The sequence below is a fragment of the Hyphomicrobium album genome (assembly GCF_009708035.1).
Taxonomy (GTDB): Bacteria; Pseudomonadota; Alphaproteobacteria; order Rhizobiales; family Hyphomicrobiaceae; genus Hyphomicrobium_A; species Hyphomicrobium_A album.
This window is the reverse complement of sequence record NZ_WMBQ01000001.1, coordinates 1,927,501-2,387,233: the sequence shown is the minus strand read 5'-3', so window position 1 is coordinate 2,387,233 and position 459,733 is coordinate 1,927,501. Positions and strand designations below refer to the sequence as shown.

At 64.2% G+C, this 459,733-nt stretch carries 418 protein-coding genes, 4 tRNA genes, 2 pseudogenes and 2 riboswitches (1 of these 426 cut by a window edge); of the genes and pseudogenes, 236 read left to right on the top strand and 188 right to left on the bottom strand.

Going from position 1 to position 459,733, the window contains the following annotated elements; translation table 11 throughout:
* Positions 1-128 precede the first annotated feature (128 nt).
* Positions 129-2,225: a M3 family metallopeptidase gene (locus GIW81_RS11335; protein ID WP_407658180.1), complete on the top strand. Its 2,097-nt coding sequence runs from the start codon at positions 129-131 to the stop codon at positions 2,223-2,225.
* On the opposite strand, the gene fic is transcribed toward GIW81_RS11335, so the two are convergent.
* From fic to acnA, 3 genes are all read right to left on the bottom strand, one after another.
* Entirely contained in the window at positions 2,222-3,394 is a 1,173-nt protein-coding gene (gene fic / locus GIW81_RS11330) for a protein adenylyltransferase Fic (RefSeq protein WP_324614984.1), read from the bottom strand. The two genes, GIW81_RS11335 and fic, sit on opposite strands and share 4 nt — an antisense overlap.
* 71 nt (positions 3,395-3,465) lie before the next feature.
* On the bottom strand, positions 3,466-4,170 hold the full coding sequence (locus tag GIW81_RS11325; RefSeq protein WP_324614983.1) for a DUF1223 domain-containing protein: 705 nt from the start codon (positions 4,168-4,170) through the stop codon (positions 3,466-3,468).
* Positions 4,171-4,346: 176 nt separating this feature from the next.
* Positions 4,347-7,052, bottom strand: coding sequence for an aconitate hydratase AcnA (gene acnA, locus GIW81_RS11320; RefSeq protein WP_154739655.1), 2,706 nt, complete (start codon positions 7,050-7,052; stop codon positions 4,347-4,349).
* A gap of 257 nt (positions 7,053-7,309) precedes the next feature.
* Here acnA and ccmA point away from each other — a divergent pair, with 257 nt between their 5' ends.
* The 5 genes from ccmA to GIW81_RS11295 all read left to right on the top strand — a co-directional run bounded on the left by ccmA (position 7,310) and on the right by GIW81_RS11295 (position 10,263).
* Positions 7,310-7,933, top strand: coding sequence for a heme ABC exporter ATP-binding protein CcmA (ccmA, locus tag GIW81_RS11315; RefSeq protein WP_324614982.1), 624 nt, complete (start codon positions 7,310-7,312; stop codon positions 7,931-7,933).
* Complete coding sequence (ccmB, locus tag GIW81_RS11310; protein WP_324614981.1) at positions 7,930-8,595, top strand: heme exporter protein CcmB; 666 nt, start codon at positions 7,930-7,932, stop codon at positions 8,593-8,595. The genes ccmA and ccmB overlap by 4 nt, the downstream gene beginning before the upstream one ends.
* Before the next feature lie 117 nt (positions 8,596-8,712).
* Positions 8,713-9,471: a heme ABC transporter permease gene (locus GIW81_RS11305; RefSeq protein WP_154739281.1), complete on the top strand. Its 759-nt coding sequence runs from the start codon at positions 8,713-8,715 to the stop codon at positions 9,469-9,471.
* Positions 9,472-9,478: 7 nt separating this feature from the next.
* The gene (ccmD, locus tag GIW81_RS11300) at positions 9,479-9,637 is read left to right on the top strand and encodes a heme exporter protein CcmD (RefSeq protein ID WP_154739280.1); all 159 of its coding nucleotides are present in this window, start codon (positions 9,479-9,481) and stop codon (positions 9,635-9,637) included.
* Between the two features lie 14 nt (positions 9,638-9,651).
* Positions 9,652-10,263: a DsbE family thiol:disulfide interchange protein gene (locus tag GIW81_RS11295; RefSeq protein WP_154739279.1), complete on the top strand. Its 612-nt coding sequence runs from the start codon at positions 9,652-9,654 to the stop codon at positions 10,261-10,263.
* Positions 10,264-10,430: 167 nt separating this feature from the next.
* On the opposite strand, the gene GIW81_RS11290 is transcribed toward GIW81_RS11295, so the two are convergent.
* Positions 10,431-11,069 (bottom strand): carbonic anhydrase, encoded by a 639-nt coding sequence (locus GIW81_RS11290; protein ID WP_154739278.1) that lies wholly within the window; start codon positions 11,067-11,069, stop codon positions 10,431-10,433.
* 235 nt (positions 11,070-11,304) lie between these two features.
* On the opposite strand from GIW81_RS11290, the gene GIW81_RS11285 reads away from it, so the two are divergent.
* Entirely contained in the window at positions 11,305-12,879 is a 1,575-nt protein-coding gene (locus tag GIW81_RS11285; protein WP_154739277.1) for a SulP family inorganic anion transporter, read from the top strand.
* On the opposite strand, the gene nhaA is transcribed toward GIW81_RS11285, so the two are convergent.
* Together nhaA and pdxY are read right to left on the bottom strand one after the other, a co-directional pair.
* A complete protein-coding gene (gene nhaA / locus GIW81_RS11280; protein ID WP_324614980.1) occupies positions 12,833-14,044 on the bottom strand; it encodes a Na+/H+ antiporter NhaA in 1,212 nt (403 codons plus the stop codon). The two genes, GIW81_RS11285 and nhaA, sit on opposite strands and share 47 nt — an antisense overlap.
* A gap of 21 nt (positions 14,045-14,065) precedes the next feature.
* On the bottom strand, positions 14,066-14,890 hold the full coding sequence (gene pdxY / locus GIW81_RS11275) for a pyridoxal kinase (RefSeq protein WP_154739276.1): 825 nt from the start codon (positions 14,888-14,890) through the stop codon (positions 14,066-14,068).
* A gap of 288 nt (positions 14,891-15,178) precedes the next feature.
* On the opposite strand from pdxY, the gene GIW81_RS11270 reads away from it, so the two are divergent.
* The 9 genes from GIW81_RS11270 to GIW81_RS11230 all read left to right on the top strand — a co-directional run bounded on the left by GIW81_RS11270 (position 15,179) and on the right by GIW81_RS11230 (position 22,508).
* Positions 15,179-16,078 (top strand): HpcH/HpaI aldolase/citrate lyase family protein, encoded by a 900-nt coding sequence (locus GIW81_RS11270; RefSeq protein ID WP_154739275.1) that lies wholly within the window; start codon positions 15,179-15,181, stop codon positions 16,076-16,078.
* Between the two features lie 98 nt (positions 16,079-16,176).
* Positions 16,177-17,235, top strand: coding sequence for a MaoC family dehydratase (locus GIW81_RS11265; RefSeq protein ID WP_154739274.1), 1,059 nt, complete (start codon positions 16,177-16,179; stop codon positions 17,233-17,235).
* Positions 17,236-17,283: 48 nt separating this feature from the next.
* Positions 17,284-17,541: a BrnT family toxin gene (locus GIW81_RS11260; protein ID WP_324614979.1), complete on the top strand. Its 258-nt coding sequence runs from the start codon at positions 17,284-17,286 to the stop codon at positions 17,539-17,541.
* Positions 17,528-17,983: a helix-turn-helix domain-containing protein gene (locus GIW81_RS19370; RefSeq protein ID WP_324614978.1), complete on the top strand. Its 456-nt coding sequence runs from the start codon at positions 17,528-17,530 to the stop codon at positions 17,981-17,983. The genes GIW81_RS11260 and GIW81_RS19370 overlap by 14 nt, the downstream gene beginning before the upstream one ends.
* Before the next feature lie 92 nt (positions 17,984-18,075).
* Complete coding sequence (gene sdhC, locus GIW81_RS11250) at positions 18,076-18,498, top strand: succinate dehydrogenase, cytochrome b556 subunit (RefSeq protein ID WP_154739273.1); 423 nt, start codon at positions 18,076-18,078, stop codon at positions 18,496-18,498.
* The gene (gene sdhD, locus GIW81_RS11245) at positions 18,489-18,869 is read left to right on the top strand and encodes a succinate dehydrogenase, hydrophobic membrane anchor protein (protein WP_154739272.1); all 381 of its coding nucleotides are present in this window, start codon (positions 18,489-18,491) and stop codon (positions 18,867-18,869) included. Before sdhC ends, sdhD begins: the two co-directional genes overlap by 10 nt.
* Positions 18,870-18,874: 5 nt before the next feature.
* Positions 18,875-20,743, top strand: coding sequence for a succinate dehydrogenase flavoprotein subunit (gene sdhA, locus GIW81_RS11240; protein ID WP_154739271.1), 1,869 nt, complete (start codon positions 18,875-18,877; stop codon positions 20,741-20,743).
* 204 nt (positions 20,744-20,947) lie between these two features.
* On the top strand, positions 20,948-21,796 hold the full coding sequence (locus tag GIW81_RS11235; protein WP_154739270.1) for an SDR family NAD(P)-dependent oxidoreductase: 849 nt from the start codon (positions 20,948-20,950) through the stop codon (positions 21,794-21,796).
* Between the two features lie 139 nt (positions 21,797-21,935).
* The gene (locus GIW81_RS11230; RefSeq protein WP_154739269.1) at positions 21,936-22,508 is read left to right on the top strand and encodes a hypothetical protein; all 573 of its coding nucleotides are present in this window, start codon (positions 21,936-21,938) and stop codon (positions 22,506-22,508) included.
* 85 nt (positions 22,509-22,593) lie between these two features.
* Here GIW81_RS11230 and pqqA read toward each other — a convergent pair whose 3' ends face one another.
* Positions 22,594-22,683, bottom strand: coding sequence for a pyrroloquinoline quinone precursor peptide PqqA (pqqA, locus tag GIW81_RS11225; protein WP_068459738.1), 90 nt, complete (start codon positions 22,681-22,683; stop codon positions 22,594-22,596).
* A gap of 298 nt (positions 22,684-22,981) precedes the next feature.
* Here pqqA and GIW81_RS11220 point away from each other — a divergent pair, with 298 nt between their 5' ends.
* The 3 genes from GIW81_RS11220 (at position 22,982) to GIW81_RS11210 (ending at position 25,087) form a co-directional block, all read left to right on the top strand.
* Entirely contained in the window at positions 22,982-23,467 is a 486-nt protein-coding gene (locus GIW81_RS11220; RefSeq protein WP_154739268.1) for a hypothetical protein, read from the top strand.
* Positions 23,468-23,534: 67 nt separating this feature from the next.
* Positions 23,535-24,635 carry a linear amide C-N hydrolase gene (locus GIW81_RS11215; RefSeq protein ID WP_154739267.1) on the top strand — a complete coding sequence of 367 codons (1,101 nt, stop codon included), beginning with the start codon at positions 23,535-23,537 and terminating at the stop codon, positions 24,633-24,635.
* Between the two features lie 137 nt (positions 24,636-24,772).
* Positions 24,773-25,087 carry a hypothetical protein gene (locus GIW81_RS11210; RefSeq protein WP_154739266.1) on the top strand — a complete coding sequence of 105 codons (315 nt, stop codon included), beginning with the start codon at positions 24,773-24,775 and terminating at the stop codon, positions 25,085-25,087.
* 4 nt (positions 25,088-25,091) lie between these two features.
* Here GIW81_RS11210 and GIW81_RS11205 read toward each other — a convergent pair whose 3' ends face one another.
* A complete protein-coding gene (locus tag GIW81_RS11205) occupies positions 25,092-25,505 on the bottom strand; it encodes an NUDIX domain-containing protein (protein WP_154739265.1) in 414 nt (137 codons plus the stop codon).
* A 104-nt stretch (positions 25,506-25,609) separates the two neighbouring features.
* On the opposite strand from GIW81_RS11205, the gene GIW81_RS11200 reads away from it, so the two are divergent.
* The 3 genes from GIW81_RS11200 to GIW81_RS11190 all read left to right on the top strand — a co-directional run bounded on the left by GIW81_RS11200 (position 25,610) and on the right by GIW81_RS11190 (position 27,582).
* Positions 25,610-26,260: a hypothetical protein gene (locus GIW81_RS11200; protein ID WP_229309147.1), complete on the top strand. Its 651-nt coding sequence runs from the start codon at positions 25,610-25,612 to the stop codon at positions 26,258-26,260.
* A 115-nt stretch (positions 26,261-26,375) separates the two neighbouring features.
* Positions 26,376-27,155 (top strand): succinate dehydrogenase iron-sulfur subunit, encoded by a 780-nt coding sequence (locus GIW81_RS11195; RefSeq protein ID WP_154739264.1) that lies wholly within the window; start codon positions 26,376-26,378, stop codon positions 27,153-27,155.
* Between the two features lie 43 nt (positions 27,156-27,198).
* A complete protein-coding gene (locus tag GIW81_RS11190) occupies positions 27,199-27,582 on the top strand; it encodes a VOC family protein (RefSeq protein ID WP_154739263.1) in 384 nt (127 codons plus the stop codon).
* Positions 27,583-27,753: 171 nt separating this feature from the next.
* On the opposite strand, the gene GIW81_RS11185 is transcribed toward GIW81_RS11190, so the two are convergent.
* Positions 27,754-27,915, bottom strand: coding sequence for a hypothetical protein (locus GIW81_RS11185; protein ID WP_195930516.1), 162 nt, complete (start codon positions 27,913-27,915; stop codon positions 27,754-27,756).
* A gap of 282 nt (positions 27,916-28,197) precedes the next feature.
* Positions 28,198-28,776: a GNAT family N-acetyltransferase gene (locus GIW81_RS11180; protein WP_154739262.1), complete on the bottom strand. Its 579-nt coding sequence runs from the start codon at positions 28,774-28,776 to the stop codon at positions 28,198-28,200.
* Between the two features lie 268 nt (positions 28,777-29,044).
* Between GIW81_RS11180 and zapE the strand changes: the two genes are divergently transcribed.
* Entirely contained in the window at positions 29,045-30,178 is a 1,134-nt protein-coding gene (zapE, locus tag GIW81_RS11175; protein WP_154739261.1) for a cell division protein ZapE, read from the top strand.
* Positions 30,179-30,397: 219 nt separating this feature from the next.
* Here the strand turns inward: zapE and GIW81_RS11170 are convergent, their stop codons facing one another.
* The gene (locus GIW81_RS11170) at positions 30,398-31,210 is read right to left on the bottom strand and encodes a matrixin family metalloprotease (protein ID WP_195930515.1); all 813 of its coding nucleotides are present in this window, start codon (positions 31,208-31,210) and stop codon (positions 30,398-30,400) included.
* 236 nt (positions 31,211-31,446) lie between these two features.
* Here GIW81_RS11170 and mdh point away from each other — a divergent pair, with 236 nt between their 5' ends.
* From mdh to lpdA, 7 genes are all read left to right on the top strand, one after another.
* Positions 31,447-32,412, top strand: a complete 966-nt coding sequence (gene mdh / locus GIW81_RS11165; RefSeq protein WP_154739259.1) for a malate dehydrogenase — start codon at positions 31,447-31,449, stop codon at positions 32,410-32,412.
* 40 nt (positions 32,413-32,452) lie between these two features.
* Positions 32,453-33,652, top strand: a complete 1,200-nt coding sequence (gene sucC, locus GIW81_RS11160) for an ADP-forming succinate--CoA ligase subunit beta (protein ID WP_154739258.1) — start codon at positions 32,453-32,455, stop codon at positions 33,650-33,652.
* A 186-nt stretch (positions 33,653-33,838) separates the two neighbouring features.
* The gene (gene sucD / locus GIW81_RS11155; protein WP_154739257.1) at positions 33,839-34,804 is read left to right on the top strand and encodes a succinate--CoA ligase subunit alpha; all 966 of its coding nucleotides are present in this window, start codon (positions 33,839-33,841) and stop codon (positions 34,802-34,804) included.
* A gap of 102 nt (positions 34,805-34,906) precedes the next feature.
* Positions 34,907-37,873, top strand: a complete 2,967-nt coding sequence (locus GIW81_RS11150; RefSeq protein ID WP_154739256.1) for a 2-oxoglutarate dehydrogenase E1 component — start codon at positions 34,907-34,909, stop codon at positions 37,871-37,873.
* Between the two features lie 48 nt (positions 37,874-37,921).
* Entirely contained in the window at positions 37,922-39,193 is a 1,272-nt protein-coding gene (odhB, locus tag GIW81_RS11145) for a 2-oxoglutarate dehydrogenase complex dihydrolipoyllysine-residue succinyltransferase (RefSeq protein WP_154739255.1), read from the top strand.
* A 30-nt stretch (positions 39,194-39,223) separates the two neighbouring features.
* The gene (locus GIW81_RS11140) at positions 39,224-39,649 is read left to right on the top strand and encodes a VOC family protein (protein ID WP_154739254.1); all 426 of its coding nucleotides are present in this window, start codon (positions 39,224-39,226) and stop codon (positions 39,647-39,649) included.
* Between the two features lie 13 nt (positions 39,650-39,662).
* Entirely contained in the window at positions 39,663-41,063 is a 1,401-nt protein-coding gene (gene lpdA / locus GIW81_RS11135; RefSeq protein ID WP_324614977.1) for a dihydrolipoyl dehydrogenase, read from the top strand.
* A 46-nt stretch (positions 41,064-41,109) separates the two neighbouring features.
* Here lpdA and GIW81_RS11130 read toward each other — a convergent pair whose 3' ends face one another.
* From GIW81_RS11130 to GIW81_RS11115, 4 genes are all read right to left on the bottom strand, one after another.
* Positions 41,110-42,144, bottom strand: coding sequence for a TraB/GumN family protein (locus GIW81_RS11130; RefSeq protein WP_154739252.1), 1,035 nt, complete (start codon positions 42,142-42,144; stop codon positions 41,110-41,112).
* Between the two features lie 122 nt (positions 42,145-42,266).
* Positions 42,267-43,214 (bottom strand): tyrosine recombinase XerC, encoded by a 948-nt coding sequence (locus tag GIW81_RS11125; RefSeq protein ID WP_154739251.1) that lies wholly within the window; start codon positions 43,212-43,214, stop codon positions 42,267-42,269.
* Positions 43,215-43,249: 35 nt separating this feature from the next.
* Positions 43,250-43,576 (bottom strand): chaperone modulator CbpM, encoded by a 327-nt coding sequence (locus GIW81_RS11120; protein ID WP_154739250.1) that lies wholly within the window; start codon positions 43,574-43,576, stop codon positions 43,250-43,252.
* A 3-nt stretch (positions 43,577-43,579) separates the two neighbouring features.
* A complete protein-coding gene (locus GIW81_RS11115; RefSeq protein ID WP_154739249.1) occupies positions 43,580-44,545 on the bottom strand; it encodes a DnaJ C-terminal domain-containing protein in 966 nt (321 codons plus the stop codon).
* Between the two features lie 209 nt (positions 44,546-44,754).
* Here GIW81_RS11115 and GIW81_RS11110 point away from each other — a divergent pair, with 209 nt between their 5' ends.
* The gene (locus GIW81_RS11110; RefSeq protein WP_154739248.1) at positions 44,755-46,980 is read left to right on the top strand and encodes a primosomal protein N'; all 2,226 of its coding nucleotides are present in this window, start codon (positions 44,755-44,757) and stop codon (positions 46,978-46,980) included.
* A gap of 108 nt (positions 46,981-47,088) precedes the next feature.
* A complete protein-coding gene (locus GIW81_RS11105) occupies positions 47,089-47,823 on the top strand; it encodes a hypothetical protein (protein ID WP_154739247.1) in 735 nt (244 codons plus the stop codon).
* Positions 47,824-48,025: 202 nt separating this feature from the next.
* Here the strand turns inward: GIW81_RS11105 and GIW81_RS11100 are convergent, their stop codons facing one another.
* Entirely contained in the window at positions 48,026-48,322 is a 297-nt protein-coding gene (locus GIW81_RS11100) for a hypothetical protein (protein WP_154739246.1), read from the bottom strand.
* 354 nt (positions 48,323-48,676) lie between these two features.
* Here GIW81_RS11100 and GIW81_RS11095 point away from each other — a divergent pair, with 354 nt between their 5' ends.
* From GIW81_RS11095 to GIW81_RS11065, 7 genes are all read left to right on the top strand, one after another.
* Positions 48,677-49,237 (top strand): F0F1 ATP synthase subunit delta, encoded by a 561-nt coding sequence (locus tag GIW81_RS11095; protein ID WP_324614976.1) that lies wholly within the window; start codon positions 48,677-48,679, stop codon positions 49,235-49,237.
* Between the two features lie 105 nt (positions 49,238-49,342).
* Complete coding sequence (gene atpA / locus GIW81_RS11090) at positions 49,343-50,875, top strand: F0F1 ATP synthase subunit alpha (RefSeq protein ID WP_154739244.1); 1,533 nt, start codon at positions 49,343-49,345, stop codon at positions 50,873-50,875.
* Between the two features lie 37 nt (positions 50,876-50,912).
* Positions 50,913-51,794, top strand: a complete 882-nt coding sequence (locus tag GIW81_RS11085) for a F0F1 ATP synthase subunit gamma (RefSeq protein ID WP_154739243.1) — start codon at positions 50,913-50,915, stop codon at positions 51,792-51,794.
* 16 nt (positions 51,795-51,810) lie between these two features.
* Positions 51,811-52,215, top strand: coding sequence for an organic hydroperoxide resistance protein (locus GIW81_RS11080; RefSeq protein ID WP_154739242.1), 405 nt, complete (start codon positions 51,811-51,813; stop codon positions 52,213-52,215).
* A gap of 23 nt (positions 52,216-52,238) precedes the next feature.
* Positions 52,239-53,672 (top strand): F0F1 ATP synthase subunit beta, encoded by a 1,434-nt coding sequence (gene atpD, locus GIW81_RS11075; RefSeq protein WP_154739241.1) that lies wholly within the window; start codon positions 52,239-52,241, stop codon positions 53,670-53,672.
* Positions 53,673-53,715: 43 nt separating this feature from the next.
* Positions 53,716-53,982 carry a hypothetical protein gene (locus GIW81_RS11070; protein WP_229309146.1) on the top strand — a complete coding sequence of 89 codons (267 nt, stop codon included), beginning with the start codon at positions 53,716-53,718 and terminating at the stop codon, positions 53,980-53,982.
* Between the two features lie 16 nt (positions 53,983-53,998).
* A complete protein-coding gene (locus tag GIW81_RS11065) occupies positions 53,999-54,397 on the top strand; it encodes a F0F1 ATP synthase subunit epsilon (RefSeq protein ID WP_154739240.1) in 399 nt (132 codons plus the stop codon).
* A 160-nt stretch (positions 54,398-54,557) separates the two neighbouring features.
* Here the strand turns inward: GIW81_RS11065 and GIW81_RS11060 are convergent, their stop codons facing one another.
* From GIW81_RS11060 to GIW81_RS11045, 4 genes are all read right to left on the bottom strand, one after another.
* Complete coding sequence (locus GIW81_RS11060; protein WP_154739239.1) at positions 54,558-55,115, bottom strand: RNA pyrophosphohydrolase; 558 nt, start codon at positions 55,113-55,115, stop codon at positions 54,558-54,560.
* A gap of 117 nt (positions 55,116-55,232) precedes the next feature.
* Positions 55,233-55,745 (bottom strand): RNA pyrophosphohydrolase, encoded by a 513-nt coding sequence (locus GIW81_RS11055; protein WP_154739238.1) that lies wholly within the window; start codon positions 55,743-55,745, stop codon positions 55,233-55,235.
* Positions 55,746-55,857: 112 nt separating this feature from the next.
* Positions 55,858-57,270 (bottom strand): S41 family peptidase, encoded by a 1,413-nt coding sequence (locus GIW81_RS11050; protein WP_154739237.1) that lies wholly within the window; start codon positions 57,268-57,270, stop codon positions 55,858-55,860.
* Complete coding sequence (locus GIW81_RS11045) at positions 57,270-58,742, bottom strand: murein hydrolase activator EnvC family protein (protein ID WP_229309145.1); 1,473 nt, start codon at positions 58,740-58,742, stop codon at positions 57,270-57,272. The genes GIW81_RS11050 and GIW81_RS11045 overlap by 1 nt, the downstream gene beginning before the upstream one ends.
* 196 nt (positions 58,743-58,938) lie before the next feature.
* On the opposite strand from GIW81_RS11045, the gene GIW81_RS11040 reads away from it, so the two are divergent.
* The 6 genes from GIW81_RS11040 to GIW81_RS11015 all read left to right on the top strand — a co-directional run bounded on the left by GIW81_RS11040 (position 58,939) and on the right by GIW81_RS11015 (position 63,429).
* Positions 58,939-59,133 carry a twin transmembrane helix small protein gene (locus GIW81_RS11040; RefSeq protein WP_154739236.1) on the top strand — a complete coding sequence of 65 codons (195 nt, stop codon included), beginning with the start codon at positions 58,939-58,941 and terminating at the stop codon, positions 59,131-59,133.
* 73 nt (positions 59,134-59,206) lie between these two features.
* Positions 59,207-59,788, top strand: coding sequence for a cob(I)yrinic acid a,c-diamide adenosyltransferase (locus tag GIW81_RS11035; RefSeq protein ID WP_154739235.1), 582 nt, complete (start codon positions 59,207-59,209; stop codon positions 59,786-59,788).
* 36 nt (positions 59,789-59,824) lie between these two features.
* Positions 59,825-60,529, top strand: a complete 705-nt coding sequence (locus GIW81_RS11030) for a rhomboid family intramembrane serine protease (RefSeq protein WP_154739234.1) — start codon at positions 59,825-59,827, stop codon at positions 60,527-60,529.
* 233 nt (positions 60,530-60,762) lie between these two features.
* Positions 60,763-61,515 (top strand): electron transfer flavoprotein subunit beta/FixA family protein, encoded by a 753-nt coding sequence (locus GIW81_RS11025; RefSeq protein ID WP_154739233.1) that lies wholly within the window; start codon positions 60,763-60,765, stop codon positions 61,513-61,515.
* On the top strand, positions 61,515-62,459 hold the full coding sequence (locus tag GIW81_RS11020) for an electron transfer flavoprotein subunit alpha/FixB family protein (RefSeq protein WP_154739232.1): 945 nt from the start codon (positions 61,515-61,517) through the stop codon (positions 62,457-62,459). Before GIW81_RS11025 ends, GIW81_RS11020 begins: the two co-directional genes overlap by 1 nt.
* A 40-nt stretch (positions 62,460-62,499) precedes the next feature.
* Positions 62,500-63,429, top strand: a complete 930-nt coding sequence (locus tag GIW81_RS11015) for a 3-hydroxybutyryl-CoA dehydrogenase (protein ID WP_154739231.1) — start codon at positions 62,500-62,502, stop codon at positions 63,427-63,429.
* 319 nt (positions 63,430-63,748) lie between these two features.
* Here the strand turns inward: GIW81_RS11015 and GIW81_RS11010 are convergent, their stop codons facing one another.
* From GIW81_RS11010 to argB, 5 genes are all read right to left on the bottom strand, one after another.
* The gene (locus GIW81_RS11010) at positions 63,749-64,333 is read right to left on the bottom strand and encodes a fasciclin domain-containing protein (protein WP_154739230.1); all 585 of its coding nucleotides are present in this window, start codon (positions 64,331-64,333) and stop codon (positions 63,749-63,751) included.
* 91 nt (positions 64,334-64,424) lie between these two features.
* Entirely contained in the window at positions 64,425-65,126 is a 702-nt protein-coding gene (locus GIW81_RS11005) for an anti-sigma factor (RefSeq protein ID WP_154739229.1), read from the bottom strand.
* Positions 65,123-65,677 carry a sigma-70 family RNA polymerase sigma factor gene (locus tag GIW81_RS11000; RefSeq protein WP_154739228.1) on the bottom strand — a complete coding sequence of 185 codons (555 nt, stop codon included), beginning with the start codon at positions 65,675-65,677 and terminating at the stop codon, positions 65,123-65,125. Before GIW81_RS11000 ends, GIW81_RS11005 begins: the two co-directional genes overlap by 4 nt.
* Before the next feature lie 10 nt (positions 65,678-65,687).
* Positions 65,688-66,449 carry a pyrimidine 5'-nucleotidase gene (locus GIW81_RS10995; RefSeq protein WP_154739227.1) on the bottom strand — a complete coding sequence of 254 codons (762 nt, stop codon included), beginning with the start codon at positions 66,447-66,449 and terminating at the stop codon, positions 65,688-65,690.
* Positions 66,446-67,402 (bottom strand): acetylglutamate kinase, encoded by a 957-nt coding sequence (argB, locus tag GIW81_RS10990; protein WP_154739226.1) that lies wholly within the window; start codon positions 67,400-67,402, stop codon positions 66,446-66,448. The genes GIW81_RS10995 and argB overlap by 4 nt, the downstream gene beginning before the upstream one ends.
* A 281-nt stretch (positions 67,403-67,683) precedes the next feature.
* Between argB and GIW81_RS10985 the strand changes: the two genes are divergently transcribed.
* Positions 67,684-69,495, top strand: coding sequence for a Clp protease N-terminal domain-containing protein (locus tag GIW81_RS10985; protein ID WP_154739225.1), 1,812 nt, complete (start codon positions 67,684-67,686; stop codon positions 69,493-69,495).
* Between the two features lie 9 nt (positions 69,496-69,504).
* Here GIW81_RS10985 and yihA read toward each other — a convergent pair whose 3' ends face one another.
* The 4 genes from yihA to rpmH form a co-directional block, all read right to left on the bottom strand.
* The gene (gene yihA, locus GIW81_RS10980) at positions 69,505-70,149 is read right to left on the bottom strand and encodes a ribosome biogenesis GTP-binding protein YihA/YsxC (protein ID WP_154739224.1); all 645 of its coding nucleotides are present in this window, start codon (positions 70,147-70,149) and stop codon (positions 69,505-69,507) included.
* A 25-nt stretch (positions 70,150-70,174) separates the two neighbouring features.
* Positions 70,175-72,049 carry a membrane protein insertase YidC gene (yidC, locus tag GIW81_RS10975; RefSeq protein WP_154739223.1) on the bottom strand — a complete coding sequence of 625 codons (1,875 nt, stop codon included), beginning with the start codon at positions 72,047-72,049 and terminating at the stop codon, positions 70,175-70,177.
* Positions 72,050-72,172: 123 nt separating this feature from the next.
* A complete protein-coding gene (rnpA, locus tag GIW81_RS10970; RefSeq protein ID WP_154739222.1) occupies positions 72,173-72,544 on the bottom strand; it encodes a ribonuclease P protein component in 372 nt (123 codons plus the stop codon).
* Between the two features lie 70 nt (positions 72,545-72,614).
* Positions 72,615-72,749, bottom strand: a complete 135-nt coding sequence (gene rpmH / locus GIW81_RS10965) for a 50S ribosomal protein L34 (RefSeq protein WP_324614975.1) — start codon at positions 72,747-72,749, stop codon at positions 72,615-72,617.
* Between the two features lie 272 nt (positions 72,750-73,021).
* Between rpmH and GIW81_RS10960 the strand changes: the two genes are divergently transcribed.
* The 4 genes from GIW81_RS10960 to GIW81_RS10945 all read left to right on the top strand — a co-directional run bounded on the left by GIW81_RS10960 (position 73,022) and on the right by GIW81_RS10945 (position 78,155).
* Positions 73,022-74,497, top strand: coding sequence for a dihydrolipoyl dehydrogenase family protein (locus GIW81_RS10960; protein ID WP_154739220.1), 1,476 nt, complete (start codon positions 73,022-73,024; stop codon positions 74,495-74,497).
* A 23-nt stretch (positions 74,498-74,520) separates the two neighbouring features.
* Positions 74,521-76,098: a sensor histidine kinase gene (locus GIW81_RS10955; protein ID WP_324614974.1), complete on the top strand. Its 1,578-nt coding sequence runs from the start codon at positions 74,521-74,523 to the stop codon at positions 76,096-76,098.
* A gap of 113 nt (positions 76,099-76,211) precedes the next feature.
* Positions 76,212-76,288: transfer RNA gene (locus GIW81_RS10950), tRNA-Arg, on the top strand.
* 178 nt (positions 76,289-76,466) lie between these two features.
* Complete coding sequence (locus GIW81_RS10945) at positions 76,467-78,155, top strand: hypothetical protein (protein ID WP_154739218.1); 1,689 nt, start codon at positions 76,467-76,469, stop codon at positions 78,153-78,155.
* Positions 78,156-78,207: 52 nt separating this feature from the next.
* On the opposite strand, the gene GIW81_RS10940 is transcribed toward GIW81_RS10945, so the two are convergent.
* From GIW81_RS10940 to GIW81_RS10930, 3 genes are all read right to left on the bottom strand, one after another.
* A complete protein-coding gene (locus GIW81_RS10940) occupies positions 78,208-79,086 on the bottom strand; it encodes a transglutaminase family protein (RefSeq protein WP_154739217.1) in 879 nt (292 codons plus the stop codon).
* A gap of 168 nt (positions 79,087-79,254) precedes the next feature.
* Complete coding sequence (locus GIW81_RS10935; RefSeq protein ID WP_154739216.1) at positions 79,255-81,813, bottom strand: circularly permuted type 2 ATP-grasp protein; 2,559 nt, start codon at positions 81,811-81,813, stop codon at positions 79,255-79,257.
* 168 nt (positions 81,814-81,981) lie between these two features.
* The gene (locus GIW81_RS10930) at positions 81,982-85,275 is read right to left on the bottom strand and encodes a transglutaminase family protein (RefSeq protein ID WP_154739215.1); all 3,294 of its coding nucleotides are present in this window, start codon (positions 85,273-85,275) and stop codon (positions 81,982-81,984) included.
* 196 nt (positions 85,276-85,471) lie between these two features.
* On the opposite strand from GIW81_RS10930, the gene GIW81_RS10925 reads away from it, so the two are divergent.
* Positions 85,472-86,515: a zinc-binding metallopeptidase family protein gene (locus GIW81_RS10925; protein WP_324614973.1), complete on the top strand. Its 1,044-nt coding sequence runs from the start codon at positions 85,472-85,474 to the stop codon at positions 86,513-86,515.
* Between the two features lie 15 nt (positions 86,516-86,530).
* Here the strand turns inward: GIW81_RS10925 and GIW81_RS10920 are convergent, their stop codons facing one another.
* On the bottom strand, positions 86,531-87,430 hold the full coding sequence (locus GIW81_RS10920) for a FecR family protein (protein WP_195930514.1): 900 nt from the start codon (positions 87,428-87,430) through the stop codon (positions 86,531-86,533).
* A 151-nt stretch (positions 87,431-87,581) separates the two neighbouring features.
* On the opposite strand from GIW81_RS10920, the gene GIW81_RS10915 reads away from it, so the two are divergent.
* Positions 87,582-88,616 (top strand): tetratricopeptide repeat protein, encoded by a 1,035-nt coding sequence (locus tag GIW81_RS10915; RefSeq protein ID WP_195930513.1) that lies wholly within the window; start codon positions 87,582-87,584, stop codon positions 88,614-88,616.
* A 7-nt stretch (positions 88,617-88,623) separates the two neighbouring features.
* On the opposite strand, the gene GIW81_RS10910 is transcribed toward GIW81_RS10915, so the two are convergent.
* Positions 88,624-90,006 (bottom strand): hypothetical protein, encoded by a 1,383-nt coding sequence (locus GIW81_RS10910; RefSeq protein ID WP_229309144.1) that lies wholly within the window; start codon positions 90,004-90,006, stop codon positions 88,624-88,626.
* Between the two features lie 311 nt (positions 90,007-90,317).
* On the opposite strand from GIW81_RS10910, the gene GIW81_RS10905 reads away from it, so the two are divergent.
* The 5 genes from GIW81_RS10905 to GIW81_RS10885 all read left to right on the top strand — a co-directional run bounded on the left by GIW81_RS10905 (position 90,318) and on the right by GIW81_RS10885 (position 94,761).
* Positions 90,318-91,067 (top strand): GGDEF domain-containing protein, encoded by a 750-nt coding sequence (locus tag GIW81_RS10905; RefSeq protein WP_154739212.1) that lies wholly within the window; start codon positions 90,318-90,320, stop codon positions 91,065-91,067.
* Between the two features lie 151 nt (positions 91,068-91,218).
* On the top strand, positions 91,219-92,127 hold the full coding sequence (locus GIW81_RS10900; RefSeq protein WP_154739211.1) for a metal ABC transporter substrate-binding protein: 909 nt from the start codon (positions 91,219-91,221) through the stop codon (positions 92,125-92,127).
* On the top strand, positions 92,124-93,044 hold the full coding sequence (locus tag GIW81_RS10895) for a manganese/iron ABC transporter ATP-binding protein (protein WP_154739210.1): 921 nt from the start codon (positions 92,124-92,126) through the stop codon (positions 93,042-93,044). Before GIW81_RS10900 ends, GIW81_RS10895 begins: the two co-directional genes overlap by 4 nt.
* A gap of 32 nt (positions 93,045-93,076) precedes the next feature.
* Complete coding sequence (locus GIW81_RS10890; protein ID WP_154739647.1) at positions 93,077-93,904, top strand: metal ABC transporter permease; 828 nt, start codon at positions 93,077-93,079, stop codon at positions 93,902-93,904.
* Positions 93,901-94,761 carry a metal ABC transporter permease gene (locus tag GIW81_RS10885; protein WP_324614972.1) on the top strand — a complete coding sequence of 287 codons (861 nt, stop codon included), beginning with the start codon at positions 93,901-93,903 and terminating at the stop codon, positions 94,759-94,761. Before GIW81_RS10890 ends, GIW81_RS10885 begins: the two co-directional genes overlap by 4 nt.
* Here GIW81_RS10885 and GIW81_RS10880 read toward each other — a convergent pair.
* From GIW81_RS10880 to GIW81_RS10870, 3 genes are all read right to left on the bottom strand, one after another.
* Positions 94,746-97,826, bottom strand: coding sequence for a multidrug efflux RND transporter permease subunit (locus tag GIW81_RS10880; protein ID WP_154739209.1), 3,081 nt, complete (start codon positions 97,824-97,826; stop codon positions 94,746-94,748). The genes GIW81_RS10885 and GIW81_RS10880 overlap by 16 nt on opposite strands.
* A 10-nt stretch (positions 97,827-97,836) precedes the next feature.
* Entirely contained in the window at positions 97,837-98,976 is a 1,140-nt protein-coding gene (locus tag GIW81_RS10875; RefSeq protein ID WP_154739208.1) for an efflux RND transporter periplasmic adaptor subunit, read from the bottom strand.
* Between the two features lie 184 nt (positions 98,977-99,160).
* Positions 99,161-100,228 (bottom strand): ROK family protein, encoded by a 1,068-nt coding sequence (locus tag GIW81_RS10870; RefSeq protein ID WP_154739207.1) that lies wholly within the window; start codon positions 100,226-100,228, stop codon positions 99,161-99,163.
* A gap of 147 nt (positions 100,229-100,375) precedes the next feature.
* Here GIW81_RS10870 and GIW81_RS10865 point away from each other — a divergent pair, with 147 nt between their 5' ends.
* Positions 100,376-100,798 carry a low affinity iron permease family protein gene (locus GIW81_RS10865; protein WP_154739206.1) on the top strand — a complete coding sequence of 141 codons (423 nt, stop codon included), beginning with the start codon at positions 100,376-100,378 and terminating at the stop codon, positions 100,796-100,798.
* On the opposite strand, the gene otsB is transcribed toward GIW81_RS10865, so the two are convergent.
* The 5 genes from otsB to GIW81_RS10840 form a co-directional block, all read right to left on the bottom strand.
* Positions 100,799-101,656: a trehalose-phosphatase gene (gene otsB / locus GIW81_RS10860; protein WP_195930512.1), complete on the bottom strand. Its 858-nt coding sequence runs from the start codon at positions 101,654-101,656 to the stop codon at positions 100,799-100,801.
* Between the two features lie 4 nt (positions 101,657-101,660).
* Positions 101,661-102,752: a carbohydrate kinase family protein gene (locus GIW81_RS10855; protein ID WP_154739204.1), complete on the bottom strand. Its 1,092-nt coding sequence runs from the start codon at positions 102,750-102,752 to the stop codon at positions 101,661-101,663.
* A gap of 32 nt (positions 102,753-102,784) precedes the next feature.
* Complete coding sequence (locus tag GIW81_RS10850; RefSeq protein ID WP_154739203.1) at positions 102,785-104,242, bottom strand: alpha,alpha-trehalose-phosphate synthase (UDP-forming); 1,458 nt, start codon at positions 104,240-104,242, stop codon at positions 102,785-102,787.
* Between the two features lie 102 nt (positions 104,243-104,344).
* Positions 104,345-106,159: a glycoside hydrolase family 15 protein gene (locus GIW81_RS10845; protein ID WP_154739202.1), complete on the bottom strand. Its 1,815-nt coding sequence runs from the start codon at positions 106,157-106,159 to the stop codon at positions 104,345-104,347.
* A 309-nt stretch (positions 106,160-106,468) separates the two neighbouring features.
* Positions 106,469-107,380: an SDR family NAD(P)-dependent oxidoreductase gene (locus GIW81_RS10840; protein WP_154739201.1), complete on the bottom strand. Its 912-nt coding sequence runs from the start codon at positions 107,378-107,380 to the stop codon at positions 106,469-106,471.
* A gap of 170 nt (positions 107,381-107,550) precedes the next feature.
* Here GIW81_RS10840 and GIW81_RS10835 point away from each other — a divergent pair, with 170 nt between their 5' ends.
* A complete protein-coding gene (locus tag GIW81_RS10835) occupies positions 107,551-108,903 on the top strand; it encodes an aspartate aminotransferase family protein (RefSeq protein WP_154739200.1) in 1,353 nt (450 codons plus the stop codon).
* A gap of 9 nt (positions 108,904-108,912) precedes the next feature.
* Here the strand turns inward: GIW81_RS10835 and GIW81_RS10830 are convergent, their stop codons facing one another.
* Positions 108,913-109,116 (bottom strand): hypothetical protein, encoded by a 204-nt coding sequence (locus tag GIW81_RS10830; RefSeq protein ID WP_154739199.1) that lies wholly within the window; start codon positions 109,114-109,116, stop codon positions 108,913-108,915.
* Positions 109,117-109,221: 105 nt separating this feature from the next.
* Complete coding sequence (locus GIW81_RS10825) at positions 109,222-109,866, bottom strand: hypothetical protein (protein ID WP_154739198.1); 645 nt, start codon at positions 109,864-109,866, stop codon at positions 109,222-109,224.
* Between the two features lie 315 nt (positions 109,867-110,181).
* Here GIW81_RS10825 and GIW81_RS10820 point away from each other — a divergent pair, with 315 nt between their 5' ends.
* The 14 genes from GIW81_RS10820 to GIW81_RS10755 all read left to right on the top strand — a co-directional run bounded on the left by GIW81_RS10820 (position 110,182) and on the right by GIW81_RS10755 (position 121,021).
* Positions 110,182-110,853, top strand: a complete 672-nt coding sequence (locus tag GIW81_RS10820; protein WP_154739197.1) for a response regulator transcription factor — start codon at positions 110,182-110,184, stop codon at positions 110,851-110,853.
* A 93-nt stretch (positions 110,854-110,946) separates the two neighbouring features.
* On the top strand, positions 110,947-112,209 hold the full coding sequence (locus GIW81_RS10815) for a flagellar hook protein FlgE (RefSeq protein ID WP_154739196.1): 1,263 nt from the start codon (positions 110,947-110,949) through the stop codon (positions 112,207-112,209).
* A gap of 33 nt (positions 112,210-112,242) precedes the next feature.
* On the top strand, positions 112,243-113,712 hold the full coding sequence (gene flgK / locus GIW81_RS10810) for a flagellar hook-associated protein FlgK (RefSeq protein WP_154739195.1): 1,470 nt from the start codon (positions 112,243-112,245) through the stop codon (positions 113,710-113,712).
* A gap of 4 nt (positions 113,713-113,716) precedes the next feature.
* Positions 113,717-114,766, top strand: coding sequence for a flagellar hook-associated family protein (locus tag GIW81_RS10805; RefSeq protein ID WP_154739194.1), 1,050 nt, complete (start codon positions 113,717-113,719; stop codon positions 114,764-114,766).
* Between the two features lie 44 nt (positions 114,767-114,810).
* Positions 114,811-115,158: a flagellar biosynthesis regulator FlaF gene (gene flaF / locus GIW81_RS10800; RefSeq protein ID WP_154739193.1), complete on the top strand. Its 348-nt coding sequence runs from the start codon at positions 114,811-114,813 to the stop codon at positions 115,156-115,158.
* Positions 115,155-115,595: a flagellar biosynthesis repressor FlbT gene (flbT, locus tag GIW81_RS10795; protein ID WP_154739192.1), complete on the top strand. Its 441-nt coding sequence runs from the start codon at positions 115,155-115,157 to the stop codon at positions 115,593-115,595. Before flaF ends, flbT begins: the two co-directional genes overlap by 4 nt.
* Positions 115,595-116,002: a flagellar hook assembly protein FlgD gene (flgD, locus tag GIW81_RS10790; RefSeq protein ID WP_154739191.1), complete on the top strand. Its 408-nt coding sequence runs from the start codon at positions 115,595-115,597 to the stop codon at positions 116,000-116,002. Before flbT ends, flgD begins: the two co-directional genes overlap by 1 nt.
* The gene (gene fliQ / locus GIW81_RS10785) at positions 116,002-116,268 is read left to right on the top strand and encodes a flagellar biosynthesis protein FliQ (RefSeq protein WP_154739190.1); all 267 of its coding nucleotides are present in this window, start codon (positions 116,002-116,004) and stop codon (positions 116,266-116,268) included. Before flgD ends, fliQ begins: the two co-directional genes overlap by 1 nt.
* An 89-nt stretch (positions 116,269-116,357) precedes the next feature.
* Entirely contained in the window at positions 116,358-118,436 is a 2,079-nt protein-coding gene (flhA, locus tag GIW81_RS10780) for a flagellar biosynthesis protein FlhA (protein ID WP_229309266.1), read from the top strand.
* A complete protein-coding gene (gene fliR / locus GIW81_RS10775; protein ID WP_324614971.1) occupies positions 118,433-119,188 on the top strand; it encodes a flagellar biosynthesis protein FliR in 756 nt (251 codons plus the stop codon). Before flhA ends, fliR begins: the two co-directional genes overlap by 4 nt.
* 4 nt (positions 119,189-119,192) lie before the next feature.
* Positions 119,193-119,594: a hypothetical protein gene (locus GIW81_RS10770; protein WP_154739188.1), complete on the top strand. Its 402-nt coding sequence runs from the start codon at positions 119,193-119,195 to the stop codon at positions 119,592-119,594.
* Complete coding sequence (locus GIW81_RS10765) at positions 119,554-120,150, top strand: rod-binding protein (protein WP_154739187.1); 597 nt, start codon at positions 119,554-119,556, stop codon at positions 120,148-120,150. Before GIW81_RS10770 ends, GIW81_RS10765 begins: the two co-directional genes overlap by 41 nt.
* A 50-nt stretch (positions 120,151-120,200) precedes the next feature.
* Complete coding sequence (locus GIW81_RS10760) at positions 120,201-120,533, top strand: hypothetical protein (protein WP_154739186.1); 333 nt, start codon at positions 120,201-120,203, stop codon at positions 120,531-120,533.
* Entirely contained in the window at positions 120,530-121,021 is a 492-nt protein-coding gene (locus GIW81_RS10755) for a hypothetical protein (protein ID WP_154739185.1), read from the top strand. The genes GIW81_RS10760 and GIW81_RS10755 overlap by 4 nt, the downstream gene beginning before the upstream one ends.
* 10 nt (positions 121,022-121,031) lie before the next feature.
* Here GIW81_RS10755 and fliI read toward each other — a convergent pair whose 3' ends face one another.
* The 3 genes from fliI to GIW81_RS10740 are packed head-to-tail and all read right to left on the bottom strand — an operon-like array spanning position 121,032 to position 125,291.
* Positions 121,032-122,378 (bottom strand): flagellar protein export ATPase FliI, encoded by a 1,347-nt coding sequence (gene fliI / locus GIW81_RS10750; RefSeq protein ID WP_154739184.1) that lies wholly within the window; start codon positions 122,376-122,378, stop codon positions 121,032-121,034.
* Positions 122,379-122,383: 5 nt separating this feature from the next.
* Positions 122,384-123,109, bottom strand: a complete 726-nt coding sequence (flgF, locus tag GIW81_RS10745) for a flagellar basal-body rod protein FlgF (protein ID WP_154739183.1) — start codon at positions 123,107-123,109, stop codon at positions 122,384-122,386.
* A 1-nt stretch (position 123,110) separates the two neighbouring features.
* On the bottom strand, positions 123,111-125,291 hold the full coding sequence (locus GIW81_RS10740; RefSeq protein WP_154739182.1) for a DUF1217 domain-containing protein: 2,181 nt from the start codon (positions 125,289-125,291) through the stop codon (positions 123,111-123,113).
* Between the two features lie 136 nt (positions 125,292-125,427).
* Between GIW81_RS10740 and motA the strand changes: the two genes are divergently transcribed.
* From motA to GIW81_RS10605, 26 genes are all read left to right on the top strand, one after another.
* Positions 125,428-126,318 carry a flagellar motor stator protein MotA gene (motA, locus tag GIW81_RS10735; protein ID WP_154739181.1) on the top strand — a complete coding sequence of 297 codons (891 nt, stop codon included), beginning with the start codon at positions 125,428-125,430 and terminating at the stop codon, positions 126,316-126,318.
* 3 nt (positions 126,319-126,321) lie between these two features.
* Entirely contained in the window at positions 126,322-127,251 is a 930-nt protein-coding gene (locus GIW81_RS10730) for a flagellar motor switch protein FliM (RefSeq protein WP_154739180.1), read from the top strand.
* A 45-nt stretch (positions 127,252-127,296) separates the two neighbouring features.
* Positions 127,297-127,680 carry a flagellar motor switch protein FliN gene (gene fliN, locus GIW81_RS10725; protein WP_154739179.1) on the top strand — a complete coding sequence of 128 codons (384 nt, stop codon included), beginning with the start codon at positions 127,297-127,299 and terminating at the stop codon, positions 127,678-127,680.
* Between the two features lie 12 nt (positions 127,681-127,692).
* Complete coding sequence (locus tag GIW81_RS10720) at positions 127,693-128,724, top strand: flagellar motor switch protein FliG (RefSeq protein WP_154739178.1); 1,032 nt, start codon at positions 127,693-127,695, stop codon at positions 128,722-128,724.
* Positions 128,725-128,733: 9 nt separating this feature from the next.
* A complete protein-coding gene (gene flhB, locus GIW81_RS10715; protein ID WP_154739177.1) occupies positions 128,734-129,825 on the top strand; it encodes a flagellar biosynthesis protein FlhB in 1,092 nt (363 codons plus the stop codon).
* A complete protein-coding gene (locus tag GIW81_RS10710; protein WP_154739176.1) occupies positions 129,822-130,298 on the top strand; it encodes a hypothetical protein in 477 nt (158 codons plus the stop codon). The genes flhB and GIW81_RS10710 overlap by 4 nt, the downstream gene beginning before the upstream one ends.
* 53 nt (positions 130,299-130,351) lie before the next feature.
* Entirely contained in the window at positions 130,352-130,732 is a 381-nt protein-coding gene (gene flgB, locus GIW81_RS10705) for a flagellar basal body rod protein FlgB (protein ID WP_154739175.1), read from the top strand.
* A gap of 2 nt (positions 130,733-130,734) precedes the next feature.
* Positions 130,735-131,154 (top strand): flagellar basal body rod protein FlgC, encoded by a 420-nt coding sequence (gene flgC, locus GIW81_RS10700; RefSeq protein ID WP_324614970.1) that lies wholly within the window; start codon positions 130,735-130,737, stop codon positions 131,152-131,154.
* On the top strand, positions 131,154-131,471 hold the full coding sequence (locus GIW81_RS10695; protein ID WP_154739174.1) for a flagellar hook-basal body complex protein FliE: 318 nt from the start codon (positions 131,154-131,156) through the stop codon (positions 131,469-131,471). Before flgC ends, GIW81_RS10695 begins: the two co-directional genes overlap by 1 nt.
* Positions 131,472-131,481: 10 nt before the next feature.
* Positions 131,482-132,264, top strand: coding sequence for a flagellar basal-body rod protein FlgG (flgG, locus tag GIW81_RS10690; RefSeq protein WP_154739173.1), 783 nt, complete (start codon positions 131,482-131,484; stop codon positions 132,262-132,264).
* A 2-nt stretch (positions 132,265-132,266) separates the two neighbouring features.
* A complete protein-coding gene (gene flgA / locus GIW81_RS10685) occupies positions 132,267-132,743 on the top strand; it encodes a flagellar basal body P-ring formation chaperone FlgA (RefSeq protein ID WP_154739172.1) in 477 nt (158 codons plus the stop codon).
* A gap of 95 nt (positions 132,744-132,838) precedes the next feature.
* Positions 132,839-133,912, top strand: a complete 1,074-nt coding sequence (locus tag GIW81_RS10680) for a flagellar basal body P-ring protein FlgI (RefSeq protein ID WP_229309141.1) — start codon at positions 132,839-132,841, stop codon at positions 133,910-133,912.
* Between the two features lie 323 nt (positions 133,913-134,235).
* Complete coding sequence (locus tag GIW81_RS10675; RefSeq protein WP_154739170.1) at positions 134,236-134,802, top strand: MotE family protein; 567 nt, start codon at positions 134,236-134,238, stop codon at positions 134,800-134,802.
* A complete protein-coding gene (flgH, locus tag GIW81_RS10670; protein WP_154739169.1) occupies positions 134,799-135,518 on the top strand; it encodes a flagellar basal body L-ring protein FlgH in 720 nt (239 codons plus the stop codon). Before GIW81_RS10675 ends, flgH begins: the two co-directional genes overlap by 4 nt.
* A gap of 13 nt (positions 135,519-135,531) precedes the next feature.
* The gene (locus GIW81_RS10665) at positions 135,532-136,041 is read left to right on the top strand and encodes a flagellar basal body-associated FliL family protein (protein ID WP_154739168.1); all 510 of its coding nucleotides are present in this window, start codon (positions 135,532-135,534) and stop codon (positions 136,039-136,041) included.
* The gene (locus tag GIW81_RS10660) at positions 136,038-136,832 is read left to right on the top strand and encodes a flagellar type III secretion system pore protein FliP (RefSeq protein WP_154739167.1); all 795 of its coding nucleotides are present in this window, start codon (positions 136,038-136,040) and stop codon (positions 136,830-136,832) included. The genes GIW81_RS10665 and GIW81_RS10660 overlap by 4 nt, the downstream gene beginning before the upstream one ends.
* 146 nt (positions 136,833-136,978) lie before the next feature.
* Positions 136,979-137,920 (top strand): flagellin N-terminal helical domain-containing protein, encoded by a 942-nt coding sequence (locus GIW81_RS10655; protein WP_154739166.1) that lies wholly within the window; start codon positions 136,979-136,981, stop codon positions 137,918-137,920.
* A 229-nt stretch (positions 137,921-138,149) separates the two neighbouring features.
* Positions 138,150-139,115 (top strand): flagellin N-terminal helical domain-containing protein, encoded by a 966-nt coding sequence (locus GIW81_RS10650; RefSeq protein ID WP_154739165.1) that lies wholly within the window; start codon positions 138,150-138,152, stop codon positions 139,113-139,115.
* 279 nt (positions 139,116-139,394) lie between these two features.
* Positions 139,395-140,333 carry a flagellin N-terminal helical domain-containing protein gene (locus GIW81_RS10645; RefSeq protein WP_154739164.1) on the top strand — a complete coding sequence of 313 codons (939 nt, stop codon included), beginning with the start codon at positions 139,395-139,397 and terminating at the stop codon, positions 140,331-140,333.
* 311 nt (positions 140,334-140,644) lie between these two features.
* The gene (locus GIW81_RS10640) at positions 140,645-141,583 is read left to right on the top strand and encodes a flagellin N-terminal helical domain-containing protein (protein ID WP_154739163.1); all 939 of its coding nucleotides are present in this window, start codon (positions 140,645-140,647) and stop codon (positions 141,581-141,583) included.
* Between the two features lie 57 nt (positions 141,584-141,640).
* Positions 141,641-143,353: a flagellar basal-body MS-ring/collar protein FliF gene (fliF, locus tag GIW81_RS10635; protein WP_324614969.1), complete on the top strand. Its 1,713-nt coding sequence runs from the start codon at positions 141,641-141,643 to the stop codon at positions 143,351-143,353.
* 2 nt (positions 143,354-143,355) lie between these two features.
* Positions 143,356-143,973 carry a hypothetical protein gene (locus tag GIW81_RS10630; protein WP_154739162.1) on the top strand — a complete coding sequence of 206 codons (618 nt, stop codon included), beginning with the start codon at positions 143,356-143,358 and terminating at the stop codon, positions 143,971-143,973.
* A complete protein-coding gene (locus GIW81_RS10625) occupies positions 143,940-145,100 on the top strand; it encodes a flagellar motor protein MotB (protein WP_154739161.1) in 1,161 nt (386 codons plus the stop codon). Before GIW81_RS10630 ends, GIW81_RS10625 begins: the two co-directional genes overlap by 34 nt.
* A gap of 1,231 nt (positions 145,101-146,331) precedes the next feature.
* On the top strand, positions 146,332-147,783 hold the full coding sequence (fliK, locus tag GIW81_RS19365) for a flagellar hook-length control protein FliK (protein ID WP_195930508.1): 1,452 nt from the start codon (positions 146,332-146,334) through the stop codon (positions 147,781-147,783).
* Positions 147,740-148,303 carry a transglycosylase SLT domain-containing protein gene (locus GIW81_RS10610; protein ID WP_154739158.1) on the top strand — a complete coding sequence of 188 codons (564 nt, stop codon included), beginning with the start codon at positions 147,740-147,742 and terminating at the stop codon, positions 148,301-148,303. The genes fliK and GIW81_RS10610 overlap by 44 nt, the downstream gene beginning before the upstream one ends.
* Positions 148,304-148,352: 49 nt before the next feature.
* On the top strand, positions 148,353-148,718 hold the full coding sequence (locus GIW81_RS10605; protein WP_154739157.1) for a hypothetical protein: 366 nt from the start codon (positions 148,353-148,355) through the stop codon (positions 148,716-148,718).
* On the opposite strand, the gene GIW81_RS10600 is transcribed toward GIW81_RS10605, so the two are convergent.
* The 13 genes from GIW81_RS10600 to GIW81_RS18850 all read right to left on the bottom strand — a co-directional run bounded on the left by GIW81_RS10600 (position 148,699) and on the right by GIW81_RS18850 (position 158,917).
* Positions 148,699-148,887: a hypothetical protein gene (locus GIW81_RS10600; protein ID WP_154739156.1), complete on the bottom strand. Its 189-nt coding sequence runs from the start codon at positions 148,885-148,887 to the stop codon at positions 148,699-148,701. The two genes, GIW81_RS10605 and GIW81_RS10600, sit on opposite strands and share 20 nt — an antisense overlap.
* 129 nt (positions 148,888-149,016) lie before the next feature.
* Positions 149,017-149,484, bottom strand: a complete 468-nt coding sequence (locus tag GIW81_RS10595) for a hypothetical protein (RefSeq protein WP_154739155.1) — start codon at positions 149,482-149,484, stop codon at positions 149,017-149,019.
* Positions 149,469-149,849: a hypothetical protein gene (locus tag GIW81_RS10590; RefSeq protein ID WP_154739154.1), complete on the bottom strand. Its 381-nt coding sequence runs from the start codon at positions 149,847-149,849 to the stop codon at positions 149,469-149,471. Before GIW81_RS10590 ends, GIW81_RS10595 begins: the two co-directional genes overlap by 16 nt.
* 26 nt (positions 149,850-149,875) lie before the next feature.
* Positions 149,876-150,409 (bottom strand): chemotaxis protein CheD, encoded by a 534-nt coding sequence (locus GIW81_RS10585; protein ID WP_407658178.1) that lies wholly within the window; start codon positions 150,407-150,409, stop codon positions 149,876-149,878.
* Positions 150,406-150,795: a response regulator gene (locus GIW81_RS10580; RefSeq protein ID WP_154739152.1), complete on the bottom strand. Its 390-nt coding sequence runs from the start codon at positions 150,793-150,795 to the stop codon at positions 150,406-150,408. Before GIW81_RS10580 ends, GIW81_RS10585 begins: the two co-directional genes overlap by 4 nt.
* Complete coding sequence (locus GIW81_RS10575; protein WP_154739151.1) at positions 150,774-151,847, bottom strand: protein-glutamate methylesterase/protein-glutamine glutaminase; 1,074 nt, start codon at positions 151,845-151,847, stop codon at positions 150,774-150,776. Before GIW81_RS10575 ends, GIW81_RS10580 begins: the two co-directional genes overlap by 22 nt.
* Positions 151,844-152,740, bottom strand: coding sequence for a CheR family methyltransferase (locus GIW81_RS10570; protein ID WP_154739150.1), 897 nt, complete (start codon positions 152,738-152,740; stop codon positions 151,844-151,846). Before GIW81_RS10570 ends, GIW81_RS10575 begins: the two co-directional genes overlap by 4 nt.
* A complete protein-coding gene (locus GIW81_RS10565) occupies positions 152,737-153,216 on the bottom strand; it encodes a chemotaxis protein CheW (protein WP_154739149.1) in 480 nt (159 codons plus the stop codon). Before GIW81_RS10565 ends, GIW81_RS10570 begins: the two co-directional genes overlap by 4 nt.
* A gap of 4 nt (positions 153,217-153,220) precedes the next feature.
* Positions 153,221-155,422 (bottom strand): chemotaxis protein CheA, encoded by a 2,202-nt coding sequence (locus GIW81_RS10560; RefSeq protein WP_229309140.1) that lies wholly within the window; start codon positions 155,420-155,422, stop codon positions 153,221-153,223.
* A gap of 17 nt (positions 155,423-155,439) precedes the next feature.
* Entirely contained in the window at positions 155,440-155,805 is a 366-nt protein-coding gene (locus tag GIW81_RS10555) for a response regulator (protein WP_154739148.1), read from the bottom strand.
* The gene (locus GIW81_RS10550; protein WP_154739147.1) at positions 155,805-156,131 is read right to left on the bottom strand and encodes an STAS domain-containing protein; all 327 of its coding nucleotides are present in this window, start codon (positions 156,129-156,131) and stop codon (positions 155,805-155,807) included. Before GIW81_RS10550 ends, GIW81_RS10555 begins: the two co-directional genes overlap by 1 nt.
* Positions 156,106-158,001, bottom strand: coding sequence for a methyl-accepting chemotaxis protein (locus tag GIW81_RS10545; protein WP_154739146.1), 1,896 nt, complete (start codon positions 157,999-158,001; stop codon positions 156,106-156,108). Before GIW81_RS10545 ends, GIW81_RS10550 begins: the two co-directional genes overlap by 26 nt.
* Positions 158,002-158,437: 436 nt before the next feature.
* A complete protein-coding gene (locus GIW81_RS18850; RefSeq protein WP_195930507.1) occupies positions 158,438-158,917 on the bottom strand; it encodes a hypothetical protein in 480 nt (159 codons plus the stop codon).
* A gap of 601 nt (positions 158,918-159,518) precedes the next feature.
* On the opposite strand from GIW81_RS18850, the gene GIW81_RS10535 reads away from it, so the two are divergent.
* The 3 genes from GIW81_RS10535 (at position 159,519) to GIW81_RS10525 (ending at position 164,991) form a co-directional block, all read left to right on the top strand.
* On the top strand, positions 159,519-160,538 hold the full coding sequence (locus GIW81_RS10535; protein WP_407658177.1) for a methylene-tetrahydromethanopterin dehydrogenase N-terminal domain-containing protein: 1,020 nt from the start codon (positions 159,519-159,521) through the stop codon (positions 160,536-160,538).
* Positions 160,539-160,694: 156 nt separating this feature from the next.
* A riboswitch (cobalamin riboswitch) is annotated at positions 160,695-160,882 on the top strand.
* A 394-nt stretch (positions 160,883-161,276) separates the two neighbouring features.
* A complete protein-coding gene (locus tag GIW81_RS10530; RefSeq protein WP_195930506.1) occupies positions 161,277-163,469 on the top strand; it encodes a TonB-dependent receptor in 2,193 nt (730 codons plus the stop codon).
* Between the two features lies 1 nt (position 163,470).
* Positions 163,471-164,991: a PepSY domain-containing protein gene (locus GIW81_RS10525; protein WP_195930505.1), complete on the top strand. Its 1,521-nt coding sequence runs from the start codon at positions 163,471-163,473 to the stop codon at positions 164,989-164,991.
* Between the two features lie 35 nt (positions 164,992-165,026).
* Here GIW81_RS10525 and GIW81_RS10520 read toward each other — a convergent pair whose 3' ends face one another.
* From GIW81_RS10520 to cbiE, 5 genes are read right to left on the bottom strand one after another with little or no spacing between them, the layout of a single operon-like run.
* Positions 165,027-166,358 carry a cobyrinate a,c-diamide synthase gene (locus GIW81_RS10520; RefSeq protein WP_154739143.1) on the bottom strand — a complete coding sequence of 444 codons (1,332 nt, stop codon included), beginning with the start codon at positions 166,356-166,358 and terminating at the stop codon, positions 165,027-165,029.
* Positions 166,355-167,137 carry a uroporphyrinogen-III C-methyltransferase gene (gene cobA, locus GIW81_RS10515; RefSeq protein WP_154739142.1) on the bottom strand — a complete coding sequence of 261 codons (783 nt, stop codon included), beginning with the start codon at positions 167,135-167,137 and terminating at the stop codon, positions 166,355-166,357. Before cobA ends, GIW81_RS10520 begins: the two co-directional genes overlap by 4 nt.
* Positions 167,130-167,897, bottom strand: a complete 768-nt coding sequence (gene cobM, locus GIW81_RS10510) for a precorrin-4 C(11)-methyltransferase (protein WP_154739141.1) — start codon at positions 167,895-167,897, stop codon at positions 167,130-167,132. The genes cobA and cobM overlap by 8 nt, the downstream gene beginning before the upstream one ends.
* Complete coding sequence (locus tag GIW81_RS10505) at positions 167,894-168,277, bottom strand: cobalamin biosynthesis protein (protein WP_154739140.1); 384 nt, start codon at positions 168,275-168,277, stop codon at positions 167,894-167,896. Before GIW81_RS10505 ends, cobM begins: the two co-directional genes overlap by 4 nt.
* Entirely contained in the window at positions 168,274-169,524 is a 1,251-nt protein-coding gene (cbiE, locus tag GIW81_RS10500) for a precorrin-6y C5,15-methyltransferase (decarboxylating) subunit CbiE (RefSeq protein ID WP_154739139.1), read from the bottom strand. The genes GIW81_RS10505 and cbiE overlap by 4 nt, the downstream gene beginning before the upstream one ends.
* Here cbiE and GIW81_RS10495 point away from each other — a divergent pair.
* Entirely contained in the window at positions 169,523-170,299 is a 777-nt protein-coding gene (locus GIW81_RS10495) for a cobalt-precorrin-6A reductase (RefSeq protein ID WP_154739138.1), read from the top strand. The genes cbiE and GIW81_RS10495 overlap by 2 nt on opposite strands.
* Here GIW81_RS10495 and cobJ read toward each other — a convergent pair.
* Genes cobJ through GIW81_RS10450 form a run of 9 tightly spaced genes read right to left on the bottom strand, consistent with a single transcriptional unit; the run spans position 170,266 to position 179,481 of the window.
* Positions 170,266-171,027, bottom strand: coding sequence for a precorrin-3B C(17)-methyltransferase (cobJ, locus tag GIW81_RS10490; protein ID WP_154739137.1), 762 nt, complete (start codon positions 171,025-171,027; stop codon positions 170,266-170,268). The genes GIW81_RS10495 and cobJ overlap by 34 nt on opposite strands.
* Positions 171,024-171,782, bottom strand: coding sequence for a precorrin-2 C(20)-methyltransferase (locus GIW81_RS10485; RefSeq protein WP_154739136.1), 759 nt, complete (start codon positions 171,780-171,782; stop codon positions 171,024-171,026). Before GIW81_RS10485 ends, cobJ begins: the two co-directional genes overlap by 4 nt.
* Positions 171,779-172,411, bottom strand: a complete 633-nt coding sequence (locus GIW81_RS10480; RefSeq protein WP_154739135.1) for a precorrin-8X methylmutase — start codon at positions 172,409-172,411, stop codon at positions 171,779-171,781. Before GIW81_RS10480 ends, GIW81_RS10485 begins: the two co-directional genes overlap by 4 nt.
* 11 nt (positions 172,412-172,422) lie before the next feature.
* Positions 172,423-173,685, bottom strand: coding sequence for a precorrin-3B synthase (gene cobG, locus GIW81_RS10475; protein WP_154739134.1), 1,263 nt, complete (start codon positions 173,683-173,685; stop codon positions 172,423-172,425).
* Positions 173,682-177,116, bottom strand: coding sequence for a cobaltochelatase subunit CobN (cobN, locus tag GIW81_RS10470; RefSeq protein WP_324614968.1), 3,435 nt, complete (start codon positions 177,114-177,116; stop codon positions 173,682-173,684). Before cobN ends, cobG begins: the two co-directional genes overlap by 4 nt.
* A 9-nt stretch (positions 177,117-177,125) precedes the next feature.
* Complete coding sequence (gene cobW / locus GIW81_RS10465) at positions 177,126-178,163, bottom strand: cobalamin biosynthesis protein CobW (RefSeq protein WP_154739133.1); 1,038 nt, start codon at positions 178,161-178,163, stop codon at positions 177,126-177,128.
* Positions 178,160-178,555 (bottom strand): DUF1636 family protein, encoded by a 396-nt coding sequence (locus tag GIW81_RS10460; RefSeq protein WP_154739132.1) that lies wholly within the window; start codon positions 178,553-178,555, stop codon positions 178,160-178,162. The genes cobW and GIW81_RS10460 overlap by 4 nt, the downstream gene beginning before the upstream one ends.
* Positions 178,545-179,300, bottom strand: a complete 756-nt coding sequence (locus GIW81_RS10455) for a CbtA family protein (protein WP_154739131.1) — start codon at positions 179,298-179,300, stop codon at positions 178,545-178,547. Before GIW81_RS10455 ends, GIW81_RS10460 begins: the two co-directional genes overlap by 11 nt.
* 10 nt (positions 179,301-179,310) lie before the next feature.
* On the bottom strand, positions 179,311-179,481 hold the full coding sequence (locus GIW81_RS10450; protein WP_154739130.1) for a CbtB domain-containing protein: 171 nt from the start codon (positions 179,479-179,481) through the stop codon (positions 179,311-179,313).
* 30 nt (positions 179,482-179,511) lie between these two features.
* A riboswitch (cobalamin riboswitch) is annotated at positions 179,512-179,707 on the bottom strand.
* A gap of 104 nt (positions 179,708-179,811) precedes the next feature.
* Here GIW81_RS10450 and cobO point away from each other — a divergent pair.
* From cobO to cobF, 3 genes are read left to right on the top strand one after another with little or no spacing between them, the layout of a single operon-like run.
* Complete coding sequence (cobO, locus tag GIW81_RS10445) at positions 179,812-180,423, top strand: cob(I)yrinic acid a,c-diamide adenosyltransferase (protein ID WP_154739129.1); 612 nt, start codon at positions 179,812-179,814, stop codon at positions 180,421-180,423.
* On the top strand, positions 180,423-181,910 hold the full coding sequence (locus tag GIW81_RS10440; RefSeq protein ID WP_195930504.1) for a cobyric acid synthase: 1,488 nt from the start codon (positions 180,423-180,425) through the stop codon (positions 181,908-181,910). Before cobO ends, GIW81_RS10440 begins: the two co-directional genes overlap by 1 nt.
* A gap of 6 nt (positions 181,911-181,916) precedes the next feature.
* The gene (gene cobF / locus GIW81_RS10435; protein WP_154739128.1) at positions 181,917-182,678 is read left to right on the top strand and encodes a precorrin-6A synthase (deacetylating); all 762 of its coding nucleotides are present in this window, start codon (positions 181,917-181,919) and stop codon (positions 182,676-182,678) included.
* A 49-nt stretch (positions 182,679-182,727) separates the two neighbouring features.
* Here the strand turns inward: cobF and GIW81_RS10430 are convergent, their stop codons facing one another.
* The 4 genes from GIW81_RS10430 to GIW81_RS10415 all read right to left on the bottom strand — a co-directional run bounded on the left by GIW81_RS10430 (position 182,728) and on the right by GIW81_RS10415 (position 188,367).
* A complete protein-coding gene (locus tag GIW81_RS10430; RefSeq protein ID WP_154739127.1) occupies positions 182,728-185,190 on the bottom strand; it encodes a cytochrome c3 family protein in 2,463 nt (820 codons plus the stop codon).
* A gap of 29 nt (positions 185,191-185,219) precedes the next feature.
* On the bottom strand, positions 185,220-186,155 hold the full coding sequence (locus tag GIW81_RS10425; protein WP_210251927.1) for a hypothetical protein: 936 nt from the start codon (positions 186,153-186,155) through the stop codon (positions 185,220-185,222).
* 59 nt (positions 186,156-186,214) lie between these two features.
* Entirely contained in the window at positions 186,215-187,183 is a 969-nt protein-coding gene (locus GIW81_RS10420) for a cytochrome c family protein (RefSeq protein WP_229309138.1), read from the bottom strand.
* Between the two features lie 89 nt (positions 187,184-187,272).
* On the bottom strand, positions 187,273-188,367 hold the full coding sequence (locus tag GIW81_RS10415; protein ID WP_229309137.1) for a 2Fe-2S iron-sulfur cluster-binding protein: 1,095 nt from the start codon (positions 188,365-188,367) through the stop codon (positions 187,273-187,275).
* Positions 188,368-189,275: 908 nt separating this feature from the next.
* On the opposite strand from GIW81_RS10415, the gene GIW81_RS10410 reads away from it, so the two are divergent.
* The 4 genes from GIW81_RS10410 to hemA all read left to right on the top strand — a co-directional run bounded on the left by GIW81_RS10410 (position 189,276) and on the right by hemA (position 195,379).
* Positions 189,276-191,066, top strand: a complete 1,791-nt coding sequence (locus tag GIW81_RS10410; RefSeq protein ID WP_229309136.1) for a cytochrome c family protein — start codon at positions 189,276-189,278, stop codon at positions 191,064-191,066.
* A 42-nt stretch (positions 191,067-191,108) separates the two neighbouring features.
* Positions 191,109-192,773 (top strand): hypothetical protein, encoded by a 1,665-nt coding sequence (locus GIW81_RS10405; protein WP_154739125.1) that lies wholly within the window; start codon positions 191,109-191,111, stop codon positions 192,771-192,773.
* Between the two features lie 384 nt (positions 192,774-193,157).
* Complete coding sequence (locus GIW81_RS10400; protein WP_154739124.1) at positions 193,158-194,105, top strand: tetratricopeptide repeat protein; 948 nt, start codon at positions 193,158-193,160, stop codon at positions 194,103-194,105.
* Between the two features lie 41 nt (positions 194,106-194,146).
* Positions 194,147-195,379 carry a 5-aminolevulinate synthase gene (gene hemA, locus GIW81_RS10395; protein ID WP_154739123.1) on the top strand — a complete coding sequence of 411 codons (1,233 nt, stop codon included), beginning with the start codon at positions 194,147-194,149 and terminating at the stop codon, positions 195,377-195,379.
* 664 nt (positions 195,380-196,043) lie between these two features.
* On the opposite strand, the gene GIW81_RS10390 is transcribed toward hemA, so the two are convergent.
* The 3 genes from GIW81_RS10390 to GIW81_RS10380 form a co-directional block, all read right to left on the bottom strand.
* Positions 196,044-197,270 (bottom strand): efflux RND transporter periplasmic adaptor subunit, encoded by a 1,227-nt coding sequence (locus GIW81_RS10390; RefSeq protein ID WP_154739122.1) that lies wholly within the window; start codon positions 197,268-197,270, stop codon positions 196,044-196,046.
* A complete protein-coding gene (locus GIW81_RS10385; protein ID WP_154739121.1) occupies positions 197,270-200,443 on the bottom strand; it encodes an efflux RND transporter permease subunit in 3,174 nt (1,057 codons plus the stop codon). The genes GIW81_RS10390 and GIW81_RS10385 overlap by 1 nt, the downstream gene beginning before the upstream one ends.
* A 225-nt stretch (positions 200,444-200,668) precedes the next feature.
* Complete coding sequence (locus tag GIW81_RS10380; RefSeq protein WP_154739120.1) at positions 200,669-201,103, bottom strand: hypothetical protein; 435 nt, start codon at positions 201,101-201,103, stop codon at positions 200,669-200,671.
* A 322-nt stretch (positions 201,104-201,425) separates the two neighbouring features.
* On the opposite strand from GIW81_RS10380, the gene GIW81_RS10375 reads away from it, so the two are divergent.
* The 5 genes from GIW81_RS10375 (at position 201,426) to GIW81_RS10355 (ending at position 206,251) form a co-directional block, all read left to right on the top strand.
* Positions 201,426-202,793: a sensor histidine kinase gene (locus tag GIW81_RS10375; protein WP_154739119.1), complete on the top strand. Its 1,368-nt coding sequence runs from the start codon at positions 201,426-201,428 to the stop codon at positions 202,791-202,793.
* A complete protein-coding gene (locus GIW81_RS10370; RefSeq protein WP_154739118.1) occupies positions 202,790-203,419 on the top strand; it encodes a response regulator transcription factor in 630 nt (209 codons plus the stop codon). The genes GIW81_RS10375 and GIW81_RS10370 overlap by 4 nt, the downstream gene beginning before the upstream one ends.
* A gap of 137 nt (positions 203,420-203,556) precedes the next feature.
* Complete coding sequence (locus GIW81_RS10365) at positions 203,557-203,949, top strand: response regulator transcription factor (RefSeq protein ID WP_154739117.1); 393 nt, start codon at positions 203,557-203,559, stop codon at positions 203,947-203,949.
* The gene (locus tag GIW81_RS10360) at positions 203,946-204,968 is read left to right on the top strand and encodes a LysR family transcriptional regulator (RefSeq protein ID WP_154739116.1); all 1,023 of its coding nucleotides are present in this window, start codon (positions 203,946-203,948) and stop codon (positions 204,966-204,968) included. The genes GIW81_RS10365 and GIW81_RS10360 overlap by 4 nt, the downstream gene beginning before the upstream one ends.
* Positions 204,969-205,120: 152 nt before the next feature.
* Positions 205,121-206,251 (top strand): ABC transporter ATP-binding protein, encoded by a 1,131-nt coding sequence (locus GIW81_RS10355; RefSeq protein WP_154739115.1) that lies wholly within the window; start codon positions 205,121-205,123, stop codon positions 206,249-206,251.
* Here the strand turns inward: GIW81_RS10355 and GIW81_RS10350 are convergent.
* Positions 206,248-207,606, bottom strand: coding sequence for a GH1 family beta-glucosidase (locus GIW81_RS10350; protein WP_154739114.1), 1,359 nt, complete (start codon positions 207,604-207,606; stop codon positions 206,248-206,250). The two genes, GIW81_RS10355 and GIW81_RS10350, sit on opposite strands and share 4 nt — an antisense overlap.
* Before the next feature lie 607 nt (positions 207,607-208,213).
* On the opposite strand from GIW81_RS10350, the gene GIW81_RS10345 reads away from it, so the two are divergent.
* The 5 genes from GIW81_RS10345 to GIW81_RS10325 all read left to right on the top strand — a co-directional run bounded on the left by GIW81_RS10345 (position 208,214) and on the right by GIW81_RS10325 (position 215,911).
* The gene (locus GIW81_RS10345) at positions 208,214-209,644 is read left to right on the top strand and encodes a glucoamylase family protein (protein ID WP_324614967.1); all 1,431 of its coding nucleotides are present in this window, start codon (positions 208,214-208,216) and stop codon (positions 209,642-209,644) included.
* Positions 209,645-209,740: 96 nt separating this feature from the next.
* Positions 209,741-210,991, top strand: a complete 1,251-nt coding sequence (locus GIW81_RS10340) for a sugar ABC transporter substrate-binding protein (RefSeq protein ID WP_154739113.1) — start codon at positions 209,741-209,743, stop codon at positions 210,989-210,991.
* A 41-nt stretch (positions 210,992-211,032) separates the two neighbouring features.
* Positions 211,033-211,866, top strand: coding sequence for a carbohydrate ABC transporter permease (locus GIW81_RS10335; RefSeq protein WP_154739112.1), 834 nt, complete (start codon positions 211,033-211,035; stop codon positions 211,864-211,866).
* Positions 211,863-212,684 carry a carbohydrate ABC transporter permease gene (locus tag GIW81_RS10330; protein WP_154739111.1) on the top strand — a complete coding sequence of 274 codons (822 nt, stop codon included), beginning with the start codon at positions 211,863-211,865 and terminating at the stop codon, positions 212,682-212,684. Before GIW81_RS10335 ends, GIW81_RS10330 begins: the two co-directional genes overlap by 4 nt.
* A gap of 260 nt (positions 212,685-212,944) precedes the next feature.
* Complete coding sequence (locus GIW81_RS10325) at positions 212,945-215,911, top strand: discoidin domain-containing protein (RefSeq protein WP_210251926.1); 2,967 nt, start codon at positions 212,945-212,947, stop codon at positions 215,909-215,911.
* A 24-nt stretch (positions 215,912-215,935) separates the two neighbouring features.
* Here GIW81_RS10325 and GIW81_RS10320 read toward each other — a convergent pair whose 3' ends face one another.
* A complete protein-coding gene (locus GIW81_RS10320; RefSeq protein WP_154739109.1) occupies positions 215,936-217,510 on the bottom strand; it encodes a glucan biosynthesis protein in 1,575 nt (524 codons plus the stop codon).
* A gap of 191 nt (positions 217,511-217,701) precedes the next feature.
* Between GIW81_RS10320 and GIW81_RS10315 the strand changes: the two genes are divergently transcribed.
* Positions 217,702-218,274, top strand: a complete 573-nt coding sequence (locus tag GIW81_RS10315; protein ID WP_154739108.1) for an alpha/beta hydrolase — start codon at positions 217,702-217,704, stop codon at positions 218,272-218,274.
* A 155-nt stretch (positions 218,275-218,429) separates the two neighbouring features.
* Positions 218,430-218,585: a hypothetical protein gene (locus GIW81_RS18845; protein ID WP_195930501.1), complete on the top strand. Its 156-nt coding sequence runs from the start codon at positions 218,430-218,432 to the stop codon at positions 218,583-218,585.
* 435 nt (positions 218,586-219,020) lie between these two features.
* Here GIW81_RS18845 and GIW81_RS10310 read toward each other — a convergent pair whose 3' ends face one another.
* Positions 219,021-219,407 (bottom strand): hypothetical protein, encoded by a 387-nt coding sequence (locus tag GIW81_RS10310; protein WP_154739107.1) that lies wholly within the window; start codon positions 219,405-219,407, stop codon positions 219,021-219,023.
* 400 nt (positions 219,408-219,807) lie between these two features.
* On the opposite strand from GIW81_RS10310, the gene GIW81_RS10305 reads away from it, so the two are divergent.
* The gene (locus tag GIW81_RS10305) at positions 219,808-220,716 is read left to right on the top strand and encodes a hypothetical protein (RefSeq protein ID WP_154739106.1); all 909 of its coding nucleotides are present in this window, start codon (positions 219,808-219,810) and stop codon (positions 220,714-220,716) included.
* Between the two features lie 53 nt (positions 220,717-220,769).
* On the opposite strand, the gene GIW81_RS10300 is transcribed toward GIW81_RS10305, so the two are convergent.
* Positions 220,770-220,845, bottom strand: a tRNA-Thr gene (locus tag GIW81_RS10300).
* Between the two features lie 333 nt (positions 220,846-221,178).
* Between GIW81_RS10300 and GIW81_RS10295 the strand changes: the two genes are divergently transcribed.
* Positions 221,179-222,630 (top strand): ATP-binding protein, encoded by a 1,452-nt coding sequence (locus tag GIW81_RS10295; protein WP_154739105.1) that lies wholly within the window; start codon positions 221,179-221,181, stop codon positions 222,628-222,630.
* Positions 222,627-223,274 carry a response regulator transcription factor gene (locus GIW81_RS10290; RefSeq protein WP_154739104.1) on the top strand — a complete coding sequence of 216 codons (648 nt, stop codon included), beginning with the start codon at positions 222,627-222,629 and terminating at the stop codon, positions 223,272-223,274. Before GIW81_RS10295 ends, GIW81_RS10290 begins: the two co-directional genes overlap by 4 nt.
* 69 nt (positions 223,275-223,343) lie before the next feature.
* On the opposite strand, the gene GIW81_RS10285 is transcribed toward GIW81_RS10290, so the two are convergent.
* From GIW81_RS10285 to hemC, 5 genes are all read right to left on the bottom strand, one after another.
* Complete coding sequence (locus GIW81_RS10285; protein WP_324615016.1) at positions 223,344-223,679, bottom strand: hypothetical protein; 336 nt, start codon at positions 223,677-223,679, stop codon at positions 223,344-223,346.
* 103 nt (positions 223,680-223,782) lie between these two features.
* Positions 223,783-225,489, bottom strand: coding sequence for a heme biosynthesis protein HemY (locus tag GIW81_RS10280; protein ID WP_154739103.1), 1,707 nt, complete (start codon positions 225,487-225,489; stop codon positions 223,783-223,785).
* A gap of 13 nt (positions 225,490-225,502) precedes the next feature.
* A complete protein-coding gene (locus tag GIW81_RS10275; protein WP_154739102.1) occupies positions 225,503-227,230 on the bottom strand; it encodes a hypothetical protein in 1,728 nt (575 codons plus the stop codon).
* An 82-nt stretch (positions 227,231-227,312) separates the two neighbouring features.
* Positions 227,313-228,050 carry a uroporphyrinogen-III synthase gene (locus GIW81_RS10270; protein ID WP_154739101.1) on the bottom strand — a complete coding sequence of 246 codons (738 nt, stop codon included), beginning with the start codon at positions 228,048-228,050 and terminating at the stop codon, positions 227,313-227,315.
* Entirely contained in the window at positions 228,050-228,976 is a 927-nt protein-coding gene (gene hemC, locus GIW81_RS10265) for a hydroxymethylbilane synthase (RefSeq protein WP_154739100.1), read from the bottom strand. The genes GIW81_RS10270 and hemC overlap by 1 nt, the downstream gene beginning before the upstream one ends.
* Before the next feature lie 110 nt (positions 228,977-229,086).
* On the opposite strand from hemC, the gene tsaD reads away from it, so the two are divergent.
* On the top strand, positions 229,087-230,190 hold the full coding sequence (gene tsaD / locus GIW81_RS10260) for a tRNA (adenosine(37)-N6)-threonylcarbamoyltransferase complex transferase subunit TsaD (RefSeq protein WP_154739099.1): 1,104 nt from the start codon (positions 229,087-229,089) through the stop codon (positions 230,188-230,190).
* Positions 230,191-230,236: 46 nt separating this feature from the next.
* A complete protein-coding gene (locus GIW81_RS10255; RefSeq protein ID WP_324614966.1) occupies positions 230,237-231,232 on the top strand; it encodes an NAD(P)H-dependent glycerol-3-phosphate dehydrogenase in 996 nt (331 codons plus the stop codon).
* Positions 231,233-231,235: 3 nt separating this feature from the next.
* Here the strand turns inward: GIW81_RS10255 and GIW81_RS10250 are convergent, their stop codons facing one another.
* Positions 231,236-231,406, bottom strand: coding sequence for a hypothetical protein (locus tag GIW81_RS10250; protein ID WP_154739098.1), 171 nt, complete (start codon positions 231,404-231,406; stop codon positions 231,236-231,238).
* Positions 231,407-231,457: 51 nt separating this feature from the next.
* Between GIW81_RS10250 and GIW81_RS19070 the strand changes: the two genes are divergently transcribed.
* The 8 genes from GIW81_RS19070 (at position 231,458) to GIW81_RS10210 (ending at position 238,787) form a co-directional block, all read left to right on the top strand.
* A complete protein-coding gene (locus GIW81_RS19070; RefSeq protein WP_154739097.1) occupies positions 231,458-231,907 on the top strand; it encodes an EVE domain-containing protein in 450 nt (149 codons plus the stop codon).
* A complete protein-coding gene (locus GIW81_RS10240; protein WP_407658174.1) occupies positions 231,841-232,581 on the top strand; it encodes a class I SAM-dependent methyltransferase in 741 nt (246 codons plus the stop codon). Before GIW81_RS19070 ends, GIW81_RS10240 begins: the two co-directional genes overlap by 67 nt.
* A gap of 66 nt (positions 232,582-232,647) precedes the next feature.
* The gene (locus GIW81_RS10235; RefSeq protein WP_154739095.1) at positions 232,648-233,067 is read left to right on the top strand and encodes a DUF1761 domain-containing protein; all 420 of its coding nucleotides are present in this window, start codon (positions 232,648-232,650) and stop codon (positions 233,065-233,067) included.
* Between the two features lie 99 nt (positions 233,068-233,166).
* A complete protein-coding gene (acs, locus tag GIW81_RS10230) occupies positions 233,167-235,119 on the top strand; it encodes an acetate--CoA ligase (RefSeq protein WP_154739094.1) in 1,953 nt (650 codons plus the stop codon).
* A gap of 90 nt (positions 235,120-235,209) precedes the next feature.
* Positions 235,210-235,368: a hypothetical protein gene (locus GIW81_RS10225; protein ID WP_154739093.1), complete on the top strand. Its 159-nt coding sequence runs from the start codon at positions 235,210-235,212 to the stop codon at positions 235,366-235,368.
* Positions 235,369-235,569: 201 nt separating this feature from the next.
* Positions 235,570-236,418: an alpha/beta hydrolase gene (locus tag GIW81_RS10220; protein WP_154739092.1), complete on the top strand. Its 849-nt coding sequence runs from the start codon at positions 235,570-235,572 to the stop codon at positions 236,416-236,418.
* Positions 236,419-236,574: 156 nt separating this feature from the next.
* Positions 236,575-237,915, top strand: coding sequence for an NAD(P)/FAD-dependent oxidoreductase (locus GIW81_RS10215; RefSeq protein ID WP_154739091.1), 1,341 nt, complete (start codon positions 236,575-236,577; stop codon positions 237,913-237,915).
* Positions 237,912-238,787, top strand: a complete 876-nt coding sequence (locus tag GIW81_RS10210) for an SDR family oxidoreductase (RefSeq protein ID WP_154739090.1) — start codon at positions 237,912-237,914, stop codon at positions 238,785-238,787. Before GIW81_RS10215 ends, GIW81_RS10210 begins: the two co-directional genes overlap by 4 nt.
* A 4-nt stretch (positions 238,788-238,791) precedes the next feature.
* On the opposite strand, the gene GIW81_RS10205 is transcribed toward GIW81_RS10210, so the two are convergent.
* Positions 238,792-239,502, bottom strand: a complete 711-nt coding sequence (locus GIW81_RS10205) for an extensin-like domain-containing protein (protein WP_154739089.1) — start codon at positions 239,500-239,502, stop codon at positions 238,792-238,794.
* Positions 239,503-239,964: 462 nt separating this feature from the next.
* Positions 239,965-240,189 carry a DUF1674 domain-containing protein gene (locus GIW81_RS10200; protein ID WP_154739088.1) on the bottom strand — a complete coding sequence of 75 codons (225 nt, stop codon included), beginning with the start codon at positions 240,187-240,189 and terminating at the stop codon, positions 239,965-239,967.
* Between the two features lie 41 nt (positions 240,190-240,230).
* Between GIW81_RS10200 and htpX the strand changes: the two genes are divergently transcribed.
* The 6 genes from htpX to GIW81_RS10170 all read left to right on the top strand — a co-directional run bounded on the left by htpX (position 240,231) and on the right by GIW81_RS10170 (position 246,882).
* Complete coding sequence (htpX, locus tag GIW81_RS10195) at positions 240,231-241,205, top strand: zinc metalloprotease HtpX (protein WP_154739087.1); 975 nt, start codon at positions 240,231-240,233, stop codon at positions 241,203-241,205.
* A gap of 108 nt (positions 241,206-241,313) precedes the next feature.
* Positions 241,314-242,609 carry an RsmB/NOP family class I SAM-dependent RNA methyltransferase gene (locus GIW81_RS10190; RefSeq protein WP_154739086.1) on the top strand — a complete coding sequence of 432 codons (1,296 nt, stop codon included), beginning with the start codon at positions 241,314-241,316 and terminating at the stop codon, positions 242,607-242,609.
* A 122-nt stretch (positions 242,610-242,731) separates the two neighbouring features.
* Positions 242,732-244,447 carry a heparinase II/III family protein gene (locus GIW81_RS10185; RefSeq protein ID WP_154739085.1) on the top strand — a complete coding sequence of 572 codons (1,716 nt, stop codon included), beginning with the start codon at positions 242,732-242,734 and terminating at the stop codon, positions 244,445-244,447.
* Entirely contained in the window at positions 244,444-246,024 is a 1,581-nt protein-coding gene (gene purH / locus GIW81_RS10180; RefSeq protein ID WP_154739084.1) for a bifunctional phosphoribosylaminoimidazolecarboxamide formyltransferase/IMP cyclohydrolase, read from the top strand. The genes GIW81_RS10185 and purH overlap by 4 nt, the downstream gene beginning before the upstream one ends.
* Before the next feature lie 2 nt (positions 246,025-246,026).
* Complete coding sequence (locus tag GIW81_RS10175) at positions 246,027-246,539, top strand: GNAT family N-acetyltransferase (protein ID WP_154739083.1); 513 nt, start codon at positions 246,027-246,029, stop codon at positions 246,537-246,539.
* A gap of 85 nt (positions 246,540-246,624) precedes the next feature.
* On the top strand, positions 246,625-246,882 hold the full coding sequence (locus tag GIW81_RS10170) for a hypothetical protein (RefSeq protein WP_154739082.1): 258 nt from the start codon (positions 246,625-246,627) through the stop codon (positions 246,880-246,882).
* A 12-nt stretch (positions 246,883-246,894) separates the two neighbouring features.
* On the opposite strand, the gene GIW81_RS10165 is transcribed toward GIW81_RS10170, so the two are convergent.
* The 5 genes from GIW81_RS10165 to GIW81_RS10145 form a co-directional block, all read right to left on the bottom strand.
* On the bottom strand, positions 246,895-247,410 hold the full coding sequence (locus tag GIW81_RS10165; protein ID WP_154739081.1) for a hypothetical protein: 516 nt from the start codon (positions 247,408-247,410) through the stop codon (positions 246,895-246,897).
* Positions 247,411-247,482: 72 nt separating this feature from the next.
* Positions 247,483-248,868 (bottom strand): MFS transporter, encoded by a 1,386-nt coding sequence (locus tag GIW81_RS10160; RefSeq protein WP_154739080.1) that lies wholly within the window; start codon positions 248,866-248,868, stop codon positions 247,483-247,485.
* 101 nt (positions 248,869-248,969) lie between these two features.
* The gene (locus tag GIW81_RS10155) at positions 248,970-249,587 is read right to left on the bottom strand and encodes a TPM domain-containing protein (RefSeq protein WP_154739079.1); all 618 of its coding nucleotides are present in this window, start codon (positions 249,585-249,587) and stop codon (positions 248,970-248,972) included.
* A gap of 37 nt (positions 249,588-249,624) precedes the next feature.
* Positions 249,625-250,443: a TPM domain-containing protein gene (locus GIW81_RS10150; protein WP_154739078.1), complete on the bottom strand. Its 819-nt coding sequence runs from the start codon at positions 250,441-250,443 to the stop codon at positions 249,625-249,627.
* A gap of 25 nt (positions 250,444-250,468) precedes the next feature.
* Complete coding sequence (locus GIW81_RS10145) at positions 250,469-251,098, bottom strand: LemA family protein (protein WP_154739077.1); 630 nt, start codon at positions 251,096-251,098, stop codon at positions 250,469-250,471.
* Between the two features lie 233 nt (positions 251,099-251,331).
* On the opposite strand from GIW81_RS10145, the gene GIW81_RS10140 reads away from it, so the two are divergent.
* From GIW81_RS10140 to GIW81_RS10125, 4 genes are all read left to right on the top strand, one after another.
* Positions 251,332-252,207, top strand: coding sequence for a ParA family protein (locus tag GIW81_RS10140; RefSeq protein ID WP_154739076.1), 876 nt, complete (start codon positions 251,332-251,334; stop codon positions 252,205-252,207).
* Positions 252,204-252,662: a hypothetical protein gene (locus tag GIW81_RS10135; protein ID WP_154739075.1), complete on the top strand. Its 459-nt coding sequence runs from the start codon at positions 252,204-252,206 to the stop codon at positions 252,660-252,662. The genes GIW81_RS10140 and GIW81_RS10135 overlap by 4 nt, the downstream gene beginning before the upstream one ends.
* An 83-nt stretch (positions 252,663-252,745) precedes the next feature.
* Positions 252,746-254,185, top strand: a complete 1,440-nt coding sequence (locus tag GIW81_RS10130) for a mannose-1-phosphate guanylyltransferase/mannose-6-phosphate isomerase (protein ID WP_154739074.1) — start codon at positions 252,746-252,748, stop codon at positions 254,183-254,185.
* 238 nt (positions 254,186-254,423) lie between these two features.
* Positions 254,424-255,338, top strand: coding sequence for an FkbM family methyltransferase (locus GIW81_RS10125; RefSeq protein WP_154739073.1), 915 nt, complete (start codon positions 254,424-254,426; stop codon positions 255,336-255,338).
* Positions 255,339-255,350: 12 nt separating this feature from the next.
* Here GIW81_RS10125 and GIW81_RS10120 read toward each other — a convergent pair whose 3' ends face one another.
* Both GIW81_RS10120 and GIW81_RS10115 read right to left on the bottom strand, forming a co-directional pair.
* Positions 255,351-256,130 (bottom strand): DUF3108 domain-containing protein, encoded by a 780-nt coding sequence (locus GIW81_RS10120; protein ID WP_210251925.1) that lies wholly within the window; start codon positions 256,128-256,130, stop codon positions 255,351-255,353.
* 208 nt (positions 256,131-256,338) lie between these two features.
* On the bottom strand, positions 256,339-257,160 hold the full coding sequence (locus GIW81_RS10115) for a class I SAM-dependent methyltransferase (RefSeq protein WP_154739071.1): 822 nt from the start codon (positions 257,158-257,160) through the stop codon (positions 256,339-256,341).
* 334 nt (positions 257,161-257,494) lie between these two features.
* Here GIW81_RS10115 and gmd point away from each other — a divergent pair, with 334 nt between their 5' ends.
* From gmd to pseC, 5 genes are all read left to right on the top strand, one after another.
* On the top strand, positions 257,495-258,568 hold the full coding sequence (gmd, locus tag GIW81_RS10110) for a GDP-mannose 4,6-dehydratase (protein ID WP_407658173.1): 1,074 nt from the start codon (positions 257,495-257,497) through the stop codon (positions 258,566-258,568).
* Positions 258,568-259,527, top strand: coding sequence for a GDP-L-fucose synthase (gene fcl, locus GIW81_RS10105; RefSeq protein ID WP_154739069.1), 960 nt, complete (start codon positions 258,568-258,570; stop codon positions 259,525-259,527). Before gmd ends, fcl begins: the two co-directional genes overlap by 1 nt.
* Before the next feature lie 327 nt (positions 259,528-259,854).
* Complete coding sequence (pseI, locus tag GIW81_RS10100) at positions 259,855-260,910, top strand: pseudaminic acid synthase (protein ID WP_154739634.1); 1,056 nt, start codon at positions 259,855-259,857, stop codon at positions 260,908-260,910.
* A 223-nt stretch (positions 260,911-261,133) separates the two neighbouring features.
* Complete coding sequence (gene pseB / locus GIW81_RS10095; protein WP_154739633.1) at positions 261,134-262,129, top strand: UDP-N-acetylglucosamine 4,6-dehydratase (inverting); 996 nt, start codon at positions 261,134-261,136, stop codon at positions 262,127-262,129.
* Positions 262,126-263,280: a UDP-4-amino-4,6-dideoxy-N-acetyl-beta-L-altrosamine transaminase gene (gene pseC / locus GIW81_RS10090; RefSeq protein ID WP_324614964.1), complete on the top strand. Its 1,155-nt coding sequence runs from the start codon at positions 262,126-262,128 to the stop codon at positions 263,278-263,280. The genes pseB and pseC overlap by 4 nt, the downstream gene beginning before the upstream one ends.
* Before the next feature lie 34 nt (positions 263,281-263,314).
* Here the strand turns inward: pseC and GIW81_RS10085 are convergent, their stop codons facing one another.
* The 16 genes from GIW81_RS10085 to GIW81_RS10010 all read right to left on the bottom strand — a co-directional run bounded on the left by GIW81_RS10085 (position 263,315) and on the right by GIW81_RS10010 (position 280,141).
* On the bottom strand, positions 263,315-264,805 hold the full coding sequence (locus GIW81_RS10085) for a capsular polysaccharide export protein, LipB/KpsS family (RefSeq protein WP_154739068.1): 1,491 nt from the start codon (positions 264,803-264,805) through the stop codon (positions 263,315-263,317).
* Positions 264,806-264,829: 24 nt separating this feature from the next.
* Entirely contained in the window at positions 264,830-265,837 is a 1,008-nt protein-coding gene (locus tag GIW81_RS10080; protein WP_154739067.1) for a class I SAM-dependent methyltransferase, read from the bottom strand.
* An 18-nt stretch (positions 265,838-265,855) separates the two neighbouring features.
* Positions 265,856-267,082 carry an N-acetyl sugar amidotransferase gene (locus GIW81_RS10075; protein ID WP_210251924.1) on the bottom strand — a complete coding sequence of 409 codons (1,227 nt, stop codon included), beginning with the start codon at positions 267,080-267,082 and terminating at the stop codon, positions 265,856-265,858.
* An 11-nt stretch (positions 267,083-267,093) separates the two neighbouring features.
* Positions 267,094-267,882 (bottom strand): imidazole glycerol phosphate synthase subunit HisF, encoded by a 789-nt coding sequence (hisF, locus tag GIW81_RS10070; RefSeq protein ID WP_154739066.1) that lies wholly within the window; start codon positions 267,880-267,882, stop codon positions 267,094-267,096.
* The gene (gene hisH / locus GIW81_RS10065; protein WP_154739065.1) at positions 267,876-268,505 is read right to left on the bottom strand and encodes an imidazole glycerol phosphate synthase subunit HisH; all 630 of its coding nucleotides are present in this window, start codon (positions 268,503-268,505) and stop codon (positions 267,876-267,878) included. Before hisH (GIW81_RS10065) ends, hisF (GIW81_RS10070) begins: the two co-directional genes overlap by 7 nt.
* A gap of 47 nt (positions 268,506-268,552) precedes the next feature.
* Complete coding sequence (locus GIW81_RS10060; protein WP_154739064.1) at positions 268,553-269,170, bottom strand: pseudaminic acid biosynthesis-associated methylase; 618 nt, start codon at positions 269,168-269,170, stop codon at positions 268,553-268,555.
* On the bottom strand, positions 269,167-269,877 hold the full coding sequence (pseF, locus tag GIW81_RS10055) for a pseudaminic acid cytidylyltransferase (protein WP_154739063.1): 711 nt from the start codon (positions 269,875-269,877) through the stop codon (positions 269,167-269,169). Before pseF ends, GIW81_RS10060 begins: the two co-directional genes overlap by 4 nt.
* 44 nt (positions 269,878-269,921) lie before the next feature.
* Complete coding sequence (locus GIW81_RS10050; RefSeq protein ID WP_229309255.1) at positions 269,922-271,631, bottom strand: ABC transporter ATP-binding protein; 1,710 nt, start codon at positions 271,629-271,631, stop codon at positions 269,922-269,924.
* Between the two features lie 80 nt (positions 271,632-271,711).
* Complete coding sequence (locus tag GIW81_RS10045) at positions 271,712-272,428, bottom strand: acylneuraminate cytidylyltransferase family protein (protein WP_154739062.1); 717 nt, start codon at positions 272,426-272,428, stop codon at positions 271,712-271,714.
* Positions 272,425-273,039 (bottom strand): imidazole glycerol phosphate synthase subunit HisH, encoded by a 615-nt coding sequence (hisH, locus tag GIW81_RS10040; RefSeq protein WP_154739061.1) that lies wholly within the window; start codon positions 273,037-273,039, stop codon positions 272,425-272,427. The genes GIW81_RS10045 and hisH (GIW81_RS10040) overlap by 4 nt, the downstream gene beginning before the upstream one ends.
* The gene (gene hisF, locus GIW81_RS10035) at positions 273,027-273,791 is read right to left on the bottom strand and encodes an imidazole glycerol phosphate synthase subunit HisF (RefSeq protein WP_324614963.1); all 765 of its coding nucleotides are present in this window, start codon (positions 273,789-273,791) and stop codon (positions 273,027-273,029) included. The genes hisH (GIW81_RS10040) and hisF (GIW81_RS10035) overlap by 13 nt, the downstream gene beginning before the upstream one ends.
* A 15-nt stretch (positions 273,792-273,806) precedes the next feature.
* Complete coding sequence (gene neuC, locus GIW81_RS10030) at positions 273,807-274,955, bottom strand: UDP-N-acetylglucosamine 2-epimerase (RefSeq protein WP_154739060.1); 1,149 nt, start codon at positions 274,953-274,955, stop codon at positions 273,807-273,809.
* Positions 274,952-276,721, bottom strand: a complete 1,770-nt coding sequence (locus GIW81_RS10025; RefSeq protein ID WP_154739059.1) for a glycosyltransferase family protein — start codon at positions 276,719-276,721, stop codon at positions 274,952-274,954. The genes neuC and GIW81_RS10025 overlap by 4 nt, the downstream gene beginning before the upstream one ends.
* 4 nt (positions 276,722-276,725) lie before the next feature.
* A complete protein-coding gene (locus tag GIW81_RS10020) occupies positions 276,726-277,853 on the bottom strand; it encodes a polysaccharide pyruvyl transferase family protein (protein WP_195930499.1) in 1,128 nt (375 codons plus the stop codon).
* Between the two features lie 26 nt (positions 277,854-277,879).
* Positions 277,880-278,929 carry an N-acetylneuraminate synthase family protein gene (locus GIW81_RS10015; protein ID WP_154739057.1) on the bottom strand — a complete coding sequence of 350 codons (1,050 nt, stop codon included), beginning with the start codon at positions 278,927-278,929 and terminating at the stop codon, positions 277,880-277,882.
* Between the two features lie 9 nt (positions 278,930-278,938).
* The gene (locus GIW81_RS10010; protein ID WP_324614962.1) at positions 278,939-280,141 is read right to left on the bottom strand and encodes an N-acetyl sugar amidotransferase; all 1,203 of its coding nucleotides are present in this window, start codon (positions 280,139-280,141) and stop codon (positions 278,939-278,941) included.
* Between the two features lie 605 nt (positions 280,142-280,746).
* Here GIW81_RS10010 and GIW81_RS10005 point away from each other — a divergent pair.
* Both GIW81_RS10005 and GIW81_RS10000 read left to right on the top strand, forming a co-directional pair.
* Positions 280,747-281,430, top strand: coding sequence for an FkbM family methyltransferase (locus GIW81_RS10005; RefSeq protein ID WP_154739056.1), 684 nt, complete (start codon positions 280,747-280,749; stop codon positions 281,428-281,430).
* A 2-nt stretch (positions 281,431-281,432) separates the two neighbouring features.
* Entirely contained in the window at positions 281,433-282,188 is a 756-nt protein-coding gene (locus GIW81_RS10000; RefSeq protein ID WP_154739055.1) for a glycosyltransferase family 2 protein, read from the top strand.
* A 4-nt stretch (positions 282,189-282,192) separates the two neighbouring features.
* On the opposite strand, the gene GIW81_RS09995 is transcribed toward GIW81_RS10000, so the two are convergent.
* The 19 genes from GIW81_RS09995 to GIW81_RS09905 all read right to left on the bottom strand — a co-directional run bounded on the left by GIW81_RS09995 (position 282,193) and on the right by GIW81_RS09905 (position 300,232).
* A complete protein-coding gene (locus GIW81_RS09995; RefSeq protein ID WP_154739054.1) occupies positions 282,193-283,167 on the bottom strand; it encodes a glycosyltransferase family protein in 975 nt (324 codons plus the stop codon).
* Complete coding sequence (locus GIW81_RS09990; RefSeq protein WP_154739053.1) at positions 283,164-283,952, bottom strand: class I SAM-dependent methyltransferase; 789 nt, start codon at positions 283,950-283,952, stop codon at positions 283,164-283,166. The genes GIW81_RS09995 and GIW81_RS09990 overlap by 4 nt, the downstream gene beginning before the upstream one ends.
* 4 nt (positions 283,953-283,956) lie before the next feature.
* Positions 283,957-285,012 carry a CgeB family protein gene (locus GIW81_RS09985; RefSeq protein ID WP_229309133.1) on the bottom strand — a complete coding sequence of 352 codons (1,056 nt, stop codon included), beginning with the start codon at positions 285,010-285,012 and terminating at the stop codon, positions 283,957-283,959.
* A gap of 65 nt (positions 285,013-285,077) precedes the next feature.
* Entirely contained in the window at positions 285,078-285,890 is an 813-nt protein-coding gene (locus GIW81_RS09980; protein ID WP_154739051.1) for a glycosyltransferase family 2 protein, read from the bottom strand.
* A complete protein-coding gene (locus GIW81_RS09975) occupies positions 285,887-286,930 on the bottom strand; it encodes a class I SAM-dependent methyltransferase (protein ID WP_154739050.1) in 1,044 nt (347 codons plus the stop codon). The genes GIW81_RS09980 and GIW81_RS09975 overlap by 4 nt, the downstream gene beginning before the upstream one ends.
* Positions 286,931-287,008: 78 nt before the next feature.
* Complete coding sequence (locus tag GIW81_RS09970) at positions 287,009-288,118, bottom strand: DegT/DnrJ/EryC1/StrS family aminotransferase (RefSeq protein ID WP_154739049.1); 1,110 nt, start codon at positions 288,116-288,118, stop codon at positions 287,009-287,011.
* Positions 288,111-288,491 carry a sugar 3,4-ketoisomerase gene (locus GIW81_RS09965; RefSeq protein WP_154739048.1) on the bottom strand — a complete coding sequence of 127 codons (381 nt, stop codon included), beginning with the start codon at positions 288,489-288,491 and terminating at the stop codon, positions 288,111-288,113. Before GIW81_RS09965 ends, GIW81_RS09970 begins: the two co-directional genes overlap by 8 nt.
* A gap of 71 nt (positions 288,492-288,562) precedes the next feature.
* The gene (gene rfbA, locus GIW81_RS09960; RefSeq protein ID WP_324614961.1) at positions 288,563-289,513 is read right to left on the bottom strand and encodes a glucose-1-phosphate thymidylyltransferase RfbA; all 951 of its coding nucleotides are present in this window, start codon (positions 289,511-289,513) and stop codon (positions 288,563-288,565) included.
* Positions 289,510-290,574, bottom strand: a complete 1,065-nt coding sequence (gene rfbB / locus GIW81_RS09955) for a dTDP-glucose 4,6-dehydratase (protein WP_154739047.1) — start codon at positions 290,572-290,574, stop codon at positions 289,510-289,512. Before rfbB ends, rfbA begins: the two co-directional genes overlap by 4 nt.
* Before the next feature lie 166 nt (positions 290,575-290,740).
* Positions 290,741-291,235 (bottom strand): transcription termination/antitermination protein NusG, encoded by a 495-nt coding sequence (gene nusG / locus GIW81_RS09950; protein ID WP_154739046.1) that lies wholly within the window; start codon positions 291,233-291,235, stop codon positions 290,741-290,743.
* Positions 291,232-291,858 carry a winged helix-turn-helix transcriptional regulator gene (locus GIW81_RS09945; RefSeq protein WP_324614960.1) on the bottom strand — a complete coding sequence of 209 codons (627 nt, stop codon included), beginning with the start codon at positions 291,856-291,858 and terminating at the stop codon, positions 291,232-291,234. Before GIW81_RS09945 ends, nusG begins: the two co-directional genes overlap by 4 nt.
* 132 nt (positions 291,859-291,990) lie before the next feature.
* The gene (locus GIW81_RS09940) at positions 291,991-293,181 is read right to left on the bottom strand and encodes a hypothetical protein (RefSeq protein WP_154739045.1); all 1,191 of its coding nucleotides are present in this window, start codon (positions 293,179-293,181) and stop codon (positions 291,991-291,993) included.
* A gap of 53 nt (positions 293,182-293,234) precedes the next feature.
* Positions 293,235-294,464 carry an MATE family efflux transporter gene (locus GIW81_RS09935; RefSeq protein ID WP_195930498.1) on the bottom strand — a complete coding sequence of 410 codons (1,230 nt, stop codon included), beginning with the start codon at positions 294,462-294,464 and terminating at the stop codon, positions 293,235-293,237.
* Positions 294,465-294,927: 463 nt separating this feature from the next.
* On the bottom strand, positions 294,928-296,358 hold the full coding sequence (locus GIW81_RS19445) for a glycosyltransferase family 25 protein (protein ID WP_407658196.1): 1,431 nt from the start codon (positions 296,356-296,358) through the stop codon (positions 294,928-294,930).
* An 899-nt stretch (positions 296,359-297,257) separates the two neighbouring features.
* Positions 297,258-297,596 carry a VanZ family protein gene (locus GIW81_RS09925; protein WP_154739042.1) on the bottom strand — a complete coding sequence of 113 codons (339 nt, stop codon included), beginning with the start codon at positions 297,594-297,596 and terminating at the stop codon, positions 297,258-297,260.
* A gap of 423 nt (positions 297,597-298,019) precedes the next feature.
* Complete coding sequence (locus GIW81_RS09920) at positions 298,020-298,235, bottom strand: hypothetical protein (RefSeq protein WP_154739041.1); 216 nt, start codon at positions 298,233-298,235, stop codon at positions 298,020-298,022.
* 123 nt (positions 298,236-298,358) lie between these two features.
* Positions 298,359-299,486: an NAD(P)/FAD-dependent oxidoreductase gene (locus tag GIW81_RS09915; RefSeq protein WP_154739040.1), complete on the bottom strand. Its 1,128-nt coding sequence runs from the start codon at positions 299,484-299,486 to the stop codon at positions 298,359-298,361.
* Positions 299,487-299,631: 145 nt separating this feature from the next.
* Positions 299,632-299,706 (bottom strand) — tRNA-Gly (locus GIW81_RS09910).
* A gap of 115 nt (positions 299,707-299,821) precedes the next feature.
* Positions 299,822-300,232 (bottom strand): hypothetical protein, encoded by a 411-nt coding sequence (locus GIW81_RS09905; protein WP_154739039.1) that lies wholly within the window; start codon positions 300,230-300,232, stop codon positions 299,822-299,824.
* Between the two features lie 157 nt (positions 300,233-300,389).
* Between GIW81_RS09905 and GIW81_RS09900 the strand changes: the two genes are divergently transcribed.
* The 6 genes from GIW81_RS09900 (at position 300,390) to GIW81_RS09875 (ending at position 306,622) form a co-directional block, all read left to right on the top strand.
* Positions 300,390-300,911 carry a prolyl-tRNA synthetase associated domain-containing protein gene (locus tag GIW81_RS09900; protein WP_154739038.1) on the top strand — a complete coding sequence of 174 codons (522 nt, stop codon included), beginning with the start codon at positions 300,390-300,392 and terminating at the stop codon, positions 300,909-300,911.
* 164 nt (positions 300,912-301,075) lie between these two features.
* The gene (gene trxA, locus GIW81_RS09895) at positions 301,076-301,987 is read left to right on the top strand and encodes a thioredoxin (RefSeq protein WP_154739037.1); all 912 of its coding nucleotides are present in this window, start codon (positions 301,076-301,078) and stop codon (positions 301,985-301,987) included.
* Positions 301,988-302,028: 41 nt separating this feature from the next.
* Positions 302,029-302,712 (top strand): LON peptidase substrate-binding domain-containing protein, encoded by a 684-nt coding sequence (locus tag GIW81_RS09890; RefSeq protein ID WP_324614959.1) that lies wholly within the window; start codon positions 302,029-302,031, stop codon positions 302,710-302,712.
* 12 nt (positions 302,713-302,724) lie between these two features.
* A complete protein-coding gene (locus GIW81_RS09885; RefSeq protein WP_154739035.1) occupies positions 302,725-302,943 on the top strand; it encodes a Trm112 family protein in 219 nt (72 codons plus the stop codon).
* 83 nt (positions 302,944-303,026) lie between these two features.
* Positions 303,027-305,426, top strand: a complete 2,400-nt coding sequence (locus GIW81_RS09880; protein ID WP_154739034.1) for an ATP-binding protein — start codon at positions 303,027-303,029, stop codon at positions 305,424-305,426.
* 227 nt (positions 305,427-305,653) lie between these two features.
* Complete coding sequence (locus GIW81_RS09875; RefSeq protein ID WP_154739033.1) at positions 305,654-306,622, top strand: GNAT family N-acetyltransferase; 969 nt, start codon at positions 305,654-305,656, stop codon at positions 306,620-306,622.
* A 9-nt stretch (positions 306,623-306,631) separates the two neighbouring features.
* Here GIW81_RS09875 and GIW81_RS09870 read toward each other — a convergent pair whose 3' ends face one another.
* The 3 genes from GIW81_RS09870 to GIW81_RS09860 all read right to left on the bottom strand — a co-directional run bounded on the left by GIW81_RS09870 (position 306,632) and on the right by GIW81_RS09860 (position 311,043).
* Positions 306,632-308,530, bottom strand: a complete 1,899-nt coding sequence (locus GIW81_RS09870; RefSeq protein WP_154739032.1) for a putative bifunctional diguanylate cyclase/phosphodiesterase — start codon at positions 308,528-308,530, stop codon at positions 306,632-306,634.
* A 146-nt stretch (positions 308,531-308,676) separates the two neighbouring features.
* Positions 308,677-309,897, bottom strand: coding sequence for an OmpP1/FadL family transporter (locus tag GIW81_RS09865; protein ID WP_195930497.1), 1,221 nt, complete (start codon positions 309,895-309,897; stop codon positions 308,677-308,679).
* Positions 309,898-310,071: 174 nt separating this feature from the next.
* Positions 310,072-311,043 carry a response regulator gene (locus tag GIW81_RS09860; RefSeq protein ID WP_154739030.1) on the bottom strand — a complete coding sequence of 324 codons (972 nt, stop codon included), beginning with the start codon at positions 311,041-311,043 and terminating at the stop codon, positions 310,072-310,074.
* 98 nt (positions 311,044-311,141) lie between these two features.
* Here GIW81_RS09860 and GIW81_RS19360 point away from each other — a divergent pair.
* Positions 311,142-312,401, top strand: a pseudogene (locus GIW81_RS19360) (sensor histidine kinase); the annotation flags it as partial.
* On the opposite strand, the gene cqsA reads toward GIW81_RS19360, so the two are convergent.
* Positions 312,366-313,808, bottom strand: coding sequence for an alpha-hydroxyketone-type quorum-sensing autoinducer synthase (gene cqsA, locus GIW81_RS09850; RefSeq protein WP_324614958.1), 1,443 nt, complete (start codon positions 313,806-313,808; stop codon positions 312,366-312,368). The pseudogene GIW81_RS19360 and the gene cqsA overlap by 36 nt on opposite strands.
* Positions 313,809-314,134: 326 nt before the next feature.
* On the bottom strand, positions 314,135-314,791 hold the full coding sequence (locus tag GIW81_RS09845) for a glutathione S-transferase family protein (RefSeq protein ID WP_154739028.1): 657 nt from the start codon (positions 314,789-314,791) through the stop codon (positions 314,135-314,137).
* Positions 314,792-314,949: 158 nt separating this feature from the next.
* On the opposite strand from GIW81_RS09845, the gene GIW81_RS09840 reads away from it, so the two are divergent.
* On the top strand, positions 314,950-316,164 hold the full coding sequence (locus GIW81_RS09840) for a polyhydroxyalkanoate depolymerase (protein ID WP_154739027.1): 1,215 nt from the start codon (positions 314,950-314,952) through the stop codon (positions 316,162-316,164).
* A gap of 3 nt (positions 316,165-316,167) precedes the next feature.
* Here the strand turns inward: GIW81_RS09840 and GIW81_RS09835 are convergent, their stop codons facing one another.
* Positions 316,168-318,456, bottom strand: coding sequence for an NADP-dependent malic enzyme (locus GIW81_RS09835; protein WP_154739026.1), 2,289 nt, complete (start codon positions 318,454-318,456; stop codon positions 316,168-316,170).
* A 171-nt stretch (positions 318,457-318,627) separates the two neighbouring features.
* Between GIW81_RS09835 and mutS the strand changes: the two genes are divergently transcribed.
* A complete protein-coding gene (mutS, locus tag GIW81_RS09830) occupies positions 318,628-321,453 on the top strand; it encodes a DNA mismatch repair protein MutS (RefSeq protein ID WP_154739025.1) in 2,826 nt (941 codons plus the stop codon).
* Between the two features lie 61 nt (positions 321,454-321,514).
* Complete coding sequence (locus tag GIW81_RS09825; protein ID WP_154739024.1) at positions 321,515-324,292, top strand: [protein-PII] uridylyltransferase; 2,778 nt, start codon at positions 321,515-321,517, stop codon at positions 324,290-324,292.
* Positions 324,293-324,297: 5 nt separating this feature from the next.
* Here GIW81_RS09825 and GIW81_RS09820 read toward each other — a convergent pair whose 3' ends face one another.
* Positions 324,298-325,386: an OmpA family protein gene (locus tag GIW81_RS09820; RefSeq protein ID WP_154739023.1), complete on the bottom strand. Its 1,089-nt coding sequence runs from the start codon at positions 325,384-325,386 to the stop codon at positions 324,298-324,300.
* A gap of 112 nt (positions 325,387-325,498) precedes the next feature.
* Positions 325,499-326,206 (bottom strand): rhomboid family intramembrane serine protease, encoded by a 708-nt coding sequence (locus GIW81_RS09815; protein WP_324614957.1) that lies wholly within the window; start codon positions 326,204-326,206, stop codon positions 325,499-325,501.
* Positions 326,207-326,301: 95 nt separating this feature from the next.
* Here GIW81_RS09815 and murJ point away from each other — a divergent pair, with 95 nt between their 5' ends.
* The 28 genes and pseudogenes from murJ (at position 326,302) to GIW81_RS09675 (ending at position 354,040) form a co-directional block, all read left to right on the top strand.
* A complete protein-coding gene (gene murJ, locus GIW81_RS09810; RefSeq protein WP_154739022.1) occupies positions 326,302-327,900 on the top strand; it encodes a murein biosynthesis integral membrane protein MurJ in 1,599 nt (532 codons plus the stop codon).
* Between the two features lie 199 nt (positions 327,901-328,099).
* The gene (gene trpS, locus GIW81_RS09805; RefSeq protein ID WP_154739021.1) at positions 328,100-329,158 is read left to right on the top strand and encodes a tryptophan--tRNA ligase; all 1,059 of its coding nucleotides are present in this window, start codon (positions 328,100-328,102) and stop codon (positions 329,156-329,158) included.
* Positions 329,159-329,204: 46 nt separating this feature from the next.
* Positions 329,205-329,711, top strand: coding sequence for a universal stress protein (locus tag GIW81_RS09800; protein WP_195930496.1), 507 nt, complete (start codon positions 329,205-329,207; stop codon positions 329,709-329,711).
* A 111-nt stretch (positions 329,712-329,822) separates the two neighbouring features.
* Positions 329,823-330,374: a NifU family protein gene (locus GIW81_RS09795; RefSeq protein WP_154739624.1), complete on the top strand. Its 552-nt coding sequence runs from the start codon at positions 329,823-329,825 to the stop codon at positions 330,372-330,374.
* An 85-nt stretch (positions 330,375-330,459) separates the two neighbouring features.
* Positions 330,460-331,046: pseudogene (locus GIW81_RS09790) on the top strand (malonic semialdehyde reductase).
* Between the two features lie 61 nt (positions 331,047-331,107).
* Complete coding sequence (gene tsaB, locus GIW81_RS09785) at positions 331,108-331,800, top strand: tRNA (adenosine(37)-N6)-threonylcarbamoyltransferase complex dimerization subunit type 1 TsaB (RefSeq protein WP_154739019.1); 693 nt, start codon at positions 331,108-331,110, stop codon at positions 331,798-331,800.
* 3 nt (positions 331,801-331,803) lie between these two features.
* Positions 331,804-332,289: a ribosomal protein S18-alanine N-acetyltransferase gene (rimI, locus tag GIW81_RS09780; protein ID WP_154739018.1), complete on the top strand. Its 486-nt coding sequence runs from the start codon at positions 331,804-331,806 to the stop codon at positions 332,287-332,289.
* 99 nt (positions 332,290-332,388) lie between these two features.
* Positions 332,389-332,832, top strand: a complete 444-nt coding sequence (locus GIW81_RS09775) for a Fur family transcriptional regulator (protein ID WP_154739017.1) — start codon at positions 332,389-332,391, stop codon at positions 332,830-332,832.
* Positions 332,833-332,852: 20 nt separating this feature from the next.
* Entirely contained in the window at positions 332,853-333,737 is an 885-nt protein-coding gene (locus tag GIW81_RS09770) for a lysophospholipid acyltransferase family protein (RefSeq protein WP_154739016.1), read from the top strand.
* An 80-nt stretch (positions 333,738-333,817) separates the two neighbouring features.
* A complete protein-coding gene (gene miaB, locus GIW81_RS09765) occupies positions 333,818-335,233 on the top strand; it encodes a tRNA (N6-isopentenyl adenosine(37)-C2)-methylthiotransferase MiaB (RefSeq protein WP_154739015.1) in 1,416 nt (471 codons plus the stop codon).
* A gap of 114 nt (positions 335,234-335,347) precedes the next feature.
* Entirely contained in the window at positions 335,348-336,343 is a 996-nt protein-coding gene (locus tag GIW81_RS09760; RefSeq protein ID WP_154739014.1) for a PhoH family protein, read from the top strand.
* A gap of 10 nt (positions 336,344-336,353) precedes the next feature.
* Positions 336,354-336,923 carry an rRNA maturation RNase YbeY gene (gene ybeY / locus GIW81_RS09755; RefSeq protein WP_154739013.1) on the top strand — a complete coding sequence of 190 codons (570 nt, stop codon included), beginning with the start codon at positions 336,354-336,356 and terminating at the stop codon, positions 336,921-336,923.
* Positions 336,924-336,948: 25 nt separating this feature from the next.
* Entirely contained in the window at positions 336,949-338,019 is a 1,071-nt protein-coding gene (locus GIW81_RS09750) for a hemolysin family protein (protein WP_154739012.1), read from the top strand.
* Positions 338,016-339,707, top strand: coding sequence for an apolipoprotein N-acyltransferase (lnt, locus tag GIW81_RS09745; RefSeq protein WP_324614956.1), 1,692 nt, complete (start codon positions 338,016-338,018; stop codon positions 339,705-339,707). The genes GIW81_RS09750 and lnt overlap by 4 nt, the downstream gene beginning before the upstream one ends.
* 144 nt (positions 339,708-339,851) lie before the next feature.
* Positions 339,852-340,310 (top strand): helix-turn-helix domain-containing protein, encoded by a 459-nt coding sequence (locus GIW81_RS09740; protein ID WP_154739622.1) that lies wholly within the window; start codon positions 339,852-339,854, stop codon positions 340,308-340,310.
* A gap of 154 nt (positions 340,311-340,464) precedes the next feature.
* Positions 340,465-341,673, top strand: coding sequence for a methionine adenosyltransferase (metK, locus tag GIW81_RS09735; protein ID WP_324614955.1), 1,209 nt, complete (start codon positions 340,465-340,467; stop codon positions 341,671-341,673).
* A gap of 91 nt (positions 341,674-341,764) precedes the next feature.
* Entirely contained in the window at positions 341,765-342,388 is a 624-nt protein-coding gene (trmB, locus tag GIW81_RS09730) for a tRNA (guanosine(46)-N7)-methyltransferase TrmB (RefSeq protein ID WP_324614954.1), read from the top strand.
* Between the two features lie 151 nt (positions 342,389-342,539).
* Positions 342,540-343,145, top strand: a complete 606-nt coding sequence (rimP, locus tag GIW81_RS09725; RefSeq protein WP_154739011.1) for a ribosome maturation factor RimP — start codon at positions 342,540-342,542, stop codon at positions 343,143-343,145.
* A 5-nt stretch (positions 343,146-343,150) separates the two neighbouring features.
* Complete coding sequence (gene nusA, locus GIW81_RS09720) at positions 343,151-344,824, top strand: transcription termination factor NusA (RefSeq protein WP_154739010.1); 1,674 nt, start codon at positions 343,151-343,153, stop codon at positions 344,822-344,824.
* Positions 344,825-344,865: 41 nt separating this feature from the next.
* Positions 344,866-345,498 (top strand): RNA-binding protein, encoded by a 633-nt coding sequence (locus GIW81_RS09715; RefSeq protein ID WP_324614953.1) that lies wholly within the window; start codon positions 344,866-344,868, stop codon positions 345,496-345,498.
* Positions 345,499-345,537: 39 nt separating this feature from the next.
* A complete protein-coding gene (gene infB, locus GIW81_RS09710) occupies positions 345,538-348,222 on the top strand; it encodes a translation initiation factor IF-2 (protein WP_154739008.1) in 2,685 nt (894 codons plus the stop codon).
* Positions 348,223-348,327: 105 nt separating this feature from the next.
* The gene (gene rbfA / locus GIW81_RS09705; RefSeq protein ID WP_324614952.1) at positions 348,328-348,726 is read left to right on the top strand and encodes a 30S ribosome-binding factor RbfA; all 399 of its coding nucleotides are present in this window, start codon (positions 348,328-348,330) and stop codon (positions 348,724-348,726) included.
* A gap of 3 nt (positions 348,727-348,729) precedes the next feature.
* The gene (locus GIW81_RS09700) at positions 348,730-349,311 is read left to right on the top strand and encodes a hypothetical protein (protein ID WP_154739007.1); all 582 of its coding nucleotides are present in this window, start codon (positions 348,730-348,732) and stop codon (positions 349,309-349,311) included.
* A complete protein-coding gene (gene truB, locus GIW81_RS09695) occupies positions 349,308-350,219 on the top strand; it encodes a tRNA pseudouridine(55) synthase TruB (RefSeq protein ID WP_324614951.1) in 912 nt (303 codons plus the stop codon). Before GIW81_RS09700 ends, truB begins: the two co-directional genes overlap by 4 nt.
* Before the next feature lie 193 nt (positions 350,220-350,412).
* The gene (rpsO, locus tag GIW81_RS09690; protein WP_154739006.1) at positions 350,413-350,682 is read left to right on the top strand and encodes a 30S ribosomal protein S15; all 270 of its coding nucleotides are present in this window, start codon (positions 350,413-350,415) and stop codon (positions 350,680-350,682) included.
* A 159-nt stretch (positions 350,683-350,841) separates the two neighbouring features.
* Positions 350,842-353,067 carry a polyribonucleotide nucleotidyltransferase gene (pnp, locus tag GIW81_RS09685; protein WP_154739005.1) on the top strand — a complete coding sequence of 742 codons (2,226 nt, stop codon included), beginning with the start codon at positions 350,842-350,844 and terminating at the stop codon, positions 353,065-353,067.
* A 393-nt stretch (positions 353,068-353,460) separates the two neighbouring features.
* Positions 353,461-353,724: a hypothetical protein gene (locus tag GIW81_RS09680; protein WP_229309132.1), complete on the top strand. Its 264-nt coding sequence runs from the start codon at positions 353,461-353,463 to the stop codon at positions 353,722-353,724.
* Positions 353,725-353,836: 112 nt separating this feature from the next.
* On the top strand, positions 353,837-354,040 hold the full coding sequence (locus tag GIW81_RS09675; RefSeq protein WP_154739004.1) for a hypothetical protein: 204 nt from the start codon (positions 353,837-353,839) through the stop codon (positions 354,038-354,040).
* Positions 354,041-354,085: 45 nt separating this feature from the next.
* Here the strand turns inward: GIW81_RS09675 and GIW81_RS09670 are convergent, their stop codons facing one another.
* Together GIW81_RS09670 and GIW81_RS09665 are read right to left on the bottom strand one after the other, a co-directional pair.
* Positions 354,086-354,532, bottom strand: a complete 447-nt coding sequence (locus GIW81_RS09670) for a nuclear transport factor 2 family protein (RefSeq protein WP_154739003.1) — start codon at positions 354,530-354,532, stop codon at positions 354,086-354,088.
* A gap of 368 nt (positions 354,533-354,900) precedes the next feature.
* Positions 354,901-355,140 (bottom strand): hypothetical protein, encoded by a 240-nt coding sequence (locus tag GIW81_RS09665; protein ID WP_154739002.1) that lies wholly within the window; start codon positions 355,138-355,140, stop codon positions 354,901-354,903.
* 109 nt (positions 355,141-355,249) lie between these two features.
* Between GIW81_RS09665 and GIW81_RS09660 the strand changes: the two genes are divergently transcribed.
* From GIW81_RS09660 to GIW81_RS09650, 3 genes are all read left to right on the top strand, one after another.
* A complete protein-coding gene (locus tag GIW81_RS09660) occupies positions 355,250-355,918 on the top strand; it encodes an NAD-dependent epimerase/dehydratase family protein (protein WP_154739001.1) in 669 nt (222 codons plus the stop codon).
* 190 nt (positions 355,919-356,108) lie between these two features.
* On the top strand, positions 356,109-357,266 hold the full coding sequence (locus GIW81_RS09655) for a glycerate kinase (protein ID WP_154739000.1): 1,158 nt from the start codon (positions 356,109-356,111) through the stop codon (positions 357,264-357,266).
* A 134-nt stretch (positions 357,267-357,400) separates the two neighbouring features.
* Positions 357,401-358,882 (top strand): FAD-binding protein, encoded by a 1,482-nt coding sequence (locus GIW81_RS09650; protein WP_154738999.1) that lies wholly within the window; start codon positions 357,401-357,403, stop codon positions 358,880-358,882.
* Here the strand turns inward: GIW81_RS09650 and aguB are convergent, their stop codons facing one another.
* The 3 genes from aguB to GIW81_RS09635 form a co-directional block, all read right to left on the bottom strand.
* Complete coding sequence (gene aguB / locus GIW81_RS09645) at positions 358,883-359,743, bottom strand: N-carbamoylputrescine amidase (protein WP_154738998.1); 861 nt, start codon at positions 359,741-359,743, stop codon at positions 358,883-358,885.
* Positions 359,744-359,906: 163 nt separating this feature from the next.
* Entirely contained in the window at positions 359,907-360,932 is a 1,026-nt protein-coding gene (locus tag GIW81_RS09640) for an agmatine deiminase family protein (RefSeq protein WP_154738997.1), read from the bottom strand.
* Positions 360,933-361,300: 368 nt separating this feature from the next.
* Positions 361,301-361,663 (bottom strand): hypothetical protein, encoded by a 363-nt coding sequence (locus GIW81_RS09635; RefSeq protein ID WP_154738996.1) that lies wholly within the window; start codon positions 361,661-361,663, stop codon positions 361,301-361,303.
* Here GIW81_RS09635 and GIW81_RS09630 point away from each other — a divergent pair.
* Positions 361,604-362,743 (top strand): Spy/CpxP family protein refolding chaperone, encoded by a 1,140-nt coding sequence (locus tag GIW81_RS09630; protein WP_154738995.1) that lies wholly within the window; start codon positions 361,604-361,606, stop codon positions 362,741-362,743. The genes GIW81_RS09635 and GIW81_RS09630 overlap by 60 nt on opposite strands.
* A 264-nt stretch (positions 362,744-363,007) precedes the next feature.
* Here GIW81_RS09630 and GIW81_RS09625 read toward each other — a convergent pair whose 3' ends face one another.
* Entirely contained in the window at positions 363,008-365,395 is a 2,388-nt protein-coding gene (locus GIW81_RS09625) for a heavy metal translocating P-type ATPase (RefSeq protein ID WP_229309131.1), read from the bottom strand.
* A gap of 67 nt (positions 365,396-365,462) precedes the next feature.
* Here GIW81_RS09625 and GIW81_RS09620 point away from each other — a divergent pair, with 67 nt between their 5' ends.
* A complete protein-coding gene (locus GIW81_RS09620; RefSeq protein ID WP_154739618.1) occupies positions 365,463-365,738 on the top strand; it encodes a metal-sensitive transcriptional regulator in 276 nt (91 codons plus the stop codon).
* A gap of 3 nt (positions 365,739-365,741) precedes the next feature.
* Here the strand turns inward: GIW81_RS09620 and GIW81_RS09615 are convergent, their stop codons facing one another.
* From GIW81_RS09615 to fabA, 4 genes are all read right to left on the bottom strand, one after another.
* The gene (locus tag GIW81_RS09615) at positions 365,742-366,590 is read right to left on the bottom strand and encodes a glutamate racemase (RefSeq protein WP_154738993.1); all 849 of its coding nucleotides are present in this window, start codon (positions 366,588-366,590) and stop codon (positions 365,742-365,744) included.
* A gap of 42 nt (positions 366,591-366,632) precedes the next feature.
* Positions 366,633-367,508 (bottom strand): SDR family oxidoreductase, encoded by an 876-nt coding sequence (locus GIW81_RS09610; RefSeq protein ID WP_154738992.1) that lies wholly within the window; start codon positions 367,506-367,508, stop codon positions 366,633-366,635.
* Between the two features lie 118 nt (positions 367,509-367,626).
* Entirely contained in the window at positions 367,627-368,859 is a 1,233-nt protein-coding gene (gene fabB, locus GIW81_RS09605) for a beta-ketoacyl-ACP synthase I (RefSeq protein ID WP_154738991.1), read from the bottom strand.
* Between the two features lie 87 nt (positions 368,860-368,946).
* Positions 368,947-369,489: a 3-hydroxyacyl-[acyl-carrier-protein] dehydratase FabA gene (fabA, locus tag GIW81_RS09600; RefSeq protein WP_154738990.1), complete on the bottom strand. Its 543-nt coding sequence runs from the start codon at positions 369,487-369,489 to the stop codon at positions 368,947-368,949.
* Positions 369,490-369,864: 375 nt separating this feature from the next.
* On the opposite strand from fabA, the gene irrA reads away from it, so the two are divergent.
* A complete protein-coding gene (gene irrA / locus GIW81_RS09595; protein WP_229309244.1) occupies positions 369,865-370,206 on the top strand; it encodes an iron response transcriptional regulator IrrA in 342 nt (113 codons plus the stop codon).
* Between the two features lie 28 nt (positions 370,207-370,234).
* Here irrA and GIW81_RS09590 read toward each other — a convergent pair whose 3' ends face one another.
* Entirely contained in the window at positions 370,235-370,801 is a 567-nt protein-coding gene (locus tag GIW81_RS09590; RefSeq protein ID WP_229309130.1) for an SH3 domain-containing protein, read from the bottom strand.
* A 205-nt stretch (positions 370,802-371,006) separates the two neighbouring features.
* Between GIW81_RS09590 and GIW81_RS09585 the strand changes: the two genes are divergently transcribed.
* Positions 371,007-372,005 (top strand): 2-hydroxyacid dehydrogenase, encoded by a 999-nt coding sequence (locus GIW81_RS09585; protein ID WP_154738988.1) that lies wholly within the window; start codon positions 371,007-371,009, stop codon positions 372,003-372,005.
* Here the strand turns inward: GIW81_RS09585 and GIW81_RS09580 are convergent.
* From GIW81_RS09580 to coaBC, 9 genes are all read right to left on the bottom strand, one after another.
* A complete protein-coding gene (locus GIW81_RS09580) occupies positions 372,002-372,502 on the bottom strand; it encodes a DUF4189 domain-containing protein (protein ID WP_154738987.1) in 501 nt (166 codons plus the stop codon). The genes GIW81_RS09585 and GIW81_RS09580 overlap by 4 nt on opposite strands.
* Positions 372,503-372,517: 15 nt before the next feature.
* On the bottom strand, positions 372,518-373,363 hold the full coding sequence (locus GIW81_RS09575; protein ID WP_154738986.1) for a HesA/MoeB/ThiF family protein: 846 nt from the start codon (positions 373,361-373,363) through the stop codon (positions 372,518-372,520).
* A gap of 72 nt (positions 373,364-373,435) precedes the next feature.
* Positions 373,436-374,488, bottom strand: coding sequence for an ARPP-1 family domain-containing protein (locus tag GIW81_RS09570; protein WP_154738985.1), 1,053 nt, complete (start codon positions 374,486-374,488; stop codon positions 373,436-373,438).
* 176 nt (positions 374,489-374,664) lie between these two features.
* Positions 374,665-375,696, bottom strand: coding sequence for a sulfate ABC transporter substrate-binding protein (locus GIW81_RS09565; protein WP_324614950.1), 1,032 nt, complete (start codon positions 375,694-375,696; stop codon positions 374,665-374,667).
* A 131-nt stretch (positions 375,697-375,827) separates the two neighbouring features.
* The gene (locus tag GIW81_RS09560; RefSeq protein ID WP_154738984.1) at positions 375,828-377,927 is read right to left on the bottom strand and encodes a family 2A encapsulin nanocompartment cargo protein cysteine desulfurase; all 2,100 of its coding nucleotides are present in this window, start codon (positions 377,925-377,927) and stop codon (positions 375,828-375,830) included.
* Entirely contained in the window at positions 377,905-378,858 is a 954-nt protein-coding gene (locus GIW81_RS09555; RefSeq protein WP_154738983.1) for a family 2A encapsulin nanocompartment shell protein, read from the bottom strand. Before GIW81_RS09555 ends, GIW81_RS09560 begins: the two co-directional genes overlap by 23 nt.
* A 359-nt stretch (positions 378,859-379,217) precedes the next feature.
* The gene (cysK, locus tag GIW81_RS09550; protein WP_154738982.1) at positions 379,218-380,219 is read right to left on the bottom strand and encodes a cysteine synthase A; all 1,002 of its coding nucleotides are present in this window, start codon (positions 380,217-380,219) and stop codon (positions 379,218-379,220) included.
* A gap of 117 nt (positions 380,220-380,336) precedes the next feature.
* On the bottom strand, positions 380,337-380,939 hold the full coding sequence (gene dut, locus GIW81_RS09545) for a dUTP diphosphatase (protein WP_154738981.1): 603 nt from the start codon (positions 380,937-380,939) through the stop codon (positions 380,337-380,339).
* Complete coding sequence (gene coaBC, locus GIW81_RS09540) at positions 380,936-382,180, bottom strand: bifunctional phosphopantothenoylcysteine decarboxylase/phosphopantothenate--cysteine ligase CoaBC (protein ID WP_324614949.1); 1,245 nt, start codon at positions 382,178-382,180, stop codon at positions 380,936-380,938. Before coaBC ends, dut begins: the two co-directional genes overlap by 4 nt.
* Before the next feature lie 177 nt (positions 382,181-382,357).
* Between coaBC and GIW81_RS09535 the strand changes: the two genes are divergently transcribed.
* From GIW81_RS09535 to glpD, 4 genes are all read left to right on the top strand, one after another.
* Positions 382,358-383,002 (top strand): tetratricopeptide repeat protein, encoded by a 645-nt coding sequence (locus tag GIW81_RS09535; protein ID WP_154738980.1) that lies wholly within the window; start codon positions 382,358-382,360, stop codon positions 383,000-383,002.
* A gap of 291 nt (positions 383,003-383,293) precedes the next feature.
* Positions 383,294-383,584: a DUF4212 domain-containing protein gene (locus tag GIW81_RS19220; RefSeq protein ID WP_324614948.1), complete on the top strand. Its 291-nt coding sequence runs from the start codon at positions 383,294-383,296 to the stop codon at positions 383,582-383,584.
* A gap of 1 nt (position 383,585) precedes the next feature.
* Complete coding sequence (locus tag GIW81_RS09525; RefSeq protein ID WP_154738979.1) at positions 383,586-385,490, top strand: sodium:solute symporter family transporter; 1,905 nt, start codon at positions 383,586-383,588, stop codon at positions 385,488-385,490.
* 25 nt (positions 385,491-385,515) lie between these two features.
* On the top strand, positions 385,516-387,000 hold the full coding sequence (glpD, locus tag GIW81_RS09520; protein WP_154738978.1) for a glycerol-3-phosphate dehydrogenase: 1,485 nt from the start codon (positions 385,516-385,518) through the stop codon (positions 386,998-387,000).
* A 4-nt stretch (positions 387,001-387,004) separates the two neighbouring features.
* Here glpD and GIW81_RS09515 read toward each other — a convergent pair whose 3' ends face one another.
* On the bottom strand, positions 387,005-388,813 hold the full coding sequence (locus GIW81_RS09515) for an AsmA family protein (RefSeq protein ID WP_195930495.1): 1,809 nt from the start codon (positions 388,811-388,813) through the stop codon (positions 387,005-387,007).
* Positions 388,814-389,221: 408 nt separating this feature from the next.
* Here GIW81_RS09515 and GIW81_RS09510 point away from each other — a divergent pair, with 408 nt between their 5' ends.
* The gene (locus GIW81_RS09510) at positions 389,222-390,262 is read left to right on the top strand and encodes a succinylglutamate desuccinylase/aspartoacylase family protein (protein ID WP_154738976.1); all 1,041 of its coding nucleotides are present in this window, start codon (positions 389,222-389,224) and stop codon (positions 390,260-390,262) included.
* Here GIW81_RS09510 and GIW81_RS09505 read toward each other — a convergent pair.
* The 4 genes from GIW81_RS09505 to GIW81_RS09490 all read right to left on the bottom strand — a co-directional run bounded on the left by GIW81_RS09505 (position 390,259) and on the right by GIW81_RS09490 (position 395,055).
* A complete protein-coding gene (locus GIW81_RS09505; RefSeq protein ID WP_154738975.1) occupies positions 390,259-392,019 on the bottom strand; it encodes an ABC transporter permease in 1,761 nt (586 codons plus the stop codon). The genes GIW81_RS09510 and GIW81_RS09505 overlap by 4 nt on opposite strands.
* A gap of 39 nt (positions 392,020-392,058) precedes the next feature.
* A complete protein-coding gene (locus GIW81_RS09500; protein ID WP_154738974.1) occupies positions 392,059-392,514 on the bottom strand; it encodes a hypothetical protein in 456 nt (151 codons plus the stop codon).
* Between the two features lie 65 nt (positions 392,515-392,579).
* Positions 392,580-393,626, bottom strand: coding sequence for a Fe(3+) ABC transporter substrate-binding protein (locus GIW81_RS09495; protein ID WP_154738973.1), 1,047 nt, complete (start codon positions 393,624-393,626; stop codon positions 392,580-392,582).
* 151 nt (positions 393,627-393,777) lie between these two features.
* Positions 393,778-395,055: a sensor histidine kinase gene (locus tag GIW81_RS09490; RefSeq protein WP_154738972.1), complete on the bottom strand. Its 1,278-nt coding sequence runs from the start codon at positions 395,053-395,055 to the stop codon at positions 393,778-393,780.
* Positions 395,056-395,244: 189 nt separating this feature from the next.
* Here GIW81_RS09490 and GIW81_RS09485 point away from each other — a divergent pair, with 189 nt between their 5' ends.
* Together GIW81_RS09485 and GIW81_RS09480 are read left to right on the top strand one after the other, a co-directional pair.
* The gene (locus GIW81_RS09485; RefSeq protein ID WP_154738971.1) at positions 395,245-395,616 is read left to right on the top strand and encodes a phasin family protein; all 372 of its coding nucleotides are present in this window, start codon (positions 395,245-395,247) and stop codon (positions 395,614-395,616) included.
* Between the two features lie 185 nt (positions 395,617-395,801).
* A tRNA-His gene (locus GIW81_RS09480) sits at positions 395,802-395,878 on the top strand.
* A 134-nt stretch (positions 395,879-396,012) separates the two neighbouring features.
* Here the strand turns inward: GIW81_RS09480 and GIW81_RS09475 are convergent.
* The 4 genes from GIW81_RS09475 to GIW81_RS09460 all read right to left on the bottom strand — a co-directional run bounded on the left by GIW81_RS09475 (position 396,013) and on the right by GIW81_RS09460 (position 400,836).
* The gene (locus tag GIW81_RS09475; RefSeq protein WP_210251922.1) at positions 396,013-397,125 is read right to left on the bottom strand and encodes a peptidoglycan-binding domain-containing protein; all 1,113 of its coding nucleotides are present in this window, start codon (positions 397,123-397,125) and stop codon (positions 396,013-396,015) included.
* A 107-nt stretch (positions 397,126-397,232) separates the two neighbouring features.
* Positions 397,233-398,741, bottom strand: a complete 1,509-nt coding sequence (locus GIW81_RS09470; RefSeq protein WP_210251921.1) for an ankyrin repeat domain-containing protein — start codon at positions 398,739-398,741, stop codon at positions 397,233-397,235.
* 95 nt (positions 398,742-398,836) lie between these two features.
* Entirely contained in the window at positions 398,837-400,177 is a 1,341-nt protein-coding gene (locus tag GIW81_RS09465; protein WP_210251920.1) for a hypothetical protein, read from the bottom strand.
* Between the two features lie 68 nt (positions 400,178-400,245).
* Entirely contained in the window at positions 400,246-400,836 is a 591-nt protein-coding gene (locus tag GIW81_RS09460) for a hypothetical protein (protein WP_154738968.1), read from the bottom strand.
* Between the two features lie 587 nt (positions 400,837-401,423).
* Between GIW81_RS09460 and GIW81_RS09455 the strand changes: the two genes are divergently transcribed.
* Positions 401,424-403,046 (top strand): ABC-F family ATP-binding cassette domain-containing protein, encoded by a 1,623-nt coding sequence (locus GIW81_RS09455; protein ID WP_154738967.1) that lies wholly within the window; start codon positions 401,424-401,426, stop codon positions 403,044-403,046.
* Here GIW81_RS09455 and GIW81_RS09450 read toward each other — a convergent pair.
* On the bottom strand, positions 403,043-407,362 hold the full coding sequence (locus GIW81_RS09450) for a hypothetical protein (RefSeq protein WP_154738966.1): 4,320 nt from the start codon (positions 407,360-407,362) through the stop codon (positions 403,043-403,045). The genes GIW81_RS09455 and GIW81_RS09450 overlap by 4 nt on opposite strands.
* A 316-nt stretch (positions 407,363-407,678) precedes the next feature.
* Between GIW81_RS09450 and GIW81_RS09445 the strand changes: the two genes are divergently transcribed.
* The gene (locus tag GIW81_RS09445) at positions 407,679-408,836 is read left to right on the top strand and encodes a caspase family protein (protein WP_154738965.1); all 1,158 of its coding nucleotides are present in this window, start codon (positions 407,679-407,681) and stop codon (positions 408,834-408,836) included.
* Positions 408,837-408,858: 22 nt separating this feature from the next.
* Here GIW81_RS09445 and GIW81_RS09440 read toward each other — a convergent pair whose 3' ends face one another.
* Positions 408,859-409,323, bottom strand: a complete 465-nt coding sequence (locus tag GIW81_RS09440; protein WP_154738964.1) for a MarR family winged helix-turn-helix transcriptional regulator — start codon at positions 409,321-409,323, stop codon at positions 408,859-408,861.
* 82 nt (positions 409,324-409,405) lie between these two features.
* Between GIW81_RS09440 and GIW81_RS09435 the strand changes: the two genes are divergently transcribed.
* Positions 409,406-409,570, top strand: coding sequence for a hypothetical protein (locus tag GIW81_RS09435; protein ID WP_154738963.1), 165 nt, complete (start codon positions 409,406-409,408; stop codon positions 409,568-409,570).
* A gap of 71 nt (positions 409,571-409,641) precedes the next feature.
* Entirely contained in the window at positions 409,642-409,896 is a 255-nt protein-coding gene (locus GIW81_RS09430; RefSeq protein WP_154738962.1) for a hypothetical protein, read from the top strand.
* A gap of 260 nt (positions 409,897-410,156) precedes the next feature.
* Here GIW81_RS09430 and GIW81_RS09425 read toward each other — a convergent pair whose 3' ends face one another.
* Together GIW81_RS09425 and GIW81_RS09420 are read right to left on the bottom strand one after the other, a co-directional pair.
* On the bottom strand, positions 410,157-410,843 hold the full coding sequence (locus GIW81_RS09425) for a WecB/TagA/CpsF family glycosyltransferase (protein ID WP_154739612.1): 687 nt from the start codon (positions 410,841-410,843) through the stop codon (positions 410,157-410,159).
* A 120-nt stretch (positions 410,844-410,963) separates the two neighbouring features.
* Positions 410,964-412,403 carry an exopolysaccharide biosynthesis polyprenyl glycosylphosphotransferase gene (locus GIW81_RS09420; protein ID WP_154738961.1) on the bottom strand — a complete coding sequence of 480 codons (1,440 nt, stop codon included), beginning with the start codon at positions 412,401-412,403 and terminating at the stop codon, positions 410,964-410,966.
* A 277-nt stretch (positions 412,404-412,680) separates the two neighbouring features.
* Between GIW81_RS09420 and GIW81_RS09415 the strand changes: the two genes are divergently transcribed.
* The 4 genes from GIW81_RS09415 to GIW81_RS09400 are packed head-to-tail and all read left to right on the top strand — an operon-like array spanning position 412,681 to position 417,183.
* Positions 412,681-414,093, top strand: coding sequence for a GumC family protein (locus GIW81_RS09415; protein ID WP_154738960.1), 1,413 nt, complete (start codon positions 412,681-412,683; stop codon positions 414,091-414,093).
* Positions 414,090-415,118 (top strand): glycoside hydrolase family 5 protein, encoded by a 1,029-nt coding sequence (locus tag GIW81_RS09410; RefSeq protein ID WP_154738959.1) that lies wholly within the window; start codon positions 414,090-414,092, stop codon positions 415,116-415,118. Before GIW81_RS09415 ends, GIW81_RS09410 begins: the two co-directional genes overlap by 4 nt.
* Positions 415,115-416,464, top strand: coding sequence for an O-antigen ligase family protein (locus GIW81_RS09405; RefSeq protein WP_154738958.1), 1,350 nt, complete (start codon positions 415,115-415,117; stop codon positions 416,462-416,464). Before GIW81_RS09410 ends, GIW81_RS09405 begins: the two co-directional genes overlap by 4 nt.
* Positions 416,465-416,475: 11 nt before the next feature.
* Positions 416,476-417,183, top strand: coding sequence for a class I SAM-dependent methyltransferase (locus GIW81_RS09400; RefSeq protein ID WP_324614947.1), 708 nt, complete (start codon positions 416,476-416,478; stop codon positions 417,181-417,183).
* Positions 417,184-417,197: 14 nt separating this feature from the next.
* On the opposite strand, the gene GIW81_RS09395 is transcribed toward GIW81_RS09400, so the two are convergent.
* Complete coding sequence (locus GIW81_RS09395; RefSeq protein ID WP_154738957.1) at positions 417,198-418,307, bottom strand: glycosyltransferase; 1,110 nt, start codon at positions 418,305-418,307, stop codon at positions 417,198-417,200.
* 149 nt (positions 418,308-418,456) lie between these two features.
* Here GIW81_RS09395 and GIW81_RS09390 point away from each other — a divergent pair, with 149 nt between their 5' ends.
* Complete coding sequence (locus tag GIW81_RS09390; RefSeq protein ID WP_154738956.1) at positions 418,457-419,899, top strand: lipopolysaccharide biosynthesis protein; 1,443 nt, start codon at positions 418,457-418,459, stop codon at positions 419,897-419,899.
* Positions 419,896-420,981, top strand: a complete 1,086-nt coding sequence (locus GIW81_RS09385; RefSeq protein WP_154738955.1) for a GNAT family N-acetyltransferase — start codon at positions 419,896-419,898, stop codon at positions 420,979-420,981. The genes GIW81_RS09390 and GIW81_RS09385 overlap by 4 nt, the downstream gene beginning before the upstream one ends.
* On the opposite strand, the gene GIW81_RS18840 is transcribed toward GIW81_RS09385, so the two are convergent.
* A complete protein-coding gene (locus GIW81_RS18840; protein ID WP_195930493.1) occupies positions 420,957-422,006 on the bottom strand; it encodes a glycosyltransferase family 4 protein in 1,050 nt (349 codons plus the stop codon). The genes GIW81_RS09385 and GIW81_RS18840 overlap by 25 nt on opposite strands.
* Positions 422,007-422,120: 114 nt before the next feature.
* Between GIW81_RS18840 and GIW81_RS18835 the strand changes: the two genes are divergently transcribed.
* On the top strand, positions 422,121-423,620 hold the full coding sequence (locus GIW81_RS18835; RefSeq protein WP_195930492.1) for a glucosamine inositolphosphorylceramide transferase family protein: 1,500 nt from the start codon (positions 422,121-422,123) through the stop codon (positions 423,618-423,620).
* A 190-nt stretch (positions 423,621-423,810) separates the two neighbouring features.
* Here GIW81_RS18835 and GIW81_RS09370 read toward each other — a convergent pair whose 3' ends face one another.
* Positions 423,811-424,026, bottom strand: a complete 216-nt coding sequence (locus GIW81_RS09370; RefSeq protein ID WP_154738952.1) for a hypothetical protein — start codon at positions 424,024-424,026, stop codon at positions 423,811-423,813.
* A gap of 397 nt (positions 424,027-424,423) precedes the next feature.
* On the opposite strand from GIW81_RS09370, the gene GIW81_RS09365 reads away from it, so the two are divergent.
* From GIW81_RS09365 to GIW81_RS09335, 7 genes are read left to right on the top strand one after another with little or no spacing between them, the layout of a single operon-like run.
* Positions 424,424-424,513, top strand: a complete 90-nt coding sequence (locus GIW81_RS09365; protein WP_154738951.1) for a K(+)-transporting ATPase subunit F — start codon at positions 424,424-424,426, stop codon at positions 424,511-424,513.
* A gap of 13 nt (positions 424,514-424,526) precedes the next feature.
* Positions 424,527-426,230 (top strand): potassium-transporting ATPase subunit KdpA, encoded by a 1,704-nt coding sequence (gene kdpA / locus GIW81_RS09360; protein WP_154738950.1) that lies wholly within the window; start codon positions 424,527-424,529, stop codon positions 426,228-426,230.
* A 26-nt stretch (positions 426,231-426,256) separates the two neighbouring features.
* Positions 426,257-428,377 (top strand): potassium-transporting ATPase subunit KdpB, encoded by a 2,121-nt coding sequence (kdpB, locus tag GIW81_RS09355; RefSeq protein ID WP_154738949.1) that lies wholly within the window; start codon positions 426,257-426,259, stop codon positions 428,375-428,377.
* A gap of 10 nt (positions 428,378-428,387) precedes the next feature.
* Positions 428,388-428,993, top strand: coding sequence for a K(+)-transporting ATPase subunit C (locus GIW81_RS09350; protein WP_154738948.1), 606 nt, complete (start codon positions 428,388-428,390; stop codon positions 428,991-428,993).
* A gap of 36 nt (positions 428,994-429,029) precedes the next feature.
* On the top strand, positions 429,030-431,750 hold the full coding sequence (locus GIW81_RS09345; RefSeq protein WP_154738947.1) for a sensor histidine kinase: 2,721 nt from the start codon (positions 429,030-429,032) through the stop codon (positions 431,748-431,750).
* Positions 431,747-432,436: a response regulator transcription factor gene (locus tag GIW81_RS09340; protein WP_154738946.1), complete on the top strand. Its 690-nt coding sequence runs from the start codon at positions 431,747-431,749 to the stop codon at positions 432,434-432,436. Before GIW81_RS09345 ends, GIW81_RS09340 begins: the two co-directional genes overlap by 4 nt.
* 41 nt (positions 432,437-432,477) lie before the next feature.
* On the top strand, positions 432,478-432,927 hold the full coding sequence (locus tag GIW81_RS09335; RefSeq protein ID WP_154738945.1) for a PTS sugar transporter subunit IIA: 450 nt from the start codon (positions 432,478-432,480) through the stop codon (positions 432,925-432,927).
* A 193-nt stretch (positions 432,928-433,120) separates the two neighbouring features.
* On the opposite strand, the gene GIW81_RS09330 is transcribed toward GIW81_RS09335, so the two are convergent.
* Positions 433,121-434,806: a hypothetical protein gene (locus GIW81_RS09330; protein ID WP_154738944.1), complete on the bottom strand. Its 1,686-nt coding sequence runs from the start codon at positions 434,804-434,806 to the stop codon at positions 433,121-433,123.
* A 173-nt stretch (positions 434,807-434,979) separates the two neighbouring features.
* Between GIW81_RS09330 and GIW81_RS09325 the strand changes: the two genes are divergently transcribed.
* The 5 genes from GIW81_RS09325 to GIW81_RS09305 all read left to right on the top strand — a co-directional run bounded on the left by GIW81_RS09325 (position 434,980) and on the right by GIW81_RS09305 (position 440,539).
* A complete protein-coding gene (locus tag GIW81_RS09325; RefSeq protein WP_210251919.1) occupies positions 434,980-436,038 on the top strand; it encodes a glycosyltransferase family 2 protein in 1,059 nt (352 codons plus the stop codon).
* A 15-nt stretch (positions 436,039-436,053) separates the two neighbouring features.
* The gene (locus tag GIW81_RS09320) at positions 436,054-437,028 is read left to right on the top strand and encodes a lysylphosphatidylglycerol synthase transmembrane domain-containing protein (protein ID WP_210251918.1); all 975 of its coding nucleotides are present in this window, start codon (positions 436,054-436,056) and stop codon (positions 437,026-437,028) included.
* Positions 437,028-438,434 (top strand): NAD(P)/FAD-dependent oxidoreductase, encoded by a 1,407-nt coding sequence (locus tag GIW81_RS09315; RefSeq protein ID WP_154738943.1) that lies wholly within the window; start codon positions 437,028-437,030, stop codon positions 438,432-438,434. The genes GIW81_RS09320 and GIW81_RS09315 overlap by 1 nt, the downstream gene beginning before the upstream one ends.
* A 218-nt stretch (positions 438,435-438,652) precedes the next feature.
* Complete coding sequence (locus GIW81_RS09310; RefSeq protein WP_154738942.1) at positions 438,653-439,921, top strand: MFS transporter; 1,269 nt, start codon at positions 438,653-438,655, stop codon at positions 439,919-439,921.
* A gap of 39 nt (positions 439,922-439,960) precedes the next feature.
* Positions 439,961-440,539 (top strand): GNAT family N-acetyltransferase, encoded by a 579-nt coding sequence (locus GIW81_RS09305; RefSeq protein WP_154738941.1) that lies wholly within the window; start codon positions 439,961-439,963, stop codon positions 440,537-440,539.
* 118 nt (positions 440,540-440,657) lie between these two features.
* Here the strand turns inward: GIW81_RS09305 and GIW81_RS09300 are convergent, their stop codons facing one another.
* The 3 genes from GIW81_RS09300 to GIW81_RS09290 all read right to left on the bottom strand — a co-directional run bounded on the left by GIW81_RS09300 (position 440,658) and on the right by GIW81_RS09290 (position 441,636).
* Positions 440,658-440,813, bottom strand: coding sequence for a DUF3309 domain-containing protein (locus GIW81_RS09300; RefSeq protein ID WP_154738940.1), 156 nt, complete (start codon positions 440,811-440,813; stop codon positions 440,658-440,660).
* Between the two features lie 160 nt (positions 440,814-440,973).
* Positions 440,974-441,372, bottom strand: a complete 399-nt coding sequence (locus GIW81_RS09295) for a response regulator (protein WP_154738939.1) — start codon at positions 441,370-441,372, stop codon at positions 440,974-440,976.
* Positions 441,373-441,390: 18 nt separating this feature from the next.
* Positions 441,391-441,636 carry a hypothetical protein gene (locus GIW81_RS09290; protein WP_154738938.1) on the bottom strand — a complete coding sequence of 82 codons (246 nt, stop codon included), beginning with the start codon at positions 441,634-441,636 and terminating at the stop codon, positions 441,391-441,393.
* A gap of 491 nt (positions 441,637-442,127) precedes the next feature.
* Between GIW81_RS09290 and GIW81_RS09285 the strand changes: the two genes are divergently transcribed.
* Entirely contained in the window at positions 442,128-442,739 is a 612-nt protein-coding gene (locus GIW81_RS09285; protein WP_154738937.1) for a hypothetical protein, read from the top strand.
* A gap of 6 nt (positions 442,740-442,745) precedes the next feature.
* Here GIW81_RS09285 and GIW81_RS09280 read toward each other — a convergent pair whose 3' ends face one another.
* Positions 442,746-444,263 (bottom strand): glucan biosynthesis protein, encoded by a 1,518-nt coding sequence (locus GIW81_RS09280; RefSeq protein ID WP_229309129.1) that lies wholly within the window; start codon positions 444,261-444,263, stop codon positions 442,746-442,748.
* An 889-nt stretch (positions 444,264-445,152) separates the two neighbouring features.
* Here GIW81_RS09280 and GIW81_RS09275 point away from each other — a divergent pair.
* A complete protein-coding gene (locus GIW81_RS09275) occupies positions 445,153-446,130 on the top strand; it encodes an alpha/beta hydrolase family protein (RefSeq protein WP_229309128.1) in 978 nt (325 codons plus the stop codon).
* A gap of 18 nt (positions 446,131-446,148) precedes the next feature.
* Here GIW81_RS09275 and GIW81_RS09270 read toward each other — a convergent pair whose 3' ends face one another.
* Entirely contained in the window at positions 446,149-446,448 is a 300-nt protein-coding gene (locus GIW81_RS09270) for a hypothetical protein (protein ID WP_154738935.1), read from the bottom strand.
* A 96-nt stretch (positions 446,449-446,544) separates the two neighbouring features.
* Entirely contained in the window at positions 446,545-447,315 is a 771-nt protein-coding gene (gene ubiG / locus GIW81_RS09265) for a bifunctional 2-polyprenyl-6-hydroxyphenol methylase/3-demethylubiquinol 3-O-methyltransferase UbiG (RefSeq protein WP_154738934.1), read from the bottom strand.
* Positions 447,316-447,523: 208 nt separating this feature from the next.
* On the opposite strand from ubiG, the gene GIW81_RS09260 reads away from it, so the two are divergent.
* From GIW81_RS09260 to GIW81_RS09235, 6 genes are all read left to right on the top strand, one after another.
* Positions 447,524-448,786 (top strand): aspartate kinase, encoded by a 1,263-nt coding sequence (locus tag GIW81_RS09260; protein WP_154738933.1) that lies wholly within the window; start codon positions 447,524-447,526, stop codon positions 448,784-448,786.
* A 263-nt stretch (positions 448,787-449,049) separates the two neighbouring features.
* Positions 449,050-451,308, top strand: a complete 2,259-nt coding sequence (ptsP, locus tag GIW81_RS09255; RefSeq protein ID WP_229309127.1) for a phosphoenolpyruvate--protein phosphotransferase — start codon at positions 449,050-449,052, stop codon at positions 451,306-451,308.
* Between the two features lie 92 nt (positions 451,309-451,400).
* A complete protein-coding gene (locus tag GIW81_RS09250; protein ID WP_154738931.1) occupies positions 451,401-452,138 on the top strand; it encodes a helix-turn-helix domain-containing protein in 738 nt (245 codons plus the stop codon).
* Between the two features lie 111 nt (positions 452,139-452,249).
* Positions 452,250-453,335, top strand: a complete 1,086-nt coding sequence (prfA, locus tag GIW81_RS09245) for a peptide chain release factor 1 (protein WP_154739607.1) — start codon at positions 452,250-452,252, stop codon at positions 453,333-453,335.
* Positions 453,325-454,209 carry a peptide chain release factor N(5)-glutamine methyltransferase gene (gene prmC, locus GIW81_RS09240; protein ID WP_154738930.1) on the top strand — a complete coding sequence of 295 codons (885 nt, stop codon included), beginning with the start codon at positions 453,325-453,327 and terminating at the stop codon, positions 454,207-454,209. The genes prfA and prmC overlap by 11 nt, the downstream gene beginning before the upstream one ends.
* 327 nt (positions 454,210-454,536) lie before the next feature.
* Entirely contained in the window at positions 454,537-455,361 is an 825-nt protein-coding gene (locus GIW81_RS09235; protein ID WP_324615014.1) for a DUF4167 domain-containing protein, read from the top strand.
* Positions 455,362-455,392: 31 nt separating this feature from the next.
* On the opposite strand, the gene GIW81_RS09230 is transcribed toward GIW81_RS09235, so the two are convergent.
* Positions 455,393-456,160 carry an MOSC domain-containing protein gene (locus GIW81_RS09230; RefSeq protein ID WP_154738928.1) on the bottom strand — a complete coding sequence of 256 codons (768 nt, stop codon included), beginning with the start codon at positions 456,158-456,160 and terminating at the stop codon, positions 455,393-455,395.
* A 207-nt stretch (positions 456,161-456,367) separates the two neighbouring features.
* Here GIW81_RS09230 and clpB point away from each other — a divergent pair, with 207 nt between their 5' ends.
* Complete coding sequence (gene clpB, locus GIW81_RS09225) at positions 456,368-458,965, top strand: ATP-dependent chaperone ClpB (protein ID WP_154738927.1); 2,598 nt, start codon at positions 456,368-456,370, stop codon at positions 458,963-458,965.
* Positions 458,966-459,170: 205 nt separating this feature from the next.
* Here clpB and GIW81_RS09220 read toward each other — a convergent pair whose 3' ends face one another.
* Positions 459,171-459,733: the 3' portion of a M23 family metallopeptidase gene (locus GIW81_RS09220; RefSeq protein WP_324614946.1), read on the bottom strand. Its footprint extends 1,465 nt past the window's final position; the window shows 563 of its 2,028 coding nt (coding positions 1,466-2,028); the start codon falls outside the window, past its right edge; the stop codon is at positions 459,171-459,173.

Genomic DNA, 459,733 nt, shown 5'->3' with positions numbered 1-459,733 from the left:
ATGGGCCGGTCCCCCACCGGCCCTCTTTTTTTGCGCATCCGCTATTGCGACGCTTGCGCGCTCTTGGACGCGGGCGCGCCCATGTCTAACGTGCGCAGCGAAACCGAACCGCGAACGGAGCGAGCGACGTGGCGAAGAAGGTCGCGAAGGCGAAGACGAAGACTGCAACGCGCAAGGCGACGGCGGGCGCCAAACCTGCCAATCCGCTGCTGGCTCGATGGGGCAGCGCCTTCGGCCTGCCGCCGTTCAAGAAGATCGAGCCGCAGCACTACAAGGCGGCATTCGCCGCGGCCCTGAAGGAGCACAAGGCGGAGATCGCGCATATCGCCGCCGAAACGGCGAAGCCGACCTTCAACAACACCGTCGTGGCGCTTGAGAAGAGTGGCCGGCTGCTCGAGAAGGTCGCGTCCGTCTTCTACAATCTCACCGGCGCTCACACGAGCGACGCGCTGCAGGCGATCGAGCGCGACATGGCGCCGAAGCTCGCCGCGCACGAGACGGCGATCATGCTCAACGGCCGCATGTTCAAGCGCGTCGAGGATCTCTACGAGCGCCGCGACGACCTCGACCTTACCGACGAGCAGCGCCGCGTTCTGGAGCTACGCTACAAGTGGTTGGTGCGCGCCGGCGCTAAGCTCGGCGCCAAGCAGAAAACGCGCGTCGCCGCGATCAACCAGCGGCTGGCGACGCTCGCCACTCAGTTCTCCCAGAACGTTCTGAAGGACGAGCAGTCCTGGCGCCTGGTGCTGACTGAGCGCGACCTCGACGGCCTGCCCGAGGCGCTGCGCGACTCAGCCGCGCGCGTTGCTACCGATCAGGGCCTCGACGGCAAGTACGTCATCACCCTGTCGCGCTCGTCGATCGAGCCGTTCCTGCAGTTCTCGGCGCGCCGCGACCTGCGCGAGGAAGCGTTCAACGCCTGGACCAAGCGCGGGCAAATGGGCGAGGCGACCGACAATCGCGCCATCACCTCCGAGATCATCGCGCTGCGTGCGGAGTATGCGGGGCTGCTCGGTTTCAAGAGCTACGCCGACTACAGCCTCGAAGAGACGATGGCCAAGACGCCGGGCAGCGTGCGCGACCTGCTCGCCAAGGTGTGGGAGCCGGCGGTGCGCCGCGCCACCGGCGAGCGCGATGCGCTGCAGGCGCGGGCGCGCGCGGAGGGTGGCAACTTCTCCATCGCGCCGTGGGACTGGCGCTACTACGCCGAGAAGGAGCGCAAGGCGCTGTACGATGTCGACGAGGCATCGACGCGCCCGTATCTGACGCTCGACAACGTCATCGCCGCCGCGTTCGAAACGGCGACGCGGTTGTTCGGGCTGAAGTTCAAGGAGCTGCCGGACGCGCCGCGCTACCACGACGATGTGCGCGTGTGGGAGGTGACGACCAAGCGCGGCGAGCACGTCGGCCTGTTCCTTGGCGATTATTTCGCGCGGCCGTCCAAGCGCTCGGGCGCGTGGATGTCGGCGTTCCGCTCGCAGTCGAAGGTGGCAGGCGAAGTGTCGCCGATCATCGTCAACGTGATGAACTTCGCCAGGGGCGAGGAGGGCCAGCCGAGCCTGCTATCGCTCGACGACGCGCGCACGCTCTTCCACGAGTTCGGGCACGGCCTGCATGGTCTGCTGTCGGACGTGACCTACCCGTCGATATCGGGCACGTCGGTGACGCGCGACTTCGTCGAGCTGCCCTCGCAGCTCTACGAGCACTGGCTGATGGTGCCGGAGGTGCTGGAGAAGTTCGCCGTGCACCACGAGACGGGCAAGCCGATGCCGGCGGCGCTCCTGAAGCGCATCAAGAAGGCGCGCAACTTCAATCAGGGATTCTCGACCATCGAATACCTGGCGTCGGCGTTCGTCGACATGGAGCTGCATGCTCTGGAGGATACAGGCCCGCTCGACGTCGACGCGTTCGAGCGCGGGACGCTCGACCGGCTCGGCATGCCGCGCGAGATCGTCATGCGCCATCGCATCCCGCACTTCCTGCACATCATGGGCGGCTATGCGGCAGGCTACTACAGCTACCTGTGGTCGGAGGTGATGGACGCCGACGCCTTCGCCGCCTTCGAGGAGACGGGCAACGCGTTCGATTCCGCGACGGCGAAGAAGCTGCACAAGTTCATCTACTCGGGCGGCAATCAGCGCGATCCACTGGAGGCCTACGTCGCCTTCCGCGGCCGGCCGCCGGAGATCAGCGGGCTTCTCAAGAAGCGCGGGTTGGCGGGTTAGGAGAACTTCTTAAAGCTATTTCTGTCGGACGTGAGAAGGTCCAGGAAGCGCACATTGACGTAGATGTTCTCACGTCCCTCTTTCCGCTCCTCCAGTAATCCCTTTGCGGCTAGCTCCTTCAAGTATTTCGATGCCGTCGCTCGGTTTGCAATTCCTGCGTCAACGACATCGGCAATGCGGCTATAGGGCTGCGTGAAGATCACCTCAACTAGCTCGCGGCTATAGACTTTAGGCGAGGCAGCGCTGACGTACGCGACGGTTCCATCCATCAAGTCGCGTACGGCGCGAATCTTTGCGGTGGTCCATAGGGAAGTTTCCTCGACGGCGGTGAGCATATAAAGCAGCCAACTCTCCCATGCGCCAGAGGTGGTCACGGCTAGCAGGCGATCATAGTATTCGCTGCGATGCTCGTTGATGTAGCGGCTCAAGTAGAGGATCGGGAGGTCGAGGAGCTTCTTATCTATCAGGTAGAGCGTGTTGAGTACGCGTCCGGTTCGGCCGTTTCCATCGGTGAATGGATGGATGGCCTCAAACTGGTAGTGAGCAGCAGCCATGCGGATTATTGGGTCGAGATCATCTTCGGTGTGTAGAAAGCGCTCCCAGTCGGTGAGCTTCTCACGCAGTAACGCTTGCCCCTCGGGCGGCGTGTAGATGACCTTGCCGCTTGGCTGGTGTGCGAGCGCAGTGCCTGGAACTTGTCGAACGTCGAGCTCTACATTTTTTATGGCGCGACAGACTAGGACGGCCGTGCTGGTGCTGAGGGGCCTTTGCTGGACGTCCTTGAATCCCTGCATTAGGGCCGTGCGGTAACGCAATGCTTCCTTAGTGGCGTCGTCGGCCTTTTCCGGGTCGATGTTCGCGTACTTGAACAAGGTATCGTTAGTCGTGACGATATTCTCGATTGCGGAGCTGTCGCGGGCCTCACGCAATGGGATTGAGTTAATAAGCACATCTTGGTTGGGGATGAGGTGTGCGGCTTCCTTGAGGCCTGCCAAGGCTCGGCTGGCAGTGACGCATTTGCGCAAGACCGGCACTGTTTCCAGAGCTTGGCGGCCCGGCAGCGCAGGCAGTGCATTGTAGGGTGCCGTCGGGGCAAATCCAGACGTGTTCAAATTCTTTGAGTTTTTGACCATATCGAGATGATATGTGCAGACAATGAACACGTCCACAATACGTGTTCAAGAAATCGATGTTTTTGAACATATAAATTCGACGTGTGCACCGAGTGCACTAATGCGACTTACCAAAGCCCCGTCCAGGCGGCGCCGATGATGGGGCCGGCTTTGCCCTCCTGCAGCAGGATGATGGCGGCCTCGGTCTCGGGACGCATGACGGCGGTGCGGGCGAGCTGCAGGCTCATCGCCTTGCCGTTCCACGAGCCCACGGGGAGCATCTCGCGCACGATGTTGGTGTAGGTGAGCGTCTTGCCCTTGTTGTCGCCGCGCTCGATCGGCACCTCGGCGCGCTTCTGCACCACCGCGAACCAGATCGTCGCCTCTTTGTATTTCAAGCCGGCAGGCGCATCACCTGCCTCGATCTTGATCGAGTTGCGCTCGTGCCAGAAGCGAATGGGGACGCGCGCGTCCTTGAGCGCCACGTTGGTGACCTGGATCGCCTCCTCGATGGCGCCGGGGTTGGAGCCGTTCACGCCGATCATGCCGTTGACGACGACCTGCGGCGTGTAGATGGCGCCGTCGCCGCGCGCCTTGGCGTAGGCGCGCTGGCGCTCGGAGTTCTTGTCGGAGGCGAGCGTGTCCTTCCACCCGAGATAGTCCCAGATGTCGACGGGCAGGGTGATGGCGATGACGTTGGGGCGCGCGGCAAACTTGGCGAGCACCTGGTCGGCGGGCGGGCAGGTGTCGCAGCCCTGGCTGGTGAACAGCTCAAGCACGTCCTTCGGCGGCCCGAACGACGGATTGATGCCCGGTGCATCCTGCGCAGGCACGCTGGACGCCGGGATCAGCAGAGCGATCGTCAGAGCTAAGAGAGGAGCTAGCCGCATAAGCGCAAAGTACACCGAAAAGAGCCGCCCTTTAAGACTAGGGGGCACGGTGTAACGCTACAACAGAACTCACGAAAGAGTGTTTAGCAGGCAGCGGTGCGCGGCCCCGCCCGCCGCCCTCAGGCTGCCGCCAGGTTGCGCAGGACATAGTGCAGGATTCCGCCGTTCCTGAAGTACTCGAGCTCGTCCAGGGTATCGATGCGGCAGATGATCGGCACCTTCTTAACCGAGCCGTCGGCGCTGGTGATTTCCGCCACCATCTTCTGGCGCGGCTGGATGGTTGTGAGCCCCGGGATGTTCACCACCTCGTCGCCCTTGAGGCCGAGCGACGGCCAGCTGGTGCCGTCCTCGAACACGAAGGGGACGATACCCATGCCGACGAGGTTGGAGCGGTGGATGCGCTCGAACGACTGGGCGATGACGGCGCGCACGCCCAGGAGGTTGGTGCCCTTGGCCGCCCAGTCGCGCGAGGAGCCGTTGCCGTACTCGACGCCTGCGAAGACGACCAGCGGCACGCCCTCGTCCTTGTAGCGCATGGCGGCATCGTAGATCGGCATCTGGTCGGCGGACGGATAGTGCACGGTCCAGCCGCCTTCCTTCACGTTGCCGGCGGCGTCGCGGACCATGTGGTTCTTGATGCGGATGTTGGCGAACGTGCCGCGCATCATGACTTCATGATTGCCGCGCCGCGTGCCGTACTGGTTGAAGTCGGCGACGGCGACGTCGTGCTCCAGGAGATAGGCGCCGGCGGGCGAGGCCGGCTTGATCGAGCCGGCGGGCGAGATGTGGTCGGTGGTGATCTTGTCGCCGAACAGGCCGAGAATGCGCGCGCCCTTGATATCGGTGATATCGATCGGGCGTTTGCTGATGCCCTCGAAGTAGGGCGGGTTGCGCACGTAGGTGCTCTCGTCGTCCCACGTGTAGGTGAGGCCTGAGCCGCTGTCGATCGCGCGCCAGGAGGCATCGCCGTTGAACACGTCGGCGTAGCGATCGAGGAACAGCTCGCGCGTGACGTTCTCCAGGATGAACGTCTGGATCTCCTTGGAGGTCGGCCAGATGTCCTTCAAGTAGACCGGTTGCCCGTCGCTGCCGGCGCCGAGCGGCTCCTTGGAGAGGTCCCTCTGCACCGTGCCGGCGAGCGCGTAGGCAACAACCAGCGGCGGCGAGGCGAGGTAGTTCGCCTGCACGTCGGGGCTGACGCGGCCCTCGAAGTTGCGGTTGCCGGAAAGAACGGCGGCGGCGACGACGCCGTTCTCGTTGATGGCGGCGGAGAGCTCCGGCGCCAGCGGTCCGGAATTGCCGATGCAGGTGGTGCAACCGAAACCGACGAGGTTGAAGCCGAGCTTGTCGAGGTAGGGCTGCAGTCCGGCCTTGTCGAGGTAGGCGGAGACGACCTGCGAGCCTGGCGCCAGCGAGGTCTTCACCCACGGCATCGACTTGAGACCCTTCTCGACTGCCTTCTTCGCCAACAGGCCGGCGGCGATGAGCACGCTGGGGTTCGACGTGTTGGTGCACGAGGTGATCGCGGCGATCACGACATCGCCGTGGCCGATATCGAAGTCGCGGCCCTTCACAGGCACGCGCAGGCCAATCTCGCCCGGCTTCTTGTATTCGGTATCGAGCGCCTTGGCGAAGCCGGCGGCAATGTCGGTCAGCGCAATGCGGCCCTCGGGGCGCTTCGGTCCGGCCATCGAGGGCACGACTGAGGCGAGATCGAGCTCGAGCGTGTCGGTGAACACGGGATCGGGCGAGCCCGACGCGCGGAACATGCCCTGTGCCTTGGCGTACTCCTCGACCAGCGTGATGCGAGAGGCTTCGCGGCCGGAGATCTTGAGATAGGTCAGTGTCTCGTCATCGATCGGGAAGAAGCCGCAGGTGGCGCCGTACTCGGGTGCCATGTTGGCGATGGTGGCGCGATCGGCGAGCGGCATGGAGTCGAGGCCGGGGCCATAGAACTCGACGAACTTGCCGACGACGCCCTTCTTGCGGAGCATCTGCGTGACGGTGAGCACGAGGTCGGTGGCGGTGACGCCTTCGTTGACCTTGCCGATCAGCTTGAAGCCGATGACCTCGGGCAGCAGCATCGACTGCGCCTGGCCGAGCATGGCGGCTTCCGCCTCGATGCCGCCGACGCCCCAGCCGAGCACGGCGAGACCGTTGACCATGGTGGTGTGGCTGTCCGTGCCGACGAGCGTATCCGGGTAGGCGAGGACGGTGCCGTCGGCGTAGGTGCGCGTCCACACCGTCTGCGCCAGGAACTCGAGGTTCACCTGGTGGCAGATGCCGGTGCCGGGCGGCACGACGCGGAAGTTGTCGAAGGCGCCCTGGCCCCATTTGAGGAAGTTGTAGCGCTCGGCGTTGCGCGCGTACTCGAGCTCGACGTTGTTGGCGAGGGACTGCGGCGAGCCGAAGTCGTCGACGATGACGGAATGGTCGATGACGAGGTCGACGGGGACGAGCGGATTGATCTTCTGCGGGTCGCCGCCGAGCAGCTTCATGCCGTCGCGCATGGCGGCGAGGTCGACCACGGCGGGGACGCCGGTGAAATCCTGCATCAGCACGCGGGCGGGGCGGAAGCCGATCTCCTTGCCGGCACTGCCCTTGTCGGCGAGCCAGGCGGCGACGTTCTCGATGTCGGTCTTGGTGACGGTGCGCCCATCCTCGTGGCGCAGCAGGTTCTCGAGGATGACCATCATCGAGAACGGCAGCCTGGAGATGCCCTTAAGGCCGTTCTTCTCCGCCTCGGGCAGCGAATAGTAGGTGTACGTCTTGCCACCGGCGGTGAGGGTCTTGCGGCATTTGAAGCTATCCAGCGACACCGGCAGCGCGTCCTTCAAAATTCGTCTCCTTCAATTCGCCGTCGACGGCCTGCGACGGCCGTAACCCCCCGGTCGTCAACCCTGCGGCCAGAACCCTGGCAGCCGAGGACGTCGCTCGCTTAAGCTGGTATGCTGGAGACTTCGGAAGCCTTGCCGTATACGCAGGTGCGTCCGGCCCCAGCCCAGCGCTCTTGCGGGGACCATCTTGCGGGATTTTCCCATCGTTTCGCTAGCGCATTCTGCCACACGGATGATGAAGAGCCGTGCAGCTCATTGCTGAAAATCTCGTCTTGGAGCGAGGCGGCCGCCCCGTGGTCAGCGGGCTTTCGCTGCGTCTCGACGCCGGAAGCGCGATTGTGCTCACCGGCGCGAATGGCTCGGGGAAATCGACACTTTTGCGGGCTCTCGCGGGATATCTGAAGCCAACCGCCGGCAGCGTTCGCGTGGTGGGCGCAGGCGAGGACGTGGAGCCGGGCGAGGTCTGCCACTTTGTCGGGCACCTCGATGGGATCAAGACGCACCTGACGGCGGCGGAGAACCTCGCCTTTTGGGCGATCTACCTCGGCGGCGGCGACAACGTGGCTCCGCGAGTCGAGCGGGCGCTGGCGCAATTCTCGCTCGATGCCCTGGCTGACATCCCGGCGGGGTATCTTTCGGCCGGGCAAAAGCGGCGTCTCGGGCTCGCCCGGCTCGCCGTCGCGCCGCGGTCGCTCTGGCTCTTGGATGAGCCGACGGTGTCGCTCGATGCGACATCGGTCGAGGTGCTGGTCGCGGCGATCAACGCACACTTGACGTCCGGCGGCCTGGCGGTGATCGCCACGCACGTGCCGATGGCGCTGGCGGCCGCGCAGTCGATCCGCCTGGGGCGGGTGGAGGCGGCGGCGTGAGCGCATTCCTCGCTCTCTTGAAGCGTGACCTCCTGCTCAGCGTCCGCCAGGGCGGAGCGCTTGGCACGGCGCTCGGCTTCTACATGCTGGTCGTGACGCTGCTGCCGCTCGGACTCGGCGCCGATCTCAACCTCTTGTCGCGCATCGCGCCGGGAGTCCTGTGGATCGCCCTGCTGCTCGCGGCGCTCCTGTCGCTCGGGCGCGTGTTCTCGTCCGACTACGAGGACGGCACGCTCGACGTGCTGGCGACCGGCAGCTTGCCGATGGAGCTCGTGGTCACGGCCAAGGCCCTGGCGCACTGGCTGTCGACCGGCATCCCCCTGGCGCTGATGGCGCCGGTGCTTGGGCTCCTGCTCAACCTCGATATCGGCGCCTACCCGCTGCTGGTCGCCACCATGCTGGCGGGGACGCCGGCGGTCAGCTTCATCGGGGCAGTGGGAGCGGCACTCACCCTGCGCGCCTACCGGGGCGGCCTCCTGATCGCCCTATTGGTGCTGCCACTCTACGTGCCGACGCTGGTGTTCGGCATGGCGGCGATCAACGGCCTGCTGGGCGCCTCTGGATCGGGAAGTGCTTTCCTTATCCTTACCGCGCTTTCACTTGCGTCGATCGTGCTTTGCCCGTTGGCTGCGGCGGCGGCACTTCGGGTACAAATGCAGTGAACGGCGGCAGTGGATGGTCGCGGCGGAAGTAGCGGAGCGGTACCACCCCGGCGGGCTATCTCCCTGCTGCACCGTGTTCATTTGCGCTTCAGCGTCCGACAGATTAGATCAATTCCAATGCAGACCCTGACCCAACGCCTCGCCAATCCCACCCGCTTCATGGAGCTTTCGGCTCGCATCCTGCCGTGGATCGCGGCGGCAGCGGCGGTGGTCATTGCGTATGGACTCTACCTCGGTTTCACCGCGCCGCCCGACAGCCTGCAGGGCGAGACCGCGCGCATCATGTACATCCACGTGCCTTCGGCGTGGCTGTCGATGTCGGTCTACGCGTTGGTCGCTGTCTCGTCGTTCGGGCTCTTGGTGTTTCGTCATCCGCTGGCCGACGTCTCCGCCAAGGCGGCCGTGCCGCTCGGCGCCGCCTTCACGTTCCTGGCGCTGGTGACCGGCTCGCTGTGGGGACGGCCGACCTGGGGGACCTACTGGGTGTGGGACGCGCGCCTTACCTCGGTGCTGATCCTCTTCTTCCTCTACCTGGGCCTTATGGCGCTGCGCTCGTCGATCGAAGATGAATCGCTCGCCGCCAAGCTGACGGCCATCCTCGCGCTCGTCGGCATCGTCATGCTGCCGATCATCAAGTTCTCGGTCGAGTTCGGCAACACGCTGCACCAGCCGGCGAGCGTCATCCGCGCCGGCGGTCCGACCATCGACAACGCGCTTTTGGTGCCGCTGCTCGTGATGGCCATCGGCTTCACGCTGATGTTCGTCGCCATGCACCTGAAGGCCATGCGCAACGAGATATTGCGGCGGCGGGTCAAGTCGCTGCAGCTCGCCGAGGTGGCGCGCGCACAGTCGACGCAACTAGCAGCGGCGGAGTAGCAGGCATATGGATCTCGGACCGCACGCGAGCTTCATCTGGTCGGCCTATGCGGCGGTGACCGTGGTCATCGGCGCCATCATCGCGTGGCTGGTCGTCGACGGGCGCCAGCTTGAGCGCCGCCTCGCCGATCTCGCCGCCCGCGGCGTCAAACGCCGCTCCGCCTGAACGAAAGCATCCCCATGCCGCCGGCCCCAGACGAGCGTCTCTCGCCTCCGCGCAAGCGCGGCTTAGGATGGGTGGTGGCGCCGGTGCTGATCTTTGGCGCGCTGGTCGCCCTATTCGCCTTCGCGCTGAAGACCGGCGATCCTTCGAAGCTGCCGTCGGCGCTCATCGGCAAGCGGGCGCCGACGATCGCGTTTGTTCCCATCGAGGGCCTCGTCGATGCCGGCAGGCCGGTACCGGGCTTCTCCGGCGCCGAGCTCGCCACCGGCAAGCCGAGCATCGTCAATTTCTGGGCCTCGTGGTGCGTGCCCTGCGCCGAGGAGCAGCCGCTGCTGGTCGAACTGCAGAAGCGCACCGGCGTCACGCTGTGGGGCGTGAACTACAAGGACGATCCGGTTGCGGCGCGTCGCTTCCTCGGCCGCTACGGCAATCCGTTCGCAGGCGTCGGCGCCGATCCCAGCGGCCGCGGGGCGATCGAATGGGGCGTCTATGGAATGCCCGAGACGTTCGTGGTGAACGGCAACGGCGAGATCATGTTCAAGCACGTGGGGCCGGTGTCGGCGGAGAGCATCGCGACGAAGCTCATGCCGGCCATCGAGCGCGCCAAGTCGGCGGCGACGCCGAATTAGCCGCCGCGACTCCCCCAAGTGTCATCCTCGGCTTCATGCCGAGTATCCTGCCGACAGATTGCTCCCTCGCTTGCGGAATTGCGCACTCGCTCAACCCACAATAATGCACGGATCTTGTTGACCCATGGGTCCTCGGGACAAGCCCGAGGATGACAGTGAGGCCGGAATTAGAGCGGGAAGAACTCGCCGCGCGAGTGGTTCAAGACCGATAGCGTGCCCGTGGAGATGTCGAAGTAGGCGCCGTGCAGGGAGAGCTTGCCGCGGTTCTCGGCATCGGCGACGAACGGGAACGTCCGCAGGTTCTTGATCGAGTTCTTGATGCCTTCCTGCTCGAGTGCCGCCAGCTTTTCGTGGTGCGGGCTCGTCTGGTGGGCCGCGAGCACCTTAAGCCGCGCGTCATCGAGCATCGACATCCAACGGGAGATGAACTGCGCTTCGGTCTGGATCGCGGCGCTCTGGTCGAGGGCGGCTTTGACGCCGCCGCAGCCGGAGTGGCCCATGATGATCAGGTTCTTGATGCGCAGGTTCAAAACCGCGAACTCGATCGCCGAGCTGACGCCGTGAAACTTGCCGCCGGTCTCGTAGGGCGGAACAAGGTTGGCGACGTTGCGGACGACGAACATCTCGCCCGGCATGGCGCTGAAGATCGTCTCTGGGTCAACGCGGCTGTCTGAGCACGAGATGACCATTGAGTCCGGGCTTTGCCCGTGGGTGGCCAGCTCCTCGTACTCCTCCGCCTTGGGGAGGAAGTGCCGGTGGTGGAAGCGGCGGTAACGGTCGGCGAGTTTTTCTGGGAAGCTGCTCATGGCGGCGATCAATGCCTGAGTTCGCGGCAGGTGCGGAGATGTCAAATCGTCCAAGCTGACGGTGTCACGAACCGTGCCGCCTTACCGTTGGCGGAAATGGCGCGCGGCGCAGCTTGCCGGGTTGCAACTCAAGGTCTATCGTCCCGCCCCGCTGGGGGATAGCTAAAATCGGTTTGCAATCAATGGGAACCGTGATCTGCCGGCAGGGGTGGAACAGCGAGCGGACGGAAGCCTTATGGACACACCGTTTTCGAAGGCGACTTTCGGTCGCGATTTTCTGGCGTCGATCGTTGTCTTCCTGGTCGCGCTGCCGCTGTGCATGGGCATTTCGCTCGCGTCCGGCATGCCCCCCACGGCGGGCATCATCACCGGCATCGTCGGCGGCATCATCGTCGGCATGATCGCCGGCGCGCCGCTGCAGGTGAGCGGCCCGGCGGCCGGCCTCTCGGTGCTGGTTTGGCAGCTCGTCGACCAGTTCGGGCTGGAGATGATCGGCGTCATCATCCTCTTCGCCGGCCTCATCCAGCTCGTCGCCGGCCTGTGCAAGCTCGGGCAGTGGTTCCGCGCCGTCTCGCCCGCGGTGATCAACGGCATGCTGGCCGGCATCGGCGTGCTGATCCTCGCCTCGCAGTTTCACGTGATGCTCGACTACAAGCCGATCGGCACGGGCATCCAGAATCTCATGGGCATCCCGACGTCGCTGATGAACGCGATCAACGAGGGCGGCCCGCACATCCAGGCGCTGGGGATCGGCGTCCTGACCATCGCGACGATCTTCGGCTGGAGCGCGCTCGCCCCGAAAAGCTGGCGCCTGTTCCCGGCGCCGCTGGTGGGCGCCATCGTCGGCATCGCAGCCGCGCAGCTCTTGGGCTTCACCGACCTCAAGTACGTCAACGTGCCGGACAACATCTGGGCGGAGACGATCTTCCCGACGCCCGAAAAGCTGATGCGCATCATGGAGTGGCCGGTGCTGGTCGGCGCCATCTCCATCGCCTTCATCGCCAGTGCCGAGACGCTGCTATGCGCGACGGCCGTCGATCAGATGCACAAGGGACCGCGCACCAAGTACGACCGCGAGCTCGCGGCGCAGGGCGTCGGCAACACCATTTGCGGCTTCCTCGGCGTGCTGCCGATGACGGGCGTCATCGTGCGCTCGGGCGCTAACGTCGAAGCCGGCGCGGTGACGCGCTGGTCGGCGGTGATGCACGGCGTGTGGCTGTTGCTGTTCGTTTCCGCGCTGCCGTTCACGCTGAAGTACATCCCGCTGTCGGCGCTGGCGGCGATCCTGGTGTTCACCGGCTACAAACTCGCCTACCCGAAGATCGTCCCGACGCTTCTCAAGTATGGCAAGGGCGAGGTGTTCATCTACTTCGCGACCATCATCATGATCGTGGCGACGAACCTGCTCGAGGGCGTGCTGGTCGGGCTCGGCCTGTCGCTCATCAAGCTGCTCTACGCCTTCTCGCATCTCGACGTGCGCAAAGAGGAGAGCGGCGACAAGGTCGACATCTATCTCAAGGGTGCGGCGACGCTCATCCGCCTGCCGAAGCTCGCCGCCGAGCTGGAGAAGCTGAAGCCCGGCGCCGACGTGACGGTGCACATCGGCGACCTCGAGTACATCGATCATGCTTGCCTCGACCTGCTCGGCAACTGGGACAAGCAGTATGCGGCCACCGGCGGCAGCGTGACGATCGAGTGGGACGAGCTGTCGAGCAAGTACCACGCGCGCCGGCCGGCCAACATCAAGGCGGCGCGCGAGGCCGCTAGGGCCGGGGCTTGGGTGGGGCCGACGCCGGCGTCACGCAGCTGAGGAAAACGTAGCCGGCAAACGCCGACGCCAGCGATCCGAGCAGCACGCCGATGCGGATTTCGGCGGCGCGTTCGACGTCGGTGAATGCCAGCATGCCGATGAACAGGCTCATCGTGAAGCCGATGCCGCCGAGGATGGCGACGCCGAAGATCTGCGGCCAAGTTGCGCCGTCCGGCTTGGTGGCCAGCCCGGCTCTGATCGCCGCGAATGAGAACGCGAAGATGCCGACCGGCTTGCCGATCAACAGGCCAAGGATGATGCCCATCGGTATCGCCCCGACGACATGCGCGGCCGTCGTTCCGGCGAGCGGCACTCCGGCATTGGCGAGTGCGAACACCGGCAGCACGCCAAAGCGCACCCACGGCCCGATCGCCAGCTCCAAGCGCTCGAGCGTGCTTTCCGTATGGCCCGGCGCCGGAGTGAGCGGTACGGCCAGTGCCGTCGCGACGCCGGCCAGTGTGGCATGCACGCCGGATTCCATGACGCACACCCAGATGAACAGGCCGATCAGCAGATAGGGCCAGATGGCCGTGACGCCCCGGTGATTGATCAGCGCCAGCGCGGCAATGCCGAGCGCGGCGAGGGCGAGCGCGATCCACGATAAGCTCGCGGTATAGAACACCGCGATGACGACTATCGCGCCGAGGTCGTCGATGATCGCCAGCGCAAGAAGGAAGATTTTCAGCGGCGTGGGAATGCGGTCGCCCAGCAGCGCCAGCACGCCGATGGCGAAGGCGATGTCGGTGGCGGCGGGGATCGCCCAGCCGCGCAGCGCGACCGGATCGCCCCAGTTGATCGCCGCATAGATCAGCGCCGGCACCAGCATGCCGCCGAGCGCGGCAATCGCCGGCAGCGACGCCTGCTTGACCGTCGACAGCTCACCGACGACCAGCTCGCGCTTGATTTCGAGCCCGACGAGAAAGAAGAAGATCGCCATCAGGCCGTCGTTGATCCAGTGGAGCACCGACTTGTCGAGCGCGAACGGGGCGAGGCCGACGGGCACGTGCGTTTCAAGCAGCGCCTCGTAGAGACTGCTGGCCGGCGAGTTCATCAGTACGAGGCCGAGAACGGCAGCGATGACGAGCACGATACCGCCTGCGGCTTCGTGGTCGAAAAATGCCTTGATGCCGCTGACGCGCGCTTTGATCGGTTTCCTGCTCGCCACCCGTCGGCTCCCCGTGTTGCCTTACACCGGCGCTGTCGGCAGCACCCGCGCGTTGGCCCATAAAGCACCGGCCGCGGCGAGCGGCAATTCATTCCGCCCCATGCTGGCGGCAATCGTGGCATCGACGGCGGAGGCGGCCGCACCGAGCGAGTAGCTCAGCGAGAACGCGTTGAGGTGGTTGCCGAGGAACATGGCCGACAGCAGGTCGCCGGTGCCGTGCGGGGCGGAGGAGCGGCGGCGCACGTAGCAGGCGATAGCGTCCTCGCCTTTCGCGAGCATGGTGGCGAGGCGGTTGTCGCTGGCGTCGATCGACGTGGCGAGCACCGTCGGTACGCCGAGTGCGCCGGCGGCGCGGCGGGCTTCGGCGAGGTCGCCGACGGGAAGGCCCGTGAGCCAGGCGAGCTCGAAGCGGTTGGGCGTGGCGATGCTGGCGAGCGGCAGAAGCTCGTCGCGGATGGCGGCGGCGGTCCCGGCCGGCAGATAGATGCCATCCGGTTCGTCGCCGAACACCGGGTCGCAAAGGTAGAGCGCCGGCGGGTTGGCGCGCCGCACCCGCTCGACGGCGGCGCGGGCGACGGCGACGTGCCCTTGGCTCGGCAGGTAGCCGGTCAAGACAGCGGCGGTGTCGGCGAGCCAGCCGTTGGCATCCATTGACTCGAGCATCGCCTCGATCTGCCGGGCAGGCACGGCCTCGCCGGCGATTTGGGGATAGCCGGGCTGGTTCGACAGCACGACCGTCGGCACGGCGATCACCTCGTGCCCCAGCCACTGCAGGGCCGGCACGATGACGGCGAGGCCGACGGATCCAAACGCGACGTGTGAGGATAAGGCGAGGATGCGAGGCATCGCGCGACTGTGCCCGATGCCACCGCCCGTCGCCAAGGCAATGCAATGCGCGAACCTGTGCGTGGCGCACTTTGAGATCGTCGCAACGCGGGCTATTGTGCGTCGCACAAGTGTCCCCCATTCCGAAGCTCGCTTAGTGCTTGCCGCGATGAGATAAGGCGAGCTTCGGAATGAAAGGGGACACTCAAGTCATTGCTTGGCTAGTGTGATTCAGATCGAGAAATTCGCTCGATGCCCAGCCGCCCGTGATGGCGAATTTCTCGATCATCACACTAGTGGGAGCGCTCGATGACCGTTCGCCCGCGCCGCAGCGTGCTCTACATGCCCGGTCTCAACGAGCGCGCGCTAGAGAAAGCCAAGACCCTACCGGCCGATGCGCTGATCCTCGACCTTGAGGATTCCGTTGCGCCGGAGAGCAAGATTGCCGCCCGCGACAACGTCTGCGAAGCGGTGAAAGGCGGCGGCTATGGCCGGCGCGAGCTGGTTATCCGCGTCAACGCCATCGAGACCGCTTGGGGCATGGACGACCTGCGCGCGGCGGCGAGCGTCGAGCCCGACGCCATTCTCGTGCCCAAGGTTGCGACGCCCGGCGACATCGTCACCGTCGCCAAGGTGCTGGGCGCCATCAATGCTCCGGCCAAGGTGCGGCTGTGGGCGATGATGGAGACGCCGAGCTCGGTGCTGAATTCGCGCGAGATCGCGGCGCTGGGCGCCGATCCGGAGAACCGGCTCGCCTGCTTGGTCATGGGCACCAACGATCTTCTGAAGGAATCGCGCGCCCGCGCCCTGCACAACCGCATCGCCGTCGTGCCGTGGCTCGCCATGATCATCGTCGCTGCCCGCGCTTACGGGCTCGACATCCTCGATGGCGTCTACAACGATTTCCGCGACGAGACGGGTTTCCGCGATGAAAGCGAGCACGGCCGTACGCTCGGCATGGACGGCAAGACGCTGATCCACCCCTCGCAGGTGGCGCCGTGCAACGAGGTCTTCTCACCGACCCAGGAGGAGGTCGCCTGGGCGCGCAAGATCATCGCCGCCTTCGAGGAGCCGGCCAACGCCCGCAAGGGGGTGATCACGCTGGAAGGCAAGATGGTGGAGCGCCTGCATCTCGTCATGGCCCGGCGCACGGTGGCCATCGCCGACGGTATCGAGGCGATGCGCCGGACGCAGGAGGAGTGGTTCTGACGGCTCCTGGGGGCCGCGAGCGGCGAAAAGTCAGTCGACAGAGGCAGCCATTTCGGACTAATCGGCCCTGCGCGCCCGTATGAGGATCTGACCAGCCCATGACTTCGACCAAGACCAACCCCGGCAACTACTTCGAGGATTTCAAGTTCGGGCAGGTGATCGTGCACCCGACGCCGCGCACGGTGACGGTCGGTGACGTGGCGCTCTACACGAGCCTTTACGGCACGCGCTTTGCGGTGCAGTCCTCCGACGCCTTCGCCAAGGCCATCGGCTATCCGCAGTCGCCGCTCGACGATCTGCTGACGTTCCACATGGTGTTCGGCAAGACGACGCCGGAGATCTCGCTCAACGCCATCGCCAACCTCGGCTATGCGAGCTGCCGCTTCCTGAAGCCCGTCTATCCCGGCGACACGCTGGCTTCGACCTCAGAGGTCATCGGTCTCAAGGAGAACTCCAACCGCGAGACGGGCACCGTCTATGTGAAGTCCACGGGCCGCAACCAGAACGGCGACGTGGTGCTCGAGTACGTGCGCTGGGTGATGGTGAGGAAGCGCGACAAGGAGAACCCGGCGCCGGAGGCGATCGTGCCCAAGCTGCCGGAGCGCGTCGATCCGAAGGACATCGGCGTCGCGGTCCCGGCACTCAACATCGGCGGCTACGACTTCGCGCTCGCCGGCTCGCCCTATCGCTGGGGCGACTACGAGGTGGGCGAGAAGATCGACCACGTTGACGGCATGACGCTGGAGGAGGCCGAGCACCAGATTGCCACGCGGCTCTACCAGAACACGGCGAAGGTGCACTTCAACCAGCACACCGAGGCCAAGGGGCGCTTCGGCAAGCGCATCGTCTATGGCGGCGTCGTCATCTCGCTCGCCCGTGCGCTGTCGTTCAACGGGCTGAACAACGCCTTCCACCTCGCCGCCATCAACGGCGGCCGGCACGTGTCGCCCTGCTTTGCCGGCGATACGGTCTATGCCTGGTCGGAGGTGCTGGAGAAGGCCGAGCTGCCGGGCCGCAAGGACGTCGGCGCGCTGCGGACCCGCCTCGTGGCGGTGAAGAACAACGACTGCGCGACCTTCCCGCTCAAGAAGGAGGACGGCCAGTATGCCGACGGCGTCCTGCTCGATCTCGACACCTGGGTGCTGCTGCCGCGCTGATTGACGGCTACGGGATACCCGTATAGGCTTGGGGCCTATGAAGTTCGAGTGGGACCCGCTAAAGCTGCGACCAACGTCGTCCGGCACGGAGTCACCTTCGAACGCGCCAAGGACGTCTTCGTCGACCAGAAGGCTATCGAGGCGCTTGATGAGTCGTCGAGTGACGAGGAGCGCTGGCGCATACTTGGACGCAGCAGCGCCGGAATATTGATGGTGGTCTACACCGAGCGCAGAGGACGGATCCGCATTATCTCGGCGCGCATGGCCGACAAGCGAGAACGGAAGACCTACCTTGAGCAAGAGTAAGTCACTCAAACGAAGTGCCGCGGGGCGTGCATCTCGCACGCGGAAGAGTGATGATCGCGAAAATCCCTCGTTGGGTGCAGCCGATCTGGGTGCCATGAAGCGCGTCGCGCCAATCAAGCGCATGCGCTGGCAACTGGGACTGTCTCAAGAGGAATTCGCCAACCGGTTTGAAATTCCGATTGGGACGCTAAGGGATTGGGAGCAGGGGCGGAGTAGCCCCGACCGACCGGCGCGTGCATATCTCAAGGTGATCAGCAGCGATCCAGGCTTTGTTAGCCGTGCGCTTCATGCCGATGAGGCAACCTCAGTCAGCGCAAGCAGGTTGGCAGCCAAGGCGCTTTCAAATCAGGACTCCCTCGGACGCTCGGCGAAGGGGCTCGCGGCCTCGGCTCTAAGTCAGGGTGCAGGTGCGCAAAGGGGTCGAAAGAAAAAAAACTCCTAGTAGGCTAAGCCGCCCGTGCTGTGGCGAATGGCGAATTGCCGCCCGCCAGGGTCCGCGCTAGAACGACTCTAGACTACGCCAACGAGGTCCTCATGGCCGGCACCGAGCGGCGAGCGCGTCCGCGCCCGCTATCTCCGCATCTGCAGATCTACAAGCCGCAGATCAACATGGTGATGTCGATCCTGCATCGCATCACCGGTGCGGCGCTGTATTTCGGCTCGCTTTTGCTCGCCTGGTGGCTGTTCGCGGCGGCGGTGAGCCCCGGCTACTTCGCCTACGTGAATGGGCTCTTCGCCACCTGGCCCGGCATGGTGATCATCGTCGGCTACTCCTGGGCGCTGATCCATCACCTGCTGGGCGGCTTGCGCCATTTCGTATGGGACACGGGCACCGGCCTCGACATCGGCAGCGTCGACTTGATGTCGTGGGGAACCATCGTGCTGTCGGTGCTGCTCACCGCGGGCCTGTGGTTCTACATCGCTAGCGAGCGCGGATGGCTGCAGGCATGGCAATGATCACTCCGCTGAAGCGCGCGCGCGGTCTCGGCTCGGCGCACGAAGGCCCAACGCACTTTCTTAAGCAGCGGCTCACGGGCGCCTCGAACGCCGTGCTGTTCGCCTTCGCCGTCGGCCTCATTGCCGCGCTGGCGGGTACCGATCTGACAACCGTGAAGGCGACGCTGGCGCACCCGGCGGTGGCCGTGGCGCTCATCGCGCTCATCGTCTCGATGACCGTGCACATGCGGATCGGCATGCAGGTCATCATCGAGGACTACGTGCACGGCGAGGGCGCCAAGATGCTGCTGCTTCTAGGGAACACATTTTTCGCAGCGGCGATCGCCGTCATTTCGATCTTCGCCGTCCTGAAACTGAGCTTCGGGGGCTAGGCTCGATGGCCGAGAAGAAGAAGAGCGACGCGGCGAAGCCGAACGGCACCAAGAAGCCGGGCAAGGCTCCGGCGGTGGCGGGGCCGTCGTACCCCATTCACGATCATACGTATGACGTCGTGGTCGTCGGCGCCGGCGGCGCGGGTTTGCGCGCCACGCTCGGCTGCGCGGAGGCCGGCCTCAAGACGGCTTGTGTGACGAAGGTGTTTCCGACGCGCTCGCACACCGTGGCGGCGCAGGGCGGCGTGGCGGCGGCGCTCGGCAACATGGGCCCCGACGACTGGCGCTGGCACATGTACGACACGGTGAAGGGCGCCGACTGGCTCGGCGACCAGGATGCGATCGAGTATCTGTGCCGCAACGCGCCGGCCGCCGTCTACGAGATGGAGCACTACGGCGTGCCGTTCTCTCGCACCGAGGACGGCAAGATTTATCAGCGCCCGTTCGGCGGCATGACGACACACTACGGCGAGGGGCCGCCGGCGCAGCGCACGTGCGCCGCCGCCGACCGCACCGGTCACGCCATGCTGCACACGCTTTACGGCCAAGCGCTGCGCTACTCGGCCGAGTTCTTCATCGAGTACTTCGCGCTCGATTTGTTGATGGATCAGGACGGCGCCTGCCGCGGCATCCTCGCGCTGTGCCTCGACGACGGCTCGATCCATCGCTTCCGCGCCAAGAAGACGATCCTGGCGACGGGCGGCTACGGCCGCGCGTATTTCTCATGCACCTCGGCGCACACCTGCACCGGCGACGGCAATGCCATGGTGCTGCGCGCCGGACTGCCGCTGCAGGACATGGAGTTCGTGCAGTTCCATCCGACCGGCATCTATGGCGCGGGCGTGCTCATCACCGAGGGCGCGCGCGGCGAGGGCGGATATCTCACCAACGCGCAGGGCGAGCGCTTCATGGAGCGCTACGCCCCGCATGCGAAGGACCTCGCGTCGCGCGACGTCGTCTCGCGCTCGATGACCATCGAAATCCGCGAGGGCCGTGGGCACGGCGCGGATGGCGATCACATCTACCTGCATCTCGATCATCTCGATCCGAAGATCCTGGCTGAGCGCCTGCCGGGTATCACGGAGAGTGCCAAGGTGTTCGCGGGCGTCGACCTGCGCCGCGAGCCGATCCCGGTGCTGCCGACGGTGCATTACAACATGGGTGGCATCCCGACGAACTATCACGGCGAGGTGCTGACGCTGAAGGACGGCAATCCGGACACGATCGTGCCGGGCCTGATGGCCATCGGCGAGGCGGCGTGCGTGTCGGTGCACGGCGCTAATCGCCTTGGCTCCAACTCGCTCATCGACCTCGTCGTATTCGGGCGCGCGTCGGGCCTGCGTTGTGCCGAGACCATCGAGCGCGGCAGCGCGCATCCGGAGCTCGATCCCAACGTGACGGAGCGCGCGCTCGCGCGCCTCGACCGTTTCCGCTACGCGTCGGGCTCGACGCCGACGGCCGACTTGCGCCTCAAGATGCAGAAGTCGATGCAGGCGCACTGCGCGGTGTTCCGCGACGGCCCGGTGATGGCCGAGGGCATGAAGCAGATCAGCGAGATCTGGAAGGCGTCGGACGACATCCGCGTGACCGACCGCTCGCTCATCTGGAACTCCGACCTCGTCGAGACGCTCGAGTACGACAACCTGATCGCTCAGGCGGCGGTGACGGTGACGGGCGCGCACAATCGCAAGGAAAGCCGCGGTGCGCATGCGCGCGAGGATTTCCCCAATCGCGACGACGTCGACTGGATGAAGCACACGCTCGCCTGGGCCGACTACGGCTCGAAGGTGGTGCGGCTCGACTTCCGGCCGGTGCACACCCACACGATGACCAACGAGGTCAAGTACATCGAGCCGAAAGCGCGCGTGTACTGACGGCCGCTTTCCGCGCCTTAGCCGCAACCCTGCGGCATCCCGCTGAAACACAGCAGCAAAATTTCACCGCCGCGCGGCAACCGTTGCGCGCGCGAAGCGTTCGCCAGCGGCGCTCATAGCGGATATACAGGCGTTTATTGCGGAGGAAATGACCGCCTCGCCGGATTGCCGGCGGCGTCAAGAGCGGCAGTCAGCGGGGTAACCATGCGCACGGTTCTGATTACGGGCACGTCAGCGGGTTTCGGACTTCTGGCGGTGGTCGAGCTCGCCAAGCGCGGCTGGCGAGTCGTCGCCTCAATGCGCAACCTCGAGCGCCGCGGTGCCCTCGACGCAGCCCTGGCGGAATCGGGCGCGGCGCAGAACGTCAGCGTCGTGCAGCTCGACGTTACGGACGCGGCGTCGATAGCCAAGGGTGTCGCGGAAACGCTCGAAATCACCGGCGGATTCCTCGACGCGATCGTGAACAACGCCGGCGTGGCGGCGGGCGGCGCCTTCGAGGACATCCCCGACGCCGAGCTGCGCCGCGTCATGGACACCAATTTCTTTGGCGTGATGTCGCTGACACGCGCGCTGCTGCCGACGTTCCGCAAGCAGCGGTCGGGGCGCATCGTTGTCATCTCCAGCGAAGCGGCTTTCAACGGCCATCCCTGCAACTCCATCTACGTCGCATCGAAGTGGGCAGTAGAGGGCTGGGCGGAATCGCTCGCTTTCGAGGTCGATCAGTTCGGCATCGATGTGATCCTCCTCGAGCCCGGTCCCTACGTGACCGACATCTGGCAGGCATCCCCGCGCATCGCCCCGTCGGACAGCGCCTACCGGCGGTGGAGCGAGAATGTCTTTCGCGCCGGCGATGCGCACGTGGCCGCCAAGGGCGGCGATCCTCAGGTGGTCGCGGAGCGGATCGCCGACGTGCTGGAGACAAGACGGCCAAGTTTCCGCAATCCGGTGGGGCGCATGGCCCGCTACACCCATTTCGCGCGGGGAAAAATTCCCAGCCGTTGGCTGCGCCGCGGTATGGAGGCTTACTTGGGCCTGAGGCGCGTGCGCCTGTAGCGGGATCGCCACGCCGCATCAGGCACTTGCGGGGGCCGGCGCCGACAGCCTCAAATCCCACCAGATTCCGTGCAAGTGTTCTCCGCCTCCACACCGTTCCGGGTAGAGGCGCGTAGCTCAGCTATCAGGAAACGACAAGATGGATACGAGATTTGGCGTGCGGCTGGCCTTCGTGGCGGCCGCTTTTTCAGTTCTGGCAGCACTGCCTGCTGCTGCCGCTGATGATTGCAAGGACAAAGTCACCGCCGAAGGCAAACCAGCTGCGATGCGCGACCTCGGCGCTTACCCGAATTCGCTCTTCGCCTGGCGCTCGGCCGTGAAGGACAAGTACGGCGGCGAGTACAATTCCTGGCGCTATTCGCAGGACCAGAAGGTCGACTGCGTCGAGAAGGGCGGCCAGTGGACGTGCACGCGCACCGCAAAGCCGTGCCTCGACCTGCTCAATCGCGCCATCGGCGGCGCCAAGGAAGCCGCGAAAGAGGTGGTCAAGAAGAAGGATTGCAAGGCCGAGCCGCTGAACTCTTACGGCGCCAAGCGCAAGACGCGCAAAGAGGCCGAGGAGCAATCGATCTTCGGTTGGGAAATCGACACGCGCAAGAAGCACGGCAAGGAATACGCGGTGTGGAAGAACGCCTCCGCGACGGACATCGATTGTCATGACGTCAGCGGCGGCATTCAGTGCATCGCCGTCGGCACGGCCTGCCTGCCCTAGTGCGGACGGCCAAGACTTCGCGCAAAAGAAAAGCGGCGACCGAGCATCTCGGCCCCCGCTTCTTTATCAGCTAGCTCGAATCGAGTTAGATGATGTCAATCTCGGCCGGCATGTAGGACGTGACCTCGAGGCCAACTTCCTGCTCGCGAACGGCCGGCTTGCTCCAAACCTTCATGATATTTCCTCCTGTTGAACGTTGGCGAACCGCCTGTCCGCCTGTTCCGAATAACGTGAACATAGCGCTGGCGTTCGATAAACAGAAATCGCATTTGCGTGAACTGATTATCAGGGAAACTTATCGCCACGATAAGCGGTTCGTGACCAGTTAAGGCCCCAGCCGCTACCCATTGAAGTCCTTCCAATTTTAGACAAACCCCAACGGCGCGCTTTCCTGAACCATCAGCTTAATAGCGTAGGCTCACACGAACTGGTGATGAGATCGCCAGCTCAGGATTGTGATTTTGGGGTGTTCCATGCCGTCGAAAATGTTCCTGTCCTTGGCCGTCGCCGGGATGGCGATCGCGCTCTACGCGGTGCCGGCTCTGACCGCCGAGAAGGCGACCGATATCCCGACAGACACCTACTACAAGGATCCACTGACCGCCTCGGAGCGCAGCGGCATCGCTTCGGAAGAGAATGTCTCTCCCAACGATGATCGCCAGTCGCTGCCCACGCCGCAGGACGAGGGTGTGATCCCCGACGCCGGCGACAAAGCCGACCGCGATGCCGCAATCGAAACGCCGGCGCAGAACCTCAAGGAAGATACCGACCGCAGCGCCGAGAAGCGCGGCGAGAGCGAGGCGAACGCGATCCTCGATGAGTCCAAGAAGGACTTCAAGGTGACCAAGAAGGGTCTCGCCGATTGCTTGAAGGACTGGGATCCGCAGACGCAGATGAGCAAGTCGGAGTGGGCCGAAAGCTGCCGCACGACGCTCGAGTATTTCCCCGACGGACAGTGATCCGACATGGCGCGGTGGGTTAGACCCGCCGCGCCGTTCTTTTGAGCTGCATGCCAAGGAGACGCGAATGCTGCGCCGTGCCGTTGCCACGCTGTGTGCAGGCCTGATGGCCGCCACGCCGACGCTTGCCTGCACCGACGTTCGCCTCGTCGCTGGCGACGGCTCGCCGATGACGGTGCGGACCATGGAATTCGCGATGGATCTGGGCAGCGAGCTGCAGGTGCTGCCGCGCGGCATGGATGTCACGTCGCCGGCGCCGAAAGGCGACGGGCTCAAGTGGAAATCGAAATACGGCTACGTGGCGATGAACGCCTACGGCATGCCGGTCGCCACCGACGGGCTCAACGAGAAGGGTCTCGGCTTCGGTGCGCTCTACCTGCCGGCGGAAGCGCAGTACCAGGACGTGCAGGCCGCCGACCAGGCGAAGGCTCTGTCCAACGCCAGCTTCGGCGCGTGGGTGCTCGGCAACTTCGAAACCGTCGATGAGGTGAAGGCCGCGCTCGGCGACGTCGTCGTGTGGGGCGAGACGGTGCCGCAGCTCGGCTCCTACGCGCCGCTCCACTACGCGGTGCACGACGCGAGCGGCAAGAGCATCGTCATCGAATATGTCGGCGGCAAGCTCGCCGTCTACGACAACACGGTCGGCGTGCTCACCAACTCGCCCACCTATCCCTGGCACATCGAGAACCTGCGCAACTACGTCAACCTGACGGCGGTGAACGCCAAGCCGGTGAAATTGGGCAACGTCACCTACGCCGGCACGGGACAGGGCTCGGGACTGCACGGCCTGCCGGGCGATCCGACCCCGCCGTCGCGCTTCGTCATGGCGGCGGCCGTGGCGCATCTCGCCGACCAGCCGAAGGACGCCAAGGAGGCGCTCATCGTCGCCGAGCACCTGATCAACCGCGTGGACATTCCGAAGGGCCTGGTGCGCGACTATTCGCAAGGCGGCAAGCCAATGGGCGACTACACGCAGTGGACCACGTTCCGCGACCATGCCAACAAGGTCTACTTCTGGAAGACCTACAACGATCCGAGCCTGCGCGCGGTCGATCTCAAGGAACTCGATTTCTCCGCCGGCCAGCCGACCCGCACGCTGAGCATCGCCAGCGCCAAGCCAACGGTGCGGATGGCGACGCCAAAGGACTTTTCCACCGCCACGCAGTGACACCTGCGCCAGCATCGGCCGAAAAAACCGAGCCCCGCCTCCGTGCGGGGCTTTGGCGTCTTGGGGTTTCCCTTTAGGTTCCTAAATCGCGTGCCGCCCCGTGCGGCAGGCCAACTCGCGAACAGGAGGGCGTCCAAATGGGATTTGCCAAGGCCACCCCGGTTGCCGTGGCGGTGCTCGCCGCTCTGGCGGCAGCCTCTCCCGCCGCTGCCGAGATCAAGTGCCAGGACGGCGCGCAGCTCATCAAGGGCAACTGGATGGCGACGCCCTACTGCCAGGACAAGCTTCTCTTCGAGGTCGCCAATGCCCGGGGCTTCAAGACCTCGTTCGCGGCGATCCGCGAAAATCCCAACCACAAGAAAGAGCTTTGCCGGTTCCTCTTCACCGACATCCGCGTGCAGATGACCTGCCTAGACGCCGGCGTGCCGGAATTCTTCGGCGCGGGTCGCTAGCGGCTCAGCGGCGGGAGAGCAGCTTTTCGGCGTCGGCGATGATCTGCGCATGGTCGAAGGCAAGCTTCTCGCCCCGCCAGTCGGCGACCCACTCGGCCGCGGCCGCATCGTCACCCGCCGTGACCTCGGCGCGGCCGACCCGGGCGAGATAGGCGACAGAGCACGTATGCCCGCGCGGATCGCGGCCGGGGTCCGAATAGACGCCGATAAGGCGCAGTTCGCCCACATGGAGCCCGGTTTCTTCGCTCAACTCGCGCCGGCAACCATCCTCGACCCGCTCGCCCACATCGACGAAGCCGCCCGGGAGCGCGTATGAGCCCTTGAACGGCTCGTTGCCGCGGCGGATGAGCAGGACGTAGCCCCGCTCGTCGAAGACGACGCAGTCGGTTGTGAGTGCCGGTGTCGCGGGAAAGGGCATGGGCAGCTCTTGCGATGCCGTCGTGATAGAGGAATAGGGTTCGCCGTTCGTCTGGCAACCGCAATTCGCGCAAAAGGGCAACTCTTAGGATGCGGAGCCGCTTCTTGAAGTCGACCGGCGCAGCCCCACCCGCGGGCGAGAAGAAGCCCGAGCCGCAGCCGCAGGCACAGCCGCGTCGCCCTGAGAGCGAGGGCGAAACGCGTCTGGCGCCGGACCCGTTCACGGCGGTGCTCCCGGCGCTTGCGGCACTGGGCGCCATCGCCTCGATCGCCACCATCAACTGGACGGCCCAGGAGCGCACTCCGGAGCGCTCGCGGGCCAGGCGCAAGGCGGGAACCGCGCTGCGCGATCTTGAGACCTGCTGCCTCGGCCTGCAGGAGATCTTTCGCCGCTTCCAGCGCAACCCGCGGCTGTTCGCGGGCGAGGGCGCACCGGCGTCCTCGCCGCTGAAATTCGGCGTGCACGGCCCGCGGGTCGCTACCGATTCCGCCAGGCTGTTTCAGCAACTCATCAACGACGTCGCGTCCATGCTGGTGCTCGCCTCGCAGAATGCCTTCGACGTGATGTCGGCGGTGGAGGACGGCGAGATCAATGCGCCGGAGGAGGTGTTCTTCGGATTCGGCGAGCAGCAGGAGCGCTTGAACAAGCTGATCCAGATGCGCGCCACGTTGAAGGCGTCGGTCGATACCGGCGCCGAGGTCGCCTTGCGCCTCACCGAGCTGGTGCGCGAGCTGAAGAAGCACCGCCCCGACTAGCCGTTGTCCTGATGCCGGCCGCGCGACCCCCTGGGCGTTGACACGGACATTTGCGCCGTTTCATGTGGAGCGAGCGGCACTGCCGACCGGCGACAGCAAGGAAAGTCCACCTTTCATGGTCCACTTCACGCTTCCTCGGAACTCCAAGGTTCAGCGGGGTAAGACCTGGAACCAGCCCGAGGGCACGGGGACATGGAAGGAGTTCCGCGTCTATCGCTGGGACCCCGAGGGCGACGAGAATCCGCGCGTCGACACCTACTGGGTCGACACGGAGCGTTGCGGGCCGATGGTCCTCGACGCCCTCATCAAGATCAAGAACGAGATCGACGCCACGCTGACCTTCCGCCGCTCCTGCCGCGAAGGCATCTGCGGCTCGTGCTCGATGAACATCGACGGGACGAACACGCTCGCCTGCCTTCGGGGCTACGAGGACATCGGCGGGCCGGTGAAGATCTATCCGCTGCCGCACATGCAGGTGGTCAAGGATCTCGTCCCCGACATGACCAATTTCTACGCCCAGCACCGGCTGATCGAGCCGTGGCTGAAGACGGATACCCCGGCCCCGCCCAAGGAGTGGCGGCAGTCGCATGCCGACCGGCAGAAGCTCGACGGGCTCTACGAGTGCATCCTGTGCGCCTGCTGCTCGACGTCGTGTCCCAGCTACTGGTGGAATTCCGACCGCTACTTGGGTCCCGCGGCGCTGCTGCAAGCCTTCCGCTGGGTGCAGGATTCGCGCGATGAGGCGACGGGCGAGCGGCTCGACAACCTCGAGGACCCGTTCCGCCTCTACCGCTGCCATACCATTCTGAATTGCACCAAGGCATGCCCGAAGGGGCTCAACCCCGCCAAGGCAATCGCCGAACTGAAGAAGCTGATGGTCGAGCGCCGCGTCTAGCGTGCTGCGCCGCAACATGAAACGCCAACGCTAGGGAGAAACTATGATCGACCACATGGGCTTCCCCGTCACCCATTTCGCCCGCTCGAAGGAATTCTACGCGCGCGCACTCGAGCCGCTCGGCTTTCGGGTGGTGATGGAGGTGAGCCTGTCGGACGACGGCGAGGATGGCTACGCCGGATTCGGCGACGAGCGTCCGCACTTCTGGATCGGCACCGGCAAGCCGCTCGCCGGGCGGTTGCACGTCGCCTTCGAGGCGAAGAACCGCGCCGCCGTACGCGCGTTCTATGAGGCCGCCATTGCCGCCGGCGGCAAGGACAACGGCTCTCCGGGGCTCCGGCCCCACTATCATGAGAACTACTACGGGGCCTTCGTCCTCGATCCCGACGGCCACAATATCGAGGCCGTGAACCACCTGCCGGAATAGGCCCGGCACTCCAGAAACCCCCGAAAACAGCCCAAAAACCCCAAAAAGAAAAAGACCGGTGGCGCAGTCGCGACCACCGGTCTGGAAGAGTTTGAAGGCTGGTCGCCGAGGCGTCAGCAGCCTTCTATATCGCGCGGAACGAGGGGAACTGGCGCGTATAACTCGGCTGCCTTAGGCAGCGCGACGGGCCTTCTTGGCAGGCTTACGAGCAGCCTTGCGAGTCGTCTTGCGGACCGTCTTACGAGCGGCAGTCTTGCGAGCGGCCGGCTTCTTGGCAGCAGCGCGACGAGCCGGGGCCTTCTTCACTTTGCGCTTCACAGCTTTCTTGACCATTGGAGTCTCTCTCTTCTTTCTAGGTTTCTATCTCTCTCAGTTCGAATCACTCGAACTAAAAAATCATGTGCAAGTTCCAACATTTTGTTGACACGAAATTGCAAATTGAAAGCTAACAACACGCGCATTCAATCACGTGTGTTGCGTGAAATCATCATTTTTGTCGCCTTTCGAAGGGGATGCGCCTTCTTCTGCATACTCTCGTTGCGCATTTCTCGTTTGCTTCGTCGTTCGCATGACGAGCGCAACGCGCACGAATTGAGTGGTCGCTTCGCGGATTCGTCAGGCCGCTTTGACGACGCGATTCTGCAGATCGAGCACCGCCATCATGTAGCCGAAACGGTCTTCGACGGCCTCGGCGAGCAGCGAGAAGTAATTCGGCCCCTGGGGGACGATTTCGCCGACTACCTCGCCGTACTCGAAGCGCAGGTCGGCCTCGTAGTGGCGGGCGATGGCCTGCATCTTGTTGTTGTCGGCAAGACAAGTGAGGCAGAGGTGTTGGACACCGCGGTTGCGGGCGGCGCGGATGACGCGGCCCATAAGCTCGGTGCCGATGCCGTGCTCCTGCAGGGGCTGCTCGACGGAAAACGCCGCTTCCGCCTCGCGTCCCCACGTATCGCCAAGCTTCTTCAGTTCAGCGGCGGCGCGCACTTCCGTGCCGTCGAAGAAGCCGTAGACGATGCCGCCCATGTCGGCCATGCGGGTCGCGTAGTCCTCGATGAAAGCGTCGGAAACGCCGTGCGCAAAGCGCATGCGGCGGCTGGCTTTGTCGAGGCGCAGCAGGTGGTCCCGGAACTTCGGCGCTTCTCCTGGCCACAACTTACGTATGGTGCCCTGAGGCAGGTGATGATGCTCGCTCATGACAAGTGCCCTCCGCATTTCGGTCAGAGCCGGTCGCCGGCCTCGGCGCGCCAACCCCGACGCATCACCCACTTGCCAAGCGGGCGATGCACGCATCTATTGCGCTGCACAAATATGCGGACGAGATGGCGGGATTCCTATCGTCCTCCTGCCAGTAAGGGGCGTGATGCCGCACGTAGGCCCTGCTTACGGTCGGTGACATTCCGACGCGGCATTGCGCTTTGCCCGCAATTGAAGCAACTCGGGTGGTGCGGGGACATCGAGGCAAATGACGCAATCACCCATCGATCGCTTGCGAGCGCAGATCGGCGCCGGCGAGCTTCAGCCCGATGCCGCGCAGCTTGCGGCGGCGGAGCGGCTCGATCTATTGGCGCAGCGGCTCAGCGCGTGGCGGCCTAGGCGAAACAGCCGGTTCACGCTTTTTGTCCGCCCCGGGGCGACGCCCCCACGCGGGCTCTACATCCACGGCGACGTCGGCCGCGGTAAGACGATGCTCATGGACTTGTTCTTCGCATGCGTGGGTTTCGCGCCCAAGCAGCGCAGCCACTTCCACGAGTTCATGGCCGACGTGCATGAGCGCATCGCCGCGGCGCGAAGCGAGGTCGACGGCGATCCCATTCCGCACGTCGCCGCCGGCATCGCCGAGCGCGCCGCCCTCCTATGCTTCGACGAGCTGCAGGTGACCGACATCGCCGACGCGATGATCCTGGGGAGGTTGTTCAAGCATCTCTTCGAGCGCGGCGTGGTCGTGGTGGCGACGTCGAACTCGGCGCCGGAAGCGCTGTACGAGCACGGCCTCAACCGCAGCCTCTTCCTGCCGTTCATCGCGCTCTTGCACGAGCACATGGACGTGGTCGAGCTAAAAGCGGCGAAGGACTACCGGTTGGAGAAGCTCGCCGGACAACCGCTCTACTTCTCGCCGGCCGATGCAGGGGCCCGGGCCGAGCTTGACGCCCACTGGGACCGGCTGACGGGCCGGCATCCGGGCGAGAGTGAGGTTCTGGAGGTGAAGGGCCGCAGCGTGCGCGTGCCGCTGGCGTCGATGGGCATTGCCCGGTTCAGCTTTGCAGAGCTGTGCGAGGCGCCACTCGGCACGCACGACTACCTGCGCATCGCCCATACCTACCATACGCTCCTGATCGACGACATTCCGGTCATGGCCCGCGAGCGGCGCAATCCGGCGAGGCGCTTCATCAACCTCATCGACACCCTCTACGACAACAAGGTCTGCCTCATTGCCTCGGCGGCGGCCGAGCCGGCCGCCTTATGCGAGGACGACGGGGCGAAGAAAGCGTTTCAGCGGACCGCGTCACGGCTGATCGAGATGCGCAGCGAGGAATATCTGATGGGCCGCGCGATCCGCGGCCACACCGAGCCCGCCCCCGAGCCGGTGGAAGAATAGCCGCCGGGTTGGCCCGCTTGCCTGCTCGCGGCGTCTCACAGGTTGAGACTGGCGTGGATCCCGCTCTGCAGCGGGATGACGGGCACAAAGCTCGTCGTTGTGCCCGTCCATATCGTCATCCCGGCGAAGGCCGGGATCTACGCAAGTCTCGGCAGGCACTCCGGCAGAGAGAGCCCGCATGGATAGCCAGCACTGCAATGACGGAATTTGAGCCCCAGGTTAGCGGGGCTGGACGGCCTTGGGCGACGACGGGGTCTTGTTCACGCCGATGCCGAAGGGCCAGCCGCTTTCGCCCCTCGCCGCATCGTCTCCGCCCGGCGCAGCGCGGCTGGTGGCAGTGGTAAAGCGGGCACCCGGCCGCGCTCCATAGAGCAGCACCGCGCCCTGGACGTCGCCCGGCTGCAGGCCCGTCTGCTTCTCGTCATAGCGGTAGGACATGAGCTGCCCGGCGGCGCTCGGGTGATCGAGCCCGACGGCGTGACCGATCTCGTGGGCGATGGTGTAGCGGAGATCATAGACGCCGAGCCGGCCGTCGAAGCCGATCTTCCACGGCTGCTTCGGGTTGAGGCAGATAAGCGAGCGGCCGATGACCTTCTTGTCGCCACTGCCCGGTTTCAGCTCGACGTTGGTGAAGGCGCGGCCGACGGGGACGGCCTGAGCGCCGATGACGATACCGGCCGAGCTGGGGTCGTCCGTCTCGCGGAAAGAGATGCCGGCGACCCTTTCCCACATGCGGAAGGCGGCGGCGACCTCGCGGCGGAACTGCCGTGGCGTGATTTGCGATGGGCCGTATGCCTCGGCGGGCGGAAGCATCGACGCGCAGTTGCGTGCCTTTGGAGTGGTGACGGGGCCGGTCGCGAAGGCATAGGTGACGACGGCGCTCTTGCCGAACGTCGGCGTCCGCCACTTGACGGTCTGGTTCTCGAGGTCGAGCAACCGGAAGCCAAGAAAGTTCTTGGACTCGGCATGAGCCAGGCCGCTGCCCAGCAGCGCCAGCCCGGTGGCCAGTCCGGCAAATCGTGCGGCTCGCAAATCCCCTCCCATCACCCCGCCTGCGCGGCGGGACCCTCGCTCCTGGTAATCACCCTCAAGCCCAGAGCGGCGCCTTTCCGCGTCCCCATGAGCGCGGCAGAAGGCGCCCACTTGTTGGGCTTTCCCTGTTCGGAACCCTAGTCTAAACCTAGTCGTGACCGAGTTGTGGCGTCTCCGCCGGCCTGCGGGGCATCGCCGCACAAATCAATTTTCATAGATAAGAGGGAGCTCTAGGGATGGCGCGGACGAAGATCGCCTTGATTGGCGGTGGCATGATTGGTGGAACGCTCGCGCATCTGATCGGGCTTAAGGAACTCGGCGATGTAGTCATTTTCGACATTGCCGAGGGTCTGCCCCAGGGCAAGGCGCTGGATATCGCCCAGTCAGGCGCTGTCGAGGGGTTCGACTGCCATCTCAAGGGAACCAACGCCTACGCCGATATCGAGGGCGCCGACGTGTGCATCGTCACCGCCGGCGTGCCGCGCAAGCCCGGGATGAGCCGCGATGACCTCATCGGCATCAACATCAAAGTGATGGAGCAGGTCGGCGCCGGCATCAAGAAATACGCCCCGACCGCCTTCGTCGTCGTCATCACCAACCCGCTCGATGCCATGGTGTGGGCGCTGCAGAAGGCCTCCGGCCTGCCGCGCAACATGGTGATCGGCATGGCGGGCGTGCTCGACACCTCGCGTTTCCGCCACTTCCTGGCGACGGAGCTCGGCATCTCGGTTGAAGACGTCTCCGCCTTCGTGCTCGGCGGCCACGGCGACGACATGGTGCCGCTGGTGCGCTACTCGACGGTGGCCGGCATTCCGCTGCCCGACGTGGTGCGTATGGGCTGGATGCGGCAGGAGCGTCTCGACGAGATCGTCGACCGCACCCGCAAGGGCGGCGGCGAGATCGTCGCACTCCTGAAAACCGGCTCTGCATACTATGCGCCTGCATCTTCGGCGCTGGAGATGGTCGACAGCTACCTGAAGGACAAAAAGCGCATCCTCCCGTGCGCCGCCTATCTCAACGGCGAGTACGGCGTGAAGGGCCTCTACGTCGGCGTGCCGGTGATCGTCGGCGCCGGCGGCGCAGAGCGCATCATCGAGATCGACCTCAATGCGGCCGAGCGCAACATGTTCATCAAGTCGGTGGAGTCGGTGAAGGGTCTGGTCGACGCCTGCACCAAGATCGCCCCGCAGCTCGGAGCGTAACCACCGCCTTCCCACACCACGGCAACGGCAGGAGTTCTGCATGAACATCCACGAGCATCAGGCCAAGGAATTGCTGCGTCAGTACGGGATTCCGACACCCGCGGGCATCGCCGCCTTTTCGGTGCGCGAGGCCGGCGAGGCGACGCAGCAGCTCCCCGGCCCGCTGTTCGTGGTGAAGGCGCAGATCCATGCTGGCGGCCGCGGCAAGGGCAAGTTCAAGGAAGCCTCGGCGGGCGAGAAGGGGGGCGTGCGCCTCGCCAAGTCGCGCGCCGAGGTGCACACGTTCGCCGAGCAGATGCTGGGCGCCACGCTGGTGACGGCCCAGACGGGCGCCGACGGCCGCGTCGTCAACCGCATTTATGTGAGTGACGGCGTCGACATCGAGCGCGAGCTGTATCTCTCGGCTCTGGTGGATCGCGCCTCGTCGCGCGTCGCCTTCGTCGCCAGCGCGGAGGGCGGCGTGGACATCGAGAAGGTGGCGCACGACACGCCCGAGAAGATCGTGTCGGTGACCATCGATCCCGCGAGTGGCTATCAGCCGTTCCACGGCCGGCGCATCGCCTTCGCCTTCGGTCTGGAAGGCAAGCAGGTCGCACAGTGCGTGAAACTGGTCGGCGATCTCTACAACCTCATGCTCGCCAAGGACATGAGCATGCTGGAGATCAATCCGCTGATCGTGACCAAGGACGGGTCGCTGTCCTGTCTCGACGCCAAGATGAGCTTCGATTCGAACGCGCTCTACCGGCACCCCGACATCGTCGACATGCGCGACCTGACGGAAGAAGACCCCGCCGAGGTCGAGGCGTCGAAGCACGATCTTTCGTACGTGAAGCTCGATGGCACGATCGGCTGCATGGTCAACGGCGCCGGCCTCGCCATGGCGACCATGGACATCATCAAGCTCTACGGCGCAGAGCCGGCCAACTTTCTCGACGTTGGCGGCGGCGCTTCGAAGGAGAAGGTGCAGGCCGCCTTCAAGATCATCCTCTCCGACCCGGCGGTGAAGGGCATCCTGGTCAACATCTTCGGCGGCATCATGCGTTGTGACATCATCGCCGAGGGCGTGGTGGCGGCGGCGCGCGAGATGGGCATCACCGTGCCGCTGGTCGTGCGCCTGGAAGGCACCAACGTCGAGCTGGGCAAGAAGATCCTCGCCGAGAGCGGGCTGAAGATCACGCCCGCCGACGATCTCGGCGACGCCGCCGAGAAGATCACCGCCGCGGTGAAAGAGGCGGCGTAGGCCGGTCCCAATGGTGCGATGGTCATCTATGCCGCCGAGATGGTCACGCTGCGGCAACAAAAGCGGCGTAGTGCCGATCGCTCGGGCAAATCGCCCTTTAGACCAATCTCCTGCTTGATGCACTGCAGCAAAACACTAGACTAGCCGGCGAGCGGGCAATGAAGCTCGGTCGCAGCGGGCGGCGACATGGCTATTCTCGTAGACAAATCGACGAAGGTTCTTTGCCAGGGCGTCACCGGCGCCCAGGGCACGTTCCACACCAAACAGGCGATGGCCTACGGCACCACGATCGTCGGCGGCGTGACGCCCGGTAAGGGCGGCTCCAAGCACCCCGACGAGGAGCTGGCCGGCGTGCCGCTGTTCGACACCGTAGCCGAGGCGCGTGCCGCGACCGGCGCCGACGCCACCTCCATCTACGTGCCGCCGCCGTTCGCTGCCGACGCCATCCTCGAAGCCATCGACGCCGGCATTCCGTTCATCGTCGCCATCACCGAGGGCATCCCGGTGCTCGACATGGTCAAGGTGAAGCGGGCGCTGGAAGGCTCGGGCTCGCGCCTGCTCGGGCCGAACTGCCCGGGCGTGCTGACGCCGAACGAATGCAAGATCGGCATCATGCCGGGCAATATCTTCCAGGCCGGGCGCGTCGGCATCGTCTCGCGCTCGGGCACGCTCACCTACGAGGCGGTGAAGCAGACGTCGGACGCGGGTCTCGGCCAGTCGACCGCCGTCGGCATCGGCGGCGACCCGGTGAAGGGGCTCGAGTTCATCGAGGTGCTCGACCTGTTCCTGGCGGACCCGAAGACGGATTCCATCATCATGATCGGCGAGATCGGCGGCTCCGCCGAGGAAGAGGCCGCCGAGTTCATCAAGCGCGAAGCGAAGAAAGGCCGCTCTAAGCCGATGGCCGGCTTCATCGCCGGTGGCACGGCCCCGCCCGGGCGGCGCATGGGCCATGCGGGCGCCATCATCTCGGGCGGTAAAGGCAAGGCGGAAGACAAGTTGGAGGCCATGCGCTCGGCCGGAATCGCCATCGCTGCAAGCCCGGCGGCTTTGGGAACGACGCTGATGGGCGTGCTCAAGGGCGAGCGCTCCACAGGCGCCAAGACGGATCGCAAGAAACCGCAAACTAAGCATGCCAAAGTAGCCGAGTAAGCGTATGCTGCACTGCACACACCACCTTTCACAGGCCGCGCGCTCCCGAATTGATCCGCGCGCCCTATCTGCGCTGCATTCAACGAGTGTTGAGACCCAGCGATGGCTCGCAATCCCCTCAATGAAGCTTTCCTCCGCACCTCGTTCCTGAGCGGGGCCAATGCGGCCTACGTCGAGGACATGCAGGCCGAGTACGAAAGAAACCCTGGCTCGGTCAGCGACGAGTGGCGGCATTTCTTCGAGAGCCTGAACGAGGAGCGCTCCGGCCGCATTAACGGCGACCGCGGCCCTTCGTGGGGCGTCCCGGCCCCGGAGCTCCTGGAGAACGGCGATCTCGTCTCCGCCCTCACCGGCGAGTACGAGGCGACCGAGCGCCAGCTCCGCACCAACCTGCAGGCGAAGTCGCAAGCGCTCGGCTTCGAAATGACCCCGGCGGCGTCGCTGCGCGCCACGCAGGATTCGATCCGCGCCCTGATGCTCATCCGCGCCTATCGCGTAATGGGCCATCTGGCTGCCGACCTCGACCCGCTCGGCCTCGCCGACCGCAAGGTGCATCGCGAGCTGAAGCCGGAGACGTACGGGTTCACCGAGGCCGACCTCGATCGGCCGATCTTCATCGATCGCGTGTTCGGTCTGGAGACGGCGACGATGCGGCAGATCCTGCGCATCATGCGCCGCACCTACTGCCGGCACATCGGCGTGCAGTACATGCACATTACCAGTCCCTCGCAGAAGGCGTGGATTCAGGACCGCATCGAGGGCGAGGAGAAGGACATCCGCTTCACGCCCGAAGGCAAGCGCGCCATCCTCAACAAGCTGATCGAGACGGAGACGTTCGAGAAGTTCTGCGAGGTGAAGTACACCGGCACCAAGCGTTTCGGCATCGACGGCGCCGAAGCCATGGTGCCGGCGCTCGAGCAGATCATCAAGCGCGGCGGCCAGCTCGGCGTGAAGGAGATCATCGTCGGCATGGCGCATCGCGGGCGCCTCAACGTGCTCGCCAACGTCATGGCCAAGCCGCACCGCGCCATATTCCACGAGTTCAAGGGCGGCTCGTTCAAGCCGGACGACGTCGAAGGCTCGGGCGACGTGAAGTACCACCTCGGCGCCTCGTCGGATCGCTCCTTCGACGGCAACAACGTCCACCTGTCGTTGACGGCGAACCCGTCGCATCTGGAGATCGTCGATCCCGTCGTGCTCGGCAAGGTGCGGGCGAAGCAGGATCAGCGCGGCTGCGCCGCCGGCGAGCGCACGCCGGTGCTGCCGCTGCTCATCCACGGCGACGCGGCGTTCGCCGGCCAGGGCGTCGTTGCCGAGTGCTTCGGCCTGTCGGGCCTGAAGGGACACCGGACCGGCGGCTCGATCCACTTCATCATCAACAACCAGATCGGCTTCACCACCAACCCGCGCCTGTCGCGTTCCTCGCCCTACTGCTCGGACGTGGCGCGCATGATCGAGGCGCCGATCTTCCACGTGAACGGCGACGATCCCGAAGCGGTGGTGCACGTCGCCAAGATCGCCACCGAGTTCCGGCAGAAGTTCCAGAAGCCGGTCGTCATCGACATGTTCTGCTACCGGCGCTACGGCCACAACGAGGCCGACGAGCCGATGTTCACGCAGCCGCTGATGTACAAGGCGATCAAGTCGCATCCGACGGTGATCGACGTCTACTCCAAGCGCCTCGCTGAGGAAGGCGTCGTGCCGCTGGAAGAGAGCCAGCGCATGCACACGAGCTTCCGCGCGCACCTGGAGGAGGAGTTCGGCTCGGCCGACAACTTCCGTCCTAATAAGGCGGACTGGCTCGACGGCCGCTGGGCGGGCATGGGCTTCGCCGATGACGACGCGCGCCGCGGTGTGACCGGCGTCGCCATCGACCGGCTGCAGATCATCGGGCGGCGCATCACCTCGATCCCGCCCGACTTCAACGCCCACAAGGTCGTGCGCCGCTTGCTCGAGCGCCGCCGTGAGATGGTCGACAAGGGCGAGGGCATCGACTGGTCGATGGCCGAGCATCTGGCGGTCGGCTCACTGTTGTCCGAAGGCTTCCCGGTGCGCCTGTCGGGGCAGGATTCCGAGCGCGGCACCTTCTCGCAGCGCCATGCCGTGTTGATCGACCAGGAAACGGAGCGGCGCTGGACGCCTCTGAAGCACGTCGCCAACGACCAGGCGAGGTTCGAGGTCATCAACTCGATGCTGTCGGAGGAGGCGGTGCTCGGCTTCGAGTACGGCTACTCGCTCGCCGAGCCCAACGCGCTCGTCATGTGGGAGGCGCAGTTCGGCGACTTCGCCAACGGTGCACAGGTCGTGTTCGACCAGTTCATCTCGTCCGGCGAGCGCAAGTGGCTGCGCATGTCGGGCCTCGTCTGCCTGCTGCCGCACGGTTACGAGGGGCAGGGGCCGGAGCACTCATCGGCGCGGCTCGAGCGCTACTTGCAATTGTGCGCCGAGGACAACTGGCAGGTGGCGAACGTCACGACGCCCGCCAACTACTTCCACATCCTGCGCCGTCAGCTGCAGCGCAAGTTCCGCAAGCCGCTCATCCTGATGACGCCGAAGTCGCTGCTGCGTCACAAGCGAGTCGTCTCCAAGCTCGACGAGATGGGCCCCGGCACGACGTTCCATCGCCTGCTGTGGGACGATGCCGAGCACAAGCCGGAGGAGAAGATCAAGCTCGTCTCCGACGAGAAGATCAAACGCGTGGTGCTCTGCTCGGGCAAAGTCTACTACGACCTCTACGACGCGCGCGAAGCCGCCGGCATCGACAACGTCTATATCCTGCGCGTCGAGCAGCTCTATCCGTTCCCGGCGCGCGCGCTGATGCATGAGCTCGCCCGCTTCGGGCAGGCCGAGATGGTATGGTGCCAGGAAGAGCCCAAGAACATGGGCGCCTGGAGCTTCATCGAGCCGAACTTGACGTGGGTCCTGGAGCGCATCGAGGCCAAGCACCGGCGACCGATCTATGCCGGGCGCCCGGCGTCGGCATCGACGGCGACGGGACAATTGTCGCGGCACCTCATGGAGCAGAAGACGCTGGTCGAGACGGCGCTGACCGGCGGCACGGAAGGATAAGGCCGCGATCACGCGGTCGAACAACTTCGCGGGGAAGTGAGACGGAAGATGGCGACCGAAATTCGCGTGCCGACCCTGGGCGAGAGCATCACCGAGGCGACCGTCGGCAAGTGGTTCAAGAAGTCGGGTGACGCGGTGAAGGCGGACGAGCCGCTGGTCGAGCTGGAGACCGACAAGGTCACGGTCGAGGTGCCGGCGCCAGCCTCCGGCGTGCTCGACGATATCAAGGTGAGCGAGGGCCAGACCGTGTCGGTCGGCGCTTTGCTCGGAGCGATCCGTAACGGTGCCGCGGCAAGCGAGGCGAAGAGCGATAGGCCGGCGCCAGCACCGGCCGCGGCCAAGCCCACCGCTCAGGCTGAGAAGCCAGCTAAGAGCTCCGAGATGCCGCCGAGCCCAGCCGCGCGCAAGAAACTGGCCGAGGCAGGCATCGACGCCGCCGATGTGGTCGGCTCCGGCAAGCGCGGCCAGGTTCTGAAAGAGGACGTGGGGGCTGCGAAGGCGCCGGAGCCCGACGCCTCGCCAGCGCCGCCGGCAGCATCATCCTCGCCGCCGACGCGCGGGCTAGCCCCCATGCCGGTCCCAGTGCAGCACCTGCGCGTGCCCGCGCCGCCCAACGACGCGGCGCGCGAGGAACGCGTTCGCATGACCAAGCTGCGCCAGACCATCGCGCAGCGCTTGAAGGACGCGCAGAACACCGCCGCCATCCTGACGACGTTCAACGACGTCGACATGAGCGCCGTTATAAAATTACGCAACGATTACAAGGAGCTGTTCGAGAAGCGCCACGGCGTGAAGCTCGGCTTCATGGGCTTCTTCGTGAAAGCCTGCCTGCAGGCGCTGAAAGATGTCCCGGCCGTCAACGCCGAGATCGACGGCGACGAGATCGTCTACAAGAACTACTACCATATCGGCGTCGCCGTCGGCACCGAGCGCGGGCTCGTCGTGCCGGTGGTGCGCGAGGCGGACCGCATGAGCCTCGCCGAGATCGAGGCGCAGGTCACCGACTACGGCAAGCGGGCCCGGGACGGGAAGCTCGGCATCGAGGACATGTTGGGCGGCACCTTCACCATCACCAACGGCGGGGTCTACGGCTCGCTGCTGTCGACGCCGATTCTCAATGCGCCTCAATCGGGTATCCTCGGGATGCACCGCATCGAGGAGCGCCCGGTCGTCCGCAACGGGCAGGTCGTCGCCCGCCCCATGATGTACCTGGCCCTGAGCTACGACCACCGCATCGTCGACGGCAAGGACGCCGTGGCCTTCCTTGTTCGCGTCAAAGAATGTCTTGAAGATCCGCAGCGGTTTCTTCTTGAGCTCTGAGCCTGCTTTAATGGCGAGGGAGCATGTAGCATGGCGGAGGAAGACATTACTGCGTCGATCGAAGTCTACCTGACGGTAGCGAATGCGCTCGAGGCCATCGCCTTCTACGAAAAGGCGTTCGGCGCCAAGGTCGCCTACAAGGAGCTGACACCGGAGGGGCGCGTGCAGCACGCGACGCTCGTGGCGTTCGGCGGACATTTCATGCTGTCGGACTACTTCCCCGACTACATCACCGACGTGGCGCCGCGCGCGGCGGACTCGATGGGCAGCATGACGGTGCAGATCAACTTGGCGACGCCGCTGGAGGTCGATGGGGCGATCGCACGCGCCGTCGGAGCCGGGGCGACCGCCACGGCACCGGCGAGCGACACCTTCTGGGTGATGCGCTACGGACGCGTGCGCGACCCGTTCGGCTATGTGTGGGCGTTCAGCGCCCCGCTGCCGCTGGGACTTTGAACGGAGAAGAGCCGTGGCCACCTACGATCTGATCGTCATCGGCGCGGGGCCTGGCGGCTACGTGTGCGCAATCCGCGCCAGCCAGCTGGGCATGAAGGTGGCGATCGTCGAGAAGCGATCGACGTTCGGCGGCACCTGCCTCAACGTCGGTTGCATTCCCTCGAAGGCGCTGCTGCACGCGTCCGAGCTCTACGACGAGGCGGACAATCAGTTTGCCGCCATGGGCATCGACGTGAAGCCGAAGCTCAACCTCAAGCAGATGCTGACGTTCAAGGACGAGGCGGTGAAGGGCAACGTTGACGGCGTCGCCTTCCTTTTGCGCAAGAACAAAGTCGACCATTTTCACGGCACGGGCCGCATCAAGGCGCCGGGCCTCGTCGAGGTGACGTTCATCAACGGTGAGAAGCAGGACGTCGACGCAAAGTCGATCGTCATCGCCACCGGCTCGGCCGTGGCCAAGCTCCCCGGCATCGAGATCGACGAGGAAGCAATCGTCTCGTCTACCGGCGCGCTCTCGCTGCCGACAGCGCCGAAGCGCCTCTTGGTGATCGGCGCCGGCGTCATCGGGCTGGAGCTCGGCTCGGTGTGGCGTCGCCTCGGCTCGGAGGTGACGGTCGTCGAATATCTCGACCGCGTGCTGCCCGGCACCGACGCCGAGGTGGCCAAGCAGCTCCAGCGCATCCTCACCAAGCAGGGCATGGTGTTCAAGCTCGGCAGCAAGGTGACGGGCGTGAAGAAGAATGGCGCGGCGCAGGCCGTGACCATCGAGTCGGCGCAGGGCGGCGACAAGCAGACGCTCGAAGCCGACGTCGTGCTCGTCGCCATCGGCCGCGTGCCGTTCACCGACGGGTTGGGGCTCAGCGAGGCGGGCGTGAAGCTCGACAACCGCGGCCGCGCCGTCGTCGATGCGCACTATGCGACGAGCGTGTCGGGCATCTACGCCATCGGCGACGTGATCGATGGCCCGATGCTGGCGCACAAGGCCGAGGACGAGGGTATCGCGGTGGCCGAGATCCTCGCCGGGCAGGCGGGGCACGTGAACTACGACGTCATTCCGAACGTGATCTACACGGCGCCGGAGGTGGCGAGCGTCGGCAAATCGGAAGAGGAGCTGAAGGCCGCGGGCGTCGCCTACAAGGTCGGCAAGTTCCCGTTCACCGCCAACGGCCGCGCCAAGGCGAACCAGACAACCGACGGCTTCGTGAAGATCCTCGCCGACGCGGCGACGGACCGCGTGCTCGGCGTGCACATCATCGGCGCGGACGCTTCCGAGATGATTGCCGAGCCGTCGGTGCTGATGGAGTTCGGCGGTTCGGCGGAGGACCTGGCGCGCACCTGCCACGCGCATCCGACGCTCACCGAGGCGGTGAAAGAGGCGGCGATGGCCGTCGACAAGCGCGCCATTCATTTTTAGCGCGCCTTGCGACTCCCCCGCGGGGAGCCGGCCGCAAGGCGCATGGCTATTCGATCGGCGAGACGGTGTAGCCGCTCTCCCGCAGCAGGGCGACGAGGCCCTTGTCGCCCGGCAGATGCAGCGCGCCCACGGCGATGAACAAGCCGCCCTTGTCGAGCAAGGGCTCGGCGACGGCGGTCATCTTGACGTTGCGCTCCACGAGCAGCTTCTCCTGGAAGCCGGCGAAGGCCTGGTCGCTGACACCGGCCTCCCGCGCCATGGCGATCTGGAACGGCATCGCCGCGGTGATCTTGCGCGATACGTAGAGCTGCACCAGAGTTTCCATCATGTCGTTGGTGCGATCGGCGTACTTCAGGCTGGTGCGGAGCATGTCGAGCTGCTGCTGCTGGGGCACGGCGGCGAGCGATTCAAGCTGCGCCGGAATCGTCTCGAGGCCGACAACCTCCAGTCCGCGCGACTTGCCGAACTCGGCGATCTTCATGTCCAGCACGCGCGCGCCCTGCTGCACCTTGATGCGCTCGCAGTCCGACACCGACAGGATCATGGTGACGATCCACGGCTTGAACAGCGCCGCGAGGTCCACCGGCATGCCGGCGCGGACGACGACGTTCTTCACCGCGTCGTACTCGGTATTGGACAGGAGTTGGTCGAGACGCTGGCCGTCGGTGAACATGACGAGCGGCGCCGAGGACGCGATCACCGAGGAGGTCGCGCTCTCGGAAAGGTCGGAGACTTCCAGCGCGACGGTCTTGGCCTCGTTGAGAGCGGTTTTCACCGCAGGCGAGAGCGTGGTGACGCGCTCGTCTGTCAGGTGCACCGTGCCGAACAGGTACGATGCCGGGCGCCCTTGCTTCTCGACCTTCCAGAAGATGGCGCCGGCGTTCTTGGTCGCGGCGGCCTCCGCCATGATGCGGTTGTAGGTTTGCGGGTCGCGAGCGGCGGTCTCGGCCAGCATGTCGACGCCGTGACAGTTGGGCGTGGCCTCGTCCTTCTTGGTCTTATCGGCGGCGTGGACACCGGCGGGCGGCATGGCGAGGGCCATGGCGAAGACGGCGAAAATGAAACCCAAACGGCGACGCATGCTGCTTCTCAACTCCGGTGCAAGTGCGGGGAGCCCGCGTTTAGCGCGGACCGGCGGAAGAAAAGCGGCAAAAATGCGTCAAGGTTTATGCGCGCCGCCGGGATTGGCTGGAAACGCGGGCGTCAGGAGCGCGGGTGTGCGGCATCATAGACCGCGAGCAGACGATCGCGGTCGACCTCGGTGTAGACCTGCGTCGTCGACAGCGAGGCGTGGCCGAGCAGTTCCTGGATCTGCCGCAGATCGCCGCCGGCCGACAGAAGATGGGTCGCGAACGAGTGGCGCAACGCGTGCGGCGTCGCCGTGGGTGGGAGATCCAGCGCCTCGCGCAGCCGCTGCATGGCGAGCTGGATGATGCGCGGCGACAGCGGCCCTCCCTTGGCGCCGCGGAACAACGGTTCGTCGGGCACGAGCGGATATGGGCACAGCGCCACATAACGCGCGACGGCCTCGCGCACCACCGGCAGCACCGGGACGAGTCGTTCCTTGCCGCCCTTGCCCTTGATGCGCAGCACGTCACGCTCGGGCGTCGGGGCGTCCTTGGCGTTGAGGCTCATCGCCTCGGCGATGCGTAGGCCCGAGCCGTAGAGCAGCATCAGGACCGCGGCGTCGCGCGCCATCACCCAGTCGAGCTCGGCTCCCGCGCCTGGATCGACGACATCGGCCGCCTTGGCGACGGTGAGCGGCTTCGGCACCGAGTGCGGGATCTTCGGCATGGCAAGCTGCAGGATGGTCCGGTTCTCGATCAGCTTCTGCGCCTCGAGCCAGCGGAATAGCTGACGCAGCGCCGAGAGCGAGCGGGCGAGCGAGCGGCTGACGGCGCCGCTGCGCCGGCGCGAGGCGAGGAAGCCGCGAAAGGTCTTGAGGTCGAGGTGCGCTAAGTCGGCGAGGCAGGGCGCATGGCCGAGCTGCTGGCCGAGGAACGCGAGAAACTGGCGCACGTCGCGCGCGTAGGCTTCGAGCGTTTTCTCGGCGTGGCCGCGCTCATGCTGCAGGTGCGACAGCCAGGCGCCGACGGCGCGCTCGAGGTCGGCGCTCAGCGGCAGCTCCAGTTCAGCGATCTCTTCCGACATGCGCCGGAAGCTAGCCGATTCGCGCGGCGCAACGGTTAATCGGCGTCGTCAGGATCGGGGCGACGCGAGGTGGCGCGAACGCGCGCCTCGAGCGCATCGATGCGGTCGAGCAGCTGCAACGCGAGCGCGACGCCCGGCAGGTTCACGCCCAGATCGTTCTGCAGCCGCCGGGCCTTCTCGACGCGGACTATGGTCGTCGCCGCGAACCGCCACTGCGGAGCGGGCGTGCGGGGCTCGATCACGCCTTCGTCGACCAGCTCCATCACCCACTCCGCATGCACGCGGCAGGTGCGCGTGAGGTCGGCGAGGCTGATTTCCTCCTCGTCGAGGATGACGACGGTCTGTTTCGGGTTTGCTGGCATCGCTTACACTCCCAAGCCGGCGCGCGGATCGAAAGGTAGATCGCGCTCCATCTGCTGGTAGATTTCCTTGGCCTTGTCGGTATTGGCGGGCGGCAGCTCGATCCTCAAGACCGCGTGCAGATCGCCCGGCGGATTGCCCGGGATGCCCTTGCCCTTGAGGCGCATGGTGCGGCTCTTGGTGGTGTTCGGTGGGATCTTGAGCATGACGGCGCCTTCCGGCGTCGGACATTTGACGCTCGCGCCGAGCGCCGCTTCCCACGGTGCAATGGGCAGATCGAGCGACACGTCCTTGCCCTCGACCCGGAAGATGGGGTCGGGTGCGAAGGCAATTTCCAGATACAGATCGCCGGGCTGCCCCTTGCCGATGCCGGGCGAGCCTTGTCCGGCGAGGCGGATGTGCTGGCCCTCGCGCACGCCCTTGGGAATGGTGACGGAGAGCGTGCGCTCCTTCACCGCGACGTGGCCCGAGTCATCGAGCTCCGGGGCACGCAGGGTGATCTCGCGCTTGGCGCCGGTATAGGCGTCGCGCAGGCTGATGACGACCTTGGCGTGATGATCCTCGCCCTGGGCGCTGTATTCGCGGCGCGAGAAGCCGCCGCGGCCGCCACGAGCGCCCCCGCCGGCTCGCGCCTGCCCGAACAAACCCTCGAAGAAATCGCCGAACTGAGCACTGTCGGCGTTGGTGTAGCCGCCGCCGGAGAACTCGAAGCCCTGGTCCCAATTGGGCGGGGGGCGAAAATCCTGGCCCTGCTTCCAGTTGGCGCCGAGCTCGTTGTAGGCGGCGCGCTTTTCCGGGTCCTTCAGGACCTCATAGGCTTCGCCCGCATCCTTGAACTTGGCTTCGGCGTCCGCTTCCTTGCTCACGTCCGGATGATAGGTGCGCGCCAGCTTGCGATAGGCGCGCTTGATGTCGTCCTGGCTGGCGTTGCGGTCGACGCCGAGGATTTTGTAGTAGTCCTTATATTCCATGGGGCAACGCGTTCCTCAGGGAGGCCGGCAGAGCCGCCACCATAGCGGGCGGCTCTCGATCCCCGGTTAATCTGTGGTATCGGCAAGCAATATTGGCGCTCGTGAGCGCCGATCAAAGGTCCGCGCGGCGAGCGCCTTGGGACAGCCGTCCGCAACGCCTACTTTCACTCCTTCGATTCGTTCGCGCTGCAGGGGGTAGTCTGGCGCCGATGCAAGGTCTGTTCGAGCCGCTGGAGACGGAGACGCGCGAGGGTGCTCAGCTGGCGCCGGTCGTGCTCGCTGTCGCGCTCGATCAGACGTACGACTACATCGTGCCGGCGGGGCTGGAGGTTGAGCCGGGTTGCTTCGTGCTCGTGCCGTTCGGCCCGCAGAGCCGCATCGGCGTCGTGTGGGATAAGTCGGTAGGTGAGCCGGGGAAGCCCGTCGATCCCAAGAAGCTGAAAGTCATCACTGCGCGTCTCGACGCGCCGCCGCTGCCCGAGATCTCGCTGCGCTTCGCCGAGTGGATCGCCAAGTACACGCTGGCGCCGCTCGGGATGACGGTGCGCATGCTGATGAGCGCGCGCGCCGTGTTCGAGCCGCAGAAGCCGCGCTTCGGCGTGACGATCGTCGGAGGGGCGGCCGAGCCGCCACGTATGACACCGGCGCGCCAGCGGGCCCTGGAGATTGCCGCCGACGGCGCGATCCGTGCCAAGGCGGCGCTCGCCGCGGCATCGTCATGCTCGACCGGCGTCGTCGACGGGCTCGTCGCCTCGGGCAACCTCGTCGAGGTCGCCATCCCCGAGAAGCGCCCGCCGGTGCCGGACCCGTGCCACCGCGTCACCGAGTTCTCGCCCGAGCAGGACGCGGCCGTGCACGCGCTGCGCTCGGCCGTCGACGGGGCGAATTTCTCCGTGTCGCTGCTCGATGGTGTTACGGGCTCCGGCAAGACGGAGGTCTATTTCGAGGCGGTGGCGCGCACGCTCGAGCGCGGCCACCAGGCACTCATCATGCTGCCTGAGATCGCGCTCACCGATCAGTTCATGCGCCGCTTCGAAGCGCGTTTCGGCGCGCCGCCCGTCGAATGGCACTCGGCGCTGTCGGGCCCGGAGCGCGGCCGGGTGTGGAAGCAGACGGCGACGGGCGAAGCGCGGGTCGTGGTCGGGGCGCGCTCGGCGCTGTTCCTGCCGTTCTCCGACCTCGGCCTCATCATCGTCGATGAAGAGCACGACGCCGGCTACAAGCAGGACGACCGCGTGCACTATCAGGCGCGCGACATGGCGGTGGTGCGCGGCAGCCTCGGAGCGTTTCCGGTCATCCTCGCCTCGGCGACGCCGGCGATCGAGACGCACGTCAACGCGCGCACCGGGCGCTATCGCCACGTCGTGCTGCCGGGACGCTTCTCCGGCGCATCGCTGCCCGACGTCACGCCGATCGATCTGCGGGTGACGCCGCCCGACAAGGGGAAGTGGCTGGCGCCGCCGCTGGTCGACGCCATCACCAAGACGATGGCGGACGGGCAGCAGTCGCTGCTGTTCCTCAATCGCCGCGGCTACGCCCCGCTCACCCTGTGCCGCTCGTGCGGGCACCGCATCGATTGTCCGCAATGCACCGCCTGGCTGGTCGAGCACCGGTTCCGCGGCAAGCTGCACTGCCACCACTGCGGCTTTTCCATTCCGCTGCCGGAGAAGTGCCCGAAGTGCGCCGAGCCCGGGTCGCTCGTCGCCTGCGGTCCCGGTGTGGAGCGCGTCGCCGAAGAGGTGGCCGAGCGCTTCCCGGGCGCCCGCGTGGCGCTGCTGTCGTCGGACCTCATTCCCGGCCTCACCGAGATGCGCGACATGATCCGCAACATCGAGGCAGGCGGCATCGACATCGTCATCGGCACGCAGATGGTGGCCAAGGGCCACCACTTCCCCAACCTCGCCACGGTGGGCATCGTCGACGGCGACTTAGGATTGGCGCAGGGCGCCGACCCGCGCGCCGGCGAGCGCACGTTTCAGCTGTTGCATCAGGTGACGGGCCGCGCCGGCCGCGCTCTGACCGAGGGGCGCGGCTACGTGCAGACGCACATGCCGGAACACCCGGTGATGCAGGCGATCATCTCCGGCGATCGCGAGGCTTTTCTCGAGGCCGAGATCGCCAACCGTCGCAAGGGGCTGCTGCCGCCGTATGGCCGGCTCGTGGCGCTGGTGGTGGCGGCGCGCGACAAGGAGACGGCGCAACTCGTGGCGCGCGACATCGCGCATCGGGCGCCGCGTTCGGAAAAGATCGAGGTGCTGGGTCCGGCCGAGGCGCCGCTCGCCGTCATTCGCGGACGGCACCGCTGGCGGCTTCTGGTGAAGGCGCCGCGCGAGATCGACGTGCAGGCCTACCTGCGCGCGTGGCTCGCCGACCTGCCGCCGCTCAAGGGCGACATCAAGCTCACCGTCGACATCGACCCGTATAGCTTTTTATAGCTCTGCCCCGATGGAGCGGGCAGAGCGTCCGCTACTGATCCCAAATGGAAATGGCCCCGCCAGCGTTCTGGCTCTGCCAGAATCGACAACAAGGCGGTATTAGTTTCCATGACACGCGCCGCCAGACTGCCTCCGCCGCCCGGCTGGGGCGATGACGAACTTTCAGCCTTCCTCGAATCCGCGCACCAGAACCAGTACGCGACCTTTGTTGGGAAACGCGACACCATGGCCAAACTCGTCTCCATGGACGCGTTGTTCGCCAGGGTGACGAAGGACTGGATTAATCCTCCTAGCCAGATCCTCGCGATGCTGTTCATTCGCTGCCACGGTGCCTATCGGACAGCTTGCTCGCTCGCCATGTCGGGTCAGGCGGCGGAGTGCTACGTCCAGTGCCGCTCCGTGCTCGAATACGCGGCCTACGGCGTGCATATCAACCGCAACCCTTCGCTGGGCAATGTCTGGCTGGACCGCCACGTGGACGAGGCAGGCCTAAAGGCATCCAAGAAAGCGTTCCAGCACGTGGCGGTGGTCGACTCCGTCAAGGCGGCGAACCGGCATGCCGCAGAGCGTTTTGAAACGATCTACCAGCGCACAATCGACTTTGGCGGCCATCCGAATGAGCGGTCGGTGACTGCCAACATACAGGTGACCGAAGAACCCGATCGCCGCCAGATGCTTGCCATCCTGTTGCACGGCGACGGGGTGCAGCTCGACATGGCGCTGAAGACGGTAGCGCAGTGCGGGATGATCGCGCTCGAACTACTCGAAACGATCTACGGCCCGAAGTTCCAATTGCTCGGCATCAAGACGGCGATGCTGGATCTCCGCAGAAGAGGAATCTAGTGGAGAGCCTTGGACGGTAGCCACGCCGGCGCATGGACCCATTGCGGTTCGCTGGCCCGGAAAATAAATGGGCCGGACCTGGGGGGAAGGTCCGGCCCGGACTGGCGCGAGGGTGGGAGCGCACAGCCAAAATCACTTGGTGTAGAAACCAGTCGCCGGAGGTCCCCGCGACCTCCGGCCCGGAGGCGACTGCCGCTGATGGCTAGCGGCGCGACGCCTCCGAAGCGATGATACCGAGCATCAGGGCCGCGGCACCGATGGCGATGTACTTGCCGGTGTTGTTCTTCTTCTTGCGGGCGTAGTAGCGGTCGCGACCGCCGCGGTAACCGTAGTCGCCACCGTCATAGCCGCGCGAGTAGTGGCGGCCGCCGCCGTAACCGCCGCCGCCATATCCGCGGTAGCCGTCGTGGGCGCTGGCGGCAGTGGTGAGGGTGCCGAGGCTCGTCACGGCAAGCGCGATGGCCGTGGCGACCGACGTGAACTTGCGCGAAATGGTCATTTGCTTCCCCTAGCCCGATCTCTCGGTTTCGTTTCGTTGCCGGTTGCCTCACCGGCGATGAGGGGCATTCAATACTTTCTGGCGTGAACCCGTTCTGAAGGGAGCGTGCAGCTTCTGTTCATCTTCAAAAAAAAGCCGCGCGGGGACCCGCCGTATGCGGCATTCCGGCGCCTATCCCCCGTTGAAGGCCTGCGCCGTGCATGTTAGAGAACCCGCGCACTTTAGGGGGTGCCGGAGCTGGGTGGGCTCGCGGCTGCCTTTTGTGCGAACGAAATTCCTCAAAGCGGGGGAGGGTGCTGGGCCGGCCAAACTGGCCCGGAGCCCCCGTATTGGCCGCCGGCGAGAGCGTTTGACGTGGCAACGGAAAATCAAATGACGTCAGGTGTGGCGGGGCGTTACGCCTCGGCGCTTTTCGATTTGGCACGCGAGCAGAACGAGCTCGACAAGGTCGATCAGGATCTCTCCAAAGTGCAGGCGATGCTCGACCAGAGCGCCGATCTGAAGCGGCTGGTCAACAGCCCGGCGTTTGCCGCCGAGGATCAGCAGCGCGCCCTCAAGGCGGTCATGGATTGGGCCGCCGTCGGCGCCACGACCAGCAACTTCCTCAGCGTCGTCGCCCGCAACCGGCGCCTCTTCGCCGCCGAGGACATGATCAAGGGTTTCCGCCAGCAGCTTGCCCTCCATCGCGGCGAGATGACGGCTGAGGTGCAGACGGCCGTGGCGCTCAATGACGGGCAGCTCGCCGCCCTCAAGGAAAAGCTGAAGTCGTCGTTCGGCAAGGACGTGCGGCTCAACACGAAAGTCGACCCCTCGCTGCTCGGCGGCTTGGTGGTCAAGGTCGGCAGCCGGATGTTCGATTCCTCGCTGCGGACCAAACTGATGAACCTGAAAGTCGTGCTGAAGGGAACCGGCTGATCGGAGGAACGCGCCGCGGGATGACCGCGGCCGTTTTTGCGATAGGCACCCCGGCGCCGCGGGCGCCAGCACGAAGCAAGAAGCACTGATAGGGAAGAGGCAAGTATGGACATCCGGGCCGCAGAGATCTCCTCGATCCTCAAGGACCAGATCAAGAATTTCGGCAAGGAAGCCGAGGTCTCCGAAATCGGCCAGGTGCTGTCGGTGGGCGACGGCATCGCCCGCGTCTATGGCCTCGACAACGTCCAAGCCGGCGAGCTGGTGGAATTCCCCGGCGGCATCAGCGGCATGGCCTTGAACCTCGAAGCCGACAACGTCGGCGTCGTGATCTTCGGCGACGACCGCGGCATCAAGGAAGGCGACACCGTCAAGCGTACGGGCGCCATCGTCGAGGTTCCGGTCGGCAAGGGTCTTCTGGGCCGCGTCGTCGACGCTCTCGGCAACCCGATCGACGGCAAGGGCCCGATCAAGTTCGACAAGAAGATGCGCGTCGACGTGAAGGCGCCTGGCATCCTGCCGCGCAAGTCGGTGCACGAGCCGATGGCGACCGGCCTCAAGGCCGTCGACGCGCTCATCCCCGTCGGCCGCGGCCAGCGCGAGCTGATCATCGGCGACCGCCAAACCGGCAAGACCGCGATCATCCTCGACACCATCCTCAATCAGAAGTCGATCAACGCCAGCGGCGACGAGAAGGCCAAGCTCTACTGCGTCTACGTCGCGGTCGGCCAGAAGCGCTCCACAGTCGCCCAGTTCGTGAAGGTGCTGGAGGAGCAGGGCGCCCTCGAGTACTCGATCATCGTCGCCGCCACCGCCTCGGAGCCCGCGCCGCTGCAGTATCTCGCGCCGTTCACCGGCTGCACGATGGGCGAGTACTTCCGCGACAACGGCATGCACGCCGTGATCGCCTATGACGACCTCTCCAAGCAGGCCGTCGCCTACCGCCAGATGTCGCTCCTGCTGCGTCGCCCGCCGGGCCGCGAAGCCTATCCGGGCGACGTGTTCTATCTCCACTCGCGCCTGCTCGAGCGCGCCGCCAAGCTCAACGACGACCACGGCGGCGGCTCGCTCACCGCCCTCCCCGTCATCGAGACGCAGGCCAACGACGTGTCGGCCTACATTCCGACGAACGTGATCTCGATCACCGACGGCCAGATCTTCCTCGAGACCGACCTCTTCTATCAGGGCATCCGTCCGGCCGTTAACGTCGGTCTGTCGGTGTCGCGCGTCGGCTCCTCGGCGCAGACCAAGGCCATGAAGCAGGTTGCCGGCAAGATCAAAGGCGAGCTCGCCCAGTATCGCGAGATGGCCGCCTTCGCCCAGTTCGGCTCCGACCTCGACGCGGCGACGCAGAAGATGCTTGCCCGCGGCGCCCGCCTCACCGAGCTCCTGAAGCAGCCGCAGTTCTCGCCGCTGAAGATGGAAGAGCAGGTGGCGGTGATCTTCTCTGGCACGCGCGGCTATCTCGACGCGATCCCGACCGCCTCGGTCAACAAGTTCGAGCAGGACCTGCTGCGTCTGCTGCGCACCGACGGCAACGAGATTCTCGAGGACATCCGCACCAAGAAAGCGCTGTCCGAGGAGACCGAGAAGAAGCTCGTCGCCTTCCTCGACAAGTTCGCGAAGGGCTTTACGGCGTAAGCGGTTGCGGAACTGGCAATAAGGAAGGCGCGGCCCGATGCCGAGCTTAAAAGACCTCAGAAACCGCATCACCTCGGTGAAGGCGACACGTAAGATCACCAAGGCGATGCAGATGGTCGCCGCGGCGAAGCTGCGCCGCGCGCAGGAAATCGCCACCGCGGCGCGTCCCTACGCCGACCGCATGGACCAGATGATCGCCAGCCTCGGCTCGCGCGTCGTCGACAAGGGTTCGGCGCCGCTTCTCGCGGGCACGGGCCGGGACCAGGTACACCTGATGGTGGTGATGACCGGCGAGCGTGGCCTTGCCGGTGGTTTCAACACCAACATCTCCAAGCTCGCCCGGCAGGACGCGCAGCGGCTTATGGCCGACGGCAAGACCGTCAAGATGCTGATGGTCGGCCGCAAGGGCGCCGAGGCGCTGAAGCGCGAGTTCGGCAAGTTCTACATCGACCGTATCGACCTGCGCGCCGTGCGCCAGATCGCTTTCGCCAACGCCGACGAGATCGCCCGCAAGCTGCTGCAACTCTACGAGGCCGGTGAGTTCGACGTGGCGACGCTCTACTTCTCGCAGTTCAAGAGCGTCATCGCGCAGAAGCCGACGGCGCTGCAGCTCATCCCGGCCAAGCTCCCGGCCGCCAAGCCGCAGGGCACCGGCAACGCCGAGGCGATCCACGAGTACGAGCCGTCCGAGGAAGAAGTCCTCGGCGATCTCGTCACCCTCAACATCTCGACGCAGATTTTCCGCGGCCTGCTCGAAAACGTCGCTTCGTTCTACGGCGCGCAGATGAGCGCCATGGATTCGGCGACGCGCAACGCCGGCGAGATGATCGACAAGCTGACGTTGAAGTACAACCGCACCCGCCAGGCGATGATCACGAAAGAACTCATCGAGATCATCTCGGGCGCCGAGGCGCTGTAGAGATCGGAGGCGTACCATGGCCTACACGACCACAGCCACGACCAAGGGCGGCCGCGACGGTCGCGCCGTCCTCGACGAGGGCAAGCTGGCGCTCGCCATGGCGCTGCCGAAGGAAATGGGCGGCTCCGGCGAAGGCCACAACCCCGAGCAGCTGTTCGCGCTCGGCTGGTCGTCTTGTTTCGGACAGGCGATCCTGTTGCTCGCCAAGAAGCACGGCCTCGACGGCCAGGCGGCGAAGGTCACCGTGTCGATCGGCATCGATAAGGACGCCACCAGCTTCGGGCTCAAGGCCGACATCAAGCTCGCGATCCCCGGCGCCGAGAAAGACAAGCTCGAGGCGCTGCTGAAGGACGCCCACGAAATCTGCCCGTACTCGAAGGCGACGCGCGGAAACATTCCCGTGACGCTGTCGGTCGCCTAAAAACCTTTCTGTTGGAGACGCAAATGGCAAGCAAAGTTGGTCGCATCCGCCAGGTCACGGGCGCCGTCGTCGACGTGCAGTTCGACGACCACCTGCCGGCAATCTTGAACGCTCTCGAGACCAACAACCAGGGCAACCGGCTCGTGCTCGAGGTCGCCCAGCACCTCGGCGAGAACACGGTGCGCACCATCGCCATGGACTCGTCGGAAGGTCTCGTGCGCGGCCAGGAAGTGCGCGACACCGGCTCGCCGATCATGGTTCCGGTGGGTGACGAGACGCTCGGCCGCATCATCAACGTCATCGGCGAGCCGGTCGACGAGGCAGGGCCCGTCAAGACGAGCGAAAGGCGCCCGATTCACGCGCCGGCTCCGACGTTCGCCGAGCAGGCGTCGGAAGCGCAGATCCTCGTCACCGGCATCAAGGTCGTCGATCTTCTCGCGCCCTACGCCAAGGGCGGCAAGATCGGCCTGTTCGGCGGCGCCGGTGTCGGCAAGACCGTGCTCATCATGGAGCTGATCAACAACGTCGCCAAGGCGCACGGCGGTTACTCGGTGTTCGCCGGTGTCGGCGAGCGCACGCGCGAGGGTAACGATCTTTATCACGAGATGATCGAATCCCACGTCAACCTCGACCCCAAGAAGAACAACGGCTCGACCGCCGGCTCGAAGTGCGCGCTGGTGTACGGCCAGATGAACGAGCCGCCCGGCGCCCGCATGCGCGTTGCGCTTTCGGGCCTCACGGTCGCCGAGTACTTCCGCGATAAGGGCCAGGACGTGCTGTTCTTCATCGACAACATCTTCCGCTTTACGCAGGCGGGCTCCGAGGTGTCAGCGCTTCTCGGCCGTATTCCCTCGGCCGTCGGCTATCAGCCCACGCTGGCGACTGACATGGGCGCCCTGCAGGAGCGCATCACCACCACGCAGAAGGGCTCGATCACCTCGGTGCAGGCCATCTACGTGCCGGCCGACGACTTGACCGACCCGGCGCCGGCAACGTCGTTCGCCCACTTGGACGCCACGACGGTTCTGTCGCGCGCCATCTCGGAAAAGGGCATCTACCCGGCCGTCGACCCGCTCGACTCCACGTCGCGCATGCTCGACCCGCGCATCGTCGGCGAGGAGCACTATCAGGTCGCCCGCCAGGTGCAGCAGATCCTGCAGCGCTACAAGGCCCTGCAGGACATCATCGCCATTCTTGGCATGGACGAGCTCTCCGAGGACGACAAGCAGATCGTCGCCCGCGCCCGCAAGATCGAGCGCTTCCTCTCGCAGCCCTTCCACGTCGCCGAGGTGTTCACCGGCTCGCCCGGCAAGCTCGTGTCGCTCGCCGATACGATCAAGGGCTTCAAGGGCCTCTGCAACGGCGAGTACGATCACCTGCCCGAGCAGGCGTTCTACATGGTCGGCAACATCGAGGAAGCCAAGGCGAAGGCCGAGAAGCTGGCTGAAGCGGCGTAAGCACTGAACCGGGCCCGAAGGGCCCCTCGACGAGGACAGCGACATGGCCGTGGACGCACCGGGCGCAGCGCAGGGCTTCGGCTCCTGCTGTGCCGAACTGAAGGACGCGATGAGCGGCGAGGAGTTCGAGCCCCTGATCACGGCGGGCGAGGACGGCGTGCTCTACATGTCGGTCGGCCTCATCGACCTCGAGGACGAGGAGCCGGGGATGGTCGACCATCCGCTGTTCTTCTGCCCGTTCTGCGGAACGAAGCTGCAGACCGTCGAGGAAGTGCGCGCCAAGACCGGCGACAACGGTGCCGACGACTGACAGGGTAGGTTGAGAGATGGCAGCGACATTCAATTTCGAGCTGGTGACGCCGGAGCGCCTGATTTTCTCCGGCGAGGCGAGCCAGGTCGTGGTTCCCGGCGCCGAGGGCGATTTCGCCGTGCTGGCCGGCCACTCGCCGTTCATCTCCACGCTGCGGCCCGGCATCCTCGACGTGACGCTACCTAGCGGCAGCCAGCGCCTGCTGGTCAAGAAGGGCGTCGCCGAGGCCGATCCGGCGCGTCTGACCGTGCTGGCGCAGACCGCCGTTCCGGTGGAGGAGCTCCAGGGCGCGCGTCTCGCCAGCGAGCTGCAGCAGGCCGAGGCGCAGGCCGCCGAGGCGAAGGACGATCACACGCGCATGAATGCCGAAGCGCTGATCGACGTGCTGAAGCGCCTGCAGACGAAGGCCGCCTAAGCCCCCCGTATCGCAGGGCTTTCCTCGGGCTCGTCCCGAGGATCTAGGTCTGTGCTTGTTCCGAGAGCGCAACCGTCGCTGCACGCTGGATTCCTCGGCCTAAAGCCGAGGATGACAACTCGCGATGTTGAATGACAGGTTGATCAAAGGAGGCGCGCAGCTATTCGGCGGCGATCGAGGCGACGCGCCGGCGGCCGAAGCGGGCGAACTCCTGCGCCACCTCTTCGTACACGGACCGGCGGAAATCCACCGCGAGGCGCGGCACGTCGGCAAGCGGGACCCACTGCCAAGCGTCGAACTCGGGCCGGTTGCCGCCCCGTCCGGAAATGTCGATTTCGCTGTCGGTGCCATCGAAACGCATGGCGTACCAGCGCAGGCGATGGCCGGCGAACTTGCCCTTCAGCGCGACGCCCAGAAGCTCGCGCGGCAGCTCGTAGGTGAGCCAGCCGGGGATTTCGCCGATCAGGGTTGCGTTGCGAACGCCCGTCTCTTCCCACAGCTCGCGGAATGCGGCCTCGCGCGACGGCTCGCGCGGCTCGATGCCGCCCTGCGGCAGCTGCCAGAACGTATCGCCGAAGTCGTCACGCAGCCGCGCCCAACGGGGCTCGTGGCGGCCAACCCAGACAAGGCCCTCAGCGTTGAACAGCACCACGCCCACGCACGGCCGTAACGGCAGCGGGGCCAGATAGACATCGGTCTGAGCAATGGTGGGAGGCATGGTGATGCGGGTTATCAACAGTTATCAAGATCGAATCGCAACACAGTGTAAGCCCGAAAATCCAGCCATTCTATGTCGTTATTTGTATAAATTTGCGTCACAAAGGCGACTGTTGCATCAACGCCCAGGCCGGGCGTAGGGAGCGAACGCCTCGGCTACTTTGACGTACACGTCGCGCTTGAAGGGGACGATCAGGTCGACGACCTCGGGCAGCGGCACCCATCGCCACTCGGTGAACTCGGCCTTGTGGCCGGTCGCCGGCTCGATATCGATCTCGCTTTCCTCGCCCAGGAAGCGCACGGCGAACCACTTCTGCTCCTGGCCCCGGTAGCGGCCGCCCCAGGCCTTGCCGACCAGGTGCGGCGGCAGCTCGTAGCGCAACCAGCCCGTTGTTTCGCCGAGGATCTTGACGGTCCGCATGCCGGTTTCCTCAATGAGCTCGCGCAAGGCCGCTCCGGCCGGGTCCTCCCCCGCGTCGATGCCGCCCTGAGGCATCTGCCACCAGGCGCCGCGGCCCTCTTCCTCGCCGGGGCTATCGGCCCGCCGCCCGATCCACACGTGCCCGTCAGGGTTGATCACGGTGATACCGACGCAGGGGCGGTAGCCGGGGGCGGGGGAGGCACTGCTCATGGCGGTCACGGTCCTAGTGGTCGGGTCCTAGTCGGCGCGTGGGAGGGCAGAAACGAAGATGGGCGCCGTTGGGCGCCCATCCACGATCACGTAGCTCGAGCAAAGGGCCAGATCAGTTCTTGGCCTTTTCCTTGGTGTCCGCGTCCGGCTTGGCGGCCGGGGCGGGCGTCGGAGTTGGGACGGTGGCGCCGGCGGTCTTGGCGTCGATCGCCGTGCCGCGGAGGAACGACAGTGCGTACTGCAGCTGCTTGTCCTTCTCCGGCTCCTTCGGCACGTAGGCCGATGAGCCCGACACTTCCTTGACCTCTTTGCCGTCCTCGCTGTTGCCATTCTCCGGGTTGCGGAGGTGGCCACGCAGGCTCGCCTCGCCGCGCTGAGATTCGGCGACGCTTTCCGCCTTCTTCTTCAGCTCGTCCGGCAGGTCCTGCTCGACGATGATGTCCGGATCAATGCCCTTGGCCTGGATCGAGCGGTTCGACGGCGTGTAGTAACGCGCCGTCGTCAGCCGGATCGCCCCATTGGCGCCGAGCGGGATGATGGTCTGCACCGAGCCTTTGCCGAACGACCGCGTGCCGACCACGGTGGCGCGCTTGTGGTCCTGCAGAGCGCCGGCGACGATCTCCGATGCCGAGGCCGACCCGCCGTTGATCAGGACGACAATCTTCTTGCCGTCGGTCAGATCACCCGGATGTGCCTGGGCCCGCTGCGTCTCCTCGTTGTTGCGGCCCTTGGTCAGCACCACGGCGCCGCGCTCCAGGAAGTCGTCGGAGACCGCGATGGCCTGGTCGAGCAGGCCGCCCGGGTTGTTGCGCAGGTCGATAACGTAGCCCTTGAGGTCCTTGCCGATCGTCTTCTTGGCGTTCTCGATGGCCTTGACCAGGTTGGTGTGCGTCTGCTCGTTGAAGGTGGTGATCTTGATGTAGGCGACGTCCTTCTCGTTGTTCGCCTTCACCGCGTTGATGCGGATGATGTCGCGCGTGACCTTCACGTCGAACGGATCGTCGACGCCCTTGCGCACGATGGTGAGGCTGATCGGCGTGTTGACCGGGCCGCGCATCTTCTCGACCGCCTGCTCCAGCGTCAGGCCGACGATCTGCTCGCCGTCGAGGTGGGTGATGAGGTCGTTCGCCTGCAGGCCCGCCTTGGAAGCCGGCGTATCGTCGATCGGCGAGACGACCTTCACGACGCCGTTCTCCATCGTGACCTCGATGCCGAGGCCGCCGAACTCGCCGCGCGTCTGCACCTGCATGTCGCGGTAGTTCTTGGGGCTGAGGTAGGACGAGTGCGGGTCGAGGGCGGACAGCATGCCGTTGATTGCCGACTCGATCAGCATCGTGTCGTCCGGCTTCTCGACGTAGTCGGAGCGGACCCGCTCGAGAACGTCGCCGAACAGATCGAGCTGTCGAAAGAGCTCAGAGTTTTCGGTGGTAGCCGAATACGTGCGCGTGACGTTCAACAGCGTGGTGGCGCCGGCGAGGCCGGTCATCAAGAGGAACGTCCAGAATGCGAATTCTGTCTTGCGCATTATCCTTGCACCTTTCGATGCCCCGCCACCCACCATGGGTCGGGGTCTACGGGCCGTCCATCCTTACGAAACTCGACGTAGAGGACGGGGGCGTTGTTAGTGGCAGCGGGTTGGGGCTTTTGCGACCAACCGCTCATGGTACCGACCGGTTCGGCAGCGAGAACGAATTGGCCTGGTTGGACATCGATCTGCGAGAGGCCCGCGAGCAGGATATGATAGCCGCCGCCAGCGTTGATGATCAAGAGTTGGCCATAGCTACGAAATTCACCAGCGTAAACGATCCAACCATCGCATGGTGACGTGACTTGGGCACCTTGGCGCGTTTCGAGCACAATACCCTTTGATTGGCCGCCGAACTGCGTCTTTTCGCCAAAGCTCAAGACCTGGCGTCCTTGCGCCGGGGTCGGAAGCCGCCCGGTAGCGTCGGAAAAGGCGATTTCAGGCTTGATTCTGCCTGGGCTTCCGAGTGTCGCACCCGGGCTCAGCTCGACGACATTGACACCTTTGGATGTTGACGGAGCCATCGAAGGGGCCGCCGGCCCGGCGCCGGGGAGTGGCGGTTTTTGGTTATCGGGTAAGGCGGCAGGTGAATTCGGTGCAATGTTCGGCGGCGGCGATTGCGGGGGGGAAGATGAATTCGGCGTAATGTTCGCCGCTGTTTGCTTCTGCTGCTGCTCGTCGTAGGCGCCGAGACCGGTGTTGGTCTTCACTGCCTTGTCGAGCTGCGTGATCAGCTCGTTCAAGTCCTTCACGTTGCGCGAGATGTCGACGGCCGCCGTGCGCATGCGCTTCAGCTCGGACTGGCGCTCGTCGAGCGTGACCCGCTTTTCCTCCATCAGGCCTGACAGCCGCGTGCGGCCGTCGTTGAGGCGCGTCATCTCGGTCCGCAGCTGATCGCGCTGCGTGCGGATCTCGGTCATCACGCGCACGAGTTCGTTGAGGCGCAAGGTGAGCGCCTTCGCCTGGTTGCCGAGCTCGGGGAAGGCGGCGGACAAGAGCATGGCGCTGCGCACCATCTCGAGCGCGTCCTCGCGTTGGGTGATCAGCACCGGCGGCGGATTGCGGCCCATGCGCTGCAGGGCGGAGAGCAGCTTGGCGATCTGGTCGTTGCGCTGGTTGAGGGAACCCTTGAGGATGCGCTCCTGCTCGTCCAGCTCGCCCAGGCGCGTCTCGATAGAGGTGAGCTGGGCCTCGCTCTTCTTGATGAGGTCGGCGGTTTCGACGAGACGCGAGTTGAGGCGCTCGCGCTCGGCGGCGAGGCCCTGGACGTCGGTCTGCAGCGTCTTGGTCTTCTGCTCGACGTCTTGCAGCTCGTTGCGCTTCGACTCGAGCTTTTTCTTGGCCTCATCCGCGTTGGTCGGGGCCTGCGCAGCGACGCGGCCGGCTGAGACCATGGCAAGCAGAGCGAGGCCGGCAAGCGCACCGGCAAACAGATAGGACTTTGAGTATGTTGTCAGTCGGGACCGATCCAACGGCAATTATCCCCCTTGGTGCCGAATGGCGGCATCACCAGAGGCCGCAATTGCGGCAATTATGGCGCGCCGTTACTTGCCAACTCATTGCCCCGGCCAACGAGCCCGCAAGCCCCCGCCCGGTGCGCTGAGATACGGTTTGCTCCTTGGTGTCCAACGCCTTAAGGAATGGGCCTGGAACGGAGATCGAACGACCATGGAGACCGTGCTTTATCACCTGACCACGCTCGCCGTCGTGGCCGTGGTGTTGGTGCTGTTCCTCGGACTGTGGAACCTGTCGCGCGGCAAAAGCCCGAACACCAGCCAAAAGCTGATGCGCTGGCGCGTCGGCCTGCAGGCGCTCGCCATAGCCATCATCCTGCTCTACGTCGCCGTCCATAACTATTCTTGACGCCCATCTGCCGGCTGCCCGAAGCGCGCCGGATTGCGATATGCTGCATCAGGTTTCACTGGAAGCAACGCGCATGGTCGTACTCAGCAAAATCTACACCCGCACCGGCGATAAGGGCACCACGGCGCTGGGCAGCGGCGAACGCGTACCGAAGCATTCCCTGCGCATCGACGCCTACGGTACGGTCGACGAGACCAACGCCAGCATCGGCATGGTGCGGCTGCACCTGGGCGATGCCGACCCCAAGCTCGACGCGATGCTCCTGCGCATCCAGAACGATCTGTTCGATCTCGGTGCCGACCTATGCGTGCCCGACCGCGGTCAGAAGCTCGAGTACGAGCCGCTGCGCATGGTCGACGCGCAGGTGAAGCGGCTGGAGCAAGAAATCGACGAGATGAACGCCGAGCTGAAGCCTTTGCGCTCGTTCGTCCTGCCGGGCGGAACCCCCGCGGCTGCCGCGCTGCACATGGCGCGCACCATTTCGCGCCGCGCCGAGCGCCTGATGGTCGCGCTCGCCGGCGAGCCCAACGAGCCCGTCGGGCCGGCGGCGCTGAAATATATCAATCGGCTGTCAGATTTCCTTTTTGTTGCCAGCCGCTACGTGAATGATCGCGGCAAGAGCGATGTCCTCTGGGTTCCCGGCCAGAATCGCTAAGGCGTTGGTGCGTTTTTCAAACCTGGCAGGCGCGTCTTGTTCATTCCGCTGCGTGACGACAACTCGTTGAAGTCCATTCCCTTTCAGTACGTCACGGTCGGGTTGATCGCGGTCAACATCGTCGTCTTCCTCCTCGAGGTGAGCGGCCTCAGCCACGCGGCGGTGGCGAGCTTCGCGGTGACGCCGCGGGAGCTCTTGGGTGGCACCGCATTGCTGGCGCCGTCGTCATTCTCCGAGGACGGCTATGCGATCGGCGAGGAGGCGACGCTCCTCACCTACATGTTCTTCCACGCCGATGTGTTCCACCTCGTCGGCAACATGCTGTTCCTGTGGGTGTTCGGCGACAACGTCGAGGATGCGATGGGGCATCTGCGCTTCCTCGTTTTCTATCTGGCTTGCGGCGTGTTCGCCGCGCTGTTCCACGCCTGGATGCTGCCCGACAGCGACCTGCCGCTGATTGGCGCGAGCGGCGCCGTGGCGGGCGTCATTGCCGCCTACCTGATGCTGCACCCGAGGGTCGGCGTCTGGGTGCTCGCGTTCAAGGTCATTCCCTTGCGAATAACGGCCGGCTTGGCGCTCGGCATTTGGATTGCTCTGCAGATCGTTATGGTTGCGATGCCGGACATGGGTCCGGTCGCGTGGTGGGCGCACATCGGCGGACTGATCGCCGGTGCAGTGCTGATCCTTTTCATGCGCCGTCCGGGCGTTCCGCTGTTCGACCGGGGGATGCGGTTGGCGTAGGCGCTGACCGGCGTTTTTGCTGGCGAGACAGTAAGTTCGGCTGACGATCGGTTAATTACCGCCCAATTGACTTGCGTTCCCGGCGCCCGTAGGTTCTCATTTCGCACTTGCGAATAATCAAGAGAGGCCTGCGACCGGGGAGTTTCTCGCGCAGCACAGCGGTTTGTCATCGCGCTGCACAACAGATCCCAGACGTCGATAGACCGCCAAACAACGCTTGGAGAGCCGACGGCATGAAGATCCTGGTGCCGGTCAAACGAGTTGTCGATTTCAACGTCAAAATTCGCGTCAAGCCCGACGGCTCTGGCATCGACCTGGCCAACGTGAAGATGTCTATGAACCCCTTCGACGAGATCGCGGTCGAAGAGGCGGTGCGGCTGAAGGAGAAGGGCGGCGCCACCGAGATCGTCGTCGTTTCCATCGGGCCCGCGAAAGCGCAGGATGTGATCCGCACCGCGCTCGCCATCGGTGCCGATCGCGGCATCCTCGTCGAGACTCCCGACGTACCCGTCGAGCCGCTCGCGGTCGCCAAGATCCTGAAGGGGGTCGTCGAGGCCGAGAAGCCCGATATCGTCATCCTCGGCAAGCAGGCCATCGACGACGATTGTAACCAAACCGGACAAATGCTCGCTGCGCTGCTCGGCTGGCCGCAGGGCACGTTCGCTTCCAAGCTCACGCTCGAGAGTGGCGCCGCCGTGGTGACGCGGGAGGTCGACGGCGGCCTCGAGACGGTTCGCCTCAAGGTTCCGGCCGTGGTCACCACCGATTTGCGCCTCAACGAGCCGCGCTACCCCACGCTGCCCAACATCATGAAGGCGAAGAAGAAGCCGCTCGACACCAAGAAGCCGGACGACTTCGGCGTCGACATCGCACCCCGCTTGAAGGTCCTGAAGATCTCCGAGCCGGCGAGCCGCAAAGCCGGCGTGAAGGTCGGCAGCGTCGCCGAGCTCGTCCAAAAACTCAAAGCCGAAGCCGGGGTGCTCTGATGGCTATTCTTCTACTGGCCGAGCACACCAACGGCGCTTTGCAGGCTGCGACCGGTAAGACGGTCGCCGCGGCGAAGCAGATCGGCGGCGACATCCACGTCCTCGTCGCCGGAAGCAACGCGAAGGCGGCCGCTGATGCTGCCGCCAAGCTCTACGGCGTCAGCAAGGTGCTGCTCGCCGATGCGCCGCACTTGGAGCACGGCCTCGCCGAGGAAGCCGCGGCGCTCGTCGTCTCGCTGATGGGCAGCTACGACGCCTTCGTCGCGCCGGCGACGACCACCGGCAAGAACATCGCGCCGCGCGTCGCCGCTGCACTCGACGTGATGCAGATCTCCGACATCATCAAGGTCGTCTCCGCCGATACGTTCGAGCGGCCGATCTACGCAGGTAATGCCATCCAGACGGTGCAGTCGCCCGAGGCCAAGAAGGTCATCACGGTTCGCATCTCCGCGTTCCCGTCGGTTGCCGAGGACGGTTCGGCGGCGATTGAGAACGTCTCCCCTCCGGCGGCTGTCGGCTTGTCGACGTTCGAGAAGGCCGAGCTCACGAAGTCGGATCGGCCGGAGCTCGCCTCCGCGAAGATAATCGTCTCCGGCGGTCGCGGCCTGCAGTCGGGCGAGAACTTCAAGAAGTACCTGGAGCCGGTTGCCGACGCGATGGGCGCCGCCGTGGGTGCGTCGCGCGCCGCCGTCGACGCGGGCTACGTGCCGAACGACATGCAGGTTGGTCAAACGGGCAAGGTCGTGGCCCCCGACCTCTACATGGCGGTCGGTATCTCCGGCGCGATCCAGCATCTCGCCGGCATGAAGGATTCCAAGATCATCGTTGCGATCAACAAGGACGGCGAGGCACCCATTTTCCAGGTGGCCGATTACGGCCTCGTCGCCGATCTGTTTCAGGCCCTGCCGGAGCTTGAAGCGGAGCTGAAGAAGGCCGGCCAATAGACAAGACATAAGGGCCTCGGGGACAGAAGGACTTGGCGACATGAACGTGGCAGTCAAATCGGCAGAGAAGCCGAAAGGCGAACACAAAACGCCACAAGTCATCAAGAAGGTCGGCGTCATCGGCGCCGGTCAGATGGGTACCGGCATCGCGCATGTCATCGCGCTGGGCGGCTACTCGGTGGCGCTCAACGACCTGAAGAAAGAAAAGGTCGACGAGTCGGTGCACACCATCGAGAAGTTCATGAGGCGCCAGGCGGAGAAGGGGATCATCACCGAAGGTGACGTCAAGCCGGCTCTCAAGCGCATCAGCTACGCGCCGAATTTCGAGGCCTTCGCCGACTGCGACCTCATTATCGAGGCCGCGACCGAGGACGAGGCCATCAAGCGCAAGATTTTCGCCGACCTCTGCAAGAACCTAAAAGCAGGCACGATGCTGGCGACGAACACGTCGTCGATCTCGATCACGCGCCTGGCTTCGACGACCGACCGGCCCGAGCACTTCATCGGCATGCACTTCATGAACCCGGTGCCGCTGATGGAGCTCGTCGAGCTGATCCGCGGCATCGCCACCGACGACGACATGTTCGCGCTGACCCGCACGTTCGTCGAGAGCCTCAACAAGAAAGTCGCGGTCTCCGAGGATTTCCCCGCCTTCATCGTCAACCGCATCCTGCTGCCGATGATCAATGAGGCGGTCTACACGCTGTATGAGGGCGTCGGCACCGTCGAGGCGATCGACAAGGCGATGAAGCTCGGCGCGCACCATCCGATGGGGCCGCTGGAACTTGCCGATTTCATTGGCCTGGATACGTGTCTGTCGGTGATGCAGGTGCTCTACGAGGGCCTGTCGGATTCGAAGTACCGGCCATGCCCGCTACTCGTGAAGTACGTCGAAGCCGGATGGCTCGGTCGCAAGACGCAGCGCGGCTTTTACGACTATCGCGGCGAGAAGCCCGTCCCGACGCGCTGAAGTTCTCTTGGTGACATCAGTTGCGAAAAGCTTTGTCTACGGCGGCGTCGCGCTAGTTGATGGCCGGCGCTCGCGCCGGGCGCCCTTGGCGCCTGAGCATGGCAAGTGAAGTGGCCATGCTAAAGGCCCATTCCACACGCTGATTTGTGAAAAGAGACCGGCCGAAGCGGGTGGTGGCAAATTACCTGCCCCGGCCGATCCCAATTTCTGCGTTGTTCCTCACAGGCCCGGCCCGCGCTTTCAGTGAAGCCGGACCCGCGGGCGTCGCGTAGACCGGCGGGCGCCGAGGGTGACGCGCGCCCGCCAAGCCAAGCAATCCTCAGTTCGGCTGCACGACATTGTCGATGACGTGGATGACGCCGTTCGACTGCAGCACATTCGAGATGGTGATGCGGCCAGCGTGACCAGCCGGGTCATACACGGCGAGGTGTTTCTCGCTGGCCTTCTTGATCCACAGCGACTGACCGTTCACGGTCTTCAGCTCGGCCTTGCCGCCCATCTTGTCGACCATGTCCCAGAGGTCCTGCGCGGTCAGCTTTCCAGCGACGACGTGGTAGGTGAGGATGCCGGTCAGCTTGCCCTTGTTCTCGGGCTTCAGCAGCGTCGGGACGGTCCCGTTGGGGAGCTTCTCGAACGCGCTGTTGGTGGGCGCGAACACCGTGAATGGCCCTGGCCCCGACAGCGTGTCGACGAGACCAGCCGCCTTCACTGCGGCGACGAGCGTGGTGTGATCCTGCGAATTGACAGCGTTCTCGATGATGTTCTTCGACGGATACATCGCCGCGCCGCCGACCATCACGGTCTTTTCGGCGAACGACGGCTGCGTGAGCGACAAACCGCACACGACCGCAAGGCCAGCGGCGCCGGCGATCAGCGTCGCGGACTTCTTCAACAGGCTAATCATGGGACTTCCTCCGTTCTAGTTCGGCCCCCTCTTGCGGGGCGATGGACTAGATACGGAGGGCTGCTCGTGCGGTTTCAGCCGCGTTTTGCTTTTATTGCGGGGCCTGCAGCAGCTTGCCGCTCCACAGCACCGGCCCGGTCGGCGCGCCCGTGGGCGAGCCGCCCGGCGGCTCGAGGCTGACGGCGAGCGTCGCGTCCTCGATGACGTTCGGCGCATAGGCGGCGAGCGTCGGCGATACGGTGACCGGCTGTGCGCCGACGAGTCCCAGCGAGCGCGGCGTCTTCAGGTCATCGTGCACCAGCCATAGCTCGTAGCTCTTGCCGGGCTCGGGCTTGGCGGCGACCGCGCGGATGGTCAATTGCCGCTTGTCGAGATCGACCGACACGAGGAAGGCCGGCGACTGCGGGTCCTTCTGCAGCACGGCGACGAGCGTCCTGTCGGCTTTCGGTTGCGCAAATTCGCGCAGGCCGACGAACAGGATGAGCGACGCTGCGAGCGCCGAAGCGGCAATCGCCGCGGTGCGCCAGCGGCGCAGCCGGCGTTCCATGTTGACGACGTTGCCATCGCCACCGGCCGCGACGCGGGCTTCGATCTTTTCCCACACGCCCGCAGGCGCGTCGCGCGGCGCAACCGTCTCGGCGAGCGGTCCGAGGCGGCGCTCCCAGGCCTCGATGGCCGCGGCAAGCGCCACATCATCGCGCGCGCGCATCGCCGTCGCCGCCCGTTCGCCGGCAGGAAGCGTGCCGAGGGCGTACTCGGCGGCAAGCATGTCGATGTCTTCAGCGTCGCTCATGACCCGAGACACTTCCTGAGTTGCGCCAAGCTGCGATGCAGCCAGACTTTGATCGTTCCCACCGGATGCCCGAACCGCTGGGCGATCTCGTCGCGGCTGAGGCCCGTGTAGTAGGCGAGGAGCACGATCTCGCGGCGATCGCCTTCCAGCGCCTTTAGGCATTCGTTGAGTCGCTGCAGCTCCTCACTCTGCTGCGTAGCGGCAAGGGGATCGAGCCCCTCGGCGGCGACGTCGAGCGCCTGGGGTGCGTCCTCGATCGACACCGGCGCGCGCCGCCGGACCTCGTCGATGGCGCGGTTGCGGGCGATCGTCGCCATCCAGGCAATGGGAGAGGCTTTCGAAGCATCGAAGCTCGATGCCCGGTTCCAAATCCTGACGTAGACGTCCTGCAGCACATCCTCTGCGCGGTCCTTGGCGGGCAAGATACGCCAGACGACGCCATAGAGTTTCGCCGAGGTGGCCTGATAAAGCTCGGAAAATGCGCTCCGATCCTGCTTGGCCACGCGGGCCAGCAGGGCGACTAGATCGGCGGTCTGGCGCGGCCTCTGCATGGGCTCGGCTTTAGGAGTTGGGTTTGGGGGCCAATGTCGCGAGAAAGGCGGTCAGGTCATCCGTAGCATGATGAATGTGCTCGGGCAGCCCCCGCCATTTCTTCATCTGCTGCTGCGCCGGGTGGTCCTGGTAATCCGAGTGGACGAGCACAGTCGTCATGCCGAGCGCATGGGCCGCCTCCAAATTGTGAGGCATGTCCTCGAACATCGCAGCGTCGCTGGGCGCCACACCGTGGCGATCGGTCATGCGCTTGAAGGCGTCGGGGGAAGGCTTGGCGACGAACTCGCAGGCGGCAATATCGCAGATGTCTTCCATGAGATGCAGCACGCCGAGCTTTTCGGCGACGCGCTCGGCATGGCGGCGCGAGCCGTTGGTGAAGATGATGCGGCGGCCGGGAAGCGCCGCGAGGGCGGTCGCTAGCTCCGGCGCTTCGCTCAGGGGCGCCAGATCGATGTCGTGCACGAACTCCAGGAAGGCGTGCGGATCGATCTTGTGCAGCTGGATCAGCCCGGTGAGAGTCGTGCCGTAGTCGTGGTAGTAGCGCTTCTGCAAGTAGCGCGCGTGCTCCAAAGGCACGTCGAGATGCCGGGAGATGAACGCGCCCATGCGGTGGTCGACCTCGGCGAACAGGTTGCAGGTCGACGGGTAGAGCGTGTTGTCGAGATCGAAGATCCATACCCGCGTCGCATCGAACCCGCGCCGGGCCTTGGACGATTGTTCCGCATCAAAGCGCAGCGCCGGCGCCCTGCCGCTCTGGCGGGCAGCGCTCATTCCCTGAGCCCCTTGGCCTTGCGCCGCGCCCGGCCAAGCAAGGTGCCGACACCGTGGGCGGTGAACAGCTCGAGCAACACGCAGTGCGGCACGCGCCCGTCGATGATGACGACGGCCTCGACGCCCGCCTCGACCACCTCGATGCAGCCCTCGATCTTCGGGATCATGCCGCCTGAGATGACGCCGTCCTTAATGAGCTGGCGCGCCTCCTCGATGGTGAGCTGCGTGACGAGGTTCTTGTCCCTGTCGAGCACGCCGGCGACGTCGGTCAGCAGCAACAGGCGCTTGGCCTTCATACGCGCGGCCAGCGCGCTGGCGAAGGTGTCGGCGTTGATGTTGAGCGTCTCGCCGTCGCGACTGATGCCGACCGGGGCGATGACCGGGATCAAGTCCGACTTGGAGATGACATCGACAATGTGCGGGTTGACCTCGACGGGGTCACCTACAAAGCCGATGTCGACCGCCTTCATCAGGTTCGATTCCGGATCGGGCAGCTCGGTGATCTTCTTGGCGATCATCAGGTTGGCGTCTTTGCCGCTGATGCCGACGGCCTTGCCGCCCTGCCGGTTGATGGCCGAGACGATGTCCTTATTGATCAGCCCCGACAGAACCATCTCGACGACCTCGACGGTGGGTTTGTCGGTGACCCGCAGGCCGTGCACGAAGTCGGACGAGATATCGAGCTTCTTGAGCATGGAGGCGATCTGCGGACCGCCGCCGTGCACGACGATTGGGTTAACGCCGGACTGCTTCAGGTAGACCACGTCCTGCGCAAAGGCGTCGGCAAGCGCCGCGTCGCCCATCGCGTTGCCGCCGAACTTGATGACCACCGTCTGCTCGTCGTAGCGGATGAGGTGCGGCAGCGCCTCGGCCAGGATGCGCGCCTGCACATGCGGTGACGGCTCGGGCTCGTTGGCCGCTGGGGCACTTAGCGGCGTCGTGATCGGCTTCATATTCCTGGCCTAGTTTCTCATTCTTCCGGCTGCGGGCCGGGATCCGACAATGTACGCCTGCACAACTGAAGGCCAGCTCTTACACCTCCGGGAGCCGCGTCGCCAAGTCCCCAGGCCTTTAAGCTCAAGCTGTTAAGAGCCGTGACGGCAAGCCGCCAAAAAGCAACGGAATTCGCCCACATTCGGCTGGTAAAAAGCCGTCTTAAGTGCGCTATTCAACTCAACCGGATGCGCCACGTCGCGCACGCCGGCGCCGCTGCTGACTTCGAGGAAGTTCGTTCATGATCGCCGACGGCTTGAGCCGCATTGCCATGTCATCCGGGCTCGCGGCCTCGCTGGCGCGGGCGAGCGACTATGCTCGCAACCAGGGGCATGCCGAGGTGACGCTCGAGCACATGCTGCTGGCTCTCTGCGACGATCCCGACGCGGTGCTGGTGCTGGCGGCGAGCAACGTCAACGTCGCGGAGCTTACGGCCGAGGTCGATGGCAGGCTCGCAGTCCTGCCGGTGCGATCGCCGGGTCAGACCGGCGAACTCGCAGTTGCCGCCGACTTCCGCCGCATCCTGGAGGCCGCCGCCGCCGCCGCACGCGGCGGACGCCGGCGCGAAATCAACGGTGCCATCGTACTGGCGGCAATCGTCGGCGACGGCAAGAGCGGCGCCGCGCAGGTGCTCAGCGCGTTGGGGCTCACGTTCGAGGGCGCCATCCGCGCGCTACAGAGCAAGCCTTCTGAGTCGTCGCCTGCTGCCGCCCAGTCGTCGAGACCAGTTCCGGCGCCCGATGCCGAAGCGATCCTCGCCGGGGCGCGCGAGCGCGTGCAGTCGCGCACCGGCATGCCCGCGCGGCGCGAGACGACACAGCCCCCGGGTGCTGGGCAAGAGCAATATCCTGAGCCCGAGCAGGATCGTGACCTGTCGGACTACAGTTACGAGCCGCCAGCCCAACGGGCACTTCCGCCACCCGATCCAGCGCGCTACGAGCCCGAGCCGCAGCATCCGGCGGCCTACGAACCTGCGCACGCCGAGCAGCACTATGAGCTCGAGGTGGAGCAGGCTCCGGCATATGAGCATCAGGCGCCCTTTCAGCCGTCAGCGCCCGTGCAAGCGGATCACTACGCCGAGCATGCTTCACCCGCATTCGAGCTTCAGCCGGGCCCCGAGGAATATGTCGGGTTCGAACCGCCCCGGCCCGCCTCGGCGCCGTTTCCGCCGCCCATTCCGGCGCCCGCGCCCCACGACAGCTGGGCGCCGCCCCCCTCGCCTGCACCGGCGCCCCCGCGCCGTTTTGCCGACCGCGTGGCGCAGCCGCCTATGCCGCCTCCACCGCCCCCCATGCCATCGCCATTCGGTGGCGAGGCTCGCCCCAGTCCCCCGCCGCTGGCGCCGTGGCCTGAGGACAACGCCGCGCCGCCGATGCCCATGGGCGTGGGATCGGGCGGGCGCGGGGCGCCGCCAGCGCAAGCTGCACCTGGCGCCGGGTTCCATCTGGATCGCCGCGGCGCCCCGGCCGTGGCATCGCAAGTGCGGCCGGGCAACGCCGGCGCACGCCCGGTCACGCCGCGCGCCGAGATCGGGCAGCTCGTCGAGAATATCCCGCGCTCCATGCGCGTCGCTGTCGCCGCGATGATCGAGGTGCGCGTCGCGCGCGCCGACGTCCAGGCGTTGGCCGAAGGGCTGCAGGGCGGCGGCGCTGCCTACCAGCACGAGGTGATGGTGACGAAGGCCATGTCGGTGCGCCTGCGCGCCCCCGACGGCGGTTTCTTCATCGAGACGGCATCGCCCGAGACGCAGTGGATCGAAAAGGCGATGTTGCTGTCGGCCGATGATTTCGCCAGCTGGCGCTGGCACGTGACGCCGCGCGAGCCGGGCCGCAAGCGCTTGCAGCTCATCATCTCGGCACGCACGGTGAGCGCCGATGGGCTCGCGGCCGAGACAGCGCTGCCCGACCAGGTGATCACGGTGCGCGTGCGCACCAACTACGCGAGGGTCGCCGGCCGCTGGGTTGGTTGGGGTGTTGCCGCCGTCGCCGGTGGCCTGCTCGCCAAGTTCGGCGAGGGCGCGTTCGATGCGGTCGGGCGCATGCTAACGGGTTAGCGCGCAGGGCTAGCGATGGTCGGCGAGGATGCCGGCAATGGTCGCGCGCAGCTCGTCGACGCCGAGGCCCTTCTCCGCCGAGGTCACGATGACATGCGGGAACGCCGCCGGATGCTTGGCGATCGCCTTCGCCGTCGCCTCGGTCACGGCTTCGAGCTCATGCGGCTTGATCTTGTCCGCCTTGGTCAGCACCACCTGATAGGTCACTGCGGCTTCGTCGAGGATGTCGGCGACCTGCTGATCGGTTGGCTTCAGCCCGTGCCGCGCATCGATAAGCAGGAATACGCGGGCAAGCGTGGTGCGGCCTCGGAGATAGTCGGTGACGAGCTCGCCCCACGCGGCGACCTTGTCGACCGGCGCCTTGGCGTAGCCGTATCCGGGCATGTCGACGATGAAGAGCGGATCGGCGTCGCTCCGGAAATAGTTGAGCTCCTGGGTGCGCCCCGGGGTGTTGGAAGTGCGCGCCAGGCCTCCTTGGCGCACCAGCGCGTTGATGAGGCTCGACTTGCCGACGTTGGAGCGGCCGGCAAAGGCGATCTCCGGCCGGTCGGCCGGCGGCAGGAATTCGAGCGCCGGCGCGCTCTTCAAAAGCTGCCAGCGCCGCTCGAATAGGCGGTCGCCGGCGGCGAGCATGGTTTTGTCGACCTCAGTCATCTTCGCCGCCTTTGGCGTGCGGGAGCTACTCGCTCTTTTCCTTGCCGTTGCGCCGTCGCTTTATCGCGTCGGCGCCGCGCCCAGCCATCGAGGCCACAGGTTTGAACTGGCGCGAGAGATTGCCCATGAGGTGAATGTCCGCCCCCTGTCTGCGCATGATGTAGTACTGCTGCGCCAGGGACAGCGTGTTGCTCCACGCCCAGTAGATCACGAGACCGGCCGGGAACGCCGCCAGCAGGAACGTGAATACGATCGGCATCCAGTTGAAGATCTGCTGCTGGACGGGATCGGGCTGCTGCGGGTTCAGCTGCATCTGCAGCCACATGGTGGCGCCCATGACCAGCGGCCACACACCGACCATGAGGAGGTGCCCGATTACCGGAACCTGCGATGGGTCCCACGGGATCAGACCGAACAGGTTAAAGACGGTCGTGGGGTCGGGCGCCGAGAGATCCTTGATCCAGCCGAAGAACGGCGCGTGGCGCATGTCGATGGTGATGTAGAGCACCTTGTACAGCGCGAAGAACACGGGGATCTGCAGAAGGATCGGCAAGCAGCCGGCGACGGGGTTCACCTTTTCGCGCTTATAGAGCTCCATCAGCTCGGATTGCTGCCTGACCTTGTCGTCCTTGTAGCGCTCGCGCAGCTGCTCCATCTGCGGCTGCAGCTTCTTCATCTTCGCCATCGAGGCGTATTGCTTGTTGGCGAGCGGGAAGAAGAAGAGCCGCACGATCACGGTGAGGATGAGGATCGTCACGCCGAAGTTATGGACGTGCGAGTTGATCGCCTCCATCAGGCGGAATAGCGGCTTGGTGATGAAGAAGAACCAGCCCCAGTCGATCAGCAGGTCGAACTGCTGGATGCCGGTGTTCTGATAGGCCTGCAGGATCTGCATCTGCTTGGCGCCGGCGAAGAGCTGCGACTCCACTTTGACGGTGGCACCCGGCGCCACGCTGATCGCGTCGCGCATGTAGTCGGCTTGGTAGGAGGGCTGCTCGGACGGCAGCTTCGGAGGCTGCGCCGTGAACGTGGCGCGGTACTGGGCGGTCTGATCGGGAATGACCGTCGCCGCCCAATACTTGTCGGTGAAGCCGAGCCAGCCACCGGTCGCGGGCTCGAAGGCGTGCAGCGGCTTATCGAGCGCATCGGCATATTTGGCGCGCTGCTCGCCCTGGGCACCGATCACCCCGATCAGACCCTCGTGCAGGATCCAGTTGTTCTCGATCTTGGGCGTGCCGTAGCGGTGCACGCGCGCATAGGGTGCGAGTGAGACGGCGCCCTGCGAGCGGTTCTCGACCTCCTCGACGACCTTGAACATGTAATCGTCGTCGACCGAGATCGTGCGCTTGAAGAGGACTCCCTGGCCGTTGTCCCAAGTGAGGGTCACGGGCGTTGCCGGTGTCAGCGTGCCCGAGCCCTGCCACAGCGCGTCGCGGTCGGGGACCTTGAGGTTCGAGCCGGCCGCCGGCACCCAGCCGAATTCGGCGAAGTAGGGATGCGCGCTGTCGTTGGGCGACAGCAGCACGACGTTGGGGCTCTTCGGGTCGACGGTCACGTGATACTTGGCGAGCACGACATCGTCGAAGCGCCCGCTGCGCAGCGCGATGGAGCCTTTCATGGAAGGCGTGTCGATGGTAAGCCGCGGCGAGGTCTTGATCGCATCTTCGCTGGCGGTGCTGGCGGCGGGCGGAGCTCCCGGCGTCGCGGAGCTGGGGGCCGCCGACTTCGGCGCCTCCTTGCTCGAGCCCGGCTGCTGCGTCAGCTCCTGCTGGGCTTTGAGGCGCGCCTGCTCGTCGCGCAGCTTCGGACCGGCGTAGAAAAGCTGCCACCCGAGCAACACCGCCATGGACAGGATGACGGCGAGCAGCAGGTTTCGTTGTTGATCGGGATCTTGCTGCATTATTGCCTCAGCGCCCTTCGCCCTGCCCCAGGAAGTTGCCCGCCGTGATGTCGAACGCACGCGGGGCGCTCAATGCGGAGCCTGTGGCAATACTCCGACGGCAACCATTCGCATAGCTGGAAATCATGCGCTTTTCTGCCCCCGGCGCTTTTGCCCCGGGGCTTGATGAACGCGGATAAGAGCCTGGTCCAGGTCGGCTTTGAGATCGGTGAAGGTCCGCACGGCAGCAGCGGTGCGCGCGATCAGCACGTAGTCGTAGCCGGGATGGACCTGGTCGGCCTTGAGCGCCGCCGTCAACGCCCTGAGGCGCCGGCGCACCCGGTTGCGCAGGACCGCGCCGCCGACCTTCTTGGAAACGGTGTATCCGAAGCGCGCCGGGGCTTCCCCCTCCGCGACATTCTGTCGGCTGCGGGCCTCCAAAACGAAAGCGGTCGCGCTCCAGCGCCGGCCGCCCCGGACCCATAAGAACTCGCTGCGTTTTTTCAGGGTAGCCACGGCGCAACATCCCTGCCCGTAAAGGGCTGCGCCCGGCACTGGCCGACGGGGAGCCTATGCCCACCCGATCTCAGGCCGACAGGCGCTTACGGCCCTTGGCGCGGCGGCGATTGAGTACGCGAACGCCGCCCGTGGTCTGCATCCGCTTACGAAACCCGTGGCGACGCTTGCGGACGAGCCGGCTCGGTTGATAAGTGCGCTTCACGATACTGCTCCAGTGCCCGTCGCAAATAGGGCCGCCTGCCAACCAATCGCCGTCGGCGCGAGCCCATAGCTTCTCAAGGATTGGCGGGCTTATACGGGCTGGACGCGGGCAAGTCAACGCGTGCCAAGCCCAGATAATCCACGGCTGCGAACGCCAAGATTGGTGCGTCAGTGCGCCGGAAGTGGCAAACCAGATTAACCGCTCGGTGCGGGCGCGTTTAGCCCGCACCAATCCCGGTAAATGGGGGCCAGCAGACGACATGGAGCATGGCAATGCCGGCATCTAAGGCGAACGCACAGCCGTCCGCTGCCGGCGGCGACACCGACAGCGAGCACATCGCGGCCGATATCTGCGTCATTGGCGCCGGCCCCGGGGGGCTGGCCGTCGCGACTGGAGCCGCCGCGTTCGGGCGTAGCGTGGTGCTGATCGAGAGAAACAACTTCGGCGGCGACGTGCTGCATTCCGGATGCATCCCGTCGCGGGCCCTGGCGGCGGTGGCCAATCGCGCGCACGCCATGCGCTCGGCAGGCGCACTGGGCATTGCCGCGCGCGAGCCGGAGATCGATCTGCGCGCGGTCAGCGCCCACGTCGCCGGCGTCATCGCCGGGGTCGCACCGAACTTCGCGGCCGAGCGCTTCACCGGGCTGGGGGTCCGCGTCATCCATGCCGCGGCGCGCTTCATCAACAAGAAGACCGTGGTGGCTGGCGACTATCGCATCAAGGCGCGCCGCTTCGTCATCGCCACCGGCTCGGCGCCGCTAATCCCGGCGATCCCGGGGCTCGACGGCGTGCCCTACTTCACCAACGAGACGATCTTCACCAACCAGGAGCGGCTGCACAGTCTGATCGTTATCGGCGGCGGATCTGCAGGCCTCGAGCTGGCGCAGACGTACAGCCGCCTCGGCTCGCGCGTGATGGTGCTGGTGGCTGGAAAGGCCCTGGCCGACGAGGACCCGGAGCTGGCCGCGTTCGTGCTCGAGCAGCTCGGCGAGGAAGGCATCAGCATCCACCAGGATACGACGGTCGACAGCGTCGAGGGCGGTCTCGGCCGGGTGCGCGTCAACGTCAGCGTCGGTGGCGAGAAGCACGTCGTCGAAGGCAGCCACCTTTTGATTGCTGCGGGGCGCCGACCCTCGACGTCGGACCTCGGCCTGGAGGTCGCGGGCATCCGCTACGACGAGCGGGGTATCAAGGTCGATGCGGGACTGAAGACATCGAACCGGCGGGTGTTCGCGATCGGCGATGCCGCGGGCGGGCCGTCCTATGCGCAGGTCGCCGACTACCACGCCAGCATCGTTTTACGCCGCGCGCTGTTCCACTATCCGGCAAGGGTCGATGCACGGCTCATCGCGCGGGCCACGTTTACGGACCCCGAGCTCGCCTACGTGGGGCTTTCCGAGGCCGAGGCGGTCAAGCACGCCAAGAAGATCGGCGTGCTGCGCTGGCCCTACCGGGAGAACGACCGCGCCCAGGCGGAGCGCAAGACCACCGGCCATGTGAAGGTGGTGACGAGCCGGGACGGCCAGATATTGGGGGCCGGAATCGTCGGGGCGGAGGCTGGGGAGCTGATCCAGCTGTGGTCGCTCGCCATCGCCAAGGGCCTAAACATCAAGGATATGTCGAGCTGGGTGGCGCCCTACCCGACGCTATCGGAGATGAACAAAAAGCTCGGCTACAGCTACTATGCGACCAAGTCCGCAAGCCCCACATTACGCAAGGTTATAAACTTCCTTGCTAGATTTGGATGAGGGACAGGAGCGAAAGGAAGCGCGTGCTCCGCGATAACAAAAACGATGCGCGGCAGCTGACCTTCGCCGATTGGTGGCGACGCGTTCGCGTTCCCCAATGGGCGGCGAAATATCAGGCCAGTTGGCGCGACCTCGGCCTCCCTTCCAAGCTTCTGATGTTGACGGCCGCATTCGTGATGCTGGCCGAGGTGCTGATCTTCCTGCCCTCGATTTCGACCTTCCGCGTCGACTGGCTGAACGAACGCCTCACCGCGGCGCAACTCGCAACGCTTGCGGCCGAGGGCTTTCCCGGCGGCGACGTACCCTCGGGTCTCAGAGCCGAGATGCTGCGCACCGCGCAGGTGAAGGCTATCGCCTCGCGCCGGCAGGGCGTCCGCCGCCTGGTGCTGCCGGTCGATCCGCAGATGACGATCGACCAGCACTACGATCTGCGCCAACGCCCCGAGAGCTGGCTCGACAGCGTCGCGTTGCGCTTCGAGCAGATTGGCGATGCGATTGCCGTGTTCTTCGCGCCGAACGGGCGCACCATCCGCGTGCTCGGCAGCATCGGCGACGATCCGGACGACCTCGTCGAGATCGTCATGCCGGAAGCCCCGCTGAAGGCCGCGCTCAATTCGTATGCCCTGAACATCCTCGGCGTCTCCATCGTCATCTCGCTGGCGACGGCGGCGCTCGTCTACTTCGCGATCAGCCGGCTGCTAGTTCGGCCCGTTATGCGCATCACCCACGCCATGGTGCGCTTCCGCCAGGACCCGGAAGATCCATCGCGCATCATCGTGCCGTCGAGCCGCCACGACGAGATCGGCGTTGCCGAGCGGGAGCTGGGCGAGATGCAGCGGCAGCTGTCGGGCACGCTCCTGCAGAAAACGCGGCTGGCGCAGCTCGGCTTGGCGGTGAGCAAGATCAACCACGACCTGCGCGGCATGCTGGCCAACGCGCAATTGCTGTCCGACCGCCTGACGGCCATCCCCGATCCCACTGTGCAGCGCTTTGCGCCCAAGCTCATCGCCTCGCTCGACCGCGCCATCAACTTCTGCAACGACACGCTGCGTTTCGGCCGCGCCGAGGAAGCGGCGCCGCGCCGCGAGCTGCTGCCGTTGAAGCCTCTCGCCGAGGAGGTGGGCGAGGCACTGGGGCTGCCGCGCGAGGGCAGCATCGACTGGGTGCTGGAGATGGACGACACGCTGCGCATCGACGCCGACCGCGATCATCTTTTCCGCATCCTCAGCAATCTTTCCCGCAACGCCATCGAGGCGATCGAGGGCGCGCCGGGATCGCCGCACGGCGAGGTCCGCATCAAGGCGTGGCGCGAGGGTCGACGCGTGTTCGTCGACGTGCGCGACACGGGCCCCGGCGTCCCGCAGAAGGCGCGCGATCATCTTTTCGAAGCGTTTACCGGGTCGCAGCGCAAAGGTGGCACTGGCCTCGGCCTCGCCATCGCCGCGGAAATCATCGGCGTCCATGGCGGGCATATCCGGCTGCTCGACACGCCGAAAGGTGCGACATTCCAGTTCGAAATCCCCGATCGTGGCGCGCACCACGGGCACGAGGAGCCCGGCACCGCGCGGCTTTCCCGGCCCCCGGCGGACGATCTTGCGTAGCGGGCGCAAGGCACTTGCGCAGCGGGGCATCAGCCATTAGTAGTGGCGAGCTTCGGTGTGGCATCGCTCATCGAACGCCTTGGTTTCTGCGTCTCCGTGAAAAACGCAGGCAAGCGCCCGTAGCTCAGCTGGATAGAGCATCAGACTACGAATCTGAGGGTCGGACGTTCGAATCGTTCCGGGCGCGCCACTTTCTTAGTATCTCCACCGGCTTTTCCGGTGTGCAGCGCAGCTTCCAAGTTCTTTCGCAACTTGCGCCGATGATCTTCGAGCTTGCGCCGTGGCTCGCGGCTCGGCCTATTCTTTGCGCTCACTGAGTCTCGACCGCAGCGTCTGAGTTCCCCCCAGATGGAATGGAGTCGCCGACCATGAGTGAGCAAGATGACACTCAACGGCGTGAGTACGAAGAGCGACTTCAGCGGCGCCTGAAAATTCTAAAAGACGAGTTTGAAGCCGGAAAGATCGTCATCGCGCCCGGACTACAGGTCATTGAAAGTCTGAAGGCCGTCCGGTACGCAGCAGACGGAACCATAGATTTGAGTACGGTAGACGGCTTGGTCCGGTCTATGGCGCTAATGGCCGAACACATCCATGAGCGAGGCGAAGCCAAGAAGGCTGCCTCGCTACGTGAGATTCAAGAGCTGTACTTCAACTTCCTCTACCTCAACTTCAAACCTTACTTCGAGACAATGCTTAAGGGGAAGCTTACCCCGCACGAGGCTGGCTTGGCCATCTCACGGAGTGAGCAATCTCGCAAAGAGTTCCTCAGGGCGCTCCCAGACTTCATGGAAGCGATCGAAGGGTTCTGGGCCGGTATGGCCGGCGCCTTGCACGCTCACTTGGAAGACATGCACGGAACGATGAAGTGCTCCTACGGCGGAGACATATTTCCTTCGCACGCTGAGAACATTGCTTCCAAATGCGGCCTCTATGCAGACACCATCATTCTCCCCGACCCCTTCCTGCGCTCCCGAGAGATTTTCGCGAACTGGAGTGAGGAAAAATCTGTCTACTACCTTGTAAAGAATGCCATGAACGTTCTCCAGTATCGCGAACTCGCGCTGGCGAATGTCGAGCCTCCGATTGTTGTCATCTCGCCTGATTATAGCGAGCTGGTGCGAAACGAGAAAAAGTTCGTCGGTCTTGTGTCCGAAAGCGACTGCTTGGCTCACGCATCGAGGATTTTTGGCCGCAAGTTTGAATCGATGGACTCGTTGATGGAATATGCGGAACACTTTGATACTTTGGACACCTTGCTTCCCGAAATCAAAGACCCGCGTCGCGTGCTGTTCGATGCAGAACTGAAGGGGGGAGCGCGCGAGCACATCACATCAATGCTAGACGATCCCAGCTCGGCGCTGCTGAAGTCGAAACATCCTGGTGTGGTTGTGGCTGCCTCTGCATTTGGTCGGATGGCTCAGGCGAACGACTTACTTATCAAGTCCCGCCGCCTTGGAGCCACGCCCGTTATCGATGCGCCGACATCATGGCAGTACTTCGTTTGGAAGCTTGAATACGATGCCGACCGTGCAAGCGAGGGTGCGCCGCAAACTGATGACTTGCACGTTCTTCGGGCGTTGGAGTCGTTATCACACACCGATATGGAGTGGCTCGGCAAGGTACCGCCGCGGGCGCTTATTGAACTTCGTGAAAGCGGCGCGTTGGCCGAGATTCGCTCCATCATGGCGGCGGGCGTAAAAGAAGTTGCCGAAGCGAGACCAGACAATTTTTTCAGGTCGAAGGATCGAGTGTTCGAAAACCTTGAGAGGGCTCTCGACGTGCATCAGGGCCAGCTAGATGCTCTTCGCGCCAAAACTTGGAAGTTTGCTGGCAAGGACATCGGGACTTGGGTCGTTACGGGCACCGTTGCAGTTAGCGCCGCACTGACAGGGTACCCTATCTTCGCATTAGCCGCGCTCGCCGTTGACCAAGTCGTTGACGTGCCAAAGCTCAAAGATATTCCAGAATCGATCAAGGAACTCGCCAAAGAAAGTAAGAAGCTGCGTCAGTCCCCAGTGGGATTGCTGTTTAGCTATAGGAAAATGGCCGAGCGATAATGACGGATCGTTGGGTGATCACAAAACCCTACCGTCTTGATTCACCGTGCGCCTAGCCGCGCGCCGGGACGACGTCGACGCCGACGTGGACCGAGTGGTCGCTGCCGCCCAGGAGGATGCCGCTGATCGGGCTGACGTCGTCGTAGTCGCGGCCGTAGGCGATGGTGATGTGCTCGTCGCGCGGCATGAGGCCGTTGGTCGGATCGAAATCCACCCAACCAAAGTCCGGCGACCACACCGAGATCCAGGCGTGCGAGGCGTCGGCGCCGGTAAGCCGCGTCACGCCCGGCGGCGGGCGCGTGAGGATGTAGCCGCTGACGTAGCGCGCCGAGATCCGCATGGCGCGCAGGCAGGCGAGCGCCAGATGGGAGAAATCCTGGCAGACCCCGCGGCGCTGCTGCAGCACCTGCGTGACCGGCGTCGAGACGTCGGTCGCCGTCGGGTCGAACGTGAAGTCGTCGTAGATGCGCTCGACGAGATCCCAGGCGGCCTCGAGAACCGAGCGGCCGGGCTTGAATGACGGCCCCGCGTAGGCGGCGATGTCGGGCGTCGGATAGGTGTTCTTCGAGGCGCACGCGTAGCGGGCGACATCCAGATCGAGGCCGGCGCGCGGATTTGCAATTCGCTTGGCGACCTCTTCCCATGCCGGGGCGGCGGCGCGGTCGACTTTCTTCGGCGCGGTGACGCCGATGGTGCTGCGCGCCTGGACGATGAGCTCGGTATGATCCTGCTCGATGTCGAACAGCACGACGCGGTTGCCGAAATAGTCTTCGCGTTCGGTGCGGATCGTCGGCGCCGGCTCGATCAGCAGCGTGTGCCCCTTGATGCGCTGGCGCTCGACCGCGCGGGGCGACATGTGAACGACGTGCTGGCTCTGCGCGACGGGCGTCGAGTAGCGGAAGGTCGTGCGGTGGCTGACGTCGTAGATCATGGCTTCGGCTCTAGTGCCCCCATTCCGAAGTTCGCCGAAGTTCGCTGCTGGGGGAGAGAGCGAACTTCGGAATGCTAAGGGGCACTATAATCATGGTCTCGCTAGTGTGATTCAGATCGAGAAATTCGCTCGGTACCTTGCCGCTGTCGATGGCGAATTTCTCGATCATCACACTAGCCGCGTATGCACCCGGTGCGGCTGTTCCTCGAGTAGGTTGAAGTAGTGCCGCTCGATGGCAGTGGTGAGCTGCGGCAGCAGCTCCAGCTGGTTGCGCAAAGCGTTCTGCAGCTCGGCGCGCGACGCGTCCGCGGCGAAGCTTTCGACGTTGGCGAGACGGATCGACGTCAGCATGGCGAGGATGATGCGACGCTCGTCCGCGAGGCTCGTGCCCTGGTTGGACTGTGGCAACGACGACAGGTGCTGCGAAATGCTGGCGAGCTGGTAGGCGAGGCTGCGCGGGTTCGTCTCGTCGAGCATCAGCAGGTCGAGCACCAGCGCCAGCACCGGATCGAGCCGGTAGCGGGAGCGGAAGGTGATGAAGCTGTCGGCGACCTCGAGGAGGAAGAACAGGCGGCCCGTCTCCTCCTCGCGTTCGAGCGGCCGGCCGAACAGCCAGAGGATCGCTTCGCTCATGTTGCCGGCGCGCTCGATGCGGCGCCCCATGTCCATGAACGACCAACCTTTGTTGCGCGTCATGTTCTCGTGCATCAGCCCGTTGAAGGCGGCGAGCCAGCCGAGCCCGTCCTCGATCAGATCGAGCAGCGTTTCAGGTGATGCCGAGAGCAGGTCGCGGCGCCAGTCGGTGCCGGGGCGGAAGTGGCTGAGTACGCGGTAGGCTTCCAGCGAGAGGCGGTCGCGCGTCAGGTTGGCGACGCGGTAGAGCTTGTCGAGTGTGCCATCTAGGGTGCGGCGGCCGTCCTTGGCGCCGATGAGGAGGTGCACCAGGCGCTCGACGGCGGCGGCATCGTCACCGTCGCTGGGCGTGAGCGGCTCCTTGCCGTCGCGCATGGCGAGTGCTTCGAGGCACGCCCGCGCGGCGCCTTGCACCTGCGAAGGGGCGCTGTCGCCGCGCAACGGCTGCAGCGCGCTGCGCAGCACGCGCAGTATCCAGTCGGTGCGTTCGGCGTAGCGGCCGAGCCAGAACAGGTCGTCGGCGACGCGGCTCTGGATAACGCGCTGCGAGCGTTGCACGCGCGCCGTCTCGATGGTCGGCTGCCATAGGCTGCGGTGCGGCGGCACCTCGCCGTCGGCGACGATCCACACGTCGCGGGTGCGGGCTTCCGGGGCGCTGAGCCCCACGGCGAGGTTCGGCACGAGCGTCATGGCGAGGCCGCCGGGCATCACCGTGAAGCCGTCGGCGGTGGCGGCGGCGAACAGGCGGACGGCGAACGGTTGCGGCACGAGACCCTGCGGGGTGAAGGCGGGCGTGGTGCCGAAGCCGATGCGCTCCTCGGCGACCAGCATCTCGCCATGCAGCTCGATCTCCTCCTCCAAGGCGCGCCGCTGCGCCTCGGTCAGGCTCGATCCGAGACGCCCGTACTCGGCGCCGCCGGGACGGCCGGTGCCTTCTTGCGCCGGACGAATGACCATGCGGTCGAGATTGGCGATGACGTGCTGGCGGTTCGCCGCATCACCGAGCCAGTGGCGCGGCGCATCGGCGATCATCAGATCCTCGCCGAACAGGCGGCGGCAGACGTCGGGCAGGTAGGCGCCGAGCCCGCGGTTCTGCACCACCGCCGAGCCGAGCGCATTGCGCACCAGCGCCGGCGTCTTGCGGCACGCCTGCACGAGGCCGGGCGGTCCGCCATAGCGCACGGCGTCGAGTTCGAGCGGATCGGATTGGCGGCCGTCGACGCAGCGCACGATGAGGTCGATGCGCTGCAGGCCCTCCAGCGTCTTCAAGAAGATGTAGTCGCCGGCGGTACGCAGGTCGCCGCCCTCGACTAGTAGGTAGCCCAGGTAGCGCGCCAGATAGGCGTGGCTGAAATAGTCGTCGTGGTGCGGGCCGGGCGTGAGCAGCGCGATGCGCGGATCGCGGCGTCCCGTGAGCAGAGTGAGGCCGTCCTGCACTCGCTGGAAGAACGGAGCAAGGCGCAGGCTGTTCGACGCCTCGAACAGGTCGCCGGCGATGTGCGTGTGCACGACGCGGTTGGCGAGCGCATAGCCGACGCCGGCCGGCGTCTCCGTGTGATTGTCGATGACGCGCCAGCTGCCGTCCGCCTCGCGCGCCAGGTCGATGGCATAGAAATGCAGATAGCCGGCCGCGGGATTGATGCCGTGGCAGGGCGTGAGGAATGCCAGGTCGGAATTGATGAGCGCCGGAGGAATGAGCCCCTCGCGCAGCAGCCGCTGCTCGCCGTAGGCGTCCGCCAGAATGCAGTTGAGCAGCCGCGCCCGCTGGACGATGGCTTTCTCCAGCGCCTGCCATTCGCCGCTAGACAAGATCAGCGGGACGAGGTCGACCTCCCACCGCTTTCCTGGCGAGGTCGGGTCGGCAAAGATGTCGTGGGCGATGCCCATCTCGCGCACCCGCCGGTTGAGGCGGCCGGCGCGCAGGGTTTGCTCGATGGGGGACAGCCCGGAAAGCGCGGCTATAAACGGCTGCCAATGGGGGCGCACGTTGCCGGCAGCATCGACGAGCTCGTCATGGGCGCCGGTGTCGGCGCGGGCATAGTTTTGAATAAACTCGAGGTCGAGCTCGGTTGCGAGCCGCGCTTTGAGGGTCATGGCTTCGGGGTCGTGGGGGCGATGCCCCGCGGAGTGCGCATTCTAAGGCCGGTGGCTCGACGATGAGGCGGCAAGAATAGTGCTTCGCCCTTGGCCGCACCAGCGGCGGCAAGGGTCAAGGCGGCACTATCGGCGGGCCCTGTGGCCGGCGCGATTGCCCTTCCTTGGTCAGGTGCGCAGGTCGAGGGTCAGCGGATATTCGGGATTGACGGCCGGAGGGGTCGTCAACGGGCGCCCCGGGGTATGCCCCAGCAACTCGAAACGGGCGAGGCGTCGCCCCTCCGCCTCGTAGGCGTTTACGGGCGCCAGATCGAGGTTACGGCCTCCGGGGTGGGCGGAGTGATAGCGGCAGCCGCCGACCGAGCGCGCGGTCCACGTGTCCATGACGTCGAATACGAGCGGCACATGGGGCGGGATCGTGGGGTGCAGGGCCGAGGCTGGCTGCCAGGTGCGATAGCGCACGCCGGCGACCTTTTCGCCGAATGTACCGGTGCTGGCCAGCGGCAGCCCGCGGCTGTTGCAGGTGACGGCGTAGCGCCCGTTGGCGTTGTCGCGCACCGTGACCTGCAGCCGGTCGAGCGAGTTGTCGACGTAGCGCGCGGTGCCGCCGGCGGCATTCTCCTCGCCGAGCACGTGCCACGGCTCCAGCGCCTGGCGCAACTCGACGGCGACGCCCGCTGCCTCGAGCTCGCCGATGAGCGGAAAGCGAAATTCGAAGTGCGGCGCGAACCAGTCGAGCTCGACCGGCAGTCCTGCCGCCTTGAGGTCGCCGATCACCTCGGTGAAGTCGGACCACAGATAGTGCGGGAGCATGAAGCGGTCGTGCAGCGCCGTGCCCCAGCGGACCAGCTTGGCACGATAGGGGCGGTCCCAGAACATGGCGATGAAGGCGCGCATCAGGAGCTGCTGCACGACGCTCATGCGCGCGTGCGGCGGCATCTCGAAGGAGCGGAACTCGATGAGCCCGAGCCGCCCTGTCGGGCTGTCAGGCGAGTAGAGCTTATCGATGCAGATCTCGGCGCGGTGGGTGTTGCCGGTTACGTCGACAAGCAGGTGGCGGAAGATGCGATCGACGATCCACGGCGGCACGCTGCCCTGCGAGGGGTCGGGGATCTGCTTCAGCGCGATGTCCATCTCGAACAGCGCTTCGTGGCGCGCTTCGTCGAGACGCGGCGCCTGGCTGGTCGGGCCGATGAACAGGCCGGAGAACATGTACGACAGCGACGGATGGTTCTGCCAGTAGGCGATGATCGAGGCGAGCAGGTCGGGGCGCCGCAGGAACGGGCTGTCCGTCGGCGTTATGCCGCCCATGACGATGTGGTTGCCGCCTCCGGTTCCCGTGTGGCGTCCGTCGGGTAGGTATTTGTCCGCGCCCAGTCGTGTCTTGTGCGCTTCCTCGTAGACCGCGGTGGTGATGTTGACGACTTCCTTCCAGCTCGTGGCCGGATGGATGTTCACCTCGATCACGCCGGGGTCGGGCGTCACCTTGATGACGTTGATGCGCGGGTCGTTGGGGGGCGAATAGCCTTCGATGTGCACCCGCAGCTTGCTGACGGATGCGGCCTCCTCCACGGCGGCAACGAGCGCCGCGAAGTCGAGAGCGTCGGCGAGCGGCGGCAAGAACACGCACAGATGCCCGTCGCGCGGCTCGATGGCCAGCGCGGTGCGCACGGAGCCGTAGATCTCGCTGGGACCCGACGGCGGCGGCACGGGCGCGGGCCGCAAGGTGATGGCTTTGCGCTGCTGGATGAGCACATCGCGCTCGGGCAGCGGCGGCATCTCGCTCGAAGGATCGCGCGGCAGCACGTGCGGATAGTCCACCTCGGGAAGCACGGCGAGCGAACTCATCGGCAGCCGCAGACCGGCGGGGGAATCGCCCGGGGAGAGGAAGAGCTTGCCGCGCCGGGTGCCCCATCGCTCGGTCACCCAGCGGCGCCCGAGATCGGGCGATTGCCACACCTGCACGGGCAGGACGTAGCTGACCGGCTTGTCGAGCCCCTGCTCGAACACGCGCACGATGCGCGCGCGCTCCACCGGATCCTGCAACTTGTTCTCTTCCGGCGTGACGTTGAGCGGCAGCTTCTGCTCGACGAGTGCGTAGTAGCCGGGATCCTCATAGGCAGGGATACCGCTGTCGGCCGGGAGGCCGAGCTGGGTGCACAGCGCGCCCATGAGTTTCGTCGCGTCGCCGATACCGGCGTTCGCCGGCTTGTCCTCGCGGTCGATGAGAGCCGGATCACTCCACAGCGGCTCCTGGTCGCGACGCCAATAAAGCGCGAAGGCCCACCGAGGTAGCGGCTCGCCGGGATACCACTTGCCTTGGCCGAAGTGCAGCAGGCCGCCCGGCGCGAAGCGCTGCTGCAGACGGCGGATGAGGTCCTCGGCGTACGCGCGCTTGGTCGGTCCGACGGCGCCGGTCTTCCACTCGTCGCCGTCCATGTCGTCGATCGATACGAATGTCGGCTCGCCGCCCATGCTCAAGCGCACGTCGGCGCTGTCGAGGCGGACGTCGACGGCGTCGCCAGCAGCGACGATCTGCTTCCAGGTCTCCTCGGTGTAGGGGAGGGTGACGCGCGGCGACTCGAGAATGCGCTCGACGCGCATGTCGAACGCGAACGTCACCTCGGCCGGCTCGTGCGCACCTGTGATCGGCGCGGCGCTCGACGGCTGCGGCGTGGCGGCGAGCGGGATATGGCCTTCACCCGCGAGCAGCCCCGACGTTGGATCGAGGCCGATCCAACCGGCGCCGGGAAGGTAGACCTCGGCCCAAGCGTGCAGATCGGTGAAGTCCGCCTCGGCGCCGGCGGCGAGGCCGTCGAGCGGCTTCACGTCGGGGCGGAGCTGGATGAGATAGCCGGAGACGAAGCGCGCGGCAAAGCCGATGTGCCGCAGGATCTGAACCAAGAGCCAACCGGAGTCGCGGCACGAGCCGGAGGCTTTAGTGAGCGTCTCCTCCGGGGTCTGGATGCCGGGCTCGAGACGCACGCAATAGTTCACGTCGCCGCGGACTTTGCGGTTGAGGTCGGTGAGGAAGTCGATCGTGTTGGGGGCCTTGGCGGGGATCGAGTCGATAAACCGCTTGAGCAGCGGCCCGGCCGGCAGCGGTTGGAGGTATGGCGTCAGCTCGGCCTTCAGGTCGGCCTCGTAGGCGAACGGCCACTCCTTGGCGCCCTCCTCGACGAAGAAGTCGAACGGATTGATTACCGCCATGTCGGCGACGAGGTCGACGGTGACGACGAATTTGTCGGTCTTCTCCGGCAGCACCAAGCGCGCGCAGTAATTGGCGAACGGATCCTGCTGCCAATTGAGGAAGTGGACCTTCGGCTCGATGTTAAGCGAGTAGCTGAGGATGGGCGTGCGGCAATGGGGAGCCGGCCTTAGCCGGATCACCTGCGGGGCCATGCCGATCGCGCGGTCGTAGTGATAGGCGGTGCGGTGCGTGAGTGCGACGTGGAGAGGCATCAGGACCCGATCAGAATGAGCGCTCTTGTGCAGTGCAGCGCGATGACCATAGAACATCTTTCGTTGCGCACGAAGATCGGGCATTGCCTGGCAAGTGGGCGCGCTGCAACAAGATTAGGCAGTCATTACAAACGGAACGTGCGAAGGGCTGCCGCGTTAGTGGCGGCGCGAGTGCAACGGCAGGATCGAGGCTTCGGTGAAGACGTTCAAATGCGGTGCGTGCGGCAGCACCGTTTACTTTGAGAACGTGCAGTGCCTCAGGTGCGGCCACGCCCTCGGTTTCCGTCCCGATAAGCTCGAAATCCGCACGCTCGTTTCGAGCGGTGACGGCCTCTACCGCGAATACAAGAAGGGCGCAGGCGTTCGGCTGCGTTATTGCGCCAACGAGGTGCACGGCGTGTGCAACTGGCTGGTGCGCGCCGACTCGCAATCGCAGTTCTGCAGCGCGTGCGAGCTCAACCGGACCATCCCCAATCTCGCCGATCCGGCCAACGTGCTGGCCTGGGGTGTCTTCGAGCGCGCCAAGAAGCGCTTGGCCTACTCGCTGCTGCGGCTGGGCTTGCCGCTCGACGGTGCCGTCGTCGGCAAGGCGCCGCTGACCTTCGATTTCCTCAACGATGCGCTCACCGGACATCTCGATGGCGTCATCACCATCGCCGTCGGGGAGGCCGACGCTGTCGAGCGGGAGCGGCAGCGCCAGGCGATGGCCGAAGCCTATCGCTCGATGCTCGGGCACCTGCGTCACGAGAGCGGCCACTATTATTGGATGCTGCTTATCGACGGCACCAACAACATCGATCGCTTTCGGGCGCTGTTCGGCGACGAGCGCGAAGACTATGTTGCCGCGCTCGAGCGTCACCACGCGCTGGGTCCGCCAGCCGACTGGTCGCTGCGCCACGTGTCGGCCTACGCGAGTTCGCATCCTTGGGAGGATTGGGCGGAGACCTGGGCGCACTACCTGCACATGATCGATGCGCTCGATACGGCGGCGGTGCATCGCCTCGAGCCGCGGCTGGGGCGGTTCAGCTCCGGCAACGCGTGGGGGCTGCGTCCATTCGATGTCTATCGCAGCGAGAGCTTCGACGCGCTCATCAAGCGCTGGGTGCCGTTGACGCTGGCCTTGAACGACATCAACCGCAGTATGGGCCACGCCGACTTCTACCCGTTCGTCATTCCCGATGTTGCGGCGACGAAGCTGGCATTCGTGCACCGGGTGATCCGTGAGGCAATGTCGCAGTGATGAGACCGCGCGCGCTTAGTGGCCGCCGCCGCCACCTTTGCCGCCGCCGCCGAACCCGATGCCGATACCGATGCTGATGCCCGGCGAGTATGTGGCGGGCGGCCGGCGGCGGGCATACGTCTGCCGCGTCCTGCGGACCTTGCGCGCCTGACGCCGCGGAGGCTTCTCCGCCTTCTTCACCTTTGGAGTGGGCTCCTCCGCCTTGCGGACCTTCGGCTCGGGGCAGCGGCCCATCTCGATGTCGGCACGCGTGAAGACGGGTGTAGGATCGATGCCCGGCGGCGAGACGACAAACGGAAATGCGCGCTCGAAATTCACGTCGCGAGCGGCGGGCAATGCGTTCCAGGTTCCAGGGTCCTGCAACTCGCCGCCGGCGCCGATGCGCAGCAGGCGGCAAGGATCATCGAGCGACCGGCACTCGCCTCGCTCGTTGCAGGCGCGGATCGATCCTTCGTGCAGGAGCAGCCATACCGGACCGCCTTCCTCGACGTAGATGTCGAAGATCGTGCCGCGCACGGTGATCGCCGCCACGGGCGTGCGGATCGAGTAGAACGGCTTGGCGGCGACGCCGGTGATGAAGCGGAAGCCACCCTTGATGAGGTTGAGGACGATGGCGCCGTTCGGCCGGTCGGGATTGTAGACGAAGCGGTCGAGTGTCAGCCGAGACCCGGGACCGAGGGCGAGCTTCGTCTGATCGCGCAGCATGATCTCGGCGATGGAGTCCGTGCCGGCGGCGATTACCTCTTCCTGCACGACATCGTCGCCGGTCGCGAGCGTGCGCACGTCCTGCCGGAAGGCGCCGGTCACGCTATTGACGATGGCCACGGTCGAGCCGATCGCGTCGCCGGGATCGGCATGGGCGATACCCGCGGAAGCGCCGAGGCAAACGCAGAAGATCAATTGCTTGAATGACATGGCAATGCACAAATGGAAGGACGCGGACCGACAATAGGCCTCTACGCGATCTGAATCCAATCGCCGGGTTCTGAACAATGGCCAACGGTAAATTACTACGGTGGGGCGAGCCATTAGGCATTGGCGCCGCGGGTCAGCTAAGATGCGACCGATGAGACGGAAGCATGCGCCGTTGACCATCGTTCTGGTCGTCCTTGTCGGATGGACCGCGGTGTCGCCTGCGCACAGCCAAGTGAGCCGCCAGGACAAGGCCTGCGCGGATACGACGGACGCCGAAGCAGCGATCCAAGCCTGCACCCAACTGTATGAGAACCGCGGTCTCGGCAAACGCAACCGCGCCATCGCCCTCGGCAATCGTGGCGCCGCCTACAAGTCGCTGGGCCGCTACCCGGAAGCCCTCGCCGACTTCGAGCAGGCGAGCGAGCTCGATTCCGACAATCCGCAATATTATGGCCAGCGCGGTGACGTGCACATTCGCACTGGCGAGCTCGACGCGGCCATCGAGGACTTCACGACAGCGCTCAGCCACTCGTCGCGTTTCGCGTGGGGCTACCAGGGACGCGGTCGGGCCTACTTCGCCAAGGGTGACGGCGCGAAGGCGGTCGCGGACTTCAACGAGGCGCTGCGTCTTAAGCCCGGCGACTTCATCCTGCTGACGCAGCGCGGACGCGCCAGCAACCTTGCCAAGCTGTACGATCAGGCCGTCAGCGACCTGTCAAAGGCGATGAAGCATGCGAAGTTCGAAACGCTGCTGCCCAAGGAGCGCGCCGATCTCATCGCGCAGCGCAGCTTTGCCTACGTCAAGCAGCGCCGTCTCAGCGAGGCGCGCACCGATGTCGACGATGCTTTGAAGTTGGCACCGAAGTCGGCGTTTGCGATCGGCGTGGGCGGCCTCATCGACGAGGAGGATGGAAATCGCGACAACGCCAGGAGTGCGTTCAACAGGGCTCTGGCCATCGAGCCCGATTTGCAGCTGGCAAAGGCGGGGCTCGACCGGCTCGGCGGTGGAGGTCAGGTCGACGATGCCGACAAGGATCGCGAACCCGTCGCCCAGTCCGATCCCCCCAAGCCGTCGCGCGAATCGTCGGCGCGCCGCAAGGACGACGATGAGCCGCGCGACGATCCAGAAATGTGCGCCAAGTACGTTCCGGAGATTGGCCGCACCGTGAAGATCAAGTGCGACTAGCGGCTGGTCAGAAGCGGATCACTGCACCCGACAACAGCAAATCGAGATCGTCGATCGGTGCGCCGGCGACAGGGCCCGTCGCCTCGACGCCGTTGAGTTGGCGCAAAGTGAGATCGCCGGTCACGTGCTTGTAGGACAGGTAAAGGATCATCGCCGCGCTATCGATCCCCTGCGCTATGCCGGCGCCCCAGATGGCGACGCTCGATTGCCACACCGCCCAGCTGCCAACGCCCGTCGGGTTAAGCGGATCTCCCGGTCCGACCAGCAGCGCCGTCGGCGCGGCACCGCTGTAGTTGTAATACTCGCCGTAGATAGTGGTCTTGCCGAGCGAAAGGTACGGCCGCTCGATGCCAAACTGCCCCGACAGAAGCAGCTCGTGGTCGCCGACGCCGGTGTTCGCGAAGCGATCCGTGTCGTCGGCGATGCCGTCGAGCGTGTATTCGAATCCGAAGTTGGCGAAGAGGCCCGTGTCGAGATGCTTGGCGCTGACCGAGCCGAGCAGCTGACGGCAGGCGGGTGAATCGCCGCCATCGTCGAGGATGGCGATGGAACACACGCTGCGGGTCCGCGACCCCGGCACCAGCTGCAGATAGCCGATGCCGGCGCCCACATCGAAACCGTGCATCTCCTTGCGGTAGCGCAGGGCCACGTCCCAGAAGTCGGTAACGACCCAGTCGGCCGCCGCCGTGAAGCCGTTCCATGTCGGGGACACGTACTTCAGGAGCGAAAAGCCGCGTTGGCTTTCGCCCGGCTGGTCACCGCCCGCGCCGATGATGCGCCGCCAGTTCAGCAGGCTGCGCGTCAGCCGGCCATTGCTAGCCGAGCGCAAGAACATGCCGAGCCCGGTATTCTCCGGCGCCGCGTACTGGTTGAACATGGCCGTCTGCGTGACGTTGGAGTTGGCGATGCGGTCGGTGGCGGCGAAGGTGGTGCCGATAAACCCCGCGCCGAGATGCTTGTTGCGCAGGTACCAGACAGAGCTGCGCACATCGAAGTCGCGCCGCAGCACGCGGTCGTTGTCGGTCAGCTGGTTGACCAGCTTGGAGTTGGCCGCCCTGAGCCCGATGTCGATCGCGTATCCCGCCTCCCAGATCGCATCGATCGCGGCCTTGCCAACGAAACTGAACCGCGAGCGCTGGTTGTCGTTTGTGACGACGTAGGCGTTGCGCTCCGCACCGTCATCCCAGGTCATCACCGCGTTGTTGACGAGGCCGGTGACCTGCAGCGAGACCGTGCGGTTGCCCTTGCGTGCCACCATCGATTCGAGTTCGGCGACCCGCTGATCGAGGTCGCTGCAACACGAGGAGTCCTCGGCCGTCGCGCCCCCGGCCGTCGCGACAACGAGCAATGTCGCCAGGACGTGAAGCGCAAACGGCCTGCCTCGCCCCATGCTGGCCACGCTCCGATGCCCGCCGCCGCCTGATCTCTGAGCCAAGCAAAGGCCATAACTGATTCGACGCGGATGCCGGGCTGTTGCGCGGCACCGGAGATGAACGAGGCACAGCAATGATTGGGGATGTGCAACTGCCGTTTCGCATGCCGCACCCTGCGCTTTACATTTTTTTGAGCACAGCCGCGTAACCTCCAGCCCGCACACAATCCGTACAGTGAAGAGGTTGGCGCTTGGCGGTCAGGAACGTGCTCCGATCCATTGCTGCCCACCCGGGACGCAGCGCGCAGGACGCGATCCTCGCGCTCAGCGTGCTGGCGATCGTCGGCCTGCTGTCGATCGAGTTCGACCTTTTCCATTTTGCGCACCAGCTCACTGAAGCCGAGCGCCGCGTGTCGCTGGTGGAAGCCATCGCGCTGACCCTGCTACTCGGCGGCTGCATCGCCGCGTTTATCCATCGGCGCGTACGTGAGCTTCACCGGGACGCGGAAAAGCGCGCCGCGCTTGATCGCGAGATGTGCGAGCTGCGCGAGCAGGCGATGCGCGACCCATTGACCGATCTGGCCAACCGCCGCGCCGTGCTCAGCCGGCTCAACGAGTTGGACACGCGGACGGACGGCGCCCAGCATGCATTTTTCTTGCTGGATTTGAACGAGTTCAAGCAGGTCAACGATAGGTACGGGCACGCGGCGGGCGACACCGTGCTGCAGGTAGTCGCCGAGCGCTTCAGGCGTGTCGCGCGTCCGGCCGACCTGCTCGCCCGCCTGGGCGGCGACGAGTTCGGCATTCTTGCCTACGACGTCGACCGCATGGGTGCCGAGGCGGTTGGCGCCCGGTTTATCGCCGTGCTGGAGAACAAGATCTGGGTCGAGGGGGTGGGCCACGATGTCGGTGTGTCGGTCGGCGCGGTGCTCATTCCGGACGACGGCACCACCGCGAAAGAGATCATGGCCAACGCCGATATCGCCATGTACCGCGCCAAGAATGTCGACCGCTCGGCGCTGATCTTCTTCTGCGATATCAAGGTCAGCCCTGAAACGCAGCCGCGCGTCGCCGGCTAGATACCGGCCGATCTCCGCACCTCCATTGACTTTTCACCGGGTGATCGCATATTGTCTAGTTGCAAATCATTCGCAACTAGACGGGCGCCGCGGCCCTTCAGGGCTTGCGCGGGCGACTTTTGCCGGCCCTTCATATCCCGGGAGACGTAGATTGGGTGTAACGCGACGGACATTTGTGCGGGGGGTGGCACTTCTGTGTCTCGCCGCGCTGCCACAGCTGGCGAATGCGGCCGACCCCGGCAAGCCGTTCAAGGTCGTGACGACGTTCACGGTCATTCGCGATATCGCCCAGAACATCGCCGGCAACGCCGCGGTGGTGGAGTCGATCACTAAGCCCGGAGCGGAGATCCACGACTACCAGCCGACGCCGCACGACATCGTCAAGGCGCAGGACGCCGACCTCGTCATCTGGAACGGCCTCAACCTCGAGCGCTGGTTCGAAAAGTTCTTCCAGAACGTGAGTGATGTGCCGAGCGTCGTCGCCAGCGACGGCGTCGAGCCGATGGGCATCGCCGAGGGTGCCTACTCCGGCAAACCCAATCCGCACGCCTGGATGTCGCCCTCCAACGCACTCATCTACGTCGAGAACATCCGCAAGGCGCTGGTGCAGCACGATCCGGCGCACGCCGACACCTACAACAAGAATGCCGCCGCGTACGCCGCGCAGATCAAGGCGATGGATGCGCCATTGCGCGAGCGGCTCGCGTCGATCCCCAAAGACCAACGGTGGCTGGTGACGAGCGAGGGGGCGTTCAGCTACTTGGCGCGCGACTATGGGTTACGCGAGCTCTACCTGTGGCCGATCAACGCCGACCAGCAGGGCACGCCGCAGCAGGTGCGCCGGGTGATCGATGAGGTGCGTAAGAGCAAGATCCCCGTCGTGTTCAGCGAGAGCACCGTCTCCGACAAGCCGGCGCGGCAGGTCGCCAAGGAGACGGGCGCGCGCTACGGCGGCGTGCTGTACGTGGACTCACTCAGCGAGGAGACCGGCCCCGTACCGACGTTTCTCAAGCTGCTCGAGACGACGGTCGCGACCATCGCCGAAGGTTTTGGCGCATGAACTATGCGGGTACGGAGCCGACGATCGAGACGCCGCGCGGCGTCGCGGCGTCGCTGTCCGTGCGTGACGTGACGGTGACCTATCCGAGTGGCGTGACGGCGCTGAAGGACGCATCGTTCGAACTCGGACCGGGCACGACCTGCGGCCTGGTCGGCGTCAACGGCAGTGGGAAGTCCACGCTGTTCAAGGCGATCATGGGCTTCGTGCGGCCCACGACCGGCGAGGTGCGCATCTGCGGGCTGCCCGTCGACGAAGCCTTGAAGCGCGGCTACGTCGCCTACGTGCCGCAGAGCGAGGACGTCGACTGGGACTTCCCCATCCTCGTCGAGGATGTCGTGATGATGGGGCGCTACGGCCACATGAACTTCCTGCGCATTCCGTCGACAAACGACAAGCGCAAGGTCGGTGAGGCGCTCGAGCGGGTCGGTATGACCGGCTTTCGCCATCACCAGATCGGCGAGCTCTCCGGCGGCCAGAAGAAGCGCGTGTTCCTGGCGCGCGCTCTGGCGCAGGAGGGGCGCGTCATCCTTCTCGACGAGCCGTTCACCGGCGTCGACGTGAAGACCGAGACGGCGATCGTCGATCTCTTGCGTCAGCTGCGGGCGAGCGGGCACCTGATGCTCGTCTCCACCCACAACCTCGGCAGCGTCCCGGACTTTTGCGATCACGTGGTGCTTCTCAATCGTGAGGTGCTGGCGGCCGGCCCGACGGCCCGCACGTTCACCCAGGAGAACCTGGAGCGCGCCTTCGGCGGCGTGCTGCGCCGTTTCCGCCTGGAGGGCGGGCAGCTTCACGCCGACGACGACCGCCGCACCGTCACCGTGCTGACCGACGACGAGCGCCCCGTGGTGTTCTACGGCGAAGGCAAGCCGGAGGATGAGCCGCTACGGCGCAAGAACAACGGGGACAAAGGGTGACCGAGCTCCTCTCCCCGTTCACCTACGACTACATGCTGAAGGCAATGTTCGTCAGCGCATTGGTCGGCGGCGTGTGCGCGTTCCTGTCCGCCTACTTGATGCTGAAGGGCTGGTCGCTGATGGGCGACGCGCTCGGGCATGCCGTGGTCCCCGGCGTGGCGGTGGCCTATCTCATGCAGCTGCCATACGCCGCCGGCGCCTTCGTCGCCGGGCTGCTGGCGGCGCTCGGGATGGGGCTCGTCAAGCACCGCACGCGCCTACGCGAGGATGCGATCATCGGTTTGGTGTTTACGGCATTCTTTGCGGCGGGGCTGCTCATCGCCTCCATCTATCCGACGTCGATCAATATCCAGACGATCGTGCTCGGCAACATCCTCGGCATCTCCGACGAGGACGTGGTGCAGGTGGTGATCATCGCCGCGGTTTCGCTGGCGCTGCTGCTTGCGAAGTGGCGCGACCTGATGGTCGTCTTCTTCGACGAAAGCCACGCGCGCACGGTCGGCATCGACGCCGGCGCGCTGAAGATCATGTTCTTCGCGCTGCTCGCGGCATGCACCGTCGCGGCGCTGCAGACGGTCGGCGCCTGTCTCGTCATCGCCATGGTGGTTACGCCGGGGGCGACGGCCTATCTGCTCACCGACCGCTTCGGCAGGTTGTTGGCGCTGAGCGTCGCCATCGGCGCGGGGACAAGCTTCGCCGGCGCCTACATCAGCTACTTCCTCGACGGCGCGACCGGGGGGGTGATCGTCACGCTGCAGACGCTCCTGTTCCTCGCCGCCTTCTATCTCGCGCCCAAGCACGGCGTGATCGCAGCGCGCCGCCGTCGGCCGGTGCCGTCGTCACAGGGAGCGATTCCGTGAGCGAGCTGTGGGACTTCTTCGTCGTGCCGCTGAGCTATGGCTTCATGCAGCGGGCGCTCGCGGCGTCAATCCTCATCGGCGCCGTCTGCTCGGTGCTGTCTTGCTATCTGGTGCTCAAGGGCTGGTCGCTCATGGGCGACGCCATCTCGCACGCCGTGCTGCCGGGCATCGTGCTGGCGGCGGTGCTCGGCCTCCCGTTCGCCGTCGGCGCCTTCGCGGCCGGTCTCGCCTGCGCGCTGCTCATCGGCTACCTCAAGGAAAACAGCCGCGTGAAAGAGGACACGGTGATGGGAATCGTGTTCTCGGGCATGTTCGGGCTGGGGCTGGTGCTGTTCACAAAGGTCGAGACCGATCAGCATCTCCTGCACGTTCTCTTCGGCGACATGCTCGGCATCACGCCGCGCGATTTGATCGAGGTCGCGATCATTGCCGGAGGCACGCTGCTCATCGTCCTCGCCAAGCGCCGCGATCTCTTGCTCTATTGCTTCGATCCGCAGCACGCCCGTGCCATCGGCCTACCGCTCGGCGTCATTCACTACGGGCTTTTGGTGCTGTTGGCGCTGACGATCGTCGCCTCGCTCAAGGCAGTGGGCATCATCCTGGTCGTGGCGATGCTGGTGGCGCCCGGCGCCATTGCCTATCTGCTTACCGACCGTTTCGAGCGCATGCTGGTGATCGCCGCCTGCGTCGCCATCGGCGCGAGCTTCTTCGGAACGCTCATTTCCTTCCACATCGACGGCGCGACGGGCCCCTGCATCGTTCTGCTACAGGCGTTCGTGTTCGTGCTCGCCTTCCTGTTCGCGCCGCGCCGCGGCGTATTCGCTCTCAAGCGCAGCAACTCTCACTCTGCCGGGTGACTGACCCCGGTGGCAGGTGACGGCGCTTTCTCGTGGCGGTGCTCGCGGGCGATATAGGTGTAGACCGCCGGCGTCACGAACAGCGTGAACAGCGTGCCGATCGTCATGCCGAAGGCGATGACGATGCCGATGGCGAAGCGTGACGCGGCGCCGGCGCCCGTCGCGAAGATGAGCGGCACCATGGCGATGACCATGGCGGCGGTCGTCATCAGGATCGGCCGCAGGCGGATCGCTGCCGCCTCCTCGATCGCCGCGCGCCGGCCCAACCCCTTCGTCTGCTGCAGGTGGTTGGCGTAGTCCACCATGAGGATGCCGTGCTTCGAGATGAGGCCGATGAGCGTAACGAGACCGATCTGCGTGTAGATGTTGATCGTGCCGAGGCCAAAGGTCAGCGGCAGGAGCGCGCCGAAGATCGAGGTCGGTAGCGCGATGAGAATGATGAGTGGATCGCGGAAGCTCTCGTACTGGGCCGCGAGCACGAGATAGATGACGATGAGTGCGAACACGAAGGTGACGACGAGCCGGTTGCCCTCCTGCACGTACTGGCGGCTCTCGCCCTGGAAATCGTAGGTGAACGATTCCGGGAAGATCTCCTTCGCCTTCCCTTCGAGGAACGTGATGACCTCGCCGATGGTGCGGCCCGGGAATGGGACGCCCTGCAGCGTCGCCGAGTTGAGCTGCTGGAAGCTCGTCAAGGCGTTGGGCTGCACGCTCTCGCGCACGTCGACGACGGTCGACAACGGCACCATCTTGCCCGACGACGTCTTCACCTCGTAGCGCTTGATCCAATCGGGCTGCAGGCGGAAATCGCGCGGCACCTGTGGAATGACCTGGTAGCTGCGGCCGTACAGATTGAAGCGGTTGACGTAGTTGCCGCCGAGCAGCGTAGCCAGCGAGGCACCGATTTCCTGCATGGTGATGCCGAGGCTGTTGGCCTTGGCGTGGTCGATCTTCACCTCGATTTGCGGCGTGTCGAACTTCAGATCGCTATCGGCAAAGATGAAGAGACCGCTCTTCATTGCCTCCTCCTGCACCTTCTGCAGAACCTGGGCGAGCTGCTCGTAGTCGGACGTCGTCGTCAGCACGAATTGGATCGGCGGGCCACCGGTCGAGCCCGGCAGCGACGGGTTGCCGAAGGTGAGGATCTGGCCGCCAGCGATGCTGTTCACCTTGGGCTGCAAGTCCTGCAGGATCTGCGCCTGCGTGCGGTTGCGCTCTTCCCACGGCTTGAAGAGGATGCCCGAGAACGCCTGATGGACGTCGCCGCCCATGCCGTTGATGGCGAACACGTGCTCCTTTTCCGGAACCGTCTTGAAGACGTTGTAGAGGTGGTCGGTGACCTGCTCGAGATAGTCGATGTTGCCGGCGGGCGGCGTTTTCACGAGGTTGAAGAGGATGCCCTGGTCCTCTTCCGGGGCAAGCTCCTGCTGCGCCGTGGCGTACATGAGCACGGTTGCAGCGATGACGCCGACGAGCACGAGCAGCGTGACCGGACGATAGTTGAGCGTGCTGCTGAGGCGGCGCTGGTAGCGGTGCTTCAGGCGGTCGAAGGTGCGGTCGAGGAACTTGACGAAGCCGCCGGACGACAGCTCCGCGGTCAGAAGCTTGGAGCACATCATCGGCGATAGGGTGAGCGCGATGATGCCGGAGACAATCACCGCACCGGCGAGCGTGAAGGCGAACTCGCGGAACAGCGAGCCGGTGAGGCCCGAGACGAAGCCGATCGGCGCGTAGACGGCCGCGAGCGTGATCGTCATCGAGATGACCGGCACGGCGATCTCGCGGGCACCGGCGATCGAGGCGTCGAAGGGCGTCATGCCCTCTTCGATGTGCCGGTGGATGTTCTCGACGACGACGATGGCGTCGTCGACGACGAGGCCGATGGCGAGCACCAGCGCCAGGAGCGTCAGGAGGTTGAGCGAGTAGCCGAGTGCCAGCAGCGCGAACATCACGCCGATCAGTGACAGTGGGATGGTGACGATCGGAATGAGCGTCGAGCGCAGGCTGCCGAGGAACAGGAAGATGACGACGATGACGATGAGCGCCGCCTCGATGAGCGTCTTCTGCACCTCGGAGATCGACGCGTCGATGAACTTGGTCGAGTCGTAGGCGATGTCGGCCGTCATGCCCGGGGGCAGCTCGGCTACCAGGGACGGAAATGTCTTGCGCACATCGGCGATGACGGTGAGCGGGTTGGCGGTCGGCGTCGAGTAGATGCCGATGAACACCGCCTTGAGGCCGTTGAACGCCGACGTCGAGTTCACGTCCTCGGCGCCGAGCGCGATCTCGGCGATGTCATTCAAGCGCACCAAGGCGTCGCCGCGCGCCGCGACGACCAGCTGGCCGAAGGCCTCCGCGCTGGCGAGCGACGTCTCGGCGTTGATCGTCGTTTCGACGAAGTCGCCCTTGATCTGGCCGGCAGCGGTCGTGAAGTTGTTGGCGGCAAGCGAGGTGCGTACCTGCAGCGGCGTGACGCCGAGCGCCGCCATCTTCTGCGGGTTGAGCCAGATGCGCATGGCAAACGTCTGGCCGCCGAGGATTTGCGCGTTGGCGACGCCGTCGACCGTCTGCAGCTTCGGCTGCACCACGCGCGTCAGGTAGTCGGTGATCTGCGAGGAAGTGAGGACGTCCGAGTTGAACGACAGGTACATCAGTGCCGTCGACTCGCCCGTCTGCTTGATGACGACCGGGTCCATCGATTCCGGCGGCAGCACGCTGCGCACCTGATTGACCTTCGACAGAACGTCGGCGACGGCCCGATCCGGGTCGGCGTTGAGGCGCAGGTTGAGCGTCACCGTCGAGACGTTCTGGCGCGAGCTCGACGACAGCGTGTCGATGCCCTCGGCGCTGGCGACCGCCTGCTGAATGGGAACGGTGATGAAGCCCTTGATCACGTCGGCATTGGCGCCGGGGTAGCTGGTCGTGATCGTGATCGTGGTGTTGGACAGCTCGGGGTATTGACGGACCTGCAGATTGAACGCGGCGCTGAGGCCGATCAGCAGGATCAGCAGGCTGACGACCGACGCCAGCACCGGGCGGCGAATGAAGATGTCGGTGAACGACATGGTCTAGCCCCTACTGGTACGGTCGCGTGGCGGGTGGCACGAGTGCCTGCGAGTTATCGACTTTGACGAGGCTGCCGTTGGCCAGCTTTACCTGCCCCGTGGTGACGACCTGCTCGCCCTCTTTCAGGCCGGAGGTCACGGCCACGCGGTCTTCGCGCACCTGTCCGCTTTTGACGAAGCGGCGCTCGACCACGTAGACGGTGTCCTCGGGTTTCGCCGGCGCCGGCTGGCCCTCCTGGGGCTTCAAGACGTACACGCTGTCGCCGTAGAGGCTGTAGGTGATGGCCGTACGCGGCACGGTGATGACCTTGGCCGGTCCGCCGGCGAGAACCTGCACGTTGGCGAACATGCCCGGCAGCAGGGCGTGGTCGGGATTGGGCAGGGTGCCGCGCACCAAGAGCGTACGTGTCTCCTGCGAAACGCGGGCGTCGAGGGATGTGACCGAGCCCTTGAAGACCTGCTTGCCGAACGCATCGACCGTCAGCTCGATAGTTTCGCCCACGTGCAGCTTGCCGACGTTCTGCTCCGGCATGGGGAAGTCGACCCAGATCGGATCGAGCGCCTGCAGCGACACCATCGCGAGACCGGGTGAGATATACTGCCCCACCTCCACATGGCGGATGCCGAGACGCCCCGCGAAGGGCGCGAGGATCGCCTTCTGCGCGATCAGCGCCTTGATCCGGTTCAAGGCGGCCGTTGCGGTGTCGCGCTTGGCGCGGGCCGTATCGACATTCGCTTCGGAGGCGACAGCCTTCACCAGCAAGTCGGTCTGCCGCTTGAAGGCGACTTCCGCCTCACGCAGGATCGCGTCGGCGCTGGCGAGATCGGCCTGTTCGACGGCGATATCGAGCTGCACGAGCTTCGTGCCGGACGCCACGTCCTGGCCGCTCTCGAAACCGAGCCCGGTCACGATGCCGGACACCTGGGCGGCGATCTCGACGCCCTGCGACGCGATGAGCGTGCCGATGGCCGGCAGCCGCTCGGTCCATTCCTCGGTCTTGGTGGACTCGGCGGTGATCACTGCCGGCGGAGGCACCTGCGAGCTGATGATCTCTTTGATCATCTGCGGCATGAAGACGAGCTTGAAATAGGCGAGCCCACCAACGAGGACGCCCATGACGACTAAGGCGATGAGGAAGCGCTTGATCATAGGTCGGTCCCAATAGGGCGCGTGATGTCGAACGGGCGCGGAAGCTACGCGGCCGAATGACCGCAAGCCAAGGCTAATTATTGGATGCTGGATTCCCCGTCAGCCGAAGTCGCGTGCCCGCGCTGATTTGCCCCGCAGGAATGTGGGTTGCCTCGGAGTGGTCGTCAACGGGCAGGCAAAGTATTTATTCCGACGCCTTGCGCCGGTTGGTGAAGCGGGCATTCCCCAGCCCGGTGCCGATGGTCAGCACGCCCCAACGCTCGTAGTCCTGCATCACGGGCAGCTCGCTCAGGCCCTGCACAACGGCGTCATTGTGGATGACCACTTGGGTCTCATGCCCGTCGATCAGGGGAATGCGCTCGCGGATGCAGTTCGCGAGGTTGAAGCGGCTGCTTTCCCAATTGCCGGGCAAGTTCTGGGCGCCGGTCTCGATGGAGCCGTCCTCGCGAATGAGCCCCGGGCAGCCGATGCCAACCACGGGGGCGAGCTTTAGCTCCTTCTTTTCGGCCAATGCGATGTGCTCGAGCAACATATCGTTGAGCCGGCTCACGGCCTCGTCGCGCTTGGTCTTCTCGTCGCCGTGCCGCCACAGGTCGGAGGCGAACACCCCGGCCTTGGAGAGGTCCTTTGCCTTCTTCAGCTTGGTTTCGACAATCCCGACGCGGATGTTGGTGCCGCCGATGTCGACGGCGAGGATGCCATCGAAACCCTGCAGCATCCACGAAGGCATGAGGTGGGCGGTGCCGATGAGCCCCGCTTCGTCCGGATGGTTGCGAATGAGCTCGATCTCGATCTTGTGGTCGCCGGACTTCAGCAGCACCTCGGTGCGGCCGACGGCCAACTCGCCGACGCGGCTGTCGCGGAACCCTCCGCCGATGACAATCGCCTCGGTGTCGCGCCACGCCGAAGTCTTGAGGAAGCGCTTGATGACGGAGGTCAGGGCTTGCGCAAAATCCTCGACCGCGCTGTGAATGATGCCGCCGGCCTCCGGGTCCCCCTCCGCCAACATCTTGTCCAGCTGCTTTTTGGACATCTCCTCGGAGAGCGTGTCGCCGAGGGGATCGACGCCAAGTTCGCGCAACGGCTCGCGCCACTTTTCCAGGATGTCGTGGAAGGCACCGCGGCTCGCTTTGTCGCCAACGAAGCCGTCCTCGTCCTTGATCTCGAGATTGTAGCTGTCGACCTCCACGCTCGGCAGCCGCTTGGCGCCGTGCGCGTTAAGGACGGGACGCTCTTCTGCCATTACGCCCATGGTCTCCGCCGCTGTTCGACTGGTCGATGGCGGCTCTGACACGCCGCGCTGCCCTGCGCGGGCAGTAAACTCGGTGTGCGAGCAAAGGGTTCCGGCCTATGCTCGATACCGGAACTTGGCCGCATCGGGCGGCGTTTTCGGCTCGCCATGGCCCAGCTTAGCGACAAGAACACCTCGTTCTTTACGCGATTTGCGCGGTGGGTCTCGCACGCGACGGGTTCGCCTTATGCGTTCGCAATGGCGGTCGCGGTGGTTCTGGTGTGGGTGGTGAGCGGCCCGCTGTTCGGCTTCTCCGACACCTGGCAGCTCGTCATCAATACCGGCACCACGATCGTGACCTTCCTGATGGTGTTCGCCATCCAGGCGTCGCAGAACCGCGATTCGGAGGCCATCCAGGTCAAGCTCGACGAATTGATCCGCGCCATCGAGGGCGCGCAAAACCGCTTGCTCGACCTCGAAGAGCTCGAAGAAGACGAGATTGAGCGCATTCGCGGCGAGTATCGCCAGTTGGCGAGTGAGGCGCGCGACGATACGAGCGCCGGTACGGATTGCCCGCCGGCGCCGCGCTGACTACGACGAGCGTGGCCGCGGCGCCGTCTCCAGCTGCTCGGCGAAACGCGTGAGCCACGCGAACACGCGCTGCGGGCTCTCCAGCTCCACGTCTGTGCCGAACTGCTCGCCCGCGACCCGCAAGCCCACCCCGCCGTGGTGGCGTGCTGCCGCGAACGCGGGGATGTCGCCCATGTCGTCGCCGATCATGATTGGGCGGCGGCCGGCGAATTCCGGCAGCGCCAGGATCGTCTCCAGCGCCGTGCCCTTCGAATGACCCGCAGGAATGATCTCGAACAGCTTGCGCCCGTGGCAGAGGACGAGCCCTTCGGGGTATTGCGTCAGCAATCCCCGCAGCTCGGCCTCGAGCGCGTCTTTCAAGTGCGGCGCCAGGCGGTAGTGGACGGCGAGACCCGGACCCTTCGGCTCGGCGATGATGCCGGGCAGCTTCTGCGCGCGGCGAATGACCTCCTCGACGAGTGACGCCGGCAGGCTGGTCGCGACGCGCGCGATGGCGCCGCCGGTGGTCGTGCGCAGCTCGCCGCCGTGGACGCCCGAGCCGACGAACATCGCCGGCTTCATGAGCGTGTCGATCTCGGCGAGCTGGCGACCGGTGAGAATGGCGAGCGCGCCGCCGAGACCCTTATAGATGCGCACCAGCGTCTCGACGAGTTTGGCCGGCACGACGACCTCGTTTGGCGTCGGGGCGATGTCGAGAAGCGTCCCGTCGCAATCGAGGAACAAGGCATAGTTGCGCACGTCGCCGGCGAGCAGGTCGCCGGGCGTCGGGTCGCTGCTCTTCGCCAAGCGAACCTCGTCCATCCGCAAGTCTGTCGCGGCCTTCGCCATGCGCTCCTCGAGGTGCTGCCGATCACCCATCGCTCTAGAGGCTCCACTTGCGTAGCTGAAGATGGCACCTTGCGGCCAGGCGACCTTCCAGCGCATCGCGGCGCAAGAGGCCGGTCTGCGTATCGATATAGGAGACGACGCTGGCCGCGTTTAGAGTCGCGGCCTTGAGCGCCACATCGCTCGGCCGTCCCAGGGCGATGAGCGCCGCAAACGTCGATGCCATGGAGTCGCCGGCACCCGCCGTGCTGGCCACGGTCGCCTCGGCAGCCGGACAGAAATGAACGCCGCCATCGGCGCATACGAACGCTCCACCGTGGCCGTCGGTGAGCATGACATAGCGCGTCCCGAGCGCGCGCAGCGAGTGGAGGAAGGCCGGAAGGCTCATTTCGTACCCCCCGCCGACGAGGCCGCGCGCTAGCAGCGGCGGCGGTTGCTCGCCGGCTTCGAGCGTGAGTGCCGTTCCGCCTTCACCGAACTTGGCGACGAGGCCAGGCACGAGCGCATCTGCCTCGGCTCGATTGATGGCGAGGACGTCGATACTGGAAAGGTTATCGAGAAACGCTCCGCCACGCGCCGAGAGCTGGCGTACCCCGGCGTTGACCGCGACCAGCGCGCCGGCGGCCTTGGCCTTCTTGATGATGTGCGGAAAGCACTCGGCTGAGCGGTTAGAGAGGCTCGACACGTAGACGAGGTCGGTCGCGAAAGCTTCGTCGACCATATCCGTCGGCTCGAGCAGCGTATTGGCGCCGCGAAAGGTGAACACTGCAGCGTTGCGGTCGTGCGAGGAGACGATCACCGAGGCGCCGGTCGGAGCCTTCGCATCGCGCAGAACCCAACGTCCAGAGATGCCCTCGGTGCTAAGGCGAGCCAGTATGAAATCCGCGCGCGCGTCACGGCCGAGCTTCACCAGCGTCGATACATCGAACCCGAGACGCGCCATGGCAACGGCGGTGTTGATGGCGCCGCCGCCGCAATGGGTGGAGACGTCCAGCGCTTCGGTCTTGCGGCCCTCCTCGAGCAAGAGGAACGAGGTATCCGCGTTGAGCATCGCCATTCGTTCGATGCGATCGCTCTCTATGATGGCGATCGTATCGACCATAGCGCCGCCGATCGTAATAGCCTTCATCATATCCCTTCTAATATTCGGGCGGTGGTCCCTCAACTGGGCTGTATGCGGGGCGACACGCGGGCTAGCTCGATCTCCTGCAACGCCTTGCGCGCCGCATCCGATGGCGAGGTGGGAATGGCCAGCGTGCTACGGCGTCCGACGCTTTCGAGTGCATTTAGGAACGAGCGGCACCAGTCGTAGGTGCTGTTGCTGCGCACGCTGTCGAGCAGCGCCTGATGACGCTCCTGCCGCTCGGTAAGGCCCATCTCCAGCGCGACCTTTATCGACTTGGCCATTTCTTCCACGTCGTAGGGGTTGACGATGAGCGCCTCCTTCATCTGCTCCGCGGCCCCGGCGAAGCGCGACAAAATGAGAACGCCGGGGTCTCCCGGGTCCTGGGCGGCAACGTATTCCTTAGCGACAAGGTTCATTCCGTCGCGCAACGGGGTGACGAAGCCGACGCGCGAGTTGCGATAGACATCCACGAGCATTTTGCGCGGCGTTGCACGGTGAATGTATTGAATCGGCACCCAATCCAGTTCCCCGTAGCGGCCGTTGATGCTTCCCGACAGAGTCTCTAACTCATGTTTTATGTCGGTGTATGCAACCATCGTTTCGCGCGTCGGCGGCGCGATTTGCGACAGGATCACCTTGCGCCGATAGTCAGGATACTTCTCGAGGAAGCGTCCGAAGGCGCGGAATTTCTGCGGCAGGCCCTTGGTGTAGTCGAGCCGGTCGACGCCGAGCAGCCGGGTAGTAGCGGTTGGCGCCTCGCGGCCGCGCTTCGGGCGCGAGCCGATGAATGAATCGACGTCGATGCCAACGGGGAAACTCGCGATCGACAGCTCGCGGTCGAAGGCGCGGATGCGCCCGTCCTGGAGGATGCGGCCGAACACGCCGTCCTGCAGGTAGTCGATCAGATTGCCGACGTCGACCTTGGTCTGCAGGCCGATGAGGTCATAGGAGGCGAGGCCGCGGGCAAGCTCGCGATGCTCCGGGATGGCGAGAAACGTCTGCGCCGGCGGCACCGGAATGTGCAGGAAGAAGCCGATCGGATTGGTGACGCCGAGGGCCCGCAGCTCCATGCCGAGCGGGATCATGTGGTAGTCGTGGACCCAGATGATGTCGTCGGGTTTGAGCAGCGGACGCAGCGCCTGGGCGAAGCGCTTGTTGACGTCGAGATAGCGCTGGTAGTAGCCGGCTTCGAACTGCGCGATGTCGAGGCGCGAGTGAAACACCGGCCACAGCACGTTGTTGGAGTAGCCAGTGTAATAATCGTCATGCTCGCGCGAGCTGAGCGCCAACGTCGCGACGGTCGTGCCGTCGAACTCCGCGAGGGCGGGCTTGGCGTTCAACTCCTCGCTGCGGTCACCGATCCTACCGTTCCATCCGAGCCACAGGCCCTTGCGCGCGCGCAGGGTGTCGGCGATGGCGACGGCCACACCGCCGGCCTGCGATGCCTTGGACAGATCGGCGACACGATTGGAGACCAGAACGATGCGACTCATGCTTTATCCGGCGGGCCCGCGTGACGTGTTTGCCTAGCCGGACAACCATTTAGCTTCGGTTATGGTTCCGCTTGAGCAATACTGCCGCACGTTGTGCAAGGATCAGCCTGCGGCCCAGGCATCTTCCCAACTGCGCGACAGTTTCATGCCGGTGTTAATGATACCCGCCATGCAATACGTCTGGGGGATGTTTCCCCAGAGTTCGCCGGTGGTTGGGTGAATATCCTCACTCAGCAGGCCGAAGGAATTGGTGCGCGAGAGCACATCGGTGAAGAGGTCCCGCGCCCTGCCGGTCTCACCGATCGAGGCCAGCGCGTCGGCGTACCAGAACTGGCAGACGAGGAACGCGGTCTCCGGCGCGCCAAAATCGTCGTCCGACGTATAGCGCATGATGAAGCCGTTGCGATTGAGCTCTCTGCCGATGACCTCGACGGTGCGGCGGAAGCGTTCGTCGTCGGCGCGCAGCATGCCGAACTCGGCCATGAGCAGAGCGCTCGCGTCGAGGTCGTCGTGGTCGAGTGCGCCGGCGATGGCACCCCACTTGGGGCTCCAGGAGCGTTCGAGAATTTCGTTGCGGATCTTGTCGGCGTGGCCGCGCCAGTATCCCGCGCGATCTTCGAGCGACAACAGACCGCCGAGCCGCGCGAGACGATCGCAAGCGACCCAGCACATGGTCGCCGAGTGCGTATGGATACGCGTGCGACCACGATACTCCCACGGACCGGCGTCGGGCTCCAGGTAGACGCGCCGCGCCTGGCGGCCGAGCGGTTCGAGGCGGCGGAACAGCGACGCATCCCCCATGCCCGGCAGCCGCTCGTCGATGAACATGTGCGCCGCGCCGAGGATGACGCTGCCGTAGGCGTCGTGCTGCGTCTGCTCGGCCGCCTGGTTGCCGACGCGCACCGGCCCCATGCCGCGATACCCGGCGAGATCGGTTGCGATGCGCTCTGTCAAAGGCTGATTGTGAACGATGCCGTAGACCGGCTGCAGCGGCGGCTCGGTGTCGACGGCGATCGTCGTGATGTAGTTGAGGTAGCCCTCCATGGTCTGCGTCGCGCCGAGACGATTGAGGGCGCTGATCACGAAAAAGGCGTCGCGCAACCAGCAGAAGCGATAGTCCCAGTTGCGCTGCGTGCCCGGCGCTTCGGGTAGCGACGTCGTGTGCGCGGCGATGATCGCACCCGTCTCCTCGAAGTGGCACAGCTTCAAGGTGATGGCGGCGCGGATGATCGCGGACTGCCAGTCGAGGGGAATGCCGAGGCCGCGCACCCAGCCGAGCCAGTAGTTGCGCGTCCGGTCGAGGAACTCGCGCGCGACGCTGTCCACGGAGGCCTCAAGGGGCTCGTCGGAGCCGAGGATCATCGTCACCGGATGGGTGAGCGCGAACGGCGTCTCGTGCGCGATGTAGGACAGCGGCGCATCGGTGGTGAGGCGCAGCACGTCGGCACCTCCGCTGTAGCGAATGTGGTTGGAACCGATGGCCGCCATTTGTGCGGGCTGTCCGTAGTTGAACGTCGGCCGCAGGCGAATGGTGACGCGCGGCAGGCCACGCAGCGGCTCGATGCGGCGAATGATCTGCGCGGGATGGAAGGCGCGCTCGAAGCGCAGGAAACGGGGCGCGAAATCGGTGATGCGCACGGCATTGCCGTTGCTGTCCTCGAGCACCGTCTCGACGATCGCCGTATTGCGCACATACTGCGCGCGCGCCGTCGTCTGCTCGTGCATGACGACGTCGCAGAAGCCCTTCTCCTCGTCGCCGGCGAGCAAGTTGGAAAACACCGGGTCGCTATCGAGGCGTGGGAAGCACCACCAGACAATACGCCCCTGCGTGTTGACGAGCGCTGCTATGCGCCCATTACCGATGGGGGCGAGATCGAGATTGACGATTTCGGCGCGGGATGCGGAACGGCCGGCCATTCAAGCCCTCTCCTTGGGTCGCGGACGTCCGCGTTTAGGCCGTCAACGCACCACTGTCCAGGAAGTGCCGGGAGATGCTGATAAATGGTCAATTCGACTGCAAGCAATCGCAGCCAGGCAGCGCAACGGCACGAAATTTTGGAAGGGTACGGGCCGACGCGGTGCGCGCAGAGCGAGTTCAAGTCACTCGCCGACACGCCACCGCGTCGACTGCGCCGCGATACGCAATACATGACTCCGGCGCCCGTCGACACTAAAGCGGAAAACCGTTTCGACAAAGCAAATGCAACGAACGCGCCCACCAAGCCTTCACCGATCCTTATCGGGCGTGTCGGACCAGGGCCGTTCTTCACGCCGTCGTAACAGCCAGCCGACGATCGGCAGCACCAGCGCGTGCGGAATGATCCAAACTGCGATCTGCAGCAATTTGCCGGTAACACCTGGGACGAACAGATGGCAGCCGGAAACGTAGGCGCGATAGGCGGCTCGTGCGGTTTGATCGGCACTCAGCGCCAGTAGCAACTGCCGGTAGAAGGAAAGCTCAGCGCCCATCGCGTCGTGGAAGCCCGTGTTGACCGGACCGGGCGCCAGCGCCATGAACCGCACGCCGCGGCCCGCGTTCTCGGTGGCGATGGCACGTGTGAGCGACACGACGTAGGACTTGCTCGCGTAGTAGGCGGCCTGGTTGGGGCCAGGCACGAGACCGCCGAGCGAGGCGACGTTGAGGATGCCGCCGCTGCCGCGCGCCAGCATCTTCGGGAGCGCATGCCTCGTGAGCCGTGTGAGTGCGGTCACGTTGAGGTCGAGGAGGCCGGCGATCCGCGCCTCGGGGTTTCTGACGAACGGTCCCGCGAGCCCGACACCCGCGCAATTGATGAGCGTGTCGAGGTAGAACCCCTTGCCGGCAAGTCCGGCATCGATGCGCTCGGCCGCGTCGGGTTTGGTCACGTCCATCGGAATCGCAAGTGCCGCGACGTCATGCTCTTGGGCTATGGAGGCCGCCGCCGCCTGCAGCGCATCGGCGTGGCGCGCGACGATCGCGACATCGTGTCCCGCCTTGGCGAAGCGCCGGGCCAGTGCCAGGCCGATACCGCGCGATCCGCCCGTGACGACCACGATCGGCTTGAGGTCAGCGACAGCCGCAAGCGCGGCCGGGTCGGGCTCGGCATAGCGCCCGACCCAGAGATCGACGGTGCGGCGGAGCAAGGAGCGGCCTTTCATCTCGTGCGTCGTCTGGGCGAGCGCCCGAAGTGCCTGATCAACTGCACCATTCAGCTCCTACCCCTCGCGCCGGACGGCCGGACACGCAATAATCGTAAGCCGCGGCGCCGATGATCGGCAAGCACGCAAGTGCCAACAGCGCCAAATGGAAGAATGCAAAGCAGACCCTCATGAATGATACCACTCCAGTTCCGCCGGCGAGCGGCCTGAAGGCGAACGACCTCGACGCCTTCTGGATGCCCTTCACCGGCAATCGCCAGTTCAAGCGTGCCCCGCGCCTGTTCGCCGGCGCTGAAGGCATGCGCTACGTAACGGCGGACGGCGCACGTGTCCTCGATGGAACCTCGGGCCTGTGGTGCGTCAACGCCGGACACTGCCGGCCGAAGATCGTCGAGGCGATTCGCCGCCAGGCGGGCGAACTCGATTTCGCCGGCACGTTCCAGATGGGACATCCGAAGGCGTTCGAGTGCGCCTCGCGCCTCGTCAACATGGCGCCGCCGGGATTTGACAATGTCTTCTTCACCAACTCCGGGTCGGAAGCGGTCGATACGGCGCTGAAGATCGCCATCGCCTATCACCGCGTGCGCGGCAACGCGTCGAAGACGCGCCTCATCGGCCGGGAGCGCGGCTATCACGGCTCCAACTTCGGCGGCATGTCCGTCGGCGGCATCGCCGCCAATCGCAAGCTGTTCGGTGGCGCGTTCATTCCCGGTGTCGATCATCTGCGCCACACGCACGACCTTGACCGCAACGCCTTCAGCCGTGGGCAGCCGCTATACGGAGCGGAGCTGGCCGACGATCTGGAGCGGCTCGTCACGCTGCACGATGCCTCGACGATCGCGGCGGTCATTGTCGAGCCGGTCGCCTGCTCGGCGGGTGTCCTCGTGCCGCCGCAAGGCTATCTGGAGCGGCTCGCGGCGATCTGCGCCAAACACGACATCCTGCTGATCCTAGACGAAGTGATCACCGCCTTCGGCCGGTTGGGCGCGCCGTTTGCTGCCGAGTACTTCGGTATCCGCCCTGACATCATCACGGCGGCGAAGGGCATCACCAACGGCGCAGTGCCGATGGGCGCGGTGTTCGTGCAGGGGAAGATCCACGACGCGTTCATGACCGGTCCGGATGCGGCGATCGAGCTCTATCACGGCTATACCTATTCGGGGCATCCGCTGGCCGCGGCGGCGTGCATCGCCACACTCGACACGCTGCAGGAGGAGGGGCTGCTCACCCGCGCCAACGAGCTCGCGCCCTATTGGGAAGAGGCGGTCCATTCGCTTAAAGGGATGCCGCACGTGATCGACGTGCGCAATATCGGGCTCATCGGCGCCGTCGAGTTCGAGCCGATCGATGGCGAACCGGGCAAACGCGCCTACGACCGCTTCCTCGAGGCGCTGCGGCTCGGCGCGCTGGTGCGGGCAACGGGGGACGTCATCGCGCTCGCGCCGCCGCTCATCATCTCCAAGGCCGAGATCGACGAGCTTATCGGCATCTTCACCCGCGCGCTGACGAGCGTACGGGACTAGGTAGCGACGCTAAGCGAATGCCGAGAAGGTAAGCGCTGCGGCGGCGGCCACGATCGCTCCGGCCGAGAAGCCGAGTAAAAGCGCATAAAAGAAAGCGGCGGAGCTCGGCGCGGCGCGCGACCAGGCGATTTCGTTTATCGCATCATCGAGTGCGCGGCGCAGCTCCGGGACGGAAAGAGTGTCGATCGATCGATTGCGCCAGGTCATCATCATGGGAGCAAAGCTCCTCTTTACGCGAACGGTTCGTCACCCCCTGAGCAATGAGCGTGCCAACTATAGATAGGAAGTCGACGGAGTTTTCTCAACCGCCGGCTCGCCCTAGAAGTCGGCTCGGTAGTAATCTTCGCAGCCGGCGGCGGACAGGGCTGGGTAAGGTTGCACGTCCCGAACTTCCCGTTTGTCGACGATCACGGCCGTGTAGTATCGGGCGTACCGTCCTTCATCACGTCCGGGGAAATCGCGGCAGTACTGCCAGACCTCGACGTTTCCGTTGGATCTGACGTAGTCCGGTCCGCCCACGAGAGCGACGAGATCCTTGGTTCCCATGCCGGGCCGTACCGCCGCCCAGGCTTCAGGGGGAACACCGCACCCCGCAACGCCGAGCACGGAGGCAACGGTTACGCAGAGTGCCAAAATGGGGCGTGTGAAACGCCTCCCTTCGCTGACCCACGCAGCGAGTGCAGAGACAACCGATGCGAACGCCCGATGAGCAAACCTTCCATCCGAGCTTTTCGGATCGTTCGTCGAACTCGAAGGACGATGTAGATACGCGCGCTCCGCAGGGTGAAGCTCCTGTAGCGTTCTCTGCCACAGAAGGGCGTCGGACTTCTGATTGTTGACCTGACGCTGGCGTGCTCTGCGCGTCTCGTCGAGTTCCGACAACGATCCGAACCAGGCGAGAATGAAGATCGGGCCGGCGATCATCAGAGCAAACGCACAGAACGCGATGGCGGCTTCGCTCATCGCGCCGCCGAGCCATACGCACGCATGCACCGTAAGGAGCACCGCTGCCGTCGCAAGAATTAGTGGGGAGCCCCTTGGCAGCATTCGTTTGATTCCATCCTGTCACGCGGCCGGAAGACTAGGATGGTCAGCCTGTGCCAAGCTTGCGCGGATATCCGGAGGCGATGCGATTCAGCGTGTCGCGCAGATAACATAGATGCTCGCGCGCATCAGGGACGAAGCCGAGTGATGCAGGACGAAGGACGAACGAATTAATCTGTTGTGCATAACTTGCAGAACGACATTCTGATCATCGAGCGATTCGGGGGGCATCGAATGATCATAATCGTCGACGATCGTGATGCGTTTATGGAGTTAGACAACCTAGGATTTGGCCGCGAAGGAATTTCGACCGAAGGGCTGGCGGCATCGGACTTCCACGATTGGGTAAGGACAGCCCCAGAGCCGGAATTGGCCGCGGTTGAGGCCTTTGTTCTGGGGGAATGCAGCGACCGTCGCACTTTCCCGAAGATTATCAAGCAACGGTCGCACGCGCCTGTGCTCGCTCTGACCGGTGCAAGGTCGCTGCAGGAAACGCTCGACCTCTTCGCTTCCGGCGTCGACGACGTTATCGGCAACCCAACACACATTCACGAGATCCTAGCGAGGATCAAGGCCATCAAGCGGCGAGCCTCCGTCGAGTCGGAGGGGACCGTTAGCGGAGGCATTCGTGTGTTTGGCGACGGGCGCGATCCGGAGGTCGCCGGCGATCAAATGCACCTACCGCGGCGCGAGCGGCGCATCCTGGAGTACCTCATGAGCAACAAGGGGCGGCGCGTCACGAAGACTCAAATCTTTAATTTCGTTTACGGGCTCTTCTCCGACGAAATCGATGAAAATGTCATCGAGAGTCACATCAGCAAGCTCCGCAAAAGGTTGCGTCACCGGCTCGGGCACGATCCGATCGATTCGCAACGCTACCTCGGTTACCGGCTGATCGATTTCTGACGCCCCGATTGAAGTTAGCGTGGGCGAATTCAGTTTCGCGCAAGCCGGAAATGTTCCAATCGCGACGCGGTTGCATGGACGAGGAGCGAGCTGATGGGTCTCTACAGTACGATGCGCACGAGTGCGTCCGGCATGGCTGCGCAGGCCAATCGGCTGGGCGCCGTGTCGGATAACATCGCGAACTCGAGCACGACGGGCTACAAGCGCGCCTCGATGGAGTTCGCTTCGCTCGTCCTCGATTCGGGTGGAACCGAGTACGTCTCCGGCAGCGTCGAGTCCCACACGCGCTATGCGATCAGCGAACAAGGCTCCCGCAACTTCACGACCTCGGCGACGGATCTGGCCATCAAGGGAAGCGGCTTCTTTGTCGTGACCTCGGAAAGCGGTCAGACCTTCCTGACGCGCGCCGGCTCCTTCGTCCCCAACGGCGTAGGCGAGCTCGTCAATGCGGCCGGCTTCAAGTTGATGGGCTACAGCTTGGACGGTGGGCCGCCGAGCGTCGTTGCCAACGGTACGGCAGGCTTGGAGGTGGTCAGCATCAAGACGCTGGCGCTGCAGGCCACCCCATCTACTGGGGGTCTGTTCAACGTCAACCTGCCGCTCAACGCGCCGGTAGTTGCGCCTGCCAATCTGCCATCCGCCAATGCGGCGACTGCCCAATATGCTGGTATGACCTCGTTGGTCGCCTACGACAATCTCGGCAACCAGATCACGCTCGACGTCTACTCCGCCCATACCGGTGTCGGAACCTGGGAAATTTCTGTCTTCAATCGCGCCAATGCAGCCGTTGGTGGCGGCTTCCCCTATGCGGGCGGCGCGCTTGTCACGCAGAATCTGACATTCGACATGACCAACGGCCAGCTGACCACCCTCAGCCCGAAAAGCGTCACCGTACCTATCCCCAACGGCGCTAGTCTCGTGCTCGATATGGCGGGCAGCAGCCAGCTCGGCGCCGACTACACGCTCCTCGATGCGACAGTGGTCAACGGCAACGCTCCAAGCGAAGTTGACCGGATCGAAATCGCTGACGACGGCACGCTCTTTGCCGTGTTCGAGAGCGGAACGCGGATCGCAACGTACAAAATTCCTCTCGCGAATGTAGCGAGCCCCGACAACATGCAGCCTCTCGCCGGCACTGTCTTTGTGCCGACCGCCGATTCCGGAGAGATCCAGATCGGCTTCCCGGGCGCGAGCGGCTTCGGAACCATGGTGTCGGGGGCGCTCGAGCAGTCGACCGTCGACCTTGCCTCCGAGCTCACGACGATGATCGAGGCGGAACGCAACTACACGGCCAATTCGAAGGTCTTTCAGACCGGTTCCGAGTTGATGGAAGTGCTCGTCAACCTCAAGCGCTAAAGGGATGCTTCCTTAGCCCCGGGAATGCCTTAAATGTCGCTCTCAGCCAGTCTAAATACGGCCTTGTCTAGCCTGGCTACCACGGCGGAACAGACGTCCGTTCTCTCACGCAACATTGCGCGCGTGGGAGATCCAACGGCATCGAGGAAGAACGCCAACGTCATAACGATGCCGGGCAGCGGGGTGCGTCTCGCCTCGGTGACCCGGGTGGTCAATGTCGCTCTCTTCAACAATGTGCTCAGCACGACGTCGAGTGTTGCAGGCCAGCGCGCCATTGCGGATGCGCTCGATCAGCTCGAGCAGACCATAAACGACACCGAGCTCGATTCCTCGCCGGCGGCGCTGATGCAAAAGCTCGCCAACGCGATTCAGCAATACGCATCGGCGCCAGATAGCATCGCTCACGCGCAGTCGGCAGTGGCAGTGGCGCGCGACGTCGCCACGGCGCTCAACAGCGCTACCGACCTCGTCCAGAACGTTCGCTCCCAGGCAGACGCGGAAATTTCCGGCTCGGTCGACAGCCTCAATACGCTGTTGTCGCGCTTCCAGTCGGTCAATGCCGAGGTCGTCAAGGGAACCCGAAGCGGTGCGGACGTCACCGACTATCTCGACCAGAGGGATCAGCTCCTGAAGCAGATCTCCGAGGAGATCGGGATCAGAGCGACCACGCGCGCCAACAACGACATGGCGATTTATACGGACAGCGGCGTCACGCTGTTCGATGTCACCGCGCGTTCCGTAAGCTTCCAGCCGACATCCATTTACGGGGCGGCCACAACCGGAAATGCCGTCTATGCCGACGGCGTCCCTATTACCGGCAGTTCCGCCACGATGGGCGTGGGATCGGGGCGCATCGTTGGGCTGGTAAAGGTAAGGGACGACCTGGCCACCACGTATCAGAGCCAGCTCGACGAGGTTGCGAGAGGTTTGATTTCCGCATTCGCGGAAAGCGATCAGAGCGCGGTGCCCGCGCTGCCGGACGTACCGGGACTGTTCACCTGGAGCGGCGCTCCGGCACTTCCGCCGGGCGGCAGCATCACGCCGGGCTTGGCCGGTGCCATCCGTGTCAACGCGCTGGTCGATCCCGACCAAGGCGGCAACGCAAAGCTTTTGCGCGACGGAGGCATCGGCGGCGCGGCCTACCTCTACAACTCTGGCGGAGTTTCCGGTTACACGGATCGTCTGGAGCAGCTGCAGGAGCAAATGAACGCGGCGCAATCGTTCGATCCCGCCGCGAAACTCTCGTCTTCGGCGACGCTCAACAGCTTTGCTTCCTCATCCGCGGCGTGGCTGGAGGAGGCGCGCAGGACTGCAAGCGATGAGGCCGACTACCGCAGCACGCTTCTGGAGCGGTCCTCCGAAGCCCTCAACAAGGTTACGGGCGTCAATCTCGACGAGGAGATGACACTGATGCTCGAGCTCGAGCGCACCTACCAGGCATCCAGCAAGCTGATCTCAACGATCGACGCGATGCTGGGCGCACTGCTGGCATCGATGAGATGACGCGATGAAGACGACGTTCATCTCCACTAGCGCGATCTCTGCGGCGACCCGTTCGTCGCTGATGAAGGTGCAGCAAGAGCTGGCCGACGCTCAGAAAGAGATGACCACCGGCCGGCTCGCCGACGTAGGGAAAACCCTCGGCTTCCGAACCGGTCAGACGATCTCCTTGCGCCAGGAGCATTCGCGTCTCACCGCCATCATCGAGACCAACACGACTGTCTCCACGCGTCTAAAAACAACGCAATCGACGCTGAAGAATCTCGTCGACAACGCGCAGGACTTCCTTGGCCAGCTGAATGGCTCGCGCATCGGCGGGGCCAACGCCGCCGGCGTACAAACCGAAGCCCAGAGTCGGCTCGAGGCCTTCCTCGACACCGTGAACATTTCATCCACCGACGGCTACCTTTTTGCCGGCGTGAATTCCGACGTGAAGCCACTCACCGATTATTTCGATGCCCCGACGCCCGCCAGCCGCCAGGCCGTAGCGAACGCATTCTTTACGGAGTTCGGAATTGCCCAATCGGATCCGGCCGCGCAAAATATCAGCGCGGCCGACATGCAGACTTTCCTCGACACCACATTTGCCGACCTGTTCAACGACCCGTCTTGGAGCACGGACTGGTCGTCGGCCTCGAATCAAAACATGCGCAGCCGCATCTCGACGAACGAGCTCATCGAGACGTCGACTAACGCCAACGAGGCAGCCTTTCGCAAGTTGGCAAAGGCCTACACGATGGTGGCCGATCTCGGAGCCCAGAATCTCAGCCAGCCCGCCTTCGAGACGCTGATCGATCAGGCGATCCGCGACGTGAACGACGCGATTGGGGACTTGGGCAGCCTGCAGTCGAATCTTGGCGTCGCTCAGCAGCGAGTAAGCGATGCGAGCGAACGGATGTCGCTGCAGATCGACATTTTCACCCGGCAGGTGACCTCGCTCGAAACCGTCGATCGCAACGAGGCCGCGACCCGCGTAAACGATCTGATGACGCAAATCGAGATCTCCTACGCGCTGACCGCGCGCATCATGAGCCTCAGCATTCTCAAGTATCTCTGATCTGACGAACGCAACGCGCAACCATTCAGAAGCTGAGACGAAAAATGTACCAATTTCCATACGCCGACGTACTTGAAAATGACCCAAAGCTCGCCCGCGAGCGAGAGCGGCAAGTGTTCGAGCGGTGTTTGGAGCTGCTCAAGGCGGCGGACGAAAAGGGAGCCGGATCGCTCGAGGCGATCGAGGCGCTCGACTACTGCCGCCGCATCTGGGCGACCTTCTTGGAGGATCTTGCAAGCCCCGAGAATGCGCTACCCAAACAGCTTCGCGCCGAGATCATCTCTATCGGTCTTTGGGTAATCCGAGAGACGGAGAACATCCGGCTTGGCAAGTCGACCGACTTCAAGGCGCTAATCGAAATAACAACCTCGCTCCACGACGGCCTCAAATGAAGAAGAACCTACAAATCTCCTTGAAGCCGGGGGAGCGGATCTTCGTCAATGGGGCCGTGCTCAAGGTCGATCGCAAGGTCTCCTTGGAGTTCCTCAACGACGTCACTTTCCTCTTGGAGCACCACGTGCTCCAGCCCGAGGATACGCGAACGCCGCTGCGCCAGCTCTACTTCATCGTCCAGACGGTGTTGATCGATCCAGCCAATGGCGATGATGCGCGAGCCATGTTCCACGGGTCGATTGCCTCCCTGCAGGCTTCCTTCGAGAACGTCGCGATTCGCCAGGGTCTCACCGACGTTCGTGAGTTTTTCGAGCGCGGACGAGTTTTCGACGCGCTCAAAGTCTGTCGCTCACTCTTTGCGATCGAGGACGACATCCTTGCCCAGCGGAGTCGCTCCGACAAACCCGACGTTGGCCTGCAATGCGAGGTGCCCTGATGCAAGTATCGACAACAACTTCCACGGCGTTGCAGAGCAATACGCAAACGTCGCAGACAAAGAACACATCCGCCGCTTCACTCGATTATACGGCCTTCCTCAGGCTCCTGATCGCGCAGATGCAAAATCAGGACCCCACCAATCCCACCGATCCGGCTCAGTGGATGGGGCAGATTGCGTCCTTCTCGAATGTCGAACAATCGATCCAGGCGAACGCAAAGCTTGATGCACTGATGACCTCGACGGCTTTGTCGCAGGTCGACGGACTTATCGGACACACGGTCACTTCGGGGGATGGCAGCATCAGCGGTAAAATCACCTCTGTCCGCATCATTTCCGGTGGCTCCGTGGCAATCTTGGACAACGGCAAGGAGCTCCTGCTCGGCGAAGGCGTGAAGGTGAGCTGATGAATCAAGCAGACGCTCTCGATATCGTGCAGTCGGCGATCTGGACCATTATTGTCGCCTCCAGTCCCGCCGTGGTCGCAGCCATGGCAGTCGGCATCGTAATCGCGCTCCTACAAGCATTGACGCAGGTACAAGAGATCACCCTGACTTTCATTCCGAAGATCATTGCCACGTTGCTGGTGACCTCGTTGATGGCTCCCTTCATCGGCACGGTTATCTATGCCTTCGCCGAACAGCTGTATGGCCGGATCCAGAACGGCTTTTGAGCGGCGTTGACCCTCTCAGGGCACCCTCGCGCAAGCTTCGCTAGCTAGTTTTATTGGCTCGGGGCTGAGGGGAAGCCATGAGCGGATCTATGGTTACAGCGGCGTTGCCGGTCAAAAGAGCCGGGGCGCAGGATGTCAGCTTCGCGATCGGCATCGTCTTTATCTTGGCGGTGCTGTTCCTGCCGCTGCCTGCCCCACTTATTGACGTCGGGCTTGCGATTTCTATCGCGCTGGCGGTTCTGATTCTGATGGTGGCGCTGTGGATCCAGCGACCTCTCGACTTCTCGGCATTCCCGACCATCTTGCTGATCGCGACCATACTTCGGCTCGCGCTCAACATTGCCACGACGCGCCTCATCCTTTCGCACGGAGCAGAGGGCTATACGGCGGCCGGGCATGTCATCGCCGGCTTCTCCAACTTCGTGATGGGCGGCGATTTCATGATCGGGATCATCGTGTTCCTGATCCTGATCACGGTGAACTTTCTCGTCATTACGAAGGGCGCCACGCGCATCGCCGAAGTCGGCGCGCGCTTTACCCTGGATGCGATCCCGGGCAAGCAGATGGCGATCGATGCCGATCTGTCTTCGGGCCTCATCGATGAGAAAGAGGCCATGCGCCGGCGCCGGGAGCTCGAGGAGGAGAGCGCATTTTTCGGCTCGATGGACGGCGCTTCGAAGTTCGTACGCGGCGACGCCATTGCCGGGCTGATCATCACGGCGGTCAACATTTTCGGCGGGATTGCCATAGGTGTGACGCGGCATGACTTGTCGTTCTCCGAAGCGGCCGACGTTTTCACCAAGTTGTCGGTGGGCGACGGTCTCGTCACCCAGATCCCCGCCCTCATTGTTTCGCTCGCCGCCGCCCTTCTCGTCTCAAAGGGCGGGACGCGAGGGAGCGCGGAAAAGGCGGTATTCGGGCAGCTTGGCAATCATCCGCGCGCGTTGACGCTCGCTGGAGTCGTCATGTTCGTGCTCGCCTTGGCACCGGGCCTCCCTTTCCTGCCCTTCGCATTGCTTGGGAGCACGCTTGGGTTCGTCGCGTACGCCATTCCTCGCCGCCATGCGGCGGCCAAGGCAGCCGAGGAGGCGACGGCGCACGAGGCCAGGCTAAAAGCCGATGAGGAGGTACGCCAGTCGGTCAAGGAGTCGCTGAAGACCGTCGAGTTGGAGCTGTGCCTCGGCAAGCAAATCTCGGGAACGCTCATGGCGGCGCACAGCGAGCTCGCTCAGCGGGTGGGCAAGATGCGCCACAAGTTCGCGCGCCAGTATGGTTTTGTGGTGCCGGAGATCCGGTTGACAGATGACCTTTCGATTCCGCCAAAGAGCTATCAGATCAAGATACACGGCACCGTGGTGGCGAGCGAGGAGCTGCGCATGGGCGACGTGCTCGTCATCGCCGGCGATGGTCCATTGCCGGATGTCCCGGGCGATGAGACGCGCGAACCAGCGTTTGGCATGAGAGCGCTGTGGACCTCGGAAATGTTTGCGGGCGCCCTCCAGCGCGATGGCTTCGCGGCGGTCGACAATATGTCGGTGCTATTGACGCATCTCGGCGAGGTGATCCGCAATAACCTGGCGCAGCTTCTTTCGTACAAGGACATGCGTTCGCTGCTGGATCGGCTCGAGCCAGAATACCGCCGCTTGATCGATGAGATCATGCCGTCGCGGATTTCCTATTCAGGATTGCAGGCGGTGTTGAAGCTGCTGCTGGCTGAGCGCATCTCGATCCGCAATCTTCATCTGATCCTCGAGGCGATCGCCGAAATCGCTCCCCACGCGGGACGTGCCGAGCAGATCGCGGAGCATGTTCGGCTGCGCATGGCTCAACAGATTTGCGGTGAGATGTCCGATAGCGGTGCGCTGAAGGTACTGCGGCTCGGGAATCGCTGGGAACTCGCCTTCAACCAGAGCCTCAAGCGTGACGCGAAAGGTGAAGTGGTCGAGTTCGACATCGATCCGAAGCTGATCGAGCAGTTCAGCACGGAAGCCACAGCCGTCATCCGCCGCCTAATGGACCAGCGGCATAAGTTTGTGCTGGTCGCCGCTCCCGATGCTCGGCCCTACGTCAGGATGGTGACCGAGCGCCTCTTCGCAACTCTGCCTGTTCTCTCCCATTTGGAGATCGCCAGGGGCGTCCAGATCAAGTCGCTCGGAACGATCTCGTGACGGTCTTTGGGCCGCAAGTTCTACTTGCGACCTTTCTGATCTTCTGCCGGGTCGGCACGTGCCTCATGCTGATGCCGGGATTCTCATCGCCGCGTGTGCCCGTCAGGGTGCGCCTTTTTCTCGCCGTTGCCGTAACATTGGCATTGGCCCCTCTGCTCGTGACGAACGTGCAGGCGGCGACCCCGGGCGATTCGCCCGTCGTTCTCCTCGGGTTGATCGCCTCAGAGATGTTGGTCGGCGCCATCATCGGGCTCATGGGTCGCATGTTCTTCCTTGCCCTGCAGTTTGCCGGGTCGGCAATCACGATGCTCATCGGACTCTCGAACACCCCCGACGCCCACATTGAAGAGGCCGAGCCCGTGGCGGCGGTGACGGCTCTCATCACTATGACGGCAACTGTGCTGATCTTTGTCGCAGACCTGCATTGGGAAGTGCTGCGCGCCCTGCTCGACTCCTACTCCGCGGTCCCGGTTGCCAAGGAGCTCGCTGCCAACTTTGGCACGATCAAAATAGTCGATGCACTCAGCGACGGGTTTCTCCTCGCCCTGCGGATCACCGCCCCCTTCATTGTCTACTCACTGATGATCAACCTCATGTTCGGCGTCTTGGGCAAGCTGACGCCGCAAATTCCCGTCTATTTCATCTCGGTTCCTTTCGTGTTGGCCGGAGGTGGAATTATTCTCTACTTCACCTGCAGCGAGTTGCTGCAACTGTTCATCGACGGGTTCTCGGATTGGCTGGCCAGGATATGACGCGATGACAGGTGCCCGTCTGCAAAAAGCGCAACGCCTCCATGACGTCCAAAAAGGCTTGCAGCGGCTGGAGGAAGAAAGGATTGCTGGCTTACAAAACCGGCAGGCCGAGCTGGCCGCCTTGCAAGAGGAAATCGTCGGCTCCCTGAATGCGGACGAACGGATCCAGGACCTGCTTGTGCCTGTGATCGTGCGCCGGCTGAAGTCTCTCAGCGCAGAATCCATGCGCCTCGCCGCGGAGCTGGAACGCCGCTACCACGCATTGCGAATGATTGCCTCGCGCACGAAATGCGCCGAGCGCCTCTCGCACACCTGTGAGCAACAACACGCCAGGGCGTGCGCGGAGAAGGAGTTGCGGGACATCATTGAGCGCATCACGCAGACCGATTACGCAAGCCTCCCATAAGCTCGACGAGCGAAGCTGCCACAGGATCATCTTAGGCGCGGCAATTTATAAACTGAGCATGGCCTCCGGCTCCGACATCATTCTCGGTGTTGCCCGCGCTGCCGACAGCGTGAAGCATCGCGAGGCGGCATCCCGCCTCGAGATGATGAGCGGGCAGGCGAGCGGTGCGGCGAACCCTAGTGCGCAGCCGGGCGATCCTGCGTCTTCGTCTGGATGGTCGACAGACGTTCGCCATGCCGGCGCAGCACCGTCTCGGTCGGCAAGAGTTATCTCGTCGTCGAGTTCGAAGGACGGTCCTGAGCAGAAGCAAGACGTCCATGTTCAGTTCGAAGCGTTGCTACTGCAAAACATGATCGAGGCCATGTTGCCCAAGGATACCGAGGCCCTGATGGGCAGCGGGACGGCGGGCAACATCTGGAAGTCGATGCTGGCCGAGAAGATTGCGGCCGAGATTGCACGCACCGGGACGCTGGGAATCGCAAAGCAGCTCGCATCGGGGCCGACCGCCTCTTCGGCTGCTGCGCCCTCAGCCCAATCGAAGGTCGATGAGACATGACAGCACGGAACAGCGGTGAGCGCAGTCTTGCGGCGCGCAGCTCGATCGACATGACGATGCTGCGCATCGAGAAGCTGGTCGAGCGCGAGACCGAGGCATTGCGATTGCGTGCTGATATCGACTTGCGGGAATCGAACAACGGCAAGAGCCAAGCACTACTCGAGCTCGGTCTCGTCGCTCGTACCCTGGAAGGGATTCCGTTCGATGCCGAGCTGATCCAGCGCCTCAAGGCATTGCACGGCAAGCTCGAGAACAATCGCGCCGTTCTTCGCAAGCATCTCGAGGCCGTTCGCGAAATCGCCGGCGTGGTTGCGGGCACCATTCAAGATACCGAGTGGGACGGGACGTATTCCCAGCACGGTGGCTCTGGCGCCTATCGATGATCAAACTGATCGCAACGGGGTTATGGATTTGCCTCGTCACGGCGGTGTCGAGCTACGCGGCGGCCATGTGGCAGACGCAGACGCCGCCCGAAGCGGAAGTCGACAAGATTTTCGGCGGTCTCCAGTCGACGCAGGCCGGCCCGGTAAGCGTGCCCATCATCGCGGATGGTGCGGTCCAGGGATATGTCCTCGCCCAATTTACGTTCACGATGAAGTCCGATGTTCTGCGGCGAATGTCAGTGAAGCCCGAGGACTTCCTCATGGATGCGGCATTCCGGGCAATCTACGGCGGGGATACCGCGGCTCTGCGTGGCGCGAGGAAACAGGATCTCCAGGCGCTCACCGCCTCGATCAAGGCAAAAGCGAACGAGCGCTTCGGCAATGATCTTGTCGAGGACGTACTGATCGGGAAGTTCAATTTTGTGCCCAAAAACGAGGTGCGCAACGGAGCCAACCTCGTGAAGACGCGGCCGGAGTTCGCGCGCTAGGCCAAGGAGACTACGTCTGCAGTGCGCGCGCCACTTCTTGGAATGCGTCTGTGCTCGCAACGTCACGCGGGCTCTGCTTCAGAGCTTCAAATAGCCTGGGAACGATTTCTATTGCTTTGTCGAGCTCGGCGTCGGCTCCTCCCCGATACCCGCCCATAAGGCGAAGGTCGCGCGTATCCTCAAAACGGGCGATCATGGCGCGCAGCTTGGACACGAGATTGCGCTGCTCGGGGGTCCAGGCGTGCTGGGAAAGACGTGAGATCGAAGACAGGACATTGACGGCCGGGTAACGCGCCTGGTCGGCGATGGCGCGGTCGAGGACGATGTGTCCATCGAGGGTGCCGCGGATGCTGTCCGCTATGGGATCGTTGTGGTCGTCACCGTCGACGAGCACCGAGTATATCCCCGTTATGGAGCCTGCACCTTCTTCGCCCGGACCGGAACGCTCCAGAAGATTCGGCAGGTTGCTGAAAACACTCGGCGTATAACCGCGGGCGACGGGTGGTTCTCCGGCGGCGAGCGCGACTTCGCGTGCCGCATGGGCGAACCGTGTGATCGAATCGACGATGAGCAGCACTTTTTCGCCGCGGTCGCGGAAGTATTCAGCGATGCACGTTGCCGTCTTCGGTGCCAACCGTCGCATCATCGGGCTTTCATCGCCCGTAGAGACGACCGCGATCACACGCTCCCTGTTGTTGCCGAGGGTATCCTCGAGGAATTCGCGCACCTCGCGACCGCGCTCCCCAACTAGGGCAATGACAACCGTGTCGAAGCCTTTTGCGCGCGCGAGCATGGCGAGCAGGGTCGACTTGCCGATTCCCGAACCCGAGAAGATGCCGATTCTCTGACCGAAGCAGATGGGAGTAAACAGGTCGACGACCCGGACGCCTGTCTTCAGGGGCGTCGTTATGCGTTGCCGCCGCAGCGGCGCTGGCGCGCCGCGGTCGGGATAGACCGGCCGGTCCCCGTGGTGCAGCACCGCTGAGCCATCGCCGAGCGGCGCTCCAAGCGCGTTGAAGATGTGGCCCTTCCAAGAGGGGTCGGGATTGATAACGGCTGGGCCGCTTCGCCAGGCTTTCGCTCCAAGCCCGGCGGCGATGGGTTCGTCAAAGGTCTTGATGGTAACGCGTGTCTCGTCGAGACGAATGACCTCTCCGAGCTGTACGCGGTCGCCGGCGGCCAAGCTGACGCGGTCACCAAGCTTCACAAAAGGGGAGAGACCCGACACGCAGCAGAATGCGGGCGTCACTTGAGTGACGGTGCCGCCGACCTGCACGAGGGGCTGCGTTGCGCTTGCCGCTGATACGCGCCCGGCGAGCGTTGCGAGAGCATCGAGGCGTGCTTCGCCTCCGTTCATGGAGTTCACGAAGAGGGTCCAAGTGCCTTGATGGCGCTACGTAGCGAGTCTTCAGACTGGTCCATGGAGTTCGAGACCGCGTCGTAGCTTCGCGATGCCATGATGAGCTGGGACATTTCCCACATGGGATTCACGTTGGAACCTTCGATGTGGCCCTGTGTGATCCCGGAACGGTTGAAATCGAGCTCCGGAACGGCAGCCTGATCGGGGATCACGCCCGAGTTCTCGTAGCGCGACAGTTTCGCGCGCGGATCAATCGTGAAGAGGCCGATGGCGCCTAGCTGATTCCCATTTTGCGTGATCATGCCATCGGTTGCGATCTGGGGTGGCCCTGCATTGGGATTGATTTGGAGCGGAGCGCCGCCGACATCGAGGAACGGATAGCCAGCGACCGACTGCAGTTGGCCGTCCGGCGTGATCTGCATGCGGCCGTCCCGCGTGTAAACAGTTCCGGAAGGAGTCTGAATTGCCAGCCACGCCTCGCCCTGAACGGCAACGTCGAGCGGATTGCCCGTATGTATGACCTGGCCAGGATCCCGCTTGATGTAGGCGTCGCCTGGCGAGGCGAAGGCCACCGACTCGCTTGCCGCCTGGCTCATCATCGCCTCGAACTTGATCTCCTCGCGTCGAAAGCCGGGCGTCGAAGCGTTGGCGACGTTGTTGGCAATCGTGTCCATACGCTTCTGAAAGGCCATCTGCGAGGACAGCGTCACATAGAGACTTGATTGCATTCTAGGCTCCGCCGAGCTTGAGGTTCTGCAGACTGGTAAGCAGGTTCACGCTGACGAAGGATTCGGTTGGCTGCGTGATCAGCACAGCAGCCGGCGATGTGGACGTCGCCGCGCTCGCATTGTTCACGTCCCACGTGCCCGAGAAGCGCGTCAGGAACGTTTGGAGCTTCGCGGGGTCCTTGAAGTCCTCGATGTCGATGCGGTTGCTGATCATCTCCGCCTGCCGGTCGATGTCGAGTAGCGACATGGTCGCCGGCAGGCCGAGCGCCGTTTGCGCCACCTGCAACAGCGCTTTGTCGGCGAGGAGCGAGTAGGCGCTGGTAATGCTCGAAGCCTTGCGCTCGAAGTAGAGGGCGAGGCGCACGCCTTCGTTCTGGCTGCCGGCGTCCTCCTCGACCGTCTGGCGGTAGTAGAGACCCTGCGTTCTAACTACATCGCTTTTGTGCTGAGCCAAGCCGACGGCCGATCGCGCCACCGTGCCGTCGCTGTTGAAGTTGAAGTCGGCAGCCAGATCTTTGTAGGCGGCGCTGTTCGACTTGTTGACGAAGCTGCGCGGATCGAGCTGATCGCTGGTGAGCACCTTTCGCAACGTATCGTCGGAAACATCCTTGCCTAGACCGTAGGCTCTGACGATGTAGGCCTTCAGCCGTTGGTCCTTGAGCAGCTGATCGACGGACGAGATAGTGAGGATCGTCCGGTCATAGTACTGACTCTCGGCCTTACCCAGCGTCTGATCGCCCTTGAGATCGCCGAGCGTGTCGTTGTAGCGCGCGATCGTGTTCTTCGCCGCACTTGCAGTCTGCACCTGCTTGATGCCCTGCGAGACGCCATCCGAGTCGAAATTGAACGCCGAAGCGAGCGCAGTGAAGCGCGAATCCTGCAGCAGGCTTGTGTAGCTCGTCGGACTCTTGGGATCGCTGAGCAGCACCCGCTTAATCTGGGTCTTCGTTACCTCGCTCGGATCGATGCCGTAGGACGACAGCATATAGCTGTAGAGTTTGCTATCGGTGAGGAGAGCGTCGACGTGTGACACACGCCCGATGGCGTTCCTGTAATATTGGGTATTCGACTGCTCGGCGCTGATCGCGCCGTCATCGTAGTATTTGGTGAAGAGATCGGTGAGCGCTTTCGCCTGATCGGGGTCCTGCGCTGCAACGCCGCTGTCGAGCGATCCGTCGGTGTTGAAGTTAAAGGCCTGGGCAACGGCCTTGAGCGCGCTACTCTTGTTGGCGGCGCTGTCCGGATCGGAAAGATCACTGACGAGGATTTCGCGCACCGTCGCCGCTGTCGTTAGAACGGGATCAAGCCCCGCGGCCGTGGCAACCGTGGACCGCAGGAACTCGTTATCGACGAGATCGTCGACGTTGGTGACGCCGACCATCAAGTCGTTGAAATAGTCGGTCTTGAACGCTGCCGCTGCCGGAGATTCGTCGGTATCGGTGGCCTCGTAGTACGCCAGCATCGTTTGGTTGGCTTGTTCCGTCGTCTGCGCGGACCCTCCCACCACCGATCCGTCGGCCTCAAACGAGAACGCGGCAGCGAGCTCCTGGTACTTTGCGCCGTAAAGATTGGCGACGCTGTTAGGGTCCAATAAGTCGCTGGTCAAAACGTTGCGGATTGCGGATACCGACGCAACGCTGGCATCGAGGCCGGACGCCGTCAGCGCAAACTTGAAAAGGCGCTCGTCCGACAGCAGTTGGTCGACATTGGTAATGCTGCCGATCCGGCTCTCGTAATAAGCGGCCTCAGCGGCCGCCGTCTCCCCCTTGCGGATCCGCTGCTGCGAGTAGAGGCCGATCATGGCATCCTCGCTGGCGGAGTCCTGCGCCGTGGTCAGTCCCAACTCCACGTCACCGCTCGGGAGAAAATGAAAGGCCTTCGCGAACTCCAGGTAGCGTTTGTCGGAAAGCTTATTGACGAAGCTCGATTTGTCGTTGAGGTCGCTCTCGAGCACCTTGCGCATGAACGCCTTGGCGTAGGTCATGTCCTCGAGGCCATAGGCCTTCATGGCATACGCAAAGAGCCGCTGGTCCTTGAGGAGATCGTCGACCGACTTCACGTCGTCGATGTTGGCGAGGTAGTACTCGGTCTCACGCGCCACCTGAGGCTGGGCCGCAGTGGTCCGCAGCGAGCGGTCAATGTTGCCGCTGACTTGGCGATAGCTGGCTAACGTGGGGAGCACGGTCAAGCTTCCGTATGAGTTAGTGGCGAGAAGGTTGCATCAATTGGCTTTCCTGAAGCTGGCGCACCGCTGCCAGCTTCACGCAAGGATGTGATGTTCAACTCGTAAAAGGATAAAATTACTTGGATTCTGTAACTTGACCATTGTCATCGGCCTCCTCGTTACCCTGGGCTGCATGCTCGGCGGCTTTGTCGCCATGGGGGGGCATGTCGGCGTCATCTGGCAGCCGTGGGAGTACTTGATTATCGGCGGCTCGGCCCTCGGCACGTTCATCGTCGCTAACCCGATAAAAACGATCAAAGATACGGGCGCAGGGCTTAAGGAGGCTTTTACAAGCAACGCCCCCGGCCAGCAGCAGTACCTGGAAGTTCTGGGCATCCTCTACTTCGTCATGCGCGAGCTGCGCAGCAAACCGCGCAACGAGGTCGAGGAGCACATCGATAACCCCGATCAGTCGCCGCTCTTCCAGCGGTTTCCCAGCATAGCGGCCAATCGCGATCTCACGACCTTCATCTGCGACTATTGCCGTCTCATCATCATCGGCAATGCGCGGACCCACGAGATCGAGGCGCTGATGGACGAGGAGATCCACACCGCGCGCAGTGACAAGATGAAGCCCTACCACGCGCTCGTCAGCGTCGGTGAGGGGCTTCCGGCGCTGGGAATCGTCGCTGCGGTGCTTGGCGTCGTGAAGGCGATGGGCGCGCTCGACGAGTCGCCGGAGGTTCTGGGCCACCTTATCGGCGCCGCCCTCGTCGGCACCTTCGCCGGCATCTTCCTTTCCTATGCCGTGGTCTCACCGCTTGCCAACAAGATCAAGGTTCTGCGCGAGAAGCAGCTGCGTTCTTACGTCATCGTCAAGCAGACGCTGCTGGCTTTCATGAACGGCGCGATGCCCCAGGTGGCACTTGAGCACGGGCGCAAAACCATTTCCGTCTACGAGCGTCCTTCCATCGACGACGTCGAGCAGATCGCGCTCAGCTCCAGCGCCAGCAGCGCGGAGCCGGCTCCAGCGGAGGCGGCCTGACGCATGGCACAGACAGCCGGCGCGCGCAAAAGCCTGGACCGTCTCTTTGCCGATCCTCAGGACGTGGTCGAGCGCCTGCCGATGTTGCGCACCGTCCTGCAGAAGGCGGCTGGCAATTGGGGAGAGCTGATCCGAAATATATCAGCGACGGTTCCCAATGTGGTGCTGGTTGACGTCGAGAGCCGCACGCCCGAAAGCATGGTTGCGGCGACGGCAAACCAGGGCTTTGCATGCGTGCTGGAAGCGCCAAAATGGAATGCTCGGCTGATCGTCTCCGCGGATTTCGAGTTTGTATACACGGTCGTCGAAATGCTGCTTGGCGGAGACGGGTCGGAGCCGCCGCCAGTGGCAGATCAGCCGCTCACCAGAACTGAACTCGGGCTCGCGCAGCTCGTAATCGAACAATTCGCCAATGCGCTGGAGCAGGCGTTTTCGTCTGTGGCGCCTACGAACTTTCTCGTTGGAGCTGCGACTCCGCGCGTGAGCTTCGATGTCTTGGGGCGCCAGACAGTTCCGATCGTCGCCGCGAAGTTCCATTTGTTCGCGTTGGGGTTGGGGGGTGGCATCACGCTCATGATGTCACAATCGGTGTTGAGCCCGATGCGCAACGAACTCTCGCGCGCTGCGGGTCCCGAGGCTGCCAGGCCCGATTCGGCTTGGAGCCAGAAGATCCAGAGTGAAGTCTCCCGCGCGAACGTCGACTTGGTGGCGGTACTTGACGAGCAAGAGCTTTCGCTCGCCGACGTGGCAGCTTTCGCCGTCGGTCAAGTGCTGGGGCTCAGAGCGACCCCCGAGGGCCTGCTGCGCGTTGAGTGCAACGGCGAGCCGCTAATCAATTGTGAGATCGGTAAGGCGAACGGAGTCTATGCGCTACGCGTTCGCGACTTCGTCGATCAAAAGACCGAGTTCATCGAGGATATCCTTGCCAGCTAGCTGCGGCTAGACGGCCTAGAGGCACCTGATCGTCAAGGAAATCAAATGTCGAACTTCGATCCACTCAATGTTCTGCCGGAAGGGGCCGCAGGCGAGCTGCCACCCCCGCAGAAATTCGCTAAGGCGCCCCCAGGGCTTAGTGCCGGTGGGCCGATCGGCGAAGGCCTCAGTCTCGATACGATCATGCGGATTCCCGTTACGGTAAAGATTGTTCTGGGGTCCGCATCGATGCCGGTCGCGGCTCTTTTGAAGCTCGGCCGCGGAGCGCTCATACCGCTCGACCGGAAGATCGGTGAGCCCGTCGACGTGATCGTAAACGGTCGCGTCGTCGCGCGCGGGGAGGTGGTTGTGATGGACGAAGATCCATCACGACTTGGCATCTCCCTGACCGAGGTGGTGGGCCCGTCCGTCGCCGAAAATCTCCGCTAGCGACGAAGTACCATGGCCGCCCCCTCTCCATCGCGAGGCACTTCCAAGCGCAATGCGCTCACCGGCCCGGAAAAGGTCGGGGTGTTGCTGCTTGCGCTCGGCAAGGCGAAGGCTGGGCAGCTTCTAAGGCGTCTCGATCCGGACGACCTGCGTCTCCTCACTCGTTCCAGCTCGCGCTTGCGTCCCATCAGCGCCGACGAGGTCGAGGCGTTGATCGAGGAGTTCGCCGAGAGCTTCACCGGCGGTCTCAACTTCGCCGGAACGGCCGAGGAGGTGAAAAGCCTCCTGGCGGACGTGATGACCGCAGACGAGATCGCCCAGTACATGCGCACGCACCCGACCGAGGGACAGCCGGTATGGGACAGGCTAGTGCCGCTGAGAGACAATGCCCTGCAAACGCTGGTCTTGAAGGAGCATCCGCAAACGGTCGCCGTCATCCTGTCGCGTATGGATTCGAACGTCGGTGCCCGGCTCCTCCGGACGCTAGAGCCGGAGTTCCGCCATTCCCTTCTGCGCCGCATGCTCGGTCTCAAGGGGGTTGCCGATAGCGCGATGACCGTCATCGAGAATGGACTCAACGACGATCTGCTTGCCACGATGCTGGCCACGCCGAACCCAGAAACGCGCAAGACCATCGCCGGCATCTTGAACAAGCTTGATGGATCGCAAACGAACGAGATACTCAAGAGCATCGCCGCGACGAGACCCGACGACGCCAATGAACTGAAGAGCATGCTCTTCTCGTTTGCGGACATCGCCACTCTGAAACCTCGGGCGCGGGCCCTCATCCTCGAGAAGGTGCCGACGGAGCAAGTGGTTATTGCCCTCAACGGTGCCGAGCCCGAGCTGCAAGAGGCCGTTCTGTCCACGCTCACCGCCCGAGTTCGGCGCATGGTAGAGGCCGAGCTCGAAGCCGCTCCTCCGGGGCGGACTCGAGACATCGAGGAGGCCCGGCGCGCAATCGTTGCGACCGTTCTCAATCTCATGGCGCGTGGTGAGATCACGCTCGAGGACCGCAAGTCCGACGACGACTACGCCGACTGATAGGCTGAAATGTCGAACGGCGGCGACAAAGAAGGCAAAACGGAAGAAGCGACCGAGAAGAAGATTCGGGACGCGATCGAGAAGGGCAGTGTTCCCTTCTCCAAGGAGCTGTCCGCTTTTGCCGCCCTTGTGGGATTTGTTATCGTAACGAGCTTCTTCATCGTCGGCAGCACTATAGCGTTGGTGTCGTCGCTCAAGGGCTTCATCGACGATCCGGGCCGCTGGCCTCTGGAGAACACTGCAGATGCAGTTCAACTCTTCCGGGCGATCAATCTCGACGCGGCGCAATTCCTCCTGCCTGCAGTGATCGTCCTGGCCATCGCGGGCTTGGCGAGTTCGTTGTTCCAGAATCCTCCGCAAATTGTCTTCGATCGCATTCAGCCGCAGTTGTCGCGCCTGTCCCTGAGCGCGGGGTGGCGGAGAATCTTCGGCCTTCAAGGATGGGTCGAGTTTTTAAAGGGCTCATTCAAGCTGTCGGCGCTCGCCGTTCTCGCGTATCTGCTCGCGCGCGCAGCCCGGTTCGACGTGTTCAACTCGATGTTCATGGCGCCGAACGCTCTGCCCGAGCTCATGCGGACCATGGCGAACCGTCTATTCCTTGCTGTGCTCGTTGCCATCGTGCTGCTGGTGGTCGCCGACCTCGTGTGGTCGCGGTTCTTCTGGCGGCGCGAGCTCAGGATGACGCGACAGGAGATCAAGGACGAGCAAAAGCAGGCCGAGGGCGACCCGATCATCAAGGGACGCTTGCGCTCCCTGGCGCGCGACCGCGCCCGCAAACGCATGATAGGGCGGGTTCCACAGGCTACCGTCGTCATCGCCAACCCCACTCACTACGCAATCGCGCTGCGATACGTCCGCACGGAGAATCGCGCACCCATTGTGGTTGCCAAGGGGCTTGACTTTATCGCCCTGAACATCCGTTCGGTGGCGGAGAAGCACGGTATTCCCGTGGTGGAAGACAAGCTTCTCGCAAGGTCGCTCTACGATAAAGTCGAGGTCGACCAGGTCATTCCGCCGGAGTTCTACAGGGCAGTCGCAAATGTAATCCTGTACATCATGTCCCGCGGAAGGCCATTGCAGGGAATCGCGCCTAACCGATGATGCAAAAAGCGAGCAAGTTCACTTACGAGCGCGAGAAGGCGCTCGGCCAGGGGGTTCGTGAGTTGGCATCGGATTTGCGTTTGGTTGAACCCGCTGACTATGCCGAATTCGTCCGCACGGAACGCTTTGCCAACATTGCGAATCTCGTCGCCTCCTCCGCGGAGCTCTTCTTCAAGCCCGGCACAATATTCTTCGGGCACTCGGGCGAGGTGGATTTGAAGTGGGATCAACCGCCCACGGTCGCGCTCGACATGGAATTCCGGCACAAGCGTGTGAACGTATATTTCCGGCTCGTCCTCGAAGCGGAACGTGCCGGCGTCGAGATAACCTACCTCAGCTTCGAGGGGGCGTCCGTGGCGCCGGACGAGAACACCCAACGTCTCGTTGAAGCCATCGTCGACGCGCGTCTAACGCCGATTCGGGAGGCCGAGGAGTTGGACTCTTGCGACTCGGACAGCCAGCGACAAGCCTGAGACAAGCTTAAGCCTTTATTAAGCTACGCGAACACCCTCGCGCGGCTATCGGCATGAGCTCCATATACCTCTTCAACATCGCCTCCCAACGGAGTCACTGGCTAGCAGTGCGCCAGGAGACCGTTACCGGCAACATCGCGCACGCCAACACGCCGGGCTACGCCGCGCGCGATGTGCAACCTTTCGAAGCCGTCCTTCAATCGTCGCACCTTGCGATGGCAACGAGCGATCCGGCGCATGTTGCGGACACGACCCCGGGGCCGGAACGTGTGGAGGCGACGGAAGAGGACGACTGGCAGACCTACGATTCGGGGAACACGGTCAGCATCGAGAAAGAGCTCGTCAAGGCTGGAGAGGTCAACAGCGCGTTTGCCTTGAATAACAGCGTGGTCAAAACGTTCCATCGCATGCTGCTAGCCAGCGCAAAGGGATAACTGTGGTCGATCCGCTCAAGGTCTCTCAGGGCATAGCAGCCGCCGGCCTCGATGTTCAGTCGCATCGAATGCGCATCATCGCCGAGAACATGGCGAACGCGCAGTCGACTGCGAATACACCCGGTGGCGATCCATACACCAGGAAGACGATCGTCTTCTCCAACGACTTCGATGAAGCGATGGGGGGCAACCTCGTGGGCGTCGAGCAAATCGGCAAGGATCCGAGCCCTTATCGAGTGGAGCGCAATCCCAGCCATCCGGCGGCCGACGCGGACGGCAACGTGAAGTACCCAAACGTGAACATTCTGGTCGAGATGGCCGACATGCGTGAGTCGAATCGCTCGTACGAGGCCAACCTTCAGATGATGAAGCAGTCGCGATCGATGGTCATGATGACGATCGACATGCTGAGGAGCAGCTAATGCTGGAGCAGCTTCTTCCCGCAATATCCGGCATCGGCTCGAGCACGCCGGTGCAGGGCGATACCAGCGTCAGGTCGCGCGTAGCGGTGGCTGAAACCAGCGACGACTTTGGAAATATGCTGGCGCGCATGGCGAGCGACACCTTCGACACGCTCAAAGCTGCCGAAGCAACGTCAGTTGCCGGGATCACAGACAAGGCCTCGGTCCAACAAGTCGTAGAATCGGTAATGGCCGCGGAGCAATCGCTACAAACGGCGCTTGCAGTCCGCGACAAGGTTGTCTCGGCGTATTTAGAGATCAGCCGGATGACAATCTGAGGAACTCCGCATGAGAGCGCTCGCGATCGCAGCCACGGGAATGAGTGCGCAGCAGTTGAACGTTGAGGTGATCGCGAACAACATCGCGAACATCAACACAACGGCGTTCAAGCGCGCACGGGCAGAATTCACAGATCTGCTCTATCAGGATGAGCGGCCGGCCGGCGTACCGAACCGGGGCAACCAACAGCCAATTCCCGAGGGTGCTCAGGTTGGTCTTGGCGTCCGCAACGCGGCTATCCGTAACCTGCATATCCAGGGCGCCCTTACCAGCACCGGCAACAAACTCGATCTGGCAATCAACGGCCGCGGCTGGTTTCAGATCGAGGGGGCGAGCGGCGAGACGTTCTACACCCGCGCCGGCAGCTTCAACAAGAACGCGGAGGGTCAGATCGTCACGATCGACGGCAACCTCCTGACGCCGCAGATCACCGTTCCGGCGGAGACGACGGAGATCGTCGTCAACGAGAGCGGCGAAGTCTTTGCGCTCACCAGCGGGCAGACCACCATGCAGTCCCTCGGTCAAATCACGTTGGCCAATTTCGCCAACGATGCTGGTCTCGAGGCGCTGGGAGGCAATCTCTACCAGGAGACGACGGCGTCCGGTTCGCCGGTGGTCGGCGTGCCGGGGGATCCCAGCTTCGGCACCGTGGAGCAGGGCTACCTTGAGCTCTCCAACGTCGATCCGGTGAAGGAAATCACCGAGCTGATCACGGCGCAGCGGTCTTACGAAATGAACTCCAAGGTCATTCAGGCCGTGGATGAAATGTACAGCACGGTATCGAGAGGCTAACCATGGTCGCTCTTTGCTTTGGATCCCGATCGGCGCACCTCATCGCTGCTGTATTTTGTCTAGCAGGCGCGCTCCCGGCACATGCCGGCCAAGTGCTATTGCCTGTCCCGCGCGTCACGATTTACCCGGGACAGGTGATCGAGAAGGGAATGCTTGTCGATCGCGCCTTTCGGTCGGGGAGCGCCGAACAAGCAGTGGCGACGACTTCGAGCGACGGGTTAATCGGCAAGGTGGCCCGCCAAACCCTGCTGCCGGGACGTCCTGTCACCCAAGCTGCACTCAGAGCGCCGCACGCCATCACCCAGGGACAGGCGGCGATGGTCATTTTTCAGAGTGGCGCGTTGACCATTACGGGCAGTGCCATTGCGCTCCAGTCCGGAGCGACCGGCGACGTGGTGTCCGTGCGCAATGTCGATAGCGGGAGAATCATAAAGGGGACGATCGGGTCCGACGGAGCTGTGCACGTGGGCGGTCCATGAGGCGCACCCTACGCTTCGTTTGTATCCTTTGCGCCACCATGATCGCGGCCCCGGGCGCGCTGCGTTGTGCCGACGTGGGCCGGTCGGATGGAGACATGGGCCCATCCAACATGCCATCGTTTGGCGCCCCCACGCGGATCAAGAACATCGTCACTATTCAAGGTGTCCGCGCCAATCAGCTGGTGGGCTATGGCCTGGTGATCGGTCTCAACGGAACCGGCGATAGTCTGCGCAACTCGCCGTTCACCGACCAATCGATACAGGCGATGCTCGATCGTATGGGCGTGAACATTCGCCGACAGAACACGCGCACGCGCAATTCGGCGGCCGTCATCGTCACTGCCGAACTCCCGCCCTTCGTCCAAACCGGAGCGACGATTGACGTAACTGTCTCCTCGCTCGGCGACGCGACGTCGCTTCTGGGAGGGACGTTGATCATGACCCCTCTCAACGGACCAGACCAACTCGTCTACGGAGTGGCTCAGGGCCCCGTCACCGTTTCCGGCTACCAGATCACTGGCGCCGCCCAAACGGTGACGCAGAATGTCCCCACCTCGGGTCGCATCCCCAACGGGGCGCTCATCGAGCGCGAGTCGCCAGGTATATTTGCGGCAGCCGAAGTCATTGGCCTCGCGCTGCGCAATCCCGACTTTTCAACTGCGATCCGCGTCTCGGACGCTATCAATTCCTACGGCCTGGATCGATTTGGCGTGCAGATTGCGAATGCAGGCGATCTGCGCTCCATCGCTGTGAAACGCCCGCCCTCGATGTCAGCGACACGTTTGATGGCGGAAATCGGCGAGCTCATCGTCGAACCGGACGTGCCCGCTCGCGTCGTCGTAGACGAGCGAACGGGAACGATTGTGATCGGGCGCGACGTGCAGATTTCCACGGTGGCGGTAACGCACGGAAATCTGACGGTGACGGTCACCGAGACACCGCAGGTCTCGCAACCGTTGCCTTTCTCGGAAGGCCAGACCGTGGTGACACCGGAAACCGACATCTCAACCTACGAGCAAGGTGGGACGCTGCGGATTGTTCGAGGCACCAGCCTGCACGTATTGGTCCGCGGGCTGAACATGATGGGGTTGAAGCCGCAGGGGATCATAGCCGTCCTGCAAACAATCAAGACCTCTGGTGCGCTTCAGGCTGAACTCGTGGTGCAATGATGGACCACGCTAGCTGGTGCCCAATCTTTCTCGCAGCAGGGGGGCTTTTCCTAATGGGCATGCTCGTGCCGACCTCGTCGCTTGCTGCGGACCAAGGTTGGGCGCCGGTAGTAGCCAAAGCGAGCACTGCAGAGAGCCCTCTATTTGAGACATCGGTGCCGCCGATGCCTCACCCGAAGCCGGCGACAATAAAGAAGTCGGCTGCGAGGACGAACGAGGCGGCGGTGGCCGTTCCGCTTTCGGCAAACGCCCCACCCGTTCCTACGCCGAGCAATACAAGCGACATCATCACGGGCTCCTTCGATGCTATCGAATCGAAACGGATGCTGTCGCCAGCCGACTCGGCCCGGTTGTTCGCCGAGGAGGGAGATGCGCCGCCCGACGCGTTGATCACCGGTACGGTGGACGGTCAAGGCTCCGATCTTGCGCGCGGGTATTGCGCCAACATCGCCGGTACGGCGGCGGAAGCACGCATCGCTTTGCAGAGGGCGAAGCTTGCCGAAGCCGAAAAGGCGATCGGCTATCGAATAACCGCGTTGGAGGTGAAGACCGCGGAGTACAAGGTCTGGGTCGACCGGCGCGACCAGTTCCTGAAACGCGCCACGGCCTCGCTGGTGAAGATCTACACCCAAATGGAGCCCGACGCGGCTTCGCTGCAGCTCGCTGCCATGGACGAGGAAACGGCGGCCGCGCTCTTGGTGAAGCTCGAGCCACAAAACGCGAGCGCCATCTTGAACGAGATGGCGCCGGAAAAGGCGGCACGGCTGACGGCTACGATTGCCGGCGCCGTGCGGGCGCCGAAGCCGAACGGGGGTCCCGCGGGCGCCGCGGCTGCGCCACCAACTGGGTACGCGCCTCAACGCGCCGACTCCCCTGAGGGCAGGTCATGATCGCAAGGATCGCCATTTGCCCTCTGCTTGTAGCTCTGTTGACCGCATGCGCGGTCGACGTGCGCGATTTCAATCGCGAGCCGCACATGACGCCGGTGGGCAGTGGTCTCGTGCCTAAGAGGGTCGCGATGATCAGCGAGCCGGCGCCGGAACCGACCTATCGGGGCAACAACTCAATTTGGCAGGATTCCCGCGCGGATCTCTTTTCCGATCTGCGCGCGAGGAGGATCGGCGATACCGTCACGGTCAAGATCTTCATGAAGGACAGGGCTTCGCTCGCCAACGATTCGGAGCGCAAGCGCGATGCGTCTAACTCGCTCGACCTCGGCTTTACCTATGGCGCCACTTCAAGCGACATCACGATCGCGAACGGGGGCGAATTGGGCGCAAGCGCAGACTCCCAGACCAAGACCAAGAGCGAGGGCGGGATCGAACGCTCTGAGAAGATCGATCTCCTCGTTGCCGCCGTCGTCTCCGATGTCCTCCCGAACGGCAACCTCGTCATCAGCGGGTCGCAGGAGGTGCGCGTCAATTTCGAAATGCGCGTGTTGAACGTCGCCGGTATCGTGCGTCCAGTCGATATCTCCGCCGACAACTCGATCGCCTACGAGAAGATCGCCGAGGCCCGCATCGCTTACGGCGGTCGCGGACGCCTGATGGAGGTTCAGCAGCCGCCTTGGGGGCAGCAGCTGGTCGACAACGTGTTCCCCTGGTGATCGGTCGCTTGGGATGACGACAGCCAACGAAGAAGGAAGTGTAGCTGAGGGCAAGACACCCCCCCGGCAACTTTCCACGTTCCACTTTATCCTCATCGTCGCCGCGCTGACGCTGGCGGCAGCAGGCGTCGGGTTTCTATCCGGCCTGCGAATTCTCTCCAGCGCGCAGGAGACCGTGGCAAGCAAGGGAGTTGAGCCGCCGCCGCTGCTCGGCGGGCTACAGCACGTGGACAGTGCGAATCTGAGAACCATGACGCCGATCGTGACGAACTTGGCAGGGAGCCCGCCTGTCTGGATCCGCCTCGAGGCGTCTCTCGTCTTCCATGACAATCCTAAAGACGCAGACGCGCTCGCCGCCCGCATCTCGGAAGATATCGTCGGCTTTCTACGCACGGTTTCGGTAGCGCAGATAGAGGGAGCGATCGGCTTCCAGCATCTGAGTGAGGATTTGAACGACCGCGTGCGCGTGCGCAGCAACGGTCGAGTGCAGGAGCTCGTCATTCAAGGATTGATCATCGAATGAAAAGAGGTCTCCTCATCGTCTGCCTCCTGCTGCTGAGTTCTGTGCAGGTCGCGGCCCAGCAGTTGCCGAGCCTGGACTCAATCATGCCGCCGGGTGATGCATCGGCCGCAGGCCGGATCGTCCAGCTCGTTCTCTTGATTACGGTGCTGTCGGTCGCGCCGGGAATTCTCATCATGGTGACGTGCTTCACGCGATTCGTGATTGCACTGTCGTTCTTGAGGGCCGGGATAGGTCTGCAGACGACCCCAGCCAACTTGATCCTCATCAGCCTGGCGCTGTTCATGACTCTCTACGTCATGGCGCCGACCTTCGATCGGGCCTGGCAGGGGGGCGTCGCGCCCCTCATGGAGAATAAGATCACGGAGGCGGAGGCCTACGAGCGCATCACCGCCCCTTTTCGCGCTTTCATGCTCGCCAATGTGCGTGACAAGGATCTAAAGCTCTTCAATGACCTCGCTCACGAAACCCTCTGGGCGAAGCAGAACAAGACTGAGGGCGACGCCGCGCCGCCTCCGCCTCCCACTCCTCCCAAGACGGACGAGGCCAATCTCGAAATGCGCGTCCTCATACCCGCATTCATGATCTCCGAGCTCAGGCGCGGATTTGAGATCGGGTTTCTCATGGTTCTGCCGTTCCTGGTCATCGATCTGATCGTTGCAACTCTGACGATGTCGATGGGCATGATGATGCTGCCTCCGACCGTCATCTCTCTACCGTTCAAGATACTGTTCTTCGTGCTGATAGACGGCTGGAACCTGCTCGTCGGAGGGCTCATCCGATCCTTTGCGTAAAATGTCGCCAGCCCAATCGCTTTGGTTGAGAACGAGTTGATGACAGGTTGGGCGCGACTCGCCCAAAGGCATGATGCCGTCCTGTCTTGCCGGCAGCACCCCGGTATGTCCCACGAAAAATAGGCAAACATCAGGGACAGCCTCACATGGCCAGTATCAACACCAACGTCGCCGCAATGACCGCGTTGCGGTCGCTGACGGCAACCAATCAGGCCCTCACGCAAACCCAGGACCGCATCTCGACCGGCCTGCGCGTCGCGACCGCCGCCGACAACGCCGCCTACTGGTCGATCGCGACCACGATGAAGTCGGACAACTCTGCGCTCTCCACGGTGCAGGACGCGCTCGGTCTTGGCGCTGCCACCGTCGACGTGGCCTACACCGCCATCGACCAGGCGAAGAACATCGTCACCAAGATCAAGGACAAGCTCGTCGCCGCGGCGCAGCCCGGCCTCGACCGCGCCAAGATCCAGACGGAAATCACCGAGCTGCAGGCGCAGCTCTCCGGCATGGCCGGTGCGGCAACGCTGCAGGGCCAGAACTGGCTTTCCGTCGATTCGAGCGTTGCCGGCTACAACGCCGTCAAGAATATCGTCTCATCGATCAGCCGTGCCGGCGGCTCCATTTCGGTGCAGACGATCTCCATCAACACCGGGGCCATGGTGCTGTTCGATACGAACGCTGCCGCCAGCGGCATCCTGGACAGCACGCGTAACGCAACGACAGGTGTGGTGGACCCCGCCGGTACCTTCACCATCGCGACGCTCAACATCTCGGCGTTGACCGACAGCACGGCCGATCTCGCCATCCTCGACGGCTACATCAAGGGCGCCGACCGGGCGATCACCGAGATGGCCGCCGGCGCGACGGCGCTCGGTGCCGCCAAGGCGCGCATCGAGATCCAGCAGTCGTTCGTCGACTCGCTCATGGACGCCATCGAGGGCGGCATCAGCCAGCTGGTCGATGCCGACATGAACGAGGAATCGACGAAGCTGCAGGCGCTGCAGGTGAAGCAGCAACTCGGCATCCAGGCGCTCAGCATCGCCAACGGCTCGAGCCAGAGCATCCTGCGTCTGTTCCAGCAGTAAGGAATCGATAGGCAAGACGCCGGAGGGGCCAATGCTCTCGACGAGCATGGCCTTCCTCGTCGGCGGGTTGATACGAGCAAGGTCTCGTTAATCAAACTGCAACCGGCGTCGCTTAAGGGTAAGTCGATGACAGGTTGGGCGCCGTTCGCCCAAGGGCATGATGCCGAACTGTTGTGCCGGCAATCCGGTATGTCCCCCAAAAATTAGCTAATCCCAGGGACAACCACACATGGCTAGTATCAACACCAACGTCGCCGCAATGACCGCATTGCGGTCGCTGACGGCTACAAACTCGGCGCTCACGCAAACCCAGGAACGCATCTCGACGGGCCTGCGCGTCGCGACCGCCGCCGACAACGCTGCCTACTGGTCGATCGCGACCACGATGAAGTCGGACAACTCTGCCCTCTCCACCGTGCAGGATGCCCTCGGGCTCGGCGCCGCCTTCGTCGACGTGGCCTACACGGCCCTTGACGAGGCGAAGAACATCGTCACCAAGATCAAGGACAAGCTCGTCGCCGCCGCTCAGCCCGGCCTCGACCGCGCCAAGATCCAGACGGAAGTCACCGAGCTGCAGGCGCAGCTGGGCGGCATGTCTGGCGCGGCGACGCTGCAGGGCCAGAACTGGCTGTCCGTCGACTCGAGCGCGGCCGGCTACAACGCCACCAAGCAAATTGTGTCATCGATCAGCCGTGCCGGCGGCGCCATCTCGGTCCAGACGATCTCCATCAATACCAGCTCGATGGTGCTGTTCGATTCGAACGCGGCAGTGGCCGGTGTCGGCATCCTAGACGGCTATCGCAACGGAACGACGGGTGCGATCTATGCCGTGCAGCCAGCTGTTCCCGCCGCCACTGACTTCCGACTCGCCAACATCAACATCTCGGCGCTGACCGACAGCACGGCCGACCTCGCCACCCTCGACGGCTACATCAAGGGCGCCGACCGGGCGATCACCGAGATGGCCGCCGGCGCGACGGCACTCGGTGCCGCCAAGGCGCGCATCGAGATCCAGACGTCGTTCGTCTCCAGCCTCATGGACGCAATCGAAGGCGGCATCAGCCAGCTCGTCGACGCCGACATGAACGAGGAATCGACGCGCTTGCAGGCGCTGCAGGTGAAGCAGCAACTTGGCATCCAGGCGCTCTCGATCGCCAACGGCTCGAGCCAGAGCATCCTGCGTCTGTTCCAGTAACAGACCGCGCCCGTTAGACAACAAGGCCAAGACCTCTCCGAGGGCTTGGCCTTTTTCTTTTGGGGGCTCGGGAGGAATTGAGATCGCCTTCTTCGCGTCGGTGGACTGAATCGATCCGTTCCGCAAGGTCTCGTTAATCAAACTGCAACCGGCGTTGCTTAAGGGTAAGTCGATGACAGGTTGGGCGCCGTTCGCCCAAGGGCATGATGCCGAACTGTTGTGCCGGCTGCGACCCGGTATGTCCCCCCAAAATTCGGCCAATTCCAGGGACAAACCTCAATGGCTAGTATCAACACCAACGTCGCCGCAATGACCGCATTGCGGTCGCTGACGGCTACCAACTCGGCGCTCACGCAAACCCAGGAACGCATCTCGACGGGCCTGCGCGTCGCCACCGCCGCCGACAACGCCGCCTACTGGTCGATCGCGACCACGATGAAGTCGGACAACTCGGCCCTCTCCACGGTGCAGGACGCCCTCGGCCTCGGCGCCGCCTTCGTCGACGTGGCCTACACCGCCATCGACGAGGCGAAGAACATCGTCACCAAGATCAAGGACAAGCTCGTCGCCGCGGCGCAGCCCGGCCTCGACCGCGCCAAGATCCAGACGGAAGTCACCGAGCTGCAGGCTCAGCTCTCCGGCATGGCCGGCGCCGCGACACTGCAGGGCCAGAACTGGCTGTCGGTTGACTCCAGCGCTGCCGGCTACAACGCCACGAAGAGCATCGTCTCCTCGATCAGCCGTGCCGGCGGCGCCATTTCGGTGCAGACGATTTCCGTCAATACCGCCTCGATGGTGCTGTTCGACGCCAACGCTGCCGCCAGCGGCATCCTCGATAGCACGCGTAACGCAGCGACCGGTGTGGTGGACCCCGCCGGTACGTTCACCATCGCAGCGCTCAACATCTCGGCGCTGACCGACAGCACCGCCGACCTCGCCATCCTCGACGGCTACATCAAGGGCGCCGACCGGGCGATCACCGAGATGGCCGCCGGTGCGACGGCGCTCGGTGCCGCCAAGGCGCGCATCGAGATCCAGACGTCGTTCGTCTCTAGTCTCATGGACGCAATCGAAGGCGGCATCAGCCAGCTCGTCGACGCCGACATGAACGAAGAATCGACGCGCTTGCAGGCGCTGCAGGTGAAGCAGCAACTTGGCATCCAGGCGCTCTCGATCGCCAACGGCTCGAGCCAGAGCATCCTGCGTCTGTTCCAGTAACAGACGGCGCCCGTTAGACAACAAGGCCAAGCCCCCGAGCGGGCTTGGCCCTTTTATCGCGCGGCAGCAATCAACCGAACACGATGCAAAGGGCGTGCGAAACTTCAGCCGGTGTTAGCCGTCTCTTGAAGACACCACATCGCTATGCTCGCCCAGCTGGCACCGTTAGCAGTCCAGCAACCATTATTCTTTAAGCCTTAAGCCATGACAGGTTGGGCCCCGTTTGCCCAAAGGCATGATGCCGTCCTGTCATGCCGGCAACCCGGTATGTCCCCCGCTTCTGTGCTCGAGTAACCCAGGGACAAACCTCAATGGCTAGTATCAACACCAACGTCGCCGCAATGACTGCATTGCGGTCGCTGACGGCTACCAACTCGGCGCTCACGCAAACCCAGGAACGCATCTCGACGGGCCTGCGCGTCGCGACCGCCGCCGACAACGCTGCCTACTGGTCGATCGCGACCACGATGAAGTCCGACAACTCTTCACTCTCCACCGTGCAGGACGCCCTCGGCCTTGGCGCCGCCTTCGTCGACGTGGCCTACACGGCCCTCGACGAGGCGAAGAACATCGTCACCAAGATCAAGGACAAGCTCGTCGCCGCGGCGCAGCCCGGCCTCGACCGCGCCAAGATCCAGACAGAAGTCACCGAACTGCAAGCGCAGCTGACCGGCATGGCCGGCGCGGCGACGCTGCAGGGCCAGAATTGGCTCTCCGTCGATTCGAGCGCGGCCGGCTACAACGCCACGAAGAGCATCGTCTCCTCGATCAGCCGTGCCGGCGGCGCCATTTCGGTGCAGACGATTTCCGTCAATACCGGTTCGATGGTGCTGTTCGACGCCAACGCTGCCGCCAGCGGCATCCTCGATAGCACGCGTAACGCAACGACCGGTGTGGTGGACCCCGCCGGTACCTTCACCATCGCGGCGCTCAACATTTCGGCGTTGACCGACAGCACCGCCGACCTCGCCATCCTCGACGGCTACATCAAGGGCGCCGACCGCGCGATCACCGAGATGGCCGCCGGTGCGACGGCGCTCGGTGCCGCCAAGGCACGCATCGAGATCCAGACGTCGTTCGTCTCCAGCCTCATGGACGCCATCGAAGGCGGCATCAGCCAGCTCGTCGATGCCGACATGAATGAAGAGTCGACGCGCTTGCAGGCGCTGCAGGTGAAGCAGCAACTTGGCATCCAGGCGCTCAGCATCGCCAACGGCTCGAGCCAGAGCATCCTGCGTCTGTTCCAGTAAGGCAACAGCTTCGAAAATTGGAAAAGCCAAGCTCTCTCCGAGGGCTTGGCTTTTTTTTTGGCAATTCTCGCGCAAGGTTCCCCACGAAAGATCGCTCCGGCAACCCATAAAATGGATTCGGTTTGCCTGGGGAGGCGCATGGTCTGGAGCGATCAGCTGAAGCAGTTGTGGGGCAACTTGCTTGCCCTCGGTCCGCGGCGGCTGGCGGCGCTAGGCCTCGTCGGGTTCACTGTCTTCGTGGCCGTCGGCCTTGGCAGCTACTTTTTGAGCCGGCCCGACTACGAGACTTTGTACGCCGGGCTTGAATCCCAGGACGTCTCGCGCATCGGTGCGGCGCTGCAGGAAGCGGGCATTTCCTTCGACGTCAATCCGGAAGGTACGACGGTCCTGGTCCATCCCGGGCAAGCCTCGCGGGCGCGGATGCTTCTGGCGGAAAAGGGTCTGCCAAGTAGCGCCGGCGCCGGCTACGAGCTCTTCGACAAGATGGGCGCTATCGGCCTGACCTCCTTCATGCAGGAAATCACGCGGATACGCGCGCTCGAAGGCGAGATCGCGCGCACCATCCAAGGCATGAAGGGCGTTCGAGCGGCGCGTGTTCATATCGTCATGGCGGAGGCCGGCTCTTTCCGCCGCAGCACTCAGCAACCTTCGGCGTCGGTGGTAATCCGCACCGACTCCGCAGCGGATTTCTCGTCTGCTCAGGCGATTCGCCACCTTGTTGCAGCCGCCATTCCGGGGATGACGGTAGACAAGGTCCGCGTTCTCAGCACCGACGGTACCGTGCTTGCCGCCGGCGACGGAACCTTCAACGCAGCGCCAACCAAGATGCTGGAGCTGGAGCGAACCGTTGCAAGCGAGCTGAAGCAAAACGTGAGCGAGACGCTGGCGCCCTACATAGGCATCGACAATTTCGAGCTCAGTGTTGCCGCCCGCCTCAACATTGATAAGCGCCAGATCAACGAGACCGCCTTCGATCCCGACTCGCGGTTCGAGCGCTCTCGGCGCACGATCAAGGAGAAGTCGAACTCGAAGGATTCAGACACTTCTCAACCTGTCGGAGTGGACCAGAACCTTCCGGCTGAGCAGACGCAAGGCGCGGCGGCAGACAAGGGTTCGTCACGGTCAAGCGAGCGCAAGGAGGAGCTCAAGAATTTCGAAGCAAACTCCAAGACGATCTCGACTGTTAGCGACGGCTATAGGATCGACGCCCTGACGGTCGCCGTGGTGATCAACCGCAAACGTTTGCAGGCGCTGTTGGGCGAGAAGGCCTCCCAAGAGGCGATAGATGCAAAGCTGAAGGAGGTTGAGAGTCTGGTCTCATCGGCGACGGGCGCCGATCAGAAGCGCGGCGACCGGATTACGGTGGCAGCGGTCGAATTCCTGGCCGCCGGCGATCTGCTAGAGCCTGTAGCGTCCCCTGGGGTCGGCGCCTATCTGCTCGACCAGATGGGCACGTTTGCGAAGGCCCTCGCCGTAGTCGCTGCTGCCCTGATACTCGCATGGTTCGGCTTGCGGCCTGCGACGCGCATGCTGCTCGAGTTCCAGCCTCCTCAGGTTGCCGAAACCGCAAATCAGTTGCCGTTTGAACCGCAAATTGCCTCGGCGTTTGCCATGGACTCGCAGTTCGCTTCCGAGCCCGCTCCAGACCTCATCGGAGATTTGACCAGCAAGATCAATCGCACACCGCAGAAGCGGCTCGAGCAGATGGTGGACTACGACGAGGACCAGGTGGTCGCGATCCTTAAGCAGTGGCTGCGTGGAGGGACATAGGTGTGAGCGTGTTTCCGGCGGCGCCGTTCCTCGTCGACTTCGGCAGTCCGGAACTCGCGTCGGAGGTTGCCGAGGAAATGCTACTTGAGGCCTCGGCGGCGGGCGCTGAAATCGACTGGGCGGAGCGCGTCGAGGAAGCCTATACGCGAGGGCTTGAAGAGGGCAAAAGATCAGCGGAAGCCGAAACAGTGGTTCTGCTCGATGAGCAGAAGGCGGCTTTGGATCAAAACCTTGCCGCAGCTCGCGAGGCGTGGTGCACGGAACAAGGTCCGCGCCTCGCTGAGCAGGTCGGGATCGCCATCCGCGGCATGGAAGATCGCATCGCCGGGTCTGTCGAACGTGTCCTCAGGCCCTTCTTGGCCCAGGCTGTTCGTGATCAGGCAATAGGCCAGCTGCGTGAGATAGTGAACGATCTCACCGCCACAAATCCCGGTATCACCCTCGAGATCTCAGGTCCTGAAGATCTTCTCAGCGCAATGCGGGCGAGCCTGTCATCGTCCGTCGCCAATGCGTCCTACGTCGTCAATGAGGCATGTGACGTGCAGGTCAGGGCCGGCGCGTCGGTTATTGAGACCCGCATCTCGGCTTGGCTACAAAGCAGCGAGGCGCAAGTCACATGACGGGACCTCAGGGTGAAGGCGAAGAGGACACGAAGCAGCACGAGCTCGTCATCATTCGCCGGCGAAACAACGGCGAGGAGGCGCCGCACAAGGGTGGCGTCTGGAAAATCGCGCACGCCGATTTCATGACGGCGCTCATGGCGTTCTTTCTGGTCATGTGGCTGATAACCGCGACCGACGACAAGACGATCACCGGGGTCGCAAACTACTTCAATCCAATGCGATTGAGCGATGCAACCACGAGGCCAAAGGGCGCCTTCACCATGGAGCCCGGTGACCAGCATGAGGGCGGCGAGAACGGATCGTCAGAATCCGACAAGCGGGCCGGCTCGCGTGCGGGTAAGGGGGCGGACGATAAGAAAAACGCCGAGGCGGCCCTCTTCAGCGATCCGTATGAGGCGCTCGACAAGATCGCATTGGAGGCCGGCAAGGACGGGTTGGCCAAGGCGAATAGAGGAAACAAGCCGGGACAGGGAACGGGGGAAGCGTTCCGTGACCCCTTCGATCCCGATCTACGCTACGACCCCTCGCGGCAAGGTGATGCCTCAGGACACCCCGGCGCGAAGGATGATGCGGGTACGGCGGCAGGAGCGGATAAGAGCGCCAAAAGCGAAAAGAGCGATCCTGTCTCCTCCCAGTCACCGGCCAGTCATGAAGCTGACGCCAAGAGCGCGCCGGACTTGCGGCGACAAATTGAAGAGAGTGTCAAGAAGTCTGGTTTCTCCGCCATACCGGGCATCGATGTTCGCTCGACGGAAGAAGGCCTGCTGGTCACCATCAACGACCAGCCGGGTTTTGAGATGTTTGGCATCGCATCGGCGAGCCCGAAGCCCGAGCTTGTGGTGCTGATGGAGAAGATCGGCAAGATCCTCCTCGGACGCCCTGAGCATATTGTCCTTCGCGGCCATACGGATGGCAGGCAGTTCAGGTCGGAAGATTATGACAATTGGCGGCTTTCGACCGCTCGGGCGCAGATGGCCTACTACATGCTCGTGCGCGGCGGCATTCCCGACGTTCGCATCGATCGGATCGAGGGGCACGCGGATCACGAGCTCAAGATTGTCGACCAGCCGCTGGCAGCCGAAAACCGGCGCATCGAAGTCCTTCTCCTGAGGGGCAAGTCCTGATGCGGGCCCTGGCTCTTTCCCTCCTGCTGCTCTTGGCCACGTCCCCCGCGGTCGCGCAGACCACAAATGGGTCCGACAAGAAGCCTTTTGAGCTCGTGCGCGAACTGCAAATTTTCCAAGACCAAGCGGTTCTGAAGAGCAAGAACGCTCGTGCCCGGCAAACGGATTATGTTGCGAAGGTCGCTGCACAGCTCGCCAATTTCGATGCAAGCGCATGGTCTGACCGGAGGAACGCGCGCGCAGCCGTGATCTATGTACTTAGCGGCGGTGACCCTCGCGTGTTGAGCAAATTGCTGGGTTCTGGCGCTGCGCTCGGTGTCGACGACCAACTCGTCAAAGGCGCATTGGCGTACGGCGAGCGGCGGGACACCGAAGCTACCCAACTCCTCGATGGCGTAGACTTCGAATTGCTCGATCGCAGCGTTGGCGGCCATGTGGCTCTCGTGCGGGCACTGCTCGTGGCACAGAGCGACCCCCGTAAGGCAATTGCTCTACTCGACCGAGCGCGCATCATAGCGCCCGGCACAATCGTCGAGGAGGCGGCGCTGCGGCGTCAGGCAATACTGGCGGCAAAAGTCGGCGACCTCGATGCTTTCGAGGCGCTCTCTTCCCAGTATTTCAGGCGGTTCGCCAGCTCGATTTTCGAGCGAAGCTTCGAGCGCCAATTCGCCAAGGAAGTTGTGTCCAAGGGCTATGCTGCCGACGCAAAGCGCCTTCCAACGTTAGAGAAGCTGCTTCGCGGCCTGTCTGAGATGCAGCGCAGGGAGACCTGTCTTGCAATCGCTGAGGAAGGCATTGCCGTCGCCGACGTGGAGATAGTGCGCTTTGCGGCGCGTCTCGCGGGCATGGATGCAAAGGCGCAGCCTCTCGATGCGATGCGCATGCTCCTGTTCGAGGCGGCCGCCGTGATCGCGACACCCGACCACGAGCAGGGCCGCATGGCGCTCCGTCTGGTCGATAAGTCAAAGCTTGGCGCGCGGGAGGAGGGTTTGCTCTATGCGGCCACCGCCGTTGCCGACGAGATTTCGCGGCCGCCGTCGCTCGCGCCAGGGGCCGAGCAGGCGCAGACGCCGGCAGGCGAGCAGGATAGTTCTGCGAGTTCAAGCGCACTCAACGATGCGCAGGCGGCGATTGCGCGCGTCGACGGGCTCTTAGTCGAGACCTCCAGATGACGACACCGGGAGCAGTTTCAGGCCAGGCAACCACTTCCTCGAAAGCGGGGGTTGGGGCCGTGCGCGACACTGGCGCCAAGAGTGCTCCGGGCGGACAGACCGCTGAAGGAGAAGACGGGTTCGGCGACGTCCTGTCGAAGCTGCAGAACAGCGACTCCGACGAACCCGCGTTGCCCAAGGACCATCCGAGGGCAGGCGAGCGGACCAACGCTCGGCGGCACACCATCGAGGCGCAGCTAGTTCCAGAAGGCAGCCGTGCCGATCCGAACGTCGGTTCTGTGCCCGATGTTTCTGACAACGATCTGCAGCTCCTCAGCGATCCGCAGCTGGACGGAGCGGTGACCGTCCAATCCGATCCGCTAGGTCTCATTGCCACGGTGCCGAATGGCGTGGCCGGTGTCGCCCCACTCAATCTCGTCCCGTCATCGGCCAAGAATGAACCAGGTGCACCCACGCTGTTTTCGTCCCCACCCCAATCAGCAGATCCGACGGCCGCAGCCGGGGAAACCCGGAGCGTGACGTTCCGACAGACTGAGGCGGGGCTACAGCTCCCGGCCGAGGCAACGGCCAAAGGCGAGTTGGGCAATATCGATCATCTCGCAACGGCCAGTGACCCCGCTCTGGCGCGCCTGGCACCCCTCGGCACCGCAAACGACAAGGACAAGTTGGAGCGGGCGCAAAGGAGCCGGACGCCTGTAACGTCGATGGACATTTCCACGCCGCAGGCGGCCAACGGTGCCGCAGCACTCGTGCAACGGCATGAGATTTCCGCCGCAATCGATCGGCCCAATGCAAGCGTTCAGCGTCAGGAAACACACTTCGCGCCGCTTTCCACGGTTGGCCCTCAAGCGAGTGTTTCCGTGGGAGACGGCAGCAAATCCGCGACGCCTCCCGAAGCGTATGGTGGAGAGGCTGCTGCGGCGCCGGACTTGGTTGCGGCGGCGCTGCCTTCCTTCGAGGACTCGTCCTCGATCGCCATGCCGCCCGCACAACAAATCGCCGGCCGCATTGCCGCCGAGGCCACTTCGGCCCCTGAGTTTGCAGAGCGCACAGACATGGCGCCACCAATGCAGCAGGGCATGAAGCCGGCACTCAAGATACTTCAGATCCAGCTGCAGCCCGCAGATCTTGGCACCGTTACGGTGCGCATGGAGCTGAAAGACACCGAATTGACGTTGCACGTCGGAGCTGACCGGAAGGAAACGGCAGATCTGATCCGCAATGACCAGGACACCCTCACCAATCTCCTTCGGTCTGCCGGCTACAACGTCGATACCGGCTCGGTCCGAATAATGGATGACAGGACGCTGTCATCTCAGCAGCCCGGACAGCAGGGCGCTCAGACAAACCTACAGTCCTCGGCACAGTCGCAGTCCGGCGCGTCGGATCGTCAGGGGCATGCGCAGCGCGGGGGTACGGGCACGAACGGCGGCGATACTGGACACCAAACAGGCCGGAACGACACCAATGAAACGACTACAAATCGCCCTGGTCGCGGCGTGTATGTTTAGCGGACAGACAGCACTCCTCGCAGAGGAGCCCAACCTTTGTGAACGCGAGCTCGTACGAGCAGCCGCCATTCACGACGTTCCATTGAGCATGTTGTATGCCGTCGGACTTTCCGAGTCGGGTCGCGGCGGGTCACTGCAGCCCTATGCGCTCAATATCGACGGGCGCTCTGCATATGAGCCGAACAAGCAAGCAGCACTACGTGCATTCCGCCAAGCGAAGCTCGGTGGGGCTAAGCGCATCGACGTCGGGTGCATGCAGATCAACCACCATTATCACAGCGAGAGTTTCGGTTCGCTCGAGGACATGTTTGACCCCGCTCAGAACGTAGCCTATGCGGCCCGCTTTCTGAGCGAGCTCAAGGAGCGCGAGGGCAGCTGGACGAAGGCGGTCGCGCGATATCATGCAGGCCCTAAAAATGCTCCGGCGCAGAAAGCCTACGTTTGCCGTGTTATCGGCAACATGGTGGCAGTTGGTTTTGGCGAATGGACGAGTGATGCCCGCGCCTATTGCAATCGATAGGATGAGCCGGCGGCGTCCGACACATCGAAACTGTTGGTGGTTTTGAACAATGGCTGTGAAGACGGGATTGCTCGGACCCTATCGTCTTACGTTCGACGGCATCAACAGTGCGGTTGCGCGGCGATCGGCAGGGGTTTTCGCCTTAGGGCACAATGATCGGAACGGCAATTTTCAAGTGAAGCATGTCGGTAGGGCCGATGCCGACATACGCAGCAAGCTGTGCGAATGCATCGGCTCAAGCACTCTGTTCAAGTTCGGCTTCTACGCTTCGGCGAAGGCGGCGTTTGAAAAGGAGTGCGAGCTCTTTCACGATTTCAGTCCGCCTGGAAACCGGATACATCCGGGCCGCAGCAAGGGCACCAGGTGGGAATGCCCGCGCTGCCGCATCTTCGCGACTATGGCGTCAGCAGTTTGAGCATGTCGTCCAGCGCCGACTGGTAGCCGTGATGCCAGTAGGTCTGCTCCGGCGTGCCGGCATCGAGATGCTTCTGCTCGAAAGTCGTATGCTCAGTCTGGCGCGCGAGCCAGTCGCGAATGCGATCCCTGCGCTCTAACAGGACTGCTAGGTTGCCCTCGGCCGACATGTGTTGACCCTACCCGATTGATCGCGTTCTGCGCGCCGTTGCCCATCGGGTTGATCCTAGTGGACAGGTATTTTCGTCCTCTCAAATTGATTGCTTGCATTTGTTCGATCCCCGAACGTTTTGATGCCCTCAACGCCCGGCGGGAAGTCCCGGCCGCTGCCGGCGATTTATTTCACGGTCGATGAGCATGTTCGCCACCATCATGCGGCGGGTGGCATCCTCGCGTTCGGCCGAGCCGGCGCGGTCCGGATGATTGGCGAGAGCGTATTCGCGCCGCAGCCGGTTGAGATCCGACAAGGTCATTTGCGCAGTGATGCGAAGCTCGTCCGCCACGGACCGAGGGTCGGTCGTCTTGCCAACTCGCGACAGCCTGCGCTTGTCCTGGTGCTCCAAATAGGATTCGAGCGGAACAGACAACGTCGATGTTGGGAGCTCTCGATCGCGCTCAAAGAGTTGGTGCAAACGAACTGCAGCACTTCGCGCCGCTCTCGGCCTCTCAGCCTTTGGCGCGTCGTCGAACTCAACGCCGGCGGATCTGAAGGCGCTCTCCAGCACCTCCGAGAAATCCGGCTCGGTGAAACTCAAAAAAACTCGCATTCGTCACATCCTGCGGATGTCGGCCTCGGCATGGTGGGCCGCTCCAGCCTTTCACGGAGAGAGGCAATAAGGATGACCTCGCAGGCTTCGGCCGTGTCGAGTTCCCATTCGCCAGGCATTGCCGTGGCGAGAGTCGAGAGGAACTCCGAAAGGCCGGCGAGGTTCTGCGTCACATGGTCGATGCCTTGCACCACGCCAACGCAGTGCGCATCCCGCAGTGATTCCTTGACGCCGGGCAGCTCCACGATTGCATGCAGGCGCTCGACAGCCACTGCCAGGTGATGCAGCTCGTCCCCCACGACATTGAGCAGCGCCGGGAGCGAGGTGTGATCGACTTGAACCTTTGCGGTCGCTTGTTTCGTCATGTCCATCTCCACCCGGTTGCGGTCGCTCAAAACAACTCAAGGTCGCCGTCATGCATCGGCAGTGCCGGCGCAGGCGGAGCGGCCGGTATTGCGGCTTCGCCGATGGAGATTTGGCGTGCACGTCCGCTGACGGGCCAATACTCGACGCGGCGACCGGACTTTCCACCGAGGCTTCGGCCAACGATGGCGATGCCTTCGTTCTTCAGGAAGTGCTCCGCGAAGCTGGCGTTCATCGCGCCTACGTCGGAGCTTTTGAAGATCGTCTTCGCGCCCCCGAACAGCTTGGCCTCGAGCCTCCCGCGGTGCGCACCTCGGCTCATGAGGCCGTTCACGAGCAATTCCATGAGATGAACGCCATACCGCTCGGCGTCACCTGACTGCACCCGATCGCCGTCGCCGGGCAGGAGGAAGTGATTCATTCCGCCGATGCGCGCGACCGGATCGCGCAAGCATGCGGCAACGCACGAGCCCAACACCGTTGCCAGGACGAGATCTGGATCGTCCGTGACATGGAATTGACCTTCCATCACGTGCTTGCGGCTCAGCGTGCGGGTCATCATTTCAACCGGCCGACAACGGCCTCGAGCGCGGTCTTCAGCGCCGGGACCGTGAACGGCTTCGTCAGATAGTTGTTCATGCCGAACTGGACGCCCTTCTGAATGAGGTCCTTGTCACCCTTGCCGGTGAGCATGATGAAGGGCATCTTCTGCGACGGGGCGTGCTGGCGCATGGCGCGCAACAGACCGAGGCCATCGAGCTTCGGCATGTTGAAGTCCGAGATCACCAGGTGGGTCGGCGTCGACATGATGTGCTTCAGTCCCTGCTCGCCGTCGGACGCGAACGAGATGTTCTTGATGCCGATCTCCTGGAGACCGTCACGCACCAACATGCGGCTGGTTGTGGTGTCGTCGACGATGAGCACTTTTAGCTGGTCTGCGAGTGACATTTGTCTCTCCCTTGGCGGCCACGGAGATTGGTCATTACAAGGACCGCGTTTGCGATCCGATCGAGAGGGAGCTGACGCTCCACCGCACCAACCTCGAAGGCGGCTCTCGGCATGCCGTAGATGAGGCTTGTCGCTTCGTCTTGGCCGATCGTGCGGGCACTCGCCTGGCGCATCGCCAGCAGACCTTGGGCGCCGTCGCGCCCCATTCCGGTAAGAATGACGCCGATCGCGTTTGACTTGGCGACCTGCGCGGCCGACGTGAACAACACGTCGACCGAGGGTGAGTGTCCGCTCACGGGGCTGCCTGCGCGCAGGCGGCAGCGAAGTCCATTGTTGTCCTGCACTTCAAGATGCTTCGTGCCTCCGGGAGCGATATAGACGTAGCCCGCCTCGAGCGGAGCTCCATCGTATGCCTCGATGACCTTTGGCGCGTTGAGCCGATCGAGCCGCGCGGCGAGACTTGTCGTGAAGTCGGGCGGCATGTGTTGGACGATGGCAGTCGGCGGGCAGTTCTCTGGAAGTTGCGATATGAGCTCGGAGAGGGCCTCGACGCCTCCGGTCGAGGAGCCGATCACCAACAAGCGACCGTCGGGCTCGTAGGCGGCGACGAAAGGTCTACGCCGGTTCTTGGTCTCACCATTGGACGCGGGGCGCGTGCGCACGCGCGCACCGGCTGCCGCCTTGACCATTCTCGGCAGTTCGGCGAACGGCTGTGAATCGCCTGGTCCAGGCTTGGCAATGCAGTCGACAGCGCCGATTTGCATGGCTTCGATCGCCGTCTCCGTGCCCTCGCCCGTCAGATTCGACACCATGATGACCGGCGTCGGCCGCAGACGGACGATCTTCTCCAGGAACTCGAGTCCGTTCATGCCGGGCATCTCGACGTCGAGCGTGATCACGTCCGGGTTGTGGGTCTTGATGGAGTCGCGGGCGGTGAGCGGGTTGCTCGCCGTCGCGACCACCTCAATCTCCGGATCTCGGCGTAGCGCGAGCGATATGAGGCCGCGCATGGTGGCGGAATCGTCGACCACGAGGACACGTATGGGGCTCATGCGTCGAGCTCCTTCCGCAGGCGATAGGTGGTGATCGCCTCGTTCACGAACATGGAGGCGACGTCGCCGAACAACCGCTCGGAGTGGCCGATGTAGAGTCGGCCTGCAGGCGCAAGCAAGGGCACGAACCGGCTCCAAACTTCGAGCTGCGTTTCTTCCTTGAAGTAGATGAGCGCGTTGCGACAGAAGATGGCGTGGAAGGGTCCACGCATGGGCCAATGGCCAATGAGGTTGAGGTTACGGAAGGTGACAAGCTTGCGCAGCTCGCCTCCGGCGCGCCAGGCCTTTCCACCCTCGGCGTCAGCCTGAGGAGTGAACCACCGCTGGCGCTTATCCGCAGGCACGGGCGCCATGGCCGCCTCGCCATAGACGCCGGCTTGCCCCTTACGCAAAACGTCGGGATCGATATCGGTCGCGAGCACCTTGACGTCGAGCGACGCGGCGTCGGGCATGGCAGACAGAATTGAGAGCGCGATCGAGTAGGGCTCCTCGCCGCTTGAGCAAGCCGCAGACCAGATCCGCACGGTCCCGCCCGCGCGTGCCGTCGCAACGAGCGGTTCAACCACGTGCGCCTTCAAGTGCTCGAAGTGGTGCTGCTCGCGAAAGAAGCGAGTGACGTTCGTCGTGAGGGCCGCCACCATATGCTGGCGCTCTTCACCACCGTATTCACTCGATAGTAGCGCGCAGTAGTTTTGGAAGCTTTCCAGCCGGAGCAGCCGCAACCGTTTGGTCAGCCTCGAGTAAACGAGGCTGGCTTTGGCCTCGCACAGATCGATTCCCGCGTCGGCTTGAGCGATTCCGGCGATTTGCTGGAAGTCTGCTTTGGTAAGCGGGAACTCGCCGTCGATGAGAGGCTTCGCTCGCTTGCCGGCGTTCGCTAGTGCAGGCTTCATTGCGGATCGCTCCGCTCTTGCTCGGGAAGCACGCTGTCGACCGAAAGGATGCTGAGCATGCGGCCTTCCATCGCGATTAGACCGCACACGAACCGCTTCGCCATCTCGGAGGCAACATCGGGTGGCGGCAGCACTTCTGACTCGCTGACGCTTAGGATGTCGGACACGGCATCGACGAGCAGTCCGACGAACTGGCTGCCGACCTGAACGACGATAATGACGTGGCGCCCCATGACCTCGGCGGGGGGAAACCCAAGTCTCACCGCCAGATCCACAATCGGCAGCACGGCGCCGCGCAGATTGATCACTCCACGCACGAATGACTGTGAGTGAGGCAGCACGGTCGCTGGTGTCCAGCCGCGGATCTCCCGCACCGACATGACGTCAATACAGAATTCCTGCTTGCCGACCGCGAACGCGATGAGCTCGCGGGCCGTGCCTGATTTCTGCTCGAAGAGCGAGGCAAGTGCGGTCATGGTTCTATCCTGCCAGTGCGAGTGGAATTTCCGGGCTCATGCTTCCGTTGCGCGAACCCGCCACCACTGCGTCGACGTCCAAGATCAGAGCGACGCGGCCGTCGCCCAATATGGTCGCGGCGGCGATGCCGGGGACTCGCCCGTAGTTGGCTTCGAGACTTTTGATAACGACTTGACGCTGACCTTGAATGGCGTCGACGAGCAGCGCGCTATGCGCTCCTCCATCCGATTCCACGAGTATGGCGACGCCGGCGCCGGGGTCGGCGCTTTGGCTGCGATAGCCAAGCTCGCGTCCAACGTCGACCAGCGGAATGAAGTTGTTGCGAAGCGCAATGACCCGAGACTCGCCGCCGAAGCCGTGCACATCGCTCAGTTTCGGCTTCAGCGTTTCGATGATCGATGTCAGAGGCACGACGAGGGTCTGGTCGGCCACCGTAACGACCATCCCGTAGAGGACGGCGAGCGTCAGCGGCAGGCTCAAGGTGAACGTGGACCCCTCGCCAGGCCTCGAGGCAATCGAGACGCGGCCGCCGAGCGCCTGGATGGAGCGTTTGACAACATCCATGCCGACCCCGCGGCCCGAGATGTCGGAGATGGTCGACGCGGTGGAGAAGCCCGGCAAGAAGATCAGGTTGTCGATCTCCTCATCGGTCAGCTGTGCGGTCGGCGGGATCAACCCTTTTTCCTCGGCGATCGCGCGGACGCGAGGCCGGTTTATGCCTGCTCCGTCGTCGGCGATGTCGATGACGATGCGTCCCGAGCGATGCGCTGCCGAAAGCCGTACCAGGCCTTCTTCGCGCTTGCCTGCTGCCGAACGAGCTTCGGGCTTTTCCAAACCATGATCGATCGCGTTGCGGATCATATGGGTGAGCGGATCGGCGAGCCGCTCAATGACCGTCTTGTCGACCTCGGTGCCTTCACCTTCGGTAACGAGGCGCACCTTCTTCGAGGTCGCGGCCGCGACCTCGCGGACAAGGCGAGGCATGCGCTGGAAAACCGATTTCACCGGCTGGGCGCGGATCGCCATGACGCCTTCCTGGATGTCGCGCGTCAGTTGCTCGAATTCATCGAGCCCGCTGGAAACTTCCGTTGAGCGGGCCAGACCCGCCTCCAATAGGCGCTGCGATAACATCGCCTGATTGATCACGAGCTCGCCGACGAGGTTCATCAGGCGATCTACCCGATCGAGCTCGACGCGGATCGTTGGCTGAGTCCCCTCGCCCGCGGCGCCCTTGTCGCCCTTCGCCGGTTCGGCTTTTAGGGGCGCGGCCTGAAGGTCGCGCGGCGTGCCGGCGAGTGCCAGCTCCTGGTGGTCGGGGGTCGTATCGGAAAGAGAGGTGTCGACTTGCTCCATGAGCTCGACAGGCTCCTCCCGGACTCGCCGCAGCAGGGCTGCGATGTCGTCTTCGCCGGGGTCGGTGACAGCCGAGTTGGCGCCGACAATGGTGAGGTCACAGTCGCCGTCGACGAATTCGAAGACGGCCCGCACATCCTCCTCGCCGTGCGTCGTCTTAAGCTCGATGCTCCACGAAAGATAAGCCGCCTCAGGGTCGAGCTCGGTCAACGGCGGTACCGATGCCGTGTCGCATACGACGGTTATCTCGCCGAGCCGTTCCAGCTCGCGCATCAATACCGCCGGCTCGTTGGCGTTGGCGTAAAGGCTTGGATGCGGTTTGAAGGTGATCGAGTATTCCGCGACCGGCGGTTCCGCGAAGATGGGAGCGTCGTCGAACACCGGCAGGTCCACAACGACCGGCTTGAAGTCGAGATCCTCGAGGTTGTCTTCGGAAGCGTCGGCTTCGGCGGCAGCCGCGGGGGCGCCGCTCAGCGCCGCAAGCTCGTCGCTGACGCTGCGGATGCGGGCCTCGTCGACATCGCCGCCGTCGCGAGCAACGCGTACGAGATCTGCCAGAACGTCAGCCGCGCGCAGCAAGGTCTCGACGACCGGCCCTGCCGCGGAGAGCCGCCCTTTGCGGACCTCGTCGAGCACTGTCTCGAAGACATGTGCGAAGCGCACGAGATTCTCGATCGCGAACGCTCCCGCACCCCCCTTGATCGAGTGCACGGCTCTAAATACAGCGTTGACGATCTCCGAGTCGGCGTCCCCGCTCTCGATCTCAAGCAGGCCCGATTCCAGCTCGGCGAGTTGCTCCTCGCACTCCTGGAAGAAGATTTGACGCAGCGCGTCCATGTCGCTTGAGGCCATCGGATCCCCCGCAAAGCTCAGCCTGCGACCCTGCGGATGGCGTCGACGAGCTTCACTGGATGGAAGGGCTTGACGATCCAACCAGTGGCGCCCGCGCTGCGTGCACGGCTCTTCTTCTCCGCGTCGCTTTCCGTGGTCAGGACCAAGATGGGAACCGCTCTGTGAGTGGAATCGCGGCGGACATGCTCGATGAATCCGAAGCCGTCGAGCCGCGGCATGTTGATGTCCGTTATGATCACGTCGGCCGGGCGGTCCTTCAGAACCTCTAGACCTTTGAGGCCATCCTCTGCCTGCAGCACGTGGTAGCCGGCATCCTGGAGAGCCAGCAGCAACATCTCACGCATGGTGCGGGAGTCGTCGACTGTAAGAACTGTCTTCCTCATCACGCGAGCTCCGGTACTGCAAAGTCTTGATCAACTTGAATTCCCAAGAGCCGACTGCCCTCCAGGAACTCTTCAGTGGGTTTCTCCAGGCCAAGACGCATGCCGTCGGCCTTCCACGTTGCGGCAGCCGCAAGGATCACTTGCAGACACTGCGCGCCGACGCGTCGGACTTGGCTGGCATCGACGCTCAGCTCGGTGCCGCGGCGCGAGAGCAAAGACTGCGCTAAGGGCCCTGCAGCTGTCAGATCGAGTACTTCTGGCAGCAGCAAGGGCTTTGGCGCAGTCTTCTTCGCCGCGCGCTTAGAACTCTTCCCAGCCCTGCTCATTGGCGATTGCCTCCAGCTTGCGCACTGCTGCCGGTGCCCCGCGCGTCGAAACTGTCTTCAAAGCGGGACGGGTTTTTCCCTGCGTGGCAGTGGTACGCGCCTCGCGACGGGTCAATTCGGCAGCCAGGTCCTGGCCGGTCTCGAAACGGCCGACCAGCTCGAGCAGCTTCTCGATCTCGCGGGCGAGGCCGTGGCTCGCGGCCGTGGTCTCCTCCACGACTGCCGCGTTCTGCTGGGTGGCCTGATCCATCTGGCTCACGCCGGTGTTGATCTCCTGCAGGCCGACCGATTGCTCCTTCGCACCGGCGGCGATTTCGGAGACGACGGTGTTGATCTCCGTCACCTCGACCATGATGCGTCCGAGCGCTTTGCCCATCTGGGCCACGAGATCGACACCCTGCTCGACCTGCTTGGTCGAGGCGGAGATCAATCCCTTGATCTCTTTTGCCGCCTCGGCCGAGCGCTGGGCGAGCGCGCGCACCTCGGAGGCGACGACCGCAAATCCGCGCCCCGCCTCGCCCGCTCGCGCAGCTTCGACGCCGGCGTTCAAGGCAAGGAGGTTGGTCTGGAAGGCGATCTCGTCGATCACGCCGATGATGTGGCTGATCTGCTGCGAAGAGCGCTCGATGTCGCCCATGGCGCCGATGGCCTGGCGCACAACTTCATCGCTCTTTTCAGCGTCAGACTTGGCGGAGGCGACGACTTCACGCGCATGCCCGGCGCCGTCCGCGGTCTTCTTTACAGTAGCGGTGATCTCGTCGAGAGCCGCCGCAGTCTGCTCGAGGCTCGCCGCTTGCTGCGCCGTGCGTCGCGACTGATCATCGGCCGCCGTCGAGATCTCACTGGTGGCGAAGCGGATGGCCTGCGTGCTGGACGCGATCGTAAGCAGCGCTTCCTGCAAGCTAGCGGCCGTCGTGTTGAAGTCGTGACGGATCTTCTCGTAATCCTCGGTAAATGCCGTGTTCAAGCGGTAAGTGAGGTCACCCTTCGACAAGCGCTCGAGCGCGGCCGAGAAGTCCCGCATGAAGGTGTTGTGCGCCTCGACGTAGAACTGGCTCTCGGCCTCCTGCTTGCGGCGCTGCTCCTCCGCAGCTACGCGGCCGGCCTCCGCCTCTTGCTCAAGCCGGTGTTTCTCGATCGCCGCCTGCTTGAAGGTCTGGACGGCCTGCGCCATCAACCCGATCTCGTCCGTGCGGTTGAGCGCGGGCACGTCGATGGCATGGTTGCCGGCAGCAAGGCTATTCATTGCAGTTGTGATCTGGCCCAATGGGAGCGCGATAAGCCGCGACATCCACCAGCCGGAAAGGAGAGCCACGCCGATCGCCAGCAGGCTGCCAACGAGCTGAGTAGTGCGGGCGAAGGATAGCGCTGCGTCGCGTTCGTCCCTGACTTTGTTGACCCAGGTATCGACCTTCTCCTGCGCCGACTTCGCCGAGGCGCGGAAGGCTTCGAATGCTGCTGTGGCGCGTGCCGGATCGCTGGTCGGCTCGGCGTCTTGGCTTGCGGCCTGCCGACGCCACGCTGTTGCAGTGGTCTGCATGGCTTCGAGATCAACCGCGACGGCCGCATGTTCAGGATTGGCTTCGATGATGCGGCGGGCGGCCGACATCTGATCGGCGAAACGCTGCGCGGCTGCCTGCACGGCAGCGTCGCCAGCCTTATCGCTGCGCGCCTGCTGCTCGTCATAGACGGCCGACACTGCCCGCACGACATCCTTGTCGAGGCTCACGGCAGAGGCGACGCCCGAGTTGGCGCGATCAATCGAAAGCAGGGTGAAGAAGAACGCGGTTCCCGTGATAGCAAATACGACGAGAACACACGCAAGGCCCAACGCAAGCTTGCGTGAGACCTTCAAATTGGCGAGCACCATGTAGCGGCATGCCCCTTGTTCGCGGTTAGCGGACAGACATACCGGGCTCGTACCGGCATGGCAGAACAGCATCATGCTATTGGCTGAACGCTTGGAGGCGTCGACCAATCTGCCATGCATTGACTATAAGAGGTGTAGTACTAACAATGAATTAGTGCTGTGCGTTTGCGAACTGGTTCAGTGTAATTTGGCGCTCAGCTTCCCACTTGCGAATGAAGTCGCGAGGAGATGCGGGCGTAGCACCGACGACAGCGCCAGTGGCTTGCATGCGAGTCGATGCAATTCATTCGCTCGCGCGCGCCGCACGTGCAGCGCTCGACGACGCGCCTTGCTCGTACGAGCGAATTAGCGCGAGCTCAAACCGAAACGGCCCCGGCGTACGACGAATTCTCAGGATGCGCCCTTGCGGTGAGAGCACGCCGCACACGTCCTGCGCTCAACGATTGTGAGCGCAGTCGTTGAAGAGCTTCCACATATCGGGGCTGCCGGAGTCGACGGCTCTCTTCATTAGGTAGTCGCAGTCGTTCGGCAACGACGAGCCGGAGTTGTTCGGCGGAGTCTGCAGGAGGTCGTTGTAGTCCATGTTGATGAAGGGAACGGCATTGCGGGCGTACGGGTTCGTGCGACCGGGGACAGGACCATATCCACCACCGCCAGGGCCATAGCCTCCGCCGGGGGGACCGTAGCCACCACCGCCAGGTCCGCCAGGTCCGCCAGGTCCACCGCCGGGAACGGGTCCATAGCCACCGCCGCCGGGTCCGAAGCCTCCCCCGTGACCGCCGCCGGGTCCGCCTCCGCCGCCGAAGCCACCACCGCCGAAGCCGCCGCCACCGCGAGCTTCCGCAATTGACATCAACGCCGAAAGGCCGACCAGCACACTCATGCTAGCGGCCAGTGCCGGCTGCAATTTCCTCATGGTCGGTCCTCCACGGTCAGATGTCAGCTGACGTGCTGACCCTGCACGACTGTGGCTGAGAGCCGTGAAAATCTCGATAAACCTGGCATTCAGGCTCAACCGAGTATCTCCACTTTGCCTTAAGGCCGGCCGTCAACGCGAAGCCAACTTCGGACGCGCCAAGCTCGATTCAGAGCGACGCCAATTCCGCTAGGAGCGATTGCGGACCGAGACCTAGACCGGCAGTACATCGTGATGGAATGCTCCGTGTAACGACAGAATAGTCCGATCATTTTACCGCGCGTTCCTATCGGTCGGCGCAACTTGCGGTTGGGATGTACCGCTGCCCCGCAGCGCGACCCCTCAGGTTCATTCCTCATCTTTGCGGATGCTTAACCCGCTCTCCCTTTTACTAGGGGCAGAGTGGGCAATCCGGGGGCGCTCTCGTCCCCGCGGCATGACGCCAACGATTGCCAGTCGCCTAAGCGCGACATGCAAGAAATCGAACAGAGAAGCCTTGTGCAGGTAAGCCGCGCCGCGTGGGCGCGAGCGAGCCTGATAAGCAGCCCCGACGTCGCGCTTAGCCTGCGGGACAACGATCCTGCCCACCGGAGTGCCTTGTATGCGTATGGACGATCAATCCAATCTCCTCTCGGAAATAGCCCCGACGCAAACTGCCTCCGAGGGGGGGCAGCAACCAGCGTCCACGCGCAGATCGCGCAAGCAACCGTCGGCCACTCCCATCCTTCATTTCCTTTCCACGCAAGCGTTCGCCAGTCCGTTCGATGTCAACATGGCGGTCGATGCCGGCTTCAAGGTCGTCGTCCCGCATACCAATGCGGGTCTGGAGCACACCACCGGTCTCGTGCAGGACGCCATCTTCTCTCGCCCTGTCGAGTATGGCTGCCGGACGGGCCTGTTCATCGGCGGCAAGGACGCCCTGCTTGCGCTCGATATGCTGGCTGCTGCGCAAGCGGCGCTCGTTCCGCCGTTCCAGCTCTCCGCATTCGCCGATCCGGGTGGATCGTTCACGACGGCCGCTGCCATGGTGGCGCTGGTGGAGGACGTCTATCGCGCCCGCACCGGTCACTCGCTGAAAGGTGCCCAGGTGGCGGTCTTCGGGGCAACCGGTGTCGTTGGCTTCGCCTCGTCGATCATTGCCGCGCAGGCCGGGGCGAAGGTGACGATGACCTCGCACATTGGGGTCAAAGCCCTCGAGCCTTTCGTGCGCGCCGGCCGCGCGAGATTCGGCGTCGATCTGAAACCCGTGGCCGCAGGGCGTGCCACCGACAAAGCATCGATCGTCGCCAAGGCGGACATCGTGCTATGCGCGGCTGCCGCCGGTGTTCGCGTCTTGACGCAAAAGCAGCTTGCCAAGTCGCGACGACTTGCCGTCGTCGCCGATGTCAACGCAGTGCCGCCATCGGGCATCGAGGGGGTGGAGCTGTTCGACCGTGGTCGCTTGCTCGACGGCTCGGACGTTGCCTCGGTGGGTCCGCTCGCAATCGGTGACATCAAGTACAAGACACAGGCGGCTCTATTCCGCAGCATGCTTGCATCGCGCGAAACGGTCATGCTCGACTTCACGCATGCATTCGCGAAAGCGCGCAAGCTCGTTTGTGCCCGGCCCGCGAACCCCTGACGGGGAACGCTCCGCGTCGGGGCTGGTCGAGATCGCGCAATTGTCCCGGACGCGAGCGGCAAGGTCAGGCACCGGGGTGCATGTCACATTGGCACGCGTTGCTCGTCGTCTATCGAGCCGCGCTTTTGGGTCTTGACATGCAGCACGCATACAGGTGCACATTGGGGTTGTGACGGAGTTAGGGAACGCGGTGAGACGCAAGTCAAAGCCGCGGCTGCGCCCGCAACTGTAAGCGGCGAGTCACTTCCGGATATGCCACTGGCGCTTCGCCTTGAAGTGCCGGGAAGGTCGGAAGGGACGTTCGAGCCGCCAGCCAGGAGACCTGCCGCCACAAGTCGCCCATTCGCCGTGCGGGCCGCGCGGTGGAACGGTTACCCGTAGTGGCGACTGATGTGCATCCGAAGGGGAGCTACGTCAGGCATGTCATTCTACGGTGTCATCTCCAGACACTAATTGGTTCAGGCGGTGATTGATTTCGCCACGGCGCGTCGCGCCGTCGGTGCGGCTGATCATATGTGCTGAAATTGAGAGTGCGTACCCGCGTGCTCCCCCCGGCCAGTTGGCGTATGGGGGGGGGTTATTCCAGTGTATCTGCGTTCATCCTATCGAAAGTGTCGTTCTCTTTTCACGCGCACTGCCAGCGCGCTCGCGGCGTCAGCCGTCGCTCTTGCCGCCCACAGCGGCGGTGCCCATGCGCAAGCTGTTGAGCCGCCGCAGCCGGCACCGGCCGCTGAAACGGTGCAGCTGCCAGCGGTCGAGGTGACCACCTCGACCGATCCGAAAAAGAAAGCGTCCGTAAAGAAGAAGGTCAAGCAAGCGCCCGGACCATCGGCTCCAGGCACTCCCGCGCCGAGCAGCTCCGCGTCGGCCAACAGCTCCGGCGAAGGCCAATCCAAGCCCGGGCTCAATCTCGATGTGCCAACGCAAACCGGCAGCCGCTTGGGACTGACGCCACTCGAAACTCCAGCGAGCGTCGAGGTAATCCCCGGTGTGACCATCCAGGAGCGCAGGCAGACGAGCGTCAGCCAGGCGGTGACCCAGAATGCCGCCGGCTTCACGTCGTCGGCTTCGCCGGGCAACGGTGACACCGGCCTTGCGACGCGCGGCTTTAACGGCCACGGGTCGGTCATGCAGCTTTACGATGGCACGCGGCTCTACGTCGGCGCCGGCACAGTGACCTTCCCGTTCGACGCTTGGTCGGCGGAGCGCATCGAGGTCCTGCGCGGTCCAGCTTCGGTGCTCTATGGCGAGGGCGCCATCGGCGGCGTCGTCAATGTCGTGCCGAAGAAGCCGACCGACTATTTCACGAATGAAGCCCTCGTCGCCGTCGGGACCGATGCGACACGCCGGTTTGGCGTGGGATCGGGTGGTCCGATCAGTGACCAGCTCGCCTACCGTATCGACGCCAGTGGCGTTCAGTCCGAAGGCTGGATGGACAACGAGCACGGCGACTTCAGCTCCATCGCTCTGTCGGGCGCCGTTTCCTACAAGCCCGTCAAGGAACTCAAGCTGACCGTCTCGCACGATCAGGCGTATCGCTCGCCCAACAGCTACTGGGGCACGCCGCTGATCAACGGCGTCATCCCGGACAGCATCCGCTTCAAGAGCTACAACATCCAGGATCACGACACGAACTTCATCGACAGCTGGACGCAAGTGAAGACGGAGTGGGACCCGACGCAGTGGTTCTCGCTGACCAACACCGCCTACCGCCTGACGACCGACCGCCACTGGCACAACGTAGAAACCTACGACTTCCAGGAAACCGGCCCCAACGCCGGCAAGGTGAAGCGCACAAGCTACACCGAGGTCGCCCACGACCAGGAGCAGTACGGCAACCGGTTGGATGCGACGCTGCGCGCCAACTTCGGGGGTGGCGTCAAGAACGAGCTAGTCGTCGGCTTCGATGTGAACCGCATCGCGTTCGTCAGCACGAGCAATTCGGGAGCGACGCCGGTGCCCGAGTCGTACGTCGACGCTTACAATCCGACGCCGGGATTCTTCATCCACAATCCGCCGGGCATGGGCCCGAGAACCGGAACGGTCACCAGGCAGTATTCGGTTTTCGCCGAGGACAGGCTGGAGCTGTCGAAGCAGCTGGCGCTCGTTGCTGGCATCCGGCTGGATAAGCCGACCCTCAATCGCTGGGATCTGCTCACCGGCGGGTATGTGCGCAGGGAATTCTCGCATACGCCGTGGCGGGTCGGAGCAGTCTTCACGCCCGTCAAGGATCTGGCGTTCTATGGCCAATATTCGACCGGTGTCGATCCCATCGGCGGCGCCGTCATCACCCTCAGCGCCGCCAACGCCAACTTCGAACTCGCCACGGGGCAGCAGTACGAGGTTGGCGTGAAGCAGGCGTTCTGGAACGGACTCGGCGAGTGGACGCTGGCCGCCTACGACATCGAGAAGCAGAACTTGTTGTCTCCGGATCCGAACAATTCGCTCATCGTGCGTCAAATCGGTGCCCAGTCCTCGCGCGGCATCGAGGCTTCGGTGGCCCTGCAGGTAACCGAAACGCTGCGTTACGAAGGCAACGTTGCCGTGCTCGAAGCGCAGTACGACCAATTCGCGACGACTACCGGATCGGGGGTGAATGCGCGTCTGGTCGACTTCTCCGGCAACCGGCCGACGAACGTTCCGCAGCAGGTGATCAACAACTGGCTGAGCTGGGCATTCATGCCGCAATGGGAAGGGCACCTCGGCGTGCAGTGGGTCGGCACGATGTACAACGACGACGCCAATACCGTGAAGCGTCCGCCGTTCACCGTCGTGAACCTCGGGGTCGACTACGACGTCACCAACAACAGCGAGATCGCGCTCTGGGTCTTCAATGCCTTCGACGAGGTCTATGCGGTCGGAGGCAACGCCACCGAATGGCAACTTGCCCCACCGCGTTCGGCCGAGCTCAGCTACCGCATCAAGTATTGAAATGAACGATCTCACCCATGCGCAGTCGTTCACTGCGCCGAAGGTCCGCCGTGCCGGTATGGCGCGGCGGGCCATGAAAACCGGCAAGCGGTGGCTTTTTTACACGCACCGCTGGCTCGGCGTGACCACGTGCATATTGAGTGTCATGTGGTTCCTCTCCGGACTAGTGATGCTCTACGTGCCGTTTCCGGTGTGGAACGATGAGCAGCGCGTAGCTTCGCTACCGGCGATCGCTCCCGGAACCGTGAAGGTGCTTCCCGACGAAGCGCTCGCGAGATCGGGGCTGACCGCACTGCCGTCCGTGTTCCGGCTGGAGATGGGCGGGGCGGAACCGGTCTATCGCCTCGTCGCCAGCGGCAAGCACGTTTCGGTCTCGGCCGTCTCCGGCGAGCCCGTTAGCGATGTCAGCGAGGCGGACGCGCGCAGGGTCGTCGGCGCGACATTCGGCGAGAAGATCGCTCGTGCTTCCGTGATCGACTACGATCAATGGACGGTGACGCGGAAGTACGATCCCTACCGGCCGCTCTACAAGCTCGAGCTCGGCGATGCGGCGGCCACCGTCGTCTACGTCTCCTCGCGCACCGGTGAGATCGTGCAGGACACGACCCACTTCGAGCGCGTGTGGAATTGGCTCGGCGCCATCCCGCATTGGATCTACTTCTCGCCCATCCGCAGGGATGCCGACTTGTGGCATCAGGTTGTGGTCTGGCTATCCGGGCCGATGATCATCGGCGCCGTTGCGGGGATGTGGATCGGTATCCTCCGGCTGCGTCCTAGCCGCGCCGCCAAGGGCAAGTCGATGACGCCGCATCGGGGCTGGATGAAATGGCACCACCTCGGAGGTCTCATCGGGGGCCTTTTCCTCGTCACGTGGATCGCCAGCGGCTGGCTGTCCATGAACCCGTTCAAGTTGTTCGCGCGCACGCAGAACACCGATGCGCAGCGTGCCGCCTACGCCGGTCGGGCCTCGCCACCCACCCTGGGCGTGACGTCGGAGGCTCTCGCCGCCGCAATCGGCACGAGCGCCAGCGAACTCTCGTTCGCTTGGGTCGGCGCAACGCCTATCATGCTCGCCCGCAAGCCAGGCGGTTCAGCCCTGCTCGCCGCCAGCACTGGATCACCGCTGGCACTAGATCAAACATTGCTGGTCAAGGCGGCGCAGGCCGCCTACCCGGCCGACCGCATCGCGGCGGTCGACCTCCTCACTGAGGAGGATGTTTACTGGTACTCCCACCATCGCAAGCGCCCGCTGCCGGTTCTCAGGGTGCAGTTCGAGGACGCCAACCGCACGTGGCTGATCATTGATCCGCAAACGGGCGAGATCGCCGGACTGAGCGACAGCAGCGCCCGCACTTATCGCTGGCTGTTCAACTTCCTGCACGACTACGACCTGCCGGTGCTGCTTCGGAACCAGCCGGCGCGCGATGGGATAGTCTGGCTGCTTTCGATCGCCGGACTGATCATCTCCGTGTCCGGAGTCGTGGTGGGCTGGCGGACGTTGACGCGTGGGAAATTCCCATAGGCCTGGGCCCGCATCAAAATTGAGAGTTCACACGATCAGTCGGCGAGATCGATCAAGTGGAAGAATGTGCCCGTGACTTCACCGCGCCGCGCGCCTGGGTCACTGGCTGGCGCACCTGTCGCATCCGTGATCGCTGCGAAGGGCGTGTCGGGGTTGGCGAGCACGCTGCAGTAGTGGAATTCGTGGCCGAGCAGCTCCGAACTCGTCTTCTGCGTGCCGTCGGCCGACAGGAGATGCGCACGCCGGTAGCCGAGGTGCAGGCGGCGCGCCTTGAAAGATGTCTCGAGACCGAGGAGGCCGAGCATCGTATGACGCCGTCCGTCGGCGTCCTCCAGGCCGGCGCCGAGCAGCATGTAGCCACCGCACTCCCCGTGCACGGGCACACCTTGCTCTGCGCATTCAGCCATGCGCGCACGGAAGGTTGCGGCATTTGCCAGCTTCCCTGCGTGCAGCTCTGGGTATCCGCCTGGCAGCCATACTGCATCGCAGTCGTGCGGTGGCCCTTCGTCGGCAAGCGGAGAAAACGTGGAGATCTCCGCCCCGGCGAGCCGCCAGCCGTCAACGATGTGCGGGTAGGTAAAGGAGAATGCGGCATCCCGCGCCAACGCGATCCGCTGGCCGGGAGGGGGAGGGCGCTTGATGCGCGTGCTCACCTCGGGCGCGATGTGCATCGGCCGCGTCAGCTGCACCAGTCGGTCGAGATCGATGCAACGGGCGACGACCGCCGCCATTGCGGCGATGCGCGCATCCAGATCGCTGATCTCCGCCGCCTGAACCAGGCCGAGATGGCGATGCTTGAGCTCGGCCTCCGGCGTGCGCGGCACGGCGCCGAGCACGGGAATGCCCAACGCCTCGATCGCGGTCGTGACCGACGCGGCGTGGCTCGGCCCGCCAACGCAGTTCAACACAACGCCGGCGACCTGCAGGCCGGCGCGATAGCGGCTGAGGCCGAGCGCCACGGCGGCGGCGGTCTCCGACTGCGCGGCGACATCGAGGATGAGCAGCACCGGCCAGCCTAGCAGCATGGCAAGATCCGCGGTCGATCCAAGGCCGTGCTGCCCCTGTCCCTTGGCCCCGTCGAACAGGCCCATCACGCCCTCGACGAGACAGATGTCGGCGTCGACGCCCGCCGTGCCGATGAGCGCCTCGATCACGCCGGTTCGCATTGCCCAGGCGTCGAGATTGAAGCTAGTTCGTCCGCACGCCGCGGTGTGGAAGGCTGGATCGATGTAGTCGGGCCCGCACTTGAATGGCTGGACCTTCACGCCGCTCTGGGTCAGCGCTCGCAACAACCCCATTGTCAGGGTCGATTTTCCGCTGCCGGATCGGGCTGCGGCGATGATGAGACCGGGAGGGCAGGTGCTCATGCCTCCCCCTGGAGAAGCGCATGAAGTAGGTGCCTGCGCACACCCACGACACTTCCGACAGCGACAATGGCCGGTGCACCGATGCCGTTGTCGCGCGCATCTTGTGCCGCGCGTCCGAGCTCGGTCTCGAGCAGGCGCTCCTCCGCGTAGGTCGCCGACGCGATGATGGCGACCGGCGTATCCGCCGCCAAGCCGGCGCCGAGGAACACTTCAGCGATCCGGGCCAGATTCGACATCGCCATGTAGAGGATGATGGGTTGTCCGGTGCGCGCCATCGCCTCCCAATCGCGCACCGACGTCTCGTCCAGCGCGCGATGACCGGTGGCCAGGATGACCGCGTGATTGGTTTCGCGCGTCGTCGCGGGAATGCCGGCCAGGGCCGCGGCGGCGAGCCCCGAGGTGATGCCCGGCACGACGCGGAAGCGGATGCCGGCATGGGCGAGGGCTTGGGCTTCCTCACCGCCCCGCCCGAATACGAACGGATCACCGCCCTTCAAGCGCACGACCTTGCGGCCCTCGCGGGCGAGCGCGATCAGATGCTCGTTGATGTCGGACTGATGGGGTGAGGGGGTGCCGCCGCGCTTTCCGGCGCCCTGGATCGCAGTGCCGGGCGCGGCCAGGCTGAGCACGCGCTTATCGATCAGCTCGTCGTGTACGATCACGTCGCCCGAGCGCAGCGCGTGTAGCGCCATGAGCGTCAGCAGCCGCGGGTCGCCCGGACCGGCACCGACCAACCAGACCTCGCCGGGGCGGAACTCGGGAAACGCAAGGTCAGTCATCGGCGCTCCGGCGGAAGCGTCGTTCGTAGTCCTTGGAGTAGAGGGCGCTGTCGGAAAAATTCTTAGCGCCGAGCGCGGGACCGACGAGAATGAGTGCCGTACGCTCGACAGGACCGCTTTCAGCTACGGCTTCTGAAATGCTGTCGAGGGTCGCGCGGATGACGCGTTCGTCCGGCCACGTCGCGCGATAGACAACCGCGACGGGACAAGCATCGCCGTAGAACGGCTTCAGTGCGGCGACGACCTCGTCGAGCACGTGGATCGACAAATGCACGGCAAGCGTGGCGCCGGTGGCGGCGAAGGCGGCGAGGGTTTCGCGCGGCGGCATGCTCGATGCGCGTCCCGGCGTACGGGTGAGCACCACCGACTGTGTCACCTCCGGCAAGGTCAACTCCTGCCTTAGCGCCGCTGCGGCGGCGGCGAATGCGGGGACGCCCGGCGTGACGGTGTAAGGGATGCCAAGCGCGTCAAGACGGCGGAGCTGCTCGCCGAGGGCACTCCAGATCGAAAGGTCGCCCGAATGCAGTCGGGCGACGTCCTCTGCGCGCTCAGAGGCACGTTGCATCTCCGCTATGATCTCGTCGAGCGACAGCGGTGCGGTGTCCACGATGCGTGCAGCTGGAGGACAATGAGCGAGCACCGCTTGCGGCACCAGCGACCCGGCATAGAGACAGACGGGGCACGTTGCGATGAGGTCGCGCCCGCGGACGGTAATGAGGTCGGGGGCGCCCGGCCCGGCGCCGATGAAATGAACCGTCATGCACCGCTTCCTGTCGCCAGAGCGCAGGTGACCGTCGGCGTGGTCGTGCGGGCAGCTATGAGCCGGGCGCCGGCTCCGGCGGCGGCAAGCGCCGCAGCCTCGGCGACGGACGGAACTCCCTTCAGAGATTGCACGCGCTCGGAAAAGGTCAGGAAGCCGTCGCCTACGCGCGCGAGGTCTGCAGGCGAGACGCCGATGACCGGAAGCGCGAGCCTGTCAGCAGCGGCAATGATGCCCGCTTCACACAATTTCTCCTCGGGCACCGCGAGTCCAACGAGTTGCGGGGCCGTGACGTTGTTCTGCGCGATCGCCGCAGCGATCGCTTCGAGCACCGCCTCGACGGTTGCGCCGCGGCGACAGCCTATCCCGGCGACGATCATGGCTTCACCGCCAGCCAATGCGTAACCGGCATCGCCGACCGCCAGCCCCAAAGGTTGCCGATCTTGTTGGCGCGCGCCAGCTCTATGCGCGTAAGCTCGCCGCCGAACTGCTGGAAGGCGGAAAACAGCGTCGCTTCCCCTTCGAGCGTCACGGCATTGGCGACTATGCGGCCGCCGGGCTTCAAGGCAGTCCAAGCGGCGGCGAGCACGCCATCACCCAGGCCCCCGCCGATGAACACGGCATCGGGAGGCTGAAGTCCAGCAAGTGCGTCGGGCGCGCGGCCGGTCACGATTTGCAATTCCGGGGTCCCGAGCGTGGCGGCATTGCGGGCGGCGTTCGCTGCGCGCTCCGAGTGCTCCTCGATGCCGATGGCGCGCAGGCTTCGATCGGCGAGTAGCCATTCGAGGGCGACCGAGCCGGCGCCCAGACCAATGTCCCAAAGGAGTTCACCGTAGCGCGGCGCGAGCGAGGCGAGTGTAATCGCGCGCACCTCGCGTTTGGTCAGTTGACCGTCATTGGCGAAGAGGTCGTCGTTGCGGCCGCTTGAGAATGTCGGCGCTAGCGCCGACGGCTGGCCGACGACCTCCAGCGCAATCGTGTTGAGCGCATCGATGTTGCTGCTGTCAAAGCCCACCGCAGCAGTACTCCGATGGATGCGCTCGCGTGGCCCACCCATGCGTTCCAGGACGGTCAGGCGCGAGGCGCCGAGCTGGCGCTCGGTAAGGAGGGTGGCGAGCTTAGCCGGCGTAGCGCTGTCCCACGAAAGCGCGAGGATGCGCGCACCGGGATGGAGATGACGTACGATACCGCGCAGGTCGCGGCCATGCAGCGACAGGGTCTGCACGTCCTGCAGTGCCCACCCCATGCGCGCGGCGGCGAGCGAAAACGCTGAGGGTTGCGGAAGGCAAAGTATCTCATTTGACGCGACCAGGGCCGCGAGCTGCTTGCCGATGCCAAAGTGATAGGGATCGCCCGAAGCGATAACGGCGACCGGACCGCCGCGGCTCGCCAGGATCTGAGGGAAGGCGCCCTCGATGGGGTTCGGCCATGTGAGACGCCTGCCCTTGATCAGCGAGTCCGCAAGCGTAAGATGCCGCTCGCCGCCGACGACCAGCTCGGCGGCAGCGATCAACTGGCGCGCCACCGGTGAAAGTCCCTCAACACCATCCTCGCCGATGCCGATGATGCTTAGCCATCGCTGTGCGCCGTGGGGCGTGGGTTCAACCGATCTTTCAGGAATTGCCATGCGCGTCCTCATACTCGGAGGCACAACGGAGGGCTACGCGCTGGCCGAGGCCTTGGCGCGCGACAGCCGGTTCGCTGCGACCTACTCGCTGGCGGGACGCACCAAGACGCCCCTGCTGCCCGGCGGCGCCACGCGCATCGGGGGTTTTGGTGGCGCCCAAGGCCTCATCGATTGGATGCGCGGCGAGAAGATCGACGCAATCGTCGACGCGACCCATCCCTACGCCGCGCGCATTTCGGCGAATGCCGTTGTTGCCGCCAACGCGCTTGACTTGCCGCTGTTGCGCCTGCAGCGCCCTGCATGGGTACCCGCGGCGGGTGATGATTGGCACGAGGCGGCAGACGCGAACGCCGCGGTGACAGCGCTGGGGCCAGAGCCGCGCACAGTGTTCCTCACCATTGGACGAACCGAGGTCGCTGCCTTCCGGGCGGCGCCCCAGCATCGCTACCTCATCCGTTCCGTCGACGCTCCGGAGAAGAATGGTCTGCCGCCTCGTGCCGAGGTGATCTTGCACCGAGGGCCATTTGGCCTTGATGACGAGCTGTCGCTCATGCGCGCGCACGGCATTGGCGTTGTCGTCAGCAAGAACGCGGGCGGTGAGGCGGCACACGCCAAGATCCGTGCGGCGCGTCAGCTGCAGATTCCGGTCGTGATGATCGCGCGCCCACCGCTGCCGGCGGCGCCAGAATGCCGCGACGTCGAGGCCGCCCTCGCCTGGCTGCAGGACGAAATCACGTCGGCTCATGGGCGGGAGCCCTCCGAGCGTGGCGTATAGGCCAGCGGCGCGGCCCCGTCGCGGTGGATGACGCGGGTCGTGCTCGAACCGACGATGACGAGCGTCCGCATGTCGGCCGGATAGGTGGCGGCCTCTGCGAGGGTGGTGATGTGCAGCTTGGCGTCGTTGCTGCCGGCGGCGCGGACGAAGATGACGACGGTCGACTCTGGCCGCCAGCGCAGCAGCAGCTCAAAGGCGCGCGCCAGCTGATGCGGTCGCGACCGCGATGCGGGATTATAGAGCGCCAACACAAAGTCCCCGTTAGATGCCGCCACCAGGCGCTTTTCGATGGTCGACCAGGACTTCAGATTGTCGGACAGGGAGACGGCGCAAAAATCGGCACCTAGGGGAGCGCCGGCCATCGCAGAGGCCGCAAGCATGGCCGTGACCCCCGGCTCAACGCGCACATCCAATGCGCGCCAATGCGCATCGCCCGTCTCCATGGCTTCGAACACGGCAGCCGCCATCGCGAAGATACCGGGATCACCGCTCGATACGACGACCACGCGGCGGCCCTCGTCAGCGAGGCGCAAGGCTTGCCGTGCTCGGTCAAGCTCGACGCGGTTATCCGAGGTATGCCTAAGTTGGCCCTCAATAAGCGGCACGCGCGCCATGTATGTTTCGTAGCCGATGAGGTCGGTCGCCTGACGCAGCGCTTCGCTGACCGCCGGGGTGGTCAGCTCGGGCGCGCCCGGCCCCAGGCCAACAATGGTCAGGGTGCCGCTCATAGACGCCGCCCTTGGCCAGGAATGAGCACCATCGCGAAGTAAGGACCAGCGTCGGCGACATGCTCGCGAAGCGCTATGACGCGCTCCTCGCTCATGGTGCCGCGTTCCACGTAGATGGCGCGCTCGATGAGCCCCGCCGCCTCAATGGCGCGGCGTACTTTTGCCAGGTTGCGCCCCACTTTCATAATCACGCAAGCGTCAGCGATGCCGAGTCGCTCGACGAGCTGTGCTTCGGGCAACGTGCCCGGCATGACGGTGAGCACGTCATCGCCCCAGGTGATCGGTGCGTTCGCCCGCGTCCAGCAGCCCGACATTCCGGTGACGCCAGGGACCACCTCGATGGGGAACGCCTGCTCCAGGCGCCGCCACATGTGCATGAACGAGCCGTAGAAGAACGGATCACCTTCGGCGAGAAGACCCACCGAGCGCCCCCGCTGCAGTTCGGCAGTGAGCGTCTCTGCACTTGCGCGGTAGAAGTCGGCGATGGCCCGCCGGTAGCCGGGATCAGCGCTCGGAATTTCATCGGTCACCGGGTATTCGAGGCGGAGCTCTGGCTGTGTCCCCGATAGGAGCGGCGCGACGATGCGGCGGGCGTTTCCTTCGCGACCGCACTTGGCGAAGAAGGCGACGATGTCGACGGAGCGAATGAGGCCGGCGGCGCGCAGCGTGACATAGCGAACGTCGCCGGGGCCGACGCCGATGCCGTAGAGCGTCCCGGGGTGCGCCCCGCCCGCGATGGTTTCCAGCGCCGTCATTCTTGATCACTCGCCAGCGCGTTCACGGCCGCGGCGGCGATCGCGCTGCCGCCCTTGCGGCCGCGCACGATCAAGTAGGGGATGGTGCCGTGGGCCGCCAACGCGTCTTTTGACTCCGCGGCGCCGACGAAGCCAACCGGGACGCCGATGATGGCTGCCGGTCGCGCCGCGCCGCGCTCGAGCATGTCGAGCAGGTGAAAGAGCGCTGTCGGTGCATTGCCGATGGCGATCACCGCGCCTTCGAGGCGCGGCCGCCACAACTCGAGGGCCGCAGCCGAGCGTGTCGTCCCGAGTGAGGCGGCGAGCCCAGGCACTGTACTGTCGCTCAGCATACAAATGACGTCGTTGGCGACCGGCAGGCGGCTACGCGTTACGCCATAAGATACCATCTGCGTGTCGCACAGGATTGGGGCACCGGCGCATAGCGCCTGGGACGCGGCGTCCGCGAACCCTGGAGACTGCTCGATGTCGCCGGCGATCTCGACCATGCCCGACGCGTGGATGATGCGCACCGCGACCTTCTCAGCGCGACCGCTGAAGCGTGACAGGTCCGCCTCGGCGCGGATGATCGCGAATGAGTTGCGATAAATCTCTGCGCCGTCGCGCAGATAGTCGTTCGTGGCGGCCATGCTGTTGCCTCCTAGACCGGCTTCAGCAGATGCGGATGACTGGCGAGGTCGCCCGGATGCACGAAGCGGCTAGGGGCCGAACGTGCCGTGCCTTGATGTATGACCGCGAACGTGCCGCTCGCACCGACGAGCGTCAGGTCGGCTGCGGTCGAGCGTGCACACCCCTTGCTGCATCCTGAAACATGGCAGGTGCTGACACCGAGCGCGCGCAAGGACGGCGCCAGCGCGCGCGCTGCCAAGCGCGTGTCGACGGATGCCGAGCTGCAGCCCGACGTGCCGGGACAGGCGTCGATGAGGTGCAGCGGATCGTGCGTATCGGTGATCAAGCCGGCCGCCGCGCTCCATGTCGTAAGTGCGCGAGCGGCAGTGTCATCGTCGGTGAGAGCATAGAGTGAGCGCCAGGGCGACACGCGGAAGGCCGCAATACCGGAGCGTGACGCGCAATCGGCGAGCCCATGCACCTCGTCAGAGGCGAGACGCCCGAATGCGGCGGCTAAGCCGACCGCGACAAGGTCGCCGCCGATGCGCACCGGGCCGAGGGGATGCTGCGCCGGCCTGGGCGACGGCATGTCGATAGCTCGCAGGCGCGCGTCGGCCAGAAGCGCGTCGACTGCACCTTCCGGCACATCGCGCATGCGCGCACCGGTGTGCGGGCGCAGGCGCAAATAGCGTGCTGCCAAATCGGCGGCCACCGCAGCGGCATCCTCGACGGCACAATTCGCCACGAGGCGCGTGCCGCCCGGTCTGTCGACCGTGAGCGCGACAACAGCATTTCCGTCGATGCGCACCGCCCTGAGACACATATCGCCGCCCACGTCATCGAGCGGCAATCTCCCGCCGCCATCGACGACGAACGAGAACTTGTCGGGTAACGCGGCGATTGAAGGATTGCCGACGACGGCTGCTTCCAACGCGTCGGCTAGCCGACGTGCGTCGACAATTTCGTGCGCATCGACACCAGCCAGCGGCCCGACGAGAATATTCGCTGTCTCGGCGCCGAGCAGCCCGATGCGCGTCAGCTCCTGCCAAACGTGTGGCAGGCTTCGCTCGGTGATCCCGCGCAACTGAATGTTCGCCCGGCGTGTCAGATCGATCAGCCCGTTGCCGTGTCGTTCGGCGATGTCGGCGATCGCCGCCAGATCGCCGGTGCTGAGAGAGCGGCCGCGGGGGCTCACGCGGACGATCAGGCCGTCGCCGGTTTGCATCGGCCGTGCGCTGCTCGGGCACCAGCCGCGGACGCTGAAGGGATCTATGCGGGGGATCGGCTGGATCATGCGGACAACCGCTGGGTGCTCGCCGCAGCGCGCAACCGCGCCAGTTCGGCATGCACGGCATTGCGCCGTGGAACCCACAGGCTGCGCGCGATGAGGTCTTCCATGCGCGAAGCGATGGCCTCGGCTGCGGCGGGATTGGCTTCAGTGATGGCGGTCATCACCTTTTCATCGGCGATGAGCGCGTCGTGTACGGCGTCGAACAGGTGCGAGGGGGCAGCGCTCCCCGTGGCCGCGAATGTATAGAGCGCGTCGACAGCCTGCGCCATTTCGCTGATGCCGCGATGCCCGTGGCCAATCATTCCGCCGATCCAACGGGGATTGGTAAGCCGGCCGCGGACGATGCGGGAAACCTCTTCGGCCATCGTCCGCGCGACCGGCTGGTTCGGGCGGCTCGTATCCAGGTGATAGAGGGCGGGCGCCCTGCCGGCCTGTTCGGCGGCCGCTGCGAACCCGCCGACGAAATCGGCTACCCCGTCGCCATCGAGGATGTCGCGCTCGCGGTCATCCTGCGGATGCACCAGCGCGTCGACAGTAGCGATGCGCTCGGCAAATTCTGCGCTCGCTTCGCTGCCGGCTTCCTGCTCGACGCCGTAGGTATGCGTCGAGGCGGCAAGGTAGGCGCGCGCCAGGTCCTCGCGCGTGCCCCATTGGGAGTCGAGCGCCGTTTCCGCTGTGCCTGCACCGTATATGTTGGCGCCGCCACCGAAGATGCGCGCGAGGCTTGCGCCCGCACGCCGGGCGGCGGCCAGCGGATTAGAAGCATCGTCCTCGTCGAGCGCGGCGACGCGCCTCACCGCCATCTCGAACATGGCGATCTGCGCTTGGAAGATGTCGCGGAACAATCCGGAGAGGCGCAGGGTGACATCGATGCGCGGCCGATCGAGCCGCGCCAAGGGCAGCACCTCGATGCCGCTGATGCGGTTTGAAGCGTGGTCCCAAGTCGGTCGGACGCCGAGATAGTCGAGCGCCTGCGCGAGGTCGTCGCCGCCGGTGCGCAGCGACGCCGAAGCCCACAGGTCGAGCATGACGGCGCGCGGGTACTCGCCCTTGTCCTGCAGATGCCGGCGCACGATCTCGGCAGCCGCGCGTGCGCCAATGATGGCGGCGGTGCGGGTCGGTACGGCGCGCGGGTCGATGGTGGTGAGGTTGCGGCCGCTGGGCAGGACGTCGAGACGTCCGCGCGTCGGGGCGCCCGCCGGACCTGGCGCGACGCGCCGGCCGTCGAGCGCGGCGATGAGAGCCGCGCGCTCGCTCTCGGCGCAGGCAAGCAACTGCTCGTGCACGCGCACCTGGAGCGTATTGGCCACCGACGGATCGAGGCTGCGCAGCGTGCTCTCGGCGAGTGCCGCGACTGCGGGTGCCGTGGGTGCGCGGCCGAAGACGTGCAGGCTGTCGCGGATGGCGAGATCCTTGATGTCGCACAATTGTGCGTCGAGCTTGGCGATGGCGGCGCGCGGGGGATCGTCGCGCGAGACACCGCAATCGGCGGCCAGGCCAGATCGCCAGGCGCGATCGATGATCTCGGTTTCGAGAAGCAGCTGGCGGCGGCGGTCCACGCCGTCCGCCTCGGTGTATTCCTCGAGGAGGCCTTCGAGCTCTGCCAGACCACCATGCAGGCCTGCGGTGCTCAGCGGCGGTGTCAGATGCCCGATGGTGATGGCAGAGATGCGGCGCTTGGCCTGCACGGCCTCGCCGGGGTTGTTGACGATGAACGGGTAGACGACGGGCAACGGTCCGAGCAGCGCTTCGGGGTAACAGTCTTGGGATAGGGCCAGCGCCTTGCCCGGAAGCCACTCGAGCGTTCCATGGGTGCCGAGGTGGATGAGAGCGTGGATGCGCTCCACCTGCCGCAGCGCCAAATAGAGCGCGATGTAGCCATGCCGTGGCGGACATGAGGTGTCGTGATAACCCTGCTTGCGTTCGCCGCGCGCGCCCCGGTCGGGCTGCAGCACAACGATGACATTCCCGGCGCGCAGGCAGGGAAAGCGGAATGCACCGTCGGCGAGCGCGGGATCACCTTCCGGCGCCCCCCACGCCTCGGTCACCTCCTCGCGCAGCGATGCCGAGAACGAGGCAAGGTGGGTGCGGTAGTCGGCTAGGGAAAGCTCGAGGTAGGCCGCGGGCTGCGAAGTGAGGCGCGCGATAACGTCGGCGTTCGGCGCCTCTGCGAGGCCTGCTGCATATCCGGCATTGCGCAGCAGCGAGAGGATTTCAGCGAGGCTTTCGGGCGTGTCGAGCCCGCACGCGTAACCAGTGCGGCCACCGCGCGCGGGATAGTCGGATAGCATCACCGCGAGCCGCCGTTCGCCGCGCGGCGTGGCGCCGAGACGCGCCCAGGCAGCGGCGAGCTTGGCGACATAAGCAACACGGTCTGCCAACGGCTCGTGCAGCACGCCGGCATATTCGAGATCGGGATCGAGCGGCGCCGCGGCCTTGAAGGAGATGGCGCGTGTGAAGAGGCGTCCGTCGAGTTCGGGCAGCACCACGTTCATGGCAAGGTCGCTCGGCGCGAGGCCGCGGTCGGACGCTTGCCATGCCTCGCGGTTCGTGCCCGCGAGTGCGACCTGCAGCACCGGGCAGTCGGCAGCATCGAGCACGGTGCTGTCGTCGGAGCGGCGCGCCGAAAAAGCCGTCATGTTGACGATGACCGACGGGCGCCGCGCGGAGATCAGGTCAGAGAGTGCGCGCTCGGCATCTGGGTCTTTGAGGCTCGTCACCGCGGCGCCGATGCAATCGAGGCCTTCCGCCTCGAGCTGCTGCATCAAGGCCCGCACGGGGGCCATGTCGCTGGCGAACAAATTGGCGCGATAGAAGGTGACGAGGGCACCGGTGCGGCCGTCCTTTGCCTCCCGTGCCCATTCGTCTTCGCTGGCTACGCCGCCAACGCTCGACACGAGAATAGCTGCGCCGAACGCAACAGGTGACGCTGGCTCTACGGTTTCCCCGCGCACCAGCGCAGCCGCAAGCTGCAACGCGCCGGCGACATTGTCCGGGCCGCCGTGACGAAAGTAGGCGTCGAAAAGCGCCAGGTGCTCTGACGACACGGTCGACAGGGCCGCGAGCCGCGCGTCGGGGCGATCGTCGCCCGGCAATGCGACGAGTTGGACACCGCATCGCCGGCAGACGTCGGCCAAGCGCTCAAATCCGTAACGCCAGTAGTCGAGCCCACCGAGGCTGCGGACGATGACGACGCGGCTCCGGGCCACAACGCTGTCCATGTAAAGGTCGATCGACAGGGGGTGGCGCAGGCGCTTAAGGCTGGCGAGGCGCAAACTCGGCAGGGCATCGCGACGCTGCTTCCAAGCCGCGGCGAGGGCCGAGAGATCGCTATCGCTGAAGGACAGCACCACGACCTCCGCAGCCGATTGACCGAGGTCGACGGCGACGTCGATCTCGTCGAGCGTTGCGGACTGTGTGGCGAGCAGGTGCACTTTTGCCTATCAGCCTCCCGCGATTTCGCGCGAAATGGCGTCGCGATCGAGACCCTTCTGGCCGATGACGACGATTTGCCCTTGGCGGCTCTCGCCCAGGTGCCAGGCGCGGTCGAACTGGTGCTGCAAGCGATGGCCGACGCCTTGGATCAACAGGCGCATCGGCTTGCCCTTTACCTCGGCAAACCCCTTGATGCGCAGGATGTCGTGCGCGGCAGTGGCGGCGCCGATGCGGCCGAGAATGTCGGCCGGCTCGCCCACGGCGGGGATGTCGACGATGAAGCTCTCGAAGTCGTCGTGGTCGTGCTCCCCCTCGGCGTCGTGGTGCGATGGGCGCGCGGCGAGGTCGCCCTCGGCGGCAGCGTTGAGGCCGAGCAGCACCTTTGGGTCGAGCTTTGCACCCTCGGAGATGACGACCTTCACCGCGCGTGGAACGGCGGCCTTGATCTCGGCGGTGATGCGCACGCGCTCCTCATCGGTGAGAAGATCGGCCTTGTTGAGGACAATAAGGTCCGCACACAGCAGCTGATCCTCGTAGACCTCCTCGAGCGGATTGTCGTGATCGAGCGAGGGGTCCGCGGCTTGCTGCGCTTTTAGCGCGGCCGGATCGTCGGCGAAGCGGCCGGCAGCCACGGCTGCCCCATCGACCACCGTGATGACGCCGTCGACCGTGACGCGAGAGGCGATCGCCGGCCAGTTGAACGCCTGCACCAGCGGTTTGGGGAGCGCCAGACCCGACGTCTCGATGAGGATGTGCTGCGGCGGTTGCTCGAGAGCGAGCAGGCTCTCCAGCGCCGGCACGAAGTCGTCAGCCACCGTGCAGCAGATGCAACCATTGGACAGTTCGACAATGCGGTCCTCGCTGCACGTCTCGACGCCGCATCCTTTCAGGATTTCGCCGTCGATGCCGACGTCGCCGAACTCGTTGACGATCACCGCGAGGCGCCGTCCCCCGGCGTTCTGAAGAATATTGCGCACGAGCGTCGTCTTACCCGCCCCAAGAAAGCCGGTGATGATGCTGCAGGGCACCTTGGCAATGTCGCTCATGCTGTCTCCGTTGCGTGTTGCTCGAAGCCCAGTGGCGGAACACGCGCGATGACCCCTTTGCGAAAGGGAACCGGACGCTCGGCCCAGGGGACGATGCCATTCGCCGAGCGCTGGAACGCCAGCGCGGCAGCAGCAATATCGGCGACGTGCTCTTCAGCAATGAGATCGCCGATGACGTAGGTCCACTTGCCGGCGGCGGTCATCGCGATGGTGCTCGGCCGTTTGCAAACGGCGAGGCACTCGACCTCACGGACCCGGATGCCTGCTGCCCCGAGCTCGGTGAGGCGAGCGTTGAGCGACCGAGCGAGCACGGCGCCAGGCCGGAGGTGTGCTGCGTTCTCGGCACGCGGTGCGCAGCTCACGCATACGAAGATCTCGACCTCATCGGTCATCGGGGCTGTCCGCGCTCGCGCCGATGCGCTGCCAAAAGAGCCCGACAAAGAAGCCCGTTGCGATCCAGAGGATCGCCTGAATGGCGAGCGACACGGCGGCAAAACGCGCCGCCAACTCGGCGGGCACGCGCGTAGCAGCGTCGAGGGCAACATGCGGCGCGCCCCAGACGTGCGGCGCGAGGACGACAGGGATCGCCAGCAGCCTCAGCCAAGGGTTCTGCCCTCTCAGGAACAGCCAAATTGCGACCGCGGTCATGACGGCCGTCATGATCCACCATTGCTGGCGCTGGATCAGGTCGGCGGCGACCAGACCCGGGACCTCCGGCGCAAGTCCGACGGCCGGTGCCAGACCTGCGGCGACGAAGCCTGAGGCGCCCCACACCATGGCCGATTGCTCGGTGATCTTGTCGCCGGCGGCCAGCATGCCGGCCAGCAGGATCATGGCGAAGCCGACGGCGGTGCCGATGGTTGCCGTGCTTGTATAGAGTGTGCGCTCCAGCCCGTCGGCCGGCGCCCACTCGCTCGCCTCTGCTGAGTTGGCGCTCTCATCGTGGCCACTGTGCACGAGAATGAGCCGCGCTTCTCGGAAGCCGCCAAGAGCCGCGCTCGGCGCCACAGGACTCGCGTTCTCGAAGCGCTCGGCCTCGATGATGATCGGCGTCGTGGTGTAGGCCTGCAGCAGAGCAACTATGAGCCCAGCCAGCAGCCCGGCCAGAAGGCCGACCGCAAACACGCGGGTGTACATTGTCTAGGGCTCAGTGGCAGGGAAAGCTGAGGGAGTGCCGCGTGTCGTGGGCGGCACTGTGAAGCATCGCAGAGTGCGCAAACCCTGTCGTGAAGACGAGCGCTGCTCCGAATGCGAACGCGACGAGTGCCACCACCCGGACGTCGGCGCGCTGCTGGCTATGCGTGACGGCTGTCGTCATAGTGCCTCCTTGGCCCACCCACCGGAGCCATTTGGGTTGCAGTCGACGGCAGGTCTCCTGGCTCTCGGTTCATTGCTCTGCGGCTACCTTCCCGGTTTCCCAGTGGTGCACTTGCCGCAGGCTCGCCGATCACAGTTGCGGGGGCAGCTGCGGGATTGGTCGTTGGGCGACCTCACCGCATTCCCTTTCAATCCCCTTGCGGGGTACCGTCCTAAGGTCTGATAAGACTACGCTGGAAGCCGCGTCAATGGCAATCGCGGTCGCGCCTGGCGGGCGGGCTTCGCACGCATCTCAGCTTCGATCACAGAAATTTCGCCGAGGAGGACAGCTATGGTCGAAACCGCGCAGGAGGCCGAGCGCCACAAGGCGAAGATGGCAAATCGGAAGGCGGCGCAGGACGCCGAGGTGGCGGGCAAGACGATCGAGAAGGGTCTGCTCATCGTCCACACCGGCAAGGGCAAGGGCAAATCGACGGCAGCGTTTGGCCTGCTGCTACGGGCCCTGGGCCGCGGCTTCAAGGTCGGCGTGGTTCAGTTCGGCAAGGGCGCCTGGGACACGGGCGAGCGGCACGCCATCGACCGCTTTCCCGATCAAGTCGTTTGGTACGCGCTGGGCGAGGGGTTCACGTGGGAAACGCAGGACCGAACGCGCGACGTCGCCGCCGCAGAGCGCGCCTGGACGAAGGCCGAAGAGCTCATGGCCGATCCGGCGATCCGGCTCCTGATCCTCGATGAACTCAATATTTCGCTGCGTTACGATCATCTCGACGTGGCCCGCGTCGTAGCCGCGCTGCAGGCGCGCCGCCCCGATCTGCACATCGTGGTCACCGGCCGCAACGCCAAGCCGGAACTGGTCGAGGCGGCGGATCTGGTGACCGACATGACGCCGGTGAAGCATCACTTCGATGCCGGTGTCAAAGCCCAGGAAGGCATCGAGTACTGATGACCGCCAGGGCCCTCATGTTTCAGGGCACGGGCTCGGACGTCGGCAAGTCGACGCTGGTCGCAGGCGTCGCGCGGCTGTTGCGCAATCGCGGTTTCCGCGTACGGCCCTTCAAGCCGCAGAACATGTCGAACAACGCCGCAGTGACGGCCGATGGCGGCGAGATCGGCCGGGCGCAGGCATTACAGGCGCGCGCCGCGGGCGTCGCCCCGAGCATCCATATGAACCCGGTGCTGCTGAAACCGCAAAGCGAGGTCGGAGCGCAGGTGGTGGTGCGAGGACGCGTCATCGGCAACGCCAAGGCGGCGCAATATCAAGAGATGAAGCCAGCATTGATGACGGCCGTGCTCGACAGTTTTGCGCGGCTGTGCGGAGAGGCGGATATCGTGCTCGTCGAGGGCGCGGGTTCGGCGTCGGAGGTGAATCTTCGCCGCAACGACATCGCCAACATGGGCTTCGCAGGCGCGGCCGGCGTCCCCGTCGTTCTCATTGGCGATATCGAACGAGGCGGCGTGATCGCCAGCCTCGTCGGCACGCACGCGGTATTGCCGCCCGAGGACGCGCGGCTAATCGAGGGGTTCATCGTCAACAAGTTTCGCGGCGATCCGGGGTTGTTCGCCGACGGTATGCGTACGATCGCCGAAGTGACCGGCTGGCGCGCGCTGGGGCTCGTTCCTCATTTCGACGGCGTGCGGCATCTGCCGGCGGAGGACGTGCTGGGGCTGAGCGCGCGCGAGATCAAACCCGGCGCCAACGTGCGCATCGCCGTGCTTGCCTATCCGCGCGTTTCCAACTTTGACGACTTCGATCCTCTGCGCATGGAGCCGGCGGTCGACCTCGAGTTCGTCCGTCCCGGCACGCCAATTCCCGCCGGTGTCGATCTTGTCGTGTTGCCGGGTTCCAAGGCGACGATCGCCGACCTTGCCGACTTGCGCGCAGCCGGGTGGGACATCGATCTCAAGGCACACGTGCGGCGCGGCGGCCGCGTGCTCGGTATCTGCGGCGGCTACCAGATGCTGGGCAACTCCATCGCCGACCCGGCCGGGATCGAGGGACCGCCGGGGATCTGCGAAGGCCTGGGACTGCTCGACGTGGCGACACAGTTGACCGGTGACAAGCTGCTCGTCGAGGTCGCGGGCACCCGCATGGCCGGCGCTCCGTTCACGGGCTACGAGATGCACGTCGGGCGCACGGACGGCGCAGACTGCGTCCGGCCGATGCTGAGGTTTGCGGACGGACGCCTTGATGGCGCGGCAAGCGCCAACGGTCGGATCGAAGGGTGCTACGTGCACGGTCTTTTTGCCGACGACGCGCAACGCAGCGATTGGCTGGCACGTCTGGGCGCGGGAACGAGCGCCGTCAACTACGAGGACGTGGTTGAGAAGGCGCTCTACGACCTGGCGCAGCACCTCGAACGTCACATTGACTGCGACGCGTTGCTCGGGTTGGCGCGCGCACCGCGCCTGACCGCGTCGGCGACCGCGTGAACAACCATGAAGCGCATCCTCGTCATCGGGATCGGCTCGGGGGGAATGCAATTGCTCACCCTGCAGGCCATCGACGCACTGCGGACAGCGGACGTGGTCTTTATCTTCGATAAGGGCGAGGCGAAGGGCGATCTTGCGCATCTGCGCAAGGAGATCTGTGCGCGCTACTGCACCGAAAAACCTTACAAGGTCGTCGAGATCGCCAGCCCGCAGCGGGACCCAACCGGATCGTACGAGGCGGGGGTCGCCGCCTGGCATGCCGAACGCGCTGAACTCGCGGCGCAGGCCATCTGCGAGAACTTGGCGGACAAGCGGACAGGCGCATTTCTCGTATGGGGCGATCCGGCGCTCTACGACAGCACGCTGCGCATCTTGGAGACGATCAAGTCGTCTGCCGTGGTCGACTTCGAGTACGAGGTGATCCCCGGTATCAGCAGTATCCAGGTATTGGCCGCGCGCCACAAGATTGCGCTGAACACGGTCGGCGAGCCGGTGCTCGTCACGACGGGGCGCAAGCTCGCCCAATCGTTCCCCGCCGGACACGCGAGCATCGCTGTATTCCTCGACAACGGTGATGGCCTGCGCTCACTGGCCGGCCGGAAGGCTCACATCTATTGGGGGGCATATCTCGGGACTGACGACGAGGTTCTCGTCGCCGGCCCGCTCCAAGACGCGTTGGAGCGGATCCTTGAGTTGCGCGGTACGCTTCGACGCGAGAAGGGCTGGATCTTCGACGTCTATCTCGTTCGCCCTTTGGCGGATTGCTGAAGAGGCTCATAGCAACCACGCGTTCTTTGACCGATCCGGCAACCGTCCGTTACTGAGCCGGGAGTCTCGTGTTCATGATTGGCGTGATCGCGCCATTCACATGATACTTGTGGCACAGCAAACAGTCTTGGCGCGCCATGCTGCTGGTGTGACAGGTCTGGCAGAGATCTTTCTTCACCTCGCCGAAATTGGATACAAAGCTTTGCGGATTGCCCTGCTCGAAGCTCTTTAGATAGGGGCGGCCTCTTTCAAGGTTATGGCAGCTCAGACAGCCGCGATTCTCCAGCCCGCCAGTGCGATTTTCGATGACGCCGAAGTGGGGCTCGTGGATGAAATTCGTGAAGCGTCCCCGCTTGCTCTCGACCGACGGTGGCGAGAAATTGACGACCCTGCCTCTGCGGATTTCGTCAACGCTATGACATTTCGTGCATGAGCCCTGAGCGTCCTTGCTCGTGAGAAAATCGAAGACCCCCCCCGCGGGATTCGGATCACCTTTCGGCGCTCGGGGGCCGGTCAGAAAGAGCCAAGAGTAGATGAGTTTGTCCTTGTGTCCGGTCGGGCGGTAGAAAATCGCGTAGTCCTGCCGATACCAGCCGCCATACTCAGCCCAGCTCTCCGGATCCACATCGCTTTCTATGCTGATCACGGGCGTCGCGCTTGTTCGAGGCTCAGTCGGCTGGGTACCTGAGTCCGCCGGAGCTGGCGCATTGGGGTCTGCCTTGGAGGCGGCGCCTGCAGGCTGGGCTCCTGTCCCGGTGTCCTTGCTGCCTGCTTTCATCGCGCGAAGCTCTTCTTCCGTGGGGAAGAGTAGATCGTCTTTTTGGTCCGCTCCCTTGGCTTGAGGCTGGTCGTTGGCGGCGAGCTCTTTCTTGCCGTCATGTGGCTTTTCGTTCGGGGTATCGGCTTTTCCGGCCACTGCTTCAGGCCCCGCTGCTTGCCCGGCGGCCTTGACACCTGCCCGCATCGCTCCCGGCAGATCGCCGGCGGACGGCGTTTCCTTCCTGCCGTCTTGGTTGGCGTTCCCTGTGCTGGATTTTCCGGCCGCTCCTTCAGGCTGGACTGCCTCCGCCGCACCCTTAAACATCAGACACTGACCGAGAATGCCCACCAGGCAAGGTGGCGGATCGCGTTTGGGTACGCTGGCTGTTTCGCTAGCCGACTCTTGGGGGCTAGCCGCCGGGGTTTCCTGACGTGCATCCCGACCTGACGGCTCCTCGGGAGGCGCCGACATGGCCGATGTCGATCCAGTGGTCATTGTGGTCCAACCGCTTTGCTTTTGACCACTCATGTCGCGAGGGTTGGCCATTTCCGTCGCGAGATTGGGTAGCCACTGCTGTTGCGCACTCGTGACCACATCGCGCGGGATGCTCGCGGTCAGATCGGCAACGAGATTGGCACTCAGCTTCGCCCCGCCGCCAATATTGAAGTTGCCCAGCACGTCCGACGCTTTTCCCTTAATCAGCGCATAGAACAGCCCCTTGATCTCCCAGACCAGGGTGGTCACCGCCTTTATCTGGTCGTCGCTTGCACCGCTCAGATCCTGAAGCTTCAGGGTGTCAACGGTCTTGATCAGAGCACGCCCCCGCTCATCCCGGCCGATCATCACCTGCATGAACGGTGTGAGCGCGGCATCCGATGCGTCCGGCCATTCGCCGATCGGGGCGTTCTTCTTCTTCAGCGTCTGCAGGTCGAGGCCAGGCAGGCTCAGGAAGGCAATGCCTTTCGGGCCGCTGGCCCGCTCCTTGCCGATGATCTGGTCGAGATGGCAACCGGTGCAAGTCTTCTCGAACGGCGCCACGGCCATGACGCGCTTGTCCTCACGGCTGTCGTGACAGCTCGAGCAGGTCTCGGGAATGCGCCTCGCGGGATCTTTCTTCGCCACTTCCGGGTAGTGTTTGCCGAAATGGCCCGCATGGTCGTAGATGATCCGCGTGCGCCGCTTGAACGGATAGTTCTCGAATTTCGGGTGATTGCCGTCGAAGCTGTCGAATTTCACCACGTGGCACGAGCGGCATTGCTCGTTGGAGATCTTGTTCAGATTGAAACTGACGCCCTGGTGCTCCTGGTGGCAGGTCGCGCAGTAGAGACCGCGCGCGACCACGTCGTGAGTGGGGAAGGCGGTGCTCTGCGCGCGGGCCGATTGCGGCACAGGCGATCCCGCAGCGATTTTCGTCAACCGCGCCGTGCTCTGCTTCAGCGCCTCGGCCGAAGCGCTGTGCGCGTTGAAGGCCGTGTCGGGCATCTTGTGGCATGTGAGGCAGGCCTTGCTGTCGGCGAGCGGATCGCCGGCGACGAGGCCGTGAAGCCAGCTCAATTTGCCTTTGCCGCTCTTGGTGTGGCAGGCGCTGCACTTTTCGATGGCGCCATGAGCGCTCGCCAGCGGCCCCGGCATCAGGAATTGCGTGCCCTTCGAGAGAATGAAGGCCGAGCCCAGGCAGACGACGGTCACAAGGGCCAGAAGCACGGCCAGAAGGTCGCGCCGGGAGCCGGGTCTCTCGGTCTTCGGCGGCATATCCGATGTGATCCGTCGCGGCCGCCACATCACCAAGCCCCTGATGAAAAGGCATAGACGACGAGGACGTGCAGCACCGTCAGCACGGTCAGCCCGTAGGTGACGGGCACATGCACGAACAGCCAACCCCTGGTCAGCCCGAGATAGACACGCGCGAAGTCGAGCCGGTCTTTTTCGACCGCCAGGGTCTTGATTGCGGCAAGCTTCTCCCGGCTCTGCTGGTCGACATAACGTGAGAGGTCGTCGATCTCGTCGGTCAACCGCCTGAGCGGGCGCTGCGAGCCGATGAGATGAGCGGTGAAGTTGCGCGGTCCCTCGAAAAAGTCCCGCAGGTGGTTGGCGTAGAGGTCCATGATCCAGGCGTCGTGGGGCAGACCCGGCAACGGCAAGGCGATCTGAGCGGCCGCCGGATCGGTCTCGGCGACGGCGGCATGGACATCCCGGGCAAGCTCCGCCCGAAGCGTAGCGATGCGATCATAGCTGATACTCTCGTCGATCCGGCCCTTGGCTCTAAGCGACCAGGCAAGATACGCGCCGAAAATGCCGCTCAGCGTCACCAGAACGAAGCCCGCCCACAGCGCCCATTCGAAGCCGGTGTCCGGCAGAGAGAAATCCGAATGCGAGATGAAGGCGGCGATCAGCAGATAGCCGAGAAAGATGTGAACCTTCCGCCAGCGCATGGCGGACTTCGGCGACAGGCGGGCCGCTTTGATGGCGATGTGGAAATAGAGCTGCACGCTCATGCCGCCGGCCAGCACCCAGCCATCGAGATAGCGCGGGTCGCGGAGCCCGTTGCCATAGATACAGACAAGCCAGAACAGGCCGGCGGAAATGGCCGCAATTAGAAGGCTCTGGGCTGTCTGGCGGATGAGATATCCCGCCGGGCCCCGACTGCGCCCGCCGATCGAGCCGCCAAGTGCGCGCGGCCCCGCCGGTCTCACGGCAGCTCCCCCGAAGTCAGGCATCGCGGTGGTTGTTCCCCATCAAGCCGGTTCAAGTTGCAGTCGTCGCGAGCCGGCTAAGTTCAATCTGGTTTCCTCGCCGTGCCTTTGTATTTGTCCGGTCCGGGAATGAGGCTATCGAGCCCGGCCATCGTGTTGCCGTCATACGTTTCGGTGATGCTCTCGAGCTGCTTGGAGACGCCGTCGGCAGCAGCCGTTAGTGAGCGTTCGTTGTTGAGCTTCAGCCCTGCCGAATGGGCAAGCTCGATCATCTTTGCGATCTCCGGCACGTTTGGCGCCGCTTTCGCCGCGACCGCGAGCTGCTTGCGCGCCAGGTCGACGCGCTTGGCCATCTCGAATGCGTAGGCCTTTCTCACGGTCGCCTTTCCGACCGCCCGCAATGCGGTCTCGAGCTCGACGCCGAGGCCGACGAGATAGAGCATCCGCCTGCGCGCTGCGCTGGCCGGAACGTTCTCTTTGCCCTTGGAGTAAGCTGTGTTGTGCCGCACCTCGCCCTGCGACCAGGACACAAGATCGAAGGCGCTGCCCGCCCGATGGCCGCCTTTGTTCACGAGGTCTTCTTGCGGCACGACGTGGCAGCTGTAGCAGTTCTTCGCCAGCAGGTAGACCGAGCGCGGCCTGATCATTCCTTTGGCATCGGAGAGCTTCCAGCGCGCCTTCTCCTCGGCACTGCTCTCGAAAAAAACTGTCTTGCCGCTGAACCCGCTGTGGATCTTGATCCAATCTTTCCCGGCGCCGTGGCAGGATTCGCAGGAGATGCCCGCCACTGGCTCCTCCGTGTCGTTCTTCTGCTGCACCGTGAAATGACAGTTCCGGCACAGGCTGTCCGACCTGATGCGCCGCACCCCCATTTTGTCCGCGATCTCGTTAGCCTTGGTGTTGCGCGGCATCTCACGGAAGGTCTTGAAATGATGCGTGCCCTTCCATGCCTCAACCTCCTGCTTGTGACATTCGCCACAGGCATTTGGACCGACGGTCTTGGCTGGATCGGCCGCAACTGCGCCGCCCGCAAAGCCGAAGATCGCCAACAAGCCGCAGAGACAATGTAAGCAAGAGCGGAGGGCGGCCTCCGGCCCGTACCCGATCAGCAGATCGATATGCGCTCTGAGGCTGATAATGACTACTCACCCCGTGCTTGAGCTATCCCATAGGACAGTATCGGCGGTTCTCGATCGAGAGCGAGTTGGCCAGCCTGGCGTCTGGATGGCACTGAGAGCCACCCCTTTGCGCGGGTCAGGACGCTTTCCCCGCCCTTGTCGTCGGTGGTCGGGAGGAACGGATCCGCATGGCAGGCCGCTCCGTTTAGCGCCGCGATCGATTTGATCGCATCGACCATACTCGGCGCGCCGCACGCGTGGAGAACGTCGGTCTGCAACAGACGCGGCAGATAGTCGGTCGGCCGGCCGGGCTTCACCGCCGAGGTGACAGTCTGCGGTGTGCTGCAGACAGGCAGGACGAGGACATTGGGGAAGCGGGCGAGCCGGGTGAGAGCCGGACCCATATAGAGAGACTCGATGGTGCGACCGCCGGCGATGATCATCATCCTGCGTTTGGGATTCTCGCGCAGCGCAGCAACGGCGATCGACCAGATCGGCGCGAAGCCAGTATTGGTGGCGACGAGGATCAGCCGGCACTCCTGATTGGGTCGGAAATGCGCCGACCCATAGGGCCCGGTCACCTTCACCCGATGGCCGGGGGCGATGCGCTTACCGAGCGCTGAGGTGACACGTCCATCGTTCATGCGCCGGACATGGAAGCAGACCGAGCAGCTGTTCGGGTCGCCGTGTAAGGGATGCGTGATACTGAAGGGACGGCTTGGATAGCCGCTGAAGCCTACCTGCACATATTGGCCCGCGTGATAGGGCAGCGCGCGATCAGTCTTGATGCCGACTTCAATCACCTCGTGCGAGAGGGGTCGCAATGAGCTCAGCACGCCTTCGACGGTGCGAACACCCGAGGGCTGGCCCATCTCGATCACCGCATCGCCGACGATCCGGCACTGACAGGCATGAACGATGCCCGGCTCGGAGCCTTCGCCGCCCCGAACTTCGCCGGATACCAGCCGCACGCAACAGGTGCCGCAGTGGCCCGCCCGGCAGTCGTGGGGCATAGCGACGCCGTTGCTCAGAGCAGCGTCCAGCAATAACTCGCCGCGGCGCGCCTGAAAGCTGCTTCCATTTATGGTGACTTGGCTGCTTGGCATTTTCCAATCCATGGCTGCTTTCGAACGAAAAAGCCAAAACAGTGTGGTCTTGCCATGACAATCAGGCGAAAAGAGCAAGGCAAACGGCGGAAGAACGGGCCGCCGAATGCGCCGTGCTGTTTATGATTTTGTTGGAGGCAATGGACCCAATAAATGATTGAGGCCAAGCGAAAGCGAAAGGCCGGAACTCTGCGTCGAGAGTTCGCCCCTTAATTGCAGATCGGCCATTTTTTTCCGTCGGCCTTTTACGCCATAGAGACGCGCAAGCTCTCCGGCCGAGTCAAAGACTCGGCCGCGAACCGCTCGTGCTCACGCGCCGGGCGAATGCCGGTGCGCCGAACAGAAAACAGTTTGCTCTAGTGCAGTACCCCCACAACGCGCAGAAGCCCGGCAACAGCGGCGATCGCAACTAAAAAGGCGAATACCGCTATCTGGCCCCGGTCGAAGCGATCGTCCTCTGACAATCGTGTCTCGCGATGATGTGATGACATGGCTCAGTTCCCTCGTCCCGCTTTATGGACGTCCCACTGATCCCGCAACGATGAGTAACTTCCTTCTATCGGGCAGAAATGCGGCGCTTCCAAAATCGTCATTCGTTCAGTTGTTCGGCAACCTACGGTTTATCCGCTCGATTTCAGATTTTCCATTTTCCTGGCGGCCATATCACGGCCCATTTTCCGCGTATCAATAATTGAAATCCCGGGCGGTGCGGGCGCCGTTTCGCGTAAGCGATGCAAAATCGGGATGTCGCCTCTGAATATAAATTGGGGGGTAAGGCGATGAAGCAATGGCCCGGTCTCTTGACGCTTTCGTGCGCTCTAGCGAGCGCCCTGCTGATAAACGCAGCACTCCTCAGCTGGGATGCGGTCGCCGCGTCCCGGGAGGCTTCGGGAATCCCAAACATACAAACACGACCGGGGTTGAGGCTCGCGGAGAGTAAAGGAGCGTCCGCAACAACCGCTGCGGACGCCGCGCTGGAAGCACTCATCAAGGACGACGAAGGGAAAAGGGCCAAGGCTGAAAAACCGGCTGACAAGAGCGGCACCGCGAGCGCCAAGCCCGATGGCCACGACGCCCTCAACGACGAGAGCCTCTATCCCACCGCTGCGCAATGCGGCGAGTGCCACAAGCAGATCTACGAGGAGTGGTCGTCGTCGCAGCATGCCTACGCGTCGATCTCGCCGATGTTCCACAAGTTCGAACAGAAGTTCCAGGATTTGACCCAAGGGACGGTCGGCACCTTCTGCGTGCGTTGCCACCAGCAGGTCGGCACCCAGCTTGGTGAGGCACGCGAAACGCCGCTCTGGGCACGCAGCCAGATCTCGCGCGAGGGCGTGAGCTGCATCACCTGCCACCGGGTCAAGGAGCAGTACAGCAAGGTCAACGGCGAGCGCCGGGTCGAGCCGGGCAAGATCTACGAGCCGGTCTACGGCAGCGGCCAGCAGAGCGTGATCAAAGACGTCCTCGCCAACAAGGAGACCTATTCCGTCAAGACCAGCACCGACGGGCGCGGCAACGACATTCACAAGGGCATGATCACCAACGACCAGATCACAAAATCAGAGTTCTGCGTCAGCTGCCACCAGGTCGCCGTCAACCTCGGCATCAAGCTGGAGATCGTCTGGGATCAGTATCGCGACAGCCCGGCCCGCAAAGCCGGCGTCAGCTGCCAGGACTGCCACATGGGCAAGGTTGCGGGAAAGCCCGACGGCTATTCAACCGCGCCTTCCGCGGTCGTCGGCGGCAAGGAGGTCAACCCGGGACGCAAGCACGCCAACCACCGCTTCATCGGCCCGGGCTATTCGATCGCCCATCCGGGTGTCTTCCCTCACAACACGAAGGCCCAGGCCTACAGCATCAAGGATTGGCTGGAGTTCGACTGGCGCGCCGGTTGGGGCACGACCAGGTTCGAGGACAAGGTCGCCGACGGCAAGATCAAGGTCGCCTTTCCTAAGCGTTGGGCCGATGCGCTCGACCGCGAAGATGCCCGGCAGATCCTCGACGAGAACCTCAAGAAGCTCGACGAGCGCGACAAGCTCAGAAAGCAGGTCATGGAGAACAGCAGCCACGTCGACGGTCCCTACATCGAGGGCACCCCGAGCGTCGGCAGGGATTTGGCGTTCTCCTACAAAATCAAGAACACCAATACGGGGCACAACCTGCCGTCCGGTTCGCTGGGTGCGCAGCCGCAGCTCTGGGTGAACGTTGCCCTCGTCGACCCCGACGGCAAGAACGTCTGGGAGTCGGGGTATGTCGACAGCAACGGCGACATCGCCGATCTGCACAGCTTGGATGTCGCCGCCGGTCGCATCGCGACGGACCAGCAGCTGGTGCACTTCCAAACCAAATTCCTGACGACCAACGTCAAGGGCACGGACCGCGAGATGTACCTGCCGGTGAACTTCGACATCGACCCGCTGCCGCATCTGCGGCCGCCCGGCGTCCCGACCACCGTGCTCAACCATCCGCCGCTGGTGCGCATGGAGAACCGATCATTCCCGCCGCTGGGCGAGAAGCGCGCCGAGTACCAAGTGCCAGGTGGCCTGATCACGAAGCCGGGCAAGTACCAACTCGCCTTCCGTATGCGGAGCCGCGCGGAGCCGATCTATTTCATGCGCTTCGTCCGTTCCACCAAGGAAATGGAGCAAAGCATGAATGAGCGGATCATGAACTTCCACTCCTTCGCGGTGGATATCGAAGTGAAAGACTAGTTCCGAGGCTGTGGGTTTGCGGGGACCCGACAAGGGGTCCAAATGTCGTGTAATGCGTGTTCTACGACAACGTCCGCCATTGTCGCGCTGGCAGCCAGTGGCTGCCTCGTCGTGTGCGGCACAATTGCAGCTCTTGCCGCAGGCGAGAGCAGCACCAAGACCGATGAGGGCTGGTCGACCGAAGTGCGGACCGGCGACGCCCGCGTGACGACCGCGGCAATCGAAGCCAATGCGAAGAAGGTGGACGCGCCCTCTAAGAAGAAGGTGAGCGCGCCTACTGAAAAGAAGATTGACAATAAAGCTGCAGAGCCGGCGGCCGCAAAACGCAAGGACACAAGCGGCAAGAAGGACCTTTTTCAACCCGACCCGCAGTACGAAAAGAAATACAGTGTCGAGGAGCAGGTCGACATCTACGGCGCGAAGAGCGCGGTCGAGCCGCCGCGTCCGCTGGTTGAGTTAGGCCGCCCGCAGTACACGTCCGGCATTTACGACGAGAGCAGCACCTTCCTCGGTGAGAAGAATTTGCTGCTTCCGGGCCTCGCCATCTATGGCGACTGGCGGACGGCGGTCGCCTACAACAACAACAACGGCAAGGATATTGCCCAGATCGCGACCCGGTTGAACATCGACGTCGACCTCAAGATCTCCGGCACTGAAAGAATCCACGCGTTCTTCACGCCGCTTCAGGAGAACAACAATAAGTTCACCCGCTTCGAGTTCGGCGGCGGCGACGGCAATGAGGACTTCAACGACGAGTTCGACTTCGAGCCGCAGACGCTGTTCTTCGAGGGTGACGTCGGCTCCCTCTATTCCGGCTTCTCCGGTCAGGAGGCCAGTTTCGACCTGCCCTTCACTGTCGGTCTCTTCCCGCTGTTCCTGCAGAACGGGATCTGGGCGAACGACGCGATCCTCGGCGGCGCGGTGAGCCTGCCGGCGAAGAACTCGGCGGCGCTAGGGCTTGCCAACTTCGACGTCACCTTCTTCGCCGCGTTCGACAACGTCGACAACGCGGGCATCATCGGAGCGGGCGACGACGACAACCACCTGGCCAACCTCTATGGCGTCACCGCCTTCATCGACGCCTTCGACGGCTATATCGAAGCGGGCTACGGCCTGATACAGGGCCGCGACGAACAGGACGGCCTTCTGACGCACTTTCTGACGGCCTCTTACAGCCGGCGCTATCTCAACACCTTGTCGAACTCGACCCGCTTGTTCGCGAACTTCGGAGATGACCCCGTAGGAGACAGCAACGGCATTGCCATCATTTCGGAAAACAGCCTGATCTCGGGCTTGCCGAGCACGCTGCTCCCTTACGCCAATTTCTTCGTCGGCTTCGGCAACCCTCAGCCCCTGGTCGACGGCAATGGCGCCGGCATACTGAAAAACGTCGGCATCAACTTCGAGACCGACGCCCTGACCGGCTACCCAAAACTCGACGACACCGGCTCCAACGCCTTGGGTGGCGCGCTCGGCTTGCAATATCTCTTCAATCTCGATGAGCAGCTCGTCTTTGAGGTGGCCATGGTGCAGCCCTTCGAAAACGACGGCATCGGTGCCGAGGACCCGCAGTACGGCTTCGGTGTCCGCTATCAGATCCCGATCGATCGGGCCTGGCTGTTCCGCGCCGATGCCACCTATCAGATCCTCGAGGGCGGCGACGAAGACAACTTCGGCGTCCGCGCCGAGGTCCGCAGGAAGTTCTGACCTATCAGCTATGCGAGGTGTCTCATGAGTAACCGGAATTCATTCGCATCGAGTCTGATGGCCTGCTTGCTGGCCGTCGGCTTCCTCGGCATTGCGCCAGTGACCAATGATGCATCGGCCGGGAAGTCCATTCGGAAGCCCGGCGAAGGCGGCAGGAGTTTCGCACTAGAGATGCAGCGTCGCGGCCGCGGCCCACGCATTCCCCTGCCTATGGGCCCGAGCTCCATCTACTACGATTACCCCTACTACTACAGCCGCGGATATTATCCGACGCATATAGGGGGCTACGTCTACTATCCGCGCAACTACTACACCCGCGGTTTCTCTCGAGGTCCTGGATCCTCTCGGCGCCCAAGAGCGCGCGGGCATTGGTAGAGGTGGCAAATGCAAAGGAAGCGGCTCGACGTAGAGACCTGCAAAGCCCGGCTCGAGGATATCGAAGCTCGACTTAAAGCGGGGAAACTCAACAAAGCAGAAGCGGACGCGGCGAGACTTGCTCTCCTCTCGCAACTGCGGTCGTCGCGCTGGGGTCTCGGCCTAGGCCTTCGACGTGCCCCTCGGACGTTGATTGCGCCTGCCGCAGTCTTCCTCCTCGTTGCTGGCATTGGCATTGCTGTTTCCTATGTGGCGGATCCTCCCGAGGCGGCCGGTCCAGCGGACACAACCTCATATTCGGAATCGGGTTTCGGGGCGGATGGCGAAATGCTGGCGAGCCTCACGGACTACACGCGTTCGATTGGATCCGAAGATGCAGCGTCTGCGCCGGCAGATGGCAAATCGCTACCTGACGTGAACACGCTGATCGAACGGCTGGCGGCTCGGCTCGAGACCACGCCGGAGGACATCGAAGGCTGGGAGATGCTCGGGCGGTCCTACTTCCACACGGCGCGCTATGAACAGGCGGCTACCGCCTTTGCGAGAGCGATGGAGCTTGATCCGAGTTCCACCGAGCTCAAGCGCTCATACGAGGAGGCCAAGGCGAAGGCCTCCAATAGCGCCAATTCAGAGACAGCCTCGTCTTTGCAGACCGGGGCCGTCGGCAAGGGTGGTGACGGACCTGGCGTCGAGAAAATTGCCGAGGCCGAAGCGATGCCTCCGCACGACCGGGAGGCTCAAATCCGATCGATGGTGGATGGCCTGGCTCATCGTCTAGAGAGCTCTCCGCGCGACGTCGAGGGCTGGACTCGCCTCATGCGCTCTCGAGTCGTGCTGGGCGAAAGAGAGGTCGCGACCACAGCCTTCCGCAAGGCGCTCGATGTCTTCAAGGACGACTCTGCAGCATCGAGCCAGATTACGGCCGCGGCGATTGAGCTCGGCCTGAAGGCCGAATGACTGCTCTGCGTTCTTGCCTGGAAGACGTGCAGGAGACCGAAATGAACTTTGCAGGCTTGTTCCAGCAGCGGCTCGAGGCCCTTCATCAAGAAGGGCGATACCGCGTTTTCGCGGATTTGAAGCGCCGCCGCGGGTCCTTTCCCGTGGCAGATCATTTTGCGGCCAATGGCTCGCACGAGGTTACGGTGTGGTGCTCCAACGATTATCTCGGCATGGGCCAGCACCCAGCGGTTTTAACGGCCATGCACCAGGCTATAGACGCCGTGGGAGCCGGCTCCGGCGGCACGCGCAATATCTCCGGCACGACCCACTATCACGTGGAGCTCGAAAGCGAGCTTGCCGACCTCCATGGCAAGGAAGCTGCGCTTCTTTTCACCTCAGCCTACATTGCCAACGACGCGACGCTCTCGACCCTCCTCAAACTCGTTCCTGGTACGGTTGTCTTCTCGGACGAGAAGAACCACGCCTCGATGATCGAGGGCATCCGCCACGGGCAGTGCGAGAAGCACATTTTTCGTCACAACGACGTTGCCGACCTCGAGGAGAAACTTAAGAAGTTTCCGCAGGGCACGCCCAAGATCATCGCCTTCGAGAGCGTCTACTCCATGGATGGGCACATCGCCCCCACCGCCGCTATCTGCGATCTCGCGGAGAAGTACGGTGCCCTGACCTACCTCGATGAGGTGCACGCCGTCGGCATGTACGGTCCGCGCGGTGGCGGCATCGCCGAGCGCGACGGCGTCATGGACCGGGTCGACATCATCAACGGCACGCTCGCCAAGGGGTTCGGGGTCATGGGCGGCTACATCGCCGGTTCCCGCGACCTCTGCGATGCGATCCGCTCGTTCGCCTCGGCGTTCATCTTCACGACATCGCTCGCGCCTGCGATCGTGGCCGGGGCGCTTGCTTCCGTCCGCCATCTGAAAACGAATGCCTTCGAGCGCGTCCGCCACCAGGAGCGGGTTCGGACGCTAAAGGCGTTGCTCAAGGCGAAGCGGTTGCCGGTTATGGACAATCCAAGCCACATCGTCCCCGTGATGGTCGGCTGCCCGGTTCACTGTAAGGCAGTGACGGACGCGCTGCTCCACCAATACGGGATCTACGTACAGCCAATAAACTATCCGACTGTATCGAAGGGCACCGAGCGGATGCGTCTCACGCCGTCGCCGGTCCACTCGGACGAGCAGATGGCGAACTTGATCCGTGCGCTCGAAGAACTCTGGGCGGCTTGCCCGGTCTCAAACGGCACCTACGTCAGGCTGGCGGCGGAGTAGACTGTTCGCCCTAATTTCTCTGCGATCTGCGACGTGCTCCTAGACCATCGAGACTTGAGATCTTTGACCAATCGAAGACGTAGCCTAGGCGTCGGAGGTAGGCGGCATTCGCTACTTCGTCGAGGGTCACAGGGGACGCTGGCCACTCGCTCCTGCCCGGCGTGGGCACATTCAATCTTTCGATCAGTGCCGCTTCATCACAGGCGAGTTGGAAGCGTGTGCCACCCTGCGTGTCGCTGACCCAGGGTGTGGTCTTCTCGCGCCAGCTCGTCGGATGACGAACCCGAGCGACAAGTTTCTGAAGCGTACTTTGCGGCTCGAACCTAAAACGACTGGCCATAGCGTAACCTCCGGCGTGCGCTTGTGTGGGCGTGCGCACTTGAAGCTGCACTTACATGGAAACGTGGGCAAAAGTTTGAACGCTACGCGCTAGCAAATCCGGAGCCAGAATGTGGTTCCTCTAGAGCGTACCGAACGCCAGCAACGGGATCGTGACGACAATCCCCGACAGGACGTGGGGCGGGTCGTGCTGGCCGTACTTGCTGAGAAGTTGAATGCAGCGCCACGAGGACCTGCTCCTGGAGCCCCCGCTCCCTTCCGCAAGTGTGCGCCACCTATCGAGTTACGCCGAGACGGGCCGAGGGGATCGCCTTCGCGCCGATTGCTATTTGGCGGCCGCCTTGATGGGAGCGGCTTGCACGCGACTGCCTTCGGCGAGGTTGACCGCCGGACTGCGGATCACGGTATCCCCGGCCTTCACGCCGTCGCTGATTTCCACTTGCGTGCCGAGATCGCGGGCGATGGTCACCTTGCGGAAGCGGACGGCGCCATCCTCCAGCACGGCGACGTGCAATCCGTCCGCGTCGAAGACCACGGCGTCGGCGGGGACGACGAGCAGCGGCTCCTTGCGTGGGATGTGCAGCTCGGCGGTGCAGTAGCTGCCGGGCTGCAGCGTGCCATCTGGATTGGGCACGTCGATCTCGGTGAGCAGCGTGCGGGTGTCGGGCTGCAGCGCGTCGGCGATGCGCGTTACCTTGCCGGGGAAGCTCCGCCCAGGGAGCTCGGGAATGTGGACGGCTGCATCGACGCCGGGGGCCACGCCAACCGCCTGGTCCTGCGGCACGTAGACGAAGGTGCGTATGACGTCGGTCTGCATGACGGTGAACATGAAGGTACCGGTGGTGGCGTCCGCCTGCACCAGCGAGCCGACGTCGATATTGCGCTGGGTGACGACGCCGTCGAACGGCGCGACGACCGTCTGGTAGGCCTTCTGCTGGTTGAGCACGCGTAGCTGCGCTTCCTGTGCCGCTATGTTCTGCTGCGCGACGGCGAGCGAGGCTTCGAGTGCTTTCAGGTTCTGCTGGTCGATCGATCCCTGCTGGCGCGTCGTCCAGCCTTCGGCAACGAGAGGCTTGTCGCGGTTCCAGGTGATGCGGGCGAGGTCGAGATTCGCTTGCGTCTGGCGGAAGCTAGCGCGGTCCAGCTCTAGCGTCGCCTTCGCCTGCTCGATCTGGTGGTCGAGCTCGGGCGCGGTGATCTGAGCGAGAAGCTGGTTGGCTATCACGCGGTCGCCGATGTCGGCGGTGCGCTTGTCGATGTAGCCGCTGGCGCGGGCGAAAATGTTGGCGGTGGTCAGTGCCTGGGTCGTCGCCGGCAGCGAGACCGTGAAGGTGTCGCCAGCGCTGCGCACCTCGGCGATCTGCACGGTCGGCACGAAATCGCGATGGCGCTGGGACGTCTGCAACGCGGCGTTGCGCTCCTGATAGGCGCCCCATCCGCCAATGCCGAGCGCACCGGCGAGAACGAGCAGAACACCCATTCCGAAGTAGACCGCGCGCCTGCCGACGTGCACGGGCGACGTGACGGCGGTCGGCTCGGTATTCTCGGTCATCACACTCCTCCTTCGAACACGCCGTGTTCGGCCTTTCCGTCATTGCCTTTGCGTAGCAGGGCGAACAGGTACGGGACGACCAGCAGGGTCGTCGGGGTTGCGAACAGGAGGCCGCCGATCACGGCGCGGGCAAGAGCGGCGTTCTGCTCCTCGCCGGGGCCGCCGATGGCCATGGGGATCATGCCGACGATCATCGCCGCGGCGGTCATCAGCACCGGGCGGATACGCGTGTGGCCGGCATCGATCGCGGCGCGGCGCGCCGGGACGCCAGCGAGCTGCTGCTCGCGGGCGAAGGTAACGAGCAGGATCGAGTTCGCCGACGCGACGCCCACCGCCATGATCGCACCCATCAGTGAGGGGACGTTGAGGGTCGTGCCCGTGATGAACAGCATGGCGAGGATGCCGCAGAAGGTCGCCGGGAGCGCCAGAATGACGACGAATGGGTCGCCGAAGTTCTGGTAGTTCACGACCATCAGCAGGTAGACGATGACGGCGGCGAAGAGGATGCCGATGCCGAGGTCGATGAAGGCGCCGTTCATGCTGTCGATCTGGCCGACGACCTGGATGTAGTTGCCGGGCGCCAGCTGCTTCTGCAGGTCAGCGACCGCCTTATTGATGTCGCGCGCCACGCCGCCGAGGTCGCGGTCCTGTACGCTGGCGTAAACATCGAACACCGGCTGGATGTTGGTCTGGTTGGAGTTGGTCGGCAGGCTGTCGCGCTTCAGGGTGGCCACGTTGCTCAGTAACCCCGGCACCGGATCTCCGGTGGTGGAGATGCCGGTCGATACGGGTGTATTGTCGAGGTCGTTGACGGACCTGATTTCGTGCTCGGGCGTCTGCACCGCGATGTAGTACGGGCGGCCGTTTGCAGGGTCGGTCCAGAAGTTGGGGGATACCTGCTGCGATGAGCTCAGGCTGACGTTGAGGTTGCCCACCACTTGGTTGGCGTTGAGGCCGAGCTGGGCCGCGCGGGTGCGATCGATATTGGCGAGGAACGCGGGGCCATCCGTCTCCTGCTGCAAATGCGCGTCGGCGATGCCGGGGATGGCGGCGATGCGGCGCGTGAGCTCCTTGGCGACCTTCAGGTTGTTCGCCTTGTCGTAGCCGATGGTGCGCACGTCGATCTGCGCCGGCAGGCCGAAGTTCAGGATCTGCGTGACGATGTCGGCTGCCTGGAAATAGAAGGTGACATTGGGGAACGCGGTGGGGAGTGCTTCGCGTAGCTTGCGCACGTATTCGCTGGTCGGGGCGTGCCCTTCCTTCAGGGCGACGAGAATCACGCCGTCGTTGGCGCCGATGGTCGAGCCGTCGGTGAAGGCAAGGTTATAGGCGCGGGCCGGCAGGCCGATGTTGTCGACGATCAGCTCGCGGTCCTTGTCGGGGACGATCTCGCGGATCTTGTCCTCGATCCCTTGGAAGATGCGCTCGGTGGTCTCGATCCGCGTGCCGGCGGGCGCCCGCACATGCAACTGGATACGGCCGCCATCGATGGCCGGATAGAAATCGTGCCCGACGAGGAAAAACATCGCCGTGCCGAGCGCCAGCACCAAGCCGGCAAAAACGGGCACGATGGCGCGGCGCTTAAGCAGGACCTCGAGCAGTGCGGCGTAGCTGTTGCGCATGCGCTCGAAGCCGCGCTCGAAGGCGGCGTGAGCGCGTGAGAACACTCCGTTGCTTCCGCTCGCGTGCTTCTCGCCCTTGAGGAGCAGTCCGATGGTGATCGGTGTGAGCGTGCGCGACAGGCCGTAGGAGGCGAGCATGGCGAACACGACCGCGAGCGCCAGCGGCGTGAACAGGTAGCGGGCCGGTCCTTCGAGGAACACGACCGAGGTGAACACGCAGGCGATGGCCAGCGTCGACACGAGCGTCGGCACGGCGATCTCAGCCGAGCCGTGCAGCGTCGCCTCAGGCAGCGGCAGGCCCTTTTCGGTCAACAGGCGGTGGGTGTTCTCGATGGTGACGGTGGAATCGTCGACGAGAATGCCGATGGCCAGGGCCAGGCCGCCGAGCGTCATGGTGTTGAGCGTCTCGCCGAGGAAGAACAGACAAACGATCGACGACAGGATCGCCAGCGGGATGGAGATCATGACGACCAGGGTTGAGCGCCACGAGCCGAGGAACAGCAGGATCATAAACGCGGTGAGCGCGCCGGCGATGGCGCCTTCGCGCAGCACGCCGGTGACCGACTGCTTCACGAACACCGACTGATCGAACAGCTCGTTGATGGCGAGACCGGGAGGCGCGGCGGCGCGGGCGAGCGTGAGCGCCTGGCGCACGCCATTGACGACGTCGAGGGTAGAGGCATTGCCGTTCTTGATGACGCTGAGCAGCACCGCACGGCGCCCGTCCTGGCGGACAATGTTCTGCTGCACGGCGGAGCCGTCGCGCACGTTGCCGATGTCTTTCAGGAAGACGGTGGCGTGATTGGCAACCTTGACCGGGATGTTGTTGAGCTCGTCGATCGTCAGTGGCGTGGCGTTGGAATGCACGGTGTATTGCGTGTTGCCGATCTTCGCCGTGCCTGAAGGCAGCGTCAGGTTCTGCACGTTGACGGCGTTGACGATGTCGTTGGGCGTCAGCCCCTTGGCGACCAACTTGTCGGGGTCGATGTCGACCATGATCTGCCGATACTTGCCGCCGGCGGGCGTGGGGAAGGTGACGCCGTGCACGGGAGCTAGCTCCTGGCGCAGGCTGTAGATGCCGAAGTCGTAAAGCTGCTGCTCGTTGAGCGTGTCGGAGGTCAGGCTGAGCTGCAGAACGGGGACGCTCGAGGCATTGAATTGAACGATGATGGGCGGTTGGATGCCGGGTGGTAACAGAGCGCGGATCGCGTTGGTCGCCGACACGATCTGCGAGATGGCGAGGTCGAGATTGACGTCCGGCTGGAAGTAGATCTTCTGCACCGACAGGCCCAGGAGCGTCTGCGACTCCATGTTCTTGATGCCGGTGACGTTGGAGCTGATCGAGTACTGGCTGTAGGTGCTGACGCGCGCTTCCATCTCCGGCGTCGACAGGCCAGTGTACTGCCAAATCACCGTCACCACCGGAATGTTGATCTCCGGGAAGACGTCAGTCGGCATGCTGCGGATGGCGATGCCGCCCATGAAGACGATGAAGACGGCGAGCACGTAGAAAGTGTGCGGTAGCCGCAGGGCGAAGCGGACTATGCCCATGACGCCCTCCCGGAGCGATCAGGGAGGTCCGAAGTGCGGTTTGCGGTCGGTGAGCGGTTCATGTGTCAACACGCCGGTTGGATTTGGCAGCGTGCTGATTAGGTCGCAGACTTCGCCGGGAGGGCATATCGCCTTTGCGTATCGCAGGCGCGATACGCAAAGACCTTGCGCTGACCCTACGGGCTTTCCAGCCGATACCCCCGGGCAAGCCGACTATACAAACGTTTAGCCGACCAGGACGTGGGCGCCGCCTATCAATGTCGCTGCCGCGGCGAGGGCCAAGGGTATGAGCATGATCTCAATCCACGCCTGTTTCGCCGGCATGGGACCGGTGAAGGTGTCGACTTGCGATTCGAGGAAATCAGACATGCGCGGGTGCGCCGAAACGAGGCGCGTCGCTGCTGTATGGCGGAGCGCAAGCGGTATGCCGAAGAACACCACGGCGAGGACCGTGACCATCATGAGGTCGAGCTCTGTTCCGCCGGGCGCCGCAAAATCGGCCCAGGCCGTGCCGATCATCCAGAGATAGGCGGCGAAAACGCCGATGTAGACACCGTGCGGAAATTCGTCGCCGGGCAGTGCCTGAACTTCGGTCGCCACGTCGCTCATGGCGTCCACGCGCGCGACATTGGGGGCTCTCTCGAGAAAAGCGGTTTGCATGGCGTACCTCCTTCGTTGTCCCGCATAACAGCTGGATCGTCTGGCCGCTGCGTTGAAGGGGGATATACAAAGCAAGGTATTTGGCTCTCGCCAACAATCCAAAGCGCGCCGGTGTCGCCCGTATGCTTTTGCTACGCTTAGGCCTTTATCAAACGGAGTTGCTTAAGCGTACCGATAGGATCATGCGACACAAGCAGGCGCCGCGAATATCCTGAAGCGAGTTCATTGGTGGCAAGGAAGCGGCGCGCGCGTGCGGCAGCCCCTGATAATACATCACTCGAATTTTCCGTGGCTGCTGCCCGCCGCTGCGGTGTTGCTCGCGATGGCGATCTTCGCCGTCGACACGTTTACCCCGTTCGGCATGGCCGTCGCCGTGCTCTACGTGCTGGTGATCCTCATCGCGGCAAACTTCTGCGACCGGCGCCAACTCTTGGCCGTCGGATTTGGTTGCGTGGCGCTGACGCTGCTGGCCTTCACCATCACGCACGGGACCCAGTACGAAACGACCGCGTTCGCCCGCTGCCTCATCTCCCTCGCCGCCATCGGCATCACCACGCTCCTTGTGGAGCGCAACAAGTCAGCCGAGATGGTGCTGCGCGAGCAGGCCAATCTCCTGGCGGTGACCCACGACGCGGTGTTCGTGCGCGATGAGAACGACGTGATCCGCTACTGGAATCGCGGCGCCGAGGAACTCTACGGCTGGAGCGCAGAGGAGGCGATCGGCCAGGTTTCGCACCGATTGATGGCCTCCGACTTTCCGATTCCGTTACGCGCGATCACGCGCATTCTCGAGCGCGACGGCAAGTGGGAAGGGGAAATCACCCACACCAAGCGGGACGGCAGCGGCGTCCTCGTCGCTAGCCGCTGGTCGATCCAGCGGGGCGAGCAAGGCCGACCGCCGGCGATCCTGGAGACCAACAACGACATAACGACGGCGCGTCGCGCCGAGGAAGATCTGCGTCAGGCGCAGTCGAATCTGGCGCACGTCAATCGGGTGAGCACGCTCGGCGAGATGACCGCGTCGATCGCGCACGAGGTCAGCCAGCCGATCGCCGCCATGGTCGCCAGCGCCGGCGCGGGGCAGCGATGGCTCGCCGCCGGCAACATCGAAGAAGTGCAGCAGTCGCTCGCCCGCATCAGCAAGGACGGGCACCGTGCGAGCGAGGTAATCTCGCGCATTCGGGCGCTGTCGATGAAGCGGCCACCCCGCAAGGAGCAGGTAGACATCAACGACGCGATCCGCGAGGTGCTGGCGCTGGTTCGCGACCAGGCGGAGCGCAATCGCACAGAGCTGCGCACCGAGCTCAGCCCCGACCTGCCGCCGATCAATGTCGACCGCATCCAGATCCAGCAGGTGCTTTTGAATTTGATCGTCAACGCGCTGGAGGCCATGGCGACCAACGACGAGACGGACCGGGAGGTGCTGGTCTGCTCCCGCGGCAACGGCTCGGGCGGTGTGGAGGTTGTGGTGCAGGATACAGGCCCGGGGCTCGCAGCCGCGCAGATGGCGCAGGTGTTCGATGCCTTCTATACCACCAAGAGCAACGGCATCGGCATGGGCCTCGCCATCTGCCGGTCGATCATCGAAGCGCATGACGGGAGCCTCGGGGTGACGGACAACGAGCCCCGCGGTGCCGTATTCCAGTTTTCACTTCCGAGTGTCGAGTCAACTGTCGGTTCCGTGCCATGAGCGACGATAAAGCCGCCGTCTTCGTCATCGACGACGACGAGTCCATCCGCGAGGCGCTGCGCAGCCTGCTAGCCACCGTGGGACTCGAGGTTCACACCTTCCAGTCGACGCGCGAGTTCCTCGACGCGAAGCGGCCCGACCTACCGGCCTGCCTGGTGCTCGACGTGCGGTTGCCGGGGGTGAGCGGGCTCGACTTCCAGTCGGAGCTCAACAAGTCGAACGTGACGTTCCCGATCATCTTCATCAGCGGGCACGGCGATATTCCGATGACCGTGCGCGCCATCAAGGCGGGCGCCATCGAATTCCTCACCAAGCCGTTCCGTGATCAAGAGCTGCTCGACGCGGTGCAAGCCGGCATCCAGCAGGATCGCCAACGTCGCGAGCAAGCGGCGGGCATGGCCGGGCTGCAAGACCGGTTCAAGACGCTCACGGCCCGCGAGCGCGAGGTGATGGCGCATGTCGTTACGGGGCGAATGAACAAGCAGATCGCCGGTGAGCTCGACCTGAGTGAGATCACGGTGAAGGTCCACCGCGGCAACGTCATGCACAAGTTGGGCGCCAAGTCGCTGGCCGAGCTCGTCCGGATGGCTGACCAACTCGGTGTTTCGCCGCCCACCAAAGCCTAGCCAACTATACCTAAGCATAGTCGCTCGCCGCCAAAGGCTAGTCGATCGTGCCGAATGTCTAGATGCGCCTTCCGCACGTGCAATGTCGCGCGCCCAGGGGCCCCCGTAGCTTTCTTCTCAACAACCGAGTTGCCGAGATGGACAAGAGGACAATGATCTCGATCGTCGATGATGATGAATCGGTGAGGGACGCGACCGCGAACCTCATGCGGGCGGCAGGATATACGCCTCAGGCGTTTCCACATGCGCGCGCCTTCCTCGAGTCTTCGCATGTCTCGGACACCGACATCCTGATTGCCGACGTACAGATGCCCGGCATGAGCGGCCTGGAGCTGCACGACGCCCTGTTGGACGCCGGCAAGCACATCCCGACGCTGCTGATCACCGCCTATCCCGACGAGCGTATGCGCTCCCGCGCCCTGCACGCGGGCGTGATCGGCTACCTCACCAAGCCGTTCAACGAGTCCGAGCTTCTCGACACCATCCAATCCGTCCTTCGATCGGTCAAAACGCGGAGTATCGAGCAATGAACGTCGCCGTCTCCACTGCAGAGGCTCGCACCCGCGGGCACGTGAGCCGCACGTCCCCCATACGGCGCGCCTCGCAGCGCAAGGGGCAGGGCGTGCGCGGCACGCAGTTTGCACAACTCACCGCATTCGTCGCGGTCGCCGAGCATCGCAGTTTCACCCGCGCGGCCGAGCACCTCGGGTTGTCGACGCCGTCGCTCAGCCAGGCCATCCGCGCTCTCGAAGACGGCTTTGGCGTCCGGCTACTAAACCGCACGACGCGCAGCGTGTCTCTGACCGAGGCGGGAGAGGAACTCTTGGCGCATCTCAATCCCGTGCTTGAGGGCGTGGACAACGCCATCGACGCGGTCAACGCCTACCGCGACACTCCGAGTGGCACCATTCGCCTGACGGTGCATCCAGTGGCCGGCGCCACGGTTCTTGCACCACTCGTCGCCCGCTTCGCCGCGGCCTACCCGGCGATCGAACTGGAAGTCTCCGTCGACTTGGCCTGCCGCGATCTCGTCGGTGGGCATTTTGATGCCGGCATCCATCTCGGTAGCTCGATCGCCCAGGACATGATCGCCGTGCCGATCGGCGGCAAGCTGCGCGTGCTCACCGTCGCGTCGCCCGAATACCTCGCGCGCCACAAGCCGCCGGCGACGCCCGACGACCTCGGCCAACACAATTGCGTGCGCTACCGCTGGGATAAGGATGTCGCCAACGCCTGGCGCTTCATGAAGGGCGGCGAGCGCGCCGAGGTGGTGGTCGAAGGCACGCTCACCGTCAACGACTACGACCTGGCGCTGCGCTCCGCGCTCGACGGCATCGGCATCGCCCAGCTGCCCGAGGCTTCCATCGCCACGCACCTCGCCGAGGGACGCCTCGTTCCACTGCTGCTCGACTGGTCACCGGACTGGGCGGGCTTCTTCCTCTTCTATCCGAGCCGCCGCCACGTGCCGGTGAAACTCCGCGCGCTGGTCGATTTCCTGCGCAAAGGTGCCAAGCCAGAGCCCGGCATCGATCCCGCCGTACATCAATAACCGAGCGACCAGGATAGACAGGGGCCGTGCCATCTCACCGGACTCGGCAGCAGGTGTCGCGTTGCTGAGGCTTTAGCCTCTCTCGATTTTGTGGCCCGATTGGTTCAATAAGATGTGGCGATGACGCTCGAACAGTCTGGGCACTAGATTAGATGGGCAAGTTAAGACTCTCGAACATACGTAAGTGCTTCGGTGCATCCGTGATCCTCGAGGACATCAATCTCGAGATCGCGGACGGCGAGTTCGTGGTCTTCGTGGGACCCTCGGGTTGTGGCAAGTCAACCTTGCTGCGCCTCATCGCGGGACTCGATGAGGTATCCGGCGGCGAAATTTCCATTGATGGAAAAGTTGTCAATGATGTCGCGCCTGCACGCAGGGGCGTCGCCATGGTCTTCCAATCGTATGCGCTTTATCCGCACATGACGGTCTACCAGAACATGTCGTTCGGGCTACGGCTTGCCAAGCTCGATGTGCGGGACATCGATGCAGCGGTGCAATCGGCTGCTCGCAAGCTGCACATCGATCACTTGCTCGAGAAGAAGCCGAAGGTGTTGTCCGGCGGCCAGAGGCAGCGCGTCGCCATCGGCCGCGCAATCGTCCGGAAACCGAATGTCTTTCTGTTCGACGAGCCGCTGTCCAATCTCGATGCGGCCCTGCGGGCGAGCATGCGCTACGAGCTGGCAAAGCTCCATCAGGATCTTAAGACGACGATGATCTACGTGACGCACGATCAGGTCGAGGCGATGACGCTCGCGAAGCGTATCGTGGTTATGTCGGCGGGACGCATCGAGCAGGTCGGCACGCCGATGGAACTCTACAATGACCCGGACAACATCTTCGTTGCAGGATTTATTGGCTCTCCGCGCATGAATTTTCTTGATGCCGAGATCGAGTCGATAGCACCCCGGCGCGCCATCCTACGACTCCCTTCGGGCGACACCATCGCTGCGGCCGTTGATGCCCGCTCGGCCCGTCCGGGGCAACGCGTAACGCTCGGCATTCGGCCGGAGCACTTCGAGGCGCGCGCGAAATCGAATGAGCTGCCGGTGAAAGTTCGCTTCGTCGAACGCTTGGGAAGTGTGACGATCGCTTATGGCAACGCGGCGAGGACAGAGACGGAGGTGATCGTTCAGCTGCCTGGAGACTTCGAGGTCAGCCCTGGGGAAACAATTCTCTCCGGCGCGCCGCCGCGCGCCTGCTACCTCTTTGACGACAATGGGCGTGCCTTCCTCCGCGTCGCCGAGGAAACCCCAGTGGCCGCGTTGCCGGGTGGGATCGGCTAGCTCGTGCTTTCCTCAAGGACGGCGCCGTTGCTCGCGATGACCTTCGCATAGAAGTGCGCGCTGTCCTTCGGGGTGCGCTGTTGGGTTGCGAAGTTGACATGCACGATGCCGAAGCGCTTCGAATAGCCGAGCGACCATTCCAAATTGTCGAGCAGCGACCACGCCATATAGCCGCGGACGTCGACACCCTGCGCAATCGCATCGCGTACGGCGCCGAGATGCTCACGTAGGTAGTCAACGCGCAGAGGATCCTCGACCCGGCCCTTAGCGGCGGTCGGTGGATCGAAAAAGGCGGAACCGTTTTCGGTTACGTAGAGCGGGATATTGCCGTAGCAGCGTTTGACCCACAGAAGGGTCTCCGTCAGCCCCGGAGCGAACACCTCCCAACCCGTCTCAGTATATGTCGCCTGCTTCTGACGCACCGCGCAGGCCTTGAGCGGCCACGCGTTGGCATCGAAGCGCGTGACACTGCGCGTGTAATAGTTGACGCCCAAGAAATCGATCGGCTGTTGGATGAGGGCGAAGTCCTCAGATGGCCAGTCTGGCCACGCCTCGCCGAATATTTCGACCATCTCTTTGGGGTAATGACCGAAGAACACAGGGTCGAGGTACTGCCGGTTCATATAGGCTTCGGCGCGCGCCGTGGCGGCAACATCGGCCGGATCGTCGGAGGCGCGATACTTCGGCTCGATGTTGACCACGAGTCCGATCTCATGGCGCCCCGTCGCGCGGTAGGCCTGAACCGCCGCGCCGTGCGCGCGCAACAAGTTATGTGAGGCTATGGGAGCCTCGAAGCGGTTGCGGTGACCGGGTGCCAGAGCTCCATGGAGATAGCCGCCATCGGTGACGACCCAAGGCTCGTTCAGCGTCGCCCATTTCTTCACGCGGCCATCGAGCTTGCGGAACATGACCTCCGCGTAATCGGCGAACCATTTCGATATTTCGGGATTGAGCCAACCGCCGCGGTCATCGAGCGCTGCGGGAAGGTCCCAATGATAGAGCGTGACCAGCGGCTCGATTCCGTTCTCGAGCAACGCGTCGACGAGACGATCATAGAAGTCGAGCCCCGCATAGTTCACGTGTCCTGTACCCGCCGGCAGGATGCGGCTCCACGAGACACTGAAGCGGTACGCCTGTAGTCCAAGGCGTCGCATTATCGCGACGTCTTCCTTCCAGCGGCGATAATGATCGCAAGCGACGTCACCCGTGTCGCCGTCGCGGACCAATCCCGGCGTATGGACAAAGCGGTGCCAAATGCTCGGTCCCGCCCCATCGGCAAGAGGCGATCCTTCGACCTGATACGCCGCTGTTGCGCTGCCCCACAAAAAGCCATTTGGAAATTGTGCGGCGCACATTGCTTGCCCTCGAGTCTGTTGCACTGCCGTCGGTGTTAGCCACGATTTGTAGACATGCCCGATGTGAGTAGCACTCATGTCCACGATGTGAGTAGCACGCATGTCACTCTGCGGCGCAACAACGCGCTACTTTTAACTCATGGCTCGAAAAGCTCCGCATCAAGAGTTGTCGCGTTCTGCAGATGACTGTAAGCATCGTCCCACGGAGGGCGCCGGGGGGATGATCTCCAGCTTACAATCCGAAGAACGGGCCAACCGTTCACACCAACGTCGCGGCGCCAATGACACGTCGGCGCGAAATGCTTTGGTGTGTTTCAGTCGTGTCATCAAACGCGATCAGCAGTCCATCGCGTGGCTCTCGTCGCCGCCTCAATCGCCACTTAAACGACGCGCGTTCGAGGCAGCGCAACGGCGCAGAGTCCTCGTCAACATCAACCACAGATCTCTGGAGGCGTGAGGCCGGCGTTTGGCTCGCTGAAATTTTTCAGGAGCTCACAAAAGGCACGGCAAGAAGAAGAGCGGGAGGGCACGTAGCTTGGCAGGACGAAAAACGCCTGAGAAGGGCCGCAGGTTCCCAGCAAACCATGGCAACGCGAGCCGGCGCACCGTGCTGCTCGGTGGGCTAGGCCTGCTAGCGACGAGTACACTGCCCTTTCTAGCGGTATCCAGCGCGCTACCGCGCCGTTCCAGACCGGACCAGGTCGCGCTCGACCCGTTCATCGCCGACGTACAAAGGCGGACGTTTCGCTTTTTTTGGGAAACCACAAATCCGGAAAATGGTCTGGCGCGCGATCGCTTCCCGTCACCCTCTCCGTCAAGCATCGCGGCTGTAGGTTTTGCGCTTACCGCCTATCCCATAGGCGTCGAACGCGGCTACGTCACGCGCCGCGCGGCAAGAGCGCGGGTGCTCGCAACGTTGCGGTTCCTTTTTGAAGCGCCACAGGGGCCAGATCGTCTTGGTATGACGGGCCACCACGGCTTCTATTATCACTTCCTGGATATGACCACCGGCCACCGGGCGGGAGACTCCGAGCTGTCGACGGTCGATACGGCGCTCTGTCTTGCAGGGGTGCTATTTTGCCAATCCTATTTCGACGACCTTGCTGACGACGACGAGGCGCAGATCCGCGAGCTGGCAGAGAAGATATATGCTCGCGTCGATTGGCGGTGGGCCCAGGTTCGTCCGCCAGCGATCAGCCACGGCTGGTCGCCCGAATGCGGGTTCCTCGAATACGATTGGCGCGGCTACAACGAGGCAATGATCGTCTACCTTCTGGCACTCGGCTCGCCGACGTACCCGGTTGAGGACGCGGCATGGTCGGAATGGACGAGCACCTACGACAATTCCTGGCAGACCGAGTTCGGTCAACCGCATCTCGCCTTTGCACCGCTGTTCGGCCATCAGTATTGCCAAACTTGGATTGATTTCCGCGGCCTAGGCGACACCTACATGAGCGGCCGCGGCATAGACTACTTCGAGAACAACAGGCGCGCCGTCTACGCTCAGCAGGCCTATGCGATCGCCAATCCGCATGGCTGGAAGGACTATGGCAGCGACGTTTGGGGAGTTACCGCTTCCGATGGGCCGGCGGATGTCGAGCGCGAGTATGCCGGTAAGGTACGGATGTTCCGCAGCTATGCAGGGCGTGGAGCCGTAGGTCCGGACGGGTATGATGACGGCACTCTGGCACCGACCGCCGTTCTCGGCTCCATTCCCTTCGCGCCCGAGATCGTCATTCCCACGATTCGTGAGCTGCATCGGCGCTACGGCGAGCACATCTATTCCGACTATGGTTTCCTCGACGCGTTCAATCCGAGCTTCGACTTCGATGTTCCGCTCGTGCACGGTCGCTGCATCCCAGGTTTCGGCTGGGTCGCAAGCGACTATCTCGGCATCGACCAGGGTCCGATCGTCGCCATGATCGAGAATGGGCACTCCGGGCTCGTATGGCGCGTCATGCGCAAGAACCCGCACGTGCGCCGTGGCCTGGAGCGCGCGGGCTTCACTGGTGGTTGGCTAACCACCAGTGAAACTTAAACCGCGCGTCGACAGCTTGATGGGTTAAGGCAAGACGCAGCGTGCGCTGTGAGCATTCAGCGTTGATCAAACAGCGAGCGTCTTGATCGGATTGTAATGCGCATCATCCTGACACTTGTGGTCGCTTGGATTGTTGCTGGTTGCCAGGAGCCTCCGGGCAACCCGACCGTCGTCCAGTTCTGGGCCATGGGGCGCGAGGGCGAGGTCGTCCGCGAGCTCATACCCGACTTCGAGCGCGCGCATCCCGGCATCCGCGCCGAGGTGCAACAGCTTCCTTGGTCGGCCGCCCACCAAAAGCTGCTGACCGCATTTGCGGGCGATGCGCTACCCGACGTAGCTCAGCTCGGCAACACTTGGCTTCCGGAATTTGCCGCCCTTCACGCGCTCGATCCCGTCGAGCCGTCCGTGGTCGACGCCAGCGACTACTTCCCCGGAATTTGGCAGACAAACGTTGTCGACCAAACGGCCTACGGGGTTCCCTGGTACGTCGACACGCGTCTCCTATTCTATCGCAGCGATCTCCTTGCCGCGGCGGGACACGAACGTCCCCCAACTACATGGGGTGAGTGGACTGACATGCTGCGGGCAATCAAGCGGCGCGGCGGACCTCACCGTTATGGCGCGCTCTTGCCGCTCAACGAGTACGAACCGTTGCTGGCACTGGCGCTGCAGCAAGAGGCGCCGCTGCTGCGCGACGGGGACACGCGCGGCAACTTTCGCAGCGAGGACTTCAAGCGCGCGCTCCGGTTCTATCGGGACATGTTCGACAACGGCTTTGCGCCGGCGACGAACGCAAATCAGATTTCCAATGTCTGGGACGAGTTCGCGCGGGGATCCTTTACCTTCTATATCACCGGGCCTTGGAGCATTGGCGAGTTCAAGCGCCGATTGCCAGCGAGCCTGCAAGCGAGCTGGATGACGGCGCCGCTGCCGGGGCCGGCGGGCCCGAGCTATTCCGTTGCAGGGGGCTCGAGCCTCGTCGTGTTCAGCGACTCGCCGCGGAAGAAGGCCGCGTGGCAGCTCGTACAATACTTGTCTCAACGCGAGGTTCAGCTGCGCTTTCACACGCTCACAGGCAACTTGCCGCCGCGGCGTAGCGCGTGGAACGACGAACGCCTCCGCAGCGACGTCCACGCGCGGGCCTTTCGTGATCAGCTCGAGCGCGTCAAGCCTGCTTCGAAAGTGCCGGAGTGGGAGCGCATTGCCACCGACATGCAGCTCGTCGTCGAACACATGGTGCAGGGCAGTGGCTTGACGATAGACGAGGCAGCTGCCGAAATTGACCGACGCGCGGACCGCATTCTCGAGAAGCGGCGCTGGTTGCTGGCGCGCAAGGAGCAGCCGTGAAGCTCAATTGGGCAGCGTGGGTGTTCGTGGCTCCGGCATTGATGGTGATCGCCGTCTTCTTCTTCCTGCCCGTGCTGGCCGGGTTTGCACTGAGCTTTACCGATTTCGATATCTACGCGCTCGCCGACCTCGGCAATCTTCGCTTCGTCGGTCTGGCGAACTACGTGGAGCTATTGCAAACGCCGCTGTTCTGGAAGGCATTGGGCAATACGCTGTACTTCGTGGGTGTAGGCGTGCCGTTGTCGATCGCGGCTTCGCTCGGTGCGGCGTTGCTTTTGAACTCGAGGCTCGCGAGGTTCAGGCCCTTCTTTCGAGTAGCCCTCTTTGCGCCCGTCGTCACCACCCTCGTCGCGGTTGCGATCGTCTGGCGCTACCTGCTGCACACGAAGAGCGGTCTTATCAACTATGGCCTGGAAAGTTTGGGGCTGGCGCCAATTGACTGGCTCGGCGATCCCCATTGGGCCATGCCGGCGATCATCCTTTTCGCGGTGTGGAAGAACTTCGGCTACAACATGATCATATTCCTCGCCGGGCTGCAGAGTATTCCGGAAGAGCTTTACGAAGCGGCGCGCATCGATGGCGCATCGAGCTGGCAGCAGCTCCGCCACGTGACGCTTCCCTCGCTAGCGCCCGTTGTGTTGCTCGTGAGCGTGCTCACGATGGCTGGCTACTTCCAGCTCTTTGCGGAGCCCTACGTGATGACCCAGGGCGGTCCGCTGCAAAGCACCGTGAGCGTGCTCTACTTCATGTATGAAGAGGGCTTCAAATGGTGGAACCTCGGCTTCGCCTCCGCCATTGCCTTCGTGCTCTTCGTGTTGATGTTCGTCGTGACCATGCTGCAGCTTTACGTGGCACGCCTTAGAGAAACGTCATGAAGCTGAGCCCTGCAGCCATCGCCATAAACGGGGCGCTCATCGCAGCGGCGGCATTCGCGCTATTTCCGCTCGTGTGGATGCTCTCGGTCTCGTTCATGGCTCCGGGGGAGGCGAGCGCTTTTCCCCCACCGATATTTCCGCAGGAGCCCACGCTCGCCAACTACCGCGAGCTATTCGCGCGCGAAGGGATGAGCCGGTACTTCGCCAACAGCCTGCTGCTCGCCGCGTGTGCCACGCTTATCGCTCTCACGTTCAACGTCATGGCTGGCTATGCTTTCGCCAAGCTGCGCTTCAAGGGGCGCGAAGAGATTTTCCGCGCGCTGTTGGGCGCCATCGTCATTCCGGCGCAGGTGGCAATGCTACCGCTCTTTCTGCTCCTCAAGAGCATGGGCTTGGTCAACACATATGCCGGTGTTCTCGTGCCGGTGCTCGCCACGATCTTCGGCATTGCGCTGGTGCGCCAGTACGCGCTTTCAATACCCGACGAGATGCTCGAAGCTGCGCGCGTCGATGGCGCCAGTGAGTTTAGGATTTTTGTTTCAATTGTCGTTCCCACGCTGAGGCCGATCCTGGCGACGCTCGCGACCTTCACGTTCCTAGGTACCTGGAATGATTTCATGTGGCCGCTCATCGTGCTGTCGGATGAGAGCCTCTATACGCTCCCCGTCGCACTGGCCTCGCTGTCGCGCGAGCATGTGCAAGACAATGAACTCATGATGGCCGGCTCGGTCGTAACAATACTTCCCGTGCTGCTGCTCTTTCTCGTCCTGCAGCGCCAGTACCTGTCTGGTCTCTTGGCGGGGGGCGTCAAAGGATGAGTGAGGCTTGTGGTTCCGGCTTGCGTGGGTGGCGCGCGCAAATTCTGGTCGCAGCCTTCGCGCTTGTGGCGGTCGGTGCTGGCTCGAGTGGTGCGCAGGTGGGCGATCAAGTTCAGTTGCTTGATAACTTTGAGCAGCTCGGCGCGTGGACGGCCGATGCCTCTGACGGCGTGAAAGCCTCAGCTCGGTCTACCGCTGGCGTTGACGGGCGCGCCCTACGGCTTGATTTCGACTTTGGCAGGTCCGCGGGCTACGCCTTTGTGCGTCGCGAGTTGCCGCTCGATCTGCCGGAGAACTACGAGATTTCGTTCAATCTGCGGGGGAATTCGCCGACAAACAACTTCGAGGTCAAGCTTGCCGACGCCAGCGGCGACAATGTCTGGTGGTTTCAGCGTCCTGACTTCGTGTTCCCCAGCGAGTGGCACCGCGTCAGGATCAAGAAGCGACAGATCACGTTTGCTTGGGGTCCCACCGAGGACCGTTCCCTGCGCCGCATTGATAGGCTGGAGTTCGTGGTTGCTGCCGGTAGCGGTGGCGGCAGCGGTTCGATCGAGATTGACGATCTGACGTTTCGCGAGCTACCTCCCTCGCCAACGCACTTCCCGCCCCTGATGGCGACGGCGAGTTCGTCTTTGAGCGGTGCCGAGCCGGGCCGCGCGGTGGACGGCGACGCGCGCACCAGTTGGCGCAGCGATCCAAAGGCAGGGCCGACGCAAACTCTCAACGTCGATCTCGGCATGGTGCGCGAGTTCGGCGGCCTCGAACTCCGCTGGCAAGAGGACGCGCGACCGCGCCGCTACGACGTCGAGGCTTCCAGGGACGGTGTTGCCTGGCGGGTGCTGCGGCGGGTGATGAACGGCAACGGCGCCAAGGACGCGTTGCTTCTGCCGGACGAGGAAGCGCGCTTCCTCAGGGTCAATCTTCGCGACGGCGCAAAAGGTGGCTACGCACTTTCCGAGCTGGCGATAAAGGACGTGGCATACGGCGCTTCGCCCAACGCATTTTTCCAAGCCCTGGCGAAGGACGTGCCGCGCGGCATCTATCCTCGCGGCTTTTCCGGTGAGCAGGCGTATTGGACGCTTGTCGGCGTCGATGGCGGTGCCGAAAGCGCGCTCCTCTCCGAGGATGGTGCAGTCGAGATCGGGCGAGGCGGATTTTCGATCGAGCCTTACATCATGTCGGGCACGCGCCTGATCACGTGGGCCGACGTCAAGGCAACGCAATCCCTGGCGGACGGTTATCTGCCGGTGCCGAGCGTCGCCTGGCAGCATCCCGAGTGGAGTATGCGTGTCACGGCCTTTGCGCGCGGCACGCGCGAGGCTCCCGAACTCGTGGCGCGCTACACGGTCATCAACACGACCGACAAACCGCAATCCCTGCAGCTCGTGCTTGCCGCACGGCCGTTCCAGGTCAATCCGCCGACGCAGTTTCTCAATATCACCGGCGGCGTCAGCGCGATCAGGTCGCTTGCCTGGGACGGAACGAAGCTCTCGGTCAACGGGCACACCAAGATCGTGCCACTTGCTGCGCCCGACCGATTTTCAGCGTCTCCCTTCGAGTCTGGCAGCTATCCCGACAAGCTGCTCGTTGTCGGCGAAGACACAACCAACGACGTCACGGACGACACCGGCTTCGCGTCCGCAGCGCTCACCTACGAATTGAAACTGGCGCCGCGGGAAAGCCGCACGGTAGGTTTCGTGGCTCCGCTTGCAGGCATGGCGACAAGGCCAGACCTTGCGGACCGGTCCGCCGAAGAATGGATCGAGGCGCAGCAACGGCTGGTCGAGGCCGACTGGCGCGCCAAGCTCAACCTCGTCGAATTCGACGTTCCCGCCGGCGGTCGACACCTCATCAATACGCTGCGTTCCTCTCTCGCGCACATCCTGATGACGCGCGACGGTCCCATTCTGCGGCCTGGTACGCGTTCCTACGGACGCTCATGGATTCGGGATGGGGCGATGATGTCGGAGTCGCTGGTCCGGCTGGGGCACGCCAACATCGCAGCGGATTATCTCCGCTGGTTCGCTCCGCACCAGTTCGAAAACGGCAAGGTGCCCTGCTGCGTCGACGTTAGGGGCGCCGATCCCGTTCCGGAGAACGACAGCAACGGGCAGCTCATCTTCCTCGCCGCTGAAGTCTTTCGTTATACCGGCGATCGCGCACTGCTCGAGGCAGTCTGGCCGCATGTCGAAGCGGCCGTGCACTACATGGACGGCCTGAGGGCGTCTGAGCGTACCTCGGCCAATCTCACGGCGCAGCGCCGCATGCTCTATGGCCTGCTTCCTCCCTCCATCAGCCACGAGGGCTACGCAAGCAAGCCGGCCTATTCGTATTGGGACGTGTTCTGGGGCCTCCTCGGCTACAAGGATGCGGTTGCGATCGCCGAAGCGCTCGGTAAGCGCAGTGCCGCGAAACAATTCGCGCACGCGCAGGACGAGTTCAGGCGCGACTTCCATGCTTCGGTGCGCGCCGCCGCCGAGGTGCACGGCATCTCCTACGTGCCGGGCGCCGCCGACCTTGGCGACTTTGATGCTACTTCGACGACCATTGCCCTGGCGCCCGCCGGCGAGGAGCACAACGTACCCGACGATCTCCTGCGGGAGACGTTCGAGCGCTATTGGCGCAATTTCACCGATCGCCGCGACGGCAAATTGAGCTGGGACGTCTATACCCCCTATGAGCTTCGCGTCGTCGGCACCTTCGTTCGCCTCGGATGGCGCGAGCGCGCACGCGAACTTCTTGACTACTTCTTCAGGGATCAACGCCCTGCGGCCTGGAACCAGTGGGCAGAGGTCGTTGGCCGCGAGCCGCGACAGCCGCGCTTTATCGGCGACATGCCGCACGCTTGGATTGCCTCCGACTACATCCGCTCGGCGCTCGACATGTTCGCGTACGAGCGCCAGAGCGATAAGTCACTCGTGCTGGCGGCAGGGATTCCAAGCGATTGGTATGGAGGACCGGGCTTTGCAGCCAAGAACCTGCGCACACCCTACGGCTCGCTGAACATGTCCTTCCGGCGCCGCGGCAAGGACCTCGTCGTCAGCCTTGCGGGCAATGCGCAACCGCCGGGCGGCTTCTTCCTGCCTTGGCCTCGGCCGCATCTTCCGGACGCGCGCCGGCCGGATGGGCAGCCGCTGGCTTGGCAGAATGGCGAGCTGCACATTCGGGACCTCCCCGTCGAGATCCTGATCGAGCAGACGGCCGGGCCCAGCGAAGACGCGGGCTAAGAACTTTTAGTCTGCCGACAGGGACTATTGGCGCCAGCGGAAGAGCCAGACCTCCGACGTCGGCTCCCCCTCGGCGACCAACGAAAGGCGCAGCTCGCTTTCCTTGCGACCTTGCGGATTGAACTCGAAGGTCGCCCGAACGCCGCCGATGTCGGGGTTGCGTTGCACGAGCGGTTTGCCAATGACGCCCGCGCTGGAACTGATCACGGCTTCCGGCAACGGCCGTAACGGCACGTCGGAGACGCCGACTGACGCGACCTGCTCCAGCTTGGAGCTTCGCCAGTCGTGGAAATCGACAACAAAGCGAACAGTCTCCGGCCGTGAGCCCACACCGACGCGAGTTTTTCCTACCCGATAGCCGTTCCAGGCAGGTACGTCGTCGCACCAGGTAAGCCGGTAGTCGATTGAGTATTCCTGACCGGCGCGCAGTGGGGCGTCGGGGCGCCAAAACGCAACGATGTTGTCGAAGTACTCGGCCTGCGTGGGAATTTCGATGAGCTGCGCGCACCCATTGCCCCAACTGTCCTTGGGTTCGACCCAGGCGCTCGGACGGTCCTGATAACGCGCTTCGAGATCCTGATACCCATTGAATGTTCGATCACGCTGAATAAGTCCGAAGCCCTTGGGCCTGCTGTCCCGGAGGCAGCTGCTCTGCACCTCGGACGGGCTGACCAGCGGGCGCCAGAGATGTTCGTCGCGACCGTTCCACGCCGCGAACCCATCCGAATCGTGGATCGCTGGCCGGAAGTCCATGGGTCCATCGCTGTCGTGCGTATCCTTCAAGAACATGCTGGTCAGCGGCGCGAACCCGACCTTTGACAGATCACGCCGAGGAAACAGGTGAGCGTCGACGTGCATCGCCGTTTGCGCGCCCGGCACAATCACGAATGTGTAAGCGCCCGTTATCGACTGGCCGTCGAGCAACCCGTACACAGTGATCGAACTCTGATCCTTCGGGCGCTCGATCCAGAAGCTCCTGAACAAGGGAAACTCTTCCGGCTCGGGGCCGTCCGTGTTCAGCGCCAGGGCGCGCGCCGAGAGGCCATAGCTGTGGTTCCTGCCCAGGGCGCGGAAATAACTCGAACCCTGAAACGTCAGCAGCTCGTCGTAGTAGTTCGGCCGGTTGAGGGGGGCGTGGATGCGGAAACCGGAAAAGCTGAGAGGTGCCTGCAGCGGCACCTTGCCGTGCTGCGGGCCGAAATCGAACAACGCGCGGTCAGCGTTGAGCAGCCGGATGGAGCCCTTCTCGACGAGGAAGATCTCGACGGGAGCCCGGTAGATGTATGCCGACGGAAAGAACTGGAGCTCGAATCCTAACTCCTCTCCGCGCCATATGGCTCGTTCGGGGCGAAATCGAAGATCCCGGTACTCGTCGTAGCCCATTCCCGCGAGCGATGGGGCGAGCGTCTCACGCGGAGGCTCGAAGTCCCGGAGGGAGAGTTCTTGGGCGCGCTTGCGTACGAGCGCCGCGGTCGCGCTCTCGCTGGCTGGAGCCGCATGCCGCTCGGCAACTTGAAGCTGACCGCGACTTAAAGCGAGGTCGGACCTCAGTGTGGCTAGAGCTGCCAGTCCAGTCGCCAAGAAGGTGCGGCGGTGCACGATCTGATCCTCGCATTAAGCGAGAAGTTTCAAGGATCAATCTTGAATGGCACCTGAACGCACTGCAATTGATATTGCGGAGCCGACACTGGGGTGTCCACTGTCCATCAGTCCTACTGAGCCCGCCACCTTGGCGCCGATTTGTGCACGTGGATAGAGATCGAGCAATCTGAACATCAGGACCGACGCGCATGCCCGAGCGCAATTGCATCATCGTCCATGGCTGTCCCGCAGGTCCCGAAGGAGAGCTTCATGTCGAGACGCGATCCTATGACCAGCATTGGATGCCGTGGGTGCGGGAAAGGCTGATCGAACGGAATATTCCGACGCTCACGCCGCTCATGCCGAACCCGTGGGCGCCCGACTACACGAACTTCCGGCAGGAATTCGAGAAGCATCCCGTTTCGGAGCGGACGATCCTGATCGGTCATAGCTGCGGATGCGCATTTCTCGTCCGTTGGCTTGGCGAGTCGAAGCGGAAGATCGACACGCTCGTGCTCGTCGCGCCGTGGAAGATACCCAGGGCGGGAGATGCCAAACGGAAGGCGTTTTACGATTATCCTATTGATGAGACGATCAAGCGCCGTGTGCGCCGGATTCTCATGTTCACCTCGGATACCGAGAAGGACGATGGAAAGAAGAGTCTCGCAATCTATCACGCGGCGCTAGCCGGAGACGTCGTTCATCTGCCCGGCAAGGGTCACTACACAATTTCCGATATGGGCACCCACGAATTCCCTGAGCTGCTCAGCAAGATCTCCTAAGCGAGGTTCAGGACACCAGCCGACGCATCTCCGCCAGATAGACGCTCCCCGGCGCCCGCGGGCGCGCCACATGTGTTCATTTGGAACCTTTAGTTGGCGTGACCCGTTTCTGCGCCGGCGGGGCAATGACGAGAACTCCATTTGGAGGAATCACCATGAAGACTGTCATCTCGCTTCTGGTTTTGACTCTTGCAACAGCATTCACAGCTCCGGCGTTTGCCCAGGATCCAGCACCAACGACCAAGGCCGACTGCGAGAAGGCCAAGGGCACGTGGGACGAAAAGACCATGACATGCACCATGTCGAAGTGAACTGACGCGCTACTTGCGCGCCGACACACATTCGAGAGAACTCCGGGGCGGCCGCATGCGACCGCCCTTTTGCGTTGCTGGTTGCGGAAAGCAAACGGTCGCCGGGTTGCGCACGGAGGGAGCGACCCCGGCACTCGGGCGACGGCTGAACCCCCGATCGCGGGGTTGTGGAACGCCAACCCAATGTCCCTTTCCGGGAACTCACTTGCCCGCCGGTGCAGTGACGAAGTCTGCTCCTGGCCCCGAGTGTCAGTTGGCGCGCGTCGATCTGATGTGCGCTGATTGGGCCTGATCTGAACGGCCAGCCCAGAGAGAGAGTACTGCTCAGGCCGCAGCACCGATTGGATCAAGACGAAGTGCCCGGCGTGGAAGGAAGCGAACAAGGATCGTTTTGAGAAGATGGAGCGCCGTTAAGCTGACGGCACGCCGCAATGGCTACCGGACTGAGCCGGTCATCATCTGCTTCTCTTGGGCGATGGCTTGCGCGGTCGCGCCGTACTCCGCAATCTTGGCGTCCGCCTTCTCCTTCTCCACCATCGCGTATCCCTTCTGGGCCATGCAGCCTGCGAACACGTCGCTGGCGGCCTGATCTTGTTCGGCCTGCTTGGCGATCGCGGCAAAGCCTCCGTAGTAGTTTGGAGTCCGGGTGAGATTCGCCTTCTGCGTTTCGCCGAGACACACCGTCCGATCGGCCTCGTAGTTCTGCCGCAACATGGGGCTGGCAGCGATGCGCTGCCCATCGGTACGAACCGCAACTAGCTCGGGTCCGGCGCAACCTGCGGCGATGGGAAGTAGCGCAATAGCGATAAGCAATCTCGTCATGGGCCGTCCCCTCAAAATGGCTTTGCAAAACACGCGGAGACGGAATCGCGATTCGCGCTTCACCACGAAGCGCGCGGTAACGCCGGAAGGGGAATAGGTGTGCACGCCCGGGTGGTGTTGCTTGATCTTGACCAGAACATAAAGAGAACTAATGTGAGGTCATGCCCAACCGCACGCCCGACGACGAGCCGATCTTCGACCTGGGATACGGGCTCAAGCGCGCCGGCGTGAAGCTGCCGATCGAGGCGTGTTACCAGCTCGGCGCGCGCGGGTGCTGCAGAAGCTGGCGAAGTGGGAGTTCACGCGGAAGCCGCCGAAGGAGGCGCATGGGTCTGCGCTGCCGAAATCCGATGGCGTGTCGAGATAGGTTCGTGTCCGAGGTGACGGGAAGATCATGGGAATGATCGCCAACATATTGAACTCTACCTTTGTGACTTCACTGCTCGGCGCTGGCGCAGGAGCTTGGGCCGGCGCCTACTTCGCTCAGCGAATTGTTGAACGAGGCGCCAGGCGCGAACGTCTGCGAGACGAAGTACGTCATGCAAACTCGGCGATAGCTCTCGCGCTGTTTATCGCTAACACGTCGCTGAGTCTTAAGGCTCAGCACGTAAGAGGCATGGCGCAAGGGTATGTGCGGCTTCGCAATGAGTTTGGGGCCTTCGAAGACCGACAACGAAGCGGTTTGAACCCACCCAATGCAGAATTTCACGTACCGATGGAGTTGAACACTCTTGAGGAGCTAGTGCTGCCGCTGGACCGGCTGCAACTGGTAGCTTCAGAAAAGCTGTCACTCCCGACACGGCCCTCTGCAACGGTGTTCACCCTCATCGCTAATGCGCACTCCCTGAATGGTTCTATCCGGGAGCGAAACAAGTGCATTGAGGAGTTTAGAACCACCGCGCCTCATACTCATCAAGAGCGGGTGCAGTGGTACTTCGCACACCCCGATGGCGAGGGCAGTGTTGATGCGCGCTACGCCTCATTCATGGAGGCAATCCCCCAACAGCTCGACAATTGCATCTTTTATAGCAAGCTTTTCATCGAGGACGTGGCGGTGCATGGGGAGCGATATAGGGCCGCCCTCAAAAAGGAATTCGGAATCACCGCTCCGCGGATGACGACGCCAAGCTTCGCAGCCGCCGAAGCTGGTGGGCTCATGCCACGTGCAGAAGGTTACACAGAATGGTTGGGCATGTTCGTCCCACTCCCCGACGAGCGCCTCAAGCGCAGCCGCTGGGGGCGGCGACTACGCATCGCTGGAAGGCGACTTTGGCGGAAGGTCCGGAACCTAAGCTGCTGCGCGCTGTGACTTCAGATTCCGGCCAAAGTCACAAAGGGTGTCGCTCAAAAGAAGCTAAGTAGTGGTGCCGCAAGAGGGAATCGAACCCCCGACCCCGTCATTACGAATGACGTGCTCTACCGACTGAGCTATTGCGGCTTTCTTCTGCTTAAACAACACCTTAGGTGCCGTGCACCGAGGTAATCGAGAACAGCCGAAGACCCGGCGCTCGGCCTCGAGCAGCCCGGGAGCGAGCGGAATAGACCAAGTTCGGGGGCCATTCAAGGTCCGCGAGTGCCTCCCGCCCCGCCGAAAGGTGCTCTGGGCCGCGGTGCGCCGCCGGCCGCCTTACGGGAACAGCAGCCCGAGGCGGCCGGGAAAGTCTCCCGGCCAAGCCAGCGCGAATTCACCTGCCCGACATCCGCCGCCCCGCGTAAGGCAGATTGTGACGTAGACTTCGCCTAGCGCCCTCACGCCAAGAAATCCCGACACATGCATCGACAGTGGTGGAACGACCTTCCGGTCCGGTGGCAGCTGATGATCTCCATCTCGATCATCAGCGTAAGCGCCGTGCTGCTCTCCGTGGCGCTCGCCGTCTACGACGCGCGTGGCCGCGTCGAGGTGGAGGTCAACGCATCGATGGAGCTTTCCCTCCAGCTGGTCAACGACCTGGTCAAGCGCCTCGCCGCCGACAATCACATCGATGACCTGCGCAAGGTGATGCCCGAGCAGCTCAAGTACGTGCGCCATTCGCGCATCCTGATCAGCGATGAGCAGGGCGACCTGATGCAAATCGCGCCGGACGAGCAGGTGGAGCGGCGTCTGTTCGAGCATCCGGAGCGGGCGCCTCAGTGGTTCACAAATCTGGTCGGACCGAGCGTCGGCACGCGCGAGATCCGCGTGATGCTGGGCGACAACCGGATGGGCACGATCCACATCGTGGGCGAGCCGCGCGATGAGCTCGGCGAGGTGTGGGAGGAGGTGTCGCGGCGCGCCGTAATCTGGCTCGCCATCACGGCGATGATGCTGGCGCTGCTCTACATCGTGCTCGGGAGGCTGCTCAATCCGCTGGTCAATCTGGCCGGCGGGATGCAGGAGCTGGAGGACGGCCGCTACGGGACGCGGCTTGCCGAGCCGCGCGTGCGCGAGCTGGCAGTCATTGCCTCGCGCTTCAATACGCTCGCCGAGGCGCTCGAGAAGGCGCGGGCGGAGAACAGCCGCCTCTACGGCCACGTCATCGAGGTGCAGGAGGACGAGCGCCGCCAGGTAGCAAACGAGCTGCACGACGAGGCGGGGCCGTGCCTGTTCGGCATAACCGCCAATGTCTCCTCCATCGGCCGGCTGGCCGACCAGATGCCGGAGGCGCAGGGGGCTCAGGTCAAGCAGCGGGTCGGCGAGATCCATACGATCACCGAGCGGCTGAAGACCATAAACCGGGACCTGCTGCGGCGGCTGCGCCCCGTCGAACTCGGCCGCATACCCCTCGCGGAGTTGATCGACAGCCTGGTTGCAGGATTTGGTCGCCGGCATCCGGAAGTGACATTCAGCGTTGCCATTGGTTCCCTTGCGCACAGTTACGGGGAGGCCGTAGACCTGACTTTGTTCCGCTGCGTGCAAGAGGCACTCACCAATGCCATGCGGCATGGCAAGGCAACGCGCATGAGCATCGATATCCGGGAGGAGCAGGGCGCGCCCAATGGGTCGCAGGCGCCCTCGAGCAAGGTGCGCCTCACCATCCGCGACAACGGCGCCGGATTCGCTCCCGGCGCCTCTATGGGCATCGGCATGACCGCCATGCGCGAGCGGGTCGGTGGTCTCGGGGGCACCGCCAGCATCGACAGCGCACCGGGTCAGGGCACGACCGTCTCGATGGTGGTGCCGCTCGAACCGCGCAAGGGTGAAATTGCTGCCGAAACGAAGGTGATGGAAGGCCGCGTGAAATGAAGGTGCTTGTTATCGACGATCATCCGATCGTCATCCAGGGATGCCGTCGGCTGCTCGAGGATATGGGGGTCGACGAAATCTTCGTCGCGGCCAGCCTGTCGGAAGGCTTCCGCACCTACCGGCAGAAGCGTCCGGACATGATCATCGTCGATCTGTCGATGCAGGCCGGTGCGTTGGGCGGCCTGTCGTTCATTCGCCGCCTGCGCGTGCACGACGAGCGCACGCCGGTGCTGGTGCTCAGCATGCATTCCGATCGCATGATCGTCAGCCGGGCGCTGGAGGTCGGCGCCAACGGATACCTGCTGAAGGATACGTCATCGGAGGAGTTCGTGAAGGCATTCCGCCGCGTGCGCGACGGTCTACCTTATCTGAACCACGAGCTTGCCTCGCAGATCGCCTTTATGGAGGCGCGCGGCGATCGCAATCCGTTGAGTCGCATGACGCTGCGAGAGCTGCAGACCTTGTCGCTGATCGCCGAGGGAAAGCCCTACATCTCGATCGCCGAGGAGCTGCATGTCAGCTACAAGACGGTCGTCAACACCAGCGCGCAGTTGAAGGCGAAGCTGGGCGTGCGCACGCTGCCGGAATTGATGCGCATCGCCATCCAGCACTTACCAACCAACGCCACCAAGACGAGCGCCTAGCGCTCTAACCGCTGCGCGTAGGGCGCCTCGCAGGATTGGCTGAACAATTGCCCGCGAGGCGCGCTCAAATTACTTCCAGCCCGCTTCCTTGTCGCAAGCCTTGGTCTCGTCCGGATGGGTCTTTTCCCATTCAGTGATGGACTTTGTCTCGCTGTCGGCCATGGCGTTGTTCATGCAGACGCAGTATTTGCGAACCACGTCCTCGGTCGCCCCTTCTTTCTTGTTGTCGGCGATGCACTGGTTGATCCATTTGACATCGTCCTCCGTCGTATCGGCTACCGCCGGCCCGACAAGAAGCGTGGCGGCGATCAGGGCCACGAAGGAAATGGAAGTTTGCGACATCGCAGTCTCCGGTTTCACCGGCAGCACGACGCCGCCGGGCGGCGCGAAACCTACGCCCAGCACGCTCAAAGTGTTAGCGGGGTACGTGCAACTGTTGTGGAAAGTCGGCCACCGTGCTCGGACAGGTTGCGACAAGGACTGTCACAATAGGGGTCGGCCGCGCCGGCTAGGCCCGCTGCGGGCGTAGCGGTCCGTCGACACTCTCCGGCTCGCTCGCTTCCGTGCCGGGATCGTCCGGCGCGTGGGGCGGAACAAAGACGTGAGCATCGTCGGCTGCCGGTTTCTTGCGGCGGCTCGGCGTCGTTGCGGCTTCGGCCGGTTGGGTGCGCGGTGCCGCCGTCTCGGCGGGGCGACGAGCCGGACCGGTCGCGGGCACGGTCGTGACATCCTCGACGTTGGCTTGATGCGCGGCGCTCTTCGGCGGTTCGACGGCTCGGGCGCGAGCCGCGGCCTCGTGGGCAGAAACGCGCGGGGCAGGCGGCTCCTCGTGCCGTGGCTCCGCCGGCGTGTCGTCCGGCTCGGCGGGACGCTTGCCGAGGGCGACCAGCTCCTCGAGCTTGCTCGCGAGCGCCTCGTCCCCGCTCTTCTCGACCGCCTCGACCGGCACCCGCCACTGGAAGGCGTCGAGCGTACCGGACACCGGCGAGACCGGCATCCAGCGGTCGGCGACGTACCCGTCGGCCGTCCAGGCCGGGTCGCGCGGCGCATTCACCGCCCGTGCCAGCCATTCGCGGACGCGGCCCTTGTCGGCGTGCTGCTCCCCTTCGATGCGCGCCATCAGCGTGGCGACACGCTGCGTCATGCGCGAGGGAATGAGCGGCTCGAGTGCGGCGCGAGCCTCGTCGAACTGGCGCGCCTCAATGGCGGCGTTGGCGACGGCGATCGGACCTTCGAGCGAGTTGGGGCTGAGGGCGGCGAGCTGACGGACACGGTCGAGCCGGTCGCGCGGGCTGTCGCCGATGCGCGCATAGGCGTAGGCGGTAGCGAGGTCGGGCTGCGGCGAGCGGCTCCACGTGCGCTGCAGGACCTTGGCGGCGCGCGGGGTGTTTCCGCGCGAAGCGAGCAGGCGACCGGCGATAGCGGCGGCGGGAACCAGGTTCGGGGCGAGGCCATGCGCCTCGAGAGCCAGGGTCAGCGCCCGTTCCGGATCAGTCTCCTCGGCGGCTTGCGACTGCGCCGCGAGCAGGACGGCACGGCGGCGATCCGCCTGTGCCCGCTCGATGTGGCCGTTCTTGCGGGCGACCGCAACCGTTTCAAGGGCGGCCGCCCAGTCGCCGTTGCGGCACTGCAGATCGAACAGTCCATCGACCGCCCACGCAAGCTTGGGGTTTAGCGCGACCGCGCGCTCGGCGAAGTGGCGCGCCGCCTCGGTCTCACCTTCGCGCTGCGCTTCGAGGAACAGGCCGCGCAGGCCGAGCTGCTCGGTGTCGGGGGAGGCGAGCATCGCCTCGAAGATGCGGCGCGCGGTGGTGCGGTCGCCGGTGAGCTGCGCGGCCTGCGCGCGCAACAGATGCGTCAGCGGCTCGTTGGGCAGCGACTTGCGCGCCTGGATGGCGGCGCGCATGGCGGCGGCCTTGTCGCCGGCGCCGAGCGCGATCATGCCGCTCGACAGCGCGTCGATGCCGAGCTTCTGCCGCCGCTTGCTGAGCACGTTGCCGACGACGGCGGGGCTGTACCAGATGTTGCGGACAATCGACCAGCAGAGCAGCGCCAGAGCGACGAACGCCACCAGAATGACGATGGCGCGGAAGACGCTCGTCTCTATCTGATAACCCTGCCATTGCACGACGAGCTCGCCGGGACGGTCGGCGAGCCACGCAAGGCCGGCGGCGATGAGGGCGATGGCGATAAGGAATGCGATGAGACGCAACATGCCGGGACGATCTCTATTGGGCCGCGTTGGCTTTGGGGTCTGCCGGGGCGGCGGCAAGCGATGACTTGAGCTGGGTCTCGACCGAGGCCACCGCGCGATCGACAGCGTCGCGCGCCTGCACCTTGGCGAGGAACTCCTGCGCCGCATCCTGAGCCGGCTGCGGCAGCGTCTTCGCCTGAACGAGAACGTCGGCAAGGCGGTCCTCGTTGAGCGCCGTCTCCATGCGGCCGACGACGGCCTCGATGCTCTTGTCGTCGGCGGCGTGGTTCGTCTTGCGCACCCGCACCACCGACTTGGCGCCGGCAAGCAGGCGGTCGACGATCGACGCGTCGGTAGGCTGCTCCTCAGAATCGATGATCTTGAAGGCGACCGGCTTGAACTGTGCGCGCAGCTCGGTCGAGGTCGGGACGCCATCGAGCGCGAAGCGCTCTAGCGGCGACAGGTCGACGATGGCGCCGGCAACCTTCTGCGCCTGCTCCAGCTCGGGGGCGTAGGCCTTGCCGCGATCGATGGCGCGTTTCAGGTTGGCGAGCTCCAGCGACAGAACGATGCGTTCCGCCGTCGTGCGGCGATCGCCTTCGCTCTTGATGACGCCCTGCACGTCCTCCTGCAGTGCCGACAGCCGGCTGCTGATCGGGCCCACGACCGACGTGACGTCCTCTGGCTTGGCGAAGGCGGCGAGCCGCGTGTCGAGATCAGTCTTGAGGCGCTTCAGATCCTCTTGCGTGGCTTTGAGGGCGGCTGCGGCGCGGTCGCTATCCGTCTTCACGCCAGTGATGCCGGATTGCATTTCGGCCGTCTCGGCCTTGAGCGTCGATAGCTCGCGGTCCATGCGCTGCGTACCGGAACGTGAGGCCTGCGCCGCTTCGGTTGCGGCACCGAGACGCTGGTCGAGCTCTTGGGCGACACTCTGGCGCAGCGCGTCGAGCTGAGTCGCCATCGTCGATTCGAGATCGGCGATCTTGCCAGAGATGGCGGCGAGCTGCGGCACCGGTCCGCTGCGCGGGTCGTTCGCACCGGCCGACGCCATGAGCGTCAGCTGCTCCTCGAGCTTGGCAATGCGCCCCGTCGCCTGGGCGTCGGCGCCCTCGCCGACCTTGTCGGAGAGCGCGCCCAACTGCTTCTCGAGTTCCACCTGCTTTTTGCTCACGCCATCGATGCTGGCGTCGGCGCGCTCGACGTTGCCGAGCTTCGCCTCAGCCGCCGCGAGGCGCGCGGCGAGGTTCGATGGGACGGCGCGCTGATTGCGGCCCTGCTCGAGGGCGCCCAGACGCTGCTCGAGGGCGGCGACGTTCTCCGGCTTGTCGGCTGTCTCGAAACCGAGCTGGCCGGCAAGGATATCGGCGACCAGCAGCGCCACGATGCCGCCGGCGAGACCGGCAGCCAGGTGCGTGAAGAAGCCACCTGACCCGCGCGGGGCCGGACGCGCTGTCGAGGATGCGGCAGGCGGGGTGCCGGAGGGCTTGCCGGCCTGGGTGTCCGGTTTGGTGGAGCTACTCGATGGTGCCGGCCCGCTCGCGGCGGACTTGGCTGCCGGCGCGCCGGCAGTCGCTGCAGCCTGCGCCGAGACCTTCGGCTTGTCGGATGCCTCGGCAACCGAGGGTTTGTCCTTGGCGTCGTCCTTGGCCGGCGGCGCCACTTCCGTCGCCTTGAGGTCAATGGTCGCGTGCGGACGGTTGCCCGCCTGCGATGGGGGGGAGCCCGCGGGTTTCTTGTCGGGCTCGTTCTTGTTCGCAGTCATGTGTGCAAGTACCTCGCTGCGGAAGGATCGCGCTGCATGCCCTTTTCGGGGATGAGCTGTAGCACGCGGGTCGGACGCTAACTTACACTCCTGACCATAGCGTTGCTACTCGGGTAACGGCGGCCAGCATCGCCGTGGCATCGGGGCTCTCGGCAATTTCAACTCGCGCCGGGCCGAGTGGTTCGACGGTAGCTGCTACGGCCGGCGAGAGGCACAGAAAGCCGAGGCTTTGCGCGGCCTTCGACAACCCCTCGGCACGGGCCAGCCTACTGAAAATCGACCCGGTTCGCGGTGACATCAAGATGACGGCGTTAACGACGCCCGAGGCGATGAGGTCCCGCGTAGCAGGCTGGAAACGGTCGGCGGCAACGGCCTCGTAGGAGACGATTTCGCGCAGGTCCACGCTTTGGCTCTGCACCGCCCCGTGGAGGTCGAACGCCACGTCTTTGCCGCGCACGTGGGCGATGGGTCCGCCGAGCTTCCGTGCCGTGGCGACAATGACCGGCACGAGGTCGGCGCCGGTCCCTTTACCGACGGTCACTCGCGTGAAGCCGAATTCCTGCGCAAGGCTGGCCGTGCCCGGTCCGACGGCGATGAGCGGTAGCTGTTTGGCCGCATCGAAGGCCGGGCCCTCGGCAAGCGCGCGCAGGGCGTTGCGGCTCGTCGCGACGAGTGCGGCGATGCCCTCGACGGCGTCGGCGGCCACCGGCAAAACTCGGATCGTCAGCAGCGGTTCGACCGTCACGGTGTGGCCGAGCGCTTCGAGCTCGCCGCGCAAGGCAGCGGCATCGCTCTCGGGACGGGTGATGAGCACATGCATCAGGCTGTCGCGAAGAAGTCGGGTCCGGCGCGTTCGAGAATTTGGGCGGCGACCCTCTCGCCGAGCTGCACGGCGTCGGCGGCGCTCGCGGTTCCCGCCAGCGCTTGCGCATGCGTTCCGTTGGTAGAGAGAATCTCCGCCCGCAAATACACGTTGCCGTCGCGCAATTCGGCGAGCCCGGCGATGGGCGTGCGGCACGAGCCTTCGAGCTGCGCGAGGTAGGCGCGCTCGGCAGCGATGCACGTTGCGGTATTAGCGTCGTTGAGCGGAGCCAGCAGCCCCGCCGTCTCCACGTCATCGGCGCGAATCTCGATGCCGATGGCGCCCTGCGCCACAGCCGGCAGCATGACGCTGGTGGGCATCTTCTGCGTGATGTGCTTCGCCAGGCCGAGGCGGTAGAGGCCGGCGCAGGCGAGGAACGTCGCGTCCGCGACCCCTTCCTCGAGCTTGCGCAGCCGCGTCTCGACGTTGCCGCGGAATCCAACGACCAGCAGGTCGGGCCGCGCCCGCAGCGCCTGCGCCTGGCGGCGCGGCGACGAGGTTCCGATCACGGCGCCGCGCGGCATCGTCTCGAGCGAGGAGTATTTGAGGCTGACAAAGGCGTCGCGCGGGTCCTCGCGTTCGAGGATGGCGCTGATGGTCAGCCCCTCCGGCAATTGCGCCGGCATGTCCTTCATCGAGTGTACGGCCAAGTCGATGGCGCGGGCGAAGAGCGCCTCCTCCAGCTCCTTGGTGAACAATCCCTTGCCTCCCGCCTCGATGAGCGGCCGGTCGGTGACCTTATCGCCGGTCGTCTTGATGACGACCAGCTCGCATTGCTCGGCAGAAAGCCCGTGCGCGGTGGCAAGGCGCGCCGCCACTTGGCGCGCCTGGGCCAGGGCCAAAGGCGAGCCCCGCGTTCCGATGCGGATTTTGCCAGCTTGCAAGCCGTTCTCTCCGGGTGCTAGGCGACGGGACCCCGGGCTTGGCCTCGACGCGGCGCCATCTATGCCCCTGCGGCCACGGGAACGCAAACGCGAGATCGCCACGCCAGCGCATGGCAAACGAACAGCATATCCGCGATAGGCCGAGCCTCGTGCTCGGCATCGAGACGAGCTGCGACGAGACCGCGGCGGCGGTGGTGTTGCGCGAGCCCGATGGCGCCGGCCGCATTCTGTCGAGCATCGTGCGGACACAGTGGGAGCAGCACCGGCCGTTCGGCGGCGTGGTGCCGGAGATTGCCGCCCGCGCGCACGTCGAATGCCTCGACCTCATCGTGCGCGATGCGCTGCGCGAGGCGGATGCGGGGCTGGACGATTTGACGGCTGTCGCGGCGACGACCGGGCCGGGGTTGATCGGTGGGCTCATCGTCGGCGCGATCACCGGCAAGGCGCTGGCGCTGGCTCGCGGGTTGCCGTTCATCGCCGTGCATCACCTCGAAGCGCACGCGCTGACCGTCGGCCTCACCGAAGGCGTGCGGCCGCCCTACCTGCTGCTGCTCGTCTCGGGTGGCCACACGCAGCTCCTCATCGTGCACGGCGTCGGCGTTTACGAGCGGCTGGGAACGACCATCGACGATGCACTGGGCGAAGCCTTCGATAAGACGGCAAAGCTCTTGGGACTCGGCCTTCCCGGCGGTCCGGCGGTCGAGAAGCTGGCACAACGCGGCGATCCGCGCCGGTTCGACCTTCCCCGCCCGATGCTCGGACGCGAGGAGCCGCACTTTTCCTTTGCCGGCCTCAAGACGGCAGTGAGGCGCACGGCCGAGAAACTGACCCCGCTCAGCGAGCAGGACGCGGCCGACATCGCCGCGTCGTTCCAGGCTGCAGTTGCCGCGTCGGTGGCGGATCGCTGCGCGCGGGCAATGGAACTAACCGTGGCGCGTCTAGACCCGTTGGCGCCGCGCCGCTTCGTTGTGGCGGGCGGCGTCGCGGCAAACACGCAATTGCGGGCGGCCTTGAGCGAGCTCGCCGCAGCGCGTGGCTTTTCCTTCCACGCGCCGCCCGTCAGCTTGTGCGGCGACAATGCCGCGATGATCGCCTGGGCCGGGGCAGAGCGGCTGGCGGAGGGTTTGACGGATCAGCTCGACGCGAAAGTACGGCCGCGCTGGCCGCTCGACCTCAACGCGGCTCCGGCCATCGGTGCGGGCGTGAAGGCGTGAAAGTCGTGTTAGCATCAGCGGTGAATGCGAGCGGCGGGGAGCACCTGTGAACATCGACAGCGTCGGCATCATCGGCGGCGGGGCATGGGGTACTGCACTGGCGCAGGCCATGCGGCGCGCCGGCCGCGATGTCGCTCTCTGGGCGCGCGAGACGGAAGTCGTCTCGGCGATCAACGCCCGCCACGTCAACGCGGCATTCCTGCCTGGCGTCGCGCTCGACCAGGGCATTCGCGCGACCGCGAAGCTCGGCGACGCAGCAGCGTGCGACGCCCTCTTGCTGGTGGCGCCGGCCCAGCACGTGCGAGCCGTGGCGCACGAGCTGCAGCCTTTGCTGCGCACCGGCCAACCGGTCGTCATGTGCGCTAAGGGCATCGAGCAGGCCACCGGCCAGATGATGGGCGAGGTTCTCGCCGCCGAGCTGCCGCAGGTCATCCCGGCGGTGCTGTCGGGTCCGAGCTTCGCCGCCGATGTCGGGCGAGGCTTGCCGGCCGCGCTGACCATCGCCTGTGCCGACGAAGCCGCGGGTCAGCTTCTCGCCGAGCGGCTGGGCAGCGCGATGTTCCGCCTTTACTGGACGAACGATCTCGTCGGCGTCGAGCTCGGCGGCGCGGTGAAGAACGTGCTTGCCATCGCCGCCGGCATCGTCGACGGCCAGGGGCTCGGGGCGAGCGCACACGCGGCGCTCGTCACGCGCGGGTTCGCCGAGATGCGCCGCCTCGGCAAGGCGCTGGGCGCTCGCCCCGAAACGCTGATCGGCCTTTCGGGGCTGGGCGACCTGATCCTCACCTGCGGCAGTCCGCAGTCGCGCAACATGTCGCTGGGCCGCGCGCTGGGCCGGGGGGAAACGCTGCCTCAGGCGCTCGCCGGCAAGCTCGCCGTGACCGAAGGCGTTTATACCGCTGCCGCCGTGAGGCGCATTGCCGATGATAAGAGCATCGACATGCCTATCTGCGCCGCGGTGTGCGACATCATCGATGGACGCACCAGCGTCAAGGACGCGATCGGCCAGCTGATGCAGCGGCCGCTGAAGGCGGAAGATTGAACGTCAGGGAACGACGCGCCACACCTTGAGCGGCGTCGGCTGCGCTAGCGGCACCGCTTCGAGGAACGGCGGCTCAGCTTCGGCGGCCGGAGCGTGGAGGAAGTTGTTCGCCGCCAGGATCGATGGGCCAAGGCGATGGTAGGGCGCCGCCGCACCGTCGTCTTCGCTTGACACGCAGGCCCCGGTGCGCGAGGCCCAGTTGAGCAGTTCAACGGGACGCACGCGATGCCTGCCTACTGGCTGATGAAGTCGGAGCCCGACGTCTTTTCGTTTCAGGTGCTCAAGTCGCGCGGCAAGAAGGGCGAGGCCTGGGACGGCGTGCGCAACTTCCAGGCCCGCAACAATATGAAGGCCATGCAGCTCGGCGATCTCGCCTTCTTCTACCACTCGAACGAGGGCAAGGAGGTCGTCGGCATCATGGAGGTGGTGAAGCTCGCCCACCCCGATCCCAAAGACGACACCGGCACCTGGAAGTGCGTCGACATGCGGGCGGTGGAGGAGCTGCCGCGGCCGGTGACGCTCGTCGAGATCAAGGACAACCCGAAGCTCGCCAAGATGGTGCTGGTCAACAACTCGCGGCTGTCGGTGCAACCGGTGACCGCCGCCGAGTGGGCCGAGGTGTGCCGCATGGCCGGCACGTCCGGCGCGGCGAAGAAGCCGGCGAAGAAGAAGTGAACGCCCCCGCCCGGCTCGATCCTGCCGTTCCCGGCTCGGCCGAAGCATTCATTGTCGCCAATACGCGGCCGCTGGCGCCGCCGCTCGTTCCGGAGATCCTTCTCTACCTCGCCGAGGAGTCGCTGCCGATCTGGCAGAAGACCGAGGACGAGTTGGGTCAGATAAACGTGCCGCCGCCGTACTGGGCGTTCGCCTGGGCCGGCGGCCAGGCGCTCGCCCGCTACATCCTCGACAACGCCGCGTTGCTCGCCGGCAAGCGGGTGCTCGATCTCGGTGCCGGCTCCGGGCTGACGGCGATTGCAGCGATGAAAGCCGGTGCTGCTGAAACGCTCGCCGCCGACATCGACCGCTTGGCGCTCGCCGCCGTATTGCTCAATGCCAGCCACAACGGCGTCGTGGTGCGCACGACGGCGGAGGATTTGCTCGCCAAGCCGGCCGAGGCGTGGGACGTCGTGCTCGTCGGCGACCTGTTCTACGAGCGGGCGTTGGCCGAACACGTGACGCGGTTCATCGACGAGGCGGTCGCCGGCGGCGCGCTTATCCTCATCGGCGATCCACAGCGCAATTACTTCCCCAAGGGCCGTTTTACCGCCGCCGCGGAATACCGGGTGCCGGTGACGCGCGAGCTCGAGGACGCCGAGATCAAGCGCACCGCAGTGTGGCGTCTGGGCTGAACCCGACGACGTGGCACCCCCGATCTGCTAGACTCCGCGTCGCGAACCTCAACGGAGCCCAAGCGCATGGAATTCGCCGGTATGAACCTGCTCGCCGTCGTGCTTGCCGCGGTGGTGAGCTTCATGTTCGGGTGGCTGTGGTACGGCATTCTGTTCTCGGACGCATGGCTGTTGGCGTGCGGAAAGACCCGCGAGGAGGTGCACGCCGACAATCCGAGCCCCACGCCGTTCATCATCAGCTTCGTTGGCCTTGTCGTCATGGCGAGCGTTCTCGCCGGCGTGCTGCGCCACATCTACGGGCCCGGCATGACGATGGGCGACGGAATAGTCACCGGCGCCTTCATGTGGCTCGGCTTCGTCATGACTACGATGGCCGTCAACAACGCATTTCGCGGCGCCAAGCGCGAACTCACCCTGATCGATGGCGGCCATTGGCTGGGCGTGCTTCTGCTGCAAGGCGCCATTGTCGGCTGGCTGGGTCTTTGATCCTGCACAAGCGTCGCATTCGCCCAACAGCCAAATTGCCCTCCTCCGGCCGCGCGCCCATAATGGCGCCAACGACAAATAATCCGTGGGAGAACGCCAATGTCGGGGAAGCTTTACCCGGTACCCGCCGGTGAATGGCGCGAGCGCGCCTGGCTCGACGCGAAAGCCTACGACGCGCTCTACAAGCGCTCTATCTCCGATCCGCAGGGCTTCTGGGGTGAGATCGGACGCCGCCTCGACTGGATCAAACCGTACACGCGGGTAAAGAACACCTCGTTCGTTCCGGGAGACGTGTCGATCAAATGGTACGAGGACGGCACGCTCAACGTCGCCGCCAACTGCATCGACCGGCACCTCGCCACCCGCGGCGATCAGGTGGCGATCATCTGGGAGGGAGACGATCCCACCCAGGAGGAGCAGATCACCTATCGGCAGCTGCACGAGCGTGTCTGCAAGTTCGCCAACGTCCTCAAGGCGCACGGCGTCAAGAAGGGTGACCGCGTCACCATCTACCTGCCGATGATCCCCGAGGCGGCCTACGCGATGCTCGCCTGCGCCCGCATCGGCGCCATCCACTCGGTCGTGTTTGGCGGGTTCTCGCCGGAAGCTCTCGCCGGCCGCATCGAGGACGCGCAATCGAAATTCATCATCACCGCCGATGAAGGCGTGCGCGGTGGCAAGTTCATCCCGCTGAAGAAGAACACCGACGATGCGCTCGCCAAGGCCGGCAAGGGCGATGAGACGGTGCTTGTCGTGCGACGGACCGGGCGCCCGGTGCCGTGGACGGCGGGGCGCGATCTCTGGGCGCACGAGGAGACGGCGAGGGTCTCGGCCGATTGCCCGCTTGCCGAGATCAACGCCGAGGACGCGCTGTTCATCCTCTATACGTCGGGCTCGACCGGCAAGCCGAAGGGCGTGCTGCACACCTCGGGCGGCTACCTCACCTACGCGGCGCTCACCCACCAGTACGTGTTCGACTACCACGACGGCGACATCTACTGGTGCACCGCCGACGTCGGCTGGGTCACCGGGCACAGCTACATCGTCTACGGACCTCTCGCCAACGGTGCGACGACGCTGATGTTCGAGGGCGTCCCCAACTATCCGACGATGTCGCGCTTCTGGAACGTCGTCGACAAATGGAAGGTCAACATCTTCTACACGGCGCCGACCGCCATCCGCGCGCTCATGGGCGCCGGTGACGACTTTGTAAAGTCGTCCGATCGGTCATCTCTGCGCCTGCTCGGCAGCGTCGGCGAGCCGATCAACCCCGAGGCGTGGGAGTGGTATCACAACGTCGTCGGCGAAGGCCGCAGTCCGATTGTCGACACCTGGTGGCAGACCGAGACGGGTGGCATCCTCATCTCCCCGCTGCCCGGCGCCACGGCGTTGAAGCCCGGATCGGCGACGCTGCCGTTCTTCGGTGTGCAGCCCGAGCTCGTCGACGACAAGGGCACGGTGCAGTCCGGCGCCGCGACCGGCAACCTCGTCATCCTCGACAGCTGGCCCGGGCAGGCGCGCACCATCTACGGCGACCACGAGCGTTTCGTGCAGACCTATTTCGCGACCTATCCCGGCACCTACTTCACCGGCGACGGCTGCCGCCGCGACGAGGACGGGTATTATTGGATCACCGGTCGCGTCGACGACGTGATCAACGTGTCCGGCCACCGGCTCGGCACGGCGGAAGTCGAAAGCGCGCTCGTCTCGCATCCGAAAGTCGCCGAGGCGGCCGTCGTCGGCTACCCGCATAACCTCAAAGGCCAGGGCATCTACTGTTACGTCACGCTCAACGCCGGCGAGGCCTGGAGCCCGGAGATGGTAAAGGAGCTCACCGCGCACGTGCGCAAGGAGATCGGTCCGATCGCCTCGCCCGACCTCATCCAGTTCGCGCCGGGGCTACCGAAGACGCGTTCGGGCAAGATCATGCGCCGTATTCTGCGCAAGATCGCCGAGGACGAGTACTCCAACTTGGGAGACATCTCGACCCTCGCCGACCCGGCGGTCGTGCAGGATCTCATCGACAACCGGCAAAACCGTCGCACCGGCTGAGGCAAGGTCACGCGGGGAACAGCAGGCGCGACGCGGCTACTCTATCGGCAAGCTGCAAATCCTCAGTCAGCAACGCCAGGAGCAGTCGCAATGGAACACATCGTCAACGTCGGCATGGATGTCGACACCTTGAAGCAGCTCGACAACCTGCGCCGGGCGCATCCCAACGTCCCCTCGCGCGTAGAAGTCATCCGCCGCCTGATCTGGGAGGCCCACGCCAAGATCACGCCGATCGACGCCGCCGAGTAGTCCCCGGCGTTCCCGACGACCTGAAAAAGGGCGCTTGCCGGAGATCGGTGGCGCCCTTTTCGCATCTATTTACTCTAGCGATTTCCTTGGCTTAGGCGATCACCAAGAAAAATCTTTCGCCGCACCGCGGCGAGTCTCTTGCGGAACAGCGTCCAGTGGCCCCGGTCCGTAGGTTGTCTCCATCGAACAAGGAGATCACCAATGACCGCCGCCCAGACCAACACCTCGAAGGACCAGAGCCTCCGCATCGCCGGTGGCAAGGTCGGCGTTCTTCTCCTGCACGGCCTGTGCGGCACCCCCGCGGAGATGCGCTTCGTCGCCATGGGTCTCGCCCGCGCCGGCTACACGGTTCACGCTCCCCAGCTCGCCGGCCACGGCGACGACAACTCGGGCCGCTGGCAGGATTGGTACCTCTCGGCCCGCCAGGCTCTCAACGACATCCGCAAGGAGTGCGACACGGTGATCGTCGGCGGCCTCTGCATGGGCGCCATCCTTGGCCTCCACCTCGCAGCCCGCAACCCGGGCAAGGTGCAGGGCGTGTCGCTCTTCTCGCCCACGCTCTGGATCAACGGCTGGGCGATGCCCTGGACGATGCGCCTCTTCAAGCTGGTCCGCTCGCGCTGGCTCGCCAACTTCATCCACTTCCCGGACGCGGAGTCGCTGGGCATCAAATGCCCGCGCGTTCGCCAGTTCGTGAAGCAGGCTCTGGAGACCGAAGGTTCCGACCTCGGCCGCTCGGGCGTCCCGGCGACGATGGTTCTCGAGCACCGCCGCATGGTCGACGCCGCGATGAAGCTCCTTCACCGCGTGAAGCAGCCGACGCTGATCGTGCACTCCCTGGAAGACGACTATGCCAACATCAACAACGCTCACTACCTGCAGGGCGAGATCCACGGCAAGGTCGACATGGTGGTGCTGAATGACAGCTACCACATGGTGACCCTCGACAAGCAGCGTCAGGTGGTCGTCGACCGCACCCGCGCCTTCATCGCTCGCATCGTCGAGGAAGTCTGCCACATCGCCACCCCGGCCCTGCCGGTTGCCGCTTAAGCCGCAAGGCTGCGGGCCGCGCCCCCAACGAGACTGAGCGTCTTCGTGGGGCGCGGCCCGATCATCATTGGCGCAGCGCCACTTGTGCTACACCTGGGCACTGACGACCGTTTCGGTATCGTCAACGCACCGAACTTTGACCCCGCGAGCAATGGAATGACCGCAGAGCAGGCGCGCGTCGCCAACTATTGGGACGCCAGCAAGAAGCCGCGCACCGTCGCCCCGCCCTTGGCGGGCGACGTCTCGGTCGACGTCGCCATCATCGGCGCTGGGTACACGGGGCTATCGACCGCCTATCAACTCAAGGCCACCGAGCCGTCGCTCAAGGTTGTCGTGCTTGAAAGCGAGACCGTCGGCTTCGGCGCCAGCGGTCGCAACGCCGGCTTTGTCATGACGCTGTTCGGCGCGTCGCTGGGTCTGATGAAAACGCTGCATGGCAAGGACAAGGTGCGCGCGGCGCATCACTACATGGAGCGGTGCATTGCCGGCCTCGAGGAGATGCTCGCCAAGCACAAGCTCGATTGCGACTACGAGCGCTCGGGTTTTCTCAAGGTGGCGACCTCGCCGCGCTACGCCGCGCGCATCAAGGACGAGATCGCGCTGTTGGAGGAACTGGGCATCGAAGGCTATCGCTGGCTCAACGTCGGCGAGCTTGCCGGCCGCGTGCGATCGCCGACGTTCCTCGGCGGCTGCCTGGAGCCCGGTTGCGGGCTGATCAATCCACGCAAGTGGGTGGACGCGCTGGCCGGGCTGGCGCTGGGCCACGGCGCGCAGCTCTACGAGCGCACGCGCGTTGGCGAGGTGCGGCGCGAGGGTGGCAAATTCCGCCTCGTCACCGCGAACGGGACGGTCACGGCCGACAAGGTCGTGTTCGCTGCCAACGGCTACACCCACCTCATTCCCGGCATGCGCTCCAAACAGCTGCCGGCTTTCGTCTCCATCGTCGTTACCGAGCCGCTGACGCCGGAGCAGCGCGCCTCGATCGGCTGGGCCGGGCGCGAAGGCATCGAGGACGGCCGCAACTTCATGCACTTCTACAGGCTGACGCCCGACAACCGCATCCTCATGGGCGGCGGCCCCGGCTTCGTGCCGTTCGGCGGGCGCATGCACCACGACGCCGATCCAGCCGCTTGGAAACATCTGGAAGAGTTCATCGGCATAACGTTCCCGACGCTGCGCGGCATTCCGATTGCCTATAGGTGGGGCGGCGCATTCTCCGTCACCGCCGACTCCACACCGCTCATCGGCACGCTGCATGGCGGCGCCGCGGCCTATTCCGTCGGCTGCACCGGCCACGGGGTGGCCATGACGCATATGAACGGCCGCATCCTGTGCGACCTCGTGCTCGGGCGCTCGACGGATCTTACCGACCTTTGGTTCGTCAACCGCCGTGCCATGCCGCTGCCGCCCGAGCCGATCGGCTCGCTCGGCGCCAAGGCCGTCACTGCCGCCATGGCGCTGGACGACTGGTGGTGCGATCGGAGGCAATCGACATGAACCCGATCAAGAAGATCGCCGTCGTCGGTGCTACGGGGATGCTCGGCATCCCCGTCTCTGTCGCGCTGATGGAAGCCGGGTTCGAGGTGACGGCGCTCGCTCGCAACATCGAGCAGGCGCGCCGGGTGCTGCCGGCGGCGATCCGCGTCGTCGCGGCCGACGTGCGCGACGAGGAGAGCCTGCGCGCCGGACTGCGCGGGCAGGACGGCCTATATCTCAGCCTGTCTGTGGCGCCCGGTGCGCGCAAGGGTGACTTGCACACCGAGAGCCAGGGCCTGGAGAACGTCCTCGCCGCCGCGTGTGAGGAAAAGATAGCGCGCGTCGCCTATCTGTCGGCGATGGTGCACGACTCCCCGCGCCGCTGGTGGGTGCTCGATGTGTGGCGGCAGGCGCTGGCGCGCATCAAAAAGTCGGGCATCCCCTACACTATCTTCTATCCGACGAACTTCATGGAGACGCTGGCGGAGCGGCACGGGACAGGCAGCCTGTTCGTCATGTTGGGACGCGCCTTCTACCCGAATTACTGGATCGCCGGCAGCGACTTCGGACGCCAGGTCGCCCGCGCCTTCGCCGAGCCGCGCGCCGCCAACCGCGAGTATTACATCCAGGGGCCGGAGCCGCTCACCTACGACGGCGCCGCGGTGCGCTACGCGCAGGCGCTGCACCGTTCGCCGTTCGTCGTACGCGTGCCGCTTTGGCTGGCGCGCATCGGCGGGGTGTTCTCCAACTCGCTGCGCTTCAATGCCAACATCATGGGCACCGTTCTTTCTTACCCCGAGGAGTTCAAAGCCGGTCAAACGTGGAGCGAGCTTGGGCGGCCGACGACGACCATCGAGGAATTCGCCGCGGGCCAGGCGCCGCGCAAGGTCTGACCGCTTACTGGCAGCGCGTGAGAATGCCGCGGTCGAAGTGCAGGTGATCGTGGTGCGCGGCGTTGAACTCCGGCCCGATGGCGACGCGGAAGTACCGGCAGGCGCGCATGTGCGCCTCGCGCAGGAAGCGCCCCTCGGGCGTGTCCCTCTTGTAGTCGGCGGTGACGCTGATCTGTTTGCCGTTGGCGAGGCGGAAGGCGCCGATGTCGACGGCGTTGGCCAGCGAGTGCTGGCTGCGCATGTTCATCCACCGCTTGTTGCCGATCATGTTGCGGCACGAGTAGGTGCCCATGTCCTGCATCCAGGTCACGCGGCTGCCGAACATGCTCTCGGCGAGCGGCTGCACATCCTGCTCGACCCATAGCGCCAGCGCCGCGGCGGCCTCGCAGGTGAGTTGCTCCAGACCGATGTCGACGCCGCCCACCACGGCGACGCGCACAGCATTCGTCCAACCGCAGCCGTTGCTCTGCACATTGTCTGAGATCGGCGTGGCGACGATGTGCGGCGCTTGCAGCACCGCACGGCACAGCGCCGGATCATGGCGCAAGGCGGCGAGGCGCGGATCGACGAACCACGACGGCGGGTCGGCGAGCGACAGCGCCGCGAACGGCGAGTAGCGCTGCGGCACGAGGCCGAACCAGAAGGCGGCAAACACCACGGTGAGTAGAAGCAGGCCGAGGAGGGCGCGCAGAAAGTTCCGGCCGCTACGGCGCATGGAGAAATCCCGTCAGTGTTCAGCTTTCAGTATAGGGTCAGGCTCGACGCGCCAAGCAGCACCGGCCGCCCGTCACGCGAATTGCACGCACCGTTGCCGCGCCGTCACCTGCGTCGACGCCCAGACGTCCCCGCGGCGGCAAGCCCGGGGCTATCGACACGGGGGCGAGGCGGTCCTGGCCCTTCTATTTGTTCGTGTGGATGCAGCCATCGCCGCCCCACCCGGATAGGCACTGCCGACTACCGTCTTCCCCGAATCGCATCCCTGCCCGGGGCTCACCAGCATTTTCGCGCTGGCGACAGTGAAGTCATGAGACCAGCTTAGGGGTCCCGCGCATTGCCTGCCGGCCCATCCCAATGCAAATCCGCCAGCGCACGTCTGCACCCCGCGTCGTCGGGTGGGCTGGCGGGATTTTAGATGGCGCTGTGGGAACGGGGATAAGTCATCTTCGCCGCTCCGCCGTCAGAAGTCGGAGACGATGCCGCCCTTTTCCCAGTCTCCGTAGCGCGCTGGATCGGGTCCCTCGCGGCCGCCCACCTCAGCTTCGGCCTGCTTGGCTTTTTCGGCCTTCCGGCGCGCCTCGGCCTCGGCCAGCGCACGCTGCGCTGCGGGACTGAGTGGGCGCTGGTCTTTTTCCGATTTCATAACCTCAATCTCGGACTGGTGGTCGCCGGGCGTAAGCTCCATATAGCATCTCGAGATTGCTTCAAGGCGGAGCTGCGACAACGATGAACTATGTCAAAACGGCCATGCTACTCGCGGTTCTTACCGCGATCTTCGTGGCGGTGGGCGCCCTTATCGGCGGTCAGACGGGCATGGTGATCGCGTTCGTGTTCGCGCTGGGCATGAACTTCTTCAGCTATTGGAACTCCGACAAGATGGTGCTGCGCATGTACGGCGCGCACGAGGTCGATGAACGTTCCTCACCCGAGTACTACGGCATCGTGCGCGAGCTGGCGCAGCGCGCCGGGCTGCCCATGCCGAAGGTGTATGTCATGGACAGTCCGCAGCCGAACGCGTTTGCCACGGGCCGCAATCCCGCCAACGCCGCCGTCTGCGCTTCGACCGGCCTCTTGCAGGCCTTGAGCCGCGACGAGGTCGCCGGCGTGATGGCGCACGAGCTTGCCCATATCAAGAACCACGACACGCTGACCATGACCATCGCCGCGGCCATCGGCGGTGCCATCTCCATGCTCGCCCAGTACATGCAGTTCGGCGCGATGTTCGGCGGTCATCGCGAGGACCGTGGCGGTCTCGGCATGATCGGCACGCTGATGGCGATCATCGTCGCCCCGCTTGCCGCCATGCTTGTGCAGATGGCGATCAGCCGCTCGCGCGAGTACGTCGCCGACGACGTGGGCGCCCAGATCTGCGGCCGCCCGATGTGGCTTGCTTCCGCGCTCGCCAAGATCCAGAACTACGCGCACCGCATTCCCAACGAGGAAGCGGAGATGGCACCCGCCACCGCGCACATGTTCATCATCAATCCGCTGACCGGCCAGGGCATGGACAACCTGTTCTCGACGCATCCAAACACCGAGAACCGCATCGCGGCGCTCGAGGCGCTGGCGCGCGAGATGGGGCAGCCCGGCGGCCCGCGTGACGACGGAGGCCTTGGCCGCGATAGCAACGTCGGAAACGATAAAGACCCCGGTCCCTGGGCGCAGCAGCGCTCCCGCGACGCTTCCGGCCCGTGGGGCTGACGCAGGGTGAGAAAACCGAACGCGCCGACCTCGAACAAGCACTGGCGTCCGCCACCGCGCCAACATAAGCCGCAGCCAAAGCCACCGCCTCCCCCGGCGCCCGCCGGCTTGCCCGCGCGTGAAGCCGCCGTGCGCCTGCTGACGAACGTGCTCGGCGATGGGCACGCGTTCGACGGCGCGGTGGCGAAGGAATTCCAGGGAAGCGCCCTCGAGCCGCGCGACCGCGCCCTCGCCCGCCTCATCGCCGCGACGGTGCTGCGCCGCCTGGGTGAGCTGGAAGCCGTGCTCAACAGCTATCTCGAAAAGCCGCTTCCCAAGCAGAAGGGCGCACTCTGGCCCATCCTGCTGTCGGGCGCGGCGCAGCTCCTGTTTCTTGAAACGCCGCCGCACGCCGCGGTCGGGCTCGCCGTCGATCAAGTGCGGCGGGACCGGCACGCGGGGCGCTATGACAAGCTGGTCAATGCGCTGTTGCGGCGCGTGGCGCGCGAGGGCGCCGCGACCCTGCAGGCGAAGGACGGCGTCGCGCTCAATACACCTGCGTGGATGTTACAGCGCTGGACGAAAGCGTACGGCACCGAGACGGCGCGGCGCATTGCCGACGCGTCGCTCACCGAAGCGCCGCTCGATCTGAGCGTCAAGGACGCGCCGGAGACCTGGGCCGAGCGCCTCGGCGGCCGCGTACTACCGACAGGCACGGTGCGGCTCGCTGCCGGCGGCCGCATCGAGGATTTGCCCGGCTATGCTGACGGCGGGTGGTGGGTGCAGGACGCAGCCGCGGCGCTTCCCGTCCACTTCCTCGGCTCAGTCGTGGGCAAGTCGGTCGTCGACATGTGCGCCGCACCGGGCGGCAAAACGGCCCAGCTCGCCGCTGCCGGTGCCAACGTCACCGCCATCGATCTCTCGGGCGCACGCTTGCAGCGTCTCGCCGCCAATCTCGAACGGCTGCAACTGAAGGCTGAGCTAGTGGAAGCCGACGCCGGCGCGTGGGCGCCCGCGCGGACATTTGATGCCGTGTTGCTCGACGCGCCCTGCACGGCGACCGGCACGATCCGCCGCCATCCCGACATCCTCCGCTTGAAGCGGCCGGATGACGTCGCCGCGCTGGCGGCAATCCAGACGCGGCTCCTCGACAACGCGGCAAAGCTCGTCGCGCCGGGCGGCACGCTGCTCTACTGCAGCTGCTCGCTGGAGCCAGAGGAAGGCTCCCAGCAGATCGAGCGGTTCCTCGCTCGCAACAATGGATTTTCTCCTGCGCCGATCGCGCCCGGCGAAGTGGGCATCGCAGCCGAGTGGCTTACACCCGCCGGCGAGCTGCGCACGCTGCCCTTCCACCTTGCGGGCGACACCCCGCAGCTGTCCGGCATGGATGGTTTCTACGCCGCGCGCCTCGTTCGCACAGCTTGATTCGGCCCAAGAGGGATTCGCTCACAGGCATACGCAACGCGTGCCTTGTGTTGACCGATTCGCGGGGTTAGTCCGGACCAAGGGCGCGGCAATTCCGGCCGCGCAGGCGTCGCGGGGCTCGCATGGCAGAACTGACGCTGAAGGAACGGCTGCGCAAGGCAGCGCTCACCGTCGAGACGACGAAGCGATCGACGATCGTCACCGCACTGGCGGGGCCACTGAAGCGCTGGACCGAGCCGTCGACGCCGGTCGATCACCTGCTCATCGTGCCGACCGACTTGCGGGTCGCCGATCCGAGTTTCTGGGACGAGATCGCCCACGGCCAGTTCGGCCTGGCTGGAAGCATCGTGTCGCTGCGCGGGGATTCGCCGTTCGAGGCTACCGCGCCGAGCATCGCCTGGGCGCGGGAGCTGCACGGGTTCGGCTGGTTGCGCAATCTCGCCGCCGTCGACACGGAAGAAGCGCGCGAAACCGGACGGCGGCTGGCGCTCGAGTGGACGATCCGCTTCGGCAATCGGCGCGAGGGCGTGGCGGCAGAGCCCGCGGTCGCCGCGCGCCGTCTCATCGCGTGGCTGTCGCACGCCAACCTGCTGCTCGAAGACGCCGACGGTGAGACGTACGGCCTCATCACTGCCTCGCTCGGCCGCCAGTTCGCGCAGCTCAACCGCAGCTGGCGCGATACGCCGGCCGGCTATGAGCGGTTGCTCGCCCTGATGGCGCTGGGATTCGCCGCCTTGTCGCTCGCCGGGCACGACCGCCAGCTCAAAGACATCGAGACCGGCCTCGCCGCCGAGCTCGCCTGGCAGGTGCTCCCCGATGGCGGCCACGTCACCCGCAACCCGGCCCTGCTGGTCGAAGTGCTACTCGACCTCCTGCCGCTCAGCCAATGCTTTACCGCCCGTGATCGCGCACTTCCCGACCAGCTGAGCGACGCGATCCAGAGCATGCTGCCGATGTTGCGCTATCTGCGCCTCGGCGACGGTACGCTGGCGCGCTTTAACGGCGTGTCCGGCGCGTTGACGGCCGGCGTTGCCACGGTTGTCGCTTACGACGACGGCTCATTGGCGCCGCTGCGCGAGGCGCGCGCCTCCGGCTATGCCCGGCTCGCCTGCGGCGACACGGTCGTCATCGCTGACGTCGGCCGGCCGCCGGCCCTGGCGTTTTCCGCCACCGCGCAGGCCGGGTGCCTGTCATTCGAGATGAGCGCGGGCAAGGAGCTGCTGTTCGTCAACGGCGGCGTGCCGGCTCCGGCGTCCGCCGACTGGCTGCCCGCATCGCGCGCCACCGCGAGCCACAATGCACTGACCTTGGCCGAGAGATCGTCGTCGCGCCTCATCACGCACCGCAAGCTCGAAGCGCTCACGGGCGCGCCGCCGCTCCGCTATCCCGATCGCGTCGATTGGCGCTTGGACGACGAGGCCGGCGCGACGATCCTCGAGGCCGAGCACGACGGCTATCATCGTCGCCACGAGCTGGTGCACAAGCGCCGGCTCCGCCTCGCCGCGGACGGGCAGCGCCTGGAAGGCTGCGACCGCCTCGATGGCATGGGCGCCAAGGTACGGCTCCGCGCCGACCTGCCATACGCCATTCATTTCCACCTTATGCCCGGAGTGAGCTGCTGCCTCGAGGCGCACGACCAGGCGAGAATAACCCTGAAGGACGGACAGAACTGGCTGCTGAGCGCCACCGGAGCGATGCTCAGCGTCGAGGACAGCGCCTATTTCGCCGAAAGCGGCGGGCCGCGTGCGGCGTTACAGATCGTCCTGCGCGGAGTTACCTTCGGCGAAACCGAGGTAAACTGGGCCGTCGAGAGGCAGGCTGAAGGACCCCACGAATGACGCTGCGCATACGCCGCGCGCTGCTTTCCGTTTCGGACAAGACGGACCTCATACCCTTCGCGCGGGCGCTGGCCGAGATGGGCGTCGAGCTGATCTCGACCGGCGGCACGTCGGCGGCGCTGCGCAACGAGGGTTTGGCGGTCAAGGACGTGTCCGAGCTGACGGGCTTCCCGGAGATGCTCGACGGGCGCGTGAAGACGCTGCATCCCAAGGTGCACGGCGGCCTGCTCGCGGTGCGCGGCAACGCCGAGCACGACGCTCAGGCGGCGGCGCACGGTATCGCCCCGATCGATCTCGTCGTCGTCAATCTCTATCCCTTCGAGGCAACGGTGGCGAAGGGCGCCGGTTACGACGACTGCATCGAGAACATCGACATCGGCGGCCCGGCGCTCATCCGCGGTGCCGCCAAGAACCATGCGGGCGTGACCGTCGTCGTCGAGCCGGCCGATTATGCTCGCGTGCTGGAAGAGATGCGCGCCCACGGCGGGGCGACGACGCTCGAGCTGCGGAAGGCGCTCGCCGCCAAGGCGTATGCGCGCACCGCCGCCTACGACAGCGCCATCAGCAACTGGTTCGCCGCAACCCTAGGCGAGGAAACGCCGGCGTGGCGTACGTTCGGTGGCCGATTGAAGTATCCGCTGCGCTACGGCGAGAATCCGCATCAACGCGCCGCGTTCTATGCTTCCGGAGACGCGCGTCCCGGCGTGGCCAGCGCCGTGCAGCACCAGGGCAAGGAGCTGTCCTACAACAACCTCAACGATACGGATGCGGCTTACGAGCTCGTCGCCGAGCTTGGCACCGGCAAGCCGGCAGTCGCCATCATCAAGCACGCCAATCCGTGCGGCGTCGCCACGGGCGCAACGCTGCAAGAGGCGTATCTTAAGGCGCTGCGCTGCGATCCGGTGAGCGCCTTCGGAGGCATCGTGGCGCTCAACGGCCCGATCGACGCGGCCGCGGCCGAGGAAATCACCAAGATATTCACCGAAGTGGTGATCGCTCCCGCGGCAACGCCCGAGGCGGTCGCCATCTTCGCCGCGAAAAAGAACTTGCGCTTGCTGACCGCGGGTGCCCTGCCCGATCCAAAGGCGCAGGGGGCTATCGTGCGCTCGCTCGCCGGCGGGCTGCTGGTGCAATCGCGCGACGACGGTGTCATCACCGCAGCCGATCTCAAGGTCGTCACCAAGCGCAAGCCGACCGAGTCGGAACTGGCGGACATGCTGTTCGCGTTCAAGGTCGCGAAGCACGTGAAGTCGAACGCCATCGTCTACGCCAAGGCCGGCGCCACCGTCGGCATCGGCGCCGGGCAGATGAGCCGCATCGATTCCGCCCGTATCGCCGCGCTGAAAGCCGCCGACGCGGCGCAGGCGATGGGGGCCAAGGAGCCGCCGACCCGCGGCTCGGTCGTGGCCTCCGATGCCTTTTTCCCATTCGCTGACGGGTTGCTCGCGGCCGCCGAGGCCGGCGCCACTGCAGTGATCCAACCGGGCGGCTCGATGCGCGACGACGAGGTCATCGCCGCCGCCGACGAGAAGGGGCTCGCCATGGTTTTCACCGGCATACGGCACTTCCGGCACTGAGCATGTCCGGGGAGAGCGAGACAGTCCGTCTGCGCCCCGCGCGCCGCGCCGATTGGGACCTGATCCGCGGCTGGCTGGCGCGCCCGGACATCGAGGCCTGGTGGGGGCCGCGCGCCGCCACCGAGGCGGAAGTGAACATCGCTCTCAATTCCGGCCATGCGCTCTGCCGGATCATCGAGGCGGGCGGCATGGCCGTTGGCTATGCGCACGCGGTCGATGCCACGATGTGGGGCGACGAGCTCCCCCAAGACCTGGCGCCGGGTACCTGGGATCTCGACCTGTTCATTGCGTCAGAGGAGCACCGCGGTCGGGGCGTCGGGCAGACCGCCTTGTCACAACTGAAGGATGAAGTATTCGGCACGACACTCGCGACGGCCGTGTGCGTGTTTCCGTCAATCCGCAACGAGCGCGCCGTAAGGGCTTATGAACGCGCCGGATTCCGCTGGCAGCGCATCTGGAACGACCCGCACATGGGGCCGTCATGGTTCATGCTCGCCGAGCGTCCACGGCGCTAGGACGTGTGCGGCACCACGCTTTATTGTCGTTCTGTCACAAAAGCCGTAAGGTGTGAGCGATCATCCAGTATTGGGGGACAGCACAGTGAATACAGTCGTCCGAGCAATCATCTTCATCATCATCCTGGCGGCCATCGTCGCTGGGATCGTCTACGTCTATACGCCCATGCCGGCCACGGCTCCCACGCCTGCCGCCGAAACGACCGCTCCGGCGCCCGCCGCCGAACCGGCACCTGCTCCGGCAGAGCCCGCCACGCCGCCTCCGGCCGCCGAGCCGATGGCGCCTGCCGAGCCTGCACCGGCCGCGCCGCCGGCCGAGACGCCTCCGGCTCCGTCGCCCTGAGGCACTAGGCCGTTAGTGCCACTTTGACTCCGGCTGGGGCTCGCGCGTATCGCGCGGGCCCTTGTCGTTTGGGGCGGCGTCGCTCGGAGGCGGCGCTGCGTCGGTCGACTTTTGGCTCTGCTTGAGCTCGTTCGCCGCTTCCTTGGCCTTGTCGAACACTTCCGACGTCGCCTGCTTGGCCTTATCGAGCACGTCGCGCGCTGCCTGGGCTGCCTTGTCGAGCAGGCTGGTTGCATCCTGCGCCTTGTCGAGGGCGTCCTCGCTCGCCTTCTTGCCCTGGTCCAGCTTGGCGTTGGTATTTTCCTTCGCCTCGTCGATGGCCTTGAGGATCGCCTCTTTGGCGGCCTCGATGGCGGCGTTGGTGGCGTCCTTGGCGTCGTCGATTACCTCGCTCGCGGTACGCGGCGGCGGGGCGGGCGGCTCGGGTGCGGCGAGCGCCGGTGGATCGGCGGCCGCGGTGGTCCTCTCCTCGGCGACGGCGGCCGCAGGCAGCAACAACGCTGCCATCAGGGGAAGCATGCGGTTCATCGGCAATCACTCCTGTTGGTGCCTTGCCCGAAAACATGGGGGGCGAGGTCGTCCGGGACTAGGCCTCGGACGTTAGGCGTCGCGGCTCGGCACGCGCACGGGCGACATCAGCGCGATGCCGGTAATGAGGAATAGGATAATCGCCGCCATTCCGAGGCGCTGACTCTGCGTTACCGCTGTGACCAGCGCAACGAGGAGGGGAGCGAGGAAGGCCGTAACCTTTCCGGAGAACGCGAATAGTCCGAAGTATTGCGTGATCTTATCGGGCGGGGCGAGGCGCGCAAGGAGCGAGCGACTGGACGCCTGCACCGGCGCCGAAACGAGGCCGACGACGATGGCGAAGGCGAGGAACACGCGCTCGCCGGCCGACGAGAACGGCGAGGAGCCGGGCGCTTTCGGGTCCACGTCGAAGAAGAACAAGACGTGCGAGCCGTCGACGGAGAGAATGCCGAGCGCTCCGACGAGCAGTACGGCAAGCGCCGAAACGATGACGAACTTGGCGCTGATGCGGTCATCGAGCACGCCGCCGATCAGCGCGCCGAACGCGCCAACGAGCGTCAGGACGATGCCGAACAGACCGAGTTCGAGCGGCCCCCAGCCGAATACCGAGGCACCGTAGATGCCGCCGAACGTGAAGATGGCGGTGAGCCCGTCGGTATAGATCATCCGCGCGATCAGGAAGAGCAGCATGTCGCGGTTCTGCGGCAGCGAGCGCACCGTGTCCCACAGCTCCGCCGTCGCCGGACGCGCGTCGTGCGCCCGCTTTTTCTGGACGTCCGGCACGAACAGGAAGAACGGGATCATGAACACGAGGTACCAGACGGCCGACAGCGGGCCGACGATGCGGTCGCCCTCGCGGGCGGTCGTGTCGAGCGTCAGCAGCGGCGAGAGGCCGAACATCGTTTGGCCGCTGTCGCCCATCGGCACAATCAGGCCGGCCACGAGGAACAGGCTCGCCAGGCCGCCGAAGTAGCCGCACGCCCAGCCGGCGCCCGACAGCCGCCCGAGCTCGCTGTGGGGTACGAGGCTCGGCATGATGGCGTTGGTGAAGACCGCCGTATATTCCGCGCACACCGTGGCGATGACAAAGGCCAAGAGCACGAGGTAGATCGTGGAGGGTGGCGCCGACGGCGTGGCGATCCACAGCGATGCCATGGCGGCTGCTAGGATCACCGAGAACAGCGCGATCCACGGCTTGCGCTGGCCGCGCCCGTCGGCAAAGGCGCCGAGGAAGGGGCTGCCGACGGCGATCAGGACGCCGGCCACGGCGGCGCCGAAGCCCCACATGGACTGGCCCTTCGGACCGTTGCCGACGACGATGTTGGCGAAGTAGGGGGCAAAGAGGAACGTCAGGATCAGCGTGTAGAAGGGCTGCACTGACCAGTCGAACAGCATCCAGGAGACGCGGGCGGAGAGCGGTGCGCGGGCGATCGGCGCCTGCTGAGCGGTCGTAGCCATATCCACGGTGATTTCCCCATCCTCGTCCCGGAGCGAGCCCCTATAGCACGGAAAAATAGCCGGGCTTGCGACGGCGTTGGCCGGCGGAGCAAACGGCCGGCCTAAGGCAGGATAATCAGGTGATCGGGCAGCTCGTTGGGGTCGTGCGCCCCCGGCGGAAAATGCTGGGCCAGTGCGGTGCCAATGGCCCCGATCGCGACGACAAACCCTTCCGTTGCCTTGCCCTGACCGATGGCAGCGGTGAGGCCGTCGATGATCGCCTTCCAGGTGCCCTGGGCCACGAGTTCGTTAATGGCTTTGTCGGCGACAATCTCCGCGTGGCGCTCGGCCACCGAGACGAACAGCAGCACGCCGGTGCGGCCGGCGGTGGTGTGCAGGTTCTGCACGAGGAACTGCTCGAGCGCCCGACGCCGCGCATGCAAATGCTTAATGGAGGGCGGCACCAGGGCGGTGCGCACCGACGCCGGCATCAGCAGGGCTGTGACGATGGCGAAAACGGCAAGCTGGATGAGGTAGATCTCGACCAGACCGAGGGCGGTGAAAAAGATCAGGATCCACGGCACGAGCAGGCTCACGATCGCGGCGACCAGCGGCGGCACGTAGTGGTAGCCGTCACTCTGGGCGGCGACGACAACGACGATCTCACCCGACGTCCTCTTTTCGGCATCGGCAATGGCCGCGGAGATGCGTTGCTCGTCGCCCGGCGAGAACAGCCTCATGCCCGTGTCTCCCGCGAAAATTGTGTGACCTTACCCATCACCAGCTCCCCGACGACCCGCCGCCGCCGAAATCGCCACCGCCGCCCGACCAGCCGCCACCGCCGCCGCTATCGCCTGACCACCCGCCGCCCCAACCGCCATAGTCGCTCGGCACGACGACGGGACCGCTGCCGCGTCGGCGCCGCCCGGCGACCGCTTGCGGCTGGTTGTTGATGGACTGGACGACGGCGAAAAGGACGAACAGGACGACGCAAACCCAGAAGATGATGAGGATGATCGACCAGGTGTCGAGGCCCTGCTCGTGCACCCGCGCCCGTTCCTTCACCTCCTCGGCGTCGCCGAGCAGCACATCCTTGATGTCACGTACACCGGCGCGGATTCCGGCCGAATAATCGCCCTTGCGGAACTCCGGCATGATGGCGTTGTGGATGATCAAGCTCGACATGGCGTCGGTCATGATCGGCTCCAGGCCGCGCCCGACCTCGATGCGCACCTTGCGCTCGTTCGGCGCCACGATCAGCAGGATGCCGTTGTTCTTGCCTTCCTGGCCGATGCCCCATTTGCGGCCGAGCTGATAGCCGTAGTTTTCGATCGGATAGCCGTCGAGCGACTTGACGGTGACGACGGCGAATTGATCCGTCGACTTTTGCTCGAGCGCGGTGAGCTCGGCCTGGATGGCAGTGTAGTCCTCGGCGCTCAACAGACCGGCCTGGTCGGTGATGCGGTTGGTCAGCACCGGAAAGGTCGGCTCGGCCGTTGCCGCCGCTGCGGCAACGACGACGCCCACGAGAACAAGGCACAATGCTGCGGCCGCGCGCGGCGCCCAGCTCAATGGCAAAGCGCATCGGGCCGACATCGAGCGTCTCCTCTAGGGAGCGGCGTTACTGCTTGGTGCCGAAATCGACTTTGGGCGCCTTCATTTCTTCCGCGGCGATGTCGAACGTCGCCATTTCCTTGGCCGACGGATACATCACGGCGCGCCAGATGCGGCCGGGGAAGGTGGTGATTTCGGTGTTATAGGCGCGTACGGATTGGATGTAGTCGCGCCGCGCTATGGCGATGCGGTTCTCCGTGCCTTCGATCTGACTTTGCAGGGCGAGGAAGTTCTGGCCGGACTTGATATCCGGGTAGCGCTCGACCACCGCGAGCAGCCGCCCGAGCGCGCCCCCGAGTTGGTTCTGCGCGTCCTGGAATTTCTGCATCGCTTCCGGATTGGTGAGGATGTCCGCCGGCACGTTCGCCTGCACCTGCGTTGCCTTGGCGCGCGCCTCGACCACCTCGGTCAGCACGGTCTTTTCCTGGTCGGCGAAACCTTTGACGGTCTCGACGAGGTTCGGGATGAGGTCCGAGCGGCGCTTGTACTGGTTCAACACCTCCGACCACGCCGCCTTGGCGTTCTGCTCATAGGTGGGGATGGTATTTATGCCGCAACCTGCGAGGGCAAGCGATACGGTTGCGAGCAGGATCGCGGACAGGGGGCGAACGAAGCGAAGCGCCGACGCGTGAGCCATGACGGAAAGGCCTCCAGGGGGACCAAACACGCCTTTGTCCTATTGTTTGTTGAAGGCGGGAGCAAGTCGCCTCCCCGCGGCCGGTTTACGGTCGGATACTATTCGTCGCAAATTTGCGTGCGTCGCCAAGCGCGATTGTGGCGCGATCCCATGGTTGCCATATTCCCGCGCCATGCAGGGAGTCGGGTCCTTAGGACGAGGACCGATGGGCCGGTGGGGAAGTCCAAGCTGATATGCGCAATTCAATCGCCGTCATGAACACCAAGGGTGGCGTCGGCAAGTCGACGCTGGTGCTGGCGCTCGCCGAGACGATCTCGGCCTACCACGGCAAGAATGTGCTCGTGATCGACAGCGACGCGCAGGCCAGCGTGTCGAGCATGCTGATGAGCGTGTCGAGTCTCTACAAGCTGCAGTCCGAAGGGGCGACGATCGTCGATTACCTGCACGGCCGGGTGCTCAAGGGCCAGACGATCGACTGGCCGAAGTTCATCGTCCGCAATGTTTCCGACGTCGACGACTCCCGCTCGCTGTTCCTGCTGCCGAGCGATATGCAACTCACGCTGCTGGAACGCGAGGTCTCCAAGGAGAACCTGCACGCACGGCTGCGCGAGGTGATCGGCGAGCTGCTCACGGGCGTGCGCCGCGTGTTCGATGTCGTGCTCATCGACTGCCCACCCGGGCTGTCGGTGCTCACCGAATGCTGGCTGCGCGAGGCGGATTTCCACATCTCGCCGACCAAGGCCGACTATGTGTCGGTCTGCGGCCTGGAAGTGTTTCGCCGGTTCAAGGGTCTCAACCCGGAGATGGGGTTTGCCGAGAACCTCGGCGTCATCGTCAACATGAAGGAGGCGAACTCCGCCTCCGACGAGGAATATCACCGCTGGCTACAGGCCAACGCCGAGAACGCCTGCTTCGCGCAGGCCATCCCGCGCATGCCGGCCCTGCAAGACGCCGCCAATTACCAGGGCTACGAGCGCAGCTATCTCGCGAAGTATCCAGGGCAGGTCGGGACGGCGGTGCGGGCGTTGACCGACGAGGTCATGTCACGAGTGAGTGCGCGCAACGCCCCGAAGGTCGAGGCCAAGGAGCCGGCGGCAGCCAGCGCATGATCCGTCCGACATTAGGTTTGCGGCTGCTGCGCGCAGGCGCGCTCATGGCTGCCGTCTTCTGGGCGCAACAGGCGGCGGCACTCGAGATCAAGAGCTGCGACGACGCCCACATCGGGCTGACCGAGCTCATTGCGCCGGTCGCCAGCAACAGCAAGACCTACAAGGACGGCAAGATCAGCCTCTACGCGGTGGATACCGTCGAGCCGGTGTGTTGTGCCGCCGGTGTCGCCCTCGTCATTCCCGACATGTCTGACGAGACGGGTGGTAACCAATGCCTCGCCATCGTTGGCGTTGCCTCCGTACAGCTCGACGAGACGACGACCGAGGACGATGCCCAGAAGGGGTTGCTGCTCACCATTCCCACGCGAGTGTTCAACGAGGCGGCGGATTCTGCCCCAGGCGCGCCCTTGAAGCTGCGCGTTAATGTCGACAAAGGCACCGTCGCCCTCGAGTAGCGGGGTCGGAATGGGCGGGTCGACTGGAAACCAGTCCACAACCGCAGCCTTGCGGCACCCGGCGGGGCGACTAAACTGCCAACATGACTCGTTCGATAATTCCCGTAATTCTGTCAGGTGGTTCCGGCACGCGGCTATGGCCGCTGTCGCGGAGCATGTATCCCAAGCAGTTCATCAAGTTCTTCAACGGCAAGGGTAGCCTGCTCGCAGCTTCCCTGCTCAGGATCGACGGTAGCGCCTTCTCGCCACCCGTCGTCATCTGCAACAACGATCATCGCTTTCTGGTGCGCGAGGAGCTGTCGCGCGCGGCCATCGCGCCCGAAGCGATCATTCTCGAGCCGGTAGCACGCAACACCGCCGCGGCAGTTGCCGTCGCGGCGCTCACGGCAGTCGCAAAATCGCCCGACGCCATCATCGCCGTGATGCCATCGGACCACATCGTCAAGGACACGCAGAATTTCGTCGCCGCTCTGGAGCGCGCGGCAGCGGTGGCGGCAACGGGGAAGCTCGTGCTGTTCGGCATCGCACCGACCAGCCCGCATACCGGCTACGGTTATATCCGTCGCGGCGCCGGGCTCGATGGGCCAGCGGGCGGCTATGCCGTCGACGCGTTCTTCGAGAAGCCCGACAAGGCCACGGCGCAATCCTACCTCGCCGACGGCAACTATTTCTGGAATAGCGGCATCTTCGTGCTGCACGCGCGCACGTTCCTCAACGAGCTGGAGCAGTTGGCGCCGGAGATCCTGGCTGCTGCACGCGCCGCGTTGAGCGATGCGCAGGAGGACCTGGGCTTCCTGCGCCTCGACCGCGACGCGTTCGCGCGCTCGCCGAATATTTCCATCGACTACGCGGTGATGGAGAAGACCGGCAAGGCGGCGATGATGCCCATCGACGTCGGTTGGAGCGACGTGGGATCCTGGTCGTCGCTTTGGGAAAGCGCGCCGCGCGATGAGAAGCTCAACGCCGTCGAGGGCGACGCCATCCTCATCGATACCGAGAACTGCCTGGTGCATAGCGAGCGATCGCTCGTCGCCACCATCGGATTGAATGGCCTCGTCATCGTCGACACGCCGGATGCCCTACTGGTCGCCGACCAGAACCGGGCGCAGGACGTCTCGGCCCTCGTGACGCGGCTCAAGGAGCTCAACCGCAAGGAGTATGCGCAGCACATCAAGAGCTATCGGCCTTGGGGTTTCTTCGAGCAGCTCGGCACCGGGTCGCGCTTCCAGGTCAAGCTGCTGCACGTCAAGCCGGGCGGCCAGCTCTCCATGCAAATGCACCATCACCGCTCCGAGCACTGGGTCGTGGTAAGGGGAACGGCCAAGGTGACCATCAGCGGTGAGGAGAAGCTCGTGCAGGAGAACGAGAGCGTCTACATCACCGCGACGCAATGGCACCGGCTGGAGAACCCTGGAAAGGTGCCGCTGGAGATGATCGAGGTGCAGATCGGCAGCTACCTCGGTGAGGACGACATCATCCGCTCGGACGACGTGTATCACCGGGCGCCGGACGAGACGCGATGAGCGTGAAGCAAGGACTCCTTCACCTTACCCCGTAACCATCGGGCCTACGTTGGGACGGTCTAGGCTGCTCTAAGTGCAGCACGAAGGGAAAGATCTGGAGCGTGGCTGGGTTCCACGGCGCGTCAGCCTTGACGCGGGCCCGTTGGCGGAGGCTGCCGGAAATCTGCGACCTGGAACCCAATGACACGCTGATCGCATAAGCCCTCGAATCTTCACAGTTCCTCGGTAACGGGGGTTCATGACGACAACCGCGCAAGAGCTTTGTCGGCCGTGTTTGTCAGAACTTCAGGCGGATCTCGCTAGCCACCTCCGCGAGACGACCCTGAGTTTTGTCGTCGACCGCGGCCGGACCTATCTGGTGATCCCAGGACACGTTCCGTTCGAATGCCCGCCCTCGCCCTCGCGGAAGACGGGCACCGCATTCTACGAAGAGACATCGACGCTCGTTCTTGACTACCTGCTCAAGCGCCTTCGGCCCACAAGCTGCTTTGATATCGGCGCCAGCGATGGCTACTTCTCGCGCGTTGCCGCGTCGTACCGTGGTTCAGCGCCGCAAGTTGATGCCTTCGAGATGCGCCCCACTGCGGCTGCTGCCATGCGGCGCGCAATGGAGAATGATCAATTTGCTCCGCGCATCAATTTGAACCTGGCCAGTGTCAGCGACAGGGATGCAGAAAGCGTCCAGGTCTGGCTCGCTCGGAGTTTGTTATTCGAGGAGCAGCCTCTGCCCCTACAGTACGAGGAAGCCTGGTGGCGGCGAGCGAAGTTCTGGCTTCGCAACGATCGAAGCCGGGGTCTTTCGACAGTGTGGATGCCTGTAATAAGCATCGATGGCTTTACGAAGCGATCTCGCCGACTGCCCGATATTATCAAGATCGATGTCGAGGGTTATGAGGGCAAAGTGCTGCGCGGGGCACACGATACTCTTCGCTCAGCGCGTCCCTTCATCCTGCTCGAGCTCCACAAGGACGAGAAGCAGCGGTTCGGAATGCGCCGGCAAGACGTCGCCCAGCTGATTTTCGATCATGGCTACGACGCCCTCCTTCTCACCGACCACCAAAACAAGAGCCGGTGCGAGGTGCTTCCGGTGGGTCCGCGCGATGCCTTATTGGGACGGCAGAGAACGGACATGCTGCTATTCGTTCCAAGGTAATCCGTCGCGGAGCTAAATCCCGGACAGGGTGTAGCGCGGCTGGTTCGGCATCGTGATAGCGATCTGTTCGGCACCGAGCACAGCTGTACCTACGGTGGTTGGCACCGTCACGCGCAAAGGAATGACGACGTTGGCCTTGGGGACCGGTCGCATGACGAGCTCGATCGTGCCGGTGACGACCGAGGCGGGTCCCTCGCCGGGCTTGTGACCCGAGATCGGTACCAGGCGCACGCGGCAGACGTGGTCGGAGCCGGCGCGGCGCAGCGGAGTGAAAACGACATCGAACCGTTGCTTGCCGTCGTAGATCGCCAAGCGCCGGTCGCACGGCTTGGCTAGGTTGCCGAGCGACAGTGACATCACCGCACTCAGCGGGTCGAGTACATCGCGTAGGTGAGCCGGAAGAACCGGCACCGCCCGGCTTGATGGCGCGTCGGGCGGCACGAACGTCACCTCGCTTGCGCCAGTCGCATTGAAGGCGATGTTCGTGGTTCTCTGCTTTTTCTTTCCAAGCAGCGCCTTCTGCTTGTAGCCGTAGGAATGGGCAGAAGGCAGGACGCTGTCAGCCCTTAACATGCCGGCACTGGTCATTTGGGCTTTGTAACTGAAGACAGTCGCGCTCACCTTCGCGTCGGCGTTGAGCGTGTATCTGCCGTCGGACAGATCCGACTTGAAGTGAAACTTTCCGATATTGCCAAGAACAGTAAAGTCGATGCGGTAGTGGGCCTCGACACTGTCGGGCAGGATCTTCAGGTCGCGGGCAAGCGATGCCCCATTGGCGAAGAGAAGAAGCACCGCAAGGAGTGCAAGCCTGCACCCGCCTCGTTGCGCACATGAATGAAATCTGCCCATCCCTTCCCCAATCAAAACTCGTATTGAGCGGATAGGCCAAGAAATTTGCGGCCAACTTGCGACAGGATGATCTCGCCGCGGCGTGGACGAGCAGTTGACGAGTGGGGACGGCGGCCCGGGATCGCCGATTGCAGGAAGGGTAGCGTGCGGTCTAGTCCCCTTGTGTGGGGTCGCCACCAACCTTTGCCGGCGGGCGACTATACTTGGCGGGGTCGTATATCCTGAGGATGAAGTCCATATCCACTTGTGGGCCGTCTGCTGCCGTGCGCAACCAAGGCTGCAATTCTCCTCCCCTCCTGATTACGAACGAAAACAGGTTGCCCTGTCGGGGGAACACGACTTCGGCGAAGCCGGTGGCTAAAGCGGCGATCTGTCCAAGCAACCTCAAGAAAGGTCGTTTTGACATTGAGAGCCGCTGCAAGGGAATCGCATAGCCGTAAGAGTATTCGATGACCGGCTTCTCGTGCGGAGCGTAAGCGCGCACCGTCTTCTCAACCTCGCGCTCCGTCCACCGAAAAACGTAGTTGGGGATGTGGGTATTGCGATATCCGCCATACCGGCCATCGCTGAGAGCAGCCGGCTCAAGCTCATAGGTCGCCGCTAATCCAAGGCGTGCAGTGAAACGCAACAATGCGCTATCGCGAGATTCAATAACCACGACGCCTTTTCGGGCCACGCGCATCATTTCACACAGAGCGCGGTGAGGGCTCGCACAATGGTGAAGGCCGGCGTGGACTACGCACCAATCAAAGCAGGCATCAGCGAGCGTCAGCGCTTCAGCATCCTGCCGTTGCCATTCGAAAGGCTTGTAGTCCGTGACGTCGTCATGGAAATCAACATTTGAGATGACGGCGTTGTCGATGCCTGCGTTCAACAGGACGGCCCGATCATAGGGACCGCCGCAAACTACGAGCACGGTATCGCCTGGCCTTATCCCTGCTTTGTGGATCGAGCTGGCGTAGAGCTTGGACACGTTAGGAATTCTTTCGGCCTGATGTGTGGTGCGACTGGGTTTTACTACGATAGTCGGTCCAGGCTAAACAACATCGTCAAGTTGCCGTCGATCGGATCGTCTCCGCTCAACGCCGCGTCGCAACCTCTCAATAAACGTCTAGGCGGTGATCTCAGTCGGTGTGCGGGCGGGTGAGGCACGGGCCGGTTGCGGTTCCGGGCGGGCTTTTGGGCATCGGCCCTCTGGGCGGTTCCGGGCCAGCATGTTCCTTGTGGCCGGATAGCGGCATAGCGGTTGCGCACCTGGGGGTCTGGCAAGTATGTGTGGCGGGAATCGTCGCTTGCGAGGACCGAGCTTGCCCCAGAAAATAGCCCTAATTACCGGTGTCACGGGCCAAGATGGCGCGCACCTAGCGCGGCTGCTGCTCGACAAGGGCTACGTCGTGCATGGCGTAAAGCGCCGCTCATCGTCGTTCAACACCGCGCGCGTCGATGACCTGTATGTCGATCCGCATGAGCACGCGACCCGCTTCTTCATGCATTACGGCGATCTGACGGACGCCACCAACCTCATTCGGCTCATCCAGGAGATCCAGCCGGACGAGCTCTATAACCTCGCCGCTCAGAGCCACGTGCAGGTGAGTTTCGAGACGCCGGAATACACGGCCAACTCCGACGCGCTGGGGACGCTGCGGCTGCTCGAGGCGATCCGCATCCTGAAGCTCGAGGGCAAGACGCGCTTTTATCAGGCGTCGACGTCGGAACTCTACGGCAAGGTGCAGGAAACGCCGCAGCGGGAGTCGACGCCCTTCTACCCGCGCTCTCCCTACGGTGTCGCCAAGCTCTATGCGTACTGGATCACCGTGAACTATCGCGAAGCCTACGGCATCTACGCCGCGAACGGCATCCTCTTCAATCACGAGGGTCCCATGCGCGGCGAGACGTTCGTGACCCGCAAGATCACGCGCGCCGTCGCCGCCATCGAGCGCGGGCGCCAGGAGCGGCTCTACCTCGGCAATCTCAATGCCAAACGCGACTGGGGGCATGCGCGGGATTTCGTCGAAGGCATGTGGATGATCCTGCAGCAGCCCGAGCCTGATGACTACGTGCTGGCGACGGGAGAAACACGTTCGGTGCGCGAGTTCGTCGAGCGCGCGTTCGCCTGCGTCGACCGGCGCATCGTCTGGCGCGGCGAGGGCGTCGACGAGGTGGGCGTGGACGAGAAGAGTGGCAAAGTCCTCGTGGCCGTCGATCCCAACTACTTCCGGCCGACGGAGGTGGACCTGCTGCTCGGCGATGCCACGAAGGCCAGAACCAAGCTCGGCTGGGAGGCCAAGACGACGTTCGACGAGCTGGTGGTCGAGATGGTTGAGAGCGATTTGCGCGCTATAGAGTTCGAAAAGCCGCGCAACGACCCGACGGCGCGCTGATGCAAGGTGAAGGCAAAGACACCGGCGACTACAGTCTAAAGGGCAAGCGCGTATGGGTGGCAGGGCATCGGGGCATGGTCGGTGCGGCCCTGGTCCGGCGCCTTGCCGGCGAGGGCTGTGAGATCCTCGTCGCCGACCGGAGCGACGCGGATCTGCGCCGCCAGGGGGACGTCGAGCGGTGGATGAAGGCAAACGCGCCCGACGCCGTGTTCGTTGCCGCCGCCAAGGTCGGGGGCATTCTCGCCAACGACACTCATCCGGCGGATTTCCTCTACGACAACCTGATGATCGAGGCCAACATCATCCACGCGGCCTTTGAAGCGCCCGTCGAGAAACTCTTGTTCCTGGGGTCGTCCTGCATTTATCCGAAGCTCGCGCCGCAGCCCATTGCCGAGGATGCACTGCTCACCGGTCCGCTCGAGCCGACTAACGAGTGGTATGCAATCGCCAAGATAGCCGGCATCAAGTTGTGCCAGGCCTATCGCAAGCAGCACGGTCGCGATTTCGTCTCCGCCATGCCGACCAATCTCTACGGCCCGGGCGACAACTACGATCTCACTTCGAGTCACGTCATTCCGGCGCTGATCCGCAAGGCGCACGAGGCCAATGAGCGGGGCGACAAGGAGATGGTGATCTGGGGCAGCGGCACGCCGCGGCGGGAATTCCTGCACGTCAACGACTGCGCCGACGCCCTGGTGCTGATCATGCAGCGCTACTCGGACGACGAGCACATCAATGTCGGATCGGGAGAGGACCTGACGATTGGCGAGCTGGCGCGCGTCGTTTGTGACGTCGTGGGTTTCAAGGGCGAGATCACTAACGATCTTTCGAAGCCCGACGGCACGCCGCGCAAGCTCATGAGCGGCGACAAGTTGCGCGCGCTCGGTTGGCGCCCGCGCATCGGTTTGCGGGAGGGCCTGAGAGACGCCTACAGCGCTCTGCTAGACACCTATTCCTGAACGGTTACGCGTCACGTGTCGCACTGAGCGGGTTCCAAAATGGACGCGGTGGACAGTAGTCCTAGCCAAATTGAGAGCTGACGACGCCACGGCAATGCCCTCAACCCCACTCACCGCCCGTCTAGCACCCGGCTCCTTGCTTATCTTGCCGCCAACATCTGATTTGCCCTACGCTCTACCGCGCCGGATCCGATGCCGGCTCCATTGCTGTTGCCGTGGATCGCAATCAGGAGCCGGGCTCGTCGGGCCTGCATGCGCGCGGAGCTTCTTCGACTTGTTCGGCGAGCGATTCGAGATAATCCTGCGCAAGAAAACTAGGTGCTCGAAATGACCACTGGATCGATTGTGATCGAGTCGGCGCGGATAGGTGCCGGCCATCCCCCTTTTGTCATCGCCGAGATGTCCGGCAATCACAAGGGCTCACTGGATCGTGCGCTGTTGCTGGTCGATGCGGCGGCCGCGAGCGGCGCTCATGCGGTAAAACTGCAGACCTATACCGCCGACACCCTCACAATCGACGTCAATGCGTCTGACTTCGTCGTCAAAGGCAATACCCCGTGGTCGGGTCGAACGCTGCACGACCTGTACCAAGAGGCCCATACGCCATGGGAGTGGCACGGGCCTATCATGCAACGTGCCCGTCAGCACGGACTCGTGGTCTTCTCGACGCCGTTCGACGAGACAGCCGTCGATTTCCTTGAGGCGCTAGATGTGCCGGCCTACAAGATTGCCTCCTTCGAAAACGTGCACCTGCCGCTGATTGCCAGAGTCGCCGCCACCGGCAAGCCGGTCATTATCTCGACGGGGATGGCGACGATCGGAGAGATCCATGACGCTGTCACTGCAGCGAGGTCGTCAGGCTGCAGGGATCTGGTGCTGCTCAAGTGCACCAGCACCTACCCGGCAACCCCGGCCGACTCGAACCTTCTTTCCATTCCGGAGCTGAAAACGGCGTTTCAATGCGAGGTCGGCCTATCGGATCACACGCTAGGTATCGGAGTGTCGGTCGCCGCGGTTGCGCTCGGTGCTTCCGTCATCGAAAAGCACCTAACCTTGTCGCGGGCCGAAGGCGGCGTGGACGCCGCGTTTTCGCTAGAGCCTGCCGAACTCGCGCAGCTGGTCCGTGAGACACGCCAGGCGTTCGAATCGCTTGGAAAGGTGTTTTTCGGACCCAGTGCCAACGAGGTGTCGTCGCTGGCGTACCGGCGTTCGCTCTACGTGGCCGAGGACATGCGATCGGGAGATGTGTTCTCGACGCGCAACCTTCGCATCATCCGGCCCGGCTTCGGCTTGCCGCCGAAATTCTACAACGTCGTGCTTGGCGCCCGCGCGAAGCGCGATCTGGCAAAAGGTACGGCCGTTTCGTGGGACGTCGTCCTCTAAGCGTCGTAATTAAGCAAGTATTCGAATCGATTGAACAACACGAGCGATTGCCATAAACGTCACCTCCGACGGGACTACCGTCGAATCTTGTACTCGGTCCCAACCTTTCCCTAGGGCTGGAATAAGTGTCGATCTCGACCGCCGCATCCCGCTCGATGCTGCGACAGCTCACGTTTGGCCCTGATCAAGGCAGAGAACAACGCCGGTGAATCCAACGATCGATATGTTCAACGACAAGGTCGTCCTCGTGACCGGGGGCACAGGGTCCTTCGGCCGGGAGTTGACCAAAACGTTGCTGCGGGAGGGGCGTCCGAGAAAGATCGTGATCCTTTCGCGTGACGAGCTGAAGCAATTTGAGATGGCGAGCGAGCTGTCTTCGCCCATCGTCCGTTTCCTCATTGGAGACGTGCGCGAGCGCGACCGGCTGGTCAGAGCCTTCGATGGCGTGGACTACGTCATTCACGCAGCGGCGCTGAAGCACGTCCCCATCGCCGAGTACAATCCCCTCGAATGCATCAAGACCAATATCCACGGGGCGGAGAATGTCATCTATGCCGCTCTGGAAACAGGGGTATCCAAGGTTATTGCGCTGTCAACCGACAAGGCGGCCAATCCGATCAACTTGTACGGTGCGACGAAATTGGCATCGGATAAGCTTTTCACCGCCGCCAACAATATGGTCGGGCCGCGCAATACGCGGTTCGCGGTCGTGCGATATGGAAACGTCGTCGGTTCGCGCGGATCGGTCGTGCCGCTTTTCAGAAAGCACCTCAGCGAAGGCGCAAAAGCTCTTCCTATCACCGACCCGAGGATGACCCGCTTTTGGATCACCCTGCCGCAGGGTGTGGAGGTCGTGCTGAAGTCCTTTGCACGCATGTACGGAGGCGAGATTTTCGTGCCGCGCATTCCGTCGGCTCGGGTCGTGGACCTAGCCTTGGCCATTGCCCCAGACGCGGAGCAGACCCTTGTTGGCATCCGGCCCGGCGAGAAGCTTCACGAAGTTATGTGCCCGCGGGACGATTCACATTTGACCCTCGAATTCCGCGATCATTTCGTCATTCAGCCAAGCATCGTGTTCCAGGAACATCCCAATTACGTTCAAAACGCGCTAGGCGAGGAGGGTCGCCCCGTCGAGGCAGATTTCGAGTACAATTCTGGAACCAATCCTGACGTGCTGTCGGTCGCGCAAATCCGCGAGTTGCTAGAGGGCGTTCAGTGATTCCGTACGGGAGGCAGGATATCGACGAGGCGGATATAGACGCCGTTGTCAAAGTCCTGCGGTCAGACTGGCTCACCCAAGGGCCGTCGATTCAAGAGTTCGAGACGACGTTCGCGGTGTACTGCGGTGCTGCTCATGCTGTCGCTGTCTCCAGCGCGACTGCGGGCCTGCATCTGGCAGTGAAGGCCCTCGGTCTGAAGAGCGGCGGCCTGCTTTGGACGGTGCCCAATACGTTTGTGGCCACTGCGAATGTCGCTTTGTACTGTGGCGCCGATGTCGATTTCGTCGATATCGATCCAAACACGTATTGCATATCAGTTCAGCGGCTGCGCGAGAGGCTCGCTGCGGTCAGAGCAAGCGGTGGCCGGTTGCCGGATATTGTCACCGTCGTTCATTTCGCCGGTCAGCCGTGCGAGATGCAGGAGATTAGAAGGCTGGCGAAGGAGTTCGGCTTCCGGGTGATCGAGGACGCGTCCCATGCCGTCGGTGCGGAATATATGTCGCGCAAGGTGGGGAGTTGCGACCACTCCGATCTCTGTGTTTTTAGCTTTCATCCGGTCAAGATCGTGACGACTGGGGAAGGTGGGATGGTCACAACGAGCGACCCATTCCTGGCGACCGCGTTGGCGGAGCTGCGTACGCACGGTATCACCCGCGATCCCCAACGAATGGAGAGCGCGAGCCAGGGTGCGTGGTACTACGAGATGCTCGAGCTCGGATTCAACTACCGCATTACGGACATGCAGGCCGCCCTTGGTTGCAGCCAGATGCGGCGGCTCGATGATTTCGTGGCGCGCCGAAGGAAGCTGGCGGCGACCTACAATCGCGAGTTGGCCGATTTGCCGATAAGGCTGCCCTACCAGCATCCCGATGGAAACTCCTCGTTCCATCTCTACCCCATCGTTGTCGAAGCGGAGCAGCGCGCGCGCATCTTTGCCGAGCTTCGATCTCGCGGCATTGGAGTGAATGTCCACTATATCCCCGTGTACACGCAGCCGGTCTATCGCCGGCTTGGGTTCGAGATCGGCTACTGCCCGTCGGCAGAGGCGTACTACGCCGGAGCGATATCGTTGCCCCTCTTCTCTCGAATGTCTGACGATGAGCAGAACGTCGTGATGGCTGCGGTTCGCGACGTTGTGCTGCACTCCTAGAATGCACCATCGGAGGAGATGGCTGCTGCGGAAGTCAGATTGAGTGGCTGGCGGACGACCGAGGCACGGCCCGGAGACCACGTCTGATCATTCTCTTAGCTTCGGCGACGTTCTCGTCGAAATCGAATGGCACACCAGCAATTCGGGCATCTTCTTCATTCAAAGACAACCGCGAGCAATTGGCCATGAAGCCTTCGAGAAAGCCCCTGATCATATCGTCCGTGATCACGACACCGCCGAGCATTTGCGTGATCGCCCGCGCGCAGTCTTCGTCGGACTCGACCTTGAGAACGCCTGGTGCATCTTGGTACCATGCCTCCCCGAACACCATCGCCGGCTTCTTCCTCACCACAGCTTCCCAGCCCACGGTACCGTTTACGCTGGCGACGCACATTGAGCCATCCAACAGCTCGAAGTGATCGGCTTCAAATGGAGCAAACGTCACGCCCTGTATTCTCGCGAGGCGTCCATAGTAATTCTTGTCTCTGCCAATGTGATTGTAGTGACTGAAATTTACGAACTGGACCGGGTGCTCTTTCACGACAATCGCGTAATCCGCCGGAAGGAACTTGGCGATCATGGCAACAGCCAGGTACTGGTCGACGAACCTGCGGCCAAGCGGGCTCGTGGTGCTTTCAGGTTGGAAGTTCAGCAAAAAATAAACGTAGCGTCTCGGCTTCTTGAACGCGCTTGCCCGCACGGCGTATTCCAATTTTATTGCACTCCACTCCGCCCCGTTTAGCCTGTGCTGCGCAAACTCCTTGATCTTCTCCATCTGGAACTCGGCGAGCAACGCCAGCCCGGCGCGTCCCATGTTGAGCACCCGGCCAGCGAGGGTCTTTAGGTTGCCCAACCTCGGCCTACTCTGTTCGGCTTCGCTTTCGAAATTATGCAGAATCTCTTTGGCGTCCGTCGGAATTGCTGTCGCGTAATCCTTCTGAAGCTTTGCGACGTAGTCGTCGACCGCCGCAGAGTGCGCGAGCGTCCCGTCACTGCCAGAGGGAATTATGCCACTCGGGCTAAAGTCCACGCCGAGGAAGCATATGCCCGGAAGCCGGGTGTAGTTGAATATCAACGTTCGTATGTCTCGGCTCTTGCAAATCGCATACAGAACGAAGTCCGAAACCTCGTGGGGCGCGCTGCCGAACAGAACGGCGTCTGGCTTCTTTGCTTCGAGCGTCGCGGCCCAGTAGCAGAGGAGATAATGGTAGAGAAATCGCCTCTGGGCATGCGTCTGGTTCTTTAGGGGATCAACCCGATCCATCATTTGGTAGATGTACTTTTCCGCCGGCGCGGCGCTTTCAAGCAGATTCACGGACAGATATCTGAGATCGACGCCTTCGAAGGTCCCGTTCAGGCCAGACTGGAGGAGCAACGCGTGGTCGATGTGTTCCCAGCCTTCATACTCTCCGTGCGGCGCGCCGAAGGTGGCCAAGATCGTTTCCTCGACATCGCCCTCACGCTCTAGGGCGCTGACTGCTTCGGTGAGGACGCGCAACGACGAGGAGAGCAGTAGTTTCGTCATTCAGAGTTCGATCTCCGGCGGCACTTAGGTGGAAACGGGCTTCCGGCCAATCAGGGTCAAGTGTCCCGAGAATTGATTTTCGGCCAAGAACCGCTGGAAAGCTGCGCCGAGACGGTCCCACTCATCGATCAGGACGCGCTGCAAGAAACGGTCGCCTGCGAGACTGAAATCCCCCGAGAGGACTCTCTTCCGAACGATCTCGGCGTCGAGTTCACCTGGGGTCGATGTTTCGAGGACGTCGAACCCGCAACGTTGCGCGAGATGGGAGAGGGAAGCAGGATGGAAATAATTCAGGTGCTCGACATCCACCGCGCTCGCGTTCTCCTGCAAAACCTCGATGTCGAAGCCGCGCGAGTTGGGGCAGGAGAGCATTACAATGCCGCCGGGCCGCAGCACGCTGTAGCAAGCTCTTAGGTACTCTAATGGCGAAAAGAGATGCTCAATCACCTCGAAGCTCGCCACGACATCGGCCTGGTATTTGGAGAGGTCGATGTGCTCGACTGGCTTCTCCACAACCTCGAACCCCTTCGCGCGACACGTCGCGGCAAGACCGGGCGTCGGCTCGACGAGAACCAGACGATCGAATATCTGGAGGTCGCGCACGCAGTCGGCGAACGTCCCAAATCCCGCGCCGACCTCGATCAGCATCCCACGGCCGACATCATATTTGCGGCACGCCTCCGCTAGGCGTTTGGCCCGCGGCCGAAAAATCTTCTCCCGCCGGGCATTCTCCGAAGCCGGGAAAATATACTGGTTCCAGTAGGCGTAGTTCTCCGAATTGGCGTAGTACCAGTCCAGGACCGATGGGGGCGGACGCGGCGACACATAGAGCGTACCGCATCGCGTGCAATCGACGTACGACATGCCGTACTTGCCGAAACGAGGCTCGAACTCCTCGCCACCACAGGCGGGGCAAGGCGCGACGACAAACTCGCCCTTCCGCTCGTTCAGCCGGCGAACATCGTTCGCAAACCGCTCCGCCTGTCCGGCCATCAGATCGTCGGGCCGGATCTCGTTTTCGGTCAGGGCCATGGCGTCACGTTCCCAAGCTTATGCGACGTGCGCCTTGCCATACTGGCTCGGCTCGCCCCAGACGTTGTCTTTCACCCAGTAACCATCCTCTATGCGCCACACGCGCGGGTCGCGGAAAGTATCGCAGACGCGATCAAACTCCTCCTCGCTCATGTCCACATAAGTCAGCCAGCGCTCGAGGTCTCGGCGCGGCTTCACATGATCGTATTTGCGCACCATGGCAATGCCTTCATCTCGGGTCATGCGCCCCGAACGGATATCTTTGCACGAGTGATCGGTCGCGCGCCCATACCCGAATTTGACGAACTTCAGATAATCGTGAATTCCGTTCTCATGCATGTCGTCGAGGTTCGAGGCGAGGCGATAGGTGCGCTCAAAGGGAACTTCGGAGGCTTTCCAGTCGTACTTGGCCGCCACGAGCTCCGCATTGCTGTTGCCGTCCCAATTGACGAAGTTGCCAAGGTAGATACCCCGCACTCCAATGCTGTCGATTTCTTCGTCTGAAGGATATTTTGCCCAAAGCAGGTCTTTGGCAGTCAAGCCCTCCTTGGCTTCGGGTCTACCCAGTTTCTCGAGCCCCTCGTCGGTGAAGTCATACCAATCATACCCGCGAAGGAGATGCTCAAGACGGTGTTTTGCGGTGAACTCCACAAAATCGTTCAGCGAGTACATTCCCCCAAGATCGAGGAAACCGTGCTCGCCCCACATGATGAGTGGAACCTTGTAGCGGAGCGCCACCTGGATCGGAGCGCTGAAAATACCGCAATGTGCATGCCAATTCATATCGCCTTGAATTCTGAACCCAAGACGATTCATCTTTTTAAGCGCTTCCACCGACGGGCGAACGATGATGTGATCCGCATCGAAAACCTCCCGCATCCGCTGCAGATTGTACTCGCCTTCGGGCAAGTAGTTGTTGCCATGATATGTGACGAGCAGCGCCTTGAGGCCGAGCTCCTTGGTGGCGACGTGCGTCTGGTAGTAGCTGTCTTTGCCGCCACTGACCGGAATGACGATATCGTAGTTGGAACTCGTCCGATATTCGTCTACGAGTTCCCTCAATAGGCGCCCTCGTTTGTCCCAATCTATTGTAGCCTTGGTGTCGGATACGCGGCACCCCGAGCAGACCCCCTTGTCATCGAACGTCAACGGCACTGCCGACATGCCTGGCACAACGCATCGCGAGCAGTACTTCATCGGATTGATCCCCAAAGATCGGCTGAAGGCAGCGTCTGCAGCGGTCATACCGGCACCTTTCAGATACGCACGTTGAAGCCGGCCCTGACGAGGGCCCGCTTTCCCCCGCGGTCCGCCATTTCCTTGAAATGCCAGATGTTGGCGGCCGCCACGGCGGCAGCACCTGAGCGCAGGCCATCCGCGTAGTCTTCGTAGCGGCCAACGCCGCTGCAGGCAATCAACGGTATGCGAACTGCGCCAGCGACCGCACGAATTAGGTCGAGGTCGTAACCGTCGCCTGTTCCATCGCGATTGATGCTCTGGAGGAGGATCTCGCCGGCGCCAAGCCTCTCCGCTTCGATCGCCCAATCGACTGGATCCCGCCCCGTCGGCGTCCGACCGCAGTCGATGAACACCTCCCATCGGCCGTCGCCGTGACGCAGCACATCGATGCTTACGACGATGGCCTGCTTGCCGAATCGTATCGAAGCCTGCGCGATCAACTCGGGGGTGCGGAGTGCTTGCGAGTTGACGGCTACCTTGTCGGCGCCGTGAGCGAACGCGGAAGCCATGTCATCGAGCGTCCGGATACGCCCGCCCCACGTCAAGGGTATGAAGCAGGTGCGGCTCACGGCTTCCTGGATACGGGTAATGGTGTTCAGGTGACGCACCTTCTGGTCGTCGCGACGAAGGTCGTATTCATCCGATCTGCTGATGTCGAGATAGATCAGCTCGTCGACTCCCCAATGATTGAACCGCTCGGCCTCGTGGACCGGGTTGCCGATAATTTGGTGGATGTTGAAGAGCTCGCTGCGCACGAGATGCCCATTCTGCAGCAGGAGAACCGGAATAAGGCGCGGCTTCAGCATACGCCGGCGCTCTTGAACCAGTTGCCCAACAGCGCCAGGCCGTTCTTGTGGCTCTTCTCGGGGTGGAATTGGGTGGCCCAGATATTCTCGTGCTGAACACTGGCAACGAAACGAGCGCCGTGCTCGCATTCGCCGCTCACGACGGTCGGATCGTCCGGCACCAGCACGTAGCTATGCACGAAATAGAAATCGGCTTCCTTTGACGTCCCGGCGTACATTCCATCGCTCTTGGTGAAGTGCACAGTATTCCACCCGATGTGCGGCAGGCGTACATCCGGTAGCCCCGCAGGCACGTCCATGAGCGTCACCACCCCTTTTATCCAGCCGAGGCCCTCATGGTCGCCATGTTCCGTCCCCTGCGACGCGAACATCTGCATGCCGAGGCAAATTCCAAGCACCGGTTTCCGGCACTCGATCACCTCTCGGTTCAGGACGCGAACGAGATCGCGCTCCCGAAGGGCCTTCATGCCGTCGGGAAAGGCGCCTACGCCGGGGAGGATCAGTCCATTGGCTGCGGCCAGCCGCTCGGGATCGCTCGTGACTTCGGTCGTAACCCCAAGGCTCTCGCAGGCGTTGAGAACCGAGCGGACATTGCCCATGCCGTAGTCGATGATCGCGATCATATTTAGGAACCATTCATGCGAGACGCGAGAGCTCACTAGTCCCGCACTTATTCCTGCTCCCGTCTGCGAAACAGCCACCAGGTAATGTCGTCGAAGCCTGCCGCATCGTAGACGTGACCCCACAGGAACCCGTAGTCGACTATTTCGACCTGGAAGTTTTCAACGAATAGCTTTCCGAAGTCGCGTTTGAACAACTTGTTTTGCTCGCCGCGATATTCCAGCATGACAGGGGTCCGATTGAAATACTCGCCCAACAAAATGTACTTGCTGGAATAGGCAAACATTTTCTGCATGGTCTTCAGCAGGTCGTCCGGGTGAATGTGAATGAGGACACCCATGGTGAAGACGAGGTCGAACGTGTCGTCGAGATCGGATGCCTCGATCGACCCATTGAACGCGTACGCCAACGCATGCCGTCGCGTCACATACTCGAACGCAGGTTGGCTGATCTCGATAACCGACTTCGAAGCGTCGGGCAGCAGTACATTCAGGAACTCGATGTTGCGCCCGATATTGCAGCCGCATTCAAGGATGGATGCGAGGTTGGTAGCCTTACCAAGCATCTCCCGCCAAGCCTCAACGCCGCGCTCGTGGTCGAAGCTCGCGTTGTTCTCAATATATTCGCGGGCGTACTTGGTGGCCCAGAAGTTTTCCTGCTCGTTCATTGGTCGGCCTGTGCGGGGTGTGTCCAGGATGTTATGGCGCGGTGTAGCATCTCGGCACGCACCCAGTCCTCAGGTGTGTCGATGTCAACAACACGCCAAGCCGGTATTACGAGAGCAGCCCCACTCTTGTGTACCCGAGGATTATTGAGCCAAGCGTCGCGCCCTCCCCAATAGAATTGGCCCGCGTCGTGGAAGGCGGGCTCGAGATCCTGTGTGCGCACGAGTTCGAACTCAGGAAAGTAGGAAGCAACAAGTCCGGAACTGCTCAGCTTCAACGCGCGCTGAATCGCCGACGGGAACGCCGCAACCGGAAAGCTGTACTCGGCTCCGGACGCGGTAAGGAGTTCCAGAGCCGCGCGCAAATCCCCCACGTCAATAAGGGGAACGGCAGGATAAATGCAGCAGACGTTGTCGATTTTCCAGCCTAGGCTCGCGCACGCCTCGATGGCGTGGGCAATGACGGGAACCGTAGGGGTGTGGTCGTCAGCAAGGTTTGTAGGTCTGCGGAAGGGCACCTCAGCTCCCAGGTCTTGGGCGACCCGCACGATGGCATCGTCGTCCGTGGATACGATGACGTGCTTGAAAAGGCCGGACGAGCGGGCGGCAGCGATGGCGTAGGCGATCATCGGCTTGCCGGAGAACATCTTGATGTTCTTTCCAGGTATCCGCTTGCTACCACCGCGCGCCGGGATCACTGCAATGTTCATCTTTGTTCCCAGAAGCCTGCGCTATCGCTGCAGGGTCAACTCCATCAATGCCCGGAAATAGCGACAGCGTTCTCCACAATCTCGCTGTAGCTTCCGATGCGCTCGATCCTTCCATTCGCAAGCTCGACCAAGCGATCGCAATTCCTGAGTGAGGTCAAACGGTGGGCAATCATGATAATCGTAACCTCAGCGCCAAACCCATCTATGGCCGCCATGACTGACTGCTCCGTTTCGTTATCGAGCGCGCTGGTGGCCTCGTCGAGGATGATGACATCGGCACGCTTGTAGAGTGCGCGCGCTATGCCTATCCGCTGACGCTGTCCGCCCGAGAGGCGGACACCCCGTTCGCCGACGGCGGTGTCGTACTTAGAGTCCCAGGCCTCAATCGTGTCGGCTATCTGCGCCATACGCGCAGCGACCTTGACGCGCCCGAAGTCAATTTCATGCGGCAACACGCCGAATGCAATGTTCTCAGCGATTGTCCCGTCCGCCAAGTAGATGGCTTGTGGCACGTGCGAAATATGTGCTTGCCACGCACGCTGATTGTCAGTTGAGATACGTTCGCCGTCGACTAGCAGCGATCCTTCCGTTGGTTCGAGCAGGCCCATGATGATGTCAATAAGAGTGCTTTTTCCCGCGCCCGTGACCCCCACGAACCCCACCATCTCCCCCCTTTTGATTGTAAGATCAAGACCATCCAAGACCCATGGTCTTTCTATCGTGTAGCGGAACCTCAGACCATCCAGCCTGATTGTCCGCTTGAACGGAATGGGTGCCGGCGGAGGCTGTTGAGCAAAGGCGGGAAGTGGCTGCTCCAGTACGCTCAGCGCATCAGCGGTCAGCGGGAGCCGGCCCCGAAGGAACGTAAAGGAGGAATATGCTTGCTGGATAGCCGGCAGCATACGCTGTGCGCCCACGACCAGCCCTCCCAGGATCGGAATCGCGTCGTAGAATCCCTCGCCTCTACTGGCCAGAAAGAAAGTGATGATGGCCACCAACACGACGCCTAATCCTTCGACGGCGTAGCGCGGGCTCTGGCTGATGATCAGGATATTTGCGCTGGAGTGATGGAGGGGAGCGACCGAGCCGCGAAAAAGACCGGTATAGACGTGTTGGCTTCCATCAATGAGAACGTCGCGAATCCCTCCCAGCCCTTCCTGCAGCGCCTTTATCATGCGGCCCGACTCGCGATTGATGACCTGACCCTCGGCCGCCAAACGATGACGCGCCAATAAGGTTATTCCGGCATAGATCAGGCCAAATCCCCCAAATGCGCTGATCGCCACGATCGGCTGGGCCCATACGAGCAACGCCAGGATGGTCGCCAACAGGAAGCTCGAACTCAGGATGACAAGGCACGGCGTGACAAGCGCCTCGCCAAGGTGACCGGCCTTGTTCACGCCCGCAATGACTTCGCTGCTGTTCTTGGAAACGTGGGTCGCGTAGGGCTGAAAAAGCGTTCGATTGTAAGCTGCAATACTGAAATCGGTGGCGAGCGCGGCGCCAAAACGGGTCTGCGCCAGCATGAGCGCGAGCCGCGTTACGGTCGCCCCAACTACAACGATGCAGAAAAATGCCGTGATCGGGAGCAGTAGGCCCCTCGGCTCGGTGATTTCAAGAGCGCTGATCACGGGTTGGGCCGCTGGGTGGTTGAAGACCATTTGCGGCTTGACCAGAACGCTCAGAAACGGCAGCACGGCGCCGATGCTCAGAACCTCTGCGAAGGTGGACGCGATCATGAGAACAAGAAGCATGAACACCTGGATGCGTCTTCTGCGCGACAGAAGGCGCCAGCATCTCGCGATCACACTGCGGAAGGAGGTCTCAGAGTGCATTACGACCCGCGTCTATTTCTGCTCATCAGAAGCCGAGCGAGTTCAAGATCGAACTCGGTATCGACATCAACGGAACGCTCGCGCGGCATCTGGTAAGCCAATGTGCCTTGCGGCATGAAATCGTGCGCACTTAGGAAATCGGCAATGCCGATGACATAGACGGCACCGTTTAGCCGCCACCACGTCCCGCCGCCTGCGTTTCCAGCGGGGGCGGAACTCCGAAATCCGTCCATGCATAGGTTTTCCGGGATCCGTCCCACCCAGGCGGGTGGACATTCAGCTTCACTGACTGACACGACCGCCGATGCGCCGTGCGACTCTCGCAAGGCTATCGCGGCCGAAATATCGGCGGCGGTCCGCAATGGGGAAGTCGGCTGTAAGAGAACGAGACCTTTGTAGGTGGCCGATTCGGCACCGAGCCGGTCCAGCACATCACGCACCACATCCGCACTTGTACTGCTGTCGGCCGCCAGAGCCGCATCGCGTAGCCACGGGCAATCCGCGCCCGCCTCGCGGGCGATGCTCTGATATTCCCGGGAGTCGGTGGTCACGATGACCCGTGCAATCTCGGGACAATCCAATGCTGACGCCACAGACCATACGAAGAGCGGCTTGCCGCACAGATCCCTGACATTTTTTCCCGGCAGGCGTTTGCTGCCGGCCCGCGCGGTCACGATCGCCAGATAGCCCTTGCCTGTATGTCCGTCAGCCGTCACCGCACCAAATCCACGAAATTGCGGAGCATCTCGAGACCCGCCTCGCCGCTCTTCTCCGGATGGAACTGGGTGCCGAAAACATTCCCATGCTCGACCAGCGCAAGGAGCTCACAACCATCGTACCGGGTAATTCCGCCAACCATTGGCGCCTGGGGCCGAACGACACCGTAGCTATGCACGAAGTAGAACCAATCTCCTTCCAGTCCCTTCATGAGGGCGGGAGCCTTCTCGCGTGATTCAGAGATGACCTGCGACCAGCCATAGTGGGGCAGACGGGCTTCGACCGGCAACCTTACGACCGGATGCGGCATCAGGTGGAGCCCCTCGGTCTCGCCATCCTCCGTGCTCGAACGCATCAGCATTTGAAATCCAAGGCAGATCCCGAGGAGTGGTCGTCCCTCACCCACCATCCGCGTGATCAAGTCAGCGAGACCGTATTGCCGCAAGCGACTCATGCCGGCGCCGAATGCGCCAACGCCAGGTAGAATGAGACCGTCGGCGCTTTTGAGAACTGCTGCGTCACGCGTGATGGAAGCTTTCGCGCCGATGTGCTCAAGGGCGTTCAGGACGCTGCGAACATTGCCTAGGCCATAGTCAATTATTGCGAGCACGCACCAACCCACTTCCTCGCGTGAGCGTCCGAGAGGGCCGACTTCAGCTCCGCCACCGTGGCCTTTCCATAGTGCAGCAAAGACGCGATCGCGATGCCCTGCAGGTGCACCGTCTGATCAAGCTGTGACAGATGCCGCACCTTGCCCGCTCCTCCCGAGGCAACAATAGGAATGCGTACGGCTTTCTCAACAGCCTCGCAGAGCTCGATATCAAAGCCGCGCTGCGTTCCTTCTTGATCAACCGACGTCAGCAGAATCTCGCCCGCTCCCCGCCGCTCAAGCTCGCGAACCCAATCAAGAACGTCACGACCAGTCGGCTCACGACCGTTGCTGATGTAGGCTTCCCAGCCGCTCGCGACGCGCTTAGCCTCTATGGACGCCACTAGGCACTGGCGGCCATAGAGCGTCGCGATCTGGGTCGCCAGCTCCGGCGTACGCACGAGCGCGCTGTTCACCGCCACTTTGTCGGCACCAGCGGCCAGCGCAAGCTCCACGTCCTCGACGCTGCGCAGGCCACCACCGATGGTTATCGGCACGAACACCTGCTTGCACGCTTCGGTTATCGTATCGAATAGATTGCTACGCCCATATAGGCTGGCGACCGAGTCCATGAACAGCACCTCGTCGACGCCCTGCGCATAGTAGTTTGCTGCAAGCTCCACCGGCGCACCGATGCGGCGCTGACCCTCAAGGTGAATGCCCTTGATGACGATCCCGTTCTTCACGTCCAATCTGGCGATCAACCTTTGCACGACCCGTCACGCCACTCAGATATCGTTGAACGTCTTTTGCGTGGAGACATTCCAGAAGTCGGGCTGCCGCAGCGCTGCTATGAAACGTTCGGCGCTGTTGCCGGCGCCGAATTGCATGTCAGGCTCGTAGCGAGTGTTTTCACGCCAAATTTGGTCTATCGCGCCGAGTATGGCGTCGCGTTGTCCCGCCACGTTCACGATACACTTGGCGTCGGCGCGTCCGTTTTGCCGCGTCGAGATATTGACGGCGGGTATGCCGAATACGGGACATTCTCGTATCCCCGCGCTGGAATTCCCGACCAGATAGCGCGCGTTGCGGAGCAGAACAAGGAAATACTCCACCCGCATCGACGGCAGCATTTTGATCGCCGCGCAAGTCTCGAGCTGCTTGTAGGCGTCGAAGATGAGCTCGCAGCCCTCATCGTTGTTGGGGTAGATGACGACATGCTCGCGCCCGCTCGCGAGCAGTGCATCGACCATCGCCCGCGCCGAGCGCCCGGTATCTTCGAGATCGGTCGTGACAGGATGGAACATCGCGATGCCGTACGCGTCAAAGGGGACATCGTAGTAGCGTTTGACCTCGGCAAGATCCGGCAACGATTCTGACAACATCAGATCGATGTCTGGCGAGCCGACAACGTGAATGGTTTTGGCGATCTCGCCGAGCTGGAGCAGGCGCCGGCATGCCTCGTTGTTCGCTACGAAGTGAAGGTGGGACATTTTCGTAACCGCATGCCGGATGAGTTCATCGACCGTACCCGACACTTCGCCCCCTTCCACGTGCGCAACCAGAATATTGCGCAGAGCGCCGACGATTGCGCCTGCAAGCGCCTCCACGCGGTCGCCATGGATAACGATCAGGTCCGGCCGGAACTCGGTGACGTAGCGGGAAAGCCCCTCGATCGTGTTGGCGAGAACCCGTTCCATGGGCTCTCCTTGAACTTGATTGTGGTACACGTAGACGCTGCGGGTGCCGTCGCGGAGCCGATGCTCGGGCAGCGTGCGATAAACTTCATCCACGGTATAGCCATAGCGGGCGAGCGTATGCATTCCCGTGATGAACACTGCAGTCTCGAACTGACCCGCCGCATCACAGGATTGGATGAGAGGCTTCAGCTTGCCGAAATCTGCACGCGTCCCAGTCAGAAAGAGAACTTTCTTCATGGGGCAACGCCATTGTTCGCAAGCGCGCGACGAATGTTGCGTGATAGACCCGGTTTGTCGTCAGGCAGCGGGGCGGAGGCGTTCAACATGTCATGGAGCTCTTTGAGACCCGCCATCACTGTCGCAAGGTCATCCGTCGTTGCGGGATTACCCAGACGTGCCCGCTTTGCAGGTGGGAGCGCGTCATAGCCGCGCTCTAGCATATCCGAGACAAACTGCGCACCCGGCAGAGCGTCACGCCAGTTGAGCAGATCGATGCTATTATCCAGCTGCGGAAAGCGCCCTTTTATCCGCATCCACAGGCGTCCGATATAGGAGATTTGGCGACTCTCCTGTCGTCCGAATGTTTGCGATACCGGCGTCGTGCAGGTAACGAAATTGTATCCGAGCCAACGGAACCCGTTCACTGCATTCTCGAGCCGCCAACCGTCGGACAAAGCGCGGTCGATGTTATCGAAATACTCGTCTGCACTGCGACCGGTGTACATGATATCGGGAGGATACGAGGGGAGCCTCGCGTCATAGGTGACGACGGGGATCCCAAGCACCAGTGCCTCCATCGCCGTGACAGACCAGCCCGTAAGAACAGCGTCCGTGTCTTCCAGCAACTCGTATAGAGAGACGTTCTCACCGGGCCAGTTGACGTGCACGTTTGATGGCGTGTCGGCCAGCAAATCCTCCAGCATGTATGATTGCTCAGACCGAAAACTTTCCCGCTTGTTGGGAAAGTCGCGTGGGTGCACCCTAATCACGACAAAAAGATCGGGGCGTGAAGCCGCCCATTGGATCGTCGCACGCAACCAGTCGGCCTGTGTGCGGAAGACGTCGCTAAAAACCTTCTGCTCCGGAAAAGCGCCGATCAAGAGCGCAGCGTAAGCCTCGTCGTAGCTGGAGAGCGTTAGCAACAGAACGCGTTGTCCCGGCTTGATGCCCCAGCGTTCGCGTATTCCTCTCGTGCCAGCATAGGGCGCCGAGAACACGGCGAAATGCGAGCCGGTGAGCAATTGCCTGAAATGACCGGTGACGCTTGCAGCGGCTTCTGCCGTCAGCGGATTGTCGCTGCTCGAGCCCCAGTAAGTGAGGGCGGGATTGACCAGCTTGTGAACCTTCCAGTCCCATACACGCATAGTGCCGAGCCGGTGGCTCAGATTGGTGCCGCTCTCTATGAACAGCACACGCACGCCCTGCTTGATAGCGTGCTGCATGCAGGAATTGATATTCGAATATTGCGGACTGAACGCGACAATCGCTTGCGGCCGATGCTTACGCAAATGCGCGGCAAAGGCTGTGAGCGAGACGAGCGCGTTGGCTAAGATGATTCCGTACTCCTCCCATTGAGTCTCGGTGAGGTCGGTGGACATCTTCTTGTGCGTCAGAGTGAACTCGTAAAGTGCGATGCGCCCGATGTTCAGTCCCATCGAGGTGGTATCGAGCGATCTCGCCGCCACTGCCCTCGCCGCTGTCGCTTCACAGGCGGCGCGCTCCTCGGCGCTTATGAAGTCGATCAACATATCGAGAGGAAATCTATAGACTCTCGCAATAGCGGCCGCGGCCGCCGTGCAATCCGAGCACACGCGATGCCGCGTTTCGGCCGCACCACCCGCTGGAATGCGTCGCGCTGTCATCACCGAACAGTATGATTGGGCTTTTCCGCACGATAGATAGCGGATCTCGTGACCGTATTCGGCAAGCGCTCGCGCCAGGTAGGCTTCGGGTGCCGTGTGCGGCCACAACGCCGCATGTGGTGTGAAGAACAGTACTTCCACGTGCTCACCGCAACCCAGCGTGCAGCCAGGTATTTATGGACGCGAGGGTGTCGCAGGCCTGCGCGTCCAAACCGGCCCTAAGCGAAAGACACCGGCGACGCAAAGGGGCCAAGTTGGCAAGGTCGGCGACTACGGCATCCGCGATCGCAACCCCGCAGCCAGGATGACGCACATCGACGAGACGATCCGTCATCTCCAGCTCCTCATATAGCAGCGCGACTTGGGGATAGTTGAGCAGGCCACGCGCCGGAACTCCCATGCCGAGCGGACATACGTTGGCGTGAAAGCGCATGCCGAGCACCAGATCGAAAGCCCCATAACTGTCGAGGAAATCATCAAGCCCCTCGCGCGAAGGCACCAACTGGCCAACGAAGATACGGCGCCTGAGGTATCGGTCGGGCAAGAGCGACATCAGCTCCGCGAGCAGGGCAACGTCGCGCCAGATGTGCGCCCGCAAGTCGATGCCCAGCGTAGGGTCGGCATCCAGAAGTGTGGTGCAGGCGGAAGCGAGTTCCTTGAGAAACTCGCCGGCCGACAACTCCGCGTTGAACCTGCGTTCGAGCATGTCGCCGGCGATATTTATTCCGATCCGACGTGACGCTGGCCGCTCTGCAGCCACATCGGGACTCGGGACGGCAAAGAAACCACCGTCGGGGAGAACCGGGATAGTCTGTGCTCGGGCCGCTCCCAGCACCTCGCATAAAGCTTTAGAGGAGCCATCGTTGCGGACGCATACAAACATATCGCTGCGGGCAAGGACCTCGGAGATGAAGTCGTCGAAGCGCTGCGCCGTAGCTTTGCTATACCCCTGACCGATGTCTACGCCGATAGCGAAGAATAGGGTCGGCACTTTCAATCGCGCGAGGCATTGAGGTGAGATGTCTATCGAGGTCCCCGTCGCCGACCTCTCCACCCAGAGCTCGAAATAGTTTCCGCCGCCGATCAGAAGCAGATCGAACGTGTTAGCGTAGTCGACGAAGGCATCATCGAACGGACGCTTCGTCCAATAGAACTCGCGGATCTCAAGCTCAGTATATTCTAACGCGAAATCCAAATGCTCGCCGAGCATGCGGCGGGCGCCAGCATGGTTTGCTACATCGCCGATGTTTCCAGCGAAGCTGGCCAGATGCAAGACCCTCAGTCGCCGGTTGCGGGATGTCATTTGCCTGCGTCGGCGACTTCCGTGTCGCCCCACGACACCTGAGCGTTTGCTGGCAAGTTGCGCACCGCCGCGCGTCCAAGCACGGTCTCATAATCCAACGCCTTAATCTCGCCGGTGCCGGGACGCTTCACCCAGATATTGTCCGCACTGAAAACTTCGCCCGCAGACACGGAGCGGGTGGTGACGACACAAGCGTAAGCGAAATCGATGGTGGGCTGTTCCTCAGGCAGGATTTGCTTGTTGCCACCAAGTGCGGCGTGGATCGCTCTCGACCCCTTGACCAATTCTGAAAGCTGAAGCGGATCAACGGAAATCGGAATGTCTGGACCCGGCCAGTCAAAGCTTGACGTGAAGTGCTTCTCGACGATCGACGCGCCAAGAGCCACGGCGCCAAAGCAGGTGTAGGGGCCGAGCGAATGGTCAGAGAGGCCGAGCACCGCATCGGGGAAAGCTGCTGCCAATTCGGCGATGGCGCCGAGCCGCACTTTGTCATAGGGCGTCGGATACATCGACGTGCAGTGGAGCAGACCAAACGGGACGCCCGCGGCGCGCAATATTTCGACTGAATGGCCAATTGAATTGAGGTCGTTCATGCCCGTGCTGATCACGACCGGCTTGCCAAAGCCGGCAACGTGGCGAATGAGCGGATAGTTGTTACACTCGCCGGAGCCGATTTTGTACCATGCGACACCTAACGTCTCGAGCTCGTTGGCGGCAGCGCGTGAGAATGGGGTGCTCAGATAGATCAGTCCGCGCTGTTCGACATAGTCCTTGAGCCTGCGCTCTTCTTCCCGCGAAAGCGCACAGCGCACCATGATGTCCCAGATAGACTCGGTCGCGTTACCCGGCACGACGTCGTTGGGAATCATCTCGTCTTCGACCACGTGATACTGGAACTTCACACATTCGCACCCGGCCGCCAGCGCGTCATCCACCATGCGGACAGCCTTGTCGAAGCTGCCTTCGTGGTTGATGCCGATTTCCGCGATCACCAGCGGCGGGTGTGAAGCGCCAATCTTGCGTCCATTGACTTCAATCTCGGGCATGCCACTTTCTCAGCTCACTTGGTGCCTGAGGCGCCACTTGTTGCCATCCTGCTCCCAAAGATGGGGGGAACGGAATCGATCGACGGTCGCCCAGAAATCCTGCTCGGAGATGTCGACGTATTCGAGGAACTCCTCGAAGTACTTCTTGGGAAACTCCTGGTCGAACTTGTGTACGAGGTTGACCCCTTCCTCCCGCGTGATCTTGCCGTTGCGGATTTCCTGTGCCGCGTCATAGGTCGCGCGGCCGAGTCCGAACTTGATGAGTGTCGTATAGTAGTGAAACGGATCTATCCGGTCATCGATGCTGCTGTACTTCGAGTAGCTACCTTCGGTGCGCTCGAGATTGGCCTGAAATCCCGTATGCTCCACGGCGTAGTAGTAGCATTCCTGCGGGTCCCACTTGAGGTAGTAGCCTAGGTAGTGGACCTCGGTGCCGGCTTTCTCCAACGTCTCTCGCGCCGGTGGGATGTAGGGCATGAAATCACCGAGCGTGTAGTCGCCGCCAGCGATGATGTCGCGCATGGCGACCCCACCGAATTTCATATCGAGCGCGTCTCCGGCCGAGAAGAAAGCCGGGTCCATGGTCGGCAGCTTATTGTCGTCGACCTTGTTTCCGTATTCGGCTTGATTCTCACCGTACATCACCAGCGGCACACCGAACTTCGCGCCCATCGCGGGACCGATAATGCGCTGGCCAATGATGAATGGCTGGAAGGGATGCAAGAGGTTCCTGAACGCGAGCCCCGTCAAGTGGCGGTGGAGCCGTCCGTTCGGCGTGTAGAGGACGTTATCGAGTCCGCCCACATGCATCCAATTATTGAAATTCCTCCACCCGATCTCGGTATACATGTGCGGCGCCCAAGTCACCGTGAGCGGGTTCATACCAAACTTGTATTTGAGGACATGTGCCGTGTAGGCGCTATCTTTGCCGCCGCTTCCGGGCACAATCACATCATAGCGGCCATCATTGCGCCTAAACCGCGCCAATAAGGCCATGAGCTTCTTTTCGCGCTCTGCCCAGTCGATATTGCACTCCTTCTCCTGGGCGTAGGCACAGGCCGAACAGAGCCCGTCTGCGAATGCGATCGTTCGTTTTTTATCGTCCTTGTCGCTGCTGAACTCGACAGTCGAGCTCGGTCTCTGGTTCGAGATGACGCATTTCTTGCAAAAGACCACATCACGCGGCAGCCCGAATAAGGCTTCTTGCGTCACAGCATGCTCCGGTTGGTAGGATTAAGGATTCTGACCCCAACGAATGCTACCGCGCTCCTGGTGAATTCACCCGGAGCATAGTCGCTTCCAGTCGCAAGATGGCTCCTGTCGAACCGCCACAGGAAGGTGCAAAGCACCCAGCCAATCCAATAGAATCCGACGTGCTCAGGTACATTTCTTCCAGCGACTGGTTAGCATGTTCACCTCGTGAACGTCAACTGCGGAGCCCGTTCTCCGGGGTTCGCAAGACCGCCAGCCGGCTTCCTGATCACTGCCGCTATACGGAGTGCGATCCCGTCGAGTCCGTCGATGGGCTGAGCTTGTGCGGAATCGCGAAGTGGTGCGCCGGCGGCCGCGCTGGAGAACCGAACCTGCGTGAACACTACAACCTACCCTGGCACCTCGAACGCGCTGATTGCCACTCCGTGGAGCATTGCAATCAACGTCTCTATCAAGAGGTCCTGGACAATCTCGCTCCGGCTGCCATCTACTGCGGACGCGGCGGGCGCGTCCTGGAGCGACGGCCGGAGACAATGCGACGGACAATCGCGAACGCGTCAGCACGTAGCAGCGACTTTGTCGGCTGATGCACACTGGAAACAGCCATGAACGTTCACTCTGTAATCCGCCGCATCTTGCGTCGCGACCCAAATTTCGAGCCGCAGAAATGCTATGGTCAGGACGGAGAGGATTTGATCGTCGACCGTATTCTGGGTCGACAGCAAGTCGGCTTCTACGTTGATGTAGGCGCGCATCATCCTGTCCGCTTTTCGAACACCTATATGTTCTACCGGCGCGGCTGGCGTGGCATCAACATCGACGCGGAGCCGGGTTCAATGCGGCTCTTCCAACGTTATCGGCCGCTCGACATCAATATCGAATGCGGCGTGGCGGCTCGTGCGGGGCAACTGAAATTCCATCGGTTCAACGAGCCGGCGTTGAACACGTTTGATTCCGCTGAGGCTGCCTTGAAGGACCGCTCACCCTATAAGATCATAGAGACTGTGGACGTTTGCGTAGAGCGCCTCGACTCCTTGCTGGAGCGGCACCTGCCACCGTCGCAGACGATCGACCTATTGAGTGTGGATGTCGAGGGGAAGGACGCGGAGGTGCTTTCTTCCAACGATTGGACGAAGTTTCGCCCGCGGCTGGTGCTTGCCGAGACGCTTCGTGCCGATCTGCTGAGCATCGCCAATTGTCCGGTCAGCCTCCTGCTCGGGGGAGTGGGGTACAAGCCTGTTGCTAAGGCGTTCAATACGGTGTTTTTTGCCCAGGGCGATCAGGCCTGACGATGAAAATCAGCATTATTACGGTTACCCGCAATTCCGAACGGACAGTTGCCGACGCCGTGGATTCGGTGAATAGGCAAACATATCAAAATATCGACCATGTCGTGATCGACGGAGCCTCTTCTGACGCCACTGTAGATATCGTGAAACGCGTCGGTCATCGCCTAAGCTATCTAAGCAGCGAGCCGGACACGGGCATCTACGACGCGATGAACAAGGGCCTGATGCATGCCGACGGCGAGATCGTCGCATTCCTGAATTCCGACGATTTTTATAGCAGCCCGGACGTTGTCGCGGTGGCGGTCGAGCGAATGCGGCAGAAAAGTTTGGACGCGCTATTTGGCGATGTCGAGTTTGTGTCGCCTAAGAACCTGAGCCGCGTGACGCGCCGATACCGATCTGACAAGTTCACGCCGAACCAGCTTCGATTTGGAATTATGCCTGCTCATCCCGCTCTGTTTATGCGTAGGTCGATCTACACCGCGCTGAACGGCTTCAAGACGACTTATAGGATCGCCGGCGACTTCGAGTTCATCGTGCGGGCCTTCGCCGAGGACGCGCTCAAATACGAATACCTAGGACGCGTTCTCGTGAGAATGCGGACCGGCGGAATAAGCACGGGCGGTCTCCGCAGCAGACTTACAACCAACAGTGAAATACTGCGGGCGCTAAAGGAAAATGCAATCGACGCCAGCTATCTTACGCTGATGTTGCGTTACCCCGCCAAGGCGGCAGAGCTCCTTGCGCGCTTCGCCTGAGTTCTCAGTACCGGACGTAGTTGCGCAGAAACTGCTTCACAGGGTCGGGCAGAAACTTCTGTGCGAACCGGCGCCCGCTGACGAGGCCCCTTGGCTTTATACCCTTGTTGAACGTGGGAAAATGCGCGCGCACTCCTTGAAGGGTGTGCGTAAGCGCCGACTCGTACGCGGCGTAAACGTCGTCGGGCTCCTTGCACTCCAAGGTATAGAATTTCGAAAGCCTATCGAACTTTCGACCCGGTAGCAGCTGAAACTGGTGAAAATGGTAGAAGATCAGGGGCGCTTCATCGACGACGATGTTGCCAAACGCATCTTTCCCGAAGCGGTACTTGGAGTAGTTCCACGGCGCGATACCTGCACCGGGGTGTTGCAGGATGTGGCATGAGGCATAGCGATCGGGCCACTCGTCGAGATATTTTTGGTCGCCCATCTTTCCGTCCTCGAGACGGTAGTAGCACCACTCAATGCATTGCTCGCGCCATCGTGACAGGCACGCCATTCCCTCAGCGTCGCGCCGGAAGCTAACCCATTCCACGCAGAAGCGGCCGTTGACCTCACGATTCTTCAGCCGCTCACTGAAGCGATGCTCGATGATCGCAATCGACGCGTTGCCGATTTCATCGAAGAGAGGGGCCAAAGGCGAGTAGAAGAGGAGATCGGCGTCGAGGTAGGTTATGAAATCGATGTCCGGGCTGGTGTCCAGCACGTACCAGGGCAGGGATGAAGACAGTGTCCAGCAGTACTCCACGGGGCCGCGATTTGCCTTTGCTACGAGGAGGGCTGCATTCTCGATATCATGCAGGGAGATTAGGGTCAGATCGGCGATACCGAGCGTTGTAAGAACGGATCGCACATCATCATCCATGCACAGCACATGGACGTGCGCTCCGGGAGAGAATTTTTGCAGGCTTTGGATCATTGCAACTCCCTTCAGCAGGTAGTTGCTGTCGAAGAGAGTGCAGAAGTGGTGCTTGGTCATCGGGCGCGCTTCTCGCAAACGTAGGTCTTCACTGCGCTCGTCACGCCACCCTGAACCTCATTGCTCAGAACGTGTGTGCCGATGATGGGCAGGCCGCTTTTCTCCAACAAGGCGGTGAACTCGTCCTCGTTGAAGTGGATCTCGATGGTCTCGACGCCGTAGGCTTTCTTGCGATACCACGTGGTAGGCTGGCCCAGCACGACAGGCGTTCGGTGGAAGATCGCGAAGCGGCGCGCGACACGTCCTGTTTCCTCAACCGCTTTCCCGAACTCAGGAATGTGCAGCAGGCAGCAACCCGAGACAACGACATCGAAGGCCTCTTCGGGATAGCTGAGCATCGTTGAGTCTTCCACGTTGAAGTTGAGATCTGGATATCTCCTTTTGGCGAGGTCGACAAAGGCCGGAGAGTAGTCGCAACCCGAATATTCCAATGGAATGCCCGCAATCTGCAGAACTTCGGAGTAGTATCCACTCGAGCAGCCTATCTCGAGAACCGTTGAGGTGCTCGACATCTCCGGCAGGCTTCTCAGGGCCGCGATGAGCACGTCGAAGACATCGATGCGGCTTCCCCTGCGAAAGGCGTCGAGCTGACGGTCGACAAGCTGGCGCTGGCTTTGCGGAATATCTTCGTTCTTCCAGGCGTCGCGCAAGCGGGCTGATTCGTCGTCAAGTTCCCCCGGCGCGAGCGTCGCATAGTCCGTGGAGACGCCCGCGGACATGAGCTTCTGCTTCAAACGAGCGAGGAACTTGCCAAGCGAACTTTGCCTGACGAGATGCCGCAGCATGCAACTACCCCATATGCCGCTTGAGGATGTCGTTCAGTTCGATCATGCGCATTTCGTAGGTATGCTCCGACAGCGTACGCTTCTGACCGGCCCTCGCGATATCTTCGGCTTCACGTGGGTGCTCGAGAAAGTGGAGAATGACCTCGGCTGCTTCTTCTTTGCTTGTGTAGGCGACAACCTCCTTGCCGGGCTCGAACAGCTCGCCAAGATTGTCCTTCTCGTCGGTGATGAGAAGTGTGCCAACGCCCGTGGCTTCATAGAGACGCATGTTGTTGGCGTTGTTCTCGGCTACGCCGATATGACGGTTCAGCGTCATTCGGCTCCTCGCCAGGGCGCGGTACATTCCAAGCCCCCAGACCTCGCCATGGTGTCGGGCAACGATAGGCGATCCGCGGTCCAATGCCCCGACGCCATAGCCGTAAAATTGGATGGGCGTTTCACGCGCCAGGTACTCGAGCGTGGGAATGGCGTTCGTGTGGTGACGGCTGATGCCTCCCACAAAGCTTATCGGCACGGTCTTCTCGACGCTGCCTAGTTCCTCGAGCACCCGAGTATCGAAACCAATACGGAAGTATTCCGACGCCACACCGAGCGCGCGCAGGCGCGGGACGAAATGGGGAAACGACGTCAAGATCAGATCGTAGCCGCGCAGGAAATCATTGGAAGGCAAGGGGCAGGCGATCTGACCCACGATCAGCCGGACGTGCTCGCGCAGCTCCCTCAGCGCATGCGGCGGGAAGAAGCTCAGATCCTGGCAGTAGAGCACGTCGGGCTTAAGCGTCTTCAGCTGGGCGACGGCGATCTCCATCAACCCCGGAAGTGCCGCCAGCCACGGGCCGATCATAGGAACGCGGAATAGCCTGTGCGGCAACTGCATCGCGAGCTTGCTGTAGGGCACGCCGTTCTCGTCGGCCCAGGCGACCTGCAACGGAACGCAGTTGACGATCAAGTCCTGCGCGTCCCAGCCGAGCTTTTGCAAATGGCGCGAGTAGAAATCGGATGTGCCAAAGCAGCTTGCCAGAAGCGCATCGCGCTGGTCTTGGAAGTCCTGTCGCTGCAAGCCTCCCGAAGCGGCGTAGTGGGTCTTGAGAAACGCTGCGTAGTAGGTGTCGACGATCGCTATCTTCAAGTTGCACCTCGGCGCTCGATGGGCGCCTGGCGCCAAGCGATCGGAGCGGCACTCCACCAGAAGCAAATGAGCGCCGGCAGAAACTGCGGCGAGCTGCGAGAGAAGTATCGGCGCCAGAGATTCTTCGGCCTGCGCGCGTTGCCGTAGTCGTTGCCGGAGTAGGTGATGGCCCTTTCACTGACGAGCAGCTGGTAGCCCGCGCGGCGCACGCGCGCAGCAAGCTCGTAGTCGGCCAGGTAGTGCGGGAGCACCTTGGGGCGCATGCCGTGCACTGCCCTGATGGCTGCGACCGGATAGAGCGTGCCGCGACCGCTCAGGGCATCGACCTGATGCGGCGGGTTTTGCGGATCGACGGGGCGTGGCGCGGCCAGCTTGTCTTGAATCTTGGAATACCAGCTGTTGAAAACGGGTCCGATGGAGAGAAGCGTTTCGGGAGCGTCCTCATCGCATAGAGCGCTGCCGGTGGCGGCTGGCGCAGCGCTCCTTGCGGTGTCGAGCAGGCTCTGGAGAAAGTCAGGCCCGAACCGCGTATCGTTGTTGACCAGCGCCACCCAGTCGGAGGCTCCTGCTTCCCTGAGAACTGCGCGCATTCCCAAGTCGATGGAACCGCCCCACCACAGGTTCCCATCGCCACTGAGAACTTTCACGTCGGGCTGAGCCGCGAAGTACTCGGCCGTTCCGTCCGTGGACCCGTCGTCGATCACGACGATACTCAGAGGATCGTCCAGCACCTGACGCCGCAGGCAGCCGATGACGGTTTGCGTCATCGCCAGTCGGTTGAACACCGGAACCAGGACGTAAACCGTCACGTGCGTCCTCGTGTGCGCAACTCGATCAGAATGCTGTCGCCTTGACCTGCCAGGTCGATGGCGCGATTCCAAAATGCGATCGACCACGTTAGCGCCGTGCGCACGATCTTTTTCAGGCCGGCTCCACGACCTGTGCCGGAAAGTACCTTTGCGCCCGTTGTCCCGTCGCCGATCGCGCCTTCGCGGACCGACCGGCTGATCCAGAGGGGGCTCGGGACGCCGCGACGCGGCTTATGGCGCAAGGTGAGTATTTGAAGGATGGTCCAGATATTGGGCGTGACCGTGCGATGGCCGATGACGTCGAACTCAAGCCTATCGGCCAGGCGACGGAAGTGTGCGAGGTCGAAGTGATGCAAATGAAATGGGATGTGCCAGTGGATCCAGCGCGTTCCGAAAAGGCGGCGCGACAACGAATTTTGGTTTGGGAAGGCGAGAACGATGCGACCGTTCGGCTTCAACCTGGACTTGAGCACGTCGAGTGCGAGATGCGGCTCGGGTATGTGCTCGATAACCTGATTGAGCACGATCAGGTCGAACTTGATCCCCGGGAAGGGGTCGTCGTGCAGGCTGCCGATGTGGACGTTGAGCCCCAACTCGTCGGCAATGCGACGGACGCTCGGATCAGCTTCAATACCGTAGGCCTTGGCGCCCAGGTTCTGGGCTTCGAGCAGCGATAGACAGCTACCGGCACCGATGTCCAGCACAGTATCGTTCGGCTTGGCTAGGTATTGTCCCTGATTGTCGGTGCCCTCCAGCCACCGGCGCCATTTGGCGCCGGCGCGCTGCACCGCATCAGCCTCTTCAACAAGGCTCGGCGTGCTCACCTCCTTGCGAGGATAGTACGTGCTGTAGAGTTGGCCGAGCTGTCCCTCCGCGAGGCGGGGTGCGGTCATGAGGTGGCCGCAGCCTTCGCAGCGTACGAGCTGGAAGAGGTCCGGGCAGCCGTAGCGGTCGTCAATCACGTCCGCAACAGAGCGATGCTTGGACTCCCCGCAGACGGGACACTGCGCGCCCTGTCCCAGACTTCCGTTCGCCGACATCTTGCTTGTCACGGGCGGCCTTTCACCGGCCGATAGCGGGCTCTTCTACGCCCCGCGGCAGTTGCGATCGCAGATGATTTAGCCTTGTCCACGCAGGCTTCCTGCATTGATGCTCGCAACAGCGTCACACACTTCGATGATCTCTGTCGGCGAATGGCCGGCCGAGATCGGCAGGCTAAGCTCGGTGTCGTGCAGGTCGTCTGCGATGGGGAAGTTTCCCTGCAAGATGCCCTCCATCGCTTCCTGACGATGGGGCGCGATCGGATAATGGATCTCTGTTTTGACGCCGCGCTCAAGGAGCAGTTGGCGTAGTGCGTCACGTGCGGCGTGGCGCACGGCGAAGATGTGGAAGACATCGAACTCGTCATCGCGCCGCCGCGGCAATGACAGCCAGTCCGGAAGACGCTCAAAGTAGATTTCGGCGAGTTGCCGTTTGTGGGCGGTGATCTGGTCCAAGTGACTTAGCTTGATGCGCAGGAGAGCGGCCTGTAGTTCGTCGAGCCGGGAGTTCGTGCCGATGTAGCGGTTTACGTACTTCTGCTTCGAACCGTAGTTGCGCAGATGGCGAAGCCGCTCAGCCAGGTCGTCACTGTCCGTGACAACTGCTCCGCCGTCGCCGAGCGCGCCCAGGTTCTTGGTCGGATAGAAACTGAAGCAACCCGCATCGCCGAATGTCCCAGTCATCTGCCCGGCGAGTCTGGCTCCGTGCGACTGGGCGCAGTCCTCGATCAGCTTCAGACCGTGCTCGCGAACGAATGAGCCGATCGCGTCCATGCGGCACGGCTTACCGAAGAGATGCGTCACGCACACAGCCTTCGTCCCCGGCGTGATCGCGTGAGCCAAGAGTGCGGGATCGATGTTGAACGTCTCCCGGTCTGGCTCAACCAAGACGGGCCTATGGCCAGTGCGCACAATTGCAAGGATCGTCGCAATGTACGTGTTCGAGGCAACGAGAATGTCGCTGCCGCGCGGAAGATCGAGAGCCTCGATGGAGAGAATAAGAGCGTCGAGGCCGTTGGCGACTCCGATGCAGTGCTTAGCTCCCACGTACGCCGCAAACTCATTCTCGAACGCGGCGACTTCCTGTCCCAGGACGTACCATCCGCTGCGAATGACCCGGCTGGCGGCCGCCTCCAATTCCGACATGAGCGCCGCATTCGATGCGACGAGGCTCTCGTACTCAATCATGCGGCGCGTCGACATAGGGCTCGTCGATATAGTCGGCCCGGTCGTAGGGATGCGAGGCCAGTACGAGTACGACCGCATCGTCGGCTAGGGTAAACGTATGCCAATCTTTCGGCTCCACCAAAAGGCAATCGCTCGGTCTCTGGAGCTTAATCGTCTCCTCCCTCACGCCGTCGTTCATGTAGACGCTGACCGAGCCGTGCACCGCAACCAGAGCCTGTCTGGTCTCCTTGTGGCGATGGCCGCCGCGGGTCTGTCCATCGGCGGCGTGGATCCAGTAGATGCGGGCGATTGCGAAAGGTAGTGCGCCTTCGAGCACGGTCAGCGCGCCGCGCGCGTCCGCGAAGGTGGGCAAGCTCAAGATCGGGAAGTGCATCTGCCGTTCCTAGGCTCGCGCCAATCGATACTACAAGCCAAGGACCACGTTGCGCTGGTCTTTCTCGGCCCTCACGCTCGAGCCGCGGCGGTCGTTGACTGCGCGTCCAAAGCGCCTGTGGCCGGCGCCGCAAATCGCGTCTTCTGCGAACGCTCGAGAATGCTCAAGAGATACTTGCCATACGCGTTCTTTTGCAGATCCGACGCTAGCCTCAGGAGCTGTTCGGCGTCGATCCAACCATTCGTGTACGCGATTTCCTCGGGACACGACACCATGAGCCCCTGCCGCCTTTGCAGGGTCGCGATGAAGCTCGATGCCTCGAGCATGCTGTCGTGCGTTCCCGTATCGAGCCAGGCGTGGCCGCGGCCCAACAGCTCGACATACAGCTGACCCAAATCCAGGTATCGCTGGTTGATATCGGTGATCTCGAGCTCGCCCCGCGCCGACGGCTTCACTTCCCTTGCCATGTCGCAGACCTGGGCATCGTAAAAGTAGAGGCCGGTGACCGCGAAGTTGCTTTTCGGAGTGGCCGGCTTCTCCTCGATGCTTATGGCACGCTGCATGTGATCGAAGGCGACCACCCCGTAGCGTTCAGGATCCGTCACGTGATAGCTGAACACAGTCGCGCCATCGGCGCGGGCACTGGCGAACTGCAGCTGCGCGATGAGCTCGTTACCATAAAATATGTTGTCGCCGAGGATGAGCGTGCTCGGATGACCACCGATGAAATCGCGCCCGATCAGGAACGCCTGAGCCAGTCCATCGGGAGATGGCTGAACCGCATAGGAAAAGTTGACCCCCCATTGGCTGCCGTCGCCCAGCAGGTCGGTGAAGCGCGGCGTATCGGCTGGCGTGGAAACAAGCAGCACGTCCCTGATCCCCGCCAGCATCAGCGTGCTGAGGGGGTAGTAGATCATGGGCTTGTCGTAGACCGGCATCAGCTGCTTCGAGATCGCCCGGCTCGCTGGGTAAAGCCGTGTGCCTGAGCCGCCGGCCAGGATGATTCCCTTCCTTGGCTTCACAGCGCTACTCCATATTGCTGCCTGATCCACTGGCGATAGGCACCGCTCGTGACGCCGCTCACCCAGGCGCTGTTTTCTACGTACCACAGGACCGTCTTTCGTATCCCGCTCTCGAACGATTCGGCCGGGCGCCAACCGAGCTCGGCGGCAATCTTGCTTGCGTCTATGGCATACCTGCGGTCGTGGCCGGGGCGATCAGCGACGAAAACAATCTGCTCACGGTATGACTTGCCCTGCGCATGCGGCCTGATCTCGTCAAGGATTGCACACAGCGTCTGCGCCACTTCCAGGTTCGTCTTCTCGTTGCCGCCGCCAATGTTATACGTGTCGCCGATCGTGCCTTCCTCCAGGACACGCTGGATGGCGGTGCAGTGATCCTCAACATAGAGCCAATCGCGCACATTCTGACCATCGCCGTAGATGGGCAGGGCCTTCCCCGTCAGCGCATTGTGCACCAATAGCGGGATGAGCTTTTCCGGGAACTGATACGGCCCGTAGTTGTTGGAACAGTTTGTCGTCACCACTGGCAAACCGTAGGTATGCCTATAGGCCCTGACCAAGTGATCGCTCGACGCCTTGCTCGCCGCATAGGGGCTATTGGGACAGTATGCATTGGCCTCCGTGAAGGCCGGGTCGTCGCTCCCCAATGACCCGTAGACCTCATCCGTGGACACGTGCAGGAAGCGGAAGCTCTCGCGACGGCCGCCATCCATACCCCCCCAGTACGCGCGCACGCAGTCTAAGAGACGGAACGTTCCCACCACGTTTGTCTGAATGAAGCTTTCGGGACCGGCGATGCTGCGGTCCACATGCGACTCTGCCGCGAAGTTCAGCACGGCGCGCGGCTTGTAGCTTTGCAGCAATTCGCCGACCAGGTTTGCGTCACCTATGTCGCCATGCGCAAATATGTAGCGGCGATCGCCGGACAGAGCCGCGAGATTCTCCAGGTTGCCCGCATAAGTGAGCGAGTCCAAATTGAGGATCGGCTCGTCCCGCGTACGCAGCCAGCTGTGAATGAAGTTGGTACCGATAAATCCGGCGCCGCCGGTGACAAGGAGCATTGATCTACCGTCGATTACAAACGTGGCAACTTGAGGTGGGGAGCAATTCGCTTATCCGGGTCTCACGTGCGCAACCCGCGCAGCCGTCCAACTGGGATTCTACCAAAGCTACCGCCCTCCGGGTGAAAATCACTCGGAACAACAGTGGCGCTGGAGGCACTTCCGCTCAGATCGCTTCCAAGGCGGCAACGTCGACGTTTACTCGTACCTTGCGGCCGAGAATATCCAACAGCACCAGCACCCGTCGCTCATCGTCCGCCTCCTCGACGAGCCCGATACTTTCGTAGAAGGCTCCGTCGCGGAAGCGAACGGCCGCGCCAGTTCTTACTTGCGGTGCCAGCACCACGAGCCCTTCGCATTCGCGACTTCTAATTCCATTGACGATGTCGCTGTCGATACAAGCTGGCTCGCCGCCAAACTCGACGATGCGCGATACCCCGAACGTACCGTTTATGGAGCGCCACCTGTGCAAGCCGGTCTCGGCCTTGACGAACAGGTAGCGCGGAAACAGCGGCGCGGTGACGATCTCGGTGCGGCGCGCATGTCGGCGCCGCTTTGAATACCTCGGAAAATATGTAGTGAACCCTTGGCGCTCCAGATTGGCGCAGGCTTTGACCTCGGAGCGGACTAGCGTCTGCACGACGTACCAGTCGGACTTCATCGGAGCGTCCTCACCAAGGTCGCCGCGAGCATTTTCGGAATGAAGACCTGATCCTTCCCGAAGCGGTTGCAGGCCTGCAAATACAGAGCGTCGGGGTCGAGTAGACCGGTGATGACCGCGGCATCGATATGCTGTGGACAGCGCGCAAAGTCGGCGAACACAGGCACGCCAGCCACGGCGCCGCCGGCATGCTCCTTATCGACAATCGCTACGACCTGGATATTCTTGTCCAAGGCGCAGATCACGGCAATTTCGGCCAGTTCTGATCTGCCGACCAGTGTCACGCGTGTCGACTGCTTGGCGGCCAACGTGGAAAAAATGGCTTCGAAGTCGGCCCGAGCTTCGCGGAAAAAGGCGAAGCTGTTGCTCAGATAGACTGTCGTTAGCCGCGCTTTCTCGGAGAAGCCTTTGGCCGTCAGATAGTAGGCGTAGCGTCGCGCGGGGACCGCAGAGACTTTAACTAGGCCCTTAGTCACACATCGCTTCAGGTAGGCGTTCACAAGACCGAGGGCCACATTTAGCTCGGACGCCAAGCCGCGTTGCGATTTGGCGCGATCCTCGGCCAATGCATCGAGCAATCCGCGTACGATTTCGCCATCGAGTGTGGGTAGTTTGCGCGCCACGTCTCCACCCCCTGAAATGAGAGGACGTTCTAGCGTGTTCACACGATGAACGTCAACTGCGCCGGGGGAAAAAGGGTTACTAGCTCAGCCGCGCCATCGGCGTTCGACCACGCCTGCCGCCGAAGCAGCCGATCAGATAGTGTTCCGTGCGGCGCCTGCCGCGCGTCCCGGTAAGCCAGCTGCCCAGCCGATAAACGCGAAAGGAAGTATCGCGCCCGTCAACGCGCCGGAAAAGATTGCCTCGACACAAGCGAAGACGAGCCCGGCGAGCACAAAGGAATCGCCCGCAAGGAACGCAGCGCGTAGCGCGAGCATGAGTAAAACGACGAGCAGAACAGTGGCGGTCGCTCCAAGCTCGACTGCCGCTTGAAGAAAGATGTTATGCGGATACATTTTCATGCACGAGGCCGTCGCGAAGCTGTTTAGGCCGCTCCCCACCGGACCGACATGCGGAATCATCTCGATGGCTTCGCGAGTGAGCACCATCCTCAACGCGATGGAGTTTCGCCAATTGATCGCTCCGCAGGCCGGTGCATGGGGGGAAACGGACGCTTGCGGGTCGAGCTTCAGCTTCTCGGGGGAAGCACCCGTTGAAATCGACGAGACCGCATACCTGATAAGCCGTTGCGATTTCTCCGGGTGAATAAGCGAGCCAAGCGCGTAGGCGACAACAATAGTCGCGATAGCTGCCACGGCCCAGACTCTGCGACCGGGAACCGAGAGCATCGATGCGAGCCCCGCGAGCAGTGCAATAATGGGATGGCGAACCATCGCCGCGGCGTAGACGATACAAGGGATAGCCAGGGTGAAGAGTGCAACGGCCGACGTGCCGGATGAAACGAACGCGAGCACTAGCAGACCGAACGAAATCGAAAAGTAGATCGCCGCCTCTTCAAAGCCGAACACAGCGGGATGGCTAAGTACGTCCTGGGGACCTATGGCGAGGGCCGTAGCGATGGTTCCGATCGCGACGACGGCGCCGGTTGTCGCGACGAACGTGACAAGGTCAAACTCGCGTCTGATGCCACGAAAAGCGGGGTATGCGGCGAGCGAGAGCAAGAAGAGGACAAAAGCTTTGCCGCTGGCCGTCATTCCGTTCACCGCGATCGAGACCATAGCAAGTCCGACAAAGGCGGCGAAGACGAAGTCTGCCGGCACAAGCTTTACTCTGGGCGACGTCGCCACCAGGAATGCCAGAGGCGCAGCGAGCACGACAGCAGTCAATAGGGGATTGCTGGTGATGCCAAGCGCACCGAAAATGATGACAACAATCGCAGATGCGGAGATGGAGATCGCAACGGCGAGAGACCGCAGAACGATCATTGTGCGGGTCTGGGTATCGCGATCAGGGTTGGCAGGTCCGGACCGGATCGGCATCAAATCGACCGCGCCAGACCGAGTCGCCGGGCAGCTGCAGAGGTGAGAATTGCCGCCATTGCTGCCATAGCAATGAACGAAGCAATAGCAGCTCCGGTCGCAGATAGGTGCGGGATCAGGAGGACACCGGCGACGACATTCACCAGCAGTCCGACAACGCTGGCTGCGGCGTAGGGGTACTCACCGTCGGTCATGACCAACATATTGCTGAGAGGCAAAGTGGCCGCAAAAATCACTTGCGACAGAACCACGAGCCACATGTACGAGCTTGCCCGCGCATACGGCTCGCCGAAAAGGGTGCTCAGGAAAAAGGACGGAAAGGCGATAAGGGCGATTGCCGCTGGCACTAGCACGGCCGCTATGATCGCAAGCTGCACGAGAATCTCGAATCGTAGCCGACGCACGTCTCCCTGTAGAAACGCGCGACTGACGCGCGGAGCGAAAACGGGGAGCAGGATCACCGGCATTAGCAGCAGAAGGTTTGCGGTTCGGACGGCGGAATTGTATTGGGCCAATTGTTCGAGCCCGGCAAGGGGCGCCAGGAGCAGGCTGTCAAGTCGATCCATCAAGAGCTTTCCGCCAACTCCGACGAAAGTGAATGCGGCCATTCTCGACCATGCCGCCGTTTGGTAGGTTCGAACCGGTGAGGCAAGAACGTCCTCGAGCAGCTTGCTGGCTACCACCAGCTGAAGAATCGCACCGGCTACGGAACCCGCAATCACACAGAGCACCGCCTCTGGCAGCGAGGTGACGCCGAAGACCAGCATGAGCACAACAGCCAGAGCCAGCGGTACGGTTTCACTTGAGAAGACGCTCAGCGCAGGCCGACCGAGGCCCGATAGGTATTCCTTGAGCATGTAATTGGCGAGAAGCGGTACGCTTGCCACCGCCGTGTATGCAATCGGCTCTGTTAGGCTTGGGCCTAACACGCCCGATGCAGCCAGGATGAGGAGGCCGAAGCAAATTGACAGCACCGAAACGACGGGAATCTGAATTGACCGAAGCAAAAATCCCTTCGCGAGTTCCGGGCCGATAAAATCGAAGCTGGATGCCATCTTTCGACACAAGGCGAGCCAACCGAGCGTGCCCAGGTGCACGACCAATCCCGATACGCCAGTTATGTAGATGAACCCAGCGTTCTCAGTTTGAGAAAGCGCGCGCGCTGACAAAGCAAAAAGCGCAAGGGAGAGAAAACGTGCGAGTAGCACTGCGACGGCAGTGAAGCCCAAAAGGCGTAGACCTCGTACGCAGTGGCCAACGACCGCTCTCACATTGGGTCGCATTAGCTGACAACGCATAGTCCGCAACTCGATGCGCGAGACCCCCTTAGCGGTTGCTTTTGGCCCAGCTTGTGAAATGTCGGATTGAGCATCGACGGCTTTGCCTTAAAATGAGGGGCGACTACAAGCAATATCGGTCTACCGGTGCAACGAGCCACTGGTGGATAGCTCGCAGGTACCTTGCTCGCCAGTGAAAAGGTGGGTGAAGATGTGGCTCGCGCCTTGAGGTTTCACTCGGAAGGTACTCGTAGCTGAGGGGCGTTCGATTTGAACCTCCTTGCTGCCTCGTAGGCGTGAGGATTCCCGTTGTAGTCGCTGCACCCCACGAGCGTCTATCTCTCGGTGAGACCCGGCCGCGTTGTCCGGAGGGGCAACGATCAGATCACGAACCGTCTATGAGCGGAGCAGAGAGTCAATCTCGAGTCGATTCGAGTGAAGGCTGAGTGGTCATTGAAGAGCGTGAATTTGGCCCAGTGCTCAGGCGAAGCGTGGAATTAGCCCAGAGACAGTAGAGCCACCAGCCGAAACCGAGTCGCCGCACATTCCACAGCGCGCTCACGGGCGTTCTCAATGGGCTGCCAAGTCGCAAACCGCGTCGGCGACGGGACCGCTCCACGATGCTGCCGGTGAATATGCCCGAGTGCGAGATAATCGGTGGAACCACCCCGTAGCTCTCCAACCCCCAAACCCACGGCCGCCGGGTGTCTGTGTCGACTGGCCATGTTCGCGTCCCGGGAACGCTCATGCGCTTGGCGCCCTCGCGGCTAATTAGATAACCCACGGCCCCGCTGGGGACACGCGAATACCGGACGAGCGTATGTCTTCCCTCGATTGACCGCAGGGGCCGAACAGCTCGACGCTCGTCACTGTACAGGTGGACGATACCCCAACCGGGGGGGAGTGAGGCAACGATAGCCCCAATGATTGATGCCAGCTCGAGCGGCAGCTTGGCGTCATCCTCGACTACCAAGCAATATGGATGGGTCCCTGCAAGAAGTGCACGCCATGCTGTGATGTGGCTTGCATAGCATGATGCCTCAGCGGTCGAGACCTTAGCGAACGAAATGCCTGCGATATCGTCTGGGCAGGTCACAGACGCGATCCGTGCTGGGAGGAGCCCGGGTTGGCTGAGCGCTTGCTCAATGTGGGCGCGCCGGTCTGTGGCACGATCCATATTGATAAAGTAGACCGGCAGCGTGTCGCTCCGCGATTCTGCGGGCCCTGTCAGCTTTGATTGCATCGATTCGAATCGGCCCTCGACCATGCTGGTGTTGCGTGCCATGAACAACGGAAGCCATAGGAAAAGGTAGTGCGTGTTCACGAATCTTAGTGGGTCGCTAAGGTCCGATCCCATGTAGCCGAACGCAAATACGACCATAAACGTAAGCCACGTGCGCTCCGCTCGTGAGCGCTCTCGTGAAATCGACCGCGCGACTACCATAAGAAACGCCAAAAATACCAACAGCAGTGGAAGTCCGTAGAGCATTGCGAGACCGATGAGACCGTTGTGAGCGTGCACGGCCACGTCGCTATCGAACCGATAGTGGATCCCGACCCCAAGCCACGGATGGTCCTTGATAGATTGAAAGGCTTCTGTCCAGGCTTGCATTCGATGCGATCCTCGGCACGCCAACGGCACCGCCTCGCACAACGAGCGTGAGATTGGACCATCCAAAAGGACTGCACTGCTAACGATCACCCAAGCGACACCGGCCGCAAGAACGATCGGCCAACCTCCGCGCATCCGGAGGACTAGGGGAGTTGCGCAGGCGGCCACGATCATCGCCAACAGTGGCCCCCGACTCCCAGCACAATAGAGAGAGAGTAGGATCGGGACCGACATGCTCCAGGCGAGGACCCGCTCTCGAGGATGCGAACTTTGCATCCCTAGCACCCACAGTCCTGCAAGTCCGGGTACCACGCCACCAGCGCCGAGAATCGGATTGCCGCTCCGTCCGATGAACTCCAGTCTCGGTTGGTGACCCCAGAAGTAGTACGTCAAGGACGCAACCGCGCACAAGAACGCGGCGATGCCGAGTACGCGCAATATGGTCGGGAAGGTCAAGTGTAGGGCTGCGACTCGCACCAGCCCGTAGAGTCCCACGAGGAACAAAACGTTGCCAACCCCTTTGATTGCAAAGGCGTCCGGTTCTGTGCCGTAGGGCGGCAACACCGTTCGAACGGCAAATGCAGCTAGAAGCAATGCCGCAGCAGCGTCCATGCTGGCCGCGTCCCTATTTCGAAGGACGATGGTGCACCACGCCGCGGCAAAGGTGACGATGGCTACGCCGTTGCCGTGAGGGATGAGATTGATCGACGCCACGAAAGCGCAAAACAGCGCCAACGCCCACCAAAACGGAACCTCAGCTTGCCCAATGCCATTGAGGCCAGTAGGCATCCCCGCCCCTCGGAATCTCGATCGTGCAAAACAAGAGTTGGTATCCACAAAGTAAGGAGCAGTTACAAGTTCGGAGAGGTGACACCGAGGCCCCTAGCTCGCATCCAGAACCTGCAGCATGAGGCAGATGGGCAGTGCCTCCCTTATATCGTGCACGACACCGCGCCCGTGTGGCTTGCTGGGAGAGCAAGAGGTCGGAGCTCATGGTGCCTTGGGGGATAATCTTCGCCCGGGCACAAGACTGAGCCGTCCCGACGGGGCGGTGCAGGGTTCGACCTACCTCAGCGAACTGCGTGGGGCATCTTCCGGTGCTCTGACGTCGTCAGTCCGCAGCACGCACTAGCTCAGTCGGCAGCAGGCTGTGGCGCTTCGCTCGGAAGGCTCGGCAGCTGTGCTGATACAAACGAGCCGGGGAAGCCATACTTTTTGCGCCATACGCCCGTCGCCAACCGCGCGACGATCTCGCCCATCACCGCGCCTGCCATGCTCACCACCGCCGTCACCACTTCGGGGCTACGACCGGGCGAATACATTTGTCCCGCCTCGAGCACACCGGCGACGAGGGCGTAAAAGCAGGCGACTTGTACGAAGCGGTAGCGTGGAACCGCCATCGCCAGAAGCAAGGCGCTGGCCATGTAGGCGAGGAAGTGCTCCTGGCCCGGTGTAAGGACCCCGGTCCGCACCATATCCTCGGCGGGCAACCACGAAAGTATCGGAAGCGCGACAAGAGAGGCGCACGCGGCACAGCGGAGCAGGAATGGATGCATGGGGTCCTGGGTACACTCAGACGAATGCCAATAGTGGAGCGGCTCCACCTTATGCAAGTTAGGGGCAAATTTTAGGTAAGCGGAGCGTTGCGCCTTTGGCTGGTCCATCGGGCCGCTTCGCGGCAGATAGGCAAGGATTGAGCTATACGGCAAGTCATCATTTCGTGGGAGGCAAGCCGCGAGCCGTACCCTCTTTCTTCACTCATTTTGGGCTGCAAGTGGCCCCCGATCGCCTAGGGAAGAGTTCCCGAAACCTCCCGCCAGGGCGCTCCGGTGCGCGCGGCAATCAAAACTTAAGGGACGATGATGGGCGTCGCGTGGCGCTAGTAGCCTACGAGCTCACTGGCCCTCAACACCGGAAAGGGATTCGACTTTTCGAACGGTGCCGTTGCCGAGCTCCGCGTAGGCAAGAACAAGTTGGGACGTGATTTCGGCCGGCTCGGCGCTCTCGACCTCAGGGAAAATTCTGCCGAGATAGTGCTTTGCCGTCGCGGCATCGGGGGCGCCGACGAAGTACCGACAGGATGCCTCGCGGAATTCCCAGCCCTTCACCATGCTTTGTCATCCCCCTAGCTAGGGACGAAGAATAGCTCCCGTCGTTAGCGAGGAGAACGCGCCCCGTGCGGGTTTGGCGGAGGATAGTGGCGGTAAGGTTACACCAGCCGGCCCAACCGCTGTTCAATCCTCTTTTGCCCCCAACAGTTCGGTGACGAAATCGCCGATAGCGAGTGACGACGTGAGGCCTGGGCTTTCCAGCCCGTACAGTGCGACCAGTCGATCGATGCCGTGGTCGCGCGGACCGTGAATGGCGAAGTCGGGGGTCGGCTCGCCTGCGCGGTAGATCTTCGGCCGCACGCCGACGCTGTCGGGGTGCAGCGCTCCGGCAGGGAGTCCCGGCCAGTAGCGGCGGATCTCGCTTTCGAAGTTTGCGAGGCGGCTACCGTTCGCCTCATCGAAGCTGTAGTCGACACTGTCACTCCACTCGATGTCGGGGCCGAAGCGTGCGCGCCCGGCGACATCCAGCGTGACATGCACGCCGAGCCAGGCACCCGCCGGCATCGGATAGACGAGATGTCGGAAAGGGGACTTGCCCGACAGCGCAAAATAGTGCCCGCGCGCGGGGTAGGTCTCCGGCACGGTGTAGCCGGCGCGGTAGCTCAGCATCCGGCCAACGAGGGTTGCGCTAAGCCCGGCGGCGAGCACCAGATTGCGCGCGGTGAGCGAGCCCTCCTCGCCGCTACTCTGCGTTTGCAGCGTGAAGCAGTCGGTGCTCGCCGCGATGCCTGTCACCGCCGTATTGAGCACGACGCTGCCGCCTTGCGCCGTCAAGTGTCCGTCGAGCGCCTGCATGAGTCCGTGACTGTCGATGACGCCGGTTGACGGCGACAGGTAGGCCGCAACGCAGGCGACCTCCGGCTCTAATGCCCGCGCCCCTGCGGCGGTGAGGCGTTGCAAGTCGCCGACGCCGTTTTTTGCCGCGTTATCGGCGATCGCCTCTAGCGCGGGAACCTCGGCCTCCTGCGTCGCGACAAGCAGCTTGCCATAGCGCTGATGCGCTACGCCGTTTTCCGCGCAGAACCGATAGAGCATCTCCTTGCCGGCGACGCACAACCGCGCGCGCAAGCTGCCCGGTTTGTAGTAGATACCGGCGTGGATCACTTCGGAATTGCGCGAGCTTGTCTCGGTGCCGAGGCGGCCGTGCCGCTCGATGAGCAGCACTTCTTGGCCGGCGAGCGTCAGCGCCCGCGCAATAGACAGCCCGACGACGCCCCCGCCGACGACAACTGTCTCGATGTCCGCGGCCAACCTCAGCCCCTGCACCAATGCGCCTGGCGACGCGCTTGTCGTACCAGCGGCCTCAGGTCGGATCAACGCCTGGACTCTCCGCGCAAGCGCCTTCGTCGCAAAGGCTGCGCCGGCGCGTATCAAAAGGCAGTTCGAGTTTGCAAATTGGAGCGGGCGAACGGATTTGAACCGTCGACCCTCACGTTGGCAACGTGATGCTCTACCCCTGAGCTACGCCCGCATCCATTAGGGTATTGGCGCCGCTATGCGCGGCGGACCCGCCTTATGGCGCAACTACGCGGCCTTTGCAAGCGCTCCAAAGAGGGCTCCCGTCGGCCCACTTATGGCGCCGCTTTTCAGCCCTTTTCGCCGGTTCCGGCCTTGAAGTAGCTCTTCAGGCTGCACTGCGCGTAGCCGCCCTCGTTGAACAGCCGCTTGACCTCTTTCAGCGCAATCTCTCGCGTCGAGCCGACGGCAGCGGCGCAGCCGCTCTTGGGGTCGGTGCAGCACATGACGGCGAATACGTGGTCCATGCCGTTGGTGCTGGCCGGGGTATCGGCGCAGGTCGAGGAGACCTGCTTGCACGCAAGTACGGCGAGCTTCTTCGCCTGGTCCTTGCTGGTCGCCCAAACGACCGTCGACGAGTTTTCGAGGTTCGGGGCGATAGCGGCCCACCGATCCTGGGCTGCCGCTTCACGCGACATGGTCGTGATGGTCAGCAGTGCCAGGGCGACAAACGTCAGTGGGGCGAAGGCTCTCGTGAGCATCGGATCTCCTGCGGTCGGGCTCGTTCGATGCTACCCTTGGCCCCCGCCGCCAGCAAGCGGGGGCAGCGGGAATGCGCGGGAGGGATTGCCGATTGGCGACAGCTGGCTGGTCGCTTAAGTAGGTCGCCAACCCCGAATCCTCTCCCATTCGTCACAAATGCCCGCATCGCGCCAAGACCTCTTCGACCTGCTCGCCGGCCTCGGCATCGAGACCACTACGCTGGAGCATCCGCCGGTGTTTACGGTGGCGGAAAGCGCCGAGCTCGAACGCCAACTATCCGGCGCCCACACGAAGAACCTATTCCTCAAGGACGAGGACGGCTTGCTGTTCCTCGTCGTCGCCATGTCATCGACGCGCGTCGACCTCAAAGGGCTGGCGCGCAAGCTTGACGCGGGGCGGCTGAGCTTCGGCAAGCCCGAGCTGCTACTGGACACCCTCGGTGTGCCGCCGGGATCGGTGACGGCGTTCGCGGTCATCAACGACACAGCGCAGCGGGTGAGCCTTATCGTCGATACGGACCTGATGCAGCACGATACAATCAATTGTCATCCGCTTGAGAACACCGCGACAACTAGCATTGGACGCGAGGCCCTGCTGCGCTTCGTCCGCGCCTGCGGTCACGAGCCGAGAATTGTCGCACTGGGCCCTGCCGCGCCGACGCGCCCCGAGACTGGTTGAGCGGGCAAAAAATCTGACCATGGCGTGACTTGCACTCGCGGTGAGGCGTCACGATGTGGGGGCGGTGGCCCCGTTACGCCCTGATTTGGGCCGGCTTTTGCGTTTTTTGCTATTGAGTGCGCGCCGGCGTTAGGCTTACTGGCTCGCGCGCGAGGAGAAGAGGCATGGACATCGGGTTGAAGGCATCGCCGGGCGGGGCTGGCGACGCCGACATCATCAAGGATTCGACGACGGCGAGCTTCGCCAAGGACGTGCTCGAAGCGTCACGTACGGTCCCGGTGATCGTCGACTTCTGGGCCACCTGGTGCGGGCCGTGCAAACAGCTCACTCCCCTGCTCGAGAAGGTCGTCAAGAGCCACGGGGGCAAGGTTCGCCTCGTCAAAGTCAACGTCGATGAGCATCCGGGCATTGCCGGGCAGCTGCGCGTACAGTCGCTGCCGACCGTCTATGCCTTCCGCGATGGCCGTCCCCTCGACGGGTTCACGGGCGCGCAACCCGAAAGCGCCGTACGCGCATTTGTCGACCGCCTGGTCGGCGAGGATGCCGAAGCCGACATCGCCAGCGTGCTCGCCACGGCGGAAGAGGCGCTGGAGGAAGGCGACGTGCAGACCGCGGCCGAGGTCTTCGCGGCGGTGCTGCAGGAGCATAAGCACAACCCCATCGCGCTCGCCGGCCTCGCCCGTTGCTATTTGCAGACCGGCGACCTCGATCGGGCCGAACAAATGATCGCCCTCGTTCCCCCCGAGGAAAAGAAAATCGCGGCTGTCGAGCAGGTGAAGGCGGCCCTGGAATTGGCCCGCAAGGCGGGCCCGGCCGACAACCGCGGCGAGCTCGAGCAGAAGCTCAAGGCCAATCCGGCGGATTTGCAGGCGCGCTTCGATCTGGCGGTGGCGTTGGCCGCCCGCGGGCAGAAAGCCGAAGCGGTCGACCATCTTCTCGAACTTGTGCGGCGCGACCGCAAGTGGAACGATGAGGCGGCGCGCAAGCAGTTGGTTCAGCTGTTCGAGGCCTGGGGCTTCAAGGACCCGGCGGCCATCGACGGGCGGCGGCGCTTGTCGTCCATACTCTTCTCATAGGCGTGACGCGGGCTCGCCCGAGACGGAAGGATTTACGGAACGTGTCCCCTACCGATCGCTACCGGCGTCCGGCAGATCTTCCGCCACGCATTCCCGTATTTCCGCTGCGCGGCGCCATCCTGCTGCCGCGCGCAACCCTGCCGCTCAACGTGTTTGAGCCGCGCTATCTCGAAATGCTCGACGACGTGATGTCGGGCGACCGGCTCATCGGCATCGTTCAGCCCGCTATCAACGACCCTTCCGACGAAGAGGAAAGCCCGCGCGGTCCGGTGGGATTGCGCAACGTCGGCTGTGTCGGTCGCGTGACGAGCTATCAAGAGGTCGACCACGCGCGGCGTATGATTACCCTGACGGGGGTGATGCGCTACGACATCCTCGACGAGGCCGTCACCGATCTGCCCTATCGCACGATGAGCGTCAGCTACGACCGCTACGCAACCGATTTGAACGAGGGGCTCGGTGAGGAGCAGGTCGACCGAACCAACCTCTTGCGGGTGCTACGCTCGTATCTCGATGCCAACAAGCTCGAGGCCGACTGGGCCGCCATACAACGCGCATCGAGCGAGTTCCTCATCAATGCGCTATGCGTCATGTGCCCGTATGGGCCCGAGGAGAAGCAGGCCCTACTCGAGGCGGAGGACCTCAAGTGCCGGGCGGACGTGCTGGTCGCTCTGGCCGAGATGGAGCTCGCCTCCAGCGGCAGCAGCGGCACGACCCTGCAATAGGTAGGTAGTCCGATGGCCGATGCGTCCCCAGACAAGGTCGATCCCAAGTTGCTCGAGATCCTCGTCTGCCCGCTGACGAAGTCGACCTTGGAATACGACGCTGCGGCCCAAGAGCTCATCAGCCGGGCGGCAAGTCTGGCTTTTCCCATTCGCGACGGCATACCGCGCATGCGTCTAGAGGATGCGCGGCAGCTGGACGAAGGTCCGCAGCGGCCGCGCGCTCCGCGTTAACCAAGCTGCTTCAGCGTTTCGAAACGCCCCTATGGTTGCTTCACACTCGAACAATTGAGTGTTGCGTAGCGGGTGCTTTCGGCGTGAGCGACAAGGGTTCGCATTTCTCGGTTCCGCCGGGTGCCGAGCACGCTGGCAAGGAGGGGCCGCACCCCGCGCCGGCCGCCGTGGCGCGGCGCCTCGCCGAGCTGCAAGCGAGCTTTGAGCGTGTGCGCGCGGCCCGTGCGCCCGGCTCGCTCAATGGCGTGTCGCTCGGCGCCCTCTTCGCGGGCCTAGCGTTTCTCGTCGCAGCCTTCGTCATCCTGCCCGGCCCGGTGAAGACCCTGGAGGTATTTCTGGCGCTGGGTTTCGGGTTCATCCTCATCGCCGTCTTTCTCGCTGTCATGACTCCCGCTCGCTCGGGAGCAGACCAGTTGGAACGTTTGGGCTCTCGCATCGAGCGTCGCCTCGAGCGGCTGCAGGACGCCCAATGGGAGCTCAGCGAGAACGAGTCGCGCTATCGCGCCCTGCTCGACACGCAGGAGGATGCGATCGTCCGGCGCGACGAGAACAACCATCTGACTTTCGCCAACAAGGCGTTCCTCGACATGTTTGCCGTTGCGGCGGATGAGGTGCTCGGCAAGCCATTTGCCGTCGAGCTGTGCGAGGCGAGCGACGTCGTTCCGCTTTCCGTCAATGACGAGATCCGCCACCAGCGCTTCATGCAGCACATCTTCACCGCTTCTGGGTCGCGTTGGATCGAGTGGGAGGAACAGCTGGTGCCCGCGCCGGCCGCCGGCCGGTTCGAGGTGCAGAGTGTCGGCCGGGACGTGACCGAGCAGCGGCGGGGCGAGACCCAGCTGGCCGAGGCGCGGGATCAGGCAGAGGCCGCCAACCGCGCCAAGGGCCGCTTCCTCGCTGCCATGAGCCACGAGATACGGACGCCGATGAACGGCATCCTCGGTATGGCGAGCCTGCTATCGGACACGCAGCAGACGCCCGAGCAGCAGACGTACGTTCGCGCCATCGATCAATCGGCGCGCACGTTGTTGGCGCTCATCGACGAGATTCTCGACTTCTCCAAGATCGAAGCCGGGAAGCTCGAGTTGATGGAGGCGCCGTTCGAACTGGAGACGTGCGTCCAGGGGGTGGTGGAGCTGCTCGCGCCGCGCGCGCATGAGAAAGGTCTGGAGATCGCCTGGTCAGTCAGTTCGCAGCTGCCGCACGTTGTGCTCGGCGACGAGGCGCGCGTTCGTCAGATCCTGCTCAATCTTCTGTCCAACGCGGTGAAATTCACCGATGTCGGCGGCGTGAGCGTGAAAGTCGCCACCACGGATGCGCCGTCGCCGACCGATGAAACGCGAATCATCATCGCCGTGGAGGACACGGGTATCGGCCTTACGCCGGAGGACATGCGCGGGCTTTTCACGGAGTTCGAGCAGGCCGAGCCGGCGATCCGCAGGCGCAACGGCGGCACCGGCCTGGGGCTCGCCATCTCGAGGCAGCTGGCGCGCGCCATGGGCGGCGAGATACGCGTTGTAAGCCAGCCCGGCAAGGGATCGACGTTCACGGCGGAGCTCGTTCTGGCTCCGGTCGCGCTCGCCGACGACAACGGGCCGACGATCGCCCCAAGCTCCGCCCGCGTGCTCCTCGCTTTCGACCGGCCTCTCGAGCGGCGTGCCCTGCGCGAGGCGTTGTGCTCGGCTGGCGTAGGCACCGTCGAATGCGAATTCGCGCTGGCGACCAGCGCATTGGAATCTGCCGCCAAGGATGGGTCGCCGTTCGACCGGCTGATCGTCGATGGAGCAGTGGGCCCAGCCACTGCCGGCGATCTTGTTGCCAAGGCGCGGGCGCTCAATCAGCTCGGCAAGGTTCGCTGCATCGTGCTTGTCAATGTGCTGGAGCGCGCCAGTCTCTCGGAGTTTCGCGCCGCCGGGTTCGACGCGTATCTGGTGCGCCCAGTGCGCCCGGCCTCCTTGCTGTTGCAGCTTGGTCTGCGTCGCTCGCCGGGGCCGCCTCCACCCGATTGTGCTCAACATGTCGACCACACGTTGCAAGCTACGCCGGGCGTCGCAGCTAGGCGACGCGTACTACTGGCGGAAGACAACGAGATAAATTCGCTGCTCGCCAAACGCGTTCTCGAGAAATGCGGCTGCGACTACACTGCGGTTACCAACGGCGCCGAGGCCGTTGCCGCCGTTCGCCGCATCCTTGAAGGCCAGTCGCCCGACGTCGACCTGATCCTTATGGACATCTTCATGCCGCAGCTCGATGGCGTCGAGGCGGCGCGTGCCATCAAGCAACTCTTTGCTGGCAGTGCCCTGGGCGCCTCGCCTCCGATCGTCGCGCTCACCGCCAATGCCTTTGCCGAGGACCGGCAGCGGTATCTCGACGCCGGGATGGATGACTACCTGGCCAAGCCGTTCGACAAGGCGAGCCTTGAAACCGTGCTCGTCCGTTGGTTCGGGCGGCGCCCCGGCGGCAATACCGACGCGGCGGCCTGAGGGCTTGCCATCGGGAGCCCGCAATTCCGTGTCGGTTTAGTGAGTGTAAAGTTGTTCGCAGCCCATTGGCCGGCGGTAAAAAGTCTGTCATGGAAGCGTGGTATCCACCCGCGGCCGTTGGGAAAATCAGCCGAGTCGAAGCCGGTGTGTGGGGGCGGCGCGAGCCGCTTCAAGGCGAGCCGCGGGCGCCGTATGATGGCGGACAGGGTAGGGGAGAGGCTGAGCAAATGAGATATGCCGCGCGGCGCATGGCCAGCCGATTGGCTCGCAGTCCCAAGTTGCAGTCGGTCCCCGGTGGTCTTCTGGCGCTTCGCACTCTGAGCGACGCGAGCGGCGATGTTTTCCCGCTGCGCAAGCCGGACAAAGTCTACGGCAAGATCGGCAATCTCGAGGTACGTCTGACGCGGCGCTGGCGCGACATCAAGCGCGCTCAGCGTTTGCGCTACCAAGTCTTCTACGAAGAGATGTCAGCCGTGCCGTCGCTGCGGGCCGAGTTGCGCCGTCGCGACGAGGATCCCTACGACGCCGTCTGCGACCATCTCCTCGTCGTCGACGAGGCGGCAGTTCCGGCCAGTGAGCCCTGGGGCGGCCTGCGCCGGCAGAAAGTAGTTGGCACTTATCGCGTGCTGCGTCAGGAGGTGGCCGAGCGCACACTCGGCTTCTATACGCAGAGCGAATACGACATCGCGCCGCTTGTCGCTGCGAGGTCTCGCTACAACTTCATGGAGTTGGGTCGCTCCTGCGTGCTCGAACCCTACCGCAACAAGCGCACCGTCGAGCTGCTTTGGCACGGGCTGTGGACCTACGTGCGCGAGCACAAAGTCGACGTCATGATCGGCTGCGCCAGCCTCCCCGGCACCGATCCTGACCAGCACGCGATGGCGCTGAGCTTCCTGCATCACAATGCATTGGCGCCTATCGAGTGGCGCTGCCGGGCTCACAGCAATCTGCATGTCAGCATGGACCGTCTGCCACGCGAGAAAGTGGATGCGAAAGCCGCGCTAAAGACGCTGCCGCCGCTGATCAAAGGGTATCTGCGGCTCGGCGCCTTCGTGGGCGATGGCGCGGTCATCGACCGGCAGTTCGGCACGACCGACGTGCTGATCATCCTGCCGGTGGAAAAGATCGATCCGCGCTACTTCGAGCACTTCGGGACGCCCAACGAAGTGAAAAGCCGCGTTGCCGTCGACGCCTAGACGCGGAGGCTAGGCGGGGGGCGCCTTGCCCTTGCCCGCCTTGTCCTCGGCGATCGCGGTATCGAGCGCCGCCAGGCGTAGCGCGCACTGCTTGACTGCGCGCTTGATGCCGCTCGCGCGCACCGGCGGGCTGAAATAGAAGCCCTGCGCCTCGGTATAGCCCGCATTGCGCACAGCGAGGAGGCTGGCGGCCGTCTCTACGCCTTCGGCAACCGAGCGCATGTTGAGTTCGCGCGCGAGATCGGCCACCGACTTGACGATCGCGACGCAGTCGTGGTGCTCGGGAATGTCGCGCACGAAGCTGCGGTCGATCTTGATCTTCCGGAACGGGAAGCTGCGGAGATAGTTGAGGGTGGCGAAGCAGCTTCCGAAGTCATCGAGAGTGATTAGGACACCGAGATCGTGCAGCTTGCGCAGCACCTCCTGCGTCCGCGCTTGGTCTCGCATGAGGACGGTCTCGGTGATTTCCAGCTGCAGCCGTTCCGGCTCCAGTCCCGTCTCGTGCAGCGCTTCGGTCACAATCTCGAACATGTCGCAGCATTCGATCTGCACGGCCGAAAGGTTCACCGCGACCTTGGTCGAGTCCGGCCAGTCCTTGGCGTCGGTGCAGGCCTGCTTCAGCGCCCAGGTGCCCATCGGCACGATCAGGCGTGTCTCCTCGGCGATCGGAATGAACTCCGAAGGCGGGATCATGCCGCGACTCGGGTGCTTCCAGCGCATCAGCGCCTCGAAGCTCGAAACCCTGCCTTCGCGCAGGTCGACGATCGGCTGATAGTGCAGCGCCAGCTCGGATCGCTCCACGGCCTTCTTCAGCTCGGCGCGCAGCGGGTTCTGTGTTGCGGACGCCGAGTCGACCGTGCCGGGCGAATAGACGGCATGCACGCCGCGTCCTGCCGACTTGGCGCGATAGAGGGCCATGTCGGCGCAGGCAAAAAGCTGCTCCGGCGTCTGCCCGTGATGCGGAGCGAGTGCGACGCCGATGCTCGCCTCGGTGTGCAGAGAATGGCCATAGACCTCGTGCGGCCGGCGGATGTTTTGCAGGACCCGGCGCGCGAGGTTGGCCGCCAGCTCCTCGCGATCGACGCCCACCTGCAAAATAGCGAACTCGTCGCCGCCGAGCCGCCCGACGACGTCGCCGGCACGCAGCGAGTTCTTCAATCGAGCGGCGACGCTCTTCAGCAATCCGTCGCCCACGAGATGGCCGAGCCGATCGTTAGTTTCCTTGAAGTGGTCGAGGTCGATCCACAGCAATGCGAAGCCCTGCCGCGGATCGTAGGTCTCAAACTGATGCTCGAGCCGCTCGCGGAAGTGAAAGCGGTTGGGAATTTCGGTGAGGGTATCGTGGTGCGCCAGCCATTCGATCTTTTCGTCGGCCTGGCGCTGCGCGGTGATGTCCTCCTGCATGTCGACCCAGCCGCCGCCGGCGAGCGGCTCGTAGGTGACGCGGATGATGCGCCCGTCGGGTAGGCTTTGAATTTGCTCCAAATGCCCGCCCTGCTGCAGACGAGCGACCTGTTGCTTGATCCACTCTACTGGGGCGTCTCCGGCCGGCTCCTGTCCGGCGCTGCGGCTCATATGATATCGCACGATCTCGACGAGCGGCGTCCCCGCGCGCGTCAGCTCGGGCGGTAGCTCATAGACGTCGGCGTAGGCTTTGTTGCAGACGACCAGACGCTGCTCGCTGTCGAACATCGACAAGCCGCGGCCCATATGATTGAGGGCGGCTTCAAAGCAAGAGTTGAGCTGTTCGAGTTTCTCGTTGCGCTGGAGCACCGCATCAAGCTGCTGCTCGAGCGAAAACTGCAGGTCGGCGACCTCCTCGGTCGAGAAGGTCGCGGGATCCTCATCACGACGTGGGCTGTCTTGCCGCCGAGCGCCTCGGGCAAGCTTGAGCGCACTTTGACTCACGTGTGGCCTTCCTGTCGCCGCAGCAGTTAAGCAATTCTAGACCAGCGATGGTCTCTACATTCCTAATCCGTCCTGCGGCTGAATGGATGCCCATTGCCGAGAGTTGAGGGGCACGCAGCGAGTTTAGGATCGTCGGCGCGTCGGTTTCATTGCGCATCGTCGTAGAAGTACTTAACGCCGAGTGTAATCTCGTACTGTTCTGACGAGACCGCGACGCCGTGCCCGGGGCCCGGAATGATCTCGACGCCGATGACAGTGGCTTCCGGCGCATACATCCCCGCGAACTCGAACGACCAGTCCTTGTCATAGCGCCACTCGCCGCCCACCGTCAGGTGATGCTGCGTTGTCGCAGGTGCGAGAATGTCGAGCTGCACATCGCGTGAGCCGAACAGGGGTGTGTTGTAGGCATAGCCAGCGCGCAGCGCCACGTCGGGGCGATACCACCATTCCGCACCGAGCTTCACCGCATTGACGTCGCGCCACCCGAAAGCCGGTCCGTTGGCGGCGCCGAAGGGGGCGGTCAGCATGTTGGTCGCCGGATTGGCGACGCACGGTACCGAACCATAGGCGATGTGTTGATAGTCGAGCATGAGCGTCAGATTGGCCAGCACGTCGTAGGCGATGCCGGCTTGTCCGTAGGCGGGCACATCGCAATCGCCGTGGTCGGCGAGGAGATCTGCGTACTTCTCGAACGAGCCCATGTAGGTGCGTGACGCGATCGCGGCGCCGAAGCGCAGATGTCGGGCGATGTGCCAGTCGACGCCACCGCTGATGCCATAACCCCATTCCGCGTCGATGCTGTTCGACACGGGGGCGAACAACGACAAGCCTTTCGCGCGGAATTGCTGGCGGGCGAGTGTCGGGCCGATGCCGACGGCGAAGTCCGGTGTGATGTTCTTGGCCAGCGACAGCGTGAGAAACGTCTGCTGCAGGTCGACGCCCGCAGCGCCGCCGCAATACATGCCCGTGCCGCCATTGGCGCACGGAGACGCCGTACGATCGAAGTTGCGGTAGTTCGTGCCCGCGCCGTTGCCCCACACGGCGACGCCGACAACGTCGACATAGGGGTTGCCCGTGACGCGATAGGCGGCCGCGAGATTCGGGATGAAGAACTCGAGCGTGTTGCTCTCGTACTTGCCGATGGGTGTCAGGCCGAGAGTGCCCGATCCTTCCATCTCGCGGGTAGGGCTGAACAGGCCGAAGGCGAGGTCGAGCTCGTTGCCAGCGTGTACGAGGCCAGCCGGGTTGATGATGGCGATCGTGGCGTCGCGGCCGTCGGCGGCACCGGCACCGGCAAGTCCTTTGTGGCGCGCGCCATAGGCGTGCTGGAAGTATCCTTCCAGGGCACAGGCCGGTTGTGCGCTCAACACAAAACCCGTCAGCGCGGCAGCAATACCGCCTCGCCATGCCGACCGTGCAAGCATCGTTCCCCCGCGCGCGCCCGAATCACCTCAAGCAATTACGCAGAATCGGACGCTCGCCGAGGAGCACGAAGTTGCGGTCCGGCAGAGTTATTCCTGTTCAATAGTAGCGAATTTCGCTCAGGCCGTGCGACTCAGCGGTTCTTCAACCGTCTGGCCGTGGCGGATGACGCTGTAGCTCCATGCCCCCGATCCCGGCAGCAACTGTGCCGGCCAGATGAAGCGGGCCCAGTTCTTTTCGTAATCCGGATGGTAGAGGCCCTCTTGCGTCGGAAACCAAGCCTGTGCCTTGCGTGTGCGCAGCAGCTGAACCATGTCGGCGGGCGCCTGCTGGGTCTCCGCTGCCTCGCACTGGTTGTTCACCCGCTCGCCGTCCGAGACCAAGAGGAACGACTCGTTGCCGTCAGCGTCGCGCATCATCACGCCGGGTGGCCCCGCGCATACGTAGTGCTCGACGATACTGTTTTTCTCCATGACCTCCTTGAGGAGCGCGACGAAGCTCGGGTCGGAGAAGAAGCAAGGCCGCTGCAGGGCCAACGCGCTGGCGATGGGCGCCGAGATGTCGGCGAAGTACTCCTCCTGGAGGCGTTTGATCTCGCGGCGTAGGGCAACCGTGACGCCAGAGTCCTGCTTCTGCAGGAAGCAATCGATGACGCCCTCGTTGAAGGCCGAGATCGCGGTCTCCAGACCGGCCTTGCCGGTCAGCAGGATGGTTCTCACCGGCAAGTCGCGAATGGCGCGGCAGAACTCGACGCCCGTCATTTTCGGCATGTCATAATCGACGACGGCGACCGAGACGCGCTGCTGGCGCGCTCTGTCCTCGATCACCGAGCGCAACTCCGAAAGCTGTAGGCGCAGAAGGCGGTCGCCGAATCGCGTCTCAGATCCCAGGTCCATGTCCGAGACGTCTTTGAAGTAACGGGCAAAATTCGGATGCTGCGTCGACTGGGCGCGCAGATGCTCGAGGGCGGCGTCGGGACGAGTAAACGTTTGACACGACACTTCCTCGCTAAACTGAAAATCCAGGCTTTCTAGAAAAAGCGGATCATCATCGAGAACGAGGATCGAAGTCGGGTGGTAGAACGGCGTCATGGAAGCTTAAGCCCTAGCCGGGTGAATGCACTTTCCGTAAGGACCTTTCGTACTACGGTTTCGTATCGGATCCGGTACGGCGACGGTTAAAAGTTTAAATGTTTCAATTGTCAGAACGACTTTCGCTAAAGTCTGGTGCGAGAGGCATCGGCGGCCTTAACGAGCCGAAGCCGCGGCCGTCCATTTTGACGCGTCTGATTCACGATCTTTCCCGCCGATACGTCGAGTATCACGCGCACGCTCAGCGCAAGATTCAAGCCGCGGCGATCATCGGCGTCATCGGCTTTCCGGTTTTCTACTTGGTGTGGACGTACGTCCTACCTCAGCCGTACGAAAGCATGTGGCTGCGTGGCATTGGCACTGGCCTCTGCCTCGCCTTGGCCCTGACCCAGTGGTGGCCGTACGCCTGGCGGGCCTACACCGTGCCGTTCTCGTACTTCACCTTCCTCTACTGCCTGCCGTTCTTCTTCACGCTGATGCTGCTCCTGAACGACAGCAACGCGTGGGAGATGTCGACACTCGCGGCATTGATTTACGTCGTCCTGCTCTATGACCTCGTCAACGCGATCGTCGTGCTGATCTTGGGTTCCGTCGCGGCGCTCGTTGCCTACCTCATGGTGACCGGGGGCGCCCCAATCCCGGCGGGCTACTGGATGACGTTGCCGATCCTGATCTTCGCACTGACCGGCTTCCTCGGCCTTGCCTACAGCGACAACCTCATCGCGCGGGAGAAGCTCAAGGCGGCGGCGTCGCTGGCGAGCCAGGTTGCTCACGAATGCCGTACTCCGCTCACCGGTATTCGGTTCGAGGCAGACGGCTGCGAGCGTCTCTTGGCACGCCTGCCGGACTCGCCAATTCGCGACAAGCTGACCGCCTCGCACCGGCGCGTGCGTCAGCACATCACCGCGGCAAACTCAGTCATCGATCTATTGCTCACCAACGTGGCGCAGCATCACCGCGGCGCCCCGACCGCCGAACTGCACAGCATGAGCAAGATCGTCTCGCTGGCGCTGGAGCGGTACAGCTTCAAACCCAACCAGCGCGACCTCGTGCGCACCAGTCTCGAGGAGGACTTCGAGTTCCGCGGGTCGGATCTTCTGATGACCCACGTGCTGTTCAACCTGTTGAAGAACGGCCTGCGGGCAATCGAGGCGCGCGACGGCGACGAGAATCATCTGTCGATCGAGCTTCGGCGCGGCGGCCACGCCAACACGATCGTCATCTCCGATACGGGCGACGGCATTCCGCCGGAAATCTTGAACTACGTGTTCATCCCCTTCGTGTCGGCCCAGCGTCCGGGTGTCGGCACCGGTCTCGGCTTGTCATTTTGCCGGATGATTGTCGAGGGGGCCGGAGGCACGATCTCGTGTCGTTCCAAGGTCAACGTCGGAACCTCCTTCACGATTGAGCTTCCGGTTGTTCAGCCAGCTATTGAGAACGCGGCTGCGGCCTAGGCGAGAGGCTGCCGCTTTCTCGCGCTGCTTGGTCGCTTGTACCGTGCCCGCACCGCCCGCGAACTTGCGCTTCGTGGAGCGCCACTCGGCCATCCCCACTTCCTCGCGGATCTCGCCGCAAACCTCGATGATGCGATCGAGCTCGTGCCGGCTCAGTCCGCAGTTCACCGTGAAGCGGATGATGCACCGCTTGTCCGGTGTCGCCGGCGGAAAGAAGATCGCGCCGAAGACTCCGCGCTTCTCGAGCGCATCACGCAAGACGGTCGTCTGGCGGATGTCGCCCGGCTCGAGGGCGATGATCTGCGTCTTCGACGCCGCCACGTTGTAGCCGAGCGCGTCGAGCCCCTGGCGGAGGTACGTGTGGTTGGCATGCAGCTTGTCGCGGCGCCAATCCTCGCGCTGCAAGATGTCGAGCACGGCATCGAATCCAGCAACCTCGTGCTGCATCACGGAGGTGCTGAAGATCGTCGGCAGGGACTCGTAGCGGAAGTATTCGATGTTGCGGCGCGATGACACCACGAGGCCGCCACGGCTCGCGACGGCCTTGGAAAGTCCTACCGTCCGGAAGTGAACGCGCTCAGCGAGGCCAGCAGCGACGACGAGACCGGCTCCGCCGGGTCCCTGGGCACCGAAAGAGTGCGTTTCGTCGACCACGAGGGCGCCGCCGTGGCGCTCGCAAACCTCGACGAACTCCTTGAGCGGTGCGAGGTCTCCGTCGGTGCTGTACAGGGCATCGACGCAGACGAGGCCGGGGCCGTTCTGCGCCAGCATGCGATCGAGCGATTGCGGGTCGTTGTGGCGGAACAATACGGGCCGCGCGCCGGCGCTCACCACGCCTTCGTGCAGCGAGATGTGCGCCTTCATGTCGAGATAGACGGGGGCGCCCCGGGTCGCGAACGACTGGATGAGGCCGACGTTCGCCGTATAGCCCGACGCGCAAACGACGCAGTCCTCGGCGCGCATCAGCTGGGCGACGCGCTGCTCGAACTCGCAAATGACATCGCGCTCGTGATGCACCCAAACGCGGGAGACGGCATCGCCATGACCGCCGGTGCGCAGCGCGGCGATCTCGCTTTCGATGACGTGGGGATGGTCGGCAAGACAAAGATAGTCGTTGCTGCGGACCTTGATGTCGCCAGGACGCGGTGTCCGGCCCTGCAGGGGATGGCACCCCTGCCAAAGGTCGACTTTCCGGCGAACGTGGTAATCGTCAACGCGAGCACGGAGGAATTCCGGCTCCCGCGGGATTACCGGCCCAGCGAGCTCTTTTGGCCGTAAAGCAGGCCGCTTATTTGTGACGCGAAACAGCACTCAAGACCCCCACTGGTAATGGGACCTTAATTAAGGAAAAGAAAAGGTTAATTCAACCCCAATTCAGCTAACCGATAGCGGAATGGCTTGCATTTGCACCTTAGCCGCTAAATCGCTCGGAAGTGGGGCTGGCGTTAAGAAACCATTAACGTTTGCCACGACGCAATTTGTGATCGCGTCGCTGCGGCGAAAAGCATCAATGGGGCACGGGGGAAGAATTCCGGCCGAAATTGCCGAACGTTTTGCAATTTATTAATGCCAGTAAATTCAGTGGCTTGTTGAGGCTGCCTGTTGCGGAATGTGAGAAATGCAAGCCGCTTTAGGGCTCAAAACTCAACATCGAGTTCCTCGAGCTCGTCAGGCTCCAGTCGCGCCGCCTCGGTCCATTCGATCATCGCCGGCCAATCTGAAATTGTCCTGCAATATCCGGCACAATCGCTATCTAGCTTCACATCGTATGTTAGGAAACGCGTGCACACCGGCGCATACATCGCGTCGGCCATGGTGGGCGCGCCCCCGAAGAGATACGGACCGCCATAGGTGTCGAGGCATTCGCGCCAAATCGCGCAGACGCGCTCGATGTCGCCGCGGGCGCCTGACCACACGGAATAACCCTCGTGCTGGGCCTTGAGGTTCATCGGCAGCGCCGAGCGGAGATTGTGGAAGCCCGAGTGCATTTCGCCCGATACGGCCCGGCAGTGCGCCCGCGCGGCGGCGTCCGTGGGCAGCAGGCCCGCCTCGGGGCTGAGCTCGGCCAAGTATTCGGCGATGGCCAGGGTGTCCCAGACCTTGATCCCCTCGTGCACGAGGCAGGGGACCAGAAACGACGGCGACAGCAGCAACAGCTCGGCGCGGGTCGACGGGTCGTCTGCCGACATCACCTCCTCGTGGAACTCGAGCCCCGCCATCTTGCAGAGCAGCCAGCCGCGTAGCGACCACGACGAGTAGTTCTTGCTGCTGATGGTGAGCACCGCTGTTGCCATTGTGCCTATCCTTTAATCACGGCCCGGCGGGGGCTTCATCACGCATGTTGCAAAAAAGCTCTCGCACCGGGACCCAGATTGCACTAGCGTTTGTGCGCCGCACAATAGGCAATCGCAAGATTCAGCCGCGTTGTGGCCCCTCCGCCGAATGAGACGAGATGCTCTACCTCGCCTATCAAGCCCACGCCGACCTGGTTGAGCCGGCCAAGACGCTCGCGCGCTCATCGCTCGCCATGCTCGGCACCTGGGGTAGCCAGGTGAACGTGCCGATCGTCCGCAATTTGTCGGCCGCCTACGAGCTGATCGCCCGCGCCGGGCTGACCCACGCCAGGCCGGAATACGCCATTCCGGCCGTTACGGTCGGCAATCGCGAGGTCGAGGTCACCGAGGAGCCGGTGCTCGCGCTGCCCTTCGGCACGCTCCTCCGCTTCAAGAAGGACATCGACCTCGAGCAGCCGCGCGTCCTCGTCGTGGCGCCGTTGTCGGGCCACTTCGCGACGCTGTTGCGCAACACGGTGCGCACGCTACTTCCGGATCATGACGTCTACATCACCGATTGGCACAACGCGCGCGACGTGAGCGCCGACGCCGGCCAGTTCGGCTTCGACGACTACATCGCCTACGTCATCCGCTTCCTCGAAGCGTTAGGCCCCGGCGCGCACCTCGTCGCCGTTTGCCAGCCCTGCGTACAGGCACTCGCCGCCGTGGCAGTGATGGCGGCCGATGGCAACGCCGCGCAGCCCGCCAGCATGACGCTGATGGCCGGCCCTATCGACACGCGCGTCAACCCGACCAAAGTGAACAAGCTGGCGACGGGCAAGCCGATGAGTTGGTTTGAGCGCAACCTCATCGCCCGCGTCCCGTGGAAATATCCGGGCGCCGGGCGCCGCGTCTATCCGGGCTTCGTGCAGCTCACCGCCTTCGTGTCGATGAACATCAATCGGCACTACAACGCGCACCAGGAACTCTACGAGCACCTGCGCAACGGCGAGCACGAGAAGGCGCAGGTCATCAAGACGTTCTACGACGAGTATTTCGCCGTGCTCGATCTCTCCGCCGAGTTCTATCTCGAGACGGTGCAGTGGGTGTTCCAGGAAGCGCGTCTGCCAAAGGGCGAGCTGACCTACCGGGGCGCGCCGGTCGATCTCAAGGCGATCCGCAAGACGGCGCTGCTGACGGTCGAAGGCGAGCGCGACGACATCTGCGCGCTGGGGCAGACGGCCTCCGCGCACGACCTCTGCACCAGCCTGCGCCCGCACATGAAGCGGCACCACATGCAGGCGGGTGTCGGGCACTACGGCGTGTTCAGCGGACGCAAGTGGGAAGGACAGATCTATCCGTTGGTGCGCAACATGATCCTTGCCAGCGACTGATCGCTAGCCGCGCCGGCCCGCATCGTAGGCGGCGATGGCGGCCATATTGACGATGTCGCTGTCCTTGGCGCCGAAGCCGCAGATCTGCACCGAGCGCGACAGGCCCACCAGGATCGGCCCGATGATCGTCGCGCCGCCGAGCTCCTTCAGCATCTTGGTGGAGATCGAGGCGGCGTGAAACGCCGGCATGACCAGTACGTTCGCAGTGTCCGACAGCCGGCAGAACGGATAGTGCCGCATCAGGTCGCGATTGAGGGCCACGTCCGCTGCCATGTCGCCGTCGTATTCGAAGTCGACCTGGCGCTCGTCCAGGATGGCGACGGCCTCATGCACCACGTCCGAGCGTTCTCCGCGCGGCTGCCCGAAGGTCGAGTAGGCGAGCAGCGCCACGCGCGGCTCGATGCCGAAGTTGCGCGCCGACCGAGCTGCTTCCGTGGCGATGTCGGCCAGCTCGGTCGACGTTGGCATGTCGTGCACGCTGGTGTCGGCGACGAGCACGGCGCGGCCACGCAGTAGCACCAGCGAGACGCCGATGACATTGCGGCCAGGCTCCGGGTCGAGCACGCGCTGTACGTCGTCGTAGACGCTCGTCCAGTTGCGCGTGACGCCGCTGACCAGCGCGTCCGCCATGCCGTGCGCCACCATTAGCGCACCCACTACGTTACGCTCGTTGGCGACGAGCCGCTGGCAGTCGCGCTTCAGGTAGCCGCGCCGCTGCAGCCGCGCATAGAGGTAGGAGGAGAACTCCTCGATGTGCGCGTTCTTATGCGTGTCGATGATCTCGTACTCGGGGCGGATCACCATGCCGAGGGCACGGAATTGCTCGCGTACCACGTCGGCCGAGCCGATGAGGATCGGCACGCCGAAACCTTGGCTGAAATAGCTGTGTGCGGCGCGGATCACCGCCGGCTCTTCGCCCTCGGCGAAGACGGCGCGCTTGGGATCGGCGCGCACGGCGCTGAACGTCGACTGCAGCCAGCCCGCCAGCGGATCGAGGCGCCCCTCGAGCTTCGCCACGTAGGCGTCCATGTCGACGATCGGCTTGCGCGCGACGCCGGAATCCATCGCGGCCTTGGCCACTGCCGTCGGTATGTTGACGATGAGGCGCGGGTCGAACGGGGCCGGGATGATGTACTCCGGCCCGAACGTGGCGCGCCGGCCGTGGAACGCAGCGGCGACCTGGTCGGGTACTTCGGCGCGGGCGAGCTGGGCGAGCGCCTCGGCGGCAGCGACCTTCATTGCCTCGTTGATGGTCGAGGCTTGTACGTCGAGGGCGCCGCGGAAGATGAACGGGAAGCCCAATACGTTGTTGATCTGGTTGGGGTAGTCGGAACGGCCGGTGGCAACGATGGCATCGTCGCGCACCGCATAGACCTCCTCGGGCGTGATCTCCGGGTCGGGGTTGGCCATGGCGAAGATGATCGGCTTGGGCGCCATGGAGCGCACCATGTCCTGCGTGACGGCGCCCTTCACCGATAGGCCGAACAAGGCGTCGGCGCCCTTCAATGCCTCGGCAAGCGTGCGCGCCTTGGTCTTGGCGGCGAACGCCGACTTCCACTGGTTCATGCCTTCCTTGCGGCCCTGATAGACGACGCCCTTGGTGTCGCACAGGATGACGTTGGACTTCGGAATGCCCATCGATACCGCGAGCTCGAGACAGGCGATGCCAGCGGCCCCGGCGCCGTTGACCACCAGCTTACAGCTCTCGAGATCGCGGCCGGTCAACTCCAACGCGTTGATCAGGCCGGCGGCGGCGATGATCGCCGTGCCGTGCTGGTCGTCATGGAATACGGGGATGTCGAGCAGCTCTTTCAGCCGCTGCTCGATGATGAAGCAGTCGGGCGCGCGGATGTCTTCCAGGTTGATGCCGCCGAACGTCGGGCCGAGATAGCGAACGGCGTTGATGAACTGCTCGGTGTCCTCGGTGTCGACCAGCAGATCGATGGCGTCGATGTCGGCGAAGCGCTTGAACAGCGCGGCCTTGCCCTCCATGACCGGCTTGGCAGCGAGCGCGCCGAGATTGCCGAGACCTAAGATCGCGGTGCCGTTGGAGACAACGGCCACGAGGTTGCCCTTGCTCGTGTAGTCGTAGACGGTCGCCGGGTCGTTTGCGATCGCGTGCACGGGCACGGCGACCCCCGGCGAATAGGCGAGCGACAAATCGCGCTGGGTCGTCAGCGGCTTGGTCGGCGTGATCTCGAGCTTGCCAGGCTTGCCCTGCGCATGGAACTGCAGCGCTTCCTGTTCCGTGAACCGCGCTTGTGCGGCCTTCGAACTGCGCGGGGAGGTCATGGGCACTGTCCAGTTGAAAAACTGGTGGAAGATTAGGCTTGTGGCCGCGGCGAAACAATCGATTGGCGCCCGTGGCGGTGAACAACCCCTGAGGTGCGTTTGACCCGTGGGGGAGGGTCGCTATCGTGGCGGGCCGCTCAGGGCGGACGTTTGCAGCGGGGGAAGCCGCCGATGGCGGGCAAACAGACACGACGCAAGCTGGTGGAGCCGCTTGAGGACGCGCCGGAGGTTGCGGCGGCCGAGAAGCCGTGCGCGGAGGCGGCGTCATCTGCCGAGCCTCCGCCGGCGCCGTCCCCTGCGGCCGACGCGACTCCGTCGATGGCCCAGTTTCTGGAGATCAAGGCGGCAAACCCCGACTGCCTCCTCTGGTACCGGATGGGCGACTTCTACGAGCTGTTCTTTGAAGACGCGGTCGCCGCCTCGGCCACGCTCGGCATCGTGCTGACCAAGCGCGGCAAGCATCTCGGCCAGGACATCCCGATGTGCGGCGTGCCCATCCATCGCGCCGACGAATATCTGCACCGCCTGATCAAGGCCGGGCACCGGGTCGCCGTCGCCGAGCAGCTCGAAGACCCGGCTGAGGCGCGCAAGCGTGGCGCCAAGGCCGTCGTCAAGCGCGACGTCGTGCGCGTCGTCACGCCCGGCACGCTCACCGAGGACACGCTGCTCGACGCCAAGGCGCGCAACTATCTCACGGCGCTGTTCCGCGCCGGCGGGCAGGCGGAGGCTCCACTCGCGCTCGCCTCGATCGACATTTCTACCGGCGAGGTGGAGGTCGGCGAGGTCACGGGCGCCGATCTCTCGGGCGAGCTGGCGCGGTTGGCGCCGAGCGAGGTGATCGCCTCGGACATGATGCTCGCCGATGCGGAGCTGCGCGGTTGCGTGACGCGCGTCGGCGCCTCGACCACCCCGGTTCCCGGCGCCTATTTCGACAGCCTGGCGGGCGAAGCCGCGCTCAAGAAGCAATTGAAGGTGGCCGAGCTTGGCGGCTTCGGCAGTTTCACGCGGCCAGAGCTCGCGGCCCTCGGCGCGCTGATCAAGTATGTGGAGCTGACGCAGCTGGGGCGCATGCCGGCGATCAGGCCGCCGAAGCGCTCCGGCTCCAACGCCATCCTCCTCATCGACGCGGCGAGCCGGGCCAGCCTCGAGCTGGTGCGCTCGGTCGCCGGGGACAAGCAAGGCAGCCTGCTCGCCGCAATCGATCGAACCGTCACCGGTGCCGGCGCGCGCGAATTGGCGGCCCGGCTGTCGAGCCCGCTGCGCGACGTGGGCCGCATCAATGAGCGCCTCGACGCTGTAGGCTTTCTGGTCGACCAGGAGAATTTGCGCAGCGACTTGCGCGCGTCGCTCAAATCGGCGCCCGACATCGCCCGCGCCATCTCCCGTCTCGGCTTTGGCCGCGGCTCGCCGCGCGATCTGGCGGCGGTGCGCGAGGGGCTCTCCACAGCAGAACGCGGTGCAGCGCTGCTCGCCGGTGAAGGGGCCGGAATGGGGTTGCCGCTGGAGCTCGGACGCATCGCCGGGGAGCTTGCCTCGGCGAGTGGAAAGCTACGCGCCGACCTGGCGGCAGCGATCGTCGATGATCCTCCGCACCTGAAACGCGATGGCGGCTTCGTGCGGGAGGGATATCGCAGTGAGCTGGACGAGGCGCGGCGCCTGAAGGAGGACGGCCGCGGGTTCATGGCCGGGCTAGAGGCCAAGTACGTCGAGCGCACCGGGGTCAAGTCGCTGAAGGTGCGCCACAACAATATTCTCGGCTTCTACATCGAGGTGACGCAGGTCAATGCCAAGCCGCTGCTCGAGCCGCCGCTGGCGGACGAATTCCGCCATCGCCAGACGATGGCCAACGCGGTGCGCTTCTCGACCGCCGAGCTGATCGACATCGAAGGGCGCATCGCCTCGGCGACTGAGCGGGCATTGAGCCTGGAGCAGGAGATCTTCGCCGAATTGGCGAGCGCCATCGAGCGCGAGGCTGGTGCGTTGGGGCGGGTCGCCGCCGCCCTGGCTGATCTCGACGCGACGGCGTCTCTTGCGGAACTGGCGCGGGTCGAGGGATACGCGCGTCCGATGGTGGACGACAGCCAGGCGTTCGACATACGCGGCGGTCGGCATCCGGTGGTCGAGCAGGCGCTGAAAGCGGCGAGAGCCGGCGCCTTCATCGAGAACGATTGCGCGTTAGGAGCCGCTGGCGGTGCCGGCTCGGACGACGAGATCGCCGACAATCGCATCTGGCTCGTCACCGGGCCTAACATGGCAGGCAAGTCGACTTTCCTGCGTCAGAACGCGCTCATTGCCGTCCTCGCCCAGGTCGGCTCCTACGTTCCGGCGCGGGCGGCGACGATCGGCGCCCTTGATCGCCTGTTCAGCCGCGTCGGCGCCTCGGACGACCTGGCGCGCGGACGCTCGACCTTCATGGTGGAGATGGTCGAGACAGCTGCCATCCTCAACCAGGCGAGCGACCGCTCGCTCATCATCCTCGACGAGATCGGGCGCGGCACCGCAACCTTCGACGGTCTGTCCATTGCCTGGGCGACGGTCGAGTTCCTGCACGACGTTCTCAAGGCGCGAGCGCTGTTCGCCACCCACTATCACGAGCTGACGGCGCTGGCCCGGCGTCTGGGCGGCGTCGCCAACGTGACGATGGACGTGCGCGAATGGCAGGACGAGATCGTCTTCCTGCACAAGGTCAAGACCGGCGCTGCCGACCGCTCGTACGGCATCCAGGTCGCCAAGCTTGCCGGCCTGCCGGCCGAGGTCGTCGGGCGGGCGCGCGAGGTGCTCGCCCTGCTCGAGAAGACCGAAAGCCGCAAGAACGCCCGCAACGGCGGCCTCGACGAGCTGCCGCTATTTGCGGTAAGCCGGCCCGGACCCGCCGAACCCGCCGGCCCCTCGCCGATCGAGAACGCGGTCGACGAGTTGAAGCCTGACGAGCTCACCCCGCGCGCCGCGCTCGACGCCATCTATCGGCTGAAGGCGCTGCGTCAGGGCGGCGCATAAGCCGGTTTGGCAATTGGCCAGCCGCGGCTAAATTGTTGGAGACATCGCATCTACGTGCAGCATGGATAAAGCGATCCAACACACCGCGCCTTACTTCGACTCGCGCGCGCTCCGCGCCGAGCTGACGGCGAATTTCCGTGCCAATGGCGACGACGCCGCCAAGGCGCGGCCGGCGATGGTCGAGCGCCTCAAGGTGCTCGTCGCCGAGGCGCGCGCCGCGGCGCGCCTGGGGCTGCAGACCGACCACAGCGGTCGCCGTTGCGCCGCCGGGCTGTCGCACTTCCAGGACGAGCTGACGCGTGTCCTTTTCGACTACACCGTCGCGCACATCTACCGTGCGACCAATCCGTCCGACGCCGAGCGCATGGCCATCGTCGCCACCGGCGGCTACGGCCGTGGCCTGCTGGCGCCGGGCTCCGACATCGACCTGTTGTTCCTGCTTCCTTACAAGAAGACGGCGTGGGGCGAGAGCGTCGCCGAATACATGCTCTACATCCTCTGGGATCTGGGCTTCAAAGTCGGACACGCGACGCGCACCGTCGATCAGTGCGTCAAGATGAGCACGGACGTGACGGTGCGCACTGCGCTCCTCGACGCGCGCCTCATCCACGGTGACGGGCAGCTCTACGGCGAGTTCGAGGAGCGCTTCCATACCCACGTCGTCGCCGGTACGGCGCGTGCCTTCATCGACGCGAAGATGGCCGAGCACGATGCCCGGCACCGCGTGACGGGCGAGAGCCGCTACAAGGTCGAGCCCAACGTCAAGGACGGCAAGGGCGGCTTGCGCGACCTGCACACGCTGCATTGGCTGTCCAAGTACCTCTACGGGCAGGGCGTCGGCGCGGCGACGGTGGCGGCCGGTATCTTCCGTTCGGAGGAGGTGGCGACGTTCCGCCGGTGCGAGGATTTCCTCTGGACCATTCGCTGCTTTCTGCATTTCGCCAGCGGTCGCGCGGAAGAGGTGCTGACGTTCGACCTGCAGCCCTGGCTCGCCGCCCAGCTCGGCTACAACGACCGCGGCGGCCTGCTCGCCGTCGAGCGCTTCATGAAGCACTACTTCCTCATCGCCAAGGACGTCGGCGATCTGACGACGATCCTATGCTCGGCGCTGGAGATGCAGCAGCTCAAGGCGTCGCCGGGGATCAGCCGATATTTCCGGCCGCTCAGCTGGAAGCAGCGACGGCAGCTGCGCACGCGCACGGAATTCCGCATCGACAACGACCGGCTGAATGTCGCCGACCAGGACGTGTTCAAGCGCGATCCGGTGAACCTCATCCGCTTCTTCGCCGAAGCGCATCTTTCCAACTCGTTCCTGCATCCGGACGCGATCCGCCTGTTGCGCCAGTCGAAGCGGCTGATCGACGACGACCTGCGCAACAATCCGGAGGCCAACCGCATCTTCGTCGAGCTGCTCACCGGCGACACCAATCCGGAAATGTCGCTGCGGCGGATGAACGAGGCGGGCGTGCTCGGCCGCTTCGTGCCCGAGTTTGGGCGCGTCGTCGGCATGACGCAGTTCAACATGTACCACAGCTACACGGTCGACGAGCATCTGGTGCGCACCGTCGGCATGCTCACCGATATCGAGCGCGGCGGGGCGAGCAACGAGCTGCCGCTGTCGACCGAGATCATCAGCACCATCAGGAACCGGCGCGCTCTCTACGTCGCCGCGTTCCTGCACGACATCGGCAAGGGCCAAACCGAGGACCATTCGATCGTCGGTGCCCGCGTCGCGCGTGAGCTGTGCCCGCGCCTAGGGTTGACGCCGGCCGAGACGGAGACGACGGTCTGGCTCATCGAGCAGCATTTGACGATGAGCAACATTGCCCAGAGCCGCGATCTGTCCGATGCCAAGACCATCCGTGATTTCGCCGACGTCGTGCAGAGCCCGGAGCGGCTGAAGCTGCTGCTGCTGCTCACCGTCGCCGACATTCGCGCTGTCGGTCCCGGAGTGTGGAACGGTTGGAAGGGCCAGCTCCTGCGCACGCTGTACTACGAGACCGAGCCGCTGGTCGCCGGCGGCCACACGCAGGTGAAGCGCAGTCAGCGCACGGCGGCGGCGCAGGACCAGCTGCGCCTCGATCTTGCCGACTGGAAGCCGGCCGACATCGACAGCTATGTCGACCGGCACTATCCCGACTACTGGCTGCGCACCGACGCCGAGCGACGGGTCGAGCACGCCAAGCTGTTGCGCCGCGCGGAGCGCGATGGACTGCACGTTGCCACCGATACGCGCACGGATGCATTCACCGCCATCACCGAGCTGACGGTCGTGGCGCCGAACCACCCGCGCCTGCTGGCTTTGTTCGCCGGTGCCTGTGCTGCGACGGGCGCCAACATCGCCGGCGCCCACATCATGACGACGCGCGACGGCTACGCGCTCGACACCTTCCTGCTCAACCGTGCTTTCAAGGACGACGAGGACGAGCTGCGGCGCGGCAAGCGCATCGGCGAACTGATCGGGCGCCTGCTGCGCGGCGATGCGTGGCTCGATACGCTACTGGCCGAGCGTGGCCCCCCGCCACGCCGCGTCATGGCTTTCACGGTCGAGCCGGACGTGATCATCAACAACGCGCTGTCCGACCAGTTCACCGTCATCGAGGTGGCGGGACGCGACCGGCCCGGCCTGCTCTACGAGCTGACCAGCACGCTGTCCAACCTGCTGCTCGACATCACTTCGGCCCACATCACGACCTTCGGCGAGAAGGCCGTTGACGTGTTCTATGTCACCGACTTGACCGGCAAGAAGATCGACAGCGAGCCGCGGCAGGAGGCGATCCGCAAGCGCATTGTCGCCGTGCTCGAGGACAAGTTGGAGAAGACGGCGCCGCCGGCGTAGCCCTCCTAGCGCGAGACCATGAGCTCGACGCGCCGGTCGAGCTGCCAAAGGTCTTCCTGGCTGAAGTCGGCCCGCACGACGCCTAAATACGGTTCGGCTTTGCCCTTCGGTACTAGGTCGAGCTGTCCCTTGAAGCCGCCGTCGCGCAGGAAGCGGGCGACCGTCTGCAGCCGCTGCGCCGACAGGGCGAGGTTCAGGGCGTCCGTGCCGCGCTCGTCGGCATGGCCGGTGAGCTTCACCTTGGGGAAGCGCTTCAGCTGGAGATACTCGAGCAGGAGGCGTGCTGCCCGTTCGCCGTCGCCGGTGAGCGTCGCCTCATTGAAGACGAATGTCACCGGGACCGGGACGGTCACGGTCTCGACGCGGGGCGGCAGCGACGTCGGTACGTCGCCGCGTGCTGCCGGTGCAGCGGGGTTTGCAGGCGTGGCAGGCGCCGTCGCCGGGGCGGCCGAAGGCAGCGCCGGCTCCGGCACGGGTGCCCCCGACGCCGCCGGGGGAGGCGTCGCTGTCGCCACCTGCTTGCCGTCCTCTTTGCGCGCATCGGCGACCATGCCCTCGAGGTTCTGGATCAATTTCGAGGTAACGGTTCCGGCCGACTGGGGCTTCCCTGGAGTGCCCGGTGCCGCGGATTCGGTGCGTGCAGCAGGCGGCGCCACCTCCGCTACCCTGGCGCCGTGGGGCGCCTTGAAGAGCGCGAGCTTCGCGTCCGGATTGGGAATCTTCGCTTCGGTGGTGAACGTCCATTCGCCGTTCTCGTCCGCCTCCGCCGTGCCGATCTCCTTGCCGTCGGCGGTGATGGTGACGAAGGACTTGGGTTCGGCGCGTCCCGCGAACACCGACGTGCCGTTGGGATCGATGCGGGCGATGTCGAATGCCGGCGCTTGGCCATCGCCGGGCTTGGCCGGAGCGAGGGCATCCTGCATGGCCTCGATCTCGCCCTTCGGCGACTCGCCAGGCGCCTTTGCATCCTCTTGCTTGGTGGTCCCCGCCGGCTTTGATGGCTGGAGGTTCCGGGGATCGATGTCCAACAGATAGACGGTCGCGCTGAACAGCATCAGCAGGAGAAGGATCAGGGTTCCGGCAAGGCGCAGCATAGCAATTCGTCCCGAGCTCTAGGCCCCCCGGCCGTGGCAGGTAGGGCATTCTCGGGCAACTCAGCGCGCCGTTCAAGGCGATCGCATGGCCGCCTATAGACGTGGTTTCCGGCTAAGCGGAAATGCGAGGATTAGTGCCGCCGCCGCTGCGGAACAGGAAGGCCATAAGGAACCCGGCTACGAAGCCGCCGACGTGCGCCATGAACGCGACGCCGCCGCCCTCCGTGCCGCTCGTGTCGGCTATCGAGCCGACGCTCGAGAACAACTGCAGGGCAAACCAGAGGCCGAGGACGATGATTGCCGGGACCGCGACCACCCCGCCCCGCATCAGCACGTTCACGCGTCCCTGCGGGAACATCAGCAGGTAGGCGCCAAGTACACCCGCAATCGCGCCCGATGCGCCGAGGTTCGGAATGTTGGCATCCGGCATGATCAGATACTGCGCGAAAGTCGCGGCGATGCCGGCGAGCAGGTAGAAGAACAGATACTTGGCGTGTCCGAAGTTGTCCTCGACGTTGTCGCCGAAGATCCACAGATAGAGCATGTTGCCGCCGAGGTGCATCCAACTGCCGTGCATGAACATGGCAGTAAAAATGGTCACTAGGTTGCCAGCGGGATCGGCCGCGAAGCGTGCCGGCACAAACGACCATTGCCGGATGAATTCATCACCGTTCTGCAGCTCGAGGAGGAAGACGACGACGTTGATGGCGATGAGCGCGTAGGTGACGAACGGCGTTGAGCGCCGCGTGGAATCGTCATCGCCGAGCGGGAACATGGGCTGGTCCTCCACCTGTCCTTTGAAAAACTTGTCGGCGCTCACCTTGCCGATGTCAACGACGCCCTATGCGGCGACAAGGGGCGTGCTGCATCTGGCCGCTTGCTCTCCGGCCAAGGCTCCGCTACCGCTCAGCGCCCATGAAGCTCTACCGCTCATTCGCGACCGTCGGCGGCCTCACCTTGCTGAGCCGCGTGTTCGGATTCTTGCGCGATATTCTCATCGCGGCCATCCTCGGTTCCGGCGCGGTGGCGGATGCGTTTTTCGTCGCGTTTCGATTTCCCAATCTGTTCAGGCGCTTGTTCGGGGAAGGCGCATTCAATGCGGCGTTTGTGCCGCTGTTTGCCAAGCGCCTAGAGGGCGAAGGGCGCGAGGTTGCCCGTCAGTTCGCCGAGGAGGCGATGGCGGGTCTCGTCTTTATCCTCCTCATCCTCACCATCATCGCCGAAATCACCATGCCGTTCCTCATGTACGGCCTGGCTCCGGGCTTCAGCGCGAACCCGGAGAAGTTCGATCTCGCCGTGCTCCTGACGCGCATCACCATGCCGTACCTGCTGTGCATGTCGCTGGTGGCACTGATGTCGGGCGTGCTGAACTCGTTCGGCAAGTTCGTCGAGAGCTCGTCCGTCTCCATCGTGCTCAACGGCGTGATGATGATCGCCACGCTCATCGGCATGGCGCTCGGCTACCAGAACGAGCCGATGGCCGGCGTCATCCAGGCGTGGGGCGTATTCGTCGCCGGCATCCTGCAGCTCGCGCTGCTGATGGACGGCCTGCGCCGCAACAACATCTGGCTGAAGCTGCGGTGGCCGCGGATGTCCGAAGGCATGCGCCGGCTGATCCGCCTCGGCATCCCCGGCGTGATCGCCGGCGGCGTGACACAGATCAACATCGTCATCGGCACCGTCATCGCCTCGATGCAGAATGGCGCCGTCTCCTATCTCTACTATGCGGACCGGCTGTACGAGCTGCCGCTCGCCATTGTCGGCATCGCCATCGGCGTCGTGTTGCTCCCCGATGTAGCCCGCCACCTGCGCGCGGAGAACCACGAAGCGGTGATGGACAGCCAGAACCGCTCGCTCGAGTTCGCCGCCCTGTTGACGCTGCCGGCCGCCGTGGCGCTCGCCGTGGTGCCGACGCCGATCGTCGCCGCCCTGTTCGAGCGCGGCGCCTTCACGGCGACCGACACGCCGGCCACCGCCTGGGCGCTCGGCATCTTCGCCATCGGCTTGCCGAGCTTCGTGCTCATCAAAGTGTTCTCGCCGGCGTACTTCGCGCGCGAGGACACCCGCACGCCGATGGTCTACGCCACCATCAGCCTGACGGCGAACACGATCGGCTCGATCGCGCTCTTCTTCCTGTTCCGGTCCTATGGGTGGATGCCGCATCTCGGCATCGCCGTGGCGACCACGCTCGGCGGCTACCTCAACGCCGGCCTGCTCTATGCAACGCTGGCCAAGAATGGCCACTTCGTCGCCGACACCCGCCTGAAGCGGAACTTGCCGCGCATCCTTTTGGCGAGTGCCATCATGGGCGCCGTCCTGTGGCTCATCGCGGACTTTCTCGGCTCGAAGTTCGAGCCGCCGACACCGGAGCTGGAGCGCGCGCTCGCGCTGACGGTTCTCGTGGGCGCCGGCTTCCTCGCCTACGCGGTCGCCGTATTCGCCACCGGGGCGCTCGATGGGAAGCAGCTCAAGCGCTTCCTGACCCGCCGCACTCCGCCGCCCGGCCCCACCTGAGCACTCTGACTGGTGACACGAGGAGAGAGAAGCTTTCAGTGCGGCCACCGTTGATCGAGCTGATGGCCGCGCCTAAGCCGCTAAGCCCCTTGGGCCCCCGCCGCTTCGCGGCCGAGGAATACTCCCAGCCATTCGGTCCGCCTTGCGCGTCCGACAAGGGCGCGCCATAAACCCGCGCCTATCGAAGCAAGGGTCCACCATGGCATTCAAAGAGCGCGTGTTCTCCGGCATGCAGCCGACCGGCAGCCTGCACCTCGGCAATTACCTCGGCGCCATGGTCAACTGGATCGAGATGCAGAAGACGCACGAGTGCATCTATTGCGTCGTCGACCTGCACGCGATCACCGTTTGGCAGGACCCCAAGGAGCTCAAGAACGCGATCCGGCAGGTCACGGCCGCCTACATCGCGTCCGGCCTCGACCCCAAGAAGAGCATCCTCTTCAACCAGAGCCAGGTGCCCGAGCACGCCGAGCTCGCCTGGGTGTTCAACTGCGTCGCCCGCCTCGGCTGGCTCAACCGCATGACGCAGTTCAAGGAGAAGGCCGGCAAGGATCGCGAGAACGCGTCCGTCGGTCTCTATGCCTATCCGAACCTGATGGCCGCCGACATTCTCGCCTACCGCGCCACGCACGTGCCGGTCGGCGAAGACCAGAAGCAGCACCTCGAGCTGGCCCGCGACATCGCCCAGAAGTTCAACAACGACTTCCGCGACGGCATCGTCGAGAAGGGCTACGCGGACGGCATCTTCTTCCCGCCGCCCGATCCGGTGATCACCGGTCCGGCGACGCGCGTCATGAGCCTGCGCGACGGCACCAAGAAGATGTCGAAGTCGGAGCCTTCCGACATGTCGCGCATCAACCTGATGGACGACGCCGACGCCATCGCCGACAAGATCAAGCGCGCCAAGACCGACATGGAGCCTGCGCCGCCGAGCGGCCTCGAGGAGCTGGGGGCACGCCCGGAAATCGACAACCTCGTCGGTATTTACGCGGCGCTGGCCGGTATCTCCAAGCAGGCGGCTTTGGACCTGCTGATCTCGACCGCCACGGAGGGACCGAGCATCTACACGGGTCTGAAGCGCGCGCTGACCGAGGTCGCAGTTGCGCGGCTCGGGCCGATCCGCGCCGAAATCATTCGCCTCATGAACGACCCGGCCGAGATCGATCGCATTCTCGCCGACGGCTCCAAGCGCGCCAGGGCGATTGCCGGGCCGATCTATGCCGAGGTGAAGGACGTCGTCGGTTTCGTGCGCTCCTGATGCTGGCGGAGTTGTTAGCGCCCGGGTGGCGTGGCAGCATATGCTCATGACGACGAAGAAGCGCCGATCCTTCGAGGCCGACCATTTCCGCAAGTTCCTCATCGTCATCGATGAGAGCCCGGAAATGGAAAGTGCGCTCTACTACGCCGCGAGCCGCATGCAGCGCTCGGCGGGCACGCTCGTCATGCTCTACGTCATCGTCCCGCAGGAGTTTCAGCACTGGATTAACGTGCGCCAGCAGCAGATCGAGGAGGAGACGGCCAAGGCGAAAGCGCTGTTCCGCCTCATGCGCCGCAAGCTGAACGTGGCCGGCTACGAGAACGTCGCCTGCGAGGAGATCGTCCGCGAGGGCGCCAAGGGCGAGGAAATCCGCAAGTTGATCGACGAGGACGAGGACATTGCCGTCCTCGTGCTGGGCGCCTCGGCGGACGCGGCGGGTCCTGGGCCGCTCGTATCGACCCTGGCTACCGGGGCCTCGATGGGCAGCTTCCCGATCCCCATAACCATTGTGCCCGGGACACTGGGTCTGGAGGACGTCCGCACCATGGCGTAAAAGGCTGCCAAGGCACTCGAAATCCCAGCCCCTATCGCCTATCTTAGAGTGGTTCTAAAGTAGAGATCACTCCGCCGGCCCCCCGGCGACGAAATGCTGAAAGGCCAGCCGATGTTCATCCAGACCGAAGCGACCCCCAATCCGGCGACGCTGAAGTTCATTCCCGGCAAGTCGGTCTTGTCCGAGGGCACCGCCGACTTCACCGACAAGAGCGACGCGCTGGCCTCCCCGCTCGCCTCGCGCCTATTCGACATCAAGGGTGTGCGCGGCGTCTTCCTCGGCTCCGACTTCATCTCGGTGACCAAGGGCGAAGAGGAATGGCAGCACCTGAAGCCGATGATCCTCGGCGCGATCATGGAACATTTCATGTCGGGCTCGCCGGTCGTCGCCGAGACTGCCAACGACGACGAGACGGGCTCCTTCGATCCCAAGGACGAGGCCGTCGTGGCGACGATCAAAGAACTGCTGGAGACACGCGTGCGTCCGGCGGTGGCGCAGGACGGCGGCGACATCACCTTCTCGGGCTTCCGCGACGGTGTCGTCTATTTGCGCATGCGCGGCGCCTGCTCGGGCTGCCCCAGCTCGACCGCCACGCTTCGCCACGGCATCGAGAACCTGCTACGGCATTTCTGCCCCGAGGTTCAGCAGGTCCAGGCCGTTTGACGCCGGCTGAAGCCCAGATCAAAGGAAACCCCGCCGACTCGGTGGGGTTTTTCATTTTCGACGTATCGATAGCGATGAGGGCGACATGCAGCTAGCCAACGATGAAGCGCTTCGCCGCGCCTTTCTCGACGCGCGCACCCAGAATGCGTGGCTTCCCGGCGATGTCCCGACGACGTGCTGCAGAGGCTCATCGACATCGTGAAGATGGGACCGACGAGCGCCAATTGCCTGCCTGCCCGGTTTGTCTTCGTGAAGTCGAAGGAGGCGAAAGAGAAACTCGCGCCGCTGCTGAGCGACGGCAATCGTGCCAAGACGATGCAGGCGCCGGTCTGCGCCATCATCGGCTACGACCTGGAGTTCTACGAGCACCTGCCGCGGCTCTTTCCGCACAAGGACATGAAAAGCTCCTACGCCCGCAAGCCGGAGAAGATCCACGAGACCGCGTTTCGCAACGGCACCCTGCAGGGCGCCTACCTCATTGTCGCTGCGCGGCTTCTCGGGCTGGACTGCGGCCCGATGTCGGGCTTCGACAATGCCGGAGTGGACAAGTCCTTCTTCGCCGGCACGAGCATCAGATCGAATTTCCTCTGCAACCTCGGCTACGGCGACCCATCGGCCGTCAAGCAGCGGCTGCCGCGTTTCGACTTCGCGGAAATCGCCGAGATCATCTGAGCGCTCCCGCGCTTCATTTTCGTATGGTGAAAGTGCCGGGCCCTGCGTATAGGGTTCGGCCATGAAGATCCTGGCCTTCGATACGTGTTTTGACGGCTGCTCGGTTTGCGTTGCCGAACTGCGCGACAATTCAGTTGTCGCGCTGAGCAGCCGCATGGAGCGCTTCGAGACCGGTCACGCCGAGCGTCTCATTCCCATGATCGGCGAAACGATGGAGGAGGCGCGCGTCGCCTTCGGTGACCTCGACCGCATCGCGGTGACGGTCGGACCTGGCACTTTCACCGGCACGCGCATCGGCATCGCCGCCGCGCGCAGCCTGGCACTGGCGACAAGCGCGCCGACCGTGGGTGTGTCCAGCCTCGCCGTGATGGCCGAAGTCGCGGGCCGAACAATCGATGCCGAGATGCTGGCAGTCGTGACGGATGCGCGCCGTGGCGAGGTCTATGCACAGCTGTTCAGTGGGCGCGGCGGCCGAAACGCCTACTCCGAGCCGCTGCTCCTGCCGATCGATGACGCGGCGCGGCTCGGCGGTCGCGGAGCGATCGTGTTTGTCGGGTCAGGTGCGGCCGCGGTGGCGGAAGCCGCCGTGCGCCACGGCCGCGCCGCGCGCGCGGCGCTTCCCGATCTGCTGCCGGATGCGGTAGCACTGGCCAGCATTGCCGCGGGACTCGAAGCGTCGGACGCGCCCCTAGCCCCCTTCTATCTGCGGCCTCCGGATGCCAAGCCGCAGGACAAGGCGATCGCGAGAGTTTGAGCCATGTGCCCGGCCGATACCCCGCTCAATCCGAAGAATCTGAGCCTGCTGTGGGCGAGCCCTGATCGCGCCGAGGAGATCGCTGCCCTGCACGCTCAGTTGTTCGATCCGGCGTGGGATGCCTCTAGCATCACGGAGTCGATCGAGCATCCCGCATCCGCGTCATTCATCGCGCAGGTGCGTGACCCCCGCTCGCTCGCCGGCTTCATCATCGGCCGCATTGCCGCCGACGAGGCGGAGATCCTCTCCATCGGCGTCGCGCCGGAATGGCAGCGCCGCGGCGTCGGCCGGCAGATGGTCGAGGGTCTCGTGCGCGCCGCCCGCCGCGCCGAAGTGAAGCGTCTGTTCCTCGAGGTCGCCACCGACAATACGGCGGCGGTCGCCCTTTATAAGAGCCTCGGGTTCAAGAAGGCCGGGACGCGCAACGGGTACTACCAGCGCGCCGGCAGTGAAAAGGCCGATGCCGTCATTCTGGCGCTCGGCCTCTAGCTGCCGCCTGCGTGTCGAGGCCGATGCCAGCGGTGGACGGGCCGCGACCGCTTTCCTATAAAGCCAAGCACCGAGCGAGAGCGGAGCGACAGCCGCCGCATGGCAGAATCTGCAAGTTCCAACCAGAGCCGTATCGAGCTCCTGTGCGCCGAGCAGGGGCTGCGCATGACCGGACAGCGCCGTGTCATCGCCCGCGTTCTGTCGAGCGCCAAGGACCACCCCGACGTCGAGGAGGTCTACCAGCGCGCTAACGAGATCGATCGCGGCATCTCACTCTCCACCGTCTACCGCACGCTGAAGCTGTTCGCCGAGAAGGGCATCCTCGAGCGGCACGACTTCGGCCACAAGCGCGGCCGCTACGAGGACGCCGCGCGCGGACATCACGACCACCTGATCGATGTCGAGACCGGCCGCGTCATCGAGTTCCGCAACGAGGCCATAGAGGCACTTCAGGACAGGATCGCGCGCGAGCTGGGCTTCAAGCTCGTCGGCCACCGGCTCGAGCTCTACGGCCTGCGCGTTAAGCCGGTGAAAAAGGCGTGAGCGGCGCGCGGCAATCGAGAATGGGTGCGATTCGCGGCGGCGCGGTCCTCGCCGGCTTTTTCGCCCTGACCGTGCCGTTGATGCCGGTGCAGGCGCTGCTGGTGCGAACCAGCATCAAGGGCGCGCGCAACTTCCCGCATTGGTACCACCGCCAAGTGTGCCGGCTACTCGGCATCCGCCTGCACATCGAGGGCGCGGTTATGCGCGATCGCCCCGTGCTGCTCGTCGCCAATCACACGACGTGGCTCGACATCCCGGTGCTGTCGGCCGTCGCGCCGGTATCGTTCGTCGCCAAGAAGGAGGTTGGTTCCTGGCCGTTCGTCGCCTCGCTGGCACGGCTGCAGCGCACCGTTTTTGTCGACCGTAACCGGCGCACCGCCGTCGGGCAGACGACGGGCGAGATCGGCGAGCGTCTCGGGCAGGGCGACGCGATCGTCCTTTTCGCGGAAGGGACGTCGAGCGACGGCAACCGGGTGCTGCCGTTCATGACCTCGCTGTTCGCCGCCGCCAGGCCGGCGACGGGGGAGGCGAACGCGGCCCCCGACGCGGTGGTGCAGACACTGTCGGTCGTCTACACGCGCCTGCACGGTTTGCCGCTCGGACGATCGGGGCGCCCAGCGGTCGCGTGGTACGGCGACATGGAGATGCGCGGCCACGCCTGGGCGCTGCTCAAGTCTGGCCCCCTCGACGTGGTCATCAAGGTCGGCGATCCAGTGCCGCTGGCGAGCTTCGCCGACCGCAAGGCGCTGGCGCGGCATTCGGAAGCACAGGTGCGCGAGAACGTGGTGCGCATCCTGCGGGCGAGGCCGCCGGGTACGGCCATTGTCGTAACGGCGCCCGATCCCGTGCCGTCCCCCGTCCGCGTGCGCCCCCGGGCGGCGGAGCGGGGGCAGAAATGGACGTAACGGATAGGCCACTGTAGGGACTGGACAAGGCCGCAGCCCTCGGGCTGCTTAGCCGGATCAGGCAGCGGATGCACGAAGGCATGGACGATCGGCTGACGACGGACGCGACTTCTGACCAGGACGTGGCTGTTGCCGCGCACGCTGGCGCGGGCGCATCCAGGGCGCGCAAGGTCTACGTGCGTACATTCGGCTGCCAGATGAACGTTTATGATTCCGAGCGCATGACGGAAGCGCTGTCGGCCCAGGGCTACGCCGGCACGGATGCGCTGGAGGACGCCGACCTCGTCATTCTCAACACCTGCCACATCCGCGAGAAGGCGGCGGACAAGGTCTATTCGGATCTCGGCCGTATCCGCCAGGTGAAGGACGCGCGTGCCGAAGCCGGTAGCGACACCGTCGTCGCGGTCGTCGGCTGTGTCGCGCAAGCCGAGGGCAGCGAGATCTTGCGCCGCGCGCCGGCCGTCGATCTCGTGGTCGGGCCGCAGAGCTATCATCGCCTGCCGGAGCTGATCGCACGGACGCGGGCGGAGAACCGCCCGCTGGTCGAGACGGAGTTCTCCGAGGAGGAAAAGTTCGCGCAGCTTCCCGCCCGCGCACCGTCGCGCAGCGTGACCGCGTTCCTCACGGTGCAGGAAGGCTGCGACAAGTTCTGTACGTTTTGCGTCGTGCCGTACACGCGCGGCATGGAATATTCGCGCGCCGTCGCCGACGTCGAGCGCGAAGCGCGCTCTCTGGTGGCGAGCGGCGTGCGCGAGCTGACACTGCTTGGGCAGAACGTCAACGGCTATCACGGCGTTGGGCCGGACGGGCGCACCTATTCGCTCGCCGACCTCATCCGCCATCTCGCGCAGATCGATGGCCTGGAACGCCTGCGCTACACGACCAGCCATCCCCGCGACATGAGCGACGACCTGATCGCCGCGCACGCCGGCGAGAAGAAGCTGATGCCGTACCTGCATCTGCCGTTCCAGTCGGGCGCCGATCGCATCCTCGCCGCCATGAACCGCAAGCACACGGCGCGCGAGTACGTCGACCTTGTCAGCCGCATTCGCGCCGCGCAGCCCGACTTGACGCTGTCGACCGACATCATCGTCGGCTTCCCGGGCGAGACTGACGAAGAGTTCGAAGAGACGCTCGCCGTGTTCGCCGAGGTCGGCTTCGCCGCCGCCTACTCATTCAAATACAGCCCGCGTCCGGGAACGCCGGCCGAAAAGCTCGGCGACCAGATAGCGGAGGACGTGAAGTCGGAACGGCTCGCGCGCCTGCAACGCCAGATCGAGCGCCAGCAGAAGGAATTCGCGGCGCGCTGCGTCGGGCGCACGCTGCCCGTACTGTTCGAAAAGCAGGGCCGCCGCCCCGGGCAGCTCATCGGACGCTCACCTTATCTGCAGTCCGTGCATGCCGAAGCGCCCGCAAATATGCTCGGCCGGCTCGTGCCGGTTGAAATTTCTTCGTTTGGGCCCAATAGTCTGGCCGGTGTCATACGGCCGGAGTGAACATCCGGTAACCCCTAGCCTGAGTTATCCCGCCCCGGTGTGCAGCCGCGGCGAATGCATGTGCTAAGTTGATCGTCGGAAGTGACGATTCGAAGCCAACGTCTGGAGCGCCGATTGGCAGCATTTCGCGGGAATCCGGTCGCAGGACCGGGGCGATCGCCCAAGTCGCAGGTCGCAAACAAGCGCCTCGTAGTGCCCTTCGAGGACAACCGTCATCTCACCCGTCTCCTCGGGGAATACGACGCCAACCTGGCCCTCATCGAGGATCGCCTCGGCATCGAGGCTCATGCCCACGGCAATGTCGTCACGCTGACCGGGCCGGAGGGGGCGACCGACATCGCCCGCTCCGTGCTGGAGCAGCTCTATAAGCGGGCATCCGCCGGCGAGCCGATTGGCGCCGGCGATTTCGACGGGCTCATCCGCCACGCACGCGAGGCGTCCGTTCCCGGGGACGGTCAGGCGCAAGTCGCGACCCGCCGCCGCGTGGTCAAGGCGCGCACGCCAATGCAGAGCGCCTACATTCGCGCGCTGGAAAAATCCGATCTGGTGTTCGGCGTCGGCCCTGCCGGCACCGGCAAGACCTACATCGCCGTCGCCTATGCCGCGCATTGTCTGGAACGTGGCATGGTCGAGCGCATCATTCTTTCGCGCCCGGCCGTCGAAGCCGGCGAGCGGTTGGGTTTCCTTCCCGGCGACATGCGCGAGAAAGTCGACCCGTACCTTCGTCCTCTCTACGACGCCCTCTACGACGTCCTGCCGCCCGAGAAGGTCGAGCGTGACCTCGAGACCGGCGTCATCGAGATCGCGCCGCTCGCCTTCATGCGCGGGCGCACGCTGGCCAACGCCTGCGTCATTCTCGACGAGGCGCAGAACACCACCAGCATGCAGATGAAGATGTTCCTCACCCGTCTGGGCGAGGGCTCGAAGATGGTGGTCACGGGCGATCCGAGCCAGATCGATTTGCCGAATGGCATGAAGTCCGGTCTCGAGGAGGCGATTTCGTTGCTCAACGGCGTTAATGGTATCGAGGCGATCCGGTTTACGGGCTCCGACGTGGTCCGCCGCGACCTCGTCGCGCGCATCGTTGAAGCTTACGACCGGCAGAAGTAAGCTTCCTGCCATGTCCCCCGTCGCTCCAGTAACGAACGCGCCGCCTGCCAATGGCACGGATGACGCGCAAGCCGACGCCGATCCTCCGATAAGTCTCGACATCGATGTCGTGCACGAGGACGGCGACTGGGCTGCGGTCGCCGGCGCCGATGCGCTCGTGCGCGAGGCTGCCGCGGCGCTGGCGGCCGAGCTTGCGCCGATCGAGGGCGAGGTCTGCGTCGCGCTGTCGAGTGACGCGCAGGTGGCAGAGCTTAACGGCAGCTACCGCGGCAAGCCCGCACCGACAAATGTCCTTTCGTTCCCCGCCGTGCCCATGCTGCCGGTCGACGGCGAGCCTAGGTTTTTAGGCGATATCGTGCTGGCGCTGGAAACGATGCGGCGCGAGGCCGCCGAGCTCAAGCTGCCGGTCGAGCATCACATGCAACATTTGGCCGTGCACGGAATTTTGCATTTGCTCGGCTACGACCATGAAACTGGCGAAGAGGCGCAGGTCATGGAAAGCCTGGAAATACGCATCCTCGCGCGCCTCGGCATCCCCGATCCGTATGCAGCGGCGGGCGAGCTAGTCGAGAATTCCTAGTCCCCCTAAACATCCAGCAAGAAATATGAGCAACGCACACGTACCCAAGGAACCGACCGAGACCAGCGCTCCCGCAGGCGGAGAGCCGCTCGCCACCGGGACGCAGAGCCTTCTCAATGCACTCCTGAGCCGCATTGGCCTGCGCTCACCGAGCTTGCGCGAAATGCTCGAGGCGGATCTGCGCGGCGAGGCAGAGGCGGAAGAGGCCGCATTCTCGACCGAAGAGCGAGAGATGCTGCGCCGGCTTCTGCGCTTCGGTGGACTGCGGGTCGACGACATCATGGTTCCGCGTGCCGACATCATCGCCCTGGAGGAGAGCGACACGCTCGGCGAGCTGCTGCGCACCTTCGGCGAAGCCGGCGTCTCGCGCATTCCGCTGTTCAGCGAAACCCTCGACGACCCGCGCGGTATGATCCACGTGAAGGATCTGTTCCGCTGGCTGACGCGCGAGGCCGGCGACGACACGGTCAACACACGCATCGCCGTTGCTCCGGGCGGCCCTGAGGATGGCGACATCGAGAGCAGCGGCAAGCCAGCGGCCCCGCTGCCTTCGCACCTCGAGTTTGGCCGCATCGATCTTTCCCGTCCGATCACCTCGGCGAAGATTCGCCGGCCCGTGCTCTACGTGCCACCCTCCATGCCGGTGACGAACCTCCTCATTCGCATGCAGACGACGCGCATCCACATGGCGCTGGTCGTCGACGAGTACGGCGGCACCGACGGCCTCGTCACCATCGAGGATCTCGTCGAGCAGATCGTCGGCGACATCGAGGACGAGCACGACGTGGCGGAGGCGGCTTACATCGTCACCGAGCCGAAAGTCGGTCTCGTCGCCTCGGCGCGCACGCCCATCAAGCAGCTCGAAGAGCATCTCGGCATCAAGCTGTTGAAGCCCGAAGAGGAAGAGGACATCGACACGCTCGGCGGATTGATGTTCTCGCTGTTGGGCCGCGTTCCGGTCCGCGGTGAGCTCGTGCGCCACCCGAGCGGTCTGGAGCTCGAGGTGCTCGATGCCGATGCGCGCCGTCTCAAGAAGGTGAAGATCCATCAGCCGCGCGCCCTGGAGCCGTCGGCCGCCGGCGCGAGCAAAGCGTGACGCTGGCTGCGGCATCCGCGGAGCGAGGGCGAACCGGTTCAGCCTTCGCGACGCGTTTCGCAGATGCAGTCGAACGCCTCTCCGTTACGATCACCCAGCTTCGCGGTTGGCGGCGCGCGGGCGTCGCCTTCCTGGCCGGCGGCGTGTCGGCCGCCGCGATGGCGCCGTTCTTCCTGTCGCCGGTATTGTTCGTCACGCTGCCCGTACTCGTCTGGCTGATAGATGGCGCGGCTGCCGCGGGTCCGTCGCGCCGCGGGCTCTTCCTGCGGGCCGCCAGTGCCGGGTGGTGGTTCGGCTTCGGCTATTTCCTGCTCGGTCTGTTCTGGATCGGCGAGGCCTTTCTCGTCGAAGCCGACAAGTTTGCCTGGCTGATGCCCTTCGCGGTCCTGCTGCTGCCGGCGGGGCTTGCCCTGTTCACGGCGCTTGCCGCCGGCGCCGCGCGGCTTGCGTGGGTACCGGGTATGGGGCGCGCGTTGGTGCTCGCCGTGACCCTCGGGATTGCCGAGTGGCTGCGCGGGCACGTGCTCACCGGCTTCCCTTGGAGCGTGCTCGGCTACGCCCTGACGTGGCCGCTGCCGCTGATGCAGTCCGCATCCGTGTTCGGCATCTACGGACTGACGTTGCTTTGCGTCGCCATCTTCGCCGGCCCGTTCGTCATCCTGGCCGATGTGGGCCAGGGCGCGCCTAGCAGGCGCGTTCTGCGCGCCGGTCTCCTCGCCGTCGTTCCGTTGGTCACCCTCTATACGCTCGGCACCTGGCGCCTGGCGGAGAACAACGCCCCGATGCTGGAAGGCGTGCGCGTGCGCATCGTCCAGGCGAGCGTGCCGCAGCGCGACAAGTGGCGTCCCGAGCTGCAGCGGCAGATCTTTGAGGACCAGCTCTCGCTGTCGCGCCGCGATCCCGCGGGCCGGGTCGATAATCTGGCCGGCGTCACCCATCTCATCTGGCCGGAAGCCGCCATGCCGTTCCTGCCGCTGGAGCAGCCCGAGGCGCTGGCGGCTATCGGCGAATTGCTACCCGACGGCACGCAGCTCCTGTCGGGTGCGCTGCGGTTGAAGCACAGGCCAGCACCCGAGCCGGACCTAGTTCGCGAGGGCTACAACAGCCTTATGGTCTTCGGCGACAAGGGCAACCTCGAGCAAATCTACGACAAGATCCATCTCGTCCCCTTCGGCGAGTATCTGCCGATGCAGGGCCTGCTCGAGAGTATTGGGCTGGAGCAGCTCACCCGCTGGCGCGGTGGGTTCTCGATCGGCGCCACGCCCCGGCCCTTGCTCAAGATCCCCGGACTACCCCCGGCGCTGGGGCTGATCTGCTACGAGGCGGTTTTCCCTGCCGCTATTGTCCAGGGCGGACAGCGTCCCGGGCTTCTGATCAATGTCACCAACGATGGCTGGTTCGGCGACACGACCGGACCCTGGCAGCATTTCCACCAAACTCGAGTTCGTGCCGTTGAAGAAGGACTTCCGATTATTCGGTCGGCAAATAACGGCGTTTCCGCAATTGTCGACGGCACTGGTCGAGTTGTCGCAATGCTCACACTTAACGCCCGCGGCAATCTGGACAGTGGAGTACCTTCGTCTATAGCGGCGCCCGTTTACGCTAAGCTGGGGGATTGTACTTTTGTAGGTCTACTCCTGATCTTCCTGGGTGTAGTGTTTATGCTCTACAACCGCCGGACCGATTAGAGACAATTTGGTTGTTGTTCTTGCCGAGGTCAGCCGTCATAAAGCAGCACTCTGAGGGTAGGGACCTCCAAGAACTCCGCGAGAGTGGGGGAAAAACCCGCAATCAAAACGTGCAAAATCAGCGGCGGGATTAAGGTAACAAGGATGTCGAGAGATCGCGGTCTGGAAGAGTCAGAGACCGAAGAGCGCAGCAGCAGCTCGCGCCGCGCAAACCCCGTCGATGTACACGTCGGCGCCCGTGTGCGGCTGCGCCGCATGCTGCTCGGTATGAGCCAAGAAAAACTGGGTGAGCATCTCGGCCTCACCTTCCAGCAGATCCAGAAGTACGAGAAAGGCATCAACAGAATCGGCGCCAGCCGCCTGTTTGACCTTTCGCAGGTCCTCGGCGTGCCGGTGCAGTTCTTCTACGAGGAGCTGGCGGTCGCGGGCACCGCGGCGGGCGGCTTCGCCGAGCGTCCGGCCGAGAGCTACGCGGTCGAGTTCCTCGGCAGCCGCGAAGGCCTGGAGCTCAACAAGGCATTCGCCCGCATCACCGATCCGCGGGTACGGCGCTCGATCGTCGATCTCGTGCGTGCTTTTGCTGGCGATACGGTTACCGAATAGGGCTGCGTTGGCCGGCGATCCCAGCGTGCCAACGCGCCGCAGCAGCCGGTGAACCCCCGTTGTCCGCTCCGCGCCTAGACCGTCCTTGACCCAATAGGCAAAGCTTGAGACAACCCCGGCGTTTTTCGCGATCTGAAGCTCACGGGGGCCTCGAGTGGCACGCAAATCCTACTTGTTCACGAGTGAGTCCGTCTCCGAGGGCCATCCGGACAAGGTGTGCGATCGCATCTCCGACGAGGTGGTCGACACCTTCTACCGCGAAAGTCTAGCCGCCGGTCTCGATCCGTGGGCGATCCGCGCCGCCTGCGAGACAATGGCGACGACGCAGCGCGTCGTGATTGCGGGCGAGTATTCGAACACCCCCAAGACCGTGACCGTAGCCATGATCCAGGACGTGGCCCGCAAGGCCATCAAGGACATCGGCTATGAGCAAGATGGCTTCCACTGGGCCAACTGCAACATCGAGGTGCTCCTGCACGGTCAGTCGGCGGATATCGCCGCCGGTGTCGACGCCAAGCAGCCGACCAACAAGGAAGAAGGCGCAGGCGACCAGGGCATCATGTTCGGTTATGCCTGCAGCGATACGCCCGAGCTGATGCCGGCGCCCATCTACTACAGCCACAAGATCCTTCAGAATTTGGCGCGGGCGCGTAAGGACAAGGTCGGCGACGCCGCCCAGCTCGGCCCGGATTCCAAGAGCCAGGTCACCGTTCGATACGAGGATGGCAAGCCGGTCGGCGTCACGCAGATCGTCGTTTCGCACCAGCACATCGTCGAGGACCTGTCGTCGAAGCAGGTGCGCGACATCATCGAGCCGTACGTCCGCAAGACGCTGCCCGACGGCTGGATCGGCAAGGAGACGATCTGGCACATCAACCCGACGGGCAAGTTCTTCATCGGCGGCCCAGACGGTGACACGGGCCTCACGGGCCGCAAGATCATCGTCGACACATATGGCGGCGCGGCTCCGCACGGCGGCGGCGCGTTTTCAGGCAAGGACCCGACGAAGGTCGACCGCTCGGCCGCTTATGCGGCGCGCTACCTCGCCAAGAACGTTGTCGCGGCCGGTCTCGCGGACCGCTGCACCATCCAGCTCTCCTACGCCATCGGCGTCGCCAAGCCGCTGTCGATCTACGTCGACACGCACGGCACCGGCAAAGTCGACGAGGCGACGCTCGAGAGGGTGCTGGGCGAAGCGATGGATTTGTCGCCGCGCGGGATCCGCACGCACTTGAACCTCAACAAGCCGATCTATGCGCGCACCTCAGCCTACGGCCACTTCGGGCGCGCGCCCGATGCGGACGGCGGTTTCTCCTGGGAGAAAACCGACCTTGCCGATGCGATCAAGAAGGCCGCTGCCTGAGGCCGGTGGCGAGCGTCAGCCCGAGCCATCCCATGAGTTGCGATCGTTCGGACGCCGCCGCGGCCGCAAGCTGAGCGCGCGTCAGCAGCATTTGCTCGACGACGTGCTGCCCAAGCTGTCTCTGGCCCTCACCGATCCGCCGCCGCCCGCCCTCGCGGCGCTATTTCCGTCCGCGCCGGCGCAAACGTGGCTGGAGATCGGCTTCGGCGGCGGCGAGCATCTCGTGTGGCAGGCGCGCGCCAACCCGGACGTCGGCATCATCGGCTGCGAGGTGTTCGCGGACGGCGTCGTCAAGGTGCTGTCGGCGATCGACGAGGGCCAGCTTGCCAATGTGAGGGTGAGCAGCGAGGACGCGCGCGCCGTGTTGCGCTGGCTGCCGCCCGCCTCGCTCACCCGGGCGTTCATCCTGTTCCCAGATCCCTGGCCGAAGAAACGGCACGTGAAGCGGCGGCTGATCAACCCCCCTCTCCTGGATGAGCTGGCACGCGTCATGCGGCCCGGTGCGGAGCTCCGGATTGCCACCGACATCGGGGACTACCTGCGTACGATCTTGCTGGCGTTTCGTGGCCATGCGGCGTTCGCCTGGCAGGCGGCTGGACCGCAGGATTGGCGCGAGCGCGGGCCCGATTGGCCCCCCACCCGCTATGAGGCGAAGGCCGAGCGCGAAGGCCGGCGGCGCTATTATTTACGATTTGCGCGGACGGACCGCCCCTGAGCCGGACCCATCCCCCCTTGAAACCCTAGTCACGATCCCGTAATATTCTGCTGCTCATGATCATCTCAACTATCAGGAGTGGGCCCTCGCGGTCCGCTCTTTTTGTATTGGCGTAGCCGATCGGGCAAAACTGGCCGGAAACACTTCTAAGATGCACGCAGGCGACGACGGCGCCTTGGGCGACCGTTTCATCGTGGAAAGTGGCGCAGCCGCGCGGGTTGCCGAGCTCATCGAGCCGGCTCTCAGCGGCAGCGGTTTCCGCCTTGTGCGCGTCGCCGTGTCGGGACGCGAGGGCAAGACACTGCAGATCATGGCCGAGCGCCCCGACGGCACTCTGACGATTGCCGACTGCGAAGCCATCTCGAAGGAGATTTCACCGCTCTTGGACGTGCACGATCCGATCGCCGGCAGCTACCACCTGGAGGTTTCGTCTCCGGGGATCGACCGGCCGCTCGTGCGCCCGTCGGACTTCGAGGTCTGGTCCGGCTACGAGGCGAAAATCGAAGTGAAGCAGCCGATCGACGGCCGCAAGCGTTTCCGGGGGATGCTCGAGGGCTTCGCGGACGGCGAGGTTCGCATCGAAGTCGATCTCGGCGAAGCCGGACGCAACATCATCGGTATTCCAATGGCACTGGTCGGCGAGGCGCGCCTGGTGCTGACCGACGAATTGATCCGCGAGGCCCTGCGCCGCGGAAAGAACAGCAATGAATTGTCCGACGGGGCCGAGGCTCCTGAGACGGACAGCGAGGAGGACTAAGTACCATGGCAATGGCCGGCGTCAGCGCAAACAGATTGGAACTCCTGCAGATCGCCGAGGCGGTCGCGCGCGAGAAGGCGATCGACCGCAAGATCGTCATCGAGGCGATGGAGGACGCGATCCAGAAGGCGGCGAAGTCGCGCTACGGAGCCGAAAACGACATCCGCTGCGAGATCGACCCGAAGACCGGTGAGGCGCGCCTGTCACGCGTGCTGGCAGTGGTCGAGAGCGTCGAGAACGATTCGACGCAGATCACGCTGGAAGACGCGCAGCGCCGCAACGAGGACGCCAAGATTGGCGACCTCATCGCCGAGCCGCTGCCGCCCTTGGATTTCGGCCGCGTCGCCGCGCAGAACGCCAAGCAGGTCATCGTGCAAAAGGTGCGGGAGGCCGAGCGCGAGCGCCACTATAGCGAGTACAAGGATCGCATCGGCGAGATCGTCAACGGCACAGTGAAGCGTGTCGAGTACGGCAACGTCATCGTCGACCTGGGCCGCGCCGAGGGCATCATCCGCCGCGACGAGATGATCCCGCGCGAGAACGTGCGCTATGGCGATCGCATCCGCGCCTACATCTACAATGTTTCCCGCGAGCCGCGCGGCCCGCAGATCTTCCTGTCGCGCGCCCGGCCGGAGTTCATGTCGAAGCTCTTCGCGCAGGAAGTGCCGGAGATCTACGACGGCGTCGTCGAGATCAAGTCGGTCGCCCGTGACCCCGGCAGCCGCGCCAAGATCGCCGTTATTTCCAAGGATTCCTCGATTGATCCCGTCGGCGCCTGCGTCGGCATGCGCGGCAGCCGCGTGCAGGCCGTCGTCAACGAGCTGCAAGGCGAGAAGGTCGACATCATCCAGTGGAACCCGGATGCGGCGAGCTTCATCGTCAACGCACTCGCGCCGGCCGAGGTTACCAAGGTCGTGCTCGACGAGGATTCCAACCGCATCGAGGTCGTCGTGCCTGAGAGCCAGCTATCGCTGGCCATCGGCCGCCGCGGCCAGAACGTGCGCCTCGCCTCGCAGCTCACCGGCTGGGACATCGACATCCTGACCGAGCAGGAAGAGTCCGAGCGCCGCCAGAAAGAGTTCTCCGAGCGCTCCAACATGCTCATGGAGGCTCTCGACGTCGACGAGGTCATCGCCCAGCTGCTAGTCACCGAAGGCTTCGCCTCGATCGAGGAAGTCGCCTTTGTCGACCTGTCGGAGATTGCCCACATCGAGGGCTTCGATGAGCACACGGCGAACGAGATCCAGACGCGTGCGCGCGAATATCTCGAGAAGCAGGAAGCCGATCGCGACGCGAAGCGCCGCGAGCTCGGCGTGGCGGACGAGATTGCCAAAGTTCAGGGCGTCACCACCGCGATGATGGTGGCGATGGGCGAGAACGGCGTGAAGACGCTGGAGGATCTCGCCGACTGCGCTACTGACGATCTCGTCGGCTGGACCGAGCGCAAAAAGGAAAAGGATGCCGAGCCGGTGCGCCACAAGGGCGTGCTGGAAGGCTTCGAGATCGGCCGCAAGGAGGCCGAGGAGATGATCATGTCGGCGCGCGTGCTCGCCGGTTGGATCAAGGCCGAAGACCTGCAGCCGGCGGCGGCTGAAGAAGCTGGCGAGGAAGTCGGCGAAGAGGCAGGTGACGGCGAGGCGTCGGCCGAGGGCGGCACCGATACCGCCGCCCAAGGTTAGACGGAAATGCCATCGGCGAGAGGAACATCGGATTGGGCGCAGTGCCGCTTGACGACGTGGACGACGGTGACGTGCGGGGCCCGCTCCGCCGCTGCATCGTCACGCGCCGCGAGCTTCCGCCCGACGACCTGATCCGCTTCGTCGCCGATCCGTCCGGCACGATCGTTCCGGACATCAACCGCAAGCTTCCCGGTCGCGGCGTCTGGGTGACGAGCGAGCGGGCGGCGATCGAGGCGGCGGTGAAGGGCAACGCCTTCGCCAAGAGCCTCAAGCGGCAGGTGAATGTCAGTCCGGACTTGCCGGCGACGCTCGAAGCACTATTTGTGGAGCGTCTCCTCAACGCATTGTCGCTGGCCAACAAGGCCGGTCTCCTCTCAACCGGAGCCGAGAAGGTCGAGAAACTTCTCGACGGCGGGCGAGCTGTGGCGCTTCTGCACGGCACTGACGGAAGCCCCGAGGGGCGCCGCAAGCTCGACGCTAAGTTCGCGGCAATTCAACGAGATAAGGGTCGGGATGCGCCTATTGTTGATTGGCTCACCATCGAAGAATTGAGCTTGGCCATCGGCCGGTCAAATGTGGTACATGCTGGCCTCATACAAGGCGGAGCCACGATACGGTTTCTAAGCCAGGCCGAGCGCTTAAGGCGCTATCGGTCGGGCTTGAGCGCATCCTGAGTGCAGGAATGCAGGTTTTCGGAGTTCAACGAGAAGAGCATGACAGAAACCAAGGACACCACCGACAAGACCCTCCGCGGGGGCGGCCGCAAGCCGCTGTCGCTGCAGCGGACGGTCGAGAGCGGCCATGTCCGGCAGAATTTCAGCCACGGCCGTTCCAAGTCGGTTGTCGTCGAAAAGCGCAAAACGCGTAAGCTCGGCGGATCGGGTGAGCCAGAGGTTGTGGCCGCAGCGCCTGTCGTCGAAGCGCCCGTGGCGCGCCGGCCTGCGCAGCCGCAAGCGCCGGCCCCCGCCAAAGAGTCCACTCCGGCAGGTCGCGGTCTCTCCACCGAGGAGCGCGATGCGCGTGCACGCGCTCTCGCCGCCGCGCGCGAACGCAACGACGTCGAGCGCATCGAGGAAATTGCACGGGCCGAGCGCGCGGCAGTTGTCGCTGCGGAAGCCGCGGCCGCTGCTCCGCCTCCCCCTCCGCCGCAGGCTGCCACGTCGGCGCCAGTGAAAGAGCCGGCCGCCCCGCCCGCACGGGCGCCCGAAGCGCGCGCGCCCTATCAGTCCGGTCGTCCGCAGCGTAGCGGAGATGCCGGACCGCGCGGCGACGGCGGTGCCCGCCCGCGCACGTCTTACAATCCAGCGCTGCAGCCGCGCGAAGGCGGCCGGCCGCGCGAGATCGACATTCCGACCCCTTCACGAGCCAAGCCGGAGGGCGAGCCTCCGAAGCGCGTTGCGCGCGCGCCGATGGTCAACGAGGAAGAGGAGGGTCGCGGCGGCCCCAAAGGTGGTCCGCGCAACAAGCTCGGCGCCACACGCACGCCGACACCCAAGCCCGACGAGAAGCGTGAGCGCGTCAAGCTGACGATCAACAACGCCTTCGACGAGAAGCAGCGCGAACGCTCGCTCGCTTCCTTGAAGCGCAAGCGCGAGCGCGAGAAGCTCAAGGCGATGGGCATTCCCCAGTCGCGCGAGAAAATCGTGCGCGAGGTGGTGATTCCGGAAGTCATCACCATCCAAGAGCTTGCCAACCGCATGACCGAACGCGCCGTCGACGTCATCAAGTACCTGATGAAAGAAGGCGCGATGCACAAGATCAACGATGTGGTCGACGTCGATACGGCGGAGCTCATCGTTCAGGAATTCGGCCATACGCCCAAGCGCGTTTCCGAGGCCGACGTCGAAACCGGCTTCATCGGCGAGAAGGACGAGGAAGGCGTGCAGGAGAGCCGCGCTCCCATCGTCACGATCATGGGCCACGTCGACCACGGCAAGACGTCGCTGCTCGACGCCATCCGCCAGACCAACGTGGTCTCGGGCGAGGCCGGCGGCATTACGCAGCATATCGGCGCCTACCAGGTGACGACGCCCGCCGGCAATAAGGTGACGTTCATCGACACGCCGGGCCACGAGGCGTTCACCGCCATGCGGGCCCGCGGTGCGAAGGTGACGGACATCGTCGTGCTCGTCGTTGCCGCCGACGACGGCGTCATGCCGCAGACCGTCGAGGCCATCAATCACGCCAAGGCGGCCGGCGTGCCGATCATCGTAGCGATCAACAAGATCGACAAGCCGCAGGCCGATCCGACCCGCGTGCGCACCGAACTTCTGCAGCACGAGATCGTCGTTGAGAGCATGTCGGGTGAAACGCTGGACGTGCCGGTATCGGCGCTGAAGCGCACCAATCTCGACAAGCTGCTCGAGGCCATCCACCTGCAGGCCGAGATGCTCGACCTCAAGGCCAACCGGAACCGGTCGGCCGAAGGCATCGTCGTCGAGGCGAAGCTGGAGCGTGGCCGCGGTCCCGTCGGTACGGTGCTGGTGCAGCGCGGCACGCTGAAGGTCGGCGACATCGTCGTCGCCGGCATGGCGTGGGGACGCGTGCGCGCCCTGATCGACGAGACGGGCGCCAACGTTCCGCAGGCCGGGCCATCCATTCCGGTCGAGATCCTCGGCTTCGATTCCGCTCCCGAAGCCGGCGATCAGTTCGCCGTCGTCGAGAACGAGGGCCGCGCCCGCGAGATCACCGACTACCGCGTACGCAAACGCCGCGACACGATGGGTTCCGCGGGAACGCCGCGTACGCTCGAGCAGATGATGCAGTCTCTGAAGGAGACTGGCCGCAAGGACTTCACGCTGCTGGTCAAAGGCGACGTGCAGGGTTCGGTCGAAGCCATCGCCGGCTCGCTCCGCAAGCTCGGCACCGACGAGGTCGCCGCGCAGATCGTCCACTCGGGCGTCGGCGGCATCACCGAGTCCGACGTGGCGCTGGCCAATGCGTCGAAAGCCGTCGTCGTCGGCTTCAACGTTCGCGCCAACGCGCAGGCGAAAGCGCTCGCCGAGCGCGATGGCATCCAGATCCGCTATTACAACATCATCTACGATCTGGTCGACGACGTGAAAGCGGCGATGTCGGGCCTCCTCGCACCGACCATTCGCGAGATCTACCTGGGCAAGGCGGAGATCCTCGAGGTGTTCAACATCTCGAAGACCGGCAAGGTCGCCGGCTGCCGCGTCACGGAAGGCAAGGTCGAGCGTGGCGCCAAGGTGCGCCTCATCCGCGACGACGTCGTGATCCACGAGGGCACGCTCTCGACCCTGAAGCGCTTCAAGGACGAGGTGAAGGAAGTGCCCGCCGGCCAGGAATGCGGTATGGCGTTTGCCAACTACCAGGACATCCGCGCCGGGGATCACATCGAGTGCTTCACCATCGAGACGGTGACGCGCTCGCTCTAGTGACCAGGTTCAATAAGTCAGGGTGTCGGATCCGCAGGGTCTGACACCACATTTTAGGCAACCGACCGCGGTCCGATCCCGCGGCGGATTCCGAAGAACAAGCCAGTGACCCGATCCAAGAAATCGCAATCCGCACCGCCATCGCAGCGGCAACTCCGCATCGGTGAGCTCATCCGCCACAAGCTGGCGGAGATGCTGACGCGCGGCGAGATCCATGACGACGTCATCGCCTCGCACGTCATTACCGTACCCGAGGTGCGGCTTTCGCCCGACCTCAAGCTCGCCACCGCCTTTGTCGTCACGCTCGGCGACGCGGACATCAAGGAGGTGCTGGCGGCGTTGGAGCGCAACAAGCGCTACATTCGTGCCGAGCTGGCGCAAGCCGTCAATCTGAAGTTCGCGCCCGACATCCGCTTCCGCCGCGACGAGACCTTCGAGGAAGCGAGTCGCATCGATGCGCTGCTGGCGAGCGCCAAGGTCCGCCAGGACGTGGAGAAGGGATAGGCCGTGAATCGCGAGCTGACGTATCAGATGCCGTTCGAGCGGCTCGTGCGCCTCAGCAGGTCTGCGGGACGCAAGGCCCACGCGACGTCATGGTTCGGTTATTGGGCGGTGATCGGCCTGTTCTGTGCGGCGCTGGCCCTGATCATGGTCTACGACGAGGCCGTTCAGGACTGGCAAAGGTCGTTTGGCCTGCCCTGGTTCGCGGCCTTCGTGATCATCGTGGTGGTTTATGTCTCCGCGCTCTGGGCATTGCGGCGCTATGCGCTGCGCCAGATGAAGGGTCGCGCCAACTACGACTCGACTGTGCGCATGCGCCAGGACGACGGCGGCCTTCGCTTTGCGACCGACGCCATCGAGTATTATCTGAAGTGGCAGGGCATCAGCCAGATGCTGATGGAGAAGGACGGCGTCGCCGTCTCACACGGCAATCTCTTCTTCCTCGTTCCCAACGGCGCTTTCGCCAGTCTCGATGAGCGCGACGCGTTCGTGCGCGCCGTCTTCGGACGACTGAGCGCAGCGGCGCGGGCGCGGAGCGAGAAGCATGTCGGCCCGGTGCTGACTGGAACAGTTGGGGCCCAAGCGTGACACGCCGCAAGAAGGGCAACCCGGTGCATGGCTGGGTGGTGCTCGACAAACCGATGGGTATGACGTCGACGCAAGCGGTCGGCGCGGTGCGCCGGCTGTTCGAGGCGCAGAAGGCCGGCCACGCCGGCACCCTCGACCCGCTGGCGACGGGCATCCTGCCAATCGCCCTCGGCGAGGCGACGAAAACGGTGCCGTTCGCCGTCGACGGCGAGAAGGCCTACCGCTTCACTATGCGCTTCGGCGTCGAGACCGATACCGACGACGCCGAGGGTAAAGTCGTGCGCACCTCAGGCGTGCTGCCGACGCTAGAGGAGATCGAGAGCGTCCTTCCCGACTTCACCGGCGAGATCAGCCAGGTGCCGCCGGCATTCTCGGCCATCAAGGTTGATGGCGAGCGCGCCTACGATCTTGCTCGCGCTGGCGAGGCCGTGGTGCTCGAGCCGCGTTGGATCGTCGTCGAGGACCTGCGCCTCGTCGATATGCCGGACGCGGCGACGGCGGTGCTGGAGGCCGAGTGCGGCAAGGGCACCTACGTGCGGGCCCTGGCGCGCGACATCGGCCGGGCATTGGGCAGCGCCGCTCACGTCATCGCGCTCAGGCGGACGCGCGTAGGTCCATTCGACGAGCAAATGTCCGTGCAACTCGCCGCCCTGCACGATGCGGCCGAGGCCGGCGACCTCGGCAGTCTCCTGCAGCCGGTCGAGGCGGCGCTGGACGATCTTCCTGGGTTGAGCGTCGGTCCGGGTGATGCCGTAAGCCTTGCCCGCGGGCAGGCAGTCCTGGTGCGCGGCCGTGACGCGCCGGTGCTCAACGGTGCTGCCTACGCGCACTTCAAAGGCCGCATCCTGGCCCTCGGAGAGCTCGAAAAGGGCGCCTTCCGGCCCACGCGCGTCTTCAATTTCGGCTGAATGGACGGGCGAGCGGCTTGATGGGCGGCCGTTAACACTTTACCGGGCCATTTGCGAGCCGATTTATGCTCGCGACGGCGGGCGGCTCGTGTATAAGACGCCCACCATATGGCGACCCTGCTGGACGACATCCCGGCCGTGGCCGCCCCCCTAGGGCAACGCCCTATCCCACACTCATCAGAAAGGATGCCCGATGTCGATTTCCGCTGAGCGCAAGACCGCGCTCATCAAAGACAATGCTACGAAGGCCAATGATACCGGCTCGCCAGAGGTCCAGATTGCCATCCTCACGGAGCGCATCAATCACCTCACCGAGCACTTCAAGACCCACAAGAAAGACAACCACTCGCGCCGCGGCCTCCTCAAGATGGTGAGCCAGCGCCGCCAGTTGCTCGACTACGTGAAGCGCAAGAACGAGCAGCGCTACCAGGGCATCATCGAGAAGCTCGGCATCCGCCGCTGACGACAGGCGCGCGGAAGGCCGGAAGCGTCAGTGACCAAGGCCCTCCGCCCGCATCTTACGAGGCTTTCAGCCTCGCCGCCTCGGCTGTGACCGAGAGCTCGCGCATCCGGCAATCCGGCCGATGTGCATCGCTACGAGCAAGAGAAAGAAAGAGCCAACATGTTCGACATCCATCGAGTTGAAATCGACTGGGGTGGGCGCAAGCTCATGCTGGAAACCGGCCGCATGGCGCGCCAGGCCGACGCGGCCGTCTACGCCCAATACGGCGAGACCAGCCTCCTCGCCACCGTTGTCGCCGCTAAGGCCCCGAAGCCCGGCGTCGACTTCTTCCCCCTCACCGTGAACTACCAGGAGAAGACCTTCGCTGCGGGCAAGATCCCCGGCGGCTTCTTCAAGCGCGAAGGCCGTCCCTCCGAGAAGGAGACGCTCACCTCCCGCCTCATCGACCGCCCCATTCGCCCGCTGTTCGTCGAGGGCTTCAAGAACGAGACGCAGGTCGTCGTCACCGTGCTGTCGCACGACATGGAGAACGACCCTGATATCCTGGCGTTGGTCGCTTCCTCGGCGGCGCTGACGCTGTCGGGCGTGCCGTTCCTTGGCCCGATCGCCGCCGCTCGTGTCGGCCTCATCGCCGGCGAGTTCGTCTTGAACCCCATGCTCGACGAGATGCCGGAAAGCTCTCTCGACCTCGTCATCGCCGGCACCACCGACGCCGTGATGATGGTCGAATCCGAGGCCAAGGAGCTTGACGAGAAGCAGATGCTCGAGGCCGTCATGTTCGGCCACAAGCACTTCCAGCCGGTCATTCAGGCGATCATCAAGCTCGCCGAGAAAGCTGCCAAGGAGCCGTGGGATATCAAGCTTCCCGACGCTAAGAAGTACGCCGCGCAGGTGAAAGAGATCGCCGACGCCGATCTGCGCAAGGCCTTCGCCACCAAGGAGAAGCAGAAGCGCTACGACCTGGTGAAAGAAGCCGAGACCAAGCTCAAGGCCGGCATCGAGATCCCCGACGATCCGACCGAGAAGGTGCTGCTCGGCGACACCATCAAGGCGCTGAAGAGCGACATCGTTCGCGGCGACATCTTGAAGACCGGCCGCCGCATCGACGGCCGCGACCTGAAGACGGTCCGTCCCATCGTCTCCGACGTGCACGTCCTGCCGCGCACGCACGGCTCGGCGCTCTTCACTCGCGGCGAGACCCAGGCACTCGTCGTCGCCACGCTCGGCACGGGCGAGGACGAGCAGTTCATCGACGCGCTCGAGGGTACCCGCAAGGAGCGCTTCATGCTCCACTACAACTTCCCGCCCTACTCGGTCGGCGAGACGGGCCGCATGGGCTCGCCCGGCCGCCGCGAGATCGGCCACGGCAAGCTCGCCTGGCGCGCCGTGCGCCCCGTGATGCCGGAGCAGGAAGAGTTCCCCTACACCATCCGCCTCGTCTCGGAGATCACCGAGTCGAACGGCTCCTCGTCGATGGCCACCGTCTGCGGCAGCTCGCTGGCGCTGATGGATGCCGGCGTACCGATCAAGGCGCCGGTGGCAGGCATCGCCATGGGCCTCATCAAGGAAGGCGAGGAGTTCGCCGTGCTGTCCGACATCCTCGGCGACGAGGATCACCTCGGCGACATGGACTTCAAGGTGGCCGGCACCGAGAAGGGCGTCACCTCGCTGCAGATGGACATCAAGATCACCGGCATCACCGAGGAGATCATGCGGATCGCGCTCGACCAGGCGCGTGAAGGCCGCTTGCACATTCTCGGCGAGATGGCGAAGGCACTGACTACGTCTCGCACCGAGCTCGGTGAGCACGCGCCGCGCATCGAGACGATCAAGATCCCGACCGACAAGATCCGTGAGGTCATCGGTTCGGGCGGCTCGGTCATCCGCGAGATCGTGGCTGAGTCCGGGGCCAAGATCGACATCGAGGACGACGGGACGGTGAAGGTCGCCGCCTCGAAGCGCGAGTCGATCGACGCTGCACTGAAGCGCATCCGTGAGATCACCTCCGAGCCGGAAGTCGGCACGATCTACAAGGGCAAGGTCGTCAAGATCATGGACTTCGGCGCCTTCGTGAACTTCTTCGGCGCCAAGGACGGCCTCGTTCACATCTCGCAGCTCGCTCCGGGCCGGCCTGCCACCGTCGGCGAGGTCGTCAAGGAGGGCCAGGAGGTCTACGTGAAGCTCCTGGGCTTCGACGAGCGCGGCAAGACGCGTCTGTCGATGAAGATCATCGACCAGACCACCGGTGAGGAAATCCCCCGCGCCGAGGGCGAGGAGCCGGACCAGGAGTTCAGCGCATCGCGGCCGCCGCGTCGCGATCGTGAAGGCGGCGGTGGCGGCGGTGGGCGTGATCGCCGACCGCGCCGCGACCGCGAGGCCAGCTAAGCGTCAAGTTCGGAAAGCAAACAGACCGCCGGAGAAATCCGGCGGTCTTTGTTTTTGCGCGCGGTGTCTGCACCGCCCGGAGATGGAACCCCTGCTGTCTCGACAAGCAATTGCTGCCCACCTTCGCTTTGCGGGCATGTTTTGTCCGTCGCCACATTGTATGACGGCTGCGATTTGACTAGCAGCTGCGCGGCAGCGGCCTGCGGGTGACGCTCTGTGACGCGGCACGGCGGATCGCGGCGGCGTCGATTAACGTGGTTAAGTAGCCGGCGCGGCGCACGTCGCCGTACATTGGCGTGCTTTTCACCACGCTGTGCCCTGCGCGTGACTACGGCAGTCGGGGCCCTGGGCTACGACAGAACCTCCACGACATCGAGGACAGGAGAGACTTCCATGATGCGTACGAGCTTTGTCGGATTGTCGCTCGCCGTTGCGCTCGCCGGAGTTGCGACCTGGTCCACCGCCGACGCCGGTTGCCGGCGCGCCGGAGGCGTGGCGACGATGGTCACCAAGGACCTGGCGGTCTTCATGGCCAACGCCGCGCTGAAGAACTCCATCGCCGACCACGGCGAGCGCCCCTCCGGGCCGGTGCAGTTGAAGTGCACGGACGACACGCTGACCACGACGTGCACGGCGCGCCGCCAGGCCTGCAAGTAAGGCTGCATCAACGCCGATGCGCGGGGTTTGAAGAAACTTGGACGGCTCCGCCTAAGGCGTTTTTCGTGGCCTATGGGTATCCTTATCCAGACACTTGATCTGGAGATACCCTATGCATCGTTATCTTCCCCTCTGCGCCGTTGCTGGCGCCCTGGCGTTGTGCGCCGTGGTGCTCGGCACGCCGGCGCAGGCCATGCCGGCGGCAGGGCTGAGCGTGCCCGGTAACTCGGTGCACGCCGCGACGATCGTCGACCAGGCAGGCTGGCGCCGCTGGCGTTGGCACCGCAACTGGTGGTGGCGCTGGCGCCGCTGGTGAGCTGAGCGAATAGGGGGCGGCATCCATGCCGCCCCAGCCTCTTGCTCACTCGGCCAGCAACGCCTTCTCGATCGCCGCCTCGCCGGAGATCATCTTCCAGAAGGCCATCATCTTCGCCGCGTCGTGGAATTCCTCGATGCGCGCGATCCTGTTGCCGCGGTAGGTGACCAGCTGACGATAGGAGCCGACGAGCGTGTGGTGCGTCGTCTTGTGGCGAATGTAACATTCGATCATCGAGCGGCCGACGCCGTCGCTGTAGCGGAAGTACTCAGGCACCGAAACACTTTCGGCGACGTCGACGACCGCCCGTAGCATTTGGCGCAGGGCCTGCTTGCCCTCGATCGCGAGCGGGCCGCCGTCCGGGCCACCCGTATTGCAGTAGTAGGAGAGATCGTCGGCGTAGTGACTGAGCACGCCCTCGACATCCCCGCGGCTCCAAGCGGCATGCGACGACTCCAGGATCATCCTGGCGCGATGTTCGTCCAACTGCATGTCAACTGTCCCTCCCGCCAGACAGTCGTCTCGTGAAACCGAATGGCCATCCGCCCGAAATCAGGTTCCTCGGAACTCCTCGTCGACTACCCATCCCTAGAAATCGATCGCGCTTATAGTGGCCATAGGTCGAGTTCATAAGACACTCTGAACTTCATGGTTGCATCTTGCCACGATGCAACCGCAAGACAAGTCTTGCGTATGTTGAAAGTCAGCGCGCGGAGCGAGTGGAATGCTCATGGTGTAGTTCGGCAATTTGCCTCTCGCTCGGCATTAGTGGCGCTTTTCCGGCAGCAATGCCGGCGAAACGCCCCATGTTTGGCCGCGGGGGCATTTTTCCCGACCGAAATCGGCTCCGAATTCCGGCTTCAGGCGAGTTCAATTTCGGTTACGGACAACACCTGTGACGGCATTTCCGCTGTTGCGTCGTCATTCGCCCAAACGGCCTGGGCGCTCCGGCTGGCACCTGTCCCCTCGACGTCGACCTCGCTGAACCCGGCAGTGCGGAGCCGCTCAGCAATCATGTCGTTGCTCGCGAAGCTTTCCAGCAATCCGAGAGAAAGCGTGGCCTGATAGCGCCGACCGCGCCTGACGGTAAATTTGGGCAATGGGGTCTCCTTTGTTGGCGGTTGGACCAACATATTGCCATGCCTCGTGGCCCCGTGGACGAGGCGTGAAGGCGCAACTAGTCTCCGCCCGGGAATTGGGAGCTTATGAATGTCGAAAAGGACGGCGGTGATCGTCGGATCGACCGGTGCGATCGGGCGCCAACTCATGCCGTTGCTGGAGGCTTCGCCCCGTTTCGACAAACTGGTGGTGCTGCATCACCGGCCGACACCCTACTCCCGGACGCCGAGGGTCGATGAGCGGATCGTCGATTTCGCCCGCCTGCCGGCCCCCGCGGCCGGCGAGGACATCGAAGCCGTGTTCTGCTGCATCGGCACAACCCAGAAGAAGGCCGGCTCGACCGAGGCCTTCCAGCGCGTGGACCGCGACATCCCTATCGCGTTGGCGCGCTGGGCGGCCGCCAACGGCGCCACCACCTTCGTCGGCATCAGCTCGGTCGATGCTAGTGCCTCGGCCCGCAGCGTCTATCTCAAGACCAAGGGACAGATGGAGGCCGGCGTGGCCGGCGCCGGGCTCGGCTCGGCCTATATCCTCCGCCCCTCACTGCTCGCCGGCGGGCGCGACGAGTTCCGCCTGGCCGAGAGGATCGGCAATCGGGCGCTGGCGGTGATCGGTCCCTTGATGCTCGGCCCGGTACGCAAGTATCGGGCAGTGCACACGAAAACCGTCGCCAAGGCGATGCTGGTGTGTGCCGAGCGTGCCGCTCCCGGCATCCACATTGTCGAGTCGGACGTCATCCAGGCGCTCGGCGCGGGTTAGCGCGGGTCCTTGTCGATCGCCTCGCGGCGAACGATTTCTCGGCTATCCTTAACCAAGAGCCGCGATGGCTTTCGGGCCACCCCCGTCCAAGAAAGCAACTTTAAGCAGGCGCGCGACACAGTGCAGCCTTTCCCCGTATCCTAACGCCGATTAGCCGTTGGCGCGCGAGCGTCCGTGAGAAGAAGGCCATATGAAGATCGTCATCGCCCCCGACTCCTTCAAAGAAAACCTGACCTCTCTGGAAGTGGCGGGCGAACTGGAAACCGGACTGAAGCGGGTCTGGCCCAACGCGACATATGTGAAAGTGCCGATGGCCGACGGCGGTGAAGGCACAGTGCAGTCGCTCGTCGACGCAACCGGCGGCCAGATCGTCAAGGTCGAGGTCTCCGGCCCAATGGGCGCCAGGGTCATGGCCTCCTACGGCCTCCTCGGCGACGGCAAGACAGCGGTCATCGAGATGGCCGAAGCTTCGGGCCTGCCGCTGGTTCCCAAGGAGCAGCGCAACCCGCTTATCGCCACCACGTTCGGCACCGGCGAGCTGATCGCCGACGCGATCAAGCGCGGCGTGCACGAGATCATCCTCGGCATCGGCGGTTCGGCGACCAACGACGCGGGAGCCGGTCTTGCCCAGGCTCTGGGCGTGCGTTTCCTGAACTTCGGCGGCGCACCGATCCCCGACCTCATCGCCGGCGGCCACCTCGACAAGGTGCAGGCCGTCGACATGTCGATGGCGAACCCGGGACTGGCCAAGATCCACATCTCCGTCGCCTGCGACGTCACCAATCCGCTGTGCGGCGAGAAGGGCGCCTCGCGCGTGTACGGTCCCCAGAAGGGCGCCACGCCGGAGATGGTCGAGCAGCTCGACAAGAACCTCGCGCACTTCGCCCACGTCATTAAGCGCTCGATCGGCCAGGACGTCATTGACCGCCCCGGCGCCGGCGCCGGCGGCGGCATCGGTGCCGGTCTCATGGCGTTCACCAATGCCACCCTGAAGCGCGGCGTCGAGCTGGTCGTCGCGGCGACGCGGCTTGAGGAGCACATGCGGGGCGCCGACCTCGCCATCACGGGTGAGGGTCGCGTCGACTTCCAGACCGCCTTCGGCAAGACCCCATCGGGTGTCGCTGCCGCAGCGAAGAAACATGGCGTACCCGTCGTCGCCATCGGCGGCGGCCTGGCGGACGATGCCGGCGGCGTGTTCCAACACGGCATCGACGGCCTGGAGACGGCGACGCCCAATGCGATGCCGCTCGACGTAGCGATCAAGAAATCGCGCCAGTACCTGCAGGATGCCGCCGAGCGGGCCGCGCGGCTGATCATCATTGGCCAGCGGATGTCGAAGTCCGTCTGAGGCGGATGCAACGCGAACGATCTCAGACGCCCGGTTAAGTATCGAGGGGCCGCGCGTATGGGCAGACAAGGATTCTCAGGATAGGCTGCCTACCCATTGAAACCGCACGCGTTTAGTCGTGGCGGGGGGTAGTCATGAAATCGCTCGTGCCGCATCTAGCGATGGCGCCGCATTTCGCGGCGCTGCTCAAGCTTGCCGGGCCGTCCGCCTTCGTGGCGACGCGCGCGGCGGCTCCTGCGGCACCCGAGGCAGGCGAAATCACCAATTGGGAAGGCGGCGTCACCTATCGGCCCGCAGTCGTCGTCCGGCCGCAAACGATCGACGATGTCGTGCGGGTGATGAAGGACGCGGTGAAATATCCCTCGCCCGTGCGCGCGGTCGGAAAGCTGCATTCACCCGCACCCTGCTCCGCCGACGACGGCGGCACCATGCTGGACATGACCGGCACGTCGCGGATCATCGAGATCGGCCACGACTTCGTCACTGCCGAAGCCGGCGCGCTCTACATCGACGTGGCCGAGGAGCTGGCGCGTCACGGCAAGCAGTTTCACATCAACACCGAGATCGGCAACGTCACGCTCGGCGCGGTTGCCTGCGCCGCGACCAAGGACAGCTCGCTCATCGGCACCTCGCACTGGGGACAGGTGAGCTCGTTCGTCTCGGGCCTCAAGATCGTCAAGCCCGACGGCAGTGTCGCGAGCTACAACGAGGCCGATGATCCCGACGAGATGCGTTTGCTCCGCTCGAGCTACGGGCTGCTCGGCGTGCTCGTCGAGGTGACGCTGCGCGTCAAGCCGATGACGGCGGTCTACGCCAAGCACCGGGTCTACACGATCGAGGAGTTCCGCACGGCGATGCCCGAGCTGATCGCGCAGCGCAACGCCTTGATGATGTACTTCTACCCCTTCACGCAAAAGGTGATGGTGGAGGAGCGGCGCGAGCTGCCGGGCGTCAAGCCGACGTCGTCAGGCCGCTGGTGGCTGCGTAATGCCTTCTGGCGCAACCTCGGTCCCATGTTCACGATCATGATCGCGCGGGGTGCGCGCGGCCATCCGATCGAGCACCGCGTGCGCGCCGTCTACGATTTCCTGATCTGCCGGTGGACGAGCATGCTCGTCGGCGGCAAGGCCACGTATCCGCAGCTGCAGATCATCCGCCACCAGGAGAAGCCGGGCCTCTACAAGTTCGTCTTCTCGATGTGGTCGTTCGACGAAAAGCAGTTCTTCGACACGTTCGAGGCGTACAGCCGCTTCTGCCGCGAGCACGCCGAGCGCACCGGCTTCCGTTGCGACCTGCCGGCGGTCGGCTACCGCATGGTGCAGGACAAGAACGCGTTGCTCTCGTTCTCGCACGACGCGCCGGCGATCAGCATCGATCCGGTGTCGACGGGCGGTGCGGGCTGGGACGAGTTTCTCAAGGCATTCAACGCCTTTGCCAGCGCGCACAACGGCCATCCGCTGTTCAACCAGACGAAGCATCTGACGCCCGAGCAGGTCGGCAAGGCCTATGGCAAGCGCTGGGCCGAGTTCGCGGTGGCGCGGCGCGCGCGCGATCCCGGCAATCGGTTGCTATCGAGCTACTTCGCCAAGCTGCTGACCAGCGCCGGCTCGCCCTGATCAGATGATGCTCTTGGCGTAGAGGTCGGTGCGCCGGTCGCGGAAGAAGCCCCAGTCGGCGCGATAGCTCGCGATCTCGTCGAGATCGAATGTGTGCACCAGCACGCCCTCCTCCGTCGCGTTGAAGCTCTCGACGATCTCGCCGCGGTGGTCGGCAATGAACGAGTGGCCGTAGAATCGCTGCTTCGCGCCGTCGTTGTCTTCGAGCCCAATGCGATTGGCGGCGACGATCGGCACCGCGTTCGACACGGCATGCCCCTGCATCGCCCGCTGCCACTGCAGGTGCGTGTCGAGCGCCGCGTCGTATGGCTCCGACCCGATGGCGGTCGGATAGAACAGCACCTCGGCGCCGGCCACGGCCATGGCGCGCGCCGTCTCGGGGAACCACTGGTCCCAGCAGATGCCGACGCCGATGTGGCCCGCCTTCGTGTTCCAGGTCTTGAAGCCGGTGTCGCCGGGGCGGAAATAGTACTTCTCCTGGTAACCCGGGCCGTCGGGGATGTGGCTCTTGCGGTAGACGCCGAGGATCTTGCCGTCCGTGTCGGCGATGGCGACGCTGTTGTAATAGCGCGGGCCGTCCCTTTCGAAGAACGAGATGGGGATGACGATCTTCAGCTCCGCAGCGAGCTTCTGCAGCGCCAGCACGCACGGATGCTCGCCGACTGGATGCGCGGTGGTGAACCACTTCGGGTCCTGCTTGGTGCAGAAATAGATGCCCTGGAACAGCTCCGACGGCAGCACCACCTGCGCACCGCCCGTCACCACCTCGCGCACGAAGGCTTCCGTCCTCGCGATGTTGTCGCGCAGGTCGTGGCCGTACCAGGTCTGGATCGCGGCGACGGTGAGCGTGCGGTTGGCCATCTAGTGTCCCGACTCCCAAGTTCGCCAGAGTTCGATGCTAGGGTCCAGAGCGAACTTCGGAGTCATAAGGGACACTAGAATCATGGCCTTGCTAGTGTGATTCAGATCGAGAGATTCGCTCGATCCCAGGCCGCTTGTGAAGGCGAATTTCTCGATCATCACACTAGCGCGGCTCCTGCTGGGTGATGCAGTGGAACGAGCCACCGCCCGCCGTGCCGGCGCCGAGCAGTCCTTGCGAGGGCACGCCGACCACCTTGTGATCGGGGAACACGGCCTGCAGCGCGGCCAGCGCCGGTTCTTGCGTCGCCGTGCCGTACACCGGCACCACGACAAGGCCGTTGGCGATGATGAAGTTCATGTGCGAGGCCGGCGACACCTCGCCATGCGCATTGCGATAGAGCCCGACGCCGGGGATGCGCGCCACCTGGAGCTTGCGACCCGACGCATCCGTCGCCGCGGCGAGGGTCGCCGCGATCGCGTCGAGCGTCTCCTTGTTCGGGTCGTCGTCGCCGGCCGCGGCCTGGCAGACGACGCGCCCCGGGCCGACGAAGCGCGCGATGTTGTCGATGTGCCCGTCGGTATGGTCGTTCTTCAGGCCCTCGTCGATCCAGATGATCTTCCGGGCGCCGAACGCCTCGGCGAGCGCCGCTTCCGCCTGCTCGCGCGTCCAGCCGTTGCGGTTGGGGTTCAGCAGGGTCTGCCGCGTGGTGAGGATCGTGCCCTCGCCGTCGTGGTCGATGGCGCCGCCCTCCAGCACGAAATCGAAGCGCCGGATATCCGTCTCGGAGACGCGCGCGATGTCGTCGCCGACGGTCGCGTCGTCGGGCAGATCGTACTTGCCACCCCAGCTATTGGTGGCGAAGCGCAGTGCCACTTGACCCAAATGCGTGCGCGCGAAGATGGGGCCCGTGTCGCGCAGCCAGATGTCTCCGTACCGGGCCTGCACGAATTCGCAGGTGCCCCCGAGCGCCGCGCGCGCGGAAGCCTCCGCCTCCGGCCCGTTGACCAAGAGGCGTACCTTGTTCGCTTCGGCCAGGGCCGTGACCAGCGCCGCCACGTCGCGGCGCGGCGCCTCGAGGTCGCCGTTCCACTCGTCGGCGTCCGCCGGCCAGGCGGTCCACACCGCTTTCAGCAGCGCCCACTCGGGCGGCACGGTGATCGTCGTCGTTTCGGTCGCGTCAGGCAGCATCTTCACTCTCGGTGGCGCTCGTTCGCCGATGAATAGCGGGCCGAGGGCCCGAAGGGGAGGCTCATATCGTGCCTATGGACCCGTTTCGCCAGTGGCACGTCGCCCTATCCGTGCGGAATTTGGTCTCGTTCGGCTCTACCGAGCGCGGCTGCAACTCCTGCCACGGGATTGCCGGTGCGCGAATATTTGCCTCGTCCGCGTGAAGGTTTTGTTTGCCCTAGCCGGAGGTCGGCCGGCCGTGCTGAGCCTCTCGTCATACCTTGCCGGGTAAGCAAATCACAGCTCGCCGGATCAGCGGCGGCGACAGGATTTCTCCCGGAGGAAACATCATGGGTCGTAGCTCGGCTCTGGCGCTGGCGGCAGGCCTTTCACTCGGCGTTCTCGGTTTGGCAAGCGACGCGGACGCGCGTGGTGGCGGTTTCGGCGGCGGTCACTTCGGTGGCGGCTTTGGCGGCGGCTTCGGTGGCGGTCATTTCGGCGGTATGCGCGACTTCGGCGGCGGCATGCGCGATTTCCGCCCCGAGGCGTTCCATCCCGAACACATGGAGGACCGGCGTCCGGCTGAGGACCACCGCGCCACGGACGATCGCCGGCCGGCCGATGACCACCAGGCAGACGACCATCGCGCCGACGATGCCCGCGACCACGCCGACGACCATCGCGCTGATGACATGCGCGACCACGCTGCCGATGACCACCACGATGCCCAGGACCGTCGCGACGATCGGCATGACGATCTCGCCAATCACTGGAACAACTGGCATCAGCCGGTGAACGTCGGCCGCTGGGACCACAACGCGTTCTGGAACAACAATTGGAACGCCCGCAATTTCAACTGCTACAACTGCCGCTTCGGATGGGTCGGACCGGTCTTCTGGCCGTTCGCCTGGGGCGACATGTGGTCGTTCGCCTGGTGGCCGTACGCGGCGACCGCGCCGTTCTGGAACTACAACGTCGACTACATCATGGGCGGCCTGTTCTGGCCCAATGGCGCGTATGCTTGGCCGTCGGGCGGCTACGGCGCCTCCGCCTGGACGCAGACCGACAGCGACTATACCTACGCCCGTCAGTCGCATCAGGACATCTACGCCGCCGGGCCGGCGAACAGCGCAGCTGGCAGCAATAACCAGGGCTCCGTCGCTGACGACAGCCAGAACCAGGATGTCGCCACGTGCAGCGGCTTTGCGCCGGGCGTGTCGGGCTTCCCGATCGACAAGATCCAGGCGAGCGTGAAGCCCGAAGGCGCGCAACTCGCCGACCTGAAGGCGCTGAAGGCCGCCTCCACCAAGGCGGAGGACATCCTCAAGGCGTCGTGCCCCAGCTCGCCGCCGCTGACCCCGGTGAGCCGACTTGATGCGCTGCAGAAGCGGCTCGGCGCGATGGTGCAGGGCCTCGACCTCGTGCGTGCGCCGCTCACCAAGTTCGACGGCTCGCTGTCCGCCGATCAGCGCCAGCAGCTCGACGCGCTCGGCGGCGACAAGGCATCGAACCCCGCGGCGCTCTGCTCGACGCAGAACCAGGAGTTCATCAACGTTCCGACGCAGGAGATCATCGCCACGGTCGATCCGGACGAGAAGCAGAAGGCGGCTCTCGACCAGCTCGACAGCGTCTCGGCCAAGGCTGCCGCGATGCTGCAGGCAACCTGCCCGGCGCAGGTCCCGTCATCGACCGAGGCGCGCCTCGACGCGATGGACAAGCGCCTGAAGGCGACGGTGACGGCGATGAACGAGGTGCGCCCGGCCCTGACCGGCTTCTACGACTCGCTGAGCGACGAGCAGAAGGCGCGCTTCAACACCATGCCGAGCCAGTAAGGCCTGCGATCCCCTCTCCCCTAAAAATGGGGAGAGGGCCAGGGTGAGGGGCAGCCTCAACCAATCCGTCATTCCCGCGCGGCGGGAACCCAGGTCACTTCTCAGCTTGTATCTGACCGCTCGTTCTTCTTCCGTCATCCCGGCGCAGGCCGGGATCCACGCAAGTCCCCGCACCTGCCCGATTGAAGGTCCGGTGCACACCTCAACGCGAGCGCCCGCTGAAGCTGGCGTGGGTCCCGGCCTGCGCCGGGATGACGTTCTCGCTTAGCTGTCGAGCTTTACGTAGCGCAGGCGCAGGGCGTTGGTGATGACGCTCACCGACGACAGCGCCATGGCGGCCGCCGCGAACACCGGCGACAGCAGGATGCCGAACGCCGGATAGAGTACGCCCGCTGCGATTGGCACGCCGGCAGCGTTGTAGACGAACGCAAAGAACAAGTTTTGGCGGATGTTGCGCATCACCGCTTCGGAGAGATGCCGCGCCCGCACGATACCCTGCAGGTCACCCTTCAACAGCGTGATCCCGGCGCTCTCGATGGCGACATCGGTACCCGTGCCCATGGCGATGCCGACGTCGGCGGCAGCCAGCGCCGGTGCATCGTTGACGCCGTCGCCGGCCATGGCGACGATGCGGCCTTCCTTCTGCAGCTTCTCGACCACCGCGCTCTTCTGATCGGGCAGCACCTCGGCGGCGATCTCATCGATGCCGAGCCGGCGGCCGATGGCTTCGGCCGTTGTGCGGTTGTCGCCGGTCAGCATGACCACGCGCAGACCGTCGGCGCGCAGCGGGGCAAGCGCCGCCGCGGTCGAGGCCTTGACCGGATCGGCGATGGCGATGACGCCGGCGACCCTGCCGTCCACGGCGACGAAAATCGACGTGGCGCCTTCGCCGCGGAACGTCTCCGCCTGCGGCTCCAAGGGAGCGGTGGCGATGCCCAGCTCAGCGAGAAAGCGCGGGTTGCCGAGCGCAACGCGCTGGCGCTCGACCATGCCGACGGCGCCCTTGCCGGTCGGCGAGTCGAAGCCCATGACGCGGGCAAGCTCGATGTTGCGCTCCTTGGCAGCGGCGACGATCGCCGCCGCCAGCGGGTGCTCGCTCGCCACCTCGACACTGGCCGCGAGCTTCAGCACCGCCGTCTCGTCGAAGCCTTCGGCCGGGACCACGGCGACGACCTTCGGCTTGCCTTCGGTGAGCGTGCCGGTTTTGTCGACCACCAATGTGTCGACCTTCTCCATGCGCTCCAGGGCTTCCGCGTTCTTGATCAGCACGCCGGCTTGGGCGCCGCGCCCGACGCCGACCATGATCGACATGGGTGTTGCGAGCCCGAGGGCGCACGGACAAGCGATGATGAGCACCGTCACCGCAGCGACGAGGCCGTAGGCGAGGCGCGGCTCCGGCCCGAACGTCGCCCAGGCGATGAAGGCGATGACGGCGACGAGGATCACCAGAGGAACGAACCAGCCGGAAACCTGATCGGCGAGGCGCTGGATCGGCGCGCGCGAGCGCTGCGCCTGGGCCACCATCTGCACGATCTGCGCCAGCATGGTGTCGCGGCCGACCTTGTCGGCGCGCATGACGAAGGAGCCCGACTGGTTGAGCGTCCCGGCGATCACCTTGGCGCCGACGTCCTTGCTCACCGGCATCGACTCGCCGGTCACCATCGATTCATCGAGCGAGGAGCGGCCGTCGAGGATCGTGCCGTCGACCGGCACCTTGTCGCCGGGCCGCACGCGGAGCCGGTGGCCGACGACAACCTCGTCGAGCCCGACGTCCTCGTCCTCGCCGTTGTCCTTAACGCGTCGCGCCGTCTTGGGTGCAAGGTCGAGCAGAGCGCGGATGGCGCCCGAAGTCTGCTCGCGCGCGCGCAGCTCCAGCACCTGCCCGAGCAGCACCAGCACGGTGATGACCGCGGCGGCTTCGAAATAGACGGCGACGGAGCCATCATGACCGCGGAAGGCCGCTGGGAATATCCCCGGAGCGAGCGTCGCGATCACGCTGTAGGCCCAGGCGACGCCCGTGCCCATGGCAATCAGCGTGAACATGTTGAGGTTGCGGGTGACGAGCGACTGCCAGCCGCGCTCGAAGAACGGCCAGCCGGCCCACAGCACGGCAGGAGTCGCCAGCAGAAGTTGCAGCCAGTTGGAGAGCGTCGGCGAGATGTAGTTGTGCCATTGAAACAGGTGGCCGCCCATCTCCAGCACGAACACCGGTATCGCCAATGCCAGCGCGACCCAGAAGCGGCGCTGCATGTCGACGAGCTCGGGATGCGGGCCGTGATCGCCGGCGGATATCAGCTCCGGCTCCAACGCCATGCCGCATATCGGGCACGCGCCGGGCCCGATTTGGCGGACCTCCGGATGCATCGGGCAGGTGTAGATCGTGCCCTCGGGGACCGGCTCGAGCGGCCGCTCGTCTTTGCTCAGGTACTTGGCGGGATCGGCGATGAACTTCGTGCGGCAGCCGGCGGCGCAGAAATAGTAGGTGCGGCCCCCGTGCTCGGCGCGGAACTTGGCGGTGTGCGGATCGACGTCCATCCCGCACACCGGGTCCTTGGCCGCTTGCCCTACGGCGCCCTGCTTCTTCCCTCCCGAGCAGCAGCCCTCGTCCTTGCCGCCGTGGCCCTGCGCGTGATGGTGGGAGTGCTCGGTCATGGAAAGCTCCATGGAGAAAACGGGTTGCCCGTTGACTATGTATACCCCCCAGGGGTATAGGTCAATTATGCAGCCTGCAGCAAAAACCTCATGTCAGAAGCGCCTTGGCCGCATCGAGGGCCAGGTGCGCGGCGTCGCCCGCATGGTCGCCGAGGATCGTTACTGCATTGATGTGTTGACCCAGCTCTCGGCCATTCGCGCAGCTTTGCGCCGCGTCGAGGATGAGGTCCTGCGCGATCACGTCGGCCATTGCGTCGAGCACGCGATCAGGAGCGGCGATGCCGAGGAGCAGCGCCGCAAGGTGGCCGAGTTGATGGAAGTCTTCGCCCGCGCCGAACGTTGATGGCTAGGCGGCGAGCAGCTCGAAGGACGAAACCTCGGGCCAGAACACCCGGGCGCGCGCGCTGATCTCGGCGGGGTCGCCGGTGGTCAACAGCGTGACCGAGTGGCCGCGATCGCCCGCAATGTAGTGCGGATGCCGCGCCAGATAGTCCTCGAGGCTGTCGGCCACCACTTCCGGCTGCGACAGGATGCGAGTGAACGGCGGCAGGTGGCGGCGGAACAGATGCTCCACCAGCGGGAAGTGCGTACAACCCAATATCGCCCGATGCGGCGGCATGCCGTTGGTCTGTGCGTTGACGCCGCGCACGCCCTCCTCGACCAGCCGTTCCAGCTCGGCTTCCGGCGCCTCGTCCTCGATGGCGCCGGCAAGCTGCGAGCAGATCTGCTGCACGACGGTGACGCGGGGACAGCGCTTGCGGATTTCCTCCGGGTAGGCGTCGGAGTTGATCGTCCGCGTCGTCCCGAAAACGGCGATCAGATCGGTGTTGTACTTTTGCGGGTACTGCGGGCTCGACACGGCCCACGGCGTCTGCGTCGCCGCCTCGACCGTCGGCGCGACGATGCCGAGCACGTTGTGGCCGCGCCATTGGCTCGAAGGCAGCCATGTCTGCTGCAGATGGCGCGCGGCAACTGCCGTCGCCGTATTGCAGCCGAGCAGGACGAGCTTGCAGCCTTGCGAGAACAGCGCCTCGACGCTGGCGCGCGTGAGGTCGATCACCTCGGCCGACGGGCGGTTCCCGTAGGGAAGGTTCGCGTGGTCGCCGAGGTAGAGAAACGGCTTGTCGGGAAAGCGGTCGACAAGTGCGCGCAGCACCGTCAGTCCCCCGAGGCCTGAATCGAAGACGCCGATCATGCGCGTGTGTGAGCCGGCATCGTCACCCCGTCAAGAGGTCCGCTATTCGGCAGCTTCCGACGGCGAGCGGCCGCCCGGCGCGGCGCCGGTTTCGGTGTCGAGCCGCTTCAGTGCCTCGAGGTTCGGCATGGCGACCGTGGAATATCCACAGTCGACGAAGTGGACTTCGCCCGTCACCGCGCCCGACATGTCGGACAACAGGTACAGCGCCGAGCCACCGACCTCGTTGAGGCTGGGTGTGCGCTTCAGCGGCGCATGCTCTTTCTGATAGTTGAAGATGACGCGCGCGTCGGAGACGCCGGCGCCGGAAAGCGTGCGCATCGGGCCGGCCGACAGCGCGTTGACGCGGATGCCCTGCGGGCCGAGGTCCGCCGCGAGGTAGCGCACGGAAGCCTCCAGCGCCGCCTTGGCGACACCCATCACGTTGTAGGAAGGAACAGATTTAGTGGCGCCGCCGTAGCTGAGCGTCAGCAGCGAGCCGCCGTTCGTCATCAGCGGGATGGCGCGCTTGGCGATTTCGGTGAACGAGAAGCACGAGATCACCATGGTGTTGGTGAAGTTCTCGCGCGTGGTGTTGACGTAGCGGCCCGACAGCTCGCGCGGGTCGGAGAAGGCGAGCGCGTGCACGACGAAGTCGAGGTTGCCCCAGCTCTCCTTGATGCGCGCGAACACGCGGTCGATGCTGTCGAGGTCGAGCACGTTGGCAGGCTCGATGATCTCTGCGCCGAGGGTCTTGGCAAGGGGGAGCGCGCGGCGGCCGAAGGCGCCGTCCTGATACGTGAAGGCGAGCTCGGCGCCCTGTCCGGCCAGGATGCGGGCGATGCCCCAGGCGATCGAGCGCTCGTTGGCGACGCCCATGATGAGCCCGCGCTTGCCAGCCATGATGGGACCTGGTTTGGCGAGGTCGATTTCGGTCATGGGGAGGTCCTGTCGTTCCTTAGAATGTTTACGCAAGCCCGGATGGGCGCCGGCGGTTTCTAGCCGATCCGCGCTGGCCCGCTGTTCCCGGCGTGACGGCTTGTGATCGGGCTCGTTTCTAGCCGCTCACGCGGCGAAAAACGAGCGTGGCATTAGTTCCGCCGAACCCGAAACTGTTCGACATCACGCAGTTAAGACTAACATTATCAATGCGCTCGCGCACGATTGGCATGTCGGCCAAGGCCGGGTCGATCTCGTCGATGTTGGCGCTTTCGCAGATGAAACCGTTGTTCATCATCAGCAGCGAGAAGATCGCCTCCTGTACGCCCACGGCGCCCAGCGAATGCCCGGTCAGCGACTTGGTCGCGGCGATCTTCGGCACGTCGGCGCCGTCGAACACCTTGCGGATCGCCTCGATCTCGCGCAGGTCGCCGATCGGTGTGCCGGTGCCGTGCGGATTGATATAGTCGACCTTGCCGACGCCCTTGCCGTCCATGCCCTTGAGCGCCTGCTGCATGCAGCGCACGGCGCCTTCGCCCGAGGGGGCGACCATGTCGTAGCCGTCCGAGGTGGCGCCGTAACCGGCGACCTCACCGTAAATCCGCGCCCCGCGGGCCTTGGCGCGCTCGTATTCCTCGAGCACCACCACGCCGGCGCCGCCGGCGATGACGAAGCCATCTCTATCCTTGTCGTAGGCGCGGCTCGCCTTGGCTGGCGTGTCGTTGAACTTCGACGACATGGCACCCATCGCGTCGAACAGCACCGACAGCGTCCAGTCGAGCTCCTCGCAGCCGCCGGCGAACATCACGTCCTGCTTGCCCCACTGGATCAGCTCGGTGGCATTGCCGATGCAGTGCGCCGAGGTGGAGCAGGCCGAAGCGATCGAATAGTTGACGCCCTTGATCTGGAAGCTGGTGGCGAGCGCGGCCGAGGGGCCGGAGCACATCGCCTTTGGCACCTCGAAGGGGCCGACTTTCTTGGGGTCCTTCTCGCGCGTCACGTCGGCAGCGGCCACGATAGCGCGGGTCGACGGACCGCCCGCCCCCATGATGATGCCGGTGCGCTCGTTGATGACGTCGCTTTCCTGCAAGCCGGCGTCGCGAATCGCCTGGTCCATGGCGATGTAATTCCAGCCGACCCCGTCGCCCATGAAGCGGCGCGGCTTGCGCGGCACCTGCGTCTCCCAGTCGATGTTGGGAGCGCCGTGCACCTGACAGCGGAAGCCGAGCTCGACGTACTTGTCGGCGCGCACGATGCCGGATTTGGCCTCGCGGAGTGACGCGAGCACTTCCTGGCTGTTGTTTCCGATCGAGGAAACAATGCCCATGCCCGTGACAACCACTCGTCTCATCCGCCCATCCTCTCGGTCAGTCCGGGAAGCTTTCGGCTTCTCTTGCGCTTCGGCTCCGGCGGAAGCGAGCACGAAAAGCCATCGAGATCAAGGACTGACGGCCGCCGCCGACTCGCCGCTTTCGAACAGCCCGACGCGCAGATCGGTCGCCGTATAAATTACCTGTCCGTCCGCCTTCATGACACCGTCGGCGATGGCGAGCTTCAGCTTGCGCAGGATCACCCGCTTCATGTCGACGATGTACTCGACCCGCCCGACGGTCGGCACCACCATGCCGGTGAATTTGACCTCGCCGACGCCCAGGGCGCGGCCGCGGCCAGGGGCGCCCAGCCAGCCGAGAAAGAAGCCCGTCATCTGCCACAGCGCGTCGAGGCCGAGGCAGCCCGGCATCACTGGATCGCCCTCGAAATGGCACTTGAAAAACCAGTCGAGACTGCTGTTCCCGGCCACTTTCAGCTCGGCGGCGATCTGCCCCTTACCATGCTCGCCGCCTGTTTCGCTGACCGACGAGATCCGGTCGAACATGAGCATCGGCGGCAGCGGCAACTGGGCGTTGCCTGCGCCAAAGAGCTCGCCGCGGCCACACGCAAGCAGGTCGTCGTATTCGAAGCTCGTGCGGCGTTCTGTCATGATGTCGATGCTCGGTCCCTCGCTGGCGGACGGCCTGATGGCCGGTACTTCCGTGGCCGGGGGTTCACTAACACAGTCATTTGGCGTTCAAAAGGGTAAGACCGGCCACGGAGCCGCAGATGTGCGCTCCCGCCGCGTTCTGGCCCGTGTTGCAGGCTAACAGCCGTCTGCCTATAGTATATTCCTTGTTTCAGCTTGTCGGCCGCACGCGCCTTGAGCGCGACTAGCGGCGGATAAGTTGGGCCACCCTCTAACAATGGCGCGATGCGCACGCGGATGACCAACAGCACTCCCGGCTCACTCAAAGACGGTAAGACCTCTCGGGGCGTCTCCCAGCTGCTGCGCAAAGCCGGGCTGCGGCCGACGCGCCAGCGCATGGCGCTCGGCACGCTCCTGTTCGAGGGCGAGGATCGTCACGTCACGGCCGAGTCGCTGCATGCCGAGGCGACCGCCGCCGGACAGCACGTGTCGCTCGCGACCGTCTACAACACGCTGCACCAGTTCAAGCGCGCGGGTCTCTTGCGTGAATTGGCGATCAACGGCGCCAAGGCCTACTTCGATACCAACACGTCGAACCACAACCACTTCTTCGTCGAGGACGAGGGCGAGCTGCGCGACATCCCTGGCCATGCCATCCGCGTCGATGGTGTTCCCGAGCCGCCTGAAGGCATGAGCATCACCCACATCGACGTGGTGGTCCGCCTCAAGAAGGACTAGGCGCTCGCTCTCGCGCCGGCCTCGCCGACTACTTGATCACTTCACCTTCATAGACGCCCCAGAGCTTCTTCTGCTCGATGTAGCCCTGGAAGCGGTCGATGTTGACCCGGCACCAGCGGCCATCGCAGTTCGATAGGTTGGCGATGACGCCCGCTTCGATCATCGCCACGGGTCGCGCGCGTTCGCTGTCATCGTGCCGCAGCGCGACTTTGGGAGGCGTCTTGCCCTCCTTGATCTCCCACGGCAACACCAGCGCCGTGCGCCGGCCGGACAGGAAAGACTGCAGAACCCAGCCCGCGGCGCCGTCAGCGTCGCGCACCTGCCGCCAGCCCTCGAACTCCTTGATCACCTCGAGCGGCAGGCCGGCGCGCCGGTACACCCACGCGGTCGGGTAGTCGGTGCCCGGACCCTTGCGCATGTTGACGCGATCCGACTTGAGGCTGACGAAGCGCGGCACCGGCAGGCCACTGCCGCCGGGAACGTTCGTGCCGGCGCCGGGCGGCTGCCCGGTGGCGAGCGCCGTAGCACCCAAAAACATCGTTGCAGCCAGCGCCAGGCGAACCCGATTGTGCGCTGCCGTTCCCCGCATTCGCATTGTGGCCTCGTCGCTACCCCGGCACAGACAACCAATGGATCGATTCTTCATGAGGCCTTACCAGTCTGCTCCGGTTGATGCGCAGACAAAATCCCGCACTTTGTCATCGCAATGGCGTTCTGTTAGACCTGCCTGAACGAGTGTCGAATCCGCCCTGGGCCCCCCTCCCGCGACCCCAACCCCTAAGAGGCAACAGCGAACCCCGATGCCGAACAGCGCCCGCAAGCCAATCGTCATTGTCACGCGCAAGCTGCCCGACGTCGTCGAAACCCGCATGCGCGAGCTTTTCGACGCGCGCCTGAATGTCGACGATAGCCCCCTCACCCAAGGCCAGATCGCCGAGGCCCTGAAGATCGCCGACGTCCTGGTGCCGACCGTTACGGATCGCATCGACCGGGCGGTGATTGCCCAGGCCGGCCCGCAGCTTCGCTTGATCGCCAATTTCGGGACGGGCGTCGACAACATCGACCTCGACACCGCTCGCAACCGCGGCATCACGGTCACCAATACGCCGGGCGTCCTCACCGAGGATACCGCCGACATGACCATGGCGCTGATCCTCGCCACGCCCCGCCGCCTGGTGGAGGGTGCCGACTACCTCAAGGATAAGAAGAACACTTGGAGCGGCTGGTCGCCGACCTGGATGCTCGGCCACCGCATTTATGGAAAGCGGCTCGGCATCATCGGCATGGGCCGCATCGGCTCGGCGGTTGCCCGCCGCGCCAAGGCATTCGGCCTGCAGATCCACTATCACAACCGGCGCCGCGTCTCGCAGGACCTCGAGAAGGAGCTGGAGGCGACCTACTGGGAGAGCCTCGACCAGATGCTCACCCGCGTCGACATCGTGTCGGTCAACTGCCCGCACACGCCCGGCACCTATCACCTGCTGTCGGCGCGCCGCCTGCGCCTGTTGAAGCCCTCAGCCTACATCGTCAACACCTCGCGCGGCGAGGTCATCGACGAGAACGAGCTGGCGCGCCTGATCGAAGCGGGCGCCATCGCCGGCGCGGGCCTCGACGTTTTCGAGCACGAGCCGGCCGTGAACCCGAAGATCTTGAGCTCCGATCGGGTCGTGGCGCTGCCGCACATGAGCTCGGCCACCATCGAGGGCCGCATCGACATGGGCGAGAAGGTGATCATCAACATCAAGGCGTTCCTCGACGGACACGCCCCGCCCGATCGCGTGCATCCGGCAATGTTCTAGGGCGCCCGCGCGGTGGTGGAATCGAGCCGGCCGTCGCCGCAGACCGTGGTGCGCAGCTGACAGGTACCGCGGGCGCGCCGGTCGGCATTGCACCGGCCCAATGCCAGGCGCTCGGCATCGCCGGGTGTCAGGCCGCCGCCCGAATAGGTGATCTTGCGCTGCTTGGCGATCTGCCCCGAGGCGATCGCCGCGCACACCTCGCCGCGGAAGCTCACCGCCTCGCACGTGCCGCGACCGATGGCGGCGCACTCGCTGCGAACCTTTTCCTCCGCCTCGAGACGCGATCCGATTTTCCACACAGAGAAGAATGAGCCGTCGGGTGCGAAGGCGATGGCGCCGAACTCAGGCGTCTTCTCGGGCTCGGTTGCCGGCGAGATCGACACTTGCGGGGGCGCCGGATCCTGAGCGCGCGCGTCCACCTCGAAGCCGGGCAGCGGGAGAAGAGCAGCGGCGATAATCGACAGGAGCACGGCGACCAACGTCCGAATGAGCAACATGGAAGCGCTATCCTCTCACGCCGCGCATGTCGAGTTGTGTTTCGACACCGTATGGATTGAAAGGTCGGTTATCGACGGGTTGCGGCCACTGATCGGATTTTCCGGATCCCAGGCGATGGACAGGGTCTCGAACCGGGCGGCAAGCGCGTCGTACATGAGGAGCCGGCCGGCGAGACTCTGCCCAATACCCAGGATTTCCTTGAGGACTTCGGTCGCCTGCAGGGTGCCGATGACGCCCACGATGGCGCCGAGCACGCCCACCTCGGAGCAGTTTGGAACGGTTCCGGGCGGCGGCGCCTCCGGGAACAGGCAGCGGTAGCTGGGGTAGGGCGTCCCGGCCGCGTCCTTCTCATGCGGCTTGAACGTCGAAACATAGCCGTCGAACGGCCCGACCGCGCCGAACACCAGCGTTTTCCGGGCGAAGTAACAGGCGTCGGCGACGAGGTAGCGGGTCTCGGCGTTGTCGGAGCCGTCGGCGACGATGTCGTAGCGGCCGATGATTTCGGCGGCGTTCCCCGCGTCCAACCGGGCCTCGATGGCTTCGGCCGTGACGTGGGGATTGAGGCGGCCGATCATGTCGCTGGCGCTCGCCACCTTCGGCTCGCCCACATGCGGCGTGTCGTGGGCGATCTGGCGCTGGAGATTGTCGAGTGACACCCGGTCGTCGTCGACGATCCCGATGGTGCCGACGCCGGCCGCGGCGAGATACAGCACCAGCGGCGAGCCAAGCCCGCCGGCGCCGACGACGAGAACGCGGGCACCCTTGAGCCGCTGCTGGCCCTGGCCGCCCACTTCCTTCAGCACGAGGTGGCGCTTGTAGCGCTCGATCTCCGGCGCCGTCAGCTTGGCTTTGTCCTGCATGGGCCGAGCCTACCGCAACTTGGGAGGCTCGTCAGCGGCGGCGGACCCGCTATCCGCCGCCGGACGCGTCATTTACTTGGCAAGGTAATTACGGTGCACCCAGCTGCCGTTGCCGCGCTTGGCCTCCACGAAGACGGCCTCGTCGGCCTCCCGCACCGCCCGGCGCGACAAGTCGTTAACGACCTCCTCGTGCGCTTGCGGCGAAGAGGCGGTCGTGAGGAAGGCAGCCGCTGCGTCCTTGCCTGGAGCGGAAACGGTCTTGCCGTCGGCCTCGCCGATCGCTTCCGTCACGCCGGCCGCGAGCTGCTTGTCCCACATCTTCCGGAACAGGCCGTTCGACGGGTAGACGTCGGCGCTGACCACGCGGCCGTTGATCGCCAGCACGTAGCCGACGATGTCGCCGCTGGTTTCGCCCGCCTTCTGCAGGGCGTCGACGTAGCGGGCGCGCTCTTTCTGCAGCTTTTCGTTCTCCAGCGATAATTGCAGGCTCGACTCCGAAACCGACGCGGTGACCGTCTCGTTCAGGCGGCCCGAAAGCTTCTCCTGCGTGCTGGCGACGGAGGCCCAGACCTCGCGCTGGCTCGCATAGGTATCGGCGGCGCGGGCATCGTCGGCCGATTCCTCCGTCGCGGCTGCCGTCGGACGCCGCGCCATGACCAGCTTGGCCTTGCGCGACGGCATCGCCTCGCGGGCGCTGGCGAATGCCTTGACGTCCTCGATGCCGCGAGCCGACCAGCGCCCCTGCTCGACGCAGAATGCGGCAAGCCCGATCTCACCCGACTTCGGCGGCAGCACGAAGCTCAGCGTCAGCACACGGTCCTGCTTGCCGCCTTTGACGATGTCGCCGGCCTGGATGAACACGTCCTCGTCGCCCGTGTTCTCGACCTTCAGCTCGTTGACCTCGCCCGTTTCGATGACGCGCACGCTGCCCTTACCGAGCGCCTCCTGCAGGGTGAGCGGCACGGGTCCGGGCGCGCTTTCACCGTGCACGAAATAGACGGCGAGATTGTCGTGGACGTGCGGGCCGCTGATCACGGGTTCGGAATCCGCCAAGCTGGCGCGCGGGAGAGCGAGGGCAATTCCGAGAGTGGCGAGGCTTATTGCAGTGATCGCAACGATTTGCATGACAACACCCTTTCCGGAAAATAACCGAATAGGGCTGTGCTCATACGCGTGATTTGCGGCCCGAGGTCGATGCACGCGTGGCGCGCGCGGGCTTTCGCCGTGTCGGCTTCGTGGCGCAAAAAAGGGGCCCCGAGGAGGACAAGCCCTCGGAGCCCCACGCGTCGCCGCGTGTGGCGCTACTGCTTGATCGCAATCTGATCGTAGTTGGCGCCGTCGGCGAAGTGCTGCTTCTGCACGGCGTCCCAGCCGCCCAGCAGATCCTCGACAGAGAACGTCTCGATCGCGGGAAACTGTGCGGCGTTCGCCTTCAGCACCGCCTCGTCGCGCGGACGCAGGTGGTGCTTGGCGATGATCGCCTGGCCTTCCGGCGAGTAGAGGAAGTTCAGGTAAGCCTCGGCCAGCTTGCGACTGCCGCGCTTGTCGGCAACCGTGTTGACGACCGCGACCGGCGGCTCGGCGATGATGCTGACCTTCGGATAGACGACGTCGAACTTGTCGGCGCCGAACTCCTTGCCGATCAGCGCCGCCTCGTTCTCGAAGGTGACGAGCACGTCGCCCTTGTCCCGCTGCGTGAAAGTGGTGGTTGCGCCGCGGCCGCCGCCGTCGAGCACCGGCACGTTGGCGAACAGCTTGCCGACGAATTCCTTGGCACCGGCCTCGTTGCCCGTCTTCTTGAGCGCATAGCCCCAGGCGGCGAGATAGGTATAGCGGCCGTTGCCCGACGTCTTTGGGTTGGGAACGATCACCTCGATCCCCGGCTTGGCGAGATCGTCCCAGTCCTTGATGCCCTTGGGGTTCCCCTTGCGGACGAGGAAGATGCTGGTCGACGCGTAAGGCGCGGCGTTGTTGGGAAACTGCTTGCGCCAGTCGGCCGAGACGAGGCCGGGCTTCACGAGCACCTCGACGTCGGGTGCCTGGTTGAAGGTTACGACGTCGGCTTCCAGGCCATTGGCCACGGCGAGCGCCTGTTTCGTCGAGCCGCCGTGCGACTGGTTGATGGTGACCGTCTCGCCGGTTTTCTTCTTCCAGTCGGCGGCAAACGCGTCGTTGATGTCCTTATAGAGCTCGCGCGAGACATCGTAAGACGCGTTGAGCAGCGTCGTCGGCTCGGCGGCGAGCGAAGCACCGGCGCCGCCCGTCATGAGCAGCGTGGCGATCACGATGCGGCGCGGCGCGATTGTGCGTAGGAAAGTGCTGGCAAGTGCCATCGGTCGGTTCCCCTCGATCCCAGTAAGGCGCGGTAGATAGCCACCGCGCTTGGAAAGCGGGAACGAAGAAAATCAGCTTTGCTTATTTTCGTTCGGAGGGACGCGGGCGATGGCTCGCCCGCGTCGCATTCCTATAGGCCGCGCCGGCCGCGGCCGGTCTGGATGCGCAACAGCGTGGCGATGAGCGCGTCGACGTCGTCCGTCGTATTGTAAAGCGCCAGCGACGGCCGCACCGTTGCCTCGAGCCCGAAGCGGCGCAGGATCGGCTGCGCGCAGTGGTGGCCGGAGCGGACCGCGATGCCCTCCTGCGCCAGCGCCTTGCCCACGTCCTCGGAGCGGCATTCATCGAGCACGAACGAGGCGACGCCTGCCTTCTCGTGCGCCGTGCCGATGAGGCGCAGGCCAGGCACGCTGAGCAGCCCTTGCGTCATGTAGCCGAGCAGCTCGTGCTCGTAGGCGGCGATGTTGCTCATCCCGATGCTCATCAGGTAGTCGATCGCCGCACCGAGGCCCACCGCGTCGGCGATGTTGCCCGTGCCCGCCTCGAAGCGCGCCGGCGGCCCGTGGAACGTCGTCTTCTCGAAGGTGACGTCCTGGATCATGTTGCCGCCGCCCTGCCACGGCGGCATCGTTTCCAGGATGCTCGGACGGCCATACACCGCGCCAATGCCGGTCGGGGCGAACATCTTGTGCCCGGAGAACACGAAGAAGTCGGCGTCGAGTGCCTGCACGTCGATCGGCATGTGCGAGACCGACTGCGCGCCGTCGACGATGGCGATCGCCCCGTGACGATGCGCGATCGCCACCATCTCGGCGACCGGCGTGATCGTGCCGAGCGCATTCGACACCTGGCTCAGCGAGGCGATGCGCGTGCGCGGCGTGAACAGCTTCTCGTATTCCTCGAGGATGATCTGCCCGGTGTTGTCCACCGGCGCCACCTTCAGCACGGCGCCCTTTTCGGCGGCGAGCTGCTGCCAGGGCACGATGTTGGCGTGGTGCTCGAGATGCGTGATGACGATCTCGTCGCCTTCCTTGACGTTGCGTCCGCCCCACGCCTTGGCGATGAGGTTGATGCCCTCCGTCGTGCCGCGCACGAAGATGATGCTGTCCGGTGACGGCGCGTTGATGAACGCACGTACCTTGGCGCGCGCCGCCTCGTAGGCGTCGGTGGACCGCGCCGCCAGAGTGTGCGCGCCGCGGTGGATGTTCGAGTTCTCGTTCTCGTAGAAATAAACGAGGCGATCGATCACACTCTGCGGCTTCTGCGTCGTGGCACCGTTGTCGAGCCATACGAGCGGGCGCCCGTTGACGTTCTGCTGCAGGATGGGGAAGTCGCGGCGGATCGCGTAGGGATCGAACGCGCGCACGCCGGTGATGCCGGCAGCCGGGGTGCCGAGATTAGGGCTGTGCTGATAGCCGAGCCCGCTCAAGTCGAGCACCGACACGTCGAGCGCAAACGGCAGGGCCGGGCTGGAGGCGACCGGCGCCGCGGCGGTGGGGGTCGCGCCGACGCCTGAGCGTGGCGACGGATCATAGGCAGGTGCCGCGCTGCGATCGAGGAACGAATAATTGTCGCTGGGCACGGCGGAGCCCATCGCCGGACCGTGCAGCGCGCTGGCAGCATACGGTGACGGCGCATCCGCGAAGCTCGGAATGAGCGACAGTGCGCCCCCCAGCGAATAGGGCAGCGAGGCAAAATCGGGGTCGCTCGCCATGCCGCGCGGAGGCGCTGGCACCGCAGGCGCACCGCCGACCGGCAGCGGCGCGGCGGGCAGACCTACCGATGGCATAAGCGTCATCGCCGGCTCCGGCTTGCCGCCCTGTTGCGGGGCAATGCCCGGCGTCGGCGCCGACTGCGCCTGCACCAGCATCGGCTCGCCCGCGAACACTGGCGCCGACGGTTGCGCCGCACCCGATGCGGGGATCGGCATCGGCGGCAGTCCGGGATTGAGGTTCGGCGACAGCGGCAACTGCAGCGCCGGAACGCCCGGCACCGAGTTATACATCGGCTCGGCGGCGAACACAGGCGCCGACGGCAGCGCCGCGCCCGGTCCCGGCACTGGCGCCGACGGCGGCGATGCGTAGAACGCGTTCGCCATGCGCGCGATGGTGGCGGCGTCCGGCAGGTCGGCGGCCGGCGCATAGCGCGCCGCCTCGCCGGCTCCGGGGGTTGCCGCTTGTGCCGCGGCTGCTGGCGCGTCCGTCACGTTACTTGGCTGCCGGATAGTCATGGTACTTACCCACCTCAACATCATCGAGCACGCCGAGTGCGTCTTCCGTATGGACGGCGAGCGAGCAATAGAGCGAGATCAGGTAGGAGGCGATGGCGCGCCGGTCGATGCCCATGAAGCGCACCGACAGACTGGGCGAAACCTCGCCCGGAACGCCCGGCTGGAACAGGCCGACAACGCCCTGCTTCTTCTCGCCGGTGCGCAGCAAGAGGATCTTCGACTTGCCGTTGTTGGTCAGCGGCACCTTGTCGGACGGCACCAGCGGCAGGCCGCGCCAGGTCAGGAACGGCGAGCCGAACAGCGTCACCGTCGGCGGCGGCACGCCGCGGCGCGTGCACTCGCGGCCGAACGCGGCGATGGCGCGCGGATGCGCGAGGAAGAACGACGGCTCCTTCCACACCTTGGCGATCAGCTCGTCGAGATCGTCCGGCGTCGGCGCGCCCGAGCGCGTCGAGATGCGCATCGACGGCGCCGTGTTGGCGATCAGGCCGTATTCTTTGTTGTTGATGAGCTCGCTCTCTTGCCGCTCCTTCACCTTCTCGATGAGCAGACGCAGCTGCTCCTGGATCTGGTCGAAGGGGTGGCTGTAGAGGTCCGAGACGCGCGTCTGCACGTCGAGCACGGTGGTCACCGCGTTGAGGAAGTACTCGCGCGGGTTCTCGTCATAGTCGACGAAGGTTTCGGGCAGGTCGGCGTCGCGGTCGCGCGGCGGGCTGCACTCCACGTCGAGAGACTTGGCCGAGGTCGCGCCGCGCGTTTCCTTGACCTTGTTGAGACGGTAGATGCCGGCCTCGACGGGGGTCCACGGCATGAAGGGAATGAGCCAGCGCGGGGTGATGCCGCCCCATTGCGCTCTCGTTTTCGTAGCGTTGGCTAATTGCCTTGCTGCGCCTTCGGCCAACGTGCCGCGACCTTCGCCTTCCTCCGCCATAACGGATCCCTCCTGAACATGCCTCATCGCGCGCGGCCGTCGATGGCCACGCTGTTTGATCGGCGGGCGTTGTCGTCACGCCCGTATCAATGGAATAAGTTTGCGAGTTGCTCGCTGCGGAAGGATTTAGGTTCTGCGAGAGCGCTGTCGCAAGCAATAATTAGCCGCAGCGTGCGCTTTCATTCGCTATGACGAATTGATCGTCTGAAAGATTGTCGGCGGCGAACCAGGCAGCGCATTCGCTGCGTGAAAGACTTCCTGTATTGAATCACGCGATTGCAAAATCGAGATGCGAATCCGGATGAGAGCTTACGAGCCCGCCGTTTCGACGCCGGGCTCGTAAGCTATCGACGCTCACCTCAAGTCGGCTTGCTCGGATCGAGGAAGAGATCGCTGGTGTAATAGCGCTCGGCCGACGACGGCGCGAAGGTGACAATCGTCTTGCCGACGTATTCCGGTCGCTCCGCGACCGACAATGCGGCAGCAACGTTGGCGCCGGTGGAGATGCCGCCGGGAATGCCTTCCACCTTGGCGACGAGGCGCGACACCTCGAACGCCTGCTCGCTCGACACGGTGACGATCTCGTCGATCAGTCCGGTGTCGAGGATCGATGGAATAAAACCGGCGCCGATGCCTTGGATTTTGTGCGGGCCGCGCGGCTTGCCGGAGAGCACCGGGCTCGTCGTCGGTTCGACCGCGATGATCTTCAGGTCCGGCTTGCGCGGCTTCAGGACGCGCGCGACGCCGGTGAGCGTGCCGCCGGTGCCGACGCCGATGACGATGGCGTCGACTTTACCCTTCGTGTCGTTCCAGATCTCTTCCGCCGTGGTTTTCTCGTGCACGAGCGGGTTGGCCGGGTTGTCGAATTGGCCCGGGATCACTGCACCGGGGATGGTTTTGGCGAGCTCGTTGGCGCGCTCGACCGCGGTGGGCATGCCGCCGGGGCCGGGCGTCAGCTCGAGCTCGGCGCCGAGATGGGTGAGGATCTTGCGCCGTTCCATCGACATCGTTTCCGGCATCACCAGGATGAGCCGATAGCCGCGCGCCGCCGCGACGAAGGCGAGGCCGATGCCGGTGTTGCCCGACGTCGGCTCGATGAGCACCGTGCGGCCCGGCGTGATCTTCCCGTCGGCTTCCAGGGCATCGATCATGGCGACGCCGATACGATCCTTCACCGACGAGAGCGGATTGAAGAACTCGAGCTTCAGGAGAATGTCGGCCTTCACCTTGGCGGCGTGCGCGATCTTCGACAGGCGGACGAGCGGCGTGTGCCCGATAGTCTCGGCAATCGAATCGTAGACGCGGCCACGGCCCCAGGTCTGGGTGGCGGCAAGCGTCTTAATCTGCGGGGTGTCGTTCATCGGGGTGTGCCTCGTGTCATGCGGCCGAGCGGGATCGAGTGCCGCGGCCAATGGTCTCATCGGCGGCTGCGATGGCACGTTGGGCGAAAGGCCGACGCTGTCAAGGTGACCTGGCGATCAGCGATTGCGGGCGCCCGCCTTTGCTGAACGCGTTTTTTTTGAGCCGCTGGCGGGCGATGGGATGGATTTCTTTTCCGGCACCGCTTTGCGAGATCGCTCATTCTCTTTGGCGCCACTCTTGCCGGTCGAGCCGAATCCGCCCGCGCCACGCGCGGTTTCCGTGACCGCGATCACCTCGATCAGCTCCGCGTGCGTGACCGGACTGACGACGAGCTGAGCGATGCGCTCGCCGCGGCGAATCTCGAACGGCGCCTGCCCGAGGTTGGCGAGGATGACGCGCACCTCACCGCGGTAGTCGCAGTCGATGGTGCCCGGGCTGTTGAGCACGGTGACGCCGTAGTTCAGCGCAAGACCCGAGCGCGGGCGCACCTGCGCCTCGTAGCCGGGTGGCAGCTCGATGATCAGTCCCGTGGGTACGAGCACCCGTGCGCCGGGCGCCAGCGTCATCGGAGCTTGCACATCGAGGGCGGCGAGCAAGTCGAGGCCGGCGGCGCCTTTCGTCTGATAGGCGGGAAGCGGCAGGCTGCGGCCGTGGGCAAGGCGCACCACACCGACGCGGACGCCGGCGCCGCTTTTTCCCGGTCGACGCGCTGTGGTCATTCGGCAGCCGCCGCGCCGCGACCCAGGTGCTCGGCGGCGCGCTGCATGAGGCGCAGCGCCACCTCGTCCTTGCTCAGCGGTGGCCAGTCCTCGGCGCTATCCGCGGTGACGAGGCGCACGGTGTTGGAATCGCCGCCGAAGGTTCCTGTGGGCGCCGACACGTCGTTGGCGACGATCCAGTCGGCGCCTTTCGACTTGCGCTTCCTCGCGGCTTCGCCGGCGACGTTGGCCGTCTCGGCGGCAAAGCCGATGACGAGAAGTGGCCGGCCGGAGCGCAGCTTGCCGACGTTGCCCAGGATGTCCGGGTTCTCGACGAGGTCGAGGCTGGGTTTGTCGCCCGACTTCTTGAGCTTCTGCTGCGCCTCGGCAGCTGTCCGCCAATCGGCGACGGCCGCGGCGAACACCGCGACGTCGGCCGGCAGGTTGCGCTCCACGGCGCGGAACATCTCCTGCGCCGTCTCGACATGCACGACGTCGACCCCCTGCGGATCGGGCAGCGCCACCGGCCCGGTGACGAGCGTCACGCGGGCGCCAAGCCCGGCGGCGGCGCGGGCGATCGCGTGGCCCTGTTTGCCGGACGAGCGGTTGGCGATGTAGCGCACGGGATCAATAGGCTCATGCGTCGGGCCGCTGGTGACGAGCACATGCCGGCCGAGCAGCGGTCGCTTGATGAGGCGCGCCACCGGCGTGCTGCGACGCTCGGCGAGGATCTTGTTGGCGGCGACGATGATCTCCGGCACCTCGGCGAGGCGTCCGGGACCGGCCTCGTCGCGTTCGGCCATCTCGCCGGTGTTGGGACCGACGAAATACATGCCGTCGGCGCGCAACTGCGCGACGTTGCGCTGCGTCGCGGGGTTGAGCCACATGCGCCGGTTCATGGCCGGAACCACGAGCACCGGCTTGTCCGTCGCCAGCAATACCGTCGAGGCGAGATCGTCGGCGTGGCCGCCGGCCATCTTGGCGATGAGGTCGGCGGTCGCCGGCGCGACGATCAACAGGTCGGCGTCGCGCGACAGGCGGATATGGCCGATCTCCTGCTCGTCGTCGAGGTCGAACAGGTCGGTAAACACCCGCTCGTTGGTCAGCGCGCCGACCGATAGCGGCGTCACGAATTGGGTCCCCGCCCGCGTCATGACGGCGCGCACGCTGGCCCCCGCTTCGCGCAGCCGGCGGATCAGGTCGAGGCACTTGTAGGCGGCAATCCCGCCGCCGATGATGAGCAGAATGCGCTGTTGTTTCACGTGGGACGCACTCGAAGATTGCAGTAGACCAACCCTAGCATACACGGCGGCGGCAAGGGGTTAAGCGGGTTCCCGGCATTACCTTTTGCGCCGCCGGAAGCCACCGGCTCGGTCGTCGCCTCGATAAGGCCCCGTTTCCTGTGGTTTCAAAGAGCAGCCTGATTTCGAGGGACGTAAATGGCCTACGCCCGGACCTTTGCAGCCGCCGCCGCGATGCTCGGCTTCCTGGGCGTCGCTGCGCTGGCGGCGGTTGACGACCCGATGCTCGACTGCCTCAGCGAGGACAACCAGCGGCGGATCAGCGGGTGCTCGACCCTGATCGACACGCCGGGTCTGCCCCAGGAGCAGCGCAGTCTCGCCCATGGGATGCGGGCGCTCGCCTATTCTCTGCTCGGGCTGTTCGACAAGGCCCTGCAGGACTACGACGAGGCGCTCAAGATCAACCCCGACTATCCCCTGGCCCTGAACAACCGCGCCTGGTCCTACTACAAGCTCGGCCGGCCGCGCGATGGCATCGCCGACGTGGAGAAGGCGCTGCAGATCTCTCCCGCCAGCCCCTACGCGCTCGATACCCGCGCCCACATTCGCCAGGCGCTCGGCGACGCCAAGGCGGCATTCGACGACTACGACCTGGCCATGCGCGCCGGCGGTACGCCAATCGTGAAAATGTACCAGTGCGGATTGCGCTCGCAGGGGCTCTACTTCGGAGCCGTCGACGGCGTCTATTCGACGAGCGTCGAGCACGCCATGCGCACCTGCACCGGCAACCAGCAATGCGATCCACTGCCGTCCGATTCCGAGTGCCGGCCCGAGGTTTCATAGTCGGCGCGGCGTGCTCAAGATTGTTGTGCAAATCGCTGCACTGCATCAGGAATTTGTACCGGGCGGTATCACTTGACGCAGGGGGACGTCTCACCCATGGTGCCCGGGCCGACGAGTCGCGGACCACTCAGTCGGCCATGCAAAAACAATAGGGTCCAAGTCTAGGGAGAGGATCCCAGGCGGGGGGATGCGGGAGCGTATCGCCCCGCCTTCTAGTTTCAACGCCGCCATTCCCTCGCGGCCGTCCGCGTCACGAGACTGTCGCAAAGGCTGGCGACATGTACCGGGTTCATGCGGTTCATGCACTGGTACGAGCGAGTCGGGGGCGCAGTGCGCGAAACTCCAATCTCAACCCCAATCTCTGGCGATGAGCAGTCCAAGCGATTCCCGTTCGTGGCGCTGGCGTTGTGGGCGTTGTTCGCGTTCGTCGTGCCGTTGCTCGTGCCGGCGTTGAACATCGTCGATGTGCTAGCGTTTCCGCTCGGCTACTTCATGGCGGCGCAGGGCATCCTGATCGCCTTCGTCGTTATCGGCCTTCTGTCGGCGCGTTGGCAGGATCGCCGTGCCGCCAAGGGTCCGTGAGATGACGCTCGACGCCCCGAGCACCGAGCCGTCGCGCATGCGTGCGCTGGCGGTGTTTCTAGGCTTGGGAGTTTCGATCCTGCTCGGCGTCGCGGTGCTCGTCATCTTCGGCAGGGCCGGGGCCGCTGCCACGTGGATCGACGGCGGCTACTGGGCGCTCGGCATCGGCATTGCCGCCCTGCTTGCGGTCGCGGGAACGCGTGTTCGTGCGCATTGGGGCAGCCTGATAGGCGGCCTGACGATCGCGGTCGGCACCGTCACCGGCGCATTCTTTCTGGCGCTCGCCGGCGCAATATTTTCGATGGGTTTCGACGGTCTTGCCTTTGCGCTGGGGCTCGGCGCCGGTTGCCTGCTGCTGCAACTCGTCGTCGCGCCGCGCTTTGCCCAAACGGGGGCGCAATCGCTCGCCGATCTCTTCGCCCTACGCTATCCGGGGCGTGCTGCCCGCATCGCCTGCGCGCTCGCCGTCGGCATATCGATGCTGACGCTGCTGGTCGCCGAGCTGATGGCGACCGGCCTCATCGGCTCGCGCCTGCTCGGTGTCGACTACGGATTGGCTATCGTCGTTGGCGCGTTTGCCGTCTTCGCCTGCTTCATCGTGCGCGGCAGGGGCAGCGGTGGGCTCGACGGGCTTCTCTTTCCAATTCTGATTGTCGCCGTGCTCGTGCCGCTCGTGATGCTGTCGGCTTCCTGGTATGGGCTACCGGTGCCGCAGATCGCCTATGGCAACGCCCTCGCCCAGTTGCAGGGTCTGGAGGAGAGCCTGCTCGAGCAGGAGCTTGCCGACCCGGCCTACATGAAGCCGATGATGACGGCGTTCCTGACGCTGACGCCTCTCAACTTTGCCGGCATCGTGCTCGGCCTCGCGCTGGGCGTAGCCGCCCTGCCGAGCCTGTTGCGCCGGCAGGGCGCGGCCGCCGGCACGGTCCGGGACGTGCGCTGGTCGGCTTTTTGGGCGCTCGTCTTCGTCGCGTTCCTGCTCACGCTCGCGCCGGTCGCGGCGGCGTACGCGAAACTGCAGATCGCCACGCTGATCGGCGACCGCACGCCCATCGCCAACCTGCCCGCCTGGGTGTTCACCTACGGCAAGCTTGGGATGTTGCACGTCTGCGGCCAGGCGGCGACCGATGCTGCAGCGGTTGCGCAGGCTTGCGCGGCACTGCCCGACACGAGCGCTGCCTTGCGCCTGCAGGACATTGCGCTCGACCCCGACATCGTGACGCTCGCGCTACCCGAAATCACCGGGCTCGATAGTGTCTGGCTCGGCGTCATGGCGACGGCGGCGCTGGCAACGGCTCTGGTGGCTGCGCTGGGTCCACTGACGTCGGTCGTGCGCGCCGTCATTGGAAATCACGCCGATGCGCACAGCGAGCAGCGCACGCCGCGCCTCGCCTCTTATGGCGTTGCCGCCGTGGCGCTCGCTGCGACCGCGTTCGCCGCCGTTGCGCATCCCGGCGGCATCGTCGAAGTCGCAACTTGGAGCTTCACGCTTGTGGCGTCTTCGCTGTTCCCGGCGCTGTTTGCGGCGCTTTGGTGGCGACGCGCGAGCAGCTACGGTGCTGCTGCGGCGATGCTCGCCGGACTTGCCGTGGCCCTGGTCTACCTTATCGGCCCGCAGGTTTTTCCGGTGCCGTTCTTCGAAGCTACCGCCGTGCTTTCGAACGCCGGTGTGTCGGGCCTCGAATACCTCGGTGAGCTGAAGGATGCTTGGTCGGCCGCCGAGCCTGGAGCAGCGAAGGACGCGGCCTGGACGGCACTGGAGGCATATGCGCGATCCTCAGCCGACTGGTGGGGCATCAGCGGGCTTGCGGCGGCGCTTGTGGCCGTGCCGGCAAGTATCGTGACGCTCGTCGTCGTGTCGCTGCTGGCGCCTGCGGGACGCCGCGCCGCGGAAACGGCCCCGTAAGCTCCGGCGTGATAGGGTCGCGCGCATGATCTACGACCTCGTCGTTGCCGGTGGCGGCATCAATGGTGCCGGCATCGCGGCCGATGCCGCCGGACGCGGCCTCACCGTACTCCTGGTGGAAAAGGCCGATCTCGGGGGGGCAACGTCCTCGGCGAGTTCGAAGCTCATCCACGGCGGCCTGCGCTATCTGGAACACATGGAATTCCGGCTGGTGCGCGAGGCACTGCAGGAACGCGAGGTCCTGCTGGCCAACGCCGGTCACATCATCTGGCCGCAGCGATTCATCCTGCCGCAAACGGCAGGCGGCCGGTCCTCGCTGATGCTGCGCGCCGGGCTCTTCCTTTACGACAACCTCGGCCAACGGCGGCAAATCCCCGCGTCGGCGGCGATGAACCTGCGCGCCGATCCGGCGGGTTACGCACTCACGCGCGATATCACCCAAGGCTTCGCCTATTGGGACTGCCGCGTCGACGACGCGCGGCTCGTGGCGCTCAATGCGCGCGCCGCCGCCGACAGGGGCGCGGTGATCAAGACGCGCATGCAGCTCCGCTCGGCGCGCGTCGAGGATAGCGTCTGGATTGTCGAGGTCGAGGGCGACAACGGCGTGCGGACGGTGCGCGGACGCGCGCTCGTCAACGCGACGGGACCGTGGGTGCGCGCCGTCAGCGGGTCCATCGGCACTCTGGTCGAACCTGCGCCGCTGCGTCTGGTCAAGGGCAGCCATATCGTCGTGCCGCGCATCGCCGGCGCCAACGATGCCTACCTTTGCCAAAGCCCCGACGGCCGCGTCGTCTTCGCCATTCCCTACGAGGAGCGCTTCACGCTCATCGGGACGACGGAGATCACGTATGCGGGCGATCCGGCAGCCGCGGCGATCGGCGACGACGAGCAGGACTACCTGCTCGACGTAATGCGCCGGTTCTTCGCCGAGCCGCCCAACCGCGGCGATATCGTCTGGACGTTTGCCGGCGTGCGCCCTCTCTACGAGGACGACTCGTCGGCCCATGCGGCGGCCGTGTCGCGCGACTACCGTTTCGAGCTGAGCGAGGCCGACGGCGCTCCGCTGCTCACCGTACTCGGCGGCAAGCTCACCACCTATCGGCGTCTCGCCGAAGCGGCGCTGGCAAAACTCAAACCCTACTTCCCCGGCATGAAGGCGGCGTGGACCGCATCGACCCCGCTCCCCGGCGGAGATCTTGGTCAGGCAGGTCTTTCCGGGTTCATCAAAGAGATGTGCCGGCGCAATCGCGGCTTCGACGCGGCGTTCCTTGGGAGGCTAGCGCGTCGCTACGGCACGCTTGTCGAGGACGTTCTCGATGGGGCGGAGAGCCCTGCCGGGCTGGGCGCGCAGCTCGGCGGCGGCCTCACCGAGCGCGAGGTCGTCTACCTGCGCGACAATGAATGGGCGCGACAGCCGGAGGATATCCTCTGGCGGCGGACGAAGTGCGGATTGCACATGAGCGCCGATGAGCGCGCCGCTGCGGCGGAGGCCATCGGGCGGTTGCTCTGATGGCCTAGCCGGGGCTCGGCGGCCCGTACTGAGAGGCCTTGTCGAGGGGCGGACCGGTGCTGACAGCGGGTGCCGACCACGGCCCGCGTACGCTGATGATCTCGCTCGGCTTCAGTTTCAGGACCGTCGTTCCCGTTTCCGGGCTTTCAGTGGCCGGCTTGGTCACGTCGCCGACGGCAAGCTGCATGTCGAGGCTTCGCTCGGGCAAGCTGATCGTACCGCTGGCCCGCAGCGCCCGTGCACCCGAGACCGCCTCGACCGCTTGCGTGCGGAGCACGCCCTTGCTGACCGTGAAGCGGGCGTCGAGCTTGTCGACGGAGATGGCGCTGGTGCTCACGTCCTGCCATGTTCCGATGGTGAGCGGCTGGCTCTCGGGTGCGGCGAGCTTGTTGATGTCGAGGCCGACGCGACCGGCCTCCAGCAGCGTCACATATAGCTTGCCGTCGAGCGACTGCAGCAGGCTTTCGCCGGTGTTGCCGGTTGCGTTTAGATCTACGGTGATGGCGCCGCGCCCCTGAATGGTCGGATGACCAAAGATGAGTTGGGCTGGTCGCGCCACGTCGGCTGCCTCGAACTTGGCTTGCATGCCGTAGTTCGGATTAGCACCGCTCATGTCGATGCGGATCTGGCCGCCGCCGCGCGTACCGTCCTCGAATTCGAGCTCAGCGATGTCGGCGAGCATCTTGCCGTCGCGCAAGGAGACCGTGGCGGCGCTGCGTCCGATCGTGGTGGCCGGCAGCGTCAGGCTGTCGGAAGAGATGCGGAAGTCGGCATCGATGGCCTGGATCAGCGGAAACTCAAGGCCGCTCGCGCGCCTGACCATCGCCAGCAGGCTGTCGGCGGTTCCCGATGCGGGGTCCGCACTCTTCCAATATTGCGTGAGGTCGAGCGCCTTGAGGCCGAGCGTACCTTCTACCGTCGGCCGCACACCCGCGAAATTGATCGAGAATGTGCCGTTGGCGTTGTTGTCGTCCAAGTCGAGGACAGCGTTCTGGAAGGCGATGTTGCGGCCGACCCATTCCACCTGGCCCTTGGCGCGGAAGGCGCCGAAGCCCTCTTCTCCCGGCCAGTTCACGCCGAGCCAGCGGGCCGCCGCGCGCAGATCTGCCGCCTTGAACTCCGCTTGCGGCGCCAACAGCTGCGGGTTCTCTCCCAGCATCAAGCTACCGTCCAGCGTAGCGGTCAGCGGAGCGCCGCTGAACGACGCGTTGAGAGGGCGCGACATGCCTTGCGCATCGAGGCTTGCGCCGATCACGGTGTCGAAGCTGACGTTCTCTCCGTGGAAGTCGAACGAACCCGATGCGAGGATTGCCCCGTTTGGTTTTGAATCGATGGTGGCGTTGACGTTGTTCAGCTCGACAACCGATCCGTCGGCCATCTTCACCCGCACCGTGCTGTCGCGCACGACGAGCCCATTGAACTGCATCTTTTGCAGCGCCTTGACGAGTGGGGCGATGTCGTTGCCGGAGGTGTCACGCGAGAGCGTCGGCTCGTGCGCGGAGAAGTCGGCCGTGAAGGTGGCGGCATTCAGCGTCATCGGCGGCCCGCCCGTGATGAGCATGGCGATCACCTGGCCGCCGCGGGCGAGCCCCGTGCGGTGCGGCGGTACCGACAGTGTTCCGGATTCAAGCTCTATCGTCGGACCGCTCATCAGGCGAACCGGCGACGACAAACTGTAGGAGTTGTTCGAGGCAGCGAAGACCGCGCCGCTCTGGAGCGCGATGCGGCTATAGCGATCGCTGAAGAGGAGCGGGGCAGCGAGCAGGATGACGAGGAAGCACAGTACGGCAAGCGCCCAGGTGTAACGTCGCATGGATTGCTTCGGGCGTTTCATAGACCTTGCCGCCTCAGCACGCGCCATCCAGCATCAACTCGCAAAGCTACCAGAGGGCGATCTTGGTATCTTCGGCGGAGGTTCTAGTCTTAAAGGCGGCTCGGTCGGGGTGCAAGACGCGACCACGCCCCGACGACGTCTAGCGCCGAAATTTCTTAATGCCGGACCATTCTTATACCCGCGGCAGAGCCGTGGCGAGACGGGCGCGTCGCGATGCCCACGCTTTTGCAAGCGGCGCAAGCAGATTGGTGTGGACACAGCATGCAAGAGAATCCGTGTGCATCGCTTCGTCGGAGGCTCCACGATGACTGGGGCTCAGCTTGCGCCGGCTGATTCCCTCGTGCACTTTCCGCCGGGATCGACCGGACGGAGCAGCGGAGCGTCGCATTGAGGCAGCCGTTCGTCATCGAAGGTCTGGCCGTCGAACCCGGCAAGCGGCGGCTGGTCGATCTGCCGATTTCGAAGCTTTCTAATCACGCACCGGTGACGTTGCCCGTGCACGTGCTGCACGGCGCCCAGCCCGGGCCGACCATGTTTGTCTCCGCCGCCATCCATGGCGACGAGCTCAACGGGGTTGAGATCATCCGCCGGCTGCTCCGCACGCTCGATCCGCAGAGCATCAACGGCACGCTGCTGTGCGTGCCCGTGGTCAACGTTTTCGGCTTCATCAGCCGCTCGCGCTATCTGCCCGACCGGCGCGATCTCAATCGCGCGTTTCCCGGCTCCGCCAATGGCTCGTTGGCCGCACGCCTAGCGCATCTCTTCCTCACCGAGATCGTCAAGCGCTCGCAAGTAGGGATCGACCTGCACACGGCCGCCATCCACCGCATCAACCTGCCGCAGATCCGCTGTGTTTTCCGCAAGCGCCCGCGCGTACAAGAGCTCGGCCGCGCGTTTGGAACTGCGGTCATGCTCGAAAGCCAGGAACGGCCGGGCTCGCTGCGCGAGGCTGCCCGCGAAGCCGGCGTCGACGTGCTGAGCTACGAAGGCGGTGAAGGACTGCGGTTCGACGAGTTCGCCATTCGAGCGGGGGTCGACGGCATCACCGGCGTCATGCTGAAGATGGAAATGCTCGACACGATCGAAGGTGCGGAGATGCCGGCGGCGGATAAGAAGGCGCCGGTCTTGATCAACGCCTCCGGCTGGGTGCGCGCGCCGGAAGGCGGCGTGTTCCGCACGACAAAGCGCATCGGCGACGGAGTGAGCGTCGGCGAAACGGTCGGCCACGTCGCCAATCCCTACGAGGACACGGCCGTCGAGATCAGCTCTCCGCGCCGCGGTATCATTATCGGGCGCACGACGCTGCCCATCGTCAACATGGGCGACGCGCTGTTCAACATCGGCTGGTCGGAAGAGTTTCCTGATCGGGCCTCTCCCGAGCGGGAGGTGTTGGACGACCCGATGGACGAGGACGAGCCGATCGACTAGCCGCTGGTGCGGCTGCCTCCCGGTCGGCCGCCGGCAATCGCCTCGTGCAGCAGCAGCACCGGGATCAGCCCGACGAGCACGATGGTGAGCGCGCCGAGCGAAGCTTGCTCCAGCTGCTCGATGGAGGCGAGGCTGTAGACGTGCGTGGCCAGTGTCTCGAAGTTGAAGGGCCGCAACAGCAGCGTCGCCGGCAGCTCCTTCATGCTGTCGACGAAGACGAGAAGTGCCGCCGCGCCGAGCGGCGGCACCAGCAGCGGTAGGTGCACGCGCCACAGCACCGACAGCGCGCTTTCGCCGAGCGTGCGTGCAGCGGCGTCGAGATTGGTCGACACGCGGCCGAGGCCGGCTTCGATCGGCGCCAGGGCGACGGCCAGGAATCGGATCACGTAGGCGAGCGTGATGGCGAAGAGTGAGCCGGATAGCAGAAGCCCCGTCGACACCCCGAAAGTGGAGCGCGTGAGGGCATCGACCTGGTTGTCGATGCCGGCGAGCGGGATGAGCAATCCGATGGCGAGCACGGTTCCCGGCACCGCATAGCCCAGTGCCGCAACGCGTCCGGCGTTACGCACAAAGCGACCAGGCGCAACGCGCCGCGCGTAGGCGAGGATTAGCGCCACGGCGACCGCCGCAGCTGCCGCGAGGGTGGCGAGCAGCAGGCTGTTGCCGGCTGCCGGGAGGAAGCCGCTCGACAGCGCGCCCTTGAGATGCGTCGCCGCGTCGGGCGCGATCACGATGAGCGGCACGACGAAGCCGAACACGAACGGCAGCGCCGCCAGCGTCGCCGCCGCTACCCCTTTCCAGCCGGGTATCTCCTGGAAGGGGATGGCGCGATAGCGGCCCGTCGTGTGGTGGCTGCGTGCTCCACCACGTGCCGTCCGCTCGGCAGCGAACAGGCCGGCGACGAGTAGCAGCATCACCGTAGCGATCTGCGCCGCGCCTCCGATATTGGAGCGCTGCACCCAGGTGGAATAGATGCTCGCCGACAGCGTATCGACGCCGAGATACTGCACGGCCCCGAGATCGTTGAGGCATTCCATGATGACGATGGCGACGCCAGCGGCGATGGCCGGGCGGGCGATCGGCAGCGCGACATCGACGAACGTCGCCAATGGCGTCCGGCCCAGCGTGCGCGCCACCTCGAGCACGCACACCGACTGCTGAGCAAAGCTCGCCCGCGCCGTGAGGTACACATAAGGATAGAGCACGGCGGTCAGTATCAGGATGGCGCCGGGAAGCGAGCGGACCTGCGGGAACCAATAGTCGCCGACGCTGGTGAAGCCGAACGCGGCGCGCAGGTGTGTCTGCACCGGGCCGGCGTAATCGAGCATTTCCACGTAGCAGTAGGCGACGATGTAGGTCGGCACCGCCAGGGGTAGGACGAGCAGGCGGTCGAGGATTTCGCGGCCAGGAAAGCGGTACATGGTGACGAGCCATGCGGTTGCCGTGCCGACGAAGAACGCCAGCGTCGCGACGCCGCCCGAGAGCAGCAGCGTCCGCGCCACCGATCCGGGGAGCACCGTCGAGACGAGGTGCGGCCAGATGTTGTCGGCAGGATTGAGCGCCAGCCAAACGACTGTGGTGATGGGTAGTGCAACGGCCGCGAGGATTGCAGCGACGATGGCCGTCCATGCCGGCGACACTGCGCGCGTATGGCGGTGGGCAACGAGTGAAGCAGTCGCGTGGCCGAGAATTCCGTACAGTCTATCGCGGAGGCGCGGCGGGCCCGCGGATACCGGCTCGGGGCCCTGGACGATCATTGGCCGCGATGCCTTCCGTCAGTGGCTAGCCCCGCGCGCTCAGCAGAGGTTGCGCGTCGGGGTGACGAGACCAGCGCCCATGAACGCGGTGCCGGGAGACAAAACCTGGCCGGCGTCGCGCAGGCAGCGCGCGAAATTGTCGGCACCTTCGATCGCCTCGTCGACCTCGTCGGAGCCCAGCAGCGCCACGGCGCAGGCCCGGAAGGCCGGGCAGCTCGAGTGCTGGCAAGCGGCGACCATGGAGATGGCAAGGCACTCGTCGCGGCAGAAGCGGCGGCACTGCGCCGGATAGACTTCGATGCGGCGCTCCGCGGAATCCTGCACGGCGCGGACCCAGCAGGCGAGCTCGGTCATGAGCGGCTTGGCGGCACGCGGTCCGACGGCGCGCGAGACCTCCTGCCAGGCGACTTCCCAGCAGCCGATGTCGCTCGTCTGGAAGCCCTGCAGCCAGCAGCGGAAGCCGACGCCGACGAGGCGCTCGGCGGCGGGGAACATGGCGGCCGCCGGTATCGCGGAATCGCGGGACAGGCGGCTTCTCTGGAATCTATCGATCTCAGACATCAGTTTGTGGGCCCCTGATCGAATTGAACACGGTCGATGAGTTCGGAAGCCTGCTTGCGCAGAGCGGCAATCTTGGCGAGCGGCAGCCGATCGGCCTTCAGCGGTCCCCAGCTCGCGACGAGCGGCGAAGCGGGAACGTCGTCGGCCACGGGATATTCGCCGTTGGCTTCCGCATAGATCTGCTGCGCTTCGTGCGAGGCCAGGAATTCCATCAGCCGCAGCGCGTTGTCCTTGTTCGGCGGATTGGCCGTCATGGCCATGCCGGAGACGTTGACGTGCGAGCCACGGTCGGCAGTGTTGGGGAAGATGATGCGCACGGCATCCGCCCAAGCGTTCTGATCCGGGTTCTTCAGCATCGCCGCCATATAGTAAGTGTTGCCGACGGCGATGTCGCAAAGGCCGGCCTGCACGTCACGCACCGCCTCACGGTCGCCGCCGGCCGGCCGGCGCGCCAGGTTGGCCTTCACGCCGTTGAGCCACTTCTCAGTGTACTCTTCGCCGTGGTGGGCGATCATCGAGGCGACGAGCGCAACGTTGTAGGTGTGCTGGCCGGAGCGGATGCAAATCTTGCCGCGCCACTTCGGGTCGGCGAGCTCCTCGTAGGTGATCGCGTCCTGCTTCACCCGATCCTTCGAGGCATAGACGACGCGGGCGCGCCGCGTGAGGCCGAACCACTGGTCCTTGTCGTCGCGCAGCGAGGCCGGGATCGTCTTGGCGAGCACCTCCGAATGCACCGGTTGCGTCACTCCGGCGTTGACCGCCTGCAGCAGGAGGCCTGACTCGTTGGTCAGCAGGAGGTCGGCGGGGCTGTTCTTGCCCTCGGCGGCGAGGCGCTCGATGAGACCGTTGGTGGAGAACACCACGTTGGTCTTGATGCCGGTCTCTTTGGAGAATTGCGAGAGCAGCGGATTGATCAGACCCGGCTCACGATACGAGTAGATGTTGACCTCGCCCGAGGCGTGCGCGGGCTGGGCGAAGGGAGTGCTCGCGAGAACGAGCACGGCGACGCACGTCGCGTTGCGCAAGATGGCGCTGAGTGACCGCATTGATGGCTCCAATAGTCGGGGTTCAAGGCCCCGGTATCGGCTGTTGTCCCGCGGGGCGAGAGTGGCGTGCCCCACACATAGGTCATCCCTAACGTGCGCGCGTGGACACAGTCAACAAAAGTGGAAGCCGCACCAATAGATTAGAAATCGTCTAATTTGAAAGTGGGGTTCCACGCACGACACGGTCGCGCGGGAAGACGAGAGCGACAGCGGTCCCTTCGCTCAGCGCACTATCGATCTCGAGCCGCGCGCCATTGGCCTCGGCGAGGTTACGCGCGAGCGGCAGACCGATGCCGTGGCCGCCCGCCTCCTTGCGCTGCGGATTGGCGGGAACTTCTGCCTTCAAAGCGGCCTCTATCGCCTCGTCGCTCATGCCGGTGCCCGTGTCCTGCACGGCGACGAACACCGAGCGATCGAAGCCGAGCCCCGTCACGACCCGTACGTCGCCCCCGCGTGGCGTGAACTTGATGGCGTTGCTCAGAAGGTTGAAGAGGATCTGCTTCACCGTGGTGGAGTCGGCGGTCACGTGCGGCAAACGGCCGTGGAACTCGTGCGTGAGTTTCAGGCCCGCCTCGTCCGCAAGCGGCCGCAGTGCCGAGACCGAGCTGTCGGCGAGCGCATTGAGGTCGAGGTCGGCCGGTTGCAGTCCGGCGCCGTCCTCCAGCTCCGGCTCGCCGCCGAGCAGCCGATTGATGAGCGCCAAGGCGTGGCGCGCATTGTCGTGAATATCGGACGTGTAGCCGAGGTAGCGCGCGTTGCCGATGTCGCCGAAGCGCTGATCCTTCATGATCTCCGCGGCGGCAGCGATGGCGCTCAACGGCGTGCGCAGCTCGTGTGCCAGCTTGGAGACGTGCGCGGCGGTATCGGCGGCCGTCGAGGGAGCCGGCTCATCCTCGTCGTCGTCCAGCACCGGCATCTGGCTGCGGCCGCCGGCGAAGCCATTGCGGATGGCCGAGGCGATCTTGCTCATCGTCGCCGCGTCGTCGGCCGTGGGGATGATCGTGGGCGGCAGCGCCACGGGCCCCGGCTCGGGGGTGGGCGATGCGACGCGCTTTGGGGCGCCCGAGGCAATACTGACGAGCACGAGCTCAGGCGCGGCCACAGTGGCAGCGTCAGCTACGGCTTCGACGTCGCAGACCAGGCTTTCCGCGCCGTATGCCGTCCAGAAGATGAGTGGCTCGCGCCGGCCGCCGTCGAGCGGCTCGCGCAGCATGGCGCGCAAGCGGACGAGGCCGGGCATGGCGGCATCCAGCGTTCCGGAGGCCGCATCGGGTCGAAGGCCCAGGCGCGCGGCACCGGCGGGATTGGCGGCGAGGACGCGGCCTCTCGCGGGATCGATGACCCACGCGGGATCGACACAGCCCGCAAGTGCCTTCTCGGGGCCGGCTCGGGTCGATGGCAACGATGCGCGCGGGCCGTCTACTGGCATGGGCGAAACCCCAAGGCTTCAAATCTGTTAGCGCGCCGAACAGCTTCCGTCCACGAGCCGAACGTCGGGCCGTCCGGTATCCACATTCATTTCACGACCCCTCGGCGGCAGATCGGGCTATATTCTCTCCCAGCCCGAAAACCAGGAGCGGGTCAGCCAATCATCCTGGCTCCAGGAGGAGATCCCCCGATGTCCGACAAGCCGCAATTCGAGTTCCCGGAGGCCGTCCGCGAACTCGCCGAGCGCAACGTCGAGCAGGCTCGCAGCGCCTACAATCAGTTCATCGACATGGCGCGCAAGGTCCAGGAGACGCTCTCAGCGTCGCAGGGCGCGATGACCAGCGGCGCCGCGGAGATGCAGACGCAGATCGCCAAGTTCGCCGAGCAGAACATCCAGGCGAGCTTCTCCTTTGCCAGCGAGCTGTCCCGCGCCCGCGATCTCAAGGAGTACATCGAGATCCAGCAGCGCTATGCGCAGAAGCAAATGCAGACATTCGCCCATCAGGCGCACGTCCTGGGTCGGCTTGTCAGCGAGGCGGCCCAGAAGGTCCAGCCGCGCTAGGGAAGCAGCCCGCCGACCTTGCCTCGGAGCGGCCGGCGCTGTATTTGAGCGGTCCTGGGGCCACTAGGCCCTCTGGGTGGCGACTTGGGCACTCGGCGCAAAGCTCCGCCCGCATGCGATTTGGCCGGCGGCGCGGAATTGACTTTCCGCCTGTTGCTGACCTAAGTCGCTGATGTTGTTGGTATGCCGCCTTAGCTCAGTTGGTTAGAGCGCTAGATTGTGGATCTAGAGGTCACCCGTTCAACCCGGGTAGGCGGTACCACCAAAATCGATAGCTTGGCGTGATGGGCCAGCACAGGATTTGCCCAGACGGACCGTCGTCGCACCGAGACTGCAACTCCGTCACGCCCCAGTCCGACATTCCGTCCCCACAGGCGCGCGACTAAGCCCGGTGGCTCAGCGGGGCAAGAAGTCGGCCATTGCATCGGCAGCCGAGACGCCGAACTCATAGGCGTTGCGCGTGATGCGCTCGCGCATGCTCTCGTTCTTCTCTCTTTCGATGTGCTCCATACCGATCCTGATGCCCGTCCTGAATTGCTCGTCACTTAGAGGGAACCAGTAGCTGGCCTCGTGTGAGAAGACGGAGCGTGCGAGGAGGAACATCTGCTCGTTGTCGTTGAATTGCACGACTGTATTCCGGTCGAGGAGGCCATTGCTGTACTTGTAGTAGTCTCTGAGATACGGCTCGGCGGGGGGGCCACCGCCGCGATAAAACTCCACGATCTGGGCGACCGTTGCGGAGATTTTGTTCGGAACGTTCCTCCAGAACCAGAAGCGCCACGCGGCGACGCCATACTCCGGCGACGAAAAGACCATGGTTACGTTATCGTCGTCTGAGCCGTCGGAATGCGTGTTTCCGACAAAGCCTGGGAATGACTTGCGCCACGATGCCCGATTGATCGCACCTGGATTGTTGGTCCTCAACGCCCTTGCCGTCAGCGGATTGGAAAGTACACGCGGGGCGTCGGGCCAGTGGCTGAAGAACCCGTCTTTGGTCAGCGATTTGAAGTGCCATGCGGTCTGGCTAGTTTCACTGAACGGTGCTGCGAGCACACGATCCTTGCCGTTCATCCAGTTGGTGAGACCGAGCGCCTCGCCCGTCGCCCGGTCGACCTTGCCGGTTTGCGGAAGCCCCTTGCTCTGCTGAAACCTTCGTACCGCTGTAGTCGTGGAGGTTCCGAACTTCGAATCCGCTGTTATGTGGAGGATGCTCTGGATCAGACCGGTCATGTGATGTGGCCCTGGCGGGTTCTTCTCCTCGAAGACTGGTTCGCGGGCCGCGGGTTCTTCATTGATGTAGATGGTGCGCACGAAGCCGCGCTGTCCGTTCTCGGGGCGCCCCGGCGCCACGAGTGTTACTTCGCACCAGCTGTCGTGGCGTTGCAGGATGTTGACCTGCGTGCCATCCGCGATCGGCTCCGCGAGTGCCGGTGGCGATGAACTGCTCATCTGCGTGTACAAATGTGGCGCGCCGTACACGCGAAAGACGCTTTCGGCTTGGGCCAACATCCTGCGGCCTCCTGTTGCAAAATCACTTCTGACAATCGCCGTGAACATCGGTGCGCGATGCGCTCAGTATGTCTTGAACTCGATCGATGCGTGCCGGCTGGTGCCGGCTAGCGCGCTTGCAATAGCTCCCGCATCCTTGTGAAGTTACCTCGTGCCGACATCGACGTTAGGGTCTCTTCGCCGGTGCCAATGGCATCAGCTACGGTCGCGCCGGCGGGAAGCTCGTCGACTAGATTGTCCGCTGCGTCCGCTTTGGTTGCGGCAACGTTGCGCGTCTTATCGGCGCCGAGCTTGAGCAAGGCTGCAAAGGCGTTGACGGCTCCGTGCATGGCCGCAACATGCAACGCGCTGCGCCCATAGTGATCAACTCGATTGAGGTCGGCGCCGAGCTCGTGCAGGACCGTTATCGCCTTCGCCGCGTCCATCTGCGCTGCCAGCACGATGGGCGGCACGTCGCTCGCCGCTCCGTTGATATCAACACCGGCCGCCTTCAATCGCCCGGCGATCGCCAGGAGCCTGCGGCTGCGCGCTTCGCGCTCCTCAGAGTTCGGTAGCTCCTGCGCCGCTTCCCAGAAGACGATCCACAAATGCCACAGCGTTCGCTGGTTGGCGCCGACGATACGCGTCAAACGGTCGTAGTTCTGCTCGACCATGGTCTCTAACACGGATAGCCCGCCGTCCCCGAAGTTCGCCGCTTCCAGCGAAGCGTCGACCACAAGATCGTAGACCTCGTCGGGCTCGATCTGCGTCGGCGCGATGCGCTCCGGTGCGTCATGGCGCAGGCTGGCCCCACCGCCGAGGGGCGAGAGCTTCTCGGTTGCCACGACCGGTCCCGTATACCAGGAGGGCGACAGCTTGCGCCTACCGCTGGCGGGCGGCTCGCCATCGACGACGAGATAGGCGTCCTCGATGAGCGCCGAGTTTGCTTTTGGCATCCTTGCTTCGCCCAAATGAGCACGCATGAGGTCGATGAGGCCGATGGTTCGATTGACGCTGGCTTGCAGGTTGATGTCATCGGAGGCGTCGGCAATGCCCGAGGTGACATTGAGGCAGCCCGTGGTCGATTTGAAGCCGCCGGCTGGATGAAAAAGGATCGCCTCCCGCACCCAGGTGTCGGCGTCCCTGACGCGCACCCCAGGTCGCGGATAACTCGTATCGCGCTCGTAGCCGAACGTCCGATAATTGGTGTTAGTGGTGCCGTGTGCGCGGCCTTGAACCTGCAGGCGATACGTCCCTGCCTTGATACGCAAGTCGGCGGCCTGCCCCGTGCGGGTATTGTCGCCCGGGCCGCGCGGCTCGACCATGTGGCCCTCGGCGCCGGCAAGCTTGCTTCCGTTGTAGTAGGCTGCGTAGGTGCCCACGGTGCGGCGCGCACCGCCGCGCTTGTCCTCGCGCAGGCGCTTGACGTGCAGCACGAACACGTTGGGCCCGAGGTTAGGGAACGGATTTTGCGCCTGGTCGTCGGCGGGCGTCAGAAAAATCGTCCGCACAAAGCCGCGCGGCTGGTCCGGAAGCTCGGTCAGCTTGACGTTCGACCACTCGCCTGATTCCGCCTCGCGGACGGCACGCGCGCCGTCCGGAATTTCCTCGAGGAGGACTGCGCCAGAGCCGGCCAATTCAAGAAGCCTCGGTCCGCCAAATATCTGGAACATCTGAGTCTGGGGCATATCGGCACCCATTGAACGGCGAATAAAAACGACGTCGAATACGGCTAATCAACTTTCAGTAAGTCGAAGAATTCAGGCGTCATCGCCCCCGTTTCGGTCGTGCCGTTGAGTTTCTGGGCCAGCTTAATGGCGGCCCGCGTCTGCTCGTCGATCTCTTCTTTCTGTCCGAATGCCGCGCCGGCGAATATAGGATCGATCTGCGGATTGGTCTTGTTTTTGTCAAACCACACTTGAAGTCTCTTGTGGAGAGTCTTTTTGCCGGGAGTCGAGCCAAATCTGGCACGCTCGAAGGCATTGAGATACCGCCGCGGATTGGTGAAGCACGTGCCCAGACTGGAAATGGCCGTGGAGTCGGCATCCTGCTCTATATAAGAGTGTTTCCCACGGTTTATTCCCTGATAGTACCACGAAATCTGAATTCGGGTCGGCTTGGTTTCATCGGCTCCGCCGAAGTCGCCGTCTTGCGGAGAGATGCAGAGCGCCGCCTGGATCTCCTTGCCTCTCGCCAAGCTCATCGCCTGCTCGGTCGTCGATGCCGGATGGGGACCGATGATCTTCTCGCTCGGTATTGGCCTCGGAGTGGTTGGCTGGGAGGGATCTTGGCCGCCGTGACCGCCGTTCCCGCCGGAGCCACCGTCGCCACCGCTCGAGCCGGGTATCAGCGGTATCGCGTCGAGGCTGGCGAGCACTGGGCTGCGGTCGGGCACAGCGACGCGCTCTCCCACAACGTATTTCACGCTGACGATGGTCGAGTTGATCTCGGCCTCGATGGTCGCCGGCAGACACAGCCGGATATATCCGCGCACCGCGTAGTAGACGCCAACGCTACGGTCGATCGACCGGTTCTTTAGTCGGGCGAAAAGCTCTTCCCGATAGGCGTTCTGCAGCTTGCTGACGAGTTCCTCGACCGACTTCTTGCCGGTATCGAGGATGCGGCGGGAGTAATAGTTGTTCAGCGTCGATTGGGAGAAGCCGAACATGCTCTCGACGACGGTCATTGCCGTGGCGCCCGCCTCGGCGAACCCCATGACGACCTTGGTGGTGCTCGTCGTGTCTTGGAGCTTGCGCGTAAAGTAGGCCTGATCCCGCCGCGCGCGATCCAGTGAGCCAAGGTAGGCATCACAGCGCTCGTCGACGTCGTTCAGCGAGGCGAACAGCACCATCTTCCATTGGTACGGCGTGAGGTCCGGGTGACAGTGCGGCTGGCCCGCCGTATCAAGGTAGTAGAGCTCTGGCGCTGCCAGGCACATGGCGCCGAAATACTTGTCGGGCGTCTCGGCGCGGGCTTCCGCCTCGGGCGAGTAGACCGTCTCGCCGATGCCGGTCAGCAGCAGCTCGTTTTGACTGCAGCCCGACATGATGACCGTGCTGGCGACGACGAGCATTCGTACGGCGGTGGCGAACCTCCCTGTGGAGCCATCGCCCGGTGCCGCCAGGAGGTTCCATTTCCGCTTCATTGCACGAGCGCCCGCAAACTTTCGAGGTCTGGATCAACCGTTGGCGTGGCGCCCGACATCACGGGGTCCAGGTAGCCGCCTCCTTTCGTGTAGTAGTGCGCGCCGGAAGTCCTGACCGGTCGGCCCTCATTTAGGTAGACTATGCTGTCGAGGGTCGAGTTGATGCGCGCTTCGATGGTCGACGGCAGGCAGATGCGCAAGTAGCCGCGCACGGCATAGAAGGCGGCTGGCTTGCTCCTGATGTAGATCATGTACTGGTCTTGCAGGAGCGTGCGGTACGCCGTCTGCCGCTTCAATACGAGGTTCTGTACGGTGCCTTCCTCCACCTCGAGGATCAGGCGGGAGTAGTAGTTGTCGAGCGAGCTCTCCGCGAGCCCGAACGCGGCCTCGATGATGCCAATGGCCGTAGGGCCGACCCCGGTCGTGCTTAGAATGATGCCCGCCGTGCTCGTGGCGCTTCTCAACTCGGCGAGGAAAGAGGCGCGGTTGCGTTTCGCCTTATCGAGCGTCGACAAATAGGCTTCGCAGCGATCGTCTATATCGTTGAGCGAGGCAAGGACGGCGCTTCGCCATCCTGCTGCGTGCATCCTGTTATAGTCGCAATAATAGGACATTCCGGCTGGCCGCGGGCCAATAAGTCCGGCGCGCCGGCACATCCAGCCGAAGTATTCATCCTGCAATTCGGCGCGAGCAATCGTGTCTTGGACGAATAGCTCGGTGCCGATGCCGCTCGTGAGTGGATCCTCACCGCTGCACGACGTCAAAAACAATAAAATGACAGCCGCAACTAAGGGCTTCAGCAAGGACGCACGCATTTTTTTTACTCACAATATGGAGGCAGATTGGACGAAAAAAACTGCCCGTGGAAGTACGGCGCATCGCCGGTTCTTATTTTGCGACTCTCAATGTGGCGGGCCGGCAACTACGCAACTCCATATGCGCGGTTTTCCGCTGAAAATAGATCGGCGTTTGCGCGTCTTAAGTTGGAGAATGAAAGTGACGTTGTGGGCGCCATGTCGGCGGCACCACGAGGGCGCGGAAATTGACATCGCGCCCGATGCTGACCTAAGTCGCGTCCAAGAAGGGCAGCAGCCCAGCCAACTCCTCCTCAACACCCCCGCGCATCGCTTCCAAGCCGGAGGCCGGGGAGACATTTGCTCCAGACATCGGTCACATGATCCGTCTTGACAACATCGGCAAGCAGAACGGCCACCAGATCGTCTTCATCGAGGCGGGGGCCACGCTCAACCGCGGCGAGAAGGTCGGCCTGGTCGGCCCGAACGGCGCCGGCAAGACCACGCTCTTCCGCATGATCATCGGCGAGGAGCAGCCGGACGAGGGCACGGTCGCCGTCGATCGCGGCGTGACCATCGGCTACTTCAGCCAGGACGTCGGTGAGATGTCGGGCCACAGCGCCGTCGCCGAGGTGATGAACGGAGCGGGACCGGTGAGCGAGGTGGGCGCCGAGCTGAAGGCGCTCGAGGCCGCCATGCAGGACCCTGAACGCGCCGACGAGATGGATGAGATCATCGAGCGCTATGGCGAGGTGCAGGCGCGCTTCGAGTCGCTCGATGGCTACGCGCTGGAGGGCCGTGCCCGCGAGGTGCTCGCCGGCCTCAGCTTCACGCAGGAGATGATGGACGGCGACGTCGGGGCGCTGTCGGGCGGCTGGAAGATGCGCGTGGCGCTCGCCCGCGTTCTGCTCATGCGCCCCGACGCCATGCTGCTCGACGAGCCGAGCAACCACCTCGACCTCGAAAGCCTGATCTGGCTGGAAGAGTTCCTCAAGGGCTACGAGGGCGTGCTGCTGATGACCTCGCACGACCGCGAGTTCATGAACCGCGTCGTCCGCAAGGTCGTCGAGATCGACGGCGGCGCGCTGACGACCTACACCGGTGATCTCGAATTCTACGAGCAGCAGCGCGCGCTCAACGAGCGCCAGCAGCAGGCGCAGTTCGACCGCCAGCAGGCGATGCTCGCCAAGGAGATGCGCTTCATCGAGCGCTTCAAGGCGCGCGCCTCGCACGCCGCGCAAGTGCAGAGCCGCGTCAAGCAGATCGACAAGATCGAACGCGTCGAGCCGCCCAAGCGCCGGCAGACGGTGACGTTCGAGTTTGCCCCGGCGCCGCGCTCGGGCGAGGATGTCGTCAGCCTCAAGAGCGTCCGCAAGGGCTACGGCAGCCGCCGCATCTATGACGGGCTCGACTTCCAGGTGCGCCGGCGTGAGCGCTGGTGCGTCATGGGTATCAATGGCGCGGGCAAGTCGACGCTGTTGAAGCTCGTCGCCGGTGCGGCAGAGCCGGATGCCGGCAGCGTGTCGGTCGGCGGCAGCGTCAAGATGGGCTACTTCGCCCAGCACGCGATGGACCTGCTCAAGGGCGAGCGGACAGTGTTCCAAACGTTGGAAGATTCATTCCCGCAGGCGAGCCAGGGTTCGCTGCGCTCGCTCGCCGGCTGCTTCGGCTTCTCGGGCGACGACGTGGAAAAGCGCTGCCGCGTGCTGTCGGGCGGCGAGAAGGCGCGCCTCGTCATGGCGCTGATGCTCTATGACCCGCCGAACTTCCTGGTGCTCGACGAGCCGACGAACCATCTCGACATGGCGACGAAAGAGATGCTGATCACGGCGCTGGCGCAGTACGAGGGTGCCATGCTGTTCGTCTCGCACGACCGTCGCTTCCTCGCCGCGCTGTCGAACCGCGTGCTGGAGTTGACGCCCGACGGCATCCACGCCTACGGCGGCGGCTATACGGAGTACGTGGAGCGCACAGGCCAGGAAGCTCCCGGCCTGCGCGTCTAGTTGCTCTGCTTCCGCGGCGCTTTGAAGTTCTTGATCACCACGGGTGGCGCCTGCGACTCCTTCAGCCGCGGGACGACATTCTTGTTCAACCGCGGGACGACACTCTTGCAGTTCGGGAACGTCCCGGACGTGCCGCTCGGGCATTTCGGCTTCACGATGGACCGACAGTTGGGCGGTGTCCCGACCATGCCGGTCGGGCACTTCGGCTTGGGGATCGGCTTGCAGTTCGGCGGCGTGCCGGTGAAGCCGGTCGGGCAGCGTGGCGTCTCGATCGCCTTGCAGTTCGGCGCCGTGCCGACCATTCCCTTCGGGCACGGCTTCGGCGGCTCGACGCAACGCTTGCCGGTCCACAGCCAACCCTTCTTGCGGCACTCCTCGGCTGGGTCCGAGCCGCCGGTGATGCAGCGGCCGTTCTTGTCACGCTCGAAGCCGCGCTTGCAGACGCACTTGCCGTCGTCGCGCACCTCGTTCGGACCGGGCTCGCAGAGCGGCACCTCGTCCTTCAGGCAGCGGCCGTTCTTGTCGCGGTCGTAGCCGGGCTTGCAGACGCACTTGCCGTCGTCGCGCACTTCGTTCGGACCGGGCTCGCAGAGCGGTGGCTCGTCCTTCAGGCAGCGGCCGTTCTTGTCGCGGTCGTAGCCGCGCTTGCAGACGCACTTGCCGTCGTCGCGCACCTCGTTCGGACCCGGCTCGCAGAGCGGCGGCTCGTCCTTCACGCAGCGGCCGTTCTTGTCGCGGTCGTAGCCGCGCTTGCAGACGCACTTGCCGTCGTCGCGCACCTCGTTCGGACCCGGCTCGCAGAGCGGCGGCTCGTCCTTCACGCAGCGGCCGGTATTGTCGCGGTCGTAGCCGCGCTTGCAGACGCACTTGCCGTCGCCGCGCACCTCGTTCGGACCGGGCTCGCAGAGCGGCGGCTCGTCCTTCAGGCAGCGGCCGTTCTTCGGCATCGGCCTGCCGTCGGGGCAGAGATCGGGCTCGACGATGCCGACGCACTGGCGACCCGAGCCGCGAATGAAGCCGGTCTTGCACACGCAGGCGCCGCTTTCCGAACGCATCTCGTTCGGTGCCGGGTCGCACTGCGGACGCTGCGGCTTCTCGCACCGCTTCGACGGGATCTTGGCGATGGCCGTGGCGAAGTCGTCACCAAGTCCGTTGTTGTAACGCGTGCCAGGCACCGGGAAGACGGTGGTGGCGCGGTTGATCAGGTCGCACTGTCCATCGTCCGGCACGTCGACGCTGACCTTGAGCTCGACGCTGTCGCCCTTCTCCATGTCGACGTGCGGATTGGTGCACTGGAAGCTCGATCCGCCGCCGGCGCAGCCCCAGGGAGCCGAGAACGACACCGAAGTCGGCGCGAAGCCCAGTTCCTCGTTCACCTTCAGCGGGCCGTGATAGGGGTCGGGTCCAGTGTTGGCGACGGTGACGGTGTAGTCGCAGCGATGGTTACCGCCGCCGGCCACGACACAGTCGCCCTTGCTGACCTTGGTGGTCTTGAGGTTGGTCGGATCGCAGGTGACCTGCAGCACGCCGAAGATATCGACCCAGCTCAGGAAGGCATCGGCTGTGGCCGTGTCGCTGTCGTCGGCCGCATTGAAGTTCGCCGCACTGCCGCCTGCGGGCGCTGTGATCGACGCCGTATTGGGCAGCGAGCAGCCGGCCGCTTCCAGCGGCGCCAGCGGGATCGACACCCGCAGCGGCAACTTGAGTGAGGCGGCGACGGCGATGTCGACCGGCGCGAGCGTGTTGCACGCGTAAGTCGGCGGACCACCGGCGCAACCCCAGTTGGCGTCGGCCACGGTCAAAGTCGCGGCGGCCGGCACCTTTTCGTCGAGCGACAGCATGCCGGAGTACGGCGAGGGGCCGTCGTTGGTCACGCTGATCTCGTAGTCGCAGAGAATGGTGTTGCCCGGCGCCTTGAAGCACTTGCCGGCGTGCAGCGCCTCCTTCGAAAGGCGCAAGTTGTTGAGCGGCAGCGGCGCACCGACCGGTACCCAGGCGCAGCTTACGTTGCCGTCGCCGGGGATGGCCGGAGGCAGTCCCGGCGGCGGGACGCCCGGAGCCGAGATGGCGACGCAGTTGTGCGCCCAATACCCAGGCAGCGGCCCGGCCGGCATCGTTGCCGTGATCGAGAAGGCATGTGACGCGCCCGCTGCAAGGTTGAGCGGCGCCGTGCACGAGAACGGCACGGCGGCTGGTGCAGGCGCGCAGCCGAACGGGGGCGCGATGGCGATAGGCGCCGGCAGCGCCACGCCACCGCCCATGAACATGCTGTCGCTCAGGACGACGTCACCGCTGAACGGCAAGGAGCCGGTGTTGGTGATGGTGATACCGAATGTGCAGTCGCCGCCGAGCGCGCAGGCCGCCGGGGCGGTCTTGACGATGGTGAGCTGCGTTCCGCCCTCGGCGCACGCCTGGCCGTGCCAGGGCGCCCCAAGCACCGCGCAGTTGCGGAAGCCGTGGTTGCCGCCGGCGAGCAGCGGCGCGGTGTCGACTGTCACGTCGATGAAGTGGCTCATGCCCGGCGGCAGCAGATCCGGCGGAAGGGTACACGACAGATTGTTTGTCGGCACGGCTGAGCACAGCCATTGCGGGATGTCGGGCGCCACGTTGGAGATCGTCACGGGGAAGCCCTCGCCCGGACCGGACAAGATGCTCGCGGCGTCCCAGATGGTGACCGGCGCGTCGGGCACGGCCACGCTGCTGTTGGTCACCGTGATGATGCAGTGGATCGGACCGCCGAACGGCGCGGGCAGACAAATCTTCTTGATCCAGATGCCGGCTTGCGGCTGCGGCACGGGCTCGGGGCTCACCGGCGGCGCGGGCTCGGCCACCGTCGGGGTGTCGCAAGGATCGTAGATCGCGATGTCGCCGATGCGGCTGTAGAGATCGGCGTCGTCGAACCGGCCGTCATTGTCGACGAACCAGGTTTCGAGCGGCGGCGCGTTGAGCGGCCGGATGTTGCCTTTTTCGGTGGCCTGCAGGCCGTGCACGATGCGGGCGCCGCCCTTCAAGTCGCGCTTCTTGTCGTCGCTTTCGCGCAGGTGCTCGCCGGTGGTCCACAGCGTGGCGCGGCACTTGCCGTAGTCGATCTTGCCGTCGTCGAAGTAGCCGTAGTTGAAGGCGATGCCGCCGAGCGTCGAACGATGCGGCGTCTTGAAGCCGACGGCGAACTCGCCGACCTCCTCCGACCACTTCTTATCGCTGTCACTCCACATGTAGCGGCGCACGACGGGCTTCTCGAGCTTGGCAAATATCGAATAGTCGTAGCTGCCGGTCAGGCCGCCGCGCTGCGACAGGAAGAGTTGACCTGGGCCGTCGAACAGAATTTCGGAGACGAAGTTGTCGCCCGGCATGTCCTCGACGTTGAACTCGATGCGTGCGTCGTCGGCGAAGCCTCCGTCGGCGGTGAGGCCGACCGACCAAACCTGTGCCGGCTTGGCGACGGAATAGTAGACGCGGCCGTCCTCGACGGTGACAGCGAACACGCGGCGCCGCGCATCCGCGAAGCCCCACGTCGATGGTTCCTCCACGTTGAACTCGGGACGCTCGATGCCCATGCGGCGCGCCGCGTCGTAGGCAATCGGCTCGAGATCGGCGTTGGGGCGGCCGGATGCGCCGTGGTCGAAGCTGCCGCGCACGCTACCGTCGAGCCCCAGCCGGTGGATGAGACCGAACTCGAGGTCGGTGACGAACAGTTGCTCCGATGCGTTGTCGTAGGCGATGGCGCCAAGGCCGGGACCGGCGTTGTCTTTGTCATCGAATGAGAGGTTGGCGAACAGCGAGGCTTTGCCCGTGCGGCCGTCGATCTTCCATATTGAGCCGGGTCCGCCGCCTGCCAGCGTGCCGAACTGACCGGGCATCCAGCGGGCGCCCCGCTCGCCATTGACCAGCCGTCGTCCGTCCTTGGCGATGATCTGCAATCCGAACAGCGAGGTCGCGCTCACGTATACGTTGGGCGAGCGGTTGGCCGTCTCGCTGTCGAGCGCCACGCCGAATACCTGGCCGATCTGGCCTGCGTTGACTTCGAAGGTGGAGGGCGCGTTGACGAGGGCGCCGTTCGGCGGTCCGCCCAGGCGCGTCAGATCGAAGACCCGCAGCACCGCGCCGCCGGTGTCGATGAATGTCATGTCGGTCGGCGAAACGCCGTCGGGCACGTTCGGCAGCGCCTTGGCGCCGGAGAAGCCGGTTACCGCCGCGTCGCCGCGCTGGACGATGGGACCCTCGGCGAAGGAGGGGCTGGCGACGAGAAAGAAAGAGAGCGCAATGAAACCGCAGCGACGAATGCGCTGGAAAACGGAAGCAGCAACGTGGGTCATCTGAGGTGCCTGAAAGCCTTCTTTTTTGACTTCAAGCCGCCCACTATGGGCACACGCGATCGACCGCGATGTTCCTAAGGATACACGCGTTCGGCTTCGGCGCAGGTGTGCTCGAATGTTTGGCGCAGCAATAACTTATTGAAATAACATCATTTTATATAAACGCCGGTCACGCGCATCGGCGCCGGGAACGGGCGTCGGTCAGCAAAGTCCCGCATCGGCAAGCCGCAAAGTTGTCATGCTCCGGTGATGACTGGTGCGCGCCGCCCCGGTATTGCAGGCGGCGCTGAGTTCATCGACGAGAGACGCTGACACCATGTCCTGTGACCGCATCCTGCTTGCCCTCATCGCCTCCTGTGTTCTGCTCGTCCTGCCGGCGGCTGCCGAAAAACGAGTGGCGCTCGTCGTCGGCAACTCGACCTACAAGGAAGTGTCGCCGCTTCCCAACCCCGTCAACGACGCCAACGACATCGCAGCGGCGCTGAAGGCCTCGGGCTTCGATGTCGTCCTCGGCGTCGACGTCGACAAGCGCGACTTCGACTCGCGCATTCGCAGCTTCACGCAGCTGCTCGAAACGGCCGACGTCGCCGTCCTCTTCTACGCGGGTCATGGACTGCAGGTCGGCGGCCGCAATTTTCTAATTCCGGTCGACGCCAAGCTGCAAAGCGAGCGCGAGCTCGACTTCGACGCGGTGAGCCTCGATTTCATCCTGAAGCAGATGGAGCTCGGCCGCGCCGACAAGACCAACATCGTCTTCCTCGACGCCTGCCGCGACAACCCGTTTTCCGGCAATCTGGCGCGCTCGATGGGGACGCGCTCGGCGAGCATCGGCAAGGGTCTCGCGCAGGCGGAGACCGGCGTCGGCACGTTCATCGCCTATTCGACGCAGCCGGGGAACGTCGCCGTCGACGGCGCGGGGCGCAACTCTCCCTTCACCGCGGCACTGTCGAAGTACATCAAGGAATCCAATCACAACTTGACGTCGGTCATGATCGACGTGCGCAAGGACGTGCTCGCGGCGACGGGCGGCAAGCAGGTGCCGTGGGATCACTCGGCGCTGACCGGCGAGTTCTTCTTCAAGCAGACAGCGGCCGCCGCCGCCAGTCGCTCTACGACCGACAGTGGCGATCCCGAGATGCAGAGCCGGCTGCGCACGCTCGAGGACGAGGTGAAGAAGAAGTCCGACACCGAGCAGACGGGCAACATCGTCGCGCTCGCCCAGGCGCGCGAGCGGCTGCGGCAGCTGAGCGAGGAAAACAAGGCCGATCAGCAGCGGATCTTCGACAAGCAGTACGAGACCGGCGGCACCGAGGATTCAACCTCGCGCACCAACCTGGCGATGGCCATCGGCAAGATCCAGATGCAGATGGTCCGCCGCAACCAGCAGGCAGAGAAGCTGCGCGAAGAGATCAAAGCGCTGGAAGGCAAGCTCGGATTGCCGCCCGAGAAGGCGCAGGATGGCGCCGAGAAGTAGGGGCTCCGGCTGCGAGCGACGCTCAATCCAACTGCTTCAGCAGGTTCATCAGAGCCGGCCGCACGGTCTGTAGCTCCTTGAGATGCGCCGCGGAGAGCGACTGCAGGCGCCGTTCGGCGATGGCGGTAAGCTCGAGCCGCGCCCGGCGGCGATCCTCCGCATCGCGCGAACGCTCGACAAGCCCCGCGGCGACAAGCCGGTCGACGAGTTCGACCGCGGTGTTGTGATTGATCAACAGCCGCTCCGCGAGCAGGCGGATGCTGACACTCTCGGCGTCTTGCGCGCCTTTGATGGTCAGTAGGGCTTGGTGCTGCTGCGGCGTGAGGCCGGCTTGCTTGGCCGCGGATTCGCTAAAGGCGAGGAACCTTCTGAGAGCGAACCGGAAGTCGGATAGCGCTACGTAGTTTGCCTTTGGCAGGCCGGCGGCGACTCTCTTGAGCTTTGCTGCGGTGCGTGCACTGCCGGGCGCCTTACGAATTTTTGCCATAGAGATCCGTCAGGGTCTTGAACTATATCGTTGAACGATACGATATCGGGGATGGGGCACGCCTCATGCGGAGGAGGAACGCATGCCTCGTCATGACGACAGACCCGATGCCGATTTGGCGATTACCGTGGTCTTCCTGATCGTGATGATTGCGGTGCTGTTCCTGTTGGGCCTGGCGCATCCCTACAACCCGGCTCGCATCTCGAACGTGACATATCACTCGGTCCCGGCGGTTCCGCCAATGTAAATTCGTCGTAAGCGTCTGTCCTCGCGGGATCTGACGCATTTTTGAGCATGATCCCGCGCAGGTGGATAGCGATGAGCGACGAGACGAGCACGGGAAACGCGGCGGACTTGTTCGCCGACGCGCCGTACGATGCGGCAACGCTTGCCTCGATGTTCGAGGCGTATGCCGCAGCCTGGCATGAGCTGCAGATGATGAATGTGGTGTCCCGCAGCGGCGAGGAGATGCGGCCGAAACTCGTGCTGAGGATTTTGAAGGCGGCCGCCGCCGGCGAGCGCGACCCGGACCGGATGAAACTGCTCGCTCTGCACGCCATCGACCGGCGCTGAGCGCGTCGTTCCCTAAGGGACGACGCCCGGACGGCGATTGGCACGCCATCCGGGCCAAGGGTGAGGCTTCCGTCATGACTCAGAAACCCCCACCTCTAGCTATCAGTACGCGGAGTGCCGCGGAAGGGCTCGACGTCTGTTCACCACCTCCGCGTGCTCGGCCGGCAACACAATATCGCCGTACGATATATGCGTGGGCAAACGGTTGAGCCACTCGACATGTTGAGTGCGTGATTCGCGCCCGGGCCGAGGCAATGGGCTCAGCGGGTGCGCATGAGCAGCAGCCAGAGCGCCGTCCCGTTCGTTGTCGCATAGCGCCACAAATATTTTCGCGGCTCGCGCGCGACCCTGAACAGCCACTCGATGCCGGCCTTTTGCATCCATCGCGGCGCGCGGCGGCTCGTCGGCTGAAAGTAGTCGAATAGACCGCCGCACGTCTTGATCCAGCCGACGCCGCGCAGCCGCTCGCGGTTGCGGACGACGAAGGCCTCCTGATGCGGCACACCGAGCCCTACCCACAGGACGTCGGTCGAGGCGGCAACGATCGCCGCGCAAATGGCGGCCTCATCCGCCTCGCGGAAATAGCCGTTGCGCCAGCCTGCGATCTGCAGCGCCGGGTACTGGCGCGAAATGGCGGCGACGGCGATCTCGATATTCTCCGCAGTCGCGCCGAGGAAGTAGAAGCGCAGCCCGTGGACGCACGCCGCGCGCGCCGCATCGTGGAACAGGTCCGTCGTTGCCGCGCGCTCCGGCAGCGGCGTAGCGAGCAGGAGCTGGCTGATGATGACCAGCGGCTGGCCGTCGGCATCGAGCGCATCGGCCTGCTCCAGCAGGGCGCGATACGACCTGTCGCGATGGCTGAGGGCGAGAACCTGGCCATTGGCGGAGAACACAGCAAAGCTGCGAGCCGCAGGGGTCGCGCGCGCGGCCAGGCACGTACTCACCATCAGTCGCGCCCAGGCGCTGCGCGTCATTGGCCGGATCGGCAGCCCGCCGACCGTAACCGGCGGCGGAACCGGTTCATGCGTCACCAAACCGGGTTCGCTCAGCACTGCGCGCCTTCTCCGCTAGAAGCTGTTGGCGTAGGCGCGGGGCGAGAACAAAGTCAGGAAGAGGATGTAAAGGTCGAAGCCCAACGACCAGTTCTCGATGTAGTAGAGGTCGTGCTCGAGGCGGGCCTGCATCAGGTCCACGGTCAAAGTCGGTCCACGGAAGCCGTTCACCTGCGCCCAGCCGGTAATCCCGGGCCGCACGTTCAAGCGGCGAGAGTAGGCTTCGATCTTGCGCGTCGCCTCCTTGTCGTGCGCCAGCGCGTGCGGTCGCGGCCCGACGATCGACATCTCGCCCTGCAGAACGTTGATGAGCTGCGGCAGCTCGTCGAAATTGTATCGCCGGAGAAATCTGCCGATGGGGGTGACGCGCGCATCGTCGCGTTTTGCCTGGACGATGTGCTCGCCGTCGTCGAGCGTCGACATCGTGCGGAACTTCCAGATGCGGAACTCGGCAAGATTGTAGCCGCCGCGCCGCTGACGGAAGAATACCGGACCCGGGCTCGACCGCTTGATCAGGACGCCAATAGCGAGGAATAGCGGCGCGAGCAGAACCAGCGCGGTGCCGGCGATGCCCACGTCGATGCCGCGCTTGATGAGCAGCTGCAAGGGTCCCAGCGGCGCCGAGACCAAGGTGATCGTCTTCAGGTGCGAAAACTGCGAGATGTGCAGGTTCGGCGCGGCGCGCAAGATGCGCGTGCAGCCGATGTGCACCGAGACCGGCAGATCGGCAAACTGTTGGACGATCGACTGAATGATGTCGTCACGTTGCCAGGGGATGGCAATGACGACGTCGTCGACGCTGAGTGACCGGGCACGCACCGTGGCCTCGGTAATCATCCGCTGCAGCGACTCCGCGTCCACTTGGGCCACGAGGTCGCCCGGGAGAATCTCTGTTGCCAGCAGGTTCATGTTCGCGTGGCGCTGCACGATCTGCTCGGTGCATTCGCGGATCTCGCGCGGGGTTCCGATGAGCATCATGCGCCGGCCGACGATGCGGCCGGACTCGATCAGCATGGTCGTAACGCGCTCGAGGATTGCGTTGAGGGCAATTAGCGACAGAAGTCCCACGACAAAAAAGATGAGCAGCCAGCCGCGCGAGTAGATGTGCGTCGTCTTGGTGAGGAAGCCGATGATGCCGAGGCAGAGGAAGGCGTAGACCCAGACGAAGAAGATGCGGCCGTGGCTTGGCTCCGACGCGCTGTAGGCCCTCACGCCGTAGTCGCCGCGGATCAGGAACGGCAGCACGAAGATCAGGCCGGCGCTGACGCCGACGATGACGTAGCGCCCCGGTGCGCCGACGGCCCCGTAGGTGAACATATGATAGGCGATGCCGGATACGACCGCGGCGCCGCAAATGACGAGAACGTCGGCGAGCAGGGCCAGTATGGTAAAGACGACCGAGTGTGCAGGCAGCGCTGCAGTACGGAAACGCCGGTTGCTCTCGATTGTGGTCATGTCCCCCCGACCACGATGCTTCGCAGTCCAGGCCGGGAATATAGGACGCGTTGGAAGCACAACGTCTCTGAACGGCTTTTAACGTTAAATGGAAGTACGTCGAGTGATCACCCGCCGTGATCGCGTTTCCGCCGCATGTCCGAAGCGATGTGAACGGCCGAAACCATAAGTTTGGATAGAATCCGGCGCTTCCTATTCACACGCTATCAAGCATGTCGCTCCGCGCACGCGGCAAAGGCCTTTTGCGTCGCCGCGCGAGCATTCGGTTGGAGGGGGAATGGACCGTTCTAAAGCGTGGGCGGATAGCGACCCCTGGCACGATGAAAGTCGCGCTTGGCGTGGCGGGAGCGTCGCCGAGGTCGTGGATGCCCTATGGCGTAGAAAGCTGCTCGTGCTGGGCGCGGGCCTGTTGGGCGCCTTCGGCCTCGTCGTCGTCGGCGAGCTGCTGCCGCAGAGCTACGCGGCACGTGCTCAGCTGCTCGTCGATCCGCGCGACCTGCAGATGCTCGGCTCCGAGGTGATGCCGCGGCAGCTTGCGACCGACAATGGTCTCGCCATCGTCGAGAGCCAGGTCGAGGTGCTGATCTCGGACAATGTCTTGCGAAAGGCGATCGTCCAGGTCGGACTGGAGCGAGATCCGGAATTCATCGGCGACGGCCAATCCTTCATCGGGCAACTGCGCGCCCTGCTGCCGGTCGCCGCTTCGCCGGATGAGGACCCGGTGCTCACGGTCCTGCAGAAGCTGCGCAAGCAGGTGACTGCCATCCGCATCGAGCGGAGCTTCATCATCGACTTCACGGTGCAATCGAAGAGCCGCGAAAAGTCTACGCGCATCGCCGAGGCCGTGGTCAACGCCTATCTCGCCGATCAGCGCAACTATCGCGCCGAGGCGAATGCTGCCGCGGCGCGTGCCATCGACGGCGGTCTCGAAACCCTGGAAAAGAAAGTCCGCGATTCCGAGCGCAAGGCGACCGAGTTCCGCGTCAAGTCCGGGCTCGTGTCCGCCAACGGCCGGCTGGTGACGGAGCAACAGCTCACTGACATCAACAACCAGCTCTCCACCGCACGGGTGGAGAAGGCGCGGGCGCAGTCAAAGTACGACGAAATGACCGCCTCGGCCGGCGATCCGCAGTCGATTCCCGAGGCGTTGCTGTCGCCGACGCTGCGCAGCCTGCGGGCACAGCTCGCCGCCGTCTCCGGCCAGCGGGCCAAGCTCAGCACGCAGATGCTGCCGCGGCATCCGGCAATGGCGGCCGTCATTCGCCAGGAGGGCGAGCTGCGCGGGCAGATCGATCGCGAGCTCGATCGCGTCGTCGCCTCTGCCCGTCACGATGTGGAGCGCGCTTCCGCCACCGACGCGAGCCTGGCGGCGACGCTCGAGGGGCTGCGCGGCGAGCTCAACACGGCAAGCGGCGCGCAGATCACGATGCGCGAGTTGGATCGCGATCTCGAGGTCAATCGCGCTCTCTATGAGCAGGCGCTTGCACGCACCCGTCAGGCGAGCGAGCAGGTGCGGCTCGATACCACCAACGTGCGCGTCATCACCCCACCGGTACCCGTCGTGCAGCGCGCCTTCCCGCCGCGGCGCCTCCTTCTCCTGATCGGCGGCTTCGCGTTGGGCCTCGCTGGCGCGGCCATTTTGATCGCCTTCCTCGTCGACCGCCGGCACCGCGCGGTGAGGCGCGCTTGATCACCAGGCGCCAAGCCCTCGTGGGCGCGGCGGCCGGAGCCGTGTCGTTCACGGTGAGCGGTGCGCTTTCGGGTGCCGCAGCGCCGATGCGCCTGGAGGTCGTCGGCAATCGGATTTTCCACGCCGGACGCCCGATCCGTCTGCTCGGCGTCGCCATGGGCGATCCGATCTACATTCGCGGCAATCGCGACGTTTCCGACTATCGCGTCGTGGCGCAGGAGTGGGGCGCCAACACGGTGCGTATCGGCCTGCATCCCGGGCACTGGCGCGACGCGCGCGCGCAATCGATCGCAGCGCTGGCACGCGACATCGCCGCGGCACGCGCGCAAGGCCTGTTCGTCATCCTCGACTGGCATACGATCGGCTTTCCCGGCGCCTATACGGAGGTCGCCGATCCGTCCTGGGGGCTGATCGACAACGCCTACGACACCGACGCGGCGCTGGCGCTCGACTTCTGGCGGGAGATGGCGCTGACCTACGGCGGCGATCCGGGAATCCTTTTCGAGCTGTGGAACGAGCCGGTGGTCGACGGGAAGCTTTGGGTATCGACGGGCAAACATTGGCCGCAGCTCAAGGCGCTGTGGGAGCGGCTCATCGCCGTGATCCGCGCGCACAGCGACGCGATCATCATCGCCGCCGGCGAACGCTGGGCCTTCGACCTCAAGTCGGTCAAGGACAACCTCATCGACGATCCGCGCGTCGTGTACGCCTGGCACGTATATCCGAACGAGGACCGCGGCCTCGCTGATCGCTGGCACAGCAGCATCGACGGTCTGCAGGCGCTTAAACCGGTGATCGTCACCGAGTGGGGGTTCTGCCGCTCATGCAGCAAGCATCTCTACGGCACGCCTGAGGACTTCGGCGAGCCGTTCGTCAACGGCGTGCTCGAGCCGCTGCGGCTGCACTCCACCGCGTGGTGCTACAGCCCCGGGGCGGCACCGCAGATGCTGGAGGACGGCGGCACACCCAACGAATTCGGCGCCTTCGTGAAGTCGTATCTCGGCTCCGCATGGCGGCCGGTATGAGCGCAGCCCAGGGAAGCGCAGTGCCGTACGCGCCGGCGCGTGGGGAGTTCCTCGCGACGTGCACCTTTTACCTGATCTTCCTCCTCATCTGGATTACGACGACCCCGTTCGCCGATCTGGCGATCACCAGGGCGTCGAGCACGGCCGACAGCAGCAATGCGGTGAACCAGGTCGTCTTCGTCACGATGGCCCTGCTTGCCGTCGGCGTCGCTGCCTCGCTCCGCAAAGACCTGCTCTACGCGCTGCCCCGCCCCATCCATGCCGTGCTCGGCGTTTGGTTGCTGATTTCCATCGCACTGTCGCAGGCGCCGATGTTGTCGGCCAAACGGGCGCTGTTCACGGGGCTGGTGCTGTTGATCGCTGCCGCGGCGATGACGTTGCCGCGCACCACACGGCAGCTCGCGAAGAATTTCGCGACCCTTACGTTGCTGGTCGTCACGCTCTGCTATGCGGGCGTGCTCCTCGTCCCGGACCTCGCCATCCATCAGAGCCGCAACGTGCTCGAACCGGAGAACGTCGGCTATTGGCGCGGCGTGTTCGCCCACAAGAACACCGCCTCGGCGATGATGGTCGTCTTCCTGTTCATCGGCCTGTTCGTGGCGCGTGCCTACAGCGTCGCTTTGGGTTGGACCATCGTGGCGCTCACCCTGCCGTTCCTCTACGCCAGCGGCGGCAAAACGGCCCTGGCGCTGGTCGTCCCCGTGCTCGGCGCGAGCTGGCTATGCAGTGTCATTCGCGCTCCCGCGCTGCGCTCGACGATCGTCGTCTCGGCCGTCGTCCTGCTCAACGTCATCACCGTCGGCTCGGCGGTCGTCCCGGCAATTGGCTCGTTCACCCGGTCGATCACTACGGATGCGACGTTCACGGGCCGCACCGAGATCTGGCAGTTCGCTGCCGGCGAGATCACGCGGCATCCGGTCTTCGGCGCCGGCTTTGCGGCCTTCTGGCGCACGGACGCGACCGTCAACAGCGACGCCGGCACGGAGGAGTACGAGGGGTGGTCATCGGCCTTTGCGCGCCGGGCCACCGACTCGCACAACACCTACGTCGACTTGTCGCTGACGATCGGCCTGGTGGGACTGGCGATCGTCTTGACGTGGGTCCTCATCTTGCCGTTGCGCGACATCGCGCGCACGTCCGCAGAGGCCGTTAACAGTCCCCTCGGGCTCATGTTGTTTCGCATCTGGTTCTATGGGCTCCTCACGTTCTGTCTGGAGTCGGGGCTGCTCGCCTCCGCGGACATGCTGGGATTCATGGTTGTGTTTGCGGTCTTCGGCATCGAGCTCATGGCCCGATTCAATCCCGCGCGCTCACGAGTGGCGGGGCGCAGGCAGAAGCGAAGGTGAGGAGCAAGGGCGTGGAGCAGGTAAAGCGTTCGGCGTTCGCGGAGGCCGGAAAGCGCGCGCGGACGGTCATCGACGTGAGCCCGGTCTCGCGCGACAACCCGTTTCGCCGCGAGCGCATGCAGCGGCTGAAGGGGCTGGTCGAAGTCGTCATCGCGGAAAAGGGCGCCTGCAAAATCATCGACATTGGCGGCACCGTCGGTTTCTGGGAGACGTGGGAGCACCTGCTCGATTTCTCCAAGGTGACCATCGACTGCGTGAACGTCGCCCCTGCCGATGCGACGGGCCACCTTCCAATCCGCATGCTGGTCGGCGACGCGCGGGACCTCACGTTCGCGGCCGACAACGCCTACGACGTGGCGTTCTCCAATTCGGTGATCGAGCACGTCGGCCTATGGCAAGACATGGAGCGCATGGCGGCCGAGGTGCGCCGCGTGGCGCCGCGCTACCTCGTGCAGACGCCCTACTTCTGGTTTCCCGTCGAGCCGCACGCGCGCAGCCCGCTCATCCACTGGCTGCCGGAATCCTGGAAGTACCGCATCGTCATGCACCGCAAGTGCGGTTTTTGGGAGCGGCAGGACAGTGTCGCCGGCGCCGTGCGGACGGTGCAGTCGGCCATCATGCTCGACATCCGGCAGATGCGCGCCCTGTTTCCCGATGCCGATCTGCACAAGGAGCGCTTCTGCGGACTGATCAAGTCGCTCGTCGCGGTGAAGGGCTAGCGCTCAGGCGTCGGCTAGTCGAGCTCGTCCAGGACGTCGATGAACTCGCGCGCGGCTGTGCCGGTCCTGTAGCGCGAAGCGCGCTCGCGAAGCGCCGCCCGGTCGGGTGGCGATTTGAGTGCCCGAACAATCGCCGCGGCAAGGCCCGGCGCATCGCCGACGGGGACCATCGTGCCGTAACGCCCGCCCTCGAGGATCTCGCGCGGGCCCCACGGGCAGTCGGTGGCGACGACGGGCGTGCCGCAGGCCAACGCCTCGACGATGGCGTTGCCGAACCCCTCGAAGCGCGAAGTACACACTGCCAATTCGGCAGCCAGAAGAGATTGAAACGGATCGCTTACGTGACCGGCAACCGAGACTCTGTCGGCAACGCCGAGCTCCGCTGCGCGTGCCAGGATCGCGTCCTTCATAGCCCCTTCGCCGATGAAGCGCAGGTGCGCTCCGCTCGATGCCGGGAGCAAGCTGAGGGCCTCGACCGCCAGCAGGGGGTCCTTCTCGGGCGACAAACGCCCGACCCAGACGATCAATCCACGTTCGCGCGGGTGGTCGAAGGCTGCCTTGCTCAGCCTTGCCTCGGTAGCGGGATCGATGACGGCGTTGCTGCGCATGACGTGGATCTGCTGCGCCGGGACACCGAAGTTCTGGATGAGATCGTCCCGCGCCCCGGCGGCGAGAACGAGCACGCGGCTGGCGGCGCGATAGACCCGTCCGACAAAGCGGTAGGCGAGGCGCCCCTGCAACGAGGGATCGCCGTCGCGCGCGGCCGAGGGGCTCGCCACCTCGCGCAGGAGGATGTGGGGTCGTGTCGCACGCGGCAGCGAGCGGGCGGCGAGGTAGGTCAGCACATTGGGCGCCGCTTCCGACGACAGGACCGCTCGCGGTCTCCGCTTGAGGAGAACGCCGCGCAGCGCCGGAAGGGCATAGCGCAGCTTGCGGGGCCGCAACGTCACGACCTCGACTTCCGGCGCCACGAGTTGGGCAAAGGGCCCCTCGGGCTGAAGTGTCACAATTGCGACGCCAACGCCCAAGCGGCTGAGCGCATTCGCGAGCAATATGGCATCCCTCTGAGCCCCTCCCCCTTCGAATGCGCGAATGAAGATCGCCACGTCGAGAGGTCGTGCCATCGCGTCTTTTACCAATGTCCCCGTCCGGTGCTTGCTAACGAACCACTGTCGGGCCTAGTGCTCATAGGTGACGAAGATGTTTACGGGCTTTCGCCATTGCAAGCCAGCCCACGACACTCCTCCGATCCGCGCAGCGATGGCTTGAGTTGATGCTTGGTTGGCACGTCTTCATCTACGTCAGCTCGCGGGCTTTTGCCGCCGCGCTCAATTTCGCATCGGTAGCGATCTTCGCCCGCCTCGCCGGGCCGGCCGACTATGGCGAGTACCTTCTGACGTTCGCGTGGGCGTACATCGTCTACGGCTTCTTCGTCCAGTGGCTGCGCTACGCATTCTTCGCGTCCTATAAAAAGTCCTCGGCCGACGAGCAGATCGCCACGTTCGCCCGGACGGCCGGCGGTTTTCTTGCCGCCGCGCTCGCGTGCGGTCTCCTCGCCGGCGTGTTCAATCTAGTGCCGTGGTCCACTCTCCTCGGCGTCATGGTGCTGGTGATCGGACTGACGGTCTTCGATGCCAGCACCGAGATTGCGCGTACGCGCTTGCAGGCGAAGGAGGTCGGCCAGGCCGTCATTCTCCGTGCGATCTTGAACCTCCTGTTCGGTGCGGCGGCGCTGCTCATCTATGAGTCCCCGCTTGCCTTGGCGCTCGCCGTCGGCGCGGCGCAGGTCGTCGCGATCGCGCCGCTGCTCAAGGACCTTGTCCCGCGTGCACGCAGGCCCGGCTCGGTGAGCACGGCGAAGGGATATGTGCGCTATGGGCTGCCGCTGGTTTTTGCGTTCAGCATTTCGGCGCTCGGCCAGAACATTGACCGGATCCTGCTGGCGTCCTTCGCCGGCGTCGGCGTCGTCGGCCCATACGGGGCCGTCGCCGACATGGTCAGGCAATGCATGGTCGTGTTCGGGGAGGCGATCGCCGGGGCCTACATTTCCATTGCCAAGAACGCCTCGGCGGGCGGCGACGACGCCACGGCACGTGACGTGCTCCGCAAGGCCTTCACGGCCTATACGGCCATCGCCGTGTTCGGCGCCGCGTTCATCATCCGTTTCGAGGGCGTCGCGGTCGAAGGCCTGCTGGGGCGCGAGTTCCGCGAGCCGACCGAAACTCTCGTTCCCCTATTCGTAGCGTCGAGCGCGATATTCATGTTCCGCTCGTTCTACTTCGGGCAGGTCATCTATTTCGCCCGCTCGGCGCGTCCCGAGCTCATCGCCGCAATCATCACGGCGGGAACCGTCGGCTTGCTGTCGCTGCTTCTCATTCCTCGCTACGGGGCCGAGGGCGCCGCCGTAGCTGTGCTCATCGGGCAGATCGCCGCGTGCGCCTACTACATCTGGGAAGGGCGCCAGCTCTATGCCATGCCAGTCCCAGTGGGGCCGGTGCTCGTGCTCGGTGCCTACGCGGGGACAGGATATGCGCTCACCGAGGCGGTGGAGATGCTGCATTGGCCGCTGTGGCTGACACTGATCGTGCAATTCGCCGCGCTCGGCCTGGCGTTTCTGCTGGCGGCGCGAACCGAGTTGCTCGCCTTCTTTCGCGGCACGCTTGCTCCGAAGGGGCGGATGCTCTGGGCTGACGCGACCAATAAGGTGGCCCCTTGACGGGCAACAGCTATCGCCTGCAAACGACCGACACCTGGGCCGGTTTCGAGCGGCGGTGGGCGACGCTCGCGGAGTCTGCGCGCGTCTCGCCGTTCCAGCGCATCGAGTGGTTGCGCCAGTGGTATCAGTCCTTCGCGCGCCCGGGGTCCGTTGACCCGCTGCTCATCAGCATCAGCGATGCTGTAACCAGCGAAGACGTCATGCTGTTGCCGCTCATCGTGCGCCGCCGCGCGGGGCTGTCCACCGTCGAGTTCGCCGATCGCGGCGTGACCGACATCAATGCGCCGCTCTTGGGCCGTGGGGCGCCGAGCGACGTTGCAGGCGCCCAAGCCATTTGGCAGCTCCTCGTTGACAACTTGAGGGGCTACGACGGCATCCGCTTTCAGAAGATGCCGAAGCTGATTGACGAGCGCCCAAATCCGCTCGCTTCCGATTCCCGCGTGCGCGTTGCCGACCTGCGGCGGTGGACGCTCGCAGCCGACGAGCAGTGGGTCGTCGAGCGTAAGCGCGGACGCGCCTATAAGCGCAGCCAGAACGGTTTCGCCAAGGCGGGTGCCGGCCGTTTCATCTTCGCCAAGACGGAAGGCGAGGCGCAACGCATCCTTCTGACGCTCGAGCGATTGCAGTTGGCGCGCTTGAGCGAGCTCGGACGCTCGCACATCTTGGCAGAGCCGGAGCACAAGAGTTTCTACGAGGCGCTAGGCGCCAGCCGCGGAACCGATTTCACCTACTTGAGCGCGCTCGAGCTCGATGGTGAGCTGGTAGCCTGCCTGTTGTCGGTGGCCTCGAAGCCGTGGGTGACATTCCTGCGCATCGCATCCGACTCTCGCTTTGCGCACCTCAGCCTCGGCCGCCATCTCATGGAGCTGACGATGATGGCGCTGCGCGAGAAGGGCTACGAGATGCTCGATCTCTCAATCGGCGACGCCGGGCACAAGGCGCGCCTCGGCGCATCACCACAGCCGGTCTATGAGCTGTCATATCCGCTGTCGTGGCAGGGCAGCCTCTTCCTCGGCGCTTTGGGCGCCCGGCGGCTACTCGGCCAGCTGCGTCGCGGCTATGCGGACAAGAGCGCCACGTAAGCGTCGGTCATTCTTTCCAGACTATAGCGCTGGCGGATCGCATCGCTGCATTCCAGCGCCCGCACCTTCGCCTGTGGATCGGCGAGTATGCTGCGCACGGCGTCGGCCAATGCATGAGCGTCTTCCGTGGCAAGAAAGCGGACGCTTCGCGTATCGAGCGTCGCCAGCACCTCGCGCAGGACGTCGATATCGGACGCGACGACTGGCACACCCGCCATCGCCGCCTCGACCGCCGCGAGACCGAACGTTTCCCACCGGGACGGAAAGACGAACACATCTGCGGCCTGCATGAGCGCACCGACCTCCGGACGCGCCAAGGTGCCTAAGAAGTGGACGCGATCTGCGATGCCAAGCCGTTCCGCCAAGGCGCGGAAGGCGTCTTCCTCCGGTCCGGAGCCGACCAGAACCAGACGGCAATCGGCGAGCGAGAGAAGGGCGTTGAGAATCCGGTCCTGCCCCTTCTGAGAGCACAGCCGGCCGACGCTGATCAGGAGCGGCCGTCCGTCCTGCGGAATACCTTGCCGCGCCAGCGTGGAACGGGGATCGGTGGCGACGGGCAATGGCGCGATGCCGTGCTCGATGAGGCGGACGTGCCGCAGGTAGCTGCGCGGGTAGCCGGCGAACGCCGCGGCGGTGGCGGCCGTATTGAGGACATTGGCCGAGTAGAGCCGCGCGGCTCCCGCCAGCCGATCGAGGATGCGGAGTGGTGCCAGGGTCTCGGCAGGGAGCGCCGTCTGATGCACGATCCGGCGACGCCCGCGCAACGATCCGACACCGCCGATCAGCAGCGATGCCGTCGCCTGATAGGCGATGAGCGCGTCGGGGGGACTGCGGAGCAGCTGCCACGCCATGTTAACCACGGCCGCAAGCTTCTTGGCCGCCGGCAAGTCGGTGCGCGAATAGAGGACGCGTGTCTCGATGGCGAAGCCGCGGCGGGTGAGCTCCGCCTCGATCATGCGCGCGAGCGTTTCCACGCCACCGCCCGCTTCGGCATGCACGATTTGGACGACGGTGCGGCTGGTCATTTCACTCGCGGCGACATGGCGGACGCATGGTGGTCCGCATTGTTTAGCATCTTCGGAGTTCGCAGAAGCTTGCAATTGATCGACTCGCGTCGGCCATCTAGACCCATCCTTAATATGAAGATTTCCGTTTGCCTTAACCCGGAGCAGCTGCGGCGCTGGCATTGCTGGCTGATCGACAGGCTCGTATGCGACGGCCACGCGGTTCGTCTGCGCTACGAGATGTCGGGCTTTAGTTTGCCGTCGTCGCTGGCGGCACTGCTCATGGTGCAGCGGACATTGAGCGGCGGCGGCGAGCGTGCCTCTGATCGTGTCGATGCCAAGGATTTGGCTGCGGCTTGCGGCGCCGCTCCAGCGGAAGGCGTTCCCGACGTCGAGATCAATCTCACGGGAGAAGGTTCCAATGGGCCGGACGGAGCCGCGACGCAGCTTTGGCCGCTCTACGATGGCGCGCGCGACGAAGCCGCGCTGTGGCTGGCGCTGCTGCAGGGGCGCGCGCCCGTCCTCGGAATAGGTTCCAGCGGCGGCCGCACGGCCGAGATCGCCCGGCCGGTCCTGGAGAACCCCCATTCGCTTCCGCGCTCGGCGGACAACGCGCTCTCTCGCCTCGTCGAAGGCATCGCGCGTGCCTTGCCCCGGCCGCTCGAGGGGGTCGGAGATAGCCATGCTGTGAACTCTACGGCTGTAGAGATCCCCATCGCGGCTGTCGGTGCTCTCGCCTGGAACTATGTGCAGACGCTCGCCGGGCAAGTCCTGGCGAATGTCCTAGCCAATGGACCATCATGGCGCACCGCGTGGCGTCGGGCCCCCGAAGGGCGCACGCACTTGCAACCGCTCCCCGGTCGCGGAGCGTATTCGGAAATCGCGACCGACGGCGAGCGGTACTATGCGGACCCATTCGTGATTTTTCGCGAGGGGATGCACCACGTGTTTGTCGAGGAGCTGCCCTACGCCACGCAGAAGGGCATCATCTCCCACGTGTCGATTGACGCACGCGGCAATCTCAGCCGCGTTACCCCCGTGCTCGAGTGTGCGCATCACCTTTCGTATCCGCAGATCATCGAGCACGAGGGCGAGATCTACATGCTGCCCGAGGCGTCGGCCTCGGGCGCGCTCGACCTCTACAAGGCGAAGCGCTTTCCCTATCGCTGGGCGCACGCGGCGCGCCTCATCGACGCGCCGCTCCACGATGCCACGCTCTTCCGCCACGACGGGCGCTTCTACATCACGGCCGGCATGCAGGCGTTGCGCAGCGCCAGCTACGACGCCCTCGGCATCTATTCGGCGCCGAGCCTGTTCGGGCCATGGACGCCCAATCCCGGCAACCCGGTGCTCGTCGACGGGCGGTTCAGCCGGCCTGCGGGCGATGTCTACAGTGCCGATGGAAGCTTGTGGCGGCCGATTCAGAACGGCACGCGCGGTTACGGTGCGGGACTCGAGATAGCGCGCATCACGGCAATCGATGCGACGTACTTCGCGCAGGAGCCGGTGGCGTCGCATGCGTTCGCGGCCGGCCGAGCGGCGCTCGGCCCGCACACGCTCAACTGGGCTGCGGGGATAGAGGTCGTCGACTACTTTGCGAACGGCGCGGAGCTGTTGGGGCGAAAATCTGCCTGATCCAAGCTGCGACGACGGAATGTCTCTGCCTCAAAGGCGAATGCGCGTGCCGCATTTCGAACCGCGCGTCGCTCCGCCGTGCCGCTACGAGGCCGTGCAGTGGATTGCGGACATCAATCGCGGCAGCGTGCAGATGCGCGACTGCGCCGGCATGCATGTTGCTATAGTTGGCCATCGCTAGATCCTCCATCTAGATCCGCAGCTCGACCGGCTCAGTCGTGACCGATACAGCGCCCGGGCGCCTCTCGGTTTCGGCCGCCGCATAGTCGAGCGCCGCTTCCTGCGACACGAAAATGCCGCCGCACGTGCCGGACTTGTCGATCGCGACCCAATGACCTTCATGGTCGCGGCCGACGCGAAAACACCGCGCGTGCGTCACGGATGTATGGCCGTTTGCCGTCAGCATCGCTGTTCTCTCGGTTACCTACGGCTCGTGGCCGCGTCCGAAAGATGCTGACGACCCCATCAAGAAGCGATGGGGACCGGCAGGCGACGTCATTTGAATCTCATAGTCGAGGCCGTGCCGGCGCCGCTCCCGGCCGGTCTTTATGAGATTCTTATAAGCACCCCTACGGCGCCCCCTCGAAAACACATGCGCCAAGTGGCACCTAAGGGCCGCGCCGGAAACCACCCCGTTGAGCCAAGTCAAGGCAGATAGGGGTCAGCGAGGAAATTGTGGTTCGGCTGGATCTCGCAAGGAGCACGCGAAATGTTCGACATCGTTCTGGTGGGACTCGGGCTCGGCGGCTTCGTGCTGACGCTCGCCTACGCCCACGCCTGCGACTGGCTTTGAGGAGGATCCGATGGAATTCGACCTGTGGCTCGCCGGCCTCGTGACAGCGGGCCTTCTCGTCTACCTCGTCTACGCCCTGCTCCGCCCCGAGCAGTTCTGAGAGGCACACAACTATGACCCTCAATGGCTGGATTCAAATCATCCTGTTTTTCGGCATCGTCGTTGCGCTGGTGAAGCCGCTCGGCTGGTACATGACGCGCGTCTTTAGCGGCGAACGTACACTCCTCTCGCCGGTGTTGCGCCCGGTCGAGGCTTCGCTCTACTGGGCGGGTGGCGTCGACGAAAAGCGCGAGCAGGACTGGCTGACCTACACGGTCGCCATGCTCTTGTTCAACGTCGCTGGCTTCCTCGCTCTCTACTTCCTCCTGCGCGTGCAGGGCACTCTGCCGCTGAACCCGCAAGGCATGTCGGCGGTGCCGGAGGCGCTGTCGTTCAACACGGCGGTGAGCTTCGTCACCAATACCAACTGGCAGAACTACGGCGGCGAGAGCACCCTCTCCTACCTGACCCAGATGCTGGGCCTGACGCATCAGAACTATCTATCGGCGGCCACCGGCATCGTGCTCGCGGTGGCGCTCATCCGCGGCTTTTCGCGGGCCTCCGCCAAGACCGTCGGCAACTTCTGGGTCGACGTCACCCGCTGTACTCTCTACGTGCTGCTGCCTATCTGCATTCCCCTTGCCCTCTTCCTGGTTTGGCAGGGCATGCCGCAGACGCTCGCCCCCTACGTCGAGGCGACGACGCTCGAAGGCGCCAAGCAGACGATTGCGGTTGGCCCAGTTGCGTCGCAGATCGCCATCAAGATGCTCGGCACCAACGGCGGCGGTTTCTTCAATGCCAACGCTGCGCATCCGTTCGAGAACCCCACCGCGCTGTCGAACCTGGTGCAGATGGTGGCGATCTTCGCGCTCGGCGCCGGTCTCACCAATGTGTTCGGCCGCATGGTCGGCGACCAGCGCCAGGGCTGGGCGATCTTCGCGGCGATGAGTGTCCTGTTCTTCGCCGGCGTCACGCTCGCCTACTGGGCCGAGGCGCATGGCAATGATGCCTTTACCGCCCTGGGCCTCACGGGCGGCAACATGGAAGGCAAGGAGGTGCGATTCGGCATTCCTCTGTCGGCGCTCTTCGCGGTTATCACGACGGCAGCCTCGTGCGGCGCCGTCAACGCCATGCACGACTCGTTCACCGCCCTCGGCGGCATGGTCCCACTCATCAACATGCAGCTCGGCGAGATCATCATCGGCGGCGTCGGCGCGGGTCTCTACGGCATGCTGCTGTTCGTCATCCTGGCGATCTTTGTCGCCGGCCTGATGGTCGGCCGCACGCCCGAGTACATCGGCAAGAAGATCGAGGCGAAGGAGGTCAAGATGGCCATGCTCGCCATCCTGATCCTGCCGCTGATGTATCTCGGTTGGTCGGCCGTGGCGACGGTGCTGCCGTCGGCGGTTGCCTCGATCGCCAATGCCGGACCGCACGGCTTCTCGGAGATCATCTATCTCTACACGTCGAGCACGGCGAACAACGGATCGGCGTTCGGTGGCATCACCGGCAACACCGACTTCTACAACATCACCGGTGCCGTCGCGATGTTCATCGGCCGCTTCTGGGTGATCATCCCGGCAATGGCCATCGCCGGCTCGCTCGCGGCGAAGAAGACCGTGCCACCGTCCGTCGGCACGTTCCCGACCGACGGCGGACTGTTCGTCGGCCTCGTTGTCGGCGTGGTCCTCATCGTCGGCGGTCTCACCTTCTTCCCGGCACTCGCCCTCGGACCCATCGTCGAGCACCTCGCGATGCGCGCCCACATGCTCTTCTGAGCCGTTTCATCTCGGAGTCCATCGTCATGGAAGCCTCTAAGACACATCCGCGGAGTACCGCCTCGGCGCTGACCGATCGCAAGATCGTCGGCCCGGCGATCGTCGCGGCGTTCGCCAAGCTCGATCCGCGGACTCTGATCAAGAACCCGGTCATCTTCGTGCTCGAGGTGGTGACCGTCCTCACGACAATCATCTTCGCGCGCGACCTCATTATGCAGGGCGGCGGCGAGAACCCGCTGTTCACTCTCCAGATCATCATCTGGCTGTGGTTCACGGTGCTGTTCGCCAACTTCGCCGAAGCCGTCGCGGAAGGGCGAGGCAAGGCCCAGGCCGCCAGCTTACGGCGCCAGCGCACGCAAACGCAGGCGAAGCTCCTCGGCAGCGAGCGGTCTAAGGACTACAAGCTCGTGCCCGGCACCAGCCTGAAGGTGGGCGACGTCGTGCTGGTCGAGGCCGGCGATATCATCCCCTCCGACGGCGAGGTGATTGAAGGCATCGCCTCGGTCAACGAGGCGGCGATCACCGGCGAATCGGCGCCGGTCATCCGCGAGTCGGGCGGCGATCGCTCGGCCGTCACCGGTGGCACGCAGGTGCTCTCCGACTGGGTTCGCGTGCGCATCACCGCCGCGCAGGGTTCGACCTTCATCGACCGCATGATCAAGCTGGTGGAAGGCGCCGAGCGGCAGAAGACGCCGAACGAGATCGCGCTCAACATCCTGCTCATCGGTCTCACCATCATCTTCGTGTTCGCCACCGCGACCATCCCGAGCTATGCGCACTATGCGGGCGGCTCGGTACCGGTCGTCGTGCTGGTGGCACTGTTCGTTACGCTTATCCCCACCACCATCGGTGCGCTCTTGTCGGCCATCGGCATCGCCGGCATGGATCGCCTCGTGCGCTTCAACGTCCTGGCGATGTCGGGTCGCGCCGTGGAGGCCGCCGGCGACGTCGATACGCTGCTGCTCGACAAAACGGGCACCATCACCCTCGGCAACCGGCAGGCGACCGAATTCAAGCCGCTCGTCGGCGTCAGCGAGCAAGAGCTTGCCGATGCCGCCCAGCTCGCCTCGCTCGCCGATGAGACGCCGGAAGGGCGCTCGATCGTCGTTCTGGCGAAGGAGAAGTACGGCATTCGTAGCCGCGATCTCTCACAGCAAGCGCACTTCATACCCTTTACCGCGCAGAGCCGCATGAGCGGCGTCGAGCTCGGCGACAGTTGGGTGCGCAAGGGTGCGGTGGATTCGATCCTCGGCTTTCTCAACGGCGGGGGTAGCGTGACGCAAGGCCGCTCGTCGACGGTGCTGGCCCTGCGCCCGGCGGTGAGCGCCGAAACGGTGCGCGAGGCCAACGCAATCGCCGACGCGATCGCCAAGTCCGGTGGCACACCGCTCGCGGTGGCCAAGGACGGCAAGTTGCTCGGCCTCGTGCATCTCAAGGACGTGGTGAAGGGCGGCATCCGCGAGCGCTTCGCCGAGCTGCGGCGCATGGGCATCCGCACGGTGATGATCACCGGCGACAACCCGATGACCGCGGCGGCCATTGCCGCGGAAGCGGGCGTCGACGATTTCCTCGCGCAGGCGACGCCGGAGGACAAGCTGCGCCTCATCCGTGACGAGCAGGCGAAGGGCAAGCTCGTCGCCATGTGCGGCGACGGCACGAACGACGCGCCCGCCCTCGCTCAGGCCGACGTCGGCGTCGCCATGAACACGGGCACGCAGGCAGCGCGCGAGGCCGGCAACATGATCGACCTCGACTCCAACCCGACGAAGCTCATCGAGATCGTCGAGATCGGCAAGCAGCTTCTGATGACGCGCGGCTCGCTGACGACGTTCTCCATCGCCAACGACGTGGCGAAGTATTTCGCCATCATCCCCGCGATGTTCGTGGCCATCTACCCGCAGCTCGGCGCGCTGAACATCATGGGCCTGGCGAGCCCGCAGAGTGCCATCCTGTCGGCGATCATCTTCAACGCCCTGGTGATCATCGCGCTTGTCCCGCTCGCACTGAAGGGTGTCGCCTACCGGCCGATCGGCGCCGGGCCGCTCCTGCGCCGCAACCTTCTGATTTACGGCCTCGGCGGCGTCATCATCCCGTTCATCGGCATCAAGGCGATCGACATGATCGTCACTGCCCTGCACCTGGCCTGAGGAGGCAACTATGTTGAAAGAGCTTCGCTCTGCCCTGGTTCTGTTCGCCGCCCTGGCGTTCCTCACCGGGCTCATTTATCCGCTCGCGGTCACCGGCCTCGCGACGTCGATCTTCCCCGATGAGGCACAGGGTAGCCTGATCGAGCGCGACGGCAAGGTCGTCGGCTCGCAACTGATCGGCCAGTTCTTCACGAGCGACCGCTATTTCCACGGTCGTCCTTCGGCAACGCTCGGCCCGGATCCGGCCGACCCGGCAAAGACCGCGCCGCAGCCCTACAATGCGGTGAACTCGATGGGTTCGAACCTCGGCCCGACCAACAAGGCACTGGTCGAACGGGTTGCGGGCGACGTCGCCAAACTCAAGTCGGAGAACCCCGGTGCCCCGGTACCGATCGATCTCGTCACCACGACCGGCAGCGGCCTCGACCCGGACATTTCGCCCGAGGCCGCACTTTTCCAGGTGCCGCGCGTTGCCAAGGCTCGCAACCTCGACGAGGGGACCTTGCGCGCTCTTATCGGGAAGCATACGGATGCCCGGCTTTTTGGAGTACTAGGAGAGCCGCGCGTTAATGTTCTGGCGCTCAACCTGGCGCTCGACGGGGCGGCGGCGAAGTAGTCTGCCGCTCCGGGACGCGGCCCAAGGCCAACATCCATGGCAGAGCAGAGACACGAACTGGACCAGCGTCCCTCACCGGAAGCCCTGCTTCAATCCGCCTGCCGGGACGAGACCCGCACCGGCAGGCTGATGATTTTCGTCGGCGCGGCACCGGGCGTCGGCAAGACCTACACGATGCTGGAGACGGCGCGCGCCCGCAAGAAGGACGGCTACGACGTCGTCGTCGGGGTTGTGGAGACGCACGGCCGCAAGGAGACGAAGGCGCTGTTGCGCGGTCTCGAGGTCATTCCGCGCCGCATCGTCGAATACAAAGGGCGAAGTCTCGAGGAGATGGACCTCGATGCTATCATTGCGCGGCGCCCGCAGATCGTTGTCGTCGATGAGCTTGCCCACACGAATGCCTTTGGCAGCCGCCATCCGAAGCGGTACCTCGACGTCGAGGAGCTGCTCAGTCACGGCATCGATGTCTACACGACGGTCAACATCCAGCACATCGAGAGCCTGAACGACGTCATCGCGCAGATCACGCGCGTGCGGGTGCGGGAGACGATCCCCGATTCCGTGTTCGATCGCGCCGATGCGGTCGAGCTCATCGACCTCACGCCGAATGATCTGATCCAGCGCCTCAAGGACGGCAAGGTTTACATCCCTGACCAGGCCGAGCGTGCCCTTGACCATTTCTTCTCGCCCGCCAATCTCACGGCATTGCGCGAGCTGGCGCTGCGGCGCACCGCGGAGCGGGTCGACGATCAGCTTCTGACGCAGATGCGAGCGCGCGCCATTCCGGGGCCATGGGCTGCCGGTGAGCGGTTGCTCGTGTGCATCAGCGAGGATCCGCGGTCCGCCGGTTTGGTGCGCTACACCAAGCGCACGGCCGACCGGCTGCACGCCCCCTGGACGGCGCTGAGCGTCGAGACGCGCCGCAGCGTGCGCCTCTCGAACGAAGAGCGCGACCGCATCGCCGACACGCTGCGGCTGGTGGAGCGGCTGGGTGGCGAGGCGGTGACCATACCCGGCGGGTCGCACGTGCTGGCCGACGACATCGTCGCCTTCGCCCGCGCCAACAATGTCACGCAGATCATCATCGGCAAGTCCGAGCGCTCCCGCTGGTTCGAGGTCCTGCACGGCTCGGTGGTGCACGATCTGTTGCGCCGCTCGGGCAACATCAGCGTGCAGGTCATCGCCGGCGACGAGCTGACGGGCGACCCGATTCCGAAGAAGACCGTGCGTTCCGCCGCCGCGAAGCCGTCGTACAACGCAGTTCCCTACATTGCCGCACTGGCGTCCGTATCGGCGGCCCTCGCCTTTGCCTGGTTTACGCGGCCGTACTTCGGCATCGAAAGCGTCGACCTCGTCTTCCTCACCGCGGTGTTCGGTGTAGCCATCCGCTATGGCCTGAAGCCGTCGCTGCTGGCGAGCGTTGCGGCGTCGCTCTGCTACAACTTCTTCTTCTTGCCGCCGCTGTTCACGTTCACGATCACCGATCCAACCAACGTGGCGGCGTTCGTGTCGTTCGCGGTCATCGCCGTCGTCGTCTCCAATCTCGCGGCGCGCATGCGCAGCCAGGCGGTGATCGCCATCGGCCGCTCGCGCACGACCGAGGCACTCTATGCCTTCAGCCGCAAGCTGGCCGGCACCGGCACGCTCGACGAGGTGTTGTGGGCGACCGCCTTTCAGATGGCGTCGATGCTGAAAGTGCGCGTGGTGCTGCTTCTGCCGGCTGGCGACGCCCTCGCGGTGAGGGCCGGCTATCCGCCGGAGGACACGCTCGGCGCTTCCGACATCGCCGCGGCGACTTGGGCGTGGAAGAACGAGCGCCCCGCCGGACGTGGTGCCGATACGTTGCCCGGAGCCCAGCGGCTGTTCCTGCCCATGCGCACGGGCCGGTCCACCGTGGGTGTCGTCGGCATCGACAGCGACAGTCCCGGCCCATTGCTCACGCCGGATCAGCGCCGGCTGTTCGACGCGCTGAGCGACCAGGCGGCGTTGGCGATCGAGCGCGTGCGCCTGGTCGACGACTTCGACCGCGCCAAGCGGACGATGGAGACGGAGCGGCTGCGCGCCGCCCTGCTCACCTCATTGTCGCACGACCTCAAAACGCCGCTGGCCGCGATCTTCGGCGCCGCCGGCATGCTGCGCGAGTTGGGCGAGCGGCTGACCCCCGCCGACAGGGACGAGCTGCTCTCCACCATCATCGGCGAGTCGGAGCGGCTCAACCGCTTCATCGCCAACCTGCTCGACATGACAAAGCTCGAGTCGGGCGCGGTCGCGCCCAAGACGGTGCCGCATGAGGTAGGCGATATCATCGCCGCCGCCGTGAAGCGCGCCGGCACGGTGCTCGCATCGCATCGCGTCGACGTCGATTTGCCGGAGGGCAATCCGCTGGTGCGCGTCGACGACGTGCTGCTCGAGCAGGTCCTGTTCAACCTGCTCGACAACGCCGCCAAGTACGCCCCGGCGGGAACGACCATCGGGATTCGTGCCTGGCGCGAGGGGCCGTCGGTCATGCTGCAGGTGCTGGACGAGGGTCCCGGTATCCCGGCCGCCGATCTCGAGCGGGTCTTCGACAAGTTCTATCGCGTGCGGAAGGCCGATCACGTGCGCGCGGGCACCGGGCTGGGCCTCGCGATCTCGCGCGGCTTCGTCGAAATCATGCGGGGCACGATCGTCGCCGGCAACCGCAGCGATCGCACCGGCGCCGTGTTCACAATTGCCTTGCCTGTGGCCGAGGTCGCTGCCATGGAGCCGGTCGCATGAACGCCCCCGCTCTCAAGGTGCTGGTCGTCGACGACGAGCCGCCCATTCGCAAGCTGCTGCGCATGGGGCTTACCGCCGAAGGCTATCACGTGATCGACGCGCCGAACGGCAAAGCGGCGCTCGCCGAGCTGCCGCAGAAGCCCGACGTGGTCATTCTCGACTTGGGCCTCCCGGACGTCCAGGGGCTCGAGCTCTTGCGGGCGCTGCGCGAGAAGAACGAGGGCATTCCCATCGTCGTGCTATCGAGCCGCGCCGATGAGGCGGCAAAGATCCAGGCATTGGATCTCGGCGCCGACGACTACGTTACCAAACCGTTCAGCATGAACGAGCTTTTGGCGCGCATTCGTGCCGCCGTCCGCCACCAGTTGCAAAGCCAGGGCGAGCGCCCGATCTTCCAGGTGGGCGATCTCTCCGTCGATCTCGTCCGCCGCATCGTCAAGATGCGCGGCCAAGACGTTAAGCTGTCGCCTAAAGAATACGATCTATTGCGCCTATTCGTGCAGCATGCCGGCAAGGTCCTCACCCATAACTATCTGCTCGACCAGCTGTGGGGGCCGAGCGCGGACGCGCAATATGTCCGTGTCTACGTTCGCCAGCTGCGCAACAAGATCGAGCCGCAACCGGATCGTCCCGAATACATTCACACTGAAACTGGAGTGGGATACCGCCTGCGCCTGCCGGACTGAGGCGCGTGCGGGCCGCATACCCCAAGGAAGTTCCAATACCGATGCAGCTCAGTGACATTCTCATTCCTAGCCACGTGCTTCCCGACGTGCGTGTCGCCGACAGGTCGGCGCTCCTGCGCGAGCTGTCGCGCACCGCCGGCGCCACTTTGGGTATCCCCGCCGAGGCGATCGCGTCGGCGCTGGTGAAGCGCGAAGCGCTCGGCTCGACCGGCATGGGCGGTGGCATGGCGATCCCGCACGCGCGGCTGGCCGGACTGACCAAACCGTTCGGCCTGCTGGCGCGCCTCGATCAGGGGATCGACTTCGACGCCGTCGACGGGGAGCCGGTCGATATCGTTTTCCTGCTGCTGCTCCCCGAGGCGTCGGACGCCGACATCAACGCGCTTGCTTGCGTCGCGCGCAAGCTGCGCGACACCCAAGTGCTTGCGGCGGTCAGGCGCGCCAAGGATGCGCGGGGCATCTTCGCCCAAATCACCGCGGAAGCCGCGTAGACGACTTAAGGTCGTGGCCGTGGATCGAGCCCTGGCGGCCATCAGAATTCGCGCGCTGCAAGTCGGGTACGGGTCAGAAGCGGAAGTAAAGCCCCAGCCCGCGGTGACGTCCGACGATCGGGTGGGTGCCCTTCAGCTTCCAGAGGGGGCGGAGTTGGGAGCGCACCAAACATGGATGCATAGGAAGGCGAGCCTACTTCTGAACCGCCACGTGTCCTACGCGTTTGAGCAGCAGCCAATTGTCCGAGTGTTCGACTTCCGTGAAATGCTCTCTCAGATACGTGTCATACTCTTCGCGCAATTTAACGGCGGTCTCTTTGCAGCAGCCCCCCGCCCTCTCATCCAAGATGGGGAGCATGACGTTCTCGACTTCCGCGAACAGCGGCCCCGGAGGAGGATATTGGCCCTCGCTATGCGACATGTTGAGATCCCACCACAGGGGCACGCCCTTCGGAGAGGGCAGGCCGAGAGCAAACGAAAACGGATCAGTTAGTGCGAGTACCAGGGTCTTGCGACGCTCGACGTTATTGCGCCGGAGGATGAGAAGCCCCTCATTGATTTTGAAAGGAACCTCCTTCGCAAGCCAGTACGCCGTCTTCCAGTTTGACCAATCTGGGATCACGAAATCGCGTAGCGGCTCGGCATCGAATCTCTGGGACGTGGGGGCGCCTGACGCGACGTAATCCCTTCTATCGAGGGAGTTTGCCAGGCTCCGGACGTCGCTAATGAATATCTGGGAGAACAGTACGAGGGGGAGGCCCAATACAATCCAAGTGCTTCTCCACGTGTAGGAGTTTGGCGCGGCCCATCCGTGGCGCAACGCATACTCCGACAAAATCAGGGCGGCGATGACCAGAGCCGGTATCTCTCCGGCCTCGCCTGTATTTCCGACAGTTAGAAACATGGCGGCGCCGACGATGAGCGCTAGCGACAGCGTTATCTTGACAGGCTCGCTCCAAAGCCGCCGCTCGTGAGTGTTTGGAAGCGCCACGACTAGCAGCCAGTAGAGACCCAGCAGCGCCAGCTGCGGCATCGCATCTATGCCGCTCCGGAAGAGGCGGTAGCCTCGATCGGCGAGTGACTGAGATTCGCTCGCCGCTGCAACGTCGGCCAGGTAGTCAGCGACGCTTATTCCCAGGATCGCCCAGGCGGCGGCACACACTGCCGCAAAACCAACAAACGACAGCCAGGCGGTCGAGCGCAGCTCCGGGCGAAGAACGAGCGAAAACCCGTACACCCCGACCCCGACGATGAAGAAAGTGATCTTGCAGAAAAACAGGAGCCCGAGCAGAAGCCCCGCCGACAAAGAATCGAACACTGCGAATCGTGCAGCCTCAGATTTCGGAGCCAGCATCAGCTGGATCATCAGTATCGACAAGAGTGCCCACCCATATCGATTATAGAGCATCGCGTAGGTGGTTGTTTCGACGTCGTAGCCGAGAGGTCGTGTGGCGGCCAGTAGAACTACGATGAACGCCGTTAGGATCAAACCAAAGACCGGTGTCAGTCTCTTGTAAGAGATTGCAATGGTCCAAAGCCCGACCAGACTGAGGAAGATGGAGTTTCCATAGGCGAGGGCCTGAAGCGACGGACCATCGATCCTCATGCCGAACGCAAAGACCGCATATACCAGCGCCCCAATGGGGTTGTGGAAATCGGTGTGTGGTATCTGGCCGCTGCAAATCCGCCAGGCGCCATCGATGAGTACGAAGACATCCCACGGGGCCGCGATGTAGGTCGGCCCGATGATCAGAACGATGCCGGCGATGACTGCAACGCAAAGGAGTGCCAAAAGCAGGTAAGTCGCTTCGCCCCCAGCAGACCAGCGGAGGAGGCGATCTGGGACGCTGACCAGACGATCGATACCTGGCTCACGCATCGGGATCCCACTTGCACTCGGATGAAGGGACGCACAGCGTGGCCTCCGTCCCGGGGCTTGGCAATTAGCCCGTTCGACTTGATTTCATTAATGGTCCTCCAAAGGGTGTACAGCGGCTACTCAGAACGATGAGGTGAGCGCCCCTGTGGATCGACGTAAACTGCGAGCCGATATTGAGCCCAGCGGCGGGGTATTTTTGCTTGCTATCTCATACCTCAACAATTCAGAAGGTATCCGCATTACGCGAAGAGCGTCTGCTGTCGATTGTCGTTCCCTGCTACAATGAAGAAGCTTGTTTGGATGCTACCGTTGCGCGTCTCAAATCGCTCTGCGCAGAACTCCGTCCCTTAGAAGTCGAGTTGATCTTTGTCGATGATGGCAGCCAAGACCGCACGCGCGAGATACTGAAAGGCTATGCCGTCGAGGATCGGCGCATACGGATCATTGGTTTGGCTCGAAATTTCGGCCACCAACTGGCGGTTACTGCGGGCATCGACGCTGCAAGGGGTGATGCCATCGTGCTTATCGATGGCGATTTGCAAGATCCGCCGGAAGTCATCCCCAAGATGGTCGCCCGGTGGCGCGAAGGCTTCGACGTGGTCTACGGTCGTCGGACGGAGCGCGCGGGCGAGTCCACCTTCAAGCTCGCAACTGCCCGCATCTTTTACCGGTTGCTGAACAAGCTATCTGACGTGCCGATACCGCTCGACACCGGCGATTTCAGGCTGATGAGTCGTCAGGTAGCAGACACGCTGCGAGCGATGCCCGAGCGGGATCGGTTTGTACGCGGCATGGTTAGCTGGGTGGGCTTCAAGCAGACTGCACTATCCTACCAGCGAGCGGCCCGCTTCGCCGGAGCGAGCAAGTACCCGCTGCGCAAGATGGTGCGTTTTGCCACGGACGGCATCCTGTCCTTTTCGACCAAACCCCTCCAGATGGCCGTCGCGCTCGGCATGCTTTCGGCGAGTGTTGCTTTACTCGGCATCATCTATGCGCTGACGCTACGCATCTTCACCGACTTGTGGGTCGAGGGTTGGACAGCGTTGTTCATCGCCGTGATGTTTGTCGGCGGCGCGCAACTGCTCTGCATCGGAATCCTCGGCGAATACATCGGCCGAATTTACAGCGAAGTGAAAAAGCGGCCACTCTATGTGGTGCAGGAATCTATCGGCCTCGAAGATCGTGATCCGGTACTGGCCACGAGCCCAGTTTACCTGAAGTCAAAGCCGTGAACGCGGTGCGCGCTCGTGCATAAGCCGATCCGCCTAGGGCTGGGGATTGCACTGGCCGGCATATTTCTCTGGTTGATGTTGCGGCACATCGACGTGGATGAGATAGGCCATGCGTTTGCGAAAGCAGATCTCTGGGCGCTTAGTCTTGCTGTTGCTGCATTTGGCGTGGGCCTTGGATGCAAGATTGAACGGTGGCGGCGAATGCTGCTGCAGACCAATGCGGAGCTGACCTGGTCGGACTGCTATGGGCCGATGGTTGCGAGCGTCGCGGCAAACAACGTACTGCCCTTTCGCGCCGGCGACATCATGCGCGCTTTTGGCTTCAATGGTAGACTCGGCATCAATGCCTCAGTCTCGCTGACCACGATTGTGGTCGAGCGGTTGCTGGATCTCCTGATCGTTATCTCCTTCCTCGGTCTGGCGCTCATCGTCTTCGGGACAGACTCTTCACGTGTCATCGGCGTTGGAGGAGGACTGCTCATCGGCAGCGCCGTCGCAATCCTGTCGGTGTTGCTGTTTCCGCGCATGCTCAGCCCACTCCTCTTCTGGGGCGCAGGCCTCATCACCCGACTTTCCCCTGGCCTAGGTTCAGGCATCGAGCGCGAGCTCGAAAAGATTTTTGCCGCACTCGACTACACCGCGAAGAGCCGCACGATGTGTGCACTTATCGTTTGGTCATTGCTGGCTTGGACAGCAGAGGGCTGCGCCTTCTGGTTCACGGCTATGGCATTGCAGACAATCGAGGTTCCCACGGTCGCTTGGCTCGCCCTGCCAGCCGCCACGCTTTCGACCATGATTCCGAGCACCCCCGGCTATGTCGGAACCTTCGACTATTTTACCGCGCAGGCAATGACGGTGGGGGGAAATACGCTGGCCGACTCGGTAGCGTATGCCTTTCTCGTGCATCTCGTGCTCTGGCTTCCTCCAACCCTAGCAGGAGGCATCTATTTTTTCCTCAATCCCCCTGCAATGGCCCCGGTCAAGTCCTGATGACAATCTCCTCCACCACCGCCGCGGCAGTAACCGTCGTTGGGGGCGGATTCACAGGTCTTGCTGCCGCATATGAGCTCGCAAAGAGAGGTGTGAAGGTTGCCGTCATCGAGAGTGAGACGGAAGTTGGGGGGCTTGCCGCGGCTTTCGACGTGAGCGGCGAGAAGCTCGACCGCTTCTATCATCACTGGTTCACCAACGACCTCGAGGTGATGAATCTCATCGAGGAGCTCGAACTGACGGAACGGGTTGAGATCAACCCCACCAACACAGGCATCTACTTCGCCGGCAACTTCTTCAAGCTCTCGACGCCCTGGGACTTACTCAACTTCAAGCCGCTCGGCTTTGCCGATCGCATCCGTCTTGGTCTGCTCGCCCTGCGCGCGCGTCAGGTGCGCGACTGGCAGGCGCTGGAGGAGATGACCGCCAAGCAGTGGCTGAAAGACCTCGGCGGCGAGAATGTTTACCGCGTGGTGTGGGAGCCGCTGCTGAAGGGAAAATTTGGGACTTATGCAGACGACATCTCGGCGGTGTGGTTCTGGAACAAATTAAAGCTACGGGGTGGAAGCCGCGGCAAAGGTGGTGAGGAGCGTCTTGCTTATTTCCGAGGCGGCTTTGCCGCATTGGCCGAGGCTCTGTCGGAGAAGGTTCGCGCACTGGGCGGTCAAATCTCGGTTTCGACTCGCGTGCGTGAGATCCGCAAGCACAATCAGCGTTGGCACGTTGAGACGAACCGCGGAACCTACTTATCAGATCATGTAATCGCCACGCCTGCACTTCCGCTGATTGCGGATATGATCGAGAGCTGGGCGCCGGCGGATTATCTGGCCAGTCTGCGACGTATACGTTATCTCGCCAACGTCTGCCTGGTTCTCGAACTCCGGCACTCGCTGTCCGATACCTATTGGCTCAACGTCAACGATCCGACATTTCCCTACGTCGGCATCATAGAGCATACGAACTTTCAGGGGCCGCAGAATTACGGCGGACGCCATATCGTCTATCTCTCCAAATATTTGCCGCATACGCATCAGCTTTATTCCATGTCGGCAGACGAGTTGCTTGATTTTTCTCTTCCATTTCTCAAGACGATGTTCCCAGCCTTTCAACGGGACTGGATCGAGGCCCACCACCTGTGGCGTGCTCGTTGGTCCCAGCCGGTAGTAGAGCGAAATTATAGCCGCCTCATTCCATCCGCTGCGGCCCCCCTCGAGGGGCTTCACATCTGCTCGATGGCGCAAATCTACCCGGAGGATCGCGGCACCAACTATGCCATACGGGAAGGACGTCGCGTCGGAGCTGAGCTGGCATCGCAGATCGTAAAGCCACGGAACGCTAGAGAAAGTGAGGACGGGGACGTCCCACCCACGGCTCACCTGAACCTTTCGGACTTGGCCGCGGTATAGTTCCGGCAAGACGCAGACCGTGAATTCGCTCTCGTCGGGACGTGCCGCAGGGCGACCCACATAGCCGCATGGCCTAGCGCTGCCATTGGCGGCCTAGGGCCGTTCGGCTACAACGCCTCCAACACCCCCGACGTTCGGCCGGCTCTCCGGCGCCTCCGACATCATGTCTATTCTGGTGCTGCGCTTCTCCCGCGGCGCCGACGCAACTCATCTGAAACATGCGCATAGCCAAAGACCTGCCGTTCCTGCGCTATCCGGACTTCAGCCTGCTGCTTGTCGCCCGCTTTCTGTCGGCGGTGGCGATGCTGACGCAGGGCGTCACGCTGGGCTGGCAGGTCTATTCGATCGCGCGCCTCGACCACTCCGTCGAGTACAGCTCCTTCCTCGTCGGCATGATCGGGCTCGCTCAGTTCGTGCCCATGTTCGCGTTCGTATTGCTCGCGGGCGAGACAGCGGACCGTTACGACCGGCGCAAGATCCTCATTGCCTGCTGCGTGCTGCAGATATTCTGCTCGAGCGGGCTTGTAGCGCTGGCCAACGCGGAACGGCCGAGCCTCATCGCCATATTCGCTATCGCCGGCATGTTCGGCGTCGGCCGCGCCTTCACCATGCCGGCGAGCGCGTCGCTCGGCCCGATGCTGGTCCCGCGCGAGATCCTGCCGCGTGCCATCGGCTGGAACACGCTCGCCATGCAGGGCGGCATGATCCTCGGCCCGTGGATCGGCGGTGTTCTCTGCGCCGTGTCGGTGCCATTGGCCTACCAAACCTCGGCGCTGCTCTACGCGGCGGCGGGAGTGGCTGTCTTCTTCATCGCCGCCAACACCAAGCCGGCCCATCAGGGCGGCAAGCGGCTGCAATTGATTGCCGAGGGCCTCGCTTACGTGTGGTCCAACAAGATCGTGTTCGGCGCCATTTCCTTGGACCTGTTCGCCGTGCTGCTCGGCGGCGTCACTGCGCTGCTTCCGGTATTCGCGCGCGACATCCTGCACATCGGGCCCGACGGCTTCGGCCTGCTGCGCTCCGGTCCGGCGATCGGTGGCGGGCTGATGGCGCTGGCGCTGAGCACGCGTCCCATCCAGCGCGATGCAGGGTTCTGGATGCTGGTGTCGGTCGCGAGCTACGGCCTGGCGACGATCATCTTTGCCGTTTCGACGTGGGTTTGGGTGTCGATGCTGGCGCTCGCGGCGCTGGGCGCAGCGGATGCCGTATCGGTGTTCGTGCGCCAGAGCCTCATCCAGATCGTCACGCCGGACCCGATGCGCGGGCGCGTTACGGCGGTATCTAGCCTGTTCATCAGCGCATCGAACGAGCTTGGCGAATTCGAGAGCGGCGTTGCCGCGCGTTTTCTCGGTCCGGTTGGCGCCGCGATCTTCGGTGGCGTCGGCTCGATCGCCTTGACGGGCATCTGGGCGAGACTGTTCCCGGCCTTGCGTACCGCGCATCTCGATACGGTGCGTACCGAGATGCCGGCCAAGCGAGGCGGCTAGGTCGTAGACTCATTTCGGGGCGAAGGAGGCTGCAACGTCGTGGACGTCAAAATCGAAACTTCGCGCCTTACTCTCCGACCTTGGGGTGAGGAAGACGTCGAACAACTCACGCTAGGCTTGAACGATCTCAAGCTCGCAAAGTGGATGGCTTTCGTCCCTCATCCCTATTCGACGTTACACGCCAAAAACTGGATCAAGAGATGTCAGGAAATTGCGAACGCGGGCATTCGGCCGGTTGCGTATGAATTTGCGGTTGAACTTAGACCTGAGCGACTGGTGATCGGAGGGGTCAGTCTCAATAAGATTGACCGGGAGGCAGGGACGGGTGGCGGAGGAATTTGGATCGCCAACGATTATCAGGGACGCGGCTATGGACGCGAAGCGTTTGAGGCGAAAATCCGTTTCGCATTTTGCGAACTGGGCCTGACGAAGCTGGTCAACGGTTACTTCGACGGCAACGAAAATTCCTGGGCGATGCAGCGCAGATTGGGGTATCGGCGCGTCGCTGAGGTTGCCAGTAGTTGCATGGCTGACGGCAGGCAAACGATCGAACATGTAACGACGTTGCTGCGCGGTGATTGGGAAGATCGCGAGGACCAACAGTCCAACCGAGCATGATCCAATGGCTCGCAAACCAGCAGCTCTGGCAGAGCTACGGAGGGCGCTGACCCAGCCAATCCAACGACCGCAAACCACCCATCTCGGCCGTTTCCGGTCTATTAGGTTCGCGGTCTGGCTAGACGCGCTGCAAGAGGTAGATGATGAGCACGATGACCAGCACGGTGCCGAGCAGGCCCGACGGTCCGTAGCCCCAGCTGCGGCTGTGGCCCCAATTGGGCAGTGCGCCGACCAGCGCCAGAATGAGAATGACAACAATGACGGTTTCAAGCATCGCTCGGTGTTCCTATTATCGTTCTCCGAGCTAACGCGACTGTTGCGCCGTCGTTCCGCTCACGAGCTGCATTTCCCATCGTGGCGTCCACGACGACGAAGCCCCCGATCTTTCGATCGAGGGCTTTGACTCACTTGCTGGCTCGCGGCGACTGGCCTCTTCAGGTCGTCGTCAGCGAATTGCCAGCAAATTTCGAGTGCGCGGTCTTGCGCGCGCTGCCGCTCGAGTTGAGCAGGAACTTGACCATGTCGGGGCTCGCGGGTTTTGCCGCATAAGTGTGAGGAACGCTTCCGAGCCCGGCGCCTACGTTCGGATAGCCGGACAGCACGACGACCTTCACACCCAACGCCTGGAGCGACTTCGCGATGGCGCTACCCGTGTGCCCGTCTGCCAGCTCCAGGTCGACGAAGGCGACATCGGGTACGTTGTCGGAAGCGGCCCTTAGTGCATCGCTAGCATTGGCATATACGCCTGCAACCTCATGACCGGCGCTCTCGACGCTCATCGAGAGGTCGGCGGCGAGAAACGCATCGTCCTCGCAAATCAGTACGCTGCTCATGCCGGTACTCCTTTCGAGCTAAACGTCGGAGCGGGAATTTGGGTTCCGCAGTGCAGCATCGCCGTCGGCGCAGGCCTCGGGGCGCGGTTCCGGTGCTGCCTGCTGCGCCAAAGCTTGCGGCTGACCTGACCCGGCCGTGAGGCTGCGGTCGGTGTTCCGGGCGAGCTCGCGCATATGCTCGGGCACGGGACACTGCGTGATCTCCTCATAGAGGAATCGCAGCTGCTTCGAGGTCACGCGCGTCCAGTGGAAACCGTCGACCATGTCCCCATCCCCGAAGTGCTGATCCCGGCATGCAATCGGCCGGCGGCGTAAACGAGGAAGCGGGGCGGTTCGTTCCCAGCTGCCGACGGCAAATTTCCGAACCGATAGCGGCAAATAGACGAAGGTCGCTCGCGAGGAACTTGGGGGACGATCGGCGAGTTGGCGGATGAAACTGCAACGAAGGGCCGATACCTGACGAAGGAGAAGCGCCGTGATTGCCCTCATCCTCAGCGTTTGTTCCATCGTGGAAGGGGCCGCGTGTCGCGAGCTCCCGCCGATCCCTCTACAACCGAATACGACGATGGTGGGCTGCCTGATGGCGTCGCAGATCGAGGGCGCCAAGTGGATCGAGGACCATCCCAACTTCTACATTCGCAAAGTGACTTGTCAGCCACAGGGAAAGGTCGCTCAGACTTAGACCCCTCCGGTCGACGGAACTACACGATCATATTGGCGTTGCCCCGCCCAATCGGGGCGAGCGGAGATGCGAGATGCCGGCTGACCGTCTCACTCAATACCGCTGGTTCCTACTCGACGCCGTCCAACTCTCGGCGATCGGTCTGACCGCGCTGGCACTTGTGCCGGGCAGTTCGCATGCGTTTGATATGCTGGCCAAATTGCAGCTCGGCCCTGCCGAATACACGGCAATCGAGCGGTTGCAACATGGATCGTCGCTGTTTGTCGTCGCCAGCACACTGGCCCTCATCGCGCTCGGCCTGCATGCCTTCCTCGTTCGCAGCAACGCCGTCGCTTACGGTTGGTCGCTGGCGGCAATGCTCAGTGTCGGCGCCGCGCAGCTCGCGTTCTGGTTCGTCGGCTATCCCGTCAGCGTCGAAACCGCCGGGTGGACACACCTCCCTGCCGATTTCGAGTCAGCGCGCCGCAATTGGGAATATGCGTTCGCCGCGACAGGCATGCTCGCCTTCGGCGGGCTGCTGGCGCTGGTGCGCGCCATCGAGGCGAGCCGGCCTATCGCCAGCATGTCGATCCTGAAGTCGATCGAGAACGACGCCGCAGTCCGTGCGGCTCGCATGCGTGCCCGACAGATCGTCGCCGAGGATGACGGCGAGCGCGGCCTGGTAGAGCGCTCGCGCGCCGCTTGAGCCGCCTCAGGCTTTCGGAAGCCACTGATAGATCCACGTCTCGGACAGCGTTTCATCGCCGAGCCGGAGGTAGCAGCGCAGGTCCACCGGGCCATCGCCCTCGGTCGTGAGGTCGAACAGCGCGCGCCAGCGGTCGGTACCCACGACTTTGATGACGTACGCATTGTCGATGCGACCGCGCGAGTGCGACACCACCGGCTTGATGTCGAAGCGCTGCTCCATGGTGGAGAGCGGACCGCCGGCAAAGTCGATAACGAACTTGCGCTTGTCCTCGGAGATCGTGTGCGGCACGCCGGGGACCCCGCCGTCGCCCGTGTGGGTCGACATTACCCGGCCGATGTTGACGGGCGGATTGGGCTCGTCGTTCTGCCAATAGAGTTTGTAGTTGAAGGCTAGCTCATCGCCGGCGCGCACCGGTTTCTTCGGCACCCAGTAGGCGACGATGTTGTCGTTGGTTTCGTCCTTGGTCGGGATTTCGACGAGCTGGACGGAGCCCTCTCCCCACTCGTGGGTCGGCTCGACCCAGATGCCGGGGCGCTTGTTGTAGAAGGCTCCGTCGTCCTGATACTCGCGGAAGTCGCGGTCGCGCTGCATCAGGCCGAAGCCCTTCGGCGACACGTCGAGGAACGAGTTGGTGCGCACGATCGACGAATTGGTGAGCGGGCGCCAGATGTGCTCGCCGACGCCGGTCCAGATCGCCAGACCGTCGCTGTCGTGGATCTCGGGGCGCCAGTCGCTGGCGTAGCGGCGGTCGTTCTCGCCGTACCAGAACATGCTGGTGAGCGGCGCCACTCCGACGCGGTCGATATCGGTGCGCGCGAAGAGATCGGCGCTGACCGTCATGATCGGCGCCCGGCCCTTCACGCACTCGAAGCGATAGGCGCCGGCGATGCTCGGGCCATCGAGCAGCGCGTAGATCGTTATCGCCGGCTTGTCGTCCTGCGGCTCGTCCAGCCAGAACTCGGCGAAGCGCGGGAACTCTTCGGGCTCGGGCATGGCCGTATTGATGGCGATGCCGCGCGCCGAGGCGCCGTACTGGTTCTCCTCGCCCGAGGTGCGGAAGTAGCTGGCGCCCTGGAACGCGAGCCAGTCCGTCTCCTTTCCGCGTCCGTCCATGACGCGAAATCCGGAGAAGCCGAGGTCGGGCGGCAAGGCGTTGGCGAGATCGGCGTTTTTGTAGTCGAAGCAGTCGGGCGAATAGATCAGCTCACGCGCCTCGCCGTTCGACAGCGCATTGATGCGCACGCCGAGCGGGTTGAACTTGTCGACGTGGAAGAGGCGGACGGGACACGGGCCGGGGCCGTCCGGCCAGAGCGCGCGGTCGGCGCGGAACTTGATCGCCTGCACGGCGTCGAAGTCGACATCCTGCACCGCGGCCGACGCCGGGGTCGGGCCAGCATACGGCTTGCTCGCCATGTCCTTGGCGCGGGCACGTAAGCTTTCGAAGCTGAAAGGCGTTGGATCGCCGAAGTGCGGTCGCATCGAGGGGGTGACGCCGGCGCGCGCCGAGGCGGCGAACGCCATCACCAAACCCCAGGCACCCCCCGCGGCAAGAACCTGTCTTCGGCTAACAACAGACATGATGCGACCCTCGACGCGGCTTAGCGCAGAACTGGAAAAATCGGGGATGTCATGGCGAAAGCTGCGCACGCTTGTCAACATGCACCCCTGACATGCTGAACAATGGTTTCCATAGGCGGCTGAATATCCAATGGGTCTTGGTTCATATTGCGCCATAGGAACCGCGCCATTCGTCGCGGTTAATGTCAGGAACGGCACTTGGGGCTGACCGAGTTTCTCACGCGGGAGGTACGGGAGAACAAGAACCAAGGAGGAATTACTTCATGAAGTTACAAGCCCTCATTGCGGCGTCAGCGCTTGCCATGACGAGTGCAATTGCCATCGCCCAAACGGCCCCCACGCCGGCTGACCCGAGCGCCACGCAAAATGCGCAGCCCGCTCCATCGGCTCCGAAACCGGCCGATCCGGCCGCAAGCTCCAACCCTTCAGCCGCGCAGCCCACGGCCCCGATGCCGAGCGCTGGCGGTTCTGCGTCTGAGGGTGCGAGCACGGGCGAGTCTGGCGCCAACCCGGCTGGCATTCCGGCCGATCCGAACACCAAGCAGAACGTGCAACCTGGTCCGAGCAACTTGACGCCGTCGGACCCGGCCTCGGCATCCAAGCCGGGCGCGCGAGCTCCGACCTCGCCATAACGTCGCGACAAAACTACGCGTCGTGTCAGCCGTGAGCCCGCCGTTCATCGCGATCGGCGGGCTCCTTACGTTCAAAACGCTCATAACGAAAATGATTTTCACGGGGAACCACCTCTAGACGATCCGGCAATTTTTCGGAGATAGTCGGCGTGCTGCTTCGGTGCTGCGTGCTTCGTTGCAGGCGACACGGGGAGGGATTCTTGCCGAACAAGCTCCGGGCGGTGCGCGCCGCCGTGAAGTGCGCTGTGTCGCGCGCAAAAGCGTGCGCGATCATCTTCGTACTTCTTCTCTCTCACTCCCCGACCCTGCAGGCCGATCCGGCGATGACGACCGGATCGATGTACGGAGCCTTCGGTCCCGAAGGCCAGCGCATGCGCGAGCAGCTGTGGCTGCTGCCGAGCGGCGACAACTCCATCGCCCTGCGCGCCACCGTATTCCGTCCAGCTTCCACGCTGACGCAACGCTTCCCGCTCGTCGTCATCAATCACGGCACCTCGGAGGCAAGTCGCCTATCGGTGTCGATGCCGGTCTACTATTGGCTGTCGCGCTGGTTCGTCGATCGCGGTTACGCCGTGGTGCTGCCGCAGCGGCGCGGGCACGGCTCGACAGGCGGCGAGCTTGTTGAATCGGTCGGCAGCTGTGCCGATCCCGATCACTTTCAATCGGGCTTGACCGCGGCCGACGATATCGGCGCCGCCGTCGACTACATGACCCATCAGCCGTTCGTCGATCCCACGCGCATACTTGTCGTCGGTGTCTCGACCGGCGGCTGGGCGTCGCTGGCCCTCGCAGCCAAGCGACCCGACCTCGTTTCCGCCGTGGTGAACTTTGCGGGCGGACGTGGCGGCCACGCTTGGGGCCGCAGCAACTCGGTGTGCGGCGTCGACAAGCTTGTGATTGCGGCGCACGACTTCGCTCGCACCGCTCGCGCGCCGACGCTGTGGCTCTATGCCTCGAACGACAGCTATTTCGGTCCGGCACTCGCGGCAAAAATGGCGGCGGCTTGGAAGGATGGCGGCGGGCTCGTCGAGTACGACCCACTGCCTGACTACGGCAGGGACGGGCATACGATTGCCGACGATCGCGCCGGCTGGGACCTTTGGGGAAGCAATCTCGAGCGCTTCCTGGCGAGCAACTTCGCGCCGTCGAAGGAACCACAGGTCGCGCAGGGACCCTAAGGCCCGCGCGGATCTCATCTACATCTGCGTCTTGGCGCGGCCCGTTACCGGATCGCGACCGCCGCGATATTCGAACTTCTGTTCTGCCGCCCACGCTTGCGCCGCCGGTTGCTCTTCCTCGTCGCGCTGGGCTCCGACCTGGTATGGCGGATCATAAGTTCCCGGTGCGTAGCTTGGCGCAATCGACGCGCTGTAGGCATCATCGGGCGTCCCGGAAGACATGGTCGAGGCGCAGCCGCCGAGGGCAAGCGCTGCAAAGGCCGCTACAACAAGAGCGCCACCACGCAAATGAATCATCGATTTATCAAAGGCATCCATAAATCCTCTCCAAGAATACTTTAGCGTCGTCGTTCCATTTTGAAACGCCGGCGGATTACCCGCGGTTCCTTGGAGCGGCTGCAACTTGAGGGCGGATCAGCCACGGCTGCGTGCGGCAGCGGCGATGTAGTTGACGTCCGTGTCCGGGCCGAGACGCCAGTCGTCCGCCATGACATCATAGATAATCCCGGACATCTCCGGTTCGCCGAAGCCAGCATTGGCGAGGTAACGGACCAGTTCGTCGGTGGTCACGAAGCGGTTCCAATCGTGCGTCCCGCGCGGTAGCCAGCCGAGCACGTATTCGGCACCGATGATCGCCAGCAGGTACGATTTCCAGGTGCGATTGAGCGTCGAGACGACGACCGCGCCACCCGGGCGGACCAGCGCGCCGAGGCTGCGTACGAACGCCGCCTGGTTGGGCACGTGCTCGATCACCTCCATGCAGATGACGGCATCGAAGCTCGCGCCCTCGGCCTGCAAGTCTTCGACGGCCGCAGTGCGGTAGTCGATGGCGAGGCCCTGTGCGCCGGCGTGCCGCCGCGCGACGGCGATGGCGTCGGCGGTCGGGTCGATCCCGGTAACCTTGGCGCCTAGCCGCGCGAGCGGCTCTGACATGAGACCCCCACCGCAGCCGACGTCGAGCACAGCCAGTCCGGCGAGCGGCTTTAAGCGAGGCATAGCCAAGTTGAAGTGCCGTGCCAGGGCATCGCGGACGAAGCCCACCCGCGCCGGCCCCTGACGATGCAGCGGGCGCAGCTTGCCGTCGGCATTCCACCAGTCACTGGCCAGGCGCGCGAAGCGCTCGACCTCGGCGGGGTCGAGGTTGGCGTTGCTGGGGGCCGGAGAGGTCTGAGCGTCGCTGGGCATACCCCGGATACGGGTGCGGGCGAAACAGAATGTCAAGGCACAGGATATTGCGGGATCAATGGGATGCCGGTAAGAGAACGCCGCGTAAACGGGATTCCTGTTCGCCCCAGGCTGTTTGCGCCATAGCACCGGCCGCGCCCCCGCGCGCTCGGCGCCGCAATCGGGCAATTCCAGCAATTAATGCGCAAGCCGCACGGCGGGACACGCGATGGCTGTTGTTGTGATGAAGTTCGGTGGCACGTCCGTCGCCAACGTCGAGCGCATTCGCAATGTGGCGCGTCACGTGAAGCGCGAGGTCGACGCCGGCAACAAGGTCTGCGTCGTCGTCTCCGCCATGTCAGGTGTCACGAACCAGCTCGTCGCCTGGGTGCGCGAGGCAGCCGTGCTGCATGACGCGCGCGAATACGACACGGTCGTCGCGACCGGCGAGCAGGTGACCTCTGGCCTCCTCGCCATCGTGCTCCAATCGATGGGACTGCAGGCGCGCTCCTGGCAGGGCTGGCAGATCCCCATCACGACCAGTGCCGCACACGGCTCGGCACGCATCACCGGTATCGACGGTGCGGAGCTTCGCCGCCGCTTCGACGAGGGCGAGGTGGCGGTGGTGACGGGCTTCCAGGGTATCGAGCCCGAGCGTCGCCGCATCGCAACATTGGGCCGCGGCGGCTCCGACACGAGCGCGGTGGCCATGGCCGTCGCACTCAAGGCCGATGTATGCGACATCTATACCGACGTCGATGGTGTCTACACCACCGACCCCCGCATCGTGCCCAAGGCGCAGCGCCTACCGAAGGTGTCGTACGAAGAGATGCTCGAGATGGCGTCTCTCGGCTCCAAGGTGCTGCAGACGCGCTCCGTCGAGCTGGCGATGGTCAACCGGATGCGGGTTCGCGTCCTGTCGAGCTTCGTGGCGCCGGAGGCGATGTCGCCGGTGCGGCTCGACAAGCTGGAAGACATCGGCACTATCGTTTGCGATGAGGATGAGATCGTGGAAAATCAGGTCGTCAGCGGGATCGCCTACGTCAAGGACGAGGCGAAGGTGACGCTCATCAAGGTCGAGGACAAGCCGGGCGTTGCCGCCCGCATCTTCGGACCGCTCGCCGACGCCAACATCAACGTCGACATGATCATCCAGAGCGTCACGCCGGACGGCAAGCACACCGACATGACCTTCACCGTGCAGGCTGCCGAGCTGCCGCGCACGCTCGAGGCCTTGAAAGCGACCAAGAAGGAGATCGGCGAGTTCGAGGTTCAGAGCTCCGCCGACGTCGCCAAGATTTCCGTCATCGGGATCGGCATGCGCAGCCATGCCGGCGTCGCCGCCATGATGTTCAAGGCCTTGTCGAGCAAAGGCATCAATATTCTGGCGATTACGACTTCTGAGATCAAAATCAGCGTGCTGATCGACGCGGCTTATGCCGAGCTTGCCGTCAGAACGCTGCATTCTATTTATGGTCTCGATGCCGACTGAGCGCGGCCGAGCGCGAACGGTCGAGCACTGAACCTGCACTAGTGTCCTGTTCCGACGTTCGCCAGAGTTCGCGGCTAGGTCCAAAAGCGAGCTTCGGAATCGAGAGGGACACTAGAGTCATAGACTTGCTAGTGTGATTCAGACCGAGAAATTCGCTCAATACCGCTGCCGCAGATGATGGCGAATTCCTCGATCATCACACGAGCGGCGGGACTACCCGGGCGGCACGACCTATGCAGAGGCGAGGTGACGAGCCACGAGTGATGACCTCCGAGCCGGCGCTGCGTGTGATCATGCGGCGTCTGCGCGAGATCATGTCCGAGACCGATGACGGCCAGTCGCGGCTCGACAAGATCGTCAAGCAAATCGCCGGCGTGATGGTCACCGAGGTCTGCTCCATCTACCTCAAGCGTCAGGATGGCTCGCTCGAGCTGTTCGCCAGCGAAGGCCTCAATCCCGACGCCGTGCACAACACGCGCATGAAGCGTGGCGAAGGTCTCGTCGGCCGCTGCGCCGAGTTGAACATCACCGTGAACGAGCCCGAGGCGTCGAGCCACCCGGCATTCTCTTATCGTCCTGAAACCGGCGAGGAGATCTACCACTCGCTGCTGGCCGTGCCGATCGGCCGCTCGGGCCAGGTGCTCGGCGTGCTCGTCGTCCAGAACCGAACCCAGAAGGAATACTCCGACGAGGATGTCGAGGTGCTGCAGGCGACGGCGATGGTCGTCGCCGAGCATCTCGTGTCCGGCGCCGTGGCCGGGGCCGGCACCGCGATCGAGTTGGAGAAGTCCCTCTCGGCGGTGATCCAGGGCGAGCAGATGGCGGACGGCATCGCGCTCGGTCACGTGGTGCTGCACGAGCCGCGGATCGTCGTCACGCACCTGATGGCCGAGGACCCGGCCGAGGAAATGATCCGCCTCGAGACCGCGATCGGGAGCCTGCGGGCGTCGCTCGACGAGATGTTCGACCACGAGCACCTGTCGGGTGCCGGCGAGCATCGCGACGTGCTCGACGCCTACCGCATGTTTGCCCACGACAAGGGCTGGGAGCGGCGGCTGCGCGAGGCGGTGGAAGGCGGGCTCACTGCGGAAGCATCGGTCGAGCGCGTGCAGAACGCGACGCGCGCCCGCATGCTGCGCCAGAACGATCCCTACTGGCGCGAGCGCCAGCGCGACCTGGACGATCTTTCAGATCGGCTGCTGCGCATTCTTGCCGGCCGCATAACCAGCGCTGACGAACCGTCCTCCTTGCCGCCCGATGCGATCCTCGTCGCCCGCACCATGGGGCCGGCGGAGCTGCTCGACTACGACCGCAAACGCCTGCGCGGCCTGATCGTGGAGGACGGCAGCGGTCAGAGCCACGTGGCGATCGTCGCCAAGGCGCTGGGCATCGCCGCCGTCGGGCAGGCGAGCGGCATCGTCGAGCGGGTCAAGGCGGGAGACGCGGCGATCGTCGATGCGACGACCGGCGAGGTGCACCTGCGCCCCTCGACCGACGTGATCGCCGCTTACTCCGATAAGGTCCGCTTCCTTGCACGCCGGCAGCGCCAGTATCGCGCCCTGCGCGACGTACCAGCGGTGACGACCGACGGCGTCAAGGTCGATCTGCAGATCAATGCCGGTCTGCTCGTCGACATGCCGCACTTGAAGGATGCCGGCGCCGACGGCGTCGGGCTGTTCCGCACCGAGCTCTTGTTCATGCTGTCGAACACCCTGCCGAAGGTCGAGCGCCAGGCGGATTCCTACCGCGCCATCGTGGCGCGGGCCGACGGCAGGCCGGTGGTCTTCCGCACGCTCGATATCGGCGGCGACAAGGTCCTCCACTACCTGCGCCAGCCGAAGGAAGAGAACCCGGCCATGGGCTGGCGGGCCGTGCGCATGGGGCTCGATCGGCCGGCGCTGCTGCGGACCCAGGTGCGGGCACTCTTGCGCGCTGCCGCCGGCCAGGAGCTGCGCGTCATGATTCCGATGGTCTCGATGGCCACGGAAATGGACGAGGTGCGTGCGCTGGTCGACAAGGAGCGCAAGATCATGCGCGCCAGGGGCCAAGAGCCCCCGAAGAAGGTGCGGCTGGGGGCCATGATCGAGGTGCCCTGCCTGCTTTTTGAGCTCGACGCGCTGATGGAGAAGGTCGACTTCGTCTCCGTCGGCAGCAACGACCTCTTGCAGTTCATGTATGCGGCCGACCGTACGAACGCCCGCGTCGGCAGCCGCTATGATTCATTGTCTCCTAGCCCGCTGCGCGCTCTGAAGACGCTGGTGAAGGCGGCGGAGAAGCACAAGGTGCCGCTGACGCTGTGCGGCGAGATGGCCGGACGCCCCGTCGAAGCGCTCGCCTTGATCGCGCTCGGGTTCCGTTCGCTGTCGATGGCGCCGGCCTCGATCGGTCCCGTGAAGACGATGATCCTCGCGCTCAATGCGCGCCGTGCCGCGAAACTTGTGGATGACCTGTTGAAAAAAGGCACCACTGATATCCGCGAACGCCTCGATAGCTTCGCAAAATCCGAAGGCATCGAAGTCTGAGCGCTGCACGTTCTGTCTTTGACAACGAGCCGCTTTCATCAGACGATGCGTGCCGGGGGAACTTCCAGTTCCGATCATTAGTGGCGTTGGTCATGCGTGAAGGCTACGAGCCGGCAAGACCTCTTCCTGTCGTGCGTCCGCAAGGCGCACGCAATCCCTATTCTGCAGCAACGCCGCCGTCGCCGACCATCATGGCCGCGGAGGTTGCGCGATTTTTCCGTGACCTGCGCGGCGCCCTGCGCCTCAATCCTGCGCAAGCGGCGCAAGCCTTGTCGACGCGCGTCGACATCATCGCGGCGCTGGAGACCGGCCTGATCGGATCGTTGCCGCCGTGGCCGGAGACCTGTCGCATCGTGCGCACCTATGCAGGTTTCGCCGGGCTCGATCCGCGCCCCGTCCTGCATTCGCTCGAGCAGCTGTTCGTCGAAGCACCACGAACAACTACGGTGCGTGCGGCTCGTCGGCCGCGATTGCCGCAACTGGGCCGGCAGGGCGCCCCGATCCTCAAAGCGATCGGCGGGGGAGGCCGGCGTGCCGCCGAAGCGGCGCGCAACGTCCGCGACGTCATGAACGAGCACGCCGGCAAGCCGGGTATGGCGCTGTTCACGGTCACCATGGGCATCGCGCTGATCCTGCTCATCACCCAAACGGCGGTCCTGGAGGCCGCGGTGTCCCAGCTTCCGCCGTCGATGAAGCGCTTCGTCCGCGGCGCCCAGAACTATGTGATCGTGCGCTTGGCTCCCGTGCGCGACGGCCTGCGGTGGATCGACGTGCCCGATCCCCGTACCCGCCGGAGCGACAAATTGCAGTCGACGGCCCAATCGGATTAGATGCGGCGCGCTGCGGCGCGGGTGCCATATCCACCCCAAGCTGAATAGATCGTCGGTTCGCCCGCCGGGGCGCGGCCGGCATTGCCGTTCGAGATCGTCAACCAGAAGCCCATGCCCGGAATCCCGCAAGACAAGCTCGAGAAGATGGTCGGCCGCTGGAGCTCCATTCAGGCCGAGCTCAATGCCGGGGTGAACCAGGCCGCCTACGCCAAGCTCACCAAGGAGTTTGCCGCCCTCAACCCAGTGGTGGCGATCATCGAGGCGCTGCGGGCTGCCGAGAAGGAGAAGTCCGATCTCGAGGCGCTGATCGCGGACCCGGCTTCAGACAAAGAAATGATCCAGATGGCGCGCGCCGATCTCGAGGCTCTCGAGCCGCGCCGCGAAGAGCTCGAGCAGCAGCTCAAGATCCAGCTCCTGCCGAAGGACGCCGCCGACGAGCGCAGCGCTATCCTCGAGGTGCGCGCCGGCACCGGCGGCGACGAGGCGGCGCTGTTCGCCGCCGACCTCTTCCGTATGTACAGCCGCTACGCTGAAGTCCGCGGCTGGAAAGTCGAGATCATCTCGATCTCCGAGAACGACCTCGGAGGCTACAAGGAGATCGTCGCCTCGATCAGCGGCGAAGGCGTGTTTGCGCGCCTGAAATACGAATCCGGGGTGCATCGCGTGCAACGCATTCCCGCGACGGAAACGGGCGGTCGCATCCACACGTCGGCGGCGACCGTCGCCGTGCTGCCCGAGGCCGAGGACATCGATATCGATATTCGCCCCGAGGACATCCGCATTGACACGATGCGCGCGGGCGGCGCCGGCGGCCAGCACGTCAACAAGACGGATTCCGCGGTGCGCATGACGCATTTGCCGACCGGCATCATCGTCGTCTCGGCGGAAAAGTCGCAGCACCAGAACCGGCGCCTCGCCATGCAGGTGCTGCGGTCGCGGGTCTACGAAATGGAACGCGAAAAGGCCGACAGCGCCCGTGCCCAGGCGCGCAAAGGTCAGGTCGGCTCCGGCGATCGCTCGCAGCGCATCCGCACCTACAACTTTCCGCAGGGCCGCGTCACCGACCACCGCATCAACCTCACGCTTCACAAGCTCGACGAGGTGCTGGCCGGCGGGGCGCTCGACGAAATCGTCGACGTTCTCATCACCGAGCACCAGGCGAACCAGCTCGCCGACATGGAAGGCAATGCCGCCTGAGATCCCGATGACGCTGGCGGAAGCGGCGCGCGCCGCCCAGCAAGCGTTGGACGCCGCCGGTGTCGAGGACGCCGGGCGTGACGCGCGCCTGCTCATCGCTGCGGCTGCGGGGGTGTCGACCGCCGATATCATCGGCCGTCCTGAGCAGCGCCTTTCGGCCGAGGCGCAGGCGCGGCTCCGGCAGATGATCGAGCGGCGCAGGGCCCGCGAGCCGGTGTCGCGCATCCTCGGCGAGCGCGAGTTCTACGGGCGCCGCTTCGCCCTTTCAGCGGCGACGCTCGACCCGCGTCCCGACAGCGAGACGCTGATCGGCGCGGCGCTTGAAATCGCCACGCACGAAGGCTGGGGCGAGGCGCCGATCCGCATCCTCGATATCGGCACGGGGACCGGCTGCCTGCTGCTGACGTTGCTTGCCGAGTTGCCGAACGCCACGGGGCTCGGGACCGACCTCAGCGAGGAGGCGCTGGCGACGGCGCGACAGAACGCGCAGGCGTTGGGGCTCGCCGAGCGGGTCGCATTCGCGTGCCATGACATGCTCGACGGCGTCGCTGGCCCATTCGACCTGGTCATCAGCAACCCGCCCTATATAGCCAGCGGAGATATCCCCGGGTTGGCGCCGGAGGTGCGCGACCACGATCCGCCAGCGGCGCTCGATGGCGGCTCCGACGGCCTCGCCTTTTACCGCCAGATATCGCAGGGCCTCGGAGGGGTGCTGCGGGGGTGGGTGGTCCTGGAACTGGGGATGGGACAGGCGGACGCTGTGGCTCTACTGTTGCAGCAAGCGTTCGTTAAGACACTCCGTGCAGAAGTACGCAGGTATGACGACCTTGGCGGCCATACCCGTTGTGTGGCGTTGCGGTTACACTCGCACTAGGTCGCAAAGAAAAGGTTTGATTTGCGCCCGTTCCGCGCTAGTCTGAGCCCAGCCGATTGATCGTGCGCGCGCTTCAGAGTTGGAGCCTGATCGACTGCACGAGATGGGATTGCGAAGCACGGGGACACGCTTTTGGCGAGGACCTGTTGCTCCCGCTAGAACGGCGATCGCTAGCCACTTGGTGTGCAACGCCCCCTTCCGATCGGAAGTAGCGACTGCCGGTTAAAGCGTCACGAGATTGAGACACAGTGCGCGCGCATGGGCGCCGCCAGGAACTGGCCAGAGATTGCGTGTCGGCGCCTGCTTGAAGGCCCTGCGCTCTCGCAAATGCTAACAGCAGGCCGCACGCGGATTTTTTCATCACGACCGAGAACGGAGCCAATGAGGCAAGGACAGCAGAACCGTCGGGGCCGCGGGCGCAGCAACCGCAAGGGGCAGAGCCCGCTCACACGCAGCTTCGAGAGCACGGGGCCGGAGGTTAAGATCCGCGGCACCCCCTCTCACATCGCCGAGAAGTATATGTCTCTGGCGCGCGATGCGACCTCGTCGGGCGACCCGGTACTGGCCGAGAATTACCTCCAGCACGCCGAGCACTACAACCGCATCATCATGGCCTTCCGCGATCAGCAGATCGCCCAGGGCGGCCCCGAGATGAACGGCGGTATGCCGCGCGGTCCCGGCGACGGTGACGATTTCGGCGACGACGATGGTGATGACGGCGATATGCAGCCGCCGCTCCATCAGTCTCAGCCGCAAATGCGCCATGACCACCAGCCGCGCTCGGATAACCAGCGTTTCGAAGGGAATCGCGGCGGCTCGCAGGACCAGAACCGGCACCGCGGTGACCGCGATCATCACCGCAACAACAACCGGTTTGACCGCAACGACCGTGGCGGCGACCAGCAGCGCTTCGATCGCGGCGGCGACCCGAATGGCGGTCCGCCTCCCCGTCCTCAGAACGCTGAGCAGGGCGGCCAACCCCGTCAGGGTGGAGGCGAGCAGTTCCGTCGCCGGGACAGCTTCCCGCAGCAGCAGCACGAGCAGCCCGAATTCCTGCGCCGGCCGGTTCGCCGTCCGCGCCGCGAAAGTGGCAACGGTGCCCCTGAGGAAGTTAATGGTGCCGCAGGTCCGGACGAGCCCGACCGCGACTGATACTCTTTGATTTCCGAACGACCGTGTTTCGTCAGACGACGACAGGATCGCCGAGGGTGATTGTGCCGTCCGTGACGACGCGCGCGTAGATGCCGAAATCTGTGTGGCCGAAGGCTCGCTGCAGCTCGGCGGGGATCGCCATGTCGCGCTTGCCGTTGTCGGGATCGACATTGGTCGCAGCGCAGCGCTCCGTGCGCTTCAACACCTCGAGCCGTACCGCGCCTACCTGCAGCGGCTTGCCGACCCAGCCGAACTCCGCCCACGGCTCGCCGCCGTCGATGACGAGGTTGGGCCGGAAGCGCAGGGGATTGACCTCGCGCCCGACGACACGCTCCACCTCGCGCAGCGACGCTTTGCTGACGATGTGCAGGCATTTCGCTGCGACGTCAGAAAAGCTGTGTCCCGGCGCCGATACCACGCGCGGGGCGCCGCGCAACTCCTCCTGCATGTAGGCGGCGAAGAACTGCTCGATCATCTTGCGGCCGATCGGTGTCCTCAAGTCGCCGCGCGCCACCTGCTTACCGGCGCGGTAAACGACGAGCGTCTCGGTCTCGTCCTCGAACCGCGTTTGCAGCGTCGCGAGGCGCTCGTTGCGCATCAGCATGAGGAAATTGATTTTCGGCAGGTGCGCCGGGTGCTCCGGGTCGAAGCGGCCGGGGCCATTTTCGATGGCGTAAGCGCGGTCGAACGGCGCCGTTCCGCCGGCGCGCAGCGGCATGCTCTCGAGCGGCTCGGGGGATAACCCTTTGACGGGATAGCGGTAGAGGCCGCGGACGGTGGGTCCGCTCGGATCGGGCATCGTCAATGCAACTCAAAAGATGCTGAGATGGCCCGGTGCGGGCCTCTTTTGTCTTGTTCCGACCACACTATATCACCTGTTGGAAAGGTTTACGGACGATGCTGCCGCGTGCCGGCGAGGTCGTCCGGACTGCACCACAGATCATCCTGACGTAGAAGGTGCCAACCCGTGCCGTTTGGGCGGAGCGGCATGCCGAGGAGGGAACGTATGAACTTTGAAATGTTTACGGACCGCGCCCGCGGATTCGTGCAAGCGGCGCAGAGCCTTGCGCTGCGCGAGGGCCATCAGCAGTTCTCGCCCGACCACCTTTTGAAAGTGCTCCTCGACGATAACGAGGGCCTCGCTGCCGGGCTCATCCGCAAGGCGGGCGGCGACCCGAAAGCGGCACTGAAAGCCGTCGAAGCGCAGCTTGCCAAGCGTCCGAAGGTTTCGGGCGGTGGTTCCGGCCAGCTCTACATGGCTTCGGAGCTTGCCCGCGTGTTCGATGCCGCCGAAAAGATCGCCGAGAAGGCGGGCGACAAGTACGTGACCGCCGAGCGGCTGCTGCTGGCGCTGGCGCTCGAGAAGGGCACCGACGCGGCGAAAATCCTCGCCGACGCCGGCGTCACTCCGCAGGGGCTGAACGAGGCCATCAACGAAATACGCAAGGGTCGTACTGCCGACACCGCATCCGCCGAGCAGGGTTACGACGCGCTGAAGCGCTATGCGCGCGACCTCACCGAGGCCGCCGCCGCCGGCAAGCTCGACCCCGTCATCGGCCGCGACGAGGAGATCCGCCGCACCATCCAGGTGCTGTCGCGGCGCACGAAGAACAATCCTGTGCTCATCGGCGAGCCGGGCGTCGGTAAGACGGCCATCGCCGAGGGCCTTGCGCTCCGCATCGTGCACGGCGACGTCCCCGACAGCCTCAAGGATAAGAAGCTGCTCGCGCTCGACATGGGCGCGCTCATCGCCGGCGCCAAGTATCGCGGCGAGTTCGAGGAGCGCCTGAAGGCCGTGCTCAATGAGGTGCAGGCCGAGGGTGGGCGCATAATCCTGTTCATCGACGAGCTGCATACCATCGTCGGCGCCGGCAAGACCGAGGGCTCGATGGATGCCGGCAATCTGTTGAAGCCGGCGCTCGCCCGCGGCGAGCTGCACTGCATCGGCGCCACCACGCTCGACGAGTACCGCAAGCACATCGAGAAGGACGCCGCACTCGCCCGTCGCTTCCAGCCCGTGTTCGTTAACGAGCCGACGGTCGAGGACACGATCTCGATCCTGCGCGGCTTGAAGGAGAAGTACGAGCTGCACCACGGCGTGCGCATCACCGACAGCGCGCTCGTCGCCGCGGCGACCCTGTCGAACCGCTACATCGCCGACCGCTTCCTGCCCGACAAGGCGATCGACCTCGTCGACGAAGCGGCGTCGCGCCTGAAGATGCAGATCGATTCGAAACCTGAGGAGCTGGACCGCATCGATCGCGAGCTGATGCAGCTGAAGATCGAGCGCGAGGCACTGCGCAAGGAGAGCGATGCCGCGTCGAAGGACCGCCTCGCCAACATCGAGAAGGAGATCGCCGATCTCGAAGAGGAGAGCAAGATCCTGACGCAGAGCTGGGAGGCCGAGAAGGAGAAGCTCGGCAGCGCCCAGAAGCTCAAGGAGGAGCTGGATCACTCGCGCACGGAGCTCGAGAAGGCGCAGCGGCGCGGCGATCTCGCGCGCGCGGGCGAGCTTGCCTACGGCAAGATCCCCGAGCTCGAAAAGAAGCTGCAGGTGATCGAAGCCCAGGAAGCCAAGGGCACCATGGTCGAAGAGGCCGTGACGCCCGACCAGATCGCCGGCGTAGTGTCGCGGTGGACCGGCGTGCCCGTCGATCGCATGCTCGAGGGCGAGCGCGAGAAGCTTCTGAAGATGGAAGATGCGCTGGCGAAGCGCGTCGTCGGTCAGCGCGAGGCGGTGGATGCCGTGTCGACGGCCGTACGCCGCGCGCGCGCCGGGCTACAGGACCCGAACCGGCCGATTGGCTCGTTCATGTTCCTGGGGCCCACGGGCGTCGGCAAGACCGAGCTCGCAAAGGCGTTGGCGGCGTTCCTCTTCAACGACGACACGGCGATGCAGCGCATCGACATGTCCGAGTTCATGGAGAAGCACTCGGTCGCCCGCCTCATCGGCGCGCCTCCGGGATATGTCGGCTACGAGGAGGGCGGCTCGCTCACCGAGGCGGTGCGCCGCCGGCCGTACCAGGTGATCCTGTTCGACGAGATCGAGAAGGCCCACCCGGATGTCTTCAACGTGCTTCTACAGGTACTGGACGACGGTCGCCTGACCGACGGCCAGGGCCGCACGGTCGACTTCCGCAACACCATCATCATCCTCACGTCGAACATCGGCGCGGAGTACCTCGTCAACCAGAAGGAAGGCGAGGACACCGACCTGGTGCGCGACCTCGTGATGGGCGAAGTGCGGCAGAAGTTCCGGCCGGAGTTCTTGAACCGTCTCGACGACATCATCCTGTTCCACCGCCTGCAGCGGGCGGACATGGGGAAGATCGTCGATATCCAGATGCAGCGCGTGCAGAAGCTGCTGACCGATCGCAAGATCAAGCTGGAGCTGGACGATGCGGCGCGCACCTGGCTCGCCAATCGCGGCTACGATCCGGCCTACGGCGCGCGCCCGCTAAAGCGCGTCATCCAGCGACACGTGCAGGACCCGCTCGCCGAGCAGATCCTTTCCGGCCGCATCAAGGACGGCGACACGGTGCGCATCGGCGTCCGCGACGGCGACCTAGTGCTCAACGGCGAGCCGGTGAAGGTCGCCGCGTAACTCGATTGCCGGTGTCGGGCTTGGCCCGGCACCGGCCATCCTTACTGTCATCCTCGGGCTTGTCCCGAGGACCCAGCTCTCGGCTGGCTCTGCGAGGGCCCCCTTGTGGCGCATGTCCACCAATAGCCAGCACTTGAGACGCTAAGATGTGGATCCTCGGCATAAAGCCGAGGATGACAGCGTGGGTGTGCCGCGCTGGGGTGGGTTACTTGCTGGCGGTCATGACCGGCGCGAGGTGACGCAGATTGTCGATGCGCTGGCGCTCCTTCTGGAACTCGGCCAGCACGCGACCGCTCAGCTCGCGCTCGCGCGGCACCTGGATCGCAAGCGGGTCGACGAAGCGCGAGTTGATCAGCACCTCGTAGTGCAAATGCGGCCCGGAGGCGAGGCCGGTGGCGCCGACGTAGCCGATGATCTCGCCCTGGCGAACCTTGGCGCCGGCCTGCACGCCTTTGCGGAAGCGAAGCATGTGGCCATAGGCGGTGTGGTAGCCGTTGGGATGACGGATGCGCACGTAGTTGCCGTACTGGCCCTTGCGTCCCGCCTCCTCGATCACGCCGGTGCCTGCCGCGAGGATCGGCGTACCGGGCGACGTCGCCCAGTCGACGCCGGTGTGCATGCGGCGCTCGTTCAACAGCGGGTGGAAGCGCATGCCGAAACCGGACGCGAGGCGAACATCGCCGCGCACCGGCCGGCGCATCAGGAACTGCTTCGAGTTGTTGCCCTTCTCGTCGTAGTAGTCGACGACCCCGTCGGGCGTGCGGAAGC

Excerpts from the sequence above, each read along its gene's own strand:
- GIW81_RS11305 (WP_154739281.1), top strand. The coding sequence starts at position 8,713 with ATGCAGACCCTGACCCAACGCCTCGCCAATCCCACCCGCTTCATGGAG.
- ccmD (WP_154739280.1), top strand. The coding sequence starts at position 9,479 with ATGGATCTCGGACCGCACGCGAGCTTCATCTGGTCGGCCTATGCGGCG.
- GIW81_RS11295 (WP_154739279.1), top strand. The coding sequence starts at position 9,652 with ATGCCGCCGGCCCCAGACGAGCGTCTCTCGCCTCCGCGCAAGCGCGGC.
- GIW81_RS11290 (WP_154739278.1), bottom strand. The coding sequence starts at position 11,069 with ATGAGCAGCTTCCCAGAAAAACTCGCCGACCGTTACCGCCGCTTCCAC.
- GIW81_RS11285 (WP_154739277.1), top strand. The coding sequence starts at position 11,305 with ATGGACACACCGTTTTCGAAGGCGACTTTCGGTCGCGATTTTCTGGCG.
- pdxY (WP_154739276.1), bottom strand. The coding sequence starts at position 14,890 with ATGCCTCGCATCCTCGCCTTATCCTCACACGTCGCGTTTGGATCCGTC.
- GIW81_RS11270 (WP_154739275.1), top strand. The coding sequence starts at position 15,179 with ATGACCGTTCGCCCGCGCCGCAGCGTGCTCTACATGCCCGGTCTCAAC.
- GIW81_RS11265 (WP_154739274.1), top strand. The coding sequence starts at position 16,177 with ATGACTTCGACCAAGACCAACCCCGGCAACTACTTCGAGGATTTCAAG.
- sdhC (WP_154739273.1), top strand. The coding sequence starts at position 18,076 with ATGGCCGGCACCGAGCGGCGAGCGCGTCCGCGCCCGCTATCTCCGCAT.
- sdhD (WP_154739272.1), top strand. The coding sequence starts at position 18,489 with ATGGCAATGATCACTCCGCTGAAGCGCGCGCGCGGTCTCGGCTCGGCG.
- sdhA (WP_154739271.1), top strand. The coding sequence starts at position 18,875 with ATGGCCGAGAAGAAGAAGAGCGACGCGGCGAAGCCGAACGGCACCAAG.
- GIW81_RS11235 (WP_154739270.1), top strand. The coding sequence starts at position 20,948 with ATGCGCACGGTTCTGATTACGGGCACGTCAGCGGGTTTCGGACTTCTG.
- GIW81_RS11230 (WP_154739269.1), top strand. The coding sequence starts at position 21,936 with ATGGATACGAGATTTGGCGTGCGGCTGGCCTTCGTGGCGGCCGCTTTT.
- pqqA (WP_068459738.1), bottom strand. The coding sequence starts at position 22,683 with ATGAAGGTTTGGAGCAAGCCGGCCGTTCGCGAGCAGGAAGTTGGCCTC.
- GIW81_RS11220 (WP_154739268.1), top strand. The coding sequence starts at position 22,982 with ATGCCGTCGAAAATGTTCCTGTCCTTGGCCGTCGCCGGGATGGCGATC.
- GIW81_RS11215 (WP_154739267.1), top strand. The coding sequence starts at position 23,535 with ATGCTGCGCCGTGCCGTTGCCACGCTGTGTGCAGGCCTGATGGCCGCC.
- GIW81_RS11210 (WP_154739266.1), top strand. The coding sequence starts at position 24,773 with ATGGGATTTGCCAAGGCCACCCCGGTTGCCGTGGCGGTGCTCGCCGCT.
- GIW81_RS11205 (WP_154739265.1), bottom strand. The coding sequence starts at position 25,505 with ATGCCCTTTCCCGCGACACCGGCACTCACAACCGACTGCGTCGTCTTC.
- GIW81_RS11195 (WP_154739264.1), top strand. The coding sequence starts at position 26,376 with ATGGTCCACTTCACGCTTCCTCGGAACTCCAAGGTTCAGCGGGGTAAG.
- GIW81_RS11190 (WP_154739263.1), top strand. The coding sequence starts at position 27,199 with ATGATCGACCACATGGGCTTCCCCGTCACCCATTTCGCCCGCTCGAAG.
- GIW81_RS11185 (WP_195930516.1), bottom strand. The coding sequence starts at position 27,915 with ATGGTCAAGAAAGCTGTGAAGCGCAAAGTGAAGAAGGCCCCGGCTCGT.
- GIW81_RS11180 (WP_154739262.1), bottom strand. The coding sequence starts at position 28,776 with ATGAGCGAGCATCATCACCTGCCTCAGGGCACCATACGTAAGTTGTGG.
- zapE (WP_154739261.1), top strand. The coding sequence starts at position 29,045 with ATGACGCAATCACCCATCGATCGCTTGCGAGCGCAGATCGGCGCCGGC.
- mdh (WP_154739259.1), top strand. The coding sequence starts at position 31,447 with ATGGCGCGGACGAAGATCGCCTTGATTGGCGGTGGCATGATTGGTGGA.
- sucC (WP_154739258.1), top strand. The coding sequence starts at position 32,453 with ATGAACATCCACGAGCATCAGGCCAAGGAATTGCTGCGTCAGTACGGG.
- sucD (WP_154739257.1), top strand. The coding sequence starts at position 33,839 with ATGGCTATTCTCGTAGACAAATCGACGAAGGTTCTTTGCCAGGGCGTC.
- GIW81_RS11150 (WP_154739256.1), top strand. The coding sequence starts at position 34,907 with ATGGCTCGCAATCCCCTCAATGAAGCTTTCCTCCGCACCTCGTTCCTG.
- odhB (WP_154739255.1), top strand. The coding sequence starts at position 37,922 with ATGGCGACCGAAATTCGCGTGCCGACCCTGGGCGAGAGCATCACCGAG.
- GIW81_RS11140 (WP_154739254.1), top strand. The coding sequence starts at position 39,224 with ATGGCGGAGGAAGACATTACTGCGTCGATCGAAGTCTACCTGACGGTA.
- GIW81_RS11130 (WP_154739252.1), bottom strand. The coding sequence starts at position 42,144 with ATGCGTCGCCGTTTGGGTTTCATTTTCGCCGTCTTCGCCATGGCCCTC.
- GIW81_RS11125 (WP_154739251.1), bottom strand. The coding sequence starts at position 43,214 with ATGTCGGAAGAGATCGCTGAACTGGAGCTGCCGCTGAGCGCCGACCTC.
- GIW81_RS11120 (WP_154739250.1), bottom strand. The coding sequence starts at position 43,576 with ATGCCAGCAAACCCGAAACAGACCGTCGTCATCCTCGACGAGGAGGAA.
- GIW81_RS11115 (WP_154739249.1), bottom strand. The coding sequence starts at position 44,545 with ATGGAATATAAGGACTACTACAAAATCCTCGGCGTCGACCGCAACGCC.
- GIW81_RS11110 (WP_154739248.1), top strand. The coding sequence starts at position 44,755 with ATGCAAGGTCTGTTCGAGCCGCTGGAGACGGAGACGCGCGAGGGTGCT.
- GIW81_RS11105 (WP_154739247.1), top strand. The coding sequence starts at position 47,089 with ATGACACGCGCCGCCAGACTGCCTCCGCCGCCCGGCTGGGGCGATGAC.
- GIW81_RS11100 (WP_154739246.1), bottom strand. The coding sequence starts at position 48,322 with ATGACCATTTCGCGCAAGTTCACGTCGGTCGCCACGGCCATCGCGCTT.
- atpA (WP_154739244.1), top strand. The coding sequence starts at position 49,343 with ATGGACATCCGGGCCGCAGAGATCTCCTCGATCCTCAAGGACCAGATC.
- GIW81_RS11085 (WP_154739243.1), top strand. The coding sequence starts at position 50,913 with ATGCCGAGCTTAAAAGACCTCAGAAACCGCATCACCTCGGTGAAGGCG.
- GIW81_RS11080 (WP_154739242.1), top strand. The coding sequence starts at position 51,811 with ATGGCCTACACGACCACAGCCACGACCAAGGGCGGCCGCGACGGTCGC.
- atpD (WP_154739241.1), top strand. The coding sequence starts at position 52,239 with ATGGCAAGCAAAGTTGGTCGCATCCGCCAGGTCACGGGCGCCGTCGTC.
- GIW81_RS11070 (WP_229309146.1), top strand. The coding sequence starts at position 53,716 with ATGGCCGTGGACGCACCGGGCGCAGCGCAGGGCTTCGGCTCCTGCTGT.
- GIW81_RS11065 (WP_154739240.1), top strand. The coding sequence starts at position 53,999 with ATGGCAGCGACATTCAATTTCGAGCTGGTGACGCCGGAGCGCCTGATT.
- GIW81_RS11060 (WP_154739239.1), bottom strand. The coding sequence starts at position 55,115 with ATGCCTCCCACCATTGCTCAGACCGATGTCTATCTGGCCCCGCTGCCG.
- GIW81_RS11055 (WP_154739238.1), bottom strand. The coding sequence starts at position 55,745 with ATGAGCAGTGCCTCCCCCGCCCCCGGCTACCGCCCCTGCGTCGGTATC.
- GIW81_RS11050 (WP_154739237.1), bottom strand. The coding sequence starts at position 57,270 with ATGCGCAAGACAGAATTCGCATTCTGGACGTTCCTCTTGATGACCGGC.
- GIW81_RS11040 (WP_154739236.1), top strand. The coding sequence starts at position 58,939 with ATGGAGACCGTGCTTTATCACCTGACCACGCTCGCCGTCGTGGCCGTG.
- GIW81_RS11035 (WP_154739235.1), top strand. The coding sequence starts at position 59,207 with ATGGTCGTACTCAGCAAAATCTACACCCGCACCGGCGATAAGGGCACC.
- GIW81_RS11025 (WP_154739233.1), top strand. The coding sequence starts at position 60,763 with ATGAAGATCCTGGTGCCGGTCAAACGAGTTGTCGATTTCAACGTCAAA.
- GIW81_RS11020 (WP_154739232.1), top strand. The coding sequence starts at position 61,515 with ATGGCTATTCTTCTACTGGCCGAGCACACCAACGGCGCTTTGCAGGCT.
- GIW81_RS11015 (WP_154739231.1), top strand. The coding sequence starts at position 62,500 with ATGAACGTGGCAGTCAAATCGGCAGAGAAGCCGAAAGGCGAACACAAA.
- GIW81_RS11010 (WP_154739230.1), bottom strand. The coding sequence starts at position 64,333 with ATGATTAGCCTGTTGAAGAAGTCCGCGACGCTGATCGCCGGCGCCGCT.
- GIW81_RS11005 (WP_154739229.1), bottom strand. The coding sequence starts at position 65,126 with ATGAGCGACGCTGAAGACATCGACATGCTTGCCGCCGAGTACGCCCTC.
- GIW81_RS11000 (WP_154739228.1), bottom strand. The coding sequence starts at position 65,677 with ATGCAGAGGCCGCGCCAGACCGCCGATCTAGTCGCCCTGCTGGCCCGC.
- GIW81_RS10995 (WP_154739227.1), bottom strand. The coding sequence starts at position 66,449 with ATGAGCGCTGCCCGCCAGAGCGGCAGGGCGCCGGCGCTGCGCTTTGAT.
- argB (WP_154739226.1), bottom strand. The coding sequence starts at position 67,402 with ATGAAGCCGATCACGACGCCGCTAAGTGCCCCAGCGGCCAACGAGCCC.
- GIW81_RS10985 (WP_154739225.1), top strand. The coding sequence starts at position 67,684 with ATGATCGCCGACGGCTTGAGCCGCATTGCCATGTCATCCGGGCTCGCG.
- yihA (WP_154739224.1), bottom strand. The coding sequence starts at position 70,149 with ATGACTGAGGTCGACAAAACCATGCTCGCCGCCGGCGACCGCCTATTC.
- yidC (WP_154739223.1), bottom strand. The coding sequence starts at position 72,049 with ATGCAGCAAGATCCCGATCAACAACGAAACCTGCTGCTCGCCGTCATC.
- GIW81_RS10960 (WP_154739220.1), top strand. The coding sequence starts at position 73,022 with ATGCCGGCATCTAAGGCGAACGCACAGCCGTCCGCTGCCGGCGGCGAC.
- GIW81_RS10945 (WP_154739218.1), top strand. The coding sequence starts at position 76,467 with ATGAGTGAGCAAGATGACACTCAACGGCGTGAGTACGAAGAGCGACTT.
- GIW81_RS10940 (WP_154739217.1), bottom strand. The coding sequence starts at position 79,086 with ATGATCTACGACGTCAGCCACCGCACGACCTTCCGCTACTCGACGCCC.
- GIW81_RS10935 (WP_154739216.1), bottom strand. The coding sequence starts at position 81,813 with ATGACCCTCAAAGCGCGGCTCGCAACCGAGCTCGACCTCGAGTTTATT.
- GIW81_RS10930 (WP_154739215.1), bottom strand. The coding sequence starts at position 85,275 with ATGCCTCTCCACGTCGCACTCACGCACCGCACCGCCTATCACTACGAC.
- GIW81_RS10920 (WP_195930514.1), bottom strand. The coding sequence starts at position 87,430 with ATGTCATTCAAGCAATTGATCTTCTGCGTTTGCCTCGGCGCTTCCGCG.
- GIW81_RS10915 (WP_195930513.1), top strand. The coding sequence starts at position 87,582 with ATGAGACGGAAGCATGCGCCGTTGACCATCGTTCTGGTCGTCCTTGTC.
- GIW81_RS10910 (WP_229309144.1), bottom strand. The coding sequence starts at position 90,006 with ATGGGGCGAGGCAGGCCGTTTGCGCTTCACGTCCTGGCGACATTGCTC.
- GIW81_RS10895 (WP_154739210.1), top strand. The coding sequence starts at position 92,124 with ATGAACTATGCGGGTACGGAGCCGACGATCGAGACGCCGCGCGGCGTC.
- GIW81_RS10890 (WP_154739647.1), top strand. The coding sequence starts at position 93,077 with ATGCTGAAGGCAATGTTCGTCAGCGCATTGGTCGGCGGCGTGTGCGCG.
- GIW81_RS10880 (WP_154739209.1), bottom strand. The coding sequence starts at position 97,826 with ATGTCGTTCACCGACATCTTCATTCGCCGCCCGGTGCTGGCGTCGGTC.
- GIW81_RS10875 (WP_154739208.1), bottom strand. The coding sequence starts at position 98,976 with ATGATCAAGCGCTTCCTCATCGCCTTAGTCGTCATGGGCGTCCTCGTT.
- GIW81_RS10870 (WP_154739207.1), bottom strand. The coding sequence starts at position 100,228 with ATGGGCGTAATGGCAGAAGAGCGTCCCGTCCTTAACGCGCACGGCGCC.
- GIW81_RS10865 (WP_154739206.1), top strand. The coding sequence starts at position 100,376 with ATGGCCCAGCTTAGCGACAAGAACACCTCGTTCTTTACGCGATTTGCG.
- otsB (WP_195930512.1), bottom strand. The coding sequence starts at position 101,656 with ATGGGTGATCGGCAGCACCTCGAGGAGCGCATGGCGAAGGCCGCGACA.
- GIW81_RS10855 (WP_154739204.1), bottom strand. The coding sequence starts at position 102,752 with ATGAAGGCTATTACGATCGGCGGCGCTATGGTCGATACGATCGCCATC.
- GIW81_RS10850 (WP_154739203.1), bottom strand. The coding sequence starts at position 104,242 with ATGAGTCGCATCGTTCTGGTCTCCAATCGTGTCGCCGATCTGTCCAAG.
- GIW81_RS10845 (WP_154739202.1), bottom strand. The coding sequence starts at position 106,159 with ATGGCCGGCCGTTCCGCATCCCGCGCCGAAATCGTCAATCTCGATCTC.
- GIW81_RS10840 (WP_154739201.1), bottom strand. The coding sequence starts at position 107,380 with ATGAAAGGCCGCTCCTTGCTCCGCCGCACCGTCGATCTCTGGGTCGGG.
- GIW81_RS10835 (WP_154739200.1), top strand. The coding sequence starts at position 107,551 with ATGAATGATACCACTCCAGTTCCGCCGGCGAGCGGCCTGAAGGCGAAC.
- GIW81_RS10830 (WP_154739199.1), bottom strand. The coding sequence starts at position 109,116 with ATGATGATGACCTGGCGCAATCGATCGATCGACACTCTTTCCGTCCCG.
- GIW81_RS10825 (WP_154739198.1), bottom strand. The coding sequence starts at position 109,866 with ATGAGCGAAGCCGCCATCGCGTTCTGTGCGTTTGCTCTGATGATCGCC.
- GIW81_RS10820 (WP_154739197.1), top strand. The coding sequence starts at position 110,182 with ATGATCATAATCGTCGACGATCGTGATGCGTTTATGGAGTTAGACAAC.
- GIW81_RS10815 (WP_154739196.1), top strand. The coding sequence starts at position 110,947 with ATGGGTCTCTACAGTACGATGCGCACGAGTGCGTCCGGCATGGCTGCG.
- flgK (WP_154739195.1), top strand. The coding sequence starts at position 112,243 with ATGTCGCTCTCAGCCAGTCTAAATACGGCCTTGTCTAGCCTGGCTACC.
- GIW81_RS10805 (WP_154739194.1), top strand. The coding sequence starts at position 113,717 with ATGAAGACGACGTTCATCTCCACTAGCGCGATCTCTGCGGCGACCCGT.
- flaF (WP_154739193.1), top strand. The coding sequence starts at position 114,811 with ATGTACCAATTTCCATACGCCGACGTACTTGAAAATGACCCAAAGCTC.
- flbT (WP_154739192.1), top strand. The coding sequence starts at position 115,155 with ATGAAGAAGAACCTACAAATCTCCTTGAAGCCGGGGGAGCGGATCTTC.
- flgD (WP_154739191.1), top strand. The coding sequence starts at position 115,595 with ATGCAAGTATCGACAACAACTTCCACGGCGTTGCAGAGCAATACGCAA.
- fliQ (WP_154739190.1), top strand. The coding sequence starts at position 116,002 with ATGAATCAAGCAGACGCTCTCGATATCGTGCAGTCGGCGATCTGGACC.
- flhA (WP_229309266.1), top strand. The coding sequence starts at position 116,358 with ATGGTTACAGCGGCGTTGCCGGTCAAAAGAGCCGGGGCGCAGGATGTC.
- GIW81_RS10770 (WP_154739188.1), top strand. The coding sequence starts at position 119,193 with ATGACAGGTGCCCGTCTGCAAAAAGCGCAACGCCTCCATGACGTCCAA.
- GIW81_RS10760 (WP_154739186.1), top strand. The coding sequence starts at position 120,201 with ATGACGATGCTGCGCATCGAGAAGCTGGTCGAGCGCGAGACCGAGGCA.
- GIW81_RS10755 (WP_154739185.1), top strand. The coding sequence starts at position 120,530 with ATGATCAAACTGATCGCAACGGGGTTATGGATTTGCCTCGTCACGGCG.
- fliI (WP_154739184.1), bottom strand. The coding sequence starts at position 122,378 with ATGAACGGAGGCGAAGCACGCCTCGATGCTCTCGCAACGCTCGCCGGG.
- flgF (WP_154739183.1), bottom strand. The coding sequence starts at position 123,109 with ATGCAATCAAGTCTCTATGTGACGCTGTCCTCGCAGATGGCCTTTCAG.
- GIW81_RS10730 (WP_154739180.1), top strand. The coding sequence starts at position 126,322 with ATGGCACAGACAGCCGGCGCGCGCAAAAGCCTGGACCGTCTCTTTGCC.
- fliN (WP_154739179.1), top strand. The coding sequence starts at position 127,297 with ATGTCGAACTTCGATCCACTCAATGTTCTGCCGGAAGGGGCCGCAGGC.
- GIW81_RS10720 (WP_154739178.1), top strand. The coding sequence starts at position 127,693 with ATGGCCGCCCCCTCTCCATCGCGAGGCACTTCCAAGCGCAATGCGCTC.
- flhB (WP_154739177.1), top strand. The coding sequence starts at position 128,734 with ATGTCGAACGGCGGCGACAAAGAAGGCAAAACGGAAGAAGCGACCGAG.
- GIW81_RS10710 (WP_154739176.1), top strand. The coding sequence starts at position 129,822 with ATGATGCAAAAAGCGAGCAAGTTCACTTACGAGCGCGAGAAGGCGCTC.
- flgB (WP_154739175.1), top strand. The coding sequence starts at position 130,352 with ATGAGCTCCATATACCTCTTCAACATCGCCTCCCAACGGAGTCACTGG.
- GIW81_RS10695 (WP_154739174.1), top strand. The coding sequence starts at position 131,154 with ATGCTGGAGCAGCTTCTTCCCGCAATATCCGGCATCGGCTCGAGCACG.
- flgG (WP_154739173.1), top strand. The coding sequence starts at position 131,482 with ATGAGAGCGCTCGCGATCGCAGCCACGGGAATGAGTGCGCAGCAGTTG.
- flgA (WP_154739172.1), top strand. The coding sequence starts at position 132,267 with ATGGTCGCTCTTTGCTTTGGATCCCGATCGGCGCACCTCATCGCTGCT.
- GIW81_RS10680 (WP_229309141.1), top strand. The coding sequence starts at position 132,839 with ATGGGCCCATCCAACATGCCATCGTTTGGCGCCCCCACGCGGATCAAG.
- GIW81_RS10675 (WP_154739170.1), top strand. The coding sequence starts at position 134,236 with ATGCTGTCGCCAGCCGACTCGGCCCGGTTGTTCGCCGAGGAGGGAGAT.
- flgH (WP_154739169.1), top strand. The coding sequence starts at position 134,799 with ATGATCGCAAGGATCGCCATTTGCCCTCTGCTTGTAGCTCTGTTGACC.
- GIW81_RS10665 (WP_154739168.1), top strand. The coding sequence starts at position 135,532 with ATGACGACAGCCAACGAAGAAGGAAGTGTAGCTGAGGGCAAGACACCC.
- GIW81_RS10660 (WP_154739167.1), top strand. The coding sequence starts at position 136,038 with ATGAAAAGAGGTCTCCTCATCGTCTGCCTCCTGCTGCTGAGTTCTGTG.
- GIW81_RS10655 (WP_154739166.1), top strand. The coding sequence starts at position 136,979 with ATGGCCAGTATCAACACCAACGTCGCCGCAATGACCGCGTTGCGGTCG.
- GIW81_RS10650 (WP_154739165.1), top strand. The coding sequence starts at position 138,150 with ATGGCTAGTATCAACACCAACGTCGCCGCAATGACCGCATTGCGGTCG.
- GIW81_RS10645 (WP_154739164.1), top strand. The coding sequence starts at position 139,395 with ATGGCTAGTATCAACACCAACGTCGCCGCAATGACCGCATTGCGGTCG.
- GIW81_RS10640 (WP_154739163.1), top strand. The coding sequence starts at position 140,645 with ATGGCTAGTATCAACACCAACGTCGCCGCAATGACTGCATTGCGGTCG.
- GIW81_RS10610 (WP_154739158.1), top strand. The coding sequence starts at position 147,740 with ATGAAACGACTACAAATCGCCCTGGTCGCGGCGTGTATGTTTAGCGGA.
- GIW81_RS10605 (WP_154739157.1), top strand. The coding sequence starts at position 148,353 with ATGGCTGTGAAGACGGGATTGCTCGGACCCTATCGTCTTACGTTCGAC.
- GIW81_RS10600 (WP_154739156.1), bottom strand. The coding sequence starts at position 148,887 with ATGTCGGCCGAGGGCAACCTAGCAGTCCTGTTAGAGCGCAGGGATCGC.
- GIW81_RS10595 (WP_154739155.1), bottom strand. The coding sequence starts at position 149,484 with ATGCGAGTTTTTTTGAGTTTCACCGAGCCGGATTTCTCGGAGGTGCTG.
- GIW81_RS10590 (WP_154739154.1), bottom strand. The coding sequence starts at position 149,849 with ATGACGAAACAAGCGACCGCAAAGGTTCAAGTCGATCACACCTCGCTC.
- GIW81_RS10585 (WP_407658178.1), bottom strand. The coding sequence starts at position 150,409 with ATGATGACCCGCACGCTGAGCCGCAAGCACGTGATGGAAGGTCAATTC.
- GIW81_RS10580 (WP_154739152.1), bottom strand. The coding sequence starts at position 150,795 with ATGTCACTCGCAGACCAGCTAAAAGTGCTCATCGTCGACGACACCACA.
- GIW81_RS10575 (WP_154739151.1), bottom strand. The coding sequence starts at position 151,847 with ATGAGCCCCATACGTGTCCTCGTGGTCGACGATTCCGCCACCATGCGC.
- GIW81_RS10570 (WP_154739150.1), bottom strand. The coding sequence starts at position 152,740 with ATGAAGCCTGCACTAGCGAACGCCGGCAAGCGAGCGAAGCCTCTCATC.
- GIW81_RS10565 (WP_154739149.1), bottom strand. The coding sequence starts at position 153,216 with ATGACCGCACTTGCCTCGCTCTTCGAGCAGAAATCAGGCACGGCCCGC.
- GIW81_RS10560 (WP_229309140.1), bottom strand. The coding sequence starts at position 155,422 with ATGGCCTCAAGCGACATGGACGCGCTGCGTCAAATCTTCTTCCAGGAG.
- GIW81_RS10555 (WP_154739148.1), bottom strand. The coding sequence starts at position 155,805 with ATGAGGAAGACAGTTCTTACAGTCGACGACTCCCGCACCATGCGTGAG.
- GIW81_RS10550 (WP_154739147.1), bottom strand. The coding sequence starts at position 156,131 with ATGAGCAGGGCTGGGAAGAGTTCTAAGCGCGCGGCGAAGAAGACTGCG.
- GIW81_RS10545 (WP_154739146.1), bottom strand. The coding sequence starts at position 158,001 with ATGGTGCTCGCCAATTTGAAGGTCTCACGCAAGCTTGCGTTGGGCCTT.
- GIW81_RS18850 (WP_195930507.1), bottom strand. The coding sequence starts at position 158,917 with ATGAGGAAATTGCAGCCGGCACTGGCCGCTAGCATGAGTGTGCTGGTC.
- GIW81_RS10535 (WP_407658177.1), top strand. The coding sequence starts at position 159,519 with ATGCGTATGGACGATCAATCCAATCTCCTCTCGGAAATAGCCCCGACG.
- GIW81_RS10525 (WP_195930505.1), top strand. The coding sequence starts at position 163,471 with ATGAACGATCTCACCCATGCGCAGTCGTTCACTGCGCCGAAGGTCCGC.
- GIW81_RS10520 (WP_154739143.1), bottom strand. The coding sequence starts at position 166,358 with ATGAGCACCTGCCCTCCCGGTCTCATCATCGCCGCAGCCCGATCCGGC.
- cobA (WP_154739142.1), bottom strand. The coding sequence starts at position 167,137 with ATGACTGACCTTGCGTTTCCCGAGTTCCGCCCCGGCGAGGTCTGGTTG.
- cobM (WP_154739141.1), bottom strand. The coding sequence starts at position 167,897 with ATGACGGTTCATTTCATCGGCGCCGGGCCGGGCGCCCCCGACCTCATT.
- GIW81_RS10505 (WP_154739140.1), bottom strand. The coding sequence starts at position 168,277 with ATGATCGTCGCCGGGATAGGCTGTCGCCGCGGCGCAACCGTCGAGGCG.
- GIW81_RS10495 (WP_154739138.1), top strand. The coding sequence starts at position 169,523 with ATGCGCGTCCTCATACTCGGAGGCACAACGGAGGGCTACGCGCTGGCC.
- cbiE (WP_154739139.1), bottom strand. The coding sequence starts at position 169,524 with ATGGCAATTCCTGAAAGATCGGTTGAACCCACGCCCCACGGCGCACAG.
- cobJ (WP_154739137.1), bottom strand. The coding sequence starts at position 171,027 with ATGAGCGGCACCCTGACCATTGTTGGCCTGGGGCCGGGCGCGCCCGAG.
- GIW81_RS10485 (WP_154739136.1), bottom strand. The coding sequence starts at position 171,782 with ATGACGGCGCTGGAAACCATCGCGGGCGGGGCGCACCCCGGGACGCTC.
- GIW81_RS10480 (WP_154739135.1), bottom strand. The coding sequence starts at position 172,411 with ATGGCCGCCACGAACGACTATCTGCGCGACGGCGCAGAGATTTATCGC.
- cobG (WP_154739134.1), bottom strand. The coding sequence starts at position 173,685 with ATGATCCAGCCGATCCCCCGCATAGATCCCTTCAGCGTCCGCGGCTGG.
- cobW (WP_154739133.1), bottom strand. The coding sequence starts at position 178,163 with ATGAGCGACATTGCCAAGGTGCCCTGCAGCATCATCACCGGCTTTCTT.
- GIW81_RS10460 (WP_154739132.1), bottom strand. The coding sequence starts at position 178,555 with ATGACCGATGAGGTCGAGATCTTCGTATGCGTGAGCTGCGCACCGCGT.
- GIW81_RS10455 (WP_154739131.1), bottom strand. The coding sequence starts at position 179,300 with ATGTACACCCGCGTGTTTGCGGTCGGCCTTCTGGCCGGGCTGCTGGCT.
- GIW81_RS10450 (WP_154739130.1), bottom strand. The coding sequence starts at position 179,481 with ATGACGACAGCCGTCACGCATAGCCAGCAGCGCGCCGACGTCCGGGTG.
- cobO (WP_154739129.1), top strand. The coding sequence starts at position 179,812 with ATGGTCGAAACCGCGCAGGAGGCCGAGCGCCACAAGGCGAAGATGGCA.
- GIW81_RS10440 (WP_195930504.1), top strand. The coding sequence starts at position 180,423 with ATGACCGCCAGGGCCCTCATGTTTCAGGGCACGGGCTCGGACGTCGGC.
- cobF (WP_154739128.1), top strand. The coding sequence starts at position 181,917 with ATGAAGCGCATCCTCGTCATCGGGATCGGCTCGGGGGGAATGCAATTG.
- GIW81_RS10430 (WP_154739127.1), bottom strand. The coding sequence starts at position 185,190 with ATGCCGCCGAAGACCGAGAGACCCGGCTCCCGGCGCGACCTTCTGGCC.
- GIW81_RS10425 (WP_210251927.1), bottom strand. The coding sequence starts at position 186,155 with ATGCCTGACTTCGGGGGAGCTGCCGTGAGACCGGCGGGGCCGCGCGCA.
- GIW81_RS10415 (WP_229309137.1), bottom strand. The coding sequence starts at position 188,367 with ATGGATTGGAAAATGCCAAGCAGCCAAGTCACCATAAATGGAAGCAGC.
- GIW81_RS10405 (WP_154739125.1), top strand. The coding sequence starts at position 191,109 with ATGTCGTGTAATGCGTGTTCTACGACAACGTCCGCCATTGTCGCGCTG.
- GIW81_RS10400 (WP_154739124.1), top strand. The coding sequence starts at position 193,158 with ATGCAAAGGAAGCGGCTCGACGTAGAGACCTGCAAAGCCCGGCTCGAG.
- hemA (WP_154739123.1), top strand. The coding sequence starts at position 194,147 with ATGAACTTTGCAGGCTTGTTCCAGCAGCGGCTCGAGGCCCTTCATCAA.
- GIW81_RS10390 (WP_154739122.1), bottom strand. The coding sequence starts at position 197,270 with ATGACCGAGAATACCGAGCCGACCGCCGTCACGTCGCCCGTGCACGTC.
- GIW81_RS10385 (WP_154739121.1), bottom strand. The coding sequence starts at position 200,443 with ATGGGCATAGTCCGCTTCGCCCTGCGGCTACCGCACACTTTCTACGTG.
- GIW81_RS10380 (WP_154739120.1), bottom strand. The coding sequence starts at position 201,103 with ATGCAAACCGCTTTTCTCGAGAGAGCCCCCAATGTCGCGCGCGTGGAC.
- GIW81_RS10375 (WP_154739119.1), top strand. The coding sequence starts at position 201,426 with ATGGCGATCTTCGCCGTCGACACGTTTACCCCGTTCGGCATGGCCGTC.
- GIW81_RS10370 (WP_154739118.1), top strand. The coding sequence starts at position 202,790 with ATGAGCGACGATAAAGCCGCCGTCTTCGTCATCGACGACGACGAGTCC.
- GIW81_RS10365 (WP_154739117.1), top strand. The coding sequence starts at position 203,557 with ATGGACAAGAGGACAATGATCTCGATCGTCGATGATGATGAATCGGTG.
- GIW81_RS10360 (WP_154739116.1), top strand. The coding sequence starts at position 203,946 with ATGAACGTCGCCGTCTCCACTGCAGAGGCTCGCACCCGCGGGCACGTG.
- GIW81_RS10355 (WP_154739115.1), top strand. The coding sequence starts at position 205,121 with ATGGGCAAGTTAAGACTCTCGAACATACGTAAGTGCTTCGGTGCATCC.
- GIW81_RS10350 (WP_154739114.1), bottom strand. The coding sequence starts at position 207,606 with ATGTGCGCCGCACAATTTCCAAATGGCTTTTTGTGGGGCAGCGCAACA.
- GIW81_RS10340 (WP_154739113.1), top strand. The coding sequence starts at position 209,741 with ATGCGCATCATCCTGACACTTGTGGTCGCTTGGATTGTTGCTGGTTGC.
- GIW81_RS10335 (WP_154739112.1), top strand. The coding sequence starts at position 211,033 with ATGGTGATCGCCGTCTTCTTCTTCCTGCCCGTGCTGGCCGGGTTTGCA.
- GIW81_RS10330 (WP_154739111.1), top strand. The coding sequence starts at position 211,863 with ATGAAGCTGAGCCCTGCAGCCATCGCCATAAACGGGGCGCTCATCGCA.
- GIW81_RS10315 (WP_154739108.1), top strand. The coding sequence starts at position 217,702 with ATGCCCGAGCGCAATTGCATCATCGTCCATGGCTGTCCCGCAGGTCCC.
- GIW81_RS18845 (WP_195930501.1), top strand. The coding sequence starts at position 218,430 with ATGAAGACTGTCATCTCGCTTCTGGTTTTGACTCTTGCAACAGCATTC.
- GIW81_RS10310 (WP_154739107.1), bottom strand. The coding sequence starts at position 219,407 with ATGACGAGATTGCTTATCGCTATTGCGCTACTTCCCATCGCCGCAGGT.
- GIW81_RS10305 (WP_154739106.1), top strand. The coding sequence starts at position 219,808 with ATGATCGCCAACATATTGAACTCTACCTTTGTGACTTCACTGCTCGGC.
- GIW81_RS10295 (WP_154739105.1), top strand. The coding sequence starts at position 221,179 with ATGCATCGACAGTGGTGGAACGACCTTCCGGTCCGGTGGCAGCTGATG.
- GIW81_RS10290 (WP_154739104.1), top strand. The coding sequence starts at position 222,627 with ATGAAGGTGCTTGTTATCGACGATCATCCGATCGTCATCCAGGGATGC.
- GIW81_RS10280 (WP_154739103.1), bottom strand. The coding sequence starts at position 225,489 with ATGTTGCGTCTCATCGCATTCCTTATCGCCATCGCCCTCATCGCCGCC.
- GIW81_RS10275 (WP_154739102.1), bottom strand. The coding sequence starts at position 227,230 with ATGACTGCGAACAAGAACGAGCCCGACAAGAAACCCGCGGGCTCCCCC.
- GIW81_RS10270 (WP_154739101.1), bottom strand. The coding sequence starts at position 228,050 with ATGCATGTGCTCATCACCCGTCCCGAGAGCGATGCCGCTGCCTTGCGC.
- tsaD (WP_154739099.1), top strand. The coding sequence starts at position 229,087 with ATGGCAAACGAACAGCATATCCGCGATAGGCCGAGCCTCGTGCTCGGC.
- GIW81_RS19070 (WP_154739097.1), top strand. The coding sequence starts at position 231,458 with ATGCCTGCCTACTGGCTGATGAAGTCGGAGCCCGACGTCTTTTCGTTT.
- GIW81_RS10235 (WP_154739095.1), top strand. The coding sequence starts at position 232,648 with ATGGAATTCGCCGGTATGAACCTGCTCGCCGTCGTGCTTGCCGCGGTG.
- acs (WP_154739094.1), top strand. The coding sequence starts at position 233,167 with ATGTCGGGGAAGCTTTACCCGGTACCCGCCGGTGAATGGCGCGAGCGC.
- GIW81_RS10225 (WP_154739093.1), top strand. The coding sequence starts at position 235,210 with ATGGAACACATCGTCAACGTCGGCATGGATGTCGACACCTTGAAGCAG.
- GIW81_RS10220 (WP_154739092.1), top strand. The coding sequence starts at position 235,570 with ATGACCGCCGCCCAGACCAACACCTCGAAGGACCAGAGCCTCCGCATC.
- GIW81_RS10215 (WP_154739091.1), top strand. The coding sequence starts at position 236,575 with ATGACCGCAGAGCAGGCGCGCGTCGCCAACTATTGGGACGCCAGCAAG.
- GIW81_RS10210 (WP_154739090.1), top strand. The coding sequence starts at position 237,912 with ATGAACCCGATCAAGAAGATCGCCGTCGTCGGTGCTACGGGGATGCTC.
- GIW81_RS10205 (WP_154739089.1), bottom strand. The coding sequence starts at position 239,502 with ATGCGCCGTAGCGGCCGGAACTTTCTGCGCGCCCTCCTCGGCCTGCTT.
- GIW81_RS10200 (WP_154739088.1), bottom strand. The coding sequence starts at position 240,189 with ATGGAGCTTACGCCCGGCGACCACCAGTCCGAGATTGAGGTTATGAAA.
- htpX (WP_154739087.1), top strand. The coding sequence starts at position 240,231 with ATGAACTATGTCAAAACGGCCATGCTACTCGCGGTTCTTACCGCGATC.
- GIW81_RS10185 (WP_154739085.1), top strand. The coding sequence starts at position 242,732 with ATGGCAGAACTGACGCTGAAGGAACGGCTGCGCAAGGCAGCGCTCACC.
- purH (WP_154739084.1), top strand. The coding sequence starts at position 244,444 with ATGACGCTGCGCATACGCCGCGCGCTGCTTTCCGTTTCGGACAAGACG.
- GIW81_RS10175 (WP_154739083.1), top strand. The coding sequence starts at position 246,027 with ATGTCCGGGGAGAGCGAGACAGTCCGTCTGCGCCCCGCGCGCCGCGCC.
- GIW81_RS10165 (WP_154739081.1), bottom strand. The coding sequence starts at position 247,410 with ATGAACCGCATGCTTCCCCTGATGGCAGCGTTGTTGCTGCCTGCGGCC.
- GIW81_RS10160 (WP_154739080.1), bottom strand. The coding sequence starts at position 248,868 with ATGGCTACGACCGCTCAGCAGGCGCCGATCGCCCGCGCACCGCTCTCC.
- GIW81_RS10155 (WP_154739079.1), bottom strand. The coding sequence starts at position 249,587 with ATGAGGCTGTTCTCGCCGGGCGACGAGCAACGCATCTCCGCGGCCATT.
- GIW81_RS10150 (WP_154739078.1), bottom strand. The coding sequence starts at position 250,443 with ATGTCGGCCCGATGCGCTTTGCCATTGAGCTGGGCGCCGCGCGCGGCC.
- GIW81_RS10145 (WP_154739077.1), bottom strand. The coding sequence starts at position 251,098 with ATGGCTCACGCGTCGGCGCTTCGCTTCGTTCGCCCCCTGTCCGCGATC.
- GIW81_RS10140 (WP_154739076.1), top strand. The coding sequence starts at position 251,332 with ATGCGCAATTCAATCGCCGTCATGAACACCAAGGGTGGCGTCGGCAAG.
- GIW81_RS10135 (WP_154739075.1), top strand. The coding sequence starts at position 252,204 with ATGATCCGTCCGACATTAGGTTTGCGGCTGCTGCGCGCAGGCGCGCTC.
- GIW81_RS10130 (WP_154739074.1), top strand. The coding sequence starts at position 252,746 with ATGACTCGTTCGATAATTCCCGTAATTCTGTCAGGTGGTTCCGGCACG.
- GIW81_RS10125 (WP_154739073.1), top strand. The coding sequence starts at position 254,424 with ATGACGACAACCGCGCAAGAGCTTTGTCGGCCGTGTTTGTCAGAACTT.
- fcl (WP_154739069.1), top strand. The coding sequence starts at position 258,568 with ATGCAAGGTGAAGGCAAAGACACCGGCGACTACAGTCTAAAGGGCAAG.
- pseI (WP_154739634.1), top strand. The coding sequence starts at position 259,855 with ATGACCACTGGATCGATTGTGATCGAGTCGGCGCGGATAGGTGCCGGC.
- pseB (WP_154739633.1), top strand. The coding sequence starts at position 261,134 with ATGTTCAACGACAAGGTCGTCCTCGTGACCGGGGGCACAGGGTCCTTC.
- GIW81_RS10085 (WP_154739068.1), bottom strand. The coding sequence starts at position 264,805 with ATGACGAAACTACTGCTCTCCTCGTCGTTGCGCGTCCTCACCGAAGCA.
- GIW81_RS10080 (WP_154739067.1), bottom strand. The coding sequence starts at position 265,837 with ATGGCCCTGACCGAAAACGAGATCCGGCCCGACGATCTGATGGCCGGA.
- GIW81_RS10075 (WP_210251924.1), bottom strand. The coding sequence starts at position 267,082 with ATGACCGCTGCAGACGCTGCCTTCAGCCGATCTTTGGGGATCAATCCG.
- hisF (WP_154739066.1), bottom strand. The coding sequence starts at position 267,882 with ATGCTGAAGCCGCGCCTTATTCCGGTTCTCCTGCTGCAGAATGGGCAT.
- hisH (WP_154739065.1), bottom strand. The coding sequence starts at position 268,505 with ATGATCGCGATCATCGACTACGGCATGGGCAATGTCCGCTCGGTTCTC.
- GIW81_RS10060 (WP_154739064.1), bottom strand. The coding sequence starts at position 269,170 with ATGAACGAGCAGGAAAACTTCTGGGCCACCAAGTACGCCCGCGAATAT.
- pseF (WP_154739063.1), bottom strand. The coding sequence starts at position 269,877 with ATGAACATTGCAGTGATCCCGGCGCGCGGTGGTAGCAAGCGGATACCT.
- GIW81_RS10050 (WP_229309255.1), bottom strand. The coding sequence starts at position 271,631 with ATGCTTCTTGTTCTCATGATCGCGTCCACCTTCGCAGAGGTTCTGAGC.
- neuC (WP_154739060.1), bottom strand. The coding sequence starts at position 274,955 with ATGAAGAAAGTTCTCTTTCTGACTGGGACGCGTGCAGATTTCGGCAAG.
- GIW81_RS10015 (WP_154739057.1), bottom strand. The coding sequence starts at position 278,929 with ATGCCCGAGATTGAAGTCAATGGACGCAAGATTGGCGCTTCACACCCG.
- GIW81_RS10005 (WP_154739056.1), top strand. The coding sequence starts at position 280,747 with ATGAACGTTCACTCTGTAATCCGCCGCATCTTGCGTCGCGACCCAAAT.
- GIW81_RS10000 (WP_154739055.1), top strand. The coding sequence starts at position 281,433 with ATGAAAATCAGCATTATTACGGTTACCCGCAATTCCGAACGGACAGTT.
- GIW81_RS09995 (WP_154739054.1), bottom strand. The coding sequence starts at position 283,167 with ATGACCAAGCACCACTTCTGCACTCTCTTCGACAGCAACTACCTGCTG.
- GIW81_RS09990 (WP_154739053.1), bottom strand. The coding sequence starts at position 283,952 with ATGCTGCGGCATCTCGTCAGGCAAAGTTCGCTTGGCAAGTTCCTCGCT.
- GIW81_RS09975 (WP_154739050.1), bottom strand. The coding sequence starts at position 286,930 with ATGTCGGCGAACGGAAGTCTGGGACAGGGCGCGCAGTGTCCCGTCTGC.
- GIW81_RS09970 (WP_154739049.1), bottom strand. The coding sequence starts at position 288,118 with ATGATTGAGTACGAGAGCCTCGTCGCATCGAATGCGGCGCTCATGTCG.
- GIW81_RS09965 (WP_154739048.1), bottom strand. The coding sequence starts at position 288,491 with ATGCACTTCCCGATCTTGAGCTTGCCCACCTTCGCGGACGCGCGCGGC.
- rfbB (WP_154739047.1), bottom strand. The coding sequence starts at position 290,574 with ATGCTCCTTGTCACCGGCGGCGCCGGATTTATCGGTACCAACTTCATT.
- nusG (WP_154739046.1), bottom strand. The coding sequence starts at position 291,235 with ATGAAGTCCGACTGGTACGTCGTGCAGACGCTAGTCCGCTCCGAGGTC.
- GIW81_RS09940 (WP_154739045.1), bottom strand. The coding sequence starts at position 293,181 with ATGATCGTTCTGCGGTCTCTCGCCGTTGCGATCTCCATCTCCGCATCT.
- GIW81_RS19445 (WP_407658196.1), bottom strand. The coding sequence starts at position 296,358 with ATGTCGGTCCCGATCCTACTCTCTCTCTATTGTGCTGGGAGTCGGGGG.
- GIW81_RS09920 (WP_154739041.1), bottom strand. The coding sequence starts at position 298,235 with ATGGTGAAGGGCTGGGAATTCCGCGAGGCATCCTGTCGGTACTTCGTC.
- GIW81_RS09905 (WP_154739039.1), bottom strand. The coding sequence starts at position 300,232 with ATGCTCACGAGAGCCTTCGCCCCACTGACGTTTGTCGCCCTGGCACTG.
- GIW81_RS09900 (WP_154739038.1), top strand. The coding sequence starts at position 300,390 with ATGCCCGCATCGCGCCAAGACCTCTTCGACCTGCTCGCCGGCCTCGGC.
- trxA (WP_154739037.1), top strand. The coding sequence starts at position 301,076 with ATGGACATCGGGTTGAAGGCATCGCCGGGCGGGGCTGGCGACGCCGAC.
- GIW81_RS09885 (WP_154739035.1), top strand. The coding sequence starts at position 302,725 with ATGGCCGATGCGTCCCCAGACAAGGTCGATCCCAAGTTGCTCGAGATC.
- GIW81_RS09875 (WP_154739033.1), top strand. The coding sequence starts at position 305,654 with ATGAGATATGCCGCGCGGCGCATGGCCAGCCGATTGGCTCGCAGTCCC.
- GIW81_RS09860 (WP_154739030.1), bottom strand. The coding sequence starts at position 311,043 with ATGACGCCGTTCTACCACCCGACTTCGATCCTCGTTCTCGATGATGAT.
- GIW81_RS09845 (WP_154739028.1), bottom strand. The coding sequence starts at position 314,791 with ATGGCAACAGCGGTGCTCACCATCAGCAGCAAGAACTACTCGTCGTGG.
- GIW81_RS09840 (WP_154739027.1), top strand. The coding sequence starts at position 314,950 with ATGCTCTACCTCGCCTATCAAGCCCACGCCGACCTGGTTGAGCCGGCC.
- GIW81_RS09835 (WP_154739026.1), bottom strand. The coding sequence starts at position 318,456 with ATGACCTCCCCGCGCAGTTCGAAGGCCGCACAAGCGCGGTTCACGGAA.
- mutS (WP_154739025.1), top strand. The coding sequence starts at position 318,628 with ATGGCGGGCAAACAGACACGACGCAAGCTGGTGGAGCCGCTTGAGGAC.
- GIW81_RS09825 (WP_154739024.1), top strand. The coding sequence starts at position 321,515 with ATGGATAAAGCGATCCAACACACCGCGCCTTACTTCGACTCGCGCGCG.
- GIW81_RS09820 (WP_154739023.1), bottom strand. The coding sequence starts at position 325,386 with ATGCTGCGCCTTGCCGGAACCCTGATCCTTCTCCTGCTGATGCTGTTC.
- murJ (WP_154739022.1), top strand. The coding sequence starts at position 326,302 with ATGAAGCTCTACCGCTCATTCGCGACCGTCGGCGGCCTCACCTTGCTG.
- trpS (WP_154739021.1), top strand. The coding sequence starts at position 328,100 with ATGGCATTCAAAGAGCGCGTGTTCTCCGGCATGCAGCCGACCGGCAGC.
- GIW81_RS09800 (WP_195930496.1), top strand. The coding sequence starts at position 329,205 with ATGACGACGAAGAAGCGCCGATCCTTCGAGGCCGACCATTTCCGCAAG.
- GIW81_RS09795 (WP_154739624.1), top strand. The coding sequence starts at position 329,823 with ATGTTCATCCAGACCGAAGCGACCCCCAATCCGGCGACGCTGAAGTTC.
- tsaB (WP_154739019.1), top strand. The coding sequence starts at position 331,108 with ATGAAGATCCTGGCCTTCGATACGTGTTTTGACGGCTGCTCGGTTTGC.
- rimI (WP_154739018.1), top strand. The coding sequence starts at position 331,804 with ATGTGCCCGGCCGATACCCCGCTCAATCCGAAGAATCTGAGCCTGCTG.
- GIW81_RS09775 (WP_154739017.1), top strand. The coding sequence starts at position 332,389 with ATGGCAGAATCTGCAAGTTCCAACCAGAGCCGTATCGAGCTCCTGTGC.
- GIW81_RS09770 (WP_154739016.1), top strand. The coding sequence starts at position 332,853 with ATGGGTGCGATTCGCGGCGGCGCGGTCCTCGCCGGCTTTTTCGCCCTG.
- miaB (WP_154739015.1), top strand. The coding sequence starts at position 333,818 with ATGGACGATCGGCTGACGACGGACGCGACTTCTGACCAGGACGTGGCT.
- ybeY (WP_154739013.1), top strand. The coding sequence starts at position 336,354 with ATGTCCCCCGTCGCTCCAGTAACGAACGCGCCGCCTGCCAATGGCACG.
- GIW81_RS09750 (WP_154739012.1), top strand. The coding sequence starts at position 336,949 with ATGAGCAACGCACACGTACCCAAGGAACCGACCGAGACCAGCGCTCCC.
- GIW81_RS09740 (WP_154739622.1), top strand. The coding sequence starts at position 339,852 with ATGTCGAGAGATCGCGGTCTGGAAGAGTCAGAGACCGAAGAGCGCAGC.
- rimP (WP_154739011.1), top strand. The coding sequence starts at position 342,540 with ATGCACGCAGGCGACGACGGCGCCTTGGGCGACCGTTTCATCGTGGAA.
- nusA (WP_154739010.1), top strand. The coding sequence starts at position 343,151 with ATGGCAATGGCCGGCGTCAGCGCAAACAGATTGGAACTCCTGCAGATC.
- infB (WP_154739008.1), top strand. The coding sequence starts at position 345,538 with ATGACAGAAACCAAGGACACCACCGACAAGACCCTCCGCGGGGGCGGC.
- rpsO (WP_154739006.1), top strand. The coding sequence starts at position 350,413 with ATGTCGATTTCCGCTGAGCGCAAGACCGCGCTCATCAAAGACAATGCT.
- pnp (WP_154739005.1), top strand. The coding sequence starts at position 350,842 with ATGTTCGACATCCATCGAGTTGAAATCGACTGGGGTGGGCGCAAGCTC.
- GIW81_RS09680 (WP_229309132.1), top strand. The coding sequence starts at position 353,461 with ATGATGCGTACGAGCTTTGTCGGATTGTCGCTCGCCGTTGCGCTCGCC.
- GIW81_RS09675 (WP_154739004.1), top strand. The coding sequence starts at position 353,837 with ATGCATCGTTATCTTCCCCTCTGCGCCGTTGCTGGCGCCCTGGCGTTG.
- GIW81_RS09670 (WP_154739003.1), bottom strand. The coding sequence starts at position 354,532 with ATGCAGTTGGACGAACATCGCGCCAGGATGATCCTGGAGTCGTCGCAT.
- GIW81_RS09660 (WP_154739001.1), top strand. The coding sequence starts at position 355,250 with ATGTCGAAAAGGACGGCGGTGATCGTCGGATCGACCGGTGCGATCGGG.
- GIW81_RS09655 (WP_154739000.1), top strand. The coding sequence starts at position 356,109 with ATGAAGATCGTCATCGCCCCCGACTCCTTCAAAGAAAACCTGACCTCT.
- GIW81_RS09650 (WP_154738999.1), top strand. The coding sequence starts at position 357,401 with ATGAAATCGCTCGTGCCGCATCTAGCGATGGCGCCGCATTTCGCGGCG.
- aguB (WP_154738998.1), bottom strand. The coding sequence starts at position 359,743 with ATGGCCAACCGCACGCTCACCGTCGCCGCGATCCAGACCTGGTACGGC.
- GIW81_RS09640 (WP_154738997.1), bottom strand. The coding sequence starts at position 360,932 with ATGCTGCCTGACGCGACCGAAACGACGACGATCACCGTGCCGCCCGAG.
- GIW81_RS09630 (WP_154738995.1), top strand. The coding sequence starts at position 361,604 with ATGCGCGACCACGCTGCCGATGACCACCACGATGCCCAGGACCGTCGC.
- GIW81_RS09635 (WP_154738996.1), bottom strand. The coding sequence starts at position 361,663 with ATGCCGATCGTCGCGACGGTCCTGGGCATCGTGGTGGTCATCGGCAGC.
- GIW81_RS09625 (WP_229309131.1), bottom strand. The coding sequence starts at position 365,395 with ATGACCGAGCACTCCCACCATCACGCGCAGGGCCACGGCGGCAAGGAC.
- GIW81_RS09620 (WP_154739618.1), top strand. The coding sequence starts at position 365,463 with ATGCAGCCTGCAGCAAAAACCTCATGTCAGAAGCGCCTTGGCCGCATC.
- GIW81_RS09615 (WP_154738993.1), bottom strand. The coding sequence starts at position 366,590 with ATGATCGGCGTCTTCGATTCAGGCCTCGGGGGACTGACGGTGCTGCGC.
- GIW81_RS09610 (WP_154738992.1), bottom strand. The coding sequence starts at position 367,508 with ATGACCGAAATCGACCTCGCCAAACCAGGTCCCATCATGGCTGGCAAG.
- fabB (WP_154738991.1), bottom strand. The coding sequence starts at position 368,859 with ATGAGACGAGTGGTTGTCACGGGCATGGGCATTGTTTCCTCGATCGGA.
- fabA (WP_154738990.1), bottom strand. The coding sequence starts at position 369,489 with ATGACAGAACGCCGCACGAGCTTCGAATACGACGACCTGCTTGCGTGT.
- irrA (WP_229309244.1), top strand. The coding sequence starts at position 369,865 with ATGGCGCTCGGCACGCTCCTGTTCGAGGGCGAGGATCGTCACGTCACG.
- GIW81_RS09590 (WP_229309130.1), bottom strand. The coding sequence starts at position 370,801 with ATGCGAATGCGGGGAACGGCAGCGCACAATCGGGTTCGCCTGGCGCTG.
- GIW81_RS09585 (WP_154738988.1), top strand. The coding sequence starts at position 371,007 with ATGCCGAACAGCGCCCGCAAGCCAATCGTCATTGTCACGCGCAAGCTG.
- GIW81_RS09580 (WP_154738987.1), bottom strand. The coding sequence starts at position 372,502 with ATGTTGCTCATTCGGACGTTGGTCGCCGTGCTCCTGTCGATTATCGCC.
- GIW81_RS09575 (WP_154738986.1), bottom strand. The coding sequence starts at position 373,363 with ATGCAGGACAAAGCCAAGCTGACGGCGCCGGAGATCGAGCGCTACAAG.
- GIW81_RS09570 (WP_154738985.1), bottom strand. The coding sequence starts at position 374,488 with ATGCAAATCGTTGCGATCACTGCAATAAGCCTCGCCACTCTCGGAATT.
- GIW81_RS09565 (WP_324614950.1), bottom strand. The coding sequence starts at position 375,696 with ATGGCACTTGCCAGCACTTTCCTACGCACAATCGCGCCGCGCCGCATC.
- GIW81_RS09560 (WP_154738984.1), bottom strand. The coding sequence starts at position 377,927 with ATGACTATCCGGCAGCCAAGTAACGTGACGGACGCGCCAGCAGCCGCG.
- GIW81_RS09555 (WP_154738983.1), bottom strand. The coding sequence starts at position 378,858 with ATGGCGGAGGAAGGCGAAGGTCGCGGCACGTTGGCCGAAGGCGCAGCA.
- cysK (WP_154738982.1), bottom strand. The coding sequence starts at position 380,219 with ATGAACGACACCCCGCAGATTAAGACGCTTGCCGCCACCCAGACCTGG.
- dut (WP_154738981.1), bottom strand. The coding sequence starts at position 380,939 with ATGACCACAGCGCGTCGACCGGGAAAAAGCGGCGCCGGCGTCCGCGTC.
- GIW81_RS09535 (WP_154738980.1), top strand. The coding sequence starts at position 382,358 with ATGGCCTACGCCCGGACCTTTGCAGCCGCCGCCGCGATGCTCGGCTTC.
- GIW81_RS19220 (WP_324614948.1), top strand. The coding sequence starts at position 383,294 with ATGCGGTTCATGCACTGGTACGAGCGAGTCGGGGGCGCAGTGCGCGAA.
- GIW81_RS09525 (WP_154738979.1), top strand. The coding sequence starts at position 383,586 with ATGACGCTCGACGCCCCGAGCACCGAGCCGTCGCGCATGCGTGCGCTG.
- glpD (WP_154738978.1), top strand. The coding sequence starts at position 385,516 with ATGATCTACGACCTCGTCGTTGCCGGTGGCGGCATCAATGGTGCCGGC.
- GIW81_RS09515 (WP_195930495.1), bottom strand. The coding sequence starts at position 388,813 with ATGCGACGTTACACCTGGGCGCTTGCCGTACTGTGCTTCCTCGTCATC.
- GIW81_RS09505 (WP_154738975.1), bottom strand. The coding sequence starts at position 392,019 with ATGATCGTCCAGGGCCCCGAGCCGGTATCCGCGGGCCCGCCGCGCCTC.
- GIW81_RS09500 (WP_154738974.1), bottom strand. The coding sequence starts at position 392,514 with ATGTTCCCCGCCGCCGAGCGCCTCGTCGGCGTCGGCTTCCGCTGCTGG.
- GIW81_RS09495 (WP_154738973.1), bottom strand. The coding sequence starts at position 393,626 with ATGCGGTCACTCAGCGCCATCTTGCGCAACGCGACGTGCGTCGCCGTG.
- GIW81_RS09490 (WP_154738972.1), bottom strand. The coding sequence starts at position 395,055 with ATGCCAGTAGACGGCCCGCGCGCATCGTTGCCATCGACCCGAGCCGGC.
- GIW81_RS09485 (WP_154738971.1), top strand. The coding sequence starts at position 395,245 with ATGTCCGACAAGCCGCAATTCGAGTTCCCGGAGGCCGTCCGCGAACTC.
- GIW81_RS09475 (WP_210251922.1), bottom strand. The coding sequence starts at position 397,125 with ATGTTGGCCCAAGCCGAAAGCGTCTTTCGCGTGTACGGCGCGCCACAT.
- GIW81_RS09465 (WP_210251920.1), bottom strand. The coding sequence starts at position 400,177 with ATGCTCGTCGTCGCCAGCACGGTCATCATGTCGGGCTGCAGTCAAAAC.
- GIW81_RS09460 (WP_154738968.1), bottom strand. The coding sequence starts at position 400,836 with ATGCACGCAGCAGGATGGCGAAGCGCCGTCCTTGCCTCGCTCAACGAT.
- GIW81_RS09455 (WP_154738967.1), top strand. The coding sequence starts at position 401,424 with ATGATCCGTCTTGACAACATCGGCAAGCAGAACGGCCACCAGATCGTC.
- GIW81_RS09450 (WP_154738966.1), bottom strand. The coding sequence starts at position 407,362 with ATGACCCACGTTGCTGCTTCCGTTTTCCAGCGCATTCGTCGCTGCGGT.
- GIW81_RS09445 (WP_154738965.1), top strand. The coding sequence starts at position 407,679 with ATGTCCTGTGACCGCATCCTGCTTGCCCTCATCGCCTCCTGTGTTCTG.
- GIW81_RS09440 (WP_154738964.1), bottom strand. The coding sequence starts at position 409,323 with ATGGCAAAAATTCGTAAGGCGCCCGGCAGTGCACGCACCGCAGCAAAG.
- GIW81_RS09435 (WP_154738963.1), top strand. The coding sequence starts at position 409,406 with ATGCCTCGTCATGACGACAGACCCGATGCCGATTTGGCGATTACCGTG.
- GIW81_RS09430 (WP_154738962.1), top strand. The coding sequence starts at position 409,642 with ATGAGCGACGAGACGAGCACGGGAAACGCGGCGGACTTGTTCGCCGAC.
- GIW81_RS09425 (WP_154739612.1), bottom strand. The coding sequence starts at position 410,843 with ATGGTGAGTACGTGCCTGGCCGCGCGCGCGACCCCTGCGGCTCGCAGC.
- GIW81_RS09420 (WP_154738961.1), bottom strand. The coding sequence starts at position 412,403 with ATGACCACAATCGAGAGCAACCGGCGTTTCCGTACTGCAGCGCTGCCT.
- GIW81_RS09415 (WP_154738960.1), top strand. The coding sequence starts at position 412,681 with ATGGACCGTTCTAAAGCGTGGGCGGATAGCGACCCCTGGCACGATGAA.
- GIW81_RS09405 (WP_154738958.1), top strand. The coding sequence starts at position 415,115 with ATGAGCGCAGCCCAGGGAAGCGCAGTGCCGTACGCGCCGGCGCGTGGG.
- GIW81_RS09395 (WP_154738957.1), bottom strand. The coding sequence starts at position 418,307 with ATGGCACGACCTCTCGACGTGGCGATCTTCATTCGCGCATTCGAAGGG.
- GIW81_RS09390 (WP_154738956.1), top strand. The coding sequence starts at position 418,457 with ATGCTTGGTTGGCACGTCTTCATCTACGTCAGCTCGCGGGCTTTTGCC.
- GIW81_RS18840 (WP_195930493.1), bottom strand. The coding sequence starts at position 422,006 with ATGACCAGCCGCACCGTCGTCCAAATCGTGCATGCCGAAGCGGGCGGT.
- GIW81_RS18835 (WP_195930492.1), top strand. The coding sequence starts at position 422,121 with ATGAAGATTTCCGTTTGCCTTAACCCGGAGCAGCTGCGGCGCTGGCAT.
- GIW81_RS09370 (WP_154738952.1), bottom strand. The coding sequence starts at position 424,026 with ATGCTGACGGCAAACGGCCATACATCCGTGACGCACGCGCGGTGTTTT.
- GIW81_RS09365 (WP_154738951.1), top strand. The coding sequence starts at position 424,424 with ATGGAATTCGACCTGTGGCTCGCCGGCCTCGTGACAGCGGGCCTTCTC.
- kdpA (WP_154738950.1), top strand. The coding sequence starts at position 424,527 with ATGACCCTCAATGGCTGGATTCAAATCATCCTGTTTTTCGGCATCGTC.
- kdpB (WP_154738949.1), top strand. The coding sequence starts at position 426,257 with ATGGAAGCCTCTAAGACACATCCGCGGAGTACCGCCTCGGCGCTGACC.
- GIW81_RS09350 (WP_154738948.1), top strand. The coding sequence starts at position 428,388 with ATGTTGAAAGAGCTTCGCTCTGCCCTGGTTCTGTTCGCCGCCCTGGCG.
- GIW81_RS09345 (WP_154738947.1), top strand. The coding sequence starts at position 429,030 with ATGGCAGAGCAGAGACACGAACTGGACCAGCGTCCCTCACCGGAAGCC.
- GIW81_RS09340 (WP_154738946.1), top strand. The coding sequence starts at position 431,747 with ATGAACGCCCCCGCTCTCAAGGTGCTGGTCGTCGACGACGAGCCGCCC.
- GIW81_RS09335 (WP_154738945.1), top strand. The coding sequence starts at position 432,478 with ATGCAGCTCAGTGACATTCTCATTCCTAGCCACGTGCTTCCCGACGTG.
- GIW81_RS09330 (WP_154738944.1), bottom strand. The coding sequence starts at position 434,806 with ATGCGTGAGCCAGGTATCGATCGTCTGGTCAGCGTCCCAGATCGCCTC.
- GIW81_RS09315 (WP_154738943.1), top strand. The coding sequence starts at position 437,028 with ATGACAATCTCCTCCACCACCGCCGCGGCAGTAACCGTCGTTGGGGGC.
- GIW81_RS09310 (WP_154738942.1), top strand. The coding sequence starts at position 438,653 with ATGCGCATAGCCAAAGACCTGCCGTTCCTGCGCTATCCGGACTTCAGC.
- GIW81_RS09300 (WP_154738940.1), bottom strand. The coding sequence starts at position 440,813 with ATGCTTGAAACCGTCATTGTTGTCATTCTCATTCTGGCGCTGGTCGGC.
- GIW81_RS09295 (WP_154738939.1), bottom strand. The coding sequence starts at position 441,372 with ATGAGCAGCGTACTGATTTGCGAGGACGATGCGTTTCTCGCCGCCGAC.
- GIW81_RS09290 (WP_154738938.1), bottom strand. The coding sequence starts at position 441,636 with ATGGTCGACGGTTTCCACTGGACGCGCGTGACCTCGAAGCAGCTGCGA.
- GIW81_RS09285 (WP_154738937.1), top strand. The coding sequence starts at position 442,128 with ATGCCGGCTGACCGTCTCACTCAATACCGCTGGTTCCTACTCGACGCC.
- GIW81_RS09280 (WP_229309129.1), bottom strand. The coding sequence starts at position 444,263 with ATGGCGTTCGCCGCCTCGGCGCGCGCCGGCGTCACCCCCTCGATGCGA.
- GIW81_RS09270 (WP_154738935.1), bottom strand. The coding sequence starts at position 446,448 with ATGGATGCCTTTGATAAATCGATGATTCATTTGCGTGGTGGCGCTCTT.
- ubiG (WP_154738934.1), bottom strand. The coding sequence starts at position 447,315 with ATGCCCAGCGACGCTCAGACCTCTCCGGCCCCCAGCAACGCCAACCTC.
- GIW81_RS09260 (WP_154738933.1), top strand. The coding sequence starts at position 447,524 with ATGGCTGTTGTTGTGATGAAGTTCGGTGGCACGTCCGTCGCCAACGTC.
- ptsP (WP_229309127.1), top strand. The coding sequence starts at position 449,050 with ATGACCTCCGAGCCGGCGCTGCGTGTGATCATGCGGCGTCTGCGCGAG.
- GIW81_RS09250 (WP_154738931.1), top strand. The coding sequence starts at position 451,401 with ATGCGTGAAGGCTACGAGCCGGCAAGACCTCTTCCTGTCGTGCGTCCG.
- prfA (WP_154739607.1), top strand. The coding sequence starts at position 452,250 with ATGCCCGGAATCCCGCAAGACAAGCTCGAGAAGATGGTCGGCCGCTGG.
- prmC (WP_154738930.1), top strand. The coding sequence starts at position 453,325 with ATGCCGCCTGAGATCCCGATGACGCTGGCGGAAGCGGCGCGCGCCGCC.
- GIW81_RS09235 (WP_324615014.1), top strand. The coding sequence starts at position 454,537 with ATGCTAACAGCAGGCCGCACGCGGATTTTTTCATCACGACCGAGAACG.
- GIW81_RS09230 (WP_154738928.1), bottom strand. The coding sequence starts at position 456,160 with ATGCCCGATCCGAGCGGACCCACCGTCCGCGGCCTCTACCGCTATCCC.
- clpB (WP_154738927.1), top strand. The coding sequence starts at position 456,368 with ATGAACTTTGAAATGTTTACGGACCGCGCCCGCGGATTCGTGCAAGCG.